The sequence below is a fragment of the Sulfitobacter noctilucicola genome (assembly GCF_000622385.1).
Lineage (GTDB): Bacteria > Pseudomonadota > Alphaproteobacteria > Rhodobacterales > Rhodobacteraceae > Sulfitobacter > Sulfitobacter noctilucicola.
Map to the genome: position 1 here is coordinate 555029 of NZ_JASD01000008.1, position 457188 is coordinate 1012216.

General features: G+C 55.8%; 443 protein-coding genes, 4 tRNA genes, 1 pseudogene and 2 riboswitches (2 of these 450 only partly in view). Of the genes and pseudogenes, 221 read left to right on the top strand and 227 right to left on the bottom strand.

What is annotated here, in order from left to right; all coding sequences use genetic code 11:
* Positions 1-30, bottom strand: partial view of a M48 family metallopeptidase gene (locus tag Z946_RS0106450; RefSeq protein ID WP_025054907.1) — the 5' end (the start) only. It extends 657 nt beyond the left edge of the window; the window shows 30 of its 687 coding nt (coding positions 1-30); the start codon lies at positions 28-30; its stop codon lies beyond the left edge, outside the window.
* Between the two features lie 117 nt (positions 31-147).
* On the opposite strand from Z946_RS0106450, the gene Z946_RS0106455 reads away from it, so the two are divergent.
* The 4 genes from Z946_RS0106455 to mnmH all read left to right on the top strand — a co-directional run bounded on the left by Z946_RS0106455 (position 148) and on the right by mnmH (position 2668).
* Complete coding sequence (locus tag Z946_RS0106455) at positions 148-477, top strand: TIGR02300 family protein (RefSeq protein WP_025054908.1); 330 nt, start codon at positions 148-150, stop codon at positions 475-477.
* Positions 478-568: 91 nt separating this feature from the next.
* Positions 569-644 (top strand) — tRNA-Ala (locus Z946_RS0106460).
* Between the two features lie 176 nt (positions 645-820).
* Positions 821-1528 (top strand): LysM peptidoglycan-binding domain-containing protein, encoded by a 708-nt coding sequence (locus tag Z946_RS0106465; protein WP_025054909.1) that lies wholly within the window; start codon positions 821-823, stop codon positions 1526-1528.
* A gap of 66 nt (positions 1529-1594) precedes the next feature.
* On the top strand, positions 1595-2668 hold the full coding sequence (mnmH, locus tag Z946_RS0106470; RefSeq protein ID WP_025054910.1) for a tRNA 2-selenouridine(34) synthase MnmH: 1074 nt from the start codon (positions 1595-1597) through the stop codon (positions 2666-2668).
* Here mnmH and selD read toward each other — a convergent pair.
* From selD to Z946_RS0106495, 5 genes are all read right to left on the bottom strand, one after another.
* On the bottom strand, positions 2633-4795 hold the full coding sequence (gene selD, locus Z946_RS0106475; RefSeq protein WP_025054911.1) for a selenide, water dikinase SelD: 2163 nt from the start codon (positions 4793-4795) through the stop codon (positions 2633-2635). The genes mnmH and selD overlap by 36 nt on opposite strands.
* 134 nt (positions 4796-4929) lie before the next feature.
* Positions 4930-8241: an error-prone DNA polymerase gene (locus tag Z946_RS0106480; protein ID WP_025054912.1), complete on the bottom strand. Its 3312-nt coding sequence runs from the start codon at positions 8239-8241 to the stop codon at positions 4930-4932.
* Between the two features lie 140 nt (positions 8242-8381).
* On the bottom strand, positions 8382-9926 hold the full coding sequence (locus Z946_RS0106485) for a Y-family DNA polymerase (protein WP_241461307.1): 1545 nt from the start codon (positions 9924-9926) through the stop codon (positions 8382-8384).
* Complete coding sequence (locus Z946_RS0106490; protein ID WP_025054914.1) at positions 9820-10554, bottom strand: ImuA family protein; 735 nt, start codon at positions 10552-10554, stop codon at positions 9820-9822. The genes Z946_RS0106485 and Z946_RS0106490 overlap by 107 nt, the downstream gene beginning before the upstream one ends.
* Before the next feature lie 132 nt (positions 10555-10686).
* Positions 10687-11211, bottom strand: coding sequence for a MarR family winged helix-turn-helix transcriptional regulator (locus tag Z946_RS0106495; RefSeq protein WP_025054915.1), 525 nt, complete (start codon positions 11209-11211; stop codon positions 10687-10689).
* Between the two features lie 226 nt (positions 11212-11437).
* Between Z946_RS0106495 and Z946_RS0106500 the strand changes: the two genes are divergently transcribed.
* Complete coding sequence (locus Z946_RS0106500) at positions 11438-13552, top strand: DEAD/DEAH box helicase (protein ID WP_025054916.1); 2115 nt, start codon at positions 11438-11440, stop codon at positions 13550-13552.
* Positions 13553-13653: 101 nt separating this feature from the next.
* Here Z946_RS0106500 and Z946_RS0106505 read toward each other — a convergent pair whose 3' ends face one another.
* The 4 genes from Z946_RS0106505 to Z946_RS21025 form a co-directional block, all read right to left on the bottom strand.
* Entirely contained in the window at positions 13654-14922 is a 1269-nt protein-coding gene (locus Z946_RS0106505; protein WP_025054917.1) for an ABC transporter permease, read from the bottom strand.
* Positions 14919-15725: a taurine ABC transporter ATP-binding protein gene (locus tag Z946_RS0106510; protein ID WP_025054918.1), complete on the bottom strand. Its 807-nt coding sequence runs from the start codon at positions 15723-15725 to the stop codon at positions 14919-14921. The genes Z946_RS0106505 and Z946_RS0106510 overlap by 4 nt, the downstream gene beginning before the upstream one ends.
* A gap of 108 nt (positions 15726-15833) precedes the next feature.
* A complete protein-coding gene (locus Z946_RS0106515; RefSeq protein WP_025054919.1) occupies positions 15834-16835 on the bottom strand; it encodes a taurine ABC transporter substrate-binding protein in 1002 nt (333 codons plus the stop codon).
* 330 nt (positions 16836-17165) lie between these two features.
* Positions 17166-18950, bottom strand: a complete 1785-nt coding sequence (locus Z946_RS21025; RefSeq protein WP_025054920.1) for a M10 family metallopeptidase C-terminal domain-containing protein — start codon at positions 18948-18950, stop codon at positions 17166-17168.
* A 416-nt stretch (positions 18951-19366) separates the two neighbouring features.
* Between Z946_RS21025 and Z946_RS0106525 the strand changes: the two genes are divergently transcribed.
* The 9 genes from Z946_RS0106525 to Z946_RS0106570 all read left to right on the top strand — a co-directional run bounded on the left by Z946_RS0106525 (position 19367) and on the right by Z946_RS0106570 (position 31204).
* Positions 19367-20758: an aminotransferase family protein gene (locus Z946_RS0106525; protein WP_025054921.1), complete on the top strand. Its 1392-nt coding sequence runs from the start codon at positions 19367-19369 to the stop codon at positions 20756-20758.
* Between the two features lie 152 nt (positions 20759-20910).
* On the top strand, positions 20911-21171 hold the full coding sequence (locus Z946_RS0106535; RefSeq protein WP_025054922.1) for a glycine zipper 2TM domain-containing protein: 261 nt from the start codon (positions 20911-20913) through the stop codon (positions 21169-21171).
* A gap of 386 nt (positions 21172-21557) precedes the next feature.
* A complete protein-coding gene (gene pdxR, locus Z946_RS0106540; protein ID WP_025054923.1) occupies positions 21558-23039 on the top strand; it encodes a MocR-like pyridoxine biosynthesis transcription factor PdxR in 1482 nt (493 codons plus the stop codon).
* A gap of 89 nt (positions 23040-23128) precedes the next feature.
* Positions 23129-24910 (top strand): sulfoacetaldehyde acetyltransferase, encoded by a 1782-nt coding sequence (gene xsc / locus Z946_RS0106545; protein WP_025046070.1) that lies wholly within the window; start codon positions 23129-23131, stop codon positions 24908-24910.
* Between the two features lie 12 nt (positions 24911-24922).
* Entirely contained in the window at positions 24923-25927 is a 1005-nt protein-coding gene (pta, locus tag Z946_RS0106550; RefSeq protein WP_025054924.1) for a phosphate acetyltransferase, read from the top strand.
* Positions 25920-26678, top strand: a complete 759-nt coding sequence (locus Z946_RS0106555; RefSeq protein ID WP_025054925.1) for a sulfite exporter TauE/SafE family protein — start codon at positions 25920-25922, stop codon at positions 26676-26678. Before pta ends, Z946_RS0106555 begins: the two co-directional genes overlap by 8 nt.
* A 20-nt stretch (positions 26679-26698) precedes the next feature.
* The gene (locus Z946_RS0106560; protein WP_025054926.1) at positions 26699-29512 is read left to right on the top strand and encodes a molybdopterin oxidoreductase family protein; all 2814 of its coding nucleotides are present in this window, start codon (positions 26699-26701) and stop codon (positions 29510-29512) included.
* Between the two features lie 73 nt (positions 29513-29585).
* Positions 29586-30332 carry a 4Fe-4S dicluster domain-containing protein gene (locus Z946_RS0106565; protein ID WP_025054927.1) on the top strand — a complete coding sequence of 249 codons (747 nt, stop codon included), beginning with the start codon at positions 29586-29588 and terminating at the stop codon, positions 30330-30332.
* The gene (locus tag Z946_RS0106570) at positions 30332-31204 is read left to right on the top strand and encodes a dimethyl sulfoxide reductase anchor subunit family protein (protein WP_025054928.1); all 873 of its coding nucleotides are present in this window, start codon (positions 30332-30334) and stop codon (positions 31202-31204) included. The genes Z946_RS0106565 and Z946_RS0106570 overlap by 1 nt, the downstream gene beginning before the upstream one ends.
* Before the next feature lie 35 nt (positions 31205-31239).
* Here Z946_RS0106570 and dapA read toward each other — a convergent pair whose 3' ends face one another.
* Positions 31240-32115: a 4-hydroxy-tetrahydrodipicolinate synthase gene (gene dapA, locus Z946_RS0106575; protein ID WP_025054929.1), complete on the bottom strand. Its 876-nt coding sequence runs from the start codon at positions 32113-32115 to the stop codon at positions 31240-31242.
* A gap of 134 nt (positions 32116-32249) precedes the next feature.
* Between dapA and Z946_RS0106580 the strand changes: the two genes are divergently transcribed.
* Positions 32250-34214: a lytic transglycosylase domain-containing protein gene (locus Z946_RS0106580; protein ID WP_025054930.1), complete on the top strand. Its 1965-nt coding sequence runs from the start codon at positions 32250-32252 to the stop codon at positions 34212-34214.
* On the opposite strand, the gene Z946_RS0106585 is transcribed toward Z946_RS0106580, so the two are convergent.
* Together Z946_RS0106585 and mnmC2 are read right to left on the bottom strand one after the other, a co-directional pair.
* Complete coding sequence (locus Z946_RS0106585) at positions 34170-35048, bottom strand: DMT family transporter (protein ID WP_025054931.1); 879 nt, start codon at positions 35046-35048, stop codon at positions 34170-34172. The genes Z946_RS0106580 and Z946_RS0106585 overlap by 45 nt on opposite strands.
* Complete coding sequence (gene mnmC2 / locus Z946_RS0106590; RefSeq protein WP_025054932.1) at positions 35045-35719, bottom strand: tRNA (5-methylaminomethyl-2-thiouridine)(34)-methyltransferase MnmC2; 675 nt, start codon at positions 35717-35719, stop codon at positions 35045-35047. The genes Z946_RS0106585 and mnmC2 overlap by 4 nt, the downstream gene beginning before the upstream one ends.
* Before the next feature lie 52 nt (positions 35720-35771).
* On the opposite strand from mnmC2, the gene Z946_RS0106595 reads away from it, so the two are divergent.
* Positions 35772-36809, top strand: coding sequence for an NAD(P)/FAD-dependent oxidoreductase (locus Z946_RS0106595; RefSeq protein WP_025054933.1), 1038 nt, complete (start codon positions 35772-35774; stop codon positions 36807-36809).
* Between the two features lie 9 nt (positions 36810-36818).
* Here Z946_RS0106595 and Z946_RS0106600 read toward each other — a convergent pair whose 3' ends face one another.
* Positions 36819-37616, bottom strand: coding sequence for an HTD2 family dehydratase (locus tag Z946_RS0106600; protein ID WP_025054934.1), 798 nt, complete (start codon positions 37614-37616; stop codon positions 36819-36821).
* A gap of 27 nt (positions 37617-37643) precedes the next feature.
* On the opposite strand from Z946_RS0106600, the gene Z946_RS0106605 reads away from it, so the two are divergent.
* On the top strand, positions 37644-38051 hold the full coding sequence (locus Z946_RS0106605) for a VOC family protein (RefSeq protein WP_025054935.1): 408 nt from the start codon (positions 37644-37646) through the stop codon (positions 38049-38051).
* Here Z946_RS0106605 and Z946_RS0106610 read toward each other — a convergent pair.
* The 3 genes from Z946_RS0106610 to Z946_RS0106620 form a co-directional block, all read right to left on the bottom strand.
* A complete protein-coding gene (locus tag Z946_RS0106610) occupies positions 38048-38584 on the bottom strand; it encodes an NADPH-dependent FMN reductase (protein WP_025054936.1) in 537 nt (178 codons plus the stop codon). The genes Z946_RS0106605 and Z946_RS0106610 overlap by 4 nt on opposite strands.
* Positions 38585-38697: 113 nt before the next feature.
* The gene (locus tag Z946_RS0106615; RefSeq protein ID WP_025054937.1) at positions 38698-39372 is read right to left on the bottom strand and encodes a YiaD family glycine zipper/OmpA-like lipoprotein; all 675 of its coding nucleotides are present in this window, start codon (positions 39370-39372) and stop codon (positions 38698-38700) included.
* A 111-nt stretch (positions 39373-39483) separates the two neighbouring features.
* On the bottom strand, positions 39484-40347 hold the full coding sequence (locus Z946_RS0106620; protein ID WP_025054938.1) for a bifunctional helix-turn-helix domain-containing protein/methylated-DNA--[protein]-cysteine S-methyltransferase: 864 nt from the start codon (positions 40345-40347) through the stop codon (positions 39484-39486).
* A 91-nt stretch (positions 40348-40438) separates the two neighbouring features.
* Here Z946_RS0106620 and nth point away from each other — a divergent pair, with 91 nt between their 5' ends.
* From nth to Z946_RS0106635, 3 genes are read left to right on the top strand one after another with little or no spacing between them, the layout of a single operon-like run.
* On the top strand, positions 40439-41089 hold the full coding sequence (gene nth, locus Z946_RS0106625; RefSeq protein ID WP_025054939.1) for an endonuclease III: 651 nt from the start codon (positions 40439-40441) through the stop codon (positions 41087-41089).
* Between the two features lie 10 nt (positions 41090-41099).
* Positions 41100-42089: an adenosine kinase gene (locus tag Z946_RS0106630; RefSeq protein WP_025054940.1), complete on the top strand. Its 990-nt coding sequence runs from the start codon at positions 41100-41102 to the stop codon at positions 42087-42089.
* 3 nt (positions 42090-42092) lie between these two features.
* Positions 42093-42683: a GNAT family N-acetyltransferase gene (locus Z946_RS0106635; protein ID WP_025054941.1), complete on the top strand. Its 591-nt coding sequence runs from the start codon at positions 42093-42095 to the stop codon at positions 42681-42683.
* On the opposite strand, the gene Z946_RS0106640 is transcribed toward Z946_RS0106635, so the two are convergent.
* Positions 42680-43156 (bottom strand): hypothetical protein, encoded by a 477-nt coding sequence (locus Z946_RS0106640; protein WP_052836080.1) that lies wholly within the window; start codon positions 43154-43156, stop codon positions 42680-42682. The two genes, Z946_RS0106635 and Z946_RS0106640, sit on opposite strands and share 4 nt — an antisense overlap.
* On the bottom strand, positions 43156-43638 hold the full coding sequence (locus Z946_RS0106645; RefSeq protein ID WP_025054943.1) for an RNA pyrophosphohydrolase: 483 nt from the start codon (positions 43636-43638) through the stop codon (positions 43156-43158). The genes Z946_RS0106640 and Z946_RS0106645 overlap by 1 nt, the downstream gene beginning before the upstream one ends.
* A 158-nt stretch (positions 43639-43796) precedes the next feature.
* On the opposite strand from Z946_RS0106645, the gene Z946_RS0106650 reads away from it, so the two are divergent.
* Positions 43797-45824 carry an NADPH-dependent 2,4-dienoyl-CoA reductase gene (locus Z946_RS0106650; protein ID WP_025054944.1) on the top strand — a complete coding sequence of 676 codons (2028 nt, stop codon included), beginning with the start codon at positions 43797-43799 and terminating at the stop codon, positions 45822-45824.
* On the opposite strand, the gene Z946_RS0106655 is transcribed toward Z946_RS0106650, so the two are convergent.
* Complete coding sequence (locus Z946_RS0106655) at positions 45821-46792, bottom strand: Hint domain-containing protein (RefSeq protein WP_025054945.1); 972 nt, start codon at positions 46790-46792, stop codon at positions 45821-45823. The genes Z946_RS0106650 and Z946_RS0106655 overlap by 4 nt on opposite strands.
* Before the next feature lie 177 nt (positions 46793-46969).
* Here Z946_RS0106655 and Z946_RS0106660 point away from each other — a divergent pair, with 177 nt between their 5' ends.
* The 3 genes from Z946_RS0106660 to Z946_RS0106670 all read left to right on the top strand — a co-directional run bounded on the left by Z946_RS0106660 (position 46970) and on the right by Z946_RS0106670 (position 49289).
* Positions 46970-47911 carry a zinc transporter ZntB gene (locus Z946_RS0106660; protein WP_025054946.1) on the top strand — a complete coding sequence of 314 codons (942 nt, stop codon included), beginning with the start codon at positions 46970-46972 and terminating at the stop codon, positions 47909-47911.
* Positions 47912-48055: 144 nt separating this feature from the next.
* Complete coding sequence (locus Z946_RS0106665; protein ID WP_025054947.1) at positions 48056-48961, top strand: LysR family transcriptional regulator; 906 nt, start codon at positions 48056-48058, stop codon at positions 48959-48961.
* A 142-nt stretch (positions 48962-49103) separates the two neighbouring features.
* A complete protein-coding gene (locus Z946_RS0106670) occupies positions 49104-49289 on the top strand; it encodes a hypothetical protein (RefSeq protein WP_025054948.1) in 186 nt (61 codons plus the stop codon).
* Positions 49290-49294: 5 nt separating this feature from the next.
* On the opposite strand, the gene Z946_RS0106675 is transcribed toward Z946_RS0106670, so the two are convergent.
* From Z946_RS0106675 to Z946_RS0106690, 4 genes are read right to left on the bottom strand one after another with little or no spacing between them, the layout of a single operon-like run.
* A complete protein-coding gene (locus Z946_RS0106675) occupies positions 49295-50230 on the bottom strand; it encodes an OmpA family protein (RefSeq protein WP_025054949.1) in 936 nt (311 codons plus the stop codon).
* Entirely contained in the window at positions 50227-50796 is a 570-nt protein-coding gene (locus Z946_RS0106680; protein WP_025054950.1) for a peroxidase-related enzyme, read from the bottom strand. The genes Z946_RS0106675 and Z946_RS0106680 overlap by 4 nt, the downstream gene beginning before the upstream one ends.
* An 11-nt stretch (positions 50797-50807) precedes the next feature.
* Positions 50808-51527 (bottom strand): GNAT family N-acetyltransferase, encoded by a 720-nt coding sequence (locus tag Z946_RS0106685; protein ID WP_025054951.1) that lies wholly within the window; start codon positions 51525-51527, stop codon positions 50808-50810.
* Positions 51524-52243, bottom strand: coding sequence for a competence/damage-inducible protein A (locus tag Z946_RS0106690; RefSeq protein ID WP_025054952.1), 720 nt, complete (start codon positions 52241-52243; stop codon positions 51524-51526). Before Z946_RS0106690 ends, Z946_RS0106685 begins: the two co-directional genes overlap by 4 nt.
* A 47-nt stretch (positions 52244-52290) precedes the next feature.
* On the opposite strand from Z946_RS0106690, the gene sfsA reads away from it, so the two are divergent.
* Both sfsA and map read left to right on the top strand, forming a co-directional pair.
* Entirely contained in the window at positions 52291-53004 is a 714-nt protein-coding gene (sfsA, locus tag Z946_RS0106695; protein ID WP_025054953.1) for a DNA/RNA nuclease SfsA, read from the top strand.
* 32 nt (positions 53005-53036) lie between these two features.
* Positions 53037-53849, top strand: coding sequence for a type I methionyl aminopeptidase (map, locus tag Z946_RS0106700; protein ID WP_025054954.1), 813 nt, complete (start codon positions 53037-53039; stop codon positions 53847-53849).
* Here the strand turns inward: map and Z946_RS0106705 are convergent.
* Positions 53840-54025 (bottom strand): hypothetical protein, encoded by a 186-nt coding sequence (locus Z946_RS0106705; protein ID WP_025054955.1) that lies wholly within the window; start codon positions 54023-54025, stop codon positions 53840-53842. The two genes, map and Z946_RS0106705, sit on opposite strands and share 10 nt — an antisense overlap.
* Before the next feature lie 111 nt (positions 54026-54136).
* On the opposite strand from Z946_RS0106705, the gene Z946_RS0106710 reads away from it, so the two are divergent.
* The 3 genes from Z946_RS0106710 to Z946_RS0106720 all read left to right on the top strand — a co-directional run bounded on the left by Z946_RS0106710 (position 54137) and on the right by Z946_RS0106720 (position 56316).
* Positions 54137-54487 (top strand): ArsR/SmtB family transcription factor, encoded by a 351-nt coding sequence (locus tag Z946_RS0106710; RefSeq protein WP_037969088.1) that lies wholly within the window; start codon positions 54137-54139, stop codon positions 54485-54487.
* 2 nt (positions 54488-54489) lie between these two features.
* Positions 54490-55008, top strand: coding sequence for an SRPBCC domain-containing protein (locus tag Z946_RS0106715; protein WP_025054957.1), 519 nt, complete (start codon positions 54490-54492; stop codon positions 55006-55008).
* A gap of 96 nt (positions 55009-55104) precedes the next feature.
* A complete protein-coding gene (locus Z946_RS0106720) occupies positions 55105-56316 on the top strand; it encodes an aminotransferase-like domain-containing protein (RefSeq protein WP_025054958.1) in 1212 nt (403 codons plus the stop codon).
* Here the strand turns inward: Z946_RS0106720 and rsmD are convergent.
* Together rsmD and Z946_RS0106730 are read right to left on the bottom strand one after the other, a co-directional pair.
* Positions 56300-56860, bottom strand: coding sequence for a 16S rRNA (guanine(966)-N(2))-methyltransferase RsmD (gene rsmD, locus Z946_RS0106725; RefSeq protein WP_025054959.1), 561 nt, complete (start codon positions 56858-56860; stop codon positions 56300-56302). The genes Z946_RS0106720 and rsmD overlap by 17 nt on opposite strands.
* On the bottom strand, positions 56857-58065 hold the full coding sequence (locus tag Z946_RS0106730) for an NAD(P)/FAD-dependent oxidoreductase (RefSeq protein WP_025054960.1): 1209 nt from the start codon (positions 58063-58065) through the stop codon (positions 56857-56859). The genes rsmD and Z946_RS0106730 overlap by 4 nt, the downstream gene beginning before the upstream one ends.
* Before the next feature lie 91 nt (positions 58066-58156).
* Between Z946_RS0106730 and Z946_RS0106735 the strand changes: the two genes are divergently transcribed.
* Positions 58157-58645: a peroxiredoxin gene (locus tag Z946_RS0106735; RefSeq protein ID WP_025054961.1), complete on the top strand. Its 489-nt coding sequence runs from the start codon at positions 58157-58159 to the stop codon at positions 58643-58645.
* A gap of 54 nt (positions 58646-58699) precedes the next feature.
* Here the strand turns inward: Z946_RS0106735 and Z946_RS0106740 are convergent, their stop codons facing one another.
* From Z946_RS0106740 to Z946_RS0106785, 9 genes are all read right to left on the bottom strand, one after another.
* A complete protein-coding gene (locus tag Z946_RS0106740) occupies positions 58700-59530 on the bottom strand; it encodes a mechanosensitive ion channel family protein (RefSeq protein ID WP_241461308.1) in 831 nt (276 codons plus the stop codon).
* A 32-nt stretch (positions 59531-59562) separates the two neighbouring features.
* A complete protein-coding gene (locus Z946_RS0106745) occupies positions 59563-59871 on the bottom strand; it encodes a 4a-hydroxytetrahydrobiopterin dehydratase (protein ID WP_025054963.1) in 309 nt (102 codons plus the stop codon).
* Positions 59868-61055, bottom strand: a complete 1188-nt coding sequence (locus Z946_RS0106750; RefSeq protein ID WP_025054964.1) for a GNAT family N-acetyltransferase — start codon at positions 61053-61055, stop codon at positions 59868-59870. Before Z946_RS0106750 ends, Z946_RS0106745 begins: the two co-directional genes overlap by 4 nt.
* Positions 61056-61104: 49 nt before the next feature.
* Positions 61105-61866, bottom strand: a complete 762-nt coding sequence (locus tag Z946_RS0106755; RefSeq protein WP_025054965.1) for a glycerophosphodiester phosphodiesterase family protein — start codon at positions 61864-61866, stop codon at positions 61105-61107.
* Positions 61863-62321: a RidA family protein gene (locus Z946_RS0106760; RefSeq protein WP_081780788.1), complete on the bottom strand. Its 459-nt coding sequence runs from the start codon at positions 62319-62321 to the stop codon at positions 61863-61865. The genes Z946_RS0106755 and Z946_RS0106760 overlap by 4 nt, the downstream gene beginning before the upstream one ends.
* An 84-nt stretch (positions 62322-62405) precedes the next feature.
* Positions 62406-63716 carry an HlyD family type I secretion periplasmic adaptor subunit gene (locus Z946_RS0106770; protein ID WP_160170269.1) on the bottom strand — a complete coding sequence of 437 codons (1311 nt, stop codon included), beginning with the start codon at positions 63714-63716 and terminating at the stop codon, positions 62406-62408.
* Positions 63713-65449: a type I secretion system permease/ATPase gene (locus Z946_RS0106775; RefSeq protein ID WP_025054968.1), complete on the bottom strand. Its 1737-nt coding sequence runs from the start codon at positions 65447-65449 to the stop codon at positions 63713-63715. The genes Z946_RS0106770 and Z946_RS0106775 overlap by 4 nt, the downstream gene beginning before the upstream one ends.
* A 108-nt stretch (positions 65450-65557) precedes the next feature.
* Complete coding sequence (locus tag Z946_RS0106780; RefSeq protein ID WP_025054969.1) at positions 65558-66394, bottom strand: PhzF family phenazine biosynthesis protein; 837 nt, start codon at positions 66392-66394, stop codon at positions 65558-65560.
* A gap of 99 nt (positions 66395-66493) precedes the next feature.
* Positions 66494-68716: a transglycosylase domain-containing protein gene (locus Z946_RS0106785; RefSeq protein ID WP_025054970.1), complete on the bottom strand. Its 2223-nt coding sequence runs from the start codon at positions 68714-68716 to the stop codon at positions 66494-66496.
* A 256-nt stretch (positions 68717-68972) separates the two neighbouring features.
* Here Z946_RS0106785 and Z946_RS0106790 point away from each other — a divergent pair, with 256 nt between their 5' ends.
* Both Z946_RS0106790 and amt read left to right on the top strand, forming a co-directional pair.
* Positions 68973-69311 carry a P-II family nitrogen regulator gene (locus Z946_RS0106790; protein WP_025054971.1) on the top strand — a complete coding sequence of 113 codons (339 nt, stop codon included), beginning with the start codon at positions 68973-68975 and terminating at the stop codon, positions 69309-69311.
* A gap of 25 nt (positions 69312-69336) precedes the next feature.
* Positions 69337-70665, top strand: a complete 1329-nt coding sequence (amt, locus tag Z946_RS0106795; RefSeq protein WP_025054972.1) for an ammonium transporter — start codon at positions 69337-69339, stop codon at positions 70663-70665.
* A 303-nt stretch (positions 70666-70968) separates the two neighbouring features.
* Here amt and Z946_RS0106800 read toward each other — a convergent pair whose 3' ends face one another.
* The 5 genes from Z946_RS0106800 to Z946_RS0106820 all read right to left on the bottom strand — a co-directional run bounded on the left by Z946_RS0106800 (position 70969) and on the right by Z946_RS0106820 (position 74864).
* Positions 70969-72153 (bottom strand): amino acid aminotransferase, encoded by a 1185-nt coding sequence (locus Z946_RS0106800; RefSeq protein WP_025054973.1) that lies wholly within the window; start codon positions 72151-72153, stop codon positions 70969-70971.
* Complete coding sequence (gene sseA / locus Z946_RS0106805) at positions 72153-73007, bottom strand: 3-mercaptopyruvate sulfurtransferase (protein WP_025054974.1); 855 nt, start codon at positions 73005-73007, stop codon at positions 72153-72155. The genes Z946_RS0106800 and sseA overlap by 1 nt, the downstream gene beginning before the upstream one ends.
* A gap of 93 nt (positions 73008-73100) precedes the next feature.
* Positions 73101-73373, bottom strand: coding sequence for a hypothetical protein (locus Z946_RS0106810; protein WP_174416550.1), 273 nt, complete (start codon positions 73371-73373; stop codon positions 73101-73103).
* A 118-nt stretch (positions 73374-73491) separates the two neighbouring features.
* Positions 73492-73980, bottom strand: a complete 489-nt coding sequence (smpB, locus tag Z946_RS0106815) for an SsrA-binding protein SmpB (protein WP_025054976.1) — start codon at positions 73978-73980, stop codon at positions 73492-73494.
* A gap of 65 nt (positions 73981-74045) precedes the next feature.
* A complete protein-coding gene (locus Z946_RS0106820) occupies positions 74046-74864 on the bottom strand; it encodes a sulfotransferase family protein (RefSeq protein ID WP_025054977.1) in 819 nt (272 codons plus the stop codon).
* A 143-nt stretch (positions 74865-75007) separates the two neighbouring features.
* On the opposite strand from Z946_RS0106820, the gene Z946_RS0106825 reads away from it, so the two are divergent.
* Complete coding sequence (locus Z946_RS0106825; RefSeq protein WP_025054978.1) at positions 75008-76585, top strand: DUF5928 domain-containing protein; 1578 nt, start codon at positions 75008-75010, stop codon at positions 76583-76585.
* Positions 76586-76601: 16 nt separating this feature from the next.
* On the opposite strand, the gene Z946_RS0106830 is transcribed toward Z946_RS0106825, so the two are convergent.
* The 8 genes from Z946_RS0106830 to Z946_RS0106870 all read right to left on the bottom strand — a co-directional run bounded on the left by Z946_RS0106830 (position 76602) and on the right by Z946_RS0106870 (position 85581).
* Positions 76602-77231 (bottom strand): DUF1523 family protein, encoded by a 630-nt coding sequence (locus Z946_RS0106830; RefSeq protein ID WP_025054979.1) that lies wholly within the window; start codon positions 77229-77231, stop codon positions 76602-76604.
* A gap of 13 nt (positions 77232-77244) precedes the next feature.
* On the bottom strand, positions 77245-77511 hold the full coding sequence (locus tag Z946_RS0106835; protein ID WP_025054980.1) for a hypothetical protein: 267 nt from the start codon (positions 77509-77511) through the stop codon (positions 77245-77247).
* Positions 77512-78858 (bottom strand): DUF6638 family protein, encoded by a 1347-nt coding sequence (locus Z946_RS0106840; protein ID WP_025054981.1) that lies wholly within the window; start codon positions 78856-78858, stop codon positions 77512-77514. It abuts the gene before it with no gap.
* Positions 78855-79754 carry a putative phage abortive infection protein gene (locus Z946_RS0106845; RefSeq protein ID WP_152540561.1) on the bottom strand — a complete coding sequence of 300 codons (900 nt, stop codon included), beginning with the start codon at positions 79752-79754 and terminating at the stop codon, positions 78855-78857. Before Z946_RS0106845 ends, Z946_RS0106840 begins: the two co-directional genes overlap by 4 nt.
* Positions 79751-81688 (bottom strand): AAA family ATPase, encoded by a 1938-nt coding sequence (locus Z946_RS0106850; protein WP_025054983.1) that lies wholly within the window; start codon positions 81686-81688, stop codon positions 79751-79753. The genes Z946_RS0106845 and Z946_RS0106850 overlap by 4 nt, the downstream gene beginning before the upstream one ends.
* 63 nt (positions 81689-81751) lie before the next feature.
* A complete protein-coding gene (locus Z946_RS0106855; protein ID WP_025054984.1) occupies positions 81752-82873 on the bottom strand; it encodes a hypothetical protein in 1122 nt (373 codons plus the stop codon).
* A gap of 284 nt (positions 82874-83157) precedes the next feature.
* The gene (locus Z946_RS0106865) at positions 83158-84234 is read right to left on the bottom strand and encodes a coiled-coil domain-containing protein (protein WP_025054986.1); all 1077 of its coding nucleotides are present in this window, start codon (positions 84232-84234) and stop codon (positions 83158-83160) included.
* 114 nt (positions 84235-84348) lie between these two features.
* Positions 84349-85581: an MFS transporter gene (locus tag Z946_RS0106870; protein WP_025054987.1), complete on the bottom strand. Its 1233-nt coding sequence runs from the start codon at positions 85579-85581 to the stop codon at positions 84349-84351.
* A 192-nt stretch (positions 85582-85773) separates the two neighbouring features.
* On the opposite strand from Z946_RS0106870, the gene Z946_RS0106875 reads away from it, so the two are divergent.
* Positions 85774-87246, top strand: a complete 1473-nt coding sequence (locus Z946_RS0106875; protein WP_025054988.1) for an NAD-dependent succinate-semialdehyde dehydrogenase — start codon at positions 85774-85776, stop codon at positions 87244-87246.
* Positions 87247-87277: 31 nt separating this feature from the next.
* Here the strand turns inward: Z946_RS0106875 and Z946_RS0106880 are convergent, their stop codons facing one another.
* A complete protein-coding gene (locus Z946_RS0106880; RefSeq protein ID WP_025054989.1) occupies positions 87278-87988 on the bottom strand; it encodes a lysozyme family protein in 711 nt (236 codons plus the stop codon).
* 127 nt (positions 87989-88115) lie between these two features.
* On the opposite strand from Z946_RS0106880, the gene Z946_RS0106885 reads away from it, so the two are divergent.
* Both Z946_RS0106885 and Z946_RS0106890 read left to right on the top strand, forming a co-directional pair.
* Positions 88116-88649 (top strand): RNA polymerase sigma factor, encoded by a 534-nt coding sequence (locus tag Z946_RS0106885; RefSeq protein ID WP_025054990.1) that lies wholly within the window; start codon positions 88116-88118, stop codon positions 88647-88649.
* On the top strand, positions 88646-90562 hold the full coding sequence (locus Z946_RS0106890) for a vWA domain-containing protein (RefSeq protein ID WP_025054991.1): 1917 nt from the start codon (positions 88646-88648) through the stop codon (positions 90560-90562). The genes Z946_RS0106885 and Z946_RS0106890 overlap by 4 nt, the downstream gene beginning before the upstream one ends.
* A gap of 39 nt (positions 90563-90601) precedes the next feature.
* Here the strand turns inward: Z946_RS0106890 and Z946_RS21715 are convergent, their stop codons facing one another.
* From Z946_RS21715 to Z946_RS0106930, 8 genes are all read right to left on the bottom strand, one after another.
* Positions 90602-91813 (bottom strand): thioredoxin domain-containing protein, encoded by a 1212-nt coding sequence (locus tag Z946_RS21715; RefSeq protein WP_025054992.1) that lies wholly within the window; start codon positions 91811-91813, stop codon positions 90602-90604.
* Positions 91814-92244: 431 nt separating this feature from the next.
* Complete coding sequence (locus tag Z946_RS0106900; protein WP_025054993.1) at positions 92245-92715, bottom strand: Hsp20 family protein; 471 nt, start codon at positions 92713-92715, stop codon at positions 92245-92247.
* Between the two features lie 126 nt (positions 92716-92841).
* On the bottom strand, positions 92842-93660 hold the full coding sequence (locus Z946_RS0106905; protein WP_052836081.1) for a trypsin-like serine peptidase: 819 nt from the start codon (positions 93658-93660) through the stop codon (positions 92842-92844).
* Positions 93657-94439 carry a trypsin-like serine peptidase gene (locus Z946_RS0106910; RefSeq protein WP_037969472.1) on the bottom strand — a complete coding sequence of 261 codons (783 nt, stop codon included), beginning with the start codon at positions 94437-94439 and terminating at the stop codon, positions 93657-93659. The genes Z946_RS0106905 and Z946_RS0106910 overlap by 4 nt, the downstream gene beginning before the upstream one ends.
* Before the next feature lie 100 nt (positions 94440-94539).
* On the bottom strand, positions 94540-95931 hold the full coding sequence (gene glcF, locus Z946_RS0106915; protein WP_025054996.1) for a glycolate oxidase subunit GlcF: 1392 nt from the start codon (positions 95929-95931) through the stop codon (positions 94540-94542).
* A gap of 35 nt (positions 95932-95966) precedes the next feature.
* Positions 95967-96332, bottom strand: a complete 366-nt coding sequence (locus Z946_RS0106920) for a hypothetical protein (protein ID WP_025054997.1) — start codon at positions 96330-96332, stop codon at positions 95967-95969.
* Positions 96329-97447 carry an FAD-binding protein gene (locus tag Z946_RS0106925; protein ID WP_025054998.1) on the bottom strand — a complete coding sequence of 373 codons (1119 nt, stop codon included), beginning with the start codon at positions 97445-97447 and terminating at the stop codon, positions 96329-96331. The genes Z946_RS0106920 and Z946_RS0106925 overlap by 4 nt, the downstream gene beginning before the upstream one ends.
* 49 nt (positions 97448-97496) lie before the next feature.
* Positions 97497-98945 (bottom strand): FAD-linked oxidase C-terminal domain-containing protein, encoded by a 1449-nt coding sequence (locus tag Z946_RS0106930; protein WP_025054999.1) that lies wholly within the window; start codon positions 98943-98945, stop codon positions 97497-97499.
* A 97-nt stretch (positions 98946-99042) separates the two neighbouring features.
* Here Z946_RS0106930 and Z946_RS0106935 point away from each other — a divergent pair, with 97 nt between their 5' ends.
* Complete coding sequence (locus tag Z946_RS0106935; protein ID WP_025055000.1) at positions 99043-99735, top strand: DUF599 domain-containing protein; 693 nt, start codon at positions 99043-99045, stop codon at positions 99733-99735.
* A 43-nt stretch (positions 99736-99778) separates the two neighbouring features.
* A complete protein-coding gene (locus Z946_RS0106940; RefSeq protein ID WP_025055001.1) occupies positions 99779-100141 on the top strand; it encodes a hypothetical protein in 363 nt (120 codons plus the stop codon).
* A gap of 2 nt (positions 100142-100143) precedes the next feature.
* Here the strand turns inward: Z946_RS0106940 and rlmH are convergent, their stop codons facing one another.
* The 5 genes from rlmH to Z946_RS0106965 all read right to left on the bottom strand — a co-directional run bounded on the left by rlmH (position 100144) and on the right by Z946_RS0106965 (position 104036).
* Positions 100144-100614, bottom strand: coding sequence for a 23S rRNA (pseudouridine(1915)-N(3))-methyltransferase RlmH (gene rlmH, locus Z946_RS0106945; RefSeq protein WP_025055002.1), 471 nt, complete (start codon positions 100612-100614; stop codon positions 100144-100146).
* A 15-nt stretch (positions 100615-100629) separates the two neighbouring features.
* Positions 100630-100998 (bottom strand): ribosome silencing factor, encoded by a 369-nt coding sequence (rsfS, locus tag Z946_RS0106950; protein WP_025055003.1) that lies wholly within the window; start codon positions 100996-100998, stop codon positions 100630-100632.
* Positions 100999-101167: 169 nt separating this feature from the next.
* Complete coding sequence (locus Z946_RS0106955; protein ID WP_025055004.1) at positions 101168-101839, bottom strand: FAD-binding oxidoreductase; 672 nt, start codon at positions 101837-101839, stop codon at positions 101168-101170.
* A 62-nt stretch (positions 101840-101901) separates the two neighbouring features.
* Complete coding sequence (locus tag Z946_RS0106960) at positions 101902-102621, bottom strand: hypothetical protein (protein WP_025055005.1); 720 nt, start codon at positions 102619-102621, stop codon at positions 101902-101904.
* Between the two features lie 62 nt (positions 102622-102683).
* The gene (locus Z946_RS0106965; RefSeq protein WP_025055006.1) at positions 102684-104036 is read right to left on the bottom strand and encodes a mechanosensitive ion channel family protein; all 1353 of its coding nucleotides are present in this window, start codon (positions 104034-104036) and stop codon (positions 102684-102686) included.
* Between the two features lie 253 nt (positions 104037-104289).
* On the opposite strand from Z946_RS0106965, the gene leuC reads away from it, so the two are divergent.
* The 7 genes from leuC (at position 104290) to Z946_RS21035 (ending at position 111819) form a co-directional block, all read left to right on the top strand.
* On the top strand, positions 104290-105696 hold the full coding sequence (leuC, locus tag Z946_RS0106970; protein ID WP_025055007.1) for a 3-isopropylmalate dehydratase large subunit: 1407 nt from the start codon (positions 104290-104292) through the stop codon (positions 105694-105696).
* A 157-nt stretch (positions 105697-105853) separates the two neighbouring features.
* Positions 105854-106459 (top strand): 3-isopropylmalate dehydratase small subunit, encoded by a 606-nt coding sequence (gene leuD, locus Z946_RS0106975; protein ID WP_025055008.1) that lies wholly within the window; start codon positions 105854-105856, stop codon positions 106457-106459.
* Positions 106460-106764: 305 nt separating this feature from the next.
* Entirely contained in the window at positions 106765-107607 is an 843-nt protein-coding gene (locus Z946_RS0106980) for a hypothetical protein (RefSeq protein ID WP_025055009.1), read from the top strand.
* 44 nt (positions 107608-107651) lie between these two features.
* Positions 107652-108596 carry an endonuclease/exonuclease/phosphatase family protein gene (locus Z946_RS0106985; RefSeq protein WP_025055010.1) on the top strand — a complete coding sequence of 315 codons (945 nt, stop codon included), beginning with the start codon at positions 107652-107654 and terminating at the stop codon, positions 108594-108596.
* 66 nt (positions 108597-108662) lie between these two features.
* Positions 108663-109769 (top strand): 3-isopropylmalate dehydrogenase, encoded by a 1107-nt coding sequence (gene leuB, locus Z946_RS0106990; RefSeq protein WP_025055011.1) that lies wholly within the window; start codon positions 108663-108665, stop codon positions 109767-109769.
* Positions 109770-110238: 469 nt separating this feature from the next.
* Positions 110239-111327 (top strand): helix-turn-helix domain-containing protein, encoded by a 1089-nt coding sequence (locus tag Z946_RS0106995; protein ID WP_025055012.1) that lies wholly within the window; start codon positions 110239-110241, stop codon positions 111325-111327.
* Between the two features lie 135 nt (positions 111328-111462).
* Positions 111463-111819, top strand: coding sequence for a plasmid mobilization protein (locus tag Z946_RS21035; RefSeq protein ID WP_025055013.1), 357 nt, complete (start codon positions 111463-111465; stop codon positions 111817-111819).
* A 38-nt stretch (positions 111820-111857) separates the two neighbouring features.
* On the opposite strand, the gene Z946_RS21785 is transcribed toward Z946_RS21035, so the two are convergent.
* On the bottom strand, positions 111858-112211 hold the full coding sequence (locus Z946_RS21785) for a hypothetical protein (RefSeq protein WP_025055014.1): 354 nt from the start codon (positions 112209-112211) through the stop codon (positions 111858-111860).
* Positions 112212-112632: 421 nt separating this feature from the next.
* Here Z946_RS21785 and Z946_RS21790 point away from each other — a divergent pair, with 421 nt between their 5' ends.
* A complete protein-coding gene (locus tag Z946_RS21790) occupies positions 112633-113196 on the top strand; it encodes a hypothetical protein (protein ID WP_025055016.1) in 564 nt (187 codons plus the stop codon).
* Between the two features lie 3 nt (positions 113197-113199).
* On the top strand, positions 113200-113421 hold the full coding sequence (locus Z946_RS21795; RefSeq protein WP_025055017.1) for a hypothetical protein: 222 nt from the start codon (positions 113200-113202) through the stop codon (positions 113419-113421).
* Between the two features lie 635 nt (positions 113422-114056).
* Here the strand turns inward: Z946_RS21795 and Z946_RS20515 are convergent.
* The 5 genes from Z946_RS20515 to Z946_RS0107050 form a co-directional block, all read right to left on the bottom strand.
* The gene (locus Z946_RS20515) at positions 114057-114596 is read right to left on the bottom strand and encodes an ImmA/IrrE family metallo-endopeptidase (RefSeq protein ID WP_037969093.1); all 540 of its coding nucleotides are present in this window, start codon (positions 114594-114596) and stop codon (positions 114057-114059) included.
* On the bottom strand, positions 114593-114955 hold the full coding sequence (locus Z946_RS0107035) for a helix-turn-helix domain-containing protein (protein ID WP_025055019.1): 363 nt from the start codon (positions 114953-114955) through the stop codon (positions 114593-114595). Before Z946_RS0107035 ends, Z946_RS20515 begins: the two co-directional genes overlap by 4 nt.
* A 140-nt stretch (positions 114956-115095) precedes the next feature.
* A complete protein-coding gene (locus Z946_RS0107040) occupies positions 115096-115899 on the bottom strand; it encodes a metallophosphoesterase (RefSeq protein ID WP_025055020.1) in 804 nt (267 codons plus the stop codon).
* Positions 115900-115904: 5 nt separating this feature from the next.
* Positions 115905-116132 carry a hypothetical protein gene (locus Z946_RS0107045; protein WP_025055021.1) on the bottom strand — a complete coding sequence of 76 codons (228 nt, stop codon included), beginning with the start codon at positions 116130-116132 and terminating at the stop codon, positions 115905-115907.
* 1 nt (position 116133) lies between these two features.
* Complete coding sequence (locus tag Z946_RS0107050) at positions 116134-116700, bottom strand: metallophosphoesterase (protein ID WP_025055022.1); 567 nt, start codon at positions 116698-116700, stop codon at positions 116134-116136.
* Here Z946_RS0107050 and Z946_RS21580 point away from each other — a divergent pair.
* On the top strand, positions 116699-116851 hold the full coding sequence (locus Z946_RS21580) for a hypothetical protein (RefSeq protein WP_160170270.1): 153 nt from the start codon (positions 116699-116701) through the stop codon (positions 116849-116851). The two genes, Z946_RS0107050 and Z946_RS21580, sit on opposite strands and share 2 nt — an antisense overlap.
* 29 nt (positions 116852-116880) lie before the next feature.
* Here Z946_RS21580 and Z946_RS0107060 read toward each other — a convergent pair whose 3' ends face one another.
* Together Z946_RS0107060 and Z946_RS0107065 are read right to left on the bottom strand one after the other, a co-directional pair.
* On the bottom strand, positions 116881-117729 hold the full coding sequence (locus Z946_RS0107060) for a hypothetical protein (protein ID WP_025055023.1): 849 nt from the start codon (positions 117727-117729) through the stop codon (positions 116881-116883).
* Complete coding sequence (locus Z946_RS0107065; RefSeq protein ID WP_206537780.1) at positions 117726-118490, bottom strand: P-loop NTPase family protein; 765 nt, start codon at positions 118488-118490, stop codon at positions 117726-117728. Before Z946_RS0107065 ends, Z946_RS0107060 begins: the two co-directional genes overlap by 4 nt.
* A gap of 78 nt (positions 118491-118568) precedes the next feature.
* On the opposite strand from Z946_RS0107065, the gene Z946_RS0107070 reads away from it, so the two are divergent.
* On the top strand, positions 118569-118781 hold the full coding sequence (locus Z946_RS0107070) for a helix-turn-helix domain-containing protein (RefSeq protein WP_025055025.1): 213 nt from the start codon (positions 118569-118571) through the stop codon (positions 118779-118781).
* A 24-nt stretch (positions 118782-118805) separates the two neighbouring features.
* On the opposite strand, the gene Z946_RS0107075 is transcribed toward Z946_RS0107070, so the two are convergent.
* From Z946_RS0107075 to Z946_RS0107110, 8 genes are all read right to left on the bottom strand, one after another.
* A complete protein-coding gene (locus tag Z946_RS0107075; protein ID WP_025055026.1) occupies positions 118806-119534 on the bottom strand; it encodes a M48 family metallopeptidase in 729 nt (242 codons plus the stop codon).
* Entirely contained in the window at positions 119531-122803 is a 3273-nt protein-coding gene (locus Z946_RS0107080; protein WP_025055027.1) for a type I restriction endonuclease subunit R, read from the bottom strand. The genes Z946_RS0107075 and Z946_RS0107080 overlap by 4 nt, the downstream gene beginning before the upstream one ends.
* Before the next feature lie 127 nt (positions 122804-122930).
* Complete coding sequence (locus Z946_RS0107085) at positions 122931-123662, bottom strand: DUF3800 domain-containing protein (protein WP_025055028.1); 732 nt, start codon at positions 123660-123662, stop codon at positions 122931-122933.
* A 3-nt stretch (positions 123663-123665) separates the two neighbouring features.
* Positions 123666-125078 (bottom strand): anti-phage deoxyguanosine triphosphatase, encoded by a 1413-nt coding sequence (locus tag Z946_RS0107090; protein ID WP_025055029.1) that lies wholly within the window; start codon positions 125076-125078, stop codon positions 123666-123668.
* A gap of 34 nt (positions 125079-125112) precedes the next feature.
* The gene (locus tag Z946_RS20520; RefSeq protein ID WP_160170271.1) at positions 125113-126252 is read right to left on the bottom strand and encodes a restriction endonuclease subunit S; all 1140 of its coding nucleotides are present in this window, start codon (positions 126250-126252) and stop codon (positions 125113-125115) included.
* Between the two features lie 29 nt (positions 126253-126281).
* Positions 126282-127784, bottom strand: a complete 1503-nt coding sequence (locus tag Z946_RS0107100) for a type I restriction-modification system subunit M (RefSeq protein WP_025055031.1) — start codon at positions 127782-127784, stop codon at positions 126282-126284.
* 61 nt (positions 127785-127845) lie between these two features.
* Positions 127846-128139 (bottom strand): hypothetical protein, encoded by a 294-nt coding sequence (locus tag Z946_RS0107105; RefSeq protein ID WP_025055032.1) that lies wholly within the window; start codon positions 128137-128139, stop codon positions 127846-127848.
* Positions 128136-128567 carry a helix-turn-helix domain-containing protein gene (locus Z946_RS0107110; RefSeq protein WP_025055033.1) on the bottom strand — a complete coding sequence of 144 codons (432 nt, stop codon included), beginning with the start codon at positions 128565-128567 and terminating at the stop codon, positions 128136-128138. The genes Z946_RS0107105 and Z946_RS0107110 overlap by 4 nt, the downstream gene beginning before the upstream one ends.
* A 121-nt stretch (positions 128568-128688) precedes the next feature.
* Here Z946_RS0107110 and Z946_RS0107115 point away from each other — a divergent pair, with 121 nt between their 5' ends.
* From Z946_RS0107115 to Z946_RS0107125, 3 genes are read left to right on the top strand one after another with little or no spacing between them, the layout of a single operon-like run.
* Positions 128689-128901 carry an excisionase family DNA-binding protein gene (locus Z946_RS0107115; RefSeq protein WP_025055034.1) on the top strand — a complete coding sequence of 71 codons (213 nt, stop codon included), beginning with the start codon at positions 128689-128691 and terminating at the stop codon, positions 128899-128901.
* Entirely contained in the window at positions 128898-129092 is a 195-nt protein-coding gene (locus Z946_RS21585) for a hypothetical protein (protein WP_025055035.1), read from the top strand. The genes Z946_RS0107115 and Z946_RS21585 overlap by 4 nt, the downstream gene beginning before the upstream one ends.
* Positions 129085-130089: a tyrosine-type recombinase/integrase gene (locus tag Z946_RS0107125; protein WP_081780792.1), complete on the top strand. Its 1005-nt coding sequence runs from the start codon at positions 129085-129087 to the stop codon at positions 130087-130089. The genes Z946_RS21585 and Z946_RS0107125 overlap by 8 nt, the downstream gene beginning before the upstream one ends.
* A gap of 84 nt (positions 130090-130173) precedes the next feature.
* On the opposite strand, the gene Z946_RS0107130 is transcribed toward Z946_RS0107125, so the two are convergent.
* Positions 130174-130250, bottom strand: a tRNA-Arg gene (locus Z946_RS0107130).
* Positions 130251-130488: 238 nt separating this feature from the next.
* On the opposite strand from Z946_RS0107130, the gene Z946_RS0107135 reads away from it, so the two are divergent.
* Positions 130489-131523 carry a LacI family DNA-binding transcriptional regulator gene (locus Z946_RS0107135; protein ID WP_025055037.1) on the top strand — a complete coding sequence of 345 codons (1035 nt, stop codon included), beginning with the start codon at positions 130489-130491 and terminating at the stop codon, positions 131521-131523.
* Between the two features lies 1 nt (position 131524).
* On the top strand, positions 131525-132745 hold the full coding sequence (locus Z946_RS0107140; RefSeq protein WP_025055038.1) for a winged helix-turn-helix domain-containing protein: 1221 nt from the start codon (positions 131525-131527) through the stop codon (positions 132743-132745).
* Here Z946_RS0107140 and Z946_RS0107145 read toward each other — a convergent pair.
* From Z946_RS0107145 to Z946_RS0107160, 4 genes are all read right to left on the bottom strand, one after another.
* Positions 132725-133498 (bottom strand): IclR family transcriptional regulator, encoded by a 774-nt coding sequence (locus Z946_RS0107145; RefSeq protein WP_025055039.1) that lies wholly within the window; start codon positions 133496-133498, stop codon positions 132725-132727. The two genes, Z946_RS0107140 and Z946_RS0107145, sit on opposite strands and share 21 nt — an antisense overlap.
* 54 nt (positions 133499-133552) lie before the next feature.
* On the bottom strand, positions 133553-134947 hold the full coding sequence (locus tag Z946_RS0107150; RefSeq protein ID WP_025055040.1) for a TRAP transporter large permease: 1395 nt from the start codon (positions 134945-134947) through the stop codon (positions 133553-133555).
* Positions 134947-135645: a TRAP transporter small permease gene (locus Z946_RS0107155; protein ID WP_025055041.1), complete on the bottom strand. Its 699-nt coding sequence runs from the start codon at positions 135643-135645 to the stop codon at positions 134947-134949. Before Z946_RS0107155 ends, Z946_RS0107150 begins: the two co-directional genes overlap by 1 nt.
* Before the next feature lie 110 nt (positions 135646-135755).
* The gene (locus Z946_RS0107160) at positions 135756-136988 is read right to left on the bottom strand and encodes a TRAP transporter substrate-binding protein (RefSeq protein ID WP_025055042.1); all 1233 of its coding nucleotides are present in this window, start codon (positions 136986-136988) and stop codon (positions 135756-135758) included.
* A gap of 116 nt (positions 136989-137104) precedes the next feature.
* Here Z946_RS0107160 and Z946_RS0107165 point away from each other — a divergent pair, with 116 nt between their 5' ends.
* The gene (locus Z946_RS0107165; RefSeq protein ID WP_037969095.1) at positions 137105-138706 is read left to right on the top strand and encodes a GMC family oxidoreductase; all 1602 of its coding nucleotides are present in this window, start codon (positions 137105-137107) and stop codon (positions 138704-138706) included.
* On the opposite strand, the gene Z946_RS0107170 is transcribed toward Z946_RS0107165, so the two are convergent.
* On the bottom strand, positions 138703-139395 hold the full coding sequence (locus tag Z946_RS0107170; RefSeq protein ID WP_037969097.1) for an aspartate/glutamate racemase family protein: 693 nt from the start codon (positions 139393-139395) through the stop codon (positions 138703-138705). The genes Z946_RS0107165 and Z946_RS0107170 overlap by 4 nt on opposite strands.
* 170 nt (positions 139396-139565) lie before the next feature.
* Between Z946_RS0107170 and Z946_RS0107175 the strand changes: the two genes are divergently transcribed.
* From Z946_RS0107175 to Z946_RS0107215, 9 genes are read left to right on the top strand one after another with little or no spacing between them, the layout of a single operon-like run.
* Positions 139566-140804, top strand: a complete 1239-nt coding sequence (locus Z946_RS0107175; protein ID WP_025055045.1) for an NAD(P)/FAD-dependent oxidoreductase — start codon at positions 139566-139568, stop codon at positions 140802-140804.
* Positions 140805-140836: 32 nt separating this feature from the next.
* Positions 140837-141826, top strand: a complete 990-nt coding sequence (locus Z946_RS0107180) for a TRAP transporter substrate-binding protein (RefSeq protein WP_025055046.1) — start codon at positions 140837-140839, stop codon at positions 141824-141826.
* A gap of 47 nt (positions 141827-141873) precedes the next feature.
* Positions 141874-142680: a class I SAM-dependent methyltransferase gene (locus Z946_RS21040; protein ID WP_025055047.1), complete on the top strand. Its 807-nt coding sequence runs from the start codon at positions 141874-141876 to the stop codon at positions 142678-142680.
* Positions 142677-143198 carry a TRAP transporter small permease gene (locus Z946_RS0107190; protein WP_025055048.1) on the top strand — a complete coding sequence of 174 codons (522 nt, stop codon included), beginning with the start codon at positions 142677-142679 and terminating at the stop codon, positions 143196-143198. The genes Z946_RS21040 and Z946_RS0107190 overlap by 4 nt, the downstream gene beginning before the upstream one ends.
* 4 nt (positions 143199-143202) lie before the next feature.
* Positions 143203-144513: a TRAP transporter large permease gene (locus tag Z946_RS0107195; protein ID WP_025055049.1), complete on the top strand. Its 1311-nt coding sequence runs from the start codon at positions 143203-143205 to the stop codon at positions 144511-144513.
* Between the two features lie 12 nt (positions 144514-144525).
* Positions 144526-145461, top strand: coding sequence for a hypothetical protein (locus Z946_RS0107200; protein WP_025055050.1), 936 nt, complete (start codon positions 144526-144528; stop codon positions 145459-145461).
* Positions 145454-146191 (top strand): 5-oxoprolinase subunit B family protein, encoded by a 738-nt coding sequence (locus Z946_RS0107205; RefSeq protein ID WP_025055051.1) that lies wholly within the window; start codon positions 145454-145456, stop codon positions 146189-146191. Before Z946_RS0107200 ends, Z946_RS0107205 begins: the two co-directional genes overlap by 8 nt.
* On the top strand, positions 146188-147216 hold the full coding sequence (locus Z946_RS0107210; protein ID WP_025055052.1) for a 5-oxoprolinase subunit C family protein: 1029 nt from the start codon (positions 146188-146190) through the stop codon (positions 147214-147216). The genes Z946_RS0107205 and Z946_RS0107210 overlap by 4 nt, the downstream gene beginning before the upstream one ends.
* A gap of 3 nt (positions 147217-147219) precedes the next feature.
* On the top strand, positions 147220-147987 hold the full coding sequence (locus tag Z946_RS0107215) for a LamB/YcsF family protein (RefSeq protein WP_025055053.1): 768 nt from the start codon (positions 147220-147222) through the stop codon (positions 147985-147987).
* Here the strand turns inward: Z946_RS0107215 and Z946_RS0107220 are convergent, their stop codons facing one another.
* Complete coding sequence (locus Z946_RS0107220; protein WP_081780793.1) at positions 147988-150996, bottom strand: ABC transporter transmembrane domain-containing protein; 3009 nt, start codon at positions 150994-150996, stop codon at positions 147988-147990. It abuts the gene before it with no gap.
* Between the two features lie 143 nt (positions 150997-151139).
* On the opposite strand from Z946_RS0107220, the gene Z946_RS0107225 reads away from it, so the two are divergent.
* Positions 151140-151502, top strand: coding sequence for a DUF3307 domain-containing protein (locus Z946_RS0107225; protein WP_311733148.1), 363 nt, complete (start codon positions 151140-151142; stop codon positions 151500-151502).
* 65 nt (positions 151503-151567) lie between these two features.
* On the opposite strand, the gene Z946_RS0107230 is transcribed toward Z946_RS0107225, so the two are convergent.
* Positions 151568-151643 (bottom strand) — tRNA-Lys (locus Z946_RS0107230).
* Positions 151644-151748: 105 nt separating this feature from the next.
* Here Z946_RS0107230 and dapF point away from each other — a divergent pair.
* Both dapF and mtaB read left to right on the top strand, forming a co-directional pair.
* Positions 151749-152582: a diaminopimelate epimerase gene (dapF, locus tag Z946_RS0107235; RefSeq protein WP_081780868.1), complete on the top strand. Its 834-nt coding sequence runs from the start codon at positions 151749-151751 to the stop codon at positions 152580-152582.
* Positions 152579-153832, top strand: coding sequence for a tRNA (N(6)-L-threonylcarbamoyladenosine(37)-C(2))-methylthiotransferase MtaB (gene mtaB, locus Z946_RS0107240; protein WP_025055057.1), 1254 nt, complete (start codon positions 152579-152581; stop codon positions 153830-153832). The genes dapF and mtaB overlap by 4 nt, the downstream gene beginning before the upstream one ends.
* A 148-nt stretch (positions 153833-153980) precedes the next feature.
* Here the strand turns inward: mtaB and Z946_RS0107245 are convergent, their stop codons facing one another.
* From Z946_RS0107245 to Z946_RS0107265, 5 genes are all read right to left on the bottom strand, one after another.
* A complete protein-coding gene (locus Z946_RS0107245; protein WP_025055058.1) occupies positions 153981-154769 on the bottom strand; it encodes a cytochrome c1 in 789 nt (262 codons plus the stop codon).
* Between the two features lie 11 nt (positions 154770-154780).
* Positions 154781-156124: a cytochrome b gene (petB, locus tag Z946_RS0107250; protein ID WP_025055059.1), complete on the bottom strand. Its 1344-nt coding sequence runs from the start codon at positions 156122-156124 to the stop codon at positions 154781-154783.
* 11 nt (positions 156125-156135) lie between these two features.
* Positions 156136-156696, bottom strand: coding sequence for a ubiquinol-cytochrome c reductase iron-sulfur subunit (gene petA, locus Z946_RS0107255; RefSeq protein WP_025055060.1), 561 nt, complete (start codon positions 156694-156696; stop codon positions 156136-156138).
* Positions 156697-156873: 177 nt separating this feature from the next.
* Positions 156874-157485, bottom strand: coding sequence for a glutathione S-transferase (locus tag Z946_RS0107260; protein WP_025055061.1), 612 nt, complete (start codon positions 157483-157485; stop codon positions 156874-156876).
* Positions 157486-157549: 64 nt separating this feature from the next.
* Complete coding sequence (locus tag Z946_RS0107265; RefSeq protein ID WP_025055062.1) at positions 157550-158176, bottom strand: FMN-binding negative transcriptional regulator; 627 nt, start codon at positions 158174-158176, stop codon at positions 157550-157552.
* A gap of 63 nt (positions 158177-158239) precedes the next feature.
* Positions 158240-158381: riboswitch (FMN riboswitch) on the top strand.
* A gap of 82 nt (positions 158382-158463) precedes the next feature.
* Between Z946_RS0107265 and Z946_RS0107270 the strand changes: the two genes are divergently transcribed.
* Positions 158464-158916 (top strand): 6,7-dimethyl-8-ribityllumazine synthase, encoded by a 453-nt coding sequence (locus Z946_RS0107270; protein ID WP_025055063.1) that lies wholly within the window; start codon positions 158464-158466, stop codon positions 158914-158916.
* Positions 158917-158967: 51 nt separating this feature from the next.
* Here the strand turns inward: Z946_RS0107270 and Z946_RS0107275 are convergent, their stop codons facing one another.
* The 4 genes from Z946_RS0107275 to Z946_RS0107290 all read right to left on the bottom strand — a co-directional run bounded on the left by Z946_RS0107275 (position 158968) and on the right by Z946_RS0107290 (position 162741).
* A complete protein-coding gene (locus Z946_RS0107275) occupies positions 158968-159660 on the bottom strand; it encodes a thiamine ABC transporter ATP-binding protein (RefSeq protein ID WP_025055064.1) in 693 nt (230 codons plus the stop codon).
* Positions 159647-161203, bottom strand: a complete 1557-nt coding sequence (locus Z946_RS0107280) for a thiamine/thiamine pyrophosphate ABC transporter permease ThiP (protein ID WP_025055065.1) — start codon at positions 161201-161203, stop codon at positions 159647-159649. The genes Z946_RS0107275 and Z946_RS0107280 overlap by 14 nt, the downstream gene beginning before the upstream one ends.
* Positions 161179-162159, bottom strand: coding sequence for a thiamine ABC transporter substrate binding subunit (gene thiB, locus Z946_RS0107285; protein WP_025055066.1), 981 nt, complete (start codon positions 162157-162159; stop codon positions 161179-161181). Before thiB ends, Z946_RS0107280 begins: the two co-directional genes overlap by 25 nt.
* A gap of 34 nt (positions 162160-162193) precedes the next feature.
* Positions 162194-162294, bottom strand: a riboswitch (TPP riboswitch).
* An 81-nt stretch (positions 162295-162375) separates the two neighbouring features.
* The gene (locus Z946_RS0107290; protein ID WP_025055067.1) at positions 162376-162741 is read right to left on the bottom strand and encodes a VOC family protein; all 366 of its coding nucleotides are present in this window, start codon (positions 162739-162741) and stop codon (positions 162376-162378) included.
* A gap of 160 nt (positions 162742-162901) precedes the next feature.
* Between Z946_RS0107290 and aroC the strand changes: the two genes are divergently transcribed.
* The 4 genes from aroC to Z946_RS0107310 all read left to right on the top strand — a co-directional run bounded on the left by aroC (position 162902) and on the right by Z946_RS0107310 (position 166707).
* Positions 162902-164005, top strand: a complete 1104-nt coding sequence (gene aroC, locus Z946_RS0107295; RefSeq protein ID WP_025055068.1) for a chorismate synthase — start codon at positions 162902-162904, stop codon at positions 164003-164005.
* Positions 164006-164098: 93 nt separating this feature from the next.
* Entirely contained in the window at positions 164099-165073 is a 975-nt protein-coding gene (locus Z946_RS0107300; protein WP_025055069.1) for a DMT family transporter, read from the top strand.
* A 10-nt stretch (positions 165074-165083) separates the two neighbouring features.
* On the top strand, positions 165084-165677 hold the full coding sequence (gene cobO / locus Z946_RS0107305; protein WP_025055070.1) for a cob(I)yrinic acid a,c-diamide adenosyltransferase: 594 nt from the start codon (positions 165084-165086) through the stop codon (positions 165675-165677).
* Between the two features lie 82 nt (positions 165678-165759).
* On the top strand, positions 165760-166707 hold the full coding sequence (locus tag Z946_RS0107310; RefSeq protein ID WP_025055071.1) for a cyclase family protein: 948 nt from the start codon (positions 165760-165762) through the stop codon (positions 166705-166707).
* 57 nt (positions 166708-166764) lie between these two features.
* Here the strand turns inward: Z946_RS0107310 and Z946_RS0107315 are convergent, their stop codons facing one another.
* Both Z946_RS0107315 and Z946_RS0107320 read right to left on the bottom strand, forming a co-directional pair.
* The gene (locus tag Z946_RS0107315; RefSeq protein WP_025055072.1) at positions 166765-168330 is read right to left on the bottom strand and encodes an alkaline phosphatase D family protein; all 1566 of its coding nucleotides are present in this window, start codon (positions 168328-168330) and stop codon (positions 166765-166767) included.
* A 125-nt stretch (positions 168331-168455) separates the two neighbouring features.
* On the bottom strand, positions 168456-169325 hold the full coding sequence (locus Z946_RS0107320; RefSeq protein WP_025055073.1) for a branched-chain amino acid aminotransferase: 870 nt from the start codon (positions 169323-169325) through the stop codon (positions 168456-168458).
* A gap of 155 nt (positions 169326-169480) precedes the next feature.
* On the opposite strand from Z946_RS0107320, the gene Z946_RS0107325 reads away from it, so the two are divergent.
* From Z946_RS0107325 to dxs, 5 genes are all read left to right on the top strand, one after another.
* The gene (locus tag Z946_RS0107325) at positions 169481-169993 is read left to right on the top strand and encodes a MarR family winged helix-turn-helix transcriptional regulator (RefSeq protein WP_025055074.1); all 513 of its coding nucleotides are present in this window, start codon (positions 169481-169483) and stop codon (positions 169991-169993) included.
* Positions 169994-170023: 30 nt separating this feature from the next.
* Positions 170024-170725, top strand: a complete 702-nt coding sequence (locus tag Z946_RS0107330; protein WP_025055075.1) for a response regulator — start codon at positions 170024-170026, stop codon at positions 170723-170725.
* Between the two features lie 91 nt (positions 170726-170816).
* Positions 170817-171059 carry an exodeoxyribonuclease VII small subunit gene (locus tag Z946_RS0107335; protein ID WP_025055076.1) on the top strand — a complete coding sequence of 81 codons (243 nt, stop codon included), beginning with the start codon at positions 170817-170819 and terminating at the stop codon, positions 171057-171059.
* A 6-nt stretch (positions 171060-171065) separates the two neighbouring features.
* On the top strand, positions 171066-171932 hold the full coding sequence (locus tag Z946_RS0107340) for a polyprenyl synthetase family protein (protein WP_025055077.1): 867 nt from the start codon (positions 171066-171068) through the stop codon (positions 171930-171932).
* Between the two features lie 8 nt (positions 171933-171940).
* Positions 171941-173869 carry a 1-deoxy-D-xylulose-5-phosphate synthase gene (gene dxs / locus Z946_RS0107345; protein WP_025055078.1) on the top strand — a complete coding sequence of 643 codons (1929 nt, stop codon included), beginning with the start codon at positions 171941-171943 and terminating at the stop codon, positions 173867-173869.
* 1 nt (position 173870) lies between these two features.
* Here the strand turns inward: dxs and Z946_RS0107350 are convergent, their stop codons facing one another.
* The 7 genes from Z946_RS0107350 to Z946_RS0107380 form a co-directional block, all read right to left on the bottom strand.
* On the bottom strand, positions 173871-174656 hold the full coding sequence (locus Z946_RS0107350; protein WP_375782146.1) for an ion transporter: 786 nt from the start codon (positions 174654-174656) through the stop codon (positions 173871-173873).
* Positions 174657-174725: 69 nt separating this feature from the next.
* Positions 174726-175313, bottom strand: coding sequence for an exopolysaccharide biosynthesis protein (locus Z946_RS0107355; RefSeq protein ID WP_025055080.1), 588 nt, complete (start codon positions 175311-175313; stop codon positions 174726-174728).
* A gap of 10 nt (positions 175314-175323) precedes the next feature.
* A complete protein-coding gene (locus Z946_RS0107360) occupies positions 175324-176181 on the bottom strand; it encodes an SDR family oxidoreductase (RefSeq protein WP_025055081.1) in 858 nt (285 codons plus the stop codon).
* A 42-nt stretch (positions 176182-176223) separates the two neighbouring features.
* On the bottom strand, positions 176224-177474 hold the full coding sequence (locus Z946_RS0107365; protein WP_025055082.1) for a glycosyltransferase family 4 protein: 1251 nt from the start codon (positions 177472-177474) through the stop codon (positions 176224-176226).
* Positions 177475-177541: 67 nt separating this feature from the next.
* Positions 177542-178504 (bottom strand): sterol desaturase family protein, encoded by a 963-nt coding sequence (locus tag Z946_RS0107370; RefSeq protein ID WP_025055083.1) that lies wholly within the window; start codon positions 178502-178504, stop codon positions 177542-177544.
* A gap of 11 nt (positions 178505-178515) precedes the next feature.
* A complete protein-coding gene (locus Z946_RS0107375) occupies positions 178516-179271 on the bottom strand; it encodes a class II aldolase and adducin N-terminal domain-containing protein (protein WP_025055084.1) in 756 nt (251 codons plus the stop codon).
* Positions 179272-179283: 12 nt separating this feature from the next.
* Positions 179284-179703, bottom strand: coding sequence for a VOC family protein (locus Z946_RS0107380; RefSeq protein WP_025055085.1), 420 nt, complete (start codon positions 179701-179703; stop codon positions 179284-179286).
* A gap of 49 nt (positions 179704-179752) precedes the next feature.
* Here Z946_RS0107380 and ade point away from each other — a divergent pair, with 49 nt between their 5' ends.
* The 6 genes from ade (at position 179753) to Z946_RS0107410 (ending at position 186811) form a co-directional block, all read left to right on the top strand.
* On the top strand, positions 179753-181549 hold the full coding sequence (gene ade / locus Z946_RS0107385) for an adenine deaminase (RefSeq protein ID WP_025055086.1): 1797 nt from the start codon (positions 179753-179755) through the stop codon (positions 181547-181549).
* Positions 181550-181606: 57 nt separating this feature from the next.
* Positions 181607-183067 (top strand): AMP nucleosidase, encoded by a 1461-nt coding sequence (locus Z946_RS0107390; protein ID WP_037969102.1) that lies wholly within the window; start codon positions 181607-181609, stop codon positions 183065-183067.
* A 140-nt stretch (positions 183068-183207) separates the two neighbouring features.
* On the top strand, positions 183208-183495 hold the full coding sequence (locus Z946_RS0107395; protein ID WP_025055088.1) for an HU family DNA-binding protein: 288 nt from the start codon (positions 183208-183210) through the stop codon (positions 183493-183495).
* A gap of 155 nt (positions 183496-183650) precedes the next feature.
* On the top strand, positions 183651-184793 hold the full coding sequence (locus Z946_RS0107400) for a histidine kinase dimerization/phosphoacceptor domain -containing protein (RefSeq protein ID WP_025055089.1): 1143 nt from the start codon (positions 183651-183653) through the stop codon (positions 184791-184793).
* An 86-nt stretch (positions 184794-184879) separates the two neighbouring features.
* Entirely contained in the window at positions 184880-185749 is an 870-nt protein-coding gene (locus Z946_RS0107405; protein ID WP_025055090.1) for a DMT family transporter, read from the top strand.
* 12 nt (positions 185750-185761) lie between these two features.
* Positions 185762-186811 carry a GlxA family transcriptional regulator gene (locus tag Z946_RS0107410; RefSeq protein ID WP_241461310.1) on the top strand — a complete coding sequence of 350 codons (1050 nt, stop codon included), beginning with the start codon at positions 185762-185764 and terminating at the stop codon, positions 186809-186811.
* On the opposite strand, the gene Z946_RS0107415 is transcribed toward Z946_RS0107410, so the two are convergent.
* Both Z946_RS0107415 and Z946_RS0107420 read right to left on the bottom strand, forming a co-directional pair.
* A complete protein-coding gene (locus Z946_RS0107415) occupies positions 186808-187440 on the bottom strand; it encodes a class I SAM-dependent DNA methyltransferase (protein WP_025055092.1) in 633 nt (210 codons plus the stop codon). The two genes, Z946_RS0107410 and Z946_RS0107415, sit on opposite strands and share 4 nt — an antisense overlap.
* A gap of 39 nt (positions 187441-187479) precedes the next feature.
* Entirely contained in the window at positions 187480-187998 is a 519-nt protein-coding gene (locus Z946_RS0107420; RefSeq protein ID WP_025055093.1) for a glutathione peroxidase, read from the bottom strand.
* Positions 187999-188135: 137 nt separating this feature from the next.
* Here Z946_RS0107420 and msrB point away from each other — a divergent pair, with 137 nt between their 5' ends.
* Together msrB and msrA (Z946_RS0107430) are read left to right on the top strand one after the other, a co-directional pair.
* Positions 188136-188585 (top strand): peptide-methionine (R)-S-oxide reductase MsrB, encoded by a 450-nt coding sequence (gene msrB, locus Z946_RS0107425; RefSeq protein WP_025055094.1) that lies wholly within the window; start codon positions 188136-188138, stop codon positions 188583-188585.
* A complete protein-coding gene (gene msrA, locus Z946_RS0107430; protein WP_025055095.1) occupies positions 188582-189091 on the top strand; it encodes a peptide-methionine (S)-S-oxide reductase MsrA in 510 nt (169 codons plus the stop codon). Before msrB ends, msrA (Z946_RS0107430) begins: the two co-directional genes overlap by 4 nt.
* Positions 189092-189115: 24 nt before the next feature.
* Here the strand turns inward: msrA (Z946_RS0107430) and Z946_RS0107435 are convergent, their stop codons facing one another.
* From Z946_RS0107435 to Z946_RS0107475, 9 genes are all read right to left on the bottom strand, one after another.
* Positions 189116-191119: a hydantoinase/oxoprolinase N-terminal domain-containing protein gene (locus Z946_RS0107435; protein ID WP_025055096.1), complete on the bottom strand. Its 2004-nt coding sequence runs from the start codon at positions 191117-191119 to the stop codon at positions 189116-189118.
* Between the two features lie 67 nt (positions 191120-191186).
* Entirely contained in the window at positions 191187-192215 is a 1029-nt protein-coding gene (gene queG, locus Z946_RS0107440; protein ID WP_025055097.1) for a tRNA epoxyqueuosine(34) reductase QueG, read from the bottom strand.
* Between the two features lie 9 nt (positions 192216-192224).
* Positions 192225-192890 carry an FtsZ-binding protein FzlA gene (gene fzlA / locus Z946_RS0107445; RefSeq protein WP_025055098.1) on the bottom strand — a complete coding sequence of 222 codons (666 nt, stop codon included), beginning with the start codon at positions 192888-192890 and terminating at the stop codon, positions 192225-192227.
* A gap of 58 nt (positions 192891-192948) precedes the next feature.
* The gene (mtgA, locus tag Z946_RS0107450) at positions 192949-193689 is read right to left on the bottom strand and encodes a monofunctional biosynthetic peptidoglycan transglycosylase (protein ID WP_025055099.1); all 741 of its coding nucleotides are present in this window, start codon (positions 193687-193689) and stop codon (positions 192949-192951) included.
* 168 nt (positions 193690-193857) lie between these two features.
* On the bottom strand, positions 193858-198387 hold the full coding sequence (gene gltB, locus Z946_RS0107455; protein ID WP_025055100.1) for a glutamate synthase large subunit: 4530 nt from the start codon (positions 198385-198387) through the stop codon (positions 193858-193860).
* A 5-nt stretch (positions 198388-198392) separates the two neighbouring features.
* Positions 198393-198812 (bottom strand): GFA family protein, encoded by a 420-nt coding sequence (locus Z946_RS0107460; protein WP_025055101.1) that lies wholly within the window; start codon positions 198810-198812, stop codon positions 198393-198395.
* Between the two features lie 112 nt (positions 198813-198924).
* Positions 198925-200358: an NAD(P)-dependent oxidoreductase gene (locus Z946_RS0107465; protein ID WP_025055102.1), complete on the bottom strand. Its 1434-nt coding sequence runs from the start codon at positions 200356-200358 to the stop codon at positions 198925-198927.
* Positions 200359-200513: 155 nt separating this feature from the next.
* Complete coding sequence (locus Z946_RS0107470) at positions 200514-201320, bottom strand: undecaprenyl-diphosphate phosphatase (protein ID WP_025055103.1); 807 nt, start codon at positions 201318-201320, stop codon at positions 200514-200516.
* A complete protein-coding gene (locus Z946_RS0107475; RefSeq protein WP_025055104.1) occupies positions 201320-202306 on the bottom strand; it encodes a complex I NDUFA9 subunit family protein in 987 nt (328 codons plus the stop codon). The genes Z946_RS0107470 and Z946_RS0107475 overlap by 1 nt, the downstream gene beginning before the upstream one ends.
* Positions 202307-202478: 172 nt before the next feature.
* Between Z946_RS0107475 and Z946_RS0107480 the strand changes: the two genes are divergently transcribed.
* The 9 genes from Z946_RS0107480 to Z946_RS0107520 all read left to right on the top strand — a co-directional run bounded on the left by Z946_RS0107480 (position 202479) and on the right by Z946_RS0107520 (position 211872).
* Positions 202479-202564 (top strand) — tRNA-Leu (locus Z946_RS0107480).
* Positions 202565-202913: 349 nt separating this feature from the next.
* On the top strand, positions 202914-204155 hold the full coding sequence (locus Z946_RS0107485) for a GAF domain-containing sensor histidine kinase (RefSeq protein WP_025055105.1): 1242 nt from the start codon (positions 202914-202916) through the stop codon (positions 204153-204155).
* Between the two features lie 510 nt (positions 204156-204665).
* A complete protein-coding gene (locus Z946_RS0107490; RefSeq protein ID WP_052836082.1) occupies positions 204666-204872 on the top strand; it encodes a Flp family type IVb pilin in 207 nt (68 codons plus the stop codon).
* An 83-nt stretch (positions 204873-204955) separates the two neighbouring features.
* A complete protein-coding gene (locus Z946_RS0107495) occupies positions 204956-206173 on the top strand; it encodes a CpaE/TadZ family protein (protein ID WP_025055107.1) in 1218 nt (405 codons plus the stop codon).
* Positions 206170-207774: a TadA family conjugal transfer-associated ATPase gene (locus tag Z946_RS0107500; RefSeq protein ID WP_025055108.1), complete on the top strand. Its 1605-nt coding sequence runs from the start codon at positions 206170-206172 to the stop codon at positions 207772-207774. Before Z946_RS0107495 ends, Z946_RS0107500 begins: the two co-directional genes overlap by 4 nt.
* Positions 207771-208712, top strand: coding sequence for a type II secretion system F family protein (locus Z946_RS20530; RefSeq protein ID WP_025055109.1), 942 nt, complete (start codon positions 207771-207773; stop codon positions 208710-208712). Before Z946_RS0107500 ends, Z946_RS20530 begins: the two co-directional genes overlap by 4 nt.
* On the top strand, positions 208705-209676 hold the full coding sequence (locus Z946_RS20535; RefSeq protein ID WP_025055110.1) for a type II secretion system F family protein: 972 nt from the start codon (positions 208705-208707) through the stop codon (positions 209674-209676). Before Z946_RS20530 ends, Z946_RS20535 begins: the two co-directional genes overlap by 8 nt.
* Before the next feature lie 5 nt (positions 209677-209681).
* Positions 209682-210113, top strand: coding sequence for a TadE/TadG family type IV pilus assembly protein (locus Z946_RS0107515; RefSeq protein WP_025055111.1), 432 nt, complete (start codon positions 209682-209684; stop codon positions 210111-210113).
* Entirely contained in the window at positions 210103-211872 is a 1770-nt protein-coding gene (locus Z946_RS0107520) for a pilus assembly protein TadG-related protein (protein WP_025055112.1), read from the top strand. The genes Z946_RS0107515 and Z946_RS0107520 overlap by 11 nt, the downstream gene beginning before the upstream one ends.
* Positions 211873-211967: 95 nt before the next feature.
* On the opposite strand, the gene Z946_RS21045 is transcribed toward Z946_RS0107520, so the two are convergent.
* Positions 211968-212519, bottom strand: coding sequence for a helix-turn-helix transcriptional regulator (locus Z946_RS21045; protein WP_025055113.1), 552 nt, complete (start codon positions 212517-212519; stop codon positions 211968-211970).
* Positions 212520-212981: 462 nt separating this feature from the next.
* On the opposite strand from Z946_RS21045, the gene Z946_RS0107530 reads away from it, so the two are divergent.
* From Z946_RS0107530 to Z946_RS0107550, 5 genes are read left to right on the top strand one after another with little or no spacing between them, the layout of a single operon-like run.
* Positions 212982-213701, top strand: a complete 720-nt coding sequence (locus Z946_RS0107530) for a DUF2796 domain-containing protein (protein WP_241461312.1) — start codon at positions 212982-212984, stop codon at positions 213699-213701.
* 15 nt (positions 213702-213716) lie between these two features.
* Positions 213717-214418: an ABC transporter ATP-binding protein gene (locus tag Z946_RS0107535; RefSeq protein ID WP_025055115.1), complete on the top strand. Its 702-nt coding sequence runs from the start codon at positions 213717-213719 to the stop codon at positions 214416-214418.
* The gene (locus Z946_RS0107540) at positions 214415-215665 is read left to right on the top strand and encodes an ABC transporter permease (protein ID WP_025055116.1); all 1251 of its coding nucleotides are present in this window, start codon (positions 214415-214417) and stop codon (positions 215663-215665) included. Before Z946_RS0107535 ends, Z946_RS0107540 begins: the two co-directional genes overlap by 4 nt.
* A gap of 16 nt (positions 215666-215681) precedes the next feature.
* Positions 215682-216188 carry a DUF3299 domain-containing protein gene (locus Z946_RS0107545; RefSeq protein WP_025055117.1) on the top strand — a complete coding sequence of 169 codons (507 nt, stop codon included), beginning with the start codon at positions 215682-215684 and terminating at the stop codon, positions 216186-216188.
* Positions 216185-216682, top strand: coding sequence for a DUF3299 domain-containing protein (locus Z946_RS0107550; protein ID WP_311733098.1), 498 nt, complete (start codon positions 216185-216187; stop codon positions 216680-216682). Before Z946_RS0107545 ends, Z946_RS0107550 begins: the two co-directional genes overlap by 4 nt.
* A gap of 81 nt (positions 216683-216763) precedes the next feature.
* On the opposite strand, the gene Z946_RS0107555 is transcribed toward Z946_RS0107550, so the two are convergent.
* The gene (locus Z946_RS0107555; protein ID WP_025055119.1) at positions 216764-217609 is read right to left on the bottom strand and encodes a universal stress protein; all 846 of its coding nucleotides are present in this window, start codon (positions 217607-217609) and stop codon (positions 216764-216766) included.
* A gap of 132 nt (positions 217610-217741) precedes the next feature.
* Here Z946_RS0107555 and Z946_RS0107560 point away from each other — a divergent pair, with 132 nt between their 5' ends.
* Together Z946_RS0107560 and Z946_RS0107565 are read left to right on the top strand one after the other, a co-directional pair.
* The gene (locus Z946_RS0107560) at positions 217742-218674 is read left to right on the top strand and encodes a DnaJ C-terminal domain-containing protein (protein ID WP_025055120.1); all 933 of its coding nucleotides are present in this window, start codon (positions 217742-217744) and stop codon (positions 218672-218674) included.
* Between the two features lie 4 nt (positions 218675-218678).
* The gene (locus Z946_RS0107565) at positions 218679-218978 is read left to right on the top strand and encodes a chaperone modulator CbpM (protein ID WP_025055121.1); all 300 of its coding nucleotides are present in this window, start codon (positions 218679-218681) and stop codon (positions 218976-218978) included.
* Here the strand turns inward: Z946_RS0107565 and Z946_RS0107570 are convergent.
* Together Z946_RS0107570 and Z946_RS0107575 are read right to left on the bottom strand one after the other, a co-directional pair.
* Entirely contained in the window at positions 218975-219871 is an 897-nt protein-coding gene (locus tag Z946_RS0107570) for a carbamate kinase (RefSeq protein WP_025055122.1), read from the bottom strand. The two genes, Z946_RS0107565 and Z946_RS0107570, sit on opposite strands and share 4 nt — an antisense overlap.
* 128 nt (positions 219872-219999) lie before the next feature.
* The gene (locus Z946_RS0107575; RefSeq protein WP_037969106.1) at positions 220000-220659 is read right to left on the bottom strand and encodes a DUF2238 domain-containing protein; all 660 of its coding nucleotides are present in this window, start codon (positions 220657-220659) and stop codon (positions 220000-220002) included.
* Positions 220660-220708: 49 nt separating this feature from the next.
* Between Z946_RS0107575 and Z946_RS0107580 the strand changes: the two genes are divergently transcribed.
* Positions 220709-221413 (top strand): endonuclease/exonuclease/phosphatase family protein, encoded by a 705-nt coding sequence (locus Z946_RS0107580; RefSeq protein WP_037969108.1) that lies wholly within the window; start codon positions 220709-220711, stop codon positions 221411-221413.
* Here Z946_RS0107580 and Z946_RS0107585 read toward each other — a convergent pair.
* Both Z946_RS0107585 and Z946_RS0107590 read right to left on the bottom strand, forming a co-directional pair.
* On the bottom strand, positions 221403-222242 hold the full coding sequence (locus tag Z946_RS0107585; RefSeq protein WP_025055125.1) for a universal stress protein: 840 nt from the start codon (positions 222240-222242) through the stop codon (positions 221403-221405). The genes Z946_RS0107580 and Z946_RS0107585 overlap by 11 nt on opposite strands.
* 194 nt (positions 222243-222436) lie before the next feature.
* A complete protein-coding gene (locus tag Z946_RS0107590; protein WP_025055126.1) occupies positions 222437-223111 on the bottom strand; it encodes a helix-turn-helix domain-containing protein in 675 nt (224 codons plus the stop codon).
* Positions 223112-223236: 125 nt separating this feature from the next.
* On the opposite strand from Z946_RS0107590, the gene Z946_RS0107595 reads away from it, so the two are divergent.
* Positions 223237-224013, top strand: coding sequence for a response regulator (locus tag Z946_RS0107595; protein WP_025055127.1), 777 nt, complete (start codon positions 223237-223239; stop codon positions 224011-224013).
* On the opposite strand, the gene Z946_RS0107600 is transcribed toward Z946_RS0107595, so the two are convergent.
* The gene (locus tag Z946_RS0107600; protein WP_025055128.1) at positions 223980-225530 is read right to left on the bottom strand and encodes a PAS domain S-box protein; all 1551 of its coding nucleotides are present in this window, start codon (positions 225528-225530) and stop codon (positions 223980-223982) included. The two genes, Z946_RS0107595 and Z946_RS0107600, sit on opposite strands and share 34 nt — an antisense overlap.
* 165 nt (positions 225531-225695) lie before the next feature.
* On the opposite strand from Z946_RS0107600, the gene Z946_RS0107605 reads away from it, so the two are divergent.
* Complete coding sequence (locus tag Z946_RS0107605; protein ID WP_025055129.1) at positions 225696-226142, top strand: universal stress protein; 447 nt, start codon at positions 225696-225698, stop codon at positions 226140-226142.
* A 57-nt stretch (positions 226143-226199) separates the two neighbouring features.
* Here Z946_RS0107605 and Z946_RS0107610 read toward each other — a convergent pair whose 3' ends face one another.
* Positions 226200-227321, bottom strand: a complete 1122-nt coding sequence (locus Z946_RS0107610; protein ID WP_025055130.1) for a site-2 protease family protein — start codon at positions 227319-227321, stop codon at positions 226200-226202.
* A 67-nt stretch (positions 227322-227388) separates the two neighbouring features.
* The gene (locus Z946_RS0107615) at positions 227389-228105 is read right to left on the bottom strand and encodes a VIT1/CCC1 transporter family protein (RefSeq protein ID WP_025055131.1); all 717 of its coding nucleotides are present in this window, start codon (positions 228103-228105) and stop codon (positions 227389-227391) included.
* Positions 228106-228186: 81 nt separating this feature from the next.
* Here Z946_RS0107615 and Z946_RS21050 point away from each other — a divergent pair, with 81 nt between their 5' ends.
* Positions 228187-229224, top strand: coding sequence for a sodium:calcium antiporter (locus Z946_RS21050; protein WP_025055132.1), 1038 nt, complete (start codon positions 228187-228189; stop codon positions 229222-229224).
* On the opposite strand, the gene Z946_RS0107625 is transcribed toward Z946_RS21050, so the two are convergent.
* Entirely contained in the window at positions 229209-231872 is a 2664-nt protein-coding gene (locus Z946_RS0107625) for a cation-translocating P-type ATPase (RefSeq protein ID WP_081780798.1), read from the bottom strand. The two genes, Z946_RS21050 and Z946_RS0107625, sit on opposite strands and share 16 nt — an antisense overlap.
* Before the next feature lie 38 nt (positions 231873-231910).
* Here Z946_RS0107625 and Z946_RS20550 point away from each other — a divergent pair, with 38 nt between their 5' ends.
* The 5 genes from Z946_RS20550 to Z946_RS0107650 all read left to right on the top strand — a co-directional run bounded on the left by Z946_RS20550 (position 231911) and on the right by Z946_RS0107650 (position 233630).
* Positions 231911-232255 (top strand): phasin family protein, encoded by a 345-nt coding sequence (locus Z946_RS20550; protein WP_025055134.1) that lies wholly within the window; start codon positions 231911-231913, stop codon positions 232253-232255.
* Positions 232256-232268: 13 nt separating this feature from the next.
* Positions 232269-232574 (top strand): hypothetical protein, encoded by a 306-nt coding sequence (locus Z946_RS0107635; RefSeq protein ID WP_025055135.1) that lies wholly within the window; start codon positions 232269-232271, stop codon positions 232572-232574.
* Positions 232571-232783 (top strand): YgaP family membrane protein, encoded by a 213-nt coding sequence (locus Z946_RS0107640; RefSeq protein ID WP_025055136.1) that lies wholly within the window; start codon positions 232571-232573, stop codon positions 232781-232783. The genes Z946_RS0107635 and Z946_RS0107640 overlap by 4 nt, the downstream gene beginning before the upstream one ends.
* Before the next feature lie 31 nt (positions 232784-232814).
* Positions 232815-233240 (top strand): ion channel, encoded by a 426-nt coding sequence (locus tag Z946_RS0107645; RefSeq protein WP_025055137.1) that lies wholly within the window; start codon positions 232815-232817, stop codon positions 233238-233240.
* 66 nt (positions 233241-233306) lie between these two features.
* Positions 233307-233630, top strand: coding sequence for a TraR/DksA family transcriptional regulator (locus tag Z946_RS0107650; protein ID WP_025055138.1), 324 nt, complete (start codon positions 233307-233309; stop codon positions 233628-233630).
* A 7-nt stretch (positions 233631-233637) separates the two neighbouring features.
* On the opposite strand, the gene Z946_RS21055 is transcribed toward Z946_RS0107650, so the two are convergent.
* Positions 233638-234051 carry a c-type cytochrome gene (locus tag Z946_RS21055; protein ID WP_025055139.1) on the bottom strand — a complete coding sequence of 138 codons (414 nt, stop codon included), beginning with the start codon at positions 234049-234051 and terminating at the stop codon, positions 233638-233640.
* A 225-nt stretch (positions 234052-234276) separates the two neighbouring features.
* On the opposite strand from Z946_RS21055, the gene Z946_RS0107660 reads away from it, so the two are divergent.
* From Z946_RS0107660 to Z946_RS0107675, 4 genes are read left to right on the top strand one after another with little or no spacing between them, the layout of a single operon-like run.
* Positions 234277-235395 (top strand): ABC transporter permease, encoded by a 1119-nt coding sequence (locus tag Z946_RS0107660; protein WP_025055140.1) that lies wholly within the window; start codon positions 234277-234279, stop codon positions 235393-235395.
* Positions 235395-236186: an ABC transporter ATP-binding protein gene (locus Z946_RS0107665; RefSeq protein WP_375782149.1), complete on the top strand. Its 792-nt coding sequence runs from the start codon at positions 235395-235397 to the stop codon at positions 236184-236186. The genes Z946_RS0107660 and Z946_RS0107665 overlap by 1 nt, the downstream gene beginning before the upstream one ends.
* Positions 236186-237892: an MlaD family protein gene (locus Z946_RS0107670; RefSeq protein WP_025055142.1), complete on the top strand. Its 1707-nt coding sequence runs from the start codon at positions 236186-236188 to the stop codon at positions 237890-237892. The genes Z946_RS0107665 and Z946_RS0107670 overlap by 1 nt, the downstream gene beginning before the upstream one ends.
* A gap of 4 nt (positions 237893-237896) precedes the next feature.
* On the top strand, positions 237897-238508 hold the full coding sequence (locus Z946_RS0107675) for an ABC-type transport auxiliary lipoprotein family protein (protein ID WP_025055143.1): 612 nt from the start codon (positions 237897-237899) through the stop codon (positions 238506-238508).
* Between the two features lie 10 nt (positions 238509-238518).
* Here Z946_RS0107675 and Z946_RS0107680 read toward each other — a convergent pair whose 3' ends face one another.
* Both Z946_RS0107680 and Z946_RS0107685 read right to left on the bottom strand, forming a co-directional pair.
* Entirely contained in the window at positions 238519-239865 is a 1347-nt protein-coding gene (locus tag Z946_RS0107680) for an aminotransferase class III-fold pyridoxal phosphate-dependent enzyme (protein WP_025055144.1), read from the bottom strand.
* Positions 239862-240671, bottom strand: a complete 810-nt coding sequence (locus Z946_RS0107685) for an IclR family transcriptional regulator (protein WP_025055145.1) — start codon at positions 240669-240671, stop codon at positions 239862-239864. Before Z946_RS0107685 ends, Z946_RS0107680 begins: the two co-directional genes overlap by 4 nt.
* A gap of 113 nt (positions 240672-240784) precedes the next feature.
* Between Z946_RS0107685 and Z946_RS0107690 the strand changes: the two genes are divergently transcribed.
* From Z946_RS0107690 to Z946_RS0107710, 5 genes are all read left to right on the top strand, one after another.
* Entirely contained in the window at positions 240785-241729 is a 945-nt protein-coding gene (locus tag Z946_RS0107690) for a tripartite tricarboxylate transporter substrate-binding protein (RefSeq protein WP_025055146.1), read from the top strand.
* 78 nt (positions 241730-241807) lie between these two features.
* Entirely contained in the window at positions 241808-242347 is a 540-nt protein-coding gene (locus Z946_RS0107695; protein ID WP_025055147.1) for a tripartite tricarboxylate transporter TctB family protein, read from the top strand.
* 13 nt (positions 242348-242360) lie between these two features.
* Positions 242361-243878, top strand: coding sequence for a tripartite tricarboxylate transporter permease (locus tag Z946_RS0107700; RefSeq protein ID WP_025055148.1), 1518 nt, complete (start codon positions 242361-242363; stop codon positions 243876-243878).
* A 6-nt stretch (positions 243879-243884) separates the two neighbouring features.
* Positions 243885-245369 carry an aldehyde dehydrogenase gene (locus tag Z946_RS0107705; RefSeq protein ID WP_025055149.1) on the top strand — a complete coding sequence of 495 codons (1485 nt, stop codon included), beginning with the start codon at positions 243885-243887 and terminating at the stop codon, positions 245367-245369.
* On the top strand, positions 245366-246598 hold the full coding sequence (locus Z946_RS0107710) for a Tm-1-like ATP-binding domain-containing protein (RefSeq protein ID WP_025055150.1): 1233 nt from the start codon (positions 245366-245368) through the stop codon (positions 246596-246598). Before Z946_RS0107705 ends, Z946_RS0107710 begins: the two co-directional genes overlap by 4 nt.
* On the opposite strand, the gene hpaR is transcribed toward Z946_RS0107710, so the two are convergent.
* On the bottom strand, positions 246595-247032 hold the full coding sequence (gene hpaR / locus Z946_RS0107715) for a homoprotocatechuate degradation operon regulator HpaR (protein ID WP_025055151.1): 438 nt from the start codon (positions 247030-247032) through the stop codon (positions 246595-246597). The two genes, Z946_RS0107710 and hpaR, sit on opposite strands and share 4 nt — an antisense overlap.
* Positions 247033-247141: 109 nt before the next feature.
* Between hpaR and Z946_RS0107720 the strand changes: the two genes are divergently transcribed.
* Genes Z946_RS0107720 through hpaH form a run of 6 tightly spaced genes read left to right on the top strand, consistent with a single transcriptional unit; the run spans position 247142 to position 253107 of the window.
* Entirely contained in the window at positions 247142-247531 is a 390-nt protein-coding gene (locus Z946_RS0107720; RefSeq protein ID WP_025055152.1) for a 5-carboxymethyl-2-hydroxymuconate Delta-isomerase, read from the top strand.
* On the top strand, positions 247528-249039 hold the full coding sequence (gene hpaE, locus Z946_RS0107725) for a 5-carboxymethyl-2-hydroxymuconate semialdehyde dehydrogenase (RefSeq protein ID WP_025055153.1): 1512 nt from the start codon (positions 247528-247530) through the stop codon (positions 249037-249039). The genes Z946_RS0107720 and hpaE overlap by 4 nt, the downstream gene beginning before the upstream one ends.
* A complete protein-coding gene (gene hpaD, locus Z946_RS0107730; protein WP_025055154.1) occupies positions 249039-250022 on the top strand; it encodes a 3,4-dihydroxyphenylacetate 2,3-dioxygenase in 984 nt (327 codons plus the stop codon). The genes hpaE and hpaD overlap by 1 nt, the downstream gene beginning before the upstream one ends.
* Positions 250023-250061: 39 nt before the next feature.
* Positions 250062-251459 (top strand): pyridoxal phosphate-dependent decarboxylase family protein, encoded by a 1398-nt coding sequence (locus Z946_RS0107735; RefSeq protein WP_025055155.1) that lies wholly within the window; start codon positions 250062-250064, stop codon positions 251457-251459.
* Complete coding sequence (locus Z946_RS0107740) at positions 251456-252310, top strand: fumarylacetoacetate hydrolase family protein (RefSeq protein WP_025055156.1); 855 nt, start codon at positions 251456-251458, stop codon at positions 252308-252310. The genes Z946_RS0107735 and Z946_RS0107740 overlap by 4 nt, the downstream gene beginning before the upstream one ends.
* Positions 252307-253107 carry a 2-oxo-hept-4-ene-1,7-dioate hydratase gene (gene hpaH / locus Z946_RS0107745; RefSeq protein ID WP_025055157.1) on the top strand — a complete coding sequence of 267 codons (801 nt, stop codon included), beginning with the start codon at positions 252307-252309 and terminating at the stop codon, positions 253105-253107. Before Z946_RS0107740 ends, hpaH begins: the two co-directional genes overlap by 4 nt.
* Positions 253108-253134: 27 nt before the next feature.
* Here the strand turns inward: hpaH and Z946_RS0107750 are convergent, their stop codons facing one another.
* On the bottom strand, positions 253135-254448 hold the full coding sequence (locus Z946_RS0107750) for a nucleotide sugar dehydrogenase (protein WP_025055158.1): 1314 nt from the start codon (positions 254446-254448) through the stop codon (positions 253135-253137).
* A gap of 358 nt (positions 254449-254806) precedes the next feature.
* Here Z946_RS0107750 and Z946_RS0107755 point away from each other — a divergent pair, with 358 nt between their 5' ends.
* Positions 254807-255691, top strand: a complete 885-nt coding sequence (locus tag Z946_RS0107755) for a Stf0 family sulfotransferase (RefSeq protein ID WP_025055159.1) — start codon at positions 254807-254809, stop codon at positions 255689-255691.
* Positions 255692-255733: 42 nt separating this feature from the next.
* On the opposite strand, the gene Z946_RS0107760 is transcribed toward Z946_RS0107755, so the two are convergent.
* Positions 255734-256390, bottom strand: a complete 657-nt coding sequence (locus Z946_RS0107760; protein WP_025055160.1) for an ABC transporter ATP-binding protein — start codon at positions 256388-256390, stop codon at positions 255734-255736.
* Between the two features lie 9 nt (positions 256391-256399).
* A complete protein-coding gene (locus Z946_RS0107765; protein ID WP_025055161.1) occupies positions 256400-257464 on the bottom strand; it encodes a KpsE/RkpR family capsule polysaccharide export protein in 1065 nt (354 codons plus the stop codon).
* 479 nt (positions 257465-257943) lie between these two features.
* On the opposite strand from Z946_RS0107765, the gene Z946_RS0107770 reads away from it, so the two are divergent.
* Entirely contained in the window at positions 257944-258684 is a 741-nt protein-coding gene (locus Z946_RS0107770; protein WP_037969513.1) for an ABC transporter permease, read from the top strand.
* A gap of 1 nt (position 258685) precedes the next feature.
* On the opposite strand, the gene Z946_RS0107775 is transcribed toward Z946_RS0107770, so the two are convergent.
* Both Z946_RS0107775 and Z946_RS0107780 read right to left on the bottom strand, forming a co-directional pair.
* Positions 258686-261226 carry a glycosyltransferase gene (locus Z946_RS0107775; protein ID WP_152540565.1) on the bottom strand — a complete coding sequence of 847 codons (2541 nt, stop codon included), beginning with the start codon at positions 261224-261226 and terminating at the stop codon, positions 258686-258688.
* Between the two features lie 147 nt (positions 261227-261373).
* Positions 261374-262291 (bottom strand): glycosyltransferase, encoded by a 918-nt coding sequence (locus Z946_RS0107780; RefSeq protein ID WP_160170272.1) that lies wholly within the window; start codon positions 262289-262291, stop codon positions 261374-261376.
* 245 nt (positions 262292-262536) lie between these two features.
* Here Z946_RS0107780 and hemF point away from each other — a divergent pair, with 245 nt between their 5' ends.
* Complete coding sequence (gene hemF, locus Z946_RS0107785) at positions 262537-263418, top strand: oxygen-dependent coproporphyrinogen oxidase (RefSeq protein ID WP_025055165.1); 882 nt, start codon at positions 262537-262539, stop codon at positions 263416-263418.
* 74 nt (positions 263419-263492) lie between these two features.
* On the opposite strand, the gene Z946_RS20560 is transcribed toward hemF, so the two are convergent.
* Positions 263493-264146: a YjbF family lipoprotein gene (locus Z946_RS20560; protein WP_025055166.1), complete on the bottom strand. Its 654-nt coding sequence runs from the start codon at positions 264144-264146 to the stop codon at positions 263493-263495.
* Complete coding sequence (locus Z946_RS0107795) at positions 264143-266263, bottom strand: YjbH domain-containing protein (protein WP_241461313.1); 2121 nt, start codon at positions 266261-266263, stop codon at positions 264143-264145. Before Z946_RS0107795 ends, Z946_RS20560 begins: the two co-directional genes overlap by 4 nt.
* A gap of 397 nt (positions 266264-266660) precedes the next feature.
* On the opposite strand from Z946_RS0107795, the gene Z946_RS0107800 reads away from it, so the two are divergent.
* The 10 genes from Z946_RS0107800 to Z946_RS0107845 all read left to right on the top strand — a co-directional run bounded on the left by Z946_RS0107800 (position 266661) and on the right by Z946_RS0107845 (position 278827).
* Positions 266661-268538 carry a polysaccharide biosynthesis protein gene (locus Z946_RS0107800; protein ID WP_025055168.1) on the top strand — a complete coding sequence of 626 codons (1878 nt, stop codon included), beginning with the start codon at positions 266661-266663 and terminating at the stop codon, positions 268536-268538.
* 143 nt (positions 268539-268681) lie between these two features.
* On the top strand, positions 268682-269242 hold the full coding sequence (locus Z946_RS0107805; RefSeq protein WP_025055169.1) for a sugar transferase: 561 nt from the start codon (positions 268682-268684) through the stop codon (positions 269240-269242).
* A 22-nt stretch (positions 269243-269264) separates the two neighbouring features.
* Positions 269265-270185 carry an NAD-dependent epimerase/dehydratase family protein gene (locus Z946_RS0107810; RefSeq protein ID WP_025055170.1) on the top strand — a complete coding sequence of 307 codons (921 nt, stop codon included), beginning with the start codon at positions 269265-269267 and terminating at the stop codon, positions 270183-270185.
* A gap of 214 nt (positions 270186-270399) precedes the next feature.
* Positions 270400-271515 carry a polysaccharide biosynthesis/export family protein gene (locus tag Z946_RS0107815; RefSeq protein WP_052836085.1) on the top strand — a complete coding sequence of 372 codons (1116 nt, stop codon included), beginning with the start codon at positions 270400-270402 and terminating at the stop codon, positions 271513-271515.
* 238 nt (positions 271516-271753) lie between these two features.
* Positions 271754-273115 (top strand): homogentisate 1,2-dioxygenase, encoded by a 1362-nt coding sequence (hmgA, locus tag Z946_RS0107820; RefSeq protein WP_025055172.1) that lies wholly within the window; start codon positions 271754-271756, stop codon positions 273113-273115.
* Between the two features lie 81 nt (positions 273116-273196).
* Positions 273197-274453 (top strand): fumarylacetoacetase, encoded by a 1257-nt coding sequence (fahA, locus tag Z946_RS0107825; RefSeq protein WP_025055173.1) that lies wholly within the window; start codon positions 273197-273199, stop codon positions 274451-274453.
* Between the two features lie 44 nt (positions 274454-274497).
* Positions 274498-275448 (top strand): MBL fold metallo-hydrolase, encoded by a 951-nt coding sequence (locus Z946_RS0107830; RefSeq protein ID WP_025055174.1) that lies wholly within the window; start codon positions 274498-274500, stop codon positions 275446-275448.
* Positions 275449-275475: 27 nt separating this feature from the next.
* The gene (locus Z946_RS0107835) at positions 275476-277098 is read left to right on the top strand and encodes an FAD-dependent oxidoreductase (RefSeq protein ID WP_025055175.1); all 1623 of its coding nucleotides are present in this window, start codon (positions 275476-275478) and stop codon (positions 277096-277098) included.
* 4 nt (positions 277099-277102) lie between these two features.
* Positions 277103-277288 (top strand): DUF2783 domain-containing protein, encoded by a 186-nt coding sequence (locus Z946_RS0107840; RefSeq protein WP_025055176.1) that lies wholly within the window; start codon positions 277103-277105, stop codon positions 277286-277288.
* A 93-nt stretch (positions 277289-277381) separates the two neighbouring features.
* Positions 277382-278827 (top strand): M81 family metallopeptidase, encoded by a 1446-nt coding sequence (locus Z946_RS0107845; RefSeq protein ID WP_025055177.1) that lies wholly within the window; start codon positions 277382-277384, stop codon positions 278825-278827.
* Here the strand turns inward: Z946_RS0107845 and Z946_RS0107850 are convergent, their stop codons facing one another.
* Positions 278828-280243 (bottom strand): amidase family protein, encoded by a 1416-nt coding sequence (locus tag Z946_RS0107850; protein ID WP_025055178.1) that lies wholly within the window; start codon positions 280241-280243, stop codon positions 278828-278830.
* A gap of 122 nt (positions 280244-280365) precedes the next feature.
* On the opposite strand from Z946_RS0107850, the gene Z946_RS0107855 reads away from it, so the two are divergent.
* The 5 genes from Z946_RS0107855 to Z946_RS0107875 all read left to right on the top strand — a co-directional run bounded on the left by Z946_RS0107855 (position 280366) and on the right by Z946_RS0107875 (position 286776).
* Positions 280366-281961: an ABC transporter substrate-binding protein gene (locus Z946_RS0107855; RefSeq protein WP_025055179.1), complete on the top strand. Its 1596-nt coding sequence runs from the start codon at positions 280366-280368 to the stop codon at positions 281959-281961.
* Between the two features lie 116 nt (positions 281962-282077).
* Complete coding sequence (locus Z946_RS0107860) at positions 282078-283019, top strand: ABC transporter permease (RefSeq protein WP_025055180.1); 942 nt, start codon at positions 282078-282080, stop codon at positions 283017-283019.
* Positions 283019-283921 (top strand): ABC transporter permease, encoded by a 903-nt coding sequence (locus tag Z946_RS0107865; protein ID WP_025055181.1) that lies wholly within the window; start codon positions 283019-283021, stop codon positions 283919-283921. The genes Z946_RS0107860 and Z946_RS0107865 overlap by 1 nt, the downstream gene beginning before the upstream one ends.
* A 3-nt stretch (positions 283922-283924) precedes the next feature.
* Positions 283925-285541, top strand: coding sequence for an ABC transporter ATP-binding protein (locus Z946_RS0107870; RefSeq protein ID WP_025055182.1), 1617 nt, complete (start codon positions 283925-283927; stop codon positions 285539-285541).
* Between the two features lie 65 nt (positions 285542-285606).
* Complete coding sequence (locus Z946_RS0107875) at positions 285607-286776, top strand: M20 aminoacylase family protein (protein WP_025055183.1); 1170 nt, start codon at positions 285607-285609, stop codon at positions 286774-286776.
* A gap of 19 nt (positions 286777-286795) precedes the next feature.
* Here the strand turns inward: Z946_RS0107875 and Z946_RS0107880 are convergent, their stop codons facing one another.
* From Z946_RS0107880 to Z946_RS0107890, 3 genes are read right to left on the bottom strand one after another with little or no spacing between them, the layout of a single operon-like run.
* Entirely contained in the window at positions 286796-287845 is a 1050-nt protein-coding gene (locus Z946_RS0107880; protein ID WP_025055184.1) for a flavin monoamine oxidase family protein, read from the bottom strand.
* Positions 287846-287851: 6 nt separating this feature from the next.
* Positions 287852-288505, bottom strand: a complete 654-nt coding sequence (locus Z946_RS0107885) for a cupin domain-containing protein (protein ID WP_025055185.1) — start codon at positions 288503-288505, stop codon at positions 287852-287854.
* Positions 288506-288527: 22 nt separating this feature from the next.
* Positions 288528-289586 (bottom strand): aromatic ring-hydroxylating dioxygenase subunit alpha, encoded by a 1059-nt coding sequence (locus Z946_RS0107890; RefSeq protein WP_025055186.1) that lies wholly within the window; start codon positions 289584-289586, stop codon positions 288528-288530.
* 145 nt (positions 289587-289731) lie between these two features.
* On the opposite strand from Z946_RS0107890, the gene Z946_RS0107895 reads away from it, so the two are divergent.
* The 16 genes from Z946_RS0107895 (at position 289732) to Z946_RS0107970 (ending at position 303030) form a co-directional block, all read left to right on the top strand.
* Positions 289732-290451, top strand: a complete 720-nt coding sequence (locus tag Z946_RS0107895) for a PAS domain S-box protein (RefSeq protein ID WP_025055187.1) — start codon at positions 289732-289734, stop codon at positions 290449-290451.
* Between the two features lie 102 nt (positions 290452-290553).
* On the top strand, positions 290554-291756 hold the full coding sequence (pcaF, locus tag Z946_RS0107900; RefSeq protein ID WP_025055188.1) for a 3-oxoadipyl-CoA thiolase: 1203 nt from the start codon (positions 290554-290556) through the stop codon (positions 291754-291756).
* Between the two features lie 32 nt (positions 291757-291788).
* Positions 291789-292781, top strand: coding sequence for a 1,2-phenylacetyl-CoA epoxidase subunit PaaA (gene paaA / locus Z946_RS0107905; protein ID WP_025055189.1), 993 nt, complete (start codon positions 291789-291791; stop codon positions 292779-292781).
* 5 nt (positions 292782-292786) lie between these two features.
* Positions 292787-293131, top strand: coding sequence for a 1,2-phenylacetyl-CoA epoxidase subunit PaaB (gene paaB / locus Z946_RS20565; RefSeq protein ID WP_025055190.1), 345 nt, complete (start codon positions 292787-292789; stop codon positions 293129-293131).
* The gene (paaC, locus tag Z946_RS0107915) at positions 293128-293883 is read left to right on the top strand and encodes a 1,2-phenylacetyl-CoA epoxidase subunit PaaC (protein ID WP_037969111.1); all 756 of its coding nucleotides are present in this window, start codon (positions 293128-293130) and stop codon (positions 293881-293883) included. The genes paaB and paaC overlap by 4 nt, the downstream gene beginning before the upstream one ends.
* Positions 293877-294344 (top strand): 1,2-phenylacetyl-CoA epoxidase subunit PaaD, encoded by a 468-nt coding sequence (gene paaD, locus Z946_RS0107920; protein ID WP_025055192.1) that lies wholly within the window; start codon positions 293877-293879, stop codon positions 294342-294344. The genes paaC and paaD overlap by 7 nt, the downstream gene beginning before the upstream one ends.
* A gap of 9 nt (positions 294345-294353) precedes the next feature.
* A complete protein-coding gene (locus Z946_RS0107925) occupies positions 294354-295418 on the top strand; it encodes a 2Fe-2S iron-sulfur cluster-binding protein (protein ID WP_025055193.1) in 1065 nt (354 codons plus the stop codon).
* An 11-nt stretch (positions 295419-295429) separates the two neighbouring features.
* Positions 295430-297457 carry a phenylacetic acid degradation bifunctional protein PaaZ gene (paaZ, locus tag Z946_RS0107930; protein WP_025055194.1) on the top strand — a complete coding sequence of 676 codons (2028 nt, stop codon included), beginning with the start codon at positions 295430-295432 and terminating at the stop codon, positions 297455-297457.
* Positions 297444-298223, top strand: coding sequence for a PaaX family transcriptional regulator C-terminal domain-containing protein (locus tag Z946_RS0107935; RefSeq protein WP_025055195.1), 780 nt, complete (start codon positions 297444-297446; stop codon positions 298221-298223). Before paaZ ends, Z946_RS0107935 begins: the two co-directional genes overlap by 14 nt.
* Positions 298224-298265: 42 nt before the next feature.
* Positions 298266-298880, top strand: coding sequence for a ribonuclease D (locus Z946_RS0107940; RefSeq protein ID WP_025055196.1), 615 nt, complete (start codon positions 298266-298268; stop codon positions 298878-298880).
* On the top strand, positions 298877-299839 hold the full coding sequence (locus Z946_RS0107945; protein WP_025055197.1) for a KpsF/GutQ family sugar-phosphate isomerase: 963 nt from the start codon (positions 298877-298879) through the stop codon (positions 299837-299839). Before Z946_RS0107940 ends, Z946_RS0107945 begins: the two co-directional genes overlap by 4 nt.
* A 5-nt stretch (positions 299840-299844) precedes the next feature.
* Positions 299845-300453 (top strand): LPS export ABC transporter periplasmic protein LptC, encoded by a 609-nt coding sequence (lptC, locus tag Z946_RS0107950; RefSeq protein WP_025055198.1) that lies wholly within the window; start codon positions 299845-299847, stop codon positions 300451-300453.
* A 5-nt stretch (positions 300454-300458) separates the two neighbouring features.
* Positions 300459-300953 (top strand): lipopolysaccharide transport periplasmic protein LptA, encoded by a 495-nt coding sequence (lptA, locus tag Z946_RS0107955; RefSeq protein WP_025055199.1) that lies wholly within the window; start codon positions 300459-300461, stop codon positions 300951-300953.
* Complete coding sequence (gene lptB, locus Z946_RS0107960; RefSeq protein ID WP_025055200.1) at positions 300953-301708, top strand: LPS export ABC transporter ATP-binding protein; 756 nt, start codon at positions 300953-300955, stop codon at positions 301706-301708. Before lptA ends, lptB begins: the two co-directional genes overlap by 1 nt.
* 247 nt (positions 301709-301955) lie before the next feature.
* Positions 301956-302519: a ribosome hibernation-promoting factor, HPF/YfiA family gene (gene hpf / locus Z946_RS0107965; RefSeq protein WP_025055201.1), complete on the top strand. Its 564-nt coding sequence runs from the start codon at positions 301956-301958 to the stop codon at positions 302517-302519.
* A 46-nt stretch (positions 302520-302565) separates the two neighbouring features.
* Positions 302566-303030 carry a PTS sugar transporter subunit IIA gene (locus Z946_RS0107970; protein WP_025055202.1) on the top strand — a complete coding sequence of 155 codons (465 nt, stop codon included), beginning with the start codon at positions 302566-302568 and terminating at the stop codon, positions 303028-303030.
* 49 nt (positions 303031-303079) lie between these two features.
* Here the strand turns inward: Z946_RS0107970 and Z946_RS0107975 are convergent, their stop codons facing one another.
* The 9 genes from Z946_RS0107975 to cysQ all read right to left on the bottom strand — a co-directional run bounded on the left by Z946_RS0107975 (position 303080) and on the right by cysQ (position 313237).
* The gene (locus Z946_RS0107975) at positions 303080-304510 is read right to left on the bottom strand and encodes a sulfotransferase family 2 domain-containing protein (protein ID WP_025055203.1); all 1431 of its coding nucleotides are present in this window, start codon (positions 304508-304510) and stop codon (positions 303080-303082) included.
* Positions 304511-306208: a DUF5927 domain-containing protein gene (locus Z946_RS0107980; RefSeq protein WP_025055204.1), complete on the bottom strand. Its 1698-nt coding sequence runs from the start codon at positions 306206-306208 to the stop codon at positions 304511-304513.
* The gene (locus Z946_RS0107985) at positions 306205-307191 is read right to left on the bottom strand and encodes a glycosyltransferase family 2 protein (protein WP_174416564.1); all 987 of its coding nucleotides are present in this window, start codon (positions 307189-307191) and stop codon (positions 306205-306207) included. The genes Z946_RS0107980 and Z946_RS0107985 overlap by 4 nt, the downstream gene beginning before the upstream one ends.
* 71 nt (positions 307192-307262) lie before the next feature.
* Positions 307263-308264, bottom strand: coding sequence for a glycosyltransferase family 4 protein (locus tag Z946_RS0107990; protein ID WP_160170273.1), 1002 nt, complete (start codon positions 308262-308264; stop codon positions 307263-307265).
* A 196-nt stretch (positions 308265-308460) separates the two neighbouring features.
* Positions 308461-309444 (bottom strand): UDP-glucose 4-epimerase GalE, encoded by a 984-nt coding sequence (gene galE, locus Z946_RS0107995; protein WP_025055207.1) that lies wholly within the window; start codon positions 309442-309444, stop codon positions 308461-308463.
* 30 nt (positions 309445-309474) lie between these two features.
* Positions 309475-310362 carry a UTP--glucose-1-phosphate uridylyltransferase GalU gene (gene galU, locus Z946_RS0108000; RefSeq protein ID WP_025055208.1) on the bottom strand — a complete coding sequence of 296 codons (888 nt, stop codon included), beginning with the start codon at positions 310360-310362 and terminating at the stop codon, positions 309475-309477.
* A gap of 45 nt (positions 310363-310407) precedes the next feature.
* Positions 310408-311643 (bottom strand): glycosyltransferase family 2 protein, encoded by a 1236-nt coding sequence (locus tag Z946_RS0108005; protein ID WP_025055209.1) that lies wholly within the window; start codon positions 311641-311643, stop codon positions 310408-310410.
* The gene (locus Z946_RS0108010) at positions 311640-312440 is read right to left on the bottom strand and encodes a 3-deoxy-manno-octulosonate cytidylyltransferase (protein ID WP_025055210.1); all 801 of its coding nucleotides are present in this window, start codon (positions 312438-312440) and stop codon (positions 311640-311642) included. The genes Z946_RS0108005 and Z946_RS0108010 overlap by 4 nt, the downstream gene beginning before the upstream one ends.
* Entirely contained in the window at positions 312440-313237 is a 798-nt protein-coding gene (gene cysQ / locus Z946_RS0108015; protein WP_025055211.1) for a 3'(2'),5'-bisphosphate nucleotidase CysQ, read from the bottom strand. Before cysQ ends, Z946_RS0108010 begins: the two co-directional genes overlap by 1 nt.
* A gap of 115 nt (positions 313238-313352) precedes the next feature.
* On the opposite strand from cysQ, the gene Z946_RS0108020 reads away from it, so the two are divergent.
* The gene (locus Z946_RS0108020) at positions 313353-314177 is read left to right on the top strand and encodes an ABC transporter permease (protein WP_025055212.1); all 825 of its coding nucleotides are present in this window, start codon (positions 313353-313355) and stop codon (positions 314175-314177) included.
* A gap of 94 nt (positions 314178-314271) precedes the next feature.
* Here the strand turns inward: Z946_RS0108020 and Z946_RS0108025 are convergent, their stop codons facing one another.
* Complete coding sequence (locus tag Z946_RS0108025) at positions 314272-315462, bottom strand: hypothetical protein (protein ID WP_025055213.1); 1191 nt, start codon at positions 315460-315462, stop codon at positions 314272-314274.
* A 75-nt stretch (positions 315463-315537) separates the two neighbouring features.
* Positions 315538-316137 carry an alpha-ketoglutarate-dependent dioxygenase AlkB family protein gene (locus tag Z946_RS0108030; protein WP_025055214.1) on the bottom strand — a complete coding sequence of 200 codons (600 nt, stop codon included), beginning with the start codon at positions 316135-316137 and terminating at the stop codon, positions 315538-315540.
* Between the two features lie 214 nt (positions 316138-316351).
* Between Z946_RS0108030 and dnaK the strand changes: the two genes are divergently transcribed.
* The 3 genes from dnaK (at position 316352) to radC (ending at position 320406) form a co-directional block, all read left to right on the top strand.
* Complete coding sequence (dnaK, locus tag Z946_RS0108035) at positions 316352-318271, top strand: molecular chaperone DnaK (protein WP_025055215.1); 1920 nt, start codon at positions 316352-316354, stop codon at positions 318269-318271.
* An 81-nt stretch (positions 318272-318352) separates the two neighbouring features.
* The gene (gene dnaJ / locus Z946_RS0108040) at positions 318353-319507 is read left to right on the top strand and encodes a molecular chaperone DnaJ (protein ID WP_025055216.1); all 1155 of its coding nucleotides are present in this window, start codon (positions 318353-318355) and stop codon (positions 319505-319507) included.
* Between the two features lie 149 nt (positions 319508-319656).
* Entirely contained in the window at positions 319657-320406 is a 750-nt protein-coding gene (radC, locus tag Z946_RS0108045; RefSeq protein ID WP_025055217.1) for a RadC family protein, read from the top strand.
* A 5-nt stretch (positions 320407-320411) separates the two neighbouring features.
* Here radC and Z946_RS0108050 read toward each other — a convergent pair whose 3' ends face one another.
* The 3 genes from Z946_RS0108050 to secA form a co-directional block, all read right to left on the bottom strand.
* On the bottom strand, positions 320412-321971 hold the full coding sequence (locus Z946_RS0108050; protein ID WP_081780799.1) for a phosphate ABC transporter substrate-binding/OmpA family protein: 1560 nt from the start codon (positions 321969-321971) through the stop codon (positions 320412-320414).
* An 18-nt stretch (positions 321972-321989) separates the two neighbouring features.
* Entirely contained in the window at positions 321990-322991 is a 1002-nt protein-coding gene (locus Z946_RS0108055) for a hypothetical protein (protein ID WP_025055219.1), read from the bottom strand.
* A gap of 103 nt (positions 322992-323094) precedes the next feature.
* On the bottom strand, positions 323095-325797 hold the full coding sequence (secA, locus tag Z946_RS0108060) for a preprotein translocase subunit SecA (RefSeq protein ID WP_025055220.1): 2703 nt from the start codon (positions 325795-325797) through the stop codon (positions 323095-323097).
* Between the two features lie 175 nt (positions 325798-325972).
* Between secA and Z946_RS0108065 the strand changes: the two genes are divergently transcribed.
* From Z946_RS0108065 to mutT, 3 genes are read left to right on the top strand one after another with little or no spacing between them, the layout of a single operon-like run.
* Positions 325973-326821 (top strand): peptidylprolyl isomerase, encoded by an 849-nt coding sequence (locus Z946_RS0108065; RefSeq protein ID WP_025055221.1) that lies wholly within the window; start codon positions 325973-325975, stop codon positions 326819-326821.
* A 4-nt stretch (positions 326822-326825) separates the two neighbouring features.
* Positions 326826-328052: a bifunctional glutamate N-acetyltransferase/amino-acid acetyltransferase ArgJ gene (argJ, locus tag Z946_RS0108070; protein ID WP_025055222.1), complete on the top strand. Its 1227-nt coding sequence runs from the start codon at positions 326826-326828 to the stop codon at positions 328050-328052.
* Positions 328049-328447, top strand: coding sequence for an 8-oxo-dGTP diphosphatase MutT (gene mutT / locus Z946_RS0108075; RefSeq protein WP_025055223.1), 399 nt, complete (start codon positions 328049-328051; stop codon positions 328445-328447). Before argJ ends, mutT begins: the two co-directional genes overlap by 4 nt.
* A gap of 333 nt (positions 328448-328780) precedes the next feature.
* Here the strand turns inward: mutT and infB are convergent, their stop codons facing one another.
* From infB to pip, 6 genes are all read right to left on the bottom strand, one after another.
* A complete protein-coding gene (infB, locus tag Z946_RS0108080) occupies positions 328781-331246 on the bottom strand; it encodes a translation initiation factor IF-2 (RefSeq protein ID WP_025055224.1) in 2466 nt (821 codons plus the stop codon).
* A 9-nt stretch (positions 331247-331255) separates the two neighbouring features.
* Positions 331256-331876: an RNA-binding protein gene (locus tag Z946_RS0108085; protein WP_025055225.1), complete on the bottom strand. Its 621-nt coding sequence runs from the start codon at positions 331874-331876 to the stop codon at positions 331256-331258.
* Between the two features lie 22 nt (positions 331877-331898).
* Positions 331899-333515, bottom strand: coding sequence for a transcription termination factor NusA (gene nusA, locus Z946_RS0108090; RefSeq protein ID WP_025055226.1), 1617 nt, complete (start codon positions 333513-333515; stop codon positions 331899-331901).
* The gene (rimP, locus tag Z946_RS0108095) at positions 333516-334112 is read right to left on the bottom strand and encodes a ribosome maturation factor RimP (RefSeq protein ID WP_025055227.1); all 597 of its coding nucleotides are present in this window, start codon (positions 334110-334112) and stop codon (positions 333516-333518) included. It lies immediately after the preceding gene.
* A gap of 139 nt (positions 334113-334251) precedes the next feature.
* Positions 334252-335103: an ABC transporter substrate-binding protein gene (locus Z946_RS0108100; RefSeq protein WP_025055228.1), complete on the bottom strand. Its 852-nt coding sequence runs from the start codon at positions 335101-335103 to the stop codon at positions 334252-334254.
* Entirely contained in the window at positions 335100-336074 is a 975-nt protein-coding gene (gene pip / locus Z946_RS0108105; RefSeq protein WP_025055229.1) for a prolyl aminopeptidase, read from the bottom strand. Before pip ends, Z946_RS0108100 begins: the two co-directional genes overlap by 4 nt.
* 48 nt (positions 336075-336122) lie before the next feature.
* Between pip and ubiG the strand changes: the two genes are divergently transcribed.
* A complete protein-coding gene (gene ubiG, locus Z946_RS0108110; RefSeq protein WP_025055230.1) occupies positions 336123-336869 on the top strand; it encodes a bifunctional 2-polyprenyl-6-hydroxyphenol methylase/3-demethylubiquinol 3-O-methyltransferase UbiG in 747 nt (248 codons plus the stop codon).
* On the opposite strand, the gene Z946_RS0108115 is transcribed toward ubiG, so the two are convergent.
* Genes Z946_RS0108115 through Z946_RS0108130 form a run of 4 tightly spaced genes read right to left on the bottom strand, consistent with a single transcriptional unit; the run spans position 336856 to position 339172 of the window.
* Positions 336856-337290 carry a MarR family winged helix-turn-helix transcriptional regulator gene (locus tag Z946_RS0108115; RefSeq protein WP_025055231.1) on the bottom strand — a complete coding sequence of 145 codons (435 nt, stop codon included), beginning with the start codon at positions 337288-337290 and terminating at the stop codon, positions 336856-336858. The two genes, ubiG and Z946_RS0108115, sit on opposite strands and share 14 nt — an antisense overlap.
* 22 nt (positions 337291-337312) lie before the next feature.
* Positions 337313-338143 (bottom strand): carbon-nitrogen hydrolase family protein, encoded by an 831-nt coding sequence (locus tag Z946_RS0108120; RefSeq protein ID WP_025055232.1) that lies wholly within the window; start codon positions 338141-338143, stop codon positions 337313-337315.
* Positions 338143-338400 carry a glutaredoxin 3 gene (grxC, locus tag Z946_RS0108125; RefSeq protein ID WP_025055233.1) on the bottom strand — a complete coding sequence of 86 codons (258 nt, stop codon included), beginning with the start codon at positions 338398-338400 and terminating at the stop codon, positions 338143-338145. The genes Z946_RS0108120 and grxC overlap by 1 nt, the downstream gene beginning before the upstream one ends.
* Positions 338401-338437: 37 nt before the next feature.
* On the bottom strand, positions 338438-339172 hold the full coding sequence (locus tag Z946_RS0108130; RefSeq protein WP_025055234.1) for a ComF family protein: 735 nt from the start codon (positions 339170-339172) through the stop codon (positions 338438-338440).
* 11 nt (positions 339173-339183) lie between these two features.
* Here Z946_RS0108130 and Z946_RS0108135 point away from each other — a divergent pair, with 11 nt between their 5' ends.
* Together Z946_RS0108135 and hemH are read left to right on the top strand one after the other, a co-directional pair.
* The gene (locus Z946_RS0108135; RefSeq protein WP_025055235.1) at positions 339184-340002 is read left to right on the top strand and encodes a methyltransferase domain-containing protein; all 819 of its coding nucleotides are present in this window, start codon (positions 339184-339186) and stop codon (positions 340000-340002) included.
* Positions 340003-340082: 80 nt separating this feature from the next.
* On the top strand, positions 340083-341129 hold the full coding sequence (gene hemH / locus Z946_RS0108140; protein ID WP_025055236.1) for a ferrochelatase: 1047 nt from the start codon (positions 340083-340085) through the stop codon (positions 341127-341129).
* An 18-nt stretch (positions 341130-341147) separates the two neighbouring features.
* On the opposite strand, the gene Z946_RS0108145 is transcribed toward hemH, so the two are convergent.
* From Z946_RS0108145 to Z946_RS0108155, 3 genes are all read right to left on the bottom strand, one after another.
* Positions 341148-341765 carry a hypothetical protein gene (locus Z946_RS0108145; RefSeq protein WP_025055237.1) on the bottom strand — a complete coding sequence of 206 codons (618 nt, stop codon included), beginning with the start codon at positions 341763-341765 and terminating at the stop codon, positions 341148-341150.
* Positions 341766-341925: 160 nt separating this feature from the next.
* Positions 341926-342108 carry a hypothetical protein gene (locus Z946_RS0108150; protein ID WP_025055238.1) on the bottom strand — a complete coding sequence of 61 codons (183 nt, stop codon included), beginning with the start codon at positions 342106-342108 and terminating at the stop codon, positions 341926-341928.
* A gap of 142 nt (positions 342109-342250) precedes the next feature.
* Positions 342251-342862, bottom strand: coding sequence for a L,D-transpeptidase (locus tag Z946_RS0108155; protein ID WP_025055239.1), 612 nt, complete (start codon positions 342860-342862; stop codon positions 342251-342253).
* A 168-nt stretch (positions 342863-343030) separates the two neighbouring features.
* Between Z946_RS0108155 and dalA the strand changes: the two genes are divergently transcribed.
* Complete coding sequence (gene dalA / locus Z946_RS0108160; RefSeq protein WP_025055240.1) at positions 343031-343540, top strand: divisome-associated lipoprotein DalA; 510 nt, start codon at positions 343031-343033, stop codon at positions 343538-343540.
* Between the two features lie 31 nt (positions 343541-343571).
* Here the strand turns inward: dalA and Z946_RS0108165 are convergent, their stop codons facing one another.
* The 7 genes from Z946_RS0108165 to hslO all read right to left on the bottom strand — a co-directional run bounded on the left by Z946_RS0108165 (position 343572) and on the right by hslO (position 352026).
* Positions 343572-344069 (bottom strand): L,D-transpeptidase family protein, encoded by a 498-nt coding sequence (locus Z946_RS0108165; RefSeq protein WP_025055241.1) that lies wholly within the window; start codon positions 344067-344069, stop codon positions 343572-343574.
* Between the two features lie 72 nt (positions 344070-344141).
* Positions 344142-345395, bottom strand: a complete 1254-nt coding sequence (locus tag Z946_RS0108170; protein WP_025055242.1) for a class I SAM-dependent RNA methyltransferase — start codon at positions 345393-345395, stop codon at positions 344142-344144.
* 36 nt (positions 345396-345431) lie between these two features.
* Positions 345432-347264, bottom strand: a complete 1833-nt coding sequence (locus Z946_RS0108175; RefSeq protein WP_025055243.1) for an ABC transporter ATP-binding protein — start codon at positions 347262-347264, stop codon at positions 345432-345434.
* Between the two features lie 4 nt (positions 347265-347268).
* Complete coding sequence (locus tag Z946_RS0108180) at positions 347269-349113, bottom strand: ABC transporter ATP-binding protein (protein ID WP_025055244.1); 1845 nt, start codon at positions 349111-349113, stop codon at positions 347269-347271.
* A 171-nt stretch (positions 349114-349284) separates the two neighbouring features.
* Entirely contained in the window at positions 349285-350463 is a 1179-nt protein-coding gene (locus Z946_RS0108185) for a CCA tRNA nucleotidyltransferase (RefSeq protein ID WP_052836086.1), read from the bottom strand.
* Positions 350439-351053: a CoA pyrophosphatase gene (locus Z946_RS0108190; RefSeq protein WP_025055246.1), complete on the bottom strand. Its 615-nt coding sequence runs from the start codon at positions 351051-351053 to the stop codon at positions 350439-350441. The genes Z946_RS0108185 and Z946_RS0108190 overlap by 25 nt, the downstream gene beginning before the upstream one ends.
* Positions 351037-352026, bottom strand: a complete 990-nt coding sequence (gene hslO, locus Z946_RS0108195) for an Hsp33 family molecular chaperone HslO (RefSeq protein WP_025055247.1) — start codon at positions 352024-352026, stop codon at positions 351037-351039. Before hslO ends, Z946_RS0108190 begins: the two co-directional genes overlap by 17 nt.
* Before the next feature lie 79 nt (positions 352027-352105).
* On the opposite strand from hslO, the gene Z946_RS0108200 reads away from it, so the two are divergent.
* A complete protein-coding gene (locus tag Z946_RS0108200) occupies positions 352106-352543 on the top strand; it encodes an NUDIX domain-containing protein (protein WP_025055248.1) in 438 nt (145 codons plus the stop codon).
* Here the strand turns inward: Z946_RS0108200 and Z946_RS0108205 are convergent.
* On the bottom strand, positions 352531-353814 hold the full coding sequence (locus tag Z946_RS0108205) for a PP2C family protein-serine/threonine phosphatase (protein WP_025055249.1): 1284 nt from the start codon (positions 353812-353814) through the stop codon (positions 352531-352533). The genes Z946_RS0108200 and Z946_RS0108205 overlap by 13 nt on opposite strands.
* A 148-nt stretch (positions 353815-353962) precedes the next feature.
* On the opposite strand from Z946_RS0108205, the gene Z946_RS0108210 reads away from it, so the two are divergent.
* Entirely contained in the window at positions 353963-354295 is a 333-nt protein-coding gene (locus Z946_RS0108210) for an Hpt domain-containing protein (protein ID WP_025055250.1), read from the top strand.
* A gap of 9 nt (positions 354296-354304) precedes the next feature.
* On the opposite strand, the gene Z946_RS0108215 is transcribed toward Z946_RS0108210, so the two are convergent.
* Together Z946_RS0108215 and ilvA are read right to left on the bottom strand one after the other, a co-directional pair.
* Positions 354305-355117: an SDR family oxidoreductase gene (locus Z946_RS0108215; protein WP_025055251.1), complete on the bottom strand. Its 813-nt coding sequence runs from the start codon at positions 355115-355117 to the stop codon at positions 354305-354307.
* A gap of 9 nt (positions 355118-355126) precedes the next feature.
* Positions 355127-356338, bottom strand: a complete 1212-nt coding sequence (gene ilvA / locus Z946_RS0108220) for a threonine ammonia-lyase IlvA (RefSeq protein ID WP_037969525.1) — start codon at positions 356336-356338, stop codon at positions 355127-355129.
* 149 nt (positions 356339-356487) lie between these two features.
* Between ilvA and Z946_RS0108225 the strand changes: the two genes are divergently transcribed.
* On the top strand, positions 356488-357705 hold the full coding sequence (locus Z946_RS0108225; RefSeq protein WP_025055253.1) for an argininosuccinate synthase: 1218 nt from the start codon (positions 356488-356490) through the stop codon (positions 357703-357705).
* A 65-nt stretch (positions 357706-357770) separates the two neighbouring features.
* On the opposite strand, the gene Z946_RS0108230 is transcribed toward Z946_RS0108225, so the two are convergent.
* Entirely contained in the window at positions 357771-358184 is a 414-nt protein-coding gene (locus Z946_RS0108230; protein ID WP_025055254.1) for a DUF7282 domain-containing protein, read from the bottom strand.
* 58 nt (positions 358185-358242) lie between these two features.
* Entirely contained in the window at positions 358243-358935 is a 693-nt protein-coding gene (locus Z946_RS0108235) for a sulfotransferase-like domain-containing protein (protein ID WP_025055255.1), read from the bottom strand.
* A 145-nt stretch (positions 358936-359080) separates the two neighbouring features.
* On the opposite strand from Z946_RS0108235, the gene msrA (Z946_RS0108240) reads away from it, so the two are divergent.
* The gene (gene msrA, locus Z946_RS0108240; RefSeq protein ID WP_025055256.1) at positions 359081-359746 is read left to right on the top strand and encodes a peptide-methionine (S)-S-oxide reductase MsrA; all 666 of its coding nucleotides are present in this window, start codon (positions 359081-359083) and stop codon (positions 359744-359746) included.
* Here the strand turns inward: msrA (Z946_RS0108240) and Z946_RS0108245 are convergent.
* From Z946_RS0108245 to Z946_RS0108255, 3 genes are read right to left on the bottom strand one after another with little or no spacing between them, the layout of a single operon-like run.
* Positions 359743-360615 (bottom strand): ribokinase, encoded by an 873-nt coding sequence (locus Z946_RS0108245; RefSeq protein ID WP_025055257.1) that lies wholly within the window; start codon positions 360613-360615, stop codon positions 359743-359745. The two genes, msrA (Z946_RS0108240) and Z946_RS0108245, sit on opposite strands and share 4 nt — an antisense overlap.
* Complete coding sequence (locus tag Z946_RS0108250) at positions 360612-362870, bottom strand: NADP-dependent malic enzyme (protein WP_025055258.1); 2259 nt, start codon at positions 362868-362870, stop codon at positions 360612-360614. The genes Z946_RS0108245 and Z946_RS0108250 overlap by 4 nt, the downstream gene beginning before the upstream one ends.
* Positions 362871-362928: 58 nt before the next feature.
* Positions 362929-364650 (bottom strand): glycosyltransferase family 61 protein, encoded by a 1722-nt coding sequence (locus Z946_RS0108255; protein ID WP_025055259.1) that lies wholly within the window; start codon positions 364648-364650, stop codon positions 362929-362931.
* Positions 364651-364818: 168 nt separating this feature from the next.
* Here Z946_RS0108255 and mutS point away from each other — a divergent pair, with 168 nt between their 5' ends.
* Positions 364819-367440 carry a DNA mismatch repair protein MutS gene (gene mutS / locus Z946_RS0108260; RefSeq protein ID WP_025055260.1) on the top strand — a complete coding sequence of 874 codons (2622 nt, stop codon included), beginning with the start codon at positions 364819-364821 and terminating at the stop codon, positions 367438-367440.
* A gap of 31 nt (positions 367441-367471) precedes the next feature.
* Here mutS and Z946_RS0108265 read toward each other — a convergent pair whose 3' ends face one another.
* Together Z946_RS0108265 and hrcA are read right to left on the bottom strand one after the other, a co-directional pair.
* Positions 367472-368035: a nucleotide exchange factor GrpE gene (locus tag Z946_RS0108265; RefSeq protein ID WP_025055261.1), complete on the bottom strand. Its 564-nt coding sequence runs from the start codon at positions 368033-368035 to the stop codon at positions 367472-367474.
* Positions 368036-368044: 9 nt separating this feature from the next.
* Positions 368045-369079: a heat-inducible transcriptional repressor HrcA gene (gene hrcA / locus Z946_RS0108270; protein WP_025055262.1), complete on the bottom strand. Its 1035-nt coding sequence runs from the start codon at positions 369077-369079 to the stop codon at positions 368045-368047.
* A gap of 141 nt (positions 369080-369220) precedes the next feature.
* Between hrcA and rph the strand changes: the two genes are divergently transcribed.
* The 3 genes from rph to hemW are packed head-to-tail and all read left to right on the top strand — an operon-like array spanning position 369221 to position 371692.
* Positions 369221-369934, top strand: a complete 714-nt coding sequence (gene rph, locus Z946_RS0108275; protein WP_025055263.1) for a ribonuclease PH — start codon at positions 369221-369223, stop codon at positions 369932-369934.
* Positions 369931-370542 (top strand): RdgB/HAM1 family non-canonical purine NTP pyrophosphatase, encoded by a 612-nt coding sequence (gene rdgB, locus Z946_RS0108280; protein ID WP_025055264.1) that lies wholly within the window; start codon positions 369931-369933, stop codon positions 370540-370542. The genes rph and rdgB overlap by 4 nt, the downstream gene beginning before the upstream one ends.
* On the top strand, positions 370535-371692 hold the full coding sequence (gene hemW, locus Z946_RS0108285) for a radical SAM family heme chaperone HemW (RefSeq protein WP_025055265.1): 1158 nt from the start codon (positions 370535-370537) through the stop codon (positions 371690-371692). Before rdgB ends, hemW begins: the two co-directional genes overlap by 8 nt.
* Here the strand turns inward: hemW and Z946_RS0108290 are convergent.
* The 7 genes from Z946_RS0108290 to Z946_RS0108320 all read right to left on the bottom strand — a co-directional run bounded on the left by Z946_RS0108290 (position 371689) and on the right by Z946_RS0108320 (position 379028).
* The gene (locus Z946_RS0108290; protein WP_025055266.1) at positions 371689-372582 is read right to left on the bottom strand and encodes a ParB/RepB/Spo0J family partition protein; all 894 of its coding nucleotides are present in this window, start codon (positions 372580-372582) and stop codon (positions 371689-371691) included. The genes hemW and Z946_RS0108290 overlap by 4 nt on opposite strands.
* Position 372583: 1 nt before the next feature.
* Entirely contained in the window at positions 372584-373393 is an 810-nt protein-coding gene (locus Z946_RS0108295) for a ParA family protein (RefSeq protein WP_025055267.1), read from the bottom strand.
* Positions 373386-373991, bottom strand: coding sequence for a 16S rRNA (guanine(527)-N(7))-methyltransferase RsmG (rsmG, locus tag Z946_RS21800; protein ID WP_025055268.1), 606 nt, complete (start codon positions 373989-373991; stop codon positions 373386-373388). The genes Z946_RS0108295 and rsmG overlap by 8 nt, the downstream gene beginning before the upstream one ends.
* Positions 373991-375853 carry a tRNA uridine-5-carboxymethylaminomethyl(34) synthesis enzyme MnmG gene (gene mnmG / locus Z946_RS0108305; protein WP_025055269.1) on the bottom strand — a complete coding sequence of 621 codons (1863 nt, stop codon included), beginning with the start codon at positions 375851-375853 and terminating at the stop codon, positions 373991-373993. Before mnmG ends, rsmG begins: the two co-directional genes overlap by 1 nt.
* 13 nt (positions 375854-375866) lie before the next feature.
* A complete protein-coding gene (mnmE, locus tag Z946_RS0108310) occupies positions 375867-377153 on the bottom strand; it encodes a tRNA uridine-5-carboxymethylaminomethyl(34) synthesis GTPase MnmE (RefSeq protein WP_025055270.1) in 1287 nt (428 codons plus the stop codon).
* A gap of 30 nt (positions 377154-377183) precedes the next feature.
* Positions 377184-378455: a transcription termination factor Rho gene (gene rho / locus Z946_RS0108315; RefSeq protein WP_025055271.1), complete on the bottom strand. Its 1272-nt coding sequence runs from the start codon at positions 378453-378455 to the stop codon at positions 377184-377186.
* A 123-nt stretch (positions 378456-378578) separates the two neighbouring features.
* Positions 378579-379028 carry a CopD family protein gene (locus Z946_RS0108320; RefSeq protein ID WP_025055272.1) on the bottom strand — a complete coding sequence of 150 codons (450 nt, stop codon included), beginning with the start codon at positions 379026-379028 and terminating at the stop codon, positions 378579-378581.
* A gap of 403 nt (positions 379029-379431) precedes the next feature.
* On the opposite strand from Z946_RS0108320, the gene Z946_RS0108325 reads away from it, so the two are divergent.
* Genes Z946_RS0108325 through dnaQ form a run of 4 tightly spaced genes read left to right on the top strand, consistent with a single transcriptional unit; the run spans position 379432 to position 382130 of the window.
* The gene (locus Z946_RS0108325; protein ID WP_025055273.1) at positions 379432-380031 is read left to right on the top strand and encodes a Maf family protein; all 600 of its coding nucleotides are present in this window, start codon (positions 379432-379434) and stop codon (positions 380029-380031) included.
* Complete coding sequence (locus Z946_RS0108330) at positions 380028-380861, top strand: shikimate dehydrogenase (RefSeq protein WP_025055274.1); 834 nt, start codon at positions 380028-380030, stop codon at positions 380859-380861. Before Z946_RS0108325 ends, Z946_RS0108330 begins: the two co-directional genes overlap by 4 nt.
* Positions 380861-381451: a dephospho-CoA kinase gene (gene coaE, locus Z946_RS0108335; RefSeq protein WP_037969118.1), complete on the top strand. Its 591-nt coding sequence runs from the start codon at positions 380861-380863 to the stop codon at positions 381449-381451. Before Z946_RS0108330 ends, coaE begins: the two co-directional genes overlap by 1 nt.
* On the top strand, positions 381444-382130 hold the full coding sequence (gene dnaQ, locus Z946_RS0108340) for a DNA polymerase III subunit epsilon (protein WP_025055276.1): 687 nt from the start codon (positions 381444-381446) through the stop codon (positions 382128-382130). Before coaE ends, dnaQ begins: the two co-directional genes overlap by 8 nt.
* Here dnaQ and secB read toward each other — a convergent pair.
* Together secB and Z946_RS0108350 are read right to left on the bottom strand one after the other, a co-directional pair.
* A complete protein-coding gene (gene secB / locus Z946_RS0108345) occupies positions 382127-382606 on the bottom strand; it encodes a protein-export chaperone SecB (RefSeq protein WP_025055277.1) in 480 nt (159 codons plus the stop codon). The genes dnaQ and secB overlap by 4 nt on opposite strands.
* A gap of 59 nt (positions 382607-382665) precedes the next feature.
* Positions 382666-383145, bottom strand: coding sequence for an FxsA family protein (locus Z946_RS0108350; protein WP_025055278.1), 480 nt, complete (start codon positions 383143-383145; stop codon positions 382666-382668).
* 104 nt (positions 383146-383249) lie between these two features.
* Between Z946_RS0108350 and Z946_RS0108355 the strand changes: the two genes are divergently transcribed.
* Genes Z946_RS0108355 through Z946_RS0108365 form a run of 3 tightly spaced genes read left to right on the top strand, consistent with a single transcriptional unit; the run spans position 383250 to position 385536 of the window.
* Positions 383250-383912 carry a Tim44/TimA family putative adaptor protein gene (locus Z946_RS0108355; RefSeq protein WP_025055279.1) on the top strand — a complete coding sequence of 221 codons (663 nt, stop codon included), beginning with the start codon at positions 383250-383252 and terminating at the stop codon, positions 383910-383912.
* Between the two features lie 41 nt (positions 383913-383953).
* Positions 383954-384946, top strand: a complete 993-nt coding sequence (gene mltA / locus Z946_RS0108360) for a murein transglycosylase A (protein ID WP_052836087.1) — start codon at positions 383954-383956, stop codon at positions 384944-384946.
* Complete coding sequence (locus Z946_RS0108365) at positions 384943-385536, top strand: Smr/MutS family protein (RefSeq protein WP_025055281.1); 594 nt, start codon at positions 384943-384945, stop codon at positions 385534-385536. Before mltA ends, Z946_RS0108365 begins: the two co-directional genes overlap by 4 nt.
* Here Z946_RS0108365 and Z946_RS0108370 read toward each other — a convergent pair.
* The 11 genes from Z946_RS0108370 to regB all read right to left on the bottom strand — a co-directional run bounded on the left by Z946_RS0108370 (position 385533) and on the right by regB (position 400725).
* Positions 385533-386750, bottom strand: coding sequence for an MFS transporter (locus Z946_RS0108370; RefSeq protein ID WP_025055282.1), 1218 nt, complete (start codon positions 386748-386750; stop codon positions 385533-385535). The two genes, Z946_RS0108365 and Z946_RS0108370, sit on opposite strands and share 4 nt — an antisense overlap.
* 139 nt (positions 386751-386889) lie before the next feature.
* The gene (gene hslU, locus Z946_RS0108375; RefSeq protein ID WP_025055283.1) at positions 386890-388197 is read right to left on the bottom strand and encodes an ATP-dependent protease ATPase subunit HslU; all 1308 of its coding nucleotides are present in this window, start codon (positions 388195-388197) and stop codon (positions 386890-386892) included.
* Positions 388194-388751, bottom strand: coding sequence for an ATP-dependent protease subunit HslV (gene hslV / locus Z946_RS0108380; RefSeq protein ID WP_025055284.1), 558 nt, complete (start codon positions 388749-388751; stop codon positions 388194-388196). Before hslV ends, hslU begins: the two co-directional genes overlap by 4 nt.
* 124 nt (positions 388752-388875) lie before the next feature.
* Positions 388876-389196, bottom strand: coding sequence for a thioredoxin (gene trxA / locus Z946_RS0108385; protein WP_025055285.1), 321 nt, complete (start codon positions 389194-389196; stop codon positions 388876-388878).
* Positions 389197-389230: 34 nt separating this feature from the next.
* A complete protein-coding gene (gene addA, locus Z946_RS0108390) occupies positions 389231-392605 on the bottom strand; it encodes a double-strand break repair helicase AddA (RefSeq protein ID WP_025055286.1) in 3375 nt (1124 codons plus the stop codon).
* Positions 392602-395568, bottom strand: a complete 2967-nt coding sequence (gene addB / locus Z946_RS0108395; protein ID WP_025055287.1) for a double-strand break repair protein AddB — start codon at positions 395566-395568, stop codon at positions 392602-392604. The genes addA and addB overlap by 4 nt, the downstream gene beginning before the upstream one ends.
* On the bottom strand, positions 395561-396199 hold the full coding sequence (locus Z946_RS0108400) for a nucleotidyltransferase family protein (RefSeq protein WP_241461314.1): 639 nt from the start codon (positions 396197-396199) through the stop codon (positions 395561-395563). Before Z946_RS0108400 ends, addB begins: the two co-directional genes overlap by 8 nt.
* Positions 396200-396225: 26 nt before the next feature.
* On the bottom strand, positions 396226-397233 hold the full coding sequence (locus tag Z946_RS0108405) for an aminoglycoside phosphotransferase family protein (RefSeq protein WP_025055289.1): 1008 nt from the start codon (positions 397231-397233) through the stop codon (positions 396226-396228).
* Complete coding sequence (gene tsaE / locus Z946_RS0108410; protein WP_025055290.1) at positions 397233-397703, bottom strand: tRNA (adenosine(37)-N6)-threonylcarbamoyltransferase complex ATPase subunit type 1 TsaE; 471 nt, start codon at positions 397701-397703, stop codon at positions 397233-397235. The genes Z946_RS0108405 and tsaE overlap by 1 nt, the downstream gene beginning before the upstream one ends.
* Before the next feature lie 57 nt (positions 397704-397760).
* Positions 397761-399242 carry a PAS-domain containing protein gene (locus tag Z946_RS0108415; RefSeq protein WP_025055291.1) on the bottom strand — a complete coding sequence of 494 codons (1482 nt, stop codon included), beginning with the start codon at positions 399240-399242 and terminating at the stop codon, positions 397761-397763.
* 97 nt (positions 399243-399339) lie between these two features.
* Positions 399340-400725: a sensor histidine kinase RegB gene (gene regB, locus Z946_RS0108420; protein ID WP_025055292.1), complete on the bottom strand. Its 1386-nt coding sequence runs from the start codon at positions 400723-400725 to the stop codon at positions 399340-399342.
* Positions 400726-400825: 100 nt separating this feature from the next.
* Here regB and Z946_RS0108425 point away from each other — a divergent pair, with 100 nt between their 5' ends.
* Together Z946_RS0108425 and Z946_RS0108430 are read left to right on the top strand one after the other, a co-directional pair.
* Positions 400826-401443, top strand: coding sequence for an SCO family protein (locus tag Z946_RS0108425; RefSeq protein ID WP_025055293.1), 618 nt, complete (start codon positions 400826-400828; stop codon positions 401441-401443).
* Between the two features lie 69 nt (positions 401444-401512).
* Entirely contained in the window at positions 401513-402064 is a 552-nt protein-coding gene (locus tag Z946_RS0108430; protein WP_025055294.1) for an ActR/PrrA/RegA family redox response regulator transcription factor, read from the top strand.
* A gap of 24 nt (positions 402065-402088) precedes the next feature.
* Here the strand turns inward: Z946_RS0108430 and Z946_RS0108435 are convergent, their stop codons facing one another.
* Positions 402089-402574, bottom strand: a complete 486-nt coding sequence (locus tag Z946_RS0108435; RefSeq protein ID WP_025055295.1) for a GNAT family N-acetyltransferase — start codon at positions 402572-402574, stop codon at positions 402089-402091.
* On the bottom strand, positions 402571-403167 hold the full coding sequence (locus tag Z946_RS0108440; RefSeq protein WP_025055296.1) for an HD domain-containing protein: 597 nt from the start codon (positions 403165-403167) through the stop codon (positions 402571-402573). The genes Z946_RS0108435 and Z946_RS0108440 overlap by 4 nt, the downstream gene beginning before the upstream one ends.
* Before the next feature lie 75 nt (positions 403168-403242).
* On the opposite strand from Z946_RS0108440, the gene Z946_RS0108445 reads away from it, so the two are divergent.
* The 4 genes from Z946_RS0108445 (at position 403243) to Z946_RS0108460 (ending at position 406051) form a co-directional block, all read left to right on the top strand.
* On the top strand, positions 403243-403545 hold the full coding sequence (locus tag Z946_RS0108445; RefSeq protein WP_025055297.1) for a hypothetical protein: 303 nt from the start codon (positions 403243-403245) through the stop codon (positions 403543-403545).
* A 90-nt stretch (positions 403546-403635) separates the two neighbouring features.
* Positions 403636-405024: an adenosylhomocysteinase gene (gene ahcY / locus Z946_RS0108450; RefSeq protein ID WP_025055298.1), complete on the top strand. Its 1389-nt coding sequence runs from the start codon at positions 403636-403638 to the stop codon at positions 405022-405024.
* 57 nt (positions 405025-405081) lie between these two features.
* Positions 405082-405519 (top strand): DUF922 domain-containing protein, encoded by a 438-nt coding sequence (locus Z946_RS0108455; RefSeq protein ID WP_025055299.1) that lies wholly within the window; start codon positions 405082-405084, stop codon positions 405517-405519.
* A gap of 190 nt (positions 405520-405709) precedes the next feature.
* Positions 405710-406051, top strand: a complete 342-nt coding sequence (locus Z946_RS0108460; protein WP_025055300.1) for a DUF2853 family protein — start codon at positions 405710-405712, stop codon at positions 406049-406051.
* Between the two features lie 274 nt (positions 406052-406325).
* Here Z946_RS0108460 and Z946_RS0108465 read toward each other — a convergent pair whose 3' ends face one another.
* Genes Z946_RS0108465 through tsaD form a run of 4 tightly spaced genes read right to left on the bottom strand, consistent with a single transcriptional unit; the run spans position 406326 to position 409060 of the window.
* Positions 406326-406745: an EVE domain-containing protein gene (locus Z946_RS0108465; protein WP_025055301.1), complete on the bottom strand. Its 420-nt coding sequence runs from the start codon at positions 406743-406745 to the stop codon at positions 406326-406328.
* A complete protein-coding gene (locus tag Z946_RS0108470) occupies positions 406745-407017 on the bottom strand; it encodes a YciI family protein (RefSeq protein ID WP_025055302.1) in 273 nt (90 codons plus the stop codon). Before Z946_RS0108470 ends, Z946_RS0108465 begins: the two co-directional genes overlap by 1 nt.
* A 1-nt stretch (position 407018) precedes the next feature.
* The gene (locus Z946_RS0108475; RefSeq protein ID WP_025055303.1) at positions 407019-407972 is read right to left on the bottom strand and encodes an NAD(P)H-dependent glycerol-3-phosphate dehydrogenase; all 954 of its coding nucleotides are present in this window, start codon (positions 407970-407972) and stop codon (positions 407019-407021) included.
* Positions 407969-409060 (bottom strand): tRNA (adenosine(37)-N6)-threonylcarbamoyltransferase complex transferase subunit TsaD, encoded by a 1092-nt coding sequence (tsaD, locus tag Z946_RS0108480; RefSeq protein ID WP_025055304.1) that lies wholly within the window; start codon positions 409058-409060, stop codon positions 407969-407971. The genes Z946_RS0108475 and tsaD overlap by 4 nt, the downstream gene beginning before the upstream one ends.
* Before the next feature lie 74 nt (positions 409061-409134).
* On the opposite strand from tsaD, the gene Z946_RS0108485 reads away from it, so the two are divergent.
* Positions 409135-409839: a uroporphyrinogen-III synthase gene (locus Z946_RS0108485; RefSeq protein ID WP_025055305.1), complete on the top strand. Its 705-nt coding sequence runs from the start codon at positions 409135-409137 to the stop codon at positions 409837-409839.
* A gap of 55 nt (positions 409840-409894) precedes the next feature.
* Here Z946_RS0108485 and Z946_RS21505 read toward each other — a convergent pair whose 3' ends face one another.
* Complete coding sequence (locus tag Z946_RS21505; protein WP_052836088.1) at positions 409895-410383, bottom strand: lipase chaperone; 489 nt, start codon at positions 410381-410383, stop codon at positions 409895-409897.
* Here Z946_RS21505 and Z946_RS20570 point away from each other — a divergent pair.
* Complete coding sequence (locus Z946_RS20570; protein ID WP_241461315.1) at positions 410373-411311, top strand: COG4223 family protein; 939 nt, start codon at positions 410373-410375, stop codon at positions 411309-411311. The genes Z946_RS21505 and Z946_RS20570 overlap by 11 nt on opposite strands.
* A gap of 13 nt (positions 411312-411324) precedes the next feature.
* On the top strand, positions 411325-412833 hold the full coding sequence (locus Z946_RS0108500) for a heme biosynthesis protein HemY (protein WP_025055308.1): 1509 nt from the start codon (positions 411325-411327) through the stop codon (positions 412831-412833).
* 3 nt (positions 412834-412836) lie between these two features.
* Here Z946_RS0108500 and Z946_RS0108505 read toward each other — a convergent pair whose 3' ends face one another.
* From Z946_RS0108505 to Z946_RS0108515, 3 genes are read right to left on the bottom strand one after another with little or no spacing between them, the layout of a single operon-like run.
* Positions 412837-413622 carry a carnitinyl-CoA dehydratase gene (locus Z946_RS0108505; protein ID WP_025055309.1) on the bottom strand — a complete coding sequence of 262 codons (786 nt, stop codon included), beginning with the start codon at positions 413620-413622 and terminating at the stop codon, positions 412837-412839.
* An 11-nt stretch (positions 413623-413633) separates the two neighbouring features.
* The gene (locus tag Z946_RS0108510; protein WP_025055310.1) at positions 413634-415664 is read right to left on the bottom strand and encodes an acetate--CoA ligase family protein; all 2031 of its coding nucleotides are present in this window, start codon (positions 415662-415664) and stop codon (positions 413634-413636) included.
* Positions 415664-416824: an acyl-CoA dehydrogenase family protein gene (locus tag Z946_RS0108515; protein ID WP_025055311.1), complete on the bottom strand. Its 1161-nt coding sequence runs from the start codon at positions 416822-416824 to the stop codon at positions 415664-415666. The genes Z946_RS0108510 and Z946_RS0108515 overlap by 1 nt, the downstream gene beginning before the upstream one ends.
* Before the next feature lie 160 nt (positions 416825-416984).
* On the opposite strand from Z946_RS0108515, the gene Z946_RS0108520 reads away from it, so the two are divergent.
* From Z946_RS0108520 to Z946_RS0108530, 3 genes are read left to right on the top strand one after another with little or no spacing between them, the layout of a single operon-like run.
* Positions 416985-417626: a CmcI family methyltransferase gene (locus Z946_RS0108520; RefSeq protein WP_025055312.1), complete on the top strand. Its 642-nt coding sequence runs from the start codon at positions 416985-416987 to the stop codon at positions 417624-417626.
* Between the two features lies 1 nt (position 417627).
* Complete coding sequence (locus Z946_RS21065) at positions 417628-419427, top strand: HAD-IIIC family phosphatase (RefSeq protein ID WP_025055313.1); 1800 nt, start codon at positions 417628-417630, stop codon at positions 419425-419427.
* Positions 419420-420304, top strand: coding sequence for a sulfotransferase (locus tag Z946_RS0108530; protein WP_025055314.1), 885 nt, complete (start codon positions 419420-419422; stop codon positions 420302-420304). The genes Z946_RS21065 and Z946_RS0108530 overlap by 8 nt, the downstream gene beginning before the upstream one ends.
* Positions 420305-420331: 27 nt before the next feature.
* Here Z946_RS0108530 and Z946_RS20580 read toward each other — a convergent pair whose 3' ends face one another.
* The 3 genes from Z946_RS20580 to Z946_RS0108545 all read right to left on the bottom strand — a co-directional run bounded on the left by Z946_RS20580 (position 420332) and on the right by Z946_RS0108545 (position 425182).
* Positions 420332-421099 carry a sulfotransferase family protein gene (locus tag Z946_RS20580; RefSeq protein ID WP_025055315.1) on the bottom strand — a complete coding sequence of 256 codons (768 nt, stop codon included), beginning with the start codon at positions 421097-421099 and terminating at the stop codon, positions 420332-420334.
* Complete coding sequence (locus tag Z946_RS21070) at positions 421096-423984, bottom strand: glycosyltransferase (protein WP_160170274.1); 2889 nt, start codon at positions 423982-423984, stop codon at positions 421096-421098. The genes Z946_RS20580 and Z946_RS21070 overlap by 4 nt, the downstream gene beginning before the upstream one ends.
* Before the next feature lie 412 nt (positions 423985-424396).
* The gene (locus Z946_RS0108545) at positions 424397-425182 is read right to left on the bottom strand and encodes an ABC transporter permease (RefSeq protein WP_025055317.1); all 786 of its coding nucleotides are present in this window, start codon (positions 425180-425182) and stop codon (positions 424397-424399) included.
* A 338-nt stretch (positions 425183-425520) separates the two neighbouring features.
* Here Z946_RS0108545 and Z946_RS0108550 point away from each other — a divergent pair, with 338 nt between their 5' ends.
* Positions 425521-426600, top strand: a complete 1080-nt coding sequence (locus Z946_RS0108550; protein ID WP_152540568.1) for a KpsE/RkpR family capsule polysaccharide export protein — start codon at positions 425521-425523, stop codon at positions 426598-426600.
* A gap of 11 nt (positions 426601-426611) precedes the next feature.
* Entirely contained in the window at positions 426612-427280 is a 669-nt protein-coding gene (locus Z946_RS21805; protein ID WP_081780802.1) for an ABC transporter ATP-binding protein, read from the top strand.
* 76 nt (positions 427281-427356) lie between these two features.
* Here the strand turns inward: Z946_RS21805 and Z946_RS0108555 are convergent.
* Together Z946_RS0108555 and Z946_RS0108560 are read right to left on the bottom strand one after the other, a co-directional pair.
* A pseudogene (locus Z946_RS0108555) lies at positions 427357-428412 on the bottom strand (glycosyltransferase family 4 protein); the annotation flags it as partial.
* A complete protein-coding gene (locus Z946_RS0108560) occupies positions 428405-429334 on the bottom strand; it encodes a glycosyltransferase (protein ID WP_025055320.1) in 930 nt (309 codons plus the stop codon). The gene Z946_RS0108560 and the pseudogene Z946_RS0108555, both read right to left, overlap by 8 nt.
* Positions 429335-429442: 108 nt before the next feature.
* Between Z946_RS0108560 and Z946_RS0108565 the strand changes: the two genes are divergently transcribed.
* The 13 genes from Z946_RS0108565 (at position 429443) to Z946_RS0108625 (ending at position 439836) form a co-directional block, all read left to right on the top strand.
* The gene (locus tag Z946_RS0108565; protein WP_025055321.1) at positions 429443-430756 is read left to right on the top strand and encodes a glycosyltransferase; all 1314 of its coding nucleotides are present in this window, start codon (positions 429443-429445) and stop codon (positions 430754-430756) included.
* Positions 430753-431982, top strand: a complete 1230-nt coding sequence (locus tag Z946_RS0108570; protein WP_025055322.1) for a glycosyltransferase — start codon at positions 430753-430755, stop codon at positions 431980-431982. The genes Z946_RS0108565 and Z946_RS0108570 overlap by 4 nt, the downstream gene beginning before the upstream one ends.
* A 204-nt stretch (positions 431983-432186) precedes the next feature.
* On the top strand, positions 432187-432861 hold the full coding sequence (locus Z946_RS0108575; RefSeq protein WP_025055323.1) for a Crp/Fnr family transcriptional regulator: 675 nt from the start codon (positions 432187-432189) through the stop codon (positions 432859-432861).
* 196 nt (positions 432862-433057) lie between these two features.
* A complete protein-coding gene (locus Z946_RS0108580) occupies positions 433058-433270 on the top strand; it encodes a YgaP family membrane protein (RefSeq protein WP_025055324.1) in 213 nt (70 codons plus the stop codon).
* Complete coding sequence (locus Z946_RS0108585) at positions 433267-433701, top strand: YeeE/YedE family protein (RefSeq protein WP_025055325.1); 435 nt, start codon at positions 433267-433269, stop codon at positions 433699-433701. The genes Z946_RS0108580 and Z946_RS0108585 overlap by 4 nt, the downstream gene beginning before the upstream one ends.
* Positions 433702-433706: 5 nt before the next feature.
* Entirely contained in the window at positions 433707-434138 is a 432-nt protein-coding gene (locus tag Z946_RS0108590) for a DUF6691 family protein (protein ID WP_025055326.1), read from the top strand.
* The gene (locus Z946_RS0108595; RefSeq protein ID WP_025055327.1) at positions 434135-434686 is read left to right on the top strand and encodes a hypothetical protein; all 552 of its coding nucleotides are present in this window, start codon (positions 434135-434137) and stop codon (positions 434684-434686) included. The genes Z946_RS0108590 and Z946_RS0108595 overlap by 4 nt, the downstream gene beginning before the upstream one ends.
* Before the next feature lie 30 nt (positions 434687-434716).
* Positions 434717-435601: an MBL fold metallo-hydrolase gene (locus tag Z946_RS0108600; protein WP_037969124.1), complete on the top strand. Its 885-nt coding sequence runs from the start codon at positions 434717-434719 to the stop codon at positions 435599-435601.
* Between the two features lie 39 nt (positions 435602-435640).
* Positions 435641-436120 carry a bacterioferritin gene (locus Z946_RS0108605; protein WP_025055329.1) on the top strand — a complete coding sequence of 160 codons (480 nt, stop codon included), beginning with the start codon at positions 435641-435643 and terminating at the stop codon, positions 436118-436120.
* Between the two features lie 35 nt (positions 436121-436155).
* Positions 436156-437058, top strand: a complete 903-nt coding sequence (locus Z946_RS0108610; protein ID WP_025055330.1) for an MBL fold metallo-hydrolase — start codon at positions 436156-436158, stop codon at positions 437056-437058.
* 15 nt (positions 437059-437073) lie between these two features.
* Positions 437074-437427, top strand: a complete 354-nt coding sequence (locus tag Z946_RS0108615) for a protein tyrosine phosphatase family protein (RefSeq protein WP_025055331.1) — start codon at positions 437074-437076, stop codon at positions 437425-437427.
* Positions 437428-437537: 110 nt separating this feature from the next.
* Positions 437538-439286: a SulP family inorganic anion transporter gene (locus Z946_RS0108620; RefSeq protein ID WP_206537782.1), complete on the top strand. Its 1749-nt coding sequence runs from the start codon at positions 437538-437540 to the stop codon at positions 439284-439286.
* 133 nt (positions 439287-439419) lie between these two features.
* Positions 439420-439836 (top strand): VOC family protein, encoded by a 417-nt coding sequence (locus tag Z946_RS0108625; RefSeq protein ID WP_025055333.1) that lies wholly within the window; start codon positions 439420-439422, stop codon positions 439834-439836.
* Between the two features lie 110 nt (positions 439837-439946).
* Here the strand turns inward: Z946_RS0108625 and Z946_RS0108630 are convergent, their stop codons facing one another.
* Complete coding sequence (locus Z946_RS0108630) at positions 439947-440639, bottom strand: GntR family transcriptional regulator (protein ID WP_025055334.1); 693 nt, start codon at positions 440637-440639, stop codon at positions 439947-439949.
* Between the two features lie 302 nt (positions 440640-440941).
* Here Z946_RS0108630 and Z946_RS0108635 point away from each other — a divergent pair, with 302 nt between their 5' ends.
* The 9 genes from Z946_RS0108635 to Z946_RS0108675 all read left to right on the top strand — a co-directional run bounded on the left by Z946_RS0108635 (position 440942) and on the right by Z946_RS0108675 (position 448821).
* A complete protein-coding gene (locus Z946_RS0108635; protein ID WP_025055335.1) occupies positions 440942-441685 on the top strand; it encodes an SDR family NAD(P)-dependent oxidoreductase in 744 nt (247 codons plus the stop codon).
* Positions 441686-441706: 21 nt separating this feature from the next.
* The gene (locus Z946_RS0108640) at positions 441707-442018 is read left to right on the top strand and encodes a cupin domain-containing protein (protein ID WP_025055336.1); all 312 of its coding nucleotides are present in this window, start codon (positions 441707-441709) and stop codon (positions 442016-442018) included.
* A gap of 9 nt (positions 442019-442027) precedes the next feature.
* Positions 442028-442933, top strand: a complete 906-nt coding sequence (locus Z946_RS0108645; protein WP_025055337.1) for a sugar kinase — start codon at positions 442028-442030, stop codon at positions 442931-442933.
* An 11-nt stretch (positions 442934-442944) separates the two neighbouring features.
* Complete coding sequence (gene uxuA, locus Z946_RS20590; RefSeq protein ID WP_037969126.1) at positions 442945-444093, top strand: mannonate dehydratase; 1149 nt, start codon at positions 442945-442947, stop codon at positions 444091-444093.
* A gap of 90 nt (positions 444094-444183) precedes the next feature.
* The gene (locus Z946_RS0108655) at positions 444184-445113 is read left to right on the top strand and encodes an NAD(P)-dependent oxidoreductase (RefSeq protein WP_277618954.1); all 930 of its coding nucleotides are present in this window, start codon (positions 444184-444186) and stop codon (positions 445111-445113) included.
* Positions 445114-445279: 166 nt separating this feature from the next.
* Positions 445280-445798: a redoxin domain-containing protein gene (locus Z946_RS0108660; protein WP_025055339.1), complete on the top strand. Its 519-nt coding sequence runs from the start codon at positions 445280-445282 to the stop codon at positions 445796-445798.
* 147 nt (positions 445799-445945) lie between these two features.
* Complete coding sequence (locus Z946_RS0108665) at positions 445946-446929, top strand: TRAP transporter substrate-binding protein (protein WP_025055340.1); 984 nt, start codon at positions 445946-445948, stop codon at positions 446927-446929.
* 82 nt (positions 446930-447011) lie between these two features.
* On the top strand, positions 447012-447542 hold the full coding sequence (locus Z946_RS0108670; protein WP_025055341.1) for a TRAP transporter small permease: 531 nt from the start codon (positions 447012-447014) through the stop codon (positions 447540-447542).
* A gap of 1 nt (position 447543) precedes the next feature.
* The gene (locus Z946_RS0108675; protein WP_025055342.1) at positions 447544-448821 is read left to right on the top strand and encodes a TRAP transporter large permease; all 1278 of its coding nucleotides are present in this window, start codon (positions 447544-447546) and stop codon (positions 448819-448821) included.
* Between the two features lie 41 nt (positions 448822-448862).
* Here the strand turns inward: Z946_RS0108675 and Z946_RS0108680 are convergent, their stop codons facing one another.
* The 6 genes from Z946_RS0108680 to Z946_RS0108710 form a co-directional block, all read right to left on the bottom strand.
* Positions 448863-450383 (bottom strand): UxaA family hydrolase, encoded by a 1521-nt coding sequence (locus Z946_RS0108680; protein WP_025055343.1) that lies wholly within the window; start codon positions 450381-450383, stop codon positions 448863-448865.
* Entirely contained in the window at positions 450380-451819 is a 1440-nt protein-coding gene (locus tag Z946_RS0108685) for a mannitol dehydrogenase family protein (protein WP_025055344.1), read from the bottom strand. The genes Z946_RS0108680 and Z946_RS0108685 overlap by 4 nt, the downstream gene beginning before the upstream one ends.
* Positions 451809-452555 carry a 2-dehydro-3-deoxy-D-gluconate 5-dehydrogenase KduD gene (gene kduD, locus Z946_RS0108690; RefSeq protein WP_025055345.1) on the bottom strand — a complete coding sequence of 249 codons (747 nt, stop codon included), beginning with the start codon at positions 452553-452555 and terminating at the stop codon, positions 451809-451811. Before kduD ends, Z946_RS0108685 begins: the two co-directional genes overlap by 11 nt.
* Entirely contained in the window at positions 452552-453373 is an 822-nt protein-coding gene (gene kduI, locus Z946_RS0108695; protein WP_025055346.1) for a 5-dehydro-4-deoxy-D-glucuronate isomerase, read from the bottom strand. Before kduI ends, kduD begins: the two co-directional genes overlap by 4 nt.
* Before the next feature lie 15 nt (positions 453374-453388).
* Positions 453389-454795, bottom strand: a complete 1407-nt coding sequence (gene uxaC, locus Z946_RS0108700) for a glucuronate isomerase (protein WP_025055347.1) — start codon at positions 454793-454795, stop codon at positions 453389-453391.
* A gap of 191 nt (positions 454796-454986) precedes the next feature.
* Positions 454987-457188 carry the 3' portion of a calcium-binding protein gene (locus Z946_RS0108710; RefSeq protein ID WP_025055348.1) on the bottom strand. 519 nt of this gene lie beyond the right edge of the window, so the window shows 2202 of its 2721 coding nt (coding positions 520-2721); its start codon lies beyond the right edge, outside the window; the stop codon is at positions 454987-454989.

A 457188-nucleotide genomic window follows, 5' to 3' on the forward strand; every position in this document is an offset into this window, starting at 1 on the left:
GGGGGTGCCGGGCAGAACAGGATCGCTCACGTACAAGCTCGCATTGGTCGGTGGGACGGCTAAAGCCTTTGACTATCCCCCTGTCATATGGCACTTGCCCTGAATCATCTACACGCAAACGCAATTTACCATGAGAAGGGGTGTTTCATGCCCAACGAAGAATGGGGAACCAAACGCCTGTGCCCCACAACGGGCAAGCGGTTCTACGATTTGAATAAAGATCCCATCGTCAGCCCTTATACGGGCGAAGTGCTGGAAATCGACGCGTCAAAGTCGCGTATGATTGCCGCCGACGCCGAGGATGCCGTGACAGCCAAAGCCAAGAAGGCGGAGGCCGTTGAAGACGATGATCTGATCGATGACGAAGATGACGTCGATGTGGATCTGGACGACGATATTCTGGACGATGATGACGATGACGATGACACAGTACCGCTGGATGACATCGCTGACGTTGCTTCGGACGACGAAGACTGAACAGAACACGGGGCGGACGGGGTGATTTTTCCCTTGATCCCGCCCCGCGTTGGCACTAATCACGCGCCACTACCCTAGGTCTTGGCCTTATGGGGCATTAGCTCAGCTGGGAGAGCGCCTGCATGGCATGCAGGAGGTCAGCGGTTCGATCCCGCTATGCTCCACCATTATCCATTCATTGATTTTGGTGAGACGCTTGTGACTGGTGACGGTCCTGATTGCGTTTGTGCGCGATCCAGCCTTTCTAAAAACCACGCTACAAGCAGCTTTGTATCCTAACCCCTTGACCTGCAACGCGGTCTGGCTCCACCATTATGTCCATATTTAAGCAATTGGACTGACCATGGATTTCATTAAGCACAGCGTCAAAAAGGGCGAGACGCTTTCAAAAATCGCCACAAACTACGGTTTCGCTGCGCGGGACTGGGACAAAATATATAACCACCCCAAAAATGCGCCCCTGCGCAAGCTACGGCCCGATCCCGATCATATTGAACCGAAAGACATCATTATTCTGCCCGCCATTCCCGGTAAGAAGATCGATGATGAACTGAAATCTCTTGGCGCAATGCGCGACAAACTTGAAACGATGCCTCTCTCGGTCAAAAAAATCACGATGGAAGCAAAGCGCATGAACAAAGAGGCAATGCGCATCACAAAAAGCGGGCAGATGATCCAGTCAGACATCCAGGTCCTGCGCGGGATGCAGGCGCTGCACAAATCCGAAATTACCGCAATCGACTCTGTTACCGCTAAGGCGGTTAAGGAAGCGAAAGCGGGACCCGCCGACAGCCCCAAGGCATTTGCCCTCTTCCAACAGCGACAGGAAGCCCTAGCCAAACTGATTAACACGCTCAAGACGATTGATGAGGCCGACAAACACATGCGACGTGACCCGAAAAAAGCGATGTTCGCTATCGGCGTGCTCAATAAAGATATGGTGAAGATCGAGAAACTGACAACGGAATGGACTAAAGCGCACAATGACGCCCTGAAAGAAATCAACGGCCGGATGAAAGAGTTGAGCGCTGAGCGGAAGAACACCGTCTGATCGCAAGGCAGCTTGGCCAAATGCGTTGATCGGGGTAGAGAGAAGCCAACGTCCGAAAGGCTCCAGATGACTCCGCTGACGCTCACCTCTCTTGCCGATCTCAAGTCGCTGGATGTCGATACGATCATTGATGTCCGCGCGCCGTCCGAATTCGCCGAAGACCACATTCCCGGGGCCATAAACCTGCCCGTCCTAAGTGACCACGAGCGTGCAGAAGTCGGCACCGTATATACGCGTGTCAGCCCCTTCAAGGCCCGCAAAATCGGTGGCGCACTGGTGGCGCAGAATACCGCGCATCACTTGCAGACGGCGCTGGCGGGCAAGGACGGGGGCTGGCAACCTTTGGTATATTGCTGGCGCGGCGGCCAGCGTTCCGGCGCATTCGCAACGATTCTCGATCAAGTCGGCTGGAGGGTTCGCCTCCTTCAAGGCGGGTATCAAAGCTATCGCCGTGAGGTGGTGAAATCTCTCTATGACACACAGTTTTCCCATCGCATCACGCTGATCGCCGGTGGCACAGGCACAGCGAAAACTGCTTTGCTGCACCATCTTGCGGATGCGGGTGCCCAGATGCTGGATCTGGAAGGGTTGGCAGAACACCGTGGCTCCTTGTTTGGCGGCATCAAGTCTAATCAGCCTGCGCAAAAGATGTTCGAGACACGGGTCGCGGCAGCGCTGGCGGCACTGGACCCAGCAAAAACCACTTTTATCGAGGCGGAAAGCAGCAAAATCGGTCAGCGGATTGTACCACCCGCGCTGTGGGCTGCGATGATCACCGCCGACCGCATCCAGATTTCAGCACCGATTGATGCGCGCAGCCGGTTTCTATGCCGCGCTTATGCCGATCTTACTGAAGACAAAGCGCATCTGGGCCATCTGATCGATCAGCTGCGTCCTTACCATTCAGCTGATATAATCGCCTTGTGGCACGCACAGGCCACAAAAGGGGAATGGCAAGCGCTCGCGGCTGGACTGATCACTGCGCATTACGATCCGCGCTATGCCAAGTCCGCCGCCAGTGCCCAACCTGCGGCGCAGACGATAGAACTTTCCGATCTGGATGATGCGACCTTAGCCAAAGCCGCCAAACGGCTGGCAGGCGGATCAACGCAAGGTCACGTTTCCGCTGCCGCCGGATAGGCTTCCGATCACGTGCCCCCGCACACCCGCCGCTTGCAAGGCATTTAGGGTCGCCTCCACTTCTTGCGCTGGAACAGCGGCAAGCAATCCACCCGCTGTCTGGGGATCATAAAGCAGCGGATCGTCCGCTCCGGCAGTTTCTGCATTACTCCGGTTTGCGGGCATCAAAGTTGATGAAACGCCGCTTTGCGACAGACCGCGCGCGCCCTGATAGATGGGAATATCGTCGCAGCACAGCATAGCATCCAGTCCGGAAGCTTTGGCAATCGCCCGGACGTGGCCTGCCAACCCGAAACCGGTCACATCCGTCATTGCATTGGCGACGCCGCCCAGAACTTGCGCTTCGCTGTTTTGCGGTTGAACCATGATCGCCAAAGCCGCAGCAACATCGCGACCGTCGGCCTGCCCCGCCATGTCCGCCGCCATAATCACACCTGACCCGATGGGCCGCGTCAGGATTAACACATCGCCATCTTTCGCACCCGCAACTGTCAGCGGCATCGCGGCGCGTGTGCCCGTGACCGTAAAACCGATGGTCAGCTCCGCCCCCATGGTTGTATGCCCGCCTACCAGTTGCGCACCAGCGCCGGCCATCACTTCTTCAGCCGCCTGCGTGATCTCTCGGAGCGTCCGTTCTTGCAAAGCGGCTGACATCTGCGGCACCACGATCTGCGCCAATGCGACCTGCGGTGCTGCACCCATGGCCCAGATATCGCCCAAGGCATGTACCGCCGCAATCCGCGCCATCTGGGCGGGGTCCTCAACCAGCGCACGCAAGTGATCTGTACTGATTACCTGAAACCCACCGCCGGGCTGGCGCAGGACCGCGGCGTCATCCCCTGCCCCTGTAACGACGTCGCCCCCAACCGGAGCGATCCCGCTCAGCGCTGCTTCCAGAACGCCGCCGCCCACCTTGGCACCACATCCGCCACACAAAGGCTTTGCCGCCAGCATCTCGGCAACGCCTGTCGCGGCTTGCGGAGCCTTCGGCTGCGTCATCACAGGCAAATCTGCCAAGCGGTCCATGAACGCACGATCAATCCGGTCCTTCCACCACCACAAAAGCGACCCTGACAGCGTCACACCGAATTTCTCCGCCAACGCCTTTTGGCCGCCCAGCGAGATCAGTTTGAGATAGGATTTTTGCGGATGCCACTGCCGACGCTTCCCCACACCCAAAGCCGCGCGCAGGTTATGTTTGAGGATCGGCGCGGCACGCACTGCAAACACACCCGCCTTGGGTCGCGGATCGGCAGGCATGACTGCACAATCGCCCACCGCAAACAGACTGCTGTCGCCGCGCACGCCCAGATCGCGACCAATCTCGATGAACCCGTCGTTCTGCGGCAAATCGGTCCGCGCGATCCAGTCATGTGGAAACGCGCCGGCCGCACCGACGGTCAAGGCGGACGGCACCGGATCGCCTCCTGCCAGGAAAACGTGATCTTCCGTCACTTCCAGAACCCGCGCGTCCGTTCTTACGTTGACACCCAGACCTTCCATCGCAGCCAGCACACGCCGCTGTGCCGCAGCACCCATCCCTGAAATCTCCGGCCCAGCCTCGATCACGGTTATTTCTGGCGCTAACCCCTGTTCCTTCAGCGCAAATGCCATCGCCATGGCAAGCTCGCATCCTGCCACCCCGCCGCCGATAACCGTCACCTGAGGTGCAATCCTACCCTTTGCCGCCTTTTCCAGAAAGTCGCGCCAGCGTGCAGCATATTTATCCAGCGGTTTGGCCCCGATAGCATGATCCGCAAACCCACTCAGCTCCATCTCTGCCGTGATGCCCACATCAATCGACGCCACATCATAGACCACAGGCCCCCGCTTCGCCAAAACGATCTGTTTGGTCACGCGGTCAATATCTACCGCTTTATCAAGGATCAGCCGGGCCCCCGCATGACGGCAGAGCCGCACCAGATCGATCTCCAGCTCGTCACGGCTGTAGTGCCCTGCCACATGCCCCGGCAGCATGCCCGTATAAGGTGCCGTTGGTCCCGGATTGATCACCGTCAGTCGTGCGCCCGGCAGTGGGTCCATCCCCCAAGACCGCAACACCAGCGCATGGGCATGTCCGCCACCGACCAACACCAGATCGCGGGTATAAGGGATATCCTGCCGCATAAGTGGAACGCCTCTTCTTCACTTGGCCAATAGCCTCTGGGAGAGTTTGAGAGAGCTAACGCTCTCATTCCCCAAATAAGGTCGACTGCGGACTTGCCCGCACCTTCGGCTTTACAGCTACTCCAGATACACGGCTAATGAAAATCCCGCGACTTGGGGATCACGCGCACGTCACGGGGGTGTTTCCGTCCGCCAACCTGACCTGCGATAGGATGCGTCGGATGATCGCCCCGCACCGTGGTCTGCGGCACCCGCTCGTCCGACAGCGTGTCCAGCCGGTCTGTACGGTTCTCCAAACGGTCCGCTACAACGTGAATGACCCGCCCGTCGCTTTGCACCCGCCCGTGCACCACCAAGAGCCGCGCGCCCATGATAATTGCGCGCCATGTCTCGAACAGCTTGGGCCAGATCACCAGATTGGCCACACCACCTTCATCCTCCAGCGTGATAAAACACACACCCTTTGCCGATCCCGGCTTTTGCCGCACCAATACCAAGCCCGCCAGAGACACCCTCTGCCCATGCCGCATGCCGGGCAATTCGTCGGTGCAGCGGAACCCCTTGCGCTTCAGACTAGATCGAAAAAAGCTCATTGGATGTGCCTTCAATGACAGCCGCAGCGTCTGATAGTCCGCCACGACATGCTCTGCCTGCGGCATCACCGGCAAACCGACGACCGGCTCATTCCCCTCATCAACCGCCTCGGCGTGCTCAAAAATTGGCAAGCTCGGCGCGTCCTTCAGCCCCTGCGCCTGCCAAAGCGCCTGACGCCGGTCGATACCCATGTTCCGCATCGCATCCGCTGCCGCGAGCCGCCTCACTGTGCCGCGATCCAGCTTTGCCCGCGCCTTCAGATCCGCCACATCGGCAAAAGGCTCGTCCCGCGCGGCGACAATGCGGTGCGCTGCCTCCTGTCGCATTCCGTCCACCTGCCGCAGCCCCAAACGCAACGCAAAGCCGCCCGCACAAGGCTCAAGCGTGCAATCCCAGTCCGAGAAATCCACATCCACTCCGCGGACCTCGACCCCGTGCTCCTTTGCGTCCCGCACGATCTGCGCAGGGGCGTAGAACCCCATCGGCTGGGAATTGAGCAACGCACAGGCGAACGCCGCAGGATAATGGCACTTCATCCAGCTCGACACATAGACCAGCTTGGCAAAACTCGCCGCGTGGCTTTCGGGAAAGCCGTATTCCCCAAATCCCTTGATCTGGTCAAAGCACCGTTGCGCAAATTCCAGATCATAGCCGCGCTGCGTCATCCTTCCGACCATCTTGGCCTGCAAGGTCTCTATCTGCCCCCGCGACCGGAACGTCGCCATCGCCTTGCGCAACTGGTTTGCCTCCAACGGCGAAAACTTTGCCGCATCAATCGCAATCTTCATCGCCTGTTCCTGAAAGATCGGCACGCCCAGCGTCCGCCCCAGAATGCGTAGCAGTTCATCCTGCGGATACTCCGGCCCCGGCGCAGGATAAGACACCCCTTCCATCCCCTGACGGCGCCGCAAAAAGGGATGGACCATATCGCCCTGAATGGGGCCTGGCCGCACAATCGCCACCTCGATCACCAGATCGTAAAACGTGCGCGGCCGCAGCTTGGGCAACATCGCCATCTGCGCGCGGCTCTCGACCTGAAACACCCCTAGACTATCCCCCGCGCAAAGCATGTCATAGGTGTCGGGGTCTTCGCTGGGTACCGTTGCCAGATCGTAATCGACCCCCTCATGCGCCCGCAGCAGGTCAAAGCACTTGGCAATGCAGGTCAGCATCCCCAAAGCAAGAATATCCACCTTGAAGATACCCAGTGCGTCGATATCGTCCTTGTCCCACTCAATAAACGAGCGCTCCGGCATGGCCCCGTTTCCAATCGGCACCATCTCTGTCAAAGGCCGCTCCGTCAGGATAAATCCGCCCACGTGTTGGGACAGATGCCGTGGCATGCCTGTCATCTCCCGCGCCAGCAGAATCACCTTGCGCAAATACGGATCGCTGAGATCCATACCTGCATCCTTGACCCGCTCGTCCCCCATCTGACCTTCAAAACTGCCCCAGACGGTACTGGCCAGTTTAGACGTCACATCTTCGGACAAGCCCATCGCCTTGCCCACCTCACGAATGGCCGAACGGGGACGGTAATGGATGACAGTCGCACACAGCCCCGCGCGCTCCCGACCGTACTTGCCGTACATGTACTGGATGACTTCCTCGCGCCGCTCATGTTCGAAATCCACGTCGATATCCGGCGGCTCGTCACGTTCTTCGGACAAGAACCGTTCGAACAACACGTCATGCTCTTCGGGATCGACCGCGGTGATCCCCAGGCAGAAACAAACGGCAGAATTCGCCGCAGACCCGCGCCCCTGACACAGGATTGGCGGTTTGGCCTCCTGCCGTGCAAACCGCACGATATCGTTGATTGTCAGGAAATACCGCGCAATGCCCTTGGACCGGATCAGCGCAAATTCCTTTTCGATGATCGCCTTGATCCGGTCCGACACGCTTTGGGGATACCGCCACGCCGCGCCTTCCCACGTCAGCCGCTCCAACTCTTCCTGCGCTGTACGCCCCTCTGCCTCTATCTCGTGCGGGTACTCGTATTTCAGATCCTCCAAAGAAAACGTGCAGGCATCCGCCACAGCCCGCGTCGCGTGGATGGCATGCGGCCACTCATTGAACAGACGGCACATCTCGGCCGGAGATTTGAGATATCGCTCGGCATTCGCCTCCAGCAGAAACCCTGCCGTTTCAATCGTGACACCCTCACGAATGCAGGTCATCACATCCTGCAAAGGCCGCCGCTGCGGCAAATGGTACAGCACATCATTCGTTGCCAATATGCCCAGCCCGTGCCGTTTGGCGATGGCGTCCAACCGCCCGATCCGCGCCACGTCATCGCCCCGATAGAGATACGCCGCGCCGATGTGCCTCAGCGTCGGCAGTGCGGCCACCAACCGTTCCAACCCCGCTTCGAACACCTCCAGATGTTCGGGTGGCATCACGATCAACTGCACACCTTCTGCAGAGGCCGCCAGCATCTCCAGGGTCAGATGCGTTTCGCCTTTCTCCTGCCAACCGCCCTCCACATCCGCCATCTTACCCTTGCTGAGCAGGGTCGATAGCCGAGCATAGGCCGCGCGATCTGCCGGATAGGCCAACATCTCGGTACCGCACATCAACACCAGACGGGTACCGATCAGCGGCCGCACCTTTGCCTTCTTCGCTTCGGTATGCATGCGCACCACACCCGCCAGCGTATTGTGATCCGCGACCCCCACAGCGTCATACCCGAGCACATTTGCCGTCGCAGTCAGATCGACCGCATCCGAAGATGCCCGCAGAAACGAAAAACAACTCGCCAGCCCAAGCTCCACAAACGGGCTGGGAGGATGCCATTGAAACGGGTCTTCGTTGTCCAGCGTGCGCCGCTTATGTCCTTCTTGTTGGGGCATAGGTCATGAAAGATAATAAGGCGGCACCGATCCTGGCCGGGGCTGCCCGTGCTGCCCACGGGCGGGAAAGCCGGAACATCCACAATCATTCGGGAAGGCGGGCGGGATGTCGTGCGCCAGCACGCATGTCGTCCCGACGCTCACGCAAAAATCCCCTGTACGAACCATCGCGGATCGCCGCCGCGCCCGTCGCCCAATATCCCCTCACGGAAAATCCAGAACCGCCGTCCGTCTTTGGCTTCCACCTTGTAATAATCCCGCAGCCTTGTGCCGGGTCTGTCGCGCCACCACTCCGGCGCAATGCGTTCCGGTCCTTCGAACCGTGCCGTGAGATATGTCACCCGCCGCCAGCGAAACCGCGCAGGCGGGCCTTCGGGCACAGCATAAAGCACCGCAATCTCCTCCGCCGGCTCCAACAGACGCAAAGGCCGCTCCTTGAGCAAAACAGGACCCTCTTTCGCATCTCCTGCCAACGCGGGCACGCGACCCTCAACCCTTTCAGGCACATGGCTTTGACACCACGCCGACCATGTTACTTTCTCCGGCCCCAGTTTCGCGGTCAGCCGGTCCAGCAACGCCGCCACATCACGGCCCGCATCGCGCGCACCGTCCAGATGATCCTGATGCAGGGCCAATGGTTCCGCCACCAACGCCTCCAACGTCAGCAGATCAAAACCGAAACCCGGATCGATCCCGTCCAGTTTGCCCGCCATCAAACGCACCAGATGCGCGGCTTCACGGCTGGCAGAGGCCAGCGCCACATCGCGGCTCCGCCATTCCCCATCCACACGGTATATCGTCAGCCGCAACCGCCGCGCCCCCAGTTCCGCGCGCGCCAACTGGCGGCACAGGTCCACTGCCAGCCCCTCCAGATGCGGCACCGGGTCAATCACCGGTTCCGGCAAGCGCGTCCGCGCCATCCAGCGCTGCCCGTCCTTGGGCGCATTCAGCGGATCACCCAACCGCCCCAATGCACGGTCCAGCAAAACAAGCGGGTTCGCATCCGCTGCCATCCGGTCAAACCGCCGCATCAAGGCCACACGCGGTACCTCCATCAGACGGCCGATCGTCTTGAGCCCCAACCGCTGCAACAGGCGTACCGTATCCTCCCCGATCCGCAACGCCTCTACCGGCAGCGGGGCCACCGCCACCTCGACATCTTCCGGTCCGCAAATCACACCGCCACCGCCGTATCGCGCCAGCATCTGCGCCGCACCGCGTGTCGGGGCTACCGCCAACCGCGCCGACAATCCCTGCATCTTGAACCGCGTACCCATGTCATGCAGCATTCGCGCCTCGCCACCGAAAAGATGCGCCGCGCCAGTGATATCGAGCAAAATACCGTTCAAACCGTCGCGCACCGTCCAGGGACACCAGCGCCGTGCCCATGTCGCCACGCGGTCCAGCAGCTTCCGGTCACCCTCGACCTGCGCCTGTTCCACATGCAGATCGGGGTGGATCGCCTGCACATCCACCACACGTGCGCCCGTCAATACACCCCGCTGCACAGCTTCGGCGCTCATGGCGTGCACAACAGGCCCATGCGTGCCCTGCACCGCCAACACCACCGGAACATCGTCACCGGGCAAAGTCCGCTGCTGGCGCACGATCCTGCGCCACCGGTCCATCGCCAGATCGGGAAAGCAGACCGAGACGATGCGCGCGCCCTCCGGTTGCAGGCTCATGCCGGGCCTCCCACACACCGGGCGCACGCCCGCGTGCGCGAAACAGTTCGGCTTCCCAGACCGGTGTGCCGGGTGCCGCACGGTTCCATGGATGCACGTCCGAGGGCAGCGAGGATATCCGCCACCGTTCGCGCGCGGCACTCAGCGCCCCGTGATCGCCCGACCGGATAAGCCAGACCGGCACGCCCGATTGCTCTGACCTCAGCGCCAACCGCTTGGTCGCCGTGAAGCTGAGCACTTCGGGTGCGCCGTGTATCTCGCCCACAATGGCCGACAGACCTGCACAGGCCGCACCCTCTTCCATCGCCCAAAGCACATCGCGCGGATGGCTGACCTCGACGCGCAGCACTTGTCCTTTGAACCCGAACTGACGCAACGCAGGACCATAAAGCCGTCCGTTTTCCTGCCGCGCCATCCGGTCGCTGACCCACAGCACCGGGGCATCGCTGTCGGGCAGACAAGACAGCACAAACCCGGTCAAAGCCCCGTCGAAAGGGGCCGCAGACACGACATCGCGCAACACCGCATCGCCCCCGTCCGGGCGCGGCACGTCCTGCACCAGACGCTTGGAGGACAGGGATATCACCTGCCCCAAGGGAGAATCGCCTATGATGGAATCGGTTGTCATGCATCCCTCCATTGTTCATGTTTTGTTCTATTTGTGAAGATAGCGCAGCATGTCACGCATTTCCAGCACAGCCGCACATGTCGTTCAAATTTTCCGGTGGATCAACCAGCCATAACGCCGCTTGGCGTCGCGTTACCGAACCAGATCGCGCCCAAGCCGTGCTTCAAGCAGGTTCTCGGAATGCTCTATCAATCTTTCAAGCATCGCATTGAAGGTCTGCACTTCCTCGGGGCTCAGCGGAGACAGCACACGTTCGTTACTTTTCAGAACTTCGTTGAAGATGCGGGCATACAACGTGTCCCCGGCTTCGGTCGTGTGCAAAGAGATGGCGCGGCCATCAAGCGGATCGGGCATGTTCTTGATAAGCTCTTTGCTCAAAAGAGCCTTAATTACCCGACTTGTCTGGCTTTTATCCATCAGCAGAAGGTCCGCCATATCCCCTGCACGGCAGGGTGCGCGTGACTTTACCAGCGCCAGAAGCCGCCATTCATTGAGGCTCAGATCAAACAACCGCTCAGACCAGTGGTGACCTGCACGTTCCCCGATGGACACCATGCGCTGCAACCGGAAGGTAATAACGTCTTCGATCGAGACTGCCTTTGGATGGCGGGCCACCGGCTGGGTTCCATCAAAACTCTCGTCTAGTCCACCATTCATACCAACCTCCCGTAATCATCCGAAATCTTACATCCACTAGTGGAAAAAATCCATGGATTAAATTCCCAGACGTGTATTGCATAGGACCGCAGGAAACGGCGCGTGAAAACAAACGATGTACAATCCTGACCAAACCCACTAGAGGCAGCCCATCCCAATGCCTCGGCTCTCGGCCTGAGGCTGCCTGCCCTTTGCGCATGGCCCCCTCAGAACAGGACGACCCCAAGTGATTAAAACAATCGCAGATGCGCTTGCCGCACAAGGCTATGAAACATTGACCGCCGTTCAGGAGGCAGTGACCGATCCCGAATTGACGGATCAGGACCTGCTTGTCTCGGCGCAGACCGGTTCGGGCAAGACAGTTGCATTCGGCCTTGCTATCGCACCGACACTTCTTGGAACAGACGAACGTTTCGGACCCGCCTCTTCGCCCCTCGCGCTGGTCATCGCACCCACACGTGAGCTGGCCATGCAGGTCGCCCGCGAGCTGAGCTGGCTTTATGCACAGGCCGGTGCTGTCGTGACCACCTGCGTAGGCGGCATGGACCAGCGGACCGAGCGCCGCGCACTGGATCGTGGCGCACATATTGTCGTGGCTACCCCCGGGCGGCTTTGCGATCACATCAAACGCAGCAACATCGACCTGAGCGAACTGCGCGCAGTGATCCTCGACGAAGCGGACGAAATGCTGGACATGGGGTTCCGCGAAGAGCTGGAATTCATCCTTGATGAAGCGCCCGAAGATCGCCGGACCCTCTTGTTCTCTGCCACCGTGCCTGCCGCGATTGCCAAGCTTGCCAAGTCTTACCAGCGTGATGCCCAGCGTATCGCCACCGTTGGCGAAGCCAAGCAACATGCTGATATCGAATACCGTGCGCTGAATGTGCATCCGCGTGATACAGAGAACGCCATTATCAACGTGCTGCGGTTCTATGAAGCCAAGAACGCCATCGTATTCTGCAACACACGTGCCGCTGTCGCGCGTCTGACCACCAAATTCACCAACCGCGGTTTTTCTGTTGTTGCCCTGTCGGGCGAGTTGAGCCAGCAGGAACGTACCAACGCACTGCAAGCCCTGCGCGATGGTCGCGCCCGCGTATGTATCGCCACCGATGTGGCCGCACGCGGTATCGACCTGCCAAACCTCGAGCTGGTGATCCACGCCGATCTGCCATCAAATGCCGACACATTGCTGCACCGTTCCGGCCGTACAGGTCGTGCCGGTCGTAAAGGCGTGTCCGCCCTGATCGTGCCACCCAAGATGAAGACCAAGGCAAACCGCCTGCTGGGCTGGGCCAAATTGAGCGCCACATGGGATGCTGCGCCTTCGGCAACCGAAGTTATGGCCGCAGATGAAGCGCGCCTGCTGTCCGATCCGGCATGGTCCAATCCGGCCCCTGAAGATGCAGCAGGCTTTGTGGCCTCCCTGACCGAAAAATTCACGCCAGAGCAGTTGGCGACCGCGTTTGTCAATCTCTACCGCGCGCGCGCGTCTGCTCCGGAAGATCTGACGGATCCCGGTTCCAAGGACGAGCGTCCGCGCCCAAGCTTCGGGCCGTCGGTCTGGTTCTCCGTCTCGACAGGCCGCAACGATGGTGCCGAACCGCGCACCCTGTTGCCGATGGTTTGCAACAAAGGCGACCTGACCAAGGACGACGTAGGCGCTATTCGAGTGCAGCAAGATCACAGCTTTGTCGAAATCCTTGCCTCTTCGGCAGACAAGTTCATGAACGCGCTGGGCCCTGACAGAGTGATTGAGGACGACACAATCGTGACCCGTCTGGACAAGGCACCCGATTTGCCACGCGGACCAAAACCAGGCGGCAACCGTGGGCCCAAACCCGGCGGCAAACCGCACCGCAGGCCGGCCTATGATCCTGATGCACCATCCGCTCCGGCAAGGTCGCGCCCTGCGCGGACCGAATCGCCCGCTGCCGAGGCACGCTTTGAAAAGCCCAAGTCGGACAAACCAAAATTCGACAAGCCAAAGCACAAGCATGCCGACAAACCCAAAGGGGAACGCCCTCCGAAGTCCCACAAAACCGAGCGGTCTCCGATGAAGCCCGGCGCAAAACCGAAACCGAAATCCAATGGTGAGGAAGGCGGGCGACCGAAGTCAAAGGCTGTTTGGAAGAAGGACGGACCTAAGGCAGACGCACCGCGGGCGGGTAAAGATGGCAAGCCCAAAGGCGGTAAACCGTTCAAATCACGTGAGGAAAACTCAGGTGGGGCCAAGACCTACAAGCGCGCGGGCGACCCTTCAAAGCGCTTTACGCCCCCAAACAAGATCGGCAAGCCAAAGAATAAAGGTGGTGCCACCACGCCACGGCGCGACAAGTAAGAAGACGTTCACAGTCATGAAGAAAGAACGCCGGGATATTATCCCGGCGTTCTTTTTTATGCGGGGTAAAACCCCAAGGTCTGAGCCCCAAAGGCTGATGACTACCCTTTACCCTTCCAAGGCACGAGGAACTTCTCCGCCGCCCGCATCAGCATATCGATACCAAAGCCGATTACACCGATCAGAATGATACCCATAATTACGATGTCGGTATTCTGGAACTTCGATGCGGTCATGATCATCATACCGGCACCCTGTTCCGCCGCGACAAGCTCTGCCGCAACCACTGTGCCCCAACAAACACCCATCGCCACACGCGCACCGGTGAAAATCTCGGGCAGCGAGTTGGGAATGATTACGTAGCGCATGATCTGCCATTTGCTTGCACCCAAAGAATAGGCCGCATGCACCTTGGAGATTTTGACGCCGGACACACCAGAACGCGCAGCAATCGCCATGATCCAAAGCGCCGCAAGGAACAGCAGGATAATCTTACCCGCCTCTCCGATACCGGCCCAGATGATCACCAAGGGGATCAATGCCAGCGGCGGCACAGGACGCATAAACTCAACAATCGGGTCAAACCAACCCCGGAACCAATTGCTCAATCCCATCGCATATCCCAGCGGGATGCCAACGATTGCACCCAAAAGGAAACCGACAACGACTCGGAACAACGAGAATCCCAGATGCTCAAGCAGCGTGAAATTCCGGAAACCCTCGGATGCAATTTGCAACGTACGCGTCCAGACTTCCTCCGGTGCGGGCAGGTAAAGCGGCTCCATCTGCCAGCCCTTTCGGGGGGCAAAGTTTGGCGTGCCTTTGTCCGATAGTGTGACTGTTCCGTCTGCAGTCTGCACGCTTTGGCCCGGCGCAATCTTCTTGCCATCAATGGCGATAACCTTTGCGCCATCCTTTTTGGTGATATCATCATTTCTGTCGACATTCACCAAGCCGGTGCGCCACTGCGCGATTGCCACGGAATCGTTTTTGGCAAATCCATCACCGGCTTCAACTTCGGGCGCATCCTGAGGCTGCCCGCGCGGATGTACCAGCACCGTTACTGTTGCATCGTCGGGCCCCTGCCCTTCGGCCTGCGCTGTGTAGGTAAAGCTGGTCGTGCCCTCAAATGGTCCAGGTGCATGCAGGAACTCCGGCAGCAATTTGGAACCGGTAAAGACGCCCCACATCAGGAAAATAGTCAGGATCGAAATAATTCCCGCGGCACGATTGGGGCGAACGGCACTTTCATCGCCGAAAGTCACGGTTTTGAGCGACGTGTAATCGCGGGTGCCAGCACCCTGTACCACCTTCGTAACAAGGAAGAACGCGACAACAAAGATCGCGATATACATCAGCAGAGGGATCATGCCGCATCCTCCTTGGTGCCCATAATCTCTTCTTCCATATCCCAGATCATGTTGAGGATTTCCTCACGGCGCGGCCCGAATTCTGGATGCTTTTTGACCTCACGAAGGTCCGCCCCTACGCCCAGTTCGGCAAAGGGCAGGTGGTATTCTTTGTGAATGCGGCCCGGTCGCGGGGCCATCACGATCAGACGTTCACCCAGCAGCAGCGCTTCCTCTACAGAGTGGGTAATCAGAATGATCGTCTTACCTGTCTCTTTCCAGAGTTTGAGCACGAGGCTTTGCATCTTTTCGCGGGTCAACGCGTCAAGCGCGCCCAGCGGTTCATCCATCAAGATGACATCCGGGTCATTTGCCAGACAGCGGGCAAGTGCTACACGCTGCTGCATCCCGCCGGACAATTCATAGACGGCTTTCTCTTTGAAATCCTGCAATCCCACCACATCAAGCAGGTGATCGACGATCTCTTTCTTGTTGTTCTTCGGCATGCCCTTCATTGACGGGCCAAAACCTACATTCTCGCGGACGCTCATCCATTCGAACAGCGCGCCTTGCTGGAACACCATACCGCGTTCGGCATCCGGTCCGGTGATTGTGTGCCCATTCAGCGTCATCACACCGGACGTCGGCGCCAGAAAGCCAGCCACGATGTTCAGCAACGTAGTCTTGCCACAGCCCGATGGCCCCAGCACGCTTAGCAATTCGCCTGCTTTCAGATCAATCGACACATCCTGCAACGCTTGGACCGCACCGCCGTCTGGCAGATCGAAACGCATGGAAAGTTTATCAATGGAGAGTCCGGTCATATTTTCCGCCATCCCGCCCCTGTCAGGGTCATAAGGGCAGGGTTTTCCCCGCCTCTGGTCATCATTGTAGTGATGGCGCGGCCCTTATCAGGCCGCGCCACAGTCGTCTTACATGCCTTTGGCAGCTTCAAGCGGGCCTGTGTTCACAGTCCCCTCATAGCTGTCGAGAGCAGAATCGATGGAACCCGATTCAACAAACACGTCCGCCACACCCTTCATGAAGGGGGCTGCGTTGCCACCAAACCATGCGGATGAAAGCTGCTCTTCGATTGTTGGGAATACAAAACCGGAGATAGATGCGCCCGCCGCTTCGACGTCCATACCGGACTGCTCTGCAATCACGGCGAGCATTTCGTCGCTCTTGTTAGCGGCCCACTCGGCGTTGGCATCTGCCGTTACCTTTACGAACTTGGCAACCGTGTCGCCGTTCTCGGCAATATAGGACGCAGGTGCGGATGTGACGTCAAACACCAAGATACCCAGTTCTTGCTTTTCAGCACCGGTCAGCAGGATGTTACCGTATTCTTTCATCCGGCTCAGACCACCGCCCCAACCGCAGGCGAAATCAACAGCGCCTTGTGACAGCGCAGCCGCCCCTTCTGGTGGCGCCATGTCAACGATCTGAAGCGAGGCCAGATCAACACCGAAGTGATCCATTTGACGCAGGAAGCCGTAGTGCGCCGCCGTACCCAATGGCACGGCAACCTTCTTGCCTGCCAGTTCACCGGCAGAATCTTTGTCGATCTCAAGCTCGGAGCGAACAACGCAATTGTCGTTGTCGGAATAAGACACGGCTACATCAACGATCTGAAGGTCCTGGCCACCTGACGTTGCCACAACGAACGGTGGGACACCCTGTGAAACGGAGAGCTGCACGTCGCCCGATGCCATCGCCGCGGACATTGCTGTACCCGTTTCGAAGGAAACCCAGTTCACTTTCATGCCCAGCGCTTCGTCATAAGAACCGTCAGCTTTGGCTGCGAGGAATGGCATTGGCCACTCAAGGAAATATCCTACGGTAATTTCGCCGTGGCCGTCTGCAAAAGCAGCCTGACCTGTCATCGCCATCACAGCAGCGGCAACAAATCCTGTTGTTGTCTTCTTGATCATTGTGTTCTCCCTTTGATCATGTATCGGCCCTTTTTGCGGGACGCTATTTTTAGGGTCTGGCATTCGGCCAGGTGCAAAACTGATACGTCGAATCTCAATATCAACGCCCTCACGACAGACATCCGCATTCACCATGTCGCGTCTGAGATAATAGAGCAACCATTTCCGCCCCAATTTGGAGGAAGTCGGAAGCTGTGGCACTCATTACAAGCACGATGACATACGATGATCAAAACAGTTGCTTCTGACCATTAAATAAACTGCCACTTGGTCTGCCTGCATGAGTCCAGTTTAGCCGTAAAAGCGGAAAACCGGCTGCAAACCGGAGCGCTAGCCGATGAAGCTGGCGAACGGATCATCGACCACCCCGACAAGCTGGAACAGGAATTCGCCACTTTGCGCATCCAGGGCGTCAGCATAAAGGTCGTCGGTCATAGACTTAGCTGCCAGTACGCTTTGAGAAGTGCCATCAAACTGAGCCATCACCTCTGCTGCGTTCTGAGCATCAGACAGCCCTTTGATACCCGCGTAATAAAGACCGATGTCCGCCTTGATCGCGAGATACTGCTGGTCTGCGGTTATGCCGTTTCCGGATCCCGTTGATGCTTTGGCTCCGTTGATGAGAGCAAGAATGAAGATCGGCGGCGTAATTTCAGAATTGTTCTCAAGCTCATTAACCCAATAAGACAGCCCTTCGGGTCGCGCCTCGCGGCCCAGCACATTTACAAAGGCCGCTTTTACAAATCCGGTCACATCGTTAAGCGAGCCGTCCGCGCGGAAAAGCTCGGCATAAGTACGCTGCGTTTCCGGCTGCACGAAAAAGCTCGCCGCCATTTCGGGTAGTGAATAGCCTTTGGAAAGTTCAGTCGCCCAGTAGTTAAAGCCCGTCGATGCGGGAGCGCGGTTGAAGTAGGCGATATAAAGCTCGATCACACTATCAAGTTGCGCCTGTGTCAGAGTGCTCGCGCCGTTGAACCTGGCCAATTCAAATGCATCTTCCGCGCCGCCGAACTCAAGGGCCTCAATACTAATCAAGGTGTCGGTGCCATCACGGTCAGCACGGCGATCTGCCAATGTAGTGCCCTGCGCACTTAGCTTGAGCGTGTAGCTGTCTTTGTCACCCGAATAGCGGGCCGTATCAAAGCCAGCGCGCCCATCGATACGGTCATTCCCTTTGCCGCCAGTGAAAGCATTTCCAACCACATTTCCGCCAAGGCGATCATGCCCCGCGCCACCAAAGGCATTTTCGATCTCAACACCGTACGCAATCGTATAGCCACCGTCAGCAATTGTTCCGTCGGCGATATCAATGAAAGACAGATACCCACCACCGTCCGGCACGTCTTCGAGCGTGGCTGCCCGTAGGTCGATGTAGACCTTATCGATCGCGCGCGAGAAATCGATCGTGTCTGTGCCGCCATTATCCCAGATTGTAATCAATTCCCCCGCGCGGCCGGTGTAGGTCGTGTTGCCCAGACCGGTAGAGGTGTTAGCCCCGTACAAGAGTTGCAGCGCTGCGATGTCTACCGCGCCAAAACTGTAGGGTTCACCGTATATATCAAGCTCGGGATAGGTCGCAGTGTATCCCGGTATATAGGACATCCGGGTGGCCAGTTCGGAATTCACATCATGGGCGCCAAAATCGTAGGGCGATACAACGCCCGGTAACCGCGCGTCGCCGTCAAAGGGATGGCTCAACCCCAGGGCATGGCCGATCTCGTGTATAACTGTAACGTTGTCATATCCGTATGAAATCGGAAAAATGTAGTCAGTCGGCAATACGATCAATGACTGCCCGACGCCCGTCGGCTCGGCAAAACCTGTCGCCCCACCGGCCAGCGTCGACACCTGCCAAAACTCGATCGTCGAAGAACCGAAAGATCGTTCGTCAAACTCAAGATCGACAATAGTTTCGATATAGTCGAACGTATCACGCACCACATTCTTTTCGGCATTGGTCCAGTCGATTGTCCGGCTGTTCCCACCGGTAAATTCTCTTGTGTCGATAATCGAGCCAGCACGCTCGAACGAAAAGGTCACCGTTGAGCCGACAACTGGATCACTAAGGCTATAGGGAGATAGGGCGCGCACCAACGGGGAGTTAGCGGGGATCATGTCGTCTTCCTTTGCAAACGCGACGGCGAACAAAACTGCCCACTCATCTGCTCAATCTTTAAACCAGTTTACTGAAGTTGCGCTTCCGAAACCCCGCTATCACGGCCATTTGAAAGGGCCGTCTTTTCAAGAATAACCGCAGTGCTTCACGCAACGCCAGCCAGATAGTCCTTTCACCCGAAACCGGCGTTTCAATGGCCATCGGTTAAAAATGAAGCGAACTGGTACAGCAATTTAATTTTCGATCTGTCCCGCCAACACGTAACTGCCCGAGAACATTAGACAGCTCTGAAATCTGGCGATACGCTTAGACGAACTCTGGCCCTACTTGATTCTTCAAATGTCCAGCAGTGGTGATGGTACATCCTGTATCCCAAACGCGATTTCGCGCATTCAACCTATGGAAAGGTCTGACAATGGACGGCAATTTCAACGAAAATGACATCTCTCGCGTTGTCGAGGCTGACCGCGCGCACATCTGGCACCACCTGAGCCAGCATAAACAGTATGAAACCGTCGACCCCCGCATCATTGTGGAAGGCAAGGGCATGCGCGTCTGGGATCAAAAGGGAAAAGAACATATCGATGCTGTTTCCGGTGGCGTCTGGACGGTCAACGTGGGCTACGGCCGCGAACGTATCGCCGATGCCGTGCGCGACCAGCTGGTCAAGCTCAACTTCTTTGCAGGCTCCGCAGGGTCCATCCCCGGTTCCAACTTCGCCGAAATGCTGATCGACAAGATGCCCGGCATGTCCCGCGTCTATTACGCCTCCTCCGGTTCCGAAGCGAACGAGAAGGGCTTCAAGATGGTCCGCCAGATCGCGCACAAGCGTTATGGTGGCAAAAAGCACAAGATCCTTTACCGCGACCGCGACTACCACGGCGGCACCATCGGCACGATGGCCGCAGGCGGGCAAGACGAGCGCAATGCGCAATACGGTCCCTTCCCCGAAGGCTTCATCCGCGTCCCCCACTGCCTTGAGTACCGCAAGCATGAGCAGGACGGCGCACCAGTTGAAAACTACGGCGTTTGGGCGGCCGACCAGATCGAAGCGGTCATCCTGCGGGAAGGCCCCGATACAGTAGGCGCACTTTGCCTTGAGCCCGTCACCGCAGGCGGCGGCGTCATCACGCCCCCCGATGGCTACTGGGGCCGCGTGCAGGAAATCTGCAAAAAGTACGACATTCTGCTTCACATCGATGAGGTCGTCTGTGGCGTGGGCCGCACCGGGACGTGGTTCGGGTATCAGCAATACGGCGTGAAACCTGACATGGTGACGATGGCCAAAGGGGTCGCATCTGGTTACGCGGCCATCTCTTGTCTGGTGACCACCGAAGAGGTGTTCAATATGTTCAAGGAAGACACCGCAGATCACATGAGCTACTTCCGCGACATTTCGACATTCGGCGGTTGCACTGCTGGCCCAGCCGCCGGCATCGAGAACATGCGCATCATCGAAGAAGAGAACCTGCTGCAAAATACCACCGATATGGGGCACTACATGCTCGACCAGTTGAACGCACTGGCCGATAAACACGCCGTTATCGGTCAGGTACGCGGCAAGGGTCTATTCCTTGGGGCGGAACTGGTTGCGGACCGTGATACACGTGATCCAGTCGCAGAAGCACTGGTCGGTCAGGTTGTCGGCGACTGCATGGCGCAAGGTACAATCATTGGTGCCACCAACCGTTCGCTGCCGGGCAAGAACAACACGCTGTGTTTCTCTCCTGCGTTGATCGCGACGAAAGATGACATCGACCAGATCGTTGCCTCTGTTGATGGGGCACTGGGCCGCGTGTTCGGCTAACAAAGCCATAACGATGATTTAGAAAAACCGCTGGCCTTCAGGCTGGCGGTTTTTTTTGGTGCTCTTGCTGATTGGCCTCCGCGCCTGTCCAAAAGTTGTTGGAACAAATTGTCGCGGCTTGCGTTTCTTTTCCAGCCACAACAGGAGTTACCATGAAAAAGTTATTGATCGCCCTTCCGATGATCGCAGCCCTCGCCGCATGTGCGACAGATCAGCAAACAAGCACCCTGACAGGTGCCGCACTCGGTGCTGCAGCGGGTGCCGCAGTATCAGGCGATGACGACAAGGTCGTTGGCGCGCTGGTTGGCGGTGCAGCGGGTGCAGCTGCCGGCAGCTACATCGGTAAAACACAGTCCGGTTCTTGCGTGTATCAGCGCCCAGACGGATCACGTTACACGGCCGCATGCCCCTGATACGGATTAACTAGTGCGTGAATACAGGAAGGCTTCCATTGATTTGGAAGCCTTTTTTCGTGGCACAGGTTCACTCGTCTTTGCTTATTTAACCTGTGGCGGCCACCCCCAGCCCCCATTTTGGCTGCAACCTAGAAACAAGAGCCAATTGCTGACATTTTCCACCCTAAATCAGGCGAACACCCGAGCACGCATTAGTTTTAGGGTTCATCAAAAGGCCTACAGACCCAGTCGAGCCCGCCTGTACTCATAATTTTGAAACCCGAAGTCTCAATAATTGTTTACTTTTGATGCCGTAACTACTAGTCTAAATCTCTAAATGGGCCTAAATCGCAAAACTATGATACCAGATTGAATCCCATTTCAGTCCAGTATAGGGATCCGAAATGACCCTGCCCGTCGAAACTTTCTTTCTAAAGCCCGATGCGCATGGCACGCTGCAGCAGCAGATCCAACAGATGATCGCGCAGGGTATTCTTTCGGGTCGGTTCAAAAAGCGCGAAAAGCTTCCATCCACCCGTAAACTGGCAGTGCATTTGGGTGTCAGCAGGATCACCGTCACCATCGCCTACACCGAATTGCTGGCGAACGATTATCTGGCTTCAAAGGGCCGCTCCGGCTACTACGTTTCCGAAAATGCGCCATCACCGCCCGCCTTTTCGGCAACACCCGAAAGGCAGGACGCGGTAGACTGGACCCGCGCCATCGGTCAGAAATTTAGCGGAGCCGCGACCCTTTCCAAACCGCTTGATTGGGCGAAATATCGATACCCATTCATTTACGGTCAAGCGGATCCGACGCTGTTCGATCACACCAATTGGCGCCTTTGTGCCTTGCAGGCTTTGGGACAAAAGGACTTCACATCCCTCACCACTGACTACTTCGATCAGGACGACCCACAGCTGATTGAATTCATTGGCCGCCACACGCTGCCGCGTCGTGGCATCACGGCACGCCCCGAACAAATCCTGATTACGCTTGGTGCGCAAAACGCTTTGTGGCTGACCACACAAGTGCTGCTGACGCAACGCCGCAATGCCGCCCTCGAGGACCCCTGCTATCCTGCATTGCGCGATATTCTATCCCAATCGCGCTGCCACGTTACGCCTGTGCGTGTTGATCAGGACGGCATTCCGCCCGATGCAATCCCACCGCAGACCGATGTGATTTTTACTACGCCAAGCCATCAGTGCCCCACCAACGCGACCATGCCCATGAACCGCCGCCGTGCCTTGCTGAACCGCGCGCGCGATCTGGACGCATTGATCGTCGAAGACGACTACGAATTCGAGATGTCGTTTTTGAAATCCCCCTCTCCAGCGCTCAAATCGCTCGATACTGACGGCCGCGTCGTCTATGTGGGCAGCTTCTCCAAATCCCTGTTTCCGGGGCTTCGACTGGGCTATCTTGTCGGATCAGAGCCTTTTATCCGCGAGGCGCGTGCGCTGCGCGCCTCTGTGCTGCGTCACCCACCCGGCCATATCCAGCGCACCGCGGCGTATTTCCTCTCGCTGGGGCATTATGATGCGCTTATCCGCCGTATGGGTGCAGCACTGCAAGAACGCCGCAAGGTGATGGAAGAGGCAATCGCAGCCAGAAACCTTGAGATTTCGGGACGTGGCTTTTATGGCGGATCCTCTTTCTGGATGCTCGCACCAACGGGCATCGACACCGAAGAGCTTGCGCAGCGTCTGCGCGCCAAGGGCGTTCTGATCGAGCCGGGACATGCCTTCTTTTCCGGTGAGCAACCGCCCCACAACTACTACCGCCTCGCCTATTCATCGATCCCGAGCGCGCGGATCTCTGCGGGGGTGGATCTTATCGCTGATGAAATCGCCGCAACCTCACCCACTGGCCCTATTTACTAACCTTCACTGGCCCTAACCCCTATCCGCCGAACTCCATATTCTGCGGCAAACACAGAATCGCTCCCCAGAAATTTTAAGGAAACGCTGCTATGAAAATGACCACCGAAGAGGCCTTCGTCAAAGTTCTGCAGATGCACGGCATCGACAACGCATTCGGGATCATCGGCTCAGCCATGATGCCCATCTCCGATCTGTTTCCAGCGGCTGGCATCAAATTCTGGGACTGCGCGCATGAAACATCCGGCGGCATGATCGCGGACGGTTACACCCGCGCCTCCGGCAAAATGTCCATGGCCATCGCGCAGAACGGTCCCGGCATCACCAACTTCGTCACCCCGATCAAGACGGCATACTGGAACCACACACCGATGCTGCTGGTCACACCACAGGCCGCGAACAAGACGATCGGTCAGGGCGGTTTCCAGGAAATCGAACAGATGAAATTGTTCGAAGACATGGTTTGCTATCAGGAAGAAGTCCGCGACCCGTCCCGCATGGCCGAAGTTCTGAACCGTGTGATCGAGAAAGCATGGCGCGGTTCTGCTCCGGCGCAGATCAACGTGCCGCGCGATTTCTGGACTCAGGTCATCGACATCGAACTGCCCCAGATCATCCGGCTTGAGCGCCCACAGGGCGGTGAACAGGCTGTGAAAGACGCGGCAAAACTGCTTTCCGAAGCAGAATTCCCAGTCATTCTGAACGGTGCGGGCGTTATCCTGTCCGGCGGCATTGATGCTTCTGCCAAACTGGCCGAAGCACTGGATGCGCCGGTTGCCTGTAACTACCAGCACAATGACGCCTTCCCCGGCTCGCACCCGCTGGCAATTGGTCCGCTGGGCTATAACGGGTCCAAGGCCGCGATGGAGATCATCCAGAAAGCGGACGTTGTGCTTGCGCTCGGCAACCGCCTGAACCCGTTCTCGACCCTGCCCGGTTACGGCATCAACTACTGGCCAACCGAAGCCAAAGTCATTCAGGTCGACATCAACTCCGACCGGATCGGTCTGACTAAAAAGGTCGATGTGGCAATTCAGGGCGACGCCAAGCGCGTGGCAGAGCAATTGCTGGAGAACCTGTCAGCCGGTGCCGGTGACAAGGGGCGTCAGGAACGCAAAGATCTGGTTGGTCTGACAAAATCCCGCTGGGCTCAGGAACTGTCGTCGATGGATCACGAGGATGACGAGGACGAAGGCATTGATTGGAACGAGCGTGCCCGCAAAGCCAAGCCCGACCACATGGCACCGCGTCAGGCATGGCGTGCAATCATGTCGGCACTGCCAAAAGATGCGATCATTTCGTCTGACATCGGCAACAACTGTGCCATCGGCAACGCCTATCCGTCATTCGAGAAAGGCCGCAAATATCTAGCTCCGGGTCTGTTCGGCCCGTGCGGATACGGCTTGCCCGCTATCCTTGGCGCCAAAATCGGCTGCCCTGATGTGCCGGTTGTCGGCTTTGCCGGAGACGGTGCATTCGGCATCTCGATGAACGAGATGACGGCCTGTGGCCGTGGCGACTGGCCTGCAATCACCATGGTTATCTTCCGCAACTACCAGTGGGGCGCCGAAAAGCGGAACACGACCCTGTGGTTCGAAGATAACTTTGTCGGCACAGAGCTGAACGAAGGCGTCAACTATGCCGAGATCGCCAAAGGCTGCGGCCTGAAAGGCGTGCAGGTTACCGGCATGGAACAGCTGACAATCGCACTGGACACGGCTGTGAAAGAGCAGATGAAAGAAGGCGTAACCACCTTTATTGAGGTTATCCTCAATCAGGAACTGGGCGAGCCTTTCCGCCGCGATGCCATGAAAAAACCGGTGTCTGTGGCGGGCATCAGCAAAGACGACATGCGCCCGCAGGCAAACGCATAAGAAGGACAGGCCATGACAATGCTGCATGAGTTACGCACCCGCGCGGCGTCCCGGCCTGCCCATATCGTCCTAAGCGAAGGCCACGATCCCCGGATCGTGGCCGGCGCGCTTGAAGCTGTGCGTGAAGGTATCGCGCGTATCACGTTGGTCGGTTCTGCGACAATCGTGACCGGCCTTCTGAAAGAGGTGGGCGCAACCGAAGCTGATTTGATCGCCATCGAAGATCCGGCAACGTCCGATATGACGCAAGAGGTCGCCAGAACCTATTACGACTTGCGCAAACATAAAGGTATCCGCGAGGATTTCGCTGCCGAACAGGCCCGCGATCCGCTGGTATTTGCCGCGATGATGGTGCGCAACGGTCATGCGGATGGCACCGTTGGCGGCGCTGTACATACCACATCCGATACCGTTCGTGCCGCCTTGCAGGTCATCGGCAAAGCCAAGGATGCGCCGCTTGTTTCCAGCTTTTTCCTGATGGCGTTACCGGATAATCATCCGTCAGGCCGTGCTGCGATGACCTTTGGCGATTGCGGCCTGGTGATTGACCCCGATGCAGACGAGCTTGCGGCCATTGCCGCTTCTTCTGCCGCGTCGCACCACCAATTGCTTGATGAAGCGCCCAAAATCGCTTTGCTCAGCTTCTCGACCATGGGCAGCGCGAAGCATCCCAATGTGACCAAAGTCAGCGATGCGGTCAGCATCCTGAAAGAGCGTCATCCCGATCTCGCAGCCGATGGAGAGCTGCAATTCGACGCGGCTTTCGTCCCGTCGGTGGGCAAGTCCAAGGCACCGGAGTCCTCCGTGGCGGGACATGCGAACGTGATGATTTTTCCCAATCTTGATGCTGGCAACATCGGCTATAAGATCGCGCAGCGGATTGGTGGCTGTGATGCAATCGGTCCCATTCTTCAGGGCCTCACTAAACCGGCAAACGATCTGTCGCGCGGCTGTACGGCGGAGGACGTGACCAACATGATCGCGGTCACGGTTCTTCAGGCAAACGGCAATGACTGAGATATGGTCAGCGCTGCCAACCAACCCTTCCCAAACGATCCTTCTTTTCGGCATCCTGTTCGTGGCCGGACTGGTGCGCGGCTTTGCGGGCTTTGCGCTGTCCGCGCTTGTGATGGCCTCGGCGGCAAGCTTTATCGCACCTATCGTGTTGATCCCTATATTGTGGTTTCAGGAAATGGCCGCGAGCCTACTGATGGCACGCGGCGGCTGGCAAGATGCGGATCGTCCGCGCACAGCACTGCTGGTGATCGGCAACTGGTTGGGGTGGCCGCTGGGTTTGTGGATGACGGTGACGCTCCCGGTCGAAGCGTCCAAGCAAATCGCACTCGCCATCATTCTGGTGCTCGCAGCACTTCAGCTGCTCAAGGTCAACATTCCGGCCTTGGCCAGTCGCGCAGGCACGCTCATCACCGGATTTATCGCGGGAATAGTGGCGGGCGTCGCCCATGTGGGCGGTATGGTTGTAGCGCTTTACGTGCTCAGCCAGAACGACAGCGCACGCTCCATGCGCGGAACGCTGGTGCTTTATCTCTTTATCGGCTCCCTCGGCTCACTGGTCTATCTGATCTTTTTTGGCGTGATGACCTATACCGCTACGCTCTCTGCCCTTACGCTTACGCCAATTACACTGCTGGGCGTCTGGCTCGGCACCAAGCTCTTCAATCCCCGTTGGGAGCCTTATTACAAACCCTTCTGCCTGTGTCTGTTGATCGGGCTGGCGGCATTCTCCCTGCTCCGCAGCATGATCTGACCTGAGAAAGGACCGACACCATGAACCAGCCCAAGCTAGATCTGTCGCCCAAGGTATCCGACGAGATTCGCAAGACGACCTGCTACATGTGTGCCTGCCGATGCGGCATCAATGTGCACCTGAAAGAGGGCAAGGTCGCCTATATCGAAGGCAACCGCGATCATCCGGTCAACAAGGGTGTGCTTTGTGCCAAAGGGTCCGCAGGGATTATGCAGCACAATGCGCCCTCACGTTTGAAATCGCCGCTCAAGCGGGTCGGTCCGCGCGGGTCCGGCGAGTTTGAAGAAATCAGTTGGGATGAAGCCTATCAGATCGCTGCCGACTGGCTTGAGCCTATCCGCAAAGACAATCCTGAAAAGCTGGCGTTTTTTACCGGTCGCGACCAGTCGCAATCTTTCACATCCCTCTGGGCGCAGGCCTTTGGCACACCGAACTATGCGGCACATGGCGGCTTCTGTTCAGTAAACATGGCCGCCGCCGGCATCTACACCATGGGCGGTGCGTTTTGGGAATTTGGTCAACCCGATTGGGATCACACCAAGCTGTTCATGCTGTTTGGTGTTGCCGAAGACCACGACAGCAATCCGATCAAAATGGGTATCGGTAAAATCAAGGGCCGTGGCGCGCGCGTCATTGGCGTGAACCCGATCCGCACCGGTTATAACGCGGTGGCTGACGATTGGGTCGGCATCACACCAGGTACGGACGGTTTGTTCATCCTGTCGATGATCCATTGCCTGATGAAGGCGGGCAAAATCGACCTGCATTATCTTGCTCAGTATACTGACGCACCCGTTCTGGTGAACTGCGATGAGAAGTCGCCGGAATTCGGTCTCTATATGCGCGATGAGGACGGCAAACAGTTGGTCGTGGACCGTGTCACGGGCAAACTGGCCGCCTTTGACAAACCGGGGGTCAAGCCGGACCTCGCTGCCACGCATCGCCTCAAGGGGGTGACGCATAAACCTGTGTTCCACAAAATGGCCGATATGTATCTGAGCGATGAATATGCGCCGGAAGCTGTGGCAGAGCGCTGTGGCATCCCCGCCAAGCGTATCCGTGCGATCGCTGCCGAACTTGCCCGCGTTGCCTTTGACGAAGCATTCGAGCTGGATCACGCGTGGACCGATTTCCGCGGCGAGAAGCACAAAACCATGACAGGTCGCCCTGTGTCCTTCCACGCCATGCGCGGGATTTCGGCCCATGCCAACGGCTTTCAGACCTGCCGCGCACTGCACACGCTTCAAATCATACTCGGCACGGTCGAGGTTCCGGGCGGCTTCCGCTTTAAACCACCCTACCCCAAGCCAGCGACAGCCCACCCCAAGCCACACGTCGGCATGACACCGGGTGCACCGCTAAACGGACCGCACCTTGGTTTTGTGCATGGTCCTGACGATCTGGCGCTGAAAGAAGACGGCACACCGGCCCGCATCGACAAAGCATTTACATGGGAAAACCCTATGTCCAGCCACGGGTTGATGCATATGGTCATCTCGAACGCGCATGCGGGCGACCCTTACAAGATCGACACGCTGTTCATGTATATGGCGAACATGTCGTGGAACTCGTCGATGAACACCGGCGGCGTGATGGAAATGCTGACGGACAAGGACGAGAACGGCGATTACGTCATCCCGCATATCATCTATTCCGATGCCTATAGCTCTGAAATGGTCGCCTATTCCGACCTTATCCTGCCTGACACCACCTATCTTGAGCGCCATGACTGTATCTCGTTGCTGGACCGCCCGATCTGCGAGGCGGACGCGGCGGCGGATGCCATCCGCTGGCCTGTGGTCGAACCCGACCGTAACGTCAAAGGCTTTCAATCCGCGTTATGCGATCTGGGCGCAAAGCTGGGTTTGCCCGGCTTCGTCAATGAGGATGGCACACAGAAATACGCAGATTACGCCGACTACATTGTAAACCATGAACGCCGCCCCGGGATTGGGCCGCTTGCTGGCTGGCGGATGGGGGAAAAGAACCTTCAATCCGGACGCGGCGGTGTGAACGCAGCGCAGATCGATAATTACATCGAGAACGGCGGTTTTTTCGTAGAACACATTCCTGATGGGGCAAACTATTATAAACCGTGGAATACCGCCTATCAGGAATGGGCCGTTGGCATGGGCCTCTACGATAGTCCGCAGCCCTATTTGTTTTCGCTCTATGTCGAGCCGATGCGCAAATTCCAACTGGCCGCCGAAGGCCACGGTGAACGGCAACCGCCCGACCATCTGCGCCAGCGGATCAAAGATACGATGTCCCCGCTGCCGATCTGGTACGAGACCGATCAACAGGGCAACGAGGGTTACACCATCAACGCGCTGACCCAGCGCCCCATGGCGATGTATCATTCATGGGGATCGCAAAACGCGTGGCTGCGTCAGTTGCACGGACACAACCCGCTGTACCTGCCGACCAAACTGATGCGTCAGAATGATCTGAGCGATGGCGATTGGGCGCGGGTCTATTCGCCACACGGCGAAATCACCGTACCGGTGATGGAGATGGCCGCGCTGAACGAAAACACCGTCTGGACGTGGAATGCCATCGGCAAGCGCAAAGGCGCATGGGCGCTGGACAAAAACGCACCCGAGGCGACCAAGGGCTTCCTGCTCAACCACCTGATCCACGAACTTCTGCCACCCAAAGCTGACGGCATGCGGTGGGCCAACTCCGACCCGATCACCGGTCAGGCGGCGTGGTTTGATTTGAAGGTGCGGATCGAAAAGACGGAAGCGCCTAAAGAATCGCGGCCTGAATATCCTCCGATAAAATCCCCCGTCGGGAAAGGGCCCGATAAATTGGCATGGAAGGTTGGCAAATGAGAAACCCGTTTGTCTTGCAAGAAAAATCCCAGAACTTTTGCAAAAGTCTTGCCCCCCGTGCGGAGGAAAACCTATGACCACGTTGCCACAGACAACCGACAAGAAGCTCGGGCTGGTTATCGACCTTGATACCTGCGTCGGGTGCCACGCCTGTGTAATTTCCTGCAAGGGTTGGAACACGGAAAACTACGGGGCGCCCCTGTCCGATCAAGACCCTTACGGTGCCGACCCCTCTGGTACTTTCCTCAACCGCGTGCATTCCTACGAAGTACAGCCTGAACAAGGGGAGGCTCAGCTGATCCACTTCCCCAAATCTTGCCTGCATTGCGAGGATGCGCCTTGCGTCACGGTCTGCCCCACCGGTGCCAGCTATAAGCGTGTCGAGGACGGCATCGTTCTGGTCAACGAGAGCGACTGCATCGGGTGCGGGCTCTGCGCTTGGGCCTGTCCATATGGCGCGCGCGAGATGGATCAGGAAGAGAAGGTGATGAAAAAATGCACCCTTTGCGTGGACCGTATCTATAACGAGAACATTCCCGAGATCGACCGCGTCCCGTCTTGTGTACGCACCTGTCCTGCGGGCGCACGGCACTTCGGCGATCTGGGTGATCCGGACAGCGACGTCAGCCGGTTGGTCGCGGAGCGTGGTGGTGTTGATCTGATGCCTGAACAGGGCACCAAGCCTGTGAATAAATACCTGCCCCCACGCCCCAAGGATGCGCTGCCGGAATTTGATGTGCTTGCCCCTTTCCTAGAACCCGTGATCGAAGAACCAAAAGGTTTCCTCGGCTGGCTCGACAAAGCTTTGGAGAAAATCTGATGCATCCGGCACCTTCCGTCATTTTCTTTTCGGTCTTTTCCGGTCTGGGCTTTGGCCTGCTGGTCTGGCTGGGGCTTGGTATTCCTGCCGTCACAGGTGGGTCGGCCTTTGCTTTCTTCACAATCGCTTATTTGCTGGCTGTGGGCGGGTTGATCTCTTCAACCTTCCACCTTGGCCACCCTGAACGCGCGTTCAAGGCGTTTACGCAATGGCGCTCAAGCTGGCTCAGCCGCGAAGCGGTCTGCGCGGTCATCGCGCTTGTCTGCATGGCTATCTATGGGGCAGGTCTGGTCTTTTTGGGCGAACGTTGGGGCCTCATCGGCTTTGTCGGCGCGGCATTCTCGCTCGGGACAGTTTTCACCACCTCGATGATTTACGCCCAGCTCAAGACCGTACCGCGCTGGAATATGCCTTTGACACCATTGAACTTCCTTTCCCTCTCTGTAGCGGGCGGCGCGTTGCTGGCAGGGCAGGTAACATCAGCACTGCTGCTCATCCTGATTGCAGGCGCTATCCAAGCCGTAACATGGCTGCTCGGCGACAAGCGTCTTTCCGAAAGCGGGACGGATATGGCGAGCGCCACGCAATTGGGGAATATCGGCACTGTCCGCGCGTTCGAGCCGCCACACACCGGCACCAACTATCTGCTGCGTGAATTTGTGCATGTCATCGGGCGCAAACACAGCCAAAAGCTGCGCGTGATTGCACTGGTGTTGATGAGCATCCTGCCGGTGGTTTTGCTACTTCTGCCGTTCAACCACATCATCGCGGTCGTTGCCGTGCTGGCGCATGTAGCAGGGGTCATTGTCGCACGCTGGCTTTTCTTTGCCGAAGCAGAACACGTGGTCGGCCTATACTATGGCAAAAGATAACTGCTTAAGGTGGGGATGATCCCCACCTTGTTTGCTTAGTCGATCAAACCGGCGTGGCGCATGCCGGCATCAATCAGCGCCTTTGTGTCGTCCGAGAGCGCAGTCAGCGGCAGGCGCACTTCGTCGGCACACAGATCCAGCCGGGACATACCGTATTTTGCGCCAACCAGCCCCGGCTCTGTAAAGATCGCCTTGTGAAGGGGCATCAACCGGTCCTGGATTTCCAGCGCTTTATTGTAGTCACCCGCAGCACAAGCTGCTTGCAGTTCGCTGCACAGCTTTGGTGCGACGTTGGCCGTGACTGAGATACAGCCAACGCCACCCTGCGCATTAAAGCCATGTGCGGTAGGATCCTCGCCGGAAAGCTGGCAAAAATCAGGACCGCATGTCAGTCGCTGCATGCTGACACGAGCGAGATCACCAGTTGCGTCCTTGACGCCAACGATACGCGGCAACTTGGCCAGCTCACCCATTGTGTCGGGCGTCATGTCGATCACGGAACGCGGCGGGATGTTGTAGATAATAATCGGCAGACCGCAGGCATCGTGAATGGCTGTGAAATGCGCGATCAGGCCACGCTGTGTCGGCTTGTTGTAGTAAGGCGTTACCACGAGAATCGCATCAGCACCGACTTTCTCGGCGTGTTGCGCCAGACGGATCGCTTCGATCGTGTTGTTCGAACCCGCTCCGGCGATGACCGGCACGCGACCCGCTGCGGCTTTCACGACTTCTTCGACAACTGTTTCATGCTCGCGGTGTGTCAGGGTCGGCGATTCGCCTGTGGTGCCAACAGGAACAAGCCCGTTTGATCCTTCGCCGATGTGCCATTCCACCAGTTTTTTCAACGTCTCCAGATCCAGCTCGCCGTTCCTGAACGGCGTGACGAGGGCAGGCAGTGAGCCTTTGAACATGTGCACGCTCCTTTGTTGTGCTGGCAGGCGGAATGCCTGACGGGGACGAAAGCTGGCAGTGAAGTGATTTGATTGCGCCAGCCTATGAGATATGTTGCAAGGCTGTAGCCCTTTGCCCACAGGAATTGCAAGTGATGACACGGATTCTGACCGCCTTGATACTTGTTTTCATGTCCGCTTTGACCGCTCAGGCGGAACGACCGCGCCCGCTGGGCTGGGCGATTGAAGCGATGGTTGAGGGAAACTGGCAAAGCGCCCATCAGCTGGCGGCACGCGATGGGCAGGTTGCCGCCGATGTTATTGAATGGCACGCCTTACGGGCGGGTCGCGGAGATTGGGACCGCTTAAGGTCCTTCCTTGACCGCAGGCCTGACTGGCCGGGTGAGGCTTATCTACGCAAGCGGTCCGAGGAACTGGTCTTCAGCCAGAACGATGAAACGATTCTCGCCTTCTTTGCAGAAATGCCCGCGCAGACACCGCGTGGTGTACTTACACACGCTGCTGCGCTGACACGATCGGATCAGGAGGCTGAGGCAAACGCGCTGATCGTAAAAGCATGGCGCGACATGCCGATGAATGCGACCTCGCAGGCACTTTTTCTGGCCGAATACGATGCAATCCTGAAGCCACATCATGCCGCGCGGTTGGAAAACATGCTTTGGGACCGGCAGCATACCGAAGCCCGCCAGATGTTCGATCTGGTCGGCAAAGACGACATCGCGCTCGCTGAAACCCGCATTGCGCTGCAGAACCGGAATGGCAATGTGAACGCTCTCATCAATGCTCTTCCCGCCAGCAAGGCTGGTGATGCTGGTCTGCAAGCCGACCGGTTTGAGTGGCGTATCCGCAAGGGGCTAGTGAATGACGCGAAGGACCTTCTGCTTGAAAGCTCCAAGAGCGCCGAAGCACTTGGACGACCGGAGAAATGGTCGAACCGCCGCCGTGCACTCGCCCGTGGCGAAATGCGTTCCGGCGACCGACAGCGGGCTTATGATATGGCGTCTCAACACCATCTCACATCAGGTTCGGATTACGCGGACCTTGAATGGTTGTCCGGCTATATCGCCCTGCGTTTCCTGGACAGGCCAGAAGACGCCTATCAGCATTTCCTGAACCATGACCGCGTTGTAGAAAGCCCGATTTCGCAGGGGCGCGCAGGTTACTGGCAGGGGCGCGCACTTGAAGCCATGGGACGTGCTGAAGAAGCCGCCAAGGCTTATGCCATGGGTGCGCAGCACCAGACATCCTTTTACGGCCTTCTTGCCGCAGAACGCGGTGGGCTTCCGTTTGATGCAGCCCTCGCCGGTCCCACACCGGGACAGGATTGGCGCACATCGGCGCTTGCAAAGGCCCCATTGTTCGAAGCGGGATTGTTGTTGCAGGCCTCTGGCCAGATCACATTGGCAGAGCGGTTCTGGACCCATCTGGCAGAGCAACTGGTGCCCGATGACATCGCCCTTCTGGGGCAGGCAGCAATTGATGCGGACCAGCCCCACCTTGCGGTAATGATTGGCAAGCGGGCGGCGCGGCGCGGCCTGACCATCGCGGCGCCCTATTATCCGTTGCATTCGCTGGTGGAAATGGACCTACCCATGTCAGCCGATATGACGCTGGCCATTGCCCGCCGTGAAAGCGAATTCGATCCTGTCGTGCAAAGCGGCGCCGGCGCGCGTGGTTTGATGCAGGTAATGCCTGCAACTGCAAAAGACGTGGCACGCGACCTCGGTGTTCTTGCCCTTCACACCACCAATCGTTTGACTGCCGATCCTGATTACAATGCCCGGCTGGGTGCCAAGTACCTTTCCCAGATGGCAGGTCGCTTTGATGGCAACGTTGTCATGGTCGCTGCCGCATATAACGCCGGTCCGGCCCGCCCGCCGCGTTGGATGGAAGACTACGGTGATCCGCGCACAGGCGACGTCGACATTGTCGATTGGGTTGAAATGGTGCCGTTCCGCGAAACGCAGAACTACATCATGCGTGTCACAGAAAGCCTGCCGGTCTACCGCGCACGGCTGGGTCTGGATCCGTTGCCCATCCCTTTTAGTGAGGAATTAGTTGGAAGCACTCTGAAGGCGTTCGCGCCAAAAAGTGAATAGACCCGCGGCGACGATAAGTGCGGCGCCGATTGCCACGTTTGCCCGCACCGTTTCACCAAAAATGCTGATACCGATGATCGCGGCAAAGACCAGCTGAAGATAGGCAAACGGTTGAACCGCGCTTGCCTCTGCAACTTCGTAGCATTTGATCAGCAACCAATGTCCCGACACGCCCGTGATGCAAAGACAGCCCATGAATATCCAGTCAGTTGCAGACATTGGCTCCCAAAACCATACGCCAGCGCATGTCATTGCGATCGAGCCCATGACACCTGTCCAGAAAAAGCTCGTGGCCGTCGTATCTTCACGCGCAACGTAACGGGTAAGCAAACCGTAAATCGCAAACATCCCTGCGGCCAATAAAGGGATTGCGGCTGCGGGATCAAAAACGCTCATCCCAGGCTGCAGGATAATCAGTACCCCGATGAAACCGACACCAATTGCCGACCAGCGCCGCCAACCGACGCTTTCGCCAAGCACGGGGCCCGACAGCGCTGCGACCAGAAGCGGGTAACAGGTAAAGACAGCATGGCTTTCGACCAATCCCAAAATCGTAAACGCGGCCACCATGACACAGATCTCTGCCGCTAAAAGGAGGCCCCGAAGACCCTGTAATACAGGCTGAGACGTTTTTGCCGCCTGCCGGATGCTGCCCGCATTCCGCTTGGCAATCGCGATCACGAAAGCGGCGAAAAACCAATAACGGATCATCACCACCATCAACACGTTGTATTCGCCCGCCAGATGACGGGACAAACCGTCCTGCACCGCAAATACAAAGGTCGTGGCAACCATCAAACCGATGCCAAGCGGGATATTGTTACTCTGGCTCATACCGGCATCCTTGCGCGGGTCATGTGACGCTTGCGGCCGTAACCTGAAACGCGCTCGACTTCGAACCCCGCATCGGCCAAAGATCGTCGTATGAACCCTGCTGCTGTATAGGTCGCGGCCGTACCATCCGCATGCGTATGCTTGCCGACTTCCTTCAGCATGTCATCAGACCAAAGTTCGGGGTTCTTCGCAGGCGAGAAGCCGTCTAAAAACCACGCGTCCGCTTTGCCGTCCCATTCCTGCAAGGTCACTCTTGCATCCCCTTCAACAATCCGCGCCTCCAGTCCCGGCAGGGACAGTGTGCCGCCAGCGCCTTTCCACGTCGCCAGAAACTGATCCCGCCGGCCGTCAAATTCAGGAAAGCTGCGGTGCGCCCGCGCCATATCGGAAGGGGACATCGGAAAGGCCTCAAAACTGGTGAAGGATAGCGACCCGGCCTGCCCCGACCGCACCCAAGCATCCCACGCCACCAGCATATTCAATCCCGTCCCGAACCCCAGCTCCGCAATGCCGAAAGCCGGTTTGAAGCGCGCGGGCAGATCGTTGCCCGCAAGAAATACATGCTCCGTCTCTGCCACACCGTTTTCCAGACTGAAGAACGGATCGTCGAACATCGAAGAAACAGGCACATCGCCATCGCGCCACAAGATTTGATCCGACTGGTTCTGCACAGCGACACCGCGTAAGGAGAGTTCGAGACAGATGTGCGCGAAGGAGAAACGCTTGGCAAGCTATGATGTGACAGTGCGTGGCGCGGGTATCTTTGGCCTGTCTATTGCATGGATCTGTGCGTCCCGCGGCGCGAAAGTGTGCATCGTTGATCCTCACGGTGCCGCCAACGGATCGAGCGGTGGGATCGTCGGTGCGTTGGCACCGCATGTTCCTGAAAACTGGAACGCCAAAAAGGCATTCCAGCTCGAAAGCCTGTTGATGGCAAAAGGGTTCTGGGATGAGGTCGAGGCAACAGGCGGCCGGTCCGCCGGATATGCCCGCAACGGTCGATTGCAACCCGTGCCCGATGATCACGCGCTTACTTTGGCCCGTCAGCGGGCGGATACTGCCAAAACCCTTTGGAAGGACAAGGCGGCGTGGGAAGTCACAGCTGCCAGCAACAATCCGTGGCAGCCTGCTTCTCCATCCGGTTTTCTGATCTTCGACACGCTCAGCGCGTTGATCCATCCCCGCCAAGCCTGCGGCGCGCTTGTTGCGGCACTGCGCAGTCGGGGCGTCGAGGTTGTGAAAGAGGCACCTGACAGCGGCCGGGTGGTCTGGGCGACAGGTGTCGCAGGGCTGGTCGACCTCACGGCGCAGCACAGTCGCAGCATGGGGAACGGTGTGAAGGGACAGGCTGCATTGCTGGAGTTTGACGCATCGGGCCTTCCACAGCTTTTTGCCGGCGGGGTTCACATCATTCCCCATTGTGACGGAACGGTTGCTGTCGGCTCAACGTCGGAGCGGGAATATTCTTCGCCCGACAAGACGGATGACCAGCTGGATGAGGTCATTGCGCAAGCCAAAGCCGCCGTTCCAGCCTTGGCAGATGCGCCAGTTATCGACAGGTGGGCAGGTGTCAGGCCAAGGTCACGCAGCCGCGCACCGATGCTGGGCCAATGGCCAGATCGGCCCGATCACTTCATCGCGAATGGCGGTTTCAAGATTGGCTTTGGCATGGCACCCAAGGTCGCCCATGTGATGGCAGATCTGGTTTTGGAATCAACCGACACGATCCCTGTAGGGTTCCGCGTCGAAGATAACCTCTAGCATCACAGTTCAGGCGCTTGCGACCATGCACTGGCGACCGTCCGGTCCACGCACCCAGAAGTCCCGCCCCTTGCTGCACAAGGTCGCTGTTTCGAAATGCATCAACGGGGCAGTCGCGCGGAACTGGAATGTCTCAAGCGGGCCAAGCTGTGCTTGCGCCATAAGCATCAGGTGCTGCGCCAGAAGCGGTCCGTGCACGACCAGCCCACCGTACCCTTCAACATCCCGCGCATAGTCCAGATCGTAGTGAATGCGGTGCCCGTTAAAAGTTAATGCTGAGTAGCGGAACAGCAAAGTCGATGAAAAGCGAACGTCCTGACGTGTCTCTTCGTCAGTGCGTGCCTGAGGGGCTTCAGGCTTCACCGCGTCAGGTGCGGGGTCTTTGCGGTAGACCAAATCCTGCCACTCCGTCAGGCAATGGACTTCATCCTGATAGACCTCATGGCGCAAAGTCACGAACCCAAGCGGCCCGGTGCGGCCCTCCTTGCGCTGCGATGTCTCCACAACTGTGTCCCGTTTGGCAGGCGTTCCCGTCACCAGCGGTGCATTGAACTGCATCCGACCCGCAGCCCACATCCGGCGCGGGAGCCCCATATCGGGGATCAATCCCCCCACTTTCGGATGGCCATCCCGTCCAAGCGCTTCGGGTGGCCGAGGATCCCAGAAATATATCTGGTGAAAGAACGGCGGCAGGGTCGAGCCTTTACTAAAGCAGGCCGTATCCCCCATGGCCACGCGTAGCGCGTTAGCACGCGCAGGGTCCATCAGATCGCTTTGACTATGGCTTGCTGGTTGGTCAGTATTCATTGTCACAAAGTAATCTACGGAGACCGTATGCTGCAAGCTGCGCCGACCCTTGAAACGATTGATCATCTGGTGCTGACGGTTGCCGATATAAACGCCACGATCGCCTTCTATGAGAATGCATTGAACATGAAAGCCACCGTTTTCATGACGGCAGATGCAGAGCAGCGCCACGCGCTCACATTCGGCTCAATAAAGATCAATCTGCATGAAAGCGGGGCGGAGTTTGAGCCAAAGTCGACAAACCCGACGCCTGGCAGCGCTGATCTGTGCTTCCTTACACACGCGTCGCTCGATGATTGGATGATACATCTGGCACAACAGGATGTTCGCATCGAAGAAGGACCGGTCCCGCGAACTGGCGCGACCGGCCCTCTGATGTCGATATACCTGCGCGATCCCGACAGAAACCTGATTGAGATCGCAGCAAGACGCTAGATCAGCTTCCGCAAGGACTGCATTAACTCGGTCAATTCCTTCACGTACATCTCGCCTTTCAGGTGCCCGTTTTCGTCAAAGGCATCGCTGCTGGCCGCCAGATGTATCTGTGGGCCTTGCAGGATGTTGGGGCGGAACGGAACCATGCAGCTGCGCAAGATCATCTGCGAACGCTCGCCGCCTGCGCGTCCGGCAGCAGCGGACATCACTGCCACAGGTTTGCCGCCCCATGTGCTGCCCTCAACGCGACTGATCCAGTCCAGCGCGTTTTTCAACACGCCAGATGGCGCGCCGTTGTATTCTGGGGTGGAAATAATCACCGCATCTGCCTCAACGATCTGCGCGGCAACGGCCTTCACGATCTCGGGCACGCCGCTCGCGGCTTCGTCGTCCCCATTGTAAAGTGGGAAGTTAAGGTCAGCCAGAATGTAATCACAGGCCCCGAATAGACGGGCAGCTTCCTCCAAGAGTCTGGTATTTGTCGAACCTTTGCGCAATGACCCCGAAAGGCCGAAAAGTCTGGGCGTCGTCATCCTATGTGCTCCATTGAATTTTTCTTTGACCTATACCTGATCGCGACTGCGCAAAAAGCAAGAAGCCCCTGCGTGATGCAGAGGCTTCTGTGCGTTTTTGCAGAGGTCGAGGATTATGCCGGGTTGGGCAGGATCACGATTTCAACACGACGGTTCTGCGCCTTGCCGTCAGGCGTCAGGTTGCTTGCCACTGGCTGGCTTTCGCCACGACCAAAGGTCTGAATACGACCCTGCGGCACACCATTGCCAATCAACACATTTGCAACAGAACGCGCACGGCTTTCAGAAAGTGTCTGGTTATAAGCCGCATCGCCGTCGCTGTCGGTGTGACCGATGATCTGGAGCGTGGAGTTCGCATAAAGCTGGACGTTTTGCGCCAGCGCACGCAGATCGCCCTGGAGGGTCGGCGTGACAGAAGAGCTGTCGGTTGCGAACAGCAGGTTGTTGGGCAGCGTCACGATCAGACGGTCACCGGTGTTGGTGATTGCTACGTTGCTACCCATCTGCTGGCGTAATTCAGCCTCTTGCTTGTCCAGCGAATAACCGATGCCGGCACCAACTGCGCCGCCCAGAACGGCGCCAACCAATGCGCCATCGGCACGGTTGCCGTCACCTTTTGAAAGCGCACCGATCACGGCACCCGATGCCGCGCCGATCAATGCGCCGTTCTTGGTTTTCTGGCTCGGATCGCCCGGCTGGGCCAGAATACTGCCGCCCTGCGGAGCGCAGGCACCCAGTGTCATTGCGCCCACCAAAAGAGCTGCCACGGAAATTTTCGAGGAATTCATAATACTGCCTTCATGTTTCGGCCCCGTTCGGGCGGAGCGCTTGATGCGTGCAGTATATATGGTCTTGGAAGTGAATTAATCACGGGGAAAGATTGCTCGGCAGGTTCCCGCCTATCCCTCTGCTCTTGCGGCTTCGAATGCGAGCATAGCGCGCTTGACAGGCAGACCCCAATGATAGCCGCCCAACGCCCCCGACTTGCGAAGTGCACGGTGGCACGGGATCAGCCACGAGATCGGGTTGCGGCCCACTGCTGTCCCAACCGCACGCACCGCTTTGGGATTGTCGATGCTGCTGGCGATATCGGAATAGGTCGTGACATGGCCCGAGGGCACACGCAGCAGGGCCTCCCAGACCTTGATCTGGAACGGCGCGCCAATGAGGTAAATCGGAGCTTTCTCATCAGAAGCTTGCGATGCGCCAAAAGCAGTCATCACCCAAGGGCGCAACATTTCAGGGTCTTCCACAAAGGTTGCTTTGGGCCAGCGGGAGACCAAATCCTGCATCGCGGCCTCCTTGCCCATTTCAGCGGCCAACGCCAAACCGCATATGCCGCGATCGGTCCCCATCACCAAGGCAAGTCCGAAGGGGCTGTCGAACCATCCCCAATAGATGGTCAGTCCGGCACCCTGACGGGCGAATTCACCAGGGCTCATTGCTTCCCACCGCAGAAACATGTCGTGCAGACGGCCAGTACCGGACAGCCCGACCTCGTGTGCCGCGCTCAGTGTAGTGGCACGGTCGCGCAGCATATCCTTGGCCTGCCCCAGCATCAGGTACTGCTGATAGCGCTTGGGAGACACACCGACCCATCGTGAGAACAGTCGCTGGAAATGCGCGGGTGACATGTCCATGCGTGCTGCAACCTCATCAAGGGTCAGCGCATGATCGGCCGTATCCAGCAGATCAATTGCGCGGCGCATGATCTGGTAGTGGTAACCGGTATCAAAGGCGGGGATATGGGTATTTGCGTTCATGCGACCAACTTATTGCCCAAACGCCTCCCTTGCGACCCGAAACATGCGCAACCGCTTGCCCCCATTGATTGCATCGCGCATACCACAGGACATGGCAAAACAGCTCGACTATCATACGATCCGCGAGATTTTCACCCGCTTTCAGGCGGCAGACCCCGAACCCAAAGGGGAGCTGGATCACGTCAACGTCTATACGCTTGTTGTCGCCGTTGCGCTCTCTGCGCAAGCAACCGATGCTGGTGTGAACAAGGCGACAAAAGCACTTTTCCAGATCGCAGACACACCGCAAAAGATGCTCGATCTCGGCCTCGAAGGGCTGACCGAACACATCAAGACGATTGGCTTGTTCCGGCAGAAAGCCAAGAACGTGATGAAGCTGAGCCAAATCCTCGTTGATGAGTACGGAGGCGAGGTTCCTAACTCACGCGCTGCGCTGATCGGACTGCCCGGCGTGGGTCGCAAGACCGCCAATGTCGTACTGAATATGTGGTGGAGCTTTCCTGCGCAGGCGGTCGATACGCATATCTTCCGGCTTGGCAACCGTAGCGGCATCGCCCCTGGCAAAACCGTAGATGCGGTAGAGCGTGCCATCGAGGACAACGTGCCTGCCGACCAGCAATTGCACGCGCATCACTGGATGATCTTGCACGGCCGCTATCACTGCAAAGCCCGCAAACCCCAATGCCCCACATGTATCATCAAAGACCTTTGCGCCTTTGAGCACAAAACAACTCTTTCTTAAGGAAACCTGCATGAAAACCTATGACCTTGTTGGCATCGGCAACGCCGTTGTGGATGTGATCACTCAAACGGACGACAACTTTCTAGCCAATATGGGCATCGAAAAGGGCATCATGCAGCTGATCGAACAGGATCGCGGTGAAGTGCTTTATGGTGCCATGAACGAACGGGTCCAGACGCCCGGCGGATCGGTTGCCAATACCATCGCGGGTGCCGGTGCGCTTGGGCTGGAGACCGCCTTCATCGGACGTGTTCGTAACGATGCGCTAGGTGAATTTTACGCAAGTGCGATGGCCGATCATGGCATCGATTTTGTGAACCCGCCCGTGGCCGATGGGGAAACGCCCACCTCGCGCAGCATGATCTTTGTCACGCCCGACGGTGAGCGTTCGATGAACACCTATCTGGGCATTTCAACAGGTCTGTCTTCGGCGGATGTATCTGCGGACGTGGCGGGCAACGCCAAGATGATGTTCCTTGAAGGGTATTTGTTTGATCAGGACGCAGGCAAAACCGCCTTCCGCGAGGCCGCGCGTGCCACAACAGCAGGTGGTGGCATGGCAGGGATCGCGATTTCCGATCCCTTCTGCGTTGAACGCCACCGCGCCGATTTCCTGTCGCTGATCAAAAATGATCTGGGCTATGTCATTGGCAACGAGGCCGAGCTGAAATCCCTGTTTGAGACCGACGACTTTGAAGCCGCTCTGTCCAAGACCGCAGATATTTGCCCGATTGTTGTCGCCACACGCTCTGGCAAGGGCGTCAGCCTGATAAAGGATGGCACACGCGTTGATGTACCCGTCAAAGCAGTGACTCCAGTTGATGCGACAGGAGCAGGCGACCAGTTTGCCGCCGGCTTCCTATTTGGTTTGGCAAAGGGCTATGACCTTGAGGTCTGCGGCCGCATGGGCAACTTGTGTGCAGGCGAAGTCATCAGCCACATCGGCCCGCGCCCCCAGCGCGATATGCGAGAGGCCTTCAAGAATGAGGGGCTTCTGTAACCGATGCTTGCAAACGGTCTGCATGATGTGCCTGCGGGCAAGGTCGCGATGGTGGTCACCCATCTTGAAATGACAGCCCCTCCGCAACTCCGGCCTGCTGCCCTACCCGCCGGTGTCACCTTGCGACAGGTTACGCCCGACCTTGGTTGGTACCGCGATGTCTTTGACCGCGTGGGCACCCCTTGGCTCTGGTACAGCAGGCGCACACTGGACGATCGCGCGCTCATGGCCGTTTTGAACAATCCCGAGGTCGCGCTTTTCACATTGACCAAAGATGGCGTGGACGAAGCCTTGTTGGAACTAGATTTTAGACAACACGGCGAATGCGAACTTGCTTACTTCGGCCTCACAAAAACGCTGATAGGATCAGGTGCCGGACGCTATCTCATGAACGAAGCCATCTGCCGCGCTTGGGCGGCCGAGATCAAACGCTTTCACGTCCACACCTGCACCATCGACAGCCAGCAGGCGCTCAGTTTTTATCAGCGCAGCGGTTTTACACCGTATAAGCAACAGGTCGAAATTGACGATGATCCACGTTTGACTGGCGTTCTGCCAGAAAGCGCCGCCCCGCATTTCCCTTCGATCCGCTAGCGCCCTTCACACTTCGCACCTGCAAGGCATCGCTGCACCTTTTTCAGCATCGCAGGCCTTGGCGTGCCAAAAACGCTCCCGCCGCAGGGGCTGATCGCAAGAAAATAGGCGCCGTCATCTTTGCGCAAATAGGCAAGAACGTCTTCACCGGTTTGCGCGCCACCACACCATGGCCCGGCGCACTGGACTTCGAGTGTAAGTTCCTGATCGAAAGGCAACGTAAACCCGCTGTGCGTCAGCGATAGCCCTTTTAGCCGCGCGGGTACCAGCGTCTCATTTGGCGGCAGCGGGTCTTGTGTCATGCCTTCAGGCAGCTGGTCAGGATCAAACGTCAACCTGCCATGCACAACGATATAAACCTCTTCTGCTGCGTCAAACTGCGCAAAGCTACGCTCGACCGAAGGGGCGAGGCATGAAAGCGCTAACGCAGGAACCGGAGCCATCAATGCCAGAAGGAAGAGCATAAATCGCATCACAAATGGCCTTCGAATTCAGCAAGCACCGCTTCATAGACCGAGCGCTTGAAAGGCACGATAGAATCCAGAAGCTCAGACACAGGCATCCATTTCCACGCCGAGAATTCCTGGTGTTCTGTTTCGATATTCACCTGTCCATCAGTGCCTTCGAACCGCAGAAGAAACCATTTCTGCTCCTGTCCGCGATATCTGCCTTTCCACAACTGCGGTACCAGATCGTGCGGCAGTTCGTAGGGCACCCAGCCCGATGTCTCGGCCAACACGGTCACAAGGTCACGGCTCACGCCGGTTTCTTCTTCCAGCTCGCGCAGCGCGGCTTCTTGCGGGTCTTCGCCCTTGTCGATCCCACCCTGCGGCATTTGCCAGGCTTCGGTGTAGCGGTCCTTGCGCTGGCCGACAAAGACCAGGCCTTCCGCATTCAAAAGCATCACACCCGCGCAGGGGCGATAGGGTAGTTTGCTAATCTCTTCGGGTGTCATTCTCGATAGGCTCCATTTGGTTGTGCCACGCTCCCCTTGTGTCCCATCCCGCGCTGATATCCAATAGCACATGGATGACGCGGCGTTGCGCGTGACTCGGGCGGCCAGTTGCGGTGTTGTCTTTGCAAAACCGATTTTCTGCCAGAAAGGCCATGCCTATGTCCAGCTATCCACACCTTCTCGCCCCGCTCGATCTCGGGTTCACAACCCTGAAAAACCGCGTGCTGATGGGATCAATGCACACCGGTCTGGAAGAAACAAAAGACTGGAACAGAGTAGCGGAATTCTATGCGGCACGTGCCCGCGGTGAAGTCGGTCTGATGGTCACAGGCGGCATCGGACCCAACCCCGAAGGGTCAGTTGCGCACGGTGCCGCGATGATGGTGTCCGACGAAGACGTCAAAAACCACAGTGTAGTCACCAAGCGCGTGCACGAAGCAGGCGGCAAAATCGCTATGCAGATCCTGCACGCTGGCCGTTACGCCTTTTCTCCAGATTGCGTCGCCCCTTCTGCGATCAAATCGCCTATCTCTATGTTTGCACCGAAAGAGCTGGACGAGGAAGGCATCGAAAAGCAGATCGCAGACATCGCCGCCTGTGCGGGCCGCGCCAAAGAGGCAGGATACGATGGGGTCGAAGTGATGGGGTCCGAGGGGTATTTCCTCAACCAGTTCCTTGTCACCCACACCAACAAGCGCGAAGACCGCTGGGGCGGATCCTACGAAAACCGGATGCGACTTCCGATCGAGGTCGTGAAACGCGTGCGCGAAACCGTGGGCGACGACTTTATCATCATCTACCGCCTGTCGATGATCGATCTGGTGCCAAACGGCTCGACCTACGAAGAGGTCGCGCAGCTGGCCCAAGAAATTGAAAAAGCGGGTGCCACCATCATCAACACCGGTATCGGATGGCACGAAGCGCGCATCCCAACCATTGCGACATCCGTTCCGCGTGCAGCGTTTGCATGGGTGACCAAAAAGCTGATGGGTAAGGTTGGCATCCCGCTGATCACGTCCAACCGGATCAACACACCGGAAGTTGGCGAAGAGGTGCTGGCAGATGGGTGTGCCGATATGGTTAGCCTCGCCCGACCAATGCTGGCTGATCCCGACTTTGTAAAAAAGGCAATGGAAGGTCATGCGGCCCAGATTGCGCCCTGCATTGCTTGCAACCAAGCCTGCCTTGATCACACATTCGGCGGTAAAATATCCTCCTGCCTCGTCAATCCCCGCGCCTGCTATGAGACTGAGCTGAAGCTTGAACCTGTCGACACCGCAAAAACCATCGCGGTTGTGGGAGCGGGCCCTGCGGGCCTTTCCTCAGCTTTGGCCGCGGCGGAACGCGGGCACAAGGTGACTGTCTTTGATCGCGCATCTGAGATCGGCGGTCAGCTGAACCTCGCCAAGCAGGTCGCTGGCAAAGAAGAATTCTGGGGATTCGTTGACTGGTACCGAACGATGGTCAAAGAAAAGGGTGTTACCGTAAAGCTTGATACCGAGGTCAGCGCCAACGATCTGGACGGTTTTGACGAAGTGATCATCGCCACCGGCGTGATCCCTCGTGATCCGCAAATTCCGGGTCAGAATTCAGGGAACGTCGTCAGCTATATCGACGTACTGAATGGCACGGCCGAAGTAGGACAGAAGGTCGCCGTTATCGGCGCTGGCGGGATCGGTTTCGACGTTTCCGAACACCTTGTTCATGATGGCGAAAGCACCACACTGAACCTGCCGGAGTGGATGAAGGAATGGGGCGTGGCCGACCCTGCCGAGCATCGCGCCGGTCTGGCACCGGAAGGTCCGCAGCCACACAAGGCTGCACGTGAAGTCACGATGCTACAGCGGAAAACCACAAAAGTGGGCAAGGGTCTGGGCAAAACAACCGGCTGGATTCACCGCGCCTCTTTGACGATGAAAGAGGTCAAGATGATAGCTGGCGTCAACTACGAGAAAATTGACGCAGACGGATTGCACATCAGCTTTGGCGAAGCGCGTGAGAACCCGACGCTGATCGAAGCCGATACAATCGTTCTTTGTGCCGGCCAGCTGTCTGACCGGTCACTTGCGGACGCGTTGGAAGCCAAGGGCAAGACGTGTCATGTAATTGGTGGCGCAGACGTCGCGGCAGAACTGGACGCTAAACGCGCGATTGATCAGGGCACCCGTCTGGCCGCTGCGCTTTAGGCAATCATTGCATGGGCTTCATGGCGGCGCAAACACAGGCGCGCCGCCTGAAGCTCAGCATCCTCTGCGCAAAAATCCGGGAACAAGCTGACAAGCTCGGTGCGGATATCAGGTGGCAAATGGGATTGGTCTGAAAGCAGGAAAGATTCGCTCGGCGTACCGTTTGAGAAAACGATCTCGTGCTGGTCAAACACCAGATGAATGTAGCGGACCATGCCGCCGCAGCGCAGCTCGCCCATCCCATGTTCAGCCAGATACACCGCAGGTATCAAAACCTCCGGATCCCCGAACAACAGTTCTGCACGGGGGCCGGACAATAGCATTCTGTGCTGTTGTGACACGATGATTTCTTCGCGATTGCCGATACTGCCGGGCGCAAAGACGACAGGTGCCATAGCACCTTCAGCCGCAACATCCTGTGAAAGCACACCGCGCACCCGCTGGACCCCATGATCCATCGTTATCACCAGATCCCCTTGGCAAAGCGTCCCTGCATTCACCGGCCCTACAGGGGTATCAATCGGCGTATATTGGGTAAAACAGGCCGTGTAGTCGGTGTATTGGTTATTCTGCTGATGCGACGTCCGTTCCGTCTGAAACGTATAGGATTGCCCGGGAACCAGCGGCACAGTCGAGGCGATGCCATCTACCGCGCCCTGCTGGTAACCGTCTCCTCCGAAATGGAATGAGGTCACCTTGTGACCGGTGCTGCTGATCAGGTCATAAGCGGTGTTGATGCTTGTGCCAGCGGTATAGGTCGCGCCATCCAGATTGATGTCATTGGTCAAAGATTGGGTGGCATCAACTTCGTCAAATACAGCATCGTCATCCGTGATCTCGACCAAGGTTGGTTCGGCATCAGGGCGTAACTGCAACGTGTAGACCGGCGTCCCTGCTGCCGCGGCACCTTCTTCGATAGGGAGGGCGGAAACAAAATCACTTGGACTGTATAAATAGATAAAAGGCACGATCGACGGCTCCGGAAGAACAGGTAAGTCTTCGGGATTAAGGAGGCCATCTGGGCAAAATGCGGCGCCGATAGGGCTTTGTTAAGGTTAACGGCGCGCAATGCTACGTCGTTGGTATCGCATTCGTTTCTGCCGTCCCGCATTGCGCCCTAAGAATAAAGGCGGCTACATACGCGAATGGCCATATGTGTTTTCGATATCTCCGCTAACGGCACCGCGTCTGTCCCAACAGATAGCGATTTGACTGGAAACGGTAGGTATCGCTGGTGGCACTACGATATGACGGACCCGGAATTTGCCGGTTGGGTTACGTCACATCTGCCCCCGATCCCCGCAGGTGCTTTGCTTCAAGCCGAGACACGCCCGCGTTGCGACACCTATAATGACGGGCTGATGCTGAACCTGCGCGGCATTAACATGAACAAAGATGCCGTAGCAGACGAGATGATTTCGCTGCGCCTCTGGGTTGCCGACGATGTCCTGATTACCGTCCGCCGCCGCAAGGTGTTTGCCGTCGATGCCATCCGCGCGGCTTGCGAGGCGGGCAACGCGCCCAAAGATCCTGCGACCTTTCTTGAATGGCTTGTGGACGGGCTGACCACACGGGTTGAAAACCACATTGATACGATTGAGCAGCTGACCGATTTCTACGAAACAGATCTGGAAGACACCGACACACTGCCCCCGCGCGACCTGCCGGTTACCAGACGCAGCATCATTCGCCTGCGCCGCTATCTTGAACCGCAACGGCATGCGCTGGCCAAGCTGGCAGCGATCAACCTACCGATTATGCCTGAGCCAAATGCGATGCAGCTGCGCGAAATTGCGAACCGGTCCACCATAGCCGTGGAAGAGCTGGACGAGCTTCGCGACCGGCTGACTTCTATACAGGGCGAGCATGACAATCACGTTGCGCAAAGACAGGCGCGCCACTCTTATGTCCTGTCCGTCGCGGCGGCCTTGTTTCTGCCGCTAAGCTTTATCACCGGCCTTTTCGGGGTGAACCTTGCCGGAATGATCGGGGCTGACCACCCGCATGCGTTTGCCATCCTTTGCCTGTCCATGCTGGGCCTCAGCGTTGCTATGGTGGCTATCCTGCGCTGGATCAGGTGGATCTGAACAGGCCGCGAAACACACTGTTCACCTGTTTCCCCGCCATGAACGATACCCGCAATTACCTTGCAACTGTCCCAACCCTGCCCCCTTCCTGCCTGATTTGGCTTTCATACCAGCCTTCGAATTAAGTGATGTGAAGGAGCGGGTATGGACCGCCTGACAGAAATGGAAGCTTTCGCCACCGTGGTGGACCAAGGAGGCTTTACCGATGCTGCCAAAAAGATGGGGATTTCCAAGTCCGCCGTTTCAAAACACGTGTCCTCCCTTGAGGCGCGGTTGGGCGCCCGCCTGCTGAACCGCACCACGCGCCGCGTCAGTCCGACCGAGATTGGTCTTGCTTATTATGACCGCGCCCGCCGCGTTCTGAATGACGCCGGCGAAGCCGATGCACTGGTCACATCCATGCAGTCCGCCCCCTCAGGTCTTTTGCGTATATCGGTCGCCACCGACTTTGGCGTAAACCACCTGTCGCCGGTTTTGTCCGAATTCTTATCAGATTTCCCGGACATCACCGTGAACATGGTTTTGAACAACCGGTATGTTGAGCTGATCAGCGAAGGCTTTGATATGGCCGTACGGATCGGAGAGCTGGAAGACAGCACACTGCGCGCCCGTAAGCTGACGGAAACGACCAAACGAATGATCGCCAGCCCGAAATATTTCGAACAGTATGGCCGCCCTGACAAAATCGACGATCTTAATGATCACAAACTGCTGCATTACTCGAACCAATCGAGTGGTAATGTCTGGAAGCTGACGGCACCTTCGGGCGAAAAACGTCAGGTTCGCACGGCAGGCTGGCTTTCGGTGAATGACGGACAAAGCCTGCTTAATGCAGCGATATCCGGCCTCGGCATCGCGTACCTTCCCAGCTTCCTCTACTCCGAAGCGATGGAAAAAGGGCTGGTTGAGGATGCAATTCCCGAATTACCGCTAGAGACCCAAGGTATCTATGCTGTTTACCCGCCCGGCCGCTTCACTCAGCCCAAAGTCCGCGCATTTATTGATTTTCTGGTCCATGCCTTTGCCGAAAAAGGCCCTAGCGACTGGTAAACCCGATCACCTACCTCGGTGTGAACTAAACCCCCTCTGTCGATAAGACAGTTGGGGGTCTTTTTCGTTTTCCCGCCTTATTTCTGCCGGAAACAGACTGTAGCCAGATTGTAGACAATGAATTTTAACAAGGCTGGATACGATGAATGTTCCCCGCGCCCTGACCTTTACCCTCGTGGCCCTTTCAGTTTCCTCATGTGGAACGGTTGAAGCCGCAGCTAACGATGTGACCCGGCTGGAAATCGATCTTTTGACTTCGCAGAGTGTCTCTCTGAACGCGCCAAGTCTGACAGAAGAAGTTGCTGCCATTCAATCACAGCAGCGCTGAAGCGCTCAGGACGATCCCAACAATACGATCTCAACGCGCCTGTTCGCCTCGCGCCCTGCAGGGTCCAGATTGCTGGCTACCGGCGCGAGATATCCCATACCTTCCGCATCCAACCGGGCGGGATCGATTTTGTAAGCATTGATGAGCCGCTGGCGAACTGATCTGGCACGCGACCGTGAAATCGTAATATTTGTATCAAGGGCACCTGTTGCATCGGTATGCCCGACCACCGCAATGCGCATCTGCGGGTTTGCCTGCAAGTATTCCGACAGCATCTCAAGTGAACGAAACGGTCCGGAGCCCAGCGCCGATTTGCCGGTTTCGAAATCCAGATCAGTCAGAACCGTATGTCCGCGCGCAAGCAATCGCGTGACAAAGTCGCCGCCGTCTTCACCCAGAGGAGCCGTAGGCAATGCGCCGGTTGCATCGACCTGCGGCTCCTCTGACCCGACCTCACCGGCTTGAATGATCTGAACAAAGGCCGACGCCGCTGAAGTACTGGCCAGCAGCGTGACGACCTGTGACACCTCACTCTCTGAGGTCTTGATGCCGGTGACAAACTGAAATGCACGAATATTGACATACATATTCGGACCGGGAAGCGTTTCAGTCGCAAACCGAAAGTCAAAGCCTCCACAAGCAGTGGCCCGACAATCCAGAGCAATTTCGAACCCCGCTTCGATCAGCTGGCTTCGCAGAGGGCGCATCACCTGAAATGGCGTCAATCCGGGAGAGTTCAGCTTCCATGCCGCCCGGCGCACGTCGCCTTCGATCTTGATTGTAGGGACCTGGCCGTTTTCAAACACACCTACGGGTGCTTCATAGACGTCAGGCGAGGTGTCGCGGGTCACAGTCTGTCGCGCGGTAGACGGCAACGTCAGATCCAGCGCAGCAGCGGGGCTGGCAAGAACACATGCAATCACCAGCCACGCAATTTTCATCTGGCTTGCGCGTGATATTCGGCGTTTGGCCGCATGTCAGTAGCGCTTGCCACCCTATTCGTCATATTGAAGAATCCCGCGACATTGGCGATATCCCAGATGTCACGATCGCTAAAGCCCGCATCCCGCAGCACCTGCCGATCTGCTTCTTCAATGCTGGCACTTTCACGGGTCATCTGAACGGCAAAATCCAGCATCGCACGTTGCGTTGGCGTGATTTTCGCCACCTTGTAGTTCATCGCAATTGCTTCGCCCAACGCCGGATCACCCGACAAAGCACGTACAGCTGCACCATGCGCAACCAAACAGTAAAAGCACTTGTTGACCGAGGATACCGCGACAGCGATCATTTCCCGCTCCAGCTTGCTCAACGAGCTGTCAGCCAACATCAGATCGTTATACATCGCTGTAAAGCTGTTCAGCTTTTCTGCATTAAAAGCATAGGCGCGCAGGACATTGGGCACCATGCCGAGCTTTTCCTGACAAATGTCAAAGTATTTCTGCGTTTCTTCAGGCAGCGGATCCATCATTGGTAGGTCTAGGGCGGTAGGCATGTCTTCGGCCATAACTGGCTCCTTTATTCAGGTCGTATGCGGTAGTGATAGCGCCCAACTTCGCAGAAACCCAATGCACGATAAAGCGCGTTCGCACCTTCGTTCTGCTCAACGCAAAGCACGGAAAGATGCGTGGCCCCTTGTGATTTGCCCCAAAAGGCCGCGCGGCGCATCATCCATTGGGCCACACCCTGACGGCGCTGATGCGGCAACACTTCAACCGCATGCACCATACAAACGTGATCATGCACAGCGGCAAAGGCAACGCCGCCGGGTTTTTCGTTCCAGCGCGACAGGATCGCGGTCTTGACCTTGGCGCGCTCCATCACGGCGATACGCGCAGGCCCCACGCCCCCCGCTGCCCAAATCTCTCTCATAATCGCCAAAGGTTCCCACAGATTAAATGCGGTCACACGCGGGATCGGTACATCGGTCAGTTTTTCTATTGGCAGGGTATATAGAATAACGGGATCAATCACCTGATACCCTCGCGCCTCCAACAGGGCATCAAGGGCCTCCTCGCCCTCCCTTATCATGAACAGCGGGGTCTGCCCGATAGCTTTCATCGCCTGCTCGGCACCCGCAATGTCTTGTTCTGACGCATCCTTTATCGCGGTAGCTGCCGACACCCTCTTCCCGCCGCCTTGGCCGTCGCGCAGTGTGAATGCACCTGAGGTCCACTCCCGCGCCGCAGGCCAGGTATGCTCGCAGACCTCATAAAGACGGGTAACGGATGGGGTCATTGGAACGCGGCCTCAAGTTCTGCGAGTGCTGCGTCAATCTGTTCATCATCATTGCCGCGAATGACGATATGGGCACCGTACCTGCCGTCTTTCTGGAAAGGATAAGACCCCATCGACAACAAAGGATAGCTTTCGGCCAACTGGCCAAGCGGACCGGCAATGTCCCCTTCACCACGTTCGATCCGCAATGTCTTGCTGATCAGGGGCGCGCCGCCGGTGAGCGTCGGGATGACTGACGCAACCATGGCCTGAAACACCGATGGCACACCGGCCATTACATGCACATTCTCAAGCTTGAAGCCCGGTGCGGCAGAGACGGGATTGTCGATCAGGGCCGCGCCATCCGGGATGCGCGCCATGCGCAAACGGGCTGCGTTCAGTTCGGTCCCTGATCTGGCATAATGCTCCGCCAAAATCTCGCGGGCATCGTCGCGCACATCAATATTCGCGTTGAATGCGGCTGCGATACAGTCAGCCGTAATATCATCATGGGTCGGGCCGATCCCGCCGCTGGTAAAGACATAGTCATAGACTTTTGACATCGCCTGCACTGCCGCAATAATCGTGCCGTGCTCATCCCCGATAACGCGCACTTCCTTGAGGTCGATACCAGCTTCGGTCAGCTGCCCCGCGAGGTGGTGCATGTTGCTGTCGCGCGTACGCCCTGAAAGGATTTCGTCACCGATAACAATCATCGCGGCTGTGGGGTTGGACAAAGCACTTCTCCTTGAGCGTCATTTCTTCACGGTATAGGCCGTGGCCCATGCGCTTTCAAACCCAACTTGTCCCCGCCCGCCTGATCCGCCGTTACAAACGGTTTCTGGCCGACTGTATGCTGGAGGACGGGCGCGAAGTTGTGGCCCACTGCGCCAATCCCGGCTCTATGTTGGGCTTAGCGGAACCCGGTATCAAAATCTGGCTGGAGCCGAATGACGATCCAAAGAAAAAGCTGAATTTCGGCTGGCGCTTGGTCGATCACGAGAACGGACATTTCACCGGTGTCGACACCAGTCTGCCCAACAAGGCAATTCGTGCGGCATTACAGGCGCAGAAGATTGATGGGCTGGACGCCTACACCACGGTGAAACCCGAGGTGAAATACGGCACCAAATCGCGCATAGATTTCCTGCTAAGCGGCGATGGCTTGCCCGACGCCTATGTTGAAGTCAAATCCGTGACCCTGTCGCGACAGCATGGACTGGCTGAGTTCCCCGATAGTGTGACCGCACGCGGGGCGAAACATCTGGGCGAATTGGCCCAGGTTGCTCGGGCGGGGCACCGTGCCGTTCTGCTCTATCTGGTACAACGCACTGACTGCACCCATGTCGCTATGGCGGCTGATATTGATCCCACCTATGCGGCCGCTCATGACGCCGCAACGCAGGCCGGGGTGGAAACCTTGTGCATTGGCACCCATATCACCCCCGAAGAAGTGCGCATTGCCGCCCCTCTGGTCCTTGGGCCGTTGGCGCGATAAGAGAGCACAAACAGAAATGATTGGAGAAACCGGTGAATGATCAACACCGTGGCCGTCAGACCAAAGACGGCATCCGTATTTATGACCCTTCCGACTTTGCAGGTATGCATGCCGCAGGGGCGCTCGCAGCGACCATTCTGGACGAGATAGCAGAGCATGTAACTGTCGGTCAGACCACCGGAGAGCTTGACCGCATCATCGAAGAAAAGGTGAACGCGGTGGGCGCAAAATCAGCGACCATTGGTTATAAGGGCTATAAACACGCCAGTTGTATCAGCGTGAACCACGTTGTCTGCCATGGCATTCCAGGCGACAAAAAGCTGAAAGACGGCGATATCCTCAACATTGATGTCACCGTCATCGTGGACGGCTGGTTCGGCGACACGAGCCGGATGTATGTGGCGGGCAAGCTCGCGCGGAAATCCGAGCGGCTGATCGACGTTACGCACGATTCACTGATGCGTGGTATAGCGGCTGTGAAACCGGGGAACACCTTTGGTGACATCGGCCACGCCATCCAGACGTTTGTGGAAAGCCATCGTATGTCTGTCGTGACAGACTTCTGCGGTCATGGTTTAGGCCGTGTCTTTCATGCGCCGCCGAATGTTCTGCATTACGGTAAGCCGGGTGTCGGTGCTGTTCTGGAACCGGGGATGTTTTTTACCATCGAGCCGATGGTAAACCTGGGCCGTGCAGAGACGAAGACACTCGCCGATGACTGGACAGCAGTGACCCGCGACAAGTCCTTGTCTGCACAGTTTGAGCATTCCGTCGGGGTGACCGATGACGGGGTAGAGATTTTCACACTCTCTCCCGCTGGCAAGTTTCACCCCACCTACGGCTGATCATCCTTAATCATTCGTTTCATCAGTAATGACAAAAACGTCTCGCCCGCCACGGGCGTGACGCAATCGGAGATAAGCACCGGCGCGCCGAGTGGCTGCGGCTTGGGCAACGGAATCGCTTCCGCTTTTTCCTCCGGCTGAGGCAATATGCCGGCTGTGTAGATCGCGTCGGACATCCGCAAAGCTTTACCACATTTCCCTGATTTCCCAAAGCTGTTCACGCAGACTGGCTCTCTGTGCGAGATGGCCCCTCTTGACTCATGTTGATTATGTAATAATGTAATTACATGATTACTAATGACGATATGGATCAAGTTTTTTCCGCACTTGCGCACACCACACGTCGCGAGATTCTGGATCATCTGCGCCAAAAGCCCGGCATGGCAGTGGGCGAACTCGCTCAGTCGTTCGATGTGACGCGCATCGCCGTAATGAACCATTTGCAGGTGTTGACGAACGCCGGTCTGATCACCAGCGAAAAGGTAGGGCGCACCCGGCGTCTGTATCTCAATGCGATGCCGCTCCAGTTGATCCATGACCGTTGGATTGATGCGTATTCCGGCCACTGGCTCGACCGGATGAGCCTGATCAAGCAGACCGCCGAAGCCGTTGCCCAACAAATTTATGAAGAAGATTAACCATGACAAATATTGCGCCCAAGTCCATCAGCCGAACCTTTATCAACGCACCGATTGAAACGGTTTGGTCAACATTGGTTGCCACCGATCAACCGCTTCCTTTCTTCTTTGGCGCGGTCTGCCAGACCAAGAACGGCCTGGAGGAAGGCGCGAAGATGCGGATGGTGAATCCGAACGGCAAGATCGCGATGGTGGTCGGAGAAGTCCTGAGGTTTGACCCGCCGCATTGCTATTCACACACCTTCAAAATGACCAATATTGATGAGCCGCCCTGCGTCGTCACTTATGAACTGCGCGAGAAAGATGGCGGCACTGAGTTTGATCTGATTATCACAGAGGCGATTGAGGGCAGCAAACTGCACAAAGAAATGCTGAGTGCCCAAGGGTTCATTTCTTCTAACATCAAAGCCGTGGCTGAGACCGGAAAACCCGCTTTCACAGGTCGCATGGTTGGTCTACTTGGACCTGTCTTTGCCCTGCTGGCAAAGAAGAAGCAGCGGATCGAGAACTGGCCACTGTAGCAGCAGCCAGGACATAATATTGCGCATATAGGTAATAATTATTGCCATAAATTCCCAATTGTGATGTCTTGCCGAAATTAGGGAAGGGATTCTGACATGAATTGGGAAAATATCTTTGCCACGCGTATGGGCCGTATGAAGGCCAGCGAGATTCGCGAACTGCTCAAGCTCTTGGATCAACCGGATATTATTTCCTTCGCTGGCGGCATTCCCGATCCGGCACTGTTCCCGACAGAGGCGTTTCAGGATGCCATGACCGATGCGCTCTCCCCTCAGAACAGCAGCGCGGCGCTGCAGTACTCCGTCTCCGAAGGGTACGGCCCCCTCCGAGACTGGATAGTCGAGCAAATGGAAGCGCTTGGTATACCCTGCACCCGCGATAACGTGTTGATCACCTCAGGCTCGCAACAGGCGCTGGATTATCTGGGTAAGATGATGCTGTCGCCCGGCGATACCGCGCTGGTCACTTGGCCCACATACATGGGAGCATTGGGCGCATTTAACGCATACGAACCGACCTATGACCGATTGATGCCTGGCGGCAACCGCTCTGCCGATGACTATGCAAAGACCGCCGAGGCCGCAGGAGGTCGGGTCAAATTTGCGTATGCTTCCGTGGATTTCGCCAATCCGACCGGAGAGACCCTTGACCTTACTGCACGCGAGAACATTCTCGATCTCGCGGAAGTTCTCGACATCGCGGTAATCGAGGATTCCGCCTATCAAACCCTACGGTATGACGGCGATCCAATTCCGCCGATGCTTGCGCTTGAGATTGCCCGCAAGGGCAGCATCGAAGAGTGTCGCACGCTTTATTGCGGTAGCTTTTCCAAGTCCCTCGCCCCCGGTCTGCGCGTGGGTTGGGTGTGCGGCGCAGCGTCCGTCATTTCGCAACTGGTACTTATGAAGCAAGCCGCAGATCTGCATTCCGCCACGCTGAATCAGATGGCAATCAACTCTGTCGCGCGCTCCGTCTTTTCCGATCATACCGCCAAGCTGCGCCGGACCTATTCTGCACGCCGCAATACGATGCTGGACGCACTGGCCGAACATATGCCTGAAGGTGTCACCTGGACCAAGCCAGAAGGCGGGATGTTCGTCTGGCTGACCTTGCCGAAGCAAATGGATGGTGCCGCGCTTCTCAAATCTGCGCTGGAAACACAAAAGCTGGCCTTTGTTCCCGGGCAAGCCTTCTATGCTGATCGCTCGAATGCGAACACGCTGCGGCTCAGCTTTTCACTCGCGGATGATGAGAAGATCAAAGAAGGCATGAAGCGGCTGGGCGCTGCGATCAGGGCGCAGATGTAAGCTCCAACAGAGTGACATGCGTATCGCCGTATTTACGTGTGTCTGTCCGGGTGAACCCTTTTGGGGCCAGCATGGGCGCATTCTCTTCCCAAACGATCATGGCATCGGGGGATAGCCATCCGCCCTCCAAAAGTGCGGCTAGCGTTTTCTGGCCCATTCCCTTGCCATACGGGGGGTCAAGAAAGATCAGGTCATAGGGTGCACCGGGCCAGGTGCCCAAACGCGTTGCATCGTTGCGCATGACCTTGGTCTGCTCACGCACCCGAAGCTTTGCGATGTTTTCCGCAATCAGCTTTTGACCCACGCGGCCGTTCTCTATGAACAGAACCTCACTGGCACCGCGCGACAGCGCCTCAAGCCCCAATGCGCCAGTTCCCGCAAAGACATCCAACACACGCGCACCGACAATGACATCATGGTGCGTCAGCATCGAAAACAGGCTCTCGCGCACCCGGTCGGATGTGGGGCGCAGATGGGCACCCGCGTCACCCTTACCGACCGCTGCTAAAGCTGTCCCGCGAAAATTGCCCGCGATGATCCTCATGCTTTCAACAGAGCTTTTAAGTCGGTTTCGGGATCGGCTATTACCGTTGGATCGGGCGACTTGCCCGCCTCAATCAAACGCTTGCCCACCATATACCCGCGTGGATCATTCGCGGCGTCAACGGCCAGCAACGTATCCCCACGATAATACCAAAACCCAATGCTGTCTGCGTCAGGTTGGCGGATTACAACGCGGTCGTAGCCCGTATTCAGCCCTGCAATCTGTAGCTTTACGTCATACTGATCGGACCAGAACCAAGGCTTCGCCTCATAGGCTTTACCAGCGCCCATAATGTTCCCTGCGACACATTCCGCCTGATCTATTGCATTTGGCACGGATTCCAGCCGGATGCGTCCATCACGATACGGGAACGATGCGCAATCACCCGCTGCCCAGACATGCGGCGCGGAAGTCCGGCCCAACGCGTCTGTCTTGATCCCGTTTTCGATCTCGATACCAGATGCCTCTGCCAAGGCCGTTCCGGGACGAATACCCACGCCCACAATAACAAAATCCACGTCAAGTTCGGTGCCATCGCTCAAGACCGCTCCGCTCACCGCGACGTCGCCTGTTAATCGGTCCAGTCCGACACCTTCACGAATGTCGACGCCGTGTTTGCAGTGCAGCGCCCGGAAAAAATCGCTGGTTTCAGGGGCGGCAACCCGTTGGAGAATACGCTCTGCCATTTCAACAAGTGTGACGTGCAACCCCAGCTTGGCGGCAACGGATGCGGCTTCAAGCCCGATGTAGCCACCGCCCACAATCAGCACCTTTGCACCTTTTACGAACCGCGGTGCCATGCCGTTCACATCTGCCAGATCGCGCACCACATGCACTCCGTCCAAATCACCACCGATAGCAGCGGGCAGGCGGTTCGGCGTTGATCCGGTCGTCAGAACCAGATCATCATATTCCAGCGTTTCGCCAGCAATGGACACGGTCTGCGCATCTGCATCAATGGCATCGACACGCGCGCCCATGCGCAAGTCGATATCATTCTCGGCGTAAAAACTCTCGGGCCGCAGGAACAAGCGTTCAAGGATCATCTCGCCCATCAAATAGGCTTTGCTCAGCGGGGGGCGCTGGTAGGGTGGTACGGGTTCTTCACCGATCAACGTGATACGCCCCTCAAAGCCGGAGTTGCGCAGCTTGGCCACACAAGACGATCCTGCCTGCCCTGCACCCACTACAATCACATGACCCATTAATTCTCTCTCCCGCAATCACTGGTCGCGCCCGCACGCAAAACCTATATGCTGGTCAGGAACAAACGCAATGCAATGAAAGGCCTACCCGATGACAATTTCCCAAGGCGATACCCTGCCCGACGCAACACTGGTGCAGATGGGTGCAGATGGTCCCACACCGGTCCAGATGTCCGACAAAGTCAAAGGCCGCAAGGTTGTTGTATTTGCCGTCCCCGGCGCGTTCACACCAACCTGCCACTCGGCCCACGTTCCCAGCTTTGTACGCACGAAGGACCAGTTCGATGCAAAAGGTGTCGATGAAATTATCTGCATTTCCTGCAACGACCCCTTTGTGATGAAAGCATGGGGTGAAGCGACAGGTGCGACAGATGCAGGCATCACTATGCTGGCCGACGCATCGTCAGAGTTCACCAAGGCAATTGGTATGGATTTCGACGCCGCGCCAGCCGGTCTGGTTTCGCGGTCCAAGCGATATGCGATGCTGATCGACGACGGCAAAGTAACGTTGTTCCAGCCCGAAGAAAGCCCGGGCGTCTGTGACGTTTCAGGCGGCGAGGCACTGCTTGCCAGCATGTAAATGTACAAAAGGGACGCCATGATCGTGGCGTCCCTGTTTCTTTAGAAGCGGCGATCAGTTTGCTTGGATCATCGTCCGGGTCGGGAACGGAATGTCGACGCCACCTGCATCAAGCGCTTCTTTCACTTGCCGCGTCATATCTGCCTTGAAGACAAAATAATCGCTGGCAGAACACCAAACCCGTACGAGAAAATCGACAGAACTATCACCAAGGTTCGTCACCTGAACGAACGGCGCAGGTTCGGCCAGCGCACGTTCGTCAGCCATAATCGTATCCTTGATGATCTGCTCCGCATCTTTCAAATTTGCACCATAGCCCACACCAAAGGTCCATTCCGCGCGGCGGCGGTCATTGGTGGAGTAGTTAGTAATCACGTTGCCCCAAACTTCGGAGTTGGGCACGATCACTTGAACATTGCTCAGATCGGCAAGCTCGGTGAAATTCAGGTTGATCTGCTTGATTGTTCCCATCTCGCCCGCGACCTCAACAAAGTCACCGATTTTGATGGGGCGGAACAGGATAAGCATTACCCCTGCCGCCACGTTCGACAGTGTGCCTTGCAAAGCCAGACCAATTGCCAAGCCAGCGGCACCGATGACGGCCACCACTGACGTTGTCTGTACACCGAAGGTGTTGAGCACAAACAGCAGAGTGAAGCCAAGCACCACATAGCGCACGATCGAGGCTAGAAAGTCGAAAAGCATCTCGTCCAGATGCTTGTTCTTGCGACCCAGATTCGACACACGGCGCTGAAGCCACGCGGAAACGATCCACCCCAAGAGGATAATCGTAATCGCCCCGAGGATCGACCCTGCTGCGCTTGCAAGGAACTCTAGTGTAAGCAAGTCAGCAAGGGATTTGCCCTGCCAGATTTCGGTATTCATTATTGATGACACGGTATTATCTATTTCTTCCATTAGTCTTTCATGCTCTTCGCGATTCCATCCATTTTACGCGCCAGTTTAGCGTCCAGCGTACTCAGACCGTCCACATCATGGGTGGTGAGGGTCACATTGACTGTTTTGTAAACATTATCCCACTCGGGGTGGTGGTCCCATTTCTCTGCCCAGATGGCCGCCTGTGTCATCCAGCCAAATGCTTCGACAAAATTCGCAAATTCAAATGTCTTATGAATTGCATCGCGCCCTTCTGTCATCTGCCATCCTGTGTCAAACAAGGGCTTCAGCACCGTCTGGCGCGTTTCTTCACTCAATTTCTCAGTCATTCCTGTTCCTCAACAACGGCCCGTTTGAACGGACCGTACTCGGTCAATATTTCAATCTCTTGTTCAACGGCATCACGCTCCGCTTCAAGATAGTCGGCGACCGCATTTCCAAATCCCTCATCGCGCATCCAGTGCAATGACCAGACAACCGACGGCAAATAGCCGCGTGCGAGCTTATGTTCTCCCTGTGCGCCGGCCTCCACAGTATGCAGCCCTCTTTCAATCGCGAAATCGATTGCGCGGTAGTAGCACAGCTCGAAATGCAGGCAGGGGTGATGCTCGATGCAGCCCCAATACCTGCCGTACAACGCATCAGAGCCGATAAAGTTCAAAGCGCCTGCAATCCAGCGACCATCCCTTTCTGCCAACACCAGCGCCATGTCATCGCGCAGGGTGTCCTGTGCAATGTCGAAAAACTCTCGTGTGAGGTAGGGTGTGCCCCATTTGCGTGCACCGGTGTCCTGATAAAACTGCCAGAACGCATCCCAATGCTCGGGCAGAATCTGATCGCCCGTAAAGGTGTGAATCTCACCACCAAAAGCCTGCGCTTGTGCACGTTCTTTGCGAATATTCTTGCGCTTTCGGCTGTTGAGACTACCCAAAAAGCCATCGAAATCAGCGTAGCCTGCATTGCGCCAATGGAACTGTTGGCTCTTGCGCACCATTAGCCCCATTTCTTCGCCAAAGACCGCCTCATCCTCAGTGCAGAATGTGATATGTACCGACGAAAGCTGGTTGTTGTCCGCGACCTGTACAGCACCCTGAATGAGCGCGCGTTTCCCGATGTCCTCAAACCCCGGGCGCGTCAGAAAGCGGCGACCTGTCGCTGGCGTATGCGGCACAGCGATCTGGAGTTTCGGGTAATACCGGCCACCCGCGCGCTCCAGGGCATGCGCCCAGTTATGATCAAATATATACTCGCCTTGTGAATGCATCTTGGCATAAAGCGGCGCGACCGCAATCAGCTGTCCTTCAACAAATGCCGCCAGATGTTGCTGTTGCCATCCCGTACCGGGGCCCACACTTCCGCTTTTTTCAAGCGCCGACATAAACCTGTAGGTGGTAAAGGGATCATTGGGCGGGCTACCATTTCCCGCTTCGGGACAGGCACAGGCGTCCCATTCGCTCTGGCCGATCTCATCGATCCCGCCCATCAGCCTGATTTCAATGCTTTGTTCGCTCATGACCCAACCTTACCCCTTGCCTCGTTATCTGTGGCATGTGGCACGCGGTTCAAGCGGTAAGCGCGGGCAGGAAGCCTTCAAACGTAATATTATCTGCGATCTTACGAGCCTCGGACGCTTGTTCGGCACTTCGCACAGTCCAACAGAAAATCATGGCACCCTGATCCTTGATCTCGGCCACGCGCGGCGTAGACAGATCATCAACCTCGTGACTGACAAAAGACGCACCAACGCGCTCGAAGTCCGGAATCTGGCGCAGCTGATCGCAGGTCGCACGTGGAAGTGGCCAATCCTCATAACGATAGGCGCTGGTTACGATCCCGCGTGGCACGTCAGGAAGCGTCTCCGCCAACCGTGCAACAACATTCGGATTGAATGACATAAGCGCCAGCGGTCCGGCATACCCTTTAACGCCCGCCACAACAGCATCTTCCAATGGGCCGATATCCTGCCCCATGCCACCATCCTGATCCTTAACCTCGATCACCAGCGGCACCTGTCCCGCGACCAAGTCCAACACCTCTTCAAGATCGGGAATGCCTTCGTCACCGCCAAGAAGTTTTATTTTGCCAAGCTCGGACGCAGGCCGCAGCCGGATCGCGCCCTTTTCGCCGGTCAATCGCTCAAGCGCATAGTCGTGAAAGACCATCGCCGCCCCGTCAGCGCTCAGCTGTACATCAATCTCGATCCCATAACCGGCGGCAATCGCGGCGCGGATCGCGGCACGGCTGTTTTCGGGACGGCCATCGGACACGTTATGCAACGCGCGGTGGGCCAGCGGCACATCATAGAACAAGCGGGACAGGGTCATGAGATCTCGAAAATACCTTCGATCTCAACCGCCACGCCCAGCGGCAATGATGGTGCGGATACTGCGGAACGCGCATGCCGCCCCTTATCGCCAAGCGCTTCGACCAGAAAATCCGAACACCCGTTGATGACTTTCGGTTGGTCCGTGAAGTCCTGCGTTGAATTCACAAAACCGGTCAGTTTTACAACGCGCACGAGACGCTCAATATCGCCACCACAGGCGGCTTTTACCTGTGCCAAAAGACTGATCGCACAGGTTTTTGCCGCCTCGGCACCTGCTGCCACATCCATCGTGTCACCCAGCTTGCCGATGATCAGCCCTTCGGGTCCGTTAGATATCTGCCCGGAGACATAAACAGTGCTGCCTACTTTCACGAATGGCACGTAATTCGCCGCCGGTGCAGGCGCGTCTGGCAAAGTAATGCCGAGTTCTGACAAACGGTCTGTGATGCTCATGGTCATATCCTTTGCTGGTCTGTTGCGCGAGACGCTAGCGGTCTTGCCGGCAAACGAAAAGACCTTGCAGCGTGCCGTCCGTTATTAATTACCCCTCATCGCATGGGCAAAGTAATCTGTCATTGGCTTGGTGAGATAATGCAGAGGTGTACGCGCACCCGTTTGCACAAAGACCTCAACAGGCATCCCTGCAAGCAGAGCAGTGCCAGAGGGAAGCCGTGCAAGCTGATCTTCTGCAACGGTGACTTCCACAGCGAAATACCGACTGCCGCGCCGTTCGTCTACAATCGCATCGGGCGATACCGCGCTGATATGCCCCCGAATTTCTGGTGTGATCCGTTGGTTGAGAGCCGCTAGGCGCAGGTTCACCGGTTGCCCGAAAGAAATCTGATCGATGTCGTGTGGCAGCACCTGCGCAGCAATCACCGGACGTTGCACCGGCGGAACGATGTAAAGTATGGTGTCACCAGCGCGCAGCACCGTACTGGTACCAGTTGGCTGCATACGATGAATGACCCCAGAGACCGGTGCTCGAATTTCCGCACGCGCAATCTCGTTCTTCAGTTTGGCAATATCCGCGCGAAACTTGCGCATTGGCTCTTCGAGGTCACGGGCTTTGGCGATGGCTGCCTCCCGTCGTTCTGCAAGACGTTCGTTCAATGCTGCATCAATCTCCGCGAGCCGCTCTACCGCCTCTTCCCGTTGCGATGTCATTTTAGCCAGATCCGTGTCAATCTGGGAGGCTAATCGCCGCGCCTCAAGCACTGTGGCGGCAGGGATCAACTTGCGCTCGAGCAATGCTTCCTGCTTGTTCAGACCTTCACGAACAAGATCGCGCTGATAGACCAGCGAAACCAGCTGGGCATCAATCCCGCTCAATCTGGCATCTATCTGGCGCTTGCTTTGAGTAGCCTGTTGCACGTGCTGCCGGAGGGTCGTGAGGCTGGCGGCAAAGAGCTCGTTCTGCCCTTGAAGTATCAAGGCGAGGCTTGGGTCGTCTTGAGCCGCCGCCACCAGATCCGGACGAAAATCTATCTTCTGAGTGCCGCCGAATTGTGCATGCAAGCGGTCCAGTTGCGCAAGAACGGCGAAAAGCTCGTCCTCTGCAAAGGCCAGCGCATTTTCTTGTGTAGTGATATCCAAGCGCAAAAGGACCTCACCACGCTGGACGACGTCACCGTTTTGGACAAAGACCTGCGCGACGACCCCACCGATCACGGGCTGCACTGCCTGTTGGTTCTGGTCCGCTTTTACCTGACCCGTGACAACTACCGCACCCGCAAGTGTCGTCTGCGTCGCCCAAAAGCCAAACCCGCCAACCAGCGCGATCAACGCCAACAAACCGCTCAACGCGTAGGCCCTGATTGAAACCCCAAGCTCTATAGGGCCGCTCACCTCATGCCCCCTGCCACCGCTGGTACTTGCTGCAAAGCTCCAGCGTTCTTGAGCATTCCTGCCATAACTTCTTGCTTGGGTCCGAATGCCATGCGTGTGCCATTGCTCAAGACCAGCAACATCTCGCACTCCGCAATGGCAGCTGGCCGGTGCGCCATGATCAGAACAGAGCGCCCGCGCGCCTTCATATGCCGGATTGCCTGATTAAGCGCTTCCGATCCGTCGTTATCCAGATTGGAATTCGGCTCGTCCAGAACCACAAGTGCAGGATCATGAAACAGAGCGCGTGCCAATCCCACGCGTTGCACCTGTCCGCCCGACAGCCTCAGCTGTCCCGCATGTACCGGTGTGTCATATCCTTTCGGCAGGCTCAGGATCATTTCATGCGCACCCGCCATGGCTGCAGCCTCAACCACCTTCTCTGCATCCGGCTGAAGCGCCAGCCGCGCAATGTTCTGCGCGATCGTGCCGTCAAACAGTTGCACCTTTTGCGGCAGGTATCCGATATGTTGTCCCAGTACTTCACTGTCGTATTGGTCCAGTGCCGCACCACCAAGGCGAACGCTGCCGCCTGCCGCAGGCCATACCCCGACAAGCGCGCGCGCAAGCGATGATTTTCCTGCACCCGAAGGCCCGATCACGCCCACCGCCTGCCCCGGTTCGACATTGAAACTTAACCCCTTCAGGGTCGCGATGCGGTCGCCCGGCGGCACAACTGTCAGGCTCTGGACCACCAGACGCGCTTCTGGTGCGGGCAAGTCAGTGCGCGGTGCTTCGGGTGGCACCTCCCCCAGAAGATACGCCAGATTTTGCCAACTGTGCACTCCCTGTTGCGCGATCTGCCATTGGTTTAAAATCGTCTCCACCGGCGCAAGCGCGCGACCCAGCAGGATCGAGCCAGCCATCATGCCACCCGCGGTCATCTGGCCGTTCAAAACCAGCCAAGCACCCACACCCAGCATGACAGATTGCAACAGCAAGCGGGCCGTTTTACCGAACGTCGAAAATCCAGCCCCGATATTGCTGACCGCTGTCTCCGACTGCAAAGCGCGGCTTTGCGCCTCGTTCCACAATTTGAACGCTGCAACCCGCATCCCCATCGCGCGTAGGGTTTCCGCATCGACCCTGAATTGATCTGAAGCAGTCCGCGCCATTTGCCCATGCCGGTTAGCCGCTGACTGGCTGCGCTTGCTTAGCAACTGGTTGGCGAGGGTCAGCGCGATCAACAAAGCAGCACCGCCCAATGCGATCCCGCCGAGCAAAGGATGGAACACAAAAATCACCGTGAAGAAAAGCGGTGTCCAAGGCAGATCAAACACGGCGGTGACGATCGGTGCAGCGATCAACCGCCTGATTTGTTCAAGATCGTTGAGGCCACTTGTCGTGTACTGATCGGGCAGAACCGCCGCCTTGCGTGCGACCGAGTGAAAGACCCGCTCATGAAACGCAGCCCAAAACCGGCTGGCGGCGACGGACATGATCCGCGAACGCGCGAAATCCAGTACGACCATGATGCTATAGAGAAACACCAAGAGGAGCGATAGCGCGACGAGTGTTTCAACCGAACCCGATGACAGCACGCGATCGTAGACCTGCAACATGTACATAGGGCCTGTCAGCATCAACAGATTGGCAAACAGGCTGAACCCGCCCGCAGTCCAGTAAAGCAAGCGGCTTTGCTTGCGCACTTCGCGCAATTCCCGCCTGCCGCGTGCTTTATATTTTACGCTCATCTTCTGCTTTCAGCCGCCCACAACAGAGGCGCAGGCAAAAAACCGGCCTGCCACCCCCAGCAGGTTCAGTTGAAACAGATGATGTTTAAGATTGCATTGCTGCCAGCGCTACATCCAGCGTACCGCACCACTTACCTTCACCGAGGCCCCGGGCGTGCCTGAAACTTCGACCGTCAACGCGGAGGGCATCCCCATGTCTTCGCCTTGCGCGATCACAAAGCTGCCACCTTTTCGCAATCCGTCCCAATTCAGATCGACTAACGCGCCCCCAAGCGCCGCCGCAGCAGCGCCGGTCGCGGGGTCCTCAACCACGCCCCCGCTTGCAAAGGCATTGCGGGATGAGAAAGACCGCGGACCTTCGACATGCAACAGGCTGACAGTGGTCAGATCGTGCTGCGCCATCAGATCGCGCATCGCCTCAAAGGGGTATTGCATCGCCGCAAGCGCTGCGCGGTCTTTGAGCGTGAGCAGCCCGTGGCGCACGCCAGCAAAGGCCAGCGTCGGTGGTACAGCAGAATCCAGATCAGCCCGGGACACGCCAAACAGTTCTAGCAATTGATCGCATAACTCTTGATCCATCGGGTTTGACCATGTGGCTGGAGATTTTAACGCTGCGTGCCATTCTCCACCGCGCTCTGATGCCTCTACGCTGATATCGCCATCGCGCAAGGCCAGGTCAAACCGACCTGCGCCAAATCGCTGCCCAAGAGCAGCGCCCAGCGCGATTGTTGCATGACCGCAGAAAGCCACCTCGCCGATAGGGGCGAAATAGCGGACACGCCAGCCTCCTGCATCGGGTGCTGCGAAAGCAGTTTCCGAAAACCCCAAATCAGCGGCCACCTTCTGCATTGTTTCATTAGGCGGCAAGGCATCCGCAATCACCACACCTGCGGGATTGCCGCCGGTTCCGCCTTTGGAAAACGATGCTATCTCAAGGGGTGTCATCTGCGGCTCCTTTGCTGGGACTTACAAAGGATACCGCAGAAAAGCGTGCAAAACTAATGATGGTCGGTGCGCCGTCCCATCACAGTCTGCGATCAATGGCTAGCGTTCCGCTCCACCAGGTGCGGAGCTTCTGCTGCCGTTGCCGCCGCCTCCGAAAATGTCGCGCAAGACCTGATCGATGATCGTCCCCTGTGGCTCACGACGCGGTTGGGGTGCCTGCGCGGGGGCTGCCTCGGGCTGGCTTTGCGCGCTGGCTGCGATAGGCGGATCCATCGGTAATGGCGTGATGGGCAGGCCTTCGTGGACCCTGCTCATCACCTCGCGCCAGATGTCTGTGGGTAGACCGCCACCAGTCACACCCTTGAGCGGTGTATTGTCATCATAACCCATCCAGACCCCCGCCACATAATCCGCCGAGAACCCGATGAACCATGCGTCCTTGGCCGCTGAAGTCGTGCCTGTCTTACCTGCCAGCTCGCGACCACCAAATTGCCCACGTTTGCCGGTACCATCCGAGATGACCTTCTCCATCATATAGACAAGCTGGCGCGCCGCACCTTCCTGTATGACGCGCTCTCCGATCCCGCCGCCAGTACCCATCAGCGGCTCGCTGTCACCAAGCAGAGAAAGCTCCACCAGACCATATGGCGTGACAGAGGACCCGCCGTTGAGGATGCCTGCGTAGGCACCTGTCATCTCAATCAGCGTGCTCTCTGACGCGCCCAGCGCGAGCGCAGGACCCGCAGCGAGGTCATTCTGAATGCCGAACTGCGATGCGACCTGACCAACCAGTTCACGGCCCACGCTTTCTGATATCTTGACCGCTGGGATGTTTAGCGAGTCCTTCAAAGCTTGCGTAAGCGTAACTTGCCCTTTGAAGCTGTTGGTATAGTTCTTTGGGCACCATTCTCCCGAACCCGGAATGTTCAGACAGTATGGTGCGTCTTCAATCAAATCCTGCGGTGAATATCCCAGATCAAGAGCCGCTGCGAAGACGAATGGCTTGAATGCCGAACCCGTCTGGCGCAACGCCTGCGTCGCACGGTTGAAAGCACCTGCAACCTTGGTCTTTCGACCACCCACCATTGCGCGCACCGCACCATCAGCTGACATAACCACGATCGCGGCCTGCGCTTTGGAACCTTCGCGCACCTTGTTCTCAAAGACCCACTTCAGTCCTTCTTCGGCAGCACGTTGCATCCGCTGATCCAGTGTCGTCTTTATCCGGACGTCCTCGGTGGTGTTCCTCGTAAAGAATTCGGGGCCCGTCGACATGACCCAATCGGCGAAATATCCGCCCGCCCGTGCTTCCGCTGCCTGCGACAGCTCCGCCGGATTGTCCTGTGCTGCCCGCGCTTCGGTTTCGCTCAGGTATCCTTGCTCTTGCATTAGCCGGACAACAGTTGCCGCGCGACTTTGCGAACGGTCCAGATTGTTCGTTGGTGACAGGGTTGTCGGAGCCGTCAGAAGCCCCGCAAGCATCGCACCCTCTGCAACACTCACAGCCGACGCCGGTTTTCCAAAGAAACGCTGCGCTGCTGCTTCCGCGCCGAAGGCACCGCCACCCATGTAGGCGCGGTTCAGGTAAATCGAAAGGATGTCATCCTTGGAATACTTCGCTTCCATCGCCATAGAAAACAGCGCCTCTTTGGCTTTGCGCTGAATGGAAGAGCGCCTGCAACTGGCCTCATATTCCTTTTCGGTCATGCCCGCGCCGGGGTCAAAAGGTTCGCCAAGGCAGATCAGCTTGGCCACCTGTTGCGTGATCGTTGAACCGCCGTGACCAGAGAGCGGCCCGCGCCCTTCGGACAGATTGATGCGTACGGCAGACGCGATACCGCGCGGGCTTACCCCGAAGTGACGGTAGAACCGTTTGTCCTCTGTCGCGATCACCGCGTTCTTGAGATTGGGCGACACGGAATCTGCGGTGACAACTCCGCCGAACTGGTCCCCGCGCCACGCGAATACCTTGCCGTCCCGGTCCAGCATGGTCACAGACCCTTTGGCCCGGCCGTCCAAAAGGGCTTCGAGAGGTGGCAGCGTTGTATACAGGTACCCAACAGCCAACGCGAGCACCAGCACGACCACTGCTGTGATGCGCCACGTGATTTTCCATATCAGCCTAAAGAACCAGCCGACGATCCTGCTGAGCAGCCCAAGGATGCCACCCCGACGGGGACGTTTGGGCGCAGCTGCTTTGCGCCGGACCGGTGCTGACTTCTTCGCAGGCTTCTTGGTTACAGCCTTATTCGCAGGCTTGCCTTTGGCCGGATACCTTTTATCGGCGACCAAGGGCCGCTTTCGCTTTGATGAATCACTCATAACCTGGCCTGCTCGGCTGCTCTTTTTTCAGGACCATACCCGCATTCATGCTGATTGTTTAGCACTTGCTTTGAGGATGATGCGTTATTGATATGATTAATTTTTAGCCACTTTGTGATATTCGCACATAAATTAATCATATCTTCCCCCAACACATCCCGCATATCGCCTTCTGATCTTTCCTATCAGGGGGAAATACAAGTTTCTTCTGACACAGATCGCAGGGGTGCCTGCCAAACGGGAAAAGGGTCCAAAGGTGAAACTCATCATTGCAACAATCAAACCATTCAAACTTGAGGAAGTGCGCGAAGCACTGACCGAGGCGGGGGTCCGCGGCTTGATGGTCACTGAAATCAAGGGGTTCGGCGCGCAGTCGGGTCACACGGAAATCTATCGCGGCGCAGAATACGTGGTGAACTTTGTACCCAAGGTCAAACTGGAACTTGTGGTGTCGGATGCCGTCGCAGACCAGATGGTCGAAGTGATTTCACGCACCGCTCAGACGGGCAAAATCGGCGATGGCAAGATCTTTGTCCTCGACGTTGAACAAGCCGTGCGCGTGCGCACCGGCGAGACTGGCGAAGACGCTATCTAAGCAAAGCTTTACGAGGGATAAACAGATGACACTGTCAAAAACACTACTCCTAACCGCGACGGCAATCGCCGTCCCATCGCTGGGCTGGGCCCAGGATGCGGATGCTGCGGCTGTCACCGCCGAGATGGTCTGGATTATGAACACATTGCTGTTCCTGATCGGCGGCTTCCTGGTATTTTTCATGGCGTGTGGTTTTGCCATGCTTGAAGGCGGGCTGGTGCGTTCCAAAAACGTGACCATGCAGATGACCAAAAACGTCGCACTCTTTTCACTGGCGACAATCGCGTATTGGGCATTCGGTTATAATCTGATGTACCCACTGGGCACATGGTCAGTCGAAGGCGTTCTTTCCGGTGTTTTCGGTCCCGGCGTTCTCGAAGCGGTTGGCGTAGATCTAGCCGGCGCTGATGATGGCGAATACGCCTCAACCGGTTCCGACTTTTTCTTCCAGTTGATGTTCTGCGCTGCAACGGCCTCAATCGTTTCCGGTGCACTGGCCGAACGGATCAAACTCTGGCCCTTCCTGATCTTCGTAATCGTCCTGACGGGCATCATCTATCCTTTGCAGGCTTCCTGGAAATGGGGCGGTGGCTTCCTTGACGAGATGGGCTTCCTCGACTTTGCGGGCTCCACAGTTGTGCACTCCGTCGGTGGCTGGGCTGCTCTTGCAGGCGCGCTTATCCTTGGTCCACGTATCGGCAAATACAAAGATGGCCGTGTTAACCCGATGCCTGGCTCCAACCTCGCACTGGCAACACTGGGTATGTTCATCCTTTGGCTCGGCTGGTTCGGCTTCAACGGTGGCTCTCAATTGGCAATGGGTTCCGTAGGCGACATCGCTGACGTCTCCCGCATCTTCGCCAATACGAATGCGGCTGCTGCCGGTGGCGCTGTTGTGGCGCTGATCCTGACACAGCTTCTCTACAAGAAGCCTGACCTTACGATGATCCTGAACGGCGCTCTTGCTGGCCTCGTTTCCATCACAGCCGAGCCTCTGACGCCAAGTCTTGGCATGGCAACGTTGATCGGCGGCATCGGCGGTGTGATCGTAGTCTTCGCAGTTCCAATGCTCGACAAGTTCAAGATTGACGATGTTGTCGGCGCGATCCCTGTGCACCTTTGTGCAGGCATCTGGGGCACCATCGCGGTTGTTCTGACAAACGGCGACGCAAGCCTCGGCACGCAGCTCTACTCCATCCTCGTCGTAGGTATCTTTACCTTCGTCGTCTCCGGTGTGGTCTGGTTCATCCTCAAGGCAGTTGTTGGCATCCGTGTCAGCGAAGAAGCCGAGATCATGGGTCTGGATACTTCAGAGCTGGGCATGGAAGCCTACCCTGAGTTCTCCAAAGGCTAATCCAATTGGGTTGGCCGACCTCCCTGGCCAACCAGTTCCTGAGGGCCCCGTTTTCGGGGCCCTCTTTTTTGTTTATATTGCTACTGAATATGTCGTCTCATTTGCGGTGGAGACTTCAGAACCAAGAGTTGGGCGGCACCGAAGTCGCCCGGCACCATCGCTATCTGGTTCTGCATGACGCACAGCACTGTGGCAAAAGCGGCCATCCTTCAGGAAGGTATTCGCTAAGTGCGCCCTAGACGTGGGTGGACGCGCAAGCCAGTCTTGGCCCCATCAAGGCCGCGACCTGCCGCGCCGAAGTGTCTAAATTCCTACGTCGATGATCGCCTGCGCAAGGATTGGCACGCTTTTCGTGTTCAACCCTGCGATGTTCATCCGGCTGTCACCGACCATGTAGATACCGTGCTCTGTGCGCAGCTGCTCCACCTTCTCTGGTGTCGTGCCAAGGCGTGAAAACATACCGCGGTGTTGCGCCAGAAATCCGAACCGGTCCGAGCCAGACAAACGCTGCAATTCATCCGCCAGCTGCTGACGCAGGTCCAACATCGCGTTGCGCACCTCTTCCAGCTCTGCCATCCAGTCCGCCTTGAGCGTCGCGTCGTTCAGGATCGTCGACACAACACGTGCGCCGTGATCGGGAGGAAAGCTGAAGTTCTGGCGATTCAGATAGGCCAGCGTCTGCTGGTTCAGATCATGTGCAGTAGCATCCGATGCCACTGCCATCAAAAGCCCCGTACGTTCACGGTAAATCCCGAAATTCTTGGAACAGCTCGCCGCGATCAGGCACTCCGGCACGGAGGACACAATTTTGCGCGTCGCGGCGGCGTCTTCCTGCAGGCCATCACCGAAACCCTGATAAGCAATGTCGATCATCGGCGTGGCACCTGTGCTTTGTAGCACATCAATGACCGCGTCCCATTCTGTCGCGTTCAGGTTTGCCCCTGTAGGGTTGTGACAGCATCCATGTAGCAAGATCACATCGCCAGCATGGGCCGTCTTGAGATCAGCGAGCATACCGTCGAAATCCACGCCACGCGTTTCGTTGTCAAAGTACCGATAAGGGACAATTTCAATATTCAGATACTTGAGCATCGACAGATGGTTCGGCCATGTCGGATCAGACACGAAAACCCGCGCATCAGGCTTGGCCATCTGGATCAGTTCAAACGCCTGACGGACAGCACCTGTTCCACCCGGTGTCGCGGCGGCCGCGACTGTTGCGCGCGGCACAGCGCCATCCAACACCAGATCAATCATTGCATCGGCAAATGCCGGATCACCCGCAAGACCTGTATACACCTTGCTGTCCTGCGCTTCCCAGATTTTGTGCTCTGCCGCCTTTACAGCCCGCATCACGGGCGTGAGACCCGTTGCATCCTTATAAACGCCAACGCCCAAATCGACCTTCGTCTCGCGAGGGTCGTCTTTGTACATTTGCATCAAGGCAAGGATTTTGTCGGCAGGTTGTGCTTTGAGTGTCTCGAACATCATGCGTCTCCGGTTGCAACGGGTACGGTCGGGAACATCCCCCACTCGGCCCATGATCCATCATAAAGTGACCAATCCGCGTGCCCCATACGGGCCAGCGCGAGCGAAAGGATCGCCGCGGTCACACCGGACCCGCAGGACGTGATTACCGGCTGCTCCAGATCGACACCCGCCGATTCAAAAATCTGGCGCGTTTCATCCACGGATTTCATCGTCTTGTCGTCGTTCAGCAACAACTCGTAATGCACATTGCGCGACCCGGGAATATGTCCGGCGCGCAGTCCCTCGCGCGGCTCGGGCGCTTCGCCCCTGAAACGCGCGGGCGCACGGGCATCCACAATCTGCGGCGCACCCAGCTTGCTTGCCTGTGCCACCTGAGTCACATCGCGGACCAACTGGTTTTGCACGCGGACTGTCATATGGCGGTCGCGGGGAATGGGTGGCATATCTTCTGTCGGATTTCCTTCGGCGACCCACTTGGGCAGCCCACCATCCAGAACGGCCACGTTCTCCTGTCCCATCAACTTGAACAGCCACCAGACCCGCGCTGCAGACATCAGACCGGCACCATCATAAACGACGATCTGATGGCCATCACCCACGCCCATCGCACGCATGCGCGACATAAACTTCTCTACAGGAGGGGCCATATGAGGCAGGTCGGACCGCGCATCCGAAATCTCTTCGATATCGAAGAACCGCGCGCCGGGTATGTGAGATTCTGCGTATTCGCTTTCGGGATCACGCCCTGCGTCTGGCAGGTACCACGACCCGTCCAGAATACGCAGATCAGGGTCCTTCAGGTGCTTGGCCAGCCAAGCGGTTGAGACCAGCGTTTTTGGATCGTCAGTCATCATATACCCCCCAAACAAAGTTATCTTTGCCTAGCGTTCTGACTGGGGGCTGACAAGAGCAGGCGGCGCATGCCGCCCGTTCTGATGCGCTATTTAGCTCATTTTGTTGCGGATCATGCTTACAATCGCAAGAACCGCACCACCGCCGATGCCACCACCGGCAATCTGGCTGATGATTGAACCGATATCCATGCCGCCACCTGCAGCGCCGGCACCAAGAAGCGAGGTCAGGATTGTGCCACCAAGGCCGCCACCTACGATACCCGAAATTGAGTTAATCAATGTACCCTGATCGATGCCACCAACAGCTTTACCCGCGACATTGCCGCCAACAGCGCCTGAAATCAGTCCGATAATAAGTTCCATAGTCATATTCCTTTTTGCCGCATTCTGTCCCTCGACACCCGCAGCGCGGCGCACCAAGGGTGACTGGAACCTAAACTATGTTGATTGTTACCAAACGGGGAATTCGGAGTGGAATTGCTCAGCCGTGGTCTTTCAGCAAACGCGATTTCTGCCGTGACCAGTCGCGCTTGGCAGAGGCTTCGCGCTTGTCATGGTTTTGTTTGCCCTTCGCGATCCCGATTTTAACTTTCGCCATTCCGCGATGGTTAAAATACATCACGAGCGGTACGAGCGTCATGCCCTTGCGCTGTGTAGCGCTCCAAAGGTCGGCAAGCTGTTTACGGCTTACCAGCAACTTGCGCCGCCGCCGTTCCTCATGTCCGAATGTCTTGGCCTGTTTATAAGGCGCAATATAGGAGTTCACGAGCCACAGCTCACCATCCTCGACCGCAGCATAACTTTCAGCGATATTGGAGCCGCCCATCCGAAGGGATTTGACCTCTGACCCCTCAAGCATAATGCCACACTCGATATCTTCCTCGATCGCATAATCATACCGCGCGCGGCGGTTTTCTGCGATGACCTTATAATTCGGGTCGGACTTCGTTGATGACTTTACCTGTGACATAGTTGCCATCTAAGGCCGCAGGCATCCGCGTGCAAGAGAGGGTGCCGTGCACAAGGCCGAATACACTAGTCACCAAGCTTCCGGTGTACCTCATCCAGATCAATCTCGCCTATCGGCATTTTGTTTCCCGGATTGTCGAAATCGTATTTGAACAGGTCAAAGTCCCGCTTATAGATCTCGCGGATCAGATGCATCGACAGGTCGTCAAAGTAATCCTCAACCGGATGCGCACGTTTGGGGCCGTGCCCCTCGCTTTCGTTAAACCGTGGGATATCTTCGATCTTGACCTTATGCGGCGTCTTGATCGACGTCAGGACGTCTTTCATCCCGTCATTGAACTTCTCGGTCCAAACGATCTTGTCATAAGTGCCGCCATTCGCGATGAAGGTGCTGATGTGGCCTGACATTGCGGACCAGTGAATGTCAGGATCCATAGGGCGGCGCCACCGGATGGTATCACGCGCGAATAACAAGAACCGTCGGAAGCTTGCAATCTGGTCAAACTCCTCTTTGCCGTCCTCACCGCCAACGTCGATGCCGTATTTCTGGATCAACAACGGCACCAGATTCCCGCGGTACCGCTTGCCGTTGCGCTGAATGCCGCAAATCTTGTCGAAAAACGACGACAGGATACGGGTATAAGGGTTGCGTACGCAGGTGAAGGCGTATGAGGAATGGTTCGTCACGTTCGCAGTGATCGGGATCTGCGACGGTTCCAGCGCCCACTTGTGCATGCCCGACTGGGCATCATGGATGTCCCCGTCAAAGAACGTGCCATGGTCAGAGTAGAACATGATTTGGCCGATGGTCGAGCAGGCGCATTTGGGCACCACACGGTACACCACGCTCTCGCTCTCTGTCATCCAGGTTCCGGGAAACCCCATACTGCGCGCCCTCTGTTTTTATGTGACTGCTTTTGCAACAGTTCAATATTGGCTCAAAAAAGCAAATTAATGGTGTTTATTCAATCTGTCTTCCCCTTTATCACTGTAAACAATAAAAGACCAAAGGGCAGTCTGTTTCCTCTATGGCTAAAATCGCCTATATCTTGCTATGCCACAAGGACCCCGAGGCCATCATCAGGCAAGCGGAGCGTCTAACTGCGGTTGGCGATTATATGTCGATCCACTTTGACGCTTCGGCCAGTGCGTCCCTTTTCAAAGAGATCAAGGACGCCCTGAAGGACAATCCTAACGTCACTTTTGCAAAGAAGCGGATCAAGTGCGGCTGGGGTGAATGGTCTTTGGTTCAGGCAACGCTGAACGCTGTTCAATCTGCCGTTGACGCCTTCCCCCGCGCAACACATTTTTACATGCTGTCAGGCGATTGCATGGCAATCAAGTCAGCCGAGTATACCCACAAATTCCTCAACGATAACGACGCCGACTTTATCGAGAGCTTTGACTACTTCGACAGTGACTGGATCAAGACTGGCTGGAAGGAAGAGCGCCTGATCTACCGCCATCTGGTCAACGAGCGTGAACACAAAAAGCTGTTCTACTTCATGTTCGAAGTTCAAAAGCGCCTGAAACTGGAGCGTAAAATTCCAGAGGACCTTCAGATCATGATCGGTTCGCAGTGGTGGTGTCTGCGACGCGAAACCATCGAGGCACTGCTAAAGTTTGTGCGCAAGCGCCGTGATGTTGTGCGCTTTTTCAAGACGACGTGGATCCCGGACGAAACATTCTTTCAGACGCTTGTGCGCCACTTGGTAGCCGAAGACGAAATCCGTTCGCGCACTCTGACCTTTCTGATGTTCACCGACTACGGCATGCCGGTGACATTTTATAACGACCATTACGAGCTGCTGTTGTCACAAGATTACTTGTTTGCCCGCAAGATCAGCCCGGATGCAGCGGACCTCAAACGCCGCCTTGGGTTGCTCTATGTGGCGCAGGGCGTGCAATTCATGATCAGCAACGAAGGGCGCAGCCTCTTCCAGTTCCTTTCGGGTCGCGGACGCATCGGTCGTCGTTTTGCTACCCGTTTTTGGGAAACCGAAAGCACACTTGGACGCGAACGCGAATTGCTGATTGTCGTGTGCAAGAAATGGCACGTGGCCAAACGGGTACTCGAACGCATTCGGCAGGTGACGAATGTCCCGGCCATCGAATATCTTTTTAACGAAGAAGACACGCCGCTGCCTGATCTTGGTGGCATCCAGAACACACTGGAAAAACGCCATCGCCACCGCCGCGCGCTGATGCGGATGCTGTTTGACTATTTCGAAACCGACAAACTCATCATCTGCATGGACCCGGCCAACCTTGATCTGCTGAACGACTTCGCCGCTGACCGGTCTGTGACACGCATCATGGAAATCGAATGCCAGTTTTCCGACGACTATCTGACCGGCCACGCGATGCGTGTGGGCCTGGCTGGCGATCAGACATCTGTGGATACGTTGGAGCGGTTGTTGCCAACCATCCGCAATGACATGGTCTTTGAAAGCGACAGGATCCGCGATGCGCAGTTCGAACATTTGACCCGCATGCGCGAGACTGCCGATGTTGAAAAGAACGCCGATGCACTGAGCGAGTTTCTGGCCATTCCTAGAGAGAAGGCCCACGACATAGCATCAACCGACTATCTATTCGCAGACTAGCGCACTTGCGGCAGGATCACGCTTTCTTTTTCCACGTCCCCAACCAGCGTTTCACAGCGCCGCTGCGCTCGGCCATATCATCCTCAATGGCCTCTAGCGTTGGATCAATGCGCGACATGCGGAACCTGCGCCAGCGCACGTAGATCGCCCAGACAATCGCCGCAAACAGCGTAATGATAAAGATATTCAGGAACGGAATGCCTTTGGACGCATCAGGCCCGTCAACGGGGCGCAGCGAAATTGCGTTCGGGAAGATCGTGAAAAACTCGTTGCGCCAGCCGTAATGCTTGATCGCATAGTACTGCGCAGCATCCGCCGTTGATTTGGCATCTGCCGCCTCTGCCTGCAAATTCGATGTGTCGAATTTGAAATACGGCGGCCAGCCCCAGCCGGTATCCTCATTGCGGTAGACCATCACATCACCTTTGGCGCGCCGCGTCTGGATAAAGAACACATCTCGGTTCGCCATCGTACCGTCCGAGCCCACATCGGCCTGCGACCAGAACAGTGCATTCTCACCGGGATCGATCCGTTTTTCATAGGTGTCCGTCACCCGCACGATATCCACTTGCGGCAGCGTGTAATGAAACACCGCAATCACCAGCAGCCAGATCGTGCTCCAGAAAACCCATTTGATCATCGTCACCATTGCACGTTCCTCAGGTAAAATTCGTCAGATAGATGATGATCCCGATCACCACCACAGGCACTATATACACACCCAGTATCAGCTTGCGCCGGATCGACCCGTCATAGCGCTCAAGGCCCCGTTGCACAAAGGTATCACGATCCACCAGCTGCTTGCCATCGTGCCACTTCTTCTTGAGTTTCGAACGGCGCACAGCACGGCTGTAGAACGACAGCGACACGTAAATGACCGTCAGCGCGATCAGCAGGATGCCGAACAGGCGGATAAATCCAAACATCTATCTCCTCCGTACCGCGCCCCATGGCCCGACCTTTGCTATCATATCCGGCACCGGCACGCGCTCCGGCTCCTCCATCGGGGCATCGTGACCGAACAAGGTATCGCGCGCGCCCGCCTTATCCACCTGATACTCGGCCACGAGGAAATCCACAACGTAAGCCTTCTTGGCCTCAGACCAGCCGCGATAAGTATCGTAGAATAATTCCTTGTGGCAAATGAACATTTGCCGCGCGTCTTTGGGGGCAAGTTCGGCCAGCAACATATTCACCAGCGCCGCGTCCTTTGTATCAGAAGCCCGCAACGTGTAGAAATACGCCGGATGGTCGCTGGTGATCAGCGGCCATTTGCTCCCCGTCTCGATCCAGTTCACCAGCGCGTTGAGCGCATGAAACTCTTCCGATAAATCCCTGTGGAACCGCCGCGCAAGACTGCGCATGTCAGCCCGTGTTGTCCCGCTCAGATCACCGCCAGCACTTGTCACCGCGTCGATCAGCACAAAATCCATCTTTTGCCGCAGCACATCTGCCGCCCAGTCCTTGCGCCCCTCAAAGATCGGCTCGGCCAATCCGTTCAGCGTCAGAAACTGCGCAATCCGGTTCGGCTCCGAGGCGTCAAATACAAACTCGAGCGGCAATTCACCCAGATGATCCTTACCGCCGGGCGCGATCACTGCCGGATGCTCTACATCCTGAAACAGGTACATCCCGCCGAAATGCGCCGTCCAGAAGTTGCGCTGGTCAAAGCTCATCGCGTTCAGCTTGACCGGATTGCGCGTGATATCACCGGTCTTGCCCGCCAGTGTGATCATCTCACTGATCAGCACATCGTCGTACCAGCCGTCCTTGTCATTCTTGAACCGCCCGACCAGTCGCCCCAACTCCCGCGCATCTTTCACCGCACCGCTCGTTGTATCCGCCTCGACTTCGACGCGGCGGTAGTCAAAGAGCCGCGCGGGCGTGGACACATCGTAAACAGAATTAACCAACTCACCCGCCACCGCATCACGAGCGGTCAGCGCAAAGAGCTGCGCCTCGTTCTGCTGGATAAACTCCTTGAGGATGCCCCGCGAGGTCGAAAATTTCATGTTGAGCAAAGGTGCCGTGCGCTGCTCCATGCTCAGTAGAATAAACTGCCGGTTGACGCCTTGGTGGTTGAGGTACTCGTGGTCTTTCAATTCGTCCCCAACCTCGGGGGAGTAGCCGGAGATGTCGATGTGGAAATCGGTGAGTTTAGTGGTCTTGCCGGAAAGATGATTGAGCGCACGGTTGTAGCGGTCGACGAGCGCGGGGGAGGCGACGTGGAACAGGTTGCCGAACATGAGGCCGTGTTGGATGAGGCGGTTCATGTGGCCTCACCAAAGCACTTGTCGGAGAAGAAAGTGCGATGTTCTTCATATATGAGACGGTCTTTTGGCAAATTGTTAAATATCTCGAATACCTCAATGAACCCTATCATTTTTCTTCCATGTGGCGATCTGGCATTATAGAAAATCAGAAGGAGTTCATCATCAGAAAACAATGCTCGAAACAAGCGCCGGTGGGATTGTTCAGAGAACTTATTCTCAAGAATTACACGCATAGCATTGTAGATGAAGCGAAAATAGTGACCTAGATCCGAATGATGCTTTCCGTAAAGATCGAGATATCGCTCATCAGTCTTATCAAGACGGGTATCTGTATAGAACTTTTCTTCAGTTGTTTTTTCTAAATCCTTCGAGAATGACTTGAAGCAATCTCGACCACTACTGACCACATTACCGGTATCGGAATTTCTCAGGTCAATCGAGTTTACGATAGAGTTGTGGGTATTCAAAAGTTCAAAGAACAGACTCTCAAACCTCTGCTGTTCTAGGTGACTGTTCGTCTTTTCATAAGCCAGGCGAGACTGCGCTAATTCATCTTGAGTCGCTTCTAAAACCTGTCGTTGGGCACGCAACTCGAACGACTGCATAACAACGGCCAATGCTGCGGCAAGAAAAGCCAATGTGCCAAAAATCCCAGCCAAAGTATCGCCAATTTCGTTTGGTCGAGAAACTAGCAACTTTTGCAGGAACGTGCCTGTCACCAGTTCTTCACTTGTGTAAGGAATATGAAAAGCATGGATGATAAACATTCCGAAGACGAAACCGAGAAGCGCGATGAGTACGACAAGCCACGGTCGATTTGGAGCCGGGCTAATCACCCCTCCCTGGGCTCCGCCCGTTCGCGTTGGAAACGCTCCACTGGAGCCTTTCTTATTCAACGCTCACCCCCCGACAAATACCGCTTCTTCGCAGCCTCCATCCGCCCCATCTCGCGCACGGCATTCTCGATCGCCACCTCATCCGACTTATCCGCATAGCGGAACTCGCTGTCCGCGTAGCGGTTGATCTCCTGCACCACCATCTCCACCGTGATCGGCTGGCGCATCCCCTCAATCATCGCCTTCTTCTCGTCGTACCCTTTGAACAGGAACAACTCCGGCTGCTCCATCCATTCATCCGGCAGTTCAAAGTCCATCGCGCGGACCTTGACCGCGTCCGTGATGTTCTTGATCGCCCGCCCCGTGAACCGCGGATCGGCCTCCTGAATCCCCTTCAAATAGGTGCCCAGCTTGTTGATCGTATCCAACTCCCCGATCTCGGAACGTACCGTCTCATAGACCTTCAACAACCCCGCCTCATGCGGTTTCGAATGCCCCTCGAACGAAGCCGCCACCGCCTTCTTGATCGCCTGCGCCTCAAACACCTGATGATCGCCCAGCGGAATATCGTGGTTCTTGCCCATCAGCAGATAGAGGATATCAACGTAATCCTCCCGGGTCTGCGGCCCGTCGACAAGGAACCTTGCCCCCGCCCGCTGCCGCAAAGCATCGTCCACGTTCTCGGGGTAATTCGAGAACATCCCGAAGGTACAATTCCCGCGCACAACCGTATTGGCCCCCGCGAAACTCTCCATCAACACGGCGGTAATCTCCAACTGCCCCGCCGAAGACTGCCGGTCGCCGCGCTTGCCCGCCAGCTGGTCAATATCGTCGATGGTGCCAAAGCCGATGACGCTCGGATCAATAATGTTATTGATAAACGCCTTCGCGTTCTGGCCCGATTTGCCCTGATAGCTGTCGATATTATCCGTGCTCAGGTTCTGATAGCGGAACGGATAATCCGCGTTGGCACAATACTCCGAAATCAGCCCCGCCATCATCTGGATCAGCGTGGTTTTCCCCGTCCCCGGCGCGCCGTCGCCCATGAAGGTAAAGATGAACCCGCCCAATTCTGCAAAGGGGTTCAGCCGCCGGTCAAAGTCATAGGCCATCAGCATCTTGGCAAGTTTCATCGCCTGATACTTGGCGATATGGTTACCCACAACCTCGTTCGGTTTCTTGAACGTCATGGTCAGCTTGGTCGACGCCGCCTTATGCGCAGGCGTAAAGCCGGACACGGTGAAATCATCCGCCTCCACCCGCCAGCTTGCCGATGAAAATGTCTCCAGCCTCGGGGCCGATTGCGCCCGCAGCGCGACCTTTTCCATCAACACTTCGGCAAAGGCTGACACCGTCGCCACCAGACGGGCATCATCCGTCCCATGCGCCGCGATGTCCTGATCCAGCTCCCACAGCACTCCGTGCAGCGCGGTCTGGCCGTTGTCGGTCAGTACTTCCTCTACATCGCCCACCTCAACTGACGCCTCTGGCAGGTGCGAAGACAGCAGATAAGCGGTTGCGTTGCCAAAAACGTAGAGCGTGACCAAGGCCTCCGCCGCCAACAGCTCAGTGAACTCCGACTTGCGGGCGGCAGGCAAGGACCCCTCAAGGTTTGCCCGCTTCAGATCACCGAGGCCCGAATGCTCTGCCACATTCTCTGCCACCGCCAGCGCAATCGCGATAGCGCGGCGCAATGCGTGCAGCACCGTCGCCTGCATCGGCGACATCAGCGCATCATCACCGTCCGCGCCCTCAACCCGTGCAATCAATGACACCGCACCCGATGCCACCCGCCGCTGCGTGACCAGACCCGGTGTCGTGCTGCGAAACCTGCGCCTTGTTCCAATTCCTGACGAGCGTTCCACCGGTTCCGCCCCGGCCGCCGTGCCAATGCGCGGCGCATGGTCGAACCCTTCCAAAAGCGATTGGGCCACCGCAACGTGACCGGCAATATCTTCCTCGCGCAACTCCATTGCGTCTGCCGTCTGCGTCATCGCGCGGCCCTCCTCTTCGCTTGGCCTATAAACTCAATCGCAACATATCGAAGCATCGCACCGCTAGTACTGCAGCACGCGCCCACTGCTGCTCACAACAAATTTTCTGACTGATCCGAAACCCGCCGGCTGCTTTTCATCCAACACCTGGAAAACTGACGTTGGTAGAATAATCGACCGTTCCTGCCGCGTGGCACCCAGATCAGGCCCCTGCGCCGCAAAAGGGTCAAGCGCGAAAACCTCGCGTTCCACGGTCGAGAACCAGCCGGATTTCTGCTCGATCACGCGGTCGCTCACCAGCTCCTCTTCGGTCCAGACCAGCGCCCAGTCCTGTCCATCCGGTGCCCGCGCCTCGGCCAGCACCTCGCGCAAGGGACCCGCCTGACGTGTGTAGGCGTTGGAATACATTGGTCCCAGGTGAAACCGCCGCAGGCGTTTGGGGTGCAGATCGTCAAAATCTTCATCAAAGCCCTTGGCGATGGTCAACAGCTTCAGCCCGCCCAGCGCCTGTGCGCTCAGGTGGGCTTGCACCTCCGGCCAGCGCCGTTGATCTTTGGGCAATCCAACATCTCCGCTGTCCTCAAGCTCCATCATGTAGATGACGGGTAGATTTACCTGACTGTCGTAAGTCGCCCAATGCAAACGGAACTGGCGGCGCCCGACATCCAAATTACCCATCCATTGCGACTGCACATCATTTTGCACCCAGAACAGATCACCCTTCGCCAACTCTTCATAGTATAGCCGCTGCGACAGGGCGAATTGCAGCTTCGTTGGCACGCGACGCTCGCCCAACATGGTTTGCACCATCTGGTCTTTCAGCGTGTCGACCGAGGCCATCGCATCCAGATGCCCACGCGCTTGCTGCGCATCGTTCGCCATGGTCATGATCTCTTCGGCGACCGGGAACCCGCTGTCACGCGCATCCATGGTTAGCGACCCGAAAAACCGCCCCGTCTCCCGACCGGCAAGAAGATACTTCATCCCCAGCGCCTTGAACGTGTGGGTCAGCTTGGCTGCATACCGCGTGAGGATTTCCGTTTCCGCATCATCAAGCGCACCCTCGGCCCGCTGCACCCCTGCCACATGCAACATATGCTGCATGATCCCTTCAAACTTTTTGAAGTACCGGCGGGAGGCGAAGGTATCAGATAGCCCGACATGATCACGTGTCAGATTACTCATGCATCACCGTCACAGAAAAGAATAGCTGTCGGCAAAGGAACAATGCGCACTTAGCCATGTAGCTTACTGCCGCGCCATGCAGACCAGAGCACCCAAAGCATAAGCAAAGCACCCAGAATCAGGCTCGCGCCACCAAAAATTGACCATAATGTTCCCAAAAAGCTCGCAAGTGGATCAAAGACTGTGCCAGCCCCAGCTCCAGCAAGAAACGCTAGGACTAGCGGGATGGCGATCATCCAGAGACCCGTCAGGAATGGCACGCGATGCGTTTTATCCGGTCGCATTCAGGCCCCGTATTGGTTGCTGTCGTGCTTGTCGACAATCGCTTGGAACCTGCGTGCAAACCGCTCGTCCGCCTTGGCTTTCGCCTCAAGCACCTCGCGCGCAAAGACCATGTGATCTTCGTGCTTTTCCATCATCTCGGCCATGCGCGCGTTGGTGGCGGCACCGATACCCGCCATGGCGGATTGCGCCTCCTGGTCCGTCTTTACGCCGATCTCGTTGATACGGTGCGCGACGTCCTGCTGCTGTGCAGTCTTCAGCGATTTAGTCAAAGCATCGTACAGAACGACCCGTTGCTTGGTGTCAGTCTGCAGCTTGTTGATCAGAACCATCTGCGTAGCAGCCTGGTTCTGCAAACTATCGATCCAAGTTTTGCCTTTCTCGATATAACGCTCCAGCGTCTGGCTCTTGGCGAGCTTGACCTGTTCGTCCTGAACAAGCGCATTGTACTTTGTGTTCGCCTCGGCCAGCTCGGTTTCCAGCTTCGTTCGCTTGGCGGCGTCCGTCTCAGATGCGATGGCATTTTCCAGTTTAATGATAGCGGGGTCCATCGCCTGCAATTCAGTACGAACGGATTCCAACTCACCCACTGTAAACTCACGTTCATCCAGCGTGCCTGTCAGGTTTTCCTCAACCTTGACCTTTTGTTCTTCCAGCATCTCAAGCTGGCCCACCAGCAGTCCGACAATAGTGTCCGACTTAGAAATCAGGTCCTGTAGTTTGTCGTCGATAGAAGCAGAGCGCACGCGCTCTTGCCGCATCGCGTCAGACTTGGCGCTTGCAAAAATTCCGACAAAGCTCTCCCAGCCGGTCTTGTTCCGCATTTCGTCAAAGTCACGGCTAAATCCGGCGGTCACGTCGTCCAAACCCATGATGAGCTCAGCAATATTTGCGTTCATAACCTCGGTGTGCGCGTGCACATCTTCGAGCGTAGCATTCTCGATATCGATCTCGATATCATCGCCAGCCTTAAGCTTGGCGCGTGCCGTTTCAATCCGGCTTGTCAGCTCGGCAATCTTGCTCTGCGCTTCAGAAACCTGCGCTTGCGATTTTCTGACCTGAGCATCCAGATTTGACATGCCAAACTCCCTATTTCCTAATTCGTTAATTCTCATATAGGCAATGTAAATCCATTTTACATCACCCGTTTTCCACTACCTTCGCAAAACCCATCTGTATTGAAAAGACCTTACCTACTCGGCCGCGCTGCTCCCGATCCGCGACCAACGCACGGATACAAGCAGCAAAGCAAAGGCCGCCATACCAGCAAGAGTATATCCAGCCAGCGTCATCTGAATATCAGAATAGGCCATGACCGCCCCTTCCTGTACATTCGCCGATGCCACAAGGAGGGATCCTGCGAGAAGCAAACGACCGCCGAAACTTTGAAGCGACAGGTAGGTGGCACGACCCTGATCCCCAAGCAAGGGCTGTATTCGTGCCATCATAAACGGTTTCGAAAAAGAATCCGGTACCATCCGGAAAAACAGCATGATGATGGCAAAGGCCGAGCTGGTTGCGGCCATAACACCGATCAAGGCAATCTGAATAAACAAAGCCAACAGCAAAATAGCGGCCAGCCCGATGCGCGCCCTCAGCCAGACTGCGACCAGCGACGCCGCTACGGACACCAACATCATCACCGCTGACACAGACCCGCTTACAATAGATGCGTCCAAGGGCCAGATCAGGCGATCCATGGCTTGCGCAATAAATGGTTGGCCAAAGACAAATGGAACATGACTGAAACCGTACATCACCACCGCCAGCATAAAGAGCCAGACCAGAACAGGTTGCCGCATGGATTGCCTAAAGAACCGCCACTGGGCCGCCAACCCGATGGTTGTAGGGTCACACATGGCATGCGGCGGTTCGGTAAAGCGCAGGGCGATGAACAGGCAGACCAGGAATGCTATGGCACCGGCCATGAATGCCGCTTCAAACGAATAGCTTGCCATCAGCCCGCCAGTAACGGCCGACAATGCCAGCCCTGTTAACGTCGCACGCCAGCTCAAGGTCTCGTGATGTTCAACCGCTTCCCCGCGCCCGTCCGCCTCAAGAGATTCGTAAAGCAATGCGTGATCCGTACCGGAGGCAAGGGCGGCAGCCGCACCAAGACAGACCTGACCCAGCGCAAAGATGTAAAAATCAGTACCAAACGCAATCAATCCCGCACCCAGCGCCCCCGCAACGGTTGCACCAATCAAGGTGTACCTACGCCCGAGGCGGTCCGACATATAGCCTGACGGCACCTCCAGTGCGGTCGTGGCAACATCATAAACGGCGTAAAGGACAATTGCTTCTGCCGCCGAAAGCTCTGTTTGGAAAAACAAAAACCAGATTGACTGCCAAAAGATCAGGTTTTGTACGAACTTGAACCATGGATAAAGCCGCACGTTCCGCGCCATGCCAGCATGGCGCGTCATGTGTTGACTACCGGTCCGGCCGAGAAAGAAGATAATGCGCCATTCATGGTTGCCACCATTGCCGCGCGAACCTCGGTCGTCCAGTCTTTTGCCTTAGGTAGGCCCGTCTTCAAGTGCTGCAAATCCCAGTCAGGCTGGACAATCACGCCTAATATTGCAATGGCTGCGGCAAATCATAGCGGAGAGACTGATATGACCGACGCAACCAATCTGAAATCTATTCTCAAAGATCCAAGCCTTCTTGAAACACGTGCCTATATCGGTGGCAAATGGGTTGATGGCGACGACGGAACATTTGACGTCACAAACCCTGCACGCGGCGATGTCGTGGCAAAGGTTGCCAACCTGAGCCGCGCGCAGGTCGCTGGTGCCATCGCGCAGGCAGAAGCCGCTCAGAAAGAATGGGCCAAGTGGACCGGTAAGGAACGTGCCGCCGTCATGCGTAAATGGTTCGACCTGATGATGGAGAACCAGGACGATCTTGGCGCAATACTGACTGCAGAGCAGGGCAAACCATGGGCTGAAGCCAAGGGCGAAATCGGTTATGGCGCGTCCTTCATCGAATTCTTCGGCGAAGAAGCCAAGCGCATCTATGGCGAAACAATCCCGGGCCACCAGCGTGACAAGCGGATTACAGTAATCAAGCAACCCATCGGCGTTGCCGCATCAATCACGCCTTGGAACTTCCCCAATGCGATGATTACCCGCAAAGCAGCGCCAGCATTGGCTGCCGGGTGTGCTTTCGTTGCGCGCCCTGCCGCCGAGACACCTTTGTCTGCTATCGTTATGGGTGTGCTGGCCGAGCGTGCGGGCATCCCCGCCGGCGTCTTCAATGTCGTGCCGTCATCATCATCATCAGCCGTAGGCAAGGAATTCTGCGAAAACCCCGCGGTACGCAAAATCACCTTTACCGGCTCCACCGAGGTGGGTCGCATCCTGCTAAAGCAGGCTGCAGATCAGGTGATGAAGTGCTCCATGGAGCTGGGTGGCAATGCGCCGTTTATCGTGTTTGACGACGCGGACCTGGACGCAGCTGTCGAAGGCGCGATCCTGTGTAAATTCCGTAACAACGGCCAAACCTGTGTATGCGCCAACCGCATCTACGTGCAGGCAGGTGTCTATGATGCCTTCGCCGAAAAGTTGAAAGCGCGCGTTGAAAAGATGAAAGTCGGTGACGGCTTCGAAGACGGTGTGGAGCTTGGCCCACTGATCAACAACGATGCCTCCGAGAAGGTCAAAGAACACGTGGAAGACGCCCTGTCTAAAGGTGCGACCATCCTTCTGGGTTCCAAGGAAGAGAAAATGGAAGGCAACTTCCTGGCTCCGACAATCCTTACCGGTGTGACGCAAGACATGGCCGTATCAAAAGAAGAGACCTTTGGCCCGCTCGCCCCTTTGTTCAAGTTCGACAATGAAGACGATGTCATCGAGATGGCAAATGACACCATCTTCGGCCTGGCGTCCTACTTCTATGCCAAAGACCTTAGCCGCGTTTACAAAGTAGCCGAGGCGCTGGAATACGGCATCGTCGGCGTGAACACCGGCATCATCTCGACCGAAGTGGCGCCATTCGGTGGGGTCAAACAGTCGGGCCTTGGGCGCGAAGGCTCGCACCACGGGATCGAAGACTATCTTGAGATGAAATACATCTGCATGAGCGTCTAAACCAAAGGAAGGCGGGGACTACTGCCCCGCCTTACCCTTCTTTCGGTTCAATCTGTGCGATGACGGCATCGAACCGCGCCCAAGTAACTGAAGCCTTATTCCCTGCAACGCCATGATAATGCGACTTGCCTGACGAATTTGGTAACCCTGCCCAGATTTTTGCCAGATTGTTCATAAACGCTTTGCGGCCCAGCTCCCCTTTGCGAAAGCGTTTTAATCCCGCTTCTGCCAGTAAGACATCAGCAAGCTGGTCCTGCACATCCGCGTCAAACTGTTCCTTGAGACTGATACCAACTTTGCGCACCACCCGTTTTAGGGTCGAGGGAATGAACTGATAGCGCCCGATGGCGTGCGGCTGCCCGGGGGTATCCGCGATCCATTGGTAGATTTCTTCCAATGTCATTTCCGTTGGCCGCTTGGGCGGTTTGATCCGCGCACCGAATTGAACCGCATTATATCCGTCCCGCCGCGACTCCGCTTCTTCGATGATGGCACGAATGGCCATTACATCTGTTCCCTGCCGCACTGATGGCATTCGGCCCAAAACAGCCGGTTCTGCCCGCACACGCTCTGAGAACATACCGCCCTCGGCGCGGCCCATAAACAAAGCAGGAGAGCCCGGGTCCGAGGAACTCCGTGCAGAAACAAAAACAACACCGTCATTAAAAAGGGACACCGCCTGGCCCCGAACGGCCCCGGCAACCAGTACGCAATAAACCAACACGTGGAAAAGCAGCTTCATAAGCACTCCTACAAAATGGATTTGCAGCGATTTTGACGCAAAAAAGTTGCGAAGGCGTTCAGATCGAAAAAATTTGGAAGACGGCCAAGGATTGACCAACCCCGCGCGTCATACTCTTGTGATGCTGATGAAAAGCGACGACACCACACTGGCCCTTGCGGCTGCGGGCGGCGATGCCGGTGCCTTTGCACGGCTGATGGAGCGGCAATATGACCGGTTCTTCAGGCTGTGCTTTCGGCTGACCGGCAGCCGTACCGAGGCTGAAGACCTGACGCAGGATATCTGTGCTGCCTTGCCCGCCAAGTTGCGCAGCTTCAACGGCGACGCCAGTTTCACGACTTGGGCTTACAGGATTTGCGTGAACGCAGCCCACGACCGCCGCCGCCGTGCTGCCACCCACGCACGCGCAGCAAGCGGATGGGGCGATTGGGAGATCAACCGCCGTGCTGCAGATGCGCAAGCCGAAGAAGCACTGGACTGGCTGACACAGGCCATGGCCACCCTATCTGAAGACCTGCGCGACACGCTGGCGCTTGTTCTTGACGATGTGACACATGCACAGGCGGGCGATATCCTCGGGATATCCGAAGGAACCGTCAGCTGGCGCATCAGCCAAGCCAAAAAACACCTCGCAACCCTGCGGCAGGAGGACACGGCATGACCGACGACCTCGATGATCTGAAATCCTTGATGAACGCGGCAACGCCGCAGCCCGATGCCGCGCGCAAGGCAGAAAATATCGCTTTGGCGCAGAAAAATTTCGCCAACCTCCAAGGATCGCGGGGGGAGCTGCGTCCTACTTCTGATCGCCCGAAACCGGGCTTTATCACAGGAGTAAGACACATGCTGAACATTCTCACATCACGCGGCGCACTGACCGCCTCCACTGCCTTGGTCGCCGTTGGTATCATTGCACTGACTCCGTTAGGCACGCACCTGATCCCGCAAAGTTCTGATGCACCGTTCATTCCACCCGCCGTTCAGGAAGCACCCGCCACCACCCAAATGCGCGAGACTGAAGCGGATGAGCCAGCTATTGCTGAACTGTCAGCGCCGATGGTCGAGATGGAAATGGCTGCGCAAGATATGGCGGGGCAAGGCATCGCCCAGTCCGCTGCGAAATCGAACATCCGGATGGCCGCGCCGTCGAGCCCCACAATGATGGTCGACGCACCGGTGATCATGCCGCAAAACACGACCGAGAGTTTCGCGAATGCCGATGCGAACCCTGTCGTGACTGCGACGCAATCGCCTGTTTCGACTTTTTCGATTGATATCGATACCGCCTCTTACGCCATCGTGCGCAACAGCCTGCTGAAAGGTCAAATGCCCGACAAGGATGCCGTGCGGGTCGAAGAGATGATCAACTATTTCTCTTATGACTATGCCGCCCCCAGTGAAGAAGCCGCCTTTGCTCCGACTGTGACGCTAAGCCAGACACCCTGGAACAGCGGCACACAATTGCTTGAGATCGGCATTCAAGGCGCAGAGGTGACCGAGCGGCCGCCACTAAACCTTGTCTTCCTGATCGACACGTCAGGTTCCATGCAGGATGCGAACAAGCTGCCACTGCTGAAAAAATCGTTCAGGCTGATGCTGGGCCAGCTGCGTCCCGAAGATCAGGTTGCCATCGTGACGTATGCGGGCAGCGCCGGGCAGGTCCTTGACCCAACACCCGCCTCTGAACGCACCACGATCCTGAACGCACTGGAGAACCTCAGCGCAGGGGGATCAACCGCCGGTCAAGCGGGCCTGCAACAGGCCTATGCCACGGCCGCCGGGATGGCACAGGATGGCGATGTAAGCCGCGTGATCCTTGCGACAGATGGTGATTTCAACGTTGGTCTGCATGATCCTGACGCCCTCAAGGACTACATCGCCGACAAACGCGCGTCAGGCACATATCTGAGTGTTCTGGGCTTTGGCCGTGGCAATCTGGATGACGCTACAATGCAGGCACTGGCCCAGAACGGGAACGGACAGGCCGCCTATATCGACACCCTATCCGAGGCGCAGAAGGTGCTGGTGGACCAGCTTTCCGGCGCACTTTTCCCGATCGCTGACGATGTAAAAATACAGGTCGAGTTCAACCCTGCTACTGTCGCCGAATACCGCCTGATCGGGTATGAGACACGCACGCTAAAGCGGGAAGACTTCAACAACGACAAGGTGGATGCAGGCGACATCGGCGCGGGCCATCAAGTCACGGCGATTTACGAGATCACGCCTTCGGGCTCCCCCGCCATCCTGAACGATGATCTGCGCTATGCCACCGCACAAACCACCGGCGACAGCGATGAACTGGCCTTCCTCCGCCTGCGCTACAAAGCACCTGGTGCCAACACGAGCACCCTCATCGAAACCCCGATCAGCGCTGACATTTCGGGCAATGCCAGCTTTGCCACTGCCATCGCGGGTTTTGGCCAACTGCTGCGCGACGGCACATATCTTGGTGACTGGTCTTTTGCGGATGCCATCGAGCTGGCCGATAAAACCAAAGGCGACGATCCTTTCGGCTACCGGGCAGAGGCGATCCAACTGATGCGACTGGCCCAAAGCCTTTCGGCACAATAACGGCATAGCCGCACGGAGCATCCACCGTGCGGCACCCTGTCAATTTCCATCGTGGGACCAGTGCGGCGGGTCTTTCTTCAGCTTCTTCACACCGTAGCCATCCCCCACTGTGTGCAAATCAGTGTTCTGGCCGCTTTTGGGGGACGAGGTAATCTCAACATCCTCCCCCGCCTTGTTCTTGATCGTCAGATCACCGGACCAGCTCAGTGTCCAGTCTATCGCCGTGCCGCGCGTGTGGTTCGACTTCAGGCTGGGCCGGTGAACAATGTTAAAACACCTCACCATTTCAAGCGCTTTTCCAACCGACAATTCATCCGCACCGTGATCGTAATTGATGTCCACACCTGAAATGGTCGGTACATCTGATGGCTTTATTTCCTTATATCCCACAGTCCACGCGTAATGCATAAGCGCTGCTCGCTTCGTATCCCGCAAGGTCGAACCGATCTTGACCTTTACGCCCGCATCCTCCAGCGCTTTCTTGAACGCGGTGACATCCGTCTTAAAGCTGCCTTCCAGATCGCCGATCTTTTTCGAATTGGGGTATTTTGCTTGATTACTTTGAAACCAGTTGCGGCCCGAAAGGTTCGCCGCAGGGGCCATGCCAAGCTCCGTTTCCACCACCCGAAGCTCTTCGGTGATGGCTGCGATCAGGTCATAGGCCTTCACATAATCAAACGCTTCTGCCGCCTTTTTGGCATCATATTCCCGTTCTGCAAGGCGCAGAATAGTACGCGCCTGCGCGTCCGTCAGGTTTTCAGCTGCGTCTGCCGCATTGCGCCGCTTGTTGAAATCCCCTGCCAAGGGCCCGTAAATCTGGGAAGGTGGAAAGTGCAGTTCATAGTGCTTCCAATCTGCGGCGGTCTCCTTTTCGGCAGTCGCTAATAACATCGTAGCGTCGGCCCAATGCTCCATGGCCTCTGCTTCGGCAATGTCCACTTCAAGCCGCACCGCCTTTTCCGCCCCGGGATGTTCGGAATCCAACAACTTGCCCGCCCGGACCTTATACTGGGCCCACTGTTTGGCCTTATTTTCCCAGCGCGCCTTGTTCCTTTCTAACTCTTTGCGCAGTTTAGTGACCTTAGCTTTCAGCATATTAATGTTCGTTTTAATGCTATCCAGACGCTCTTTTTCTTCTTTGTCCAACCCGTCTTCCATGAACTCTTTGCGTAAGACTTCCTCTTTCGCGGTAAGCTCGTCGATAGCCGCTTCGGCAACTCTGATCTGATGAATCTTTGGCAAGCCTGACATGCTGAATTTTCTCCTTACAAATCCCCGGGAAAACCAGCGCGATGTGCAGAGAATATTGCAGCAGCTGGTGGCAGGGGGGTGGCGAACAACCACACATTCAAAATCTATGTCTTCAAAAAACTGATGAATTCAGTACGACCATAACACCCGATGTACTGCATCAAGTCAATTTTCGCCGCTTCGCAGCCGGATTACGATGGGCATCACTTGCGGCCCAAGGCACCACCACCGAAGCGAAATGAGCTTCGCCAGGCGGAAAGGCGAACCTAGCTATCTCACGCCAGATGTTCGCGTGGGCGGCTTAACGACGGGAGGATCTGATTGCTCTTTCGCCCCAAAGAAAAAGCCCGGCGCAGTGCACCGGGCTTTCCGAGGTCTGTCTCGGGGGATGAGGGTCAGACCATCAGTCCATCAAGAAGCCAGGGGTGGCCTCAATTGACGGATTTCGCGTCAACGACGTCTTTGCTGATCGCAGCCACATCAGACGAAATCTGGATCTGGCGAGGCTTCAGCGCTTCGGGCACCTGACGCTCCAGCTCGATGTGCAGCATGCCATCGGCATGGGCAGCGCCCGTGACGGAGACGTGATCTGCCAGCTGGAAACGGCGCTCAAACGCGCGGGTCGCAATGCCACGATGCAGATAGGTCTTGGCCTCATCCTCGTCCGCTTTGCGGGCCGAAACGATAAGCGCCTTGTCACGAACTTCGACATTCAGATCGGCATCCGAAAACCCTGCAACCGCAATTGAAATGCGGTAAGCATCGTCGTTCAGCTTTTCGATGTTGTAAGGGGGATAGCTTGGGGCAGCGCCGTCATTGCTCAGGACACGGTCCATCATGTTAGCAATCTGGTCAAACCCGACGGTGGACCGGTAAAGCGGTGCAAAATCAAAAGTACGCATGTGTTCATCCTCATTTTTTGAGCGATCGAGTGTCAGACCTTCCGTTATCGGACAGGCCCTGTTGAAAGTCCGAAACCCTCAATAGGCGTTCCGGTACAGCTCATGTGGGGAGGATGATTTACAGTTTCAAGACCCTTTGGCTGTCACAAATTTTGCGCCCGAAGACCCTTTGTTTGCACCCACACCCAATCGCCGAACCGTGGCTTTCGGCCTAGGTTTGTTTGCGTACATCTGGCGCTTTAGATCAGCAATCAGGGGCGGCAATGCCATCCCCAGGGCGATTTCGCGCCCGCCCATTGTCCCACCACCGGAGATGACAGAAGCGATCTGACCCCGCCCGTTCAAATGGGTAAACACCGGCGCACCGCTAGACCCAAAGGTGACATCACAATCCAGTGCGATCAACCGCTGGCGCATGCCGAGGACCTGACACTGGTTTTGGCGAGACAACTTGTCCGAGCGGCCTCGGCCATAAGAAACAACGCTGACCGCACCCTGAGGCATCGCGCCATTGAAGACAGCGAACGGGCTCAACTCATGCGTCGGGATAGGCTTTGCCAACCGCACCAGTGCGATATCGTGTCGAACGTTCTGCAGGTTATGGGATTGCCCCGGCGTATAGCCGGTATGCGCTTCAATCTGTGCCACACCGCGTTTTGCAGCTGCCTGACCATGTGTCAGCCCCGCTTGAAAGGTCAACTCCTTCGGTAGCACCTTTGCCCCAGAAGGTTTGTGAAAGACACAATGCGCTGCCGTCAGAACCAGATCGGGTGCAATCAGCGTGCCTGTGCAGAACCCGGAAGGACCGATATCAAGCCGGCCGACGGCTTCCCATGCTAATGCATCATTCTTGGTATCCAGCGCGCGCAGCTTGCTTGATTGCGCGGCAAGAGGGGCCGTAAAGGCCACACACAAAACGGCGCAGATCATTCCGAGTTTCATCATGGTTTTATAAACTTCGCACCTGTTTGATTATTGGTCTGCCCTACCAAAACCCGCTTACGCCGCGGGCCCTCATCCTGAAAAACGCCTTTTCCGGCGACCAGTTCAGCTTGCAGTACCGCCAAAGTGGCACCCAGTGCCGTGCCAAGTGAAACACGCTGTCCATCGACCTCGGCCTTGGCAGAAACGACTGAAACGATCTGGGGCTCACCTTCCTGAAAGCTGAAGATGGGCGCACCGCTAGAACCAAAATCGACAGAACAGGAAGTGACCAGAACGCCCTCTTGTTGTGCGAGCACCTTGCAGACTTCCTGAAGCGCGGGCGATTCAGAGCGATCCTTGGCATAGCTTACAACACCAACTGAATCTCCCGGTCGGGGGCGCGAAGAGGTATTGAACGGTTTGATCGTCGTGTTGCGGATCGGGCGTTGCAGCTCAAGCAGTGCCAGATCGTTGCGCACCCGATCAGAGGATACATCGCCGTCATAGACAAATTCGGGGTGTACCACTGCGCGACGTATGTCGCGATAAGCGCCAGCACGACCGTTACGCCAACCCGCCAGAAACTGCACCTCGCCGTGATCGATACGCTGCTTGGTCTCCCGATCATATAAACAATGCGCAGCAGTCAGCACCAAACGTGGCGCGATCAAGGCACCGGTACAAAAGCCCGTGCCGCCGATATCCAATCGCCCAACTGCTTCCCACGCGCGGGCATCAACGCCCGTATCCAAGCGTTTCAGGCCTGCATCCTGTGCAAACCCGGCAGATGCGATAGCCATCGCAACAAATGTAAAAGCCGCCCAAGCCCGCACAGAATGTCCCCGCTTTAATCAGACCTAGCGGATATCCAGAACTTGCGGCAAAATTAGGGCAGACTGGTTAACGCAGCCTAGGAATTTGGTCTAAAGGCGCCGATCCGCCGCTCAGTGCGGGTGGCTTGGGCCCCCCACTTGCCCAATCCAACAGCTCGACCGTGTGCACGATCGGCACTGTCGCTGCTGATCCGATCTGCATCATACACCCGATGTTGCCCGCTGCGATAACATCGGGGTTCTTGGCCATCAGCGTGCGGACCTTTCGCTCCTTCAGCTGTCCGGAAATCTCCGGTTGCATCAGGTTATACGTACCCGCTGATCCACAGCAAAGATGCGGGTCTGCAGGCTCCACCACGGTAAAGCCCGCCTTCTTCAATAGATCCTTCGGATAAGTCTTGATCTGTTGACCATGCTGGAGCGAACAGGCCGCGTGATAGGCGACAACCATGCCTTCAGGCAGGGTGTCACGGGGTTGATGTTGATCGATTCCTGCGATCTTGTCTTTGGCCGGACGGGCGGCTTCTTCGTCTGGCGTGTCATTACCCAGCTCGATCAACACTTCAGAGACATCCTTGGCGATGGCGGATACCCGCGCCGCATCTTCGGCCAATGGATCATTGCGGAACATGTGGCCGTAATCCTTGACCGTAGTGCCGCAACCGGAAGTATTGATAACAATCGCATCAAGCCCGTCGCCATCCATTTCATCACACCACGCGCGGATGTTTTTGGCCGCCGTCGCATGGCTTTCGCTTGTCTTACCCATGTGATGGGTCAAGGCGCCACAGCATCCCGCACCCTCTGCTACCACAACCTCACAGCCCATCCGCCTAAGCAACCGGATCGTCGCATCATTGATGTCCGTGTTCAGTGCCTTTTGCGCACAACCGGTCATCAAGGCGACGCGTTTGCGCCTTGGGCCTTCCGGCGCGAAGCTTTGCGGATCGTCATTCCGGCTAACCGGAGGGATCGCCTTCGGAGCCATTTCCAGCATTGCACGCAGTCGCGCATCCGGCATCAAACGTGCAAACGGCCGCCCGATTTTGGCACCCAGCAGCGCCACGCGGAACCGCATCGGGTACGGCAGAATACGCGCCAGAATCCAACGCAGCAGCCGGTCCGTTACGGGGCGCTTATACTTCTGATCGATATATTCCCGCGCATGATCAACAAGATGCATGTAATGCACGCCTGAAGGACAAGTTGTCATGCAGGCCAAACAAGATAGGCAACGGTCGATATGTTTGACCGTCTTTTCATCCGGCACGCGTTCGTTTTCCAGCATGTCCTTGATCAGATAGATGCGCCCTCTTGGACTATCCAGCTCGTCTCCGAGAACCTGATAGGTAGGACAGGTTGCAGTGCAGAAACCGCAATGGACGCACGACCGCAGAATCTCGTTGCTGCGCTTAATCGCGGGATCGGCCATCTGCTTTTCTGTGAATGTTGTCTGCATGAGAACTCCGCGAAACTAGATTGAGTAAATGACGGTCAGCCCTGAACCATGTTGGCCGAGGCAAGTCCGAACCACGGCATCGTCGTGCCGGCGGCACCGATGACGCCAGTCCAGCGGCGCATCTGATGGCGGCTGTCGGCCAGCCGCAAAGCCTGCGCTCCGTAGGCAAGCACACCGATCCAGGCGAACCATATCAACGCGATACTAAGGACAGTCAGCAAAACGCTACGCCCCCAATACTCGGCAAACCCATAGCGAAGCGCCAATCCCGATACAGCCAGAACCGCGGTGATGATAGCAAGCTTACGTTGCTGCAAGACGGCGGGTCTTGAGCGCGTAAGTGTCCGGAAAATAAGTGGCCCACCGACAAAAAAGACAACAAACAGCAGGACCAAAATCATGCGGCGGCATCCATCAGTCCCGGATTGAAGACCCCGCGCGGATCGAACCTTGCTCGCAAACCGGCTGTGAGCTTGGCCACACCTTTGCTTTCTGTGTGGAACATGCCCAACCGCTCCTTGGTGGAGCGAGAGGCTTTGATCAGCGTGGCATGGCCATCAAATGCGCCCAATCTACCGCGTAGGTCACATCCTTCGGGCATCCGAAGCCAAATCAAACCTCCGGCCCAATCTAAGAGATGCGCCGCGCCACCTGCTGCTGCGGCCAACGCCGGTGCGTCCGACGGCTTGCACGATACGCGCCAGATATCGCCATCAACCCCGTGAAACGCGCTGACGTCCCGCTGCGTATCCCAAAAAGCCGCCGAAGCCTTGCTGTCGAGCACAGACATCTCTGGGGCATTGTTCTTCAAGAGCGATTTAAGCTGTTCGATCCGGTAAGAGACACTGTCTTCAAAACCTTCGACGCGCAGCACGCTTTGCTCGGACTTCGGATTGTGTGCCGCGCCGCTGACCTCGAACGGGCTACCCATCGCGCGGCTCATCGCGGCAACTGCATCAGTGTCCGTCAGGCCGTGCAGCACCAGACTTGCCTGTGTCTCCGGGCGGGGCAACACTTTGAACGATACTTCGCTCAGGACGCCCAACGTACCGTATGACCCTGCCATCAGCTTGACCAGATCGTAGCCTGTCACATTCTTCATAACGCGCCCGCCATTCTTGACGATGGCACCCTGACCATCGACAAAGCGGACCCCCAAAAGGAAGTCCCGCGCGGCCCCCACAGATATGCGGCGGGGACCGCTTGTGTTGGTTGCAAAGACACCGCCAATTGTCGGCGTTCCTTTGCTGCCGATCAGACCGCGGTAATCCATCGGCTCAAATGCAAGCCGCTGGTTCTCCTTCGCCAAAGCTTTTTGAACAGTGGCGACTGGCGTGCCTGCCTGCGCGACCATTGTCAGCGCACCGGGTTCGTAAAGCGTGATCCCCGACAGTTTTGCCACCGACAAAGGCGTGCCATCCTGCACCATTCCTCTGGTATTGCCGCCGCGCACGCAAAGCGGGCCTGAAGCGGTTGCAACGAAGTCGGACAGTTCTTTTTCGGTGCTGATCGTCATCTCAACGGGCCTTTTGTCGATCCACTCCGGGTGGATGCGCGGGTTTGACTTATTCTGCGGCGATCGCAAGCTCTCGGCGACTATCGGATGCGTCCAGCGGGAAAACTTTGGCGGGGTTCAACAGCCAGCCTGGATCAAACACGTCCTTGACCGCCATCTGCGCCTCAAGATCTGCGGTGCCGTATTGCACGTGCATAAGATCGCGCTTTTCAATACCGACACCGTGCTCACCGGTCAGGCAGCCACCAACTTCTACACAGAGTTTTAGGATTTCAGCGCCGAATTCCTCGCACAGCTCCAAATCTCCGGGTTTGTTCGCATCAAACAGAATGAGCGGATGCATGTTGCCATCACCCGCATGAAAAACGTTGCCAACCTTCAGGCCGAATTCCTCTGACATTTCACCGATGCGGCGCAAAACCATAGGAAGCGCGCTGACAGGGATGGTCCCGTCCAGACACATATAATCATTGATTTGCCCCATCGCGCCGAAAGCAGACTTGCGACCCAACCAGATTTTTGCACTTTCCTCGGCTGATTTGCTTTCGCGAAGCTCGACCGGATTATGCTTTCGGGCAATATCCATGATCAGGCCCAATTGATGGTCGATTTCAGCATCCGATCCTTCAACCTCGACAATCAACAGCGATTCGCACATCGGGTATCCGGCTTTTGCAAAAGCCTCGGTCGCTTCAATGCAGGGCCGATCCATAAATTCGATCGCAACCGGCAAAACACCCGCCTTGATGATATCAGAAACACACTCCCCCGCGACTTCGTTGTCATCAAAACCGATCAGAACAGGCCGCGCGCCCTCAGGCTTTGGCAAAATCCGCAACGTTGCCTCAGTTACAACACCCAGCTGTCCCTCGGACCCGCAGATCAGGCCCAGCAGATCCAGACCACCCGCGTCCAGATGACCGCCGCCGATCTCGACAACCTCTCCGTCCATCATGACCATGGTGACGCCCATCAAGTTGTTGGTGGTCACACCGTATTTGAGGCAATGCGCGCCACCCGAATTCATCGCGATGTTGCCCGCGATAGCGCAGGCAAGTTGCGAAGACGGATCAGGGGCGTAGAAAAAGCCGTCGGCCTCTACCGCACCGGTCACACTCAGATTGGTACGCCCCGTCTGTACCCGGATGAGCCTGTTGTCGTAGTCAGTCTCGATCACGTCCGCCATCCGGGCAACGCCCAGAATGACGCAATCGGCTGTCGGCAACGCGCCCCCCGCAAGCGATGTACCCGACCCCCGCGGCACGACCGGCACCATCTCCTGATGACAAATGCGCAGGATATCCGACACCTCCTGGGTAGACGACGGCAGCACAGCCACCATCGGCGGGCACCTGTATGCCGTCAGCGCGTCACATTCATATGCTTTTGTCTCGCGCTCTTCGTGGATCACGGCATCTGCCGGAAGAACTTCCAGCAGGCGCGCGACCACGCGGGCTTTCTTTGCAAGCACACCGGCATTCGGGACAGGCATTTCCATATCTCTTCTCCTCGGGCACCACATGGAAGCTTTGGTAAACTAATATTACCAATTATGGGCGCTGGCAACAATCTTCTCATCTAGCTAGAACGGTAACATGAACTGGTCCGAACGCATTGCTCTGTTTTCACCGCTGGATATGGCTGCCGTCGGCCTGATTTTTGCGCTTTGGTTGTTGATCGGCTGGCGCATCGAGCGGAGCACAGTCAAAAACCCGTCCGTGTCAAAGGTGATGGCAGACTATCGCCGGGCGTGGATGCGCGAGATGATCACCCGGCAACCGCGTATTTTTGACGCCCAAACCATGGGTAATCTGCGACAAGCGACGACGTTCTTTGCATCAACCAGCATGATTGCGATCGGTGCGACGCTGGCCCTCATCGGCAACGCCAATACACTCAGCGAGGTCGCCAAGGACATAACGCTCACCCAACAGCCAGATATTGTATGGGAAATCAAACTCTTGCTCGTTGTTTTCTTTCTCACCAATGCTTTCTTGAAGTTCGTGTGGTCCAACCGTCTATTCGGCTATTGTTCGGTCCTAATGGCTGCTGTCCCCAATGAAGTAACAGACCCACAAGCCATCCCGATGGCTGACAAGGCCGCTGCCATCAATATCACCGCGGCGCAGAGCTTTAATAGGGGTCTCAGGGCAGTCTACTTTGCGATGGCCAGTTTGTGTTGGCTTGCTGGCGCATTGCCGCTGATTGCTGGTGCAATTTTAACACTTTTCGTGATCTGGCGGCGCGAATTCGCATCACATTCGCGTAGCATCCTCTTGGAAAAGTAGTACAGTGGATTATATACCCTGATATTAACCGCTAGGTATTATCATGTACATTCGCTGCATTTCCGCCCTCGCTCTTTGCGCTGCATTCGCCGTTCCGGCATTTGCGGACGCCCCTGAAATCCAGGAAGCCACCGCTAAAAAGTCGGGGGCATACTGGACGTTTGATGTCACGCTGCTGCACGGTGATACCGGCTGGGATCATTATGCCGACAGTTGGCGGGTCGTAGACAATGATGGAAACGTGCTCGGTACACGCAACCTCGCGCATCCACACACCAACGAACAACCATTCACGCGGTCGCTATCCGGCGTTGAAATCCCCTCCGGCATAACAGAGGTCGGGATTCAGGCCAGTGATAATCTGACGGGTTGGAGCAGCCAGATCAAGAAGATCACTCTGAAGTAGCGTCAGGTTCTATGATAGGGGCCGCCGGAGAGGATGGATGCCGCACGATAGAGCTGCTCTGAAAGCATCACGCGGACCATCATGTGTGGCCAAACCATTTTCCCGAAAGATACCGCATGGTCGGCTCGCTTGCGAAAAGCCGGATCAATGCCGTCTGCACCGCCGATCACGAAGGCCAAATCGCCGCGCCCTGTGTCGCGCCAACCTGCCATTCTATTCGCAAAGTCCGGAGAGGATTCCACTTTGCCACGCTCGTCCAGAATGCAGATCAGGGAACCCGAAGGCACAGCGCGGTCCAGCAAGGCAGCCTCAGCCGACATACCGCCACCTTTTTTATCTTCTACCTCAACGACTTGCGCCGGACCAAGGCCCAAAGCCCTGCCCGTGCGATCAAATCGTTTAAGATAGTCGTCTATAAGCTCTTTTTCAGGACTGGCCCGCAGCCGTCCTACAGCGCAGATATGAACACGCACCGCGCTGGACCGGAATCAGCTTTGCGGTGCCGCGACTTCGCCGCCGTCCATCCACATCTTTTCGAGTTGATAGAACTCGCGCACTTCCGGACGGAAGACATGTACCAGCACATCACCGGTGTCGATCAGAACCCAGTCGCCGATGTCTTTGCCTTCGGTCTTGGGGGACCGGCCAAACTCATCCTTGACCATCTGCGCAAGCTTCTCAGAGATCGCGGAAACCTGCCGCGTCGAACGACCGGAACAGATGACCATATAGTCACCGATCTCTGTCTTACCCTGCAAATCAATCTGCACGATATCTTCGGCCTTGTCTTCTTCGAGGGTGGTGAGAATGCGCGCCAAGAGGGCATCGCTTGAAGTCATATCAGAAGCACCCGCCATCAGCGTTGCTCCGTGAGTCGCAGATACATCTGCGTGTCTTTGAATTGACAGGACATTGTCCTCCTTAAGTTACGCCGCCATCACAGGGGGCGCTGGGAATGTCCTTAGAATAACAATCCCAACGCGACAATTCAATGACAGCAACCAGCCATGGTGCCGCAGTGTGACATCACCAGCCTTCTTCGGTGATTATGTCCGATTTTTGTGCGCCCAACGCTTGCAGCGCATCACGGACATCATCCACAAACCCGCCCGGGCCGCATAGATAGAATTTTTGCCCAAAGTCGTCGATGTGTTCTTTGAGGAAAGCCTTGTCGATCTTTTCGCTTTTCACCTGATCGCTGTCTTCTTTGGTAACAGTAAAGACCGTCTCAAGACCCTGCATGGCTTCAAATTCTGCGCGCAGAATGATGTCTGCTTCTGTTTTGTTGGAGTAGATCAGCTTGCAACCTGAAAGGTTGCCTGATCGTGCGCGTGCCCGAAGGATCGAGATAAACGGTGTGACACCTGCACCCGCAGCGAGGAAAACACCCGGACCCTGATCGTTGATAGCTCCAAACGGTCCGTCTAGCGTGACTGTCGACCCCGGTCTCAACTGTGGCAGCTGCTCGGTGACACCATCGTGGTCCGGATAGCTTTTGATCACGAACTCCAGATTGATGTCTTCCGGCAATGACGTGAAGGTAAATGGGCGACCCTCTTCACGCCAGCCGTCTGAATTGATCGCCAGTTCGGCCGCCTGACCTGCCTCGAATGGCAAATCCTGCGGTTTACTGAAGATGTAACGATGTGTGTCGTGTGTAACGGGACTGATTTCTTTCAAAACGATTGTATTGGTCATGGATAACTCCTTTGACCGATCAACGCGCCCCGACTGATGGCAGTTCCGCCTCCTCTACGGCTCTATTTTCGCAGCAAGCCTCGCCACCCCTGATCGATTTCAGCCAGCGCACCCATGTCCCAGACAGCCGCATCGTTCAAATAACGACCGTCCGGTGTCGTATATCCAAGCGCGCTTTCCCTCTCTTGTAAGGCTTTGACCCTGTCAGGCTGAAATACTCGTGAGACACCGCTCTTCCGCAGCCCATCCGCATCGGCACGTTCAAACAGTAAAGCTGAAGGCGCTTTGGACAGGTTTACACATGCACAACCTTGCTGCGCAGCAAGCACCGCAAGACGGGCAGATTTTGCGCCAAGATCGCGCAAAGAGATGTCAGCGCGCAAAGGGTCTGCCGTTCCGGTCCCGTAAAAATGGGTGGCACCCGTTTCGGCATAGGTCATGTCACATCCCATAAACGCCATTACCCGCGGCCGCAGGTGATGCAGCGCCCAATAAGCGGTAGTGTAAGCCATCGTAGCACCCGCCATGATGAACCCACCAAAGTGGTTCTGCGCCGGCACAAAGGCATCCGCCTCGATCCAGACTTGCCCTGCTGCGGGGGCGGGCGGCTTTCGATCCGCTGGGAAATCTTCGGGAAAAACCAGAACGTCCCAGTCAGGCCGGACGCGCCATGCGTTGTTCACCACGACGATGGAATCAAACCACTCCTTCGGCCACTTCTGCGCCTCAAGGACATTAGGTCCACTGCCAAGGATGAGGACCACCGAATTTGTCGCTGTCATGTCCTGCTTTCCGTTATGTTCACCTGACAACGGAAACTACCTCTGAATGCTGACCGATCAAGTCAGCCAGATGTCGCATCTGTTTGCGGCTTGGATACGGCCAACTTGCTATCTTCCAACAACAGAACTTCGCGTTGGGGGAAGGGGATGGAAATACCGTTTTCCTGAAACGTATCCCAAAGCGCGAGGTAGACGTTGCCGCGGATATTCGTCAAACCGCCTGTCGGGTCCTTGATCCAGAACCGCAGGATGTAGTCCACAGAGCTGTCGCCAAACCCCACGATATGGCAGACTGGCGGTTTGAAACTTAGCACACGGTCAACGCTGGTTGCCGCAGCGATGGCCATCTTCCTAACCGCATGCGGGTCATCGCCATAGGCTGTCCCGAAATAGATATCGAGCCGGACAAAATCATCGGAGTGGGACCAGTTGACCACCTGCCCTGTGATCAGGTCTTCGTTCGGTATCAGGTATTCTTTGCCGTCCCGCGTCACCACGGAGGCGTATCTGGCACCCAATGTCTGGATCCAGCCAAAGGTTTCGCCCAAGGAAATCACGTCACCCGGTTTAATCGACTTATCGAGCAGAATGATCACACCCGACACAAGGTTCGAGACGACCTTTTGCAAACCGAAACCAAGGCCCACACCAATCGCACCCGACAGCACGGCCAACCCTGTCAGATCAATACCAACGGCTTTGACGCCCATATAGAAAGCGATGCCGTAGAGGGCGAGTTGCACACCCTTGACCGCCAGCACCTGCATTGAGGGACTAATGTCATCGTTCTTGCGGATTGTGCTGGCCGAAGCCTGACTGACCACCCGCGCCATGGTGAGCAGCACACCGATCACGACAAGCGCGGTGATCAGGGTCAAAAGTGACAGCCTGAAATCGCCAACAGTGATCGCCATGCCATCCATGAAGCCCGCCACATCATCAGAGACGTTCAACATGTAAAGCGTCGCATATATCCACATCGCCCACGTTACGATGCGGCGCAGCGGGCGGTTGCGCACAAGCCGTGCGGCAAAGGCGACCAGCACGTAAACCGCCGCCAAGGTTGCCGCCAACCCGATCAGATAGGACCGCGACGGCCATGTAATATTCTGCATCACCGCATAGACAAGACCGGCCAGAGCGGCGAACCACATTAGACCAAGACGTCTTTTAATCTGGACGATGAAACGTAACTGCCACTTCGCCCAGCCTTCGCGCGAGCGGACCCAGTTTTCCAGCATGACACCGGTGCCACGGTGCAAAAGCCACGCCAGAACGGCTAACCCCAGCAAGATGAACACCTGATTTTGCCGCCAGCCGGGTGCAAGCATCCCCGACATGAACGACACAACGTTGATCCAGATGCCCTGTAGGCTAGTCAGAAACTCCGCAAACGGATCAGTGGCGTCTTGCATGGAGGCTCCTTTTAGCACGAAGCGTTGCACGGCTTCCCTGCACCTGCAACCCTTCAACCCTTGCGGCAAAACCGTTCGACAGGTATCTGGGACAACATGAAACAGATTTTCGACTCAAGTGATCGCATACGCCTGCGTGAACGGTTCTTCGGTGCAACCCATAGTGTGTTGGCCCGACTATAATCTGCCTGCAGCCGCCCGCGCGGCCCCTTCTTTGCTGACTCTATTCACTCAACAAAACGGGAGAGGACCTATGTCCCCCAAAACGCTCTATGATAAAATCTGGGATGCGCATGTCGCGCACGAAGCCGATGATGGCACCTGCCTGCTCTATATCGACCGCCACCTCGTTCACGAAGTGACCTCGCCTCAGGCGTTCGAAGGCCTGCGCATGACGGGTCGCTCCGTTCGCGCACCCGATAAGACCATCGCCGTGCCGGACCACAACGTGCCGACTACGCTGGACCGCGCAAATGCGGCCACCATGACCGAAGACAGCCGTATTCAGGTTGAGGCGCTCGACAAGAATGCGAAAGATTTTGGCGTTCACTATTACCCGGTATCCGACATCCGTCAGGGCATCGTGCACATCGTCGGCCCCGAGCAGGGTTGGACATTGCCCGGCATGACCGTTGTTTGTGGTGATAGCCACACCGCGACGCACGGCGCCTTCGGTGCACTGGCCCACGGTATCGGCACTTCGGAAGTTGAGCACGTTCTGGCCACGCAAACGCTGATCCAGAAGAAATCAAAAAACATGAAGGTCGAAATCACCGGCAAGCTGCGCCCTGGTGTGACCGCCAAAGATATCACCATGTCTGTGATTGGTGTCACCGGCACAGCGGGCGGCACCGGCTATGTCATCGAATACTGCGGCGAAGCGATCCGCGATCTGTCGATGGAAGGCCGCATGACCGTTTGTAACATGGCAATCGAAGGTGGCGCACGCGCAGGCCTGATTGCACCGGACGAAAAGACGTTCGAATATTGCAACGGCCGTCCACATGCGCCGAAGGGTGCCCAGTGGGAAGCAGCTATGAACTGGTGGAAAACACTTTATTCCGATGACGATGCGCATTGGGACAAAGTCATCACGATCAGCGGCGAAGACATCGCGCCGGTTGTGACTTGGGGCACATCGCCCGAAGACGTTCTGCCGATCACCGCAAACGTACCGTCCCCGACCGAATTCAAAGGTGGCAAGGTCAATGCGGCGGAACGCTCGCTCGAATACATGGGTCTGACCGCAGGAACGCCGCTCAGTGATGTTGAAATTGATGCGGTATTCATCGGGTCATGCACCAATGGCCGGATCGAAGATCTGCGCGCCGCTGCAGCCATCCTTAAAGGCAAAAAGAAAAAAGAAGGCATTCGCGCGATGGTCGTGCCGGGGTCGGGCGTTGTCCGCGCTCAGGCCGAAGAAGAAGGCCTTGCAGATATCTTCAAGGAAGCAGGCTTTGAATGGCGCCTTGCGGGTTGCTCCATGTGTCTGGCGATGAACCCTGACCAGCTTGCTCCGGGCGAACGCTGCGCAGCGACGTCGAACCGCAACTTCGAAGGCCGTCAGGGCCGCGGTGGACGGACACACCTGATGTCGCCTGCAATGGCGGCGGCGGCGGCTGTTACCGGCAAGCTGACGGACGTGCGGGACCTGATGTGAGCAAACGCTCGTCCATCCTTTTCAAAACGCCTTTGCCAGCGATGGCTAAGGCTGCCGGAAGCTGGATGAGCAGCACTCCCCGCTCCGGTTCGATCTGCGACACACAACCAAATCCTAGCACCAAACGTTTTGGTGTCCCGATTTCAGGAGAAATCCAATGAACAAGTTTACCACTCTGACAGGGATTGCGGCCCCCATGCCGCTGATCAATATCGACACCGATATGATCATCCCCAAGCAGTTTCTTAAAACCATCAAACGATCCGGTCTTGGCGTGAACCTCTTTGAGGAGATGCGCTATGACGATGATCACAACGAAAACCCGGACTTCGTGCTGAACAAGCCGCAGTACCGCGAGGCACAGATCCTTGTCGCGGGTGACAACTTTGGCTGCGGCTCCTCTCGTGAACACGCGCCATGGGCGATCGCCGATTTTGGCATCACCTGCGTTATTGCGCCGAGCTATGCAGATATTTTTTACAACAACTGCTTCAAGAACGGCATCCTGCCCATCGCTCTGCCACAAGACGTCGTCGACGTTCTGATGAAAGATGCGGAAAAAGGTGCCAACGCACGGATGACGATTGATCTTGATGCACAGACGGTAACGACATCAGAAGGCGAGACGTTCTCCTTCGAGATTGATGCGTTCAAAAAGCACTGCCTGATGAATGGCTTGGACGATATTGGCCTGACAATGGAAAAAGCACCATCAATCGACGCGTTTGAATCTAAAGCAGCCCAAAGCCGTCCTTGGGTCTGAAACTTTGCCTATCAAGGGCGTTGATTAATACACGTTAAACGAGAACCTTGTGGGCGCCATTGGTGCGCCCACAAGATATGGGGATGTGCCGTTTTTTTGCCCGCCTATTGATGCAAGAACGCACCACCCCCTCCTTCAAAACGCCCCACTTGACAGCAAACGTTAACCAACAGGCTTGAGCGTCGGGCGGAAAGAAGGCACAAATTGGGCAGAAATGAGGCAGGCCCCTGCACACCTTGGGGGCAACAAGTTGGAACAAGTTCGCGGCACCGTATCGCGTCTGGCCAGTTTGGAAGGGTACAAGAGTGATCGGACGGATGACAGGCGCGGCAGCGCGTGGCCTAATAGTGGCTTTGTTAATTGCAATACCCGCGCTTTTGGTGCCGGGAGTTGCGAGCGATACCAGCCAGATCACGGCACTGGCCGCCATGCTCGCGGGCTTTCTGACCTTCGTTGAGTACAACTCCAATTTCCCCAGCATCGTCGAATTCCGCGATGCGCCTCCGTTCAACAGATTGCGGGTCGTCGCACTGGCCTGCACGGTCCTCATGCTGAGCCTGATCATCAAGGGTCAGACCGATCCGTCGCTTCTTACAAATGGCTTGACCTCACTTGGCACAATCATCGGCAACGCGATTGATTTCCCGTATTCACCAGTTCGCCTTGTGGTGCTGATGTTGCCTGCGGATTCCGATCCCGGCCTTATTTCCATTGTGCGCACGGCGGCCGGTATCTCGTATCTGGTGTCACTGGTCGCAATGGCTGCGTTTCTTGTTCTTGTACGCATTCTTGGTTGGCCCGCGCGGCAGGGTGCTTTTAACGTCTGGGTAAACCTGCCTCTGTTCGACCCTACAGCGGGTGGCGATGTGCTGGAACGCCTGCAACGGGATGCACGCGTCAACATCGCGCTTGGCTTTCTACTGCCCTTTCTCATTCCCGCAGTGGTCAAAGCGGCGGCTGATCTGGTAGAACCGATCACGTTGCAAAACCCGCAAACCTTGATCTGGACACTCAGCGCATGGGCCTTCCTACCTGCAAGCATGATTATGCGCGGTATTGCCATGGGCCGCGTCGCGGAGATGATCGAAGAGAAGCGTCGCCGGACCTATGCAAGCGCCGATGCAGAGAACGGCTATCAAGCCGCCTGATCTATCTGGTACTGGCGCTGTTGCTTTGTCTCGGCACCACCGGGATGGCCGACATCCTGCGGGTGGCAACCTTCAACACAGAATTGGGGCGCAAGGGGCCGGGCCTTCTTTTACGCGATGTCCTTGCGGATAAAGACCCACAGTTGGCCGCAGTATTGGGTCAAATCACAAACGCAAAACCCGATCTACTGGTGTTGCAAGGCGTCGATTACGACCTGCACCTCACAGCCCTAACTGCTTTTTCAGCGTCGCTGGCAAAGAAGGGGCACGAGATGCCATACCACTTCTCCGCAAAACCCAACGCCGGTCTTATGACCGATCTTGATCTGGACGGGGACGGCAAGCTTGGCGGTGCCGGAGATGCCCAGGGATATGGCCGCTTTTACGGTCAAGGCAGCATGGCAGTGCTGTCCCGCTATCCCATCATATCTGAAGACGTCACCGATTTCTCGGGGCTCCTGTGGCGCGACCTTCCGGATGCTATACTCCCTGAAAAGAACGACGAGCCCTTCCCGTCAACTGAGGCTCTCGCCATCCAGCGCCTGTCATCTCACGGGCATTGGAGCGTGCCTGTCCGGCACCCCACCCTTGGCGTTGTCACGCTACTCACATACCATGCGTCACCTCCGGTCTTTGATGGACCCGAAGACCGAAACGGAAAGCGCAACCACGATGAAACAGCCTTCTGGTATCAGCATTTGGAAGGGATCATCGGCACGCCGCCAACGGCACGCTTTGTCCTGCTTGGCGATTCCAACCTTGATCCAGAACGGGGGAATGGGCGCGGGGAGGCGATGCGTCGACTATTGGACCACCCCAGACTTCAGGACCCGCTTCCAAAAAGACCAACCGTAAACTGGGACCAGACCGGGCCGATGCGCGTCGACTATATCCTGCCATCCTCGGACTGGATTATAGAAGATGCACAGATCGTGGCGGACCCTGCCGCCAGCCGTCATTCCCTTGTCTGGGTGGATCTGCGCCCCTAGCCGTTCTTGACCCTTTGCCGCCATCACGCTACGCCGCGTCAGATAGATATTTTCAAGGAGCATCCCATGGCCAATCCTACCCTGTTGATCCTAGCCGGTGACGGCATCGGCCCAGAGGTGATGAACGAGGTCACCCGTATCATCGACTGGTTCGGCGAAAAGCGGGATCTCAAATTTGATGTTGAACACGATCTGGTGGGCGGTGCCGCTTACGACGCACACGGCACACCATTGCACGATGATACCATGGCGCGCGCGCTGGAAGCCGATGCTGTTCTGCTCGGTGCTGTTGGCGGCCCAAAATACGATGATCTGGACTTCAGCCTGAAACCAGAACGCGGCCTGCTGCGCTTGCGCAAAGAGATGGATCTGTTTTCCAACCTGCGCCCCGCCCAATGCTTCGACGCGCTGGCTGATTTCTCCTCACTCAAGCCCGAACTGGTCGCGGGTCTGGATATCATGATCGTCCGCGAGCTGACCTCAGGCGTCTACTTCGGAGAACCACGAGGCATCTTCGAAGAAGGCAACGAACGTGTAGGCGTCAACACCCAGCGCTACACCGAAAGCGAGATCGACCGCGTCGCGCGTTCCGCGTTCGAGCTGGCCCGCAAGCGCAACAACAAAGTCTGCTCCATGGAAAAAGCCAACGTCATGGAAAGCGGCATCCTGTGGCGCGAAGTTGTTCAGAAAGTCCACGACGAGGATTATCCCGATGTCGAGCTGAGCCACATGTATGCCGACAACGGTGCCATGCAGCTGGTCCGCGCACCCAAGCAGTTCGACGTTATTGTCACGGACAACCTTTTCGGTGACATCCTGTCAGACTGCGCCGCAATGCTGACCGGCTCCTTGGGCATGCTCCCATCGGCGTCACTGGGGGCACCGAACGCAGATGGCCGCCCCAAGGCGATGTACGAACCCGTGCACGGCTCTGCGCCTGACATCACAGGTCAGGGCAAGGCAAACCCGATCGCCTGCATCCTGAGCTTTGCCATGGCACTGCGTTACTCCTTCGACCACGGTGACGAGGCCACACGGCTGGAAAAAGCCGTCGAGAAGGTTCTGGCCGACGGCGCGCGCACTGCCGACCTGATGGGCCCAGAAGGCGGCACACCGATCAGCACCACAGAAATGGGTGACGTGATTCTCGCAGCGCTCGACGCCAGTTTGTAAGTTACCTTCTTGGTTTCAGCGTGAGGGCAGCCCCATGGGCTGCCTTTTTCGGTTTCAGAACAGGTATTCTATTTGCGGGCTTCTGTCTGGCTGCAAGATCGGAGGCTGGACGAAACACGCTACGATTTCACTGGTCCACCCCGGAGCGCAGGATGCATTAATTGCTGAGCGTTTCAGACCAAAAATGGTGACCCCGGCAGAACGCCGAGAATCGCAGAAAAAGGAAGCAAAAACAACGAAGCTTGCGGGACACACATAGCACTTGCGAGGCTTTAAGGAACAATAGGTTAGCCGCCGAAGTGGGACACACCTCGTGTCTATCCCAAAAGAAAAATCCCGGCTCGGCGGCAACCGAAACCGGGATCAAATCTAAAACAAAAGCGTCCAGCTTTCGGGAATACAGTACCTCAAGAACCGCTGTCAAAGCAACCAGCATTCAAGGCTGTCGTTGGTTCTCAGGTGGTGCATCATGAGCGTTCGCCTTGTACACGGAGGGCTCCCCTCAGACATCTCACCCTACCAACTGAAGCGATTTCTCAAGCGGGCCAGAGTTTCGCTTGGCCTGTCAAAAGGTGCGATTGAATATCTGGTCTTCGCCATCGACAACTGCCAAGCCTCAGACTTCGCGCAAGGTAGGATCTGTGCGATCTGGCATTCATTGGAACGCCTTGCCCAAACCTTTGGGCTATCGAAACGGCAGGTTGGACGGATTGAGGCCGAGCTTGTCGGGGCGGGTTTGATCCGTCGCACCTATCCCGAACGTAAAAGCCGGTCGGGCGACCGTGTTGATGGTGTCATCAAACGCGCGGCAGGTATCAACCTCGCCCCGCTGATCGAACAGGCTGAATATGTTCGTTCGCTGGTCAGTCGCCAGATGCAAATCGACGAGGATCACAAGCGTCTCCGTCAGCATATTCAAGGACTGTTCCGGCAAATCCGGGAGCTGGGCAATGCGGATGCTGATGATGCTGCAACCTCTATCCTGCCCCGTCGTCGGCCAGGAGAACTCACCGGCATCGCCAAAATGCAGGAAGTTGCTGAAGCACTGGAAGCCGTACTTTCCGATTTTTCGACGGATTGCAGTCAGCCAAACATGACCGTCGGGTCAGACGAAAATGTCCGACTCAATACGAACAAGGAAAGGAAAAACAAAACTCGTATGGCTGCGAAGCCTACGGAAGAACGCCGGTTGAAAACCAGCCCAACTCACGCCCGGCTGCTGACTGGACCACAGTTGGCCGAGTACATTGATCTGTATGCCTGCGGTGGTCCGCCCGACTGGCAAGCGATCGTAAAGGCTGCGCATGACCGGGCCTATGAACTTGGCATTTCAAGCCGGTTGTGGCGAGAGAGATGCGACCAAATCGGAGAGGTGAAGACCGCGCTTTGCCTGATCGTGGCAGATCGAAATTCGCAGAGGGATGGCCCCTTTGGAAGGAACAATGCAGCCGCTTCTTTTGCAGGGCTGGCCCGAAAGGAAAGCAGACAGATAGCTGTCCTGGACAGTTTGATCGGAGAGCTGACAAGCACTTTGATCCGATCAGGCGGCAATCCATGAATAGCCTTCGTGTGCCCCAAGAAGAGAGAGAGCAAGGTTACGCGTGTGGCTACGCCAAACGCACCTTGGAAGGGAATGGGCAAGCCCTTTCCCCTTCACCCCAGACCCGCGCGCAGAGCGCGTCAGGTGGCTGCCATGAGCAAAAGTAAGCTGGAGGCACGTGCGATCCGCGAGCTGGTCCTGCGGGTGCGCTGCTCGGAGGAAGAACGTGCGACATGGTTGAGGAAAGCTCAGGCCCAGGAGCGGTCTCTCTCAGACTACGCTCGCCATGTCCTTTCAGCGGAACCAATGCAGCGGCGGGCGCGACCCCCAGTGGTCGATCCCGCGTTACTGGCGGCGGTCGGACGCGCGGGCAACAATCTCAACCAAATCGCGCGCGCGATGCACACCGACCGCAAGGCTGGGCGGCGCATCGACTTGATCGCTGTTTACACATTGTTGATGGCATTGGACCGCGAGCTGGCCGAGATCGTCACGGAGCATTCCCGATGATGGTCCGTTTTTTCTCCCATGGCGACGGCTCAGGTCGGTCAGCGGTCGAGTATCTCGTGGCAAAGGAGGTCGCCGCTTATACGGAAGACCGCAAACGCATCGCTGGTAAGACGGTCCGGCGAGATGTAGCCCCAGAAGTCCTGTCCGGCGATCCCGACCTGACATGCCACCTGATCGACAGCAACACCCGCAAATGGAGATACACATCGGGGGTCGTTGCATTCCATGCTGAGGACGATCCCTCGGAAGCACAGCAAGCCGATGTCATGCGGGATTTTGAGAAAGCCGCGTTTGCCGGGCTCGAAGCCGACCAAGCGAATATCCTCTGGGTGCGCCACCAGCACATGGGAAACACTGAGCTGCATTTCCTGATCCCCCGCGTCGAGCTCCATGGGAACCGGTCATTCAACCCTTCGCCTCCAGGTTCGGAGCACTTCTTCAATGCGTTCCGTGACTATTGGAATGCCCAAGAAGGCTGGGTCAGTCCTGAAGAGTCGGAGCGGAAACGGATGGTCAAACCTGTTTTCGATCTCGGCGACCGAAAGAGCATCAAAGAAACCATCCAGACCTTGATCCTTCAGAAGATCGAGGCTGGCGAAGTTCGCAATCACACGGATGTTCGCGTTGTCTTAAGCGAACTGGATGGCATTGAATTCAAACCACTGTCCGAGAAACAGCTTGAGAAGCGCCGAAAGGCCGATGCCGAAGAGGCGAAAGGCGGGAAGCCACGCCGTCGCGACACACGGATTACAATGCGTCTTTCAGGCACCTCGGACAGCCAAAACACCTTCAGACTAGAGGATCGCATTTTCCATGAAACCTGGACCGCAGATGAATACTTTGCTGCAAAGCCTGCAAGCGAAGGTGGAGACGCAAAGCCACGCCACCGAAGAGCAGACCCAGCAGATGTTGAACGACTTCGAGCAGCGTTTGTCGCAAGCGTTGAACGCCGCGCTGCGAAAAGTCGATCACGATATGCGCGCCCTCGAAAGGCTGAGCAGCTCACTGAACGACCGGACGACCCACGAGATCGAGGCGCAGGCCAGCAAAATCCTGGACGCGACAGCAGCGTTGGAAGAGAGCCGGAGGGAATGGCGCACGGTGACCTGGAAGACGATGCTGCCGACCTACCTGGCCGGGGTCTTTCTGACCTCCTGGGTGCTCTTGATGGCGGTGCAGCTGACCTTTCCAGAGCAACCGTCAACGGTCGAAACGCCGGGGCTGGCAACATTCGGTCTGGAAGGGACACGCGTGACCCGTGGCCTTGGAGGCTTGGGCCAAGTGGTCAACCTTCCGCCTGGGGTGACCCTAGCCAACTGTCCCGTGCCCAATCTGGGCGGAGGCGAAGTCTGCGTCGAAACAGCCAGAACGAGGTAAGCTATGTCACATCATCAATTGACGCCCTTCGAGACAGCATTATTGCGCGCTGTAGAAGATCTGAACGCAACCTTCGAAGCTGGTTTGAAGAACGCGAGTGCTTCTCCGAAAGAGTTGGAGAATTTGCAGAACGACTTCGACGGTTTCGTGAAGGAATTGGAGGCGCGTTTGAACGGTTTGGAAGCGCAACAAAACGAACTACGACAACTCTTGAAAACTGGCTGATGCAGCTTGCGAAAAAGCGAGGGGTACACGGACTCGAAAACGCTGGAGCGAAGCCTGATAGATCATTTCCGTCAGGGCCTGAAATTTGAGCTGTGGTTGCATCGGGCAGTCCAAGAGGCGACTGCCCGACACGCTGTTACTTACGTTTGATCGTCTCGACCACATGCGTAGACTTCTTTTTCTGTGCCTTCTTAACAGTGGTGAAGCGTCCGGTTTTGGCACTGCGGCCGACTTTGAAAGATTTCTTAGCCATGATGATTTCCTTATAGGCATAGTGTTTCAGTGGGCGGGCGGCATGCCGCCCGCCTAATTTTCAAAATCGTGTTAGCCTATTCTGGAACCAGAATGGGCCACGCACGCAGCCCAAACGCTTTCGCGTAGAGCCGGGTGCCGGATTTCGGACATGTCCGCCAAGGGCGGAAAACGTACCGATATCCGGGCGGTGGAGTGAATGAACGTTTCGTCATCTCACCGTCCTTCGTCGGGGCGTATATTGCCTTTTGGCCCGAAATCCGCTAATGCAGCCCTGCTAGGAGACTGATTTGGGCTTACGGGAGGCTCTGCATCGTCAAGCCCCGGTTAGCACGACACAGAATTCGTTTGGAGGCTCAGGCTGCAACCTGAGCCTTCGTTCGTTAGAGCCTTCCCTTCTTTTTAAGGTAGCGAAGTCGATGCCCGGCCGCTTCGAACGACACACCATGGCGTTCCATCAGCGACTGTTCGTCATCCAAGTGGTCGCAGAATCCGTCTGGCATCAGCAATTCCGCAGCAAACTGATTGGCTTGAGGCTCGGCGAGCTTATAGGTTGGCACGCTTTCACCAAGGGCTTTGCGCGTATGTGGTACGTTAGTATGCATCGCGAAGTGTCCAAGTTCGTGCGCCGCGGTAAAACGACCGCGACCCTCCCCCCGACACGCAGCCTCATAGACATCCTCCCTTAGCTGGATAAATTCACCTTTCGGACAGGTTAGGCCCTCGGCTCCATCCATTTCAGCATGCGTTCCGACTTCAAAGCGAACCATGTTTAACTTTTGGTCCAAAACAAGCTCGATCAGCTCAATCACAGGAAAATATGCATGATCCGAGAGGCCGAAACGGTTGCGGATACTCGTCGCAACCCCTCGGATATTGTCCCAGCTTCGGGAGGGGACAATATAGTCTTGGCTTTGGCTCATTCGGAGCCCTCCTTGCGACCAAGGACAGCCAAAATCTCATGCAGCTCATCGTCCGTCAATGTGTCCATTCTGCGTGCCATCAGACCTGCTGTGTCGCGTTGCAGTGTCGTATTTGCTTCAAGCGTGAAGGCCTTACGGGACCGATCAGCCGCGCTTCGGAGAACTTCCGCTGCATCACCGACAAGGCGATAGGTTTGAATCACGAGTTCTTCGAACCCTGAAGGGGGCGATTTCTTTCCTGTCTCGACCGCAGAAACAAACGCGGACGATTTTTCAAGACGCTTGGCCATATCCAGCAGGCGCTCGTCTTTATCTATTCGGAGTTTTCGCAGTTCCTTCCCAATTTCGGTTGTTGTCATGGTCCGTCTCCCATTGTGGTTAACGCAATTTAACACTTTGGGTCTCCAAAATCAACCTCTTTGGTTAACATGATAATCCTCAGTGGTTTCTGAGTTTGAATTGTGTGCTTATGGAGTTGTCCGACTCCGCGGTGACAGGCTCAAATCTTCAACACGAAGGCTGGGTCGAACCTCACTCCTTCACCCGGATAGCCCCGCTGGTTCGTAATGAAACGGATTTCACCTTTTTCCCCTGCTCCGGTCCAGTTCTCGCCTTCATGGCTATGACCCCATATCCAAGTGTGGATCTCGAAGGCGCGGATTTCGTCCCAAAGATCGCAGGCGAACCCGTTGGTCATTGCGCGCTTTTCGTGGCCGCCGATTGTGCGCACTGGTGAGATCAGTTGGCGGACCGGCAGATGATGGGTCATGACGACAGTGGGGCCGCTATACGGTTCTCTAAGCCTGCTCAGCATGGCAGTCTTGTCGAGGGCATGACGTTCAAGCATGTCATCGATGGAAAAGCGTGTCTTGGGGGCGGTGCGAATGGCACGATAATCCTGCATGTAGGCGGACACCATCATCCGTGCCAAATATTCGAATGGTGGATAGAGCTTTAGATCAGTCCATAGGGTGGCACCAATGATGCGGACGCCAGCAATCTCCGTCGTTGCACCGTGGAGCACGCGGATGTCGAGGCCTTCACTGCGTAGGGTCTCAAGCTGCCGTTCTTCGTCTTCCAGAAGGTCAGACCAGATCGACCCGTAGGGCTCATGATTGCCCCAGATCAGCACAACAGGGCAGCCATATTTGCGCGCCGCGCGTGCCGGGATGTCCAGATGACGGCCCATCGTATGCGTGTCGCCAGCAATCAAAACCCCGTCCACTGGCGCGGTCAGATCAGGCAGGTCGAAGCCGTTCCAGAATTCATCATGCAGGTCACTCCAGACCAAGAAATGTGCCATACGACTTACTTTCTCATGATTTTGGGGAAGCGGTCTGGATCAATCCACTGCTTGCCATCCTTGGGTGCGCCCCATGGGTTGCCAAACAGTTTGTCGGCTGGGGCATCCTCAAATGCCAGATCACACGCGTTGAGAGCGCGTCTGGCGCGCTTGTGTTCGGCCTTCTTGAATGCCTTGTCGCTGGCCGCCTTTGTCATCCCGCAAATCGGTGTCTTTCTGTACGAGCGGGCCATCTCAAATTTCCTTCGCATTGTGCTCAACATCAGCCCAGTGTTTGTTCACTGGCAGCGTCTTGGCGCGGCGGGCGATGTCCTCAAAGCGGACGGGCATGTAGTCCCAGACATCAACGCCCGCGTTCACGCTGTTGCGGGACCCGCGCCAGTTGTTGTGAACATGGCCGAAGATCTGAAGCGCATCGCGGCGGGCGTGGTTCCAAGTGATCATGGGGTAGTGGCAGAGCGTGTGCGCCTGGTTCTGCGGTCCATCCCGGACCTCGGCCAGATGGGTGACGCTCGTCCATGGAAGCGCCTGTGTCGGTTCAAGGTCATGGTTGCCGACGATCAGATGCTTTTCTGCGCCGGGCAGCTTGTCGAATAGCTTGCGCAGCCAGTCGGTGTCTTTGGCCTTTGGTCCATGGGCGAAGTCGCCAATGATCCAGAGCGCGTCCGTGGGGCCGACCATGGCCCATAGGTTTTGCATCAGAACCGCGTCCATGTGGCTCGCTGACCGGAATGGGCGCTTACAGAACTTGATGACGTTCTCATGCCCGAAATGCGGGTCGGCGGTGTACCAGTTGGTCATGTCTTTTCTCCGTCGTCTGTCGTCGGCGGAGCGGCAATCTGGCGAAGCGGAGATGGGAATCATCAAAGGCGAACAGCGCGATGCCGCCCGCCATATGTGGGGGCGCTACAGGGTGATATGTACGCGTTTGATGTTCATGCGGCTCTCATAACGCCTTCCGGTGCGTCTGGCTATCCCTGTTCACAGATCCATGTCTGAGGCTTCCACCTCTTCGCCCGTCAGGGCCTCGACAATCTGCCGATCCAACTCGGCCATATGTTGGCGACCAAGCTCAAAGTCTTCCAATGAGAACCCGATGACAGTGCTGCCTGGTTCGCCGCGATAGCGGACGGTGAAGGTCGCAATGCACCCAGTCTTGATGTCCTCGTCACGCGGATAGGTGAAGCGGTATTCGACGTTGTTGCGATAGTGCTGGGCATTGCCGCACAACTCGTATTCTGAGCGGCGAACGCTGCCCGAGGCGAAGTTTTCTTCGTGGACCAAAGGAGGCAGGGCGTCCAGATCGGCAATGAACCCGTCTTCGCCCCAGGCATAGGTCAGGGTCATCTCGCGACCGTTGATCTCGACGCGCGAGGGCGGACCATAGGTTTCTTCGATCTGGGCTTTCAGTTCCAGTGGTTCGGGCAGCTGATCACTTGGCTGACGGATCGAGCGATGGATGGCCATGGGGCGCTGTTCCATTACATCCGACGATAGCATCGCGGTGAGCTGGTCCTGATCGGCCTTCGCGAGGCGTCCATTGATGCCGACATCACCGATGCGCGTGAACTTCTGATAGGTGAACTCAAAGACGTTCCCATCTGGCGACTGCACCCGCAGAACTTCACTCTCGCTTGTTGGGGCAGCGTCGCTGCGTTCTGCGTAGACTGACAAGATGTCATCCAGTGGGTCGCCGGGCTGGAGTCCAAGGATTTCGTAGGGGTATGGGCGTGCTTCCGGTGCGGGCAATGGCGTCAAGACATTCTCAGCCATGGCTGGCTGCGTCAGTGAGGTCATGGTGAGGGCTATGGTCAGCGATGTGCGGATCATGCGACGGCCTTTCTTTTGATGGGATAAGCGGACAGGCCGTCGAAGGATTCGAGACGATGACCGTTCAAGGCAAACTCGACCTCAAAGGCAAAACGTTGGACAGCAGTCCAAGCAAATTGCGCCTCGCGGTATCGGGCAAAGCCGGGCTTGTCAGGCCGACAGGCAAGCGATGCAGTGAAGTGTCCTATATCACCGTTGAGGATTTGATCAGACAATGCCTCAGCCCAAGGAAGTTCTGATGGGAACACCGCGTGATGGCCGAAGGTGCGGCGCGTTTCAACGGCCTCCGCCGCGCCATTCCGGCAGCCGTTGACCAGGCACATCAGATCTTCGGTTGGCCCCAAGTATTCGTCGATGCCGTCGAGAATACACCGTGCCTCGAACGGACTGATCGCGGGGGCGATGACCAGATCGGCGACGCCGAGAGCAGCAATCTGTGGCTCCCGAATACGCGCGGCCGTGTCGATCAGCAGAATATCAATACCCCGTTCATCAGCAGCAGCGGCGCTGTCCTCAACTTCCTCAGGCGTCCGGCATTCGATCAGCTCAAGCCGGGGTGGGCGAAACTTGCAGGCCGCCATCTGCTTTATCCAGTTTTGCAATGTCGATGGATGCGGACCGCTTGGATTGCTGCCCGCCAGGTCTGTGCAGTCCATCACCGCTACGCGCTTACCTTGCGCGAGAAAGCCAGAGGCAAGCGCCATTGTAGCGATAGTGCGACCGGAGCCACCCTTGCTCGCAAAGAAGGTGATGGTGTGCATCGACATGAACCGTCTATTGCTCAAAATACATATTATAGTTGATAACATTAAAGTATGTAATTTCCAATGGTCAGGCGCATGGATATGCGCAAATTGGTTGGAAATAACTTCGCACGCCTGCGGCGAGAAAAAGGCCTCACACAGGAACAGATCGAAGAACGTTCAGGCTTCAGTCAGCAATATCTAAGTGGCTTGGAGCGCGGGAAACGTAACCCAACGGTGATCACCCTCTACGAGTTGGCGCAAGCTTTGGACGTAGATCATGTTGAGTTGGTTTCGCCGACCAAATGATCGCCCACTCTTAAACAACGCCGGTCACTCAGAAAAGAAGAGCTCCGCAAGGCCATCAAGGTGACACTTCGATTTTCGCCAATCACTGACATGAACATCGATCAGTTTCCAGAAGGCGGACCCATGATCATGATGCTTCAGATGTGCAAGCTCATGGATCAGAACATAGTCAATACAGTCCCGTGGTGCCTTTACCAAATGAGGGTTAACGATAATCTCGCCCGACGGAGAACAACTGCCCCACTGACGGGACATCTCCAACAACCGGAAAGTCGGAACCGTATCTACCCATGGCAGTTTGTTTGAAAGGGTGCCTATGCGGCGGGCCAGATAGTCACGACCCGTCACACGATACCAGGCTCGTATCCGCCCCTTGATGTCGTCCCGAGAGGCTTTCAAGGTCTGGACCTCCAGTCGGTTGCCACGCAGCCGAGCAGGACCAGGCTTACCATCGACGGGGATGACCTTGAGCATGTATCGACGGCCCAGGTAGAGCACCTGTTCGCCGGATACGTATTCCTTGGGCCTGACATGGGCATATCTCTCTCTGGCCTCGCTCACATGCCCCACCACCCAACGGGCCCGCTTCTGGACGGCGGCCTTTATGTTGTCATCGGAGAACCCTGGTGGGGCATCGACGGCCACCGATCCATCAGGATTAACGTGGATGGCGACGCGGGACCGTCGGGTTTCATCCACGGTAACTTGATAGGGAATCCGATCATCGCCGTATGCCAGAACAAAGCTCGTCATGACTTGCTGGCACCAGCACGGACAATAGTGACGATCCGGTCGATCAGCGTGTTGGCGTCGTCTAATCCGCCGAAGAACTTGAAATATCGAGGCAGCAGAGCTTTGCGTATCTCGGCCTCGATGCTGCCAGGATTGATGGAATGGGCCTGCACAGCATCATCAACAGTGGTGTCGATGTGCATGGCCTCCTCGATAATCACCTCTTCGGGGTGCTGGGTATCACCAAGATGCTCCAACAAGGCACCGTAGTAGGCGGCAGCCCTGGGATTATCGGCAAACTGATCTGGCACACCAGGTGTCCGCCTTGCAGCAACCCGTTCCTCCAGGTCTTTGAACAAGGTGTATTGTTTGCCAGGGTGGTCAAACATCGCCTCTGCCGCCGCGATGGCCTCTTTCAGTAGGTCAGAGAACACCCGTTGTGCGTAGGGATCATCAATCAGGTCCTGTTCAATGGTCTTGCGGATGCGGGTCTTGATGACATCCGCCTCGGTGCGGGTTTTCTCATCTGACCAGTCTTCAGGATCATCGGATTGACCCAGAGTATCGACACGAATGAAACCTTCTGGGTCCTCGATCTCCTGACCGATGACCTGCTTGTCCACCATCCGGCGGATTTGGTCCTCGTATTCTGAGAAGTCCACGGTCTCTTGTGCATCGCGCTTGGCCTGCACACGCAGTTCCGTGAAGAACCGCAGATCGCGTTTGTAACCCTGGATGGTCTTCTCGTCGAAGGCCTCATCCTCGAAGAACGTGCGAGATGACAGTGCCAGCTTGAGGCACATCCCGAACTCGGTCAGTGCGTCGTAGAAGTCTTCTCGCACCTTCTGGTTCTGGTCGATGCTGTGTCCGGCTTCATCCTCGGCGACCATCGGCACTAGGACACGACGGAACTGTTCCGTGTCTTGCTTGTTCTCAACGCCGCTAAAGATGGACCAGAGGGCATCATGCAGACCTGGCAGGCGTTTGTATTCGACTGAGACGTTCGAGACGGTTCCAGCGAGATCATCGATCTCGTATCCGGCCTGTGTCTGGGAGGCCAGGTCCTGATAATCCTGAATGGACGTGTCTAGCTCTGCCAGGATGCCACGGTAGTCGATCAGGTAACCGAATTGCTTTGCCTCGTGCAGTCGGTTCACCCGTGCAATCGCCTGAAGAAGGTTATGCCCCTTCAAATGCTTGTCGATGTAGAGAACCGCGTTGCGCGGCTCGTCAAAGCCAGTCAGTAGCTTGTCCACCACGATCAAAATGTCCGGTGCTCCGTCCGTGCCAAACCGCTCGATGATGTCCGTCTCGTAAGCTTCTGGATCGTTACCGACGTTCATTTTCCACCAGGCTTGCACTTCCGGTGTCTTGGCCTCGTCGGTGTCTTCGTGCCCCTCACGAGTATCCGGTGCCGAGATCACGACGGCACTGGTTACCATCCCCGTATCATCCAAAGCCTTCTTATAGCGGATCGCAGACAGTTTGCTGTCGGTCGCAAGTTGCGCTTTCAGACCCAGACCGAGCTTTGCGAAGTTCTCAGTGAAATGGGTAGCAATGTCCCAAGCGATCAGGTCGATCCGACCACCCGCACCGTATACCTGACCACGGCTGGAATATTTCTGCTTCAGGTCAGACCTCTGGTTGTCCGACAGCCCTGTGGTGATCTTGTCGAACCAGGCATCAATCGCAGTGTCATTGATATCGACGATGGGCTTTCGTTCTTCATAAACGAGCGGGGTTACCGCACCATCCTCAACCGCATCTTGCATCGTATAAGCATGAAGGATCGGGCCGAACTTGTTTCGGGTCTTGTCCTCTTTCAGCAGCGGGGTGCCTGTGAACGCGATGAAGGCCGCGTTAGGCAGGGCCTGCCGCATCCGCTCATGGTTCTCACCACCCTGGCTACGGTGTCCCTCATCCACCAGCACAATGATCTTGTCCGACGTGTTCTTGCATTCCGGCAGCTTGGTGGCCGAGTTGAACTTCTGGAGAAGCGTGAAGATGATCCGTTCTGATCCTGATCCGATCCTCTGGGCCAAATCACGACCAGACTGCACCTTCGATGTTTCACCGTCCTTCTTGGTGGCAAAAGCGGACCCGAAGGCCCCGCCCGTCATGAAAGTCGCGGAAAGCTGCTTTTCCAGGTCCACACGGTCAGTGACGATAATGATGCGGCATCCTGCAAGTTCAGGGTCCAGAAGCAGCGCCTTGGCCAGGAATACCATCAGGTTCGACTTGCCCGACCCCGTGGTGTGCCAGATCACACCGCCTTCACGGCTGCCGTCGGGTTTCTGCTGGGCCACCTGAGACAGGATCGCTTTCGCACCCTGGACCTGCTGATATCGGGCCGCGATCTTGCCGAGCTTCCGGTCGAAGAAAATGAACCGCCTTGTAAAGTCTAGAAGCCTGTCAGGGCGCAACAGACTGATGATGAGCCTATCCTGCACTGTGGGCCACACAGCGCCGCTGTGAAGCCTCTCGAAGTCATCACGCATCGACTTGGGCTTGTCAGCGAACAGCGCCTCTCTCTGAGCCTCTGAGAGCGGCGTGGACTTCACGGCCTGCATCTCGGCCTCGGTTATCTCCTCTTCGCTCCAGGAGCCCCAGAATTTGGCGGGTGTTCCCGTGGTGGCATACCGCCCATCGGTGCCAGAGATCGACATGAGCACCTGGCTATAGGCGTAGAGGTCCTGGATGCCGTCAGGTTTCTGGTTTCTCAGATGTTGGCTTATGCCCTCGGTCACCATTGCTGCGTCCTTGGTTGAAGACACAGGACGCTTTGCCTCGACCACCACCAGGGGGATACCGTTCACGTAGCAGACCACATCCGGCCGGAACCGCCCCATCCCTGCGGGGCGTTCAACACTCAATTCTTCGGTCACCTGAAACTGGTTCGCGGTTAGGTCGGTCCAGTCGATCAGCGGCACCGTGACGGAGGTGCGCTGACCATCAACGAACTCGGTCACCGTGATCCCCAGCGTGAGGTGTTTGTAGATCGCTTCGTTGGCGGGGATCAGCCCTTCGTTCAGACCCGTGGCGCTGATCTCTCTGATCACCTGATCGATACCACCAGCGGAGAGCGGATAGGTCTGCCCCTTGAACGCATACCGATGAGCCGCCAGCCGTTCCCGCAGCACAGGCTCCAAAAACACCGCCCGCTCCGAACTGCGCAAAGCCAAAGCATCCGCCGCAGACAGATACTCCCATCCCATAGCCATCAGCACATGCAAGGCAGGCAATTTTGAAGACGCCTCTTCGCGGGTGTCAGGGGTGCGGGGTTGGGTCATGAACGAACGGCCTGATGCCAAAGAATTTGCAATTTCGTAGGAAGTTTCCTACATACTAGACAAGGATTGGGAATTACCTGGTCGGCGACGGGGTGCTGGGAAACTGGTGCCCTTTTGCTTTTCTGGGTCATGGGAACTCCTTCACAGCCCCCATCTTCGTCATAATGACCTCCAAGGCGCGATTGGATTGGCCGGGCCGCAACGTCCGCAATGCAAGTGGCCGTGCCGTCAGATCGGCAAGCTGCAATCCGGTGGAGTTGACTGATTTCTTTGCAAACTTCGGCTCGAACTCCATGATTTCAAACTTGTGCTTTCGGTAGCCCCAGTGACCCTCCCCGGCGACGATGCGGCGAAAGGTAAGCTCTAGGTCGTCATCCTCTGCCTTGCCGCGACATTCAAACACTACATGGGTTAGCCGCCCCTCTTGGCCATTCTCACGCAAAAAGGCTTGCAGCCGCTCCAGACAGAAGTGCAGCGCTAGATCGTAGGGGCTCCATGGGTTTGCGTACTTCGCGGTCAATTTCACCTTGTCGATCACAGATGCAATGATGGTGATGGGCGCATCGACCATGACCTGGTTGAGGTCCTCGTAGAACTGCTCTCGCAAGCTGCGGTCGGTCAACAGGAAGGTGAAGTCACCCTTCGACTTTCGGATTTCATGCTCGTGCAGGACGACCGAGTCGTGCCCCCAGTACTTAAACTTGAGGGCCTGCATGGCTGGGACCACTTGGGACAGATACTCGTCCTTTTTGACCACACAAAACGACAGCGAGAAGACCGGAAAATCTGCGTCAATGGAGGTCAGGCTGTGATCGCCGCTCTCATCGACGTAAACGATGTAATCCGAGAACTCAGCCATGCTTCACAGCCTGTCAAAAACCGAACCGACACGTGGTTCGAATAACTGTTGATATCGCTTGGTGGCATACTCATCCGTCATCCCTGCGATGTAGTCACATATGACACGTGGAGTTGGGGTCTCTCCGCCACCCTGAATCGTCCGCTGATAGTCTCTGGGGTCTAACAATCGCTTTGGGTCGGTTGCGAACACAGCAAACAACTCAGCCACGATTTTCTGGCCCTTGAACTCAAGCTGCTGGACCGGAGTGCTTTTGATGACCAATTCGACGACGATCTCTTTGAGAGTTCGCAATGCCTCTTCATTCTCTTTGTCGAAAACGGCCTGGAAGGCAAAGATGTCGTCGGCAAACGCAGGTTTTTCCTGGCGCACTAACTTCGCTCGTTCGACGAAGAATCCAACCAGATGACCGATCACCCGCTTTCGTTCTTGCGTGCCAGAATTGAACAGCTTCTTCGCAAAATCATCAAATTTGCCGTCGTGGTGTACATCCAAGAACGGCTGTATCAGCGCTTTTCGGACCTCTTCTGTGTCCTCGTCAGTTTTCTCATACCATTGGCAGAATGTTTGATGGCGGATGAGGCCCAGACCTACGGCATCTTCCAGATCGTGCACGCCGTAAGCAATGTCATCCGCCAACTCCATAATCGACGTGTCGAGGGACTTGTGCTTGGTCTTGGGATGTTTCCCCTTCTTGGATGCTGGGTAGACTTTGCTTAGCTCAGACCAATCATCCAGATCAGCTGCAACCCACCCCATAACCACGTCATCGTGTTCCTCATTCAGGTAACACTTTGGGGGTTTGAAGGAACTCGCGACGAAGATTGATGAGGGATCAACCTGAACCGAAAAGTCCTTGTCTTTCTCTTCCGCCGGAGGCGTAGCGGGTTTCCCACCTGGGTAGTTGTTCCAATCGACGACATCATCGTAGGGTGCCGGGTACTTGATCACGCCCAAGACGGCCCGTTTGGTCAGGTCCATGCCAAACTGTTCGCTATAGGGCTCAAGCTTCGTCACAATGCGCAGTGTTTGGCCGTTCCCCTCGAAACCACCGTAAGGGAGCATGCATCTGTTCAGGGCGACTTCCCCACCATGGCCAAAAGGAGGGTGACCAAGATCATGCGCAAGGCAAATGGTGCTCATCAGCATTGGTGGTGGCAGGATCGCCCGTTCCGGCGAACCCTCTTCCTGTTCACGGTACAGCTTCTTGGTGATGGCCACACCGATCTGGCTGACTTCCATCGAGTGGGTCAGCCGAGTCCGGTTGAAGTCGCTGTCCCCCATGCCCAAGACCTGTGTCTTCGCCTGAAGTCTTCGGAATGCGGCGGAATGCACGACACGCGCAAAATCGCGTTCATATTCGGTCCGCTTGCCGTTCTTACTGCGATCAGCGCGTCGTTCTTCCCAATTGGTCATTCAATCCACTTTCATAAAAATATCGTCAATAAAATCAGACCACCACTCGCCGCTTCCCCGTCAGCAGTTGCTGCATCAAGGCCTTCTTTTCGGTGCGGAGTTTCTGAACCTGTGCAACCAAATCGCCGACCTCACCGTCGCAACCTTCAAAAACTTGACCAATTGCATTCTGTTCAGCACGGGTGATGCCTGGAACTTTGAAGTCCCGAATATCCTTCATAGTGATATGGGCGATGCCAGTCGCAGTCTTCATTCTCTCACAGTGTGCAAAGAAATCATGTGAGCAGATGTTGGCATATAAGAAACTGGGGTCTGAATCCTTAGACCGAACGCGGGCGACGCGTTGCACCAACAGCAAGGGTTCTTCTGGCTCTTTAGCAAGATAGGCGTGGCTGCGACCAACATACCCGTCCATAGCAATTACGATGTCGCCAGCGACTAGGCGATAGTCTTCTAGACCAATGTCCGATGGCCAATGGACCGTGATGGAAGGTGACCAGTCGAGATATCCACGTTTGACATTTGACCCTCTGACCAGCTTGTGGCCGTCGTCCGTGAACTCGTTAGACTTAAATGCGGGCCCCGAAATAATTTCAGCGATTTGGCCCAACCGCACCTCTTCCCACGGCTGGTCTTCGAACTCTGGGAAGCGGCGTTTACCTGTGAGGAGTTGTTGCATGAGGGCGCGTTTTTGGGTGCGGGCGGTGGCCAGCAGGGCTTCTGTCTTCTCGATGGCCGCGTCCCAGGTCGAGAGGATATCCGCGATCTTCTGTTGTTCGGGGAGTGGGGGGATGTCGACTGGAACTTTCAGGGCATCATTTGGATATAGACGAAGCCTGTCATTGGTTAGGCCATATGAATACGCCCAGAAATTATGGATCATCCTATCTGTCTTGAAGAGGTAGGCAGCGTAACGCGGGTCGAGGTTCGACTGTGGTGCAAGGACTACGTAAGCAGGGCTAACTAGAGCTTCTTCATGTGCCAGGCCCGATGCACCCTGCCACATGCGCATCATGTTGTATGCGATATCGCCAGGAAGAACCCGCAGGTGCTGTATGGGGTCGAGGTTGGTGTCAGTCTTGCGTTCAAGACTATCACGCCGCACCAAGCCATTGTTGAGCGTAACTGACAAAGTTGGCAAACCAGCTTCGCCTTTATGGCGTCTGCTGGTCATGTAGTCACCAAGTCTAGAGGGCTGATTACTCATGTGAGGTCTAGCTCTTCCAGAAATCCTGACATCCGCGCTTCCAACTCGGCCAGATCGTCCTTCAGCTTCGCCCGTTCGGCACGGACGGCCATCAGGTCGATCTCTTCCTCCTCCTCGAATGTGTCCACGTAACGGGGGATGTTCAGGTTGAAATCGTTCTCTTCGATCTCGGCCCGTGTGGCGCGGTAGGCGTATTTGTCCACGGTGTCCCTTGCGGCGTAGGTCTGGACGATCTTGTCGATGTGTGCGGCATCCAGTGCGTTCTGGTTGGTGCCTGAGATGAACTCACGGGACGCATCAACGAACATCACGGTATCGTCGGGTTTGTGTTTGCGGAACACCATCAGGGCGGCTGGGATGCCTGTGCCGAAGAACAGCTTTTCTGGCAGGCCGATGACGGCATCCAGCAGATTCTCCTCAATCAGCTTTTGGCGGATTTTCCCCTCCGACGATCCACGGAACAGCACCCCGTGGGGCACGACCACCACGGCGCGGCCTGATTTAGGTTTCAGCGTCTCGATCATGTGCAGGATGAAGGCATAGTCGCCTTTGGTCTTTGGCGGGATGCCACGGCGGAAGCGGGCGAACTTGTCGGTCTCGGCGGCTTCGGTGCCCCACTTGTCGAGGGAGAAGGGCGGGTTGGCGACGACGATATCGAAGTGCCGCAGGGCGTCGTCCTTGGTGCGGAGCTTGGGGTTGCGGATCGTGTCGCCCCATTCGACCTGATGGTTCTCTTCGCCGTGCAGGAACAGGTTCATCTTGGCCAGCGCCCAGGTGGAGCCGATGGCCTCTTGCCCATAGAGCGCATAGCCCTTGCCGCCGCTGTTGCGGATCAGCCTTCCGCACTTCATCAGCAGGGAAGCGGACCCACAGGTGGGATCGCAGATGTGGTCCCCAGGTTGCGGGTCAGCCAAGCGGGCCATGAGGTCGGACACCTCGGCAGGGGTATAGAACTCGCCCGCCTTCTTGCCCGCCGTGGCTGCGAAGCGGGAGATCAGGTATTCATAGGCCCCGCCGATGATGTCGAGTTGCCCGACACGGGACGGGCGCAGGTCGAGGGCGTCTTTGGCGAAGTCCTCAAGCAGGTGGCGGAGGATATCGTTCTTCTGTTCCTCGTCCCCGAGCTTGTTGGAGTTGAAGCTGATGTCCTGGAACACATCGCGGAGCTTGTCGCCGTTGGCCTCTTCGATGGCATGGAGGGCCTTATCGATGCGTTCACCATTCCCCGCCTCATGCCGCCGTTTATGCAGGGCGTCGAAGTTGGCCCCGTGCGGTAGCTTGAAAGCTTCCTGCTGCATCATCGCCTCGACCAGTTCGGGGCTGTCGGGGTGATCGGCCTGGTAACGGGCGTGGTGGTCTTTCCATACGTCGCTGACGTATTTCAGGAATAGCAGGGTAAGCACATAGTCCTTGTAGACTGATGGATCGACTACACCCCTGAAGGTGTCACAGGCTCCCCACGCGGCTTTATTGATTTCGGCTTGGGTGACTGGGGTCATGATTTGTTTGCCTGCACTTCGATGGTTCTTTTCTTATGTTTTTGGGCGTGGCTGCCATTTTTCATGCTTCGCGCATCCGAAGGCGAAAGAGGCGCCGCATTTCACTTGCGGAATACGCGATGACGGCAAGCCAAACACACATCAAACTGAATATGAATTCGGGTGTCTCAACACCTAGCACGATCAGACAATAGCCGTGCGTGACCCACGCCAATATGGCTACAACACTGGCGAAAACTGCCAAGTAAAACGGCCCCTTCAAGGCGTCTGGCAACCATTCATCCGATCCGTATTCGTTAAAGAGTGCGTCGATTTCGCCGTTTGGAATACGGCCTATAGGGGTAAAATCTGTCATGCTGCTACGTCCAATAATTCGTCCAAGCCAAGCGCCTGAAGTTCGGGTTTGTCACCGGTTTTGCGGAACTCTGCGATCCGCTCTGTGTACAAGCGACAAACGATCATCCATCGCTTTTTGATGCCAAGCCGCATTGATCGCTCTTCGAGGCGTTCTTCGACCTGCATCAGGATTGATCCAAGTTCTTCCATGATCTGCGTTTCACGGTTTTGTATGCCTTCTTCGCCGTCCAGCACCCAAAGGGGATCGGCGCGATAAAGTTCGAGCAGCTTAGCCAAAACGGCAGCCGGCATCTCTCGCTCACCCCGTGCATAGTTGTGCAAAGTCGTGCGACTTACACCTAGTGCTGAAGCAAACCCAGCCTGGGACAGTTCGTTTGCACGCCGCAATTGATCCAGACGATCACCAATGCTTGTTTCGGTGCTCAATTATCTACACCCACAGTCTTGACCATTTTTGACGACTCTCGTTAACATATGTGAACAAACAGAGTGTGTTTGCGAATTCTCACGCAAACTGTAACATTTTGCGAACAGGAGTCACCATTCGATGACGAATCTTGAACAGAATTTGGAAAGTCCTCGAGAAGTCGCTTTGCGGGTTGGCTGGCCATTGGCGAGGGTGAGAAAGCTGATCAGAGACCGAGAGATACGGCATCTCAAAATTGGCGGTCTCTATTTCGTCCCGCAAGGCGCGGTTGAAGAATACCTTGCAGCAAGAACCGTCGAACCAGATTTCGCCAACAAACAGGTCACAAGATGAGCCGCCCCGCTGCCCCATCAATGCCGACCGAGAAGCAAATTCGCGATGTATCCGAAGTTATGGCTAAACTGAACCCAGAGGCCAAGATCCATCGTATCGGTCCAGATGGCGTTACATTCGTGTACGGCGAGGAGTTTTCATTCCAAGCTTGGTCTAACGAGCCATTTTCGGCAGAGGTAAAGCATGACTGAGAAATACCTCCGCTCTCGGCAGCGACGTGGGCGTTGGTTCCATACCTATAGACGTTTCAATAAAGAAATTTCGTTGGAAGTTCACGGTCTTGAACCCTCCGACCCAAGAGTGAAGGCCGCGTATTGGGTAGAACATGCAAAATGGGAGCATAGTCCACCCGAAGCGGTCACGCCTGCAAAGGGAACATTCGCTTGGGCACTCGCAGCCTATCAGTCGGGGAACTGGAAGTGGCTGAACGAGTACAAAGAAAGCACCAAAAAATCACGGAAAGCCATCTTCAAGCGTTACAAGGAGCAGCAAGGAAAACGCTTGCTAACACAGATTTCACCGCAAGCCATTGAGAGCGCGCTCTACGCAAAAGGAGGTCATGGAGCAGTCAATGAATACAAAGCGCTGAAGCCAGTCTTTGAGCATGCCAAGCGGCTCGGTTTCATTCGGATTAACCCTATGGCTGATATCGAATTAGACAAGCCGACCCCGAAGGAGCTTCCAACGGCGGATGCAGATGACATCTCGGCATTCATCGGGCAATGGGAGATTGGCACAGTTCAGCGACTTATCTTCGATCTTGCTCTCTATACGGGTGCGGCCCGAGTTGATCTGGCACATATCGGGCGACACAACATCAAGAACGGCATGCTGAAATTTGATCGGCAAAAAACAGGCGTCACAAGCTATGTACCGCTGACCCATGAACTGCGGGCCGTTATCGCTCGGACGCCAGACATCTCACCGACTTTTATCCTGAGTAAACACGGCAAGCCATATGCTGTCGAAAGTATCGGAAACATGTTCCGCGAGGCTGCAATCGAAGCAGGCATGACAGCAAGACTGCATGGATTGCGCAAAGCCTTTTGCGTTTACTGGGCTGAACAAGGCAAAACTGTGCATCAAATCGCGGCCATGGCAGGCCATGTAACGTTGAAGGAGGTGGAGCGCTATACTCGCGCTGCTGACCGAGAGCAAATTGTCAGACTCATCATCCAGGGTGCGTAGTTTGGGACACGCAAACCCAGGCAATGGGACACAAAAAGCCAAACATCTGAATTTAAAGGAGAAAAGTAAATGATCGCGGAGAAATGGCGACCCCGGCAGGATTCGAACCTGCAACCTGCCCCTTAGGAGGGGGCTGCTCTATCCAGTTGAGCCACGGGGCCGTCTCGTTGGTTTACCGCCTGAAAGAACCTATTGCCATGCTATCCAGCAAAATTTCATATCATAGCGACAGCGATCTGGTTTTCGTGAATGCTAAAAAGCGTCGGCTATCTTACAACCGGATCGACCCAACCGTCGCCTTGGCCACCAATAGACCCGACAGCGAATGAAACGATATGGGGCCTTGCGCCGCAAACTGGCCATGCGATAGCCTAAGATTAAAACCAGTCAGGAATATTTGTGTCTCAAGCTGCCAAACGACCGCTCACGCTGCGCGATGTATCCGAAGCCTGTGGCGTCTCTGAAATGACGGTCAGCAGGGTGTTGCGCAACCGGGGCGATGTCTCGGCTGCGACGCGCGATAAAGTGTTGGCCGCCGCCAAGGAGCTTGGTTACGTCCCAAACCAGATTGCAGGTTCTCTGGCGTCGCAGCGGGTCAATTTGGTCGCCGTGATCATTCCGTCGCTCAGCAACATGGTGTTTCCAGAAGTTCTGAACGGCATCAATCAGGTGCTTGAGGACACGCCCCTGCAACCTGTTGTCGGTGTCACCGACTACATGCCCGAAAAAGAAGAGCGGGTTCTGTACGAAATGCTGTCATGGCGCCCATCGGGGGTGATCATCGCGGGCCTCGAACACTCTGATGCAAGTCGAGCGATGCTGGCCAACGCAGGCATTCCGGTGGTTGAGATCATGGATACCGACGGCAAGCCGGTGGATGCCATGGTCGGTATTTCGCACCGTCGTGCGGGCCGCGAGATGGCTCAAGCGATACTGAAGGAAGGCTATGAGCATATCGGATTCATGGGCACGAAGATGCCATTGGACCACCGTGCACGGAAAAGATTTGAGGGTTTCACCGAAGCATTGGCGAAAGCCGGTGTCGAGATCGAGGACCGCGCCTTCTATTCCGGCGGTTCGGCTCTGGCTAAGGGGCGCGAGATGACACAGGAGATGTTGGAGCGGTCGCCTGATCTGGATTTCCTGTATTATTCCAACGACATGATCGGCGCAGGTGGGCTGCTCTATCTGATTGATCAGGGCGTCGATATTCCGGGTCAGATCGGGCTAGCCGGTTTCAATGGCGTTGAACTTTTGCAGGGCTTACCCCGTCAGCTGGCCACGATGGATGCCTGCCGGATCGAAATTGGTCAGGCGGCAGCGAAGATCATACTGAACGAGACATCGGACACGCCCGACCCCGATCTGGACCAGCACATTACCCTGACACCAACCTTGTCATTTGGGGATACGCTGCGCCGGCGCAGACGTTGATATGCTGACGCTGGGCAACGCTGAAGCGCGGCGCATCTTTCTGCACCGGCATCTGTTGTCAGACACTCCCAAGGGCCCTGCCACCGGAGAGGCTCTGTTGAGCGTCATCCATGATCTGGGGTTCGTCCAATTGGACAGCATCAACACTGTTGCGCGGGCGCATGACCTCATTCTGTTTTCGCGCAAACCCCGTTACCGCCCCAATGCGCTAAAAGCACTTTATGAAAAAGACGCCTCATTGTTCGAACACTGGACACATGACGCCGCAGTCATCCCGCGTGCGTTTTACCCCTATTGGCACCTGCGCCGTCAGCGTGATGCAGCACAGCTCAAATCCAGATGGCGCGCAGACAGACGGGCCGGTTTCGAGGCGCAGTTCCAGATCATTCTTGACCAGATCCGCACGGAGGGGCCTGTCTGCTCGTCCGATGTGGGCAAAGAAGAAAAACGCGGGTCGGGCGGATGGTGGGACTGGCATCCATCAAAAACGGCGCTGGAATATCTCTGGCGCACAGGTGCGGTAAGTGTTGTCGGGCGCGATGGTTTCAAGAAACGCTACGATCTGACCGAGCGGGTGATCGAAAGCCATCTGTGTGATGCCGCAACCATGCCCGATGCTGCAGAGACGATCGACTGGTGTTGCACGCAAGCGCTTTCCCGCCTCGGTTTCGCCACCCACGGAGAGCTTTCCGCCTTCTGGGCGCATATCACGCCCAAGGAAGCGCAAGTGTGGTGCAAGCAGGAAGTTGCCGCGGGAAGATTAGAGCTGGTGGAGATCACCGGGCATGACGGCAGCATTAAGCCCGCCTATGCCCGGCCGGGCCTATCAAATGATCCCGCGCTAACCATTCAACCTACCAACAGGTTACGCATCCTCAGCCCGTTTGACCCAGCCCTCAGAGACCGCAAACGGGCAGAGAGACTGTTTGGTTTTGACTACCGCATCGAGGTCTTTGTGCCTGAAACGCAGCGGCGCTTTGGCTATTATGTTTTTCCGATCCTGCAAGGCACATCGCTTGTCGGGCGGGTCGACATGAAAGCGCATCGGGATCAGAATGCGCTACGGGTCCGTGCCCTGTGGACCGAAGGGAAAACACGCTGGGGCAAAGCAAGACAAGCTGCGTTTGAAGCAGAGCTGGACCGCGTCAGACGGTTGGCGGGTGTTGAGAATATAGTATTCGAAGACGGATGGCTGCGCGGCTCAGCGCAAGAGCATCTCTGACAGATCGGACGCTGCGGATCGAAGGCGTTCAAGGTGACCCTTCAAACTCTCAAGGCTGATGCGTTGTGTTGGCGCGTGGACGGATAGCGTCGCCATAAGCCGGCCCAGATCATCTCTCAACGGCACTGCAACAGCGACCATTCCGTCCATGAATTCCTCATTGTCGGTGGAGTAGTCATTTTGACGAATACGTTCCACCTCCTGATAAATCTTGTCAGGATCGGTCAGCGTTTCGCCGGAATGCGCATCAAGGACGGTATTCGACAAATACTTGGTCAGGTGGCGCGGTGGGAGCGTGGAGAGATATAGCTTACCGCTTGCTGTGCAATGAAATGGTACCGTCGTTCCGATGGGCAACTGAATGCGCAACGGCCATTTGGTCTCTACCCGGTCGATATAGAGCATCCCGTCGCGGTCGGGCGTCGCTAGATTACAGGTTTCTCCCACTTCTTCGGTAAGCGCGTTCAAGACCGCAAGCCGCACTGTGCGCAATCTGGTAGTAGAAAAGACGTTAGCCGCCAATTTGCGCATTCTCAAACCGGGTGAATACGACCGACCGTCGATGTCGCGCTGCAAAAACCCTTCAGCTTCCAAGGTGTGGAATAACCGGTGCACAGTTGGCTTCGGTAACCCCAGCACCTCATTGGCGGCGGTAGGCGTTAGCGGCACGCCGACACGGGCAATCTCTTCCAGCAGCAGCAACAACCTAAGGTTGGTCGGGATTGCTTTGTCGGAATCACTTGCATCGGGCATCGCCTTTGGACCTCAGATTATACGCGTCTTTATACGGCCAATGGCCTCTTTGATTTATCCTGCACCCATACCGGAGAGGAATTCAAATATTCCGCCACCCGGCAGCAAGGTCTTTGACAAAGAGGGGAACAAAGCCACACACAGCCAGACAAAAACAAGCGATACTAGGTACATCGTAGCGTAGCGCAACAGACGGAAGTAAGGGACCCCCGTCACACCGGACGCAACATACAGGTTCAGTCCGTAAGGCGGCGTGATAAATCCGATGGATGCACCAACCAGGAAGATAACGGCGAACTGGATGGGATCGACACCGACAGAATGTGCAATTGGCGCAAGGATCGGGGCCAGAATGATCGTCACCGGCAGCGATTCAAGGATCATCCCTGCGACAAAAACAATCGCCATAGCGGTAAAGAGAACGGGATAGTAGCCACCCATGCTGGTGACAAAGCCACCAATGACTTCCTGCGCACCCAAGAGCGACAGGATTTGCTGCATTACCACCGACACCGCGATCAGTGGCGCAAGAATACCAGTAATCTGGGCCGAACGGACGACAATGGAGGGAACCTCAAGCGGGGTGAAACCTTCGACAACAACCATGGAACTAAGCGATTTTTCGTCAACCGGGACGCTGGGATCGTTGCGCATGATCTTGTTCAGCGGATAAGAAATACATCCCACGATGATACAGAAACCAACGGTAACGCCGGCGGCCTCAGTGGGTGAGAATTTGCCGGTGTAGATGCCCCACAGTACAAGACCGATAGCAAAGAAACCAAGCCAGGCACCCACAGCCGTTTTGAACACGCGCCACGGATTTAGCGTGATGAGGAAACCCCAGTTGTTGCGGTAGCAGATGATGAAACAGGCAATCATCATCGCCATGACCATCAAAGTGCCTGGCACAAGACCCGCAATAAACAGATCCGAAATCGGCAGGTTCATCAGGAACCCATAGACGATAAAGATAATGGAGGGCGGGATGATGATGCCCACCGTGCCGCCTGCTGCCGCTGTCGCCGCAGAAAATCGCTCGTCATAGCCGCCTTTGACCATCTCCGGATGCAGCATTGATCCAATCGTCGCGGTCGTGGCGGAGTTCGACCCCGAAATCGCGGCAAACAGTCCGCACGCACCAATTGCCGCCATCGCGAGGCCGCCTCGCATCCAACCCAGACAGGAATAAGCAAAGTCCGACAGTCGTTTCGCAATGCCCGATTTATTGATCAAATCACCCGTCAGGATGAAAAGCGGCATCGCGAGCAGGGCAAAGCCGTCCTTGAATACATTGAGCATTTCGGAGCCGGTATTATCGAGCGTTAGCCCCATCACAAAACTGCAGCCAACCACCCAGTAAAAGATGATGAGCAGTACCGGTGTGCCAAGCATAAACAGGATAGTTACTGCGATCGAGATGAGAGTGATCCATGTGCCATCGGTCATTATACATCCCCCCCGATCACAGCCTGCTTGATAAGCGGCTCACCGTTACGATAATTCGCGAGATCCTCGACCATGTTTCCGATCACCCGACCCGCCATCACGATGAAGCAGACCGGCATGGTGACAATGAACCACCAACGCATCACGTTATCGGTGCCAAGAACGATGGCAAAGTTGTCGTATGTATTGACTGTCACCCGCGCTGTTGTCGTCACAACGATAATGCAGAAGAGCATCCACAGAATATTGTCGAGCATCAGGCTGGAAATCTGCGCCTTGGGCCCCATCTTGGAGCGGAATTCGGAAAAGCTCAGGTGCGTGCGCAGCTTCACGTTAAAGGCGCAGCCGAACCAGGCCATAATCATAAACAGCAACGGCGGGATGGTCGTTGACCAAGGCACTTGCCCCCCCCAGCTTTCGGGCCACCAGGACAAGCCGGGGCCAAAACGTTGCAAAACGCCGACGAAAATAATCAGGGCAATGACAATATAGGTCCATACGATGATCGTGCGCTCCAGATGGCGCTCGATAAACGGGACTTTCATATAAATGTAATGGACGAGCAGACCGCCCAATAGGGTAATGGGAGTAAAGACCCACCATGCCGCAGGTGATCGATAGGCTTTCACAACGGAAAAATCGATATCGCCTGCCAGCGTCGATGTGACGATGGTAACAGCGTCAGCCCAAATGGTCATGGTGCCCCTCCCTGAGTGTTGTCATCAGCCGCCATTAAAAGGCGATCTTGGACAAAGGGTCAGCCCCAATTGAGGGGCTGACCTTTTTCTCTTGGCCAGATCCTATCGGATTATGACTTCCACCAACGGCGCGGTTCGACGTTTTCAGGCAACGTATCGCCCGGGATCGTCCGGACAGAGTCGTAGATTTCCTGATAGGTGTCATGGCCACCGGACCAGCCATTAAGCCGCTCGCGCCATTCTTCCCAAAGGGCAGGTTGATACTCGGGCGAGCACATCTCTTCGGCCTTCTTGATCTCGGCGTCGGAGAGGAAGGCGTTGCGCACGTTGTTCTGTGCAAAGATTGTGCCGGGCAGTTGTGGATCGGACTGGCCGACAGTCTTGACCAATGCCGCCTCGTTCGCCGCCTGAACGTGGACCTGCGCAAGATAGGACGATTCCATCACCGCATCCTGCAACTCACCGCCAAGGCTATCGAAGGCAGACGCCGACATCGCCGTGTGCTCTGTGCCGCAGAAGAAGTTCAGGTGAACCGATTGGGACACAACCGGAGACATGTTCGCATAAGCAACCGCGGATGCCCAGGTTTCCGCGCCATCGATCAGACCCTGCTTGAGACCATCGAGCGTTTCTTCCCACGCAACAGGCACAGGGTTCAGGTTCATCGCGGTCATTGCGATGCGGCCCAACTGCGTGCCGGTAACACGGTTCTTGGTGCCGGCAAGCTGCTCGACAGATGTGACTGTGTCTTTATCCTCCCACGCGAGACCCAGCTGGATGCCCCGCAGTTCGGCGTGTGAGAACAGGAACTTCAGACCGTGACGCTTCTCGTAAGGCTCGCGCAGCAGTTTTTGCGATTCGGGTGAATAGAGGAAGTGATACTGGTCCGCACGGTTCCGGAACATGTACGCATAATCGAGCACGTTGAGATACGGGGCACCGCCGGCGGAGTTCTGGGTGGACGCCGCATAGATGTCGATAATCCCCTGTTGGGCTTTCTCGACACACGAAACCTGACCACAAATCTGGTTGTCGCCGATGAACTCTACACGGATCTCACCGTCTGTGCGGCTTTCCAGATCGCGGGCAAACTCAAGACAACCTGCGCGTTCAATCAACAGGTTACGCTCGTTGAAACCGGCGGCACCGAACTTGAACGTGAACTTCGCCTCTTTGGCAAAGCGCTTTTCATACGACGATTCTGCCGCTGTCGCGAGATTGGCAAGGCTCATCGCGCCGCCAAAACTGCCTGCTGCAAGCAGTGTGGATGACATGCCGTACTGGCCCGCCACCCTAAACAAATCGCGACGCGATATGCCTCTTAGTTTGTCTGATGTTTTCATTTTTGTTCCTCCCGTTAAAATAGCAGTCAATTAATGAGACTTTTTGTTTCAAAAAAGACTAGCTTGCTTTTCTTCACCTGTATAGAATTTTCTTTACCTAAGGAGAGGTGCTGAAAATGGATGCCGATTTCATCGTGGTTGGCGCAGGGTCTGCGGGCTGTGTTCTGGCAAATCGGCTGAGCGCTGATCCGAAGAACAAAGTCATCCTGCTGGAAGCAGGCGGTCGCGATCTGAACCCGTGGATTCACATTCCGGTCGGGTACTTCAAAACGATCCACAATCCCAAGGTGGACTGGTGCTACAAGACCGAGCCTGATCCGGGTCTGAACGGACGCTCGATCGAATGGCCGCGTGGCAAAGTGCTGGGCGGATCATCATCATTGAATGGTCTGCTCTATGTGCGCGGTCAAAGTCAGGATTATGACCGCTGGCGCCAGATGGGGAATACCGGTTGGGGCTGGGATGATGTGCTGCCGCTGTTCAAACGGGCGGAGCGGAATGAACGTGGTGCGGATGAATATCACGGGGATCAGGGCCCCCTGTCGGTCAGCAACATGCGTATCCAACGGCCCATTACGGACGCTTGGGTCGCTGCGGCGCAGGCGGCGGGCTACAAATTCAACCCCGATTACAATGGTGCGGATCAGGAAGGTGTCGGCTTCTTCCAGCTCACCTCGCGCAACGGATGGCGGTGCAGCGCCGCAGTTGCTTACTTAAATCCGGTTAAGAAGCGACCTAACCTACAAATCGTCACCCATGCGCAGGTCGATAAGGTGGTAATCGACGGCAGTCGCGCAACCGGGGTGCTTTATACAGACCGCAGCGGTAAACAGCATCAAGTCACAGCGCACAAAGAAGTTGTGCTTTGTGGTGGTGCGATCAATTCCCCACAACTGCTAATGCTGTCGGGCATCGGTGAAGCGGCGCAACTGGCGGAACACGGGATTGAAGTCAGGCGCGATCTGCACGGCGTAGGCAAGAACATGCAGGACCATCTACAAGCGCGCCTGGTCTACAAATGCAATGAACCTACGCTGAATGACGAAGTGTCGTCGCTGATGGGACAGGCCAGAATCGGTTTGAAGTTCGCGCTGTTCCGCGCTGGTCCCATGACGATGGCAGCGAGTCTCGCCACTGGCTTTGTAAAAACCCGCAATGATCTTGAGACACCGGATATCCAGTTTCATGTCCAACCCCTCTCTGCCGAGAACCCCGGCAAGGGGGCGGACAGGTTTTCGGCTTTCACGATGTCAGTCTGCCAACTGCGCCCCGAAAGCAAAGGGGAGATCCGGCTGGCAAGTGCCAAACCGCGTACCTACCCGAAGATCATTCCGCACTACCTGTCCACAAAGACCGATTGCGACACGATCGTCGAAGGGGTGAACATCGCCCGCAGGATCGCGCGTCACGCACCGCTGACGTCAAAGATTTCGGAAGAATTCCGCCCGCATCCCAGCCTCGATATGGACAATTATGACGACACGCTGGATTGGGCGCGCAACAACACCGCGTCGATCTATCATCCCACGGGCACCTGCAAGATGGGCAGTGATGGCGCAGCCGTCGTCGATGCGCGTCTGCGTGTCCACGGGGTTACAGGGCTTCGCGTCGCGGATTGCTCGATCATGCCAGAGATCGTTTCAGGCAACACCAATGCGCCAGCAATCATGATTGGAGAAAAGGCGAGCGATCTTATTCTTGAGGATGCCCGCGCCTAGAATTGCGGCGGCACAAGACCTGCATGAAACCAGCGCAGATAGGTGTAAATTGAATAAACGGGCCGCTGCGTCGCCCGTGCAATATCGGCGGCATACGGCACCATATTCGTACACTCCAGAATGATCGCGCCCACATCCGCATGCGTACCGGTTAAATCTACTGCAGCGGCGACCATTTCGGCGCGGGCCCTCTCAATATCCAACGTGGCCTTATTGCCCAATATCGATGCAGCAAAACTGCTGCCTTCCATCCCTTTGATCCGAGCGCTATTCGGCACACCTGCGATCTCCAGATGCGCATTGGTCAGGCTGTCGGCAGAGATTGTCAGCACACCAAGTCGCTGGTCCGAGCGCAGCAGCGGCACAACCTGCCCCGCCTGCTCTAATGCGGAGGCGGCAACAGGCACGCCCAACTCACGCACAAGCCGTGGCCGGATCAACGCGAGAAATCCACAAGTCGTCGCGATACCGGTGCAACCTTCGTCAATAAGCCCACGACCAGCGGCGATAAAGGATTGCACAAACGGTTCCACATCATCGCAGACAATTGCTTGCGGTGTCGCGCCGGCGACGATGCTGTAACGCACGGCAAAAGGCCAAGTCGCCGGATTGCCCACATCGCCCAGTATCCGTGGGAAACGGGTATCGAGCATCAGAATACCCAGTTTTGCGCCCGTCTGATTTGTCATGCTTCCCCCCGCGATCCGCCATAAACTGTCGCTTTTGTCAGGCGCAGCCTCAAGTCAAAATCCGAACAATGACAATTTGTAAACATTTTGTTGATGTTTTAAATTTCCGTGACATGATACTTCCAAGGGGAATCGCATTTTATGTCACTCGTATATTTCATGGTCGCCGTTTGACCCGCCATGTCGTCGTCATAGGCGCAGGCATCGTCGGTGTATCCACCGGCATCTGGCTGCGACGGGCGGGCGCTGAGGTCACGATCATTGATCGGGGTGCACCCGGCACGGGGACATCCCATGGGAATGCCGGTGTGCTGGCAGCCTGTGCAATGGTGCCTGTTACCGGTCCCGGCCTGATCCCCAAAGCACCGCGCATGCTGATGAACCCCGACTTTCCACTGTTCATGCGATGGGGGTATCTGCCGCGCCTGCTGCCTTGGCTGCGCAAATACCTCGCGAACGCGAATGATCCTGACACCAGACGCATCGCCAAAGGGCTGACCCACATCGTTGGCGATTCAGTCGAACAACACAAAAGTCTTTGTGATGAGCTGGGACTGGGCGACTGGGTCAGCGAAAGCGACTACTGCTTTGCCTACACCAACCGCGCGGCCTTTGACGCTGAGAGCTACACATGGGCTTTACGCAAAGAAGCAGGGTTTGAGCCAACCCTTATCGAGGGCCATGACGTACGGGATTACGAGCCTGCGTTGGGACCGGACATCACCTGCATGGCTGTGATGAAAGGCCATGGCTATATCCGCAGCCCCGGAGGGTATGTTCAAGCGCTGGCGAAATCGTTTGAAGAGATGGGCGGCACAATCATGGAGGCGGAGGTCAAGGATTTTGACCTCACAAACGGCCGTGTGACCACGGTCCAGACCACGCAAGGCTCGGTTGCCTGTTCCGAGGTGGTTCTGGCCACTGGTGTCTGGTCCAAACCCATGATGGCAAAGCTGGGTATCAACGTGCCTTTGGAAGCCGAGCGCGGCTATCACATCGTGTTCGAGAATGCGACCGGTGGTCCGGCGCGCCCCACAATGATTGCCAGCGGCAAGTTTGTCGCCACCCCGATGGAACAGGGTCTGCGCTGCGCTGGCATTGTTGAATTCGGCGGATTGGACGCTGGGCCGTCCAAAGCACCGCTCAAGCTGTTGCGTAAGCAGGCGGCACAAGCCTTTCCCAACCTTAAAGCCTTATCCGAGATTGAATGGCTGGGCCACCGCCCTGCCCCAAGCGACAGTCTGCCTCTGATCGGGCAGATCAAGGAAAGTGGCATATATACTGCCTTCGGGCATCACCACATCGGGTTGACCGGAGGGCCGAAGACAGGCCGACTTGTCGCCGGATTGATTACCGGGGGCCGCGTCAACACCGACCTGTCCCCTTACGATCCACAGCGCTTTTCATAAGGTGCCAAAATAAACCACAACGGGAGACGACAATGAAAATGACAACCAAACTGATGACCGGTGCCGCCGCACTCGCAATCGCTGTAACAGGCGCGCTGCCTGCGCTAGCAGCAGAGAAGTGGGATATGCCGATGGCCTATTCCGCATCCAACTTTCACTCCGAAAACGGCGCAGAGTTCGCATCTTGCGTAACCAAGGGCACTCAAGGCGAAATCGAGATCACAACACACCCGGGCGGGTCGCTCTTTGCCGGTGCTGATATCAAACGTGCTATCCAGACTGGTCAGGTCCAGATCGGTGAACGCCTGATGTCCGGCCACCAGAACGAGAACGCGGTATTTGGTTTCGACTCTATCCCATTCCTCGCACCATCATTTGATGCCAGCGCCAAACTTTTTGAGGCTGCCAAGCCAAAGATGTCCGAGCTTCTGGAAGAACAGAACCTCGTGATGCTTTACGCTGTGCCGTGGCCACCACAGGGTCTTTACTTCAACAAGGAAGTGAACAGCGTCGAGGACATGAAGGGGCTCAAGTTCCGCTCATACAACAACGCGACCAGCCGTCTGGCCGAGTTGACAGGCATGCTGCCCGTAACCATTGAGGCCGCTGAAATCTCTCAGGCCTTTGCGACAGGCGTAGCAGAATCCATGATCTCTTCCGGCGCGACAGGATATGACCGCAAGGTTTGGGAAAGCCTGAGCCACTTCTACGAAGTCGATGCATGGTTGCCGTACAACTACGTCATGGTGAACAAAGAAATCTGGGACGGCACATCAGAAGCGAACCAAGGCATCATCACAAGCTGTGCCAAAGAAGCCGAGATGAACGGCCTGAAAGCGTCTAAGGCTTACACCCAGTTTACCATGGACGGTTTGGCCGAAGGCGGCATGGCAGTTGGTCCGGCCGGTGACGCATTGATGGGCGAATTGCGCGCGATTGGTGAGACCATGACCGCAGAATGGCTCGAAGCGGCAGGCGATGACGGCAAGGCCATCGTCGATGCTTATAAAGCGTCCAATTAAGAACGCACCTGAAAAGGAGGGGCCACTTCGGTGGCCCCTGATCTCTCATGACATATAAAGCCTTCACGCAAGCGGAACGACAGGGATGGCATGACCGCGCCGAAGTCTATGCCACGCATACGGCCCGCGCGACGGTCCAGATCATTCCAGCCATGTTTGACGCATTGAGCGTGCGCCCCGAACAGCGACTATTGGACGTGGCATGCGGGCCCGGCTACGTGGCGGGCGCGGCGGCTGCGCTGGATGTGGACGTCGAAGGCATTGACTACGCGCCCGGCATGGTGGGCGCGGCACGAAAACGCTTCCCCCACCTCAAATTCAACGTTGGAAATGCAGAGGCTTTGCCGGCGCAGGACGCCAGTTTTGAGGCAGTCGCCTGCAACATGGGCCTGTTTCATATGGGTGATCCGCAGCTGGCTATGCGCGAAGCTTTCCGTGTATTGCGTCCATCTGGGCGGTTTTCGTTCAGCCAATGGACAGCGCCCCAGGATTCAGAACTATACGCCCGCCTTTTTGCCGCGCTCAAAGACGAAGCCGACCTCAGTCGCGCAGACACCGCGCCTGACGCTTACGTTTTATCTGACCCTGCTGCTGTCGAAAAGATGATGAAAAACGCGGGCTTTTCCCAGATGGGTACCCGCCGACTGGATACCAAGCTGATCGCACATGGCGATGATTTCTTCGACTTCTTCATGCAGTTCGGCGTGCGCGTGCCATTGATTGTTGCCGCACAGGACTCCGATGTCAAAACCCGCCTGCGGACACGCATCAACGCCGATATGGCACCTTACAGGACCGGCACCGGTTTCGAGGTGCCCATGCCCAGCCTTCTTTACACAGGGACCAAGCAATGACGTTGCTCAGACGCTTTCTCGACTTTCTATACAGCGCCGCGGGCGTTCTGGCAGCGCTTTGCCTGATCGCAATTCTATCGCTGATCGTGATCCAAATGATCGCGCGCTGGACCGGAGAGGTCTTTCCCGGCGCACCTGATTACGCGGGCTACGCCATGGCCGCGGCGAGCTTTTTCGCTTTTGCAAATGCGCTTAGCCGTGGCGCACATATCAGGGTGTCGATCCTTCTCAATGCTGTATCCCCCGGCCCCAAACGCCTACTTGAGATTTGGTGTTTCGGTTTAGGCGCGGCCATCGCGTGGTACTTTACCTACTACGCCTACAATTTTGTCTATTATTCTTGGAGATTCAACGAGATCAGTCAGGGACAAGACGCCACGATGATGTGGATACCACAATCGGTCATGGTGGTTGGCGGTAGCCTGTTGGCGATCGCCCTTACAGACAACCTGCTTCATGTTCTGACCACAGGCGATCACCGGATCGTACGCGATACCATCGAAAGCCACGGGGAATAACGCCATGACAGAAATTTACGCCATTGGCCTGTTCCTCTTCGTTCTGTTCCTGCTTTTGGGCACAGGCGTCTGGGTTGGTCTGGCCTTGATGGGTGTCGCTTGGGTCGGGATGGAACTGTTTACAACACGCCCCGTTGGCGATGTGATGATCACAACCATCTGGGCCTCGTCCTCAAGCTGGACCCTCACCGCCCTTCCGCTGTTCATCTGGATGGGCGAGATCCTTTATCGTACGCGATTATCCGAAGACATGTTCAAAGGGCTGTCCCCGTGGCTCGCCCGTTTGCCGGGCGGATTGGTGCATACCAACATCGTGTCATGTACTGTGTTTGCGGCTGTTTCGGGGTCTTCCGCTGCGACGCTGACGACTGTGGGCAAGATGGCGATCCCTGAATTGCGGGCGCGCAACTATCCCGAAAAGATGGTCATCGGCACGCTTGCCGGTGCGGCGACCCTTGGTCTGATGATCCCGCCCTCTTTGGCGCTGATCGTTTACGGCGTGACGGTGAACGAAAGCATTACCAAGCTGTTCTTTGCCGGTGTGTTCCCCGGTCTGGTGCTGGCAGGAATGTTCATGGGCTATGTCGCCCTTGTCAGTTTCACGTCAAAAGACTGGAACCCGAATGTGGAACTCGGCATGACATTCGCCGAAAAAGTGGCCAACTCGCGTTTTCTGCTGCCTGTCTTTGCGTTGATTACCGTTGTCATTGGATCAATGTATGCGGGACTTGCGACCGCGACCGAAGCGGCAGCCATTGGCGTCATCGGCGCATTGGTTCTGGCCCTTGTGCAGGGCTCCCTCACTTGGGACAGCTTTCGCGCGAGCTTGATGGGGGCCACGCGTACATCTGCAATGATCGCGCTGATCCTGTCAGGTGCTGCATTCCTCAAGCTGTCGATGGGCTTCACCGGCCTGCCGCGTTCACTTGCCGACGGTATCGCCGCAATGGAGCTTACGCGCTTCCAACTGCTCATGGCGCTTTTGGTGTTCTACATTATCCTCGGCATGTTCCTTGATGGGATTTCGGCCATTGTGCTGACCATGGCCGTGGTAGAGCCGATGGTACGCGGTGCGGGTATTGATCTGATCTGGTTCGGCATCTTTGTCGTGGTGGTGATCGAGATGGCACAGATCACGCCGCCCATCGGGTTCAACCTATTTGTCTTACAAGGCATGACGGACCACGAGATGGGATACATCACACGTGCGGCCCTACCGATGTTTGCCATCATGGTGTTGATGGTATTCGTGCTGATCTGGTTCCCCGAACTGGCCACTTGGTTGCCGGATAACATGCGCAACGGCCCTAGTTGAGGGTGATGAGACATGCGTTCGCTCCTTTGGCTGGCCTCAAGACATGCACGGGCTTGCCTGATCATCGGCCTTCTTGCGGGTCTGTTGTTGCCCGGACTGGCGGCAACCCTTGTGCCGTGGTTGCCGCATATGGTTGCAATCTTGCTGACCGTAACTGCGCTTCGTATCGGGCACCGCGCCGCCATGGGTGCAGTGGGCGATCTGCGTTGGGGTCTGGGCGCGGTCGTCGCTTTGCAACTGGTGGTGCCTCTGGTCCTGTTGGGTCTGCTGACACTTGCGGAATTGAATCAAACGCCAGCCGCACTGGCCATTGTACTGGCCTGTGCGGCACCGGCGATCACCGGCAGTGTCAATCTGGCCCTTCTGCTGCGGCTCGACGCGGGACGTATGATGCAAATCCTCGTCCTCGGCACGGCGGCTTTTCCCCTAACCGTGTTGCCCGTTCTGGCGCTGATGCCCCAGCTCGGCGATCCTGCGCAGGTCATACTCTCGGCACTCAAGTTGCTTCTGATCATCGTGATTGCCACGGGCACCGGATTCATTCTGCGCAAACACCTGTTCCCCCGCCCGAGCGAAGACCAGATCAAAGCGCTCGATGGTCTTTCCGTACTGGCGTTTTCCTTCATCGTCGTGGGCTTGATGGCGGCACTCAACCCTGCACTGCGCAGCGATCCTGTACTTGTGGCAAAATGGGCGCTTCTGGCTTTTGCAATCAGCTATCTGTTACAGCTTTTCACGCTATTGGCCCTGCGCCGCAGCCCGCTGCGAAACGTTGCAGGCCCCTTGGCCATGGGCGCGGGCAACCGCAACATCGCCATCTTTCTGGTCGCATTACCTGCAGAAATTCTAGGGCCGCTGATGATCTTTATCGGCTGTTGGCAACTGCCGATGTATCTCACACCTATGCTGCTCCCTCGACTGTACAGATGGGCCATTGGAAATGAGTGAGTGGCCGAAAATCAGAACCGTCGGCCTGTCAGGTGTGCTTGTGACCTTTGCCGGTGCGATGTCAGAACCGGGCAATCGTGCGGCTCTCGCCTTCCGCTCCGCTGTGGATGAGCAGAACTGGCCGGAGGTCACAGAGACCAGCACCTCGCTGGTATCCACCTTTCTTGAGGTCGATCTGGCAAGCGTGCCTTTAGCGGCGTTGACCGAACGTATTGAGAACCTGCTCGAAAAGCAGGACTGGCTTGCCGCCCCTCTGCCAGCCGGACGCAAATTGTGGCATGTGCCCACGCTATACGGCACCGAACTTGCCCCGCAGCTTGAAGAAGCCGCCGAAGTCGCAGGAATTGATCCGGCCGCCGCAGTTCAGGAAATTTCGACCAGCCGCGTGCGCGTTCTGACCATCGGGTTCGCGCCGGGCCAACCTTATATGGGAGAGCTGTCAGAGACATGGAATATCCCGCGCCAACAGGGGCTGACAAAATCAGTGCCGCCCGGTGCGCTGGTGATTGCCATCCGACAGCTGATCGTTTTCACGAACGCCGCCCCCACGGGATGGCGACATATCGGACAAACCGCATTCGGGACGTTTCTGCCGGATAGTGACCAGCCTTTTACCCTGTCGCCCGGCGATGAACTGATTTTTCCGTCCGTCAGCCCTGCAGAGTTTGAACGCATCCGTTCAACGGATACATCGGGCCTTGGTGGTGCCAGTCGCGAGGTGCTTAAATGACGGCGCATCTGACCATCGAAACCGCAGGCCCCGCGATGAGTGTTCAGGATCAGGGGCGCCCCGGTTACCGTGCGCAGGGACTGACTATCGGCGGCGCAGCAGACCGCATCGCTTTGTCCGAAGGAGCAGCTATTCTGGGACAACTTCCTGAGTACGCGGCGATAGAGATGGCAGGCAGCGGCGGGCGATTTACCGCAGACCGCGATATCCGCATTGCCCTGACCGGCGCGACAATGTCCGCTAACATCGACGGCGAAGCGCTGGCATGGAACGCAAGCCATCTGCTGCGCGCTGGTGCGGTGCTCACCATCGGCGGTGCGCGCAACGGCACCTACGGCTATCTGCATGTAGGCGGCGGCATCGACACCCCTCCCGTTATGCGATCACGCGCCAGCCATCTTGCGGGAGGCATCGGCACGTTATTGCAAACGGGTGATGTGTTACCTATCGGTAAGGATAAAGGCCGCGAGACTGCCAGAACGCTCTCCTCCTCCGACCGTTTTGGCGGGGGTACGGTACGCATTGTGGCGTCAATGCAGACTGAGGATTTCGACCCGGAAACTGTCGCACGTTTCACGCGTAACACGTTCCGGCGCGATGCGCGGGCCAACAGGATGGGTGTACGGATGGATTTTGATGGTGACGGTTTTTCAACCGCCGGCCAGCTTAGCATAGTATCCGAAGTCGTTGTGCCCGGTGACATCCAGATATCCGGTGACGGCGCGCCTTATGTCCTGATGTATGAATGTCAGACGACCGGCGGATATCCACGGATCGGATCGGTTCTGCCCTGCGATCTGCCGCGCATAGCGCAAGCGCAGACCGGTGCGCAGATACAGTTTGAAATGGTTGATATGGAAACCGCGATGATCGCACAGTGCCGATTCGCAAGCGAATTATCAGCGCTTGGAAAACAGGTCGTACCACTGGTCCGCGATCCCGCGACGATGAAAGATCTATTGAGTTTTCAGTTGGTGAGCGGTGCTGTCTCCGCCCCTGCAAACCCTTTTGAACAGGAGAGTTAGTCCGTGCAAACTGTCGATCTGAATGCCGATATGGCTGAAAGCTATGGTGCCTGGAATATGGGCGATGACGCCGCCCTTCTCAAAATCGTGACCTCCGCAAACATCGCCTGTGGAGGGCATGCTGGCGACGCTGACGTAATGGCCGCAACGATGACGATGGCGCATTCCAATGGCGTTGGGATCGGTGCGCATCCGGGATTCATGGACATCGCGGGTTTCGGGCGAAACCGCATGTCTGTGCCCCGCAAGACCCTGCAAAATCAGGTGCGCTATCAGGTCGCCGCGAGCATCGGTATGGCGCGCAGCGTCGGAGCAGAGGTGCGCCACCTGAAACTGCACGGTGCGATGGCGAACATGGCCTCAGAAGACGAAACGCTGGCCCGTGATCTGTACGAAGCAGCCCTGAGTGTTGCGCCCGACCTGATCGTGATGGTACTGGCTGCAACGGCGCAACAAGCAGCGGTGAAATCCCTCGGCTGCGCGTGGGCAGGAGAGATTTTTGCGGATCGGGCATACAATGACGATGCAACGCTGGTGGACAGATCCCTTCCCGGCGCGGTGATACATGACGCAGATCTTGCCGGAAAACGGATGGTCGAGATGGTCCAAGCCGGTGCCATCATCACTGAGAGCGGAAAACACATAGAGACGCAGATTGATACGATTTGCCTGCATGGCGATACTGCCGAGGCGGTGCAGATTGCCGCCTCGGTGCGCCAATCACTGGAAAGCGCTGGTATTACGCTGGCACAGTTCAAAGGCCATCGCTAATCAGTTCGACACGTATCCTGCCACGACCTGCAACAGCTTGTAGGCCGTGCGCGCGTCGCTTCCGACCACATCAAGGAACGCCTCTGCGCCAATGCGCAAGCACGTGAGATCGTCAGCCGCTCGCATATCCAAAGCACGCGGCTCGTTACGGATAAGACCAAGCTCACCAACCAGTTGTCCCGCACCAACGGTCGCAATCAACTGATCATCCTTGTTTTGGTGTGGCAGCAGGAGTTCGGCATTTCCCTCCACTATCAGATAGGCACCGCTGGAGGGATCATCGTCCTTATGAAAGACGTAATCACCCGCAGTCGCTGTGTACCAACGGGCGCTAAAAGACAGCAATCGCAGCTGCTTACGGTCAAGGCCCGTGAACAGATCGGTCTGCTCCAGAGCCCGCAATTTGCGACCCAAATCGCCACTGACGCTATCATCTTCGTCCGACCTCACTTCACCACCTACGGTCGCCAGCCGTCCCTGCTTCAACATGTATTCGGCATTAAATCCGGTCATGTCGTTAAAGCTGGGCTGAAGGCAGATAATCGTTGTCTTCGGCAGCAAAGCCCGCAACCGCTCATGCAGGCCCGCTCGCGTCTGCGCGTCAAAGCTGGATAGCACATGATCCAGAACCAGAACATGCGGTCGCTTTATCGCGGCCCTACTGATCGCGAGGGTCTCGGTCATCATGGCGGGGAGGTTTGTGCCTCCAAGCGTCAGAGGCACCTCAAAGATCAGCCCTAGCACCAATCCATCCAATTCCGCCTCATAAAGCGCATCGATCACCAACTGCCGCAAGGCTGTCTCATCTGATCCTGCTGTTTCTGCAACTTTTCCGAACAAAGCGTTCTCCAGCACAGTCATTCCGGAAATCGGCCCATCTGCTGCGATCGGGCTGAAGAGGTGTGACAGACTTTGTTGAAGCTCAGCGCCGTGGGCGAGGCGCATTTCCAGAACTCGGTCGATGATTTCGTCTGGAAAGTCCGAACCCAGCTTTTCCGCAGAAATCGCAAAGGTAACCGCCAGCAAGGTTGCCTTGTCCGCAATATCCAACTCGGCCCCATCGCGCTGTTTGGAGCGGAGGTTGACCGCCGTCTCAAACGTTTCCGGTTCAAGCCCCAGTTTGCGGAAAAGCGGGTGATCCGTGCCATCGACGCCGAAGATCAGTTTGAGGACATCGACCATTTCACCTGCGAGGCTAAGCAAGTCATCCTCTAGTCTTAGCGCCGTAAGTAACTGCATGAATTCGGTCTGTTCTTGCAGAACACTGGCTGTGATACGCTTTTGCGGGGTCGCAAATATCAGATTTTCAGCGACCGGCAGCGCGGGATTGAACGCATCATGATCGAAAGCATGAAGATGGCCATTCATACCCGCCTCAGTCAGTTTCTCCTGCACAACGGGCCGCAGCTTCACGAGTCCTGTCGCCAGTGCGGGATGCCTCGCAGCTTCAATACGCTGGTCCATTCCGCGCAGGAACAATGCCTTGTCTAGCGACATACCTTTCGTCAACTCAAGCCACCAGTTGCACAGACTTTCATCTGTTTCAAAGGGCGTTTCTTCAAAGTCGATCCATTGCACATCTGACGGATCAATACTGTTACCCGCGCGCGCGCTTTCTTCCGCAAGCGAGGACGGGGCACTGTCTTTTGTAGGTTGCAATCGCAGAGGCAGAAGAATGTTGTCGCCGTAGCTTCCCAGAAACATGACGGGACGGGATGTCGCGTGGCCCATGCGTTTCGCGATCGCCGCCTGATGTAATCCGGACAGGTCATGGCCTGATATTTCAATGCGGCCAGTGGCAGGGATCACTTCACGCATTAGGACCTCGGCAAGTGCTCGGCGGTCCTCATCACTTGGGGCCGTGATCGCGACCGTACTTCCACCCGCAAGTGAAACATCAATGTCGTTCAGGACAATGTTGCCGTCTTCGTCCTCAACAGTGATCCCCTTGAACGCGATGTCACCGGTAAGATCGGGAATCTCATCTGGGGAGGTTTCGAACAGATGTCGGTCGATCATTCCTTTGGGCGCAAAACGATCTGTGATGGTCTCCCATCTCAGCGCCATATCTTGTGATTGGTTATAATAGGCCAACAGCTCTTTCCAGGGGCTGCTTAAATCCTTGTAGGCAGCAAGTGCTGCAACAAGCGCGCCAACCGTGATCTCTCCGTTGATGGCCAGATACCCGCCGATAGCATAGAAGAAAAACGGCGTAAGTTGCCCGATGAAGTTGTTGAGAAACTTCATAAAAAACTTCTTTTGGAAGATATCGAAGCGAATCGCATAAAGCTTTCCCAGACGTTCAGAAATCAACGCCAACCGGTAGCGCCAGCCACCGTTGGTACGAAGCGTGCTGGCACCGGCAGCCCCTTCGCCGATTTCAGCCGCAAGCGCACGCAGTTCGATCACACGCTTTTTGTTCAGTAAGTTGATCTGCTTTTGTAATTTCGGGATCAGCCACGCCTGCAAGGGAATAAGTGCACATGCCGCCAGCCCGAAAGCAAAACTTTGCAGGAATAGGAAAAACAAAATGGTCAGCATCTGGCCCGCTTGCAGTATCGGCTGCGCCACCGCATCACCCATCAAGCCACCCATCGGCTCAGATTCGGAAGTCACCATTGAAACCAGTTCACCCTGACTGGTCCGTTCGAAGTAGGGGGCAGGGAACCGAAGGATGCGGGCAATCAGTGTATACCGCAACCGGCGCAGCAACCGCTCTGCCAGTACACCCTTCATGGTGTTGATCCGCATCTTCATTATCCCGTGAGCAAGGACAGCCAGCAGGAATGCCCCACACAGGATCATCAGAAAGGTGATTTGCCCTACGTCGTAGCCGAACAAATCCACTCTGTCCGAAGAAGCACCGATAGCATCGTTGATGATCCGCTTGGGCAGCTCAAGCGTCAGATATAGAAGCGGAAAAAGGGTTAGCGTAACGGCCAGAAGGATCAGTTGATCCCGCTTTGAATATTTCCAGATAAAGGCAAATAGCGAACGTTCGATGGGCAGTGTCCAAAATCAGTACTTCAAATGTCCCCCAACGGTTAGCAAGAGGATGCGCCCGGAATCAAATGAATTGCGCCCTGAGCAATATATACTAGGATTGCCTGATTAGGAGATTGATTTTGGAACCAGCCCTGCAGACAGGCCTTGTGCTGCTGACTTTATTGCAAGTTAAACACCTTTTCGCGGACTTCTTCTTGCAGACACCGCGCATGCTCGCTGATCGCGCTGTTTATCTGCACTTCGGCAGAGCAGAACATGCTTTTCTGCACGGTGTTCTGTCATTCGTCGCGCTGGTTCTGGTAGGCGCGCCGCTCGTTTTTTCTGTCGTGATCGGGCTGGTGGAGTGGGTCGTACATTTTCACATCGACTGGATCAAAGGGCGGTATTCTGAACAGGCGCTGCATACGCCGGCCGATGCAAGTTATTGGCGTGCGTTTGGTGCTGACCAGCTGGCGCATCAACTGACCTATATCGTGATCATCTGGTGCTGGGGTCTCTACGCCTTCTGAAATGGCGCATCCGCTCCGGAGCATACCCGAGCTTACTGGAATCGACGCTCTTGGGAGAGAGTAAATGGTGAGCCGTGTTGGGTTCGAACCAACGACCTACTGATTAAAAGTCAGTTGCTCTACCAACTGAGCTAACGGCCCACGCTGGGTGTATCTAGAAAGGGAACCCCAAGGGGTCAACCCCATAATGTGCTTATTTACAGACACCTGCTGGATAAGTCGCACGGGCAGCGTTATATGCGCGATATGAGTAGTGATTTTGCAAACGGTCTGCCCTTCATGAAGATGCATGGGCTGGGAAACGACTTTGTCGTAGTCGATTCTCGCGACCAGAATCATGAAATTTCCCCTGCTTTGGCCAAAGGAATCGCCCATCGGCAGTTCGGGGTGGGATTCGACCAGCTTGCAGTGATCACAAACGGTGCTGGTGATGCGCATTTGACGTTTTATAACGCGGACGGCTCGACTGCGGCCGCCTGTGGCAATGCAACCCGCTGTATTGCGCGGCATTTGATGTCCGAATCAGGCAAAGAGAGGCTCCACCTGACTACAGACCGGGGCGATCTGGCCGCTGTCGATATGGGACAGGGAATCACTGCCGTGAACATGGGCCAGCCGCAACTTGACTGGGATGAGATTCCGCTCGCCTCCGCAATGGACACGCTCCATCTGCCGATTGATGGCGATCCGGCCGGAACAGGCATGGGCAATCCGCATTGTACTTTCTTTGTTGAGGACGCCGAAGGCATCGACCTTGCTGCTTTCGGGCCGACAATCGAGAATCATCCACTTTTTCCCCAGCGCACCAATGTGCAGGTTGCGCAGATCATCGGCACTGATCACATCCGTATGCGTGTTTGGGAGCGCGGCGTGGGTATCACGCTCGCATCTGGATCCTCTTCGTGCGCGACAGCCGTAGCTGCCGCACGGCGCGGGTTGACCTCAAAAGAGGTCAAGATCGAACTGGACGGTGGCACGTTGGACATTGATTGGCGCGATGATGGCGTCTGGATGATCGGGCCTTCGGCACATGTCTTTAGCGGCACATTGACAGCAGAGTTTCTGGCCGGTCTTTCATGAACGCGCCGGTGTTTTCAAACCATGGCTGCAGACTCAACGCCTATGAAGTCGAGGCAATGAAGGACCTGGCTGGTCAATCCGGCCTGCAGAACGCTGTGGTCGTGAACACCTGCGCTGTCACTGCAGAAGCGGTACGAAAAGCACGGCAGGACATACGCAAGCTGCGCAAGGCAAATCCTGATGCGCGCCTTATCGTGACGGGATGTGCGGCGCAGACGGAGCCTGAAACATTCGCCTCAATGGACGAAGTCGATGCCGTGATTGGCAACACCGAAAAGATGCAATCGGCCACTTGGAACACGCTGGCTGCCGACTTCATCGGCGAAACCGAGGCCCTGCAAGTTGATGACATCATGTCGGTCACAGAGACCGCAGGCCACCTGATAGATGGGTTTGGCACGCGTAGCAGAGCCTATGTTCAGGTTCAGAACGGATGTGATCACCGCTGTACCTTCTGTATTATTCCTTTCGGACGGGGCAATTCCCGCTCAGTGCCTGCCGGTGTTGTTGTCGACCAGATCAAACGGCTGGTGGACAAAGGCTTTAACGAAGTTGTTCTAACCGGTGTCGATCTCACCTCATGGGGTGCTGATTTGCCAGCCGCACCACGACTGGGTGATCTGGTGATGCGCATTTTAAAGCTTGTGCCGGATCTGCCGCGCCTTCGGATCAGTTCGATCGACAGTATCGAAGTCGACCCCAATCTGATGGAGGCGATCGCCACAGAGCCGCGTTTGATGCCGCATCTCCATCTGTCGCTCCAGCATGGCGATGATATGATCCTCAAACGCATGAAGCGCCGCCACCTGCGCGATGATGCGATTGCGTTCTGCCAAGAGGCGCGCGCATTGCGGCCAGAGATGACCTTTGGTGCCGATATCATCGCCGGTTTTCCGACAGAAACCGATGCGATGTTTGATAACGCACGCGCGTTGGTCCATGAATGCGATCTGACGTGGCTTCACGTCTTCCCCTACTCCGCACGTCCGGGCACGCCCGCAGCGCGGATGCCTGCTGTTAACGGTAAGGTCATCAAGGCGCGTGCGGCTGAGCTGCGTGCGGTAGGTCAGAAACAGGTGCAAAAGCACCTTGAGGCGCAGATCGGCAAGACACATCAGGTGTTGATGGAGAGCACGACCATGGGTCGCACTGCACAGTTTGCCGAAGTGGTTTTTGATGAACCGCAGGTAGAAGGCAGTATCGTTACAGCCACCATTAAAACAGTCACTGACAACCGGCTGTCCGTCTAAGTACCCAGTCACCTGAAGCCCCAAACGGCGAGCGGCGGTACAGCCGCTTATATGAGGTTGACCGAGTAAGCGCGCATCCTGATGCAAAAACGAAAAAGCCCCGCAACAAAATGCGGGGCTTTCGAATGGCTACTGTATGGCGTGAAAGTCAGTCGTGCTCTTTGTACTTCACAGGTGCCCAAAGGCGCTTGTTGGTAAGATACAGAAGGACCGACAATAGTGTAAGGAACACAACGCCCGCAAAACCGGCCTGCTTACGTGCCATCATCTTGGGCTCCGCAGTCCACATCAGGAACGCAGACACGTCTTCTGCAAGGTGGTGCAGGTCTGTGTCGTGGCCGTCTACGAATTCAACATCATCACCGTAAAGTGGTGGTGCCATCGCGATCCAGCCGCCGGGAAATGCGGTGTTCTCGTAGAACGTAACGCCGGCCTGCTCTTTCTCCTCACCGGTATAACCGGTCAGCAAGGATGCAAGATACTCAGGACCGCCAATGCCTTTGAAAAACTGATTGATACCCAGACCATAAGGACCGTGGAAACCGGCACGCTTTTTCGTCATCAGAGACAGGTCAGGCGCGTTCTCAAGGCTGGAAGCCGGGAAGTGGTCTGTCGGGCTTGCCGGACGGAAATCGTCCAGCTCCGGATCGAACACTTCGAACTGCTTGGCATATTCGATGACCTGTTCTTCGGGCAGGTGAGGACCACCATCATCACCCAAAGTGCGGATCGGAACGAATTTCAGGCCGTGACAGGCGGAACAAATCTCGGTGTAGATTTGCAGGCCGCGCTGCAGTTGGTTCACATCATAGGACCCGAAAGGACCCTCGAACGAGAAATCGAAGTCTTCGATGTGACCTTCGCCGCCCGCAGCCAGGGCACCCGTGGTGCCAAGGCCAAGTGCGACAACGGCAGAGGTGATATATTTCTTGAACATGTTCATATCCGTTACTCCGCCGGCTTTACGATTGTTTTTGTGCCGCCGACTTTGGGCGCATAGTGCGCGTCAAAATCTTCCTCGATTGTTGCGGGCTGTGGCAGCGGCTTCTCAATCACACCAAGCAATGGCAGGATAACAAGGAAGTAGCCGAACCAATAGGCCGACGCGATCAAAGAGAAGGTCGCATAGGGTTCTTCCGCAGGCATCGCACCCAGCCACATCAGGGCAAAGAAGTCGACAACCAGCAGGGCAAACCACCATTTGAACATTGGACGGTAGCGGCCGGAACGCACGCTGGAAGTGTCCAGCCAAGGCACAGCAGCCAATACAGCAATTGCACCGAACATCGCCAGAACACCAAAGAACTTGGCGTCGATGATGCCACCGGTCAGCGTCTCTGCGATGATCACAACCCAAACTTCGGACGTGAAGGCACGCAGGATCGCGTAGAACGGCAGGAAGTACCATTCAGGAACGATGTGTGCAGGCGTCGCCAGCGGGTTCGCTTCGATGTAGTTGTCAGGGTGGCCAAGGTAGTTTGGCATAAAGCCAACAACCGCAAAGAACACCGCAAGGATCACGGCCAGCGCGAACAGGTCCTTGATCACGAAGTAGGGCCAGAACGGCAGCGTGTCTTTCGCTGCATCCTCTTTCGAGGTGCGGCGCACTTCAACACCTGTCGGGTTGTTGTTGCCCGTGGTGTGGAACGCCCAGATGTGCAGGATCACAAGGCCGGCAATCAGGAACGGCAGCAGGTAGTGCAGGCTGAAGAAGCGTGTCAGCGTGGCATTATCAACCGCAGGTCCGCCCAAAAGCAACGTTTGCAGCGCTTCACCAACGAACGGTATCGCACCGAACAGGCCGGTAATAACAGTCGCACCCCAGAATGACATCTGACCCCAAGGCAGAACGTAACCCATAAACGCGGTCGCCATCATCAGCAGATAGATCAGCATACCGATGATCCATGTGATTTCGCGTGGTGCCTTGTAGGACCCATAGTACAGACCGCGGAAAATGTGGGCATACACAGCGATAAAGAACAGGGAGGCACCGTTTGCGTGCATGTAGCGCAGCATATGCCCGCCGTTCACGTTGCGCATGATGTGCTCAACCGATGCAAACGCAAGGCTTGTATCAGGTGTATAGTGCATCACCAGAACGATACCTGTGATGATCTGCAGCGCCAGACAGAACGTCAGCACGATCCCCCAGATCCACATCCAGTTCAGGTTCTTGGGTGTAGGGATGAAAAGCGTATCGGACAAAAGGCCAACAATCGGCAAACGGCTGTGCAGCCACTTTTCGCCGTTGGACTTTGGCTCGTAATGGTCGTGAGGAATTCCGGACATCTTTCTCTCCCTTAACCCAGTTTGATCGTGGTTTCGTCCACGAATTCCGCGACAGGCACGGGCAGGTTTGTCGGCGCAGGACCCTTACGGATACGACCGGCAGTATCATAGTGTGAACCGTGGCACGGGCAGAACCAGCCGCCAAAGTCACCGGCATCGCCCAAAGGCACACAACCGAGGTGTGTGCACACACCCATCATGACCAACCATTCGCCGGCTTCATCAAGCGTGCGATTTTCATCGACAGCTGTCGCGTCGCCCGCGATGTTGTTGTTTTCGGCACCTTTATCAGGAAGCTCCGAAAGCTCGACCGCACGACCTTCCGCGATTTCCTCTTCGGTCCGGCGACGGATAAACACAGGTTTGCCCAACCACTTCACCGTCAGCTGCGTGCCAGGTTCGACTGCGCTGACATCAACACGAATCGACGACAACGCCAAAACGTCTGCTGATGGGTTCATTTGATTGACCAGAGGCCAAGCCGCCGCGCCAACCGCGACCGCGCCTGTGCCTGCCGTTGCATAATACAGGAAATCCCTACGGGTGCCTGCGGTATCTTCTGCGTTGGACACGTGTATTCTCCACTTCTTTCGGCCTACGGGGCCACGGATAGAACAGCCCGTGCAATAAGCAAGGGCCAGTTGGTGTGGTGTCTAGCCCGCTGGCTCCGGTGCGTCTAGATGGCAAAGTCGCGCAAAGGGTCGCAGTTTTGAGTTAAGACGAGCCAAACCGGGCTATTCGGTCGCAATTTAACCCGCTGGCGGACGTGTTGCCGCCATCGAGTCGCGCGAATCAAATGTTTCGAACCATGTCGCGAGGGCATCATTACCCTTGCGCCAGCCACGCGCATCATGCCGAAAATCGACATAGGCCAAGGCGCAAGCAACTGCGATCTGCCCCATATCGAGCGGACCTGAAAGGTGGCTCATCCAGCGAGTGTTGATGGCAGAGCAGGCACGCGCAACCTTGTCCCACTGTCCATCGACCCATTCTTGCATCTGTTTGTCGTCTGGGCGCATGCGTCCTTCGTAGGTCATCAGCAAAGCTGCATCTAGGATACCGTCTGCTGTTGCTTCAAGCGTCAGAATATCCCAGTGCCGCGCACCCGACCCATACATTTTTCCTTTGGCGCGATCATTCAGATAAGCACAAATCACGCGGCTATCATAAAGCGCCGGCCCTTCGTCACGCTCCAACGCCGGGACCTTGCCCAAAGGATTGCTGGACAGCAGATTGCCATCCGGTGCCAGTGGCGTGGTCGTCCGGTTCTCGAGCGCGACGTCGTTCAACTGACCCGTCTCGTGCAACAGCACCATGACTTTGCGGACATAGGGAGATGTGGGGGAATAGGCGAGTTTCATAGCGGCGCTCCTGCTGAATTGTCTTGAGTATCACGGTTGTCGCGCGCAGGCGCAAGCAAGCGGATTACCCTGTACTGCGTGCGCCCATCATCAAGGCGGCGAGGACATCAACCTCGGCGCCAATTCCATGGGCGGTGACATTCTCTGCCGCGGACTTCCGTACGTCCTCGGGCTTGTTCTGGCCCAGCTTCCACGTCCCGTCGATGCCCGTCACCTGCATCCGGCACGGAACGATCATCCGCATCATACGGTCCATCACGCCTTCGGACATCTTTGCTGTTTTCCAAGGCGCTTTGGGCGCAAGTCGATTTTCGAACATCGCCGACTGCCGATCCAGCAAATCGTGCAATTCCTCCTGCGGGCGCAGCTCCAGGGATCCGGTCAGCCGCACTGCTACATAGTTCCAGGTGGGAACCTGATCGGCCACACCGTACCAATCGGGTGAGATATAGCTATCAGGCCCTTGGATAGCGATTCGCGCGGCAACGGGGCGCTTCAATGCGCGAACAATCGGGTTGGAGCGTACCAGATGTAGCTCCGCTACCGTACCTTCAGCGTTCAACAGGAACGGAATATGGCTCATCAACGGGCCATCCTCGGCATTGATCGCGAGCGTGCCAAAGCCGCGATCCCGCGCAAAACCCATATTCCGTGCGGCATCTGCATCGTGAAAAACCGGATTGGGATGCATGATAGTGACCTTACGTTGCGACAGGGTGCCTCTTGCACAGATCATATATCGCTGGCACGCTGCAAGGATTCTCAGGGCGGGGTGTAATTCCCCACCGGCGGTAGGAGGCCCAGCCTCAAGCCCGCGAGCGGCCTTTCACGAGGTGACAGCAGATCCGGTCAAACTCCGGAGCCGACGGTCATAGTCCGGATGGAAGAGAATGCATGTGGTCAGGTGCCTTTTGTCGGGCGTCAGCATCGCGTGTGATCGCCTTGGGTGGAGACGTGTCTGAACCAAAGGAGATCACAATGACGACACATGGCACATTTGCCCCCGCCCGTTTTGCATTTATCAAGGCCCGCTGGCATGCGGATATCGTTGACCGGAGCCTTGATGGATTTACCGAAACAATTCCTGCAGACCAGATTGATGTATTCGACGTGCCAGGCGCATTCGAGATGCCGTTGATGGCGCAAAAGCTCGCTGCTACTGGCAAATACAGCGCAATTGTCTGCGCAGCCTTTGTCGTGGACGGTGGCATCTACCGGCACGACTTCGTGGCCAGCGCTGTGGTTGACGGGCTGATGCGTGTCGGTCTTGATACCGGCGTACCGGTCCTGTCCGTTTCTCTGACGCCACATCACTATCAGGAAACAGACCACCACAACGCGATCTACCGCGAACACTTTGTGGTAAAAGGCCGCGAAGCGGCGTCTGCTGCGCTTCAGACATTGGATGCGATGGGTAAGGTTCCAGCGTAGACGTTTTCTTTCAAAGAAAACGGACGGAAACTCTCTAAGTTTCCGTACTCCCTATCCAAGGTATGCCTTTAACTCCGGCGGTGGATTGTCCATCAATTCTGCCGCCGGTCTCGGTGCCTCCGCCGCGCCGCCGCCTACGAATATGACCTGATCTGCGATACGGCGCACGTCTTCCGGCGCGTGGGTGACCATAATCAGCCCAGCTCCGGTCTCGGCCACCAGCCCCTGCACCAGATCGAGCATCTCGTTTCGCAGCGCCGGCCCCAAGGCCGCAAACGGCTCGTCCAACAAAACCCAGGGCTGCGCCTGCACCAGCACCCGCGCTAATGCGGCACGGCTTTGTTGCCCGCCGGACAATGCGGCGGGTCTTTTCTCCGCCTGATCCGCAAGGCCCACCCGTGCCAGTGCATCCGCGATCCGGGACCGGTCCGCCGTCGTCAGCCGCATGTCTGGCCGAATGCCCAACCCGACGTTAAGCACCACAGTGAGATGCGGAAACAGGTTGTTGTCCTGAAACAACATCGTCATCGGCCGCGCGCCCGGATCGGCCTCCGTGATGTTGCTGCCCTCATGCAGAATTCTGCCGCGGGCCATTGGGACAAACCCGCACAACGCACCCAATAATGTGGATTTACCGGCACCTGATGGACCGATCACCGCATATTTCTGCCCCTGCTCCAGCGTCATATCCGCCGTCATCCGAAATGTGCCCTGCACGATCTCGCAATTCTCAAGCCGTAGCATAACGCCTCCCCAAAGCATCACAGACCCAGAACAGCCCCAACGCCATAATCAACAACAAGAGCGCCGCACCCGCTGCCGCTTCCATCCGATAGGCCCCCATCAGACGGTACATCTGCAACGGCAGCGTTGTCCGCTGCTCATTGGCGAAAAGCGCGATCACACCCAAGTCCCCCGCCGACAATGCCGCTGTCAGACCAGTCGCGAAACCAAGTTGCGGCGTACAACGCGGCAGAATCACCCATCGCCACAGGGGCCATCCCTCAATCCGCAAACTCTGGCTCAACCTGCCATAATCCTGCACCGTCTCTCGTATTCGTGGCACCAGAATGCGCAGACAGAAGGGCAGCGCCATGAGTGCATTGACCAAGGCCGTGACCGGCAAAGCCAGATCAGCAGGGTTCATCACCGGATTGATAACAATAAACCAACCCGTTCCGATCATCAGCGGCGATGCAGAAATCCCCAGAAGCCCGATCGCCTCCACCCCGCCTGCACGCTTTGACGCCACCCAGCCCGCCATCGGCAGAGCCAGCACCAGCATCGTCACAACACTTATGACGGCGACAGAAAGCGAAGCAGCGGCGGCAGACCATACTGATGCGGGCATCTGACCGATCCCGATCACGCCACGCAGCACAAGGGCGCAAAGCGGCAACAGCAGGAATATTGCGGCCAGAAGAATAATCAGCGCATCCAGTCCGCGTTGCCAAAGCCCTTTTCCGTCCCACCGCATATGGGGACGGTCTTGCCCGCCACCGGTCGATACAGCAGGGATCAACCAAAGCGCCGCGATGGCTGCACCTCCTGCAACAACAAGCTGCACCAGCGACAAGAGAGCCGCGCGGCCCAAGTCGAAATCAAAACGAAAAGCCTGAAAAATAGCCAGTTCCAGCGTTGTCGCACGCGGCCCTCCCCCCAAGGTAAGCGCGACGGCAAAGCTGGTGAGGCAAATCACAAAGACCAGCGCCGCCGCCCCTGGTACGATCTGCCGCAACATTGGCCATTCTACCGCGCGAAATACGGCCCAAGGTGTCATGCGTATTTGCGCCACCAACCGGAAACGCTCCGCAGGTACAGCCTGCCATCCCTGCAAAATCAGACGCGTGGCCAGCGGCAGGTTAAAGAAGACGTGCGCCAGAACAACGCCGTGCAAGCCATAGATTGAAACGGTCGGCAGCCCCACCGCTTCAAGTACGATATTGAGCCAGCCACTCCTGCCAAAAACTGTCAGCAAACCCAACACAGCGACGATCACAGGCAAGATAAACGGTGCACCCAGAAGCGTCACCAACGCGCCACGTCCAAAGAACCGCCGCCGCGCCAGCGCACGTGCCACTGGTATCGCCAGCAGAACCGAAAAAAGTGCCGACAGGAACGCTTGCCAAACAGTGAACCGGAGCGCTGCCCAGTCAGATGCAACAAATCCGCCGCCAACTTCGGCGCGGGACATCACGGCAATCAACGCGCCAAGGATCAGCGCCACGACCAAGGCCGCAGCGCTGACCCCCATTCGGGGACTTATTGTGAGAGAGCGCCCAGCCATTCCGCCAGTGCCTCATCCCGGATCGCCGGCGCTTTGTCCGCATCGATCAAACGTGCATTCTCCGGCTTCACAAGTGCTTCAAAAGCCGCAGGCAAACCACCTGACGGCATGACCGCAGGATACATCCAGTTTGTTGTAGGCAGAATTGACTGCGCCGCGTCGGACACCATGAATTGCATGAATTTCTCTGCCAGTTCCGGCTGGTCCGAACCCGCGAGACGCCCGACAACTTCGATCTGCATGTAGTGACCTTCGTCGAATACCGCAGCAGCCTTTGTCTCATCTTCTTCGGCGATGATGTGATACGCGGGTGACGTCGTATAGCTCAGCACCATGTCTGCTTCCCCTTCGAGGAACAGGCCGTAAGCTTCGGACCAACCTTTGGTCACGGTCACAACGTTATCGGCCAACGCCTCCCATACTGCGGGAGCTTCATCACCGTAAGCATCTTTGACCCACATCAGCAGGCCAAGCCCGGGCGTGGATGAACGCGGGTCCTGAATGACGATTTTCGCGTCACTTTCGCCCAGCGCTTTGAAGTTTGCGGGGGCTGTCATGTCCTTGTTGTGAACAAATGCGAAGTAGCCCCAGTCATAGGGCGCGAAAGTCGCATCCGTCCATTCGATAGGCAGCGCATAGTCGGCACTTATCTTAGTGTCGGCGAACAGACCCGTTTCCTTGGCTGCTGCAATCAGACCAGTGTCCAGACCCAGCACCAAATCAGCATCCGACCGTTCGCCTTCCAGCTTGAGCCGTGCCAGCAACGCCGCACCATCGCCGTTGCCAACAAATTTCAGGTCACAGCCGCAGGTCTCTTCGAACGCTTTTTCGATCTGCGGGCCGGGACCCCAGTCAGAGACAAAGCTGTCATAGGTATAAACGACAAGTTCAGGTGTATCCGCAGCGGCTGCTGTCGCGGCGATCATAGTCGTAGCAGCAAGTGTAAGAGCCTTCATGGCATCCTCCAAAATGCGGCGTTGAGAAGTGCAGGAGAATTGCCCGGACCTTCCCTCCGCCGGTGTTAACCGGTTCAGGTTCAACGGGTCAGCTTACGCAATCTCAACTCCACTGGAGTCCCCCGAGGTAGGATCAGGAATAGGAGGGTGGCGGTAGGAGTGCAAGTTGAAAGCCGACTGGGTACAGAGAGCTTTCAGCTGCAGCGTAGCGAGTGGCTATCGCTTTGCGAAGGCCCGGCTAGAGACAGAAATTGAGTTTTTCGACGGGTCCTTTGCATTGGCAAATGAATATCCATCCCCGTGATGGATCGCCCCGAAGGTCAGCCCCCGCTTCTCTGCCTCAGCGCAAAACGCCTCAACATCCTCAACATCGAAGACGAGTTTAACAAGGGTTTGGCCTTCTTTTCGCTTGACCGGAAGCGGGTGCAGAAGAATGCTCATACCGGTCTCTCCTGATACCAGCTCCACAATCCGATCCCCTTCAAGCCGAAGCGCCTCGTATCCGAAATGTTGGCAATAAAAGGCAACCATCTCTTCGGTTTTCTTCGTGTAAATAATGATACGACCAAGCGGGGACGACATGTGCAGCTCCATCTGAAAAGTTGTCTATTCGTAAATTGGTCAGGCAATCATGCGCACATTGACACTGCGAAAGGGCTGCCACCGCGCAACCTTCACACACTCTACACCTTGAGGCCACGCCCTCACACCGCTAATGCTCTGATCAACAGGAGCGTCACCCATGTCTATCAATAGCTTTGGCCATCTTTTCCGCGTCACCACTTGGGGTGAAAGCCACGGACCCGCCCTTGGGGCGACGGTTGATGGTTGTCCTCCAGGCGTTCCCGTGGATGCAGAAATGATCCAGCACTGGCTTGATAAACGCAAACCAGGACAGAACAAATACACCACCCAACGGCGCGAGGCGGACGAGGTGCGCATACTTTCGGGTGTTTTTGAGGGCGTCACCACTGGCACGCCTATCCAGCTGATGATCGAGAACACAGATCAACGCTCCAAAGACTACGGCGACATCAAGGACAAGTTCCGCCCAGGTCACGCCGACATCACCTATTTCCAGAAATACGGCATCCGCGACTATCGCGGTGGCGGACGGTCCTCTGCGCGTGAGACGGCTAGCCGTGTCGCAGCCGGTGGCCTTGCCCGTGAAGCGATCAAGGCGATGGTGCCCGATATGCAAATCACCGGTTACATGGTGCAGATGGGGCCGCACAAAATTGATCGCGATGCGTTTGATTGGAACCAGATAGAACAAAACCCCTTTTGGGTGCCAGATGCCAAAGCTGCGACCGATTGGGCCAGCTACCTCGACGGGCTGCGCAAGTCCGGTTCATCCGTGGGTGCCGTCATCGAAGTGACCGCGCGCAATGTACCTGCCGGTCTGGGTGCGCCCGTTTACGGCAAACTAGACACCGATCTTGCCGCTGCAATGATGTCAATCAATGCTGTCAAAGGTGTTGAAATCGGCGAAGGCATGTCAGCGGCGATGCTCACAGGCGAGTTGAACGCAGACGAGATCTACATTGGCAACGATGGCCAGCCCCGTTATTCGTCAAATCACGCCGGCGGTATTCTGGGCGGCATCAGCACAGGGCAGGACATTGTTGTGCGCTTTGCGGTGAAACCCACGTCCAGCATCCTAACTACCCGCAAGACAATCACCAAAACCGGTGAAGAGACCGAGATCATCACCAAGGGCCGTCACGACCCTTGTGTCGGCATCCGCGCGGTGCCCGTTGGCGAAGCGATGATGGCCTGCACTCTGCTAGACCATATGCTGCTGCATCGGGGACAGGTCGGGACAAATCGCGGGCACATCGGCTGAAGCCTCTGGAAACTATCAAAGTTTCCACCCGTTTTCTGAAAAAGAAATCATGACTGCCTTGCACTCCCCTGATCAGAGGAGCATTAAAACCGCATGGCCAAACCCCTCACCCAGAATAGACCGGGACGCGCAATCGCGCTGAAAACTGCTGCTGTTTTTCTCTTTATGGTGATGGCGGCATTGATCAAATCAGCATCCGACGCTGTGCCGCCGGGGCAGGCTGTGTTTTTCCGCTCTCTCTTTGCGATGCCGATCATCTGGCTTTGGCTGTGGCAGTCGGGCCACCTGCATGACGGCTTCAAAGCAAATAACATTCTAGGCCATGTCTGGCGCGGCCTGTTCGGCACGACTGCGATGGGGCTTACCTTTGCGGGGCTTGCCTTGCTCCCCCTACCGGAGGTGACAGCTATCGGATACGCGACCCCGATGTTTACGGTCCTGTTTGCTGCGATGTTCTTGGGTGAACGTGTGCGTCTGTTCCGCCTTTCTGCTGTGGCCCTTGGGCTGGTTGGTGTGATGATTGTTCTAGCTCCGCGCCTGTCCTTTGATCAAAGCTATTCTACGGCGGCGACCATGGGCGCGCTTATGGTGCTTGGAGCATCCGTCCTACGGGCTCTGGTCCAGATTCATGTGCGCCGTCTGGTCCAGACCGACAGCACCAGTGCCATCGTCTTTTACTTTTCGCTGACCGCCACGGTTGTCTCGCTGCTTAGCCTTCCGGTCGGTTGGCTGTTCCCGACGCCTTCGCTCGCGTGGACCATCCCTGCCCCAAGTGTCTTTGCCCTGATCATCGGTGCCGGTCTGATCGGCGGCGTGGCGCAGATCATGGTTACATCGTCCTACCGGTTCGGCACTGCATCCATGCTCGCCCCGTTTGATTATTCCTCTATGATCTTTGCCACGCTGATCGGCTGGCTTGTGTTCAGCGAAGTACCCACAGCCACTATTTTGATAGGTGCCGCCCTTGTCATTGCCGGTGGGGTCCTGATCATATGGCGCGAACGGCAACTGGGGCTCGACCGCAGCAAATCGAAACCCAGTATCGCACCAGCTGGCACACCAAATTAAGGACTTTCCCATGTCAGACGATCACAAAGCAAAAATGCAGGAACGCCAGACCGCCCAGCGCAAGAAGGTGTCGGAATTGCAGGACCCTGAAAAGGGTCTGGTGCTGGTGCATACCGGTGCGGGTAAGGGCAAATCATCGTCTGCCTTCGGTGTGATCGTCCGTGCATTGGGTTGGAAACAGAAAGTCGGCGTTGTCCAATTCATCAAGGGTAAATGGAAAACCGGCGAGCGTCAGTTCTTTGATCGACTGGGTGAGGTTACATGGCACACCATGGGCGAAGGATTTACCTGGAATACGCAGGACAAGGACCGCGACATCGCCGCCGCCCAAGCCGCCTTTGCCAAAGGTCGCGAGATGATGGAAAGCGGCGACTATGACCTGATCGTCATGGACGAAATCAACATCGCCATGCGCTATGACTACATATCGGTCGAGGACGTCATTGCGGGGCTGGAAGCACGCGACAAGCGCACAGGCGTTATCCTGACGGGCCGCGACGCCAAACCGGAGCTTTGCGAATATGCCGATCTGGTAACCGAAATGACCGAAGTAAAGCACCCGTTCAAAGCAGGGATCAAAGCCCAGCGCGGGGTTGACTACTAAATCCTTTAAGTGCGGGTGACGCTACGTCACGACAACCCACACAAGAATCATGTTAGCCTGACCTCCTACTGGGAGGACGAACATGAAACATAAAAAGATTATTGGTGCCGTGGTGGCGCTGACCTTTGGCGCAACAGCTGCCTTTGCCCAAGACTGCACCCCGTCGAAATGGGGTGCGGATGATACCATCGGATCGGCCAATCTGGTCACGCCAGAACGGACAATGGAAGCCGCCAAGCTGATCAAGCAAGGTAAATCCATGCCGCTCGGCATCACCATCGGGTCCGACACGCCCGCATTCCCGCCGCGTTCCCTGAACCTTCAGATCGTGCAGCCGAACCAACAAGGTGGCGTAAAGCTGTCGGGCTTCGGCTATGAAGGGAACTATAACGACGATCTGCTGCAAACCTGGATCGGCATCGGCTCGCAACTCGATGGGTTGGGGCACCTGGGCGAAAACGGTTCGTATTACAATTGCCTTGATGAGAAAGAGATCAGCGTCATCACGGGCCTGACCAAGCTAGGCACGCATGCCGTGCCGCCCCTCGTCGGTCGCGGTGTGATCCTCGATATGGCTGCGCAGGCGGGTGTAGAAGTTATGCAAGCCGGACAGAGCTTTGGAGAGGAAGAGATCAAAGCCGCCGCCACCGCACAAGGGGTGGAGTTGCGTGAAGGAGACATCGTTCTCTTCCACACCGGCTGGACCGAAGGCATGTTCAACAGCGATCCGATGGCATGGGGTTCAGCAGAACCGGGTATCACCAATGCCGGTGCGGTTTACATCGCGTCTCTCAATCCGATGGCCGTTGGTGCCGACACATGGGGGCTCGACGCTGTACCGCCCCCCGCGGGCGACAAAGTGTTCTACGGGCACGTAACCTTGCTCAAGGAAAACGGCATCTATATTCTTGAGACAATGAACGTCGGCCCCTTGCTGCGTGAAGGCGTGGACGAATTCATGTTCGTGCTGGGCCAGCCCCGCATTCAGGGGACCGTTCAGGCGATGATCAATCCGGTCGCACTGTACTAATTATCAAAAAAGCGGCCCCGCATCCTGCAGGGCCGCTTCATTTTCAACGCAAAGCCTTTAAATGCTCACGCCTTTGGGGTCCAAAGTCACGGACCACAGCTCTGTATCAGCGCGGTCCATGAGGCGCACTTTCATCTGCTGCGTCGCCGCATCGATATCCACCAGACCAAAGAACTGAAGCCCCTCTGCCGGTGACAGGTTTGACTGGCCGTCTTCCGGTGCCTTCACGTATTTGACTTCAGGGCCGAACGTCGCGTCCATCGCGTTGGGACCAAAGGTGCCCGCATGCAACGGGCCCGACACAAATTCCCAGAACGGTTCAAAATCCTGAAACTGCGCCTTGTCGGGGTTATAGTAGTGGGCAGCGGTGTAATGCACATCCGCAGTAAACCAGACAGTGTTCTCGATTCCTGCGGATTTGATGAAACGCAGCAGGTCCGCCACCTCAAGCTCGCGCCCCTTCGCAGGGCCGTTGTCACCGTTGGCCACGGCTTCGGCGCCTGCCTGCTCTTTCCAGTTATCCCAGACGATCACACCCAAAGGCATGTCACATGCAATCACTTTCCATGTCGCCTTTGATGCGGCCAACTCCCGTTTGAGCCATGCAATCTGCTCTGCTCCCATTACGCGGGACGCATCGGTCATCTCGCCTTCCATCGCCGGACCGTTCGGGCCGCGATAGCTGCGCAGATCCAGAAAGAACACATCCAGCATCGGACCATAGTTGATCTTGCGATAAACACGGTTCGGCTCTGACGGGGTGATCCGCAGCGGTGTCATCTCGTGAAACGCCTTAGCTGCGCGGGCCGCTAGGACGTGAACTGACTTTTCTGTGTACCGGTCGTCGCCCATCAGATCCTTGGAATCAGACCAGTTGTTTACCACCTCGTGGTCATCCCACTGCATGAAGGTAGGCACGTTTGCGTTCAACTCGCGCACATGTTCGTCCAACAGATTGTACTTCCACTGGCCGCGATATTCATCCAGCGTTTCGGCGACCTTGCGCTTTTCATCGGGCAGAACAACGTTACGCCAAATCACCTCGCCGTCTTTTTCGACTTCGTCCTGCATGGCACCATCGGCATAGATCGTATCGCCGGAGTGGATAAAGAAATCAGGCGTATGTTTGGCCATTGTCGCATAGGTGCGCATGCCGTCTTCGTTAATGCCCCAACCCTGACCGGCGGTGTCCCCGGACCACGCAAAACGCACATCGCGGCGGGCATTTGGTGCGGTGCGGAACCGGCCCGTAATTGGCTCTGACGTCACATTGATGTTGCTCAGATCGGCTGCTGTAAACCGGTAAAAGATATCCTGATCGCTGGGCAGAGCGTCTATCAAACGCTTAACCGCAAAGTCGTCAGTTGGCAGCGCATCCATCGGCGGCAACTGGCGGGCATCGGCAAAACTCTCGGTGGTGGACACTTCGACCATCACGCGGGCAGGACGGTCCGTCCGCGTCCAGATCATGCCCGAAGATGTATCAACATCGCCCGATTGGACCCCATGCGTGAAAATAGGCCGCTGGCTTGCGCGGCTGATGGCGGGCATCGCAAGCCCGGCGGCAAAGGCGGTAGACCCCGCAAGAAAGGACCGGCGGTTTGGCTGAATAAAGAGTGGCATATCGGTTTCCCTTGTTTGAACGTAAGTTCAAGGGAAACCGCACCTATGTTACAGGTGTTCTTCGGCCCTGTAACAGTCAGCCTAAATTTTTGTGACAGTCGATTGGCGAACTGTCCCGTATGATCTCAGACCCGCACCAGCTTTTCGTAGCTCTCGGCGATGTCGCGCGTCATAGCGCCCACTTCAAAGCTGTAATCGCCAATCTGGCCAACAGGTGTCACTTCCGCCGCTGTGCCGGTCAGCCAGCATTGCTCGAAACCCTCAAGCTCTTCAGGCATGATGTGACGCTCGTGTACTGTGATGCCTTTTTCCTTGAGCATCCCGATCACCGTCTGACGCGTAATCCCGTTGAGGAAGCAATCAGGGTCCGGTGTATGCACCTCCCCGTCCTTGACGAAGAACACATTCGCCCCTGTCGCTTCGGCAACATAGCCGCGGTAGTCAAACATCATCGCATCGGAACACCCCTTGGCCTCCGCCGCGTGCTTGGACATCGTACAAATCATGTAAAGGCCAGATGCTTTTGCATGGCAGGGGATCGTCTCTGGCGACGGACGCTTCCACTTGGAGATATCAAGCTTGGCCCCCTTCATCTTGGCATCACCGTAGTAGGCACCCCATTCCCATGCAGCGATCGCAAGACGCACGGGGTTCTTGGCCGACGCCACCCCCATGTCTTCGCCCGCGCCGCGCCACGCGATGGCACGCACATAGGCGTCCTGCAAACCGGACGCTGCCAGCACTTCGACTTTGGCCGCTTCAATCTCGTCAATTGTCCACGGAATCTCGAAATCGATCATCGTTGCAGATCGCTTCAACCGCTCTGAATGCTCACGGCTTTTGAAGATCTTGCCGTTATAGGCACGTTCGCCCTCGAACACGGAGGACGCATAGTGAATCGCATGGGTCAGGATGTGCACATTCGCATCGCGCCATTCCACCATTTTGCCATCAACCCAAATCTGGCCGTCCCGATCATCATATGCACCCGCCATGGTCTTCCCCTATCCGTCAGATTTATGAATATTGCGCAAATAGGTCCGTTGTGGACATATCGTGTCGCAAAAGCTGGAATTGCCTAGCCTTTCGTCCTTGGAGTGTCAACAAGGCTGACGTAAACTTGGATCGAAGAAATAAGGACCCGACACTCATGAACGACGGACGCATCCCTTCCGCTGTCAGAGGCGACAGCCTGCTGTTTTTGACCGACGAGCAATTGCGTCAGGGCAGCGAGGCGATGTTTTTTGCGTATCGCGGTTTCACCGCAGATCCGGACCGTATCCTTGCCGACATGGCCTATGGCCGAGCCCATCACCGCGCCATCCACTTTATCGGACGGGCGCCGGGCACGACGGTAAACAACCTTCTGAACATCCTCGGTGTCACGAAACAATCACTCAACCGTGTGTTGCGCACCCTGATTGCCGATGGTCTGGTCTCAAGCACACAAGGCAGGGCCGACAAACGCGAACGCCATCTGCACCTGACAGAAGAGGGACGAACATTGGAGCAAACGCTTTCGGATGCACAACGCGCGCGCCTTCGTGCGGCCTTTCGCGACGCCGGCCCCGAAGCGGTCGCTGGCTTTCGCACGGTGCTTGAGGCAATGATGGATCCAGAGATGCACGCGAGCTACACCCGTTTGAGAGATACGGGAAGCTAGGGGCCAACAACAGGTGAGAGACTCTGACGCATGAATGAAATGGACGCCCACCTGTTAATCGTCGATGACGATGAACGCATCCGTACCTTGTTACAGAAATTTCTGGTGCGGCACGGGTTTCTGGTGACGGCAGCACGCGACGCTGCCCATGCCCGCCGCATTCTGGCAGGACTTGATTTCGATATGATCGTGCTGGACGTAATGATGCCGGGTGAAGATGGTCTGGCCCTGACCGCATCGCTGCGCGAAACCATGCAAACCCCGATCCTGCTGCTGACCGCCAAAGGTGAGACGGACAACCGTATCGAAGGGCTGGAGGCTGGTGCAGACGACTACCTTGCAAAGCCGTTCGAGCCCAAAGAACTGCTACTGCGTATCAACGCTATTCTGCGCCGGATGCCCGACACCAGCGCACAAGACACAGCGCCAAAGGTGCTGTCACTTGGGCCGATCCGCTATGATCTAGAACGAGGTGAGATGTGGCAGGGTGACGATTTGGTGCGCCTGACCGCCACCGAGATGCAGCTGATGAAGATTTTCTCGGCCCAGCCCGGTGCCCCGCTCAGTCGTGCCAAACTGGTGGAGGAACTGGGTCGTGATCGCGGTCAGGCGCAGGAACGCGCCGTCGATGTGCAAATCACCCGTTTGCGGCGCAAGATCGAGGACAACCCGAAACAACCGCGTTACCTCCAAACCGTGCGCGGTGCCGGCTACATGCTCGCACCGGATTAAATTTCCCCCTGCCTATCCCGAAACCGCATCTGGCGAAGCACGGCGTTCCTGTTTAATACGGGGGATGACCGACAAGTTATGAGGCGATGATATGTCCGATCTACCCGTTGACGAAATGAGCTTTGAAACCGCGATGGCGGAACTTGAAAAAGTGCTGGCGCAACTGGAAAGCGGCAATGTCGAACTGGACGCGTCGATCTCGCTTTACGAGCGCGGTGCGGCACTCAAGGCCCGCTGCGAAGCAAAGCTGAAAGAAGCCGAAGAAAAAGTCGCGGCGATTACGCTTGACGGCGACGGCAACCCAACCGGCCTAAAACCTGTCGAAGGTCTGTAATCCTCTATGCTGCGCGACCGTATGCATGAGGCGGCCGGATTGATCGGCAGCCACCTTGACCAGGTACTGGGCAACCTCCCGGATGTCCCTGTCGTGCACGCGATGGCCCATGCAACGCGCGGCGGCAAACGCCTGCGCGGTTTTCTTGTTATCGAAACTGCGCGCCTGCACGGCATCGCGCCCGAAGCTGCTCTGTGGCCAGCAACAGCCATTGAATGTCTGCATGCATATTCCCTCGTCCATGACGACCTGCCCTGCATGGATGACGACGATCTGCGCCGGGGCGAGCCAACCGTTCATATCAAATGGGATGACGCGACTGCGGTCCTCACCGGTGATGCGCTTCAGTCTCTCGCCTTTGAGCTGGTAACAGCAGACTGCGTGGGGCCGGATGACGTTCGCGCCACGCTCGCCCGTACGCTCGCCATTGCCTCCGGTGCACAAGGCATGGTGTTGGGACAGGCCCTTGATATTGCGGCGGAAACAGCGACCACGCCCCTGACGCTTGAACAGATCACCAAACTACAACAAGGCAAAACCGGTGCGCTGATCGCTTGGTCCGCAATGGCAGGTCCGCGCATGGCCGGTGCAGATACCGCACCACTTGCTGCTTATGCTACCGCTCTGGGTCTCGCCTTTCAAATCGCCGATGATATCCTTGATATTGAAGGGGACGCCGCAACTGTCGGCAAGGCGACCGGTAAAGACACCGATGCGGGCAAAGCCACTTTTGTGTCATTGCTCGGCCTTGATGGGGCCAAACGCCGCGCCGATGAACTGGTGCAAACCGCCTGCGATGCACTAAGTATATATGGCAGCGACGCTGATACCTTGCGCGACACCGCGAAATTTGTTGTCGCACGCAAAAGCTAAGGGACACCATGACTGATCGACCCACAACGCCTTTGCTGGACCGCGTGCAGCGCCCTGCCGATCTCAAGCAGTTCTCTGACGCCGAACTCACGCGCCTTGCGCAGGAATTGCGTACTGAAACCATCTCGGCGGTCTCGGTTACGGGCGGACATCTGGGTGCCGGTCTGGGCGTGGTTGAGTTGACGGTCGCACTGCATGCCGTTTTCGACACACCACGTGACAAGTTGATCTGGGATGTCGGCCACCAGTGCTATCCACACAAGATCCTGACCGAACGCCGCGATCGCATCCGCACCTTGCGGCAAAAGGACGGGCTGTCCGGTTTCACCAAACGCTCAGAATCTCCCTACGATCCATTTGGTGCTGCGCATTCTTCTACTTCGATTTCTGCCGCTCTGGGCTTTGCAGTCGCCCGCGATCTGGGCGGGAACATTCCCGAGGGCCTCGGCGATGCGATTGCCGTGATCGGTGACGGTTCCATGTCCGCCGGCATGGCTTATGAGGCGATGAACAACGCGGGCCATCTGGGCAAGCGCATGATCGTGATCCTGAACGACAACGAAATGTCGATCGCGCCGCCCGTGGGCGCCATGTCATCCTACCTCAGCCGTCTTTATGCAGAAGAGCCTTTTCAGGAGCTCAAAGCCGCTGCCAAAGGTGCGGTTAGCCTGCTGCCCGGTCCATTCCGCGAGGGGGCAAAGCGCGCCAAGGATATGCTTAAAGGCATGGCTGTAGGTGGAACATTGTTCGAGCAACTTGGCTTTTCCTACCTTGGTCCGATTGACGGCCATGATATGGATCAACTACTGCCTGTGCTGCGCACCGTCAAACACCGCGCCACAGGTCCGATCCTGATCCATGTGCTGACCAAAAAGGGCAAAGGCTACGGCCCCGCCGAAAAAGCACGCGACAAGGGGCATGGCGTTTCCAAATTCAACGTCGTGACCGGTGAGCAGAAGAAAGCGCCCTCTAACGCGCCCAGCTACACCTCCGTTTTCGCAAATGCCCTGCTTGAGGAAGCAGCCGAAGACAATAAGGTATGCGCCGTAACCGCCGCAATGCCGGACGGCACAGGCCTCAACCTTTTCGCCGAGCGCTATCCTTCCCGCTGCTTTGACGTAGGCATTGCCGAACAGCACGGCGTGACATTTTGTGCGGCGCTAGCCGCAGGTGGCATGAAACCCTTTTGCACGATGTATTCTACGTTCCTGCAACGCGGATACGATCAGGTCGTGCATGACGTAGCGATCCAGCGTTTGCCTGTGCGTTTCGCCATCGACCGCGCCGGCCTGGTCGGCGCTGACGGTGCGACACATGCTGGTGCCTTCGATATCGCTTACCTCGCCAACTTGCCGGACTTTGTCGTCATGGCCGCCGCTGATGAGGCGGAGCTAAAGCACATGGTTGCCACCGCGACCGCCTATAATGACGGCCCCATCGCCTTCCGCTTTCCGCGCGGCGAAGGAAACGGTGTGGACCTGCCGGAACGTGGTCAGCCCTTGGAAATCGGCAAGGGTCGGATCATCCACAAGGGCAATCGCGTTGCGATCCTTTCCTTCGGCACGCGGCTTGCAGAAGTTGAAAAAGCAGCTGAAAGCCTGCGGTCCAAAGGCATAGCCCCTACCGTTGCTGACGCACGTTTTGCCAAACCGCTGGACCGCGATTTGATCCTGTCTTTGGCGGCAGATCACGATGCACTTATCACCGTAGAAGAAGGTGCGGTGGGTGGATTTGGCTCCCACGTTGCGCAGCTATTGGCGAATGAGGGTGTGTTCGACGAGGGGCTTAAATACCGCTCCATGGTCTTTCCTGACACATTCATCGACCATGCTTCCCCCGCCGACATGTACGCGGTGGCCGGTATGAACGCTGAACAGATAGAGGCCAAAGTACTCGACACGCTCGGCATCGCACAGATCGGCGTCCAGCGGGCCTAGCCTACTGTCGCCCCTGCCGCTCGATCAACGCATCAAGCCGTTCTTCTATCGCCTTCAAGCGTGCTGACATGTCGTCGCGATATGCATCGGTCTCTGCGTTGCTTTCTTCCGAGTGCGCATCCTGCATCGAGTTGACGATCAGACCAACCAGAAGGTTCACCACCGCAAATGTCGTCACCATGATGAACGGGATAAAGAACGACCACGCGTAAGGGTATGCCTTCATCACAGGTCGCACGATCCCCATGGACCAGCTTTCCAGCGTCATGATCTGGAACAGTGAATACCCCGACCTGCCCAGCGTGCCGAACCATTCCGGAAAAGCCGCACCAAAAAGCTTGGTCGCGATCACCGCGCCAATGTAAAAAATCAGCGCCATCAACGTGAAGACAGAGGCCATGCCGGGCAAGGCAGTAATAAACCCCTCGACCACGCGGCGCAGACGCGGCGCGGTCGACACCAGTCGCAGTACTCGTAAAATCCGCAACGCCCGCAGGGCGGACAGCCCTTGCGTTGCAGGAACCAGTGATATCGCGACGATCACGAAGTCAAAAACATTCCACCCATCCGAGAAGAACCGGAACCGGTACGCGAAGAGCTTTAGCAACAATTCGATGACAAAGATGGCCAGACACAATTCGTCCAGCATGCCAATCACAGGCCCGGTAAACGCAACCACTTGCTCCGATGTCTCGAGACCCAGCAAAGCCGCGTTGAATATGATGATCCCTAAGATGAAATTGCCGAAAGCAGGGCTTTCCAGAAAGGTCTGCAAGGTCTTACGCACAAGGATTGTTCCGACTAATGGCTTTGAACCTCTTTATGCGGTGACTACCCGCGCAGAACAAGCGCCCGCTTAGGTAAGGACCAGAACTGTGGTAACAACCGTGATGCAAACGACCACATACCCCCCAAGGACATAGATGCCATCACGGGTGAAAAGGCCAAAAGCAAATAGTGATACAGTGCCCGCACCAAGCGATGAGACAAACGGCAGAACCTCAAGAAACGGCCAGCCGAGCGGGATGATTACGCAAGTGAGCAGCGTCACCCAACGCATAGGGCCGACTGTCAGAAAAGTAAGCCTTTCGCGGTGGTGACGGTCCAGAAAATCGCAGGGCCTGCGCATCCAGCTTGTCGCCTTCCGCACACGGTCACTGTCTATTTCCAATCGCATCAACCATGCGGGGAGCCAAGGCTTGTCCTGACCGAACAACGCCTGTGCCGACAGCAGAACAATAATAATGGCCGCCACCGTAGGCGTGCCCGGAATGCCAGAGATCGGCGACACCAATAGCAGTGCAACCAACAGAATGAAGGGCGTGATGGCGCGATTGCCGAATTCGCTCAGAATATCGGAAATCTTGACGCGATCTTTTTGTGCGGCGTGATCAACGCCGTCCAATAGATAGTTCAACGTCTGATCCGTCGAAGTACTTTGCATTTTAGTCGCCTCAGTCAGCAGAATCCGCCAACATCGCTGCCAATCCGCTGCGATAATCCGGATACTTTGGTTGCCACCCCAACGCGTCCTTAATCCGATCGTTCCGTACCTTCTTGCTTTCGGCGTAAAAGCTACGTGCCATTGGCGTCATTTCCGCCGTCTCGAAATCAATTGCCTCGGGCATGGGAAGGCCCAGCAGGTCTGCTGCGTGACCAATCACATCCTGCGGCGGAGCGGGGTCATCATCACACAGGTTATAGATCGCACCCGGATCAGGCCGTGCCAGTGACAGCTCAAGCGCTTGGGCGATGTCCTCGACGTGAATACGGCTGAACACCTGCCCTTTCTTGATGATCCTTCGCGCTGTGCCTTTGCGTACTTTCGCAAACGGGCCGCGCCCCGGTCCGTAAATCCCCGCGAGCCGGAAGATATGCAAAGGCAGATCGGGGATCGCACGCCATGCCGCTTCGGCCTCAACCCGCGCCTGCCCGCGCTTGGTGGCAGGGGTAAGGGCTGTGTCTTCGTCTACCCAATCGCCGCCATGATCGCCGTAAACACCCGTCGTCGAAAGATAGCCCGCCCAGCGCAGTTTTGGGGCGATCTTCGCAATTTCATCATGCATGGCGTTGAGAACGGGATCTCCGTCCGCCCCGGGACCAGCCGAGATCAAAAGGTAAGGTGCCTCGCGGAGAAGCGGCGACACATCGGTCCCGGGCCACTGCACGGGTTCAACACCTGTCGCTGCTATTTCGTCAAGCTTGTCTGCACTGCGGGTCGTGCCAATGATGCGCCATCCCTGCGGGACAAGCCGTTCTGCCAGCGCCCGCGCACTGAACCCATGTCCGAACGAAAAGAAAGTTTTATCCATCCACCAAAAATGCGCCACAGAGCGGTGCACCACAAGGGCCAATCACCCCATGGTGATACGCTTTTCGGCAGGCACCAATGCGTTGATCTGCGCAATATGCTCGGGCAGGCATTTGGTCAGAAAATCATATTCACGCACCACATGGTCGCGGGCTGCCGGGCCTAAATGCGCATGCTTTTCAGGATTGCCGAGAACGTCGATAACCTGTTTCGCGATGGCATCTGTATCAAAGAAATCGACCAGCAGACCGGTCTCTCCGTGTGTGATCGCCTCTCGCACAGGGGCCACATCGGATGCGACGACGGTGGCACCCATTGCCATCGATTCAAGCAAGGACCACGACAGAACAAATGGCATTGTCAGGTAAAGGTGGCAGCGGCTGATCTGGATCAGCCTTTGATAATCCGCGTATGGAACGCGCCCCAGGAAATGCAGCCTGTCCCAATCCAGCTGATCGCCGACTTCTGCCTCCATCTCGCCGCGTAACCCTTTGGGGTTTTCGCTTTTCCCGCCATAGGACACTTCGTTTCCGCCGACGATCAGTACCCTGACATTCGGGCGCTCTTTCATGATCTGCGGCAAGGCCCGCATGAAGGTATGAAACCCCCGCGCACGTTCAAGATTTCGCGCGACGTAGGTCAGCACCTCATCCCCCGCCTTGACCGGATGATCCAGACGGCCCAGTTGCACCTCCGCTGTCGGATCCGGCCTGAGCTTGTCAGTACGGATGCCGTCATGACAGACATACATCCGGTCATGAAAACTTGGTGGAAAACGGTCGCGCTGCCAATAGGTCGGGGTGTGGCCTTGATCGACAACTTCGATATTTGCAAGAGGCACGGCATTGCGCGCCGCCATCAGAAAGGGCGCATGCTCCGACACCGGCTCCTCAGGATCAAAGGAAACCAGCCCGCCTTCCATATTATAGTAATATTCGAAAAAACCGATAATCGGGACGTCCGGCCAGACCTGCTTGAAGAATGTAAGCTCTCCCCAACCGACGTGCCCGACAACGATGTCAGGGACAAAGCCGTCCTCCGCTTCGATCTGGCGCGCGGCCATAGCAGCCCCAAAACCGGCCCCTGCCGCTTCCTCCCAGACTTTGGACAGTCCGTATGCGTCCTTGGCCGGTTTCTTGTGGGCCTGGTAGATGCGCGTCTCGACGCCTTTGAGGATTGGCGCGTCCCTTTTCTGGGTAAGGAAAAAGATGCGGTGCTGTCCCTGTGCGGCCAGCCACTGAACCAACTCACGATACTGACCCGGCATGTTCTGATGTACAAAAAGAATGTTCATGGTGCCCGATCTACTGCATTCCGCCTCAACACCGACTTAACCAAAGCCAAAGCTTCGGCGCAACGCATCACACCCGTTTTCGCGCCGCCAGCCTTTGCTTCATCCGCGCCTTCCCTTCTGGCGTTCCATCGTGAAATGACCCGAACAGCTTGTCCCACGGTACATCCAGATTGCCGTAGTTAACCTCAAAATAGCGATGGTGGATCTGATGATGAAACATGCCGAGATGAACACGCTTGGCATTGCGAAACCACAACCCTTCGAAACCGGTATGCGTCGTAACGGCAAGGACAGCGTAGAACATCAGATGAAAGATCAGGTGCACCGGATGCGTGGGCAGCACCAAATGAATCACAACGGTGCCGAAGTAGAAAAGATGTTCGACCGGATGCATCGACAGACCGGACCAAGGACCGACATCCGTGTTGCGGTGATGCAGCGCGTGAAACCGGTAGAGGGCATTGGTATGCAAAAGCCGGTGTATCCAATAGAAATAAAAACTTTCCCACACTGGAATGAGAAAGATGAATGCGACGAACCAAACAGGCGTTGCTGAGAAAGTCGTTGAGGGCGCGTATCCATTGGCAAGCATCCACCAGAACAATGCCTCGAACGCCGACCATATCGTGACGCCACTGGCCAGCGTCCAGAGCATATTGTCGAGAACTTGATGATCGAAGGTGAACATCCGTCCCTTGCGGGGATAGGGGCGCGGATCGTACTTTTTGTCTGTCCCCTGTACCGCATATTTATGAAACCAAAGGTGCAATCCTCCGGCAATCACAGAGATCAGTATGAAGTTGCGCACAAAGATGAGTGCGGGCCAGCCAAATGCCCAATTCTGCGCCTGCTCCAGCGTCGGAGAGAACAACAGGTAGCTGATCCAAGCCACCACTAGTATCGCCATATTGATCGTCAGAAAGAACCAGCCATCAGCATACCACTTTAATGCGGCAAGCGGTTTGGGTGGCCATTGCCAAAGCGGAGAGACTGCAATGGGAAGCTCCGGCGTGTGGTTCCACTCAGCCATGGCTTTTCTCTCTACTGCGCATAATCCGACCCCTCCTCATTAAGGATCGCTTTCAGCTCTGCCAGATGCCGCGCATCCTGCTCGGGATATTCCTCCAGCTCACGCGCCGTCTTTTCTGCGATATCGTCGGGGATACGCCGCAGTGGCAAACCGGTTTGCAGCGCTTTGATGTACGTCTCTGCCGCGCGTTCGAAATAATAGAGCCGGTTGAATGTATCTGCGACAGTGTCGCCAATCACCATGACCCCGTGCGACCCCATAACCATTACTTTCTGCTTTGGATCGGTCAGCAGCGCCGCACACCGCGCACCTTCATCCTCAAAAGCCAGCCCGCCGTAGTCTTCGTCAATCACGATACGATTGAAGAACGTACAGGCATTTTGATCAATCGGAGGCAGCCGGCTGTCCTGCAAACAAGCCAGTACAGTCGCGTAGATCGAGTGCACATGCATAACGCAGCGCGCATGAGGGCAAGCCTTGTGCACACCGCCGTGCAGGCCCCATGCCGTTGGATCGGGCGCATTCGGCCCTTCGTAAGTTTCAGAATCGTCCGCATCAATCAGTAGCATGTCGGATGCTTTGATGCGCGAAAAATGCATCTGGTTCGGGTTCATAAGGAACTGTGTCCCGCCCTCGTTCACTGCCAGAGAAAAATGATTGGCCACACTTTCGTGCATGTCCAACCGCGCGGTCCATCGAAAGGCTGCCGCGAGATCGACCCGTTCCTGCCAATGCTCCATATTTGGTTTCATCTGCGTGACACTCATCTGGAATTTCCTCTATTTGGCTCGGCTGGGCACCCAAGCATAGCCGTTTTCACAAAGAATATAGGCCTCGCGAAGGCCATGTGGCTTATCCGTAGGCGGTTGGAGAATGGTTGCACCTGCCTGTTCGGCCCGCTCGCACGCCTCTTCGGGGTCGGTATCATAAAGCCTGATTTCGATCCCTCCGCCACGTGGCGGGTTCTCCGGCAGCAATGATAGCAATGGGTTCGCATGATACGTCCCGTCGCTGTGCACCTGAAAGACCTGATCGACATATGTGACGATGGCAAAATCCGCCGTTGGCTGGAAAACCTGCATGTCGAAAACGGTCTGAAGGAATGATACTTGCGCCGCAACATCGCGGACCAGCAGGTTCAGGCCCATCCCGCGCAAGGATGCACCGAAATCTTCCGCGCCAATGCTGTTGTAGTCCATTCCGTCCACTCCCGCTTGAACCTGCCTGAACCCTGTGTCACCTTTGGCCATGACGCAAGAAACTTTCCCCGCATGGGCCGATATCGCCTCCGATCTGGTCAATACCGCCGCAGGGCGCAGCCCCGCTGATACCATCATCACCGGTGGCATCTGGGTCAATGTCCACACCCGCGAAGTACTGCCAGACCACGATATTGCTATCACCAAGGGCCGCATTGCCTTTGTCGGGCCGGATGCAGGCCATTGCCGCGGTCCCGAAACGCAGATTATCGAAGCCAAAGGCAGGTACATGGTCCCCGGCCTTTGCGATGGCCATATGCATATCGAAAGCGGCATGCTGACCCCTGCGGAATTCGCCCGCGCCGTGATGCCGCACGGCACGACCAGCATGTTTACCGATCCTCACGAGATCGCGAATGTCCTTGGCCTGAATGGTGTGCGCATGATGCATGATGAGGCTCTGATGCAGCCCATCAACATCTTCACCCAGATGCCCTCCTGCGCCCCTTCTGCCCCCGGCATGGAGACGACGGGTTTCGAGATCAGCGCCGAGGATGTGGCAGAAGCCATGGAGTGGCCCGGCATCATCGGTCTGGGCGAAATGATGAACTTTCCCGGGGTCTCTAACGCCGATCCGCAAATGCTGGCCGAAATCGCGGCCACCCAGCGGGCAGGCAAAACAGTCGGCGGCCACTATGCCTCTCCCGATTTGGGGCCTGCCTTTGCCGCTTATGTGGCAGGTGGTCCTGCGGACGATCACGAAGGGACCTGTGAAGCGGATGCTATCATGCGGATGCGGCAGGGGATGCGGTCAATGATCCGGCTAGGTTCGGCTTGGTACGATATTGAGACGCAAATCACCGCAATCACGGAGAAAGGTCTCGATCCGCGCAACATGATCCTTTGCACCGACGATTGCCACTCTGGTACATTGGTCAATGACGGGCATATGAACCGTGTTGTGCGCCATGCCATTGATTGTGGTTGTGATCCGCTGATCGCGCTGCAAATGGCGACAATAAATACCGCCACGCATTTCGGACTTGAGCGTGATATTGGCTCTATCACGCCAGGGCGCAGGGCTGACATTATCCTGACGTCTGATCTAAAAACGCTCCCGATAGAGACTGTTATCGCCCGTGGTAGGATTGTAGCGGAAGATGGCCAATGCCTCGTTGATTGTCCGCATTATGCCTGGCCCGATGCTGCCCGCCAGACTGTGAATATGGCGCGCGACCTGACTGGGAACGACTTTACAGTCGAGGCACCGCGCGGGGCCAACGCCGTCACTGCCAATGTTATCGGCGTGGTGGAAAATCAGGCCCCCACCCGCGCGCTGCAATTCGAGCTACCGGTCACCGACGGACGGGTGCAGGCCACCGGCGAAGTCGCACAAATCGCACTTGTTGAGCGTCACCGCGCCACGGGTACAGTGGTCAACGCTTTCGTTTCGGGCTTCGGCTACACTGGCACCATGGCCATGGCCTCAACCGTGGCCCATGACAGCCATCATATGATCGTTGTCGGCACCGACCGCGACCAGATGGCGTTGGCCGCAAATCATCTGCGCAAAGCGGGTGGTGGCATCACAATTTTCAAAGACGGGGTCGAGCTTGCCTCGGTTGAACTGCCGATTGCAGGTCTTATGTCCGATAGCCCCGCGCAAGAAGTGGCGGCAAAAACGGAAGAGATGATGCAGGCCATGCGCGATTGCGGCTGCAAGCTTAATAACGCCTATATGCAGCATTCATTGCTGGCGCTTGTTGTCATACCCGAACTACGCATCTCTGATCTGGGATTGGTCGATGTGCGCAGCTTTGAATTTATTGATGTGATTGCATCGTAACAATTGAACGATTGAATATCCGAACGGGCAGGACCGCCCCAAAAAGAAAGAACGACAATGAAAATACTCACACCAGACACCGCGCATCCACAGGAATTTACCGATGCCACCGCGGCCGTGGACTGCCTTACCGAGCTCTATCTGAAGGCCACATCCTTTCTGCGCGACCAATTCGCGAAAGTGTTAGAGCAGCCGGTGACCGACGTGCGCATCCGCGCGTTTTATCCAGAGGTCCGGTTTATGACCTCAAGCTACGCCCAAGTCGACAGCCGCTTGAGTTTCGGACATGTGTCCTCCCCCGGAAAGTTCGCAGCGACCATTACCCGGCCGGACCTGTTCAGGCACTATCTTATCCAGCAGATCGGTCTACTGATCGAAAATCACGGCCAGCCGGTCACGATCGGTCTATCCGCCACCCCGATCCCCGTACATTTTGCCGTGACGGGCGAAAACGCAGTGAACATTCCACAGGACGGTGCAGCAGATTTTACACTGCGCGATATTTTCGACGTGCCGGACCTGTCCACCACCAACGACGATATTGTGAACGGCACCTATCAACCGGTTGACGATCTGCGTCCGCTTGCCCCGTTCACCGCACAGCGCGTGGATTATTCGCTGGCCCGTCTGGCGCACTACACCGCCACGGACCCCGAACATTTCCAATGTCACGTGATGTTCACCAACTACCAGTTCTACGTCACCGAGTTTGAGGAATACGCCCGCAGTCAACTGAACGACCCCGACAGCGGTTACACTTCATTTGTTTCGACCGGAAATGTAGAGATCACCGATGGTGACACGCCTATCCCCGAAACGATGAAGACGCCGCAAATGCCGACCTATCACCTTAAGCGCGAGGACGGGTCGGGCATAACGCTGGTCAATATCGGGGTTGGTCCATCCAACGCAAAAACCGCAACCGATCACATCGCCGTGCTGCGCCCGCATGCGTGGATTATGGTGGGTCACTGTGCCGGCCTGCGCAACACACAAGCGCTTGGTGATTTCGTTCTCGCTCATGCCTACTTGCGCGAAGATCACGTACTGGACGATGACCTGCCTGTCTGGATCCCCATCCCCGCGCTCGCGGAAATCCAGATCGCGTTGGAACAATCCGTGGCGCAGGTCACGCAGCTTGAAGGATACGAGCTGAAGCGCATTATGCGTACCGGTACCGTCGCCACGATTGATAACCGGAACTGGGAGTTGCGCGACCAGTCCGGACCGGTTCAGCGGCTGTCGCAATCCCGCGCCATTGCGCTCGACATGGAAAGCGCCACAATTGCCGCGAACGGCTATCGCTTCCGCGTGCCTTACGGCACACTTTTATGTGTCTCGGACAAGCCCCTACATGGTGAGTTGAAGCTGCCTGGCATGGCGTCGGACTTCTACAAAACGCAGGTTTCCCGCCATTTGATGATCGGAATTCGCGCAATGGAGCTCTTGCGCAGCACGCCGCTCGAGCGCATTCATAGCCGAAAATTGCGCTCGTTTGACGAGACCGCCTTCCTGTGACCTTATCATAACGGGAAAAAACCACAAAAAACGCCTGTTTTCACTGAAAATCAGCGCAATATCCGTTGTGCTACCCTACAACATGCCGTTACTTTCCCCGCAGGAGGCCCAACATCGGGCGGTCTAAGGAGAAAAGAAAAATGGCAAAACCAATGACAAAGACTCAGCTCGTCGCCGCACTGGCAGAAGAGATGGGCTCTGACAAGAAATCCGCAAGCGCAGCGCTCGAAGCCGTTTGTGATCTGATCACCAAAGAAGTGTCCGGCGGTGGTGCCGTTACACTGCCCGGCGTTGGCAAAATTTACTGCCGTGAGCGTCCTGAGCGTATGGTTCGCAACCCTGCAACGGGTGAGCAATTCAAGAAAGAAGCGGATAAGGTTGTGAAAATGACCATCGCCAAAGCGCTGAAAGATAGCGTGAACGGCTAATCCTTCGGGGATTGCAGAGATTCAAAGGGTCGCCCACGGGCGGCCCTTTTCTATTGTGGATATAAAAAGGGTGATTTTGTGGACTCTCTCAACTAGCCGTTCTATATCTTGATGAGGGACGCATCGTAGACCATTCTTTTTAAAAGGACGCCAACATGCGTGCTGATATCCATCCTATGAATCAAGAGCGTCTTCAGACCCTCAGGGACTTTGGCGTACTAGACACGGACCATGAATCTGATCTCGACGAGATTGTTCAGCTCGCCTCCGAAATTTGCGAAATGCCGATGTCTCTGATCTCACTGGTTGATGAGGATCGTCAGTGGTTCAAGGCCAAGGTGGGCATGCAGGATGATGCGACACCGATCGATCAAGCGATCTGTGCGCATGCGATCCTGAAAGACGAGATACTAGAAATCAATGATACGCTGATTGATCCGCGTACCGCAGACAACCCTCTTTGCACGGGTGACGACCCCATCCGTTTTTATGCTGGGGCACCGCTGGTCGCTTCTAACGGCATGCCCATTGGCACTCTGTGTGTGCTTGACGACAAGCCGCGCGAATTGACCGACCTTCAGCGGAAAACACTTTCCGTTCTGTCGCGTCAGGTGATGAAACAGCTTGATCTGCGGATCGCCCTTCGCAACCAGGAAATCTTGCAGTCAGAGGCGGATCACCGCGTCAAGAATTCGTTGCAATCGATGTCTGCCATTGTTCGTGTCTATACGCGCACCATCTCTGACGACGCTGCAGTCGAAGCACTGGGGGCGATCCAGCGGCGAATTGATGCCATCGCGGCGCTCCACCTAGAGCTGCAAAGCACGGATGGACGCAACGCCATCGATACCGGCGCATATCTGGATCGCGTGGTAGCGCTCCTTCAGGATACAGCACCCGAAAACATCACCGTCAGCGCAAAGATCGCACCAATTGTTATGCGGTCCGACCATGCTGCAAACCTTGCAATGATCATCGGCGAATTTGTTGCCAATTCGATCAAGCATGCTTTCCCTGACGGACGAAAGGGAGAGATTTGCGTAAGCCTCTTGGTCACAGATTTGGGGCAATACCGCCTAGAGTGCCGCGATAACGGGATCGGAAACCGGGGAAGTGAACCATCGCCGACACGAACAACCGGTATCGGCCTCAGCCTCGTCTCTGCCGCGGCTTCAAACCTTGGTGGTACGACGAACACCGATATGACACCCGACGGTAGTCAGTTGATCGTAGATTTCGGTGATGCTCCAGTGGAACAAACAGCCGATTTGCCACAACGGCAGGCCGAAGAAGGCTAACCTACAGAGTAATTTTGGTTTGCGGGTTAATCCGCTTGCCGTTCCCGCCATGTTCGGAAACTCTGCCCGCGAGCAGGGAGAGATTCATGGATATTCGCGCAATTCTGTTGGGCTTGGTCTTTGCGATTATGTGGTCCTCTGCCTTTACATCAGCGCGGATCATCGTCGCTGACATGTCGCCGCTTTTTGCTTTGTCTTGCCGCTATCTGATTTCCGGTTTGCTGGGTGTCGGTATCGCGCTCGCGCTGGGTCAGTCCATGCGGCTGACACCGGCGCAGTGGCGGGCGACTATCATCTTCGGCATCCTCCAAAACGCTGTTTATCTGGGTCTGAACTTCGTCGCCATGCAGACGGTAGAAGCGTCGCTTGCGGCCATTATCGCCTCTACCATGCCCCTTCTTGTCGGATTTGCAGCCTGGGTCGTGCTGGGCGAAAAACTTAAACCGCTTGGCGTGATCGGGCTGATTGCAGGCGTTATTGGCGTTTCCATCATCATGGGCGCGCGCCTGGGCGGCGGCGTGGATATGATGGGTGTCGCGCTCTGCGTCGTGGGGGTTATTGCTCTGACAGCAGCTACGCTATTGGTGCGTGGTGCCACGTCTGGCGGTAATTTTCTGATGATCGTTGGGCTGCAAATGCTGGTGGGTTGTGTCGCATTGGCCCTTGCGACACTTGCCTTCGAAACACCGCGCATCAACCCGTCCTGGCCACTTTTCTTTGCCTTTACATACACTTGTCTTATTCCCGGATTGGCTGCGACGATCATCTGGTTCTGGCTCGTCAACCGGATCGGTGCAACGCGCGCTGCGACCTTCCACTTCCTCAACCCGTTCTTCGGCGTCGCAATCGCTTCGCTTTTGTTGTCTGAGACGTTGGGATCGCGCGATATTCTTGGCGTCACAATCATCACAATCGGCATTCTTGCCGTACAAATTTCCCGCCAAAAGAACGCCTGATCCCGACATGTGATGCCGCAGAACGGCGGCCCGACGCATCTATCCTGTGATTTGCTGCAAAGCATGACGGAACCTGATGCACCGCCCAAGTCCTATGCATTCTTGCTGTTGCCCGGCTTCTCTACGCTTGGGTTTTCATGCGCGCTCGACTGTCTGTCATTGGCCAATCACCACGGTTCCAAGCGCAAGTTCTACGACTGGCGGCTGATATCCGAAGATGGTGAACCAGTCATGGCGTACAACCGCGTCCGCGTCGCAGTCGATACTGCGCTCACGGATCTGCGGCGCGATGAAACGCTTATCGTCTGTGCGGGTGAAAATGCCGGACGGAGCAGCACCAAAGCCGTGTTGAACTGGCTGCGCCGCGAGACCCGCAAAGGCATGGACTATGGCGCGCTGTCCTCTGGCACCTATGTGCTTGCTTTGGCAGGACTTATCGGCGGCAAGCGTGTGACGACACATTGGGAATACAAGACCGCCCTCGCGGAAATGCTGCCGGATGTCATTATGGAGGACACCCTGTTTTCAATCGACGGAAGGGTGTTCACCTCCGCCGGTGGGGCGGCGTCGATGGATCTGATGTTGACGCGTGTGCGGGATGATTACGGGCCGGAGATTGCCAACTGGGTGGCCGACCAGATGGTGTATGCGGTGCCGCGCTCTCATGCGCAGGGCCAGCGCATGTCACTTCAATCCCGTCCTGATGTACGCAATCCTAAATTGCTGCTCGCGATCCAGATCATGGAAAACAATCTGGAGGATCCACTGCGGCCGGACGAGATATCAGACATTGTCCGGCTGTCCACGCGCCAGTTGGAACGCTTGTTTGCCCGATACCTGTCCACCTCACCGAAGCGGTACTATCTACATCTGCGTCTTGAAAAAGCCCGCAATCTGTTACGGCAGACTGATCTTAGTGTCACCGATGTCTGCGTAGCATGTGGCTTTCACTCATTGTCGCACTTCTCCAAAAGCTATCGCAACGCTTACGGCAACCCGCCTGGAATGGAAGCGTCTGACGGAAAGGTTCTTTGGTCAGGCACCACCGCGACGCACCGTTAAACGGGCCGCTTACGAAAGACCGCGATATGCGCCTTGTCATTTTGATGTTCCGGCGGTCCGGATGGCCCGTAAATATCCAAGATGCGAAAATCCAGCTGTGCGATTTCAGACTCTATTGCAGCGAATTTTGCCTCAAATCCGTGTGCGCTAAAGTGTTCGGAATTGATCGACAACACGAATACAGCACCCGGCTTTGCGATCCTGAGCAGTGTATCAATGGCTTCAGGCCCGACATGCCCATGGGTGAATGTACCTGCGCTGACCACAGCACCGTAAATCTCATCAGGAATGTCGACAGGTTTTGTCAAATCCGCTTCGATATAGGCTCTATACAGGCCCTTTTTGGCTGATTGGGCCAACATCTCTGGCGAAATGTCGAGCGCATCAATCTCAAGCGCATCCCGATCCGGAATATTCTGCGCTACCAACCCTGTGCCGGCACCAACATCCAGAACCGGCCCGCTTCCACGCATCACATCGGCAAGTACAAAGGCTACGATCTGCGGGAGCCGGTAATCTGCTTCATCAGCAAATGAGCTATCGTAGCTGTCCGCCCAATTCGCATACAGCGCACGATTATCGTCTGGGGTCTTCAGCGCATAGGCCGCATCAAGGTCCGGGTCGTCCATTAAATCGCTCCTCTCGGAACGCAGCCTATTGTGGCTTTCTCAGTTCAACAACGGCTCAATCGCATTGATGATCTGTCGGGACATTGGACGCGCGTTTGATCCCCATGTCGCTACCACCTCCCCGTCCGGCCCCATGAGTATTTTATTGAAATTCCACTTCGGTACGAACCCTGTCTCGGCTTTGACCGCTTTATAAAAAACATGCGCACTTGAGCCCCGTACCCGCGTAATGTCAGCCATGGGCAAATCCAGCCCAAAAGAAATCTCGCAGAACTCTTTCACTTCTGCGCCGCTCTCCAGTTCCTGATTGAAGTCATCAGACGGCACTGCAAGGACGACCAGTCCGCGGTCTTTGTACGTGTCATACAAACTTTGCAGGCCCTCATACTGGCCCGTGTAGCCACATTGTGATGCAGTGTTCACAATCAGAACCGGTTGCCCGGCCCAATCGGCCAGGTTCAGGGTGCCGCCATCAATATTTTCGAAAACCATATCGCGCGGCGCAGCAAATGACGCTGCTGCAAGCACACTCAAAAACACACCGAGAACCCATCGCATATCTGATCCCAATCCTGTCTAACGTTCAGTCAATTCACGCATTTCCGCACTGCGAAGTTGCAACCGAGGCAAATCCCTTTCATTTTCGAAATAGCACCCCATTTAATAAGGCAACCGCACGCGCCAAGGAGGACATCATGTCAAAATACGAAAAACGCGCCGAAGTTGTGGCGACCCTGTCGCCCGAAGAATTCTACGTCACGCAGGAAAGCGGGACAGAGCGCCCCGGAACGGGCAAACTGTTGAACAACAAGGAGCCGGGTATATACGTCGATATCGTTTCTGGCGAGCCGCTGTTCGCCTCCGCTGACAAATACGAAAGCGGTTGTGGCTGGCCCAGCTTTACCAAACCGATTGAACCCGCCCACGTGGCAGAGATCGAAGACCGCACGTTGGGCATGGTGCGCACCGAAGTTCGCAGCACCCACGGCGACAGCCACCTTGGTCACGTCTTTCCCGACGGCCCGCAGGATCGTGGCGGTCTGCGCTACTGCATCAACTCAGCCTCGCTCCGTTTCATCCACCGCGATGATATGGAGGCCGAAGGCTATGGCGACTACGTAAATCAAGTGGAGGACGCAGCATGACGACGGAACGCGCAGTACTGGCAGGGGGATGTTTCTGGGGTATGCAGGATTTGATCCGCCGTCGACCCGGCGTCATTTCCACACGCGTAGGCTACAGCGGTGGGGATGTCCCCAATGCGACCTACCGCAACCATGGCACCCACGCCGAAGCGATCGAGGTGATCTTTGATCCGTCCAAGACATCTTATCGTGAACAGCTTGAGTTCTTCTTTCAGATACATGACCCGACAACGCTGAACCGTCAGGGTAATGATCGCGGGATGAGCTACCGCTCGGCGATCTATTACGAGAACGAAGATCAAAAAGCTGTGGCGCTTGATACGATTGCAGATGTCGAAGCCTCCGGCATCTGGCCCGGCAAGGTTGTCACAGAAGTCGAACCCGTAAGCGATTTCTGGGAGGCGGAGCCGGAGCATCAGGACTACCTAGAGCGTATTCCGAACGGGTATACCTGCCACTTCCCGCGCGCGGACTGGGTTCTGCCCAAACGCGCAGCGGCAGAATAAATTGTAGGGCGGGGTTTGCCCGCCTTACACCGCCACCCTTGGGCGGCCTGATGCCTCAACGGTAATCTCTGCCTCGATGAAGACCTCGCGTGCTTCGACGCCCGCAGTCCGAATGTCGCGTTGAACTGTGACATGGACGTCTTCCGCCCCCGCAGCGACAGCTTGTGATGTCGCCTGCTCCCTCAAGACAGATTCTAGCAAACGAAGGGCGCTCTCCCTGTCCCCGAAATCTTGCGGCCCTTCGACCAGATGCACCCGAAATTTGCCCTCGCTTGGTGAGGTGACTGTCCCACTGTGCCGCATTGTAACACGTCCGACCACCGCTCCGATGGCATTTGCGACACCCGCATGTTCGGGAAGGATCATCTCGCATCCCAAACGCTCTCCGACAGCCGGATAGTAGCAAGGCGCAGACGCACCGAGGCCCACCACAGGGACGTTCAAACCAGTCTCTAATTTGACCAATCCTTGCCGTCCCGACATGCCGCGCTGCATCAGTACATGCCGCGCCAAAGTCTCTGGCTCGGCATCGAGCGGTACCTCCTCTTCTGCGAAAGCAGTCTCTAACAAGGCTAAAACGGTCTGATGGGTCAATCGGTCAACGATCATCTCCGCCACATCTTCTTCCGTGTTTGAAAGCACCGTACCGGATCCTGTCCGCCGTCGGCCGAAAAGCTGCAATGCCTTGCGGGCAGCACCGCTGTCCCACTCCATGACGTTACCCAACACGTGACTTGCATCCGATGGCGTCACCGCTGCGATCTGCACCAATCCGCGCTCCACCAGCCGCTTCATCGACCCTTGCTCGATCCGTGCTTTCAGGATGTCTCCTAACGGATGAACGGCATCGCCGATCCTCCCAAGCAGATCAGCTTCGCGCGGCCCGATGCCTTCATGGCTTACCCCCATTACAGCGCGCACAAACCGGCCGTCATGCTCACCAGGTGTCACCGCACGCAATTGAGCATCTAATGCGTCATGCACGATTTCAGGCGCTTCAACCGCAACCAGCGACACCGGCAGCACTCGCTTTGGCCCCAGTGTGACCCCGCCCTGCAAACCTTCAGAAATGAAGTGTACCTCGCTATCTCCGCCCAGCCCCGTGGTGCGCATCGCGACGGCCTCAACCATCGTGCGATACAGCCCGACCCGCGCCCCTGCCGGATCAATCATTGGCTTGCCATCCTTAAGCAGCGCCACATCGGTCGTTGTGCCACCGATGTCACTAACCAACGCAAGATCAGCGCCGGTCATCCAACGTGCGCCTACAATCGACGCGGCAGGACCGCTCAGGATTGTCTCGATCGGTCGCTCCCGCGCCTGAGCGGAAGAGATAAGCGCACCGTCGCCGCGCACCACCATCAACGGGGCGCTGATGCCTAGATCTATCAACGTATCTTCGGCCCGACCGATCAACCTGTCGATCATACCAATCAAACGCGCGTTCAGCACCGCTGTCATTGCACGCTTGGGACCGTTCAATTTGGCCGACAATTGATGAGATGCGGAAACCGGCCGGCCAGTAATCTCTCCGACCAAAGACGCCGCCCGCAATTCGTGCGCCGGATTGCGCGTCGCGAACTGGCTCGCAACAGCAAAGCCGCTCACATCATTCCGATGTGTCTCTAAAAAAGCAATAAGAGCGCTTTCGTCGAGTGGCTTTGCTTCACCGCCTGCATGATTATGCCCGCCTTCCAATACGATGAAAGGGTCACCCTTCAGTGCGTCCGCCAGTCCTTGGGTCTGCAAATCCTTTTCTTGAAATCCGATATAGATCAGAGCGACGCGCCCTCCTTGCCCCTCAACCAAGGCATTGGTGGCAAGCGTGGTCGACAGCGACGCAAGTGAGATGTCAGCCGCATCAACGCCCGCTTCTGTTAGAACAGCAGACACCGCAGCGCCAATACCGATAGCAAGGTCTTGGCGTGTCGTCAGAGACTTGGCAGAAGCGACAACCATCTCTTCGTCACGGATAATCACCGCGTCGGTATAGGTGCCGCCGGTATCTACGCCCAAAAGCAAAGCCATCGAGGTTCTCCTCTTCTCGTTTCAAACTGGTGTACGTGCTTCTCGCCGACAGTCCAGATCAAAGGGATCAACCTTGATCAAGTTGCGCCACGGCCCAGCGCGCAGCATCGGCCACCGCCACATCAGGGTCATCAGTCAGTGCTTGGGCGTGGGGTATCAAATCAGACAGGCCGGAATTGCCGATTGCGTAAAGTACGTTTCTCACAAATCTGTCGCGCCCGATCCTTTTGATGGGCGAGCCGGAAAACCGTGTGCGAAAGTTGGCGTCATCCAACCCCACCAATTCTTTGAGCGGCGCTGGAGCCCCGGCGGTGCCATGATACCTCATGTCGCTCGCCTCAACCGCGAACTTGTTCCACGGGCAGGTCGCCAGACAGTCGTCACATCCGTAGATCCGGTTGCCTAGCTTTGCGCGCAGCTCCAGATCAACAGGGCCTTTATGCTCGATCGTCAGATAGGAAATGCAGCGCCTCGCATCCAATTGGTAGGGTGCAGGAAACGCATCGGTTGGACATATATCCTGACAAGCAGTGCAAGACCCGCAATGATCTCTCTCTGGCGCATCATGCTCCAACGCGAGCGTTGTGAAAACAGAGCCTAAAAAGGCCCAATTGCCCCAATCGCGGCTCAAAACATTGGTATGCTTGCCTTGCCAGCCCAAGCCCGCTGCTTGCGCCAAAGCTTTCTCTGGCACGGGGGCAGTGTCGACGAAAACCTTCACCTCACATGGTTCCTGTTCAATCAACCAACGCGCCAGTCGTTTGAGCCGCTTCTTGACGATGTCATGATAATCCCGACCCTGCGCATAAACGGACACCGCCGCATTCTCGCGCTGGTGCAGAACATCCAAAGGGTCATGATCCGGCGCATATGACTCCGCCAGCATAATAACAGAGCGTGCTTCAGGCCACAGCGCTGCAGGGTTGCCGCGCCACTCCATGCGGTCGGCCATCCAGGACATCTGACCATGATATCCAGCCTCCACAAAAGCCGACAGTCGCTCGGGCACTTCGGGCACGTCCGACGGGCGGCAGATACGGCAGGCCACAAACCCTTCTTTCAGGGCTTGGGCGACAAGACGTGATTTCAGGTCCATGCCACCGGTTCAGAAATCCAGATCGTTGTAATGCTTGGGAGGCGGGAAGCCCGGCACCTGATCGGCCAACAAGGCACGGAAAGCTGGCCGCGACTTGATCTTGGCATACCAATCCTTCACCACTTCGGACCGGTTCCAATCCACGTCAGAGATATAATCAAGCGACGACAAATGCGCCGCTGCTGCGAAATCAGCCAAGGTCATTTTGTCCCCTGCAAGCCAACGGCGGTGATCCAAAAGCCATGTCAGGTAATCCAGATGGTACTTGATTGCCTTGGCACCCGCTTTGACATTCTTGCTGTCAGGATAGCCTTGTTTCATGACCTTTTTATTCACCCGCTCATACAGCAGTTTGGAGGTCACCTCGGCGTGGAATTTGTCATCGAACCAACTTACCAACCGGCGCACTTCTAGCCGTTCCACAGGATCGGAGGGTAGCAGCGATGGTTCGGGACGCGTCTCTTCGATATATTCGCAGATCGCCGCGCTTTCGGTCATCATGATGCCGTCCAAGCGCAGAACCGGCACCTTACCCGCTGGATTGCGACGCATGAAATCGGGGTCTTGCTCCCAATATCGCTCCTCTACCAGCTCCACCTCGATCTTTTTCTCGGCAAGACTCAGCCGCACCTTTCGGCAAAACGGGGACAGGGGAACATGAAACAAACGCGCCATGGGCACAAACCTTGCAGATTGGAACTGCTCAACTCAATGCCCGCTAACGGGCGGTAATTCAACTCTCGAAACAAGCGGCGCGGCCATCCGCGCGAATGGTTGCCGCTCCATCGCGGATTTGTCGCGCCCGCTTGCGGACAAAATTGCTTGGATTGCGGGCGGACCGTTTCTTGGGCGATGGCAGGACAGCCGCAAGGCGGGCCGCTTGCGTATCCGTCAAGTCACGCGCATTGACCCCGAAATAATGGACAGCGGCCGCTTCGACGCCAAACACACCTTCATCGAATTCGGCGATGTTCAGGTAGACCTCGATGATCCGCCGCTTTGACCAAACCGCTTCGACCAGAGGTGTCAGCATTGCCTCGGCCGCCTTGCGTACCCAAGCGCGCCCCTGCCAGAGATAAACGTTCTTGACCGTCTGCTGGCTGATCGTCGATGCCCCGCGGGAGGACCCTTCGGCGATTGCCAATTTGATGGCAGGCAGGTCGAACCCCCAATGATCGCAAAAATTTGCATCTTCGGCCGCCACAGCAGATCGCGCCATTGCTGGGGCAACCTGTTCCAGAGGGACCCAGGTTTGCTCAACCCCTCCAAGCCTGCGCCCTTCCGAGAACATATAGACGTTGGTCGGTGGATTCATGACTGCACCCAGCACCACCAGCGCCACCGCAAGAAGAAAAACAACGGCAACAGATCGCCAGATCCACCACCGCAGTTTGAGCAACAGACTCACACCGGGCAAGCGCCGCCGCTGTGGTGTCTTGCCTTTGGTTTTTGTCTTTTTCGCTGCCCGAGCCATGGCACAGCTATAAGGATGCGTGGCCCGTTTGTGAACGCCTGTTGAGCGGCCAGCAATCACGCAAGCACAACAAACTTGCCGATATCCAGATTGGATAATTATCAGTTAAGGCAACTGCACTGGTGTGCTTGATGCCTGACCCGCAGTATAGCGGATCAGGCCGGCAATTCATTCAGCTGGAACTGCCTTTTCGTCCATGCTCAAAGGTGCGGGCAGGTGCACCAACATCTCTTTCGGACAAATTTGCAGGAAGTTGTGCTTTTCGCTGTCCCAATGCTGCAAGATTTCCGCCGCTTTGCGGCTACCAGTCTCTGCGAGATGCCGCTCCATCAACTCTTCGAGTTGTCCCATCCAGTGGTCCACAGTGACCGGACAATGCACCAAAGTCTCATGGTTCATCAGGCTAGGAGCGGACCCATCAGGGTCATAAAGATAGGCCATACCACCCGTCATACCGGCACCAAAGTTCGCACCGATTTGCCCGAGGATCACTGCAACACCACCTGTCATATATTCACAACCGTTCGATCCGCAGCCCTCAATCACAACCTTTGCGCCAGAGTTGCGCACGGCAAACCGTTCGCCTGCACGCCCCGCTGCAAAGAGGTAGCCGTCGGTCGCACCGTAGAGGACCGTGTTCCCGATGATGGTATTCTCGGAGGCAACGATGCGGCTCGACATGGTTGGACGCACGACGATCGTGCCACCCGACAGGCCCTTGCCCACATAGTCATTCGCATCGCCGGCCACTTCGAGCTTTAGGCCCGGTGCCGCAAAGGCACCCAACGACTGACCCGCAGAACCGGTCAATTTTACCGTGAGATGATCAGGTTGCAGGTTGTTCCGCATGCCGAACTTCTTAACGATATGGCTGCTGACACGGGTGCCGACGGTCCGGTGCGTGTTTTGCACAGCGTATGACAGTTGCATCTTCTCGCCATCCTCAAGGAACCGCACCGCATCGCGCACGATCTGCGCATCCAGTGTATCAGGCACCGCATTGCGTGGCTTGTCGCGATCATAGACATTCTCGTGCGCACCATCGACCGCGATCAACAGCGGGTTCAGGTCAAGATCATCCAAGTGCGCCGAACCACGTGAAACCTGCGTCAGCAAATCGGCGCGCCCAATCACATCGTCCAGTGATTTGGCACCGATGCTTGCCAGAATTTCACGCACTTCCGTGGCATAGAAGGTAATCAGGTTCACAACCTTATCTGCATTCCCAGTGAACTTGTCGCGCAGGGCTTCGTCCTGCGTACAGACACCGACAGGGCAGGTGTTGCTCTGGCACTGGCGCACCATGATACAACCCATCGCGATCAGCGCCGCGGTGCCGATGCCGTATTCCTCGGCACCCAGCATCGCTGCCATGACAATATCACGACCCGTGCGCAAACCACCGTCGGTGCGCAAGGTCACGCGATCCCGCAGGTTGTTCATGCTCAGCACCTGATGCGCTTCGGTCAGGCCCATTTCCCACGGCAGACCGGCGTACTTGATCGAGGTTGCAGGGCTGGCACCTGTACCGCCGTTGTGCCCCGAGATCAGGATCACATCCGCCTTGGCCTTGGCCACACCGGCGGCAATTGTACCTACACCGCTGGACGCCACCAATTTCACTGTCACTTTACAGCGCGGATTGATCTGCTTGAGATCATAGATCAGCTGCGCAAGGTCTTCGATGGAATAGATATCGTGGTGCGGCGGTGGTGAAATCAACGTCACACCTTTGGTCGAATGCCGCAGCCGCGCGATCAGGTCGGTGACCTTCATCCCCGGCAACTGACCACCCTCGCCGGGCTTGGCACCCTGCGCGACCTTGATCTCCAACTCTTCACACTGGTTCAGGTATTCCGCTGTCACACCGAAACGGCCCGACGCAACCTGCTTGATTTTCGCCGACGGGTTATCGCCATTCGGCTCCGGCACAAAATGTGCTGGATCTTCGCCACCCTCGCCGGAATCCGATTTCGCGCCAATCCGGTTCATCGCCACATTCAAAGTCTTATGCGCCTCAGGGCTCAATGCGCCCAACGACATGCCCGGTGTCACGAAACGCTTACGGATTGAGGTGATACTTTCCACCTCTTCCAGTCCGATCGCTTCGCCCAACGGCTTGATGTCCAGCAAGTCACGCAGATGGATCGGCGGATTGCTTTGCATCTTCTTCGAATACTGCTGCCACATCTGATATGAGGCTCTGTTACAGGCCATTTGCAGCAAATGCATGGAGGACGCCTCCCAAGCATGTGTCTCACCGGACGTCCGCGCTTTGTAGAAACCGCCGATGGGCAACACAGTGCCGTCACCCTGCCAACCTCTGTTGTGAATTTCCTCGGCCTTGCGCTGGATACCAGTCACACCGATACCTGAAATCCGGCTGGTCATACCGGGGAAGTACTCGGCGCACATCGCACGGCTCAGACCCACAGCTTCGAAATTCAGACCACCGCGATAGGAGGACACAACGCTGATCCCCATCTTCGCCATGATCTTCAAAAGACCCTGATCAATTGCCTCGCGGTAGCGGTGCATTGCCCCTGTTAGGGTCTGATCCAGCAATCCACGCTCGATCCGGTCGTTCAATGAATCTTCGGCCAGATAGGCGTTCACCACGGTCGCGCCACAGCCGATTAGCACTGCGAAATAATGCGGATCGACACATTCAGCGGAGCGGACGTTCAAGGATGTGAAAGTGCGCAGGCCCTTGCGGATCAGATGGCTGTGGACCGCAGATGTCGCGAGGATCATCGGCATCGCGACTTTGCCCTCACCGCTCATCTGGTCGGTTAGTACGATGTGACCTGAGCCGGAGCGCACCGCATCCTCGGCCTCTGCACGAATTCTTTTCAGCGCCGCATCAAGGCTCGCACCCGGTGCAAATGTACAGTCAATCGTCACCATGTCGGCGTTGAAGTGCTTGAACAACTCTTCAAACTGGGCATTGCCGACAAACGGCGTATCCAGCACCAGAATTTCTGTCTGGCTGCTATCCTCGTCCAGCACGTTCTTGAGGTTGCCGAACCGTGTCTTAAGGCTCATCACGCGGAATTCGCGCAATGAATCAATCGGTGGGTTGGTTACCTGCGAGAAATTCTGGCGGAAGAAGTGGCTGAGAGGCCGGTACTGCTTGGACAGCACGGCAGACGGCGTATCGTCACCCATGGAGGCCAACGTTTCTTTGGCATCCTCGGCCATCGGCACCAGAATCTGTTCCAGCTCTTCGATGGAATACCCTGCTGCAACCTGCCTGCGGCGCAGTTCCGCACCGGTAAACAGCGGCTTTTCGCTCACCTTGCTCAGTGGCTCGTCCAGCTCGACAATCTTGCTGACCCATTCACCGAAAGGCAGTGCTTCGCTTAGCTTGTTCTTGATCTTGGTGTCGTTGAAGAGCTTACCCTTCTTCATGTCCACCGCAATCATCTGACCGGGGCCAAGCGCGCCTTTGGAGACGACATTCGCCTCGTCCAGGGGCACCATGCCCGCCTCGGAACCGGCGATCAGCATACCGTCGCCTGTTACAACGTAGCGCATCGGGCGCAGGCCGTTGCGATCAAGGCCGGCACAAACCCAGCGGCCATCTGTCATCGCCAACGCAGCAGGTCCGTCCCAAGGCTCCATCACGGAGTTGGAATAGGAATACATGTCGCGCCACGCTTGTGGCAGCTCAACCGCCTGCTTGGACCAAGATTCCGGCACAAGCATGGTTTTTGCCATCGGCGCGGAACGTCCGGCGCGCACGAGAACCTCAAAAACAGAGTCTAATGCAGCAGAATCAGAAGACCCCGCAGGCACAATCGGTTTGATGTCTTCGGCCATTTCCTCGAACGCGGAGGATGCCATGCGGATCTCATGGCTTTTCATCCAGTTCAGGTTGCCCTTGAGCGTGTTAATCTCGCCGTTGTGCGCCAACATGCGGAACGGCTGTGCAAGCCACCACTGCGGGAAGGTGTTTGTCGAATAGCGCTGGTGATAAATCGCAAAGGCGCTCTCGAAACGCTCGTCCATCAGATCGGGATAGAATTCGGCCACCTGTTCGGCCAGCATCATGCCCTTGTAGATGATCGACCGGCAGGACATCGACGCGATGTACATCTGCGGCACCTGAGCTGCGATGGCTGCCTTCTCAATCCGGCGACGGATCACGTAAAGCTCGCGCTCAAAGACGTCCTCATCCACACCTTTTGAGTTCGAGATCAGAATTTGCTCGATCTCAGGACGGGTCGCGTTCGCCTTTTCGCCCAGGCAGTCGATGTTCACGGGCACATGGCGCCAGCCGTAGATGTAATAGCCCATGCGCAGGACTTCGGTTTCGACGATGGTCCGGCATGTCTCTTGTGCGCCAAAGTTGGTCCGCGGCAGGAAGACCTGACCAACCGCAATCAACTCGTCTTCGTGGGGCTTGTGACCGGTGCGGCGCACCTGATCGTAAAAGAACGGCACAGGGATTTGCACGTGAATGCCCGCGCCATCGCCGGTCATGCCGTCGGCATCCACCGCCCCACGGTGCCAAATGGCTTTCAGCGCCTTGATCCCGTTCTCGACCACTGATCGGGTGCGCGACCCGTCGATGTTCACAACCAAACCGACACCGCAGGAAGAATGCTCTTCTTCTTCGGAATAGAGACCCTTTTCGGCCATCATCGCCCGCTTGGCTTCTTCGCGTGCGACCCATGCGTCATCATACTTAGTCATTGGGCTTACTCCTCATCCGGCGCAAACAGCGCGATTGTCTCTTGTGTCGTCAATTTCTTGTGCGTCCCGGCAAAGGAATATCCTGTCGGGCATTGATCCGCGAAAAACTCTGCCGTCATCGTACCGCCGCCTGCATTTGCGAACAAACCTGCCGCCAGGTTGCGCACGCCATCATGGTTTGTCTCGTACCACAGCGTTGATCCGCAGATTTCGCAGAACCCGCGTCCGGCCCACTCTGACGACTTGTAGGCCTTGGCCGGTCCGGTAACTGTGATGCTGTCCGCCAGAGTCTCGATCGAGAAGAAGGCACCTGACGTGTGCTTACGGCACATGTCGCAATGGCAGGCCCGCAGTTTGGGGGCATCCACTGACGCAGTCACCTGAACCGCGCCGCACAAACACTGGCCGCTGATTGGTTCAGACATTTTTCATTCTTCCGGTCATACGGGTCAGCTTTCTTTACCCAATCTTCTGATCGAACGTGCAGGCTCGAAGTGCACCCTTGTAAGCCTGTGACGCTTTGCGAGTTTCGAGGGCCTACTCGGCCGCCAATACCGTCTTGGCGTCCATTTTTGCCAAAATAGCCTCGGCGCAATCGCGTCCGTCTTTAATTGCCCAGACGACCAAGGACGCACCGCGCACGATATCACCAACGGCGTAAACACCCTCAAGCGCCGTTGCACCCGTGACATATTCCGTTGTGATCGTACCCCAGCGTGTCACTGGCAGATCTGCTTCACCCCAGAGGGTTGGCAGGTCTTCCGGCTCAAACCCCAGCGCCATGATGACCAGATCGGCGTCTTCGACGTAATCCGCACCCTCAATCACCTCTGGTGCCTGACGCCCTGTTGCATCCGGTGCGCCCAAACGCATCTTTTGCACCATCACGCCGGTGACGGGATCACCGACAAACCCTTTGGGCGCGGTCAGCCATTCGAACTGAACGCCCTCTTCTTCGGCATTAGCCACTTCACGTTGGCTGCCCGGCATATTCGCACGGTCACGGCGGTAGAGACACTTAACGCTTTCGGCACCCTGACGGATAGAAGTGCGTACACAGTCCATTGCCGTGTCGCCCCCACCGATAACCACGACACGTTTGCCTTTGGCATCCATGCGGCCAGAATCAAATTCCTCGACGGCGTCACCAAAGCTCTTGCGATTGCTTGCCGTCAGAAAATCAATCGCACGCTCTAATCCATGAACCCCGACACCGGGGGCCTGAATCTCGCGTGTTTTGTAGACACCCGTGGCGATGATGACAGCATCATGCTTGGCGCGGATGTCGGCAAAACTGATATCAACACCAACATCGCAGTTAAGCTCGAACGTCACGCCGCCCTGCTCAAGCTGTTCGTTGCGCCGCATCACGACATCTTTCTCAAGCTTGAAGCCCGGAATGCCGTAGGTCAGAAGCCCGCCGGCACGGTCGTAGCGGTCATATATGGTGACCTGCACACCCTGCCTGCGCAGCACATCCGCCGCCGCCAGACCACCAGGCCCGGCACCAATAATTCCGACACTTTCGGTACGTTCCGCGTGTGGTTTAATGGGCTGAACCCAGCCTTCTTCCCACGCGGTGTCGGTAATGTACTTCTCGACCGACCCGATGGTGACCGTCCCATGACCGGACTGCTCAATCACGCAGTTGCCTTCACAAAGGCGGTCTTGCGGGCAAATACGTCCGCAGATCTCGGGAAACGTGTTTGTCGCTTGCGAGACTTCGTAGGCTTCCTGCAAACGCCCTTCAGCTGTCAAACGCAGCCAATCGGGAATGTTGTTGTGCAGGGGGCAATGGCTCTGGCAATACGGTACGCCACACTGGCTACAGCGACTGGACTGTTCTTTAGCCTTCGCATCCGCATACTCGGCGTAGATCTCTTTGAAGTCTGTGCGACGCAGATCAGGTGGCCGCTTCTCCGGCATATCCCGCTCGACATTCACAAATTTTAACATCGGTTGCTTCGCCATGATCTTTCCTTAGCTGTCGCTGCCAGTCCCTCCTCGTATCCGAGCGCAAAATGGAATAAAAGACAGCAATGCTGACCTATATACGGAAAAATCTCGATTTTGGAATAGAAACCTCAACGTTGCGGGGAAATTAAGGTCCGTTTCGGACCTTGTCGTCAATAACCAGCTGTCAGCGCAATAATCGCAGCACCGCCAACAAGGATTCTCCACCATCCGAACAGAGCGTACCCATGCCTGCTGACATATCCCAGCAACCACTTCACAACGAGAACCGCAGCTATGAAAGCGAACACAAAGCCAACCGCAATTTCATTCAGGGCAGCCGCATCAAGAACATCGCGGTTCTTGTAGAGATCATAGGTGAATGCGCCCGCCATCGTCGGCATCGATAGAAAGAACGAAAACTCTGCGGCAGCTCGCTTGCTTGCCCCCAAAAGCAACGCCCCCACGATAGTGGATCCGGACCGCGAGGTGCCGGGTATCATCGCGAGACACTGAATAAACCCGATTTTCAACGCCATCAGTAACGGGAACGCCATCGCATCATCATGCGTCGGCTCAGGCGCTATCCGCTCAACCAGCAACAGGATCACGCCCCCCACAACCAGCATCACAGCGATGAGCATGGGTGTCTCGAACAAGACCGTTTTGATAAATCCATGCGCCAACACGCCGATGACAGCAGCAGGCAGAAAAGCAATCAGGATAGAAAGAATAAACCGACGTGCCTGCGGATCATGGGGGGCGGCCCTGAAAACCGAAATCAACCTGCCCGCGTAAATCGTCAGGATCGCCAACACCGCGCCCAACTGGATCACCACCTCAAACGCACGGCCCGCACTTTCAAACCCGAGGAAATGTCCCGCCAACAAAAGATGGCCAGTCGAAGAAACGGGAATGAACTCGGTCAGGCCTTCAAGCAGCCCAAGAAACGCCGCTACGAGTGTTGTTGATGGCTCCATCAGTTATTGCGGAGGTTTTGCGCCGATGTTTTGATCGCGTCGTACTGGCCCGATGGCCGGAAGCGCCACAAATAGTCCGCCAGAACCGATTCCATCGCGACAGGCTGGATACCCAGATCGGCAAAACCCATTGCCCCGTCTGCAACTACGTTGTCATTGGATAGGTTCTTTAGCTGGTCACGGGTCAACATATTATTTGTCAAAAGACCGAATGTGACCGCCTGTAGCATGTCAAAACTGAACGCCATGATCCCCGCAATCCACTTGGGAAGGTTCAGGATCAAGCGACGACGATGAACGACGTTCAGCATACGCTCCATCAGTCCACGGAACGTATCAGTCTCGGGGCCGCCCAGCTCGTAAATGCCGCCGGGTGCTGCACCGGTCACCCCCATAACGGCGGCACGTGCGATATCATCCACATAAACCGGCTGGAATAGTGTATCGCCGCCCGCCACAGGCAAAACGGGGCTCATCCGCGTCATACCCGCAAATCTGTTAAAGAACTGGTCCTCAGGTCCAAAAACGATTGAAGGCCGCAGGATCATCGCCTGAGGCATATGCTTGAGCACACCAGCCTCGCCTTCGCCCTTGCTGGCTGCGTAATCGCTAGAAGATTCCATGTCAGCACCAATGGCAGAGACATGAACCATCTGTGTGACACCGTTTTCCGCAGCAAGGCGTGCGATCCGTTCAGGTCCTTCTGCCTGAACCGCATCAAAACGGTTCTTGCCATTTTCCACCAGAATACCAACGCAGTTCACAACCGCATCCGCACCCACCATCGCGGCACGCACAGAATCGTCATCGCGGATATTGCACAAAATCGGTTCGACCTGCCCGACAACGCCATACGGCTTAACGAATAGCGCCTCGTTAGGACGCCGGACAGCAACCCGTACGCGCCAGCCCGCCTTGGCCATACGCCTTACAATGTAGCGCCCGACAAAGCCTGAACCGCCATAGACCGTTACCAGTTTGGACATGGATACTCTCCCGTTTGGGGCCGTGTTTCAGTCATTGATGTACCCGCCTGAAAAGACCCGGACAAGCGGCAATTGGTTAAAACGGTCTGATGCCGTGATAAACTGGTAAATTGACCAAGTTTCCAATTGACACTACCCACCCCGCCCCTTAGGAGACGCCATCACGTGACCTGCCCAGGTGGCGGAATGGTAGACGCGCTAGCTTCAGGTGCTAGTACTGGCAACGGTGTGGAGGTTCGAGTCCTCTCCTGGGCACCACTTTTCCGGAACAACATACTGATTAGTATTGGCTTTCTAGCGTAGCCAGCCAAGGCGTCGTTCATATAAAACTCCAATTCATAACGGCAAACCATCCGCAAAGGCGGGACGCGTTACTTCATTAGAGAGCCCCGAAGAACCTGCGGCGAATGCGAGAGCGACCGAAGTGTTAGCCTCGCTGGTGGCGTTTTGGTTGCATCTAAGGTCCAAGGATGCCGATCTGCCCGGAACCTGCTGGAGTCTTGCCTATGCGCGCGATGTCCAACTATTATAACGCGCAGGATACGCTCTATATTCTTTGCAGAACAAACCCGCGTCCCAGTGTGGGACCAGGCGTGAGGAAATCTGAATGAACGATCTGGCCGAGCGACAAGCGACTATACAAGATCACGCTGCCTTTTTGGAAGGAACGCACAAGTTCCAGAGTGATATTGAAATGCTGGCTGATAGTGCCTTGATCGGCACAATTCTAGAAACGGTCATGCTGGCTACGAATATGCGATTTGCCGCTGTCGCGCGGGTGACTGAAGATCATTGGGTCGCATGCCGCACCGTGGACGAAGTCAACTTCGGTTTGCATCCGGGCGACGAGATTGAAATCCAGTCGACCTTCTGCCAATCCGTCCGAGACACTTCAAACAAAGTCATTTTCAACGACACGGCGACCGATGATGTCTACCGAGATCATCCGATTGCGGCCAAGTTCGGCATTGTGAGTTACGCCTCGATCCCGATTCATCGCAGTGACGGGACGTTCTTTGGCACGCTTTGCGCAATCGACCCGGAGCCGCGCGATGTGAAACATCCGCGTTCAATAGCAATGCTGGAGATGTTCGCCGATATTATTGGTCAAAGTCTGGAAACAGAAGAGCGCCTGGAAGCGCATGAAGACATGATCGCGCACGAGCGAAAGTTAAGTCGCATACAAGAGGAGTTCGTCGCAGTTCTGGGGCACGACCTGCGCAATCCAGTCGCCGCACTTGATGCCGGTTTCAGACAGCTGAGCACCGAGCCGATGACAGAAAAGGCGCAGAACATTCTTCCGATGATGCGATCGTCCCTGCGCCGGATGAACGATCTCATCGAAAACATCATGCTGCATGCCAAGGCGCGCTTGGGCGGCGGCATTCGTATCTCTGCCCAGTCCGATGCCCCACTGACCGAGGCCATAACGCAGGTCGTCGAAGAGACGCGCGCTGCAACTCCTGAGCATGAGATCGAACTTGATCTGAATTTCGACCGACCGGTGAGTTGCGATGCACCGCGCGTCGCACAAGCGATTTCAAACCTTCTATCGAATGCCGTTCGTTACAGCACGCCGGGCACGCCAATCCGCGTTCAAGGGCTTATCAATAAAGACGGCATTGAAATCAGCGTCGCAAATAAAGGTCCCGCCGTGCCTGAAGAATTGCGGCAAGACTTGTTCAACCCATTCCGGCGCGGTGTTCACGCGGCAGGAGAAGGGCTTGGCCTTGGGCTCTACATCGTGTCGTCCATCGCCACAGCGCATAATGGTCGGACCGAGGTCGTGAGCGAACGCGATATGACGACATTCAGCTTCAAAATACCCCTGCTGCCGATCTCTCAGTAAAACGGTTATGGAGGAAGCTCTGTTGAGCTAGAAGGCCGCTGTTTCCGCGCACCCGTCTTCGCCGTCATTGTTAGACCAGCCGCGGTTTTTTCAACCAACGGCAACGCTCTGTCCAAACCACCGACAGCGGGGTCCAACCGCGACAGTTTCCAGCACTCAGAAGCGATTCTAAAGTCGCCTGTTTCCTTTTTCGAACCCCTTCGATTCTGCTGCTAAATTCCCAAATATTGACCGCCAGCACCGAAACCGGCGGTTGCTTTTCGGCGGCGCTAAAGGTCGAAAAAGCAGTTTGACGCAAGCTGCCACAGAACCGCCACATGACCTTCGGGGGCTCGCCACAAAGCGGGCTGAAAGCCGTACGACCTTGGTATGATACACCTGCATCCTTAGGTGGCACGTGCTTCGGTACGACCGACGGCGGATATCTAAATCGCTAAAATCAGATCAGTTTCGATTTCATCCCGGGTCATTTCCGACCCATTCAACAGTACTTGAAAGCGAGACCACGAAATGACCAACATCATCACATCCATCCAGACATTTGCCCGCAAATTCAAAAACGACGAAAGCGGTGCAACTGCGATTGAATACGCCCTGATGGCGGCTTTGATTGGTGGTGCCATTATCGGCACAGTGACGCTGCTTGGGGAAGACACGAACTCTTCTTACAACGAAATCAGGACAACGTTGAACGGCGAAACATCCAGCGGCAGCTAACTCGGGATCAAGCGTGCACCGCCCGCAAGGCGGTGTGCGCCCCTTCGCTATTTTCCGCTGCCCTTCAATCAAGGATCCTCCAAATGCCGTTCGACGCAAAACCTGTCCGCGAAGTTACCCGGATTGCCGCCTATGTCTGCACCGATCAGGGTGCCACTGTGGCGCGAAGTGTGGTGGAGCGGAACGGTGGCAACTCCAACCTGTTGCACGGTGGAGGGTTAAGCGGTGCAGGCCGGATGAGCGAGAGCTTGCCCGATGTCGACATCGTCCTGACCGAAATTGGCAATATCCCTGTCGAGATGGCCTGCGAATGTGTCTCGGAGATCTGCCGTACCGGTGCCGACGTGATTGTACTGGGCGAGCAGACTGATATCGGGACCTACCGCGCGTTGTTAAAGTCCGGCGCGCTTGAATACTTTGCCTTTCCCGTCACCGCCGATGACATACTATCAGTAGAGCGTGAGGCCCCCCGCCAGCCAAACCCGATCGAAGCAGCGCCGCCACAACCTGTGACGCTTAGCCCAGTTGTTGCGGTCGCCGGTTGCACGGGCGGTGTCGGCGCCAGTCTGTTGGCCCAGAACCTATCCTTTCATGCTGGTGGCACGAAGGGGAACACCAATCGTACTGCTCTGCTCGATGCTGATCTACACTTCGGCTCTCAAGCGATTGATCTGGACCGCGATGAAACGGTCGGATTGTTCGAAGCTTTAAAAGCACCGGACCGCGTTGATACGACCTTTCTCAACGCCACAATGGATCACGTGAGCGATCACTTTTCGATGTATTCCCACCAAGCACGCGCTGGTCAGAATGTGTTATCTTACGAGAGTGGACTGTCGCGTATTCTACCAGCATTGCGCACGGAATTTGATGCGGTGGTCATTGATTTGCCCCGCACCCTCATGATGCAGGAAATCGAGCTGACAGCCCAGATAGACACGCTTGTTCTTGTGATCCCCGCAGGGTTCTCCGGCGTCACCACTGCGACCCGCGTCATCGAACGGCTCTCGGGCGAGCATCCTGACCTTCGCATCGTTCCGGTGTTATCCGAGGTTCGCAAGGATGCCGGTCTTTCCCACAAAGACGTTGCCGCGACCATAGGTCTGCCAATTGCGGTGACGCTGCCCGAGTGTGGCAAAGCGCTGTTGCGTGCTCATCGTGCGGCACGCCCGCTTATCGAAAGCCAGCCCAAAGGCGCATATGCCAGCGCCGTCCGCAAAATCTGGACCACCGCGATGGAGACCACCTCCACCCCCGAGAAGCCAACGCGCAAATCTCTGATCAAAAGAGTGTTCGGATGACATTACATGTCTCTCAGCCGTCATTGCGCGACACACTGGAGCAGGTTCTTGCTATCGCAGAGCAGATAGATGCCGAGGGTCTTTCTCCGGCGGAACGCGCAAATGTTGCCGTGACCTTTGTCGTGGAAAGTTCGGAGGCAATTTGGCCGCTGGCCTTGCAGCGTCAGATCTTGTCTGATGCGGTTGCAGCCCTTGAAGGGAACAACCAGAGCACCGCGGCACCTAACGCACATACACCAGTTGAGGTGCAAACCGCCCCCCGTCTGGCCCAAGCGCCGCAACCCGATGCTCAGACCATCGCGCGCCCCTCGGTCGTAAATACTGCTGGCAGCTCATCCGAGATGATGACGCTGTCGAGTGATATGATCCGCGCCTTGTCCGAGATCCTCGACTTCTCGGAGCTTACCGGATTGCCCCGCGCCGATCAGGAACGGTCTATCCACGATAGTATCCGCAAGCTGTCGGAAGACCGCAAAATGCATCTGAACGGACAGGAGGTGTCCGATCTGGTGCGTGTGGTCCTGGCAGACATGCTGGGTCTTGGCCCGCTTGAGGCCCTGCTGGCCGATGACCGCGTTACCGACATCATGGTAAACGGACCGCATCAGGTTTACGTCGAACGGTCCGGCAAGCTTGAACTGACCTCCATCCGGTTTCGCGACAACGCGCATGTTTTTGCCGTCGCAAGCCGCATCGTCGCCGCTGTCGGTCGTCGTATTGATGAATCCCAACCAATGGTTGACGCCCGCCTCGAAGATGGCAGCCGCGTCAACGTGGCAGTACCGCCACTTGCCATCGACGGGCCGACAATCACCATCCGCAAATTCCCAACCAACCCGATCAATCTGGATAGCCTTGTCGAAGGCGGCAGCATGACGGCGCAGATGGCGTCCTTTCTGGAACTTGCAGCCTTTTTGCGCCTCAACGTGCTGGTATCCGGCGGTACGGGATCCGGTAAAACCACTTTGATGAACGCGATGTCGCAGTTCATTCCCGAAGGTGAGCGTCTGGTGACAATCGAGGATGCCGCCGAACTACGTTTTCAGCAACCGCATGTCGTCCGCTTTGAAACCCGCCCGTCGAACGTTGAGGGGACTGGCGAAGTGACAATGCGGACGCTGGTCCGCAACGCGTTGCGGATGCGGCCGGACCGGATCATCATCGGCGAAATTCGCGGCGATGAAGTGCTCGATCTGTTGCAGGCCATGAACACCGGCCATGACGGCTCCATGAGCACCCTGCACGCCAACTCTCCCCGCGAGGCGCTGACGCGGGTAGAAAGCATGGCCGCGCTTGCGGGCTTTGCACCCGGCGCCGGTGTTGTGCGCCGTCAGCTGACCGACGCGGTGCATCTGATCGTACAGGTATCCCGCATGCGCGACGGCAAACGCCGTATTACATCAATATCGGAAATCGCAGGTTTGGAAGGTGACGCGATCACCTTGCAAGAACTGTTCGCGTTCCACACTGATCCGTCCAGCACCCGAACCGCCGTCAGGGGTGAATTCCGTTACTCCGGTTTCCAACCGAAATTTGCGACGCGGGCCGCAGAATATGGCGTCGGGGATGAACTTGCATCAATACTCGGAGGCAGATCATGAGCTTGAGCGTCGCCCTCTTTTTGGTTGGCCTGTTTGTTTTCGTCGGATTGGTGTTGGCTCTGCTCGTTCTGGCGGACCGCAAGCGCCGCCGCCATCAGGACAGGTTGCGCCGCGTGCGGACACAGAGTGTCGAAACACCGGTAAAGGCCCGTGAAAAAAGTGCCAAGGCCAAGGACGACAAACACAGCTTTTCTATCGCTATCGAGCGTGAACTGGCCCAGACCAACCTGCGCACCAGCGTAGCGGAGCTTCTTGTGCAGGTATCACTGGGGATCTTGGGGCTTTACGCTCTGTCGGTTCTGTTGCTTGGGCTGCACCCGCTCTTGGCCCTGCCGATTGCTGTCGGTCTGCCTGTCACGATCACGCTGCTTTGGCTGCGCATGGCAAAGGCACGCTACCGCACCGACTTTACGGCTGATTTGCCTGAAGCGCTTGATGTGTTTGCCAGAGGATTACGCGCGGGGCGGCCAGTGTCGGATTCTCTGTCAATTGTCGTGGATAATGCGACCGGTCCGGTTCATCGTGAGTTCTCCCGCTGCCATGATGAAATCCGAATGGGAACAAGCCTTCCTGACAGCCTTGGCCGGTTGGAGCTGCGCATCCCGACGCCCGAAGTCAGCTTTTTCTCGGTCGCAACATCGCTTCAGTCTGAAACCGGCGGCAATCTGATCGAGACAATGGAAGGCCTTGCCGGGCAGCTGAGAGAGCGTCGCAAGTTGAAAAAGAAAGCCCGTGCATTGACGTCCGAGGCACGCGCAAGTGCCATGATCCTTGCCGCCCTCCCTTTCGCTGTGATGCTGACTATCGGCCTTTTGAACGGGTCTTACCTTACCCCGCTTTATTCCGACCTGCGCGGGCAGATCATGGCAGCCGTAGCGCTTGTAAGCATCGGGTTGGGTGTTCTCATGATGATGAAGATGGGCAAGCTCGATGTCTGATAACGTCATGCAATATGTCACCTGGCTGGCCTTTGCCGGTCTTGCCCTCACCATGCTCGGGATGGCGGCACTTGTGCGTTTCGAGAGCCAGCGCATGCAACAAACCAAGCGTCTTGCGCGGGCAACAGGCTCTGCACCGCTGCGCAGTGCCTCGACACAAGGCCGGCAGGGCAGTAGCCTCTCTCATCTGATAGCGCAGTTACGCCATCTGGTTGTGCAGGTAGGAGAACGGTTTTCCGTTGTTCTTGGGGGTGAAGCCCGCGAGACGGCAGCAGAGCTTTCTTCGGCCGGATACCGCAGCCGCGATGCCCTGTTGATCTATGCCTTCCTCAAGACCGTGCTGCCGCTTGCCGCTGTGGTGACCGGCATCCCATGGGTGTTGATGAACTACCCGTTCGGCATCGACATGATGATGCCTGCCGGTGCCGTCATTGCAGTTGCGCTGACCATTTCAAAGGGTGTTGATTTTCAGGTCTCCCAAAATCGCAAAACCCGCCTTGCCAACATACGGCGCGGTTTTCCCGATATGCTCGAACTGCTCGTCATCGCGTCGGAGGCGGGTCTTGGCCCGCAGCCCGCTTTGCAACGCGTCGCCACCGAGCTTGCCTCGACCAGTCCAGAGCTTGCGCAGGAAATCCGTCAGATGGTTGCAGAGATGCGGATGACCAACGACCGCCGCAACGCCTATGACAAATTGAACATCCGCGCGCCTTTGCCTGAAATCGGCGTGTTTACACAAACACTCGATCAATCAGACACCTACGGCACGCCGTTTTCCCGCGCCATGCGCACACTGATCGCCGAGCAGCGCTCCAACCGTCTGATGGCGGTGGAAGAGCAAGCAGCAAGGTTGCCCGTCATCATGACCCTGCCGCTGATCTTCTTCATCATGCCTGCTGTATTTGTAGTGCTGATCGGTCCCGCTGTGCTGAGCGTCTTCGACAACATCATTTCCGGAGGATGAGCCAAATGCGAACCCCGTTGATCGACCGCCTGAACTTTTTCCGCCGCAACGAATCCGGTGCAGTAGCCGTCGAGTTTGCCCTGATTGCGCCGCTGCTATTTGGTCTTTTGTTCGGCATCATCACTTTGGGCTATTTCATCGGTATCAACCATTCTGTGAACCAGCTTGCCGCGGGTGCTGCCCGCGCCTCTGTCACCGGATTGAACCAGACAGAGCGATCAGCGCTCGCCAACAACTATTTGTCAGAGGCAGGCAGCAGATATCCGTTGCTCACGCCCGCGTCAGTCAGCCCAACTGTCGTTTTCGAGGGGGGCAACCCCGAAGGCATTACGGTGACAGTGGCCTATGCGGTTGACGGGTCTATGCTCGGGATCGCCAACAACCTTCTTGGGCTCGACATCACTAGCATCAACGGAAGCGCCTACCTTGCGTATTGAATGGCTCATCCGTTTCAAGCGCGCCGAAGACGGTGCCGTCGCGATTATCGTGTCGCTGTTGCTGGTTGTCCTGATGGGTTTTGTCGCACTGGGCGTCGATACCGCGTCGCTTTACCGCGAACGGGCGCAGTTGCAGTCGGTCAGTGATCTGGCAGCCATAAGCGCCGTTGCCTTACCTGACGATGCGAATGCACGTGCGCTGCATACAATGGGTCGAAATTCGAAAGCACCCGGCGCGCTGGACGAATTGCAAACAGGACGGTTTCTGCGCAACCCCGCGATCCCGCCCGAAGACCGGTTTACACCACTGGCCGCAGGTGACCGCAAAACGAATGCCGTGCGCGTTGTCCTGCAAGATGACGCGCCATTGCACTTCGCCAAGATATTCACGGATGACACTCACATCACTCTCGACCGGACCGCGCTTGCCTCGCGTACTGGTGCTGTGAGCTTCTCGCTGGATAGCCACCTTGTGCGACTGGGCGGCGCGTCCTTGAACGATGCGCTGCAACAGCGGTTCGGCGCAGGCGCGAATATATCAATCGGGAACATGCAACTTCTTGCTGACGCAGACATCGATTTAGGATCCCTGCTGGAAGCGTTGGACAGTCGCATCGGGGGAGGTTCGCTCAACCCCGCCGAAATCCTGAATGCCACAACAACCGCCGGCGACATCATTGCATCGTTGCAATCCGTCCTGACCGGTCCGCTTGCCAACAGCCTAAGCGGTCTTGCCGGTGCCGCAGGATCAGCAACATTTGACGTGTCATCCTTGGTCGGAGGGATCGACACAGAGCTTGGACTGACTGCTACCGAATTCCTTGCCGACATCGAGGTATCAGCGCTGGACGTCATCAAAGCTCTGGTCGCTGCTGAAACCACAGCGAATGGAACAACGCTGGACACTGCGGTGAGCGTTCCTGGTGTACTGTCCGCAACAGCAAACCTTGTAGCCGGAGAACCGCCCGCCAGATCGGGCTGGGTCGCGCTGGGCGAAGAGGACGTTCAGTTGCACCGCGCGGCGATACGCTTGGAGTCAGAGATCGAAGTAGAACCTGATCTTTTGGGCCCGCTTGGTGTCGGCATCGAGGTCGCGTCGCTGCATGTCCCCATCTACACCGAACTGGCGGGGTCAACTGCCACGCTGGATCGGATGGCGTGTCACATCACCTCGCCCCAAGGTATCGCGGCGTCGTTTGAAACGTCACCGACACCCCTGCATCCCATGAACGGCACTTCGGTTGCTGCGCTCTATCTTGGTACGCTTCCCGAAGGCACCGGTCCTGTCGACCCCGCGACGCTGGCATTTGCCGACCTCCTGACCGTCTCTATTTCAGTCAAGGTGCCGCCGCTTATTGACCTAACCATTCCCGGTGTTGTCATTCAGGCACGATCCTACGTCGCCGTCGGCCAGTCCCAGCAAGAAACGCTCAGCTTCACTCATACAGAGGTCGCGGATGGCAACATCACAAAGCACTTCGGGTCCGGTGAGCTTTTGTCCACAGCGGTGACGAGCCTTCTATCCTCAGACAGAACCGAGCTGCGGGTAAAGCCGCAGCAGGCGGGACTGATCGCAGGGCTGGCTGCGCCGGTTGTTGAGAACCTATTGACGATCCTGCCCGCAAAACTGCTGTCCGGTCTCGCGACACCCGTCGATGCAGTGCTGGATGGTACTCTCTCAACGATCGGTGTGAACCTCGGCGAGGGTGAACTGACCCTGACCGGACACCACTGCGAACCTATAAGGCTGGTGCGATGATGAGGATGCAGTCACTCAACCGGATGCCGATGCATCCGAACGCAAAACAACCGACCCCTTCGGACCGGTTGTATGAACTGAATTTCTTGGATCGCTTAGCCGGCAGATTGGGACCGGCCCACAAGAGGCAAGACCTTGCGTGTCATCACCTGAACTTTCGTAACTTTCGGTTCATGGGCCATGCCGCAAACCTCATCGGTAACAAAACCAATCAACTGATAACGCGTCTCAAGACCCGATTTTTGATAGATACGGCTAAGCTGCGATTTGACTGTTGCGATAGCACTGCCGCGCATTTCGGCAATTTCGCTATTGGAAAAACCCTTAACCACAAAAATTGCCACATCCGCTTCAGCTTGGGACAGACCCCAATCAGAGGCATAGCGCAAAATGACCGTTTCTTTAGCAGCAGGTTCACCAGCACCGGGGGCCAGTTTCTCTTTCCGCTGCCAATCCATATATGAGCTTAGCTGCTTGAAACTGATATAGGCAACCGCTGCGGTAAAACCGAAGAACAGGGCAAACATCCCCGATACAGTCGCAAAATCCATACTTACCCCCGGCAGGGCAATCGTCAAAACGATGTATGTCTTCAGTGCAGCGATCGCTGTGACGATAATACTTCCGGAAACCCAGATGCGTGCCATGAAACCATTCCTATTCAACGCAAATTCTACGAGTCTCATTTTTGAGAAGAAATGTGTCAGAATTTCGGCAGATGTAGGGTTTGTCAGACAGGTCAGTGTCAACTAAGCCGAACAATTGCGGAATATGGAGGCTTATAACCGTCCCGCCCGCGCCGCAGTTTTCAGCGCATCCCTCAGAAATCCTTTAGAATTAAACTATATTACGAGATCGAGAAGGATCGGCACACTACTTGGCCAGACAGTGCTATAATCAAAGCCAAATAGCTAAAATATATTTTACAACAAACCGAAGGGTTATCGGCATGGAATACATAGCCTGCCAGATGGACGACCTAAGGTTGCGCAAAGCAATGCCTATCTTTGAAACCGGCTGCGATTTAACTGGCAGCGATCGAGCGCGATTCTGTTTTTCGGCCTAAAATCGCTTGGCCGTGGTGACAGAGGCTTGGATATCCCTCGTGAATGCGGCACGTTTCCGTTGAGACATTCGCCCTCTCTTTTGCCAAGTCCAATCCGTTGACCACGGCAAAGCGTGCACAACTGAACCGTCAATCCGCCCCAGAAGGAATTACTGAAATGTTGAAATTCACGCCTGTCGCCCTCCTCATCCTTACCGCCAGTCATGTATCTGCCGAAGAGACGCGGCAGGAAGGTTCCCACGAGCATGGCGTTGGAGAGTTGAACATAGCGTTCGAAGGGAACGAGATCGGGATCGAACTTCACGCACCGGGGGCGGATATCGTCGGGTTCGAGTACGTGGCAACAAGTGACGAAGACCGTTCAAAAGTAAGTGCTGCTGTCGCGACCCTTGCGCGTCCCTTGGATCTGTTTGCCCTGCCAGCTGAAGCTGGTTGCACCGTTGTAACTGCAACCGCATCTTTGGAAGCCGAACATGATGAAGATGACCACGAAGAACACGCGCACCATGACGAACATGAAGACCATGATCACGGCGAAGAAGATCATGCAGAGCACGAAAACGAAGAGAGCCACGCCGAGTTCCACGCGGCCTACACCCTGTCCTGCGCATACCCTGCCGAAGTCACAAAGATTGATTTCGTTTATTTCGACACCTTCCCGAACGCATTGGAGCTTGAGGTGCAGGTGATTTCAGACCGGGGTGCTTCTATGTTCGAGGTTGAGCGGGACGTGCCGACACTTGATCTGCGCAACATGTTCTAAAGGTTCTAGCGGTTCATGCCTGACATTGATCCAATCCTTGCGCTGAGGGATGTAAAATTCTCCTGGCCGGGCCGCGCGTCCTTTGGGCTCGACCTTCCCGAGTTCACACTGGACCGGTCCGAAAGTGTTCTGCTTCTGGGAGAAAGCGGGTCAGGGAAATCGACGCTTCTGTCGCTGATCTGCGGGACAATCACACCACAGAGCGGCACCGTTCATCTTTCAGGCACCGACATCGCAAGCCTATCAGCAGGAAAGCGCGACCGGTTTCGCGCGGAGCAGATCGGATTGATCTTTCAACAGTTCAATCTGCTGCCCTACGCAAGTGTTCTGGACAACATCCTGCTTCCGCTGCGGTTTGCGCCAGAACGCCGCGCGCGAGCCGATCCGGTCACCGATACCGCCAAGGCGCTTTGTCTGAATTTGGGACTGCCCGAAGACGCGATAAACGCTAAAGCCGGAACGCTGAGCGTTGGTCAACAGCAACGTGTCGCCGCTGCACGCGCATTAATTGGTGCGCCCCCGCTTATCATCGCAGATGAGCCCACATCAGCGCTGGATGCCGCGACGCAAGCGACCTTCCTTAACCTTTTGTTCGCGCAGGCACGCGCATCTGGATCGACACTCCTTATGGTCAGCCACGACGCCCGCCTGTCGGATCACTTTGATCGGGTCATTCACATGTCGGACATTTCCAGATCAGCGATGGCTCACGCATGATCATGCGGCTGGCATTGGCGTCCCTGATGGCGCGGGCTTTGACGGTTGGCATGACAGTGCTCGCCATCGCGCTATCGGTCGCGCTCTTTCTGGGAGTAGAGAAGGTTCGCACCGGGGCAAAGGCAAGCTTCGCTGACACGATCTCCGGAACAGACCTTATTATCGGTGCGCGGTCAGGCTCTGTGCAGTTGCTGCTTTATTCCGTGTTTCGCATCGGGAATGCGACCAACAACCTGACTTGGGAAAGCTATCAGGACATCGCGGCACGGCCCGAGGTGGATTGGATCGTACCGATTTCGCTTGGGGACAGTCATCGCCAGTTTCGAGTGATGGGAACCACCACCGCTTTCTTTGACCGCTACAAATACCGCGCGGGCCAGTCCTTGGCTGTAAGGGATGGCGCGATCATGGCTGACCTTTTTGACACTGTGATTGGCGCGGATGTGGCGAAAGCGTTGAACTACAAGGTTGGTGACCCCATCGTGGTGGCCCACGGGCTCGCATCCTTTATCGAACATGAGGATCAGCCGTTTCGCGTATCGGGCATTCTGGAAAAGACGGGTACGCCTGTGGACCGCACCGTGATTGTCAGCCTCGAAGCGATCGAGGCGATCCATGTGGACTGGCAGCGAGGGGCAAAGGTGCCGGGGCAATCCACCCCTACAGATGTGATCCGGAACATGGAGTTGGAGCCCAAGGCAGTGACCGCCGCGCTGGTCGGTGTCAAAAGCCGCTTGCAGGTGTTCGGCCTGCAGCGCGCAATCAACGAATATCCCGCCGAGCCACTGCTCGCGATCCTGCCCGGCGTGGCACTTCAGGAGTTGTGGCAGATCGTCGGTATCGCTGAAACGGCGCTGGTTGCCGTATCCACAATGGTCGTCGTCACGGCATTGATCGGCATGATGGCCACGATCTTTTCCAGCCTCAATGAACGCCGCCGAGAGATGGCGATCTTTCGTGCGATGGGCGCGCGTCCGCGGGTGATCCTGAGCCTTCTGGTACTTGAAGCCGCTCTAATGGCAGCAGTCGGTGCCGTGCTTGGCCTTGGCCTGCTTTATGGCGGATTGGTCGTGGCCCAGCCGCTTGTCGATGCTGCCTTCGGTCTGTGGCTCCCGATTGAGCCGCCTTCCTTACGAGAGCTATGGGTTATTCTGGCCGTCATTGCTGCTGGCGCAATCGTGAGCATGGTGCCGGCCTTCCGCGCCTACCGCATGTCTCTTGCGGATGGTATGATGGTCCGGATTTAGCAGAGGGTTTGACACGATGAAAATATCCCGCCGCCAGCTTATAGCCTGTGCCGCCGCCAGCGCAGCGCTGCCCCGTTCTGTTCTTGCTGCAACGCCCCGCGTTATCGGATGGGAAGACTTGATACCGCCCGGCGTGCCCTATGCAGAAATCATCGGCCAAGGCGAAATTGATGCGATCAAGGATACATGGCTTCCCGAATTCGACGAAAACGCGACGAAGCTGAACCAAGAACTGCACGGAGCTTACATCAAGATGCCCGGCTATGTTCTGCCACTGGATATGTCTACGGCTGGCGTTACCAGCTTTATCATGGTGCCTTATGTTGGGGCTTGTATTCACACACCTCCGCCACCTGCCAACCAACTTGTTTTCGTCGACAGCAAAAAACCGTGGCCCAGCGACAAACTATGGGATCCGGTTTGGGTCACAGGACGGATGCGCCACGAGTTGCAATCCACAACCATTGCCGACATCGGATACGCCCTGACTGCGGACCGCATTGAGGTCTACGAATGGGAATGACAAACTTGAACCGCCGCAGCATTCTGGCCGCTTTGGGTGCCCTGTCGGTCTGTCCTTCAGCCGCGCTTGCCAAAGACTATATCGATCTGGATTGGGCGGACCTTGTTCCGGACGGGCAACAGGTAATCCCGCCGGTGATCCAAGGGCTGATTGACCATGATGGCCCTGCCCTTTCGAGCCAGCAGCCCGCATCGCAAGGGGTGAGGACAGATTGGAACGGAAAGGTCGTGCGTCTTCCCGGATACGTGGTGCCGATTGATTACTCCGGCACGGGCATCACTGCCTTTATCCTTGTACCGTTCGTCGGGGCATGCGTGCACGTTCCGCCACCTCCCGCAAACCAGTTGGTGTTTGTCACGACCGGTGTTCCCTACGAAGGGTCCGGCATGTTCGAGGCGGTTAATGTCATAGGTATGTTTGGTACTGCGTCGACCTCCACCCAACTTGCAGACATCGCATATGCGCTTTCAGCGGATCATATCGAACCGTTTTAACGCGTGTGTTTCGCGTGGGGGTGCCCGCTGCCGGTCTGGCGGCAACGGGCGAACACGCGACGTCCATGAGGTAAACCCAGCCTAATGGGCAAACAAAACAGGTTGTTCTTTCTGGTCCATCATAGTGCGGGTTGTTCCGCCCAAAACGGTCTGGATCATTCGGGCATGGCCGTAGGCACCCATCACCACCAGACCGGAGCCGTTTTCCTGCGCGCGGTCCAGAATGCATTGGCCCACATCACGTCCGCCGCTTGGAAATTGCGACACGGTCACATGACAACCATGGTGGCTAAGCCAAGCGGCAACATCGGCACCGGGTTCCGGTCCATCCCGATCTGTCATGGCAACAGGATCGATGCAGGCGATAACCACTTCGCTGGCTTCTTTCAGATACGGCAATGCGGCATGTACCGCACTTGCAGCAGCAGAACTGCTGTCCCAGGCAATCATCACGCGATCGACCTTCTCCGCCGCAGCACCATTCATCCGGAAAGCGATCGGTGAGTGGAAGAGAATACCTGACGCCGCTTCGCGCAGAAAATCGGGCATCTCACGCAGGCTTGGCGCAAAGAATGCCTCATCACTCACACGGGCATATTGGGCCACGACATGTTTGACATCCAAAGTCGCGCACATTGTTGACTGGACATCACCCGATACATTGCTTGCTGCCAACAGCTTTTCAACGGCCTGCACTCGATTAGTTTGTGCAACTTGCGCATCGGCTACGGTTTCCGTCCAGTTGTCGGGAATGTTCATGCCCCCATAGGGCGGAACCCCGTAGGCGTACATCGGCAACATCGGGGCCGCGCCAAGCATGAGACACATCAGATGCGCGTCCGTAGTGGCCGCAGCTTCGGCCGCTTGGGATATCTGATCGTCCGGAGTTTCAGGGGTTATTACATACAGAATCGTGCGGCGTTTCATTGCAGTCTCCATCAGTCTTGATTTGGTCCCAGACTGACAGGATTATCACAGTGCAAAATGACAAAAATCAACCCGTACGAGTAAAGACGTGTCACCGTTCTGGAAAATCTGGATGTGTGGACCTTTGAAGCAATGGAATACAAGGATTACTACAAAGCGCTGGGCGTCGGACGGGATGCATCGGACGACGAGATCAAGAAAGCTTTTCGCAAGCTGGCGCGCAAGTATCACCCTGACATCAATCCTGGGACCGATGCAGAAGCAAAGTTCAAAGATGTAAACGAAGCTTACGAAGTTCTGAAGGATTCAGAGCGCCGTGCGGCCTATGACCAATTGGGAAAAGAACCGCCCCGCGGACAGCAGCAGGGCCAGTATCAGCCGCCTCCCGGCTGGGACGAGGGTTTTTCGTTTTCCGAAGGCGAGCCTCAGAGCGGCGAGGATTTTAGCGATTTTTTTGAAACATTGTTCCGGCAGCGGGCCGGCCCGTCAGGTGGCGGACACTTTGCCCAAGGTGCCGACAGCCATGCACGCATCGAAATCACCATTGAGGACGCTTACCGCGGGGCCGAACGCACGCTAAGCCTGCGCTCTCCGGTAGTGGGGCCGAATGGTTCCGTTACGATGCAGGACCGCAAGATTGCTGTCCACATCCCCAAGGGTGTCGCAGAAGGCCAGCACATAAGGCTTGCAGGACAGGGAACGCCCGGTGCCAAATCGGCGGGCGATCTGTTTTTGGAAGTCAGCTTTGCAGCGCACCCGATTTTTCGCGCCGATGGCAAGGATCTTTATCTGGATTTGCCGATTACCCCGTGGGAGGCCGCGCTTGGCGGACATGTCGTGATGCCAACACCCGGCGGCAAGGTTGACCTGCGCATTCCCAAGAACGCACGGTCGGGCCAGAAGATGCGCCTCAAGGGCAAGGGATTTCCGGGCACCCCTGCCGGAGACATCTATGCCACTCTGAGTATCGTGAATCCCAAGGTCGATACGGACGAAGCGCAAGCATTCTTTGAGCAGATGGCCGAAAAGATGCCGTTCAATCCACGTGCAAAGTTAGGAGGGTAGAAAGGTGAAACGAACAACAGTTCATAGTGATCTTGTCGAAGCGCTTAGCCTGCAGGATCTTTGTCGCTTTTGTCATGCCGATGAAGACTGGGTAATCGAACTGGTGGAGCATGGCGTGATCGAGCCGGTCGGAAGCAACAGCGGAAACTGGCGTTTCGTCGGCACCAGCATACTGCGGGCGAAAAAGGCCCGCCGGTTGAGCCGTGATCTGGGCGTCAACACTGCGGGTGTCGCACTTGTTCTGGACCTGATCGAGGAACGCGATTCAATGTTGCGGCGGCTGGCGCAGTATGAGGCCAGCTAGGGCTTTAAACCGATACGCGTGCCGGTCGTGCCATCAACAAGCTGCATACAATCACTAAGGCGGCCAATGGCGGCAAACCCGCCGGTGCCCAGCGCGAAATCACACGCGGCCTCGACCTTCGGCCCCATCGAACCCGCCGGAAACGACATCATTTCAAGCATATGCGGGGTAGCATATGGAATGATTGCCTGTTCCGGTGTGCCCCAGCCTTCAAAGACCCCCTCCACATCGGTGAGCATCAGAAACGCATCGGCATTCAGTTCACGCGCCAGCAAGCCGCTGGCATGATCCTTGTCGATCACGGCTTCGACGCCGATCATGCTGCCATCCGCTTTTTGTACAACCGGAATGCCGCCTCCGCCTGCGCAGATCACAATGACCTTCTGCGCCAGCAGCAATTCGATCACACCAAGTTCGAGAATGCGTTTTGGCCGTGGCGAAGGCACGGTACGCCGGAAATGCGCACCATCCTGACCGATGGTCCAGCCGCGCTCTTTGCCCAACTTCTCCGCATCCTCATGGCTATAGATCGGACCGATAAACTTGGTTGGTGCCTGAAACGCAGGATCATCCGGATCGACTTCGATCTGGGTCAGAAGCGTCGCATACTGTGCGTCCGGCATGTAAGCGTTGTCCAACTCCTGTTGCAGCACGTATCCGATCATGCCGTCAGTCTCGGCCCCGAGCACGTCCAGTGGAAACACCCCGCCTTGCAGCGCAAGGTATCCGACCTGCGGCCCGTTACCATGAGTAATGACAACCTCATGCCCTGCTTCGAGCAAAGCAGCGAGAGACCCTGCAGCGATGCGGATGCTTTCTCGCTGCCCCTCCGCAGTCAGAGGTTCACCACGTTTCGACAAGGCATTTCCGCCCAAGGCAACAACGATACGCATCCGGGTTCCTGTTTTTTTCGGCAAATCTGATCGTCGCAAAGCTCTATTGTATCATCACGACAGGCTTCAGTATGGCAGATGCCCATTGGCAGCTATTGAGATCGCTCAATTCGCGCGTCCGGCCCACGCTATTTTTTGAGCCGGTGCCTGTATTTCTGATACAGCCTTTGATTTCGCGCAATGAATTGGGAAAGCGCATGCCCAAGGAAACCTGCAGCATTGTCCTTCACGTAGAAATACCCGGTCACACTCGCAATAAGCCCCCCCATCGCGTCCACGATCAGGTCTCCCATCGTATCATCCAACCCGGATTTTTGCATGTTCAGCCCGAATGCATTGTCCATGCCGTACTCGAACACTTCCCAACTGGCACCCACGGTGATCGCCAAGCAGAAAGTGATAAAGGCAATGGCAGATGGCGGCGCGGCAAAGCGGTCGCCCTCAAACAGCATAAAGACAAACAGAAACCCCGTTAGCCCAAACCCCACTGCCGATAGGCCGTGCAAGGCGAGATCCCACCACCAGAGCCGTTCATAAAAATCAAAGGCTTCGCCCAGAAAGATGGAAGCGAAAAAGAAGATGGTGGTGAACAGCAGAAAGGGCAATGGTAAAGACAGAGACCAGCGCGCGGCCAGCAGTGGCGGCAACAAGGAGAGCGCCAGTGTAGCAAAACTAACGAAAGCCAGCGACCAGCGGGCAAACCCCAGCGCAATCACGGCAGCCAGCAAAAGCATCGCCCAGATTACAAGTATGATGCGACCGTATTGTTTGATCAGGTTTTGATACATTGACGCGGTCCGGCGTGAAATTTTTGCACAAAGTACCTATATAAAGAACATGAACGACAAACTCATACGTATCGCCAGCTATAACATGCGCAAAGCGCGCGGCCTAGATCAGCGGCGGCGACCGGAACGGACGATTGAGGTGATCAACCGGTTGTCCGCTGATGTCGTCGTCCTGCAGGAAGCTGACAAAAGGCTTGGCCAGCGCCCGACTGCCCTTCCACGGTCGATGATCGAGACCGAGACTGATTTCAATCTGGTCGATGTGGCGCAGAACGATGTCAGCATAGGCTGGCATGGAAATGCCGTTCTTGTGCGGAAAGGATTAGGCGCACGGGACGTACAAGGAATTGATCTTCCGGGGCTTGAGCCACGCGGCGCGGTGCGTCTTGTTTTGGACATCGGGACTGGTTTGACGGTCGTCGCGACCCACCTCGGCCTCAGACGCCGCGACCGGTACGCGCAACTCGCAGTGTTGAACATGGCAACAGCAGACGACGCCGCTTGCGTTATTGCAGGTGATTTCAACGAATGGTCGGCGACCAAAGGTTTTGAGCCTTTGGCGGACAGGTTTGAAACCCATAGTCCGGGGCGATCTTTTCATGCCCGCAGACCGATTGCGGGATTGGACCGCTTTTCCCTGTCACAAGGTTTAACTCTACATGACGCTGGCGTAGATCAAAGCGCCCTGGCAAGTGTGGCATCGGACCATCTGCCAATATGGTCCGACATAGAATTGTCCGCTTCTACTTACTGAACAGAACCGGAATTTTCTGGTCGCGCAACAGCGCATAACTGGTCGCACCGATAACGAAGTCATAGGCGCGTGAATGTCCGAATGCGCCCGTCACGATCAGGTCTGCACCCTTCTCGAACGCGGTTGTATTCAGTACTTCAGCGATGCTGTCACCCATCGGGTCCTTATGCTCAAGCGTGGGCTTTAGCCCGTGTCTTGCGAACATCTCAGTCAGATCAATTGCATCAGAATCCTTGAAGGCATCCTGCGGACGATCACCGACACGAAGTACCGTCAGTTCAGCGCCTGCATCTGCCAGACCCAGCATATCATGGGCTGCTCGCGCCGCTTCGCGCGTGTCGCTCCACCCCAGCAATATGTTCTTGCCGATTTCAGGCCCGTCGTAGTCCAGTGGAACCACGATCACCGGACGCCCGCCTTCACGGATAACCCGCACCTGCGCATGGCGTTGGTCGTACCGGTCACTGTCTTTGTCCTCATGCGCCATAATTACAAGATCGGCGGCGCGGGCGCTTTCGACCATTCGGTCAGCGGCAGATTGCGCTTCAGCTTTGATAAGCCGGAATTCACTGACGAAGTCTTCGCTCTTTGTATGTTTTACGAATATCTCCTTGATCGCGTCAGCTTCCTCTTTCTGGCTTTCGTTGAAGGTAGCGAAGGCAGTATCTGGAATGTGCATAGCGATGCCGGGGTAAACGACCAACGCTTCAATCGTGTGAAGCCCGATCAGATGCGCCCCATGTTTGCGCGCCAGAGGAGCCGCCACTTTCAGCAGCGTCTCGGTGTGTTCCGGTGTGGTCAAACAAACAAGGATTGTCTTGGGGCCCATGGTTTCAGTCCTTTTCGATTTCAAAATTGACAGGGCACAAAGCAGCGCCGCAGGATGAATTGAATCTTTTGCACAGTCCGCAGACCGGTGCGTTCTGCATTTCTAAAAAGGCTAGCGAAATGCGGGAGGGTACGATTGATCGGGGTCAATCTGGCATGGTGCAACACGTTACACCGCGCTCCGGCTGTGCTGGTTTATTTGTCGTCGCCCGCTGATAGCCCCATCAGTGCTGTCGGACGCTGGATGATGATCGTATGGATATTCTCGATCGCGATGATCTTGCTTTTGCGCAGCAAGGTGAACGTCCGGCTTACAGTTTCCGTCGTCAAACCGAGAAAGTCCGCGATGTCCGAACGGCTCATCGGCAGGTGGATTTGTCTGTAAGCGCCGAGATCTTCGCCAACGCGTTCTGAAAGTACACAAAGAAACGATGCGAGCTTTTCCGTAGCTGACTTCCGCCCAAGCATCATAAAGTGGTCCTGCATCGCGCTGATCTCGCGCAGCGCGGCTTGCAGCAAGGCGGAATGCAAGGCGGGATCACCCTCGCCTGTCTCCAGAACACTGCGGCGGAAGGGTTGCAGGCGCACATCTGTCAGCGCTTCGCAATCCGTATGGTGAAGGCCGTTCGCAGGAAATCCGATGATATCGCCGGGGTAACCGAAAGCGATAACCTGACGACGACCGTCGGGCAGCAAACGGGTAAGGCGCATTGCGCCGCTGGTCACCTGATACAACCATTCGACATCATCGCCCTCGAAATAGAGGTAAGAGCCGGATTTAAGACGCGTTTCGACAGGCTTGGGCTGTGCGGAAGCAAGGGGTACGAAACTACCGTTAACTTTTTGGTCGCTTGGAATAGTAACATACATCAGGTGAGCCTCCTTTATGAGCTAAGGACACCTTGGACAGCCTGTGTAATCTGAATTACTGTGAAGAAGCTGCTTTTTGTATCGTTTTGTATCAGGCAAGCCGGGCCAGCGGAAAGACCTCTATAATGACAGATCAAACGGTCCTCATCGTTGACGATGATCCGAAAGTCAGATCGCTCTTGCGCAACGTCCTTGAAGATGAGGGCTTTGCTGTGGAGGAAGCTGCGACGGCTTCGGATGCTTTGCACATTGTTGAGAGCACCGGACTGACATTAATCACTCTGGATATCCATCTGGGCGCGGACAACGGGATCGAACTGGCACGCCAGATCCGGCAAAACAGCCAGGTGCCGATTATTATGGTCACGGGCAAGGATGATGTGATCGACCGCGTGGTGGGACTTGAGGTCGGCGCAGACGATTACATCACCAAACCGTTCCATGTGCGTGAAGTCATTGCACGTGTCAGAAGCGTGTTGCGACGTTCTGTCGGCAATACCGCATCCGGCGAGGCATCATCGGCTTCAACCCCTGACGACCAGCCTGCAACCGAGGCGCATTACCGGTTCGATGGAATGACCGCATTCCCGACCCGTCTGGAATTGCTGGATCGAGATGGTGTCGATTGCGGCCTGACCAGCGGCGACTTTAAATTGCTGGGCGTGTTTCTGGAGCGGCCAAAGCGCGTATTATCGCGCGATCAGCTGATGGACCTGACCGGAGGGCTCGAATGGAGCCCGCTGGATCGAACTATTGATAATCAGGTCGCGCGTTTGCGTAAAAAGATCGAACGCGATCCTTCCAACCCGAAACTGATAAAGACCGTGCGTGGCGTTGGATATACCTTCGCGTGTGATGTGAAGTTGGTTCAGGGGTCGGATGTGTCCGTCAAAAGCGCCTGAAGACGCGCCGCCAGCTCCGATTGACGGTACGGTTTGTGAAGAATATCGAAATGCCGCTCTTGCGCGATGGTGCTGGCCAAGACGTCATTCGCATAGCCGGATGTAAGCAATACCTTGAGCGTTGGAAACTCCGCTTCGATCCTGCCCGCAAGGTCATAGCCGTTAAGTTCTCCGGGCATTACCAAATCCGAGAAAACCAGATCAACGTGTGCGCCTTCTGATAACATTTCGTATGCCTGATCGCCGCTTTCGGCCTCAAGCGTCGCGAATCCCAAATCACGGATGCGCTCAATCGACAGCTTGCGCACCATCGGATTGTCTTCGACGATCATAACCGTTTTTCCGTTACCGAAAGTTGGGGCGGTTACGCTTTCTTTGTTTGCCGCAGGATCAGCAAGCGTCTTGCCTTGCTCGACTGCAGGGAAATACAAACCAAAACTCGTGCCAAGACCCAACTCACTGTAAAGCGTCACATGGCCGCCCGACTGGCGCACAAACCCGTACACCATAGCCAGTCCAAGTCCTGTACCGCCACTGTCCTGCTTGGTGCTAAAGAACGGCTCGAACGCGCGGCGCTGCGCCTCAAGACTCATCCCTGCGCCGTTGTCGCTTACCGAAATCCGAACGTAATCGCCCGGAGCGATGTCTGTTTCCTGCGCCATGTAGTTGTCATCAATTGTCACATTGGCAATCGACACCAACAACTCTCCGCCAGACTGCATGGCGTCACGTGCATTGAACGCGAGGTTCATCAACGCCGATTGAAGCTGCACCGGATCGATCATCACCAAATCCGCTTCAACAGCAAAATCGGTCTTGATCCTGTAGGTCGCGCCGAAAGTACGGTTAAGCAGTGTAAGCGTCTCGGAACAAAGGGTACGCAAATCGGACAGGACAGGCTTGAGGTTACTGCGCCGCGCGAAAACCATCAGTCGTGTGGTCAGATCCGCACCCAACTCTGCAGACTCCAGCGCATCCCTAATCAACGGCAACTGGCGATCGTCGGCACCACGCATCTCAAGCAGTTCCAGATTGCCTGTGATTACCGTCAGCAGGTTGTTGAAATCATGCGCAATCCCACCTGTCATCTGCCCGATCGCATCAAGCCGCTGTGAGCGGGCCAGCGCATCCTCAGTCGCCTTGCGATCCGTAAGATCATGGAGAATGCCGATGAAGAACCGCTGCTGGTCAATCTGCGCATGCCCCACAGAAAGGTGCAGCGGAAACACGGAACCGTCCTTGCGCTGTCCCTCTACATCGCGCCCCAGACCGATGATCCGCTTCTCACCGGTCTCGATGTGGTGCGAGATAAACCCGTCATGCAAAACAGCGAGCGCTGCGGGCATCAGCATACTGACGTTATGACCCACCATATCGGTCACGTCGAATTTGAACATCTGCGCGGCTGCAGCATTTGCACGCAGGATGATGCCTGCCTGATCAGAAATGATCATCGCATCCACCGCCGCTTCCATGATGGCGTAAAGTATTGCGCTGTCTTGTGCGGTGTTCGCCATAGGAGGAGCCTCTTTCTGATAACCTGCCAAAAGGCGCCTGCGGGGCGCAAGTCACAATTGATTTCCCTCAACAGTGCATTTGCCGGGTGTGGCACGTTTGAACCCACCTTGGCGCGTTGGTTGCCATCGTGCCTTGGCACAGCATCAAACAAAAAGGAGAAAGACATGTTCAGACAGATTGTCGTCGCCCTTGACGGATCAAAGAAGTCGAAAAAGGCAGCGCGTGTCGGATTTGACTTGGCCAAATTCTACGGTGGTGCCGTCACGCTCATCCACGTTCCACACGCCGAAACTGCGGCTTTCGTTGTGGGTGCGGTTTCCGGCTATCACGCCGCAATCACCAAACCGACCTTTGCCGAGATTGAAGAAGCGGGCCAAAAAGTACTTGATGAGGCGCTGAAAATTGCCGCTGATCTGAAGTTCACCGATGTCAGCACGCAAATGCCACATGGCGATGCCGCGACCGAAATTCTGCTGTTGGCGGATCAGATTAATGCAGACCTTATTATTTCGGGCCGGCGCGGATTAAGCGGTATCTCCAGCCTTGTTTTGGGCAGCACAACGCAACGCATCAACCACCTGGCTAAATGCGCCTGCCTGTCAGTGGTCTGAGGCGGGGTGAGCCGTTTTCAAACATTTGGTGAAAACGCCCGTTTCGTGGAACGGGCTTCACGCAGCACCTGCTGCTCTCAGGTGCTGGGTCAGATCGGACAGCGTAATCACCCCTTCAAGTTGATGCCCCGACACCACCAGAAATTTCCGTTGGCCGGTCGCACTGACAATCTGCAACAGGTCCTGCACTCCGGTATCGGGTCCAATCATCACGCCATCTTCCAGGCCAACGAAAACATCCCCGACACGCGTGCTCGCCCAATTCTCACGATCAATGCCCGCGACGATTGACCGGTCGATATGACCCAACAGGACTGACCCTTCGGTAACAGGCACAAAACTGACCCCACGCCCCAACATGATCTGGTTGATAAGATAGTCCAGCGTGATATCGGGTCCGACCGTAACCGGATGCCGCACCATCAGGGAGCCGACGGTTTTGTCGTCGAACGCCACCTGCGCCAGTTGCGACGTATAGCTGGCGCGCGCAGCGATCAGCACGAAGGCCCCGATCATCAACTGCCATAATCCGGCAGCCAAAGCGCCGTGAAACAAAGCCATAAGCCCCAGCGCCATGAGAAAGTACGCAAAGAATGTGCCCGAGCGCGAGGCAGTCTTGGTCGCCTCCAGCATATTACCGGTCCGGTGCCATAGATACGCGCGCAACACGCGGCCACCATCGAGGGGGAAGGCAGGCACCATGTTGAACAGCGCAAGGATAAGGTTGATCAACGCCAGATAGGACAACACCTCGGGTATCGTGGCGACAAGGTTGCCTGCACCCGCCATCAGCGACAGCGCCCAGAACCCGATGGCAAGACATAACGACATGAGCGGTCCTGCTACAGCAATCAACAACTCATCCTTGGCCGCAGTAGGCTCCGCGTCCATTTCAGCCACACCCCCGAACAAAAACAGGGTAATCCCGTTGATCGGCACGCCAAGATGACGCGCAACAACCGAGTGGGCGAGTTCGTGCAGCAAAAGCGAGACAAACAACCCCATCATCGCGATAACTGCCATCGTCAGATAGGTGATCTGAGCCTGACCGGGCAGAGCATCAGGAAAAAAGTCGCGGGACAAGCTCCACGTCACCAGTGCAGCTATGATCAGCCAGCTGGGGTCGACCTTTATGTCGAATTTGTTGAGCGTGAAGAGTTTTATGGCGTGTGTGAACATAAGCAATCAGTCCTTGCCTTCAGTATGCCCATCCGCGAGCCGTTCAAATTGACTTTGCTCAAGGCCATCATCCGGGATGGAACAATCCCCCCACGCCATAAGCCAGCAAAGCCGCAGTGCCACCGATCAGAAGTGTCTCAAGGCCGGAACGCCACCATTTGGCCAAAGACCAACGGCTTTTGCCCGTCCCGATCAGAAAGAACGTCAACAGGGTCGCGAAGATACAGGTGATAAAGGGGTTGGGCAGGCCAAGAACAAAAGGCAAAAGCGGAATAGCCCCGGCAATCAGAAACGCGACAAAGGTGGCGATTGCCGCACGTAACGGGGCGGGTTCATCCCGTGCCAGCCCGTATTCATCGGTCAGCATCAATCCGATCCAGTTCTCTTTGTTTTGCGCGATTTCATAGGTCGCCTGTTCCAGAACCGCACCGGATAAGCCACGCATCTCCAGAATCTGACGCAACTCCTCGCGCTCTCCCTCCGGATTTTCGGTGATATGGCGTTCCTCGATTTCGATGATACGTTTGCGATCATCCAGCTCGGCTTTGGTGCCCGAGTAGTTGCTGGCAGCCATCGAAAAACCATCAGCGATGATGTTCGCGAGACCGAGTGCGACGATTATGGTGTGTGACAGCCCCGCACCTTCGACACCTGCAACAATCGCGAATGTGGTGACCGCACCATCAATCCCGCCATAGATCATATCCTTGATATGGCTGGTTTGCCGATCGCCGGTGAGACGGGTCGCGACTTCTTCTGGGCTATGGCCGTGTTCGTTATCCATCTGCTTACATTGCGCGTCCGCCAATGGGATTGATTGAGCGATATCAAGGCGGCCCCGCGTATTTTTAGATACCGCAAGATAATGCAGCTCCCTGATACGTCCCTTTTCCAGAGTGTTCTTTTCTTTGCGCTCAGCGCCGCAGGTGTCTGGATCGCAGGCGCGCGGCTGGCGTATCTGGTGGACACACTGGCGGACCGTTTCAAACTGGCAAAGTCGTTGATGGGATTGTTGGTTCTTTCACTCGCCACATCACTACCGGAGGTCGCAACGACGCTAACCGCCGCCATTCAACAGGCACGCGATCTTGTGCTCAACAACCTGTTCGGTGGTATCGCGCTCCAGACCGCGATCCTAGCTATGTCGGATTTCTGGGCGCGCAGCCCGATCACTAACTATCCGCGCAAGGCGAACCACGCGCTTGAGGCCACGCTGCTTGTCTTGTTGTTGTCTGTTGCTTTGATTGTCGTCAATCTTGGTGAGACTTTTGTGGTTGGCGGTGTCGGATTGGGCAGCGTGTGTATTGCCATGATCTATGCCGGGGCGATCTGGCTGTTGCGGCGGTACGACGACAGCAGCGATTGGGTCCCTATTGATCTTCCTGATCCCGACCCCCTTTCATTTCCCGCCCCGACTGGTTTGGGGAAAGCATCCAACAAAACACTCATCTGGCAGGCGATTGCGGCCTGCATCGCTATTCTGGGGCTAGGTTTGCTGTTGGTTCAGTTCGCAGACCGCATCGCCACTCAATCCGGGCTTGGGACAGGTTTCATCGGCGTTACCCTTCTGGCCGCAGCCACGTCCCTGCCCGAGCTGAGCACAAGCATCGCCGCCGTGCGCATCGGGGCCTATACGATGGCAATCTCCAATATCTTCGGCAGTAACCTGATCATGCTGGTTCTGGTCTTTCCCGCAGATATCCTGTTTCGCGGCGGCCCGATCCTGCAGGACACCTCGCGCACTGTCAGCCTCGCGCTCGCGTTCGGGTTGGCAGTCACCTCCATCTACCTCGTCGGCCTCATCGTGCGGCGCAAACCAAAGATCGGTGCCTTCGGGCTCGATTCTATCCTCGTGCTGTTGTTGTTCATTGCGAGCTTGGCCGCGTATTATTTCGTTCGTTGAATGCTGAGCCGCACCGCTTTGAGGATTTCGGGCACGATCAAAAGGGGCAGCGTAAAAAGCGCAATTGTGATCCATTGATCCAGTCCCATCGGCACCGTTTTGAGGAGCACCTGCAGGGGCCCCCAATACACCGCAAGGACCTGCGCACCCAATGTGACCGTTAAGGCAAGCAGCAAGAATGGATTACTGAACCAACCGATGCGCCATCCAGTCAGACGCAAGGACCGGAACGCAAAGACACTGATTTTCTCAAAAACAACCATGGCAGTGAATGCTGTCGTACGCGCCAGCTCTACGCCCTGATCCATCAGTGAAAAGAATATCCAAAGGCTCGACAGACCAGTGTAGGTGCCAAGGACGATGATCGTGATGATCCCGCTTCGACCAAGAATCGCGGTGTCTTTGCGCCTTGGCTGTTGTTCCATCTGATCCGGTTCGGATTTCTCTAACCCCAGCGCCACGGCTGTCACACCATCGGTAACAAGGTTCATCCAGAGGATCTGTGTCGCTAGAAACACCAGCGGCCCGCCGATGGCGATGTTGACGACCAGTGCAATCACTTCACCCGCGTTTGACGACAACAAATAACGCACGAATTTCTGCACGTTTGCAAATTGTCGGCGGCCTTCTCCGATGGCCCCCACGATGGTCGCAAAATTATCATCCAGCAGCACCAGATCGGATGCATCGCGTGCAACATCCGTTCCCCTGACACCCATCGAAATGCCGATATCCGCCTGTTTGAGCGCGGGCGCATCATTGACGCCGTCACCTGTCATTGCGACGATCTGGCCCTGCGCTTGCAAAGCCGACACGATGCGCATTTTCTGTTCCGGCTTGGTCCGCGCAAAAAGTACGTCCTCGCGCAATATCTCGCTGAGTGCTGCATCATCCAGCGCGTCCAGATCAGCCCCAGTCAGCTGGCGGGACACGTTCAAGTCTAGCTGTCCCGCAATCGCGCCTGCCGTGATGGGACTATCGCCAGTAATCATGATCACCCTGATCCCGGCCGCGCGGGCCAGACTGATCGCCTGACGTACCTCAGCACGGGGTGGATCGATAATCCCGACCAAACCGACAAAGATCATCGCGTCTTCGCTCAACTGATCATCCGGCGCAGGTTTGCGGGCCAATGCCATGACCCGCAGCCCCTTTTGCGCGAGGTCGCTGTAAGCCTCTACAACAGTTTCCCGCACTGCTGCTGTCAGGGGGCGGGGGCCGCCTTGCGTCATGATTTCTGTACAGGCCTTAAGCACCTGTTCCGGCGCGCCCTTTGTCAGCACATCCACATGGCCGCCGGACTGATAAAGCACTGACATCTTCTTGCGCGCGCTGCTGAAAGGAATTTCCGCTAGTATCGCCCGGTCCAAAGGCAGGTCGCACCAGCCCTTGTACCCCAGTGTAATCAGCGCACCTTCGGTCGGGGCACCGACCATCTTCCAACTGTCACCGTCACGCTCAAGATGCGCGTGACTACAGTGAAGGCCGGTTTCCAAAAGCGCCGCAAGCACCGGATCATCCGATGCGCGAAGCCGGATGCCATCCGCTTCGATGTGGCCAGCCGGATCGTATCCGGTACCTGTCACGTCATACTGCCTGTCAAACGTCCACACCTTCGTGGCCGTCATCTTGTTTTCCGTCAGTGTGCCGGTCTTGTCTGTACAGATTGTCGATGCAGCGCCCAATGTTTCAACAGCCTGCAACCGACGCGCAAGCGCTTGTCTTCGCACCATTGCAGTGGCCCCAAGCGCCAGCGTGATCGTCACAACGGCGGGGAGGCCCTCTGGCACCATTGCGACTGCCAGTGACAGACCCGTCATCACCATCTCAGTCAGGTCGCGACCCAGCAACAGACCAAGGCACACAACACCCGCAGCAACCAGCAAAGCGGCGATACCCAACTGGCGGGCCAATTGGCCCAGCTTCAGTTGCAGGTTGGTTGTCTTGACGCCTACGGAGCCCGTTAAGTTGGCGATTTTGCCAAATTCAGTTGCCCCGCCTGTCGCCATCACGCGGGCCTCGGCGCGGCCAGCCGTCACAGACGTTCCGGCGTAAACCGAAGGCGCTTGATCATCATTTTTGGAAACAGGAACGGATTCACCTGTCAGCACGCTTTCATCGACCGCTAGTTCGGTCGCGTGGATCACCATGGCATCCGCTGCGATTTTCGCACCCGGTACCAACACCAGAATATCACCCGGCACCACCTCACGCGCCGGGATCACCTGTTCCTGCCCGTCGCGCAAGACCATTGCCTGAGGTGACAGCAAATCACGCAATGCGCCCAGCGCCGTCTCTGCTTTCCATTCCTGCACAAAGCCAAGACCCGCGTTCAGAAACACGACCAGCGCGATTGTGACCGCATCCATCCGTTCGCCCAAGGCAAGGGCAACGGCGGCAGCCACGATGAGGATCAACACGAGAAAACTGGTGAACTGGCGAAGCAGTACCCGCCACGGACCGGCCTGCGCCATTGCGGGTAATTCATTCCAGCCGTGTGCCTCTCTGGCTGCCAGAACCTCACGCTTTGTCAGACCGGTTTCCACTGCCACATCAGCACCTCTCATCACGAACCTTGCATGGGTGATCGTCCGTTTTTCGTGCCGTGTATTGAGCAATGTCAAAAGCGGCGACGTTAATCGGGTCATAGTCTATCAACACAACGTCACTTATCGGAGGAACCGAAATGGCAGACAAAGAGCAAGTGAAAGACACGTCCTCAACGGCGACCCAACCGCCTGGCGCACCAGAAACGTCATCACCCGCTGGCTTTGGCAATATATTGGGTATGAGCACCGCATGGATGGAGGCGATGAACGATCTGAGCGCAGAGCTGGCAAGCTTTGTGGCGGAACGGATCAAGCAGGATGTAAAAACGCAGCACGAGATGCTCCACTGCAAAGATATCGCAGCGTTTCAACATATTCAGGCGCAGTTCATTCAAAAAGCACTGGACCAGTATCATGCCGAAACCGGCAAACTGGTCGAGATTGGCAACAAGGCGTTTACCCTGAAAAGTAGTGAAGGTTGAGGGGGTCTGAGAGATGCAAAAACAGACCGTATTCTATGATGCCTTTCCGAAACGGCCGATACAGCAATTATCCGCATCAGAGTTGATCGATAGGATTATCAATGCGCGAGGCAAGCCGGATGAGACGCTTCTTACGGCGCTGGAGGAAAGGATCGCTTCATCTCAGAGCTTCCGATCTGAGGTCTTTGATGCCTGCGCCACCCGCATGGCCGAACTGATTGGGCAAATCGCACAGGGCAAAGCTCCCCATGCGGATCACCGCGCAGTCGCTTGCGTGCCTCAAGACATTCTCATTCTGGATCAAAGGGCAAGACCATGACCGTCAACCTTGGCAAACTCGACCGTTTGGTCAGAGCGTTTCTCGGCTTGCTTCTTGTTTTCCTACCCCTTCTGAACATGCCACAAATCTGGTCTAACGCCGGATATGTCTATGCCAGTATGGCCGTTGGATTGGTCCTGACGCTGACCGCGCTTTTTCAGTTCTGCCCGCTCTACCGCTTGGTAGGATTTTCTACCTGCAAGCTATGACGATAACCAGCGACGCATAGAAAGCCTGTAGATGCTATTTGCCATATTCGTAGGCTCCATCATGATGATCGGGTCGCTGGCCATCTCCATTGCGCTGTTCGGTGTTGCCGAACGGCTTTTGCATGTATTCGAGGAAAGTGGAGCCTTCGGGTACGCCCGTTTTCCCGCTCTTTTCGATCTGTCTGTCGCCGGTCTTTGGATACTTACGGTTTTGACCAGTACGGTATGGGGCTGGGCAGTTCTTTACATTCAGCTTGGCCTTTTCGACGCTTTGGAGCCTGCGCTCTATTTCTCAATCGCGTCCTTCACAACAGTGGGCTACGGCGATGTTGTGCTAGAGCCAGGATGGCGTTTGCTCGCCGGAATGACGGCAACACACGGGTTGCTCACCTTCGGGATATTCACGGCGTTTCTAGTCGAGGTTTTCAATTTCCCGACCCGCAAACGCCGCCGTTGATCCCTGTCAATTTCGGGCCTTATCGCACCGTTAGACTAAACGTCATAATCGCAAGGAGGAACGACCATGACAGACCTTAATCACTACAAAAAACTGATCACTGACCGGCTTACCGAACTTGATGAACGTATGCATGTCGTGGATCACGAACTGAGCGAACCTGTCTCACCGGATATGAATGATCAGGCGATTGATATCGAGGATGATCAGGTGTTGGAGGGTCTGGGGAACGCCGCACAGCAAGAACGGGTGCTGCTGGGGCAGGCACTGGCGCGCATCGAAGACGGGACCTATGGCGAATGCCAGAAGTGCGGCAACCCAATCTCAGATGCTCGGCTGAATGCGGTACCCTATGCACCATTGTGCAAGGAATGCGTACAGGCCCGCTAGCGCCATATCACTCCTGAATAGAGGCGAGATAATCCAACAGGTCTTCGAAATCCGCTTCCAGAACCTCACCATCGGCACCGCCCTGCGGGTAAACGTGGGGCAGTCCAACTTTTGCAAACTGCGGCATCGCGGCTTCGGGGTCGTCTGTCTCAAGCAGGCCCAGAATGAACCGGCGCACAAATTCGCGCGGGAACACGCCGTCATTTCTGGCCGACAGACCAACCAGGTCAGGTGCCGGAGTTCCCAGCCCGAGCGAAGCAGACCCCGCCCCTTCGCCGGATACACCGTGGCACTGGGAGCATTCCTTGGCATAAATAAGCTGCCCGTGTTTCACGGCAGACCGCTTTTGTGCATATTCCGGTGAACAGGCCGTGAGGCCAAGAAGGCCGACGGCGGCCAAAGCAACTGAAAATCTGGGCATAGTTCGAAGGATCTCCGGCAAAAGAATTAAGCTGACAACAGCGGCCAACCTTCACCTCCAATAGGCTTAACAGATTGATCTTAGTCAAGGCCGGTGCCATAGCGGCGCATAGTTTTGAGCAGATAATTAGATGGGTACTTGGTCCTCGGATGGTACAGGTGTGAGGGGCAGGAAAGTGTTTATCACACAGCTGAACACCGCCGGTAAACATGATAGAATCGTGCGATGAAAACAGATGCAGTGCCACAAAGACGCGTTCATACGAAGGTATCGGATAGCACTCTGCATCTGACGGGCGCTTTGCTGATAGACACCGTATCCGTCGTGGATTTTCCGGTGTCTGCTGAGTTTACCGTTATAGATATTGGCGAGTTGTCGCACATGGACACCGCCGGTGCATGGTTTCTTCTGGACTGCCAGCGGCGTGCGGCGGTTGACGATGCGCTGCCAGAAATCACCGGCGCCAGTCCCGCGCAGGCGCAGCTTATAGATACCGTATCACAAAACATGCCACCCGAGGATGCATCGGTCGGCAAAACAATGAGCATCAACGACCATCTGGAAGCCTTCGGTCAGAAGATCGTGCGAGGCCTGCGTATGGTGGTCGAGCTGGTTTCGTTTCTGGGTCAGGTCATCGCGACGCTGGGTGGCATCCTGCGCCACCCGACACGCCTGCGGCTCACATCGGTTGTTCATCACTGTCAGGAAATCGGGCTAAGCGCAGTTCCGATTGTGGCGCTTATGGCATTTCTGATCGGGGTGGTTCTGGCCTTTCAAGGGTCGGCACAATTGCGTCAGTTCGGGGCCGAGGTTTTTGTGGTCGACCTTATCGCCATTTCGATCCTGCGCGAACTGGGCATCTTGCTAACTTCGATCATCGTTGCGGGGCGTTCGGGATCGGCGTTTACGGCGGCAATCGGGTCTATGAAAATGCGCGAAGAAATCGACGCTATGCGGACGCTCGGCCTTGATCCGGTGACGATCCTGGTGGTGCCGCGCGTACTAGCGCTGATGCTGATGCTACCCGCATTGGGATTTATTGCGGATATGTCCGGTCTGATCGGCGGGGCGTTAATGTCGTGGATAGAGCTCGGTGTCTCACCTGCGGTATTTCAGACAAGGCTCGTCAGCAACACGGACGTCTGGCATTTCGGGGTCGGCATGATCAAGGCACCGTTCTTTGCCCTGATTATCGGGATCATCGGCTGCTACAAAGGGATGCAAGTCGGCGGCAATGCGGAATCGCTGGGCCGGATGACATCGGCGTCTGTGGTGCTTTCCATTTTTATGGTCATTGTGATGGACGCGCTGTTTTCAATCTTTTTCGCGATTGTGGGGATATGATGGAGGAGGTGTCTGATCCGATCATCCGCGTACGCGGCCTTGTCACGCGGTTCGGGACACATACCGTGCATGACGGGCTTGATCTGGATGTGCGACGCGGCGAAATCATCGGCGTGGTCGGTGGATCAGGCACGGGCAAATCTGTTTTACTGCGTGCAATTGTGGGGCTGCTGGAACCCAACGCCGGACAGATCGAGGTGTTCGGGGAGAGTGTACGCGCAACGTCGGATGCCCAATACCGCGCGCTGCGCCGTCGCTGGGGCGTTATGTTTCAGGACGGCGCGCTCTTTTCTTCGCTCACCGTTCGGCAAAACGTCGAAGCCCCGATGCGTGAGCAACTTGCGTTGGACGACGAACTGCGTGAGACGCTCGCAGGGATAAAGGTCCGCATGGTCGGCCTCCCGGAAAACGCGATGGAGAAATATCCCTCCGAGCTGTCTGGCGGCATGCGCAAACGTGCCGGATTTGCCCGCGCTATCGCGATGGATCCCGAAATTGTCTTTCTGGACGAACCGACCGCAGGGCTTGATCCGATTGGTGCCGCTGCCTTCGACACCCTGATCAAACAATTGCAGGCCGCACTTGGCCTGACGGTCTTTCTGGTTACTCATGATCTGGACAGTCTGCATGCGATCTGTGACAGGATCGCGGTATTGGCCGACCGCAAAGTGCTTGCTGTCGGAACCATGGAGGAGATGCTGCAGGTGGATCACCCTTGGGTGCATGAGTACTTTCACGGGCCACGCGCACGCGCCGCTTTGTCGTCTGCGCAAAAAGAGGGGGCCGCGTAGTGGAAACGCGTGCAAACTATATCCTGATCGGCGTCTTCGCACTGCTAAGCATTCTGGGCACGCTGGCCTTTTTCATCTGGCTCGCAAGCGTGCAGATCAACAAACAGTACCAGACTTACGGCATTCTGTTTGAAGATGTGTCCGGCCTTGATCCGTCTGGTGATGTTTTGTTCAACGGGATATCCGTGGGCAAGGTCATTGGCCTGCGCATCGCACCGCAAGATCCCTCCAAGGTATTTACGACCATCGAGGTCGAAACAGAGGTGCCGGTAAGATCCGATACGACCGCACAACTCCAATCCCAAGGCGTTACAGGTGTGGCCTATATTTCGCTGTCCGGCGGCACACCCGAAGCACCCCCGCTGGTTGCCGATGCCGAAGGTTGGCGGATCATCCCGTCCCGCCGGTCGACCATTCAGACCCTCGTGCAGGATGCACCCGACCTGCTGGCCGAAGCGACCGTTTTGCTGGAGCAGTTTCAAGCGCTGACCGGCCCCGAAAATCAGGCCCACGTGACCCGCATCCTAAGCAATCTTGATGCTTCGTCAGGGAATTTGGATCAGGCGCTGAATGATTTCTCCGATATCACCGGCACAGTGCGCGAAGCGACGGCCCAGATCACGCTTTTCACCGAACGCCTCGATAGTATCGGTGCCGCCGTGGTCACAACGCTTGAACAGTCCGATGGTACCCTCTCCGCGGCCACCACAACATTTGAGACCGCGAACACGGCACTGAATGACGCGCTTGGGGTGATCCAGAGCGTCGGAGGGACCTTTGACCAGGCGAAACTGATCCTTGAGGAACAAGTGCCCGAAATCCTCGCGCAGGTCTCGCAGATCGGCACCCAGACAACAGCCGCAATTGCAGATCTGCAGGACCGTTCCGGCACCACGCTGGACGGATTCGCGGATACCGCGGAGCTGCTCAATTCGCGACTGACCGAACTTGAGACGACATTGAGGGAAGCCAACACCGCCTTCGTCGCTGTGACCGAGGCCTCCGACAGTTTTGACGCGCTTGTAGATGGCGATGGCACGCTTCTGGTGGCAGAAGCCCGCGTTGTGTTGGGTGACACCAAAGAGGCGCTCGCGACGGTGCAGGATGTGATGCTGCAAGATGTACCCGCCATTATGACGGATATACGCGCTGGTGTTACCACCGCACGACAGGCCGTGGACAATGTAGCAACCAGCCTGACCACCCATCTTGATCCGATGGCGCAGGACGCGCAGGAGGCAATCAGCTCCGCAAATGCGCTTTTCGTCAAAGCGCAAAGCAGTCTGGGAACGTTGGACAGGACCCTCGAAGTAGCTGAGGGTGCCTTGGGCTCTGCACAGACGACATTTGATGGAGCGTCCGATGTCCTGAACACCGATCTTGCCCCGATGATGACAGACATCCGCGCGGCATCAGAGCAGATTGCCTTGGCGATCACAGATGTCAGCAAGGACATGCCCGCGATAACTAGTGACCTGCGCGCGCTTATTGCCCGCAGCGATGCCGTTGTCCGTAGTGTTCAGGCCACCGTTTCACAAAGTGCGCCGGGCATCAGCGGGTTTGCAGGTAAAGGATTGCCTGAACTGACCAGCCTTGCCAGCGAGGCGCGGTCGCTTGTGAGAACCTTGGGCGATCTTGTGCGGCGTATAGAACGCGACCCCGCGCGGTTCATTCTTGATGGCCGCGTTCCGGAATACAGGAGATGAAAAAATGTTCACACTAACACGTCGCAGCGCATTACTGGGTGCCGCCGCCTCTCTCAGCGGATGTAGCGCAATCAGTACGCTGAATGCTGCGACCGAGGCGTTGGATACCTACGATCTGCGACCTGTGGCCGGCTCAACATCCGGTCCGCGCCGCGCCCGCACCTTGCTGGTCGCCCGCCCTCAGGCTCCTGCGACGCTTTCAACCGACAGGATTCTTGTCCGCTCCGATGCCGCTTCTATCAGCTATCTACCTGATGCACGCTGGACCGATGAATTGCCTGAGGTCATTCAATCGTTGCTGATCCTCAGTATCAGCGCCACAGGCCGCGTAAGCTATGTGGGCCGCACCGATGCGGGGCCGGTTCCGGATAAGGCGTTGCTTGTGCGCATTGACGCATTCGACGTGAGCGTCGCTGCCGATGGTCGCTTCATGGCGCAGGTCGATATGGATCTTACCGTTGTAAATGATCAGGACCAGCGCATTATCGCATCCCGCCGTTTCTTGCAGACAGCGCAGGCGTCAAACGACACACCCGCCGAAATCGTCGCAGCGTTCCAGCGGGTGATAGAAGACGTCCTGCCAACCATGTCGGACTGGACATTGCGTCAGGTCTGAACTGCAACCGTTAAGCGGCAGCCAAACCTGCATCGACCGCAGACAACAGAATATTCGCGTCATTCTCTGTCAAAACAAGCGGCGGAGACAGGATAAGGTTCGGGCCTGAAATGCGTATCATTGCACCGTTCTGATAGGCAGCTTCCTGCACGCGTGATCCGGCATCACCGTCGATCGGCTTCTTGGTCGCACGGTCCGAAACCATCTCGATCGCGGTCATCAATCCGTGTCCGCCCCGCACATCGCCGACAATGTCGTGCTTCTCCATCAGCTTCAGGCATCCCTCATAGATCTGGGTACCACGCGCCGCGGCGTTGGTTATCACGTTCAAGCGCTTCGTCTCTGCAAGGCAAGCCAGCGCCGCCGCCGCGCCAACGGGGTGACCGGAGTAAGTATAGCCATGCGCGATCTTGGCAGCCGGATTGTTTTCAAACACCTCAACCATCCTTTCACCCAGCATCACGGCACCGAAAGGGAAGAACCCGTTCGTAATCGCCTTAGCCGTTGCCATCATGTCAGGCTGGATTCCCCAAAGCCGCGCGCCGGACCAAGCGCCGGTACGACCATAGGCGGTGATGACCTCATCCGTGATAAGCAGAATGCCATGCCGGTTGCAGATTTCCTGAACCATCGGCGCGAAGGATTCATGCGGGGGGATAACGCCACCAGCCCCCAGAATCGGTTCCATAATCATCGCGGCAATCGTGTTTGGCCCCTGAAAGGCGATTTCATCTTCCAATGCCGCCACACAAAGCTGTGCAAGCTTGGCCGGATCCGTCTCGTTGAACGGATTGCGATAGGTGTAGGGCGCGGGAATGTGATAGCAGCCGGGCAGCAACGGCTCGTACGCATTGCGGAAATTTGCGTTCCCGTTAACCGAAGCACAGCCGATGTGTGTGCCGTGATACCCTTTCTTGAGGCTGAGGAACTTGGTCCTTCCCGCTTCTCCGCGCAGCTTGTGATACTGGCGCGCCAGACGCAGGGACGTCTCGACCGAATCTGATCCACCGGAGGTAAAGAACGCACGGCTCATCCCGTCAGGTGCGAAGAATTCACTTAGCTCATACGAGAGTTCAATCGCCGCATCATTGGATGTGCCGCGGAAAGTGGAATAATAGGGCAGTTTTTCAAGCTGCGCCGTTATCGCCTCTTTTACAGGGGTGCAGGAATAACCAAGATTGACATTCCACAATCCCCCGACCCCGTCCACCACACGGTGCCCGTCGATGTCGGTGATAGAAACACCGTCCGAGCCTGTTATGATCTTTGGCGGTTGCGCGATGCTGTCCTGTGGCGACGTCATCGGGTGCCACATCAGGCGGGCATTGTTTTCCTTCAGGAAGTTCGAATCTTTCATGATGTGCTTTCCAATTCGTGCAGGCGTGAGACAGATTTTGCCCATGCGGCTTCGATGTGGGCAGGAACAGTCCCGCCCCAGTTATGGGTGAGCGCGCGCGCGGCCACTATCAATTCGGCTTTGATGACGCGCTCAAGTTCAGCGGAGAAACGGGACGCTACACTGGCCACGGCGACGGTCCCGGCAAGCGCACCGGTATGGTCGAAAATCGGAGCGGCGATGCCCTGAATCTCGTCCTCATAGCTGCGGTTCGCCTGCGCAAATCCGGTTTCGCGCACAGTGTCGAGCGAAGCTTCGATATCCGATTTCGACGTGAGCGTGGACGCGGTGAAACTCTCCATCCGCTTCAAAGCCGCCTCAAGCAGATCGTCACCGCCAAACGCGAGGGCGCATAATCCTGATGCCGTCGCATGAAGCGGGAAAGTGTTGATGTCCAGAACGGCACGTGTCGCGTGGCGAGGTGATTCACAATCGCATAACCCGTAGACAGTCGTGCCCGATAAAACCGCTACATGCGATGTCTCACCAGTCGCATCAGCCAAAACAGACAAAACCGATTTCGCCGACTCTTTGCGTGGCACCGTGGCTTCGCGCACTTGCGCCAAATGCATCACCGCCGGTCCTAACCGGTAATGTTTGGTGGCAGGATTCTGTTCAATAAATCCAGCTTCTTCAAGGGCCTGCAGGTGGCGGTAGGTTGTGGCTTTATCCCGCTTTGCGATGCGACACAGCTGTGACAACCCGATCTCCGGCCGCTGGACAGAAAAGTGGGAAAGCAACGCAAGGGCCTTGGAAGCTGAGGACATTCAGACAGTCTCATTCGTTCTACTGATAAAAAAGTTTGACACATGGTATTTAACAAGGCAACCTTTTTTACAAAACAATGGTTCGATATATGAACCGATTAAGGGAGAACGAAATGTCCAGGTTTAAGACATCAGCAGGTGCCCTCGCGCTCGCCATCGCAACAATCGCAGGTCCGGCGCTTGCCGAGTATCCAGAGAAACCGGTCGAGTTTGTCGTGCCGTGGCCTCCGGGTGATCTAGAAGACGTGCTGACCCGCATGATTGCTGAGGATTTCGCCACCGCGTACGACGTGCCAACTGCCGTTGTGAACAAGCCCGGCGGTGGCGGTGGCCCGTTCCCCGGTGCCATCGAAGTCGCCACAGCGCCCGCTGATGGCTACACCGTAGGATCGTTCATCATCGCGATTCCCGTGGTTGGTCCACAGATCGGCATTCCCGAGCTGAACCCTGACCCGTTCATTCCGCTTGGCAACTTTCTGACCTATCCGTTTGTAATCGCCGCAGGTGCCAACGCGCCTTATGACGACATCAACGGTCTGGCAGCCTATGCGAAAGAAAACGACGTGGTGCTTGGCCACTTTGGAGCACCGTTGGTCCCCACTCAGGTTACTTTCGGTTTGGCGAAAGAACTGGGGTTTGCCTATGCATCTGATGCTGCGTTCGACGCGCTCGATTGCAACACGCTGGCTTCTGGCGATGTGGATGTCATCAACACCACACTCCAACTGATCCTGCCCTGCCTCGACAGCGTCAAGGTTCTGGCCTCCATTGGTTCAGAACGCATTCCACTGACACCTGATGCCCCGACGGTAGCCGAGCTGGCGCCCGATCTGAATGTCGCCCTTTGGAACGGCCTGTTTGTGCACAAGGATACGCCGCAGGACGTTCAGGACAAGATCATCGCCGTGGCCCAGAAGACAGTAATGTCCGAGCGCGCCCAAGCGCTTGCAGCGGAAACAGGTGCGTCCGTTTACTGGCAGCCAGCAGCCGAGGTTGCCGACCAGATCAAGACCGACATCGACACACTGAACGGCATCGAAACTATGCTCTCAGAGTGATGCAAAGCCCCCCATGATGCCGGACCACAATTCACGGTCCGGCATCATGGTTTTCGTGAAAACCAAGAAGGCAGCAACATGTCGCGGGTCAAAACGCTTCAGTCACTCTTCAAGCGGTACCGCCGTCCGGGCGATATCGTTTTTGCGTGGGTGGCTTTGATCCTATCAGCCTTCTTTTTGTCGCAGCTTTTCGATCAGACCGCGTGGCGCAAGGGGGCAAAACTCTTTGCGCAACCAAGGTTCTGGCCCGGCGTTGCCCTTTCCGGCATGGTTGTCTTTGCCGCGTTTCATCTGCTGGGATCCGCATTGTCAGAACGCATCTATGGGCGTTGGCGTGAGGTCTGGCTATGGATCGCTTCATTTGAATATGCAGCCTGGTTTATCGGATATGCTATGGCGGTGCCCTATACCGGCTATCTGCCGACTACGGTTTTGTTTGCAGTCATACTGACCCTGCGTGCCGGTTACCGTCGCATTCCCACCCTGATTGCGGCGGCAGTGTCAGCCGTTGTGATCGTCGTGCTGTTCAAGACGCTGCTGAAAGTGAACCTGCCTTCAGGACAGATTTACGAGGCGCTGCCGGATGGCTTGCGTCAGATCATGCTGACCTATTTCTGATCGGATACTGGAGATGGAGAACCTACTCGCCGGACTTGAGATGCTCGCCCGTTGGGATGTGATGCTAGCCTTGCTTGTCGGCTCTGTCGGCGGGGTCATCATCGGGGCCATTCCCGGCGTTGGCCCAGCGGTAGCAATCGCCATCTTGTTGCCTGCAACCTTCTCGCTTGATCCTATTGTGGGTCTGACAATGCTGTTGGGGATTTACGGATCGTCCATGTACGGTGGTGCGATCCCTGCCGTATTGATCAATACACCCGGAACCGCTGTTAATGCGCTAACGTCGTATGACGGCTATCCGATGACCAAGCGCGGGGAAGCGCACCGTGCACTTTCGCTGGCCTATAGCGCATCTTTCTGGGGCGGCATTTTCGGGATTGGCTGTCTGATCCTTTTGTCACCTGTGCTGGCGTTGGTCGCCCCCATGTTCGGATCGCGGGAAATATTTCTGGCGGCCCTTCTGGGTATTATTCTGGTAATTCTCGCTCATCGCGGCCAGATATTTGCAGCCGGAATGCTGGCAATGCTAGGTATCTTCTTGCAAACCGTTGGCCTTGATGCGGTGACCTACACGCAGCGCTATACTTTCGGCTATTCTTTTTTGTCATCGGGCATCAACCTGATCGTGGTTGTCTTGGGCCTGTTTGCCCTGAGCCAGGCCTTCTTCCTGCTTACCGCACCGGACACATCACCGGATGCCAAACCTGTATCAGGACGCATGGGCGCTGGCATCAAAGAGCTTTTCAAACACAAACGGGTGGCAACTGTGGCGTCGGGCTTTGGTGTCATCCTCGGCATGATCCCCGGAACGGGCGAATTCACGGCCCAGTTCATGAGCTACACCTATGCGCAGAAGACATCGAAAGAGCCGGACAGCTTTGGCAAAGGGTCGCCTGAAGGTTTGATTGCATCGGAGGCCGCGAACAACGCGGTGCCTGCGGCCGCGATGATCCCGCTGCTTGCGCTTGGTATTCCGGGTGAAGCGCTGACCGCGATGATGCTGTCGGTCTTTTATGTCCACAACGTCATTCCCGGCCCCCAACTCTTCCAGAACAACATCGATCTGGTCTACGGCCTCTACTTTGCGCTGATTGCACTGAACGTGATCGTCATGGTGTTCTTGCTGTTCTCGACCAATCTGCTGACCAAAATCATCCGCGTGCCGACCCGCTTCCTAGGTGTAATGATTTTGCTTTTGTCTTTCGTCGGTGTCTATTCACTGCGCAACTCTTTGACCGATTGCATGATTGCCGCCGGTTTCGGAGTGTTCGGCCTGATCCTGAAACGGCTGAACCTGCCTATCGTGCCGATCATCCTTGGCATGGTGTTGGGCGGGATTATGGAGGTGAAGCTTCGATCAGCCTTGCCGCGTCTCAAGACCCCGCTCGACATGATCGACCGCCCGATTGCAGCAATTCTTTTTGCCATGATCCTGCTGGTTCTGGCGTTGCACATTCGCACACTGATGAAGGAATGGCGCGCCTACGTTTCTGAAGAAGACCACGATATGCATGACAGTCAAACGAGGTAACATGAAATGGACCAGACCCAAATCGATGCGCTGCGCGCTGAACCTGTCCGTGCCTTTGGTCATCTGATCGACGGCCAGCATCTTGGCGCGTCGGACGGCGGCACGATGGATGTAATCTCTCCCATCGACGGGACGGTTTTAACCACTGTCGCTGCGGGCACGCAGTCGGACATGGAAGCGGCTATTTCGTCGGCCCGCACTGCGTTTGAGGATGGTCGCTGGTCAGGTCAACCGCCTGCCGCTCGAAAGAAAGTGCTTTTGAAGTGGGCCGATTTGATCGAAGCGCACGCGCTTGAGCTTGCCGTACTGGGCGTGCGCGACAACGGGACAGAGATCGCTATGGCGCTGAAGGCAGAGCCCGGCTCAGCTGCTGGCACGATCCGTTATTATGCCGAAGCACTAGACAAGGTTTACGGAGAGATCGCGCCGACAGCAGATGATGTTCTTGGCCTGATCCACAAGGAGCCGGTTGGCGTCGTGGGCGCAATCATCCCGTGGAACTTCCCGCTGATGATCGGCGCTTGGAAACTTGGACCTGCCTTGGCGATGGGCAATTCGGTCGTGGTCAAACCGTCCGAGACTGCATCGCTTTCTCTGATGCGCATGTGCGAACTTGCATTGGAGGCAGGCCTCCCCCCCGGGGTTCTGAATGCCGTCACCGGTGAAGGGGCCGTAGTCGGGCAGGCGATGGGTCTGTCCATGGACGTGGACGTGCTTGTCTTTACCGGATCAGGTGCCACAGGGCGGCGGCTGATGGAGTATGCCGCACGGTCAAACATGAAGCGGGTCTATCTGGAGTTGGGCGGCAAATCCCCCAACATCATTTTTGCAGACGCCCCAAATCTTGATGAGGCCGCCAAGGTCGCAGCGGCAGGTATCTTTCGCAACGCCGGACAGGTCTGTGTTGCAGGATCGCGCCTGCTGGTTGAGAGATCGATCCATGACGAGTTTGTAAGCGCCGTCGCGAAAGCGACCGATGCCATGCGCGTGGGTGATCCCTTGCGTGTGGATACCCAGATCGGCGCGGTAAATTCGCAAACGCAGTTGGATGCTAATCTGGGTTTTGTAGAGACGGCCACAAACGAAGGTGGGCAGATCATCACTGGCGGCAACCGCATTTTGCAGGAAACGGGCGGCTATTACATGGCGCCGACGATCGTCACGGGAGTGCGCCCTGATGCGACGCTTGCGCAGAAAGAGGTGTTTGGCCCCATTCTTGGCGTGACCCCTTTCAACTCGGAAGAAGAGGCGATCACGCTCGCAAATTCCACGGTCTACGGCCTAGCCGGTGCGGCGTGGACCTCGAACCTCAGCCGCGCACACCGCATGGTCAGAGGTGTGCGTACCGGTGTTATGCATATCAACACTTATGGTGGCGCGGATGGTACGGTTCCGTTGGGCGGCGTTGGTCAATCCGGCAATGGTTCGGACAAATCACTTCATGCCTTGGAGAAGTACATCAACCTCAAGACAGCGTGGATCAAACTATGAGCGACAAGACGGTTCTGGTGATCGGGACCTATGACACCAAGGATGACGAACTTGGGTTTCTGGCAAGCGTGATCCGCGATCAGGGTGGCAAGGTGGTCACCATGGATGTTTCCGTGCTTGGGGATCCATCAGAACCTACTGACTATTCAAAGCATGATGTTGCGGAAGAGGGCGGCAGCTCCGTTCAGGCCGCGATTGACAGCGGCGACGAAAACCACGCCATGCAGATCATGGCGAAGGGGGCGAGCCTTCTGGCAGCAAGGCTCTATGCGGAGGGCATTTTTGACGGCATGATCGTATTGGGCGGTACGATGGGTACCGATCTGGCCCTCGACGTGGCATCAGCCCTGCCGCTGGGCGTGCCCAAGTACATCGTCTCGACCGTGTCCTTTTCACCGCTGATCCCGGCGGAACGGCTGGCGGCGGACACGCAGATGATCCTCTGGGCTGGTGGCCTTTATGGGTTGAACTCCGTCTGCAGGGCATCTCTCTCACAAGCCGCCGGTGCCGTATTGGGGGCCGCCCGCGCCGTTCAGAAACCCGACCCAGACAAGCCATTGATTGGCATGATGTCACTTGGCACCTCTGCGCTTAAATATGTGATCCCGCTAAAACCTGCGCTGGAAGAACGCGGGTTCGAGGTAGCGGTGTTCCACGCCACAGGTATGGGAGGCCGCGCGTTTGAGAGCCTCGCAGGGCAAGGTGCTTTTGCCTGTGTTTTCGACTTTTGCACGCAGGAACTGGGTAACCATATACACGGCTCGAATATCTCTGCCGGTGCGGGTCGTTTGACCAACGCAGGCTTGACAGGCACGCCGCAGATCGTCGCGCCGGGATGTTACGATCTGGTAGACATCGTAGGTTGGCAGCCCTTGCCCGAAAAATGGAGCGGTCACATCAGTCACGCGCACAACCGGCTTCTGACCTCAATCGTCCTCAATACCGAAGAGCGCAAAGCTGTGGCCGCTGCCCATTGCGAACAACTGGCCAAAGCCAAAGGGCCGGTTGCCGTCATTCTGCCTCAGGACGGCTTGGGAGAATGGGACCGTGAAGGCGCGGACCTGCACGATAGGGAAGGGCTGGAGGCATTTCTGTCGGAGCTTGAAACTAAGCTGCCGCCGAACGTTACCGCCCACCGTATCGGATGCCATATCAACGACGCGGCCTTTGCCGATAAGGCACTCGAAATTTTCGATGCCTGGTTTGCGGATGGAACTGTAAGCGGCTAATCCTTGCCACCGGGATCAAGAAGCGCGAGCAAATCCAGCAGCGTTTCATAATTCTGCTCCCCGAGGGTCGTCTTGAAGCCTGTCACAATCAATGCAGCCTCTTGGGCGCGGTCGTCGATCATCTTCTGACCCAACGCCGTGATTTCAATGAACTGGCGTCGCCGGTCTTTGTCGCCGCGGGTCTGGGTCACCATGCCCTTGTCGCGCAAGGTAGCAGCAATGCGGGTAAGGCTGGGGAACAGCAAACTTGAGCGGTCCGCGAGCGTCTTGGTGTCCATACGACCAAACTCCGCCAGCACCCGCAGAACACGCCACTGCTGCTCTGTGATGCCGGTTTCGGCCAGCATATCGCGGATCGGGGCCATTACGCCCTCGCGGGCACGGATCAGCGCGATTGGCAGGGAACGGTTGGTCGACGGGAGTTGCTTTGTCATTCGGGCCTCAGGCTATATCGTTTGCACCCATTGCACCGTGAAACGGGTCTTGACAACAAAGCATAGCATTAATTAACTTCGCAACAATTAACATGTTAAGGAATATGATGTGCCGCACTTCCAGATCGATTATTCAGCCAATCTGAAAGATGTCGTGGATATGGGAGCTTTGTGCGAAGCAATCCGCGCAGCCGCCGCAGGAATTGAGACGTTTCCAGTGGCCGGCATTCGCGTCCGCGCCGTCTGCGTCGATCATGTCGCTATTGCAGACGGCGATCCGAAACACGGGTTTATAGATCTATCTATCCGCCTGCGCGAAGGGCGCCCTGACGATATAAAGAAATCAGCCGTGGCTGATATTTTCGAAGTGATGAAATCTTTCGTAGCTCCGGCAATGGAAAGCCACTCCATCGCGCTATCCGCAGAAATGCGTGATATCGACGCCGGGCTTTCGCCTAAATTCGGAAACATCCGCGACCATCTGGAGGATACCGCATGAGCCAGCTTCACGATAATATCACGAAATTGAACAGCTTTCTGGCGCGCTTCCGCGAAGGCGGCATCCCCAACCGCATCGCGGGGCAGGATCACCCGGGCGCAGGAGGCGTGTTTCAAAGCATCTCTCCGGTCGACAAGAGCACCATCTGCGATGTGGCCCGTGGCACAGCAGATGATATAGACGCGGCAGCAGAGGCGGCCCATGTCGCGTTTGCGGAGTGGCGCGACATGCCCGCCCCGCAGCGAAGGAAAATACTGATCAAGATTGCCGAAGGCATCGAAGCGCGGGCAGAAGAAATTGCGCTGTGCGAATGTTGGGATACCGGCCAAGCCTATAAATTCATGTCCAAAGCAGCCCTGCGCGGTGCAGAGAACTTCCGCTATTTCGCGGATCAGGTCGTTCAGGCGCGGGACGGGCAACACCTGAAGTCCCCGACGTTGATGAACATCACCAGCCGCGTGCCAATCGGGCCGGTAGGTGTGATTACGCCGTGGAATACGCCTTTTATGCTCTCCACATGGAAGATCGCACCGGCCCTCGCGGCAGGGTGCACCGTGGTTCATAAACCTGCCGAAGCATCCCCCCTGACCGCCCGCCTGTTGGTTGAGATCGCCGAAGAGGCAGGCCTGCCGCACGGTGTCTTGAACACAGTTAACGGATTTGGCGAAGAGGCCGGCAAGGCGCTCTGTGAACACCCCAAGATCAAGGCCATCGCTTTTGTCGGGGAAAGCCGTACGGGATCGCTGATTACAAAACAGGGCGCTGACACCCTCAAGCGGAACCACCTTGAACTTGGCGGGAAGAATCCTGTGATTGTCTTTGACGATGCTGATCTGGACCGCGCGCTCGATGCGGTAATTTTCATGATCTATTCGATCAACGGAGAGCGCTGTACATCGTCGTCTCGCCTGCTGGTGCAAGACACCATCCGCGAAACCTTCGAAGCGAAACTGATCGAGCGCGTCAATGCGATCCGTGTGGGCCACCCGCTTGACCCCGCGACCGAGATCGGGCCGCTTATCAGCGAAGAGCATTTCGCCAAAGTCACCAGCTATTTTGACATCGCACGCAAAGACGGTGCGACAGTAGCCGCAGGAGGTGAAGTAGTCGGTGACGAGGGCTATTTCGTCAGACCGACCCTCTTCACAAACGCCGACAACGATATGCGTATCGCACAGGAAGAAATCTTTGGTCCTGTTCTGACCTCCATCTCGTTCTCGACCGAGGAAGAAGCGCTGCGTATCGCCAATGACACACCCTATGGGCTGACGGGCTATGTCTGGACCAACGACCTGACCCGCGCACTGCGGTTCACGGACAAACTTGAGGCCGGGATGATTTGGGTGAACTCGGAAAATGTGCGGCACCTGCCGACCCCCTTCGGTGGGGTTAAATCCTCCGGGATCGGTCGGGATGGTGGCGACTGGTCATTCGAATTTTACATGGAGCAAAAGCACATCGGCTTTGCCACCGGTCAGCATAAAATCACCAAGCTGGGAGCACTGTAATGCCTGTTCCTGCACCGAACCTGTATCCCGACTTCAATACCATCCGGCTAAGCCATGTCTGCCTCAACGTATCTGACCTGTCCGCTTCACGCACTTTCTATACGGATATCCTCGGCTTGCAGGTAACGGATGAGAGCGACAGCCATATCTATCTACGCGCGATGGAGGAACGGGGGCATCACTGCATCATCCTGCAAAAGTCCGAACAGCCCGGCACAGTTGAGGTCATGGGCTTCAAAACCTTTGACGAAGAAGACCTCGACCGCGCCGAAACATACTTCAAGGCGAAGGGCCGCCCGACATCATGGGTGGAGCGCCCCTATCAGGGCCGCACGTTACTGACATCGGACAACATGGGCATTCCGCTGGAGTTCTATCACAAGATGGACCGCCTGCCGCCCATTCATCAAAAGTACGCGCTGTACCGTGGAGTGAAACCTCTACGAATTGATCACTTCAATTGCTTCAGCCCTGATGTGGATGCATCCGTCGCCTTCTATTCCGACTTCGGGTTCCGCGTGACCGAATACACCGAGGACGAAGAGAGCAAGAAGCTCTGGGCCGCGTGGATGCACCGGAAGGGCGGCGTGCATGACATGGCATTTACCAATGGCACAGGACCGCGCATGCATCATGTGGCGTTCTGGGTCCCGACACCGCTGAATATCATTGATCTGCTCGATCTGATGGCCACCACCGGCTATGTGGACAACATTGAACGCGGACCGGGGCGGCACGGCATCTCAAACGCGTTCTTCCTGTATATTCTTGATCCCGACGGTCACCGGATCGAGATTTACTGCTCTGATTATCAGACGGTTGATCCAGACCTTGAACCGATCAAATGGGATTTGCAGGATCCCCAACGCCAAACACTCTGGGGTGCGGCAGCACCGGAAAGCTGGTTCAAGCACGGCACAACGTTCGTCGGGGTCGAGACGCAGGACTCGCAGATCGCCGCCAGCCCGATCATTGCGCCATGAACCGCGCGTCTAAATATCCGCGATCAGGGAGGGCCCAGCATGGATTGGGATGAATTCGCAGGCTGGAGCAAGCATATCGCAGATTGGGGAGCGCAATATCACCAGACCCTGCGCGACCGTCCTGTGCGCGCCCAAACCAAACCGGGCGAGATTGCCGCACAACTGCCGTCCTCTCCGCCAACGCAGCCCGAAGACATGCAGACGATCCTGCGTGACTTTGAAGACATCGTGATGCCAGGCATGACCCATTGGCAGCACCCCCGCTTTTTTGCCTATTTTCCAGCTAATGCGGCTCCGCCGTCTATGCTGGCGGAACAACTGGTAAATACCGTCGCATCGCAATGCATGCTGTGGCAGACATCCCCCGCTGCGACCGAGGTTGAAGGCCGGATGGTCGACTGGATGCGGCAAGCACTTGGCCTTGGCGACGGCTTCGTCGGTGTCATTCAGGACAGCGCGTCATCGGCAACTCTGTCCGCCGTCCTGACCATGCGCGAACGCGCGACCGGATACACCGGCAACCGCGAAGGGTTGGCCGGCAAGGGGCCGTTACGCATCTATTGCTCAGATCAGGTACATTCTTCGATCGATCGCGCATGTTGGGTCGCGGGTATCGGGCAGGACAATCTGGTCAAAATCAAAGGGGCGGGTCCGCTTAGCGGCATGGATGCGAAAGACCTCAGCGCCGCAATCCACAAGGATATCGAAGCCGGATACACGCCTGCGGGTATCATTGCGATTACTGGCGGTACGGGCATCGGGGCGTCCGACGATTTGGGGCCGATCCTCAAGGTCGCGCAGGCGCACAACCTGTATACCCATCTTGATGCCGCATGGGCCGGTTCAGCCATGATCTGCCCTGAATACCGCGAGGCCTTCTGGCAAGATGTCGATGGATTCGACAGCATCGTGTTCAATCCGCACAAATGGCTCGGCGCGCAATTCGATTGCTCTATACAGTTTTTGCGTGACCCCCTGCCGCAGCTGAATACGCTCAAGATCGAACCAGAGTATCTCAAGACCAGCGGCGATGCTGTCACCAACTACTCGGAATGGACCATCCCGCTTGGCCGACGGTTTCGCGCGCTCAAGCTTTGGTTTCTTATCCGTTCATACGGACTGGAAGGGTTGCAGCAGCGCATCCGCAATCATGTGAACTGGGCGCACGAACTGTGCGAGGAGCTTCGTGCCCTCGAAGGGTTCGAGATTGTGACAGAGCCTATTCTTAGCCTGTTTTCGTTCCGCTGCCCGGGCGACGACGCCATGCAACAGCGTCTAGTAGACCGGATAAATGATGACGGGCGTATCTATCTTACGCAGGGGTCCTTTGAGGGAGCCAAGATCATTCGCGTGCAGGTCGGCCAATTCGATTGCACACGCGAAGACGTGATGACGATCCCGCCCGTTGTTCAGGAAATATGGGACATGATAAAATGAAGTTTGCAAGCTACCGCAGTGACGGCAGGCCCTTTTATGGAGCGGTTACAGAGGCCGGCATGATCGCCCTGAATGACATTTGGCCGCAATGGTCCACCCTGTTCGAGGCTGTCTGCGCGGATGGGCTTGGCGCGCTGGCAAAGGCAGCACAGGATCGCGCAGTCACCCACACCGATTTTGAATATGAGATGGTGATGCCCGATGCGCGGCGTATTCTTTGCGTGGGCGTGAATTTTCCCGACCGGAACGCCGAATACAAAGACGGGTCTGAACAGCCGAAATTCATGTCACTTTTCCCGCGCTTCGCGTCCGGTTTTACCGGACATGACCAACCGCTGATCCGTCCACCCGAAAGCCCACAACTTGATTATGAAGGGGAAGTCGCGGTTATCATCGGCAAGGGGGGTCGGCGTATTGCGCAAGCGGACGCTTACGATCACATCGCGGCGCTTACCTTGTGTAACGAGGGAACGATCCGCGACTGGGTGCGCCATGCCAAATTTAATGTCACGCAAGGCAAGAACTGGGATCGCTCCGGTGCCATGGGGCCATGGCTTGTCCCGTTCACCGATGCCGCACAGCTGGACGATGCGCGTATCGTCACCCGCGTGAACGGTGAGGTTCGACAGGACGATGTTCTATCACGGATGATGCACCCGATACGGCGCGAAATAGAATACATTTCAACGTTCATGACCTTGCAGCCCGGCGATATCATTGTCACGGGCACGCCCACGGGTTCGGGGGCAAGGCTCGACCCGCCGCAATTCCTGAAACCTGGCGACGTGGTTGAGGTTGAAGTGAACGGTATCGGTATCCTGCGCAACTCGATCGAGGACGAAACGCCATGACACCCGAAGATCACGCGCAAGCCGCGGCCGATTTACTGCGGGCGGAGGAGACGGGTGCGCAAATCGACCTGCTGACAATGCGCCACCCGAAGATGCGCATGGATGACGCCTATGCCATCCAGAACGAAATCTATCGCGCTAAAGTTGCGCAGGGGCGTTCTGTCGTCGGCTGGAAAATCGGGCTGACGTCCAAAGCAATGCAATCTGCCCTCAACATCGACATCCCCGACAGCGGCATCCTGTTCGACGATATGATCTTTGAGCATGGTGCTATTGTGCCAAAGGGGCGCTTTATCCAACCGCGGATCGAAGCAGAGATTGCTTTTGTCATGCGGGCACCGATCGGGGGTGCGGATGTGACCCGCGAAGATGTGCTTGAAGCGACAGACTACGTCGCACCCTCCATCGAAATTCTGGATACACGTATTCTGCGTGCGGACCCAAAGACGGGAAAGACCCGCAGTGTTTTTGACACGATCAGCGATAATGCTGCCAATGCCGGCATCGTTCTGGGGCCGGAAAAGCACGCGATAGATGACTTCGATTTGCGTTGGGTCGGGGCCATTACGTCAAAAAACGAAGAGGTTGAGGAAACCGGCCTTGGCGCTGGCGTTCTTAACGATCCGGTGGAAAGCATCGTATGGCTGGCCCGTCGCATGGCGCAATACGGACAAAGCATCGCACCGGGGCAGATCGTTCTGTCCGGCAGCTTTATCCGGCCCGTTGAATGCACACCAGGTAGCCGTATCAACGCGGACTTCGGACCGTTTGGCGCGGTCAGTATCGCATTTGCCTGACCGCTAGGAGATTGGCATTAAGGCACCTTACGCCTTGGTCACCTGCTCCATCGGAAGGCCCCGCTTCGATATGGCGTTGCGGGTGTCCACAACAGGACAATCAAGATCAAGCAACGCGGTGTAGTCGATTTGATCGTGGTCCGTGGCAATCACAACAGCATCAAAGCTCCCCGCCATCACCTCCGACGGATTCAAAGCAGTGCGCCCCTCGAACAGTCCATACTCCCTCATGGGCGGGATTTCGGGAACATGCGGATCAATAAAATCAATCTTCGCTCCCGCTTCTTCAAACAGTTGCATCAGGCGCATCGCAGGGCTTTCACGCATATCAGAGACGTTCTTTTTGTAAGCCACGCCAACCAACAAAAGCCGTGCTCCGTTCAGACCCCTGCCCGATGCGCGATCAAGCACTTCGCGCGTCCGGTGCACGATATGATTTGGCATATTCGTATTGATCTCACCGGCAAGCTCAATGAAGCGTGTCGGCACATCAAACTTGCGCGCGCGCCATGCCAGATAGAATGGGTCGATTGGTATGCAGTGGCCCCCAAGACCGGGACCGGGGTAGAAAGGCATGAATCCAAAGGGTTTGGTTGCAGCGCCGTCGATCACCTGCCAGACATCAATACCCATCTCATCGTACACCAGCTTTAATTCGTTGACCAAAGCGATGTTCACTGAGCGAAAGATGTTCTCGGTGATCTTTACTGCTTCTGCCACGGTCGGAGAAGGAACGGACACCACCGTTTCAACCACTGCGCCGTAGAAAGCCTCCATCAAAGCCTGAGCTGTGGGACCATCACCTGCAATGATCTTGGGGATCGTTTTGGTTCGGAAGGTTGCATTTCCGGGGTCTTCACGCTCGGGTGAATAGCCCACGAACACATCTGATCCCAAAGTCAAACCGCTTGCGGACAGCAGCGGCTTGAGCACCTCTTCGGTCGTCCCCGGCCATGTGGTGGATTCGAGCACGACTAGTGTTTCGGGTGTCATGTGCTTGGCAATCACCTTCGCTGTCTGTTCGACATAAGACAGGTCCGGTTCCCGATGGTGGTTTAGCGGTGTCGGCACACAGATAATAATGACATCGCATTTGGATAGGTCCGCAAAATCGGTCGTCCAAGCACATTTGTCGGACACCGCTACAAGATCAGAAGCCTCAACAGCTTCAATGTAGCTCTCGCCAGCATAAAGCCGCTCAATCTTGGTGGCGTCTACATCAAATCCAATGACAGAATACCCGGCCTTGGCAGATACAACCGCCAGCGGCAGACCCACATAACCCAAGCCGATCACGCCAACGGTCGCTTCCACTTGATGAAGCTTCTCGATCAATCCCATTCGGGTCTTCCTTATCTCTGCACTGCCATAACAGACATGTATCGTTCCCGGGCCAATTCAGCCCGTCAGGTTTTAGCAGCCCGTCGGCTTCAGTACCGCTGTGACGCTGGATACCACATATGGTTGGCGACCGGCGTCACCGCAACCGCGGCGTGGTTACTTGGAGGTCGGTTGTGCAGGGTAAACTACATTTCTAAGCGCCTGAATACACGAGGTGGAGGGCCATGCTGCCTACCGGTCAAACGCACCTCCAACGCCAAGCAACCTTGAAAATGCCGCGTTGCTTTCATTTGCATCGGTGCCTTGTGTTGAATAGAAGGCCAGAAGTAACGAATTCTAGCAGAGTAGATACAGCATCATGTCAGAATACTTCCAAGACAAAGAGACGCTCAACCGCGAACGTTTCGCGAAAGACATGATGCTCCCTCCTGCCAAGATCCGTTACATCATGTACTTCACGCCTCGCTCCGGCAGTTCATGGGTGACCGACATTGCCACGCGCACAAAGCGGCTAAGCAACCCCGGCGAATGCTACAACCCAAGCTTTATGCCGAACATGTCAAAAGCGCTAAACGCTGCCAACATGAGAGAATATCAGGACATTCTGGAACGTAGGCGTAATACAAACAATGTTTACGGCTTTCAGATCACCTATCACCAGCTCAAGAGAGTTTTCGGCAGCGATGAGGCATTCATTGAAATGTTTCCCGTTGATGACTGGCACAGCTTCTGGCTGATCCGAGAAAATATTGTAGCACAGGCTATTTCCCTGTTCAAAATGCAGCAAACACAGATCAGCCACGCGCCGCAAACCAGCGACGAAGAGCTCGCGTCAAAGGACAGCGGATTCGCGTATGACGGGGATGAGATCAAGCGCTGGCTCTCGCATATACTTTTCGCCGAACAGAAAAACGAAGAATTGTTTGAGAACCAAGGGATCAAACCCTTCCGACTAAGCTATGAGCAGAATACTTCGATACGGCCCAATCGCGTCTTGAACACGATGGGTCGCCACATCGGCATCCCGCACATGAGAATGCCGTTGATCGAGAGCGGTCACAAAAGGATCGCTACGAGCATCAACGACGTTTACGCAGAGCGTTTCCGCGAAGAATATGCTGATTTCGTAAAGGAAGTTGACGAAAAACGCCAAAAGACGCTTTCGCTTATCGACAACTACAGGCCAGTCCCAGGCAATAATAAGCTTAAAAACAAACCAAGCCAACGCAACACCACCAACTGATACGGCAGCGGTGCTTATGTACCAAGAATCCCGTCGTTGGGATCAGCCCTTCATATTACGTTCATGATGCTCAATGCCTTCTTCAAGGTCATCGTAGTATGTGATTCGCCCTTGCTCCAGAACAGCAGCGGCATCACACAAACGGCGCACCATAGAAGGACTGTGCGATACAACAATCGACCCTGAATTCTGCATCCGCGCATTAAATAGTTCACTGCTTTTGTCTCTGAATGCGGCATCGCCAACCGAAGTGACTTCATCAACGAGATATGTGTCGAACGAGATACCCATAGAGACACCGAACGCCAAACGTGACTTCATTCCGGAGGAGTAGGAAAACAGCGGCTGGTGAAAATGCTTACCCAAATTCGCGAAATCCTGCACGAATTCAACAAGCGCGTCGGTCTCCACGCCGTATATGCGGGCGATGAAACGTGTATTCTGCGCACCGGTCAGATCAAGGTGAAACGAGCCAGCGAAGCCTACAGGCCAAGAAATTGTCCCAGTCGACACGATTTTTCCCGATGTCGGGTCCATGGTTCCTGCGATCATCTTCAGCAATGTGGACTTACCGGCACCGTTTCGTCCCAGCAGCGCCACAGAACGTCCGGTTGGAAACGTCATGTTCACATTGTCCAAGACAGTATTTCGCTGCCCTTTCAGCCGAAAGACTTTTGTCAGGTTCTGAAACTGGATCATTGCCTTTTCCTAACGGCGATCCCGCAAAGAGTACCCGACAAGAACAGCGATCGACCACGTCAAAAAGGCAAAGATAGTGAACAGGCCTAGCAACAACCCGCGTTCGGGAAATTCTGAACGTTCAGCAAGCGTAGGCAGAACATGCGCTGCCAAGTATCGGCTTTGTCGCCGCGCTTCGGCAACAGCGGCATCATAAGCGGCCAGTGCGCCGGTATAGCTCCGTTCGGCAAATTCTCGATCAGCTGCCAGTCGCTCGAACTCACCCACCAGATCGGCGAAAACATTGCCCTCATCCGCACCAGTTCCGATGCCCAGTTTGCGCCTTTCCTGAACAATCATATTTTCAATGACCCGCACTCGCCTTTGGGTCTGTGTGATCCGTGGGTCGCCCTCGCCCGCAGTCTCCAAAAGCAGATTCATCTCGATCATTGCTTCGGTAAGTTGCCCCTGGAGGGTACCCAAAAGGCCAGCCTGAGTTGCGATATCAGCGGAGGGATCGACCATCTGTGTTCGATTGCGGAATTCTGTGACCGCTGTTCGTGCGTCTCGCAAACGATCTTCTGCGCGGGTCAGATCGTCACGGGCAAACCTGATAGAATCCTCTCGTGCGATGTCAGACAGCGCATTTATCATCGCCGAGCTCTCGTCATAAATACCTTGAGCGATCGCGGTGGCATCTTCGGCAGTGAACGCAAGTACGCGCACTTCGATCAATCCACTGCCACTGTCATAGTAAATCTTGACCAGACGTTCCCAGTGATTCACCAGATCTTCGATGGTGCCGGGAGGCTCATAAGAAAAGTACGGATCGTTCTCGGGTTTCGACCAGATCGTGCGAAGGTCCAGATCTCTGTCAATCTCTGCAACCAGCTTCTGGCTTTGTATGAATTCATAAAGAATATCTGTGTCCGAAGACGATGATCCAGACAGTTCAGTAATCCCGCCAAGCAGCTCAACAGCAGATGCGGCTTCTTCCTTGCGAACGGAAAAGCCTACGGTTGAACTGTATTGATCAGCCGCCCGATACCAAAGATACCACCCGACAATAGTGGCTGGCAGCAGGACAAAGATCACAAAACTGGAGATTACGCCCCAATGCCGTTTCCTGACGCGGGCCGGTGGTGCCGCGGGAGCCGCGTTCTTGGGTTTTTGAGCCTGCTGCGCTGGCTTAGGAGCAGGTTTAGGGTCGGCATTTGGCGTGTTTTTAGGACCAGCATTTTGAGCAGGTGCATTCGGACCCGGCTTCTTCGGTCCTTGTCCCTTGGGTCCCTGCCCTTTTTGTTCACCTGGTATTTTCGCGGGGGTAGCAGTATCTGTCACAGTGTAAGCCACAGCCTTTGGTCAATTGATCCTGACGTCATATTCGTACATAGTTTGTCCATCGAACACCAGCGCGGAATAGGCGGCATTCGGAACGCGTCACTCCCCTTAAGCGCGACGCCATAGACAACGAAGGGCCTTCCCCGCTCATGACATCTCCGATAGATCCTCAGGTTCCACTACGCGCCAGCGCGGTCAGGAACACCCGGCGCTTTGCAAGCGCCCGTACGATCTTGGCCCTGATACTGCGCGAAATGTCGACGACCTATGGTCGCTCTCCCGGTGGGTATATCTGGGCCGTTCTTGAGCCTGCTCTTGGCATCGCGCTGTTGACCGCAATCTTCTCGCTCGGCTTCAAGTCACCACCTATCGGGATCAACTTCCCGATTTTTTATGCAACTGGCATGGTGCCGTTTTTGATGTTTTCCTCTCTGTCAGGAAGTATCGCGACCTCACTACTTTTCTCAAAGCGTCTACTTGCCTATCCAAGCGTCACGTTTGTTGATGCTATTATCGGACGCCTGATCGTCAATGGCTTAACGCAACTCATGGTCGCCTATTTCATTCTTTTTGGTATCCTGATGATGTTCGAAACCCGAACGGTACCCGACCTGCTTGTTATTTTTCAGACTTTCTTCTTGACGATCGTACTTTCACTGGGTGTCGGCACCATGAATTGTTTCTTGTTCACCATGGTTCCAGTGTGGCAGAGAGCGTGGTCAGTAATTACGCGTCCGCTGTTTATCCTTTCGTGCGTCCTGTTCCTGTTTGAAACTGTCCCGCAGCCTTACCGCGATATCCTCTGGTACAATCCGTTGGTACATGTTGTAGGCCGCATGCGAAGCGCTTTCTATCCAAGCTATGACGCCGCCTATGTGTCATACACATACGTTTATAGCGTCGCGCTTATATCACTCGCTGTCGGCCTCGTATTTCTTAGCCGGTATCACCGCGACATGTTAAACGACGGCTAGCTTAGGCCTTCGTTTCAACCAGACTGCTGATGGTCTGAGAAACAGATGGCTTTCCATGCGTCAAGCCAACGATGCCACCTTGGCCGCTTTCCTCAAGATGACTGGCAACGATGTCTGCAGGTGCGCCAAGATCAAAGCACCAGACTGGCAATCCGGTCGCCAAGGCTTCGTGCGTTGTGTACGAGAAAGTTTCAGGCCAGATCGACGGGATAAGCCAGCAGGTGATGCCGTATCGCTTGACCAGTGACGGGATGTCGCCAATTTTGTAGTCGCCGTGAATTTTCGCAGGAGCCACCAAAGGGTAGGTCGGGTCCACGTTACCAATCACAACCAGACGGGCAGCTTTCGATTTCGCCAACTGTGCTGCCATATCACGCAAAACAGCAGCACCTTTCTGATATCCGATATTTCCCAACACACCGATCACGACCTCGTCCGCTTGACGTGTTTCACAAGCCAGCTCCTCCGCGTTTATAAAGAGGGTATGTGGCCGTAAGGAAATATGCTCTGCCACGTCAGGATAGGCATCCAGAACAAGTTTCTGACTGTTCTCCGAAAAGACCGTCACAGTCTCGGCCTCGCGAAGCAATGCACCCCACGCCGCGCGCCATTCTGCAAGGGACACTTTTCGACCGTCACCGCCCCGCGATTGGTGTGCAGGATCAAGACTCTCAGCAGGCGGGACACCATCAAAGAAGCCCTTAGCGTTCAACAAGGTGTAAGACGGACTTATGGGAAGAAAATCATGAAACAAGATTTCGATAGTATCGCGGTCGTCTTGCTTTAAAGACTGTATGCGCTGCGGCAGTGTCACCGGATCGCGATGACCGACACCGTTCGAATAAACGATATGACGCTCTGTGATAGGTTCCAGCAATCGCTCGAGAAAGGAGAAATCGTTCGTTGCACTTGATGTGACGCCCATCTGAGTATGCAACTCGACCTGCCATTCATGTGCGTGTCCGACACGTAGGACAATTGCGCTGTTAGCATCTTCAACTTCTGAGGCGATACGTTTTTTCAAGTAATCTTCGGCCCCGCCACCCAGCGCATGGGCGATGTAAATAGAGAGCGGCCCTTGTTGATTTTCAGCGGCCCAGCCTATCGCGAGCGCCAATCGTGCTGCCGACATAGGATCATGCCGAATAAAGGTTTGCACTTCCGCATCGTAGTACGGATACCGCTTTGAAATAATGGCGTTATTAGTTTCCACCAGCTTGAGCTTTTCCGCGCTCCCAAAGGATGTACCCCCTCGGTGTTCCACGTACAGGCTAGGCAATCCCAGATGCCGACCGCCTTTCTTACGAACCTTCTGGCACCAGTCGACTTCTTCTCCGTATCCGCGACCGAAAGTAGTATCGAGCTGAGGAACGTCGTTAAGATACTTATGGTTGATTGCCATGCAAAACCCCACGCCAGTCGGGGCCGAAGCTAACGCGCTGTCTGGATTGAACTGCTTCGCCAGCTCATCAATACGGTCTGCCTGACCTACCGCGAGGTCATGGCGCTGACAGATAACAGGAGACGTGAAAATTTCGGCATCGTTGGACATAGGTGTAACGCTGGCAACATTGTCATGAGCCAAAATGGGTCGAACCAATCTTGAGGCCCAGCCCGCGGGCACAAATGCGTCCGAGTTCAGCAACACAACATGATCATTTCTGCTCAGGGACATCTTCAGCGCGGCGTTCACCGACCGGATAAATCCCTGATTGGTCGCGTTTTCAATCAGTGTCACACGTTCTGGTTCGCTCCGGTTCAAGTCAGCAACGAAATCCTGCAAAAACGGACGGACGCGCTCATCCGTGGAGCAATCTTCAACGATGATAAGATGCCACGGCAAGTCTGTATGCTGCACCACTCGGTTAAGGACTTCCTCCAGCAACTCAAAGGCGTTGTAGACCGGCAGAACGATGGTAATCGGCGTTTCCATCAAACTTGGCGGATCAGCCTTCACCGGGCGATTTTCATTGGGAAACAGGTCGGGGTTTGAAAGAAACGCTGTTACTGGATCGTCCAGTCCGAATGCGTTTTTGAGCTTTGCGCGGGCAGAAGGATCACGTCGCATTTTCCAGCTGATCAACGCCGGCACCATGCGCACAACAGTCGCGGCAAAGGGCAGCATCAAGCGGCTCCGCGCGAAGCGCAGGTTCAATTTCGGGACCTGATAGACATATCGAACATCATCAAATTCAAGGCCTAACGTTCCGGAGCTGTGTCCAGAATAGGAGGCATCGACGACAAAGCCGAGCGTTTGCGTCTCGTCCCAATCATAGAGCTTACTGACATCTGTTCGAACCAGATTCGGGAAAACCATTTGACGCTGCCGGTCAACGGTAAGCGTAGCTCTGTTTGCCAAAGTCCAGCCTTCAAGAGTAAGACGCCCGTCCACTAGGCTGATCCGATCCAGATGCCCAATTGGCTGCTCAGCATCGTCAAACATCGGGAAGCCGGGGACCGACGCCTTGAGATGACGCCCGCAATACCGATTGAACAGCTGCCAGAGTTGGTTGATCATTCGAAGTAACCCTTGGTCAGGCAAGCCGTACTGGTCTTTGCCGATATAAAACGATGATCGCTATAAGTGTTTTCCTCTTGCAGGTGAAGGGGCCGCAGAAAATGAGGGGGCTCAGCTGGCCGCAAGACGCTCATATCCGCCATTGCCGCGCAAAGGTGACTTTCCTGTGGATCAGACTCGTCCCAAGAATGCAGCCAACCAAAGCACGGCGTTGCCTGCGCGCGTCTGTTGGTAAATTCCCAGCCGCTTCAACAGGCGGATACGCGCAAGACCATACCGGGCGGGATCGTTTAGCAGTTCTTCGACAGATGCGTTGGTGGCCTCGGGGAGCTCGTCTTTCAATTCGGACAACGCATGAAGATTACAGTCGATCCAGTCACCATATTCCCGCTGAAGAACCATCCGTACCCGAGCCGTTTTTGCCCGCCACCCTCGGTGTGCACCAAGAATATTGCTTTCGTGCTGACGGTATTTCAGGGTAGCGGCGTCGTCGATTAAGATGCGGCCTCCTGCTGCAGCCACCAGCAGGTACAGCCACCAGTCATGATAGGGAATGCCATCCGGCGCACCTGTGCGCCTGACAAGACCGACAGCCGCAGGTGACAGAATGCAACTGTGTCCGCTTACCACGTTTTGAACCAGCGCGTTGCCGAACGTCGCCGGACGACTAGGCTTCACCGACCTGCCAATTGGCCTGAGCTTTGCATCAGTATGAATGCTCTGGGCACCGTAGATCACCGGTATTTCAGCCGGATTGTTTACGGCATCTGCTGTCATCTGCGTCAAAGCCCGCGTCAGTTTCTCGGGCTCCCAGACGTCATCCTGATCCGACAACGCAATATATCCGACCGGCAGCTCGGCATTGCAAAGCGTCGTCATGAAATTCTGTGCAGGACCTTTGCCTGGTCCTGACAAGATGCGGATTTCGTAAGCATCTTCGTGATCGGCCTGGAAGCGCTCGAGTATCTGCATGGTATCATCAGTCGAGCCGTCATCGCTGACCCAAAGCGCCCAGTTCTGATGGCTCTGCGCAACATACGACTGAAGCTGTGCCGATAGATGCTCTGCACCGTTATATGTACACAGCACGATCGTTACGGGTATGTCGGAAATGTTCTTCAAGAAACCTTGCGTGCCGTATTGGAGAAGGCTTCTGTGTGCCCTTTGCGCGACCCTACGCTATATCGTGGGGGCGGTCCAACCCCGGTCATGCCCGAGCAGGAACCGCTACGCGATTTACCGCGCCCAAACGCCCCGGGAAACAGGTCTTCCAACTATAGCGGCCCTTGGTTAGGGTGGCGAAAAGACGGATTTAACCTAAGTTCTGGACTGGCATGACTGACAATTTTGAGACTGAAAAAACACAGGCTGCCGCATGGTTTCGCCAGTTGCGCGATGAAATCGTAACGTCCTTTCACGCGCTGGAAGACAGCCATTCAGACAATCGCCCTGCCGGTCGGGCCGAAGTTAGAAAGACGTCGCGCACATCAGATGATGGATCCGATGCCGGTGGCGGTGAAATGAGCATCATCCGCGGTGGTCGTGTGTTTGAAAAAGCGGGCGTCAATATCTCTACCGTTTATGGAACGCTGGGCGAACGTGCACAGGCCGCAATGATGGCCCGCAAAGGCATTCCTGAAATGAAAGACGATCCCCGCTTTTGGGCATCCGGCATTTCACTGGTCGCTCATATGCAAAACCCGCACGTTCCAGCCGTACACATGAACACCCGCATGTTCTGGACCCCACATGCATGGTGGTTCGGCGGCGGCGCCGATCTGAACCCTTGCATCGAATATGATGAAGACACCGCGCATTTTCATCAAATCATGCAGGGTGCCTGTGATCCGCACGGCGACGACTTGTATGCCGACCTCAAAAAATGGGCGGATGAATACTTCTACATCCCCCACCGCAAACGCGCACGCGGCGTAGGCGGCATTTTCTATGATGACAGGAACACCGGCAACTGGGCCGAGGATTTTCAGCTTACCAAAGATGTAGGCGCAGCGTTTCTGCCTGCCTTTGCACCACTTGTGAAAAGGCGGTTCAACACACCTTGGGACGAGGAAGACAGGGAAACACAATCACGCCACCGCGGTCTCTATGCGGAATACAACCTTGTATATGATCGGGGTACCAAATTCGGCCTTGAGACCGGTCATGATCCCGAAGCTGTTCTGATGAGCCTGCCGCCTGTGGCGAAATGGTACTAGCACAGTCGCAAGAAGCGCTGGTTTAACGCAGACCTGATGGTGGCGGCACGATAGACGCTGGACGCGTAAAGCTCTTAGAAGTTGTAGACCGTCTGGATTGACAATGCGCCTAGAAACTCGCCGCTCCACTGGATGGATTTGACGATACGGCCACGGCGGGTGTCGACCCAATAGGTATTTTCAAAAGACTGCGCGTCGTTCTGGCAGTTCTCGGACATACGGCGTGTTGATGTAGCACCGGTATCAAGTGAAATCGTTTCGGTGCCACGGTTCTCAACCCGACAAGAGAAGACCTGTGAAACAGCAAGATCGTTGCCTGTCAGAAAGGTATGCACGCGCTTCACATTGGCGTTGCGCCCCGCCAAGACAGCGCTGGCGGACGCTGAAACGTCTGATGCCAACATGCCCGCACCGATGCCTCGTGTGCCATGCAGCACACCACGATCAAACGTCAGGGACACCCCGTCATTTCCCAACCAGCTTTCGATGTTACCGTTCGAGCTTTCGCGCAGGAAACCGCCCTTCAGGTTCTTTGCCGGAATACTCACCTGCAAAGCAGGACCTTGCTTGGCCTGTAGCAGAGGCGTGAAACGCGGGAACTGAACCGAAGGATCTACTGCGGGCTCCTCGTCCAGAATAAGGCTGATCGCGCGATCTTGAAGATTTGAGGCCGAACACGCAGCAAGAAACAGTGCCGCACCGGCCAAAATTCCGAAATTCCATTTCATCGCAGGTACCGTCCCCAACCATCAAGCAATTCATTCCCGCGCACATCGCGGATTTGACGATGCAGACGGTTGTCTACATTCAGTCGCGCGCCACCATCCCGCTGGACAGGACGGATTGTCTGTTTCAGCACCGTCTTGGATGACTTACCGGTCAGGAAGCTGAGGGGTACTTCAAACCGGATGCCTTTATCGAACGATCCTTCACCGAAATCATCCGATGAAACATCTGTAAGGGTGAAAAAGCCCCCGACCCTGAAGCCATTGTTGAATTCGCGGTCAAGCGAGAATGTGGCCCCCCAATCCCCTGCCAGATACCGGCCCGCATCAACCTGCGCATGAAAACCACGGCCCATATCGTAGTAAGCAGAGGCATGGCCGGTCACGACACCGTAATCCTGAAACCCGAATAGCATGTCGAAATCACGCTGACGGGCATAGTTCACCTCAGCGCCCAGCGCGAGACGGCTGCCGACAGGATACCAAAGCAGTTCGGTCGATACGCCGCCGAACATGCTTTCGAGGTAACCCACCGTGACGCGACCAAACAGGTCCTTACCAGGGCGGAACTGATACTCGGCCGTCAGCTTGTTAACTTCCAGATCGGATTCACGTGCATACAGAACAGCATTCGTGCGCACTGGTTCAATCTTGGAATCCGACACCCGATCAGAGTCCTCAATGTTTCCAGTTACAGGATAGCGGAATTGTCCTTTGAAAGTCAGACCGGGCGCAGGGCGGAAAGACGCGGTCAACTGCGCGCCGACATCGACCCTTACAGGATTGTCAGGGTCGAAGAACGAAAAGGCAGCGTAAGGCGACAGGCCATAGTCAAAGATCGGGTAAGTTCCTGCGATCTCGCCTGCACGGCCAATACCGGCGGCATCTTGCACCACTGCACGCTCGTAGCTTTTTCTGGATCCATCAAAATCGTACTGAAGGTTTTCCAGATCAGAGCGACGGGTGATCACACGGGTTGTCGGCACACCGCGCTCCTGAAAGACGACTGTCAATTGCTCGACATCAGGCGGCAGCGTTGTGGCCATAGCACGGGCCGCACGACCAGCAGCCTGAGCCGCTGTTCCGAAACGGGTATTTTCAATGCGGATGGTGGCACCGTTCGAGGTCATTTCAAACCCTTGCAAGGTAAGACCTTCATCAGCCAACCGTGCCTTCAGAACCCTTTGCGCCGCATCCTTGCCACCGCCGCGTGCGGAGTTGTTCCAGTCAGCAACCGCCAGATCGCGACGCGACCCGATGGGACGAGGTGAACGATCACCACCCCCGGGAATGGCCCGCTTTGCGGGATCAATAACATAACTGAACTGCGCGCCAATTTCGTTGCCACCAAGCACAAAGGCTTTCATGTCAAAGCCGTTCTTGAAACGGTACTGAAACCCGACGTTCAGGCCGGATGACAAATCAATCTGGTTTGTCGCAGTTTCAGCCTCATAGGAATCTGTCGAATACTCGGCAAAGAAAGATGAACGTTCATTCAGGTCGAACTTCACACCGCCGAAAATTGATGCCGGACCACGGAACCAATTGCCCGCTTCAACCTGACCGCCCGGACCAGAGAAGCCGGTTGGACGCGTTTCAAATCGGTCACTGATCGCTGACAACGGGTTCTTAAAGCTGTCGCGACCCGCGAACCGACCCCATCCGATGCCGCCGGTGACCTCCCATCTGGAGCCCAGAGACTTGGTCGCCACCAGATACTCACCGCTAAACAGGCCCGTGCCCAGAAAATCGCGCAAGCCCAAAGTTACCTCGGGACGAAAGTCGCTTTCTTTGGCGAGCTGGAACGCGATATCAAAGCTGCGGTCAAACGTGGCGCTGCCATCCGCGCGCTGGCCGGATATCCGCGCATAACGAAAGCTGCCTGAAATCCGTGGCAAAATCTGGAAAGTGATGGTGTTGCGAAGCGTCGGCCCGACGATGCTGGACGTGAACGCAAGCTCACCATCGCGAAGTGTGCGGGCCGTTGGCATATCCACAAGTCCGGGCGTGCCGTACGTGGACAACATCGGGCTGGTCGATTGCGCCAACGCTGTTGTCGACCCCAGACCGAGCGCCGCAGCACATAGCCATGCCAAGTTTCCAGTTGCCCGATACATCATCAATTTCCACATTCTTCGCCCGAGTTCGACCAACCATAGGATAACTATCGGCAAACTACACGGGACCTTTTCCACACCATCCCGCATTCAACATCCAATGCGTTTGTTATGCAACAAATGACCTGTTGGCAGCAGATTATGAGTAGCACTCGCAGCGAATCTCCTCTGATCCGAAGCGGCACCTAACGAATCAACCTTGGGCTGTTTAGACCACGCAAAAGACTCGTACCGGCAAGAATCCGCGTAAACGATAGGCGCTTTTCAAAGGTTTTCCGTTGAATCGCCGCGGAAATGTGCACTAACAGGCCTGCGCGTTGCATTGATCATTCGGAATTTGTTAAGTTTTCGAGTAGGCCGAGGTCGTATTCAAGGCCAGTTGGTTACGGAATTCGAGTTTATGTACAACTATCTCATCGCGCTCTCCCGGCCTGCAAAACAGCGCATCCTTCTGCTTATCGACTGTCTTCTTGTGGTACTCAGCATGCTGGTTGCCCTGTCGCTGCGTTTCGGGCGCGACGTATCGGTGGAGCAGTATCAAGCGGCATTGCCGTTGATCGCAATCGTCACCCTCATTGCTGTGCCTTTGTTCGCCACATTGCGGATCAACCGCATCAAGCTCAGCGATTTTGAGGTTCAGGATATCACCAGAGGCGCTGTCGCTGCTGTAAGCCTGACAATCATCGCTATGGTTCTGGGGAATGTGCTGACGCTTCAGGGGCCAAGCTCCGTACCACTGATTTTCGGGCCGATCTTCCTGATGGTTCACATCATGGCACGGCTCATGGCACGGGCCTGTCTTCTTTATCTTTCCGGACGGGACAACAGTCGCATACCGGTTGCCATTTTTGGCGCAGGCACCATCGGCGTTCAGTTGCTTGCATCATTACGTCGGAACTACGACATGCGGCCGGTCATCTTTATTGATGACAATCCGACACTACACAACATGACGGTTTCTGGCCTTCCCGTTGCTTCACGCCAAAAGCTTAAGACGATGGTAGAGCGGAAGAAGGTCGAACGTGTCATACTCGCAATCTCATCCGAATCCGACGAAATTCGCCGGCAGTATATTGAAGAGCTGTCCACGTTGGGCTGCGAGGTCTACACGCTTCCTTCCTTCAACGAGCTAATCAACGCGAAAACCATCACAGACACCTTGCGCCCGGTTACGGCAGATATGCTTTTGGGTCGCGACAAAGTTAACCTTGAGACGCCCGAAGTGGTGCGCAGCTATGCGGGACGTACAGTGCTTGTTACCGGCGCTGGCGGATCTGTGGGATCGGAACTCTGTCGTCAGATTTTGGGATGTAATCCCCATCGACTGGTAATGTTCGATCACAGCGAATTCGCGCTTTATAACATCGACAATGATCTAAGGGCGCACGCCGATGCACAGGGCGTCGAGTTGATTACATCGTTGGGATCTGTCTGTGACCGCAGTGCAGTTGACCGTGTGATTAAAGAATCCGATGTCGATATCATTCTTCACGCGGCAGCGTACAAGCATGTGCCTTTGGTTGAGCGGAACGAGATTGTTGGCGTTTGGAACAACGTCGTGGGCACGCAGGTCGTTGCCGATGCGGCACAGGCAGCCGGTGTCGAGCGCTTCATTCTGGTTTCAACAGACAAGGCCGTGCGGCCGACGAACGTGATGGGAGCTAGCAAGCGCCTTGCTGAGCTGGTTGTCCAAGACTTACAGACCCGGTCCGAAAAGACCAGATTTTCCATGGTACGCTTTGGAAATGTGCTTGGGTCATCCGGCTCTGTCATTCCGTTGTTTCACAAACAAATCATGGCCGGTGGCCCGGTCACACTGACCCATAACAAGATCAACCGTTACTTTATGACCATCTCCGAAGCTGCCAGACTTGTTCTGCTGGCCGGTGCTTATTCCAAAGGTGGCGACGTGTTTGTTCTGGATATGGGTAAGGCCGTAAACATTATCGATCTCGCCCGCAGAATGATCGAACTGTCCGGCTTGAAAGTACGTAACGAACATAATCCGGACGGTGATATCGAGATCAAGATCGTAGGTCTGCGCCCAGGTGAAAAACTATTCGAAGAACTGCTTATCGGCGACAATACGCTCCCTACGCCCCACCGCAAAATTCTGCGCGCTCAGGAATCGAAACTGTCACAGATCGAAATCGCGCGTATCCTCAAAGACCTCGATATTGCGACGAAAGCGAACAGCAGCAGTGCGGTGCGCAAAATTCTTGAGGACTATGTCGAAGGATACCATCTGCAACACAACACCCTTGAGCAGGTCCAATAAAGTCGAGCGCTGTTTTAGATAGGTGAGCGCGATCAGCCGTTTCCTGTTTTACAGTCCGTTGCCCACCCCACAGACGCAATTGCGCATACATCAGCAAAGATATAGCAACCCCGAAAAACCCGACAAAAGGTGTGAAAAAGCGAATGACGCGACTGGCGATATCACTTTTATGCGTCTTCATGATCGTTTTGTTATCACCGGTCTGGATCATCGCCGCCTTTTTGATTGCCTTTGAAGACGGGGGGAGCCCGCTGTTGAGTCAGAAAAGGGTCGGTCGCCACAAAAAGGTGTTCTATTGCTATAAGTTGCGCACCATGCACACCGAGACAAAGCATGTCGCGTCACATGATGCCTCAACATCCCAGATTACAAAGATCGGCAAAGTACTCCGCAAAACGGGCCTTGACGAACTGCCGCAGCTTTTGAACATCATAAAGGGCGATATGAATTTCGTGGGGCCGCGCCCTTGCCTGCCCTCTCAGTCAGAGCTGATCGCGGCAAGGGAAGCAGAGGGCGTTTTTGAGATCAGACCCGGCGTTACCGGACTGGCCCAGATACAGGGTGTAGATATGTCCGAGCCCGCAAAGCTTGCCGCAATCGATAGCAAGTACGTCCGCAATAGAACCTTCCTGATGGACCTGAAGATTATCCGCGCCACGCTTGGCGGCAAAGGGTCAGGCGACGCTATCAAGTCAGATTCCTAACCTTGATGCTGCGTTCAATCCCATGACCCCGTCCGCAGACAGCAAGCTGACGATCCTTGTCACTGGCGCAGGTGGCTTTGTTGGTCGGCATCTGTGCACATCGCTTGCCGAAGGTGGACATACTGTCAGGCGGATTGTTCGCTCCGGTGCCATTGCCGACAGTGACTGGCTTGTGGAAGACCTCGCGACAAAAGATATCCCCGATGCTGCCTTTGAGGGCGTCAACATGCTGGTGCATCTGGCAGCAAGCATGCCGGGCGACAAGGATGATCCGAACGGAACCAAATCAGCAGCTATGGCACAGCGCGTGGCGACAAGCGCCAAAAAGCAAGGTGTGCCCCGTGTAGTTCTGCTCAGCTCAGTCGCGGTCCGTCTACTTCTGGAAAAGAAGACACGACCACGCCCTTATTCAGTTCAAAAACGTGACGCCGAAGACGCCTTTCTCAAAAGTTTGGGACCGCTCAACAAATGTGTTATCCTGCGCCCCCCTCTGATTTACGGCCCCGGTGCACGCGGAAGCTTCGGCTTGTTGTTGAGCCTCGTACGGCGTGGTGCCCCGATGCCTGTCGGAAAAGCAGATGCGCCGCGGTGCTACCTGTCCGTCTCAAACCTCTGCGAGCTTATCGAAACCTTGGCACAGGCACCGGATGCGCAATGGCAAGCGGCTGATCGCAAAACGTTCGAACCCCATGACGGAACACCAATTTCGACCCTTGATCTGGTCAGGCAAATTGCGAACGTGACCGGTCGGAAAGCAAGAATTCTCAACGTAACAAACAATTTGCTACATCCTTTTGGACGGTTGATAGGCAAAGCGGATCAGATCGACGCCATGTTCGAACCATTGGTTTGTGACGATATCGAAAAACTTCATCAAGCCTTCGGGTGGATGCCGCATGAACACGTACCAAACAGCTTGTCCTTTCTGGATGATGCGGAATAACTTCCATTTCGATCAATTGATTGCCGGTTAGTTGGTTGATCTACGCTGGCCATCCTAACTACGATCTGTGAACCAATCTAAACCGCCCCCTCCGCGAAAGAGTGGTGACGCAAAGCCACAGATTCCCGCTTATCGTTTCGAGAATGCGAATGCCTGTCTTTCATTTCGATCAAAATCAACTTAGACCTTGTCGAGGTTAAGCAGAGACGAGCAGATGTTCCAAATCCTGAGATTCACAATTCTAATCGTACTCAGCCTGACGTTGACGGCGTGTAACCTGCCGCGAGGCGCCGCGTTACAGTCAGAAATCATCAAAACGTCAAAGTCCGAAGAGCCGCAGGTTGCCGTCTATCCCATCACCAAAGATCTGCTGCCCCGCTATGCAAAATGGCCCAGCACCGGAGATGTGAAACACTATAGCTGGATCGGCAAGCGCCGCGGGCCGATTGGCCGCGTGATCCTTCCGGGTGATTCAGTTTCGATCGCGGTCTGGGACAGTTCTGAAAACTCGTTGCTTACAGCCAGAGAGCAGAAGGTCGCGCAGCTTCAGGTTTCCCGCGTGTCCACAAACGGCAGCATCTTCCTCCCCTACGTTGGCTCGATCAACGTCGGCGGTATGACCGAGCATAACGCACGTCAGAAAATCCAAGACGCGTTCACATCCGTTTCGCCATCTGCCCAAGTCCAATTAAGTGCCGCAGTAGGGAAACGTCATTCGGTTGATGTGGTGTCCGGTGTGAACAATCCTGGCTCTTACCCGATCGAAGAACGCGACATGACAGTACTGAGCGCATTGACGCTGGGCGGTGGTGCAAAGGAATCCTTCGAGAACCCCCAGATCAGGTTGTTGCGCCGCAATGACATCTACGCGATTTCGCTTGGCAAACTCCTCAGGTCCCCGCAACTGGATACGACCCTCGTAAGCGGTGACAAGATCGTCGTTGCAGAAGATGAGCGTTATTTTCTCGCACTCGGCGCGACAGGCAAAGAAGAGATTATTACCTTTCCAAGCGATACTGTAACGGCGATCGATGCGGTGACCCTTATGGGCGGTTTGTCTGATTCACGTGCCAACATCCAAGGTATTCTGATCCTTCGCGAATACTCCGCACGGGCCTTGCGCTCGGATGGTGTTAGCGGACCCGCGAACCAGAGGGTCGTGTTTACAATGGATTTGTCGACGGCGGACGGCCTGTTCAGCGCCGGTAAATTCCACATCAATCCAAAAGATGTCGTCTATGCTACCGAAAGCCCCGTCAGCAATGTGCGCACGGTATTCGGCCTGATCGGTTCTGCATTCGGTGTCGTCGCAACCGCGTCGAGCAACTGATCGAAATCTCAAGCATTCTTCTAGGCATGCGCGCTTGGACGTAGCTGGTTGGCTACCTCCTGTGCTGGCTGAATTCGGGCTGAAACCAATAATCTAGGTATATTACCTCTGACTGTCCTAGGTCGGCAGTTTGCAGGCTATCCGGTGGGTACCGTCACGATAGCGGTCAACGGCACACTCATGTGTTGTTAGTTACAAATAGAACCAATATGACGGTTTTGAACGAAAGGGAATCAAGATGAACAAACAGACTTTGATTTCAGGGATGCAGCAGGCATCGACTTCTGTTGGCACCCTTGCAGGATACATGCCCGGCTTTGGTAACGATTTCGAAACCGAAGCGTTGCCGGATGCCCTGCCCCAAGGCATGAACTCTCCGCAAAAGGCGAACTACGGGCTTTATGGCGAACAACTTTCAGGGACCGCGTTCACCGCACCCAGCCACCAGAACGAACGCACCTGGTGCTACCGTATCCGGCCGTCGGTAAAACATACCCACCGTTTTGAGCGGATCGATCTGCCCTACTGGAAAACCGCCCCGCATGTGCAGAACGATGTCACCTCGCTGGGCCAGTACCGCTGGGATCCGGTGCCGCACAGCGATCAGGATCTGACGTGGTTGACCGGCATGCGCACCATGACCACGGCAGGTGACGTGAACACGCAGGTCGGCATGGCCAGCCACATCTATCTGGTCACCAAAAGCATGGAAGACGCCTATTTCTATTCAGCCGATTCCGAACTGTTGGTGGTGCCGCAGGAAGGCCGTCTGCGGTTCTGCACCGAACTGGGCATTATCGACCTCGAACCGAAAGAGATTGCAATCCTTCCACGTGGTCTGGTCTACCGCGTCGAAGTTCTTGAGGGCCCGGCGCGGGGCTTTGTCTGCGAAAACTACGGCCAGAAATTTGAGCTGCCCGGTCGTGGCCCCATCGGGGCGAACTGCATGGCAAACCCGCGTGATTTCAAGACACCGGTGGCAGCATACGAAGACCGCGATGCGCCCTCAACGGTCACTGTGAAGTGGTGCGGGCAGTTTCATGAAACCAAGATCGGGCATTCACCATTAGATGTGGTCGCGTGGCACGGCAACTATGCGCCCTGCAAATATGACCTGCGGACCTATTGCCCGGTTGGAGCGATCCTGTTCGACCACCCCGATCCCTCCATCTTTACCGTGCTGACCGCACCATCGGGGCAGGAAGGTACTGCGAACATCGACTTTGTCCTATTCCGCGAACGCTGGATGGTGGCCGAGGATACGTTCCGCCCGCCATGGTACCACAAGAACGTCATGTCGGAATTGATGGGCAACATCTACGGCCAGTACGACGCTAAGCCCAAAGGGTTTATACCCGGCGGTATGTCGCTGCACAACATGATGCTGCCGCACGGTCCTGACCGGAACGCTTTTGAAGGCGCGTCCAATGCCGATCTCAAGGCCGAAAAGCTCGACAATACCATGAGCTTTATGTTCGAGACACGTTTCCCCCAGCACCTGACGCAGTTTGCCGCCGGTGAAGCACCACTGCAGGATGACTACATCGATTGCTGGGCGGATATCGAAAAGAAGTTTGACGGCACCCCCGGCAAGAAATGACACTCCGGTAAATACCGGTGGAGGATACCTCCACCTTACGTAAGGTGGCACTATGGCCCACACTCCTGACAAGGATCGAATATGACACTGATGACCTCATGGGTAGAGAGCGCCAATTCAGCCTCTACCGACTTCCCACTCAACAACCTGCCCTATGGCGTTTTCTCGACCAATACGCTTGAGGCACGCTGTGGCGTGGCCATCGGTGACATGATCCTTGATATGGCGGCTGTCGAAGAGGCTGGCCTTGTTACCCTCGCGGATGAGCCGGTCTTTGACGTGCCCTATTGGAACGACGTCATGGAGATGGGGACCGAGGCGTGGGATGCATTGCGTGCGCGTCTCATCGAGCTTTTGACGGCTGACGCGCCTGAACAGGCACAGGTTGCACAACACCTCGTGCCAATGTCGGACGCTCGGCTTGAGATGCCGTTTGCCGTTTCCGAGTACACCGACTTTTACGCAGGCCGCCACCATGCGACAAACGTTGGCACGATGTTTCGCGGTGCCGAAAACGCGCTACCGCCGAACTGGCTCCACATTCCGATCGGCTACAACGGTCGCGCCTCTTCGGTATTTGTCTCCGGCACGGATATCCGCCGCCCTTGGGGCCAACTCAAAGGGCCAAACGATGAAAAACCCCGTTTTGCCCCGTGCGCCCGCTTTGACATCGAACTTGAAATGGGTGCTGTTGTGGGCACCCCTTCCGAGGGGCCGATCACGGTCGCAGAAGCAGACGCCAACATCTTTGGCTATGTACTGCTGAACGACTGGTCCGCACGCGACATTCAAGCGTGGGAATACCAGCCGCTCGGACCTTTTCAGGCCAAGGCAACTGCCACCACAATCAGCCCATGGATCGTGACCCGTGCAGCGCTCGAGCCGTTCCGCTGCGACACACCCGACCGCGAATTTGAACTGCTGGATCACCTCAAAGATGTGGGGCCGATGCTTTATAATATTGATCTCGAAGTCACGCTCGCGCCCGAAGGAAAGGACGCGTCGACTATCGCAACGACGAACTACAACGAGATGTATTATTCCGCCGCCCAGCAACTGGCGCATCACACAACATCCGGCTGTGCGATGCAGTCCGGCGATCTGCTTGGGTCGGGCACCATCTCCGGTCCGGAGAAAGAAAACTTTGGCTCTCTGCTTGAGCTCAGCTGGGGTGGCAAGGAACCCTTCACGCTCGACACAGGCGAGGAACGCAGCTTTGTCGAAGACGGTGACACGCTCACCCTCAAAGGCGGCGCACAGGGGGACGGCTACCGTATCGGGTTCGGCACCTGCACCAGCAAAGTGCTGCCCGCGCTTGATGACCCCTACAAACGTTAATTGAATACACCGCCGCCCAGATCGCGGCACGAAGGAGACGACACATGGCCAAGGCATTCGCATCCCAAGGGGACATGACCGAGAAGAAAATCACCTTTGACGAGGTGGGCCGCGATCTGTGGGCTTTCACTGCCGAGGGCGATCCGAATTCGGGCGTCATCATCGGCGACGAAAGCGTGATGATTGTCGAAGCACAAGCCACACCGCGACTGGCGGGCAAGGTCATCGAAAAGGTGCGTGAAGTCACCGACAAGCCCATCACGCACGTGGTCCTGACGCACTATCATGCGGTGCGCGTGCTGGGTGCCTCTGCTTACGGTGCCGATCAGATCATCATGTCCGATGTCGCGCGTGGTATGGTCGAAGAGCGCGGACAGGAAGATTGGGACAGTGAATTCCAACGCTTCCCACGTCTGTTCGAGGGCCATGAGAGCATTCCGGGTCTGACCTATCCGACCACCACATTCAGCGACAGCATGACCGTTTACTTGGGCAAGCGCCGTGTGGATATCAAACACATCGGTCGCGCCCACACGGCTGGTGACGCGGTGATCCATGTCCCGGACGAGAACGTGATGTTCACCGGCGATATCGTCGAGGACCACTCTGCCTGCTATTGTGGTGACGGGTATTTTGGCGATTGGGGCGGCACGCTTGACAACATCGCGGCCTATGACGTTGACGCGATTGCCCCCGGTCGTGGGGGTGCACTGATTGGCAAGGACGCCGTAGCGCGTGCCATCGACAGCACCCGCGACTTTGTCGACAGCACGTATGCACCAGCTGCCAAAGTGGCGGCGCGCGGTGGGTCGCTCAAAGAAGCATGGGATGCGGTACGGGCTTCCTGCGATCCCAAATTCAAAGACTACGCCATCTACGAACACTGCCTGCCCTTCAACGTCTCGCGTGCTTACGACGAGGCCCGCGGCATCCTGCATCCGCGCATCTGGACCGACAAACGCGATCTGGAAATGTGGGCAGAATTGCAGGGTTAAACCACGGTCAGGACAAGGGAGGTTCCGATGGTTGCCGTTCGGTATGAGACGACATTCCAGCTCTATCCATATCAAAAGGTCGCCGCACAAGACGGCCCTGCCCGACGCCATCCGGTTGTGATTATCGGTGGCGGGCCTGTTGGTCTCGGCATCGCGCTCGACCTGGGCCGAATGGGCACGCCGGTTCTGGTGCTGGACGATCACGATGGCGCCGGCACCGGATCAAAAGCGATCTGTTTTGCCAAACGCACCCTCGACATTGCGCACCGTCTGGGCGCGGGGAAAAAGATGGTGGACAAAGGTGTGGTCTGGAATGTGGGCCGTGTTTTTCGCGCCGAAGATCCGTTGTTCGAGTTCAATTTGCTACCTGAAACAGGTCATCGCAACCCTGCGTTCATCAATCTGCAACAACCCTATTTTGAACGCTACCTTGCTGAAAGCATCCGAACCGCGCAGGCCGAAGGAGCCCCGATTGAATTGCGTGGCCGTAATCAGGTCACAGACCTTGAAGATCACGGCGACTACGTCACGCTGACCGTCGATACGCCGGATGGCGCTTACAAGCTTGAGGCTGATTGGCTGATCGCCTGCGATGGGGCACGTTCCCCGACCCGCGATATGCTTGGCCTCGATTTCGAGGGGCGGGTTTTTGAGGATAACTTCCTGATTGCCGATGTGCGGATGAAAGCAGACTTCCCGACAGAGCGTTGGTTCTGGTTCGAGCCGCCCTTTGAAGGCGCTGGCCAGTCCGCGTTGCTTCACAAACAGCCCGACGACATCTGGCGCATCGACTTTCAACTGGGCTGGGATATCGACCGCAAGGCGGAGCTCGACCCCGCCAAAATCCGTGCCCGTGTGGACGCGATGCTGTCCAGCCAGACAGGAACCGTGCCGGACTATGAACTTGTCTGGACGTCGATTTATACTTTCCAATGTCGGCGCATGCGCGATTTCCGCCATGGTCGCATCTTCTTTGCGGGAGACAGCGCGCATCAGGTGTCCCCCTTTGGCGCACGCGGTGCGAATTCTGGTATGCAGGACGCCGAAAATCTCAGCTGGAAACTGGACGCTGTACTCAAAGGCCTCGCACCCGAAGGGTTGCTGGACACCTATGCGCATGAACGCGGGTATGGCGCGGACGAAAATATCCTCAACTCCTCTCGTGCCACCGATTTCATGACGCCTAAAACCGACATCTCCAAGGTGTTTCGTAACGCCGTGCTGGACCTTGCTGGCAAACACGCATTTGCGCGGCCTTTGGTAAATTCCGGCAGGCTGTCCGTCCCGTGCGTCTACGACGACTTTCCGTTGTTCGGCGAGGATGATCTGCAAGGTCCGGTCGCGTCCCGCCCAGGCGCTGCCTGCCCCGATGCCCCTGTGGATGACGGCTTTTTGCTGGATCATCTGACAGGGCGTTTTCAGATCCTTGCCATTGGCGGCACCGCACCAGATCCGATTCACGTCGCGGGTTTCGACCTTAATGTGGTGCATATCGCTGAACCGTCAGAGAACCTGCGCGCGCGATATCTGGGGGACGCGGCGTCGGCGATCTATCTGATCCGCCCGGATCAACATGTGGTCGCCCGCTGGAAACAGCTTGACGCGACCAAGATCACGGTCGCTGTGCACAACGCGATAGGAAAGGGATGATCCGATGCCACTGATCCTCACACCGAACATCCCTGATCCTGACGGGTTCTACGACGAACTGCTCGCCGCACACACCGGGCTAAGCAAGGATGAAAGCGATGCGTTGAACGCCCGCCTGATCCTGACGCTTGCCAACCATATCGGTGATCGAGAGGTCCTGCGCGCCGCCTTGGGTGCCGCCAAAGCGTAATCCCCTATCCCATTTATCGGTTTTTCTGTTGGCGCATCAGCGTTGAGATGCAACTCTGTCAGAGAAACGCAGAGATCGCGAGGGGGATGACCCATGAAGCTCTTTATCGCCGGACTGGCCACCGAAACCAATTCGTTCTCACCCATCCCCACCGGCACCCTTGCGTTTGAAGACGCCTATGTTGGCAAAAACGCAACGCAGGAACCACCAAACCTCTTCTCGGCACCTATGCACGAATGGCGCCATATGGCCGAAGCTGAAGGCTGGTCAGTGACCGAAGGGTTGTGTGCCTTTGCCCAACCCGCCGGTCCGACAATCCGCAGCACATACGAGAGCTTTCGGGACGATATTCTGGCAGACTTGAAAGCAGCAAAACCCGACATCGTATTGCTCACCATGCACGGTGCCATGATCGCCGAAGGCTATGACGATTGCGAAGGTGATCTGCTGACCCATGTCCGCGATATTGTCGGACCGGATGTGACAGTCGGGCTGGAGATTGATCCGCATAACCATCTGACCGACGCGATGTTGTCGGCGGCGAACCTGATTGTCAGCTACAAGGAATACCCCCACACCGACGGGCCCGACCGTGCGCGCGAACTGTTTACGCTCGCCGCAGACACCGCAGCCGGAAAGATCAATCCGGTGATGCGCGACTACGATTGCCGGATGATCGCCATGTTCCACACCTCCCGCTCTCCTATGCGAGAGTTCGTTGACGATATGATGGCGCGTGAGGGATCGGAGGGTATCCTGTCGCTGTCGCTCAGCCACGGTTTCCCTTGGGGAGATTGCGCACGCGTCGGTGCGCGGATGCTGGCGATCACCGATGGCGATGCGGACAAGGCGTCAGCCGTTGCACAGGAATTTGGTAAACGGCTCTGGGACAACCGCGAGAGCTTTCGCCCCGATTGGCCAAGTATTTCGGAAGCACTGGATAAGGTGCAGACAGGCACGGACAAGCCTCTGGTGTTGGCTGATTTTGCGGATAATGCCGGTGGCGGTGCACCTGCCGATTCAACTTTTGTCCTGCAACAGGTGCTGGACCGTGGCATGCGTAATGTTGCGCTGGGCATCTTTTGGGATCCGGTACTGGTCCGGATGTGTCAGGATGTTGGTGTTGGTGGCACGATGCGGGTGCGACTGGGCGGCAAGGTCGATGTCTGTTCTGGCGATCCGGTAGACCTGACTGTCACAATTCGCGGGATCAAGACTGGCATGCATCAAATGATGGGGGCCACCGCGATGCCGATGGGCACGGGTGTCTGGCTGGAGGCAGACGGTGTGCATATGGTGCTGAGCGACAAACGCACACAGGCCTTTCACCCCGATGCCTTTAAAGAGCTGGGATTGGACCTTGGAAGCCTTGACGCGGTGATCGTCAAATCATCGCAACACTTCTACGCGGGTTTCGCGCCCATCGCGTCCGACGTCATTTACATCAACGGACCCGGTGCGATCACACCGGACTATGCGAACATCCCCTACACCAAGCGGGACGGAAATTTTTGGCCCAAAGTTGAGAACCCGTTCTGATTAACCACGCTCGAACAATCGTTCCGCCATAACGCCAACACGGGCTTCGACCGCTTCGCAGGCATCCAGAATAAGGTCCTCCCGGAACCGCCGCCCAACGATCTGCACGCCGACAGGCAGACCGTCATTGTAGTTGGCCGGCACATTTCCCGCAGGTAGCCCCATAAAGTTCATCGCAAAGGAATAGAACCCTTTCAACATGATCTCTTCTGCCCCCTCGCGCCCTTCATAGTCGCGCGCATGGGCATAGGTCGGGGACAGCAGAAAGGGCGTTAGCACCAAAGGTGTTTCGGCCAATAACCCCAGCCATTGCCGCACATACATTGCGCGCTTCGCATAGGCGGTCAGCAGCGCATCGCCCTCATAGGGTGGCGCAATGTCAAAGCAGTGGTCAAAATACGTGTTGAACTCCGGCGAGCCATGCTCACGCATCACCGCCAACATCATTGCCTTGGTCTCTCCGAACAGCGTACGCGTACCCTCTGTCCCGATCTCGAAGACATCCGGCGTCTTGATTTCTTCGACCAGATAACCGGCATCTTTCAGCGCCTCGGCAGCATTGGTCAGCGCTTGGTCAACAGCCGGGTCCATGTCAAAGCCATAGGTCTCGCGGGTGATCCCCACCTTGATCGGCCCTTCCACCTGTGGACCTTCCCAGGGCATCGGCACCTGCCAAGGATCGGTTGGAGAATAGCCAATGGCCGATTTCATCGCGAGACGGACGTCACGCACTTCACGGCAGATCACACCCTGTACGGATGAAATTTGCGCCAGAATTCCACGCTCGGCCACCTGCGAAGGATTGTAGGCAGGTGTACGCCCAAGCCCCGGCTTCACTGTGGCGGCACCGGTACAGGTTGCCGGAAAACGCAGCGATCCGCCGATGTCATTGCCATGGGCAATCGCCCCCATGCCCGACATCACAGCAGAAGATGCACCACCGGAAGACCCTCCCGCACTCGCCCAATCGTTCCATGGATTAAACGTCCGCCCATGCAGTGGATTGTCCGTCGTTCCGCGAAAAGAGAACTCCGGTGTGTTCGTGCGCCCGATGACAACCGCGCCCGCGTTCTTGAGGTTAGTCACAAACGGGCTGTCCGCAGGGCCGATCAGGTCTTTGAAGCCGGCAACCCCGTTGGGAGTAGCGCGACCCTCCTGGTCGATGTTTTCCTTGATGGTCACGGGCACACCATGCAGGGGTCCCACCGGACCGCTCTTGGCAAATCTTCCGTCCAGCTTTGCGGCTTGTGCCAGCGCCTGTTCCGATAGATCGTCCACAACCGCGTTCATTGCCGGATTGCGATCTTGCATGCGGTCAATACTCGCACCGACGGCTTCCCGCGCGGACATATCACCAGCTGCAATCCTTTCGGCCTGATCACAGGCTGACAGCTTCCAAATATCAGAATCAGCCATAAATTTCCCCTACGTAAGTTAAATTTGTATTCAGTATACGCTCAATGTTTGACTCAACAACCTGCAGGGTGGTTAGTTGGACCCATGCGGAGCGGAGACTTCGCGCCAACAGGGAGACTATAATGCTGCACTTTTTTCGACGCGGTGCACTGACGGGGGCTGCCGCTGCGGCAGCACTGGCCGTTGGACTTGCTGCTACCGCACCTGCCGCACAGGCAGAGACAGTTTTGAAAGTGGTACCACACTCGGGATTGAAAATCCTCGATCCGATCTGGACCACTGCCTACATCACGCGCAACCACGGCTACATGATCTATGACACGCTGTTCACGCTGGACCCCGAAGGCGAGATCCAGCCGCAGATGGCCGATACGGTGTCGCGGTCGGAGGACGGGCTGACAGTCACGATCACGCTGCGCGATGGCCTGAAATGGCACGACGGCGCGGATGTAACGGCTGAGGATACAGTCGCCTCCATCAACCGCTGGGCCAGCAAAGACGCCATGGGCCAAAAGATGATGACCTTTGTGGACAGTCTTGAGGCCACCGACGCCAAGACGATGACCTTCACGCTCAACACACCCACCGGGTTGATCGAGCTGGCATTGGCCAAGCCCTCGTCTAACGTTCCTTTCATGATGCCCGCCCGCATTGCGGCAACGCCGGGCTCAGAGCAGATCGAAGAATACGTCGGTTCCGGTCCGTTCATGTTCAACAATGAAGAGTGGGAGCCGGGTACCAAAGTTGTCTACGACAAGTTCGACGACTACGTGCCGCGTTCAGAGCCGGCAAACGGTCTTGCCGGCGGCAAAGTTGCCAAGGTCGACCGCGTTGAGTGGACACCCAACCGCGACATGCAACAGGCCGTGAACTCCCTGCTCGCGGGTGAAGTCGATATCATCGAAAGCATGCCACCGGATCTGCTGCCGCTGATCGAAGGTAAGGACGATGCATATACGTCGATCTTCAACCCTGCTGGTCTGCAGTACACCTTCCGTTTCAACGTACTGCACCCACCATTCGACAACCCCAAGATCCGTCAGGCGGTGCTCTACGCATTCAATCAAGAAGACTTCCTTGATGCGACAATCGGTGATCCGGACTACTACCAGACCTGCAAGGCAATGTTCGTCTGCGGCCTGCCGTTCGAAACAACCGCGCACATGGATGGCCTGCTGGAGTCCGACTTCGCAACAGCGCGCAAGATGCTGGAAGAAGCAGGGTATGACGGCACACCCGTTGTGCTGATGCACTCCACCAACGTGCCGGTTCTTACAAACCTTGCGCCAGTTGCAAAAGACCTGCTCGAAGCGGTTGGCTTTACTGTCGACATGCAGTCTATGGACTGGTCCACACTGGTGGCACGCCGCTCCAAGAAGGACGCGCCTGCTGACGGAGGCTGGAACGCTTTCGCAACGGCATGGGATGCGGGTGACCTGTTTAATCCGCTTGCGATGGCATTCCTGAATGCCGGCTGTGACAACGCATTGTTTGGCTGGCCTTGCGATGACAATATCGAAAAGCTGCGGGACGACTTTGCGCGCTCCACATCTTTCGATGATCAAAAAGCAATCGTAGAGCAGGTTCAGGCCGCATGGGTCGAGTATCCAACCCACGTGCACTTGGGTCAGTTCAACACTCCGACCGTGCTGCGTTCCAACGTGCAAGGTTTCCTCAACGGCGGTATCTTCGCTCTCTGGAATATCGAAAAGCAATAAGCTTTTGATCGCCTGTCGGGCTGCCCCCTTTCGGGTCGCGGCCTGACACCACGCAGAACCTATTGCCCCCGGACCAGCTTCGGGGGCACCATACGGTACACATCTCTGAGGGGCGCATGGCCAGCTATCTAATCAAACGCATACTGGCGACCATTCCGGTGATGCTCTTCGTCGCTGTCTTCATTTTCCTTTTGCTGCGTTTGACACCCGGCGACCCTGCAGCGATGCTTGCCGGCGACTTTGCAAATGACGCGCAGATCGCAGAAATCCGCAACAAGCTTGGCCTTGATCAACCGCTCTGGAAACAGTTCGGCCTTTGGATTTCCGACATGCTCCGCTTTGAGTTGGGCGAAAGTTTTTACTACAAAAAGCAGGTCAGCGAATTGATACTGCAACGGATAGAACCGACGCTGTCCCTGTCCTTGCTCACCATCATAATGACTGTCCTGATCGCTGTGCCCTTCGGCACGCTTGCAGCCTACAAACAGGGCAGCTGGCTTGATCGTGGCATCATGGGCTTTTCTGTTATCGGCTTTTCCGTGCCGGTCTTTGTGATCGGATACGGGCTTGTTTACATCTTTTCGGTGCAACTGGGCTGGTTGCCGGTTCAAGGGTACCAACGCATAGGGGACGGCGTGGGCGGCTGGCTTTACCGTTTGATCCTGCCCGCCATTGCCCTTTCGGTGATCTTTGTCGCTTTCATCGCACGCATGACACGCACTTCGGTGCTTGAGGTACTGGGCGAAGATTACATCCGCACCGCCCGCGCCAAAGGCCAGACAGAATTTCGCGTCCTGATGCGCCATGCCCTGCGCAATGCTGCGGTACCGATTGTCACCGTGATCGGCCTTGCCATCGCGATCCTGATCGGCGGCGTTGTCGTAACTGAAAGCGTCTTCACCATTCCCGGTCTGGGGCTTTTGACGGTCGAAGCAGTTCTGAACCGTGACTTCCCCACCATTCAGGCCGTGATCCTGTTTTTCTCTGTTGTTTATGTGCTGATCAATCTTGCTGTGGATGTCAGCTATACTCTTCTCGACCCAAGGATCCGCTACTGATGGCCGCCGTTGACCAATCTCCGTTCCGCCAGACCCTTGGCCGTGTTTTCTCCAATACATCCGTTTTGATCGGCGGAGGACTGGCGCTGGTGATTGTGCTGATCGGTCTGTTGGCACCCTTCCTTGATACCCGCGATCCCTCCGGCATCAGCCCCTCCAACCGTAACAAGCCGCCCGGGTTTGAAACCACAATCCGCGACTATGACACCGGCCAGAAAATACCGGTTACATACCGCATGGGGTCGGACACGCTGGGCCGCGATATCTATAGCCGTGTTGTCTATGGCGCGCGCACGTCGCTGATTGTTGGCGTGTCGGTCGCCGGAATTGCCATCATTATGGGCACGCTCATCGGGCTGATTGCGGGGTATTTCCGCTGGGCTGACGGCATTATCATGAGGATCATGGACGGGATGATGGCCATACCCGCGATCCTCTTGGCTATTGCTGTTGTCTCGCTGTTCTCTGCGGGGCTTCTGTCGGTCATCATCGCCATCGTTGTTTCAGAAATACCGCGCGTCGTGCGTTTGGTCAGGTCTGTCGTGCTCTCGATCCGCGAAGAGCCCTACGTGGAGGCGGCGATAACCGCTGGTACGCCCACACCAACCCTTTTGATCCGCCACGTTCTGCCAAATACCCTCGCCCCGCTGATCGTCCAAGGCACATTTATCGTCGCCAGCGCCATCATTGTTGAGGCGATCCTCAGCTTTCTGGGCATCGGTATCCCGCCGGATATTCCAACGTGGGGTAACATCATGGCCGAAGGGCGTCAGGTGTTCCAACTACATCCACATAACATCCTTTATCCCGGCATCATTCTGGGACTCACCGTTTTGTCCGTGAACATCCTCGGCGACGGTCTGCGCGACACGATGGATCCGCGCTTTTCCAAGCGGGTGTAGCAGATGGCAAATGTACTCGATGTCAAAGGGCTGACCGTTCGCCTGCCCGGCTCCTCTGATCGCATGAATGCGGTTGAGGATATCTCGTTCTCCGTTGGCGCGGGGGAGTTGGTCTGTGTTGTCGGTGAAAGCGGGTCGGGAAAATCAGTCACTGCACAGGCTGTGATGGGTCTGCTCCCGAAAGAGCTGAAGCCCAGCGCGGGCGAAACCCAATTGCAGGGCGAAGATACTCTGGCGGCTTCGCCCAACCGCCTGCGCGATTTGCGCGGCACGAAGATGGCGATGATCTTTCAGGAACCGATGACCGCACTGAACCCTGTGACGCGCGTCGGCGAACAGATTGGTGAAGTTCTGGAAATCCACACCGACCTGAGCAAATCAGACCGTCGCAATCGCGCGATCGAGATTATGGAAGCCGTTCATCTGCCCGATCCAGAACGCATGGTCGACAGCTTTCCACACCAACTTTCGGGAGGACAGCGACAGCGCATCATGATCGCCATGGCGCTGGTGCTCGACCCCGTTCTCCTGATCGCTGACGAACCCACCACTGCTCTTGATGTGACCACGCAGGCGCAAATACTGAAACTGGTCAAGGAAATGCAGGAACGCCGTGGCACGGGTGTCTTGTTCATCACCCACGACTTCGGCGTCGTCGCCGAAATCGCTGACCGCATCGTTGTCATGCAAAACGGGCGCATCATCGAACAAGGCCCGCGTGAGCAGATCCTACAGTACCCGTCAGAACCCTACACGCAGATGCTGATGTCATCGGTTCCGTCGATGACACCGCCGTCCCGAACACCCGTTGTGGGCGATCCGGCGATTACAGTGCGTGGGTTGAACAAAATCTATGGACGCACAGGCATCCTGTCGCGCGACCGCATTGTGCATGCGGCCAAGGATATTGATTTGGACGTTGTGCGCGGCGAAACGCTTGGCATTGTCGGTGAAAGCGGATCTGGCAAATCAACGGTCGCGCGTTGTATTGCGCGCTTGATCAGTCCGACCAGCGGCACGATCAACCTGCAAGGTACCGAAATTGCGACCCTCAAGGAAAGCCGCCTGCGGCCGATCCGCTCGCGCATCCAGATCGTATTTCAGGACCCCTACCGCTCGCTCAACCCCCGCCGAACGATCGGGATGTCCCTGATCGAAGCGCCGATGAATTTCGGCGTCACCAAAGAGCAGGCGATCACGGAGGCCCGCGGTCTGATGGAGCTTGTGGGTCTGTCGGCAGATGCGCTCGAACGCTATCCGCACCAGTTCTCGGGCGGCCAAAGGCAACGTATTTGCATTGCGCGCGCTCTTGCGGTGAAACCTGAAATCCTGATCGCGGATGAAGCAGTCTCCGCTTTGGATGTTTCCGTACAGGCGCAGGTGCTGGAGCTGCTCGATGACATTCGCGACAAATATGCGCTCGCCATGTTGTTCATCACGCACGATTTACGCGTCGCTGCCCAAATCTGCGACCGCCTGATGGTGATGCAAAACGGCGTAGTGGTAGAGCAGGGACCAACCGAAGCGCTCTTTGCCAACCCGACACAGGAATACACCCGCCTGCTGCTTGAGGCGGCACCGGGGACAAACGTTGAATTCGGGTCCGGCATCGCTGTCTGAGTCGGCTTGCACCTTGGCCGATTCCGGTCAAACGTGTCCTGAACCAATTACAAGGAGCGCTTGCTATGGGAATTCTGCCAATCATCGACGAAAGCACAGCCGAGCTGACCGAGATATTCGAGGATTTGCACGCGCACCCCGAAATTGGATTTACCGAAGTCCGCACAGCGGGCATCGTCGCTGAAAAACTACGCGCTTACGGCGTGGATGAAGTGCACGAGGGCATCGCAAAAACCGGCGTTGTGGGCATTATCAAAGGCAAAGGCGATGGCAAGCAGCGCATCGGTTTGCGTGCCGACATGGATGCGCTGCCGATTGATGAACAGACGAACCTGGCGTATTCCTCCAAAAATCCTGGCGTCATGCACGCCTGCGGTCACGACAGTCACACAACCATGTTGCTCGGCGCGGCCAAGCACCTCGCAGCTACCCGCGATTTTGACGGCACCGCCGTGGTGATTTTTCAGCCTGCCGAAGAAGGTTTGGGCGGCGCGCGCGGCATGATCGCCGAAGGGCTGTTCGACCGCTTTCCAGTCGATGAAGTGTACGGCATGCACAATTATCCCGATGGTCAGCCCGGAAAATTCGCCATCTGCAAAGGTACCGCGATGGCGGGCGCATCCTTTTTCGACATTCATGTGCAAGGGCGCGGCAGCCATGCGGCAATGCCTCAAGCGAGCCGTGATCCGGTGGTGATCGCCTCTGCACTTGTCGGGCAAATCCAGTCAATCGTCTCGCGCAACGTGGCACCGCTGGATGCTTGCGTTGTGTCTGTCACGCAAATCCATTCCGGTTCTGCCTATAACATCGTTCCTGATACCGCGACGCTGGCAGGGACAATCCGCTATTTCAAAGACGAGGTAATCGAACTGGCCGAGGCGCGGATGCAGGATCTCTGCGATGGCTTTGCCAAAGCGTATGGCGTCGAAATCACCCTTGATCTGCGCAACATCTTCGATGTGTTGGTCAACGACGACAGTCTGTCAGATGCCTATATGGAAGCCGCCGCCGATATCGTCGGTGCCGAAAATGTCTCTGATGACGCCCAGCCCGCGACAGGGTCAGAGGACTTTGCCGATATGCTCAAGGTTGTGCCCGGTGCCTACTGCCGCGTGGGACACATGGGCACGATGCCCCTGCATAATCCGGGGTTTGTGCTTGGGCCGGAGCTTTTGCCTGTGGGTGCATCGATCATGGCGCGTCTGGTAGAGCGTCGTCTGCCGATAGGGGCCTAAGAAGCAGTCGATTCAGACCCTACTCACCCATCCGTAACAAAACATCCTCAGCAGCTTCCAACGCGCCTTCGAGGTAGCCACCAAATTGCTGCGCAACCTCTGTGCCAGCGAACTGGAGCCTTCCGTCCCAAAGGTTATCAAGCGCCGGCGGGAAGCCATAAACCGGATGCTGCATCAGTGGCATCTGATCGGCTTGCGTCGCGGTTTCTTTCGCTTGCGCCCAGTCCGCGATGATGAACTTGGCGGGTGTCAAAGCCTGCGCACCAAATAACCGACCAAGTTGTTCAATAACGGCCCCCTTTAACGCCGTCTGATCCGTCCGCATGGCAGGTGGCACACCGATAAATCCGAACAGGGCGTATGGCCCATCCATCATCGCAGAAGCGTCATGGATTTCGACCATCGGTCCTCGCCTGCTCATTGCGTCACCCGACAGCCCCGCTTCGCGCCAGAACGGGGCATCATAGATCGCAAGCGCCTTGGCCTGTCCGGCCATCCACGTCGGGACATTTCGAAATGTAGTCGTGACCTTATCCGGCAGGACAGGATCAAACCGCAGGTCCCCCACCAATCTGGGTGGCATGGCGAAAACGATCCGCTCTGCCGTGATGATCGAACCGTCGGCAAAGGTCACCTCGACACGCTCTTCGATACGCCGGATCGCCGTTGCGGTTTGCTTCAAACGAATACGCCGTTGGGGAATGGATTGAGCCAACGCCTCCACAAGCGCCGTAAAGCCACCCGCGACCCGTAGCGATCCCTGCATCGCCGACATCCCCTGCCCGCGCTGCACTTGCCCCTGGCCGTCTTCGTACATCAGATCGCCCTGTGCGTATTGCTCAAACACCTGCAGGCCAAGCTGATTGATCAATGTCGCTATGCGCGGTTGGCCTTGCCAGAACCATGCCGGCCCCAGATCAAAAGCGGCACCCTGATAATGCGCAGCATTGATGCGCCCGCCCAACCTGTCGCGGGCGTCTACCAGCTGGTATTCTTTAGATTGCGCCTCAAGCGCCTGCGCGACACGCAAGCCTGAAAGGCCCGCGCCGATAATAAGCGTTTGCGTCATGGAAGATCAGACGTCGGGCGCCGCAGCGAACGGCAGGTGTCCCGTCTTCATCCACAAGGTTGCGCCATCAGCCCCCGCAGTCAGGTCCAATGCCATCCCGTCAGGCAGGCGTAACCAACCACCCTGATCCAAGGTGTCACCGCTTTCACTGATCGAACCGGATAGCACGAGCACTTCCGTCCCTCCGGGACCTTCTTGACTCATATCCTCGCCCGCGCGCAGCTCATGGTACGTGACCTTTTCGCGTGCATCCTCGTGCAAAACGGCATGTCCCTCTTGAGCTGCTGCGCTCATGTCCAGATGGAATTGTGTGCGGTCTTCGGGATCGAATTGCCAAAGCTTTACGAAAATGGTGCACCCGCTCGCAGATCCCGGTGTGTGTGCCGTCGTCGGCGGATTGCGCACATAGGTCCCTGCGGGGTAATCTCCGTGCTCATCCTGAAAAACGCCTTCGAGCACGATGAATTCCTCACCACCCGAATGGGTATGAGCAGAGAAGGAGGAACCGGGCGCGTATCTTACAATGCTGGTGGCGCGGGCCACTTCATCGCCGATCCGGTCCAGCATGCGCCTGTCCACACCCGGCATCGGAGAAGCCTGCCAATCCAGTGCGCTGGATTGCACGGCAACCCGTCTGGTAAAATCTGCGTTCAATTCCATCGGAGTTCCCTTTGACAACACGCTAGCCGCGCATTTTGGCATCGACCATCGCTTCTTCAGCGATCATCGCTTCTTCAGCGATCATCGCTTCAAGCTGTCTGCGGAATCTGAGCGGTCCTGCGTCGATACTCAAATCAATATGCGGTGAGGTCTTCTCTGTCATACCGATCTGGACCTGATCCAGAACGGCGCGGTCTTCTTCAAAAGCATGGCGCACGTCTTCGGACATCATCTCGGAAAGGGCCTCATCGTCGGGACGTAGATTGCGCAGCTGGAACCAATAATACCGCGTTTCTGTCGCGCTGATCGGTGTCATAAAGTTATAGCTGTCCATGATGAATGTATCCTCATGCAACGGACCATCGACACCACCTGTACCCGCCGGCGTGAACACGGCGCGGATCAACGCATGGCCGGGATAGCGCACTTCATAATGCTGCAAACGGTCGCAGTTCCCCTCAAACGCTACGATCTTTTTGTAGAATGGTGCAGGCGCGTGATCCATCATCCAGCGATGAACAATCACACCATTCTCCGTTTTGGTCACACGCAGCGGTGTGTCCTTGGTCGCAGGTGCCGCAAAGGACCCTTGATGCACCCAAGCGACATGTGTGGGATCCAGCAGGTTGTCGCACATCAGCAAGTAATGACAGTTCAGATGCATGGCCGCACCTGTGTTGAGGCCCCATGCCGGATCGTCGAAGTTGGCGATCTCCATAATGTCGTCCGGATCGGCAATCGCTGCGTTGCCCATCCAGATCCAGACCAGTCCGTAGCGTTCTTCGATCGGGTAAGCGCGCACCTGCGCCTGTGACGGGATACGCCCACCACCGGGTGCCCAGACACATTGACCCGCACAATCAAACGTCAGGCCGTGATACCCGCATTCAACCGTCTCGCCCTTGATACGTCCCTTGGATAACGGCAGCTTGCGATGTGGGCATGCATCCTCCAGCGCGATCACCTCGCCAGCTGTGGTGCGAAACATGCATATCTTTTCTTCCAGCACGATAACCTGCTGCAAAGTATCAGTTATCTCGTGACCCCAAGCCGCAACATACCACGCATTTTTTAGAAACATCTTTGCTGCCTTCCTACTACACCGGTTGCACATCCTACCGCTGGGTTATCAGACGATTTCCACATCGCAGGCAAATTTATGTGTTCTAGCAAACCTTTGTTTACCTTTCATTTCTATCCATTTTCGTACCGAAAAAGGAAATGCGATGTTTCAGACGCTATCAATACCAAAACTGGAAGAACTTCTCGACCAATTTTCTGTGCCGATGTTTGTCATTGAACGGACCGGTCCAAGAGAGAGTTTCATTCTCGCGACCCTCAACCGCGCGTTCGAAGAGCTTTCAGGCACGTCCCGCCACGACTTGCTAGGCCAACCAATCATTCGGCTCGCCTCAACCGGGATGCCAGAAGAAGCGATATCGTACTACCGAAACTGCATACGAACAGGGGAGACTGTCCGTTTCTCATACACCTATACAGATGAAAACGGCGACGTGTTGTGGGAGACAACGCTTCAACATGCAAACGGACCTGATAACGAAGACCGCATTATTGCAACCGCCATGAAGTTGCCGCGAGAGCAGTCAGCGCTTCAGGACCAGCTTGCCTTTGATGATCTGCACTACTTTTCGTCTATGGCCGATTTACAGCTTGAGAACCTGAGCTCTGCATTCGACAGTGTGGTCTGTCGGCCAGGTTTCACGGAGATAGACGAAGATCGCGTGATGCGCTTGCATGCCGTTTGCCGAACCGTTCAGCGAAGTGTCGCTGACATCAAAGATATCGTGAGGCGCGCCCAGATCAGACATGCGCGCCAAGTTGCGCCGCCTATCGCGTCATGTACCCACAAAATGGACACTGGCCCGCAGTTGGACACAGCGCGCGCCATTGTGGCAACCAGCGGTGTGCGAAACACGTTCCGCTAGATGATACGTTACCGAATTTTTTCACCCACGATTTTTTCGTAACATTTAACTTGCCAGATTGCTCCTGTTCCCATATTTTCTTGAGAGAATGGGGAACTTACTATGACAGCTTTTATTTGTGACGCGCAGCGCACACCAATCGGACGTTTCGGTGGAAGCCTTTCTTCGGTGCGTGCCGATGATCTGGCAGCAATACCGATCGCAGCCTTGATGGCGCGCAACCCGGATGTGGATTGGTCACGTGTGGACGACGTTATCATGGGCTGTGCCAATCAGGCCGGTGAAGACAACCGCAACGTGGCGCGTATGGCGTCTCTTCTTGCTGGCCTGCCTGTGGATGTCCCCGGTGCCACAATCAATCGGTTATGCGCGTCCGGAATGGATGCTGTAGGTGCCGCATCCCGTGCGATCCGTGCAGGCGATATCGATCTGGCCATCGCGGGCGGTGTCGAAAGCATGACCCGTGCGCCCTTTGTGATGCCGAAAGCCGAAACCGCGTTCTCTCGCGGGAATGCAGTTTATGATACGACCATCGGCTGGCGCTTTGTGAACCCCAAGATGAAAGCACAGTATGGTGTCGATTCGATGCCTGAAACTGCCGATAATGTCGCCGCGGACTATGATGTAAGCCGTGCCGATCAGGATGCGTTTGCCTACCGCAGCCAGCAACGCTGGGCTGCTGCCGATGCTGCCGGTGTGTTTGCAGAAGAAATTACGCCCGTCACTATTCCTCAGCGCAAAGGCGATCCGGTTACCGTAGACCGCGACGAGCATCCTCGCCCCGATACAGCACTTGAAAAGTTGGGTAAACTGCGTGGCATCAACGGTGCCGACCTCACTGTGACGGCGGGCAACGCGTCTGGCGTCAATGACGGTGCCGCCGCTATGTTGCTGGCTTCTGAACAGGCCGCCAAAGATCACAACCTGACACCCATCGCCCGCGTTGTCGCCATGTCTGCCGCTGGTGTTGAGCCTCGTGTCATGGGCATCGGTCCGATCCCGGCCTGTCAGAAGGTGCTTGCACGCGCCGGTCTGACGATCGACCAAATGGACGTGATCGAACTGAACGAGGCATTTGCCTCGCAAGGTATCGCCACTCTGCGCGCACTTGGCGTGGCGGATGATGCCCCGCACGTTAACGCCAACGGCGGCGCTATTGCCATCGGCCATCCGCTGGGCATGTCCGGCGCACGTCTGGTGATGACTGCAGCCCTGCAACTGAAACGAACCGGCGGCCGCTATGCCCTTTGCACCATGTGTGTGGGTGTAGGTCAGGGCGTCGCCATGATCTTAGAGCGCACCTGAAAACGCTGCTCATTCTTGAAAGGACCTGAACGATGTATGCACAGATGATCAAGTCTACCGGTCAGGGGGTCAAATCCCTTGATGAAATGGAACCGCAAGAACGCGCCTTTCAGGAACGCATCAACGCGGGCGGCAAGATTGAGCCAAAGGACTGGATGCCGGAAGGCTACCGCAAGAACCTGATCCGCCAGATCGGTCAGCACGCCCATTCGGAGATTGTAGGCCAACTGCCCGAAGGCAACTGGATCACACGCGCACCCACGCTGGAGCGCAAAGCGATACTTCTTGCCAAGGTGCAGGATGAAGCCGGTCATGGCCTGTATCTTTACTGTGCCGCCGAAACGCTGGGTGTCACGCGTGACGATCTCACCCGTGATCTGCTTTCTGGCAAGATGAAGTATTCTTCGATCTTCAATTATCCGACCCTAACATGGGCCGATATGGGAGCTGTAGGTTGGCTGGTCGATGGTGCCGCGATTATGAATCAGGTGCCTTTGCAGCGTACGTCTTACGGCCCCTATGCCCGTGCGATGGTCCGCATCTGCAAAGAGGAATCCTTCCACCAGCGGCAGGGTTTCGACATCATGATGAAGATGGCCAACGGCACGGAGGCACAGCGCAAAATGGCGCAGGATGCGCTCAATCGTTTCTGGGGCCCGGCGCTGATGATGTTCGGCCCGTCGGATGCAGAATCTGTTCATTCCGCGCAATCCATGGCGTGGAAGATCAAGATGAATTCGAATGATGAGTTGCGCCAGAAATTCGTGGATCAGACCGCCCCGCAAGCCGAGTATCTTGGCCTGACGATACCGGACGAGACCTGCAAGCTGAACGAAGAAACCGGTCATTACGACTTTGCCCAACCCGACTGGCAAGAGTTCTTTGATGTGCTCAAGGGCAATGGCCCCTGCAACACGGAACGGTTGGAAGCACGTAACAAGGCGTGGGATGACGGTCGCTGGGTGCGTGAGGGTCTGCTGGCCCATGCCGCCAAGAAGCGCAGTGCAAAAATGGCGGCGGAGTAACTGAAATGAGCAGCCCTGAATCAAGTCCTTACAAGGCAACCAAAGCAACCGAACATGCAGAGACACGTAAAACCGAATGGCCCCTTTGGGAGATTTTCATTCGGGGGCAGCATGGCCTGAGCCATCGTCACGTTGGATCCTTGCACGCGGCAGACGCTGAGATGGCGATCAAAAACGCCCGCGACGTCTATACTCGTCGCAACGAAGGCGTGAGCATTTGGGCTGTTGAAGCATCGGCCATCGCTGCCTCCTCCCCCGAAGAAAAGGGTGCGCTCTATGAGCCAGCGAACGATAAGGTATACCGCCACCCCACATTCTTCGACATTCCTGACGAAGTGGGGGCGATGTGACCGACCCGCTGTTCGAATATCTGTGCCGATTGGGTGATAATACGCTGGTTTTGGGTCATCGCGTATCCGAATGGTGCGGCGTTGCACCGGTGATCGAAGAGGACATTGCCCTCGCCAATACCGCACTTGACCTTATCGGTCAGACGCAACTGTGGCTTGGTCTGGCCGGGGAGGTCGAAGGAAAGGAACGTGATGCCGATGCGCTTGCGTTTCACCGCGATGCCTGGGACTTCAGGAACGTCCTTTTGGTTGAGCAACCCAACGGAGATTTCGGTCAGACGATGATGCGGCAGTTCCTGTTCGACAGCTGGCATCTGCTGATGCTTAAGGGACTGATGACCTCTTCTCACGACCAGATTGCAGCAACTGCGGAGAAATCAGTCAAAGAGGTCACGTACCACCTTGAGCGGTCTCAGGACACTGTAATTGGTCTTGGTGACGGGACAGAGGAAAGCCATAACCGCATGCAAGCAGCCCTTGATCGGCTTTGGCCCTATGCGGGCGAGATGTTTCTGTCCGATGATGTAGACAACGCGATGGTAGAACAGGGTCTAGCACCCGATACCGCCGCACTGCGTCCTGCGTTCGACGCACACCTTTCCGATGTTTTGTCAGAGGCGACACTGACCAGACCCGAAGACGACTTCACTCACAAAGGTGGCAAGAACGGTGTGCGCCATACTGAGCATCTAGGTCATATGCTGACGCAAATGCAATGGCTGCAACGCGCCTATCCGGATGCGACATGGTGATAGAAAAACCAGCGTTAGAGACTGTTTGGTCATGGCTTTCTGATGTGCCAGATCCGGAAATTCCGGTGATATCTCTTACGGATCTGGGGATCATCCGCGATGTGCAATGGCAGGGTGACACACTGGAAGTCACCGTGACGCCAACCTATTCAGGTTGCCCCGCGACCAGCATTATAAATCTGGACATCGAAACCGCTCTGCGCGAACGGGGCATCGAAAACCTGACTTTAAAACGGCAATTGTCGCCGGCATGGACGACGGACTGGCTCACCGAGAGCGGCAAAGCCAAGCTTGAGGCGTACGGCATTGCACCGCCCCAACCCGCAGGTGGTCCGCAGCATTGCCCTCATTGCAAATCCAGGGCCGTGGAAAAGATTAGCCAGTTCGGTTCGACGCCCTGCAAAGCACAGTGGCGTTGTACCGATTGCCTCGAACCCTTCGACTATTTCAAATGTATCTGAGGCGCTGACATGAGCCAGTTTCACCCCTTATTAGTGACTGATATCCACCACACGATCCGCGATGCTGTGGTCCTCACGCTTGAGCCGGAAAATCCGCAAGCGTTCGATTTCACACAAGGTCAGTATCTGACGTTCAAACAGGATTTCGACGGGACAGAGTTGCGCCGCAACTACTCGATTTGTGCAGGCCTTGATGACGGCAAGCTGCAAGTGGGTATCAAACGTGTAGACGGCGGTGCTTTTTCCACCTTCGCCAACACCGAACTGAAAGTCGGGGACACGCTGCATGCAATGCCGCCGCAAGGTAAGTTTTTCACTGCATTAGAGCCTGATACAGCGAAAAACTATCTGGGTTTTGCAGGTGGGTCTGGGATCACGCCGGTGCTGTCGATCCTCAAAACGGTGCTGAAGCGTGAACCGCAAAGCACCTTCACGCTTGTTTATGCCAATCGCGCGGTAAACACGATCATGTTCCGAGAGGAGCTAGAGGACCTCAAGAACCACTATATGGGTCGGCTCACAATCATCCATATGCTCGAATCCGGTCAGGATATTGACCTGTTTACCGGCCGCGTGGATCAGCAAAAATGCGAAGCGTTGTTTAAGCATTGGATAGACGTCGACGGGATCACAACCGCATTCATTTGTGGTCCTGAGCCGATGATGCTGGCGATTGCGGATAGCCTGAAATCCCACGGGTTAGAGCCTGATCAGATCAAATTCGAGCTGTTCAGCGAAAGCCAGCAAGGCCAGCTTGCCAAACAGGAGATGGCAAAACGCAGCGAAGGTCAGAAGGGCACAGAGCTCACGGTGATTATCGAAGGGGCGCAGCGCAGCTTTGAGATGCCAAAAGGCCAATCGGTTCTGGAAGCCGCGCTTGCGAACGGACAGGACGCACCTTTTGCCTGCAAGGCTGGCGTGTGCTCCACCTGCATGTGCAAGGTCATCGAAGGTGAAGTCGAGATGATCAGCAATCACGCGCTCGAAGACTATGAAGTGGAGCGCGGCTATGTCCTGTCGTGCCAATCTTACCCGCTTACTGACAAACTTGTTGTCGACTACGACACCCATTAAGGAGCCGCCCCATGCTCGACGTTCAAAGCTTTGCCGCTGGTCAATGGATCGCGCCTGACAGTGGCGCACGAGAGATTGCCAGCGCCATCACCGGCGACGTCATAGCGCAGGCGGGCACGTCGGCCTTAGACGTTCAGGCGATGCTTGGTTATGCTCGTGATGTCGGCGGCCCCGCATTACGCAAGCTTACTTTCCACGACCGCGCCCGCATGCTTAAGGCAGTCGCGATGTACCTGATGGAGCGCAAGCAGGTTCTTTATGATCTGAGCTATGATACGGGTGCCACGCTGAGCGACCACAAAATCGACGTGGACGGCGGGATCGGGACCATGCTGGTGTTTGCCTCCAAGGGCCGGCGCGAGATGCCGGACGGTCATGTGTTTCTGGATGGCCCGCCCGAGCAATTAGGCCGCACCGGTGCATTTATGGGGCGCCATATATGCACACCTCTGCAAGGCGTTGCAGTCCATATAAACGCGTTCAATTTCGCTGTCTGGGGCATGCTAGAAAAACTGGCCCCGACCCTGCTTGCAGGTGTACCCGCGATCGTAAAGCCAGCCACAGCTACCTGCTATGTAACCGAAGCTTGTGTTCGTATGATGCTTGAAAGCGGCCTGTTGCCCGAGGGTTCTTTGCAACTCGTTAGCGGCGGTCTGGGTGATATGCTGGATCATCTCGGTTGTCAGGATGCGGTGGCTTTCACAGGCTCCGCTGACACCGCGCTCAAGCTGCGGGCAAATCCGGTGCTGCTGGAAAATTCCGTCCGCTTTGCATCGGAACAGGACAGCCTGAACGCCTCCGTATTGGGCACTGATGTAACACCTGACACGCCCGAGTTTGAACTGTTCGTCAAGGAAGTGCAGCGCGAGATGACCGCAAAGGCAGGTCAGAAATGCACCGCGATCCGCCGGATTATGGTGCCTGATGCCCTGATAGAGCCTGTTATCGAAGCTTTGAAAGGCCGTCTTTCGAAAATCGCCGTGGGTGATCCGCGTCTCGAAGACACTCGGATGGGCGCGCTGGTATCCGCCAGTCAGAAACAGGACGTTCTCGAAAAAGCGTCTCTGATACAGGCGGAAGCTGAGATAGTTTCCGGTAATATGGATGAATTTACCGTAAAAGGTGCCGACAAGAACAAAGGCGCGTTTGTTCCGCCCATGTTGTTTCATTGCGCTGATCCCGATGCAGCCGTGCGTGTCCACGACACCGAAGCCTTTGGTCCCGTCTCGACAATTATGCCTTACCGCGATCTGCCACATGCCATCGACTTGCTGAACAAGGGCAAAGGCTCGCTTGTTGCTTCCGTGATCACCAACAACAGTGATGTTGCGCGGGAAATTACGCTGGGGAGTGCGACGTTTCATGGCCGTCTTTATTTCAACAATCGCACTTCAATGGCGGAAGCCACAGGCCACGGCGCACCTTTGCCTCATATGGTTCATGGCGGTCCCGGCCGCGCTGGTGGTGGCGAGGAATTGGGCGGCATCAGAGGCGTCATGCATTATATGCAGCGCACCGCGGTTCAGGGCAGTCCTGACATACTGAGCGCGATCAGCGACCAATGGGTGCCGGGCGCGTCCGAGATCACGCACAAAGACCATCCCTTTACCCGTACTTTCAATGAGGTCGGGCTGGGAGAAACCTTCAACTCTCCCTCCCGCGAAATCACGCTGGAGGATATCGAAACATTTGCGCATTTCACCGGCGACACGTTTTACGCGCACATGGATGACGAAGCCGCCAAGGCCAATCCGTTCTTTCCCGGTCGTGTCGCGCATGGTTACTTGCTGCTGAGCTTTGCGGCGGGGCTTTTTGTGCAACCTGATCCCGGTCCGGTTCTTGCCAATACCGGCCTTGATAACCTGCGCTTTATGGCACCCGTTGCCGCAGGAGATAGCATCCGCGTGCGCCTGACCGTCAAACATAAGACGCCGCGCAACGATGAATATGGCGAAGTGCGTTGGCACGTGACGCTTTACAATCAGGACGATGCCGTGGCCGCAGAATACGAACTGCTGACGATGAATGCATACGGATAATTTTTTCACCCTGACCGAAGATTTGCGCGGTCTTGGCGGGCGGCGCGTCTGGTCTCTTATGATCAGCCTGTTCGGTGATCTAGTGCAGGACGAAGGCCAGACCATCAGCGGCCCTACCCTATCTGCGATCATGGCCGCATTGCACGTCAAGCCGGAGGCGGCCCGCGTCGCCCTTCATAGATTGCGCAATGACGGCTGGATCGATTCCGACAAATTGGGACGCATCAGCCGGCATAGCCTCACCGCAAAAGGGCGCGCAGAATCTGCTGCCGCCAGCCCCCGCATCTATGCGACGCCGCAACTGTCTGATGGTGCTTGGCAGGTCATTGTGACCCAAGGGCCGGATGACACGATGGACGGTCTCGGTTTTGTCCAGATCATTCCGCGCGTCTATGTCGGAGGCGTTGATCTGGTCGCACCAACCGATGCGCTTACGTTGCCTGCCAGTACTGTTCCTGACTGGCTCCGCCAACAGCTCGCCCCGCGCACGCAGCATGCCGGATATCGCAGCTTGCGAGATACCCTATGCAGAATCGGGGACACGTTGCCTGACGTTGCACAACTTACGCCCGTCCAGATTTCCGTTCTGCGGTGTCTTATCGTTCACAACTGGCGGCGGCTTGTGCTCAAGCATCCTCAATTGCCCTCCCCGCTTGTCGACCCTGACGGACCTGCGCACCAATGCCATATTGTCGTCGCCGGTCTGCTTGAGCGGTATCCCCGCCCCGATGTGTCAACGATTGAGCAGTACTGCGCCGCAGCATAACAGCCGCTTTCCCAACCGCGCATTGCACGGTATAGCAAGCGCATGACAAATTATCTCTATCAGAACGATCTGCCTAATGACCTTGATCTGGGTCCGATGGTTGCCATTGATTGCGAAACGATGGGTCTGCATCCCCACCGTGACCGTTTGTGTGTGGTGCAGCTTTCCGGCGGAGACGGGAACGCACATCTTGTTCAGATCGCAAAAGGCCAGACGGAAGCGCCCAATCTGTGCCGGCTTCTTGAAGACCCGCAAGTGCTCAAGCTTTTTCACTTTGGCCGCTTTGACATCGCAGCGATGCTGAATGCGTTTGGAGCGACGACTGCGCCGGTCTATTGCACGAAAATCGCAAGCCGACTGATCCGTACCTACACTGACCGGCACGGATTGGCGAAACTGTTACAAGAATTGCTGTCGATCGACATTTCCAAGCAGCAACAATCGAGCGATTGGGGCGCTGAAACCCTGACGCAAGCGCAGATCGACTATGCCGCGTCCGATGTTTTGTACCTCCATCAATTGCGTGACAAGCTGAACGAAATGCTGGAGCGCGAAGGCCGGATGGAGATTGCGCAAGCCTGCTGGGATTTCCTGCCAATGCGCGCCAGGCTTGACCTTGAAGGTTGGCCCGATACGGACATCTTTGCCCATTCATGAAGACACCGTATCTTGATACCGCCGCAAGGGTCATTCGCACCGAAGCGGCCGCGTTGAACACCTTGGCCGATGCACTGGACGGGCGGTTTCGTACGGCCATTGACCTGATGCGTGATACCAAGGGACGTGTGATTGTCACCGGCATAGGCAAGTCAGGTCACATCGCGAACAAGATTGCCGCGACCCTTGCGAGCACAGGCACGCCTGCACAGTTTGTGCACCCCGCTGAAGCAAGCCATGGCGATCTGGGTATGATCACTGCGGCCGATGTCGTCCTCGCCATCTCGAATTCCGGCGAAGCGCCGGAGTTGGGCAATCTGATCGCCTATTCGCGCCGCTACGAAATACCGCTGATCGGGATAACCAGCGTCGAAGATAGCACGCTGGGACGCCAATCCGATGTCATCCTGCTTCTGCCCCGCGTGGCAGAAGCTTGCGGAACGGGTATTGTGCCAACAACCTCGACAACGATGACGCTGGCGATGGGCGATGCGCTTGCCGTTGCGTTGATGGAAAACCGTGATTTCACTGCAGAGCATTTCCGCAACTTCCATCCCGGTGGCAAACTGGGTGCGCAGCTTAGTCTGGTCCGCGATTTGATGCACACCGGTGACAAATTCCCAAGTGTATCAGAAGCCGCCGATATGCCTGCGACGCTGACAGAAATTGGCAGTAAGGGTTTTGGCGTTACGGCTGTGCTGAACGATCAGGGAACGCTTGCTGGCATCATCACCACCGGTGATCTGGGTCGACACATGGAAAGGCTCATGTCGTTGAAAGCGGGTGACATCATGACACGCAACCCTGTCACGATTGCACCCGATGCGCTTGCCGAAAAAGCGGTGGGCCTGATGAATACACGCAAGATCAATTGCCTGCTGGTCGCCGACCCTGACGCGCCAACCGTCCCGCTTGGCGTTTTGCACATCCATGATTGTCTGCGTGTCGGGTTAGGTTAAGGCGTATGCAAGCCGACCGCTATTCCCGCTTTGTCGGTTGGCTCAAGGTGCTGCTACCGCTTTTGGCGCTGGGTCTGCTTTCAACCCTTTTTCTGCTCTCGCGTGCAATTGATACAGAAACCGTAATCCCTTTCGCTGACAAGGAAATTCAGGACCGTCTGCGCGATCAGCAGGTAACGGGGCCTGTGTACCAGTCCGTGACGGCCAACGGGGATCAGATATCTTTTGCGGCGCAGAAACTGACGACACCCCAAGGTCAGACCGATGGCAACGAAGCGGAAGAGATTGAAATTAACATGGAACTGGCTTCTGGCTCGACCTTGATGGTTACTGCGGATCGTGGTGTTCTTGATATCTCTCAGGACACTGCCGATCTATCGGGTGACGTGGTGATAACCACCTCGACAGGCTACCGGATTGAAAGCCAGAAATTGACCACGTTGATGTCTACGACACAAGTGACGTCGCCCGGTCCCGTTCATGCCGACGGTCCGATCGGCACGCTGGACGCAGGCGCTATGACGCTCAATCCTGCGATTGACGATGAACCTGCCCATTTGGTTTTCACAAATCAGGTGAAGCTGATATATATGCCCAAACAGGATGAAGAGTGATCCAAGTGAAACATCTGCGACTCGTACTGCTGCCCTTGTTCCTGGGTGTTTTTACGCTGCCCGTTCTGGCGCAAGGGACGAACGTGGCCTTTGGTGCTCTGCGTCAGGATACCGGCCTTCCCGTTGAAGTGACGTCGGACAACCTGTCCGTTGATCAGGAAACAGGGACCGCCGTTTTCACCGGTAATGTGTTGATCGGGCAAGGCGAGATGCGTCTGTCTGCGCCGCGTGTACTGGTCGTCTATCTTGAGGCCCAAAAGGGGATAGAGCGGATGGAGGCCACAGGCGGCGTGACGCTGGTTTCCGGCCCGGACGCTGCAGAATCGGAGCGCGCTGACTACTCCATTACCGAAGGCACGATTGTGATGACAGGCAACGTTCTTTTGGATCAGGGGTTGAACGCACTAAGCGCGGATAAGATGACGGTTCAGCTGTCGGATGGCACGGCGCAGATGTCGGGCCGTGTGAAAACCATCATCCAGACAGGTGGCGATAACTGATGCCGCCAAAGCTACAGGTTGCCGAAGGCAGCGCAGGTTTGCGGATCGAGCACCTGCGCAAGTCCTATCGCAAGAAAACCGTCATTCGTGATTTCTCGATGCACCTGAACAGGGGCGAAGTGGTCGCGTTGCTGGGGCCAAACGGGTCAGGGAAAACCACAACATTCTATGCGGTCGCCGGGCTTGTCACACCTGAAGGCGGGACCGTCATGGTTGACGGCAAGGACGTGACAATGCTGCCGATGTATCGGCGTGCGCAACTTGGCATCGGCTATCTGCCACAAGAAATGAGCATTTTTCGCGGTTTGAGTGTTCAGGACAATATCAGCGCGATTCTGGATATTTCGGTTCCGATCCGCCACCAACGACGCGAACGCCTGGAAGAGTTGCTGTCGGAATTTTCAATCGAACACCTGCGCCGCGCCCCTGCCCTTGCGCTATCTGGCGGCGAACGGCGGCGCGTGGAGATCGCACGCTGTCTTGCCGCCAATCCCAACTATTTGCTGCTCGACGAACCGTTTGCGGGCGTCGATCCGATTTCAGTGGGGGATATTCGGCATCTTGTCGCCGATCTGAAAAACCGCGGCATCGGCGTGCTGATTACTGACCATAACGTGCGGGAAACACTCGAGATCGTCGACCGTGCGTATATCCTACACGAAGGCAAAGTGCTGATGTCCGGCACGCCTGATGAGGTTGTTCAGAACGAGAATGTGCGCCGCGTCTATCTCGGTGATAACTTTAGAATTTCTTAAGAACAGACCGGCAAATCCGGTATTTATTTGCCTGCGCGACAGTCTCCCACCATTGACTTTGAAGCCGTTTTCGCAGCTGATATAGGTATGGCAACACTGCGTTCCTGTTTGATCCTACCTTGGTCTCAATTGCGAGGCACCAAACAGATTAATCTGGACACAGCGCCATTTACCTAAATTCCCAAGCGTCCGAACACCACAAACGTGGTGCCTTTGGGCGGTGCGGAATGACCAGCAAGGAGAGTTTATGCGGTACCAAATCAGTGGCAAACAAATCGACATTGGCGATGCGCTTCAAACACACGTAAAAGAAGAACTGGGCGAAGCGGTGAACAAATACGCACAGCGTCCGACAGATGCGCATGTGGTATTTTCAAAGTCGGGACACGAGTTTGTCTGCGAAGCAACCGTACATCTTTCGACAGGACTAACAGCATCTGCCAAGGCACACAGCACCGAGATTTACGCCGCTTTTGACGGCTGTAACGAGAAAATGCAGAAACAGCTGCGCCGGTACAAGCGGCGGTTGAAAGATCATCACAAGGACCGGGCGGAACCTGTTGAAATGCTCGGCGCTTCCTCTTATATCCTCGCCTCAGATAGCGATTCCGAAGCGCAAGAGCCGGACACGCTTCAGCCGATGATTATTGCAGAGATGCAGACAAAGATTGCAACTCTGTCCGTAGGCGAAGCGGTGATGCAAATGGAACTGGCGGGCGCACCGGTACTGGTGTTCCGCAACGAAGGTAAAGACGGGTTGAATGTTGTTTACCGCAGAGAAGACGGAAACATCGGCTGGATCGATCCATAGGGACAACGACGAAGAGATAACTCTTCGCTAGTACAGAGCGAGCTGAATGAAATTTTCGAAACTCCTCAAGCCGGAGGCCGTCAAAGTATTGACGTCGGCCTCCAGCAAAAAGCGCTTGATGCAAGAGCTGGGCGATCTGGTGCACGTGGCCTACGGGCTGGACGCCGGTCGCGTGGTAGAGGCGCTGAACCAACGTGAGGCATTGGGTCCAACTGGCGTAGGGCATGGCGTTGCTTTGCCACACGCGCGGCTTGAAGGTCTTGATGAAGTTGTTGGTGCTTTTGTCGTTCTGGACAAGCCCGTGGACTTTTCATCGGTAGACCGCCAGCCCGTGGACTTGGCGTTTGCGCTTTTTGCGCCTGAGGATGCAGGTGTTGAACACCTGAAAGCACTGGCGTTGGTTTCACGTACCCTGCGGGATACATCAATCTGCACCAAACTGCGTGCAAATCAGGACGCGGGCACGCTTTTCACTATCCTGACAGCCGAGAACTCCGTTCAGGCAGCCTGATCTACTCAGAAAAGCAGGTAAGCTCGGGGGCAGAATACGCCCCTGACTGCTATGCCCAGCGCGAGAATCCGAACATCAGATAATCACGCTGATACGCTTCCGATGTCAGCTTTTCGATCTGGTCATCGTAGATGTCGGCCAGCGCAAATGGTTGTTCCTCTGGTGCGACTGGCACTTCGGGGACGTTCTGGCACCCGACTGAAAGAGCCAGATCGCCCAGCTCTTTCGCCAGATCAGCTTCTCTGAGCACGTGGTCGGGCAGACAGAATTCACCAAAGCCTGATATCGCCTGATGTTGCGTACACCACGCGGCGTCCACGCGTATTGAAGTCTGCCCAGACAGGTTCCCCTTCAGGAACTTGAGAAACGCCACAAAACCTTTGCGGTGGGCATTGAGGTCATATCCCGCATCCGGCCCGTTCTCAGGCAGCGGCAGCTTGTAGCGCCGCACCATCGTTCTTCGCAGCTGAAGGAAGGATCCGCTATCGGCAGGCAGAATGTGCCTGCAATATGCTTCATGGGCGCGCTGAACAGGGTGCCGCAACACAGTAAAGCTGCGATGGCCTGGATGCTTTCGCTTCCATTGACGCACCTCTTTTTGCGACATCTTTGTAATCAGGTCGGAGCGGGTCACACCGTCAAGATCCGCCAACCAGCGCATGACTTGCGCTTGCGGGCCACTGCGTAATGGCAGGTACAACAACGGGGCATCAGCTGCGGCAACGTAGGACGGCACAACCGGCCCGCGTCGCGGTTCGAAATTGGGTGTCCGGGTCAGATCAAACCGGTCCATCTGCGATAACGCTTTCAGCATATCGTCGTAGTTATGAACCTTGGCTGAAATCGGGCTTGGGTTTTGCTTCTTCAGGCTTTTGTCCAGCGCTTCCAGCTCTTCATCAACCCCGAGATAACGCGCCAAGCCATTCATCACATCAACGCTTTGCAGGTCTTCGTAGGCCACGTAAAATGCGGTCTGACCTGAAATCTGCAACCGGTTAAGCAACGTCACCTGAAATGCTTGCAACGCCTCAAGATGTGCGGCGAATTCCTTTGGGTCGAATTGCGCCTGTGCAACCTTGTGCGCTTTGACATCTGTCAGTTTCCACTGGCCGGTCTCCTGCGCGATCTTCCAGCTGACATAGCTTTCAACAGGATTGCGGGTCAGAATGATCTTGGCACAGGATGTGTCTTCCATGACCGCATCAAAAACGCGCGGGTCGTGATCATGGAAATACCTGAAGCCGCTTAGTCGTGCTGTATTGTTCTTTATCGCCGAAAGCAGAACTTTCGGGTCGGCGTCGCGGGTCTTTTGATCGATGCCAAGGATTGGCTCACTTTTCGGATAACCCATAAAATGGGGATTGAACGCTTCCCCATGACAGTTGATGCCTTCAAAAGCGTTCAGATTGGCCTCAAGAAAGTTCGAGCCCGTCCGCATTTCTGCAAAGACGACAAAGCTCTGGAATTTCGTGCTTTTCATCTATTGTACCAGATAAGGTTTTCGTTGCGCCTTGGGTGTGGCCGTCAGCCCGCGCTCTACGGGGAAATCCCCCATAAGGTAGGGGTGCATCCCCTGGTTCTTGAGATTCTGAAGGAATTGACCAAAGCCTGACAAATCAACCATCTTTGGCGCTTCGGAAAGACGGCGCAATTTGGTGCGTCCGATCTCGTCCAGAATACCCTGCAAAGGCTCCATCGGTGCTTCGATAAATTCTGCCATTGTCCAGATGCGTACGCGCGCCTTGGTGTAAGGAGAGCGCAGAATGTCCATATGCTCGCTCTCGATCTTTTGCAGGTTGGCCGCCTTCGCACGAATCTCTGCGAAATCGAGGTTCGAGCGGAACAACGGCACAGCCCATGCGCCGGTAATCACCGAAACCTGCGCATTCGGATCTTTGGCCACGCGCCAACAGACATCCTGATTGTCCGCAGGGCCGAACTGAAAACACTGGCGTTCACCACGTGTGTTCCAGATCAGATTGGTCAGAAACCCCTTGCCGTTGTAGTCACGCAGAACGGGGTTGTCGGACAGCGCCCCGTTCAGCGCAGTCTGGCCATCAGCGTAATGGACGCGGTCCTTTGCAAATAAATGCCCGTGGACGCGCGCGCCCGTCGCGGAAGCAAGCCAAGGTTCGAAATTCTCGAACAGCTCTGAAAAGCCCTGAAACATCGAATAGGGTGCAGCAGTCACACCGTTTTCCCAATCCTCGTTCGGGAAACGGCTTTGCATATACAGGCCGGATCGGCCGCGCGTCCGCCGCTCCACCGCCTTTGAGAATATCCGGTCAATCTTGCCCGGATTGGGTTCGGTTTTTTTCATCGCGCCAGCGGCATCGGTCAGAAACGCATCATAGAGCCGCGCCGCATAAGGCCATATCTTGCGTGCTACAAAGCAGTCAGACCGGCGCAAAAGTTGCAGGTGGTCGTCATAGAAAATGTGTGGTTTCCCCTGAAAGTCGAATTTGGACAAGGTCAGGGAACGACTTTCGATGTTGTTCGAATATTGCCGCGCCAACGTCTGGAAGTAACTCTCATCCGGGATCCAGACCTGCCTGAAGAACCGGTCGTAGGTTGCTCTTTCAGGGTCCTGCAAGATCGCTGACAGGGTGCGCCGCGACAGACACCACCACTGCGACCCCATGTGCGGAGTGATCCCGTTTGGCATTTTACGCGCCAGATGAAAGCGGCGCTGGATATCGACAAAGAAATCGAACAGGAACCGGTTGCGCTTCCATGACACCGGAAATCTCAGGGTGAACCGCTCTTCATCAAGGCCACCCACGGTCCATGGAACCTCCGACGTTGTCGCGCTTTCGATGAAATCCTTATGCGGACGTTCAGCCAGATAGTCGATCAATTCCTGCACAGGGCGCAGCGGCAGACAGGAGCCGGATGCGAGGTAGACATGTCGCACGTCGGCATGATGGGCCAACAGCATTTCCGATGCGGCCTGCGTTGCCTGCACGATACCCCAAGTGCCCCACTCACATCGGTATCGCCCACTAAAAGACACATCCTTGAGGTCGGACAGGGCCGTCACGAAGGATTCGTATGTCCGCTTGTCCACAATCTTGTCGACATGAATGACCACCGGACAGCCGGCTGCCGACCAATGGCGGGCCACCTGTTCGGCGCGCCCAAGGGCCGTGTGTACCAACATGACGATGCCAACAGTCATGCCCAGTTCCCTTTGGACATCAGACCCAGAATCTCAAGCTGTCGCCAATTGATGTAGCGTTCAGACCATTTACACCACAGCTGGGGGTCATGCTTGAGCTGTTCGGCATAGGCGAGGTATTCGACCGACCCCGCATAGTGCTGTGACCGCTCCAGCTCTTCCGCGGCTTTGGCCCCGAACGTATCCAGAAACTTTGCATGCAACAGAACGCCTGAAGCCTTTTCGCCGCCCCATTCATCGTAGACCTGATTAAGACCCCGAGGCAGCAACATATGCGTAGAGCTGACATAGGCGTAGCGTTTGTCCCATTTGACCAGCGGCACTTTGTTCAGCGCCGGAGCCTTCTCCGGATTGTTGGGGAAAAACACCCGCGCACGGGGACCGCCCTGTATCCAGAGGTTTGTAAAACGGTGATTGCGAGAGATCGTGTAGTTCCCGCTATCAAACCAGCAGGCGATATCCATGGGGTTCTGACCTGCTTGGTACGGTTGCTCATCCAGCCGTCCCTTGGGGTACATATCCAACAGCATCGCAGAAAAGGACTTGATCGACGATGCATCAAGCCAATCCGTCAGCGCCCGCAGCGGACGGGTATCGCAGAACGGAAAGACAAGAAATTCATCAGGATCGACGGTCAGCGCCCAATGACCATGGGCATATTTCATTTGCAGCCAGTTCAACCAGTCGACGCCAAAGCGCGCGCGCTTATAGCTCGCCTTGGTAGTCCAGATGGACACATCGGGCTGATCGGCAAGGTAGTCCAGCGACCCGTCATCGCTATCGTTATCCACAAAGAAGAAATGGCCCACGCCCATCTTGCGGTAGTAGTCCAGGAAATAGGGTAGCCGGATCATCTCATTGCGCTGGGTGCAGAACAGCAAAAGGTCGTCCGCACGGATTTGCCCCGTGCGGTTCGCAATCCGCTTGAGTTCCCGGCGTTTACGGATCGCCCGGATACGCCAGCGCTTACGTTGAAGCCTCAGTCCATATGACCGAAAAATGCCCAATCACCACCTCTTACCCTACCGGGATAACATCGTTCGTTGGGGTGATATCATGTTAACCTTAACACGGTCTTGAAATGATCAGCCCATGTCGGACCGTCAAAAATAACATCACTGCCTGCTGCTGACGACGTTTTCTGCCAGTTCTTGATCGTTTTTAACCATAAATCAGCGTCTAAAACAGGTGCAAAAGAAGCCGAAGTACCTAAAACTTCACGTAAAACCGGTAGATCGTTGCATAAAACACGCGTTCCCAGACTGAGCGCTTCTATAGGAGGCAACCCATACCCTTCGGCGTGCGACGGGAACAGCAAGCCTGCGCTATTCCGAACCAACGTCATCAGCGCCTGATCTGATAGGTTCGAATGTTCTTTCACTGCCGATTGCGGTGGCAGGTGGTCCAGTCTGGAAAAGACATCTTCGTTGTTCCAACCACGCCGTCCGCAGATAAGTAGAGGCGGTGCCTCGGGCCCCATTTTTTCCCACAGATCCAGCAGAAAGCCGTGGTTTTTTCGCGGCTCGATCGTGCCAACTGCAATGAAATACGGCTGATCCGGTAAAGGACCGGAGGGTACAGATTCAATCTCTGTTGATGAGGTAATTGCCCCCAAATGCGCAACGATACCCATTGGCACCGAACCCCACCTGGACATGATTGCTTCGGTGCGCATTTGCGTGTCTGAAGAATTGTAGATGATGCGGTTCGCTGTCTTCGAGACCCGGCGCAGCTTTCTTTCAAAGGGTTTCACAGTACCAGGGCGCTGGAACTCGGGATATTCCAGAGGAATGACATCGTGAACCATAACCGATATATCGCCACCCGCAATCTGAACGCTGCGCAAAACCCGCTCTGTCAGGTTGCTGTGGCCGACGTTGAAATATTTAAAGCCGTCAGGCATCCGTCGCGCCAACATGCGCCGCAATCCGTTGGGCAAACACCGGCTGTTAGCATGCTGTCTCACAAACGTTTCGGCTTGCATTACAAGCGCGTCGCGTCTTTTTGCCAGCCGCGACAACAGCTGCGCATCCGGCCAAGTATCATCGCCGTTCAAACGAAGCGAAAAAGCCCGAAGCCCGTCGCGGTCCAGCAAAACATATCCGAAGGCCGTTCGAAACAATCCGTATACAGGCACCTCATCAGTCAGGAACCGATCAAGATAGGCTCGCTCAACCCGATCCACACCCGTAGCAGTACGCCCTGCACGGCGCAGGCTCCTTGTCAGATCAAGCAGCCTAGGCTTTGACATATCAGCCCTCGTAATGGCCCGACTGATGCCATCTCCAAGCGTCCGTGATCATTTCTTTCATGTTTGACCGGTGCGGTTCCCATCCAAGCTCGTTGATCGCTCTTTGGGAGCCAGAGACCAGTTTGGTGCAATCTCCTGCACGGCGGGGGCCCTCAACATAAGGCACTGCGCGGTTGGTCACAGCATGACTTTCGTCCAATACCTCGCGCACCGAAAACCCCGTACCTGTACCCAGATTGAAGACCCGACTGTCTTTCCCCTCACGCAGCCATTTCAGGCCTAGAATATGCGCGTCTACCAAATCACAAACGTGCACATAGTCCCTGATACAGGTACCGTCCGGGGTGTCGTAATCTGTACCAAATATAGTTAACGCATCCCGCTTTCCGTCAATTGCATCAAGCATCAACGGCACGAGGTGGGTCTCGGGTCTATGGTATTCGCCAACGTCACCCTCCGGATCAGCACCAGCGACATTGAAATAGCGAAAGATCACATGCCGAAGTCCGTGCGCGACTTCGAAATCGCGCAGCATATCTTCGATCGCCCTTTTAGACGCACCATAGGCGTTGATCGGCATCTGTACGCTGTCTTCGTCAAGCACCACGTTATCCTGATCGCCGTAGGTCGCGCAGGTGGACGAAAAAACAAAATCAAGACATCCGGCTGCGACAGCCGCTTCCATGAGGCTAAGCGATCCGGCGACATTGTTGCGCCAATATAGACCCGGATCTTGCATGCACTCCCCGACAAGGCTCAGCGCTGCGAAATGCATAACTGCAACAGGTTCATACTGGGCAAAAACAGAGTCTAATTTGGCTCTGTCAAGCAGATCTCCCTGCTCGAAGGGCCCGAATTTTACCGCGTCTTTCCATCCGGTCACAAGACTATCGTAGGTAACGGGTATAAATCCCGCAGCCTTCAACGCTTTGCAGGCGTGTGATCCGATGTAACCGGCACCACCTGTCACCAACACATTTTTCATTAGCAGCTCCGAACGCAGTCTTTGTTCATCTCACGCGTCATCATCAAGCGATATTGAGCGCAGATAGGTCCGCAAATCGTCTCGCAATTCAGGGCGCGCCAAACCGAAAGAGACTGTCGCCTGCAAGAAGCCGGACTTTGACCCGCAATCAAAGCGCTGACCTTTGAAGCGGTAACCGTGTACATTGTCTTCCTCTTCGATATCCTGCGCGATTGCATCCGTGAGCTGGATTTCACCATTCGCGCCGGATTTCATCTTGTTAAGATTGCGCAGGACACTTGGTGACAGAATGTAACGGCCGATCACGGCAAGATTGGAAGGTGCCTTATCAGCGTCGGGCTTTTCGACCATTCCCTTCACTTTGACCATCTCACCGTCTTGCTTGCTGATGTCCAGAATGCCGTAGGCGGAGGCACGCTCCGGCTCTACCTCCATTGCTGCAACCATGTTGCCACCAGTTTCCTCATAAGCCTCTACCATCTGCTGAAGGCAGGGCTTCTCTGCTGCAATGACATCGTCAGGAAGAATGACAGCAAAAGGCTCGTTGCCGATTAGGCGACGTGCGCACCACACAGCGTGACCAAGACCAAGCGCCTTGTGCTGGCGGATATAGGCGATCGCACCGCTGTCCATATTGGTCGATTTGAGAACGTCGAGAAGGTCCGTCTTTCCCTTCTTTCGCAACTCCTGCTCAAGTTGCGGAGACAGGTCGAAGTAGTCTTCCAACGCACCCTTGCCGCGCGACGTAACAAAGATGAATTCCTTGATCCCCGCTGCACGGGCTTCGTCAATGGCATACTGGATCAGAGGACGGTCAACGAGGGTCATGATCTCCTTCGGGACCGACTTTGTCGCGGGCAAAAACCGCGTTCCCATGCCTGCAACCGGAAAGATCGCTTTTGTTACCTTTTTGCGCATCGAATACCTCAATCTGTCCAAGTCGACTATGTCGACCCTATGTCTTTACTCTTCATTCAAACCGCGTTGTTTGCCAACACGGGTTCTTTCCCTTTCAACACGCCGAGACCGCGTTGTCATGCAAATTAGCGGATCGGAGCGCACCGATCTGCCGAAAAGACCGCCTTTTTGCACCCAAATGCCTTCGCTATGGTACATTATGCGATGATATCTAGCATCGGGTGACAGCGACATCAGGGTGACAATCTCATTCTTTTTCACCCGACTTAAGGCTTGTGCCAAATCTCTTTTAAACCGCATAGGACGGGTTGCGATCAGTACTGATTGTTTCTTTTCTGACGGGAAATTTTGAAAGGGCTGAACCGGATGGGTTGCGATCCTTTCGGGTGATATCTCCCGCTTACTACCCTCTGCAAACCCCTGATCGAGACGCTTCATCAAGTGCCGCACGCCTATTGGGTCTAATCCACCACTGACCAGATGGCGCAGGAGGCGACGCCGCTCCTCAGATCTCAGGCGTTTCCACTGCGATTTCCACTCAGCCTCGACCAGATGTTTACGCATGAAAACGGCCCAGCTCGCGCCTATGTCAAAGAGATCCTTTGGTATACGCTCCCGGTTGCGTATGCTGTTGGCTGCAAAGCCGTGGTGCACTTCGGCCAATGGAACGAGAGCCGTCGCAAACCCCGCGCGGCCCAACCTCATATTCAAGTCGGTTTCATCCAAAAAATAGTGGTACGCCGGATCGAACCCGCCCAACTCGACCAAGACACTACGGCGGAACGCCATGTTGGTGCCTTCGGTCTTGATTGCCCGCCCTTTCGGTGGATGCAGGACCGTCGCCTGTTCGGGGTGCAGATCAAGATCATGGGCGATGCCTAACCGGTCCAGACTTCGACCTTTCCATTGGTAGGATATGCCGTTTCGTCCCCGAACAAATCCGCCCATCGCAGCGACATCACTTTGTGCAGCCGGTGCCACCAGATATCTTAGCCATTGCGGCTCAGGCACAGCATCATCATCAATAAATGCGACGACGTCACCAGCCGCTTGTGCAATGCCTAGATTTCGCGCTGCTGAAATATTGGGCACATCGTAGGCCACCAGTTTCAAATCACTCGCAAAGGGGAGGTTTTCCGCGACAGCGATGCCCGCCGGATCAGCGACGACAACAACCTCGAAGTTCGAATACTGTAGTTGTGATATCCCGGTCAGACATCGTATCAGCGCATCAGCGCGATCTCGGCTTACGACGACGATACTGACAGGGATATCTGTCATTCAAGGTCCATATTTGCCATCATAGACTCTATTCTCGGCACATCTTCGGGATTGTTGAGCTCCCAGAATTCTCTTCCCTGAGCTTTCACCTCGACACATAGAACCGCATGTCCATTTTCCATGAACCGAAGCTGCTCAAGCCCTTCGAGTTGCTCGAGCGGACCTACCGGCCAAGACGCATAGCTGGCCAAGGCTGCAGGCCGGTATGCATAAACCCCGACATGATGGAAAACTGGCGTTTGATCAGAGCCTGAATAAACTTCTGAGGTAAACGGTACGACTTCTTTCGAGAAATAGAGCGCCGTGTGACTGCGATCAAAAACTGCCGTTGTGCCACCGACGCGTCCAGCTTTCCGATCAGCAAGCAGCCCGTTCAAAGCAATGCCATCGCAACGCAAAACCGGAGTTGCGATACCCGCATCCGGCGCATCACGCAGACCCTGTACAAGGCTTTCGACAAACCAATGCGGTGTAAGTGGCGCATCACCTTGTAGGTTCACCACGATGTCATAACCGCCGCCCAGCGCATCATGCGCCTCTGCGCACCGTTCCGTCCCGTTCGCACAATCAGTCGAAGTCATGACAACTTCGGCCCCGAAACCTTCAGCCGCGTCCTTGATGCGACCATCGTCAGTAGCAACAACAACCTTATCGACGCCGGCAACCTGCATCGCAGCCAGCCATGACCGCTCAATCAAACTGCGCGATACGCCCCCCGCCCCTTTCAGAGCGGCGAGCGGCTTACCGGGATAGCGCGAAGACGCAAAGCGTGCTGGTATAACAATCAGAACCGACATCAGGCAGGCTTAAGCGCGACTGTCGGGGCATGGGCGATAAAGAAAGGATTTGCGAAATCCTCTTTGCCATAAGTGAGCAGTGAATGGTCATCAAAGCGGACAACCTTCCCCCCAGCACCCGTCAACACTGCGTGCCCTGCTGCCGTATCCCATTCCATCGTGCGGCCCAGCCGCGGATAAAGGTCTGCCTCCCCCGTTGCGATCAGACAGAACTTGAGCGAAGAACCCGCGCTGGTCATGTCCCGAACACCGTATTTCCCGATATAGTCATCCGTCGCCTGATCCCTGTGAGATTTGGACGCAACCACCATCAAGGCGGAATTGTCCGCATCAGAGACTGATATCGGCTTGGTAGGACCGACTTGGTCCTTGTCAAAGTCACCGGTCTCTTCCACTGACTGACCGTCGGCCAAAGTGAAGAACATGCGCGATTTTGCCGGTGCATAAACAACGCCCCGTGTGGGCTGACCCTTTTCGACCAGCGCGATGTTCACCGTGAAATCCCCACGGCGGTGAATAAATTCTTTGGTGCCGTCCAGCGGATCAACAATCAAAAAGGTATCACCCCGAGCTTCGTGCGTTGCTGCCTGCTCTTCGGTTACCAGCATCACATCCGGAAAGGCAGACCGCAGTCCCGCGCTGATAATTGCATCCGCCGCCTCATCTGCTTCGGTGACAGGACTGTCATCAGACTTCGATTTTACATCAAAATCATCGCGACCATAGATCTCCATGATTTTGTCGCCCGCCTCCAATGATAGCTTGCGCATCACACTCACCAGTTTTTCGTAGTCCATGCCCGGTGTTTCCTTTAGCTTTTGTTGATCCTGCAGTTCAGCCTCCTTATGCTGGAGCGATAACGGAACAGCAAGAATTCCGTGCGATGGTCAAAAGCAGGTTCAAGGCAGCATCATGTTTCAGACAAGACGCAAACCGCAAGGTGGAATTACATCGGCCCTGTCTATCGCGGAACTCGTGTACCATTCGGTCGTCCGCAGCGTGCGCAGGCAACACAATAACGCCTTTGTCGCGATTGCGATGAATATTATGCAGACGGTGCTGTTCATTGCAGCGTTCTATGTCATGTTTTCTGTTCTTGGTATGCGGGCCTCCGCAGTGCGGGGCGATTTCCTCATCTATCTGATGACCGGCATCTTTCTTTATATGACGCATATCAAAGCATTGAGCGCCGTGCTGGGTTCTGAGGGGCCAGCCAGCCCGATGATGCAACACGCTCCGATGAACACAATCATCTCGATCCTGTCAGCTGCTGTGGGCGCGCTCTATATTCAGGTTCTATCCCTTGTTATTGTACTTTTTGCCTACCACGTGGCGTGGACACCGGTTGTGATTGATCAACCCTTCGCTGCTTTTGGCATGTTGGTCGTTGCTTGGTTTAGCGGATGTGCCCTTGGTCTCGTCTTTTTGGCGCTAAAGCCATGGTTTCCCTCAATCGTCGCTTTGCTTGCCATGGTATACCAACGGGCAAACATGGTCGCTTCTGGTAAGATGTTTCTCGCGAATTCACTGCCGAGCTTCATGCTGTCTATGTTTGACTGGAACCCGCTTTTTCATGTGATTGATCAGGCGCGGGGCTTTGCGTTCATCAACTACAACCCACGCTATTCGGATTGGCACTATTCAATGTGGATCGGCGTTGTTGCGCTAATGATTGGGTTGATGGGCGAGTTTTACACACGCCGCCACGCCTCCCTCAGCTGGGATGCACGCCGCTAGATTTGTGCCAGATGGGTTTCCGAGGTCTTTTGTAAGCCTACACATCCCGTGGCTGACCAGTTCAATCACCTCGCTGCGGACGGGGCACGATCAGTCACTCAACCTGCGTGCCGAATAGAGTGATTGCGACACCCAGTATCGCCAACGAGAAGAAGAACGCCGTCGCACCGTATCTCTTTCGCTCGTTTGCGCGAAGTGCAGCAATGCCGCACTGTAACGCATAATAAAGCGCGAAGGCCCGCGAGGCATAGCTGATGATTTCGAACAGGTTCGCCGTCCAGGTCATCATGATGCCAGCACCCACCAAGATGATATAGGCGCGCTTTTCGGTGACGACCCCCTTACTCACCTCGGCAATCAGCCCTCCCGACCCGCTCGTGTCCGCAATCGCGGCACTAAATTGGGCGCTAAGTGCTGCAAGGACCAACAGCAGCGGCAGAACCGGCGCGACGGCTTGCATAAGAGAGATGATCGTAGTCTCGTCGAAAGCATCTGCATCCGTTTCAAACGCGTAGGTCAGAAGAAAGATATAGAGGCAGTAGATCCCGGCAGAAATCCACTGTGCGCGTCTCATGGAACGGATACGCATTTCCGCGTCGTAGGTCGCGCCAAGGTAGCGAGACGTTTCAAACCCCTGCACAGTCACGATGAGTCCCGCCATAAGCGTGACCCCCGCCCATCCGGTTATTCGCGGCGGATCAAACATCAGTCCGCCACCAGAAGCTTGCTGCCCGAAGTGCACAGCGAGCCCGAACACAAGCCCTGCGATGATCGACAGCTTCAAGCCGACTGAAACCTGTTCGAGCCGTTCGAGCGCCAGAAAACCGCGTGTAAGCCCGGTAAACAATATCAAAAGAAAGACGGCGGTTGTCAGAAGGTTGGCGTGAAAGGCATCGTTCACGTCAGTAAGGCTCACACCGAATGACCCGAAAAGGTTCAGGTAGTAGGCCACCGAAATAATGAAAGCGAATGCAAGAACGACAGAGGCTGATGTTTCAAGCAAGGCAACCACAGGTGATGGAGTAGCCCGTCTGTCTATTTCAGCAATGTTGAAGCGAATGGCGCTGCCGAACAGATACGCAACGACACACAGGCCGACCATGACAAGTGGCGCGTATCCGCCATAGCTGGTGTCGAGGATCGGACCCAGAACCAGAAAACCGCTGCCGATAATCGAGGCAAGCGGTGTGATCGTCGCCCGCCAGGCAGTCGAGTTTGCAAGGCGCGGCCAGATCAACAGACCGCCACACAGAATAACGACGGTCAATATTGCGGCGTTAATCATTCTGGGGCTCACATTTTAAAGATAATGCACCAATCATTTCGCCACTTTGGAACATTCATTGAATTGCCTTACGTTTCAATCGACGACCCTCAAGGTCAGGTTTATGCGCCCTCCCTTCGGCAACAGCGTGGATGAACCGGCCCTGATTCTGTCAACGCCGTGATAGCAGAGCCGCGCATCGCCCCCCATAACCACCACATCCCCCGACTGAAGCCAGATCGATTCAGTTTTGCCGCCGCGTGTCGTGTTGCCAATTCTGAAAAGCGCCGCGTCGCCGAGCGAAATCGAAACAACAGGCCACTGGAAGTCTGCCTCGTCATGATCGCGATGCATCCCCATTTTTGCATCGGGGCCATAGTAATTGATCAGGCAGCATTCAGGCCGACGCTCAAGGCCCGTCACACTGTCCCAAATAGAAAGAACCTGTGATGGGATCTCGGGCCATGGCTGTCCGTTAGGATGTGCCGGAATGTACTTGTATCCAGATTTATCCGAAAACCACCCATAGGTACCAGCCGCTGTCATCCTCACCGACATGGGTTTGCCGTAAGGTGTGTCTGGGCGGAAAAGCGGAGCGGCTTTCAATACGTTTCGCAATGCTTCGACCAGCGCTTCTTGGGCGGTCGGATCAAGCAGTTCCTTGTGAATCTTGAACCCGCGCAGTGTTAAAACCATAGTAATTTCCCAGATTCCCCGCGATTGATGAAAAATCCACGCAAATTCGCGGATTCATCACCCCCCCAACGGTTGCGAGCGCCATATGCGCCCCCTATATACCCTGCGAACCACTGAGAGCACACGGCGATCAGTGTCAACAGATCGGGGCAAAGGTGCCGTAATGGGCCTCACGTCCCGTGTCATCGCCTTGAAGAGAAAAGGGATCAAAAACATGGCCAAAGTTATTGGTATCGACCTCGGAACGACAAACAGCTGTATCGCCATCATGGACGGCAGCCAGCCTCGCGTTATCGAAAACGCCGAAGGTGCACGCACAACCCCATCTATCGTCGCCTTCACGGATGACGAGCGTCTGGTGGGCCAGCCTGCAAAACGTCAGGCTGTTACAAACCCTGACAACACAATTTTCGGCGTAAAGCGCCTGATTGGCCGCCGCAACGACGATGCGGATCTGGCCAAGGACAAGAAAAACCTGCCCTTCAACGTGATTGATGGCGGCAACGGTGACGCATGGGTTGAAGCCAAGGGTGAGAAATACTCCCCTTCTCAAATCTCTGCTTTCATCCTTGGTAAAATGAAAGAAACCGCCGAGAGCTATCTTGGTGAAGAAGTGACGCAAGCGGTTATCACCGTTCCTGCGTACTTCAACGACGCACAGCGTCAGGCCACTAAAGACGCCGGTAAGATCGCCGGTCTTGAAGTGCTGCGGATCATCAACGAACCGACAGCCGCGGCTCTGGCTTACGGCCTCGACAAAGAGAACACACAGACAATCGCGGTCTATGACCTTGGTGGTGGTACATTCGACGTTACCATCCTTGAGATCGACGACGGTCTGTTCGAAGTGAAATCCACCAACGGTGACACGTTCCTTGGTGGTGAAGACTTTGACATGCGGATCGTTAACTACCTCGCCGAAGAGTTCAAGAAAACCAACGGTGTGGACCTGACCAAAGACAAGATGGCGCTGCAGCGTCTCAAGGAAGCCGCCGAGAAAGCCAAGATTGAGCTTTCCAGCGCCAACCAGACTGAGATCAACCAGCCGTTCATCTCGATGGGTTCCGACGGCTCACCACTGCACATGGTGATGAAGCTGACACGGGCGAAGTTGGAAAGCCTCGTCGGTGATCTGATCAAAGCATCCATGAAGCCTTGTGCTGCTGCCCTGAAAGACGCCGGTCTCAGCGCCTCCGACATCGACGAAGTCGTTCTGGTCGGTGGTATGACACGCATGCCGCGCGTTGTTGAAGAAGTGACCAAGTTCTTCGGTAAAGAGCCGCACAAAGGTGTGAACCCTGACGAAGTTGTGGCCCTTGGTGCCGCGATCCAGGCCGGTGTTCTGCAAGGTGACGTCAAAGACGTGGTTCTGCTGGACGTGACTCCATTGTCCTTGGGTATCGAAACCCTCGGCGGTGTGTTCACCCGTCTGATCGACCGCAACACCACGATCCCGACGAAGAAATCTCAGGTCTTCTCGACCGCCGAAGATAACCAGAACGCTGTGACGATCCGGGTTTTCCAGGGTGAGCGTGAAATGGCTGCCGACAACAAAATCCTCGGTGCCTTCAACCTTGAAAACATCCCGCCTGCCCCACGTGGCATGCCGCAGATTGAGGTGACCTTTGACATCGACGCCAACGGCATCGTGTCTGTGGGTGCCTTGGACAAAGGCACCATGAAAGAGCAGAAGATCACGATCCAGGCATCCGGTGGTCTGTCCGACGACGACATCGAAAAGATGGTCAAGGACGCAGAAGAGAACGCCGAGGCGGACAAGGAACGCCGCGAGCTGATCGAAGCCAAAAACCAGGCCGAAAGCCTGATCCACTCGACAGAGAAATCTGTGGAAGAGCATTCTGACAAAGTCGACCCAACCACGGTTGAGGCGATTGAGCTGGCAATTGCAGCGCTCAAGGATGATCTGGAAACAGAGGATGCAGGCAAGATCAAAGCGGGTCTTCAGAACGTGACCGAAGCCGCGATGAAGCTTGGTGAAGCCATCTACAAGTCGGCACAAGAAGCTGGCGAAGACGATATGGCTGCTGCAGCGGACGAGCAAAGCGGACCGGCGGATGACGATATCCTCGACGCCGAGTTCGAAGACCTCGATGACGACAAGCGCGCATCGTAAGTCAGCGTCTCGGAACCAATGACAGGGCCGGTCCGTGCGGAACGGGCCGGCCCTTCACGTTCCAGCAAAAGGATATAATCCATGGCAAAACGTGACTATTACGAAGTCCTTGGCGTTGCCAAAGGTGCGTCAGCAGACGAGATCAAGAAAGGCTATCGCACCAAAGCGAAAGAGCTTCATCCTGATCGTAACTCAGACAACCCCAAGGCCGAGTCCCAGTTCAAAGAAGCGAACGAGGCTTACGAAGTTCTCAAAGACGCCGATAAGAAGGCTGCGTATGACCGTTATGGTCATGCAGCATTCGAAGGTGGCATGGGCGGCGGTGGCCGTCCGGGCGGTGGCTTTGGCGGCGGTCAGGGCGATTTCTCATCTGCTTTTTCTGATGTCTTCGACGATCTGTTCGGCGACTTCATGGGGCAACGCGGTGGCGGTGGTGGCGGACGTCGTGCTGCCCGTGGTGCCGACCTGCGCTATAACCTGCGCGTAACGCTGGAAGATGCTTATGCCGGCCTGCAAAAGTCGATCAATGTGCCGACCTCGGTACAATGTGACAATTGCAGCGGATCGGGTGCCGAAGGTGGTGCTGAACCGACAACCTGCCCGACATGCTCGGGTATGGGCAAAGTCCGTGCACAGCAGGGCTTCTTTACCGTCGAACGGACCTGCCCGACATGTTCAGGCATGGGCCAGATCGTCAAAAACCCCTGTACCGTGTGTCACGGCGCAGGTCGTGTTGAAAAAGAGCGGTCGCTCAGCGTCAATATTCCCGCCGGGGTAGAGACAGGTACACGCATCCGCCTTGCCGGTGAAGGCGAGGCTGGCATGCGCGGTGGCCCTTCAGGTGATCTGTATATCTTCATCGAGGTGACAGAACACGAACTGTTCGACCGCGAAGGACCCAACCTGTTCTGCCGCGTGCCTGTTTCGATGAGCGCCGCCGCCCTTGGCGGCAATATCGAAGTGCCCACCATTGATGGTGGTCGTGGACGTGTGCAAATCCCGAGCGGTAGCCAATCGGGCCGTCAGATGCGTCTGCGCGGCAAGGGGATGCCACCGCTGCGGGGTGGCGGGACCGGTGACATGATCATCGAACTCGCTGTTGAAACACCAGTGAACCTGACATCCCGGCAGAAAGAACTGCTCAAAGAGTTTGAGGACCTGTCGTCCGAGAACAACCCTGAAAGCAGCAGTTTCTTCTCAAGCGTGAAATCCTTTTGGGAATCCATGAAGGGCTGAATACTGGGCGGGAGTTAATTCCCGCCCTTTTTGCTTGGCGCCAGAAAACACATTTTCCGGTCGCTATCCTACAGAGGCCGAGAATTTACGTTTCGGTAATATCCACGGATTATTAAGGCATTAGTAACCCTAATATTCCGGTTCAAATAATGTCCTCTTTCCGCGATCAGCTTCTACCCCATCTGCTCGAATCCTTCGATGGTCTGAAACCGATTCCGGTCGAACAACCCTCCTACATCAAGGATCACCGGCAACGACTCCGGGCGCGGTTCATGGGCGGCGGGCCAACTGCCATGCCAGATTACGAGCTGCTCGAACTCGTGCTTTTTCGCGCCATCCCGCGCCGTGATGTCAAACCGCTTGCGCACGCACTAATGACCCGCTTTGGCGACTTTAACAGAGTAATATCAGCACCCGAGGCCCGATTGCGTGACCTTGAAGGGGTAGGTGATGCGGTCGTGGTAGAACTAAAGATTGTGGAGGCCGCCGCGCAACGAATGGCCCGCGCTAAGGTCTTGAAGACGCATGTTGTGTCCAGTTGGGACGCGCTGATCGATTACTGCCACACTGCGATGGCCCACCGCGAAACGGAGCAGTTCCGTGTGCTCTATCTCGACCGCAAGAATGTACTGATCGCGGATGAGGAGCAGGGCAAGGGCACTGTGGACCACGTGCCTGTCTATCCGCGTGAGGTGGCAAAACGAGCGCTTGAATTGAATGCATCTGCGCTGATCCTTGTCCATAATCACCCTTCGGGTGATCCCACGCCGTCCGCGGCTGACATCGACATGACCGCACAAATTGCGCGGGCCTGCGATGCCTTGGGAATAGATCTGCATGACCACCTGATTATCGGGAAATCGACCGAGCTGAGCTTCAAATCAGAAGGCTTTCTGTAGCTGTTTCAGCGCACCCAGACCTCTACCCGTCTGTTGGCCTGACGGCCCCAACTGGTGTCATCACAGGCCATCGGCATTGCCTCTCCAAAGGCATCGACACTCAAGGCTACCCTTTCCAGGTTTGCCGTGACGGCGGCGGCACTTACGGCACGCAATACCGCTTCGGCACGGCGGAGTGCGATATCCCTATTCGGCTTTGCCGCACCTTTTCCGTCGCTGAAGCCGACAAACAGCATCTGCCGCGCATCATACTTTCCTTGTTCAAGGGCACGGGCCAACTGCTGAACGTTTGATCGCGATTGCGCGTCCAGCCTGATGGATCCTGTTTCAAACCGGAAAGATGTGGTCAGCCGCGCCATCGGTGACAGCGTCGTGGTCATGCGCTGAATCTCCTCCAGCGAAATCTCGGGGCCGGCAACGGTGATAGCGTTAGCAAACCTGTTGCCCTGCTGGTCAATCGCGATCTCTTCTGGTGCCTGATCTACCAAACCGGTCCGCCGGATAACATTCTGGGCTGCCGGTCCTCTTGTAAAAGCAAGAAACTCACGTGCGACACGCGGAAGGCGCCGGGCCGGAAAATACAAAAACATTGGCGCGGTCAGCGGATAGTCTTCTGTCTTGATGGTACGCCGCGCGGCATTCAGCGCAAAACCGCAGGTGCCATCCAGCGTCAGCACCCGCGTGTTGCTCCGTTCGGCATAGCTGGTCAGCCCGAGCGCCAAAGTGTCCTTTGCAACGGTTTCGGCAATTTCAGATGGCTGGATATGACGGATCGCGTCAGGGGCCAGATTGAGTTTGGCGGGGACCATGATTTGATCCTCAATCGCCTGTGCCAGACCGTTTGACATATCGGGAAGGTGCAGTTCGATCGGGGCATCAGGGCCGCCCAGTGCCTGCCAGTTGGTGATCTCACCGGAAAAGACTTGTGCCAGCGCCAGCGGGGAAATGCTTTTGACCGGGTTGCGCAGCGCAACAACAGGGACGATGGCATCAAGAGCCAGAACGCGACTGCGGTTCGGGCCTGTAAGGTCGCCCATGCCCGCTTCCCTTGCATTTTTGCGTTCTTCAGCACGTATTTCGCGCAGGGACATCACGATGTCCGCTTCGTCAGCAAGCAGATCGGCGAATCCTTCGTCGGTATTGCTTGCCCGAAGGCCAAAACGCGCTGCGAGCTTGCCCGTATCAATTCGCGTCAACGAAAGTACGAAACCGGTTGCATCTACATCCTCGCGGGCAACTGTGTACCCGTTGCGTTGGGCATAGGCCTCTATCAGTGCGGGCATCAGGACGGCACCCATGGTGGCAGATCCTGACATTTCAATCTCGGCTACGTAGTCCTGAAGGTTCGGACACCCCGGACCGACACAGGAAACGCCAGACCCGTCGACGGTCAATTCTCCGAATTCAGTCTGGACCCGATAGAACTCGCCATCAAAGCCCAAAAGTGTGCCGCTCAGCTCAACCTTGTTGTCACGGGACGTCAGCGTCACATCCTGTGCGAACACATTCGTGGCGGTGAAAATAAAAAGTGCGGCGATGGCCGCCGCACGTTTGATGTTCAACATGTGACCTCGGGGGTTGGATTAACCTCCGGCGACTTTCAGGTCTTGAAGCAGATTATTCAACACAAGAAAGCTTCCCGCGGCGTCACAATCAGGCACTGGCAGCGTCAGGTTCTGGGTCTTGATAGAACCATCGGCCTGCATCTCAAGCGATTGCGCTTCAATCTCAAGACCGCAATTCGCCTGAGTGACTTCGGTCTCAACGCTAAGCGCAATGTTACCTGAACGGGCATTGTATGCCTTGGGGAAGCTATAGACTTCGGCGATCAACGGCTCGGCGGCTGACATATCGCCATGGCGCGTCAACACGCCCCCGCTGCCGGCAACTGCGGCCGCAACGTCACCCGGCGCATTTGTCCAAAGATGTCCCTCTGACCCGTAGTCTGCACCAAATTCGCGGGCGTGGATTTGAAAACCTGTGTTGCCTTTCCACTGCAAAACAGCGCGGTCAAAATCCGCCAGCTCTTCTACTACGGTCTGCGCAACTGCGCCTTCACCGTTTGAGAATGCGAGTATGAACACAGCTTCTTTCGCCAGCGCAGGAACACGCAGGGAAACACTGCCCTCGGCAGAAGTTGTCTCGGTGAAGATCATTCCGTTGTGGTGAACTGTGACCCGCTCATTCGGCAAGCATGACGCCTCAAGCTCCAGATTGACCATGGCAGCTGCGACCGGACGCGCTGTCGCAACTATTTCACAGGCAGGTGTGACCGCTTGCGACTGCTCGACGACCTCAGGCACTGTTGGCTCTTCCAGCACGCTGGTGGGCGCAAGCACTTTGGTGACTTCAGTATCAGGTGATGGCAGATCAATGCCGCCTTCAAACTCGGCTGAGGTGAGTGTGATCTCTTCAAGGTCCAGCATCGCATTGCCTGCTGTCGCGCCTTGCAGGACCGGCGCATCCGCCGCCGCCTGCTGGTCGTAACCGTCGCCACCACTGTCCGCGCTTTGCATAATAAAGCCGATACCAATGGCACAGGCTAAAGCGCCAACTGCGGTTGCGATCTCTTTCTTGCCAAGCATGGTCTGGTCCCTTCACCGGAATCGTTCCATGCTTTTATCTATGATGATCAGGGCGGCGTTATGACCGCCCTGAGCGCTTTGTTTGTCAAAAAAGAGGCAACGATTAGTTAACGCGGCCGTGACAGTGTTTGAACTTCTTGCCTGACCCACAGGGACACATGTCATTGCGCCCCGGGGTGCCCCACGTGGTAGGATCATCTTCGACAAAGCCGTTTTCGATGGCAGCGGCGGTGGGTTCTGGCAGTGGTTCTTCGGCAGTCGCTGCCGCTTTCGCAGCTTCCTGCTGGGCGCGCAGCTCTTCGATCATCGCCGCGCGTTCTTCTTCAGACATCGGCTGAATCTGACCAAGCTTCTGCGTCACTTCCTGACGCAGACTATCAAGCAATCCTTCAAACAGTTGGAAGGCTTCGTTCTTGTATTCGTTCAACGGATCACGCTGCGCATAGCCACGGAACCCGACAACCGAACGCAGATGCTCAAGCGTCATCAGGTGCTCCTGCCACTTGGTATCAATGGCATTCAGCAAAAGCTGCTTTTCGATGTTGCGCATGTTCTCTGCGCCAAAGACGTCGGCCTTGTCAGCCATCATCTTGTCGGTCGCTTCAATCATCCGCTCACGGATCACTTCGTCATCTACGCCTTCCTCTTCACACCACTCGACGATTGGCAGATTGATGTTCAACTGCTCCATCGTGGCCTCGTGAAATCCCTTGCTGTCCCATTGGTCAGCGTAGGTTTTCGGCGGCATGTAAACGTCGATCAGATCATCAATCACCTGATGGCGCATGTCAGTCGTGATCTCAGACAGGTCGTCGGATTCCATGATGTCGCGCCGCTGGCCAAAGATGACCTTACGCTGCTCGTTCATGACATCGTCAAATTTCAGCAGTTGCTTGCGGATATCAAAGTTGCGGCCCTCGACCTTTGCCTGCGCCCGCTCAAGCGATTTGTTGACCCACGGGTGCACAATCGCTTCGCCTTCTTTCAGGCCCAAGGTCGTCAGCACTTTTTCCAACCGCTCGGACCCGAAAATACGCATCAGGTCATCTTCGAGCGACAGGAAGAAGGAAGTCCGACCCGGGTCACCCTGACGGCCTGAACGGCCACGCAGCTGGTTGTCGATCCGGCGGGATTCATGCCGCTCCGACGCCAGAACATACAGGCCACCGGCCTCCAGTACCTTTTTCTTTTCCTCAGCGTGTTCCGCTTCGATCCGCGCCCGTACTTCATTCGGGTCAGCTTCGGGATCTGCTGTGATTGCTTCGAGCACTTTCAAATCGACGTTGCCGCCCAGCTGAATGTCGGTACCACGACCGGCCATGTTCGTCGCAATCGTAACGGCACCCAGCTTACCTGCATCCGCAATAATCTGCGCTTCCTGTTCGTGCTGGCGCGCGTTCAGAACGTTGTGCGGGATGCCTTCGGCAGTCAGCATCTGGCTTAGCTGTTCGGACTTTTCAATCGACGTGGTCCCGACAAGGCAAGGTTGGCCTTTGGCATTCGCCTCTTTGACCTTATCGATCATCGCTTTGTATTTCTCGCCTACGGTCCGGTAGACGGCGTCATCCTCATCAACACGGGCGATGGGCAGGTTCGTCGGCACTTCGACAACACCCAGACCATAGATTTCCTGAAACTCTTCCGCTTCGGTCAGGGCAGTACCGGTCATACCGGCCAGCTTGTCATACAGGCGGAAATAGTTCTGGAACGTGACAGAGGCCAACGTGACATTCTCAGCCATGATCGAGGTGCCTTCCTTGGCCTCAATCGCCTGATGCAACCCGTCAGACAGGCGGCGGCCCTGCATCATCCGGCCCGTGAATTCGTCGATCAGCATGATTTCGCCGTCACGAACGATGTAATCTTTGTCCTTCAGGAAAAGCTTATGTGCGCGCAGACCCTGATTGACGTGGTGCACGATGGTTGTGCTTTCGGGGTCATACAGGGACTGACCTTCTTCCATCAGGCCTTCGGCGCGCAAAAGCTCTTCAAGGAACTCGTTACCGTCGTCGGTAAAGGTCACATTGCGCGTTTTTTCGTCCAGCTCATAGTGCTCAGGTTTAAGGGACGGGATCAGCTTGTTGATCGTAACATACATCTCGGAACGGTCCTGCGCAGGACCGGAAATGATAAGCGGCGTACGCGCTTCGTCGATCAAAATGCTGTCCACTTCGTCGACGATCGCAAAGAAGTGATGCTTTTGCAGAATCTCGTCGAGGTTTGATTTCATGTTATCGCGCAGATAATCGAAACCAAGCTCGTTGTTGGTCGCGTAAGTGATATCGCATCCGTAGGCGGCACGCTTTGCTTCGGTGTTCATACCCGAAATGGCGGCACCTGTGGTCAATCCCAACGCCGCGAAAACCTTGCCCATCCAGTCGGCATCACGCTGCACGAGGTATTCGTTCACGGTGACAACATGCACGCCCTTACCCGGCAGCGCGTTAAGGTAGGCAGCAATCGCCGCGGTGAGTGTCTTACCCTCACCGGTCTTTTGCTCAGAGATATTGCCCTGATGCAAGAAAATGGCGGCCATGACTTGCGTATCAAAGGCACGCAGACCCAATGTGCGACGGGCAGCTTCGCGGCAGTTGGCAAAGGCTTCGGGCAGCAAGTCATCAAGACTTTCACCCGCCATAGCACGTTTCGCCAGCTCTTCCGTCTTATCCTTCAGCCCGTCATCGCTCAGCTTCTCGAATTCGGGCTCTAGCGCGTTGACCTTTTCAACCAGCGGACGCGTCGCTTTGATTTTGCGGTCGTTTGGCGTGCCAAAGACCTTTTTGGCGATTGTTCCGATACCCAGCATGTGCTCTCCAGACGGCGAATTAATTGTGCGCAGCGATGTGCTTGCCCAAGCCCTTGTCAGCCCATAGATAGATGGGGAACGTGGCCTGCGTGTGCGCCCTTTAGGGCGATGTAAGGGCCGCACCAAAGGCTGTCAATGTAGCAGCCCCTCACAGAGCTTAACGATAGGACGATCCATGCAAAAACCCCTCACATATCTGGCGTCTGTGGCGCTTGCTGTTTCCCTCGCTTTGCCTGTGGCCGCGCAGGATGAACCAAGCCTAGATACAGTCGTCGCGACAGTGAATGGCACAGACATCACACTGGGACATATGATCATTGCCCGCACCACGCTGCCAGAGCAGTATCAGCAGCTGCCAGACGAGGTGTTGTTCACGGGCATTCTCGACCAGTTGGTCCAGCAGTCCGCGCTTGCCGACACGTTTGAGGGCGATCTGCCCAACCGTGTGAAGCTTTCTTTGGAGAACGAGACGCGATCTCTTACCGCCGGCGAGGTTATCGAGACCGTCATGGCAGAGCCGTTGGAGGAGGACGCAATCCTTGCGGCTTATAACGAACAGTACACCGATGCAGAGATGGGCGAGGAATATAACGCGTCTCACATTTTGGTAGAAACTGAACAAGAGGCGCAATCCATTAAGGAAGCCTTGGACGACGGGGCCGATTTTGCAGAATTGGCGCGCGAGAAGTCTACCGGCCCATCAGGTCCCGGTGGCGGCTCCCTCGGTTGGTTCGGCAAAGGGATGATGGTACCGACTTTCGAAGCGGCAGTTGTGGATATGAAAGCCGGCGCTGTCTCTGATCCGGTAGAGACACAGTTCGGCTGGCACGTGATCAAGCTGAACGAGACCCGCACAAGCGAAGCGCCTGCGCTGGAAGACGTACGCGAGGAGCTTGAGCTTCAACTGCGCCAGACCCTTGTGCAAAGCCGCATCGAAGAGATCACTTCGGCAGCGGAAGTTGATCGCAGCGCATCAGAAGGGCTTGATCCTGCGCTGTTGAAAAACATCGAATGGCTGGAATAAGACCTTGGGCCAGATCACCAAAGTTTCTCCGCTGGCACCTGCGACCTTCCCTGACCTGCCAATCATCAAGGGTGTCCGGTTTGGCACGGCTGCGGCTGGCGTCAAATATCAAGGCCGCACAGATGTGATGATGGCAATCTTGGATCCCGGCACCGCCATCGCCGGGGTCTTTACCCGCTCGCGCACACGCGCAGCGCCGGTGCTGGATTGTCAGGAGAAAATTGGAGGGGCCAATGATAAGGGTGCCGCGATACTGGTGAATTCCGGTAATGCGAATGCCTTTACAGGTAGCAAAGGTGTCGAAGCGGTCACTGCGATAACGAAGGCGGTCGCAGAGACCTGCGATATTCCACAATCACGGATATTTACATCTTCAACGGGTGTTATCGGTGAACCATTGCCGTTTGAACGGGTCACCGCCGTGATCGCGGATGTTTTTGGCAAGGTCGATGAAGGTGGGATCGCGAGCGCGGCCAAGGCGATCATGACCACTGACACCTACGCCAAGGGGGCTTCGGCAACTGTAGAGGTGGATGGCAAAACAGTCTCGATCGCGGGGATCGCAAAAGGGTCCGGGATGATCGCGCCAGATATGGCGACGATGCTGGTCTATATCTTTACCGACGCGGCGATTGACCAGAAAAGCCTGCAGTCGCTGGTTTCCGCTCAGGCCGACACCACGTTTAACTGCATCACTGTCGACAGCGACACCTCTACCTCGGACAGTTTAATTGTTGCCGCGACTGGTGCGTCCGGTGTGGACGTGACGGGCAACGCTGAATTCTCTGGCGCGCTAGAGCGTGTAATGCTTGATCTGGCCCATCAGGTTGTCCGCGATGGCGAAGGGGCCACGAAATTCGTCGAAATCGCCATCACAGGTGCAGCTAGCGATAGCGATGCCAAGGTTCATGGAATGGCTATTGCGAATTCCCCGTTGATAAAGACCGCCATTGCAGGCGAGGACCCGAACTGGGGTCGCGTTGTCATGGCCATCGGAAAGTCCGGTGCAGAAGCGGACCGTGACAAGCTGTCGATCAGTTTCGGTGATGTCGAAGTGGCCAAAGACGGCTGGCGCAGTCCGAACTATTCCGAAGAGGCCGCCGCTGCGCATATGAAAGGCGAAGATATCCGCATTTCAGTAGATTTGGGTATTGGGACTGGCGCTGCAACCGTGTGGACCTGCGATTTGACCCACGGCTATATCGAGATCAACGCGGACTACCGGTCATGAAAACGGTTCTGGTGTCCGCTGCGGCGCTTATTGATGTGGATGGACGGATACTTTTGGCCCAAAGACCCGAGGGGAAGTCCATGGCTGGTCTTTGGGAGTTTCCGGGTGGCAAAGTCGAAGTTGGTGAGACGCCCGAAGCCGCCCTTATCCGTGAACTGCACGAAGAGTTGGGGATTAACACCTGGCAATCCTGCCTTGCACCTCTGACGTTTGCCAGCCACAGCTATGACGACTTTCATCTCCTGATGCCGCTGTTTGCCTGCCGGAAATGGGAGGGGACGCCCATGTCCCGCGAAAATCAGCAGCTCAAATGGGTATATGCAAAAGACCTGCGCGATTACCCTATGCCAGCGGCTGACGTGCCTCTCGTCCCTATATTGCGCGACTGGCTCTGACTTTTCATTCTGCCCGCTTGTCAGGCACCAATGCTAAATTTTCCGAACAATTCGCTGGCCCCCCATGTTTTTGTTTCCTAAGATGAATATACTTCTTGGGAGGAAGGCTATGCTTCGTACTATTTCGATAGGATCGTGTGTATCCGTTCAGGGAATTTTTGTGAAAGATCTGGCAGATGGCCGGATCGCTGTAAAAGTTGATGATACTGTTTTCGCAGGACGGCCGGTTCTTAGACCGAACTGAGCACTCCAGAAATCAACTGAGTTCTGAACAACTCAAAAGAAAAGGGGCCGCATCCGCAGCCCCTTTTTCAATTTCTCATATGCCAAATCTTAGCTCAGCGTGCGTGTAACTTCTTCACGCTCGAAAATCTCGATGACATCATCTGGACGGATATCATCGTAATTTTCAAACGCCATACCGCATTCTTGACCGGACTGTACTTCTGGCACTTCATCCTTGAAACGCTTCAATGTCTTCAGCGTGCCTTCGTGAATAACCACGTTGTCCCGCAGCAGGCGAACGCCAGCCGAACGACGCGCAACGCCTTCGGTAACCAGACAACCGGCGACCTTGCCGACACCTGTAACCTTGAAGACCTCTTTGATGTTCGCATAACCAATAAAGTTCTCTTTGATCTCGTTGCTAAGCAGACCGGAAGCCGCTGCTTTCACATCATCAACCAAATCGTAGATGACCGAGTAATAACGAATCTCGACACCCTTCTGGTTCGCGGTGTTACGAGCAGATGCATTCGCACGCACGTTAAAGCCCATGATCGGCGCACCGGATGCTTCGGCAAGACCTACGTCGGTCTCGGTAATCGCACCAACACCGGAGTGGAGGACGCGCACGCGGACCTCATCGTTGCCGATTTTCTCCATTGCCTGAACAATCGCTTCGGCAGAACCCTGCACGTCCGCTTTGACCAGAATAGGCAGCTCGGACACGTCCTCGTCTGCTTTGGCATTCGCCATCAGCTGCTCAAGCGTTGTTGCTGCACCCGCTGCGGCGCGTTTGTCTTTGGCCGCTTTCTCACGGTAATCCGCAATCTCGCGCGCTTGTGCTTCGGTGTCGGTCACGTTCAGTACATCGCCCGCTTCGGGTGTACCGTTCAGGCCCAGAACCTCAACAGGAACGGATGGGCCCGCTTCTTTCACACGGTTGCCCTGATCGTCGATCAACGCACGAACCTTACCGTACTGCTCACCCACAACAAAGATATCACCCTGACGCAGAGTACCGTTCTGAACCAGAACCGTCGCAACAGGACCACGGCCCACGTCAAGCTGTGCTTCGATCACAGCGCCGACGGCGGCACGGTCAGGATTGGCTTTCAGCTCAAGCAACTCTGCCTGCAGGGCAATCGCCTCAAGCAGTTGGTCCAGACCTTGGCCGGTGGTCGCAGATACTTCGACGTCCTGCACTTCACCTGACATTTTCTCAACGATAACTTCGTGTTGCAGCAAGTCCGTACGCACCTTGTCGGCATTGGCCGCAGGTTTGTCGATCTTGTTGATCGCAACAATCATCGGCACATTCGCCGCTTTGGCGTGCGCAATCGCTTCGATTGTCTGGGGCATCACGGCGTCATCCGCCGCAACAACCAAGACGACGATATCCGTGACCTGAGCACCGCGTGAACGCATCGACGTAAACGCCGCGTGGCCCGGTGTATCAAGAAACGAAAGCACTTGGCCGCCATCGGTTGTGACCTGATAGGCACCGATGTGCTGCGTGATGCCGCCCGCTTCGCCCGCGACAACTTTCGCGTTGCGGATTGCGTCAAGCAAGGACGTTTTACCGTGGTCAACGTGGCCCATGATCGTGATGACCGGTGGACGCGGCTTGAGATCTTTTGGATCGTCTTTGATCTCTTTGATCACATCTTCAACGTCGGCATCGGAAACGCGCACCACCTTGTGGCCGAATTCCTCGATGATCAGCTCGGCGGTGTCCGCATCAATCGTTTCGTTCTGCGTAACCATCATACCGTTGGTCATCAGAGCCTTGACCACCGCACCGGTTTTCTCAGCCATACGTGCAGCAAGTTCTGAAACAACGATCGCAGGGGGCAGGTTCACGTTGCGAATGATCTTTTCGCGCTCAACAGTGCCACCCATCGCCTTCTGACGCGCACGCTCCTGCTTGCGCTTCATCTGTGCCATGGACCGCTGGCGGCCACCTTCGCGGCCCGCAAGCGCCTGATTAACAGTCAGCTTACCAGACCGACGGTCGTCGGTGCGGTTCTTTTTGTTTGTCTCTTCGCGATCACGCTCGGTTTTGCGCGCAGCAGGTGCTGGCGCGGCTTTGTTCGGCGTCGGACGTGCTGCAACAGGCTCGGAAGGTGCTGCGGCGGCTTGTGCTGCGGCAACGGCTTCCTGCTTGGCGCGCTCTTCCTCTTCGGCTTTCGCCTTGAGGCTTTCCTCGCGCTCGCGGTCTTCTTGCTCTTTGGCTTCGATTTCGGCGCGGCGACGCTCGCGATCTTCTGCGCGGGCCTTTTCTTCGGCTGCACGTGCAGCTGCCTCTTCGACTTCGCGTGCTTTCGCGGCCTGAACCGCCTTCAGCCGGCGCTCCATCTCGGCATCAGTGATGCCTGCGGGACGCTTGGAAGGGTCACCAACGGGTCCAGCGCCCGGCCCGGTTGGCTTTTGCCCACCCGGCTTCGGCACCACAACGCGCTTGCGCTTGGTTTCTACCACGACGTTTTTGGTGCGCCCGTGGCTAAAGCTCTGCTTTACGTTGCTGGGGCGCGAACCGCCCAGACCCAATGTTTTTCTGCCGTCACTATCGCTCATTTAGCTCGTCTATCCTTTCGGCTGGCCGCTGCCAGCCTCGTTTTGTCGCACGCCTTTAAGTCGCTGGGCTTCCTCTACAACACGCAGAGTGAGTCCACCAGAGGCGAGCGCCCCATGTATCACAGTTTGGCGTCCGAATGCCAAACCCAATTCATCCGCCGTCAGTATGCCAATGTAATGGCCATAGTGCGGCGTGCTCAGTTTCGATTTCCCGCGGCCCGATCCATCACTTGCCTGGATCAGCACTTCGGCTTCTTCATTCTGTAGCCAGCCTTTGACCTTTTCGTATCCCGCAACGGCCCGACCGCCCTTGCGTTGCAACGAAATCAGATCGACCACACGACGCGCCAACTGCTTTTCAACTTCTTCGAGCAGGTCGTCGGCAACCGTAACCTGCTTTTTTGCTGCGCGGGTAAAGAGCTTTTTCTTTACCGCCAGCTCGATAGCTGAACGATCAGCTGCTACATATATACCACGTCCGGGCAGCTTTCCCAAAACGTCAGGATAGACCTGATCGTCCGGCCCTACCACAAAACGGATCAACCCGAACTTAGGTTGCACCTCGCCTGTGGCAATACACTTGCGATCAGGACCGTTCTCGCGGTCTTTGGAGGCGCCACCGCGTCCCATCAGGTAAGCCCGAGGCCTGAGATCAGGCCTCGATCTCCTCGGATGCTTCTTCGTCTTCTTCGACGGCTTCCGCCTCTAGCTCTGCCGGATCAACCCAACCGAGCATCACCCGTGCTGTCATGATCATATTCTGTGCGTCTTCCAGCGATACCTCGAACGGCTCAAGCGAACCGTCGTCCTTTACACGTTCACCATCAACAGTGGTCCAACCGCCTGCAAGCTCCCAGTCGGCGCATGTGGCGAAATCTTCCAGCGTCATCACACCATCTTTGGCCAGTGCTTCAATCATTTGGGGTGTCAGGCCTTCAAATTCAACAAGGCTGTCTTCGACGCCCAGCGCACGGGCTGCTTCAAGTGCGGCTTTGTTCTGTGCTTCCAGAACATCGCGGGCACGTGCCTGCAGCTCACCGGCAGTATCTTCATCAACGCCATCGATGACCAGCAGTTCGTCAACTTCGACGTAAGCGACCTCTTCAAGGTTGGTGAACCCTTCGGATACCAGCAACTGCGCAAAGAACTCATCGAGGTCGAGATTATCCATGAACAGCTTGGTACGCAGTTCAAACTCGGCCTGACGGCGCTGGCTTTCCTGCTCTTCTGTCATGATGTCGATGTCGAGACCGGTAAGCTGTGACGCCAGACGCACGTTCTGGCCACGACGGCCAATAGCAAGCGAAAGCTGCTCTTCCGGAACAACCACTTCGATCTTGCCCGCTTCTTCGTCCAGAACAACCTTGGAGACTTCCGCAGGCTGCAATGCGTTCACAAGGAACGTTGGCTGATCGTCATTCCATGGAATGATGTCGATCTTTTCACCCTGCAATTCGTTAACTACGGCCTGCACACGTGAACCACGCATACCGACACATGCGCCTACGGGGTCAATCGACCCGTCATAGGAAATCACAGCGATCTTGGCGCGCGAACCGGGATCACGGGCAACCGCCTTGATCTCGATGATGCCGTCGTAAATCTCTGGCACTTCCATCTTGAACAGCTCGGCCATGAATTCAGGCGCGGTACGGCTCAGGAAAATCTGCGGGCCACGCTGCTCGCGACGCACGTCTTTGATGTAAACGCGGATACGGTCATTCGGGCGATACGATTCGCGGCCGATCTTTTCGTTGCGGCGCAAAATCGCTTCACCAGCGCCCACATCGACGATGACGTTGCCATACTCTTCACGCTTGACCAGACCGTTGATGATCGTACCTGCGCGGTCTTTGAATTCTTCGTACTGACGGTCACGCTCGGCTTCGCGTACCTTTTGCAGGATGACCTGCTTGGCTGACTGTGCAGCAATCCGGCCCATCTCAACCGGCGGGACTTCCTCGACGAAGGTGTCACCAACAGCGGGGTTTTCCATGTATTGCTTGGCCTGTTCGACGGTGAACTCGGCCTGATAGTTCTCAAGCTCTTCATCCGTCACAACCGTCCGGACACGCGTGAATTTTGCGCGACCGGTCTTGCGGTCGATTGATACACGAATGTCCATTTCAGCGCCGTAGCGCGACTTGGCAGCACGGGCGAGCGATTCTTCCATCGCCTCAATGACCAGCGCAGGGTCGATCATCTTTTCGCGGGCCACGGCTTCGGCTGTTTGCAAAAGCTCAAGCTGGTTTGCGGATGTAATAGCCATCTATTCTTCTCCCTCATCAGACCCTTCGGTCTGGATCTCGTCAAACTTGGTTTCGTCAATTGCACCTGACGCTTTGCGCTGGCGCAGCATTTCTTTGATCAACTCGTCGGTCAGGACCAACTTGGCATCGGTCAACCAGTCAAACTTCAGACCAACGGTGCCCTCGGCCACGTTGATCAGCACTTCGTCACCCTCAACGCCTGCAAGCTCACCCTTAAAGCGGCGGCGGCCGTCAATCAGCTCTTCTGTCTCGATCTTGGCTTCATAGCCTTCGAACATGTCGAAATCCTTGAGCCGGGTCAGCGGACGGTCGATGCCGGGCGAAGACACTTCAAGCGTATACTCTTCGACAATCGGGTCTTCGACATCCAGAACCGCGCCCAGCGCCTGATTGATCAAAGCAAGATCATCAACTTCGATCCCGCCCTCAGGCTTGTCCGCCATGATCTGCAAGATCGTTTCCTTGCCCGACATCAAACGCACGCGCACCAGCTCGTAACCCATATCCTCAATCACCGGCGTGATGATCTCGGCCATGCGGCGGTCGATAGCGGCTTTGGCAATCAATGTCGTGGACAAGGGCAGGTCGTTGGTCATGGTTTCCTATCAAATATCATCAGGCACAAAAAAACGGGCGCGCGGCCCGTGTTCAAGATCGGTGGAGCGTTTGGTTTGGACCCGAACGCGCCGCTGTTAAAGGCCATATACGCAAGGGTGCGCCAAACTGCAAGGGGGTTCAGGCGAACCACCACCGTTCAGCCGCCCGCAGGTTATCAAGCGGACGCAGGTGGCTGACGCGCAATGGTTGTCCAATCTCGGATGAAACCGCTTGAACAGGCGCACGGTGGTCCGGTTGGAACGTGATATCAGGCTGGTCTGTCAGGCCGCCGACCGAGGTCAGATCAACCGCATCAACCAAATACTCAGCCAAGGCCTGCCTGCGCACCGGCTCTGACGGGATAGAAGTCAGTTCAACTTCATCAAACCAGCCGGCAGTTCCATCTTTGTAGTGTTGCGTCACACGTGTCGCCAGCAAACGTTTGCCGGGGTCAAAGCTTGCGACTTTGTACAGACCTGTACCGATTCCCGAACCGACCGCATGCGCGGCAGAGATGTAAAATGCGGGATCAGAAAGACGCATCGGGAATGCTGGATCGGCGCGAAGAAGCCTGAAGGACACCTTGTGGCGGCCAAGGACTTCAACTTCCGCATCTGCATACCCCTTGGCGCTGGCAACAACATCCTGTGCAGTGAAGGGTGTCCCGTCATGGAACGTCACACCCTCCCGCAAATTGAATTGCCAGGTTCGCGCGTTATCAAGGGACGTCCAACCGGTGGCCAATTCTCCGCGCAGCGTCCCGTCTGCGGCGATTTCGGTCAGCGTGTCAAAAACGAGACCCTGTCGCGCAACCTGCATGAAGAGCCCGTCACCGCGCGCCCATGTGTCTTGTCGTGTGGCACCGGACAGCGCCATCCGCAGACGTCCGCCCCGCTTGGGTGCGGCCGCCGAAACACCTGTCGCGGCCAACAATGCCGCAGCAGCAGCGGTCGAAAACAGCGCACGTCTATCGAGCAAAGAACGGCTCATCCCTGCGCTCCGATCCTGTCCATGGCCCGCACCAGTTCCGCTGATATGCCCGGCTCCGACAGGGCATGCCCTGCGTTACGCACCATCTTCAACTCACCCTGCAACCAGTTTTCCGACAGGGCATAGGCACTGCTGGGCGGGCAAATCATGTCATACCGTCCCTGTACGATCACACCGGGAATATGAGAGATGCGCGGCATATGTGCGAGGATTTGTCCGTCAAACTCCAGAAAACCGGCGTTTGTAAAATAGTGATTCTCAAGGCGTGAAAACGCCCGCGCATATTCAGCCGGTCCCTCGTGCGACCCTCCAGACGAATGAATGGACGCCAGCGCGTTTTCCCACGCAGCCCACGCACGGCCATAGCGCTGCTCCATAGGTATGTCGCCGGAAAACAGCCTGCGGTGATAGGCCTTGATCAAATCGTCATGTTCGTCTTCGGGGATCAGCGATGTGAATCGCGCCCAAACTTCAGGCCAGAATTTGCCGGCACCGCCACCATAGAACCAATCCAGCTCGGCTTGCGTCATCAGGAACACGCCGCGCAGAACCAGATTGCGCACGGCCTCTGGATGGGTCTGCGCATAGATCAGCGAAAGTGTCGCACCCCATGAGCCGCCAAAGACGATCCATTGCTCAATTCCCAGTTCACGGCGAATCATCTCGATGTCAGCAACCAGATGCCACGTCGTGTTATCCTTGACCGATGCATGGGGCCGCGAACGCCCGCAACCGCGCTGATCGAAAAGGATTATCCGGTAAATTGCGGGATCAAAGTACCGCCGCATCGACGGGCTGCACCCGCCACCGGGGCCACCATGTAATACGATAACGGGAATGCCGTCAGGGTTTCCACACTGTTCCATATAGACCTGATGCCCCTGCCCCACAGCAAGCATACGCTGATCGAAAGGATCGATCGGCGGGTACAAATACTGTACTGCGCGTTTTTGGTCGGGAAACTTGTCCATTACGGCCCTATATACTTTGCAAGGCAACAAGAACACAGGATTTGGGATATGCCAACGGCACAAACAACGGTCGACGACGGTGAAATCGCAAAATTTGAGGCGATGGCGGCAGAGTGGTGGGATTTGAACGGCAAGTTCAAGCCGTTGCACATGCTAAATCCCTGTCGGCTGGACTATATCACCACCCAGATTGCCGGCGAATTCGACCGCGATCTGAAATCGGACAAACCTTTCGCAGGACTGCGTATTCTCGACATCGGGTGTGGTGGCGGTTTGCTGGCCGAACCGATGGCGCGGTTGGGTGCTGATGTTGTGGGCGCGGATGCCGCTGCCGGTAACATCCCTGTGGCGCAAATTCATGCTGAACAATCGGGATTAGAGATCGATTACCGCCACACCACCGCCGAAGCGATGGCCGCAGCAGGTGAGCAATTTGACGTGGTGCTGAATATGGAAGTGGTCGAACATGTCGCCTCGCCCATCGACTATCTGCGCGCATGCCACGATCTGCTCAAGCCCGGTGGGTTGCACGTATGCTCAACCATCAACCGCAATCCGAAGTCATATGTGATGGCGATTGTCGGTGCTGAACAAATCATGCGCTGGTTGCCCAAAGGAACGCACGAATGGTCCAAGTTCATCACGCCGGACGAGCTGTTTTCACTGATTGCCGAGGCGGGCATGGAGCCGGTAGACCGCAAGGGGTTTGTCTTTAACCCCATCGCGTGGTCATGGAAATTGTCAGATAGAGACCTGAGCGTGAACTACGTCACAGCCAGCCTCAAGCCAGCTTGATCCGGATCTCACGCAGGATCGGCAGGGCCGCGCGTGCCTGATCTTCGCCCAAGTCCTCTACCACCTGATTAATCATCGGGGTAATCGCAGCCACCGCACTGTCGCGGGCGTGACGCCCCGCAGGACTGATCGAAACCATCTTGCGGCGGGCATCGTCCCAGTCGGGGCGGATATGAACATATCCCGACCACTCGAGCTTGGTCAGCGTGTTGGTCATTGCGCCGCGCGTGACACCGAACCGCTCAGCCAGTCGCGCAGGCGAAGTCTCGGTTCCCTTCGGGGCAAGATGGTTGAGAACAGAAAAATGAGAGATTTCCATACCCTTGGGCAATACCCGCGTGAGCCGTCCGCGCATTGAATGATCTGCCGCCAGCAATTCACTGAACAGCATGATCGCCAGAGTATTCTTGTCATCGCTCATCTATCGATCCGTCTAGGTGCCATCAGGGGCCGGAAAACTCTCGTGCGTTTGCAAGGCTCGGGACCTTACCACGCGCCTCCGCCACTTTTTCCATATCCAGATCAAACTTGTAAACGCCCGGTGCCGTCCCCGCGTCGAGGATCACCTCGCCCCACGGATCAATGACCAGAGAATGACCATACGTGTCACGCGTTTTGTTTCTGGCACTTGCATGCGTACCGGTTTGGGCAGGTGCGATGACGAAGCACCCTGATTCAATCGCCCGCGCACGAAGCAAAGCGTGCCAGTGCGCGGCCCCTGTCACGGGAGAGAAAGCAGCAGGGACCGTCAAAATATCAGCGCCGGCCTTTGCCAAAGCGCGGTACAGATGGGAAAACCGGACGTCGTAACAGACTGTCATGCCAATCTTTGCAAAATCGGTCTGGGCGAAAACGGCCCGATCGCCCGGCCGATAGCCATCCGATTCGCGCCATGTCTCGGCCTCGTTGATTTGCACGTCGAACATATGGATCTTGTCATAGGCTGCGACAATCTCGCCTTTTGGGCTAATCATAAGGGACCGGTTCGCGAAACGCCCGTCCGCGTCATCAGTCTTGAGCCCTAGCGAGCCGATCAAAAGCCAGATACCGGCAGATTTCGCCTCTTCACGCAACGCAGCGAGGGTGATGTCGGCGTCCTGAAACTGGAGCACATCCTGCTGGTGTGTCCGGCTGGTCGAAATGCAGTTGGTTACCTCGGGCGTCAGCACTAACTCCGCGCCGCCCGCGATGGCCTCCCGCAGCATCCCTACCGTTTCGCGCAGGTTTGCCGCAGGATCATCACTTACATTCAGCTGCAGGATGGCACCTTGCATCATGCTGCCAGCAATGCATCAAGCTTGCCATCACGTTCCAGCGCATGCAGATCATCAGAGCCACCGACGTGGGTATCACCAATAAAGATTTGCGGCACTGTGCGGCCACCATTGGCACGCTGCATCATCTCGGCTTTGCGATCAGGCTCGGCCCAGATGTCCACTTCGGAAAAGGTGACGCCTTTTTTGGTCAGCAGACGTTTGGCAGCGTGGCAAAAACCGCAAAGCGGGGATGTATAAATTTCGACAGGTTTCATGTTCCCGGTCCTTTCAACACTTCAGTTGCAAGGAGATTTAGGCGTCTTTGGCCACCCGCGCCAGTGTTACCACACAAACAGGCCCTGATCCGGCATCAAGACAAGCCTGTGTGCAGGCCGAAAGTGTTGCCCCCGACGTCATCACATCATCAACCAAAAGCACGGGCCGCCCGATCAACCGGTGACGTCTGCGCGGATGCACACGTATCGCGCCTTGTACGGTCTGAATCCGCTCAACCCGTGATAAACCGTCTAGTGATCTTGTACGCCGGAAACGCTGCAACAGGTCGGGGCACCACGGTCGATCCACCCGACGGGAAAGCGCGCGAGCAAGCAGCGCTGATTGATTATATCGCCTTTTTATCATGCGGTGCCAATGGAGCGGCACAGGCGCGATCAGTGTGTTCCGGGTCAGCACGTCTTGGATCGCATTGGAAAGCCATAGACCCGCAGGGTGCGCTATTTCTTGTCTGTCGCCGTGTTTCAGCGCCAGCACCAACTTGCGGCCGGTATCACGGTACAGCATCGCCGCGCGCCCGCGCACCCATGGGGGCGGCATCTGCATGCAGGCATCACAATGTGGTGTATCGGCCCCTTCCACGCCCGGAAGCGGCACACCACAGGCGTCACAAACCGTACCACCGATGAAAGAAGTATCACGCCAGCAGGGGCCACATAGCCCGAAATCGCCGTCAACTATCCCGCCACATGCCAAACAACGCGCAGGATAAATTGCGTCTAACCCTGTTTGAAGTCCGCTCAGTAACGCCATATTGAACCCAGATGACCCAGCAACCACTCATGACCGACTCCACTGCCCTTGCACGGCACCGCGCACGCATAAAGGCAGATGCGCTTTTCCTGCAAGAAACCGCCGCCGATGAGATCGAAGATCGTATGGCCATGGTTAACAAGCCGTTTAAATCCATTGCGCTTGTTACAGGTTTCCCCGAATTCTGGTCTGCGCGTTTTCCGAAGGCGGTCATGATTGCTGATACTGACACCCTGTCGGTTGAGCCGCAGACGCATGATCTGGTTATTCACGCCATGTCCTTGCACTGGGCAAACGATCCGGTCGGGCAACTGATCCAGTGCAGGCGCGCGTTGAAACCCGATGGCCTTTTCTTGAGCGTCGCTTTCGGTGGAGAGACACTGACAGAACTGCGGGCCTGTCTGGGGCAGGCCGAAAGTGAAGTAACCGGCGGTCTGTCGCCGCGCGTGGCCCCGATGGCAGATCTGCGGGATATGGGCGGTTTGCTCCAACGTGCAGGCTTTGCGCTGCCGGTAGCAGATCAGATTAGCCAGACCGTCGAATACGGCGATGCCTATGCGCTGATGCGTGATCTGCGGGCGATGGGAGAGAACAACGCGCTGGCCGGAAGACTGCGTAAACCGACCCGCCGTGCAGTGCTGCACCGGGCCGCAACGCTGTACCGCGATGCCTTTTCGACAGCAGCGGGCAGGATCAGCGCCACCTTCGAACTTACTTTCCTTGCCGGTTGGGCACCGTCTGACAGCCAGCCAAAACCCCTGCGCCCCGGATCAGCGCAAAGCAGGCTAGCAGATGCGCTTAACGCACATGAGACAAAGTTACCCGATTGACCAAAGCGACAATGCCCCTATCTGCGACTAAGATTATTAGATAAGGACCCAAGGGCATGGATTTATCGAAGGACCACAAAATGCAAGCCGCGCGCCCTGTTCACGCCAATGACGATCACCCTGCCGTTCCCAAACAGCGGGTTGGCGTGCTTGTCGCGAACCTTGGAACGCCGGATAACTACGACTATTGGTCCATGCGCCGCTATTTGGGTGAATTCCTGTCCGACCGCCGCGTCATCGATTATTCTCCGTGGCTGTGGCAGCCATTGTTGCAGCTGATTATCCTGACGAAACGGCCCTTCACATCCGGCGCTGCGTACAAGTCCATCTGGAACGAGGAAGCGGGTGAAAGTCCGTTGATGACGATCACCAAGGCGCAGACTGCCAAGATTACTGCTGAAATGAAGAAGCGCTATGGCGATGATGTCATGGTCGATTTTTGCATGCGCTACGGCAATCCTTCGACCAAATCCAAGGTCGAAGCGATGACAGCGGCGGGATGCACGAAAATCCTGTTCTTCCCGCTTTACCCCCACTACGCCGGGGCCACATCAGCCACCGCATGCGACGCGTTCTTTGCGGCATTGGGCAAGGAAAAATGGCAACCGATCGCGCGCGTGGTCGAGCCCTATTTTGATCGCCCCGATTATATCGAAGCCTTGGCGCAATCAATTGAGCGTGCGTATGAAAAGGCCGAGAAGCGGCCGGATATCTTGATTTGTTCCTACCACGGTGTTCCGATCCGGTACCTTATGGAGGGCGATCCCTATCATTGCCAATGTCAGAAAACCACGCGCCTGCTGAAAGAACGGTTGGGGTGGAAAGACACAGAGATCATGACCACGTTCCAATCGAAATTCGGACCGGAAGAATGGTTGCAGCCCTATACTGTAGAAGAAGTTGCGCGTCAGGCCGAGGCGGGCAAAAAGAACATCGCGGTTTGTGCGCCTGCTTTTTCAGCGGACTGTATTGAGACCCTCGAAGAGATTAACGAAGAAATCAAAGAGAGCTTTGAAGAAGCTGGCGGCGAGGAATTTATGTACATTCCCTGTCTCAATGACGATCCGGCACATATTGAAGCTCTTTCGAACGTTATCTCGGAAAACCTCAAGGGATGGTTGGACTAATCGTTCCAGACGCCGCGATTACAAGTGTTCCGACACGCTCGTCAGGGCCTTGATCGCGGTTTTATAGTCGCCCGTATCGGCGCGTTTGACTGCCAGATCCCAGATCGCGACCAGCTTTTTGGCTTTCGGATCATCATCCGATTTAAGACCTTCGATCTGTGACGCCATCGGGGCGGCCAATGCCTCATAGTGCGCTTGCTCAGGCGGAACATCGGGCGTGTCGGGTGCGGCCTCGACAGCTTCGTCTTGAACTTCAGCCGCCTCGACGGCGGGCTCTGGCTCTTCCTCTTCGGTATCATCTGTAAGAGGAGCAACCTCATCCACAATCTGGACGGTCATCGTCATCTTCAAAAGCTTGAGGTACTTTTTGAGGTTCTTTGCCAAACCCATTGGCACCTTCCCCTCGCAACACAGTTTGACGACCCTGCCGTCAACTTCCATCAGCCCTTTGGCGATTCTCGCGGTGTTGCCTTCTGCCCTTGCCTGCTGGCCCATAATACGAGGCAGCGTTCGGCGGTGCATGACAAATACGGTCTCTTCGGGTTCTTCACCAAGGCAGACACCGAAACTGAGCGTCCGCTTTCGCCCCACTTTGAGCAGTGATTTGATTTCTTCTTTTTCGCCTTCGGATATCACAATATGACCCCCCTTGGTGCGCAACCAAAGCGTAGTCGGTCTGGAGTGACGTGGCAACTGTCAGGCAAATAGCGACTTTGGAGGCCGTCAAACAAGGGCATCAAACGCAAAAAAGGCGGTACCAAAGTACCGCCCTTTTAATTTTCAGTGTTGATCCGAATTAGTCGGAAGCAACAGCCGCAGCAACCAGAGCCAGCAAGATCAGCGGGATCAGGACGCCGGAAGAAGAACCAGATGCTTCTTCAACGATGACGGGTGCTTCGATGATTGGATCTGCCAGTGAACCAGCATATGCAGTCGATGCAGCAGCTGTCAGTGCAGCGGCGAGAACGAGTTTTTTCATAGTAATAACCTCCAGAATTGGCGTGCGTTGCAATTGAGCGCGCACGCGCCCAAGACTTACCTCGTAAAACTTTCTAAACAGGATAACCGTGGGAATGCAAACCCGTATTCTGTTCGTAAGCCTCACAAGCACAGCAATGTCGTCAAATTAGCAACACCTGTGTTCCGACTTTCGCCATCTCGTACAGCTCTTCAATATGCTCATTATAGAGGCCGATACATCCGTTGGATGACTTGCGTCCGATCTTGCGTGTGTCGTGGGTTCCGTGGATGCGATAATAGGTCCAGCTCAGGTGCAGTGACCGCGTTCCAAGCGGGTTGTCAGGGCCCGGTCCGATGAACGGCGGCCATTCCGGGTTTCGCTTGAGCATTGACGGCGTCGGACGCCAAGACGGCTCTGGATCCTTCAGAATAACTTTGGTCCGCCCACGACGCGTCAGATCGTCGGTCAGCGGCACACTGGACGGGTAAAGCTTGTAAATGCTCTGGTCCTCGGACCAGTAATGCACAGCGCGGCTGTCGATATCGACAAGGATCGCACCACCGCGCGTATTGTCGAAATACGGCTGCCAATCCAACGTTCTAAAGCTGGAAATGTTGCGACGAACCACTTCTGTCAGGTCCCGCTCCGTCTGTGTTGTCGAGGCGGAGTTGACCGAAGACGTGTTCTGCGCAAATGCGGGCGCTGCCAACATTGCGGCGCTGCCGGCAAGAAAACTCCGGCGGCTTGTGGAATTTTTGCGCGTATCAGACATGTTTTGTCTCCATCCAATCAACTGCTTTATATCTGTCTTTATATATGGCCCGAAAGACGCAGTATCAAATCAAACAACCGTCAACCGGCATAGTAACGCTGATGTGCGTTTGAACTGCAACGCGCTGCGGGGTATGGCAGGTCATACCAAAACGGTTGGAGTACCCTGATGATCCGCTTAATCCCTCTCTTGTTGACCGCTGCACTTGCGCTCTCTGCCTGTGTGTCCTCGACCCCGCAACTTGGATCAGATGGTAAGCCTCTGCCCAAAGCCTACCGGATCAGCAACTCCGATACCGGCAAAATCCAGTTTCGTATGCTTGATTCGGTCAACGCGCTTAGGCAGGCGGCAGGGCGCCCGCCGGTTGCTCTGAACCCGCAACTGAATGCTGCCGCCGCAACCCATGCACGCGACATGTCGGTGCAGAACCGTCCCTGGCACTTCGGTTCGGACGGATCATCACCAATCGACCGCATTCAGCGCGTTGGGTACGCAGGCAAGCTTGTCGGTGAAACGATTTCCGAAACTTACGAATCCGAGCTTGAAACACTCGCGGCCTGGATGGACCAACCTGACACCCGTCGCGTGATAATGGCAGGTGAAGCCCGGAACATGGGTTTTGCATGGTTTCAGGAAAAAGGCGGCAAAATCTGGTGGACGCTGGTAATGGGCGAATAGCCCATTCACCTTTAACGGATCAATCCGGACATCAAGGATTGATCTGGATAGGTGTTCCATCCCCGACCATCGCATAGATGTCTTCCATCTGCTTGTTGGTCACAGAGATACAGCCCCACGTCCAGTCACCCTTATCTTTCTTAAGAGGATTCTGCTGGCCGTGAATAAAGATGTCGCCGCCGGGCGACTTGCCCATCTCGTGGGCGCGCTGCCGGTCGCGGGCGTTTGGATACGAGATACCAAGCGACAGGTGAAAGCGGCTATTGGGATTGCGCCGGTCGATCAAATAGATCCCTTCGGGTGTCCGGCCATCCCCTTCGATTTCTTTGTGACCTGCGGGGGCAAAGCCCAACTTGATCCGGTAATCTTTCAGTACGCGGTCATGATGCAGCAGCATCATCTTGCGGGCACCTTTATTGACGACGACATACGTCACCTCGGGCCCGTTATAGCTTTTGAATTTGCTGTTTCCACAAGCGCCCAGCGCGACAAGCGCGGTGCCACCAAGAATAAGAGTTCTGCGTTTCATGCCTGACTACCTTCGTCGCGAACGCTTATGGCCCGCTTGCCTTGCGCTACCACATAGCAGGAATTTCTTCGTTCAAAAAGACGTGAGGCTCAATTCCGGGGGGCGTTCAGTTGAAATACTGAAACAGGCCGCCAGCTCTACGTGGGCGGACCAGCGGAATTGATCCACGACCTGAACCCAATCGAGCGTATATCCCGCTTCTGTAAGCGTCTGCGCATCGCGCGCGAAGCTGACGGAGTTACAGGAAACATAGGCCACACGCGGCACGCGGGACTTGGCAATCTCTGCCACCTGCCGCTCCGCCCCGGCACGAGGAGGATCAAGCACCACCACGTCCAGCGCCCGCATCTCGTCCGGAAGCAGCGGACGGCGATACAGATCACGTGCAACTGCCGTCAGCGGCTTTAGCCCCTTTGCCATGCGCCAGCCCTGATCCAAAGCCTTTATCATGGCAGGCTCGCTTTCGACCGCAATAACCTGAGATTTCTCTGACAATGGCAGTGCGAAGGTGCCGCACCCTGCGAAAAGGTCGGCAACATGCTTGGCTTCCCCGACCACCTCACGCACACACGCCAGCAAGGATGCCTCTCCATGCGACGTCGCTTGAAGAAACGCACCGGGGGGCGGCAGAACTTCCGCGGTGCCAAAACGCTGTACCGGTGGCTTGCGCATCCCGATAATTTCATCATCCCAACTCAGCCGGGCCAACAGAAGGCGTTCGCAAAGCTCGGCAAGCCCCTGACGCAAAGGTCCATCCAACGGCTTTCCCTGCGTCACGGCCACGTCCAGGCCATTTGCAGCAACCGAAACGGTTACGGCCAAGGCAGCTTTGCGGCTGGTACCAATCAGCGCGAGCTCTTTGGCAACATCCAATCCCTGCATCAACTGGGGCAGCAAAAGCTGGCAATCCGGTATTTCAATAACGACATCAGAGCCACGACCGTAAAAGCCCGCCATCGCGCCCTTTTTCGTGCGCTTTGCAGCAAAGGTCGCCCGTCTGCGCGACTTTGGCGGTGACGTCACGATTGGCCTGAAATCAGTGTCTATCCCGTGTGCTTCCAGCGCCGACCGAACAATCCCGATCTTCCAGTCTGCTACAAACTCATCGCTGGCATGTTGCAGGGTACATCCACCGCAGGATTTGAAATGGCGGCAGGGGGCGGCAACGCGGTCGTCGGACGGTGTTACAATCCGCACCTCCTTCAACGTCTGTCCGTCAACCGCACCTGTCACGACCTCACCCGGCAATGTGATCGGTGCAAAAACGGGACCATGTGCGATCCCGTCGCCATGATGCCCCAGTCTGATGATTTTGTGTTCGCTCATGCCCTGCTGTAGCGCGACTATCCGGTTAGCCCAAGCCTATTCAGCGGCTTTCATGTTCAAAAAGCCACCCGATTGCCTGTGCCAATAGCGTGCATATAGCCCGTCTTGCGCCAGAAGCACCGAATGCGTTCCCGTTTCGACAATCCTGCCGGCATCCATAACAACGATCCGGTCCATCTCTGTTAGCGTCGACAAACGGTGCGCGATGGCCAGAACCGTCTTGCCTTCCATAACACGGGTCAACGCCGTCTGAATGGCGGCCTCTACCTCGCTATCCAAGGCTGACGTCGCTTCGTCCAGAACCAATATAGGCGCATCCTTCAGAATGGCGCGTGCCAAAGCGATACGTTGCCGTTGCCCGCCTGAAAGCTTCACGCCCCGCTCGCCCAGATGCGCATCATACCCTTTGCGGCCTTTGTGATCCTCCAAGGTAGCGATAAATTCATGCGCCTCTGCACGTTTCGCAGCCTCAATCACCTCGTCCTTGGTCGCACCGGGCCGTCCGTAAAGAATATTGTCATGGGCAGAACGGTTAAACATAGCTGTTTCCTGCGTGACCATCCCGATATTGCGGCGCAGGCTTTCCTGAGTGACGTCCCGCAGATCGGTCCCGTCAATCAAGATCGAACCCTTTTCCCCTTCGTAGAGCCGCAAAAGCAACGCAACGAGCGTTGATTTACCAGCACCTGACGCGCCAACAATACCCAGCTTTTCGCCCGGCTTGATGGTCAGGCTGATCCCCTCGATACCGCCCGTATCCCGACCATAGGCAAAGGCCAGATCGTTCAGTTCGATCTCGCCGCTATGCACATCCAGCGGTTCGGCATCTGGAACGTCTTCGACCCTGTTACGTGGTGTTAGGGTCTTCATTCCGTCTTCAATCTCTCCGACGTTGGAATAGATCGCCATCAACGTGAAACTAACCCAACCCGTCATCTGCGCGATCCGAATGGCAATCGCACCCGCAGCGACAATATCACCTTCGGTTGCAACCCCGCGCTGCCATAGAAGGATAGTGCCGCCGATCAACACAACCGGTAGCAGGCCCGCCAAAGTCATCAACGCGAGCCGGAAGCCAGCGGCCAGGTAACCGAATTCAAGGGCACGTTCACGGAAAGTCTGCATCGCGCCCAGCGCCGCGCGATCTTCGTGGTCCGCGTGGGCGAACAATTTCACTGTCTTGATGTTAGTGATCGTATCGACCACCTGACCCGATACCATCGCCTTGGCACCGGCACGGGCGGCGGACCGTTGACGCACACGCGGCAAAAACCACCTGATCAAGCCGAAATAGCCGATCAACCAAACCGCAAAACCAATGGCCACGCGCCAGTCAATCGCTACCAGAAGTGCGACAGACCCCACAAGCGACGCCAACGCAAAGGCGACCACATTAATCATTTCTACAGCAACATCAGTCACGGCACGTGATGTCTGCATTTGTTTCTGTGCGATCCGACCGGCGAAATCATCATCGAAAAAGCTGACGTTCTGCCCAAGCGTCCATCGGTGCAAGCGGGACAGCACCAATGGATTAACATTCGGCCCGACGATGATCGAATTTGCGCCGGATGACAGACCAAAAAGCACTGGACGCAAAATCAAAAAGAATGCAATCGCGCCGACAATCAGCCCGAAATTGCTGCCATCAAAAAACGCATCCGGCCCTGCGGAGATCGTCGCGTCAATCACCCTCCCCAAAATCCAGGCTGTTCCGGCCTCCATGGCGCCGGCAAGCGCCGACAGAAATGCCGCGAAGAAAAGGACCAACCACGCGCCCGACAAGCTCCATCGCATGAATGCGGCCAAAGTCTGCGGCGGCGGCCCTTCAGCAACAGAGAACGGATTGATCCAATCTGAAATCTTCACGCGTCTATCCTTTAGCGTCAGCATCCAAAGCCAGAAAGCCGCCTGATTGGCGCTCCCAGAAATCTGCATATAGCCCACCATTCGCCAAAAGCGCGTCATGGCTGCCATCTTCCACAATGTGGCCCTGGTCCAGAACAAGAATCCGGTCCAGCTGCGCGATAGTCGACAAGCGGTGCGCGATCGCAATTACGGTTTTGCCCGCCATCATGCCGTAAAGCGTTTCCTGAATGGCCGCTTCGACCTCGCTATCAAGAGCAGAGGTCGCTTCATCCAGTACCAGAATAGGAGCATCCTTGAGAATCACGCGAGCGAGCGTAATCCGTTGACGTTGACCGCCTGACAATTTGACACCGCGCTCTCCGACGCGGGCATCGTAACCTGTTCGCCCCTCGGGATCGGACAGTTCAAGAATGAAGTCATGTGCCTGCGCCTGTTTTGCCGCAGCAATCATCGCAGCATCCCCCGCATCGGGACGTCCATAAAGGATATTTTCGCGCACTGACCTGTGCAAGAGCGAGCTGTCCTGCTGCACCATCCCAATGGCGCGCCGTAGGCTGTCCTGTGTCACCGCAGAGATATCTTGCCCATCGATCAGAATTTGACCGTCCTCGGCATCGTAAAATCGCAAAAGAAGCTTCACTAGGGTCGATTTTCCGGCCCCGGACCTTCCGACCAGTCCAATCCGCTCCCCGGGCTTCACACTCAGGTCGATCTGCTCAAGGCCACCCTGCGCGCGACCGTAATGGTGCGTCAGGCCTTTCAACTCGATCTCCCCTTTTTCCAACACAAGCGGGCGGGCATTGGCGCGGTCCGTCAACGTGATGGGCTGCGCGATGGTTTCCATTCCCTCGGCCACAACGCCAAGCTGGCGGAAGAAAGATGAAAGGGCCCACATTACCCAACCGGTCATCGAATTCAGGCGCAATGTCAGCGCAGCGGCAGCCGCAACAACGCCCACGCTCGCCTCGCCCCATGTCCAAAGCGCCAGCGCCCAGCCGACAACACCGACGATCAGCAAGCCATTCAGACCGACCAGCGTCATATCCATGATCGTGAAAATGCGCATTTCCTTCTGAAAGGTGTCACGCGCCGTTTCAATCGCCTCCTTGGCGAAATCAACTTCGAGGTCATGATGGGCAAACATTTTAACCGAATGAATATTGGTGTAGGCATCGACCACGCGCCCTGTAACCAATGATCGCGCATCCGAGGCTGCCTTGGACGCAGGCCCGACGCGGATCACGGTCCAGCGAACCAACATCCCATAAAGAAAGAACCAACCAAGCAACGGCAACATCAGCCGCCAGTCGGACGTCATCAGCAGGATCGCAGCACCGATCATGTACGCCAACGCATAAGAGATCGCATCGAAGGCCTGAAACACAACTTCGCCAGCCGCCGGTGGCGTTTGCATAATGCGATTGGCAATGCGTCCGGCGAAATCATTCTCGAACCAACCGACGGACTGCCGAAGAACCTGACGATGCGCTCGCCAACGGATCAGCGTACCAAAGTTCGGCAGGATCGTATTATTAAGCAGCGCAACATCCAGCCCTTGAGCCAGCGGCCGCACCAATAGAACAAAAGCCGCGATGAGGATCAGTTCGGTGCCATGCTCCGCCCACATCTGCCCTGGCCCGGCACTCAGCAGATCAACGATACGCCCCATATAGTAGATCAATCCGATCTCTATCGCAGCGACGACAATCGACATGAACCCCGTGAGCGCAAAAACACCCATAAACGGGCCGCAATAAGCGCGCATAAAGGGCCACAGCCTGCGCGGCGGTGTGTCGTCCTCGGGGTAGTCGACATAGGGGTTTACGAGGTTTTCAAAGAAACGGAACATAGGGCAAATGCCTTGAATTTTCAGATACAAAATGGCCGGCTACGCAAAAGCGTACCCTGACAGGGACAAATCGAGTGCAGCTTTAGCCGAACCAGATCCCGCGATACATTTTGTAATCCTCCCGTGTCTCAGAACTATTGCTTAACGCCGGTAGGTCAAAATGTCGACCCTTCAGCCGTTATCCAACAGTTCTGCCGCTGTGAGCCGGAAGTGAGACTCTATCCACCGCTGTTCAAGCTCTTTGAGTTTAAGCCCAAGCGCGGCACCGGCGTAATTCGGCATCAGATCAGATGCTGCCACCGGAAATTTTGCAGCAGCCGCGCTGGAGATTGTCTTTAACTGACCAAATTCTGGTTCCACCTCAGCGATCGTCGCGCGAATGGCAACGACAGCCCTCGCAGTTTGTTCACCATGTCGATAGGCGATCTCTGCGATTGAAGGACCCTCAAAGGCGGCTTCTTTCAGAACCGCCAAAGCGCGAGATTGGTTTTTGCTGAGGCGCAGCTTCTGTGTAGGATCGTCACCGCCCAAAAGCGTCAAACGGGAAACGGGATCAGGCGACAGCCCAAGCACGTCCTCCATGTGAACCAGTACGCCAATCATCCGGTCATCAGCGCCGGGCATGATAGTCGCGAGCACATTCACCTGCCGCATCGTTGCAAGCGCCTTGGAAGGGTCCGGTGCGGCCAGCAGTTTCCACATTTCCTGCCCAACGCGTTCGGCAGAAAGTGTCTCTAACCCGTCTGTATTTGTAGAAATTGCCGCAAGCGCGATTGCGTCAAAACCGTTATGGGCATCCGCATACCACGCCGAAAAACGGAAGAACCGAAGGATGCGCAGATAGTCTTCCTTGATACGGGCGTCAGGGTCTTCAATAAACTTCACCCGTCTAGCCAGCAGGTCCTGAACCCCACCCAATGGATCAAAAACGTTCCCGCCGATGTCTGCATACAGCGCGTTCATGGTAAAATCCCGCCTGCGGGCGTCATCTTCAATGCTGTGCGAAAACGCGACGACTGCGCGGCGACCGTCGGTGGCCACATCGCGTCGGAATGTTGTGACCTCAAAACCGGCACCATCAACAACAACAGTAATCGTTCCGTGATCTATACCGGTGGGAATCGCTTTAAATCCGGCATTTTCCGCGATCGCGCTTACCTGATCGGGCAAGGCATTCGTGGACATATCAATGTCGCTATCGGCAAGACCCAAGAGCGCATTTCGCACACAGCCGCCCACAAACAGAATTTGGAATCCTGCATCGCCCATTGCCTGACACAACTTGCGCGCGGCGGGATCGTTCAGCCAGCTGGTATCTGGCGGGATCAGGATGTCATTCGGTCGGCCCATGCACGCAACATACGCGCCGTTGCGCCCCAGATGTAATAGGGGCCGTAAGGAACAGCAAAATAATGTCGACGTGTGCCGCGCCAGCGACGGGATTCGATAAGATAGTTTACGGGCTCAAGAACGTGCGAGAGCGGAACAGAAAACACTTCGTCGACTTCACCGGGTTCGGGTTTGATCTCGAATTCGGCTCTAACATGGGCAAAAACAGGCGTAACAGTAAAACCCGTTACTGTCTCGTGAGCAGGGAGAACGCCAAGGACATCAACCAGTTCTGTAGGAAGACCGATTTCTTCCTGCGCTTCCCGCAGGGCCGCTGCGATCACATCCGCGTCGCCTTCGTCTTGCTTTCCACCCGGAAAGGCGATCTGCCCCGGGTGGTGCTTTAATGCGGAAGAACGCTTTGTCAGCAGAAGATGCAGCCCATCGTCGCGCGTGACAAGCGGAGCAAGAACACCGGCGGGACGCAAAACACGTCCTGCCGGCAAAGTCACATCGGAATTAAGATCAAAGTCGGATGTCTGCGTACCGGATGCGGTCAGACCGGCCTTGATCCGCGTCAGAGTGTTCGCGACATCATGTTGTTTCTGCATCAAATCCGACTGTCTTTGGGTCCAGATCGTAATGCGCACCGCAGAACTGACAATCTGCTGTGACACGGCCTTCATCGGTGGTCATCTTCTCAATATCCTTGGCGGAATAGATCGACAGGCTTTGACGCACACGATCTTCCGAACAGGAGCACCCGAAACGCACGGCTTGCGCATCAAACACACGAGGCTGTTCCTCGTGAAACAGGCGCAGCAAGAGATCTGTCGGCGGCACGCTTGGCCCGATCAGCTCCAGATCTTCCACCGTGTCGAGCAGAATGTTCGCGCGGTTCCAGTTCTCTTCTTCAGCGCCATCCACCAGATCGGTTGCGGTCAGAACTTCGCCTGTTCCCTCTGTCTTTGCGGCAAAAGGAGACGCCTTGGGCATGAGTTGAAGCATAACACCACCGGCGCGCCAATGTTCATCCTCATTGGGGCCGGACGACTGACCAAAGCTGAGCGAAAAGCGCGTTGGCAATTGCTCGGATTGGGCGAAATACGCCTCTGCGCAAGCGGCAAGTGATCCGCCCTCAAGCGGGGTAATGCCTTGATAAGGCACCATGCCTTCACCCTGATCGATCATAATCGCAAAATAGCCTTCGCCGATCTGCTCAAAAGGCGCGGCATCCGTCAAGCGGTCTTCATCATAGCTTGCATAGGCTCTGATGCGGGCAGAACGGCCTTCTTCATCCGGGCCGTAATAGTCAGTGGCAATCATACGGACAGCGCCCTTTGACTGCACTTGCAGGGACAGCTTCCAGCGCAGTTTAATCGTTTGACCGATCAGCGCTGTCAATAGGGCCATTTCGGCAACCAGCGCTTCGACCACCGGCGGGTAATCATGCTGGCTCAAAATGCCGTCCAGAACGCCATCCAGACGGGCAACACGGCCCCGCACGTCACTGTTGTCTAGCTGGAAAGGCAGCACGCTGTCGTCCCACGCAATCTGGTTTCCGGCTTGAATTTGCGCTGTCATGGAGGGTTTCCTTATCTCGGGCCGCTTGGCATACCGCGTCTATATAGGAGCGGCAAGCGCGGGATAAAGGGGCGGGCGGATGATCAGGCGGATCGGTGAGGTACCACAGAAAGACAGGTCATACCGACTTCGGCCTGGCGCATATGCAATCCTGCCATTGGGAAACGGGATTCTGACGACCGCCCAAATTGCACCTCGGGTGGACGTCCAGCTTCCCGGAGGCGGCGTTGATCCCGGTGAAAGTCCCCTACAAGCGTTGCACCGCGAGGTACTGGAAGAAATAGGCTGGCGCATTGATCGCCCCCGCCGTCTTGGTGCGTTCCGGCGCTTCGTCTTTATGCCGGAGTACGATCTTTGGGCAGAGAAGCTGTGTACCGTTTATGTGGCCCATCCAGTGCGCAAGATTGCCGAACCGACAGAGTCAGATCACGAAACCCTGCTGCTAAGCGCAGCTGAGGCAGTCGAGATGTTGGGCAATGCAGGTGACCGGATGTTTTTAAAACGCTATTTGGGCTGATCCGTTCCGGCGTATTCGAACAGGATACCAGACACATCGTCGGGAAAATCTTCGGTTCCCGCAAAGTTTGACAGCTCCCACATCAACGCTTCCATCAACGCTTTGCCGCGCACATCGGCCAATTGCATCATCATGTCATGCAACCCGTCTTCTCCCAGCATTTGACCTGCCGCATCAGGGCATTCTGTCACGCCGTCAGAAAGCAACAGCAACCGATCGCCGGGCGCAAGCGTCAGGGTGAATTGGGTAAAATCGGCGCCCTCAAGCAGACCAACAGGAAATCCACCCGAACCGGTTTGTTCAATCGAACCATCTTTCCGCTGTACTAACGGGTGCGGATGACCGGCTTGCGCCAAATTGACACGACCTGTCGGGAGGTGAATGAACGCCAGAAGAATGGTGAAGTAGTGTTCAGTCTCCATTTCGTTCAGCACTAGGTCGTTGAGCATCCTAACAACATCCGCTGGTGGTCTGGCGGAAAACCGGCCTTTGTTATCGGGAACTAAGGCAATGTTCTGATCCGGCGCGGTCGCAGACATATATCCCGCAAGCCGCGCCGTCATCAACGCAGAGCTGACACCGTGCCCGGACACATCAATCGCGAACAGCCCCAGGTGATCGTCATCGGTGGGGAAAAACCCCACAAGATCACCGCCAACATGACCTGCGGATCGCAAAATCAGAGATAACGCGCCTTCATCGTAAACCTTGTGACGTTCGCGCAGCAACGACTGCTGCAGCTTCTTCGCCTCAAGCAAGTCCTGATCCAGCAGGTCGTGAACCCGCTGCAACTCCTCAAGCGTTTCCCCTACCCTACGGTTTTGCATCGACAGTTCGCGCTGCATCTCGACAATTCGCTGACCGGCAGTGATCCGCGCGCGAAGCTCGTGTGCGTTGAAAGGTTTTGTCAAAAAGTCGTCAGCGCCTGAATCAAGACCGTGCGCAACCTCTGCCTTATCGCTCTTGGAGGTGAGGAGAATAAAGTACGCATATTCGTCCTGCGTCATTGCGCGAAAACTCTGACAGAATTCGATGCCCGACATGCCCGGCATGATCCAGTCGCTCAAAATGAGGTCAGGGATTTCTTTCTCACACAGAAGCAACGCTTCATCACCCGAAGCAGCTTCCTGAACGTTAAAACCCCATTTCGTGAGCGTCTTGGAAAGGATGCTGCGCTGCAGCCGGCTATCGTCGACAATCAGGATGCGCAGCGCATTTTCTTGCGTCGGGTCACCATCCAAGGGTGCGTATTTCGTTCGGCTGGGTGCCATAATTAATCCGGTCAAACTTCAATTCCGGTGCTCACTGACAGATCGCTCTTAACACCGCATGAATGCTCTAAACCTACATAAATAGCCGGATTTGGTGACAATTTTTTAACGCGGCCCATCCACCTTGAAGAAAGCGGTGGAGGGGCGGATGATTGACTGGTCACGCGTGCAGGAACTACGTGAGGAAGTCGGCGAAGAAGACTTTGAAGAGGTAGTCGATCTGTTTCTGGTAGAGGTAGATAGCGTAATCGACCGGCTGAAAACGATGGCGGATCGATCGACGCTTGGCTCTGACCTCCACTTTCTAAAGGGCAGTGCGCTCAGTCTTGGTTTTTCCGCTTTCTCAAAGCTGTGCCATCAAGGGGAGCGTGACGTGAGCGACGGCCAACAGGACGAAATTGATCTTGCACCGGTCTATGCCGTTTATGACGCCTCCAGAACCAAATTCCTGTCAGAGTACAAGCGTCGGGACGGGCTATGAGGAGCTCTGCTAGACGAGCTTGTAAAAATTCTCGATCTCGACGCCACCGAACGTATCCACCGCTTTGGCTCGCAGCATCCGCATTCCGTCGATCCAGCGGTCGTGGTTTTGCGCACGGTGCATCGCGTAATTCTGCACTTCGGGATGGGACAGGATGAGAAACTGCTGATCCTCAATTCCCTTCGCAATCGCAACCGCAACATCATCCGCAGTCAATAGCGACGCCTGAGCCGCCGCATCAACGTCAGACAATCCAAGCAATGGCGTTGCAACGTATTGGGGGCAAACAACAGAGACACCGATACCTTCGTGCCCATGGCTGATCGCGAGCGATTCCGCAAAACTGACGGCCGCGTGTTTCGTCGCCGAATACGCGGAATCCCCGATCTGGTTCAGCAAACCCGCAGCAGATGCGACATTCACCAGATACCCCGACCCACGACGGATCATATCGGGCAAGAGAGCGCGTGATGCATAGACGTGGGCCATGACGTGAACTTCCCAGTTCAATTGCCAATTGGCGTTGGTCTGTGACGCAGCGTGGTCGGGATTAGCACCCCCAAGGCCCGCGTTAGAGACAAACAAGTCGATTTCGCCCTGCTCTGCGGTGGCCTGCGAAACGAGTGCATTTATCTGGGCTTCATCCCGGACGTCACAGACATTTGCGATCCCGCCAATAGCCGAAGCAACAGCCTCCGCCTTATCTTTATCCAGGTCGGAGACACACACCTTGGCACCCATATCGGCCAGACGGTGCGCCAACGCCGCGCCAATCCCGCTACCTGCGCCCGTGACAACACAGGACTTTCCTTCAATCAGCATAGCGGCTCCTTAGATCACAAATTGTGCAAGCGTTTCGTCGTTCGTTATATCGGTATAGGTGAATCCGGCGGCGTCAATCCGGGCAAACATCGCGGGGAAGTTCTCTGCTGCGTCCGTTTCGATACCGATAAGCACAGAGCCAAAGTTCCGCGCACTTTTCTTCATGTATTCGAAGCGGGTGATGTTATCGTGCGGGCCCAAGGCATCCAGAAAATCACGCAGCGCACCCGGTCTTTGCGGCAACCTGAGAATGAAGTATTTCTTGAGGCCCGCATACCGTTGCGCGCGCTCTTTCACTTCCGGCAGGCGTTCGAAATCAAAATTTCCACCAGATGCGATACAGACCACAGTCTTGCCTTTGATCTGGTCCGCAACATCGCCCAGCGCCTCCAGCGCCATGGCACCTGCAGGTTCCAGCACGATCCCTTCGACATTCAACATCTCGATAATTGTCTGGCAGATGCGGTCTTCTTCCAGATCAATAACGTCAGCACGGTTGATTGTTTTCAATCGCTCAAACGTCCGCGTGCCAATCTGGGCGACCGATGCGCCGTCAACAAACGTATTCACCGGCGAGACATCAACGGGTGTTCCCTCATCCAGCGCCGCCGCCAGACTTTTGGCACCGGAAGGCTCTACAAAGGTGTATGCACATTCATTTCCGAAATAACTGTATGTGCCCGCAGACAACCCGCCGCCGCCAACAGGCAGAATGATATGATCGGGGACCCGCCCCAACTGCTGCTCTATCTCAACCGCGACAGACGCCTGCCCCTCAATCACATCCTCATCATCGAAGGGAGAAAGAAAATGCGCGCCTTCGGATGCGCAAAAGGCCTGTGCCGCCCGCAGGGAAGCGTCAAAGTAATCTCCGACAAGTTGGATTTCGACTGCCTCGCCCCCGAACATCCGGGTTTTGAGGACCTTCTGCTCGGGTGTTGTTACCGGCATGAAAATCACCCCACGTACGCCGAAGTGGCGGCACATAAAGGCGACACCCTGCGCATGGTTACCCGCTGAGGCGCAGACAAATACATCCTGATCGGGGATCACCTTGCGCATCGCATTGAACGCACCGCGCAACTTGTAAGACCTGACCGGACTCAGATCCTCGCGTTTCAGGTAGATATCCGCGCCAAAACGATCAGACAGCAGTTCGTTGCGCAACAACGGCGTTGCGGGAAAGACAGGCCGCATCTTGGCTGTTGCCAAGGTCGCCATCGCCTGAAAATTCTCTGTCACGCCAGATGCCTCCTATTGATGCGTTATCGTTAGGGGCGCTGCGCGGTCAGGTCAACGCAGGGTGCTACATCTTGCCCGTCCTATCAAAACCCGATACCCCCCGATTGATCTTGCCTAAGGAGTCTATGATGTCCGCGCCTAAAAAAGTTGTGCTTGCCTATTCCGGGGGTCTCGATACCTCGATCATCCTTAAGTGGCTGCAAACCGAATACGGTTGCGAGGTGGTCACCTTTACTGCCGATCTGGGTCAGGGCGAGGAGCTGGAGCCAGCCCGCGCCAAAGCCGAGATGATGGGCGCATCAGAAATCTACATCGAAGATGTGCGCGAAGAATTTGTGCGCGACTTCGTTTTCCCGATGTTCCGCGCCAACGCGGTTTATGAAGGTCTGTATCTGTTGGGTACGTCAATCGCGCGCCCGCTCATTTCAAAACGTCTGGTCGAGATCGCCGAAGAGACCGGTGCAGATGCCGTTGCACATGGCGCAACCGGCAAAGGCAATGATCAGGTCCGGTTTGAGCTGGCCGCCTATGCGCTTAACCCAGACATCAAAGTCATTGCGCCATGGCGTGAGTGGGATTTGTCCAGCCGGACCAAGCTTCTTGAGTTTGCCGAGCTGAACCAAATTCCTGTCGCCAAAGACAAACGCGGCGAAGCGCCGTTTAGTGTTGATGCGAACCTTCTGCACACCTCGTCCGAGGGCAAGGTTCTGGAAGATCCGGCAATTGACGCGCCGGACTACGTGTACCAGCGTACCGTAAACCCCGAAGACGCACCCGATACGCCAGAGTATGTCGAAATCGGTTTCGAGCGCGGCGATGCTGTCAGCATTAACGGCGAAGCGATGTCGCCTGCGACGATCCTCACCAAGCTGAATGAGCTGGGTGGCAAACACGGCTGTGGCCGTCTTGATCTGGTCGAAGGACGCTTTGTCGGGATGAAATCGCGCGGCATTTATGAAACGCCCGGCGGGACACTTCTTCTTGAGGCGCACCGTGGTATCGAATCCATTACCCTTGATCGCGGTGCAATGCACCTCAAGGACGAGCTGATGCCGCGCTATGCGGAACTAATCTATAACGGTTTCTGGTATTCACCCGAGCGGACAATGTTGCAAGCTGCCATCGACGCCAGCCAGACCCATGTGACAGGCACTGTGCGTCTCAAGCTGTATAAAGGTCATGTGCGCACTGTTGGCCGCTGGTCGGATCATTCGCTTTATTCCGAAGCGCATGTCACGTTTGAAGATGACGCCGGTGCTTATGATCAGAAAGACGCGGCTGGCTTTATCCAGCTGAACGCGCTGCGTCTCAAGCTGCTCGCAGCACGCGACAAACGCTTCAAGTGAGAAAAACGGCCCGAACCATAAGGTCCGGGCCAACTACTCATTACGCGTTACAACAGGGTGCAGCGCTACTGCGCGGTCACAACTGACATAACAAGTTTACCATCCGGTTTAATCGGACCGTCTTCTTTGGCCCCCAGGGTATATTCAAAGACGCCCGTTTTCATGCCACCCGTTTCGGCATGGACCATCAGCATCAGCATTTCTCCGGGCTGTACAGCTTCCTGCAAAATGGCGGCGACATCGGTGTTTTCACCACCACGCAGTGGCGCATAGCCGATAACCGGACCCGGCTTCATTTCGGCGTCAGTGCGGTGGACGACCAGCCAGCCGTTTTCACCGGCAACGACTTTCTCCGCACTCACAATGCCGTTCGACACATCCTGATCTGCTGCTTCAACCATTGGCGTTGCATGCGCAGCTGCGTAGGCAACACTCGCCGCACATGTCAGTGCCACGATAGAACTCAGTACATATTTCATCATATCTCTCCTCGTTTGTGCCAAAGACACGAAAGAAGAGATGACTAAGTTTCAAAAATTATTTGAGACGCGCCTCATACATCCGGTTGTAGATCGGAAGCGCGTGATCCAGCACGTCCGAGAAACGCGTATCAACGTCGGGAAGAGGACCTTCGGCACCGGCAAAGCCCGTGCTCTCATGCACCGCGTGGTACCAATGCTTCGCCCAGATACCGTCAAAAGTTCGGGGACCAGCGGGCCAACTTAGCATCGCCGGATCAAACGGAAGGTCGATCGTCGCACACAACTTGCGTAACATGCCTTCCGGATCGTCGCGGATATCGGCGCTATCAATAACCACGCCGCCGAACTTCTCATAGAACCTCTGCTGCTGCTCAAAACCCACGTCGTCGAATGACAACTTATCTCTTTTGGCAGCGTAGCTTGCCATCACACGCGCGGGATGGCGGATGAGGTGGATATGAACACAATCCTCCGCCCAAGACAGTGGAAAACCATCAATCATATGATGCGGCATATGTTTCATGTAGATATGCGGCGCACCGGCGCGCATGCATTCTTTTGCTACCAACTGCGGATCAGTCTGATGCGCCGTGATGATCTCCTCGTGCATCGGATGCGGCTCTCCGGTTGCGTGTAGATAGGCCGCGTAGAACGGTTCATCCATCGCAAGGAAATCCGGCCGGTTCCCAAAGCTATACATCATTGCCGTGCTTAGGTTTCTGGGTCCGGACCACATCGCGATGCGCATAAATTCTCCTTACATCGATCCGAAACCTAGAAATGTTACGATCCAATGCCAAGCGGTAAACCACGATCACCACTGCGTGAAATCCCGGTCCGGGCCTTGTGCCCAAGACGCTTCAGATGCACCGTTACGGAAAGAGGAGAGCGTCATGTCCCATTTTTATCGTCTAAAAATCTTTGCCCTCGCCGGTCTGATCACGATTGGATTGATCGTCCAGACAAATGCAGCACGCGCAGCAGAAACAGAAACATTGACCGTCGCAGGCGGGTGTTTTTGGTGTGTGGAGGCAGACTTCGAATCCGTTCGCGGTGTGAAAGAGGCCGTATCAGGTTTCGCTGGCGGCAAAACGGCCAACCCGACCTACAAGCAGGTTACCGCAGGTGGCACAGGCCATTACGAAGCCGTTCAGATTACATTCGATCCTTCAGTCGTTACGCGTGAAACACTGCTTGGTTTGTTCTTTCGGTCGATTGATCCCACAGATTCGGGCGGCCAATTCTGTGATCGGGGTGCCAGCTATCGCTCTGCCGTATTTGCGGCCAACCCTGCACAAAAAAAAGCTGCTGAAGAAGCCAAGGCAGATGCCCAGTCCGCATTAGGCAAAACGGTTGTGACACCCATCCTGAACGCCGCACCATTCTATCCGGCAGACGCTTACCATCAGGACTATTACAAAAGCAGTGACCGGTTGGCTGTCTCTTCCGTGGGCTTGGCTGTCAAAAAATCGGTCGCCTACAAGCGCTATAGAAAAGGCTGTGGTCGCGACGCGCGTGTGAAGCAGCTTTGGGGCTCGTCCGCACCCTTCGCAAGCTAGGAAAAATCGTGGTCCTGGATTTCTTTGAGGTCCGGGATCACATCTGCCGTCCCCTCGCGAGACACCATTAAGGCACCGGCACGCATTGCAAGATCAATAGCATCGGGCATTGATAACCCTCGATCCAGACCCGCAACAAGATATCCTGTAAACGTGTCACCAGCGCCGGTCGTATCTACAACGTCCGTCTTATACGCGGTGAACTTTCTCTCTGTATTGCTTTTATTAGAGACCCAATTGCACCCTTCAGCCCCCAAGGTGACGACAATTTCAGCAACCGGCAATTCGGGCAAAGTGGCGTTTAGCGCTTCTTGCAACTGGTGGGCTTCGACCTCATTCATCACAAGTATGTCGATTTGCGGCAATATCGCGCGGACCGCATCAGCATCGAATGGCGCGGCAGCATAGACAGTCGGCAACCCTAATGTCTGAGCCGTTCGAGCCGCAAACCTTTGGCCGGATGTTTCATTCTGCATCAACAAAAAATCACCGGGACTAGCTTCGGCCAAGGCACCACCAATCATCTGTTCAGTAATTTCTGCATTCGAGCCGGGAAAAAGAACAATATTGTTCTCTCCGGTCTCATCAATATTGATATTCGCATGTCCTGTGGGTGTAGCGACGGTTGAAATATGGCGGGTGTCCACGCCATATTCCATCATCCGGTCGACAGCCCATCGTCCATCCGTGCCTACCGCGCCAATATGCGCCACGCGCGCGCCGCCACGAGCGGCAGCGACAGACATATTCGCACCCTTTCCACCTAATCCCTGATGGAAATGTCCCGCGGCAATTGTTTCGCCTGCGGCGGGAAGCCGTGCGAGCCGGTAGAAGTTATCAGCGTTGATTGATCCCAAGTTCCAAATCATTCGCCAACCTTGCATGCGGCAAGGATCGCCATGTTCAGGATGTCATTTGCCGTTGATGTCGTCGAACAGATCTGGATGCTTTTATCCAAACCGGTCAGGATCGGACCAATCACAGTAGCCCCCGCCATTTCCTGCATCAACTTCACAGAGATGCTGGCCGAATGACGTGCGGGAACCACCAGAATGTTGGCCGGCCCGCTCAGGCGTGAAAATGGATATTGTGCCTGAGCTGCGGCATTCAGGGCAACATCGACTGTCATCTCACCTTCGTATTCGAAATCAACGCCACGCTGGTCCAGCACTTTGGGTGCCAGCATCATCTTCTCGGCGCGTTCGGATACAGGATAGCCGAAGGTCGAAAAGCTGACGAATGCCACGCGTGGCTCGATGCCCATGTGCCGCGCCACCGCCGCGCCACTTTCTGCGATATTCGCCAGATCATTCTCATCCGGCCATTCGTGAACCAAGGTATCAGCGATAAACACAATTCGGCCCTTGAGCATAAGTGCTGTAATGCCCGTTGAACCATGCTCCGCATTTGCTTCGAACACATGGTTCAGCCGCTCAAGCACATGGGCAGATTTGCGAGTCGCACCGGTGACAAGGCCATCACCATGACCATGCGCCAGCATCAAGGCGGCGAAGACGTGTCTGTCACGCGCGGCAAGACGGTGAATGTCTTTGGCGTCAAACCCGCGCCGTTGCAGACGCCCGTACAAGAAGTCCTTGTAGGTGTCTAACTCGGACGTATTCGCGGCGTTCACCACTTCAAGCTCGCGCACGGCATCTGACATTCCCGCCTCTTCGAGCTTTTTCTTCACGTCGTCAGAACGGCCAACAACCAGTGCTTTTCCAAGGCCGGACCGCTGATATGTAACCGCAGCCCTAAGAACGCGGGCATCATCCCCTTCGGCAAAGATCATCGTTGCCTGATTTGCACGCGCACGTGCGTTAATGCCACGAAGGATATTTGCAGTCGGATCCATGCGGGATTTCAGGCTTTGTTCGTAGGCGTCCATGTCGATGATAGGACGCCGTGCCGCACCGGTGTTCATACCGGCGCGGGCAACCGCAGGCGGAATACGCCAGATCAGGCGCGGATCAAACGGTGTGGGAATGATATAGTCGCGACCGAAGGTAAGTGTCTTGCCATAGGCAACCGCGACTTCATCCGGTACGTCCTCGCGAGCAAGGTTTGCCAGCGCGTGCGCGCAAGCGATCTTCATCTCGTCATTGATGGCGCGCGCGTTGATATCAAGTGCACCCCGGAACAGGTACGGGAAGCCAAGCACGTTGTTGACCTGATTAGGGTAATCGCTGCGACCTGTCGCGACGATCGCATCTTCGCGTACCGCATGCGCCTCTTCAGGAGTAATCTCTGGATCGGGGTTCGCCATTGCAAAGATAACCGGATTGTCCGCCATGCTCGCAACCATCTGCGGAGTAACAGCGCCTTTCGCAGATACCCCAAGGAAAACATCTGCCCCGTTCATTGCTTCTTCCAGTGTGCGCAACTCGGTGCTTGCCGCATGGGCCGATTTCCATTGGTTCATGCCTTCGGTGCGACCTTGGTAAATCACACCTTTTGTATCGCACATGATGCAGTTGTTCTGCTTGGCACCCATCGATTTCAGCAGCTCGAGGCAGGCAATACCCGCCGCACCCGCGCCGTTGAGAACAATCCGCACGTCCTCGATCTGCTTGCCAGAGATATGCAGCGCGTTGATCAAACCAGCGGCGCAAATCACTGCCGTTCCGTGCTGGTCGTCGTGGAAGACTGGGATGTCCATTTCTTCCTTGAGCCGTTGCTCGATGATGAAACACTCTGGCGCTTTGATATCTTCAAGGTTGATCCCGCCAAACGTCGGGCCCATCAGCTTCACCGCATTGATGAAAGCATCTGTGTCTTCGGTATCTAGCTCGATGTCGATTGAGTTCACGTCCGCAAAGCGTTTGAAAAGGACGGATTTCCCCTCCATCACCGGCTTGGACGCCAGCGCACCCAGATTTCCCAGACCCAGAACGGCTGTACCGTTGGAAATGACCGCGACAAGATTGCCTTTGTTGGTATAATCGTAGGCCGTTTCCGGATTCTGCGCGATTGCCTCGCATGGAACAGCAACGCCCGGCGAATACGCAAGGCTCAGATCACGCTGGGTGGTCATCGGTACGGTTGCGGTAATCTCGAACTTGCCAGGTGTCGGTTCAAGATGGAAGGCAAGTGCCTCGTCGTCGGTAATTCTGTTCTTGGTCACGGCGCGGATATTCCCTTGTTTTGGCGTAACCTAGCTGTGAAATTCGCGGCGCACAATCTCAGGCGACGTAGCGCACCCAGCCATGGTTTCCCAAAAATGCGTCATGCCGCTCGGGGAAATCTACTTTGAGACGGGAAAGCGCCCAGCGGATAACCTGGGGTCTTTCACATCGCTTCGCACACCAGATCATCCTGATGAGCGTTTGCCAGCGTGTCGGGTCCGCTTTGTGCGCAAGGTCCAATGCAACAAGTTCTGATTTCGGTTCGTCCAGATCCTTGTGGCAATCCGCCTTAAGCAGGCAAAGCCGTGAGCTTTGTATCAGAAGGTTATGATGCTTCTCCAAAAGCCCAATAGCATGCTCGGCCCCCCCTACTTCAAGGACCTCTCTCGCAAGTTCCGCAACCAAGCGGGGCGTCTTTAGTTGAGGATACTGACCGAACAGCACAACGATAAACGCCATGATCCGCCCGATGGCTTCTTCGGAAAGCGCCGCAGGAACCAACCCATCTTTGGCAAAATTCGGCTCGGACAGCGGATCATCCTGACGAAAGTCCGCAAAGAAGCTGACGTACTTACACTTCGAAGCATGTGCGACCGACCAGAAATCCCCCCACCTGATCTGCGCTGTTTGAAGCGTGCCGATCTCGATGACATATGTATCCGGCGACGCAAACAGCATGTTTGTGAAACCAGCGCCATGATAAGACACCATCATTTCTGCGCGTGACATCAAGGCAATCTGCTCAAGCGGGCTCAGGCTCTCAAAAACAACATATTCAAATCCGAACAGCTCAAGGTGTTCGAACAGCCGCTCTTCACCCTCCATATGACGGGACCTGCTTTGGCGGGTATCACGACCAACGAAAAAGCGGGTCGGAAGGTGGTCAAAGTTCTGACCATCAATCGCACGCAATGCCCTCTCCCTCAAAGATAGAAGGCTGGTGTTTACGCTGTTGATCGCGAGCAAGCGCTGTTTTGCAGCCGGCGCGGTCCCATCAGTCTTTAGCTCAATCGAAGGCATCAGGTCTTCTATGTCTCCCGATACCTCTTTGGGCGCTTGCAAATGCCCGCCGATCAGGTCGTAAGCTGTCAGAACCTTGGCGTAATCCTTGGGGACACGCTCGAAATGCACACGTCCTTCAAATTCAGGGAACAATGCCGCGACAAATGCTTGTGCAAAAGGTTGTTGTTTTTCGACGGCGTTGGGGAAATGGAAATAGATGTCACCCGGAAAGTCGAGACCATCCAGCACCGTCAGTTGCGCCAGAGATTCAGTGATGAAGTGATAATAGTTGAACGTGTTGCGGCACTCGACTGCGAAGGCAGTATCAGTGTCTAACAGGCCTGAATAGAGCGGTATCTCTTTACCTTCATTCCCGATCCGGCAATTTGCAAAGTAAGCGTCCAGCCGCTCACTGGTATCCTGACCGGCCTTCGTGTTCTCCCAACCGTACTTGTTCACCACGCGAATTCCAGCAGCACCCGTCAACAAAAGCCGGTCACGCGCCATCAAGTAGGACTTGCGGAAACTCGCCTTGTCTAGCATCGCAGGAACAGAGTTGTATTCGATCGGCTGCTTGAAAGTTTGCGACTGCTTTGAATTCTTAAGGACGTTTTTGATCTTCTGATTAATCTGGGGATGCGCGCTGGTCGCAAAGCCGGATATACGCGCACCTTCAATTGGCCTCCAGACAAACTCAGGCTCAAGCAATAGCTTGAAACCCGGGTCGCGCCATGGATTGAGAAACACGACCTCCGGCGGCAGTAGGAAATTGATCATGTTGCGCACGGTTCTCGGCTGCCCTTTTGCTCGATTAGGGATAGTTTTACCACGAAAGCGGCACCCGTCTAGCGTGAAGCCTGTCAGGCGCCCCTTTCCCTGTGAGGCGTGGTTTTGTACAGACAGGTTCATAAGGGGACACCTGTGACCAACGCAAAAACAACACCGATGATGGCCCAGTATCTGGAGATCAAAGCAGAGCACGAAGGTGCGTTGCTGTTCTACAGGATGGGCGATTTCTACGAGATGTTCTTTGATGACGCTGTCGCCGCGGCCGAAGCGCTGGATATTGCCCTGACCAAGCGCGGAAAACATGACGGGGAAGATATCCCGATGTGCGGTGTTCCTGCCCATGCGGCAGAAGGTTATTTCCTTACCCTTATCCGAAAAGGGTTCCGCGTTGCGGTCTGCGAACAGATGGAAAGCCCGGCTGAAGCTAAAAAACGGGGCTATAAATCCGTGGTCAAACGGGAGGTTGTGCGACTGGTGACGCCCGGAACGCTGACCGAAGATTCCCTGCTTGAAGCGCGCCGGCACAACTATCTTGCTGCTTTCGCAGAAGTTCGCGATCAACGCGCGCTGGCATGGGTAGATATTTCGACCGGCGCGTTCCATGTGATGCCTTTGCCGCAAGTTCGGTTAGGGCCGGAGCTTGCACGTCTGAACCCTTCGGAGTTGCTGGTTTCAGAGACCAAAGAGCGAGACATGCATGAGCTTGTTGGTGACTTCGGCATTTCGTTGACCGGTTTGGCGCGGTCCTCGTTTGACAGCACCGCTGCGGAGAACCGTATTTGTCAGCTTTTCAATATCGCGACGCTTGAGGCATTTGGCGGGTTCGACCGTGCTGAAGTGTCAGCGATGGGCGCCCTGATCGACTATCTCGAGATCACTCAAAAGGGCAAACTTCCACTTCTGCGACCGCCTCAAAAGGAAACGGAAGACCGGACCATTCAGATTGATGCCGCAACGCGCCGAAATCTGGAATTAACACAGGCCCTTAGTGGTGGGCGAAGCGGATCGCTGCTGTCGATCATGGACAGAACCTGCACTTCTGTCGGCGCAAGATTGCTCGAACGAAGGATTTCCAGCCCTTCGCGTATTCCAGCGACGATTAATGAACGCCTTGATGCGGTCGACTTCGGTTTTCAACAAACCCGTATGCGGCAGGATGTGCGCGACACCTTACGGAAGGTCCCCGATCTGGACCGCGCATTATCACGGCTCTCGCTCGATCGTGGCGGGCCACGTGATCTGACGGCGATCCGCAATGGTTTGGCCGAAGCTGAAAATCTGTCCAGTCTTCTGGCATCGCACGACCTGCCCACTCTGCTCTCTCACGCGGCAGACACCTTAGTTGGCCACGATGATCTGATTGCGCTGTTGGAAACCGCGCTTGTCGCAGACCCGCCGATGCTTGTACGGGATGGCGGTTTCATTGCGCCAGGCTACGATCCTGAACTGGATGAGGCACGAAAGTTACGAGATGAAGGGCGGAGCGTCATCGCAGCGATGCAGGTGAAATTCGTCTCTGATACGGGCATTTCCGCCCTCAAGATCAAACATAATAATGTGCTTGGGTACTTTATTGAGACGACCTCGACCCATGCCGAAAAGATGCTGTCTCCGCCACTCTCCGACACGTTCATACACCGTCAGACAACCGCAAATCAGGTCAGGTTCACGACGGTGGAACTTTCTGAGCTTGAAACCAAGATTCTGAACGCAGGAAATCATGCGCTTGAGATCGAAAAGCGGCTCTATGAAAGCCTGAAAGGCGCTATTCTGAAATGTAGCGGTGAGATCGGCCAGACGTCTGCGGGCATTGCCGAGATTGACTTGACGATGTCGCTGGCAGAAAGCGCTGGGCTTGAGGGTTGGGTCAAACCGAAAGTTGATGACAGCAGAGCATTTGAAATCTCCGCCGGACGCCATCCTGTTGTAGAGCGTGCATTATCGCAGCAATCGGGCGAGCCCTTCATCGCGAACGACTGCGACTTGAGCGCCGAACAACACCGGGCGAATATCTGGTTGCTCACCGGTCCGAACATGGCAGGTAAATCCACCTTTCTGAGACAAAATGCGTTGATCGCACTTATGGCTCAAATGGGCAGCTTTGTGCCGGCGACATCCGCTCATATTGGCATTGTCAGTCAGTTGTTCAGCCGTGTAGGTGCGTCCGATGATCTGGCGCGGGGACGGTCCACATTCATGGTCGAAATGGTTGAAACCGCAGCGATCCTCAATCAGGCTGACGACCGTGCACTTGTCATTCTTGATGAAATCGGGCGCGGCACGGCAACGTACGACGGTCTGTCGATTGCTTGGGCAACGCTTGAACACCTGCACGACGTGAACAAATCCCGCGCGCTGTTCGCCACCCACTACCACGAGATGACAAGCCTTTCCGGTAAGCTTGACGGCGTCGATAACGCGACTGTTGCCGTGAAAGAATGGGAGGGCGAAGTGATCTTTCTTCACGAGGTCCGAAAGGGTGCCGCGGATCGTTCATACGGTGTTCAGGTGGCGCAGCTCGCAGGCTTGCCACCAAGCGTCATTTCGCGGGCGAGGGTCGTCTTGGAAGCCCTCGAAAAAGGGGAGCGTGAAGGCGGTGCAAAACAGAAGACGCTGATCGATGATCTGCCCTTGTTCTCAATGGCACCCCCTCCTGCGCCGACGCCCCCGAAGACATCAAAGGTAGAAGAGCAGTTGGCAGCAATAAGCCCGGACGAGCTTTCGCCAAAAGAAGCACTCGACCTGATCTATAAATTGAAAGAGGCGGCCAAATCCTGACCGCCTCCAATATTCGAATGTGAAAAACTGCTTAGCTCGCTGGCTGAGAAGACACACCAACCTGCGCGGGACGCAGGAGACGGTCGTGCAGCATGAAACCTTCTGCCGCTACTTGAATAATGTCACCGGCTTTTGTTCCCGGTACAGGTGCTTCGAACATCGCCTGATGATGCTGTGGATCAAACCGGTCTCCAACTACGGGCGCAATCACTTCGATCCCGTGCTTTTTGAAGACGTTCAGCAGTTCGCGCATCGTCAGATCAACACCTTCAAGCAACGGGCCGGAAACAGCACGCTGTTCTTCGGTCGCAGCCTCAAGCGCACGTTTCATGTTATCATAGACCGGAAGCATATCACGTGCGAGCTTTGACCCGCCGTAGTTTTCAGCCTCGCGGCGGTCTTTGTCAGAACGCTTGCGTGCATTCTCCGCATCGGCCAGCGCGCGGGTAAATCTGTCTTTGTACTGATCCCGCTCGGCGCGAAGCTGCTCCAGCTCCAGCTCTTCATCATCAATCTCGGCTTCTTCTGCGGCAAATTCCTCTGCCATCGCTTCTTCGAGATTATCCAGAAATTCGTTTTCGTTCGGCTCTGCCATATTTCACCTCTAGCTGCGGTCGGACACCAGTTTACCAACCAGCTGTGCCGTATAATTCACAATCGGTACAATGCGTCCGTAGTTCAGACGCGTCGGGCCAATGACCCCAACTGCACCAATCACCTTTCGATCAGCGTTCATATAAGGGGAAACGACGAGAGAGGAACCCGAAAGTGAGAAAAGTTTGTTCTCTGAGCCAATAAAAATGCGCACACCGTCCCCACCTTCGGCAAGATCAAGAAACTCAGCGATGTCGCGCTTGCGTTCAAGGTCGTCAAACAGTGTCTTGATACGGTCAAGATCGCCCAACTCTGCCGTGCCTGCAATGAGGTTAGAGCGGCCACGGACAATAAGCCGTTCCGCATTTTCGTCTTCACCAGCCCAAAGCGCCAGACCACCCTCGACCAATTGCTGCGCAAGAACATCGATTTCCTGCCGGCGGGTCTGAATCTCTTGCGTGATGACACGCTGAAGCTCGCTGATGGTCTTCCCTTCAACGACAGCGTTCAGAAAATTTGCAGCCTCGCGCATCGAGCTGGGTGTCTGCCCCGGCGGAGGTGAGAAAAGACGGTTCTCCACGTGTCCGTCCGAGAATACGAGCACCACAAGCGCGCGGTCGGGTGACAGCGATACAAATTCGATATGTTTGATCGGCGCTTCATGCTTGGGCGTAAGAACAAGGGAAGCCCCCTGCGTCACACCCGACAGCGCAGAGCCCACGCGATCCAGAAGCCCGCCAACATCAGAAGCGTTATCGCCCATCGTCGCGTCGATCTTTTCACGGTCGATCTCTGTCGGGTCCCCCACTTCGATCATGCCATCAACAAACATGCGCAGGCCAAGCTGGGTCGGTATCCGGCCCGCGCTTGTGTGGGGCGAACCGAGCACGCCCATATACTCAAGATCCTGCATCACATTGCGGATCGTTGCGGCTGATACCTTTTCACTGAAATCGCGGGTCAATGTGCGCGACCCTACAGGGTCACCGCTCGCCAGATACCCTTCGACCACGCGGCGAAACACCTCGCGCGAGCGTTCGTTCATTTCATTCAGCAGATCGCTGGTTTCGGAATTCTGTTCAGGCATGATAGCCCTAATAGAGGTCGGTATGCCTGAAACGTCAATCGGGGTTGCATCAAGTGACCTCACGGCGGTATGCCCGCAGCACATCAAAAAGGAATTATTATGCGTCCCTCTGGCCGGAAATTGGATGAAATGCGTGCTGTCTCTGTTGAGGTCGGCTTTACGAAACACGCAGAAGGATCGGCGCTGATCAAAGTGGGCGATACACATGTGCTTTGCACCGCCACGATCGAAGACCGGGTGCCACCGTTTATCAAAGGCTCTGGTCTGGGATGGGTGACAGCAGAGTACGGGATGCTTCCCCGCGCTACAAATACACGGATGCGCCGCGAGGCTGCTTCGGGCAAGCAAGGCGGCCGTACTGTAGAAATACAGCGGTTGATTGGCCGTTCCTTGCGCGCCGGTGTGGACCGTGTCGCATTGGGCGAACGTCAGATCACTGTTGACTGTGATGTATTGCAAGCGGATGGCGGCACACGCTGTGCCTCGATCACCGGCGGATGGATTGCCTTGCGTCTTGCGGTGAACAAACTGATGAAAGCGGGCGATGTTGTCTCTGATCCGCTGGTTGATCCGGTCGCTGCCGTCAGCTGCGGTATCTATGCCGGTCAGCCTGTGCTTGATCTGGATTACCCCGAGGACTCCGAAGCCGGCGTTGATGGCAACTTTATCATGACAGGATCGGGTCAGCTGATCGAAGTCCAGATGAGCGCGGAAGGATCAACCTATTCCCGCGATCAGATGAACAAGCTGATGGATCTTGCCGAGCAAGGCGTGTCCGAGCTGGTTGCGATCCAGAAAGCCGTGAGTGCATGACACGAAAGTTCACTGAAAAACGCATCCTGATTGCCACGCACAACGCAGGCAAGCTTGAAGAGATGTCCCAGCTTTTTGCGCCAAAAGGGATTTCAGTTGTCGGCGCGGCCGAGATGAACCTTGCCGAGCCTGAAGAGACGGAAAGCACTTTTGTCGGTAATGCGCGGATCAAAGCACATGCTGCGGTGAAGGCAACAGGATTGCCTGCACTGTCTGACGATTCAGGGATCGAGGTTGAAGCGCTGGATAATGCACCCGGTGTTTTCACAGCGGACTGGGCGGAAACACCGAATGGTCGCGATTTTATGTTGGCAATGACCAAGACACACAGCAAGCTGGAAGAGATCGCCGCCCCCCATCCGCGCAGAGCAAGGTTTTGTGCGACGCTGGTCCTGGCATGGCCCGATGGGCATGACGAGGTTTTCGCAGGCAAGGTTAACGGAACGCTGGTCTGGCCGATCAGAGGAAAGTTGGGCCACGGCTATGACCCGATGTTCCAGCCCGACGGGTACGATATCACGTTTGCCGAAATGGATGCAGATCAGAAGAATGCGATCAGCCACCGTGCAGATGCGTTCTCCAAATTGATGTCCGGTTGCTTTGACTGAAGATTGGCAACAGGGCGGTTTCGGGCTTTATATCCATTGGCCGTTTTGTGAGGCCAAATGCCCCTACTGCGATTTCAACAGCCATGTCACGAAAACGATTGATCAACGCGCTTGGCGTGATGCCTATCTGCTTGAGCTTAGGCGCTATGCTGCGTTGACCAAAGGCCGCGTGCTGAATGCGGTGTTCTTCGGCGGCGGCACCCCAAGCCTGATGGACCCCGAGACCGTTGCTGAAGTCATCTCCGAAATTCGCACTCTCTGGCCGATCGCGAATGATCTTGAAATAACGCTTGAGGCAAATCCGAGCTCAGTAGAAGCCGGACGTTTCGCAGCATTTCGCCAAGCAGGTGTCAGCCGGATATCGATGGGTATTCAGGCGCTCAATGACCATGATCTGAAACGTCTGGGCCGTTTGCATAACACAAGCGAAGCGTTAAAGGCTTTCGATATTGCACGCACAACCTTTGACAGGGTGAGCTTCGACTTGATCTATGGCCGTCAGGACCAATCTGTTGCCGAGTGGGAAGCAGAGTTGAAACAGGCTCTGACATTGGCGATTGATCATATTTCGCTTTACCAGTTGACCATCGAGAACGGCACCGCATTCGGTGATCGCTATGCTATTGGAAAGCTTCGCGGCCTACCGGATGAAGACCTCGGGGCCGATCTTTATCAGAAAACGCAAGAAATCTGCGGTGCTTTCAACATGCCCGCTTATGAGGTTTCAAATCATGCACGGGATGGTGCTCAATCACGGCACAACCTGATCTATTGGCGGTACGGCGATTACATCGGCATTGGTCCTGGTGCGCATGGCAGAGTAACGCTGGACGGACAGAAGTTTGCAACCGAGTGCTTTAGCAACCCCACGAGATGGCTATCAGCGGTTGCTGAAGGAAAAACCGAACGTGATCCAACAGCGCTATCTAAAGATGAGCAGGCCACCGAATTTCTGCTCATGGGGCTGAGATTGAAAGAAGGTATTTCGCTATCCCGATACGAAAACCTGACCGGCAACGCATTACCACAGTCCAAATTGGAACATCTGTCTGAAATCGGCATGTTGAACGTCGATTCAGACAGATTAAATGTTACAGATCAAGGACTTATGGTACTAAATGCGGTCCTTGAGCATCTCATGGTAGACTAGCCGTTGCTCAACAGTCGGCACAGCGCATCCAGGTCATCCAGCGACTTGTAATTCACCGTCAACTTGCCCGCTTCTTCACCTGCTTTGTGGTCAAGTGTGACCTTCATACCAAGAGACGCAGACAAATCTCCTTCCAGCGCTTTGGTATCAGCATCCTTCTCAGGCGCTGATGCAGTCGAGTTCTTGGAGGTTTTTGTAGCAGGCTTGCCTTCGTTCCGAACCAAAGCTTCTGTCGCGCGAACAGAAAGCCCGCCCTTCACAATTTGCTTTGCCAACGCAACCGGGTCTTGGGCCGGAATAAGGGCACGCGCGTGGCCTGCGCTCAGCTCACCTTTTCTGACCATATCCACCACTGCGTCCGGCAAATTCAGGAGACGCATCAAGTTAGCGATATGGCTCCGGCTTTTCCCCAGCGCCTCGGCTAGCTTCTCCTGCGTATGACCAAACTTCTCCATAAGCTGCCGGTAGCCCGCAGCTTCCTCGATAGCATTAAGGTCTGCACGCTGGATATTCTCGATAATGGCGACTTCCAGCACTTCAACATCAGTAAAGTCGCGCACGATAACGGGAAGCTCATGCAGTTGCGCGATCTGGGCGGCACGCCAGCGGCGCTCACCGGCAACAATTTCATACGTTTGATCTGATACCCGTCTAACGATTAACGGTTGAATGACACCCTTTTCTTTGACCGAGTTCGCAAGATCAGCGAGGTCATCCTCTCCGAACTGTTTGCGAGGCTGATCTGGATTGGGATGGATTTGTTCGATCGGTATCAAATGCTCTGCAGCGACCGGCCCTTGCGCGGCGACCGCTTCAGTTTCGGCAACATCCGCCATCAAGGCTGACAACCCACGCCCCAAGCCACGTTTCTTTTCAGGCCTATCTACCATGTCAGAGGTTCCCCACCTTGTTAATCTTCAGAATTTCCTTAGCCAAAGCACGATACGCCACCGCACCTTTGGACGAACTATCATACGCGAGCACCGGCATCGCATAACTTGGCGCTTCACTCACACGAACATTTCTTGGAATTACCGTCTTGAAGACAAGATCACCCAAATTGCCCCGCGCATCGCTTTCAACCTGCTGCGAGAGATTATTCCGACGATCATACATCGTTAGAACAATCCCTTCTATTCCCAGATCCTTGTTACCCGCCTGACGCACCTCTCGGATGGTCATCATTAACTGGCTCAAACCTTCCAAAGCAAAGAACTCACTTTGCAACGGGACAAGCACGGAATGCGCCGCAATCATGGCGTTGACTGTAAGCAAGTTTAGCGACGGCGGGCAATCAATCAGGATGAAATCAAACTCGAAGCTGTCCATCTGCACCTGTCTCAGCGCATCATGTAGGAGAAAGCTTCGCTTTTCATTCGACATAAGCTCAATATCGGCGGAGCTCAAATCCACCGTGGCCGGGACAATACAAAGTCCGTCATAATCTGTCTCCTGTATGACGTCCTGCAGGTCCAGATCCTCAAGCAACAACTCGTAGGTCGTAAATTCACGGTCTTCCAAGTCTACACCCAACCCCGTCGACGCATTACCTTGTGGGTCCAGATCAACCAAGAGCACACGCTTTCCAAGCTCTACCAATGCGGCGGCCAGATTTATAGTCGTGGTGGTTTTCCCCACACCACCTTTCTGATTGGCGACAGCGATAATTTTGGGGCCCTTTGGACGAGAAAGGTCAGACACGGGAAATATCCTTGATCCGAAGCACGACAGCTTGGTTGTGGGTGGTACTACTGATGGGCTCGCAATTGTACGACCAATGGTTTTGAGCAAGCTTTTCTTCTTTTCGCCATCCCTCGCCCTTCGGGAAAAGCGCTGTTCCATCTTTCTTCATATGGACAGATGCAAAGCCCAGCAGAGTAGGTAAGTCAGCAAGAGCGCGGGCCGACAATATATCTGCTTCAAGCGTGGCGATTTTTTCGATCCGGTCGGAGATCACTGTTCCTTCCAACGAAAGCTCTCTTAGCGCTGTCCGGAGAAAAACAGCCTTCCGCTGGTCACTTTCAACCATAGTAAATCTATGATCCGCGCCAACACCCTGAGACATTATGGACGCAACTATAATCGGCAAGCCCCCACCGCTTCCCAGATCTACCCAATGTCCACTAGCAGGCGCGTGGGCAAAAACTTGAGCAGAATCAACGATATGTCTTTCCCAAACATCTTCTTGGCTTGGCTTTGAGATCAAGTTGATCTTACCAGTCCATTTTAGGATTAGATCCCGATACGCCTCAAGCTTCTGCAATGTTTCACGTGAAACATCTAGATCGACGGACCCCATTAGGCAGTCCTCTTGGCTTTGTTTTTCCGAAGGCGTGAGAGAAGCAAGGTCAGTGCAGCTGGCGTTACACCATCAATTCTGGACGCTTGGGCCAATGTATCTGGCTGCGCACTCTTCAACTTTGCCTTCATTTCATTAGAGAGGCCTACAATCCCGTCATAGTCAAAGCCTCGAGGAATCAAGAGTGCTTCGTCTTTCTTAAGCAAATCGATTTCGGACTGCTGTCGTGAAAGATAATTTGAGTACAACGCATCCCGCTCACACTGCTGCCGGATCTCAGTTTCTACCGTTTCTAAATCCGGAACAAGCGGAATGACATCTTCGAATTTGACATCTGGGAACGATAAAAGTTGGTAAGGCGTCCGGCGACTCCCATCTTTACTTACGGCAAAACCAACTTTCGATGCTTCGGTCGAACTAAAGGTCTTCTGCGAGAGCATTTCCATTGCTTTGTCGAGCTTGCTTCTCTTGTACGCAAAGGAACTAGCGCGTTCACCCTCAATGCACCCAAGTTGAAGCCCGATAGGCGTCAACCGCTGATCTGCATTATCGGCACGCAAAGACAGGCGAAATTCAGCGCGCGAGGTGAACATTCTATACGGTTCAGAAACACCCCTGCTTGTAAGATCATCGATCATAACGCCGATATAGCTGTCTGTTCTGCTAAACCGGAATGGATCCCTTCCTGACACGGCAAGGGCGGCATTCAGCCCTGCTACCATACCCTGCGCTGCTGCTTCTTCGTAACCTGTCGTCCCATTGATCTGGCCAGCAAGATACAGACCGGGCATAGCCTTCAACTGCAAAGTCCCATCAAGGGAACGCGGATCGACGTAGTCATATTCAATGGCGTACCCGGGTTGCAAAATCATAGCGCCCTCCAAACCCTTTATGGAGCGCACGTAGTCCACTTGAACACTTTCCGGAAGCGATGTTGAAATCCCGTTAGGGTAGATCGTGTGGTCATCTACACCTTCTGGTTCCAAAAAAATCTGATGGGACGTTTTATCAGAGAAACGGACAATTTTATCTTCGATTGAAGGGCAATACCGAGGACCTATCCCATCAATATGTCCACCATACATCGCTGATCGTTCGAGGTTCGCTCGAATGATTTCGTGGGTCGCCTCATTGGTATGGGTAATCCCACATGAGATTTGCTTTGCACTGGGTTCGGACGAGAGAAACGAGAACATCGTCGGTGTTTCATCACCCGGTTGCATCTCGAGATCTGTCCAATCAATTGTACGGCCATCCAGACGTGGTGGTGTACCGGTCTTGAGCCGCCCCATCTTGAGATCCAGACTGTCCAGACGCTGAGCCAACTTCGTAGAAGCGTTGTCTCCCATCCTGCCACCGGAGTGCGAGACATTTCCGATATGGATGACCCCTCGCAAAAAGGTGCCGGTTGTGAGTATAACAGCAGCTGCAGACAAGACTTCGCTGCCCCCGATTTCCACTCCTGCTATCCGCCCTTCCTCCAGTACGAAGTCAGTGACTTCCCCCTCAATGATTTCGAGGTTGGAGCGGGCATTTGTCTCCTTCAACATCTGTTCTTGATAGATTTTACGATCAGCCTGAGCTCTTGGCCCTTGCACGGCAGGGCCTTTGCGCCGGTTCAAAAGTCGAAACTGTATTCCCGCCTTGTCAGCAACGCGACCCATGACACCATCCAGGGCATCAATCTCTCTCACGAGGTGGCCTTTGCCCAGTCCGCCGATTGCAGGATTGCATGACATCACACCGATATCGGCCACTTTCATGGTGACCAGGGCCGTTTGCACTCCCATTCTGGCAGCAGCGTGCGCGGCTTCAGTGCCCGCATGGCCACCACCAATTACAATCACCTCAAAATGTTTCACGTGAAACACCCCATCATTTACCAATACAGAAGCTTGAGAAAATCTCATCCAAAAGGTTTTCTACGCCGATCCGACCTACAACTGCTTCCAACGAACGCGTTGCAGAGCGAAGCTCTTCAGCAGCAATATCATATCCATCTGCCCCCCGCACGACCAAACCTTCTACTCTGGCGATTCCTTCGAGTGCGTTCACCATAGCCAGCCTGTGGCGCTCATGGGTGGAAATTCCAGCGGCCGCGGCTTTCTCCTTCAACACCGTGGCAATCCGATCTAGCAGAAAGTCGACGCCTGCACCCGTCATTCCGGATACCCCCATGACGCCAGCCTGCAACGCATCCATTTTGGGTCGGAGAACAATATCGTCCGATTCTGGCTTTATCGGAAGATCTACATCAGATTCCACTAGGAATACCCTGATATCAGCATCGCGCGCGCGAGTAATTGCAAGCTCAACGCCCATGGCTTCGACCACATCAGTTGTATCTCTCATCCCTGCCGTATCGAGGAATGTCACGGGCAAACTTTCGACGTCCATCCGGACCTCAACGATATCCCGCGTCGTACCAGCAATGTCAGAGGTCAGCGCCGCATTCCGTCCCGCAAGATAATTGAGAAGAGTAGATTTACCGACGTTTGGAGCGCCAACAATCGCGACTTCGAACCCGTTACGAATCCGCTCAGCTACCCTATTCCCCCGAACCTCTTTCTCGATAGAAACTCTGGTTCTTTGCAACAGATCGCGAACTTCATCTGTCACATCTACGGGAACCTCTTCATCCGCAAAATCGATTGTCGCTTCTAACAGCGCTGCCGCTCGGATCAAATCCTTGCGCCAATCATCTACCAATGCACCCAGATGACCGGACAGAACGCGTAATGCCTGCTTTCTCTGGGCTTCTGTCTCTGCATCAATAAGATCAGCCAGCCCCTCGACCTGAGCCAGATCAAGCTTTCCGTTTTCCAGCGCACGTCGCGTAAATTCACCCGCTTCGGCAAGCCGCGTGTGGCGGGAAACTCCAAGCAAAGACAGCACCGCCTGTACGACAGCCATGCTGCCATGCAGGTGCAATTCAACGACATCTTCGCCGGTAAAACTCTTTGGACCTTTGAAGGTCAGAACAAGACCCCGATCAATCAATTCACCGTTCTTGCCGCGAATGTTCCGCACTGCGTTTTCAGATGGTGCGGGAACATTTTCCATGATTTTGCCAGCAACTTCAAAGGCATGAGGGCCGGAAATCCTTACGACAGCCACCCCTGCACGACCCTGTGCGGTGGCCTGCGCGTAAATTGTGTCCATTTCTCATAACCTTTTGTTATTAAATAACAATTAGGTATTCATAGAGTCAAAGAAGTCGGAGTTTGTCTTTGTCTGCTTCAACTTCCCGATCAGGAATTCAATCGCATCAGTCGTACCCATCGGGTTCAGAATCCGGCGCAATACGAATGTCTTTTGCAGATCAATCTTATCAACCAACAGGTCCTCTTTGCGGGTGCCAGATTTCAGAATGTCCATCGCAGGGAACACACGTTTGTCTGCAATCTTACGATCCAGAACAATCTCGGAGTTACCCGTACCTTTGAATTCTTCAAAGATCACTTCATCCATCCGCGAACCGGTATCAATCAAGGCTGTCGCGATAATCGTCAAAGAACCACCTTCTTCAATGTTTCGTGCGGCACCAAAGAAACGCTTTGGGCGTTGCAACGCGTTGGCATCAACACCACCGGTCAGAACTTTACCTGAGGACGGTACAACCGTGTTAAAGGCCCGGCCCAGACGCGTGATCGAATCCAGAAGAATGACGACGTCGCGTTTATGTTCGACCAAACGCTTCGCTTTTTCGATAACCATTTCGGAGACAGCGACGTGGCGGGTCGCGGGTTCATCAAAGGTGGAGGATACAACCTCTCCCTTCACGGAGCGCTGCATGTCGGTCACTTCTTCAGGCCGTTCATCAATCAGCAAAACGATCAGATAACACTCAGGATGGTTTTTCTCGATCGAATTCGCGATGTTTTGAAGCAATACGGTTTTACCGGTACGCGGTGGCGCAACGATAAGGCAACGCTGGCCCTTACCAATTGGCGACACCAAATCGATTATACGGGCAGAGCGATCTTTAACCGTAGGATCATCCACTTCCATCGTCAGGCGCTCATCAGGGTAAAGCGGGGTCAGGTTTTCGAACGCAACCTTGTGACGGGCCTTCTCAGGCTCCTCGAAGTTGATTTTGGTCACTTCGGTCAGGGCAAAGTAACGCTCGTTGTCGTCAGGTGCCTTGATCAGCCCCTCAATCGTGTCACCAGTCCGCAGCGACCATTGGCGGATCATATCGGGCGAAACATAGATATCGTCCGGACCCGGAAGATAGTTCGCCTCGGGAGAGCGCAGAAAACCAAATCCGTCCTGAAGCACTTCAAGGACACCATCGCCCGAGATTTCCCAGCCTTCATCTGCGCGTTCACGCAGAATCTGGAACATCATCTCACCTTTGCGCATCGTTGAGGCGTTTTCGATCTCAAGGTCTTCTGCCATCGCAAGAAGGTTCTTGGGCGTTTGTGCCTTCAGATCGGCAAGGTTGAGTGTGTCAGTTGTCATGGATAACCCTATACAGCCCGGCAAAAACCCAAGCTGATCGAAATTGAATGTGTACGTAAAACACCGGATCCCGGACGGGACGGTGCCGATCACCTATTTCACAATGCGTTGCGAGTCAATCAATCAGAACTTTACCACGACGGACAGGACGATCAGGATCATCAGCAACGTCGGCACTTCGTTCATCATCCGGTATTGCCGGCCTGTCAGGTTATTCTCGCCCAGGGCAAAGCTTTTGACGCGCCGCACCAGCCATACATGGAACACAGTCATAAGAACCACACCGACAAGTTTGGTCCAGGGCCAGATCATGGACCAGTCAACAATGCCGGGTGTCATCACCAGCCCCAAACCGAATATCCAGGTCGCAATCATTGCAGGTCGCATGATGACGTTAGCAAGCTTTCCTTCCATCATCGTGAAAAGCGAATGTGTCTCGCCCTCCAATCCGACACGTTCCGTGTGATGAACAAGAAGACGCGGGAGATAGAAAAGAGCGGCCATCCATGAAATCACAGACATGATGTGCAGCGCCTTCACCCATGGGTAGGCAATCGCCAGAAAATCCAACATGCATCTCTCCTGTCTTTGAACCCTTCTTATAATAATAAAGAAGATAAGAAAGATGATGATGTAAGTAGGGACCTGATTTTCTGTGGATTAATGAGATGTACCCATCGTTGGAACTTTGCGGCCAAACTTTGCACATTGTGTGGATAAAGAGGGAAATGGACAGAAAATATCGTTCTATATCATATGTTTAAGATAATTCTTGAAAACAGGAAATGTGCGTAAATCAAAGGTAAGACCCGAACAAATTGAGTCGGGCACAGGCACACCTTGTTCTTTTCCACATAGGGACAGTTACCGATAACGCCTGCATAAAAAGATGAAATCGATGCGCTTCTACCCATCAAGGATAATGTGCACTAAAAGTCCTTAACAATGACTTAATGTAATCCACAAGGTTATCCATATGCGCCAACCTCTCATCCTCGCGTCCGGATCCAAGATCAGAGCCGACCTGCTGCGGCAGGCCTGTGTGCCGCACGAGACAGCAGTCGCACGGATTGATGAGGATACTATCAAGCAATCGCTGATCGCAGAGGAAGCAACACCAAGAGATATTGCCGATACCCTTGCCGAAATGAAAGCTCGCAAGGTGAGTGACAAGTATCCAGGCGCTTTGGTTCTGGGATGTGATCAGGTTTTGGATCATCATGGCGTGCTGCTGTCAAAACCGGAAAACGAGCAGGCGGCGATTAAGCAACTGGGCCTGTTATCCAACGATCGTCACTCATTGTTGTCTGCGGCAGTGCTTTACGAAGACGGTAAACCGGTTTGGCGGCACGTCGGACAGGTCCGTCTACGGATGAGAACGCTAAGCGACGACTATATATCTGACTATATTGCCCGAAATTGGGAAAGCATTCGCCATGCCGTCGGAAGTTATAAGCTTGAAGAAGAAGGTGTGCGTTTCTTCACGAGTATCGAAGGGGATTACTTTCACGTGTTGGGTATGCCACTTTTGGAACTGATCAACTATCTGACACTACGCGGAGACCTAGCGACATGAATTTGCCTGATATTCCCTTGGCAGGCGTCATCGGATCTCCGATTGCGCAGTCGAAATCGCCGCAAATCCACCGGCACTGGCTGAAAACCTATGGCATTGCTGGCCACTACGTTCCGATGAATGTCCACGCGGACGATCTGGAGAACGTGATCCGGACCTTGCCAAAGATGGGGTTTGTCGGGGTAAACGTCACGCTGCCACACAAAGAGAAAGTCTTGCAGATCGCGGATCTTGTGACAGATCGCGCCACGCTGATTGGGGCATCTAACACGTTGATTTTCCGCAAAGACGGTAAGATCCACGCTGATAACACAGACGGTTATGGCTTTATCGAGAACCTGAAATCGGGCGCGCCGGAGTGGATACCAAAATCCGGACCGGCTGCAGTGTTGGGTGCGGGTGGTGCTGCACGGGCGGTGATCGCCTCTTTGCTGGATGCAGGCGTGCCTGAAATCCTGCTGTCCAACCGGACACGTGTGCGGGCCGAAAGGCTCAAGGATGACTTTGGCAGCCGCTTGCGGATTTTCGACTGGGTGCAAGCGGGCAATATGCTCGACCACGCTGCCTTGGTCGTGAATACCACCTCGCTCGGTATGATCGGCAAAGGCGAGATGCGTGTGCCGCTGGATGGTTTGCGCGCACATTCTGTGGTGACTGACCTTGTGTACTCACCGCTCAAGACGAAACTCTTGGAAACTGCTGAAGACGTTGGATGCGTTACGGTTGACGGTTTGGGGATGTTGTTGCACCAGGCGGTCCCTGCGTTTGAGCGCTGGTTCGGGAAACGGCCCGAGGTCGACCGTGCGACTAGAGCGGCAGCGTTGCGCTGATGTTTCTTCTTGGTCTGACCGGCTCCATCGGCATGGGAAAATCAACCACCGCCGAGATGTTTGTGCAGGAGGGTTGCGCGCTCTGGGATGCTGATGCGGCAGTTCACCGTCTCTATAGTAGGGGCGGCGCGGCGGTTCCTTTGTTCGCGGCAGATTTTCCTTCTTCGATCGTGGAGGGGGCTGTATCGCGTGAAAAACTAAAGGAGATCATTGCGGCGGACCCGACAGCGCTCAAAAAGATTGAAAAGATCGTCCATCCCCTTGTTGGGGAGGACCGCGCGGCCTTCATCGCCTCTGCCAATGCTGACATCGTCGTACTTGATATTCCCTTGCTGTTTGAGACCGGTGGAGAAAACCGCGTTGATGCCGTGGCTTGTGTGACCATTGATGATGACACACAAAAGCAGCGGGTTATGGCACGTGGCACAATGACCGAAGCCCAGTTTGAGGCGATCCGCGCCAAGCAGTTGCCGGCAGGTGAAAAAACTGCACGCGCGGACTATATTATCGTTACGGACACGGTTGCACATGCCGCCCGTCAGGTGCAGTTGATCGTTCAGGATATCAGGGAGAAACGCCTAAATGCGTGAAATCGTTCTGGACACCGAAACCACAGGATTTGACCCGCAGACTGGCGATCGTATTGTCGAAATCGGCGCGGTCGAGCTGATGGGTCACGTCGCCACGGGGCGAACTTACCATCAGTATATCAATCCCGAACGCTCAATGCCGCAGGGTGCTTTTGAAATTCATGGATTGGGTGATGAATTCCTCGCCGACAAACCCAAGTTCGCCGAGGTGGGGCGGGCTTTCCTTGAATTCATCGGAGACGCGAAGCTGGTCATCCACAACGCGGCATTTGACATCAAATTTCTGAATGCCGAACTGAGCTGGATGAAGTTGCCCCAGATTCCATGGGAGCAGGCGATTGATACACTTGAGATCGCACGGAAGCGCTTTCCCGGATCACCGGCATCACTTGACGCGCTGTGCCGTCGCTTCAACATCGATAACACCGCACGGACATTGCACGGTGCTTTGCTCGACAGTGAAATCCTTGCCGAAGTCTATCTTGAACTTATCGGGGGGCGTCAGCCTGACTTTGGTTTGTCATCAGCCAACGAAGGATCGGACGTATCGGCGACAACACATTGGACACCTCGCCCGCGGTCGCGCCCTTTGCCATCACGTCTTACAGAGAGTGAGGCGGCCGCCCATGCCGAATTCATCAGCAAACTGGGCGGCAACCCTCTTTGGTCCAAGACTTAAGCGTCTGCCTTGGGTTGTCCGTCAGCCTGACGGCGGGCGATTTCGTTGCGGTACAGCGAAACAAAATCAATGTTTTCAAGGTTCAGCGGCGGGAAGCCGCCATCGCGTGTAACATCGCTAACAATCCGGCGCAGGAACGGGAAGATCATGCGCGGACATTCGATCAACAGAAACGGATGGATCTGATCGTCTGGAATGTTCTCGATGTGGAAAATGCCAACATAATCGACCTCAAGAACAAAAAGCGTCGCATCGCCGGACTTGTCTTTTGAGGTTACGTTCAGCTTGATCGAGCTTTCGTACTGGTTTTCCGCAGAACGCTTTTTCGCATCAAGATTGACCTGAACCTCGACATCCGGCTGCACATCGCCGCCCGACCCTTTCTGGGCCATAATGTTCTCGAACGACAGGTCGCGGATAAATTGCCCCAAAACGCGCATCTGCGGTTGTGGTGCTTGTGCTTCTTCTTCAGCCATCAGGTTCTCCGGTCTGGTAAATGAGTTTCACGCGGGCTTAGCAGATGGAACTGGCGCTCTCAATCCTTTGTCCAGCCCGAAGTCCCTCGGGTGCGGGGTTCATTGTCATCAATTTCATGAAACTCACCCTCAATAATGTCGGGACGTGATGTCGGTCGCTGCTGACCGGCACCGGGCGCGCCGAAAGACTGGATGTTCACGCGGGCACGGATAGCGCGATAAGCGGACTGCCGCACGGCGGGGATCAGTAGCGCAAAACCGAGGGCATCGGTAAAGAAACCCGGTGTCAGCAACAAAGCGCCTGCAAAAAGGATCATCGCACCGTGCACCAGTGGCTCGGTTGGATCATTCAGCTCCGAAAAGGAATTCCGCAGTTGGCCCAGCGCCATAGCACCCTGCGTGCGGACCAGAAATGTGCCCAAAAACGCGGTAATCAGCACAATGGCCAGCGTTGGCCATAGCCCGATGGCGCCACCCACTTGTATAAACAAAGCGATTTCTATCAGTGGAACAGCGATAAATGCGATCAATAGCCACATGAGGCAAATGTCCTTTTCAATGGGGTAGAGTGGACTCAACCCTTCTCTAGACCTACATAAGGTCCCAAGCGACGTGTTTCCATGTTTTGTCCCGTGAGGTCCCAATGAATTCACCCATGATACAGCTTCTGGTTCTGGCCGGTATCGCCGTATTCCTTATCCTGCGCCTGAAAAACGTATTGGGTACACGAGACGGTTTTGAAAAACCTCCCGTGACCGATCAATCGACTGTCAAAAGAACCTCCGGTCCTGCCTTTGAGGTGATTGAGGGCGGTCCTGATCTGGATATTACAGATCATGTCCCTGCCGAAAGCGATGCCGGAAAGGCATTGGCAGGCATGAAGCGTCTTGAGCCCTCTTTCGGCGTTAACGATTTTCTTACCGGTGCCCGTCAGGCGTACGAGATGATCGTTATGGGTTACGAGCGTGGCAACCTTGCCGAAATTCAGCCTTTCCTGTCCGAAGAGATATATGAAAGCTTCGTTGATGGCGTTGCGGCGCGGGAAGATCAGGGGCTGACCATCGAGGCAGAGTTTGTCGGTGTGCATGAGACAGAACTGATGGATGCATCACTTGACCCCGACACAAACGAAGCGGAACTGACGATCCGGTTTGTCGGTATGTTGACATCCGCCGTACGCGATGAAGCCGGCGATATTGTCGAAGGTAGCCTGACGGATGTAAAACGTCAGAAAGACACATGGGTCTTTGCGCGTATCATGGGCTCGGACGATCCAAATTGGCAGCTGGTATCTACAGACGGTTAAGGCGTGCAATTGCGGTTTCGCTTTTGCTGGGGACAGGTGTGATGGCACCTGTCCATGCGAGTGATGTGCAATACGATGTTCTCGATTTTGACCAACTGAGTGGTTGGGCAGAAGACGATCACGAAGCAGCGCTGCGCGTTTTCCTGAACACATGCCGAGACATGAAAGACCCCGATTGGCGTGCGATCTGCAAATTCGCCAACGAGGGGCCGGATGCCCGCCAGTTTTTTGAGTTGTTTTTCCGGCCTGTTTTGATCGATGACAAGCAGGACGCGCTGTTTACCGGATATTTTGAGCCCGAGCTTGATGGAGACCGCTACCGGTCGGACCGGTTTCGGTATCCGATCTACAAGATGCCGCAAGAGGCACTGGCGCAGAAGCCCTGGCTGACGCGGCGCGAAATTCTTGAAACGCCGGTACTGGCCGGTCGTGGCCTTGAAATCGCTTGGGTCGATGACCCGGTTGAACTGTTCTTTTTGCAAATTCAGGGATCCGGCAGGGTCCGATTGCCGGATGGTGGCTATATCCGTGTCGGATACCGGGGTGCGAATGGTCATCCGTATCGTTCAATCGGGCAAGAGATGGTGAGGCGCGGCATCTATAACGCGCATCAGGTCAGCGCCGATGTGATCAAGAACTGGGTGCGCCGCAATCCGGTAGAGGGCCGTGACCTGCTGTTTCACAACCCTTCTTATGTGTTCTTTCGCGAAGTGAGTAAGGTTCCCGCAGATCAGGGGCCGCTGGGTGCGATGAACCGCTCGGTGACTGCGATGCGCAGTATCGCGGTTGATCCCTCTTTCGTGAAGCTCGGGTCTCCCGTTTGGGTCGAAAAGGACGGAGAAGACCCCTTGCGACGCTTGATGATCGCGCAGGATACCGGATCAGCGATCAAAGGAGCGCAGCGCGCTGATGTTTTCTTTGGTACAGGCGATAGCGCAGGCAAGGCTGCGGGACGTCTGCGCGATCCGGGCAGGATGGTCGTGCTGATGCCAATTCAACGCGCCTATGCCCTGCTGCCCGAAAGCGCGATATGAAACAGCGGCGCAAACACGGACAGCTTAACGACGACGACCTTGAGCTTTGGCGCAAAGTGACGGAGCGTACGGAGAAGCTTGACCTGAAATCTCTTTTCACGCCCGAGATTGACGCCAGCCCGCCTTCGGTACCAAATATCCGGAAGGCAAAAACGGTCCTGATGGGTAAATCTGATCCCCCTGCCCGCCGGAGCACACATCATCTGGCTCCTTCATTGCCGGATCAGATCAATAGCGCACCGGTGCAGATGGATCAGAAGGCATTCGGCAAGTTGAAGCGCGGCAAACTGCGCCCCGAAGGACGTATTGACCTGCATGGCATGACGCTTGACCGCGCTCATCCGGCCCTCACCCGCTTTATCTTGTCATCGCACAAGTCGGGCAAACGGTTGGTGTTGGTAATAACCGGAAAGGGCAAACAACGCGATGAAGGTGGCCCGATCCCTGTGCGGTTCGGTGTCTTGCGTCATCAGGTGCCTCAGTGGCTTGCGATGCCGCCCCTGTCTGCTGCCGTGCTACAGGTAAGTCAGGCCCATATCAGTCATGGTGGCGGCGGTGCTTACTATGTCTATCTGCGCAGGGTCCGTTAACGGATCAAAGTCGGTTTGTAGCGCAGGATACCGAATGTCGCCATCGCGGCAGCAGCCAAATAATAGACCGCGATCGGCAACATCTGTTGAGGAAAATCGATCCCCATATCAATCAGCGCACCGGTGACACCCGGCCCGATTGCAGAGCCAAAGACCATCAACGCCGCAGCAACGGATTTTATCGCGCCGATATGACGTGTGCCATAGTATTCCGCCCAGAAGGTAGAGGTCGCAGTGCCCTGAAGCCCTTGTCCGACACCAAAGATCGTCAGCCCCACGCCTGCCATAAAAATTGTGTCAGCAAAGGCAAGCACAGCAAAGCCCAACGCGAAAGGAAGCATCTGGAACGGGACCACCCAGCTGACGCTAAACCTGTCGATTGCCCAGCCTGATACAAACGTGGCCGTGATTGTCGCCAGCGTATAGACCGGCATCAAAGCGACGTATGACACAAGATCCCAGCCTTTTACCTCTGTCAGGTGGACCTGCTGGAAAAACAGCGCGGTTCCCCAGGCAGATGGTCCAAGAACCATAGGGATCATCATGTAAAAAAGGCCGGATTTCAGCATCTGGGCACGCGACCAGTGATGTCCCTGCATCCCCGCAATCTGCGCTTCTTGTGCCATCGACTGTGGCGTCCGCTCTTGCCTGAGCAAAAGCAGCAAGAAGGGTATCGTCACAACAATGATGCAAGCGGCCAATATCCATAGACTGCGCCAGTTCACTATTGCGAAAAGGCCGACAAAGACGACAGGCAGGATGGCCTGCCCTGCGGCAAAACCCATAGACGAAAGCGACAATGCTTTGCCTCGGGTAGCCTCGAACCAGCGTACCATGGCGACAGCACCCAGTTGTGACATCATTCCCTGACCCGTCAGGCGAAGGGCGAAGATAACAAAGACCAACAGTACCCATGATGTGTTCACGGACATCGCAACGCAGGCCGCAGCCAGACAGCACATGACAACCAGCGCCAGCGCGCGCACCCTGAACCGGTCCGTCAAGACGCCCGCCCAGATCATCACGACAGCAGATAAGGTCGTTCCGATGGTATAGATCCCGCCCCACTGCCCGTCCGTGAGGTTAAAGTCGGTCTTTATCTCGCCTGCGAACAGCGAGATGAAATAGGTCTGACCATAAGAAGACGTGAAAGTAAGCAGGAAACCGGCCAACAGGAATAACCAGTTGGCACGTAAAAACGAGAGATATTGCATTCTGTCACGCCATTCTGAAGCAAAGACGCGTCGGGCATTTCAATCTCTGCCCGCACGCATGGGAAGGTGATATTGCCATTTGAGCAATACCACCACCCTTGTAAGCGTGACGCTACGCCCGAAGTTCGGGCGCTGGAATTTAAAGAACGTAGCGGCTCAGGTCAGCAGAACGGGTAAGTTCGCCCAGATTCTTCTCAACGAAGTCCGCGTTCACCTCGATCACATCACCTGCTCTGTCCGGCGCAGTGAAAGAAAGCTCTTCAAATACACGTTCCATAACAGTGTAAAGCCGTCGCGCACCGATGTTCTCAACCGACTGGTTCACATCTGCGGCAATTTTCGCCAGCGCTTTGATGCCGTCTTCGGTAAAGCTAACGGTCACTTCTTCGGTCCCCATCAACGCGGTGTACTGAAGCGTCAGCGCGTTGTCGGTTTCTGTGAGGATACGCACGAAATCTTCCTCGGTCAGTGCACGCAGTTCAACCCGGATCGGCAGACGGCCCTGGAGTTCTGGCAGCAGATCGGAAGGTTTGGCGATGTGAAAGGCACCTGACGCGATGAAAAGCACATGGTCGGTTTTGACAGGCCCGTGTTTGGTGCTGACGGTCGTTCCTTCGATCAACGGCAACAGATCGCGCTGCACGCCTTCACGGCTGACATCACCACCCCTTGCATCGGAACGCGCACAAACTTTGTCGATCTCATCAAGGAAAACAATGCCATTCTGTTCGACCGCGTCAATCGCGGCGCGGGTCACTGTTTCATCGTCCAAAAGCTTGTCCGCTTCTTCGCCGATCAGGATTTCGTAGCTGTCAGACACGGACAAACGCTTTTTGGTGGTGCGTCCGCCCATTGCCTTACCGAACAAGTCACCAAGGTTCATCATTCCGGCGCCCATACCGGGCTGACCGGGAATATCCATCATCGGGAACGGGCTGGCGGTGTCGGCGACTTCAAGATCGATCATTGTATCGTCCAGCAGACCGTCTTTGAGCTTCTTGCGGAACATCTCACGCGTACCTTCGCGTGCTTCCGAACCTGCGATGGCGTCAATCACACGCTCTTCTGCAGCGCGATGCGCTTTTACCTTCACGTCTTCGCGCATGTGTTCGCGTGTCATGGCGATAGAGGCATCGACCAGATCGCGGATAATCTGTTCCACATCACGACCTACATAGCCGACTTCGGTGAACTTGGTCGCTTCTACCTTAAGGAAGGGCGCACGAGCCAGTTTGGCCAGACGGCGGCTGATTTCGGTTTTGCCAACGCCGGTGGGCCCGATCATCAGGATGTTCTTGGGATAGACCTCATCTCGCAGGTCATCGCCCAGCTGTTTGCGGCGCCAGCGGTTGCGCAAGGCCACAGCGACGGCACGCTTTGCATCGTTTTGCCCAATGATGAAACGATCCAGTTCAGATACGATCTCGCGGGGGGTCAGATCAGTCATTTGGAAATTTTCTCCACCGTCAAATTGCCATTGGTATAGACGCAAATGTCTGCCGCAATCGCCATCGCATCGCGGGCTACCGTTTCTGCATCACGGTCGCTGTCCATCATCCCGCGCGCGGCGGCCAATGCATAGTTTCCGCCAGACCCGATCGCGGCGACATCGTTCTCCGGCTCAAGCACATCGCCGGCGCCTGTAATCACCAGCAGATCCTCACCGTCGGTCACGATCAGCATCGCTTCGAGCTTTTGCAGGTATTTGTCTGTCCGCCAGTCTTTTGCCAGTTCCACCGAGGCACGTGCCAATTGACCGGGCGTCGCTTCGAGTTTTGTTTCAAGCCGCTCAAGAAGGGTAAAGGCATCAGCCGTAGATCCGGCAAATCCTGCGACAACATCAAATCCACCGGGGGAAAGACGGCGCACTTTGCGGGCGGTGCCTTTTATCACGGTTTGCCCAAGGCTCACCTGACCGTCACCGGCAATCACAACCTGACCATTCTTTTTCACACCGATGATCGTGGTCCCATGCCAACCGGGAAATTCACTTTTCGCCATGAGTGGCCTCCTTTTCTTCAAGGGTTATATGGCCTTCGTGTTCAGGACACACAAGGGCAGGCTTGGCAAAGCAAAAGGGCGCCCCGTGACAGGACGCCCTTGAACAATAAGTAGAAGCTGATGCTTAGATCGACTCTTCGATCCAGCTTTGCAGTGCTGCTTTCGGCTTGGCACCGGCCATGTTGGATACAACCTGACCGTCTTTGAAGATGAACAGCGCCGGAATACCACGCACACCCATTTGGGCGGGGGAATTCGGGTTATCATCAACGTTCACTTTGACGATTTTAACCTTGCCATCCATCTCGGCTGAAAGCTCTTCCAAAGACGGGCCGATCTGCTTGCAGGGGCCGCACCATTCTGCCCAGAAATCGACCACAACGGGGATACTGGAATTTTTCACTTCGGCATCGAATGTATCGTCTGTGACTGCGACCGTGGCCATGCTGTTCTCCTGACAGTGTTGCGTTGGCCAGAACCTAAGAACGCGCACCTGCCGCGTCAAGGTGGGCTGATTGCCACATCGCATTTGTCACAAGATCGTTTGGCAACTTCATAAGCTGCGCTGTTCTGGTCCACAGGATCGCGGTTTCTACTCTGTGCTCGGGGTAGATTTGCGAAACCAACACGGCATAGGCGCCCATCTGTCGCAATATTCCATCGGGGCAGGTTTCAGGAGCGTCGGGAACAGTCCGGTTTGTTTTGAAGTCGACCAACAGGATGTGATCATCCGTTACCAAAAGGCGGTCTATGACGCCGTGCACACGTGTATTTCCAATGAGCCCGCTGACAGCTACTTCCGCCAAGGTTGCCGCGTCAAATATATGGGCGAGCTCACTCGCATCCAGCACGGCACGCGCTTCTGCCATCGCGGTTTGAGCAGTCTCAGGTGCGGCGTTTTCCGTCAGTTGATCGGCAACTACTGCCTGTGACTCGGCGTCCAGACCCGGCAGGTTCTCAAGCAATGTATGGACCAGCGTGCCATAGGCCATGGCGTATCCTGTATCCTCACCTGCCGCACCCGGTAGCGCTTTGGCTCCGCCAAGGTCTGATGGTGACAGGATAATTTTCTCGTGTGAGAAGATTGGAAGCGGTTCATCAAACACCGGATCAAGGTGTGGTATTTCAACGGTGGGTGCCGGACTGGTTTCAATAGAAAGCCCATCCCAGTCGCCCTCGGTAAAGCGCCTGATACCGTCAGTACCAACTTCCGTCGCGTTCAGCTGATCCATCGCCTGTGAGATCGTCTTGTACCAAGCATTCCCACTGTCAGAGACCTTTCCCGCAGCGGCAATAATCAGCCATTTTTCCGCTCGGGTTGTGGCGACATATAACAACCGCAGACGCTCGGCCAACTCCGCGTCCTTTACCTCGTCGAGGCGGTCTTTGATCACACGCGACTGTGCTGCAGCGGCGGGTTTCCAAATGGGTAGATCATCAATGTCGATTATGTTGTCCCGCACATCGATCTTTCGATCCTGCGTTTCCGGCAATATCACAATCGGCGCCTCAAGCCCCTTGGAGCCATGGACAGTCATCACCCTAATTTGATCTGACGCACTGTCGACCTGCCGTTTGATCTCAAGGTCATCTGTCTGGACCCATTCGATAAAGCCGGTCAGGCTGGGAATATCGTTTCTCTCATATGCAAGCGCTTGGGTCAGCAGCGCATTGATGCCGTCTTCTGCTTCCGAGCCCAACCGGGCGAGCAGCTTTTTCCGACCTGAATGGCGGGTCAAAATGCGTTCGATCAGATCATAAGGGCGCAGGAAGTCGATCTGGCTTCTTAGATCGTTCAAAACTTCCATCGTCGACGGAAAATCTTCTTTTCTGTCACGGACCGCCTGCCACAGGCTGCTCGACGTCCGGCGGTGCGCCAGATCGAAAAGCTCTTGTTCAGTCCAGCCGAAAAGCGGTGATTTGAGCGCTGTTGCAAGGGACAGACTATCATCAGGCGTGGCCAGAAAAGACAGCAGCGCGGCAAGATCCTTGACCGCAAGTTCGGCGCCAACCTTCAGCCTGTCAGCCCCCGCAATAGGAAGCTCGAGCGACTTGCAAGCGCGGATAATTTCGCTGAACAGCGTTGAACGTCTTTGGACGAGGATCAGAAAGTCGCCGGGCCGCACGGGGCGTTTGATGATCGTCCCCTTCGCTTGCCCGTCATCCGGAATGAAGTGTGAACCATCGGTGAGGCTTTTGATCTGCTCTGCAATCTTTCTTGCCAAAACAACGTTGTGGTTCTGTGCGCTGGGCCTGTCCAGCGGGTCAGTCCAATCGCGGTCTTCTTCGGTGTCAGAAACCTCAACCAAAGGCCAGAGATCAACGCGGCCGGGCAGGCTGTCCTTGAATGCGATGTGCTGTGACTGTTTTGCGATATCCGGCATGGTTTGTGGATCAAAAACAGTGTCTACAAAGCGCAATATCGCGCTTGAGGACCGGAAAGAATAATCAAGGCTTTGATGTTGAAACACCTCCCCGGCGTCTTGAATTTTGCGTTCAAACGTCAGACTGCGGCGGTCGAATTCCAGCGGGTCGGCACCTTGGAACGAATAGATCGACTGCTTTTTGTCACCAACGACAAAAAGAGTACGTTCCGCGCGTTCCCGTGCACCTGACCCGCTGTAAAACTCGTCTGTCAGCTTTTCGATAATGTCCCACTGCCGCGATGAGGTATCCTGCGCCTCATCGACCAGAATATGATCGATGCCGCCATCAATCCGGTAAAGGACCCATGCTGCGACAGCCTTGTCCAACAACAGCGCACGCGCCTTGAGAATGAGATCGTCAAAATCAAGCCAGCCCCGCACCTGCTTGGCCTTTGCATAGCGCGAAATGAACGACTGCGCGAAGCGATGCAAATCGATGGTCTGCTCGGCCGTCATGAGCGAAAGCCGCGCTTCTCGTGCGGCCTCAACGCGCATCATAAGCGTCTCCAACCTTGACTGATTAGGGCCAAGCACGCCCTGTGTCGGCTTGGTTGGAAACGTCCCGATCTTGGCGCTGAAAGGCTCGGCTGCATTGCCCTTTGTCAGAAACACATCTTCCAGGACGGGTAGAGCCGACAGATCAAACGAAGTGATATTTTTGAGTTTCTCACCAGCCTTTTTGTCGTTGCCCCCCTTCGCAATGAGGTGCGGAAGAATTTCGGCCATCAAATGCTGCTCGTCACCGACAAAAACCTGTTTTAGCAGTTCTTCGGCTGTCAGTTCTGCAGGCTGGCCCAGTCGGGTGAGTATCTCGGCGCGGGTCAGATCCTGTTGGAACGCGTCTCGTCTGTCCACCAGACGGCGGGTCAATTTGCTGAAATCGTTGTCGTTGTAAAGCGCAGCGAGCGCGGAAACGAGGTGCGCATCCGGTCCCTGCGCCATATCGTCGACAATGTCGGCCCTGAGCAGATCGGCGGCGCGGTCCTCGATCTCGGTGAATTGGGGGCTGACCCCAGCTTCTAACGGGAACCGTCGCAGTAACGATGCGCAGAAGGAGTGGATGGTCTGAATCTTCAATCCACCGGGTGTCTCAATCGCAAGCGCAAACAAGGTCCGTGCGCGACGCAATGCATCCCTATCCAGCGCGCCGCTGATGCCCAGTTCGGCCATCGCGTCGCGCAGTTCTGTGTCTTCCAGCATTGCCCATTCGCCAAGACGCTTGAACAACCTGTTCTGCATCTCTGACGCGGCGGCTTTGGTATAGGTGAGACACAGAATGTGCTGCGGCTCCACTTCGTTCAGCAGCAAGCGGGCAACCCTATCAGTCAGTACGCGTGTTTTTCCCGATCCTGCGTTTGCACCCAACCAAGTCGATGCATCGGGACGCGCTGCTTCGACCTGAGCGCGGGTGGCATCGTTCATAATCATGACAGGTCCTCCGGCTTGGCGATGGCAGTTCCATCCCATTCGCCATACCGGGCCAATTGATCGTAGTCGCCAGCCACTGCGTCTTCACGCGATAGCCTACGGGAAGTAAAACCCTGATCCGGTAAAAGGTAGGTGGCAATCAGCTCGTGTAGTCCGGCCAAAACCGCATGAGGCGGCTCTTCGGTCAGCGGTGCGGCGACTTCTTTGGAGGTCGCGCCAAGCCCGATGAAAATGGCATTCGCCACGTTCGCGGGACCAATCTCTGCAAAACCGCCTTCTTCGACCATCGCCGCTTCTAGCAGCAGTTGCTTATCAAAGAACTTCTGTTCTTTCTCGGACGGGGGTGTGCCGGTCTTGTAGTCGTAAATCAGAACATCACCATCATCTGTCCGGTCGATCCGGTCAGCATATCCAATCAAATCAAAATCAAGGTCTTCAAAGCGGTGCTTACCTTCTGCGGCCTTTTCAAAAAGCACCGGAGTTGAGAAACCTTGCCTGATTGTTTCTTTCTGAACGAACCAGTCGGCGATACGCTCAATCCTCGCTTGCCACATCAGACGTGCGGCGGGCCATGGGACGTCTTCTGCCAAAACGGCTTTCGTCACTTCCATAAGGTGGTCACGGGTCAGAAGGGTATGATCGGCGCGGATCGACTTGATGAAAACTTCGAAGACCCTGTGCACAACAATACCGCGCGAAAGCGCATCCGGCACCTGAACCAGCGGGTTTATCATACGGAGCCGAAGGCTATGTTTCGCGTAGATGGCGTAGGGATCGCGGATCAGTCTTTTGATCTCTGTAACCGACAACCTTTTGGGCCGCGCAGAAAGTGGTGGACGGGGCGATGGGCGATGCGCTGGCTCTACACTTTCGAATTGCTCCAGCGCTGTTGTCTGACCTAACCAGTATGCCCCGCGCTGGCGCATGGCATCCAAGGCCGCGCTGCCACGCTTCATCGGCAAACCGTTCAGCAGGTTCATCAATCGGTTCAGCCACCTTGAAGGTACAGTCTCCGCTTCATCGGACCTGATCGAGCGTGTAAGCCAGACTTCGGGCGCGGCTATTGCCTGCTGATAATCGTGCGCAGAAAGCCCGATACGTCGTTCAGGCAGCAGCATACCTGCCTGTAATCGCATTTGTCTATTCAACCACGGATCGGCCGGCGGCGCTTCTGGCCATGATCCATCGTTGAGACCGCCCATGATGACCAGGTCAGCGCCTTGCACACGCGCTTCTAGCGTTCCCCAAATCATTACACGGGGGTGCGGCCCTTCAACATCACGCACTTCTTCGCCGGCCAGAAGAGCGCCGACGAGATCGGCGTAATCCGCGGCTGACATCTCGCCGCCATGGACTGATTGCTCAACAAGGTTGTCAAAAACCTCCCGCGCTTTCTGTCCGGCTTTCTTCCGCCAAAGTTCGTGTTTTTCGTCTTGTGGTGCCCCTGCGGCAATTCTTTCGGCAAGCGCCAGATGCGCCTGTGTCCAGTCGTGCAATGAGTGTTCGGTTTTTGCCTGATGCCCGCAAAAGGTTTCGGCAACCCAATGGGCCCAATGCGTAAACGCCTCTGCGCTTTCCGGCTCATTAAACCTGCCAACCGTCGTGTTGATGATGCGTTCGATCCCTTCAGCATCCGGATAGGGCAAGCCGTTTCTGCGCACCTGCATCTCGAACAACTGGGTATTGAGCTGGTGCGTATTACGATCTTCGCCGCTATGGGTCAGCGGATGTTTGAGCAATGTCAGTAGAACTTCAGCATCCAGCTTTTGCGCGAACAAACTCCCCACATGCCGCAAAAACCGACCGGGAGGAGAGAGATGCAAGGGTGTCCCCGCACTGTCGTCGGGCAGAATGTTCCAGCGATCCAACGCCGAAGTCACCTGCCGTGTCAGCATACGGTCTGGCGTTATCAACGCGACGGTCTTCCCGTCCTCAACCGCTTTGCGCATTCGCATTGCGATTGTCAGCGCCTCTATCCGCGGCGTAGGCGCCTCCAACAACGTTATGTTCTCGGTTCCTCCTTCGATATCGTCAAGCTTGGGTCCTTGGGTAAGCCAGCTGTCCGTCACCGGTGCAGGACAAAGCGACAGAGACACCAACCGGTTTCGCGCAACAGAAGGCGGATCAATGTCCGTCCAACGCTCTATACGCGAGGCAGGTACGCCAAGCTGCTGCATCAAGGCATAGAACCGGTATTGCGGGTGATCCTCGGGCGGCTGTCTGTCCTTGAATGCCTGAAGGTCCGTCCATGGGACCTCCGCGTCGAAACCCGGCAAAATGACAGCGCCCTGAGGAAGCTTTGCGACCGCTTCCATCAACAGGGCGGTCGTTCCCCTTGACCCTGTTGAACCGGCAAGGATAACGGGGTTCGTCGGCGGACTACTTTCCCACGCCTCTGAAATTGCCAGTACCAGATTGCGTTGCCGTGCCTGTGCATCAGGGACCTGATCCATCTGGTTCAGATATTGCTGGGTGATCTCAAGAAACCGCTTTGCACGTTCCCAGTGGCCGGATTGGTCGCTCACATCCAGATCGGTGATCGCATCGGGGCTAACGCCTTCCCCCTGCATCTCATCTATCAGGGTGGCTAGGCTATCGGACAAAGCATAAAGGGAGGCGCGCGGTGCCAGATCACTATCCGCGTCCATGAGTTTTGAAACAAGCTGGGCCAGTTGAAGCCGCCTGCGGAGCGGCGCAATCGCCTTCGGAAGCGTGAGACCGGGGACCAGCATATCGAGATCGGTCAGCAACCTTATACGCGGCAGAAATCCTGGCGATCCGGCGTCGAACAGATCTTTCAAGCGCCGTTCCATCCGGCTGGTGTTCACGATCAGATCGATTTTAGCCATCGACTCGGGCGGCTGACCCATCGTGCGTTCGCGTAGTCCCGCCACAAGGGCTGCCGGAAAATCGACGCCCGGCGGCAGCCCGAAAACCCTGTGGCCGTCAGTTGGTTCAAACACGCCCCGCCCCCAACATGTCTTCGGCCATCTTGATGCCTGCAGGATGACCGACGTCGCACCACTGCCCCGGATAACGCAGCCCGAAAAGACGCTCTTCTTCCAACATCACGTTCCACAGCTGATTCAACGAGAATGAGGTTTCCTCAATTTGCTGCAGAAACTCGGTTTTGATAATTTGTATCCCGCCATAGACATTGCCATCACCACGTTCGATGCTGCCATTTTCTGTCAGGATAAAGTCTCCCGAACCGGTGTAGCCGACTGCCTGCCCCACTGGGACACAAACCAACAGTCCGTCCATAATATCGGGGTTCCATGCTTCTTTCAAAAGCGTGACCGGATTCGAACCGGACCAGATTGCATCGGTATTCATCGTCACAACAGGGACCGTGCCAAGTACGGGCAACGCATTCCGCAACCCGCCTCCGGTCTCAAGGATTTCCGGATGCTCGATGATGGTTTTGACACCTGTCGGTTCCAGATGCTTCACCAGCATATCTGCCTTGTAGTGAAGGTTGGCAGCAATCGGAGAACAACCTGCGTCCTGCGCCAGTGCCAGTGTATGATCGATCAGCGGCTTGCCGGCGACATGGATCATCGGTTTGGGCTTATCAGCGGTCAAGGCCTTCATACGCGTGCCAAAGCCGGCGGCGAACATCAGGGCTGGGAAGTGGCTTTCGGGCATTGTGCTTTGAGGCTTTCTAGAAATTCAGGCGTCGGATGAGGGAGCGCATTGCCCAGAAAATCCCGCATTGGCGCGAGGTCGGGATGGGCAAGATTGCGCTGGATATAATCCCAGACGCGGGGAATAAAATCCAGATACTGCGGTTTCCCATCGCGTAAACAAAGACGGGCGAAAATGCCAAGGATGCGCAGGTTTCTTTGTAGTCCCAGAATGGCGTAGGCACGTTCGAATGACCGAAGATCATCATCTGCCAAAGAAAGATAGTAGTTCAGCAAATCACGCTCTACCCCGGGCGATACATCTCGCCGTGCGTCTTGCAGGATCGACACAAGATCATAGGCAGGGTGCCCGATCATCGCGTCCTGAAAATCAAGTAAACCCACTGATTTCACCCCGTCACGTTCGGGCAATTGCAGAAGGTTCTGCGCGTGATAGTCACGCATGATCAAGACGGGCTGACGGCTGTTTACGTCTTCTGCGAGGGGACGAAATAGATTGGCAAACCGGTTCATGCCACCATTGTCCTGTGCATACCATTCGAAGACCGGTTCGGTCATGTCTATCAGCCATTGCGCATCGCACAGCGGCAGATCGGGTAAGGGTGCACCGCGAAGATGCAACAACACATCCAACGCGGATTGATAAAGCGCGGCTTCCTGCGTGCTGTCTTGCGCCATCAGGCTGGCAAAAAGGGCATCGCCGAAATCCTCGATCACCAGAAGACCAGCCAAGGCATCCTGGTGATAAATTTCCGGCGCACTTAACCCCAGTTTCCTAAGATGGTCCGCAATGGCGACAAACGGCCGGACGTCTTCGCCCCGCTCTGGCGGTGCATCCATTAATATTGCAGTGCGTCCGTCCTGATGGGTCAGCCGCTCATATCGACGGTTGGACGCGTCACCGGCGACAGTCTCGCGTTGCGCATTCTGCCATTCGGTCTGATCCAGAAATGCTGCGATTTCTCGCTCTCTGCTTTTCACTATTCCCAGACCTTTAGTTTCATGTCCCAGCGCGGATCGCTCCACGTGGCATCTAATGTCCGGCTTTCGTCATCTTCACCAGACCCGAGAGTAATGTTCAGAGCATGGGTCGGGGCCAGCGGACCCAGACGGTCGGGCCACTCCACCAAACAGATTTCTGTCTCGAACGCATCGACCAGACCCAGCTCTTCGATCTCGTAAAGGGATGTGAGCCGGTAGAGGTCGGCATGCCAGATATCGACATCGCCGCAAGGATAGGTTTGAACCAAGGTGAAAGTTGGCGAAGGCACGTCTTCGTCCCGACCGAGCATGTTCTTGATTAACGAACGGGCAAAGTGGGTTTTCCCTGCGCCGACATCCCCTGTCAGCAAAATCACGTCTCCGCCCGTCAGCACCGTTGAAAGGTCCTTGGCAAAATCGGCGGTTTCATCCGCTGATTTGAGATTGGTTTTGTAACTGCGGATCACCATGGCATATCGTGCCAATGCGGTTGACGCTCTGCAAGCCGAAAGGTGACCGCTAGACGCTTAAAGAACGGCCAGATCCAGCGGCTTTGTCATAGCCTTTGTGCCCATGACGGTGAACTGTATCAACGTGGCTTCAGTAGGAAGGCCGCGCAGCGTGCACCGGACTTCCCGACCATCATTCATCTGCAGCTGGATCTGCCGCGTAACGGATGTCCCCAGCGTCGCGCAAAACGTCCGTATTTCACTCCAGCCGATGCCGGCGACCGATTTCTGCGACCAAAGCTCAAGCGCGTCTTCTAATGTCACATCGGCAAAGGCGGCATCGGGGTTTTGGCCCCAGAGCGTCCGGTAGGTCGCATTGGAGAACGTCAGCACACCGGAATTGGAAAACACCACAAGCGCGTCATCAACGCTGTCGAGCAGGACCTCGAACTGTTCGACCTCCGCGCGGTAGCTGCGGGCCATCGTAACTTCAGCACTGATATCCTCGATCAGGAATGCGGTTGCACCGTCGGGGTGCGGTCGCCCCTGAACAGTGTAGGTCCGTCCATCGGCCAGCGTCCAGGTTTCGCGGTATTGTCCGCCAGATGCTGCTGCAATGACTTCAGCAATGTCCTGACGCCAGTTTTTATAATTCTTCGGTTCGGGCATGCGCCGGTTTTCACGCAGGGCATCAAAGAAAGAGAGCATTGTAGGGCGGGTAGCCAGAAATGTGGCTTGAAGGTCTGTCAGGTCAACCAGTGCGGGATTGAAGATGCTTAGCTGTCCCTTGTCGTCAAAAATTGCCAGTCCGATTGACAGGTGCGCAAAGGTTTTTGCCAGTGTCTGAACAAACGTGCGCTGCGCTTCTTCGGCATGCATCAAGGTCGTCACACGGGTCGCGTGGTGCATCGTGCCGCGTTCTGAAAAATGGGCGCTGACTTCGTACCATTCCTGACGGCCACTTGCGTCGAATATCGGAAGCCGTTTCGGAGCGGTATCAAGGGGAACGTTGAATTCTGCGATAGCGCCTTTGTGATTTCGTTCGAGGCTGTCGTAGGCCGGGTTGGACCAGATCACCCTCCCCTGATGATCAACTTCCCACGCGGGATGGGCCAAAGTTTGCGCGCATTGTTCAAGTGTGCCGGTGTCGTGAAGTTGTTTACGGGGTTTGGTTTCGGGCTGTTCCGAAAGTGTTACCCAGCAAAACCCGTCGCGCCATTTCACTTTGACTTGGGAAGGATCGTCCGGATCCTGCGGCAATAGCGCCATGCTGCCTGATGCACCCGAGCCGGACGTTTCGGGGAAATCGGGAAACCTTGGCAAGAGGGCGTCACGCAGGTCGTCCCAGACGTGGGTGCCGGGTAACAGGGAAAATTTGCTAAGCGCAGCGAAGGTGCCATGATGCAGCACGCCGTTGTCGAAAAGTAGGGCAACCGGATCGGTATCAGTCAAATCGACCGCTACGGATCCTGATCGCGGCACAATCAAAAACCGCACAGCGAAAGCAGCAGTTAGCCCCGCGCATAAAACGATCAGAATAATATCCAAGAGGTTCAACATGACTGTCCCTTCGCCTGCTCACCTTTAGACATCCACCAAAAGGTGAACAGGTTAATGAGTGGTTAAAGAATTGCGCCTGTTGTTAATAATCAGCTTATTAAGCAACGATCTGTTGATTTTCTCCGATGCCTTGCCGGTCAGGGTCCGTCTCCGGCATAAGTGCGGTGCGTGGCCAGATAACTTCGACCACAGCGCCGATTGCCGCAGAGCCCTGACCATCCTCCGAGCCGTTTGCAAACCGCAACCGTGCGCCCGACCGCTCCAGCAGGGTTTTTGCGATGAAAAGTCCCAGACCCATGCCTTCGTATTCCGGTCTGATCACGCCTGTCTGCTCCGACCGGCGTTCGCGCATAAAGGGATCACCAAGGCGGCCGATAATATGCAAAGGAAAGCCGGCACCATCATCAATGATACGAATCGAAATTGTGTCTTCGGACCAGCTTGATTCAACCCAGACTGTCGTTTCTGCAAAATCGACGGCGTTCTGGATCAGGTTACGCAGGCCGTGAATGACCTCGGGCTTCCGGACGATAATCGGTTGCTGCCTGCGCTGGGCGGCACCGCCCGTTTGTGTCAGAACGACGGCTTTGCCTCTGTCCATATGGGGGGCAGCGGATTCGTCGATAACTGCCTCAAGTGGCGCGCGGCGCAAATGCAGGTCGTCCTTACCCGCCTGCCCCATGTCGCGCAGAATATCACGACAGCGGTCCGCCTGATCGCGGATCAGCGCGGCATCTTCTGCCAGATCTGGCTGATCCTTGAGGTCGTTCAAAAGCTCGGCGCTGGCAAGCTTGATGGTCGCCAGCGGCGTTCCCAACTCATGCGCAGCAGCGGCAACAACACCGCCCAAATCAGTGAGCTTTTGTTCCCGAGAAAGCGCCATCTGGGTCGCCGCCAGCGCGTCTCCCATTGAGTGTACCTCGGTCGTGACACGGCGCGAATAAGCGCTGGTAAAGACGATCGCGATAACAAGCGCCGTCCATTGCCCGAATATGAAAAGCGTCGGTATTTTCAGCACGTCACCTGCCCGCGTTGTAAGAGGCAGGTGATCGACAGCAAGGATGGACACCAGAACAATCGCAACAGAGCACAACAGCAGTGTTGACCGCAGGCTGAGCGCGGTGGCCGATATCGTGACCGGCCCAAGTAGAAGCAAGGCAAACGGGTTGTTCAGTCCTCCGGTCAGATACAACAAGAACGCGATCTGCATCAGATCGAAGGTGATCATCGATAGGTTCTCAAGTTCCGATAGCCGCTTGTTCTGGGGGAATACAAAGGTCGCAACCAAGTTCGCGATAACCGACGCACCGATGGCAAGATAACACCAGCCAAGTTCAAGCTGGATGCCGTACAGCACTTGCGCCACGCTGATGGCAATCAACTGTCCGGCAATCGCCACCCACCTTAACAGGATCATGGTGCGCAAGCGGATCCAGTTTGCCCGCGTGCGGCCTGTAAGAGGCCTGATCGTTGGCTGCGTCATCTAAGCACCATTTGTTTATTCGCTGTTGTCTTTGCAGTGATGTAGCGTAGGTCTGCACCAATTCACGATCAAGAGCGCGCCAGAGCGCAGGAGCTTTCCGATGAACCGCATTATACCCATTGCTGCAGTCTCCGTCACAGCCGTTTTCCTTTTGGGAATGGTCTGGATGTCATCACAGAATACTGGCGAGGCAGAAGACCAATTTGCGCAGTGTCGTGCGTCGACCGTCGCAGGGGAAATCGGCGGCCCCTTCGAGTTGGTAAATGCGCGAGGCGAGACGGTGACAGACAAGGACGTCATCACAGAGCCGTCGTTGATCTACTTCGGTTATACCTTCTGCCCTGATATCTGCCCGCTGGACGTAGACCGGAACGCATCAGCCATCGAATTGCTCGAAGAGCGCGGAAAAATGGTGACACCGGTCTTCATCACCATCGACCCTGAACGTGATACAAGCGAAGTGGTGGGTGATTTTGCGGATGCGATGCACCCGCGCATGGTTGGACTGACCGGATCACCGGAGCAGGTTAAGGCGGCGAGCGAAGCCTACCGAACTTATTACAAGGCGCATCCTGCCGTAGATGGTGAATATCTGGTTGATCACTCCACCTTCAGCTATCTCGTGATGCCTGAAATCGGCTTTGTCGAATATTTCCGTCGAGAACTCCCGCCGGAACAGATGGCGGATGCGATCGGCTGTTTTATCGACAAGCTATAGCGCATTTGACCTGTTCGCCCTCTGCACCATATTCAAAGGAAGTAGGATAATGAATGTGAGCGCACCGAAGTGACACAAGAATTGACAGACCTCGGCCCCGACAAATCACTGCTTTTGGTAGATGACGACGAACCGTTTCTGCGTCGCCTTGCCAAGGCAATGGAAAAACGCGGTTTCGAGGTTGAAACCGCAGATTGCGTAGCGGCCGGTCGGGCAATTGCGACGGCGCGGCCTCCGGCATATGCGGTGATCGACTTGCGGCTTGAGGACGGGAACGGTCTGGATGTCGTTGAAGTCCTGCGCGAACGCCGGGAGGACGCACGTGTTGTTGTGCTAACGGGGTACGGTGCGATTGCAACTGCGGTTGCTGCGGTCAAGATTGGTGCCACGGATTATCTATCGAAACCAGCGGACGCTAACGACATCACGAATGCCTTGTTGGCGACCGGAGATGATCTGCCGCCGCCCCCTGAAAACCCGATGAGCGCGGACCGCGTGAGATGGGAGCACATCCAACGGGTTTACGAGTTGTGCGATCGAAACGTGTCGGAAACGGCGCGCCGGCTGAATATGCACAGACGTACGTTGCAGCGTATTTTGGCGAAACGCTCACCGCGGTGATTGGCCATCCCAGCGTATGAAAACCTAAAGGTCGTAACGCTTGAGGATCTTATCTACGATTTGCCCGTCACCCATCCGGTAATTCTCAACGCGGCCATAGTCCTGAAAGCCGCGACTTTGATAGTAGATTAGCCCACCTTCGTTATCCGCACGGATGTTGGCATTGATCCAAACATAACCAAGCGATTTGGCCGCACGGCGCGTGGCCTCAAAAAGCGCGGAGCCAATTCCCAAACCGGTTTGACCGATCTGCACAAAAGTGGCGATATTCGCAGCCTCGGGCGGTAAGGAGCTTTCGGGCTCTATCCATTGAAAGCCGACAATCTTTTCCTGCGCATCAACTGCTACATGCCACGCTGATCGCTCCGGCGCGAATTCCATCCATTCTGCCAGATCATCACCCTTTACCGACCGTGTCAGCGCGGTGGTTCCACCCGCTTCTATGATGGCATTCAGCAGATGCGCCATATGCGGATAATCCAGCGTAATCGGGCTGCGAACTTTGATCATGCCATCGCTTTCAGCAGCGCTGCGTGACGATTGGTGAAATCGTTACGCGCCTGAACAGGAGGTCGCAGGACAATATTAAGATCAGCGATGAGATCAGGGTCGGGGCGACCGAAAAACCGGTCCGATTCAACTTTTGAAAATCCGGCAATTTGCGTGGCTTCCATCCATGCACTTACCTTGTCAGCCTTTTTAATCTGCTTTTTGATGCTGACAGGTATCTGTGCGGGTAGCCCAAAGCGCAGATGTATTGCAGCAGTCAACCTGTCATCCAGCGCGCCATAATCCGGGCCTACGGCTGCTTTCACAGGCGAGATCATATCACCGATCACATATTCCGGCGCATCATGCAGCAGGGCGGCCAGTCGCCATTTTGCGGGGGCATTCGGGTTTGTCCGGCCAAAGATCTCTTCGACCAGAAGCGAATGTTCTGCCACTGAATAGGCATAGTCACCCTTAGTCTGGCCGTTCCAGCGCGCCACAAATGCCAGACCGTGGGCAATATCTTCAATTTCAATGTCGACAGGTGTGGGATCAAGCAGATCAAGCCTGCGTCCTGACAACATCCGCTGCCATGCTCTGGGTGGCTGTGCCATGTTCACGACCTCGTGTTCGTTAACTCATTGGAACTATTTCGCGACTTCGGTGTTTGTCTCACGAAGGAGAAAACGATGAAACTGTTTATATCAGCGCTTGCCATAATCTCGGGATTGACCACTGCGACACAGGTCGCGGCGGAGCAGCAGGTTTGTATGCCGGCCGCTGAAATGAAGGCGTCGTTGATTGACTGGTACGGTGAAACACCGGTCGCAGAGCCGACAGCAGCCAAAGAACAACTTTGGGCATCAAAGCACACCGGTACCTGGACGTTGGTTAAAACTCTTTCAGACGGATATGCATGTGTCGTTGCACAGGGTGATGATTGGACACTCTCATCACAAGACAACGACATCGTTGCGCAATTGGGTGATTAAGTAACTGGTATCCATGCGGCACCATATGATGTTGAGAGAACGACCCAGAAGTGTTAAGCGGCGCTCAAACATCCCAGATGAGGTGCCTCCATGGCCAACGACTATATCGTCAAAGACATCAATCTAGCCGCTTACGGGCGTAAGGAACTCGATATCGCTGAAACAGAGATGCCGGGCCTTATGGCGTTGCGGGACGAGTACGGCGAAAGCAAGCCGTTGAAAGGCGCGCGGATCGTTGGTTCGCTGCATATGACTGTCCAGACCGCTGTTCTGATTGAAACGCTTGTTGCCCTGGGTGCAGATGTGCGCTGGGCATCCTGCAACATCTTCTCAACCCAAGATCATGCTGCCGCTGTAATCGCTGAATCCGGTGTGCCTGTGTTCGCGATCAAGGGTCAGTCCTTGGAAGAGCATTGGGACTATCTTGATAAGTCCTTCATGTTTGAAGAAGGCCCGAACCTTATTCTTGACGATGGCGGCGACGCAACTCTCTACATCCTTTTGGGTGCACGTGCCGAAGCAGGCGAGGATATAATCGCGGTACCAACTTCCGAAGAAGAGGAAGTCATCAAGGCGCAGATCAAAAAGCGTATGGAAGCATCACCCGGTTGGTTCACCAAGATGCGTGACCAGATCAAAGGTGTATCCGAAGAAACCACGACAGGCGTACACCGTTTGTACGATCTTAAAAAACAGGGCCAGCTCCCCTTCCCTGCAATCAATGTAAACGACTCCGTGACCAAATCGAAGTTCGACAACAAGTACGGCTGTAAGGAATCTCTGGTCGATGGCATCCGTCGTGCGACAGACACGATGATGGCCGGCAAGGTTGCGGTTGTCATGGGTTACGGCGACGTTGGTAAAGGGTCAGCGGCATCCCTGGCAGGCGCCGGCGCGCGTGTGAAGGTGACAGAAGTTGATCCGATTTGCGCCTTGCAGGCCGCGATGGACGGTTTCGAGGTGGTCCTGCTTGAGGACGTTGTTGGAACAGCCGATATTTTCATCACCACGACCGGCAACAAAGACGTGATCCGCATCGAGCATATGCGCGAGATGAAGGACATGGCGATTGTTGGCAATATCGGTCACTTCGATAATGAAATTCAGGTGGCAAGCCTGAAGAACCACAAGTGGACCAACGTCAAAGAACAGGTCGATATGATCGAGATGCCGAACGGCAACCGTTTGATCCTGTTGTCCGAAGGACGTCTTTTGAACCTTGGTAACGCGACCGGCCACCCGTCATTCGTGATGTCTGCATCTTTCACAAATCAGGTGCTTGCACAGATCGAACTGTGGGAGAACACGGACAAGTATACCAACGATGTCTACATCCTGCCAAAGCATCTTGATGAAAAGGTCGCGCGTCTGCATCTGGACCGTATCGGCGTAAAGCTGAGCAAGCTCGACCCTGAACAAGCCTCTTATATCGGCGTATCGCCCGACGGCCCGTTCAAGCCTGAGCATTACCGGTATTAAGCTGGTCCCATGAGGGCACCAAGACGCACCTCGTGGATACTTATTGCAGCGCTGGGGATGGCTATATCTCCGGCGCTGGCTGCAGGGCCGAAAATCACTGAAGTCAATCAGGTCTATCTCGTCAGCGCGCTCACGCCCAAAGCCCTCATTCGTGAATTTCGCAAGAAAGGTCCGAAGGGCTTTACCGCTCTTACGAATTGGGAAGTAAGGTGGGACGCTGCCTGCAATGTCGAACTTACTCTGACGTATACATTGCCCAAACACACTAATCCCCAAGCAATGACCGCCGATGTCCGCGCATCTTTTGACCGGATGATGGCGAACCTTCTTGTTCATGAACGCAAACACGGACAACACGGCATCAACGCCGCGCAAGAAGTTAAGCTCGCGGGGTGCAAGAACGCAGCACCTATCATCCGTAAATACATCCGTGCCGACCGTGAGCTGGATCGCCGCACCAAGAATGGCCGCACTGACGGTGTGATCCTTAAATAGAGGTTTGAGGCTTCGCCGTTCGAGTTGATTGATACCGACGAAAACCTCTTCCATCCGGCAGTCATATGGTGGGGTTCTCTGACAGTGGGAGATATCGGCGAATTTTCCCTTTGTACCCGCAACATTAGCCTTTAGGGTCGCCAGCAAGATCAGACAGGCTGATCAGATTATTAAAACTGGGAGATTTTCGATGGGTAAACGGGATGATTGGATCGCAAAGTATGCGGAAGATCTGGAGAACAAATGCGGCATGAAGCCTGATATGGACCTTTTGACAAAGGTGACCATCGGCTGCGGTCCTTCGATCTATAACGCCGATGCACAGACCGTTGCTGGCAGCCAGAAAGACGAACTTGAGACCGTCAAAAAGAACTTTCTGATGAAGAAACTGGGACTTCCCGATGGACCGAACCTGATGGAAGCGATCCAGGAATCGATTGAGACTTACGGCAAGTCGGAACGAAACAAGTATCGCGCCGTGATCTATTACATGCTGACGAAGAAGTTCGGTAAAGAATCTGTTTACGGCTAACTGCCTGACGATCATGAACTTTGAATGCCCGCACATTTAGTCGCGGGCATTTCTGTTTTGGGATAATGTTTAACTATCAAATACTTGGTCTAATCTGTGTTCTTTGGTATGAACAACGGGTGGCCAGGACGGCCAGAACAGATTTCTATACGTGTGCGGTGGTTTAGGGAGCACGCGGGGTGAGAAAGGGTTCTGGCAGTCATGTCAGAACCCTTTTTTGATCCGATCAGCGATGTTTCGCGCCCAATCCGCTGTTTTTCAAGAAAGCCTGAAGCTAGGGATCTGTATTTCCCATTTCGCAAACCCTGCGCCACTCCGCGTCAGTAACCGGTTGAACAGACAGGCGGGAGTTCTTGACCAGTATCATATCCTCAAGCGCAGGCTCTGCTTTGATCTGATCCAAGGTGACGGGTGTGATGAAGGGACGTACCGCTTTGATGTCGACACATTCCCACCGCTCATCATCGGTCGTGCTGTCAGGATGTGCTTCTTTGACGACCTCAACGATGCCCACCACGGATTTTTCTTTCATTGAGTGATAGAAAAAACCCAAATCACCGACACGCATATCTCTCATGAAGTTACGCGCCTGATAATTTCGGACACCATCCCACTCTTCACCCGTATCACCCTTGGCGACCTGTTCTTTCCAACCCCAGGTATTCGGCTCTGACTTGAACAACCAGTAGGCCATTACCCGATCACCTTGTTCCAATGTGTTAGTTTGACCGATTGAAACAGACCCGCCTTGCCGTAAGGATCGTTAGCCACCCAATTCTCGGCTGTGGCCATGTCGGGCACATCCAGAATGATAAGGGATCCGATCATCCCGCCCTCATTGTTCAAAAGCGGGCCAGCCTGCGCGACGTGCGCGCTGGACTTGAGATACTCTAAATGGGCAGGCCGGTTTTCCTGCCGGATTGGCAAGCTGTCGGGTTTATCATGCGCGATCAAAGCAATAAGCATTTTATTCTTCCTTTAAGGGTCGGGTGAGAAGCGATTCCATCGCCTGCGTGACGTCGATCCGCCGTTCAAGCAACGCGGCAACTGCTGTGGTTATTGGTAAATCCAAACCGGCTTCGCGGGCAAGCGCATCAACAGCAAGTGCTGTGGCGGCACCTTCAACAGTTGTCGTTGCATCGAATGGTATCCCACGACCCAAAGAAAGGCCCAAACAGTAATTCCGCGACTTTTCCGATGTGCAGGTCAAGGTGAGGTCGCCAAACCCCGATAGACCAGCGAGAGTGGTCGGCAGCGCATTGCGATAGATGGCGAGCCTTTGCATTTCGGCAAAACCGCGCGTCATCAAAGCGGCGCGCGCGCTTTCGCCCAAACCGGCACCAATCGCCGCACCACAAGCGATTGCGATGATGTTCTTCATGGCACCACCCAGCTCAGCGCCCGCTGTGTCAGTGCTCCGATAAAGCCTTAGGTTGTCTGTTGTAAGGGTAGACTGCAAAGTCCGGCAGATGTCGTCATCCGCACATGCCAGTGTCAGCGCCGTTGGAAGCCCGGCAGCAATGTCAGTCGCAAAACTTGGCCCCGTCAGCACCGCAGGTACCGCATCAGGAACGCTTTGCGAGATCACGCCCACAGGCCCCAGACCGGTTTCGAGCTCAATACCCTTGCAACATGCGACCAGTGTTTTTCCCTGTAGTAGAGCCTGATTGGCAATGAGAAACGCTCTGAGCTTCTGCATTGGTACTGCAATCAGAATTACCTTTGCTTCACACGCACGCGCGCAAACATCTGTTATTGAGAGGTTTTCGGGAAAGGCGCCTCCGGGCAATCGCCGTGCATTAACGCGTTCGTTGGCCATTTCGCCGATATCGCGGGCCCATAACGTAACAGGCTCTTTATTCGCCAAGGATATTGCCAATGCAGTTCCGAATGCACCCGCCCCGAGAACAGCGACGTTCATGCTTTTGGCCCCTTTTTCCCGCTGCCAAGCATCGCGGGCTGCGCTGTATCCAAGGGCCAGCGAGGGCGAGCAGATAGTTTCAAGTCGTCTTCGCTTCGCAGTGTTGATTGCTCAGCGGCTGCATAAGCGATCATGGCTGCATTGTCCGTACACAGGGCCAGCGGGGGCGCAACAAAGGATGCTTTCTGATCAGACGCAACAGTCTCTAATGCACTGCGAATGGCTGTGTTGGCAGCCACACCTCCTGCGACACACAGGCTTCGTTGAGCAGCATCTGGATAGCTCGCAAACGCGTTGCGAGTCTTTGCTGCTAAAACATCGACAACAGCGGCTTGAAATCCAGCAGCTAGGTCACACTGATCCTGTACCGTGAGGCCGCCGTTCTCCTTAACAAGCTGGTCCCGTGTACGAAGCACTGCAGTCTTGAGGCCGGAAAAGGACATGTCGCAACCGGCGCGGTCCAGCAGGGGGCGGGGGAAGGCAAAGCGGCGATTATCCCCATTTAGAGCCGCACTTTCAATCGCCGGACCGCCTGGCTGGCCAAGTCCGATCAGCCTTGCCACCTTGTCAAAAGCCTCGCCCGGGGCGTCGTCGATTGTTCCTCCAAGTCGCGTAAAGTCATCCGCGTCCTTCACCAGCAAAAACTGGCAATGACCACCGGAAACAAGCAGCATCAGATAAGGGTATTCAACGCCGTCCGTCAGGCGCGGCGTTAATGCGTGACCGGCAAGATGATTTACACCGTAAAGGGGTTTGCCGGTCGCGGCTGACAAACCCTTTGCGCACATCACGCCTGAAACCACCCCTCCGATTAGGCCGGGCCCGGCTGTTACGGCAATCGCGTCAATGGCTCCAAGGGTCATATTTGCCTGTGTCAGAGCCTGTTCCACGCAAAGATCAAGCTTTTCAGCATGTGCGCGGGCTGCGATCTCTGGGACGACACCGCCGAAAGCGGCATGAAGATCAGTCTGGTCGGCAACGATTGATGACAGAATGGCAGGTGGTCCGGAAACTGGTAAATGAACAACAGCTGCTGCCGTATCATCACAGCTGCTTTCCAGTCCGAGTATGGTGAGAGGTGGCCGCATGTCTGCTTTCCGTTGCAAGGAGGCTGGTCGAGAGGTAACACCGCAAACCATGGCAAACAATGCTTTGACTCCAGATGATTGACCGGTCGCTTTTGTTGACCCGACCCGAAAAAGCCGCGCGGCGCTTTGTTGCGGAGCTGGATCAGAGGTGTCTTGTCTCGGTCGATATCTGTTATTCGCCGGTGCTTGATATTGTTCCAACCCGTTCTCCGATCGATCTGACGGGTTATCACAGCGTGATTTTCACATCCGGTAATGCTGTTGCCCTTGTGCCGGAAGTGACGGGCATGAACGCTTTCTGCGTTGGCCCCGGAACGGCTGAACAGGCAAGTAGTCGAGGATGGAACGTGTCATACACGGCGCAAGATGCTGATGATCTGGTGAAAGCAATGATGCGTTTTCGTCCAGACGGGCCGATCTTGCATATCGCTGGTGCCCACCGCCGTGGCGAAGTCGCAGAGCGACTACGTGATACCGGGCTGACCGTTGACGTTGTGACTGTCTATGACCAGCAGCCGCTACAGTTGAATGCTCAGGCAAAGGCGATGCTGGATGGGGAACGCCCTGTCATCCTTCCCCTTTTTTCGCCGCGCAGTGCAGAGCAGTTTCTTTCTCAAGCAGAACGGTTGGCCAATGTGCATGTAATCGCCATTAGTGACGCGGTCGCACGCTTGATAATTGGCAAGCCGGTATCTGCTGTTGAGACAGCGCCGCTGCCGAATGGCACAGCAATGCGGCAAATGGTTGAAATGGTCTTGCGGCGCGATAGCTTAGCTTGAAGGTGGACAGCTTTGGCGGGTAAGGTCAAAGCGTTAAACTGACTGAAAGTCAGAATCAGAAGGGTATGCACGTGGCGAAAGCAAAGAAACCAGCGTCCGACAGCAAGTCGAGCACACCGGAATCCAACGATACATCGCCAGAAAAGACAGGTGCAGCACCAAAGGCTTCGACAACAAAAAGCAAAACACCTTCTGCAGCAAGTAAAGCCACCTCGGCGAAGAGCGGCGCGTCAACAGCCTCCAAATCGACATCTAGCGAGGCATCGAGCAGCCCTGCGCCAAAAAAGAGCACAGCCTCTAAGAGCGCTGCGGCAAGTTCGAAGGCTGCGTCAAGCACCAGTGGTACATCTGGCGTGCCCAAGACACAGCCAACCAAAAAAGATGCTGCGAAGCCGACAGAGGCTGCAAAAGCCACCGATCCTAAAACGACCACACCCGATACTTCAACATCATCAGATGCAAAACCGGAACCAACCAGGTCGACCTCCGCTGAAACAGCAGCGACTACTACAGCGGTTGCGGCAACAAGCAGCTTGCCCGCCACAACACCGCCGCCCGAAGAAAAACGCAGTATTTTCTGGCCGCTGGTTCTGGGTGGGATGATTGCAGGTGGGATCGGTTTTGCCGCATCCGAATTGAATGTGTTCAATACCCGTGTTGATACGGACCGGATTTCCCAATCTCTTGACGCTCAGGGTGAACGGCTAGCGGCGCTCGAAGCTGTTGAACCGACCGCGCCCGAAACGCCTGATCTAAGTGGTATCGAAGCAGGCATTGCCAGCATCGAAACGATGGTTGGTGAATTTGAGGAGCGTCTGAAAGAGCTGGAAGGCCGACCCGTTGTCGCAGGTGACGGTTCTGCCCAATACGCGCAGGACCTTGCTGCATTGCAAACCTCTGTCGAGGAGCAGAAAGCGGAGATTGACCGCTTGCTTGAGAATGCCCAGAGCATCGAAGAGGCGACCTCGGAGGCGGCACAGCGTGCAGATGTACAAGCCGCTTTGGCCAAGATCATGTCAGCCATGACCACTGGCTCAAGCTTTGAATCCGAGGTTGGCGATTTGCAGAACAGTGGAATATCCGATGTGCCGGAAGCACTGGCAGGACCCGCCGCTGACGGTGTGGCCACCTTGTTGAAGCTGCAGACAGATTATCCCGATCAGGCACGCGCGGCCCTTTCCACGGCACGTGCTTCTGGCGCAGACGATGGTGAAGCAGGTCTGGGTGGTTTTCTGAAACGTCAGTTGGGCGCGCGTTCTGTCGCGCCACGTGATGGCGCAGGGCCCGATGCCGTACTGTCACGCGCAGAAGCGGCCGTACGCGACGGGCAGATATCTCAAGCGTTGACCGAGATCGAAACGCTCCCCCCCGAGGCGCAGGACGCCATGGCAGACTGGATTGCCGCCGCCCGCGCCCGCGCGGACGCCGAAGCTGCCGTACAAGACCTGTCGCAACGCCTGACGGCAAACTGAGAAAGTTGAATTTATGTTGTGGTCATTGATCAAGATTGTCGTTTTTGTTGCCGTGGTGGCGGCGTTGGCGTGGGGTGCAGGCTATCTTCTGGAAAGCCAGGGCGGCGTTCAGGTTACTGTCTTGGGTACAGAATTCAGCTTTGGACCTTTACAGTCGGTTATCGCGGTCATTGTCCTGTTGGTTGCGGTTTGGCTTTTGCTCAAGATTTTTTCGTTGCTGGTGGCCACGTGGAAATTCCTTAACGGCGATGAGACTGCGCTGTCCCGCTATTTTGACCGCAACAGAGAACGCAAGGGATTCGACGCTTTGTCCGAAGGTCTGATGGCGCTTGCCAGCGGCGAGGGGCGTGTCGCACTGGCAAAAGCGCAGAAGGCTGACAAATATCTGAACAAGCCTGCGCTGACCAACTTGCTGACAGCACAAGCTGCCGAACTTGCCGGTGATCGCAAGATGGCAGAAGAAACATACCGCAAGCTGGTGGCTGACGAATCCACGCGTTTTGTCGGTGTGCGTGGCATCATGAAACAAAAGCTGGCTGAAGGGGATACCGACACAGCCCTGAAGCTTGCGGAGAAAGCCTTTGCGCTTAAACCCAAGCACGGGGAAACAGGTGATATTCTGCTTCAGCTTCAGGCACAGAAAGAAGACTGGACCGGTGCGCGTAAAACGCTGAGCGCCAAGTTGAAGAACGGCCAGTTGCCGCGCGACGTCCATAAACGCCGCGACGCGGTACTGGCGCTTTCCGAAGCGCGTGAAGTGTTCGACGAAGGCAACGATATAGCCGCCCGCGAATCCGCTATCGAAGCAAACCGTATGTCGCCTGATCTGATCCCGGCCGCTGTAATGGCAGCGCGTGGATATATCGAGCAGGGCAAACCACGTTATGCAGCGCGTGTACTGGCAAAGGGATGGAGCGTTCATCCCCATCCTGATCTTGCCGCCGCATTTGCGGAGATCGAACCGGATGAAAAGCCCGCAGCGCGCATCAAGCGCTTTAAGGCATTGACCAAATCAAAGCCGGATCATCCCGAAACCAAGATGCTGAACGCCGAGCTTTTCATCGCTGACGAAGATTTTCCTGCAGCACGTCGTGCGCTGGGCGATTTGGTGGAAACAGACCCGACTGCACGTTCTGTCACCTTGATGGCAGCAATTGAACGAGGCGAGGGTGCATCAGATACCGTTGTGAAAGGCTGGCTTGCTCGCGCGCTGACAGTTTCGCGTGGCCCGCAATGGATTTGCGACAATTGCCAGCACATCCATCATGATTGGGCACCGATGTGCACCAACTGCAAAAGCTTCGATACACTGACCTGGAAAACCCCGCCTATGTCCGAAGTCGCGATGCCGGGTGGCGTGCAGATGCTGCCGCTGATTGTTGGTGCGGTTGAGGACCAGTCCGGTGCTGACGGCGCGGGCGCTGTGGCGACGGTCTCTGATATCGAAGAAGCGCAGCTGGTAACTGATCCGCCGGCAATGTCTTCGGAAGCTACAGATAAGGACGGAAAAACAGCCTCTTAGGGGCTATTTTCCTTTCCAGACCGGATCACGTTTTTCAGCAAAGGCGCGCGCGCCTTCCAGTTGGTCATCCGAGGAGTAAAGAATGTCCACGCTTGGTAGCTGGCGCTGGGTAATGCGGTTCATTGCATCCTGAAACTTGGAATCTTCCGCATCCCGAACGATCTCTTTGATCGCGGCATAAACAAGCGGAGGGCCCGAGGCCAGCAGTTCGGCAAGCGCCCATGCGCGCTCCATTAGTTGGCCAGCAGGAACCACTTCGTTGATCAAACCCCATGACTTTGCTTCGGAGGTATCGAACCAACGGCCTGTCAACAAAAGCTCCATTGCGATGTGGTAGGGGATGCGCTTGGGAAGTTTGACGGAGGCGGCATCGGCCACCGTACCCGAACGGATTTCGGGCAGGGCAAAGGTGGCACTATCAGATGCAATGATCATGTCTGCGCTTAGGGCAAGCTCCAATCCCCCTCCGCAAGCGATGCCGTTCACTGCCGCGATAATCGGTTTGTTCAGACCGCGCATTTCCTGAATGCCGCCGAAGCCGCCAACACCGTAGTCACCATCGACAGCATCACCATCAGATGCGGCCTTAAGATCCCAACCGGGACAAAAGAACTTGTCGCCCGCACCTGTAATGATGGCGACGCGAAGATCAGGATCATCCCGAAAGTCCCGAAATACCTCGCCCATCAGGCGCGACGTCTTGAGGTCGATGGCATTTGCTTTTGGCCGGTCCAGCGTAACTTCGAGGATTGGTCCCTCACGGCGGGTTTTGACGGGGCTGTCCGACATAAGCAGTCCTTTCAGGGTTTTCGCCGCAGAAGCGCGTCAACGGCGATGGTATCGGTCGAGGTGCAGATAAGAGGGTTAATTTCGATTTCCTGCAAGGTGTCGCGGTGTTCAATCGCATAGTTCTGGACGGCACGTATTGCTGCCAGAAGAGACGGCATATCAACCGGGTCCGCCCCTCTGTAGCCCCGCAGGACCGGGGCAAGTCTGAGCGTTTGAAGCGCTTCTGTGATTTCGTCGTCCGTCGCGGGCAGCAAAAGCGTTGCCGTATCCGCAAGGAGTTCGGTCAAGGTGCCGCCAGCGCCAAGGGTAAGGATGAAGCCGTGAACAGGATCATTCAGGACGCCAACCAAAAGTTCTGTCACCGTCCCTGTAATCATTTCCTCGATCAGGAATCCGGTCGCGTCCATTGTGCGGGCTGCGTCTAGTGTCTGTTCCTTGTTGGCAAGATTTAGCCTTACAGCGTTAGCTTCCGTTTTATGGGCAATGCCTTCGCCCTTTAGAACCTGCGGATAGCCGACAGTGTCTGCGGCTGTTTCGATTTGCGGAAGGGTTTCGCATCGGCAGGAGAAGGGAACGCGCAAACCCTGAAGCGCCAGCGCCGCTTTGGCCTCCCGTTCCGTCAAAACATCGGAAGGTCCGCCGCTATTCGGCAAAAGCAGGGGTGCGCTGTTGTAGCCCTTGCAAGAGGCAGCGGCCGCAGCAGCGCCAAGCGCTTCGGTCAGGCCGGAAAAAGGTACAACTCCGGCTTCCAGAAGTTGCGTTGCTACGGCCTCGGGCATCAGTTCGGGAAGAGTTGAAGCCATCCCGTAACGACGCCCCGTCCGCGCGGATGCGGCAATGGTTGCCTCAATAACACAATCCCAGTCGGAAGGATCACAATGATCGGCGCGGGGGAAGTCAACGATCAGAATAGTAAGGGCAATGTCCGACCCCGAAAGCGCGGCAAAAGTGCGGGTCATCGCGCCAACATCGCGCCAGATATAGGTGTGATAGTCGAGCGGGTTCGCCAGTGCGACACGAGGACCAAGAGCACTTCGCAGATCCGTGGTTTGTTGCTCGTTTAGGGCGGGAAATGTGACACCACAATTTAGGCCGGTGTCGGCGGAAAGGCTTGCTTCTCCGCCGGAACAACTAATCGTTGCAATCGCATTTGAGGGAAGGGGGCCACCGGCATGTAGCAGCTTGAGCGTTTCAAGAAATGTTGGCAGGTCGTTGACGCGCGCAATCCCAAGGCGGCGCAACAAAGCTGTTGCACCTGCATCATGTCCCGCCAGCGAAGCCGTATGCGAAACCGTCGCAGCTTGTGCCTGATCCGAGCGCCCGACTTTGATGGCGACGATCGATTTACCCACCTGATGGGCATGCGCTGCCAATGCCTCGAACGCGCGCAGATCACCGATCCCTTCAATATGCAGTCCAAGCGCGGTGACGCGGGGATCATCCAGCAGTGTTCTGCCAATATCGGCCAGCCCTGCCTGCGCCTGATTGCCCGCGGTCACGACATATGCCAGCGGCAATCCACGCGTTTGCATGGTCAGGTTGATCGCAATATTCGAGCTTTGTGTAATGATCGCCACGCCGCTCTTTACGGATTTCCCTCCATGTTGGTCGGGCCACAGCAAGGCACCGTCAAGGTAGTTCACATAGCCATAGCAATTTGGCCCGAGGATCGGCATCTTGCCTGCGGCCTTGAGAAGTTCAGCCTGAAGATCGGCACTGCTTGAATCTTCTGCCTGTGCCTCCAGAAAACCTGATGCGAAACAGACAGCACCGCCCGCATCCATGTCAGCAAGGGTACGTACGATCTTGATAGTTGTCTCGCGGTTGACTCCGATAAAGGTGGCATCAGGCGCAGAAGGAAGCGCATCAACGCTGCGGAAAACCGGCAGCGTTTCAATGGTGTCTGCGCTGGGGTGGACGGGCCAGATATTACCACTGAACCCCATCTTTCGGCTTTGCAGGATCACCTGTGTACACCACGCGCCTCCGCCCACCACCGCAATGCTTTGCGGACGCAGAAGCCGGTCCAGATCTAGCGTCATCAGGCCCCCAAAGGCCGCAACAGATCACGCGAGATGATATGCCGCTGAATCTCGGAAGTGCCGTCCCAGATACGTTCAACCCTGGCATCACGCCAGAAACGCTCGATCGGGAAATCGTCCATCAACCCCATGCCACCGAAAATCTGCAACGTCGTGTCTGTTACGCGGGCCAGCGCTTCTGACGCATAGAGTTTAGCGGAGGCGATTTCGCGGTTTGCCGGCATCCGCTGATCCAACCTCCACGCCGCCGCGAGGGTCAGCCAGTCGGCAGCGTCGATTTCGGTGATCATATCGGCGATCTGGAAACTGACACCCTGAAACTTGCCGATTTTCTGACCGAACTGTTCACGCTCCGCCGCATAGTTCAGAGCGTAGTCAAAGCACCTTCGTGCTCTGCCCACGCTGAATGCAGCGACCGTGATGCGCGTGGCATAGAGCCATTCGTTCATTACCGCGAAACCACCGTCAACCTCGCCCAAGACCTGCGCATCTGGCAAACGACAGTTATCAAAATACAGGATACAGTTTTTGTATCCCTTGTGGCTGACAGAGCTGTATCCGTCGCGCACTTCAAATCCGGGCGTGCCGCGATCCACCAGAAATGTTGTAATCCGTTTCTTGGGGCCTTTCGGCGTCTCATCAACACCGGTGGCAATGAAGACGATGAAAAAATCGGCGTGTTCCGCGCCGGAGATGAAGTGCTTTGATCCGTTCACAACCCAATCACCGCCGTCGCGTGTGGCCGTACATTTCATCCCCCGCACATCCGACCCTGCGCCGGGCTCGGTCATCGCCAGCGCGTCCATTCGCTCACCGCGAACGGCAGGCAAAAGATAACGTTCGCGTTGTTCCGCGTTGCAGGCCATCAATATGTTCTGTGGACGGCCAAAGAAGTGGGTGAGCGCCATTGATCCACGTCCAAGCTCGCGTTCTACTAGCGTGAAATCGACATGGGACAGTCCAGCACCGCCGACCTCTTCGGGGAAGTTGCAGGCATAAAACCCAAGGTCGATAACCTTCTGTTTTATATCTTCGCCCAAGCCCTTTGGCACCTGTCCCGTCCGCTCGACTTCGGCTTCGTGAGGGTAAATCTCGTTTTCTACAAAACTGCGCACAGTAGAGACGATCATCTCTTGTTCGTCACTCAGACCAAAGTGCATTTAGGTATCCCGTTTCGTCGCTGCTTTGGGCGATCTTATGCGGAACGAAACGGAATTCTATCGCAAAAGAGACGATATTAATCTTCTCTTTACCGCTTTTGGGGCAGAACGAAATGAAGAGGCTGCCGTGCAATGCGGTGGCTGAAGGATAAGGCTGGTTATGATCCGTTCATTCAAGACGCCCTTCACCCGGCCCCAGTTGGGTGCCTACCACAAGGGCGTGATGCATTATCACTACCGCGACGTGATGTGTAATAAGTCACCGATTGATATCGCGCTGTATCTGCACCTGTTTCATGCGGTCAAACCGGGCTCATTTATTGAGATCGGTACAAAACACGGCGGCTCGGCCTTGATGTTCCGTGATGTGGCCAAAATGTACGACTTTGACACCCAGATTGTCACGATAGATACCGCCCCACCTGATGCAGACGACCGATTTGACGGCATCAGTTTTGTGAAGGGCGATGTCATGGCGCTAGAGGATACATTCACACAGAATGCCCTGTTTGACCTGCCGCGCCCCTGGATTTTATCCGAAGACAGCGCGCATACCTATGATGCCTGTATGGCAGTGCTGGACTTCGGTGCGACCCATCTGAAAGCGGGTGAATACCTCATCATGGAAGACAGCGTTTTGGCGGAGCTTGATCTGGCCGACCGGTTTGATGGCGGCCCCAGCCGTGCGCTTGAGGCATTTCTGACCGCCCGTCCGGATATCTACGAAATAGACACATCTTACTGTGATATGTTCGGGGTCAACGCGACGACGAACCCCAACGGCTATCTAAGGCGGCTGTGATATGGGGCTCGCGCTAGATCATTCCAGAACACCGCTATTCTCGGAAGATATTCGCCTGATCATCTGGGATCTGGATGAGACGTTCTGGGATGGCACCATAACCGAAGAAGGGATGACGTATCGGCAGGATCACCACGATCTGGTCATTGATCTGGCGAAACGCGGGATCATGTCCTCCATTTGTTCCAAGAATGACCACAATCGCATTGAAAGCACTCTGCGCGAAAGCGGGCTTTGGGATTATTTCATCTTTCCCAGCATTGATTGGACACCGAAGGGACCACGTATCCAATCAATGCTGACGCAAGTAGGATTGCGCGCGGGATCGGTGTTGTTCGTCGACGATAACAATATGAATCTGGCTCAGGCTGCTCATATGAACCCCGGTCTGAACGTCAGTCTACCCACGGTTATCCCCGAACTCGGCTCCGCTCCCCAAATGCTTGGCAAAGCAGATCCTAAATTGACAAGATTGGCGCAGTACAAGCTGAATGAACGCAAAACGGCTGATGTAGTGCGCGGCGGCGGTGATACCGTTACTTTTCTACGGCATTCAAATGTGCGGGCTTTTATTGAATACGATGTTGAGTCGCATCTTGATCGCGCCATTGAGCTGATCAATCGGACGAACCAGTTGAACTTTACCAAAAAGCGTTTGCCTGAAGATATGGCGGCAGCGCGTGCCGATCTGCTCGCGGTTTTGTCCCACAATACAACTGACGCAGCGTTGATACGTGTGCGCGATGACTACGGAGATTACGGCTTCGTCGGCTTTTACCTCACCCGCAGAATTGGCAACAAACGACACGTTGAGCATTTTTGCTTCTCCTGCCGGACATTAAACATGTTCGTTGAACACTGGGTCTACGGCATTCTGGGCCGTCCACTTCTGACTTCTGTTGGTGAAGTTTTGACCGATCCGACAGCAACCGAAATTGATGTGGACTGGATCACGCCGGTGTTTGCAAGCGACATGGCGACAGAAGAGCCGCCATCGTTGGCGCTTTTCGACCGTATCTACGCGAGGGGCGGTTGCGATCTTGCAAGCCTTCTTCACTATTTCTCACTGCATACAAAGCACGTTACCGAGGAACTGAACCTACCCAAAAACGGACAGATGTTTCGACGTGATCATACGTCCTTTCTAGTGCCCGCGCTTGAGGATGGCTTGACAGAACCGCAGTTGGAGGCGGCGCGGCTGCTTGGCTATGAACCTCAAGATTTCGAGACCGAGATGATGGTTTGTTCCCGTGATAAAACACTCTTTCTTTTGAGTTTTTGGGCAGATGCAGACATCCCGGTCTATCGCCATGAAACGGGGCTTGAGGTTCCTTACTGGCTGGTTGGCGCACAGAACCATAATCTGATCGCGAGGGAAGAGCTGCGCAGTGCTGTCGCTGAGACAGATGTCCAGCGGGAGCGGCTGGATTCTCTGTGTAGCGCTTTCAGACACCAAGGCTTGTTATCAGACGACGAAATGCGCCGCCGTTACACCCTGATCCTTGACCGTTTGCCAGCCGATGCGGCCGTGATCATCGTGCTGGCGAATGAACGCGGCCCGGTTCACTATCAGGACCCATCCAAACCGAACCACCCGCATCACAAACGTCTTAACGAAGTGGTGAAAAGTGCTGCCGGTACGCGGAAAAACGTAATTCTGTTGGACCCAATGCAGCATATCCAGTCCGCCAGCGATTTGATTGATCTCAACCATTTCAAAAGACCCGTCTACCACCGGATGTACAATGACGCGCTGACGCAGCTGACAACGCTGCAGGGTGAGGAGATCGCCAATGGGTAACGCGCGGCTGTTTGAAAACCTGTTTCTAAGTGTCGGTGCCATGAAGGCCGGCACCACATGGCTTTATGCGGTTTTTGCGCGTCACCCCGCGCTGCATTTCGCGATGGAAAAAGAGATCCATTATTTCTACCACCGCTACGTTAATCAGGACCAGCTAAGCGAAACTTACCGCCTGCGCGAAGCGCGGCACCGCTATTTGCACCGTTTCGATCCCGAGAAGGCAAACATTGATGCGGTCCGGGCAAATTTGCGCTGGGTAAGTGCGTATCTTGAACGACCCGTCGATGACTATTGGTACCGCAACCTTTTTCAGATGCGCGATCATCAGGTCTATGCATGTGATTTCTCCAACCTGCACTCGCAGTTGCCGCAGGAAGCCTGGCCGCAAATTGCTGACAGGTGTGACCGGCTGCGTGTGATGTATACCATGCGCGACCCTGTTGCGCGGCTTTGGAGCCATGCCAAGTTCCACCTACAGTTGACCGGCCACCTCGATAAGCTGGACAGCTGGGGCCCCGACCAGTTCGAAGAATTTGTGCGCCGCCCTCACATCTGGGTTAACGCGGAATACGGTCGGGTCTTGCGCAATTTGCGCAAGGGCCTGAAACCCGAAATGACCAAGGTGATGTTCTATGAAAACCTGCATCATGACCAACGCGGCACATTGCGCGAGATCGAAGAGTTTCTAGGCATCCCGCCATTCGACTATCCCGAAGCATTGTTGGCGCAACGCTTTACCGAAAGCGTCAGCCACCGAATGCCCGCCTTCTTTGCTGATTTATTCAAGGAAGACGTCGCGCGTATCTGCGGGGAAGTCGAAGCGGAGGGATACAAAATTCCTGATCAATGGTACGCAGGCCAACCCGTACCTGCCTGAATGTAAACAGCTGAGGTCTGGATAACATCAGACGGCGGCAAGGCGGTACATTTGTTCAGGTGCCACAGATTGCTCTGACAGGCGCTGGGCGTATTGAAACAGCGACAAATCATCAGCGTTCGTTTCAAGCAATAGTTGCCGCATGTCGGGTGAGATGGCATGTGCGCTTTGCTGACCTGTCGCGTTGGCTACGACCGGTTTCCAATCAAATGAGCCAACGCGTCTACTGACAATTGCTTTCAGGCGGTCCATCGCTGCGGCAAAATCGGATACAATTCCCAGCACGCCGGTGCGCGATATCTCTCTCAAACTGTGCATCGCTCGATCCAGGTCCCTTCCCGGCGTGGTAGGAGACAATATCGACATCCGGTTGGTTTGAAAGTTCCTACATTGACGGTCGCCATTGATAGAAAGGCGAGCATGGACATATCCGGCAAACCCGTTCTGGCGCGCTAGTCTCGTGCCGAAGGTGTCCGCCTTCTGTACCCGTTCAAAACGGTAAGCTGAGGCGATCCTTTCAACCGGGTCGCGCAACATCGTTACAGGGATAATCTCGACCCCTTCCAGAACCGGGATCGGGCCAAGCATTGTATGGGTTGAAAAGGCGACGGCATCTTGGTCTTCGCTAATCCATTTCGCTAAATCCGCCGTATTGTCCTGGCCTAAACTCGTAAACTCACGACTGACCCAGCGACCCGCGTAGTTGTCGCGCAGGATGTGATCGACGGACGTGCCTGCATTCTTGAACAGGTGATTGTGCAGTATAACGGAACGCAGCGGTTTGTTCATGGTCATGCGTGCGCACCATAAAGCTCCGCTGCCTCAAATGCTTCGCGCATCAGATGCCGGCCCTGTTCGAAAGAAAAGCTACGGTGCATATAAGTTCGCGCATTTTGCGAGATTTTTTCCCACAGATCATCGTCCGTATTTAGACGTGCGATAGCTTCGGCCCAGTCGGCAGGTTTCTCTGCAACAAAACAATCGTGACCTGACCGAAGTCCGATACCTTCTGCAGCGATGGGGCTGACGACACAGGGGATGCCATGCGCGAGGGCGCTTATCACCTTACCTTTTATGCCCGCCCCCGACAGCAGCGGTGCAACAAAAACGCGGTGGCTGTTGTATGCTTCGGTCACATCTTGCACAAAGCCGTGCGCTGTGACGTAGGCGGATCGCATTGCGCGGATCTCATCGCTCATACCGGAGCCGTAAATCGTGAGGTGGTGCGACGCGTTCTGACCTGCCAGCAAAGGCATCACGTTACGCACAAACCACCTGACACCTTCCGCATTCGGATGATGATGAAAGCTGCCGAGGAAAGAGAGACCATGTCGGGCACCCGCCGCCGGGACAGCGTCGGGCACATCGACAACCCAAGGACATCTGACAACAGTGCATTCGCCGTCCGTGTAGGCCTGTATTACGGAGTGTTCGACTTCGTTATATGAGAGGACAACATCAACAATACGGATCACATCGATTTCTTCGGATCGGGTCTTACGCGCCCGATCGAGCATGTCAGCATCCGCTTCGCTCTTGGCGGCACGTAATTCGCGCAGGAAATGCAAATCTGCGTTGTTGAACAGTATTTTAGCATTGGGTGCCTGACGTCTTATTTGCTCAAGCACATTTTGCGCAACATAGTAACGCGTAATATAGAAAGCATCGAAATCACCGGCATGACGGTCAAGATATTCGCTTGGATTCATAAAGAATGGAGCATGAACCACCTCAACGCCGGATTTCTGCAAGTCTTCGGTGTAGCGGCCAAGGTGTGCCATATTGGTGGATATGAAGGTCACTTTGTATCCCAGCGACTGCACCAGCTTCATTTCCTGCAAGGCCGCATATGAGCCGGCATCCTTGTCGGCACGCGGCGGGGCGTAGTCAATAAAGAGAACCCTGCCGATGATACCGCGGTCCTTTTCCAGATCCGGGGTTTCTCCTTCGACGCCATGGGCGGCATAGGCACGCGCCCACTGTCGCTTGAACTTGGGCCGGTTCACCTCCTGATACTTCTTAAATCCGGTGGAAGTATCGGTGCCTGATGTCATGCCCTCAAAGTGATAGACGACCGAAGATGGGATAAACCAAGTTTGGTAGCCCGCATCCCTTACCTTGAACGAAAGATCGGTGTCTTCGAAATACATCGGTTCCAGATAGGACGAAAGACCCCCGACCTCCTGCCATATTTTGGTTGGCACCATGAGCGCCGCACCAGATAGATAGTCGGCTTGTCGGGCATAACAGTAACGCGGGTCATTGGGGTTTTGGCCGCTTCCGTAGTTCCACGGATTGCCCGACCCCCAAATGATCCCACCCGCATCTTGCAGGTCGCCATTCGGATAGAGCAGCTTTGACCCAACAAGCCCGACATTTTCGAAACGCTCTGTCCCTGCGATCAATTCGTCCAGCCAACCGGCGGTCACTTCGACATCGTTGTTCAGCAGCGCGATATACTTGCCACGCGCACGATCCGCCCCTGCATTGCAGGCCCGGATAAAGCGCTGGGCAACAGGGTGGCGCACAACAGTGATGCCGCTCACCAGCGTTTCAAGCGTTGCAGTTTCGTCAGTCGATGCATCGTCGACCACGATCACCTCAAACGTTGCTTTGTTGTATCCTAAAAGCAGCGAGCAAAGTGCAAGATACGTCAGGTCGATATTGTTATGCGCGGGAATGATAACAGACACTTCGGGGGCATCTATCTTGGGAAATTGCAGCGGTAGCCGGACGACGTTCCCCGGTCCCCCCTCAAGCGTGTTCAGCGCATGGGTCAATTGGGAGAGATCAAGTTCCGCACCCGCACCAGCGATCACGGCCTTGAGTGCACTGTATCGATGGGGCGTCTGCGGCAAGAGAGCATTGGGAAACGGTGCAGAAGATTCCCGTCGCATCACATCTTCGGGTGTAACGATGTAGGGCATCAATTGATGATGCTCAAAAAGGACAACCGAACCGGACCGGTCTTTGAGGGACAGATGCCGGACGTGGCCATTGAGATATTTCGATGGCAACCTGACAACGTTATCACCTGCTGTAATACTCAGCGCTTCAACATGTTGACCGTCAATGCTCAGTACGAGTTCAAGATCTTTGGCGGATTTGCAGACAAGGCTGTGCCCGTAGTTTTCACTCACTTCAAACTCTGGTGCCGGCATGGGCAGAATAGGAAGCACATCGCGCCCCACCTGTACCGAGAGACCCTGACCCGGAGCGAGGACATTTGGCAATGGCGCGCTGATCCATTGGCCGTCGGTCACGTCATCCGCGCCGTAAATCCACTCAGGTTGCAGGATCAGCGGATGGTCACCGCCGGCATCGGCATCCGCCACGTGGATATCTGCCATAAACAGGAAGGGTTCGATGCCTTTGTCATCCGGCAGGTGATTGCGGTATTCGATTTCGATTGAGATATCGCAGGATTGAAAATGAGCGGGAAGAGGTTGGACGATTTGCGCATAGCCCTCCCGCTTTGGTCCGCCCGGAAAGGTCGTGTCAAAGGGCAGGAAATGACGTTCTTCCTGAAGCGAGACCGGATCGCGCAGGATCAGGCAAAGGCTTGCCGCAGCGCGATGTGCTGCCAAGCTGACCTTGAACGCCATTCCATCCTCGACTTTGGGAATGTGGATTTGGCGGTCGAAAAAAATCTGGCAGGGCGCATCGTATTTATTGATCATCAGCTGCACAGTTTGACTGGAGCGCAAAGTCCAATCCTCAAGATGATTGACCCAACAGGCGTAAACTTCACCCGGGACCCCTTCGGGAGGCAGAGAATGAGAAGCTTGAGACAGGTCCTTTGTAGCCAATCGGTAAACTGAAGGGCGGTTTAGTTGCGGTAGCCCGGACTGATCGCAAATCTGAAACGGTGACAGGCTATCGCCCAATCTGATGTCCATCGGTCGCGCAGTATCGACACGCTTCACGTTGCCGAAAACTGTCCCGTCCAACATGACAAGACATCTTAGTTCAGAGAAAAAATCGAGAGACACGACGACAAACCTTAAATTCCGGTGCGCAAGCACATTGGTAAACAAGGGTTAATACCGCATAGATTATCTTAAATTTGAGTTAACTCGAATTGTAGCTGCCCTACTTATCCAGAATATCACGGTGATAGCGGTTCAAAAGAAACAGTCCCGCCATCGCTGTAAGGGCCGCAATCGCAAGCGGGTAGACCTTTGACACGTAGGTCGGTTGATAGAAGGGATAAAAACCGTCCCGCATCAGTCCTGCGATGTGCACAATCGGATTGAACCAAAGATAATCCGAATAAGGCTGCGGCACGGTTTCAAAGATGAAGAACACGCAGGAAACCAAAAACAGTGGACGGTTCAGGATGGACCAAGCTGTGTTCCAAATTGGATAGGCCAATGTCAGAAAGCTGTTCAGCGTCCCAACCCCCAAGGCAAGGACGAGTGTAAGCCCGTAGGCCTGTCCGATCTTTGAATAGTCCAGCGTCGTCGTTGGCTTGAGATAGATCAGAATAAAGCCGAGCACGATAAAATGGACCATCATCTGGGTCATCACATTCAAAACAAACCGGGCAATCAGTGCATCAAGGAATGTGATTCTGGGATAGGCTAGCAACGCCTGACTGAATTGCACCGTCTGGGCGAGTTTGGCCGAGATGTCAGTGTACATCATCAATGGCAGAATGCCGGCCGCATAAAACAGGGCGAAACTGGTGCCCAATGGCGGGGTCCGAAAGCCAATTGAAAAGACGAGCGTCAGCAAAGTGATGCCAGCGGCCGGCTCTAATACAGCCCAAACATAACCGCCCGGTGAACGGCCATAGGTCGTGATGAGCTCGCGCAGGATTAACGCGCCGATTGCACGCGGCGTGGCGAAGGGGGAGGTGTGAACGCGAAGTGACACGGGTAAATCTGGCGGCTGCGTCAAAGTAACCTCTTCAATAGTTAAGGTTACCAAAAATTAACCTTAACCAGAATACTCTCCCATAAATACAACCAAAAAGTTAATGGATGATGCCAGACCAATTTTCGAGACATGAAAACGCTATCGGCAGGATCCGCCAACTCAAGCAAACAGAGCCCGAAGCCGGCGGCGGAACCCCCACCAAGCCGCTGATTCTGGACAAAGCACTAAATCAAACTGCCCCGCCTAAACAAAAGCCAGCGCTGCAAATACCGAAGTTCGATATTAAGCCACCGGCAAAGAGAGCAAGGCCACGCCGCCGCCATCGGTTTCTGCTTGTGAGCTTCATACTCTTTGTTCTCTCACCCATTGTTCTGTCGTCCTATTACCTTTGGGTAAACGCGGCTGATCAGTATGCCTCACGGGTCGCATTCTCTGTCCGGACGGAGGAAAAAAGTTCCGCGATTGAGCTTTTGGGAGGCATTACAGAGCTTTCCGGATCAAGCTCCTCCGATACGGATATTCTTTTTGCTTTTTTATCCAGTCAGGAGCTGGTGTCTCTTGTCGACAGTGATGTGGGACTTCGCAACATCTGGTCGAAGGTCAGTGTCGAGCGTGACCCGTTTTTCGCTTTCGATCCCGCCGGCACGATCGAGGATTTGCAGGAACATTGGTCGCGCAAAATCTCGATCGTCTATGATAGCAGTACGGGTCTGATTGACCTTGAGGTGCTTGCGTTTGATCCGGCCGACGCCCGTCGGGTCGCACAGGCGGTGTTGGATGAATGCGCCGAGATGATCAACAGCATCTCGCGCATTGCACAGGAAGATTCCATCAGGTTTACCCGCGAGGAATTGGCCAGTGCGGTTGAAAGACTGAAAGCCGCGCGCCGCGCTTTGACCGAATTTCGTAATCGTACGCAAATTGTCGACCCCAGCATCGATACGCAAAACCAGATGGGTCTGCTGGTCACGCTCCAGCAGCAACTGGCGGATGCATTAATTGATTCAGATCTTTTGCGGGATACGACCCGAGAAAGCGACCCGCGTGTTCTTCAGGCCAACCGGCGCATTGAAGTTATCGAGGCTCGAATTCAGGAAGAACGGCGTAAGCTAGGGCTGGGGAAAGACGGCGAAAGCGGACAAGTCTTCGCAAATCTGGTCGGCGAATACGAAGGGCTGATCGTGGATCGTGAATTTGCCGAAGTTGCCTATACTGCGGCGCTTGCTGCGCATGATTCTGCGTTGGCGGAAGTGCGCAAACAAAGCAGGTACCTCGCGGCCCATGTGAAACCAACGCTGGCCGAGAAAGCGCAGCACCCGAAACGGGAGATCATCATTTCGTTGATCGCTCTGTTCTCGTTTTTCACATGGTCGATTATGTGTCTTGTTTTCTACAGCCTTCGCGATCGAAGCTGAGCTACAACGACATGATCCATCTCGATAATCTTTCCAAACATTTCCCGACGCGGCGTGGAAAGAAAGTGATTGTTCAAAACCTGACCGCGACCTTTCCAACCGGCGAAAGCGTCGCTTTGCTGGGGCGGAACGGTGCAGGAAAAAGTACATTGCTCAAGCTTATTGCGGGGACGATCAGGCCAACATCGGGCCGCGTGTTGTCGACGGGGACGATATCCTATCCGGTCGGGTTTCAAGGCTCGTTCCACCCTGACCTTACAGGCATTCAGAACACGCGATTTGTCGCGCGGTTGTACGGGATGGACAGCGATGACCTTGTCGCCTTTGTCGAAGACTTTGCCGAACTGGGGCCGCATTTTCGTATGCCGCTCAGAACGTATTCGGCTGGAATGAAATCACGCTTATCATTTGGTGTATCTATGGGCATTCCTTTTGACACCTATCTTGTGGACGAAGTGACAAGCGTCGGCGATGGGGCGTTCCGTCACAAAAGCGTACAAGTTTTCGACAAGCGAAATGAAACAGCAGGTGCGATCGTCGTCACACATTCACCGCCGATGGTGCGGCGTCTATGTTCGATGGCGGCGGTGTTGGAAAAGGGGCATCTGCAGTTTTACTCAGATCTGGAAGCAGCGCTGGACCATCATGAATATAATCTGTCACTGCCGCCGGAACGATAGGCCGGTTCAGGATGGATTGAACCAAGGTCAGAACGTTCTTGTTAAAAATCTCAGTTGACCAGGTATGTTGCCATACGTTCTTGATGGCTTCTGAAAAGACATGCCTGTTAGCTTCATAACGTTCCAGAAGCGCGGTAATCTCCCTGCCGTCCTGAGCAAGATCGGCACATTCGATCATCAAGCTGCACGGATGCTTTGATATCAGATCCTCAGCTCCATCAAAGTTACGCAGAATAATGGGCAGGCCAGCTTCGAAAGCTTCCAAAGCGCCTATCGGGGTCCCCTCGTAGCGGGATGTCAGCAGGTAGGCGTCGGCTTGCGAGAGGGCATGACGCACGTCGGGCAGGGGGCCTGAAAACTCGATTTTAGCGAAAATTTCCGAAGGGACCAAGGTGGCGATGTGCGTCTGGAAATCAGGTTCATCGGTTCCCGGCCCACAAAGGTTAAGCCGGTAATTTCGTGGCAAGTGTTCAAGAACTCTTACTGCGGTATCGTAATCCTTCTGGTGGCCGGTGCGTCCTGTCATGACGATCCGCTTTACACTTTTGTCACGTGAGGCAGGAATAGGCCGCAGATTCGAGCAGTTTGGGAGGGTGTGAACACGATGGCGTGCCAGCCTTTTGGCGCTCGCATCCCGGGCCATCCATCCAGCCATGCGTAGGTTCAGAAAAACAAGATCTTGGGAGGAGGAACAGGCAATCAACAACTGTTCCAGACAACTGCTAAGTTTGTGAATCCAGAACGGATAGCCCGGTCCGTAAGGCATGCCATGATGGGTAAATGCCACAGGGCAGGCGGGTCGCCACAGGCGAAGAGTGAGTAGAATCCTCAACACAAGAACCTGAAGCCGCGCATGGACCCAGATCAGATCAGGTTGTTGATCAGAGATAGCGGAAATCAGACCTGATATACCGCGCCATTGATGAGTGAGTGATGGTTTTTTGGTCAGTCCGCGCACAACCTTGTGACGCGCGCTGGTTCGGGCAAGCGGGGTATAGCCGCCTTCATCGCGGTCGCTGATGACGATAATATCAGCATATCGATCCAATGCATCCACCAGATGCAGAATGTGCCGGGGGACACCTGATGGGCGGCCATCTCCGCCAACTAGCACAATTTTTGGTTTAGGCACATCCAAGTCCGGCAGCCCCCCAAAATCCGAGTGTATGCATTTTACTTTGCCGATACGGTGCCACAGAGCGCAAAGCCAGCAGACGGGCCAAACCTTCCTGTGTGCGGGCTTGTTCAAACTGTTCCAGAATTTGCCGTGCGTCCGGCGTGAGAAGGTCGGATACCAAGGTCAAAGCCGCAATATTTCCATCAAGCCGTTCTGTGAAAAGGCCACGTAACACCCCGAGTTTCCGCCTGATCTGCTGCACCATGCCGACGCCCGCGCCGATCTGGTTTCTGGCGTGCTGACGATAAAGAATGTCGGGTGTGGAATTGTCGAAAAGAATGGCACCTGAAACGCCCGTCATCAAAAGGTAGAGCCACCAGTCATGCGCAAAAACGGGACCTGACCGTAGGGCTGCCGCTTGGGCCAACCGCGCAGCAGGCGGGTTTATCATCATGGTGTTTCCTGCCGCTACATTTTCGATCAACGCATTCCTAAAGGTGAATGGTCTGCTCATTTTTGCGGAGGCGAATTTGCGGTCATTGCCGGAGTGCCAGACATAATGACGCCCGCAACTAAGTGCGGGGGCCACGTGAGACGACAAAGCCTTAACCGAATTGGTTAGTTTCCGAGGGAGCCAGACGTCGTCCTGGTCCGCAAAACAGACATGGCCCGCATCAGGTTTCAGCGTTGCGATGAGTGACATGTAATTCGCCGAGAACCCGCGCTCTGGTCCGGATTGGATACTAACGCGGTCCGGGAAGCTATGCGAAAACCGATGCAGGATATCGCGACTTTGGTCGGTCGAGCCGTCATCGCTGGCTATCAGATTCCAGTTCTTATGCGTCTGGTCTGCAATACTCTTTAATTGTTCTTCCAGATGCAGCGCGCCGTCGCGAACACCCATCAGAATCGTGACCTTGGGTTCCGGAATATTCATAGGGGCGCACGGTTTCATCATCCCGTCACAACACGCTAAAAAAGTTCACAAATTGTTAAGTCTCAATGATTAACCCTGTGTCAAACGGGTCATTCAAAGAGGTAACATGTGACGGGCATACCACTTTTGGCGTTGGCGAAACGGTTTGGGTCAGCAGTGCGTCACGACGGCGCGGGTCCGGCGTTGAGGCAAGCGCGCCATTATACGTGGCGCAGGTTAACCAGACGTGCCGCGTCTTCGTTGAATGCGCCGTTGGCCAAGGCCACAGGCGGGGCCGACCAGTATCTGCACGGCGTTTGGCAGACCCTTGCCCGCGAAGATGCCTTTCATATTCAGAAAGCGCCGGCAGTCCATAGGAAGCGCAGGCAGATCGCAATGATCGCTGATCTCAATCTTCCGCAATGCCGCAAATATCGGGTGGAGCAGTTGGCCGCTTTCTGGCGTGCGCGTGGTGTCGAGTTTGAATATGCCCACTATCAGGACATTCCTCGTGCGACGCGCATCTTGCAGCATGCGACCCACTTGATGGAGTACCGGCTGCAGACAGGACCAGCAGCAGATATGATCCGGTATGAGGCGCGCCGTCTGCGTCTGCCGATCCTATATGATCTGGATGATCCTTTGTTTTCCGTATCGGCTTACGAAACCTACCGGAACATGGAGGCTTTGGACCCTCGGATGAAGGCGCATTTCGTGTCGGAAGCGCCCAAATATCTGGGTATGATGAACGGGGCTGACATTATTTCCGTTTCGACTCCCGGCATGGCGGCACATACGGCGCTTTATACGGAGCGGCCTGTATATATCCGACGAAATTTTGCTGATGCCGAAACGCTGGATGAGGGTGCAGGCGCCATGTCGCAAGCGAGCGCAGACGATGGTCTTTTCCGCGTGGCCTTTTCCAGTGGATCACAGGGTCACGAAATAGACTTCGATCAGATCGCCGAGCCTTTGATCGAATTCATCACCGAAGATAAAGACCGCCGATTGATGGTCATCGGCCATTTCGATCTCGTGCATATGCCTCCAGCTTTGAAGGATCAGGTAGAGGTTGTAAAATTCTCGGAATACAGGAGTTACCTTGCTGCGCTAAGGCGGGCGAACTGTGCTGTCATGCCGCTATGTGACGACGTGTTCAACCGGTGCAAAAGCGCGGTACGGGTTCTTGATGCCGCGTCGGTTGGTATACCGGCGATTGTGGCGGATGTTGGCGATTTTGGTCAGGTTGTTCAGCACGATACCACGGGATTTGTCGCGCGAACCGCGAGCGATTGGCTGTCATCCTTGAGATATCTCGCAGAGAATTCCGTTCGTGCGGTTGAAATGGGGCGTGCCGCGCGGTCTGATCTGGAAGATCGATGGCACCAGTCAGATCAGGCGCACATCATTTCACCTGAACTAGTTGACTGGGTAGAGGCATGAACACGCGCCACATTCTGGTGGCAAATGTCTTCTTCGCACCCTTCAGCTATGGTGGGGCTACCGTGGTCGCCGAGCAGGTCGCGCAGGCGCTGATACGACAAGGAGGGTTTCGTGTAACGGCTGTATCACTGTGCATGAGAAAAGAACTTGCCGATTACAGTGTTATCAAAAGCCAGAAGAACGGGGTCGTCAACTATCTGATCAATGTGCCAGAGCATCGCAAGTACGGTGAAATGTACGATAACCCCGAGATTACTGAGCGGCTTGCCGAACTTATATCGGCGCTGCAACCTGATATGGTGCATGCGCATTGCATTCAGGATATCGGCGTCGGGATCATCACAGCGGCTGAGGATTCCGGCGTGCCTGTTGTGCTCAGCGTGCACGATTTCTGGTGGTTGTGCGAACGACAGTTTATGATACGGCTGAATGGTACCTACTGTGCGCAGGATCCGGTGCGGATCGAGAACTGCAAAGGCTGCGTTGACAATTTCTGGGCGGCCAAGATGCGCTTTAATCACTTGCAGCAAATGAGCAGTCGTGTCGCGCTGGTGACTTATCCATCCAGTTTCGCCAAAACGCTGAGTGAGCGGTCAGGTTTCGCGCCCGGTCTTGGTGTTGTCTGGGAGAACGGCGTTAACCAACCCGCAACGGACTTTGCGAAGAAACAGTCTGCGCGGCGGATGCGGGATAAGCGGATCACTTTCGGATATCTCGGGGGCCCCGCGCATATCAAAGGGTGGCCACAAGTCCGGCAGGTTTTCGAGAGTCTAAACCGGAGCGATTTTCGCGCGATTGTCGTGGACGGAAGCCTTGATCAGACATGGTGGTCGGAGCGGGATCTGAAGGGATTGAAGGGGGATTGGGCTATTTATCCCCGCTTCGATCAAGCCCAGATGGATGACTTTTACGCCGAGATCGACGTCTTGCTGTTCACCTCTCAGTGGAAAGAGACTTTTGGTTTGGCCATTCGAGAAGCTTTGGCCCGTGGCATTGAAGTCATTCAGACAGACAGTGGTGGGACGGTCGAACACGGGACGATCCCTCATCATAAATTGGTTCCAATCGGGACGGAGACCGGTCCGCTGAAAGACCAAATCCTAGGGTGCCTTGAAACAGGTGTGCGTGGGCAACGTCCGAAGCAAGTTGCCAGCTTTGACGATCAGGCGCGCGCGTTTGTACAATTGGTTGAACAGGTTTTAGGTGGCGAAGAAAAGGCGGCCTGATCGAAGGAAGATATATGATTGACGCCTTGTTACGTACGCAGGTCGTTGTTGGCCACTTGCCGGGAAACCTATATCGATCAACCAACCGTTCAAACCGTCGTCACCTCCCGAAGCACCCAATACAACCGTTTGCCAAAGACGGGACATACCCGATAAACTGGTATGCCGTAGGTCCTGCCGATCTGCGGCTTGGGGAACGGTACTATGGAAGAGACGTGGATTAGCAAATTCAAAGGCCTGAGCCGATTGCCTGCGGACATCAGGAAAGAGCTTGAAGCGGGTAGCAAGATCATTTCGGTTCCTGCAGGCACTCAGATTTTTGCACCGGGTCAGACGGCGGACAACTTGTGGCTTTTGCTGGATGGAACCGTGAAGGTTCAACAGAAGTCGGATACAGGGCGGGAGGTGTTTCTGTATCGGGTGCATGCGGGAGAAAGCTGTGTACTCACAACAGCCTGCATGCTCGCCTTTGAAGATTATGCAGCAGAAGGCACGTCAGAAACTGATGTAAAGGCTGTCGCGATCCCTCGCAAAACATTTGATGAGCTTGTCGCGAAATCACCGGTGTTCCGCGAATTTGTGTTTACTGCCTATTCCCGCCGCATAACGGACCTCTTTACCTTGATTGATGACATCGTATTCCAGCGCATGGATGTCCGGCTGGCTTCGCGCTTGCTTGAATTGGCTGACGATGATGGAATCGTGCATGCAACCCATGCTGTGCTCGGAACGGAGCTGGGTACAGCGCGCGAAGTTATTTCCAGAACGCTGTCGGAGTTTCATCGAAGAGGCTGGGTTGAGCAGTCCCGTGGCGAAGTGCGGCTTATTGACAAAGACGGGTTGGAGCGGATGGTCAAATCTGCCGGTGGTCATCTCTGAATAGAATGACCATCCGGGCGCGTTCGCGATGATTTGTCGGTCCGTTTGCAACGTGATCAGTTAAGATGATCTGGCATCCGGCATTCGCCCCACAACCAAACGTTCTGCGAAAAAAAGTGACTTTGGTGACTTGGTCACCAAACTATCCGGCGTACCTGTGCGATGGTAAGTTTATCGATTCTCAAAGGAGTGGGATATGACTAACAATATGGGAAAAATTGATCGCGGTTTGCGGTTGGTCATCGCGGCAGCACTGCTTGTAGCTGCATTCGGTACTGGGACCTTTGGGTCGGGCATTCTGTTCTGGCTCGCGCTTATTGTCGCCGCTGTCTTCACGATAACAGCACTGGTCGGCAACTGCCCGCTTTATAGAATTGTCGGCATCAAAACATGTCAGGACTGCTCATGATTGAAACAGCTTTCACACCTTGGCTGTCGCTTGGCGGCGGCGTGTTGATCGGTGTCGCTTCGACCCTGCTTATGTTCTTCGTTGGACGCATCATGGGTGCCACCGGCGTGCTTGCTGGTGTCGTTCAACCGGCTTCGGGTGAGGATTTTGCATGGCGTGCGGCTGTGTTGGCGGGAATGATCTCAGGGCCTGCTGTCGTTTGGTTGGTTTCGGGTAACATGCCTGCGGTGCAGGTGCCGGTTTCAACCGCGGCGCTTGTGATCGGGGGGCTTATCGTCGGTGTCGGTGTGACCTTTGGCTCTGGCTGTACGTCCGGTCACGGGGTCTGTGGCATGGCCCGTCTCAGCCCGCGTTCCATCGTCGCTACGATGACATTTATGGTGTTCACCTTTGTCACCGTTTTCCTTTTGCGCCACGTATTCGGAGCCTGAAACCTATGAAACTGATTGTCCTTTATCTGATCGGCCTCGTTTTTGGCGTCGGCATTTCCATCTCTGGTATGGCGAACCCTGCCAAGGTGCTCAACTTTTTCGATATCGCAGGCTCATGGGATCCGTCACTGATCTTTGTGATGGGTGGTGCGTTGGTCACAACCTTTATTGGATACAAGCTGGTGTTCGGCCGCTCCGAGCCTGTGTTTGAGGGTGACTTCAGCGTACCAACCTCGCGCACCATCGACCTGAAACTTGTAGGAGGCTCTGCTGTCTTCGGGATCGGCTGGGGAATCGCAGGTTTTTGCCCGGGCGGTGCACTTCCTGCGCTGGGCACTGGACGGTGGGAAGTCTTTGCCTTTGTCGGGGCCGTAATTGTTGGCATCTTTCTGGCTAAATGGTTTCAGAACCGACAACCTGCAGGGGCAACAGCATGAACAAGACGATCATCGGTCTGTCTGCACTGCTGCTCGGCACCATGTCGGGCACAGCGCCGCTTTTTGCTCAAAGCGGTCACGGGCATGGCATGATGGGTCACAATATGGCCACCATGCCCGGTCTGCGCGGCGAGAACGCAACTGCGGAAGAGAGCGCCGAGATGGCAATCATGTTCCGTCACTTCGATACGATTACCCGCGAGGTTGAAAACCTGCCCAACGGCATTCGCACTGTAACACGATCAAGCAACAGACACGTTATGGATGCACTTGTGAGCCACGCCGTCGGAATGATCGACCGTGTTGGTGCGAAAGATGATCCAAAGGTGCGCATCCAAAGCCCGACGCTGGATATCTTTTTCCGTCACGGTGAGGATATCGTTTCCGAAGTGGAGATGACTGACGATGGGCTGGTTGTCGTTCAAACCACGGACAATCCCGACCTGATTAAAGCACTACAGGTGCACGCGGCCGAAGTGACTGACATGGCCGATCGCGGCATGCACGCCGTACATGAAATGATGATGAAACAAGGACGGGGCCACTAGGCGGTCCGCGCTCCTAGACCCGGAGGATTTATGACACAGTATCCCTTAGACATGAGCATCAAACCCGAGGTTCAGGCCTTTTTTGACGAGGCAACAAATACGATCAGCTATATCGTCAAGGACCCAACCTCGAAGTCTTGCGCGGTTATCGATAGCGTGATGGACATTGACTATGCCGCTGGCCGCATCACTTACGATCACGCCGACGAGCTGATCCGCCAGATCAAGGCGCAGGGGCTAAAACTGGAGTGGATCATCGAAACGCATGTGCATGCGGATCACCTTTCTGCGGCGCCGTATATCCAACAGGAATTGGGCGGCAAGATCGGTATCGGCTCCAAGATCATGGTGGTGCAGGATACCTTCGGCAAAGTTTTCAACGAAGGCACCGAATTCCAGCGCGACGGCAGCCAGTTCGACCGACTGTTTGAGGATGGCGACACCTACAAGGTTGGCAACATGCAGGCATTTGCCATGTATACGCCCGGTCACACGCCTGCCTGCATGGTACACGTCATGGGTAATGCGGCCTTTGTGGGCGACACGTTGTTCATGCCCGATGGTGGCTCCGCTCGCTGCGACTTCCCCGGAGGGAGCGCAGAAGAGCTGTACGAAAGCATCATGAAGGTGCTGGCGCTGCCGGATGAGATGCGGCTGTTCATGTGTCACGACTACGGTCCGAACGGGCGCGACATCGCTTGGGAAACCACAGTTGCCGATGAGAAAGAACACAACATCCACGTTGGCCGTGGCAAGACAAAAGACGACTTCATCAAGTTCAGGACCGAACGCGATTCACAGTTGGCCATGCCGAAACTTATCATTCCATCGCTTCAGGTGAATATGCGTGCCGGAGAAGTCCCGAAGGATAAAGACGGCAATCCAGTGCTGAAGGTGCCGGTCAACGGCCTGTGAACCGACCCGATCCAAGAACCCAAGATTAGGAGACAAGAAATGTCTAACGCGAAAACCATCCAGAATTTGAATACCGCCCTTTCAATGGAATTGAGCGCGACCCATCAGTACCAGATGCACGCACATGTCCTTGACGACTGGGGACTGGTCGGGCTGGCCGCGAAGATGCGTGAGGAACAGGCAGAAGAGCTGGGCCATTCCGATCTGTTTATCGAGCGTATTCTGTTTCTGAAGGGTGATCCTGAGATCAAGATGCAGAAGCCGCCGGTCCGCACATCTTCGCTCAAAGAGATGTTTGAGACAGACCTGAAGGACGAGAAAGAAGCCGTGGCGTTCTACACACGTGCATCCCGCGAAGCGGCAGAGGAAAACGACATCGGCTCGCGCAAGTTGTTCGAACAGATCGCAATGGATGAAGAGGCGCACAAAGCATGGTTGGAATTGCAGCTCGATCTGTTGGAGCGACTGGGAGAAGCGATGTTCAGCGCACGTTACCTTGAAGTGGGCGATGGTGCCTGAAGAATTTGAACACCGGTAAGCGAAAGGAAGGTTAAGTGGCTGAGATTGTTCATAGCATTTCGCCGTCACGCGGCGATGACAGCCCGACGGTTGTCGGCTTTTACGAGCCGGATACGGGAAGCTGTCAGTACATCTGTATTGATGAGGTCACTCGCAAATGTGCTGTGATTGACGTTGTTCAGCAATTTGATCCGAAATCTTTCGCGACCGGCTTCGACCATCCGAAGTGGGCGCTGGATTATATCGATCAGCATGATCTGGAGCTGGAGTGGATACTCGATACGCACCCGCACGCTGATCATTTCATTGCGGCCGACTGGCTGCGCGAAAAGACCGGTGTGCAAACAGCCATAGGCGAGAAGGTCCGTGAGATAGCTGTGCTTTGGCGCGAGTACTACAATTTACCTGACGCCTTTCCGATTGAACCGCATTTCGACCGCCTGTTTGCCGATGGTGATACGTTCAAGATCGGTAATCTTGACGTTCGGGTGATGCTGTCGCCGGGTCATACGCTCGGGTCCATCACCTATGTCGTGGGTGACGCTATTTTTGCACACGATACCCTGATGCAGCCAGATGCAGGAACATCGAGGGCGGATTTCCCCGGCGGATCTGCGGCGCAGCTATACGATAGTATCATGGCGATCCTTGATTATCCGGAATCCCACCGAATTTTTGTTGGTCACGACTACGGCACCAAGAACCGCGAGAATGCTGCATGGGAAAGCACAGTCGGAGAGCAGAAAGCCGACAACATTCACGTTGGAGGCGGTGTGTCGAAAGATGAATATGTGAAGGTCCGTGAACAGCGGGACAAAACGCTTTCGCTGCCGGACAGGATGCTGGCTGCTTTGCAGGTCAATCTGCGTGACGGACGACTGCCCGATGCAGAGAGCGACGGACACAGCTACCTGAAAATGCCGATCAATAGATTCTGACTGAAAGAGGCTGCAATGGAACTTAAGAAAATCAGTGAGAAGTTTACAGTCAGTCCACAAATTTCCCCAGCTGATATGGCGGAAATCAAGGCGGCTGGGTTTCGCGCCATCATCTGCAATCGACCCAATGGCGAAGATGCGGGTCAACCGCCGTTCGAGGAAATCGAGACTGCTGCAAAAGCGGTAGGCATCGAAGCGCGCTATATTCCGGTGCAAAGCAGTGGGCTTACGAAAGAAAACGTCACTGCGCTGAAAGACGCTATGGAAGAGCTTGAACATCCGGTGTTGGCTTATTGCCGGTCTGGAACGCGTTCCGCAACGTTGTGGTCGATCCACGAGACGGCACAGCGGACCACGCATGAAAATTAAACGGCACAGCTGACCAGATTAACAATCCCGCCGCGCACCAGAACTCCGGGGCGCGGTACCCAACTGTCTGCGCAAGCTCGCTCAGGCCGTTCCCCCTATTGGACCTTACAATGATCGAAAATCTCCGCCGCTACGTTCCGATACTGGACTGGGGACGCACTTACGACCGGACTGCTTTGTCGAACGATATGATCGCGGCCGTGATCGTGACGATCATGTTGATACCGCAGTCGTTTGCCTATGCGCTGCTGGCCGGTCTGCCGCCCGAAGCAGGTATTTACGCATCAATTGCGCCCATTTTTTTGTACGCAATTTTCGGGACAAGCAGGGCGTTGGCGGTAGGGCCGGTTGCGGTTGTCTCGCTCCTGACGGCTTCGGCAATCGGGCAGGTGGCAGAGCAGGGGACAGCGGGTTACGCTGTTGCGGCTCTCACGCTGGCGTTTCTGTCGGGTGGATTTCTGGTGCTGCTAGGTGTCTTCAGGCTCGGTTTTCTTGCGAACTTTCTGTCTCACCCCGTCATAGCGGGGTTCATCACCGCATCGGGAATCCTGATCGCGACGAGCCAACTCAAGCATATACTTGGGGTGAGCGCACACGGTCACACCCTGCCAGAAATGCTAAGCTCGATCTTCAGCCATCTTTCCGAAGTGAACTTTATCACCGTGGTGATTGGTGTGGCGGCGACGGGTTTTTTGTTTTGGGTGCGCAAGAACCTCAAGCCCACCCTGAAAAAGCTTGGTGTACCATCGCTGATGGCCGATGTGCTGACCAAAGCGGGTCCGGTTGCTGCTGTTGTGAGTACAACCGTTGCGGTCTGGGCTTTTGGGCTAGACGATCGCGGCGTGAAGATTGTTGGCGATGTTCCACAAAGCTTGCCGCCGCTGACGCTGCCGGGCCTATCGCCTGACTTGCTAAGCGCGTTGTTGATCCCCGCCATACTCATCTCGATCATCGGCTTTGTAGAATCTGTTTCGGTGGCTCAGACTTTGGCGGCAAAGAAACGCCAGCGTATCGATCCAGATCAGGAATTGATTGGATTGGGTGCTGCAAACATTGGTGCGGCTTTCACAGGTGGCTATCCTGTGACTGGCGGTTTCTCGCGTTCCGTTGTGAACTTTGACGCGGGTGCCGAAACGCCGGCAGCGGGAATCTATACTGCGATTGGCCTTGCCATCGCCGCTATGGCTTTGACACCGCTTGTCTATTATCTACCCAATGCTACGCTCGCCGCGACGATCATCGTCGCCGTTCTGAGCCTTGTCGACCTGTCGATCCTTTCCAAAACCTGGGGCTATTCGCGTGCGGATTTCGCAGCTGTTGCTGTGACGATCTTGCTGACGCTTGTTCTTGGCGTTGAGATTGGTGTGGCGGCGGGTGTGGCAATCTCTGTTCTTTTGCATCTGTATAAAACCTCACGGCCCCATGTTGCCGAAGTCGGGCTTGTTCCGGGAACGCAACATTTCCGGAATATCCACCGGCACAAGGTCGAGACTGACCCGGCTCTGGTTTCACTTCGGGTGGATGAAAGCCTTTATTTTGTGAATGCGCGTTTTCTTGAGGATCTGGTTCAGAGAAGGGTCACCGAAGGGTGCGACGTTCGTCATGTGGTTCTTATTTTCTCTGCGGTGAACGAAGTTGATTTTTCAGCGCTCGAAAGCCTTGAGGCCATCAACCAAAGGCTGAAAGACATGGATGTCGGGCTGCATCTTTCCGAAGTGAAAGGGCCAGTGATGGACCGTCTGAAACGATCCCATTTCCTGAATGATCTGAACGGCAAGGTCTTTCTGTCACAGTATGATGCGTGGCAAAACCTGACCGGTGATGACCGGATCAACATAGATTCAAACATCGAGGGCTAACCAAGATCAGCCCGAGCAGGTAATATCTCTGTTTGGCGATGACAGGCAGCATCTATTGATCCCGATGTTATGCAACCTTACGCTGAAAGCTGAGGCGCGCCGAAAGATGGCGAGGCGAAGGGGAGCGCGGATTATGATTTCCTATGTCACCGTTGGTGCAGATGATCTGGAGTTAGCGAAGCGTTTTTACTCGGCGTTTTTGCCTGCACTTGGGTACGGGTTAAATGAGGGTCCGGAAGGCCTGAGCTTTGCCTTGCCGGTAGAGGAGGGCCAGCGTCCTTTGCTGCCGGACTTCTATGTAAAGCCAACCTTTAACGGGCATGCTGCATCGGCTGGAAACGGCACGATGATCGCCTTTGAAGCGGAGCGCCAAAGTCAGGTACGCGCTTTGCACGCTGCCGCGTTGGCAGCTGGCGGTTCGGACGAAGGGCAACCGGGATTTCGCGCGTCTTACGGCTCCCATTTCTACGTGAGCTATCTACGTGATCCACAAGGGAACAAGATCGCTCTGTTCTCTAGCGATCCGAACGAACCCGGTCGGGATGACTGATTCATCACTATAGCTGTTGTCGCTTCAGGCTGTTTTCGGACCGGTAATAGACCGTACACCTAGGAAGGCGGCTACACCTTATGCCGAAAGGGAAAAGCGCAACTCTGGTATCAGTTATCCGGTTCTTCGAAATAGTCGGCGTTCGACGCTGTAATCCGTTCGATGGTTTCGTCCAAACGGGACAGATGAAACATGCCCCGCTCAACCGCAGCTTTTTCATCGTGGCTTTTGATTGCGTCTGCGATCTGGCGGTGATCGGATAGCAGGTCGGGCAGTCTTTGTTCTTTTGACAGGGCCAGTCTGCACAACCTGTCGACCTTCACCTTCTCTGTCATAATAACATCAAAGGCAAAATCTGCACCTGCGATGTCGCAGATAATCTCGTGAAAAGCGTAGTCCAGCCGCCCGAACCCATCAACGTCAGAGTCGTCGACTGCTTTTTTCTGATCTTCGATTGCAGCATCCAAGCGCTCGGCACCGGACGCGTCACAGCGTGCTGCGGCACGTGTAAGGACTTCTTTTTCGACAGCGGCCCGCACAAAACGCGACTTCTCGATCGCGCGCATAGAGAAGCGCCTGACCTCGGTTGCACGCTGTGGCCGGATCAGCAGCAGGTCCATGTTGGCAAGGCGGCTAAACGCATCGCGCACAGGCTGGCGTGAAATGCCGAACTGGGCGGCGATGTCCGCTTCTGAAATTTTATCTCCCGGCAGCATTGCTAACGAAATGATCTGGTCATTCAGATAATCGAACACTTCGTCGACGCTGGTTCTTCGTTCGGTAATTCGGGCCGTGGTAGCCATATAATCGTCCCCTCGAAAGATGGTCGCCAAGTCGTCTGGTAGTTTGCAGAACGAGAGTGCGGATCATGATTGTCTTATCAACGCCTTCGTACATCGGTCGCTTGGGCAAATACAGGCCCATTGATTTCTTTCTACCCAATTTCTGACTAGTATGCCAGAATTATAACTAGTATGCTAGTTTTGAGGCTGTCGAATCTAGCTTGTTTGTTAACCGCTGTAGCGGGTGGCTTTGCTGCTTCACTTCGGGCGAAACTGCATAGATGAACAGCGGCTAACACACAAAGACCACAGGGAGGTTTGCGATGAAACTGGATGGAAAAACAGCTATTGTTACGGGCGGTGGTCGGGATATCGGCAGCGCCGTCGCCATCAAGCTGGCGTCGGAGGGTGCGAATGTTGCGATCAACTATTTCGCAAGCTCCGAAGGGGCTGATGCCACTGTGGCAAAGATTGAGGAAGCTGGCGGAAAGGCAATCGCGGTTCAGGGAGATCTGAACAATCAGGCAGATGTCGACACGCTGATCTCCCGGACGTTGGATGCTTTTGGCAGCATTGACGTACTGGTCAACAACGCCGGCGGATTGATCGCACGCAAAAAGATCGTTGAGATGGAGCTTGAGCACTGGAATGCTGTGATGACGCTGAACCTCACAAGTACCTTCATGATGACCAAGGCTTGTCTTGCGCATATGAAAACCGGCGCGATCGTCAATCTTGCCAGTCAGGCGGGCCGCGACGGTGGCGGTCCGGGCGCTGTTGCATACGCTGCATCCAAAGGTGCCGTGATGACGATGACCCGTGGCTTGGCTAAGGAAGTCGGCCCCGAGATCAGGGTTAATGCTATCTGTCCGGGCATGATCGATACAGATTTTCATAACATTCACACACCAGACGCGGGACGTCGCGGATTTGAAGCAAACGCACCGCTCAAACGGCAAGGTCACGTGGAAGACGCGGCAAACCTCGTGCTGTTCCTTGCCTGCGAAGACAGCGCCTTTATCACGGGCACCAACATCGACCTGAACGGCGGTATGCTGTTTAGTTAAGCGCAGGGCAAAGGAGCCGACATGACAGACTTTCCCGTAGTGCCAACCGGCGAGAACGTGACGCGACAGGTGTTGTCAGATCACCCCGACCTGATGGTTGTTGCCTTTCGCTTTGCGGCCGAAGGGGCCGTCGGTGCGTTGCATGACCATCACCATGTGCAATCGACATACGTTGAATCAGGGCTTTTCCGGTTCACCCTCGGAGACGAGCAGCGCGAAGTTGGGCCAGGCGATAGTTTTGTTATTCCAAGCAATCTGACGCATGGCTGTGTATGTCTGGAACCTGGCACTTTGGTGGATTGCTTCACCCCGCGTCGTGATGATTTTCTATAGGTTTCCAGCATGAGATTTCTGTCAATCGGCGAGTGTATGGCAGAGATGTCACCGCAAGAGGAACCGGGTATGTTCCGGCTGGGCTTTGCAGGGGATACGTTCAACACGGCGTGGTATCTGAAACAGGTCGCCCCGCAGATTGAGGTGTCTTATCTGACGGGTTTGGGGACGGACAAGATTTCAGACCAGTTGCGTGCCACGATAAAAGACGCGGGAATAAACGATACCTATTCGGTGGTGGTTGAAGACAAGACGGTCGGTCTTTACCTGATTTCGCTCGACAACGGGGAGCGTAGTTTCTCCTATTGGCGGGGGCAGTCGGCAGCACGCCAGCTTGCGTCTGATCCTTCAGCGTTGAAGCGTGCGATTGAAGATCACGATGTCATCTATTTCTCTGGCATCACGTTGGCAATTCTGGATGCAGAGGGCCGCGACGCGCTTCTGTCAGCTTTGCGCGAGGGTCGGAGCGCGGGCAAAAAGATTGCCTTTGATCCGAATCTGCGCCCGCGTCTTTGGGATACACCCGACACGATGCGAAAGGTTACGATGGCTGGTGCGTCTGTATCTGACCTTCTTCTGCCGTCCTTCGAGGACGAGGCATCCTGGTTTGATGATGCTGATCCCAATGCGACAGCGCAGCGATATCAATCTGCCAGGGCAGGGACGGTGATTGTCAAAAACGGACCAGATGCAGTTTATTATTGCAGCTCAGACGGTGCCGATACAGTTGAAGTCCCCAAGATCGGCGATGTCGTGGACACAACTGCAGCAGGCGATAGCTTTAATGCAGCGGTTTTTGCAGGTCTGAATGATGGTCTTGGCTTGGACCGCTGCATCGCTGCTGCCAGCGCGCTGGCAGGTCAGGTTGTGAAGGCACGGGGCGCATTGGTTCCCGTTGCTAGGCCTAAAACCTAAAGGTGACATAGATGCGCGAGACATGGCGTTGGTTCGGTGAGTTCGACCCTATTTCTTTGGATCAGGTGGTTCAAACGGGCGCACAGGGTATCGTCAGCGCACTGCATGCTGTGCCTTACGGGGAAGTTTGGTCGCGAGACTCGATTGCGAAACGAAACAGCGAAATCAATGCGGCCGGATTTACATGGGACGTGGTCGAAAGCCTCCCTGTCCATGAAGATATCAAGCGTGGAACTGGTGATCTGGCGGGGCTGTTTGCAAACTACCGGCAGTCGCTGGCAAATCTGGCCGCAGAGGGCATTCAGACCGTCTGCTACAACTTCATGCCCATTCTGGACTGGACCCGAACCGATCTAGGGGCAGAGGTCGCTGGCGGAGGAACATGTCTGCATTTTGCGGCATCGAAGATGGCCGCGTTTGAAATCCACATGCTGAAGCGTGAGGGTGCCCGCGAAGAGTATGCCGCAGATGCTGTCGCTGCGGGAGATGCTTGGTTTGCGCAAGCGAACGATCAGGACTGTGCGGAATTGCTTCATTCGGTGATGGCCGGCCTGCCCGGGGCATTTGACCGCTATGATGTTCCGGGATTGCGCGATGTACTGAAAACCTATGATGGCATCGCGCACGATGATCTGCGTGCAAATCTGGTGCGGTTCTTGTCAGAGGTTATACCGGCAGCGGCAGAGCTGGGTATCTCGATGTGCATACATCCAGACGACCCGCCGCGCGATATTCTGGGCTTGCCTCGCATCGTGTCATCGCAAGATGATATTGATAAGATCCTGAAGGCCATTGATGAACATGCAAACGGACTGACGCTGTGCACTGGATCGCTTGGTGCTGGACCGCGCAACAATCCTGAGGCTATCGCAAGAGCATTTTCTGATCGTATCCACTTTGCCCATCTGCGCAACGTAACAAAATCGCCGGACGGGTCGTTCAGTGAGGCTGCTCATCTGTCTGGGGATGTTGATCTTGTGGCTGTGATTGCCGAGCTGTTGGCCGCAGAAAAACGCCGGGGCGTTGATATACCGTTCCGTCCGGACCACGGGCACGCGTTGTTGTCAGACCACAATACTGAGACCCAACCGGGGTATACGCTGATCGGCAGGTTGCGTGGTCTGGCCGAGCTAAGGGGCGTCATCTGCGCGCTGAAATGAGTCCGTTCATGTGAGCCGTACGGGGTCTAATCTGGGGAACAAAACAATCTAACCTAACTCACAGGTATTACACTGGCATACTAGTCGAATATCGTTTACGGTCTTCATCAGAATACAGATCGCACGCTTAGGAGTAGTGACATGCAAAATCCCGCAATCGGTTTTATCGGCCTCGGTCTCATGGGTGGCAACATGGTTGAATGCCTTCAAACGAACGGGATTGAGCCGGTGGTCATGAACCGTAGCGAAGCGCCTGTTGCCGCTGCCGTTGCGCGGGGTGCACGCAGAGCCAAGACTGGGAGAGAGATGGCGTCCGAATGTGATATTATCATGCTCTGCGTCACGACATCGGACGTGGTCGAAGGACTGATGTACGGCGACGATGGTATCCTTGCAGGGATCAAAGATGGTACTGTTGTAATTGATTTCGGGACTTCCATTCCTGCTTCTACGCGAAAGATCGGTGCGGATCTTGCGGCCAAGGGTGCCGGAATGATTGATGCCCCCCTCGGCCGGACACCCGCGCATGCCAAAGACGGATTGTTGAACATCATGGCCGCCGGGGATGAGCAGACATATGAGAAAGTGTTACCGGTTCTGAACATATTGGGCGAGAATGTATTCTACCTTGGTGCGCTGGGCGCAGGTCATACCACCAAGCTGATTAATAACTTCATGGGCATGACCACCGTGACAGCGATGAGTCAGGCTTTTGCTGTAGCGGATCGCGCCGGTGTCGATCGTCAGCAACTTTACGATATCATGTCTGCAGGGCCGTCCAACTCTCCCTTTATGCAGTTTTGCAAGAAATATGCGGTGGATGATGTGAGCGACCTCGGATTCTCGATTGCTAACGCGAATAAAGACCTCGGCTACTTCCTTGAGATGGTCAAAGATCTTGGCACACGGTCTGAGATTGCAGAGGGCACGTCCCATAACCTGCAAGCGGCGATTGATGCAGGTATGAGCGACGGAAATGTGCCCGAAATTTTTGACTATTTCAAAGATCTGAAGGGTTAAGTTGGCCAGCGGTCGCAAGAATGGCTGCCCGCAAATTTACCCGCCTCACGCAACCCTGTTTTTATGACGCGCAGAACGAATTCATGCTGGATCGAATTCTGGTATGCTAGTAGCGTAGATAAAGTTGCTCGCGTTTAGCGCGAACAAAGTTTGGAAGGAGTTCTGTATGCCCACACCAAAACCGGTCCCCGGAAGCATCTTGAGCCCGATGACCTTTATGAGTGTCAAAGGCGGTGAGATCGTCGTTGGGGGCAAATCCGAAAACTGGACCTTGTTGGTTGTCTATCGGGGCAAACACTGCCCGCGATGCAAGAAGTACCTCAATACATTGAGCGCGATGCACCAGGACTGGGTCGAAGCCGGTTTTGACATCGTCGTGGTTTCGGCTGATTCGCTTGAGAAGGCCAAAGCCGATCAGGAAGAGTTCGGTTGGAGTTTTGATCTGGGATACGGATTGACGGAATCACAGATGGCGACGCTCGGCGTGTATGTGACTGAACCGCTTTCGCCAGACGAAGCCGACGGCAACTTTGCCGAACCTGGCACCTTTGTTCTGCGGCCTGACGGAAGCCAGATTATCGTTGCAATTTCGAACGGTCCGGCCGTGCGTCCCGACCTTGCCGAGCTATTGGACGGGATGATTTTCAACAAGACGAAGGACAGGCCGCACCGCGGAACAGTTTAAGCGATGCCACTGCACGAGCCGGCACGAAATATCGACTGTTCGATTGACTTTTTTCGATAGCTTGATACTAGTATACCTGTTTAGGGGCGATAAAGAATCCAAGTGCAGGATGGCCCTATGACTACAAATTGTATCTGGGAGGATCACATGACTAAATCATTCACTTTGCGCGGCGCCCTGCTTGGTAGCTGCCTTGCCCTCGCGGCAACGTCTGTGTCAGCAAAAGAGCTGCGCGGCTGGAATATTCACGTTGAGGATTACCCTGTCTCGATCGCGATGGAAGCCTTTGCAGACGAAGTATCCGAGCGTACAAACGGCGAGCTTACCGCGAAAACATTCCATAATGGCGTACTGGGCAGTCAGCCTGACGCAATTGAACAGCTGCGTCTTGGTGTGCTTGATTTCGGTGAATTCAGCCTTGGTCCATTCGGTACATCGGTACCAGAGGCCAATGTCGTTTCCCTTCCCTTCATCTTTGCGTCGATTCCCGACATGTACAAACTGATGGACGGTGATGTCGGCGAAGCGATTTCTGAAGGTATGCGTGCACGCGGTGTTGAGCCGTTGGGTTGGTATGACGCCGGTGCGCGGTCTTTTTATAATTCCGTCCGTCCGATCAACACGCCGGCAGATGTCGAAGGTCTGAAAATTCGTGTGATGAACAATGATCTGTTCGTTCAGATGGTTGCCTCCATGGACGGGAACGCAACGCCAATGGCATTCGCCGAAGTGTATCAGTCCATCCAGACGGGTGTTGTTGATGGCGCAGAAAACAATCCGCCGTCCTACGAATCCACAAACCACTTCGAAGTGGCAAAGTACTATTCTTTGACAGAGCACCTGATCATTCCCGAGTGTCTATGTATGTCAAAGAAAACCTACGACAGCCTGACGCCTGAACAGCAGACCATCGTCAAAGAGGCAGGCCGTTCCAGCGCCAATCTTCAGCGCGAGTTGTGGCAGAAGCGTGAAGCGGCTTCCATGGAAACAGTGAAGGCCGGTGGCACAGAGGTGAACACAGTTGCAGACAAGGGTCCTTTCCAGGCCGCGATGGCACCTGTCTATGACAAGTTCCTCGCTGACAATCCTGATCTGACCGACCTGGTAAACATGATCCGCAACGCGGAATAAGTTACTAGACTAAAAGGGTGGCCCCGACCCCGTTGCGGGATGGGGCCACCAGACGACCATTCGTGCAATAAGCGAGGCGACAATGAGCAGACAAAAGGCCCTGCTGGCCCGGTGCGAGACCGTCCTCGCAGCCGTTCAATGGCTCAGCATTTTTACAGCATCCGTCGCTCTGGTGATTTTGATTGTCACATTTGGTTGGTTGGTTTTTGGTCGTTACGTGTTGAACGTCACTCCAACCTGGGTTGAACAGCTCGCCCTGATGTTGATCTGCTACATTGCTTTTCTTGGCGCTGGGGCCGGTGTGCGCGATGACACCCACCTTGGTGTTTCGCTTTTCCGTGATGCACTGCCTCTGGGGCTTCAGAAACTTATTATCTTGTTTATTGATTTCGTGCTCGCGGCCTTTGGTGCGGTCATGTTCTTTGCAGGGACCGAACTGATGAAATTCGGTTGGGATTCGCTACTGCCCATGCTCGGCATTCCAGAGAGCTTCCGCACCCTTGCTATTACCCTGTGCGGTGCGCTGATCGTGCTACACGCCGGATCGCGGGGCCTGATCCGCCTGCTGACCTACAAAACGTGGGACCCGAATTCTTTCGTGTTGGAGACCTGAGATGGGCCTTTTGATTCTTGCGTTGATCTTTGGCGGGGGCATCATGTTGGGTGTGCCTGTCGCCTTTGCGATGGGGATCGCGGCCGCGTCTGCCTTCTGGTACGAAGGCTTCCCCATGCTCATCACGTTCCAGCGTGCAACTGCAGGGGTTTCGGTTTTCTCGCTGCTGGCCATTCCGTTTTTTGTTCTGGCGGGCGAAATCATGCTGCACGGCGGCATCGCCATCCGCCTTGTGAAACTTGCTTCGGCTCTTGTCGGTCACCTCAAGGGTGGGTTGGCGATGGTCAACATCTTTTCCAGCATGCTCTTTGGCGGCATTTCCGGCTCAGCCGTCGCTGATATCTCTGCACTTGGGTCGATCCTTGTGCCTGTGATGAAAGAACGGGGGTATCGTCCGGACTTTGCTGTGAACGTAACGGTCACGTCTTCCATCGCGGGCGTGGTTATTCCGCCCAGCCATAACATGATCATCTTTGCCGTGGCCGCGGGTGGCGGAATTTCTGTCTCCAGCCTTTTTCTTGCGGGGGTGGTGCCTGGCATCCTGATGTGTATCAGCCTTGCGATTGCTGCCTACATTCTGTCGGTCAAACACAATTATCCATCCGAGCCTTTCCCCGGTTGGGGCGAAGTGGCGCGCGCAGCAGCTGATGCTATCCCCGGCTTTATGACGGCAGTTATCATCGTAGGCGGTACGCTGTCCGGCTTGTTTACGGTTACAGAGTCCGGTGCCTTTGGCGCGATCTACGCGATCCTTTTGACGACCTTTTACTACCGCAGCCTGTCATGGAAGTCATTTGTGACGGCGTTGACAGGGACGGTCCGGACGACCTCGATGGTAATGATCCTGATCGCCTTCGCAAGTTCGTTTGCCTATCTACTGGCGCTCTATCAGGTGCCTACCCGTCTGAGTAACGCACTGGTTCTGATCTCTGACAATCCCATCATCATCCTTTTGATGATCAACGTAATTCTGCTGATCCTTGGCATGATTATGGACATGGCTGCGCTGATTCTGATTTGTACGCCGATCTTCCTGCCGATCGCCAAGGGTCTGGGCATGGATCCCACACAATTCGGCATCATGATGTTGATGAACCTTGGTCTGGGACTCTGTACGCCGCCTGTCGGGACTTGTTTGTTTGTCGGCTGTGCTGTCGGCAGGATAAAAATTGAAGAGGCGCTTAAATCGATCTGGCCCTTCTACCTCGCGATTTTGGGCGCACTGATACTGGTCACGTATGTTCCTGCAATCTCACTCTGGTTGCCATCAATGTTCTAAGTCTGAAGCTTGGGTCCATAAGGCCCAAGCCTAAGGTCTACCTACATCACCGCGCCAAGCTGCCATGGGACAAACTCATGATCCCCTAGGCCCAAAACCTCGCTTTTGGTTCGTCGGCCTGATGCGGTCTCCACGATATGATCAAGGATCTCCGCACCTTTCTGCGCTATTGATACGTCACCCGAAACGATATCGCCGCAGTTGATATCCATGTCATCGGGCATCTGCGCAAATAGCCGGTCATTTGTGGCAAGTTTGATAGTCGGTGCAGGTTTGGAGCCGAAAGCGGAGCCGCGTCCGGTGGTGAACACGACAATCTGCGCCCCGCCTGCGATCTGACCTGTCACTGAAACCGGGTCATAGCCCGGAGTGTCCATAAATATGAGACCCGACTTGGTCGGCTTCTCGGCGTAAGCGATGACTTCGTTCAGTGGTGTTGAGCCCGATTTAGCTACCGCACCCAAAGATTTTTCCAGAATGGTAGTGAGTCCACCAGCTTTGTTGCCGGGGCTTGGATTGTTATCCATCGATCCGCCGTGCATCTGCGTGTAGCCCTCCCACCAGCGCAAACGCGCTGAAAGGTTCGTGCCGGTCCGCTCTGTGTCGACCCTATCAAGCAACAACTGCTCGGCCCCGTAAATCTCGGGCGTTTCGGACAACATAACCCGCCCGCCATGGCCAACGATCAGATCGCTTGCCGCGCCCAGGGCCGGATTAGCCGAGATACCCGAGTAACCGTCAGAACCACCGCACTGCAGTCCGATCGTCAAGGCAGACAGCGGTTGGGGTGTGCGTTCGATTGCGTTGACCGAACTGAGGATTTTCTGAACCTGCGTTACGATCTGCGCGACTGTGCTCTGGGTGCCGCCGGCTTCCTGAATGGTGATGCCATGAAAGGGTTGATGGCTGTCGCCTTGGAATTTCTGTTTCATCCGGGCAATTTGCATGACCTCGCACCCGAGGCCGACAAAAACAGCGGCCCCGACGTTCGGATGCGTGGCATACCCCCAAAGCACCCGTTCAAGCACTTGTGCCCCAAGCCCGTCGGCGTCCATCCCGCAACCGCCGCCATGGGCGAGCGCGACGACACCGTCGACATTTGGAAAGGCGTCTAGCATACCCGAAGCCCCGATTACGTCAGCTGCCTTACGGATCACGGTGGCGGAGCAGTTCACGGTCGCAATCAGAGCGATCATATTGCGAGTCCCGACATGACCGCCTTTCCGCAAATAGCCATCAAATGTGCGCGGCTCTACTAATGGGACCGCAGCGCGGGCGGCTTCCAGATGCTGACCATAGCGGGTGCTTTCGGGGTGCGCCCCAAACCCGCAGTTGTGCGTATGAACATGTTCACCAAGCGCGATATCCGCAGTGGCAAAGCCGATGACATGCCCTAATTTTCGGATCGGATCACCTGTCGCGATAGGCTGGCGCGCAATCTTGTGGCCAGGATTGACAGCAGCGACAAGCGGCACGCCACCCGGAACCACGATGTTACCCGCGGGCGCCTTTCGGGTAAGAACCAGAATGCTGTCGCTGTCTTTGAGAACAAGATGGCTCATGATGTGACCATCCGCTTAACTGCAGCTTTAGCGCCTGAGCGTTCGAGTGTTTCATAACTCTGGACGAGTAGATTACGAAAACGTGTGTCGCCCGAGAGCGCCTTAGGGAAGATTTCGTCAAACGCTAACAGGGCATCGACTTTGCCTTTGATTGTGGACGCTTCGTCGGTGGCTTGCTTCAGCGCTGGCGCCAACGGGTCGCGAACATCTATGGCGTTGCCAGCTTCGTCCACCCCGCCGACGTATCGCATCCAGCCCGCAACAGCGAGCGTCAACCCATACGGTACACGCCCCGCATCGAGCGAATCTGCGATCGTCCCGAGCAGTCGCTGCGGCAGCTTTTGACTGCCATCCATTCCAATTTGCCATGTCCGGTGTCGTATCGCAGGGTTTTGGTACCGCGTCTTGAGGTCAGCACAGTAGGCATTCAGGTCCACGCCGTCAGGTGGCTGAAGCGTCGGAATGATTTCTTGCTGCCAGAGCTGTTTACACAGCGCAGCATAATGGGGATCCGCGACAGTCTGGGCGATGGTGTCGTACCCTGCGAGATACCCAAGATACGCGAGCGTTGAATGGGTGCCGTTGAGACAGCGGAGCTTCATCGTTTCATGCGCGTCCACGCAACTTACGAAAGTGGCACCGGCCTTGTCCCATGCGGGCCGACCTTCAACGAAATTATCTTCGATAACCCACTGCCTGAACCCTTCGTGAAAAACGCAGGAAGCATCGTGGTAGCCGGTAATTTCGGCAAGCGCCTCGATGTCCTCTTGAGTGGTGGCGGGTGTAATCCTGTCCACCATAGTCGAAGGAAAGGTGGTTTCATTTGCGATCCAATTGGCCAGTTCTTTGTCATGCTGCGCCGCAAATTTGATGACGCTTGCACGCGCCAGTGCGCCGTTAGACGGCATATTATCGCAGGACAAAACGGTGAAAGATCTGCGACCCGCCAAGCGCCGCGCATCGAGCGCTGCGGCGATCAACCCGATAGCGGAACGCGGATTTCCAGGGTTTGCCAGGTCATGAGCTATGTCGGGGTGGGCCAGATCAAGAGACCCTGTGGCGGGGCTGGTGCAGTACCCTTTTTCGGTGATCGTAAGTGATACGATCTTCACATCAGGGTTTGCCATCGCATCAATGGTTTTGCCTGTGTCGTCAGGTGCTAGGATAACTTGCACGATCGATCCGACAATACTCGGATCCCAGCCGTCAGGCCCCAATGTCACGGAGGTGAATACGCCGCCCTGTGGTTCCAGTTGCGTGCGGGCGGTCGGGCTACGCATGCTCACGGCGACTATGCCCCAATTGCCCGGCTCATGGGTCATAGCCTCATCCGTGTAGACAGCATTGAAAGCGCGAAAGAATGCGCCTGGACCAATGTGAACGATGCCGATGGCCGGCGCGGGGTTCGTTCTGCAAAGGCGGGGCTTACCGGGCAAGCCAACCCCCGTCGACGTTCAGGACAGCGCCTGTCACATAGTTGGAGGCACCCCCGCACAGGAATGTCACCGCACCGGCAATGTCGGCCGGATCACCCCAACGCCCGGCTGGAATACGCGACAGAATTTCCGCGCTACGCTTTGGATCATCGCGCAGGGCCTGGGTGTTGTTCGTTGAGATGTAGCCCGGGGCCACGGCATTCACATTGATGTTATGGGCGGACCATTCATTGGCGAATAATTTGGTCAACCCCGCAACACCGTGTTTTGATGCGGTGTAGGCGGGCACGCGGATGCCGCCCTGAAACGACAGAAGCGATGCAATATTCACAATACGCGCGCCTGCTTTGCGTGCAATCGCGGCGCGGGCAAAAGTCTGACACATCATGAAGACCGCCTTGAGATTGACGTCCATCACATCGTCCCAGTCGGTTTCGGAATAATCAACGCTGTCGTCGCGCCGGATGATGCCTGCGTTGTTAACAAGTATATCCATATCGCCGATACCTTTGAGGATATCTGCCGCCTTGGCCGGATCAGACAGATCAATTGCACAGGCTTCGGCTTGTCCGCCCTGCTGTTCGATCAAGGACACAGTATCATCACACGAAGACCGCCCAGCCGCGATAACGGCGGCACCGGCGTTCGCCAAGCCCAAGGCAATCGCCTGACCAATGCCGGTGTTGGCACCAGTAACAAACGCACGCTTGCCGTCCAAACGGAACGGATCGTTCATCGCAGATCCTCCATCGCGACCATGTCCATATCAGTGAAATCGACGTTATCACCGGCCATCGCCCAGCAGAACGTATAAGAAGCAGTACCCGCACCGCAGTGGATGGACCAAGGCGGCGAAATTACAGCCTCTTCATTCGCCATAACGATGTGGCGGGTTTCTTCTGGTGTACCCATGATGTGGAACACACGCTGATCCTGCGGGACGTCGAAATAGAGGTATGCCTCCATCCTCCGGTCATGCACATGCGCGGGCATTGTGTTCCAGACAGAGCCGGGCGCGAATTGCGTATATCCCATCAAGAGCTGACAGCTTTCGCAGACATCGGGGTGCAGGAACTGGATGATCACCCGCTCGTTTGCCGTCTCGCGGGCGCCCATTTCGATCCGGCGCGCGTCGGCCAGCGTAATGAGCTTGGTCGGACAAGTGCGATGGGCCGGTGCGGACAGCAGATAAAAGCGACCGCTTTCCAGCGTCACCGGCCCTGCGCCCATCCCGATATAGAGAACTTCGCCATTGCCAACCTGATGCGTCTGCCCGCCCACCGTGATTGTGCCAGCATCGCCCAGGTTCAGCGCCGCCATTTCGCGCCTTTCCAGAAAGGTCGAGGTGCCCGTTTCAGCAACATTATCCAGAACCAGCGGACCGCTTGCAGGCACGGCAGACCCCATGATCAAACGGTCGTAGTGAGAGTAGACCAGCCGGATTTCGTCTTCGGCGAATAAATCGCTGACGTGGAAATGATCGCGCAACTTGGCGGTATCAAAGGTCTTGGCCGTTTCGGGATCAATGGCGTATCGGGTCTGTACGTGGGTCATGGAAGGGCTTTCAAATCAAAGGTTATAGGCGGTTTTTGCAAGGCCGTAAGCAAGGTCATGGGCCACTTCAAAGGCCTCCGCTTCACGCAGGCGGCCTGTTGTCACAAGTGTCGAAAGGTAGGCGCAATCCGAGCGCCGGGACACATCATGTCGCGCAGGGATCGAGCAGAACGCTCGGGTGTCATCGTTGAAACCTGCGGTGTTGTAGAAACCGCAGGTTTCGGTGGTTGCTTCGCGGAACCGTTTAATTCCCTCAAAGCTGTCATAAAACCACCATGGCGGTCCCAGTTTCAGCGCCGGATAGACACCGGCCAGCGGGGCTAGTTCTCGCGCATAAACTGTTTCGTCCAGCGTAAACAGGATCACGGTGAGGTTGGGGTCCATACCTACAGCATCAAGAAGCGGTTTGAGCGCTTGCACATAGTCCGTCCGGCCGGGAATATCGAAACCCTTGTCCCTGCCGAATTGTGCAAGCACACCGGCGCTGTGGTTGCGTCGCGATCCTGCGTGAATTTGGAGGGTGAGCCCGTCTTCAAGGCTCATTTTAGCCATCTCGGTCAGCATCTGTCCGCGAAAAACCTCGGCTTGTCGGGGGGTGAATGCGCCAGACAAAATGGTCTGAAAAAGATCGGCTGCTGTCGCTGCGTCAAGATTTTCAGTTGCAGCGCTGGGGTGGCCGTGGTCGGTAGCGGTCGCGCCGTGCTTCTTGAAATAGTCCCGCCGCAAGCGGTGAGCTTCAAGATACCCTGACCATGTGCTGGTGTCCTGTTGGGTCAAAGCGCCAAACGTCGCAACGTTTTCGGCAAAGCCATCGAAATCAGGATCAACAACCGCGTCGGGGCGGTAGGTGGTAATCACCTTTCCTGACCAATCGCTATCTTTAATCATCTGATGCCATTTCAGATCATCCAGCGGACCTTCGGTCGTCGCGAGCGTTTCAATATTGAAGCGGTCGAACAGCGCGCGTGGACGGAAGGCTTCTGTTGCCAGTTGGCCCTCGATGCTATCGTAGATCGCATTGGCGGATTCTGCGTTTAGCACCTCGTCTATGCCGAAAGTATGCTCGAACGCATGTTCGAGCCATAAGGAAGAGGGCGTGCCCCGGAAGAGCGAGAACGCGCTTGCAAAGCGGTGCCAGATCTTGCGCGGGTCAGCTTCCACTGGGCTGCCGTCAACGCGGGGAATGCCCAAGTCGGCCAAAGGCATACCCTGACTGACCAGCATCCGGAAAACATAGTGGTCGGGGATGACAAAAAGCTCTGCGGGATTCGGAAAGCGCGCGTTTTCTGCAAACCACCTAGGGTCGCAATGGCCATGCGGGCTGACAATTGGCAGGCCTGAAACGGTTGCGTAAAGCGCCCGCGCTAAATCGCGCTGCTTTTCATTTACCGGGAAAAGACGATCCGGATCTGTCAAAGGCACAGCAGAAATCTCACCTAGTTATTCTAGTATTCTAATATGCTAGATGAGCATCTGAGTCAAAGACTAACCGGCCAATCCGCCCGGTCAGACGAGGACTTGGAGGGCTGGCGACAAGCGCATTCTCCTCGTAGCAGGGATGGACGTAAATCGTCGATTAGTCACCAAACTGTAAGCTGCGAATATTCTCTCACTTAAAATGTAAAGTCATTGCTATCCAGATCGCTAAGATTAACCCGCGTTAACCGGATAGAGTTGCCGCCGCCTGTATTGATGACAACATCCTGTCCGACTTGTGTTGCCGCATTATTCACGTCGCTATAGCGGTTGAAGCCCGAGAGGCTGGAGAAATCGAGAACTTCGTTTGAGTTGAATGCATCGAAATCTGCGATGGTGTCGTTTCCGTGTCCATCGGCGAAAACAAACTGATCGGCATTAAAGCTGCCAAACATCAAATCGTCCCCTTCACCGCCCAGAATGGTATCGAACCCGGCATCGCCATAGACTGTATCATTGCCGGTCCCGCCATCAATGATATCGTTGCCCTGACCGCCAAAAAACCGATCCCCGCCTTCACCGCCCCAAAGCGTGTCGTCGCCTTCCTGCCCAAAGACCCCGTCGCCGGCCGCGCCGCCATATAGCATATCGTTGCCCAGTCCGCCGAAGAGACGGTCAAAACCTTGGTCACCCAGAAGGGTGTCATTTCCTTCTTCGCCATAGATGTTGTCGGATTGGTGCCCGCCATCGATCAGGTCATCCCCCGCGCCGCCGTTCAAGAGATCGAAACCGGCATTTCCAAAGATCGTATCATTCCCTGCTTCGCCGAAGACGCCGTCGACGCTATAGCCAAAGTTGCTTCCCGCACTCAGCCAGTCATTACCATCACCGCCGTAAACACGATCGGGGGAGGAACCGGCCCAAATGCGGTCGTTCCCCGCCCCCCCGATGATCTGGTCAAAGCCATCACCGCCGGTGATGACATCGTTGCCGTTGCCACCGTTCAGCGAGTCAGCAAAGGTATCACCCGACATTGTATCATGCCCGTCACCTCCATTGATCGTGTCAAAACCGGCGCCGCCGAGCAGGTAATCACCATCGCCACCTCCTTCGATCAGGTCATTCCCGCCTTCACCGTTCACGGCGTCACGTCCCGCACCTGATTGGATGGTATCATTGCCTAAAGCGCCGAACAGGCGATCATTCTCTTCGCCTCTTTGGATAGTGTCGCCGCCGTTGGTGCCGACAAAATCACCCTGCGCGCGGTTGAGAACGTAGCTCGGTTCATTCTGCCAATCAGGCGCAAGAGTGGTCGGATCAATACCGGTCGGATTGGCGATGGATCCAGGGTTCGGATCAGGGCGGCTGTTCCCGTTGCCGCCGGGGTATTCCGCCGGATCGGTTTGAATGCGGTTTCCGGTGATCAGATTGGTTTTGTCGAAATCCCGCGCATGGAAACGCGACCCGTCAGCAGAGCGGACTTCGAGTATGTCGGCTCCGATTCGGAATTCGGCCCCCCAGCTTTGGGAGACGATGGTCATTCCACCTAAACCGCTGGTCTGGCTGAAATCGGACAGGTCAATCCGGTCAAAACCCATCTGGAAGTCGACAATCGTGTCTCTGGCACCGTCTTCGACCAGCACAAACGTATCGCGGCCACCGTCGCCACGCAGACGGTCGGCGCTGGCACCATCAAGCAGGATGTCATTGCCGAATCCACCGTTCAAGACATCTGCACCCCCACCACCAGCCAGAACGTCGTCCCCCACGCTACCTGCAAGTGTACTGCCCGCCGCACTCGCGCCAAGATTTATACCGATGTTAGGAAGATCGATCGAATATTCGGAAAGGTAGGGTGCGGATTCGGTGGAAACCCAAAACCGAATTCCGTCCGGCGTTGCCATTGCATCAAGGGAGGTGATGCCGCGAAGAGGCGTGTCGGCCGAGCCTGCCATCGCGTCGATGTGTTGGAGCCTGCCGCCCGGTAGAACAGTGAAAAGGCTGATGCCGCTGTCGGAGCCTGCTGCGAGGACGAAGTTCTGACCATTGAGGCTCACGCTAGTTACATGGCTGGCCCCTGCAAAGCGGGTATCCAGACTGTCGAGAAGGTGGTCCACCGGTATCATACCAGTTGGTGAAACCTGAAACGTCGAAAGCGAATCGCTGCCTGAACCAGCCACGACAACATAGGCACGGCCGTCAGCGGCAGTAGTAATGGTCAGGTCGCCGGGCCGATCCGTCCAGAATCCGTCAGTCGCGCCGACATCCATCATGTGCTGCATCGTGCCGTTGGTCAGACGGCGAAACATGCTGACCGTATCTTCTCCCTGATAGGTGACGAATGCATATGTGTCACCGTTATGGCTCGTCGTTGCGATGCTGTGAGTGCGTTCGCCCTG

What these genes read in the sequence shown, in the direction of transcription:
- Z946_RS0106455 (WP_025054908.1), top strand. Translation starts at nt 148, where the DNA reads ATGCCCAACGAAGAATGGGGAACCAAACGCCTGTGCCCCACAACGGGC.
- Z946_RS0106465 (WP_025054909.1), top strand. Translation starts at nt 821, where the DNA reads ATGGATTTCATTAAGCACAGCGTCAAAAAGGGCGAGACGCTTTCAAAA.
- mnmH (WP_025054910.1), top strand. Translation starts at nt 1,595, where the DNA reads ATGACTCCGCTGACGCTCACCTCTCTTGCCGATCTCAAGTCGCTGGAT.
- selD (WP_025054911.1), bottom strand. Translation starts at nt 4,795, where the DNA reads ATGCGGCAGGATATCCCTTATACCCGCGATCTGGTGTTGGTCGGTGGC.
- Z946_RS0106480 (WP_025054912.1), bottom strand. Translation starts at nt 8,241, where the DNA reads ATGCCCCAACAAGAAGGACATAAGCGGCGCACGCTGGACAACGAAGAC.
- Z946_RS0106485 (WP_241461307.1), bottom strand. Translation starts at nt 9,926, where the DNA reads ATGAGCCTGCAACCGGAGGGCGCGCGCATCGTCTCGGTCTGCTTTCCC.
- Z946_RS0106490 (WP_025054914.1), bottom strand. Translation starts at nt 10,554, where the DNA reads ATGACAACCGATTCCATCATAGGCGATTCTCCCTTGGGGCAGGTGATA.
- Z946_RS0106495 (WP_025054915.1), bottom strand. Translation starts at nt 11,211, where the DNA reads ATGAATGGTGGACTAGACGAGAGTTTTGATGGAACCCAGCCGGTGGCC.
- Z946_RS0106505 (WP_025054917.1), bottom strand. Translation starts at nt 14,922, where the DNA reads ATGATCCCTCTGCTGATGTATATCGCGATCTTTGTTGTCGCGTTCTTC.
- Z946_RS0106510 (WP_025054918.1), bottom strand. Translation starts at nt 15,725, where the DNA reads ATGACCGGACTCTCCATTGATAAACTTTCCATGCGTTTCGATCTGCCA.
- Z946_RS0106515 (WP_025054919.1), bottom strand. Translation starts at nt 16,835, where the DNA reads ATGATCAAGAAGACAACAACAGGATTTGTTGCCGCTGCTGTGATGGCG.
- Z946_RS21025 (WP_025054920.1), bottom strand. Translation starts at nt 18,950, where the DNA reads ATGATCCCCGCTAACTCCCCGTTGGTGCGCGCCCTATCTCCCTATAGC.
- Z946_RS0106525 (WP_025054921.1), top strand. Translation starts at nt 19,367, where the DNA reads ATGGACGGCAATTTCAACGAAAATGACATCTCTCGCGTTGTCGAGGCT.
- Z946_RS0106535 (WP_025054922.1), top strand. Translation starts at nt 20,911, where the DNA reads ATGAAAAAGTTATTGATCGCCCTTCCGATGATCGCAGCCCTCGCCGCA.
- pdxR (WP_025054923.1), top strand. Translation starts at nt 21,558, where the DNA reads ATGACCCTGCCCGTCGAAACTTTCTTTCTAAAGCCCGATGCGCATGGC.
- xsc (WP_025046070.1), top strand. Translation starts at nt 23,129, where the DNA reads ATGAAAATGACCACCGAAGAGGCCTTCGTCAAAGTTCTGCAGATGCAC.
- pta (WP_025054924.1), top strand. Translation starts at nt 24,923, where the DNA reads ATGACAATGCTGCATGAGTTACGCACCCGCGCGGCGTCCCGGCCTGCC.
- Z946_RS0106555 (WP_025054925.1), top strand. Translation starts at nt 25,920, where the DNA reads ATGACTGAGATATGGTCAGCGCTGCCAACCAACCCTTCCCAAACGATC.
- Z946_RS0106560 (WP_025054926.1), top strand. Translation starts at nt 26,699, where the DNA reads ATGAACCAGCCCAAGCTAGATCTGTCGCCCAAGGTATCCGACGAGATT.
- Z946_RS0106565 (WP_025054927.1), top strand. Translation starts at nt 29,586, where the DNA reads ATGACCACGTTGCCACAGACAACCGACAAGAAGCTCGGGCTGGTTATC.
- Z946_RS0106570 (WP_025054928.1), top strand. Translation starts at nt 30,332, where the DNA reads ATGCATCCGGCACCTTCCGTCATTTTCTTTTCGGTCTTTTCCGGTCTG.
- dapA (WP_025054929.1), bottom strand. Translation starts at nt 32,115, where the DNA reads ATGTTCAAAGGCTCACTGCCTGCCCTCGTCACGCCGTTCAGGAACGGC.
- Z946_RS0106580 (WP_025054930.1), top strand. Translation starts at nt 32,250, where the DNA reads ATGACACGGATTCTGACCGCCTTGATACTTGTTTTCATGTCCGCTTTG.
- Z946_RS0106585 (WP_025054931.1), bottom strand. Translation starts at nt 35,048, where the DNA reads ATGAGCCAGAGTAACAATATCCCGCTTGGCATCGGTTTGATGGTTGCC.
- Z946_RS0106600 (WP_025054934.1), bottom strand. Translation starts at nt 37,616, where the DNA reads ATGAATACTGACCAACCAGCAAGCCATAGTCAAAGCGATCTGATGGAC.
- Z946_RS0106605 (WP_025054935.1), top strand. Translation starts at nt 37,644, where the DNA reads ATGCTGCAAGCTGCGCCGACCCTTGAAACGATTGATCATCTGGTGCTG.
- Z946_RS0106610 (WP_025054936.1), bottom strand. Translation starts at nt 38,584, where the DNA reads ATGACGACGCCCAGACTTTTCGGCCTTTCGGGGTCATTGCGCAAAGGT.
- Z946_RS0106615 (WP_025054937.1), bottom strand. Translation starts at nt 39,372, where the DNA reads ATGAATTCCTCGAAAATTTCCGTGGCAGCTCTTTTGGTGGGCGCAATG.
- Z946_RS0106620 (WP_025054938.1), bottom strand. Translation starts at nt 40,347, where the DNA reads ATGAACGCAAATACCCATATCCCCGCCTTTGATACCGGTTACCACTAC.
- nth (WP_025054939.1), top strand. Translation starts at nt 40,439, where the DNA reads ATGGCAAAACAGCTCGACTATCATACGATCCGCGAGATTTTCACCCGC.
- Z946_RS0106630 (WP_025054940.1), top strand. Translation starts at nt 41,100, where the DNA reads ATGAAAACCTATGACCTTGTTGGCATCGGCAACGCCGTTGTGGATGTG.
- Z946_RS0106635 (WP_025054941.1), top strand. Translation starts at nt 42,093, where the DNA reads ATGCTTGCAAACGGTCTGCATGATGTGCCTGCGGGCAAGGTCGCGATG.
- Z946_RS0106640 (WP_052836080.1), bottom strand. Translation starts at nt 43,156, where the DNA reads ATGCGATTTATGCTCTTCCTTCTGGCATTGATGGCTCCGGTTCCTGCG.
- Z946_RS0106645 (WP_025054943.1), bottom strand. Translation starts at nt 43,638, where the DNA reads ATGACACCCGAAGAGATTAGCAAACTACCCTATCGCCCCTGCGCGGGT.
- Z946_RS0106650 (WP_025054944.1), top strand. Translation starts at nt 43,797, where the DNA reads ATGTCCAGCTATCCACACCTTCTCGCCCCGCTCGATCTCGGGTTCACA.
- Z946_RS0106660 (WP_025054946.1), top strand. Translation starts at nt 46,970, where the DNA reads ATGGCCATATGTGTTTTCGATATCTCCGCTAACGGCACCGCGTCTGTC.
- Z946_RS0106665 (WP_025054947.1), top strand. Translation starts at nt 48,056, where the DNA reads ATGGACCGCCTGACAGAAATGGAAGCTTTCGCCACCGTGGTGGACCAA.
- Z946_RS0106670 (WP_025054948.1), top strand. Translation starts at nt 49,104, where the DNA reads ATGAATGTTCCCCGCGCCCTGACCTTTACCCTCGTGGCCCTTTCAGTT.
- Z946_RS0106675 (WP_025054949.1), bottom strand. Translation starts at nt 50,230, where the DNA reads ATGAAAATTGCGTGGCTGGTGATTGCATGTGTTCTTGCCAGCCCCGCT.
- Z946_RS0106680 (WP_025054950.1), bottom strand. Translation starts at nt 50,796, where the DNA reads ATGGCCGAAGACATGCCTACCGCCCTAGACCTACCAATGATGGATCCG.
- Z946_RS0106685 (WP_025054951.1), bottom strand. Translation starts at nt 51,527, where the DNA reads ATGACCCCATCCGTTACCCGTCTTTATGAGGTCTGCGAGCATACCTGG.
- sfsA (WP_025054953.1), top strand. Translation starts at nt 52,291, where the DNA reads ATGCGCTTTCAAACCCAACTTGTCCCCGCCCGCCTGATCCGCCGTTAC.
- Z946_RS0106705 (WP_025054955.1), bottom strand. Translation starts at nt 54,025, where the DNA reads ATGTCCGACGCGATCTACACAGCCGGCATATTGCCTCAGCCGGAGGAA.
- Z946_RS0106710 (WP_037969088.1), top strand. Translation starts at nt 54,137, where the DNA reads ATGATTACTAATGACGATATGGATCAAGTTTTTTCCGCACTTGCGCAC.
- Z946_RS0106715 (WP_025054957.1), top strand. Translation starts at nt 54,490, where the DNA reads ATGACAAATATTGCGCCCAAGTCCATCAGCCGAACCTTTATCAACGCA.
- Z946_RS0106720 (WP_025054958.1), top strand. Translation starts at nt 55,105, where the DNA reads ATGAATTGGGAAAATATCTTTGCCACGCGTATGGGCCGTATGAAGGCC.
- rsmD (WP_025054959.1), bottom strand. Translation starts at nt 56,860, where the DNA reads ATGAGGATCATCGCGGGCAATTTTCGCGGGACAGCTTTAGCAGCGGTC.
- Z946_RS0106730 (WP_025054960.1), bottom strand. Translation starts at nt 58,065, where the DNA reads ATGGGTCATGTGATTGTAGTGGGTGCAGGGCAGGCAGGATCGTCTTGT.
- Z946_RS0106735 (WP_025054961.1), top strand. Translation starts at nt 58,157, where the DNA reads ATGACAATTTCCCAAGGCGATACCCTGCCCGACGCAACACTGGTGCAG.
- Z946_RS0106740 (WP_241461308.1), bottom strand. Translation starts at nt 59,530, where the DNA reads ATGAATACCGAAATCTGGCAGGGCAAATCCCTTGCTGACTTGCTTACA.
- Z946_RS0106745 (WP_025054963.1), bottom strand. Translation starts at nt 59,871, where the DNA reads ATGACTGAGAAATTGAGTGAAGAAACGCGCCAGACGGTGCTGAAGCCC.
- Z946_RS0106750 (WP_025054964.1), bottom strand. Translation starts at nt 61,055, where the DNA reads ATGAGCGAACAAAGCATTGAAATCAGGCTGATGGGCGGGATCGATGAG.
- Z946_RS0106755 (WP_025054965.1), bottom strand. Translation starts at nt 61,866, where the DNA reads ATGACCCTGTCCCGCTTGTTCTATGATGTGCCGCTGGCCCACCGCGCG.
- Z946_RS0106760 (WP_081780788.1), bottom strand. Translation starts at nt 62,321, where the DNA reads ATGAGCATCACAGACCGTTTGTCAGAACTCGGCATTACTTTGCCAGAC.
- Z946_RS0106775 (WP_025054968.1), bottom strand. Translation starts at nt 65,449, where the DNA reads ATGAGCGTAAAATATAAAGCACGCGGCAGGCGGGAATTGCGCGAAGTG.
- Z946_RS0106780 (WP_025054969.1), bottom strand. Translation starts at nt 66,394, where the DNA reads ATGACACCCCTTGAGATAGCATCGTTTTCCAAAGGCGGAACCGGCGGC.
- Z946_RS0106785 (WP_025054970.1), bottom strand. Translation starts at nt 68,716, where the DNA reads ATGAGTGATTCATCAAAGCGAAAGCGGCCCTTGGTCGCCGATAAAAGG.
- amt (WP_025054972.1), top strand. Translation starts at nt 69,337, where the DNA reads ATGACACTGTCAAAAACACTACTCCTAACCGCGACGGCAATCGCCGTC.
- Z946_RS0106800 (WP_025054973.1), bottom strand. Translation starts at nt 72,153, where the DNA reads ATGTTCGAGACACTCAAAGCACAACCTGCCGACAAAATCCTTGCCTTG.
- sseA (WP_025054974.1), bottom strand. Translation starts at nt 73,007, where the DNA reads ATGACTGACGATCCAAAAACGCTGGTCTCAACCGCTTGGCTGGCCAAG.
- Z946_RS0106810 (WP_174416550.1), bottom strand. Translation starts at nt 73,373, where the DNA reads ATGGAACTTATTATCGGACTGATTTCAGGCGCTGTTGGCGGCAATGTC.
- smpB (WP_025054976.1), bottom strand. Translation starts at nt 73,980, where the DNA reads ATGTCACAGGTAAAGTCATCAACGAAGTCCGACCCGAATTATAAGGTC.
- Z946_RS0106820 (WP_025054977.1), bottom strand. Translation starts at nt 74,864, where the DNA reads ATGGGGTTTCCCGGAACCTGGATGACAGAGAGCGAGAGCGTGGTGTAC.
- Z946_RS0106825 (WP_025054978.1), top strand. Translation starts at nt 75,008, where the DNA reads ATGGCTAAAATCGCCTATATCTTGCTATGCCACAAGGACCCCGAGGCC.
- Z946_RS0106835 (WP_025054980.1), bottom strand. Translation starts at nt 77,511, where the DNA reads ATGTTTGGATTTATCCGCCTGTTCGGCATCCTGCTGATCGCGCTGACG.
- Z946_RS0106840 (WP_025054981.1), bottom strand. Translation starts at nt 78,858, where the DNA reads ATGAACCGCCTCATCCAACACGGCCTCATGTTCGGCAACCTGTTCCAC.
- Z946_RS0106850 (WP_025054983.1), bottom strand. Translation starts at nt 81,688, where the DNA reads ATGACGCAGACGGCAGACGCAATGGAGTTGCGCGAGGAAGATATTGCC.
- Z946_RS0106855 (WP_025054984.1), bottom strand. Translation starts at nt 82,873, where the DNA reads ATGAGTAATCTGACACGTGATCATGTCGGGCTATCTGATACCTTCGCC.
- Z946_RS0106865 (WP_025054986.1), bottom strand. Translation starts at nt 84,234, where the DNA reads ATGTCAAATCTGGATGCTCAGGTCAGAAAATCGCAAGCGCAGGTTTCT.
- Z946_RS0106870 (WP_025054987.1), bottom strand. Translation starts at nt 85,581, where the DNA reads ATGACGCGCCATGCTGGCATGGCGCGGAACGTGCGGCTTTATCCATGG.
- Z946_RS0106875 (WP_025054988.1), top strand. Translation starts at nt 85,774, where the DNA reads ATGACCGACGCAACCAATCTGAAATCTATTCTCAAAGATCCAAGCCTT.
- Z946_RS0106880 (WP_025054989.1), bottom strand. Translation starts at nt 87,988, where the DNA reads ATGAAGCTGCTTTTCCACGTGTTGGTTTATTGCGTACTGGTTGCCGGG.
- Z946_RS0106885 (WP_025054990.1), top strand. Translation starts at nt 88,116, where the DNA reads ATGAAAAGCGACGACACCACACTGGCCCTTGCGGCTGCGGGCGGCGAT.
- Z946_RS0106890 (WP_025054991.1), top strand. Translation starts at nt 88,646, where the DNA reads ATGACCGACGACCTCGATGATCTGAAATCCTTGATGAACGCGGCAACG.
- Z946_RS21715 (WP_025054992.1), bottom strand. Translation starts at nt 91,813, where the DNA reads ATGTCAGGCTTGCCAAAGATTCATCAGATCAGAGTTGCCGAAGCGGCT.
- Z946_RS0106900 (WP_025054993.1), bottom strand. Translation starts at nt 92,715, where the DNA reads ATGCGTACTTTTGATTTTGCACCGCTTTACCGGTCCACCGTCGGGTTT.
- Z946_RS0106905 (WP_052836081.1), bottom strand. Translation starts at nt 93,660, where the DNA reads ATGATGAAACTCGGAATGATCTGCGCCGTTTTGTGTGTGGCCTTTACG.
- Z946_RS0106910 (WP_037969472.1), bottom strand. Translation starts at nt 94,439, where the DNA reads ATGGCTATCGCATCTGCCGGGTTTGCACAGGATGCAGGCCTGAAACGC.
- glcF (WP_025054996.1), bottom strand. Translation starts at nt 95,931, where the DNA reads ATGCAGACAACATTCACAGAAAAGCAGATGGCCGATCCCGCGATTAAG.
- Z946_RS0106920 (WP_025054997.1), bottom strand. Translation starts at nt 96,332, where the DNA reads ATGATTTTGGTCCTGCTGTTTGTTGTCTTTTTTGTCGGTGGGCCACTT.
- Z946_RS0106925 (WP_025054998.1), bottom strand. Translation starts at nt 97,447, where the DNA reads ATGACGATCAGCACCGAAAAAGAACTGTCCGACTTCGTTGCAACCGCT.
- Z946_RS0106930 (WP_025054999.1), bottom strand. Translation starts at nt 98,945, where the DNA reads ATGGAAATGCCTGTCCCGAATGCCGGTGTGCTTGCAAAGAAAGCCCGC.
- Z946_RS0106935 (WP_025055000.1), top strand. Translation starts at nt 99,043, where the DNA reads ATGAACTGGTCCGAACGCATTGCTCTGTTTTCACCGCTGGATATGGCT.
- Z946_RS0106940 (WP_025055001.1), top strand. Translation starts at nt 99,779, where the DNA reads ATGTACATTCGCTGCATTTCCGCCCTCGCTCTTTGCGCTGCATTCGCC.
- rsfS (WP_025055003.1), bottom strand. Translation starts at nt 100,998, where the DNA reads ATGGCGGGTGCTTCTGATATGACTTCAAGCGATGCCCTCTTGGCGCGC.
- Z946_RS0106955 (WP_025055004.1), bottom strand. Translation starts at nt 101,839, where the DNA reads ATGACCAATACAATCGTTTTGAAAGAAATCAGTCCCGTTACACACGAC.
- Z946_RS0106960 (WP_025055005.1), bottom strand. Translation starts at nt 102,621, where the DNA reads ATGACAGCGACAAATTCGGTGGTCCTCATCCTTGGCAGTGGACCTAAT.
- Z946_RS0106965 (WP_025055006.1), bottom strand. Translation starts at nt 104,036, where the DNA reads ATGCAAGACGCCACTGATCCGTTTGCGGAGTTTCTGACTAGCCTACAG.
- leuC (WP_025055007.1), top strand. Translation starts at nt 104,290, where the DNA reads ATGTCCCCCAAAACGCTCTATGATAAAATCTGGGATGCGCATGTCGCG.
- leuD (WP_025055008.1), top strand. Translation starts at nt 105,854, where the DNA reads ATGAACAAGTTTACCACTCTGACAGGGATTGCGGCCCCCATGCCGCTG.
- Z946_RS0106985 (WP_025055010.1), top strand. Translation starts at nt 107,652, where the DNA reads ATGGCCGACATCCTGCGGGTGGCAACCTTCAACACAGAATTGGGGCGC.
- leuB (WP_025055011.1), top strand. Translation starts at nt 108,663, where the DNA reads ATGGCCAATCCTACCCTGTTGATCCTAGCCGGTGACGGCATCGGCCCA.
- Z946_RS0106995 (WP_025055012.1), top strand. Translation starts at nt 110,239, where the DNA reads ATGAGCGTTCGCCTTGTACACGGAGGGCTCCCCTCAGACATCTCACCC.
- Z946_RS21035 (WP_025055013.1), top strand. Translation starts at nt 111,463, where the DNA reads ATGAGCAAAAGTAAGCTGGAGGCACGTGCGATCCGCGAGCTGGTCCTG.
- Z946_RS21785 (WP_025055014.1), bottom strand. Translation starts at nt 112,211, where the DNA reads ATGGAGCTCGACGCGGGGGATCAGGAAATGCAGCTCAGTGTTTCCCAT.
- Z946_RS21790 (WP_025055016.1), top strand. Translation starts at nt 112,633, where the DNA reads ATGAAACCTGGACCGCAGATGAATACTTTGCTGCAAAGCCTGCAAGCG.
- Z946_RS21795 (WP_025055017.1), top strand. Translation starts at nt 113,200, where the DNA reads ATGTCACATCATCAATTGACGCCCTTCGAGACAGCATTATTGCGCGCT.
- Z946_RS20515 (WP_037969093.1), bottom strand. Translation starts at nt 114,596, where the DNA reads ATGAGCCAAAGCCAAGACTATATTGTCCCCTCCCGAAGCTGGGACAAT.
- Z946_RS0107035 (WP_025055019.1), bottom strand. Translation starts at nt 114,955, where the DNA reads ATGACAACAACCGAAATTGGGAAGGAACTGCGAAAACTCCGAATAGAT.
- Z946_RS0107040 (WP_025055020.1), bottom strand. Translation starts at nt 115,899, where the DNA reads ATGGCACATTTCTTGGTCTGGAGTGACCTGCATGATGAATTCTGGAAC.
- Z946_RS0107045 (WP_025055021.1), bottom strand. Translation starts at nt 116,132, where the DNA reads ATGGCCCGCTCGTACAGAAAGACACCGATTTGCGGGATGACAAAGGCG.
- Z946_RS21580 (WP_160170270.1), top strand. Translation starts at nt 116,699, where the DNA reads ATGTCTTTTCTCCGTCGTCTGTCGTCGGCGGAGCGGCAATCTGGCGAA.
- Z946_RS0107050 (WP_025055022.1), bottom strand. Translation starts at nt 116,700, where the DNA reads ATGACCAACTGGTACACCGCCGACCCGCATTTCGGGCATGAGAACGTC.
- Z946_RS0107060 (WP_025055023.1), bottom strand. Translation starts at nt 117,729, where the DNA reads ATGATCCGCACATCGCTGACCATAGCCCTCACCATGACCTCACTGACG.
- Z946_RS0107065 (WP_206537780.1), bottom strand. Translation starts at nt 118,490, where the DNA reads ATGCACACCATCACCTTCTTTGCGAGCAAGGGTGGCTCCGGTCGCACT.
- Z946_RS0107070 (WP_025055025.1), top strand. Translation starts at nt 118,569, where the DNA reads ATGGATATGCGCAAATTGGTTGGAAATAACTTCGCACGCCTGCGGCGA.
- Z946_RS0107075 (WP_025055026.1), bottom strand. Translation starts at nt 119,534, where the DNA reads ATGACGAGCTTTGTTCTGGCATACGGCGATGATCGGATTCCCTATCAA.
- Z946_RS0107080 (WP_025055027.1), bottom strand. Translation starts at nt 122,803, where the DNA reads ATGACCCAACCCCGCACCCCTGACACCCGCGAAGAGGCGTCTTCAAAA.
- Z946_RS0107085 (WP_025055028.1), bottom strand. Translation starts at nt 123,662, where the DNA reads ATGGCTGAGTTCTCGGATTACATCGTTTACGTCGATGAGAGCGGCGAT.
- Z946_RS0107090 (WP_025055029.1), bottom strand. Translation starts at nt 125,078, where the DNA reads ATGACCAATTGGGAAGAACGACGCGCTGATCGCAGTAAGAACGGCAAG.
- Z946_RS20520 (WP_160170271.1), bottom strand. Translation starts at nt 126,252, where the DNA reads ATGACCAGCAGACGCCATAAAGGCGAAGCTGGTTTGCCAACTTTGTCA.
- Z946_RS0107100 (WP_025055031.1), bottom strand. Translation starts at nt 127,784, where the DNA reads ATGACCCCAGTCACCCAAGCCGAAATCAATAAAGCCGCGTGGGGAGCC.
- Z946_RS0107105 (WP_025055032.1), bottom strand. Translation starts at nt 128,139, where the DNA reads ATGACAGATTTTACCCCTATAGGCCGTATTCCAAACGGCGAAATCGAC.
- Z946_RS0107115 (WP_025055034.1), top strand. Translation starts at nt 128,689, where the DNA reads ATGACGAATCTTGAACAGAATTTGGAAAGTCCTCGAGAAGTCGCTTTG.
- Z946_RS21585 (WP_025055035.1), top strand. Translation starts at nt 128,898, where the DNA reads ATGAGCCGCCCCGCTGCCCCATCAATGCCGACCGAGAAGCAAATTCGC.
- Z946_RS0107125 (WP_081780792.1), top strand. Translation starts at nt 129,085, where the DNA reads ATGACTGAGAAATACCTCCGCTCTCGGCAGCGACGTGGGCGTTGGTTC.
- Z946_RS0107140 (WP_025055038.1), top strand. Translation starts at nt 131,525, where the DNA reads ATGCTGACGCTGGGCAACGCTGAAGCGCGGCGCATCTTTCTGCACCGG.
- Z946_RS0107145 (WP_025055039.1), bottom strand. Translation starts at nt 133,498, where the DNA reads ATGCCCGATGCAAGTGATTCCGACAAAGCAATCCCGACCAACCTTAGG.
- Z946_RS0107150 (WP_025055040.1), bottom strand. Translation starts at nt 134,947, where the DNA reads ATGACCGATGGCACATGGATCACTCTCATCTCGATCGCAGTAACTATC.
- Z946_RS0107155 (WP_025055041.1), bottom strand. Translation starts at nt 135,645, where the DNA reads ATGACCATTTGGGCTGACGCTGTTACCATCGTCACATCGACGCTGGCA.
- Z946_RS0107160 (WP_025055042.1), bottom strand. Translation starts at nt 136,988, where the DNA reads ATGAAAACATCAGACAAACTAAGAGGCATATCGCGTCGCGATTTGTTT.
- Z946_RS0107165 (WP_037969095.1), top strand. Translation starts at nt 137,105, where the DNA reads ATGGATGCCGATTTCATCGTGGTTGGCGCAGGGTCTGCGGGCTGTGTT.
- Z946_RS0107170 (WP_037969097.1), bottom strand. Translation starts at nt 139,395, where the DNA reads ATGACAAATCAGACGGGCGCAAAACTGGGTATTCTGATGCTCGATACC.
- Z946_RS0107180 (WP_025055046.1), top strand. Translation starts at nt 140,837, where the DNA reads ATGAAAATGACAACCAAACTGATGACCGGTGCCGCCGCACTCGCAATC.
- Z946_RS21040 (WP_025055047.1), top strand. Translation starts at nt 141,874, where the DNA reads ATGACATATAAAGCCTTCACGCAAGCGGAACGACAGGGATGGCATGAC.
- Z946_RS0107190 (WP_025055048.1), top strand. Translation starts at nt 142,677, where the DNA reads ATGACGTTGCTCAGACGCTTTCTCGACTTTCTATACAGCGCCGCGGGC.
- Z946_RS0107195 (WP_025055049.1), top strand. Translation starts at nt 143,203, where the DNA reads ATGACAGAAATTTACGCCATTGGCCTGTTCCTCTTCGTTCTGTTCCTG.
- Z946_RS0107200 (WP_025055050.1), top strand. Translation starts at nt 144,526, where the DNA reads ATGCGTTCGCTCCTTTGGCTGGCCTCAAGACATGCACGGGCTTGCCTG.
- Z946_RS0107205 (WP_025055051.1), top strand. Translation starts at nt 145,454, where the DNA reads ATGAGTGAGTGGCCGAAAATCAGAACCGTCGGCCTGTCAGGTGTGCTT.
- Z946_RS0107210 (WP_025055052.1), top strand. Translation starts at nt 146,188, where the DNA reads ATGACGGCGCATCTGACCATCGAAACCGCAGGCCCCGCGATGAGTGTT.
- dapF (WP_081780868.1), top strand. Translation starts at nt 151,749, where the DNA reads ATGAGTAGTGATTTTGCAAACGGTCTGCCCTTCATGAAGATGCATGGG.
- mtaB (WP_025055057.1), top strand. Translation starts at nt 152,579, where the DNA reads ATGAACGCGCCGGTGTTTTCAAACCATGGCTGCAGACTCAACGCCTAT.
- Z946_RS0107245 (WP_025055058.1), bottom strand. Translation starts at nt 154,769, where the DNA reads ATGTTCAAGAAATATATCACCTCTGCCGTTGTCGCACTTGGCCTTGGC.
- petB (WP_025055059.1), bottom strand. Translation starts at nt 156,124, where the DNA reads ATGTCCGGAATTCCTCACGACCATTACGAGCCAAAGTCCAACGGCGAA.
- Z946_RS0107260 (WP_025055061.1), bottom strand. Translation starts at nt 157,485, where the DNA reads ATGAAACTCGCCTATTCCCCCACATCTCCCTATGTCCGCAAAGTCATG.
- Z946_RS0107265 (WP_025055062.1), bottom strand. Translation starts at nt 158,176, where the DNA reads ATGCATCCCAATCCGGTTTTTCACGATGCAGATGCCGCACGGAATATG.
- Z946_RS0107270 (WP_025055063.1), top strand. Translation starts at nt 158,464, where the DNA reads ATGACGACACATGGCACATTTGCCCCCGCCCGTTTTGCATTTATCAAG.
- Z946_RS0107275 (WP_025055064.1), bottom strand. Translation starts at nt 159,660, where the DNA reads ATGCTACGGCTTGAGAATTGCGAGATCGTGCAGGGCACATTTCGGATG.
- Z946_RS0107280 (WP_025055065.1), bottom strand. Translation starts at nt 161,203, where the DNA reads ATGGCTGGGCGCTCTCTCACAATAAGTCCCCGAATGGGGGTCAGCGCT.
- thiB (WP_025055066.1), bottom strand. Translation starts at nt 162,159, where the DNA reads ATGAAGGCTCTTACACTTGCTGCTACGACTATGATCGCCGCGACAGCA.
- Z946_RS0107290 (WP_025055067.1), bottom strand. Translation starts at nt 162,741, where the DNA reads ATGTCGTCCCCGCTTGGTCGTATCATTATTTACACGAAGAAAACCGAA.
- aroC (WP_025055068.1), top strand. Translation starts at nt 162,902, where the DNA reads ATGTCTATCAATAGCTTTGGCCATCTTTTCCGCGTCACCACTTGGGGT.
- Z946_RS0107300 (WP_025055069.1), top strand. Translation starts at nt 164,099, where the DNA reads ATGGCCAAACCCCTCACCCAGAATAGACCGGGACGCGCAATCGCGCTG.
- cobO (WP_025055070.1), top strand. Translation starts at nt 165,084, where the DNA reads ATGTCAGACGATCACAAAGCAAAAATGCAGGAACGCCAGACCGCCCAG.
- Z946_RS0107310 (WP_025055071.1), top strand. Translation starts at nt 165,760, where the DNA reads ATGAAACATAAAAAGATTATTGGTGCCGTGGTGGCGCTGACCTTTGGC.
- Z946_RS0107315 (WP_025055072.1), bottom strand. Translation starts at nt 168,330, where the DNA reads ATGCCACTCTTTATTCAGCCAAACCGCCGGTCCTTTCTTGCGGGGTCT.
- Z946_RS0107320 (WP_025055073.1), bottom strand. Translation starts at nt 169,325, where the DNA reads ATGGCGGGTGCATATGATGATCGGGACGGCCAGATTTGGGTTGATGGC.
- Z946_RS0107325 (WP_025055074.1), top strand. Translation starts at nt 169,481, where the DNA reads ATGAACGACGGACGCATCCCTTCCGCTGTCAGAGGCGACAGCCTGCTG.
- Z946_RS0107330 (WP_025055075.1), top strand. Translation starts at nt 170,024, where the DNA reads ATGAATGAAATGGACGCCCACCTGTTAATCGTCGATGACGATGAACGC.
- Z946_RS0107335 (WP_025055076.1), top strand. Translation starts at nt 170,817, where the DNA reads ATGTCCGATCTACCCGTTGACGAAATGAGCTTTGAAACCGCGATGGCG.
- Z946_RS0107340 (WP_025055077.1), top strand. Translation starts at nt 171,066, where the DNA reads ATGCTGCGCGACCGTATGCATGAGGCGGCCGGATTGATCGGCAGCCAC.
- dxs (WP_025055078.1), top strand. Translation starts at nt 171,941, where the DNA reads ATGACTGATCGACCCACAACGCCTTTGCTGGACCGCGTGCAGCGCCCT.
- Z946_RS0107355 (WP_025055080.1), bottom strand. Translation starts at nt 175,313, where the DNA reads ATGCAAAGTACTTCGACGGATCAGACGTTGAACTATCTATTGGACGGC.
- Z946_RS0107360 (WP_025055081.1), bottom strand. Translation starts at nt 176,181, where the DNA reads ATGGATAAAACTTTCTTTTCGTTCGGACATGGGTTCAGTGCGCGGGCG.
- Z946_RS0107365 (WP_025055082.1), bottom strand. Translation starts at nt 177,474, where the DNA reads ATGAACATTCTTTTTGTACATCAGAACATGCCGGGTCAGTATCGTGAG.
- Z946_RS0107370 (WP_025055083.1), bottom strand. Translation starts at nt 178,504, where the DNA reads ATGGCTGAGTGGAACCACACGCCGGAGCTTCCCATTGCAGTCTCTCCG.
- Z946_RS0107375 (WP_025055084.1), bottom strand. Translation starts at nt 179,271, where the DNA reads ATGAGTGTCACGCAGATGAAACCAAATATGGAGCATTGGCAGGAACGG.
- Z946_RS0107380 (WP_025055085.1), bottom strand. Translation starts at nt 179,703, where the DNA reads ATGGACTACAACAGCATTGGCGCGGAAGATTTCGGTGCATCCTTGCGC.
- ade (WP_025055086.1), top strand. Translation starts at nt 179,753, where the DNA reads ATGACGCAAGAAACTTTCCCCGCATGGGCCGATATCGCCTCCGATCTG.
- Z946_RS0107390 (WP_037969102.1), top strand. Translation starts at nt 181,607, where the DNA reads ATGAAAATACTCACACCAGACACCGCGCATCCACAGGAATTTACCGAT.
- Z946_RS0107395 (WP_025055088.1), top strand. Translation starts at nt 183,208, where the DNA reads ATGGCAAAACCAATGACAAAGACTCAGCTCGTCGCCGCACTGGCAGAA.
- Z946_RS0107400 (WP_025055089.1), top strand. Translation starts at nt 183,651, where the DNA reads ATGCGTGCTGATATCCATCCTATGAATCAAGAGCGTCTTCAGACCCTC.
- Z946_RS0107405 (WP_025055090.1), top strand. Translation starts at nt 184,880, where the DNA reads ATGGATATTCGCGCAATTCTGTTGGGCTTGGTCTTTGCGATTATGTGG.
- Z946_RS0107410 (WP_241461310.1), top strand. Translation starts at nt 185,762, where the DNA reads ATGCCGCAGAACGGCGGCCCGACGCATCTATCCTGTGATTTGCTGCAA.
- Z946_RS0107415 (WP_025055092.1), bottom strand. Translation starts at nt 187,440, where the DNA reads ATGGACGACCCGGACCTTGATGCGGCCTATGCGCTGAAGACCCCAGAC.
- Z946_RS0107420 (WP_025055093.1), bottom strand. Translation starts at nt 187,998, where the DNA reads ATGCGATGGGTTCTCGGTGTGTTTTTGAGTGTGCTTGCAGCAGCGTCA.
- msrB (WP_025055094.1), top strand. Translation starts at nt 188,136, where the DNA reads ATGTCAAAATACGAAAAACGCGCCGAAGTTGTGGCGACCCTGTCGCCC.
- msrA (WP_025055095.1), top strand. Translation starts at nt 188,582, where the DNA reads ATGACGACGGAACGCGCAGTACTGGCAGGGGGATGTTTCTGGGGTATG.
- Z946_RS0107435 (WP_025055096.1), bottom strand. Translation starts at nt 191,119, where the DNA reads ATGGCTTTGCTTTTGGGCGTAGATACCGGCGGCACCTATACCGACGCG.
- queG (WP_025055097.1), bottom strand. Translation starts at nt 192,215, where the DNA reads ATGGACCTGAAATCACGTCTTGTCGCCCAAGCCCTGAAAGAAGGGTTT.
- fzlA (WP_025055098.1), bottom strand. Translation starts at nt 192,890, where the DNA reads ATGGCGCGTTTGTTTCATGTTCCCCTGTCCCCGTTTTGCCGAAAGGTG.
- mtgA (WP_025055099.1), bottom strand. Translation starts at nt 193,689, where the DNA reads ATGGCTCGGGCAGCGAAAAAGACAAAAACCAAAGGCAAGACACCACAG.
- gltB (WP_025055100.1), bottom strand. Translation starts at nt 198,387, where the DNA reads ATGACTAAGTATGATGACGCATGGGTCGCACGCGAAGAAGCCAAGCGG.
- Z946_RS0107460 (WP_025055101.1), bottom strand. Translation starts at nt 198,812, where the DNA reads ATGTCTGAACCAATCAGCGGCCAGTGTTTGTGCGGCGCGGTTCAGGTG.
- Z946_RS0107465 (WP_025055102.1), bottom strand. Translation starts at nt 200,358, where the DNA reads ATGGCGAAGCAACCGATGTTAAAATTTGTGAATGTCGAGCGGGATATG.
- Z946_RS0107470 (WP_025055103.1), bottom strand. Translation starts at nt 201,320, where the DNA reads ATGGAGCCATCAACAACACTCGTAGCGGCGTTTCTTGGGCTGCTTGAA.
- Z946_RS0107475 (WP_025055104.1), bottom strand. Translation starts at nt 202,306, where the DNA reads ATGTCCAAACTGGTAACGGTCTATGGCGGTTCAGGCTTTGTCGGGCGC.
- Z946_RS0107485 (WP_025055105.1), top strand. Translation starts at nt 202,914, where the DNA reads ATGAACGATCTGGCCGAGCGACAAGCGACTATACAAGATCACGCTGCC.
- Z946_RS0107490 (WP_052836082.1), top strand. Translation starts at nt 204,666, where the DNA reads ATGACCAACATCATCACATCCATCCAGACATTTGCCCGCAAATTCAAA.
- Z946_RS0107495 (WP_025055107.1), top strand. Translation starts at nt 204,956, where the DNA reads ATGCCGTTCGACGCAAAACCTGTCCGCGAAGTTACCCGGATTGCCGCC.
- Z946_RS0107500 (WP_025055108.1), top strand. Translation starts at nt 206,170, where the DNA reads ATGACATTACATGTCTCTCAGCCGTCATTGCGCGACACACTGGAGCAG.
- Z946_RS20530 (WP_025055109.1), top strand. Translation starts at nt 207,771, where the DNA reads ATGAGCTTGAGCGTCGCCCTCTTTTTGGTTGGCCTGTTTGTTTTCGTC.
- Z946_RS20535 (WP_025055110.1), top strand. Translation starts at nt 208,705, where the DNA reads ATGTCTGATAACGTCATGCAATATGTCACCTGGCTGGCCTTTGCCGGT.
- Z946_RS0107515 (WP_025055111.1), top strand. Translation starts at nt 209,682, where the DNA reads ATGCGAACCCCGTTGATCGACCGCCTGAACTTTTTCCGCCGCAACGAA.
- Z946_RS21045 (WP_025055113.1), bottom strand. Translation starts at nt 212,519, where the DNA reads ATGGCACGCATCTGGGTTTCCGGAAGTATTATCGTCACAGCGATCGCT.
- Z946_RS0107530 (WP_241461312.1), top strand. Translation starts at nt 212,982, where the DNA reads ATGCGGCACGTTTCCGTTGAGACATTCGCCCTCTCTTTTGCCAAGTCC.
- Z946_RS0107535 (WP_025055115.1), top strand. Translation starts at nt 213,717, where the DNA reads ATGCCTGACATTGATCCAATCCTTGCGCTGAGGGATGTAAAATTCTCC.
- Z946_RS0107540 (WP_025055116.1), top strand. Translation starts at nt 214,415, where the DNA reads ATGATCATGCGGCTGGCATTGGCGTCCCTGATGGCGCGGGCTTTGACG.
- Z946_RS0107545 (WP_025055117.1), top strand. Translation starts at nt 215,682, where the DNA reads ATGAAAATATCCCGCCGCCAGCTTATAGCCTGTGCCGCCGCCAGCGCA.
- Z946_RS0107550 (WP_311733098.1), top strand. Translation starts at nt 216,185, where the DNA reads ATGACAAACTTGAACCGCCGCAGCATTCTGGCCGCTTTGGGTGCCCTG.
- Z946_RS0107555 (WP_025055119.1), bottom strand. Translation starts at nt 217,609, where the DNA reads ATGAAACGCCGCACGATTCTGTATGTAATAACCCCTGAAACTCCGGAC.
- Z946_RS0107560 (WP_025055120.1), top strand. Translation starts at nt 217,742, where the DNA reads ATGGAATACAAGGATTACTACAAAGCGCTGGGCGTCGGACGGGATGCA.
- Z946_RS0107570 (WP_025055122.1), bottom strand. Translation starts at nt 219,871, where the DNA reads ATGCGTATCGTTGTTGCCTTGGGCGGAAATGCCTTGTCGAAACGTGGT.
- Z946_RS0107575 (WP_037969106.1), bottom strand. Translation starts at nt 220,659, where the DNA reads ATGTATCAAAACCTGATCAAACAATACGGTCGCATCATACTTGTAATC.
- Z946_RS0107580 (WP_037969108.1), top strand. Translation starts at nt 220,709, where the DNA reads ATGAACGACAAACTCATACGTATCGCCAGCTATAACATGCGCAAAGCG.
- Z946_RS0107585 (WP_025055125.1), bottom strand. Translation starts at nt 222,242, where the DNA reads ATGGGCCCCAAGACAATCCTTGTTTGTTTGACCACACCGGAACACACC.
- Z946_RS0107590 (WP_025055126.1), bottom strand. Translation starts at nt 223,111, where the DNA reads ATGTATGTTACTATTCCAAGCGACCAAAAAGTTAACGGTAGTTTCGTA.
- Z946_RS0107595 (WP_025055127.1), top strand. Translation starts at nt 223,237, where the DNA reads ATGACAGATCAAACGGTCCTCATCGTTGACGATGATCCGAAAGTCAGA.
- Z946_RS0107600 (WP_025055128.1), bottom strand. Translation starts at nt 225,530, where the DNA reads ATGGCGAACACCGCACAAGACAGCGCAATACTTTACGCCATCATGGAA.
- Z946_RS0107605 (WP_025055129.1), top strand. Translation starts at nt 225,696, where the DNA reads ATGTTCAGACAGATTGTCGTCGCCCTTGACGGATCAAAGAAGTCGAAA.
- Z946_RS0107610 (WP_025055130.1), bottom strand. Translation starts at nt 227,321, where the DNA reads ATGTTCACACACGCCATAAAACTCTTCACGCTCAACAAATTCGACATA.
- Z946_RS0107615 (WP_025055131.1), bottom strand. Translation starts at nt 228,105, where the DNA reads ATGGATAACGAACACGGCCATAGCCCAGAAGAAGTCGCGACCCGTCTC.
- Z946_RS21050 (WP_025055132.1), top strand. Translation starts at nt 228,187, where the DNA reads ATGCAGCTCCCTGATACGTCCCTTTTCCAGAGTGTTCTTTTCTTTGCG.
- Z946_RS0107625 (WP_081780798.1), bottom strand. Translation starts at nt 231,872, where the DNA reads ATGACCCGATTAACGTCGCCGCTTTTGACATTGCTCAATACACGGCAC.
- Z946_RS20550 (WP_025055134.1), top strand. Translation starts at nt 231,911, where the DNA reads ATGGCAGACAAAGAGCAAGTGAAAGACACGTCCTCAACGGCGACCCAA.
- Z946_RS0107635 (WP_025055135.1), top strand. Translation starts at nt 232,269, where the DNA reads ATGCAAAAACAGACCGTATTCTATGATGCCTTTCCGAAACGGCCGATA.
- Z946_RS0107640 (WP_025055136.1), top strand. Translation starts at nt 232,571, where the DNA reads ATGACCGTCAACCTTGGCAAACTCGACCGTTTGGTCAGAGCGTTTCTC.
- Z946_RS0107645 (WP_025055137.1), top strand. Translation starts at nt 232,815, where the DNA reads ATGCTATTTGCCATATTCGTAGGCTCCATCATGATGATCGGGTCGCTG.
- Z946_RS0107650 (WP_025055138.1), top strand. Translation starts at nt 233,307, where the DNA reads ATGACAGACCTTAATCACTACAAAAAACTGATCACTGACCGGCTTACC.
- Z946_RS21055 (WP_025055139.1), bottom strand. Translation starts at nt 234,051, where the DNA reads ATGCCCAGATTTTCAGTTGCTTTGGCCGCCGTCGGCCTTCTTGGCCTC.
- Z946_RS0107660 (WP_025055140.1), top strand. Translation starts at nt 234,277, where the DNA reads ATGAAAACAGATGCAGTGCCACAAAGACGCGTTCATACGAAGGTATCG.
- Z946_RS0107665 (WP_375782149.1), top strand. Translation starts at nt 235,395, where the DNA reads ATGGAGGAGGTGTCTGATCCGATCATCCGCGTACGCGGCCTTGTCACG.
- Z946_RS0107675 (WP_025055143.1), top strand. Translation starts at nt 237,897, where the DNA reads ATGTTCACACTAACACGTCGCAGCGCATTACTGGGTGCCGCCGCCTCT.
- Z946_RS0107680 (WP_025055144.1), bottom strand. Translation starts at nt 239,865, where the DNA reads ATGAAAGATTCGAACTTCCTGAAGGAAAACAATGCCCGCCTGATGTGG.
- Z946_RS0107685 (WP_025055145.1), bottom strand. Translation starts at nt 240,671, where the DNA reads ATGTCCTCAGCTTCCAAGGCCCTTGCGTTGCTTTCCCACTTTTCTGTC.
- Z946_RS0107690 (WP_025055146.1), top strand. Translation starts at nt 240,785, where the DNA reads ATGTCCAGGTTTAAGACATCAGCAGGTGCCCTCGCGCTCGCCATCGCA.
- Z946_RS0107695 (WP_025055147.1), top strand. Translation starts at nt 241,808, where the DNA reads ATGTCGCGGGTCAAAACGCTTCAGTCACTCTTCAAGCGGTACCGCCGT.
- Z946_RS0107700 (WP_025055148.1), top strand. Translation starts at nt 242,361, where the DNA reads ATGGAGAACCTACTCGCCGGACTTGAGATGCTCGCCCGTTGGGATGTG.
- Z946_RS0107705 (WP_025055149.1), top strand. Translation starts at nt 243,885, where the DNA reads ATGGACCAGACCCAAATCGATGCGCTGCGCGCTGAACCTGTCCGTGCC.
- Z946_RS0107710 (WP_025055150.1), top strand. Translation starts at nt 245,366, where the DNA reads ATGAGCGACAAGACGGTTCTGGTGATCGGGACCTATGACACCAAGGAT.
- hpaR (WP_025055151.1), bottom strand. Translation starts at nt 247,032, where the DNA reads ATGACAAAGCAACTCCCGTCGACCAACCGTTCCCTGCCAATCGCGCTG.
- hpaE (WP_025055153.1), top strand. Translation starts at nt 247,528, where the DNA reads ATGAGCCAGCTTCACGATAATATCACGAAATTGAACAGCTTTCTGGCG.
- hpaD (WP_025055154.1), top strand. Translation starts at nt 249,039, where the DNA reads ATGCCTGTTCCTGCACCGAACCTGTATCCCGACTTCAATACCATCCGG.
- Z946_RS0107735 (WP_025055155.1), top strand. Translation starts at nt 250,062, where the DNA reads ATGGATTGGGATGAATTCGCAGGCTGGAGCAAGCATATCGCAGATTGG.
- Z946_RS0107740 (WP_025055156.1), top strand. Translation starts at nt 251,456, where the DNA reads ATGAAGTTTGCAAGCTACCGCAGTGACGGCAGGCCCTTTTATGGAGCG.
- hpaH (WP_025055157.1), top strand. Translation starts at nt 252,307, where the DNA reads ATGACACCCGAAGATCACGCGCAAGCCGCGGCCGATTTACTGCGGGCG.
- Z946_RS0107750 (WP_025055158.1), bottom strand. Translation starts at nt 254,448, where the DNA reads ATGGGATTGATCGAGAAGCTTCATCAAGTGGAAGCGACCGTTGGCGTG.
- Z946_RS0107755 (WP_025055159.1), top strand. Translation starts at nt 254,807, where the DNA reads ATGTCAGAATACTTCCAAGACAAAGAGACGCTCAACCGCGAACGTTTC.
- Z946_RS0107760 (WP_025055160.1), bottom strand. Translation starts at nt 256,390, where the DNA reads ATGATCCAGTTTCAGAACCTGACAAAAGTCTTTCGGCTGAAAGGGCAG.
- hemF (WP_025055165.1), top strand. Translation starts at nt 262,537, where the DNA reads ATGACTGACAATTTTGAGACTGAAAAAACACAGGCTGCCGCATGGTTT.
- Z946_RS20560 (WP_025055166.1), bottom strand. Translation starts at nt 264,146, where the DNA reads ATGAAATGGAATTTCGGAATTTTGGCCGGTGCGGCACTGTTTCTTGCT.
- Z946_RS0107795 (WP_241461313.1), bottom strand. Translation starts at nt 266,263, where the DNA reads ATGATGTATCGGGCAACTGGAAACTTGGCATGGCTATGTGCTGCGGCG.
- Z946_RS0107800 (WP_025055168.1), top strand. Translation starts at nt 266,661, where the DNA reads ATGTACAACTATCTCATCGCGCTCTCCCGGCCTGCAAAACAGCGCATC.
- Z946_RS0107805 (WP_025055169.1), top strand. Translation starts at nt 268,682, where the DNA reads ATGACGCGACTGGCGATATCACTTTTATGCGTCTTCATGATCGTTTTG.
- Z946_RS0107810 (WP_025055170.1), top strand. Translation starts at nt 269,265, where the DNA reads ATGACCCCGTCCGCAGACAGCAAGCTGACGATCCTTGTCACTGGCGCA.
- Z946_RS0107815 (WP_052836085.1), top strand. Translation starts at nt 270,400, where the DNA reads ATGTTCCAAATCCTGAGATTCACAATTCTAATCGTACTCAGCCTGACG.
- hmgA (WP_025055172.1), top strand. Translation starts at nt 271,754, where the DNA reads ATGAACAAACAGACTTTGATTTCAGGGATGCAGCAGGCATCGACTTCT.
- fahA (WP_025055173.1), top strand. Translation starts at nt 273,197, where the DNA reads ATGACACTGATGACCTCATGGGTAGAGAGCGCCAATTCAGCCTCTACC.
- Z946_RS0107830 (WP_025055174.1), top strand. Translation starts at nt 274,498, where the DNA reads ATGGCCAAGGCATTCGCATCCCAAGGGGACATGACCGAGAAGAAAATC.
- Z946_RS0107835 (WP_025055175.1), top strand. Translation starts at nt 275,476, where the DNA reads ATGGTTGCCGTTCGGTATGAGACGACATTCCAGCTCTATCCATATCAA.
- Z946_RS0107840 (WP_025055176.1), top strand. Translation starts at nt 277,103, where the DNA reads ATGCCACTGATCCTCACACCGAACATCCCTGATCCTGACGGGTTCTAC.
- Z946_RS0107845 (WP_025055177.1), top strand. Translation starts at nt 277,382, where the DNA reads ATGAAGCTCTTTATCGCCGGACTGGCCACCGAAACCAATTCGTTCTCA.
- Z946_RS0107850 (WP_025055178.1), bottom strand. Translation starts at nt 280,243, where the DNA reads ATGGCTGATTCTGATATTTGGAAGCTGTCAGCCTGTGATCAGGCCGAA.
- Z946_RS0107855 (WP_025055179.1), top strand. Translation starts at nt 280,366, where the DNA reads ATGCTGCACTTTTTTCGACGCGGTGCACTGACGGGGGCTGCCGCTGCG.
- Z946_RS0107860 (WP_025055180.1), top strand. Translation starts at nt 282,078, where the DNA reads ATGGCCAGCTATCTAATCAAACGCATACTGGCGACCATTCCGGTGATG.
- Z946_RS0107865 (WP_025055181.1), top strand. Translation starts at nt 283,019, where the DNA reads ATGGCCGCCGTTGACCAATCTCCGTTCCGCCAGACCCTTGGCCGTGTT.
- Z946_RS0107870 (WP_025055182.1), top strand. Translation starts at nt 283,925, where the DNA reads ATGGCAAATGTACTCGATGTCAAAGGGCTGACCGTTCGCCTGCCCGGC.
- Z946_RS0107875 (WP_025055183.1), top strand. Translation starts at nt 285,607, where the DNA reads ATGGGAATTCTGCCAATCATCGACGAAAGCACAGCCGAGCTGACCGAG.
- Z946_RS0107880 (WP_025055184.1), bottom strand. Translation starts at nt 287,845, where the DNA reads ATGACGCAAACGCTTATTATCGGCGCGGGCCTTTCAGGCTTGCGTGTC.
- Z946_RS0107885 (WP_025055185.1), bottom strand. Translation starts at nt 288,505, where the DNA reads ATGGAATTGAACGCAGATTTTACCAGACGGGTTGCCGTGCAATCCAGC.
- Z946_RS0107890 (WP_025055186.1), bottom strand. Translation starts at nt 289,586, where the DNA reads ATGTTTCTAAAAAATGCGTGGTATGTTGCGGCTTGGGGTCACGAGATA.
- Z946_RS0107895 (WP_025055187.1), top strand. Translation starts at nt 289,732, where the DNA reads ATGTTTCAGACGCTATCAATACCAAAACTGGAAGAACTTCTCGACCAA.
- pcaF (WP_025055188.1), top strand. Translation starts at nt 290,554, where the DNA reads ATGACAGCTTTTATTTGTGACGCGCAGCGCACACCAATCGGACGTTTC.
- paaA (WP_025055189.1), top strand. Translation starts at nt 291,789, where the DNA reads ATGTATGCACAGATGATCAAGTCTACCGGTCAGGGGGTCAAATCCCTT.
- paaB (WP_025055190.1), top strand. Translation starts at nt 292,787, where the DNA reads ATGAGCAGCCCTGAATCAAGTCCTTACAAGGCAACCAAAGCAACCGAA.
- paaD (WP_025055192.1), top strand. Translation starts at nt 293,877, where the DNA reads ATGGTGATAGAAAAACCAGCGTTAGAGACTGTTTGGTCATGGCTTTCT.
- Z946_RS0107925 (WP_025055193.1), top strand. Translation starts at nt 294,354, where the DNA reads ATGAGCCAGTTTCACCCCTTATTAGTGACTGATATCCACCACACGATC.
- paaZ (WP_025055194.1), top strand. Translation starts at nt 295,430, where the DNA reads ATGCTCGACGTTCAAAGCTTTGCCGCTGGTCAATGGATCGCGCCTGAC.
- Z946_RS0107935 (WP_025055195.1), top strand. Translation starts at nt 297,444, where the DNA reads ATGCATACGGATAATTTTTTCACCCTGACCGAAGATTTGCGCGGTCTT.
- Z946_RS0107940 (WP_025055196.1), top strand. Translation starts at nt 298,266, where the DNA reads ATGACAAATTATCTCTATCAGAACGATCTGCCTAATGACCTTGATCTG.
- Z946_RS0107945 (WP_025055197.1), top strand. Translation starts at nt 298,877, where the DNA reads ATGAAGACACCGTATCTTGATACCGCCGCAAGGGTCATTCGCACCGAA.
- lptC (WP_025055198.1), top strand. Translation starts at nt 299,845, where the DNA reads ATGCAAGCCGACCGCTATTCCCGCTTTGTCGGTTGGCTCAAGGTGCTG.
- lptB (WP_025055200.1), top strand. Translation starts at nt 300,953, where the DNA reads ATGCCGCCAAAGCTACAGGTTGCCGAAGGCAGCGCAGGTTTGCGGATC.
- hpf (WP_025055201.1), top strand. Translation starts at nt 301,956, where the DNA reads ATGCGGTACCAAATCAGTGGCAAACAAATCGACATTGGCGATGCGCTT.
- Z946_RS0107970 (WP_025055202.1), top strand. Translation starts at nt 302,566, where the DNA reads ATGAAATTTTCGAAACTCCTCAAGCCGGAGGCCGTCAAAGTATTGACG.
- Z946_RS0107975 (WP_025055203.1), bottom strand. Translation starts at nt 304,510, where the DNA reads ATGAAAAGCACGAAATTCCAGAGCTTTGTCGTCTTTGCAGAAATGCGG.
- Z946_RS0107980 (WP_025055204.1), bottom strand. Translation starts at nt 306,208, where the DNA reads ATGACTGTTGGCATCGTCATGTTGGTACACACGGCCCTTGGGCGCGCC.
- galE (WP_025055207.1), bottom strand. Translation starts at nt 309,444, where the DNA reads ATGAAAAATGTGTTGGTGACAGGTGGTGCCGGTTACATCGGATCACAC.
- galU (WP_025055208.1), bottom strand. Translation starts at nt 310,362, where the DNA reads ATGCGCAAAAAGGTAACAAAAGCGATCTTTCCGGTTGCAGGCATGGGA.
- Z946_RS0108005 (WP_025055209.1), bottom strand. Translation starts at nt 311,643, where the DNA reads ATGACAGATATCCCTGTCAGTATCGTCGTCGTAAGCCGAGATCGCGCT.
- Z946_RS0108010 (WP_025055210.1), bottom strand. Translation starts at nt 312,440, where the DNA reads ATGTCGGTTCTGATTGTTATACCAGCACGCTTTGCGTCTTCGCGCTAT.
- cysQ (WP_025055211.1), bottom strand. Translation starts at nt 313,237, where the DNA reads ATGGACTACGAAAAACTGGTGAGTGTGATGCGCAAGCTATCATTGGAG.
- Z946_RS0108020 (WP_025055212.1), top strand. Translation starts at nt 313,353, where the DNA reads ATGTTTCAGACAAGACGCAAACCGCAAGGTGGAATTACATCGGCCCTG.
- Z946_RS0108025 (WP_025055213.1), bottom strand. Translation starts at nt 315,462, where the DNA reads ATGATTAACGCCGCAATATTGACCGTCGTTATTCTGTGTGGCGGTCTG.
- Z946_RS0108030 (WP_025055214.1), bottom strand. Translation starts at nt 316,137, where the DNA reads ATGGTTTTAACACTGCGCGGGTTCAAGATTCACAAGGAACTGCTTGAT.
- dnaK (WP_025055215.1), top strand. Translation starts at nt 316,352, where the DNA reads ATGGCCAAAGTTATTGGTATCGACCTCGGAACGACAAACAGCTGTATC.
- dnaJ (WP_025055216.1), top strand. Translation starts at nt 318,353, where the DNA reads ATGGCAAAACGTGACTATTACGAAGTCCTTGGCGTTGCCAAAGGTGCG.
- radC (WP_025055217.1), top strand. Translation starts at nt 319,657, where the DNA reads ATGTCCTCTTTCCGCGATCAGCTTCTACCCCATCTGCTCGAATCCTTC.
- Z946_RS0108050 (WP_081780799.1), bottom strand. Translation starts at nt 321,971, where the DNA reads ATGTTGAACATCAAACGTGCGGCGGCCATCGCCGCACTTTTTATTTTC.
- Z946_RS0108055 (WP_025055219.1), bottom strand. Translation starts at nt 322,991, where the DNA reads ATGCTTGGCAAGAAAGAGATCGCAACCGCAGTTGGCGCTTTAGCCTGT.
- secA (WP_025055220.1), bottom strand. Translation starts at nt 325,797, where the DNA reads ATGCTGGGTATCGGAACAATCGCCAAAAAGGTCTTTGGCACGCCAAAC.
- Z946_RS0108065 (WP_025055221.1), top strand. Translation starts at nt 325,973, where the DNA reads ATGCAAAAACCCCTCACATATCTGGCGTCTGTGGCGCTTGCTGTTTCC.
- mutT (WP_025055223.1), top strand. Translation starts at nt 328,049, where the DNA reads ATGAAAACGGTTCTGGTGTCCGCTGCGGCGCTTATTGATGTGGATGGA.
- infB (WP_025055224.1), bottom strand. Translation starts at nt 331,246, where the DNA reads ATGAGCGATAGTGACGGCAGAAAAACATTGGGTCTGGGCGGTTCGCGC.
- Z946_RS0108085 (WP_025055225.1), bottom strand. Translation starts at nt 331,876, where the DNA reads ATGGGACGCGGTGGCGCCTCCAAAGACCGCGAGAACGGTCCTGATCGC.
- nusA (WP_025055226.1), bottom strand. Translation starts at nt 333,515, where the DNA reads ATGGCTATTACATCCGCAAACCAGCTTGAGCTTTTGCAAACAGCCGAA.
- rimP (WP_025055227.1), bottom strand. Translation starts at nt 334,112, where the DNA reads ATGACCAACGACCTGCCCTTGTCCACGACATTGATTGCCAAAGCCGCT.
- Z946_RS0108100 (WP_025055228.1), bottom strand. Translation starts at nt 335,103, where the DNA reads ATGAGCCGTTCTTTGCTCGATAGACGTGCGCTGTTTTCGACCGCTGCT.
- pip (WP_025055229.1), bottom strand. Translation starts at nt 336,074, where the DNA reads ATGGACAAGTTTCCCGACCAAAAACGCGCAGTACAGTATTTGTACCCG.
- ubiG (WP_025055230.1), top strand. Translation starts at nt 336,123, where the DNA reads ATGCCAACGGCACAAACAACGGTCGACGACGGTGAAATCGCAAAATTT.
- Z946_RS0108115 (WP_025055231.1), bottom strand. Translation starts at nt 337,290, where the DNA reads ATGAGCGATGACAAGAATACTCTGGCGATCATGCTGTTCAGTGAATTG.
- Z946_RS0108120 (WP_025055232.1), bottom strand. Translation starts at nt 338,143, where the DNA reads ATGCAAGGTGCCATCCTGCAGCTGAATGTAAGTGATGATCCTGCGGCA.
- grxC (WP_025055233.1), bottom strand. Translation starts at nt 338,400, where the DNA reads ATGAAACCTGTCGAAATTTATACATCCCCGCTTTGCGGTTTTTGCCAC.
- Z946_RS0108130 (WP_025055234.1), bottom strand. Translation starts at nt 339,172, where the DNA reads ATGGCGTTACTGAGCGGACTTCAAACAGGGTTAGACGCAATTTATCCT.
- Z946_RS0108135 (WP_025055235.1), top strand. Translation starts at nt 339,184, where the DNA reads ATGACCCAGCAACCACTCATGACCGACTCCACTGCCCTTGCACGGCAC.
- hemH (WP_025055236.1), top strand. Translation starts at nt 340,083, where the DNA reads ATGCAAGCCGCGCGCCCTGTTCACGCCAATGACGATCACCCTGCCGTT.
- Z946_RS0108150 (WP_025055238.1), bottom strand. Translation starts at nt 342,108, where the DNA reads ATGAAAAAACTCGTTCTCGCCGCTGCACTGACAGCTGCTGCATCGACT.
- Z946_RS0108155 (WP_025055239.1), bottom strand. Translation starts at nt 342,862, where the DNA reads ATGTCTGATACGCGCAAAAATTCCACAAGCCGCCGGAGTTTTCTTGCC.
- dalA (WP_025055240.1), top strand. Translation starts at nt 343,031, where the DNA reads ATGATCCGCTTAATCCCTCTCTTGTTGACCGCTGCACTTGCGCTCTCT.
- Z946_RS0108165 (WP_025055241.1), bottom strand. Translation starts at nt 344,069, where the DNA reads ATGAAACGCAGAACTCTTATTCTTGGTGGCACCGCGCTTGTCGCGCTG.
- Z946_RS0108170 (WP_025055242.1), bottom strand. Translation starts at nt 345,395, where the DNA reads ATGAGCGAACACAAAATCATCAGACTGGGGCATCATGGCGACGGGATC.
- Z946_RS0108180 (WP_025055244.1), bottom strand. Translation starts at nt 349,113, where the DNA reads ATGTTCCGTTTCTTTGAAAACCTCGTAAACCCCTATGTCGACTACCCC.
- Z946_RS0108185 (WP_052836086.1), bottom strand. Translation starts at nt 350,463, where the DNA reads ATGGGCCGACCGAATGACATCCTGATCCCGCCAGATACCAGCTGGCTG.
- Z946_RS0108190 (WP_025055246.1), bottom strand. Translation starts at nt 351,053, where the DNA reads ATGCAGAAACAACATGATGTCGCGAACACTCTGACGCGGATCAAGGCC.
- hslO (WP_025055247.1), bottom strand. Translation starts at nt 352,026, where the DNA reads ATGACAGCGCAAATTCAAGCCGGAAACCAGATTGCGTGGGACGACAGC.
- Z946_RS0108200 (WP_025055248.1), top strand. Translation starts at nt 352,106, where the DNA reads ATGATCAGGCGGATCGGTGAGGTACCACAGAAAGACAGGTCATACCGA.
- Z946_RS0108205 (WP_025055249.1), bottom strand. Translation starts at nt 353,814, where the DNA reads ATGGCACCCAGCCGAACGAAATACGCACCCTTGGATGGTGACCCGACG.
- Z946_RS0108210 (WP_025055250.1), top strand. Translation starts at nt 353,963, where the DNA reads ATGATTGACTGGTCACGCGTGCAGGAACTACGTGAGGAAGTCGGCGAA.
- Z946_RS0108215 (WP_025055251.1), bottom strand. Translation starts at nt 355,117, where the DNA reads ATGCTGATTGAAGGAAAGTCCTGTGTTGTCACGGGCGCAGGTAGCGGG.
- ilvA (WP_037969525.1), bottom strand. Translation starts at nt 356,338, where the DNA reads ATGGCGACCTTGGCAACAGCCAAGATGCGGCCTGTCTTTCCCGCAACG.
- Z946_RS0108225 (WP_025055253.1), top strand. Translation starts at nt 356,488, where the DNA reads ATGTCCGCGCCTAAAAAAGTTGTGCTTGCCTATTCCGGGGGTCTCGAT.
- Z946_RS0108230 (WP_025055254.1), bottom strand. Translation starts at nt 358,184, where the DNA reads ATGAAATATGTACTGAGTTCTATCGTGGCACTGACATGTGCGGCGAGT.
- Z946_RS0108235 (WP_025055255.1), bottom strand. Translation starts at nt 358,935, where the DNA reads ATGCGCATCGCGATGTGGTCCGGACCCAGAAACCTAAGCACGGCAATG.
- msrA (WP_025055256.1), top strand. Translation starts at nt 359,081, where the DNA reads ATGTCCCATTTTTATCGTCTAAAAATCTTTGCCCTCGCCGGTCTGATC.
- Z946_RS0108245 (WP_025055257.1), bottom strand. Translation starts at nt 360,615, where the DNA reads ATGATTTGGAACTTGGGATCAATCAACGCTGATAACTTCTACCGGCTC.
- Z946_RS0108255 (WP_025055259.1), bottom strand. Translation starts at nt 364,650, where the DNA reads ATGATCAATTTCCTACTGCCGCCGGAGGTCGTGTTTCTCAATCCATGG.
- mutS (WP_025055260.1), top strand. Translation starts at nt 364,819, where the DNA reads ATGATGGCCCAGTATCTGGAGATCAAAGCAGAGCACGAAGGTGCGTTG.
- Z946_RS0108265 (WP_025055261.1), bottom strand. Translation starts at nt 368,035, where the DNA reads ATGGCAGAGCCGAACGAAAACGAATTTCTGGATAATCTCGAAGAAGCG.
- hrcA (WP_025055262.1), bottom strand. Translation starts at nt 369,079, where the DNA reads ATGAACGAACGCTCGCGCGAGGTGTTTCGCCGCGTGGTCGAAGGGTAT.
- rph (WP_025055263.1), top strand. Translation starts at nt 369,221, where the DNA reads ATGCGTCCCTCTGGCCGGAAATTGGATGAAATGCGTGCTGTCTCTGTT.
- rdgB (WP_025055264.1), top strand. Translation starts at nt 369,931, where the DNA reads ATGACACGAAAGTTCACTGAAAAACGCATCCTGATTGCCACGCACAAC.
- Z946_RS0108290 (WP_025055266.1), bottom strand. Translation starts at nt 372,582, where the DNA reads ATGGTAGATAGGCCTGAAAAGAAACGTGGCTTGGGGCGTGGGTTGTCA.
- rsmG (WP_025055268.1), bottom strand. Translation starts at nt 373,991, where the DNA reads ATGGGGTCCGTCGATCTAGATGTTTCACGTGAAACATTGCAGAAGCTT.
- mnmE (WP_025055270.1), bottom strand. Translation starts at nt 377,153, where the DNA reads ATGGACACAATTTACGCGCAGGCCACCGCACAGGGTCGTGCAGGGGTG.
- rho (WP_025055271.1), bottom strand. Translation starts at nt 378,455, where the DNA reads ATGACAACTGACACACTCAACCTTGCCGATCTGAAGGCACAAACGCCC.
- Z946_RS0108320 (WP_025055272.1), bottom strand. Translation starts at nt 379,028, where the DNA reads ATGTTGGATTTTCTGGCGATTGCCTACCCATGGGTGAAGGCGCTGCAC.
- Z946_RS0108325 (WP_025055273.1), top strand. Translation starts at nt 379,432, where the DNA reads ATGCGCCAACCTCTCATCCTCGCGTCCGGATCCAAGATCAGAGCCGAC.
- Z946_RS0108330 (WP_025055274.1), top strand. Translation starts at nt 380,028, where the DNA reads ATGAATTTGCCTGATATTCCCTTGGCAGGCGTCATCGGATCTCCGATT.
- coaE (WP_037969118.1), top strand. Translation starts at nt 380,861, where the DNA reads ATGTTTCTTCTTGGTCTGACCGGCTCCATCGGCATGGGAAAATCAACC.
- dnaQ (WP_025055276.1), top strand. Translation starts at nt 381,444, where the DNA reads ATGCGTGAAATCGTTCTGGACACCGAAACCACAGGATTTGACCCGCAG.
- secB (WP_025055277.1), bottom strand. Translation starts at nt 382,606, where the DNA reads ATGGCTGAAGAAGAAGCACAAGCACCACAACCGCAGATGCGCGTTTTG.
- Z946_RS0108350 (WP_025055278.1), bottom strand. Translation starts at nt 383,145, where the DNA reads ATGTGGCTATTGATCGCATTTATCGCTGTTCCACTGATAGAAATCGCT.
- Z946_RS0108355 (WP_025055279.1), top strand. Translation starts at nt 383,250, where the DNA reads ATGAATTCACCCATGATACAGCTTCTGGTTCTGGCCGGTATCGCCGTA.
- mltA (WP_052836087.1), top strand. Translation starts at nt 383,954, where the DNA reads ATGGCACCTGTCCATGCGAGTGATGTGCAATACGATGTTCTCGATTTT.
- Z946_RS0108365 (WP_025055281.1), top strand. Translation starts at nt 384,943, where the DNA reads ATGAAACAGCGGCGCAAACACGGACAGCTTAACGACGACGACCTTGAG.
- Z946_RS0108370 (WP_025055282.1), bottom strand. Translation starts at nt 386,750, where the DNA reads ATGCAATATCTCTCGTTTTTACGTGCCAACTGGTTATTCCTGTTGGCC.
- hslU (WP_025055283.1), bottom strand. Translation starts at nt 388,197, where the DNA reads ATGACTGATCTGACCCCCCGCGAGATCGTATCTGAACTGGATCGTTTC.
- hslV (WP_025055284.1), bottom strand. Translation starts at nt 388,751, where the DNA reads ATGGCGAAAAGTGAATTTCCCGGTTGGCATGGGACCACGATCATCGGT.
- trxA (WP_025055285.1), bottom strand. Translation starts at nt 389,196, where the DNA reads ATGGCCACGGTCGCAGTCACAGACGATACATTCGATGCCGAAGTGAAA.
- addA (WP_025055286.1), bottom strand. Translation starts at nt 392,605, where the DNA reads ATGATTATGAACGATGCCACCCGCGCTCAGGTCGAAGCAGCGCGTCCC.
- Z946_RS0108400 (WP_241461314.1), bottom strand. Translation starts at nt 396,199, where the DNA reads ATGAAGGCCTTGACCGCTGATAAGCCCAAACCGATGATCCATGTCGCC.
- tsaE (WP_025055290.1), bottom strand. Translation starts at nt 397,703, where the DNA reads ATGGTGATCCGCAGTTACAAAACCAATCTCAAATCAGCGGATGAAACC.
- Z946_RS0108415 (WP_025055291.1), bottom strand. Translation starts at nt 399,242, where the DNA reads ATGTTGAACCTCTTGGATATTATTCTGATCGTTTTATGCGCGGGGCTA.
- regB (WP_025055292.1), bottom strand. Translation starts at nt 400,725, where the DNA reads ATGACGCAGCCAACGATCAGGCCTCTTACAGGCCGCACGCGGGCAAAC.
- Z946_RS0108425 (WP_025055293.1), top strand. Translation starts at nt 400,826, where the DNA reads ATGAACCGCATTATACCCATTGCTGCAGTCTCCGTCACAGCCGTTTTC.
- Z946_RS0108435 (WP_025055295.1), bottom strand. Translation starts at nt 402,574, where the DNA reads ATGATCAAAGTTCGCAGCCCGATTACGCTGGATTATCCGCATATGGCG.
- Z946_RS0108440 (WP_025055296.1), bottom strand. Translation starts at nt 403,167, where the DNA reads ATGGCACAGCCACCCAGAGCATGGCAGCGGATGTTGTCAGGACGCAGG.
- Z946_RS0108445 (WP_025055297.1), top strand. Translation starts at nt 403,243, where the DNA reads ATGAAACTGTTTATATCAGCGCTTGCCATAATCTCGGGATTGACCACT.
- ahcY (WP_025055298.1), top strand. Translation starts at nt 403,636, where the DNA reads ATGGCCAACGACTATATCGTCAAAGACATCAATCTAGCCGCTTACGGG.
- Z946_RS0108455 (WP_025055299.1), top strand. Translation starts at nt 405,082, where the DNA reads ATGGCTATATCTCCGGCGCTGGCTGCAGGGCCGAAAATCACTGAAGTC.
- Z946_RS0108460 (WP_025055300.1), top strand. Translation starts at nt 405,710, where the DNA reads ATGGGTAAACGGGATGATTGGATCGCAAAGTATGCGGAAGATCTGGAG.
- Z946_RS0108465 (WP_025055301.1), bottom strand. Translation starts at nt 406,745, where the DNA reads ATGGCCTACTGGTTGTTCAAGTCAGAGCCGAATACCTGGGGTTGGAAA.
- Z946_RS0108470 (WP_025055302.1), bottom strand. Translation starts at nt 407,017, where the DNA reads ATGCTTATTGCTTTGATCGCGCATGATAAACCCGACAGCTTGCCAATC.
- Z946_RS0108475 (WP_025055303.1), bottom strand. Translation starts at nt 407,972, where the DNA reads ATGAACGTCGCTGTTCTCGGGGCGGGTGCATTCGGAACTGCATTGGCA.
- tsaD (WP_025055304.1), bottom strand. Translation starts at nt 409,060, where the DNA reads ATGCGGCCACCTCTCACCATACTCGGACTGGAAAGCAGCTGTGATGAT.
- Z946_RS0108485 (WP_025055305.1), top strand. Translation starts at nt 409,135, where the DNA reads ATGATTGACCGGTCGCTTTTGTTGACCCGACCCGAAAAAGCCGCGCGG.
- Z946_RS0108500 (WP_025055308.1), top strand. Translation starts at nt 411,325, where the DNA reads ATGTTGTGGTCATTGATCAAGATTGTCGTTTTTGTTGCCGTGGTGGCG.
- Z946_RS0108505 (WP_025055309.1), bottom strand. Translation starts at nt 413,622, where the DNA reads ATGTCGGACAGCCCCGTCAAAACCCGCCGTGAGGGACCAATCCTCGAA.
- Z946_RS0108510 (WP_025055310.1), bottom strand. Translation starts at nt 415,664, where the DNA reads ATGACGCTAGATCTGGACCGGCTTCTGCGTCCGCAAAGCATTGCGGTG.
- Z946_RS0108515 (WP_025055311.1), bottom strand. Translation starts at nt 416,824, where the DNA reads ATGCACTTTGGTCTGAGTGACGAACAAGAGATGATCGTCTCTACTGTG.
- Z946_RS0108520 (WP_025055312.1), top strand. Translation starts at nt 416,985, where the DNA reads ATGATCCGTTCATTCAAGACGCCCTTCACCCGGCCCCAGTTGGGTGCC.
- Z946_RS21065 (WP_025055313.1), top strand. Translation starts at nt 417,628, where the DNA reads ATGGGGCTCGCGCTAGATCATTCCAGAACACCGCTATTCTCGGAAGAT.
- Z946_RS0108530 (WP_025055314.1), top strand. Translation starts at nt 419,420, where the DNA reads ATGGGTAACGCGCGGCTGTTTGAAAACCTGTTTCTAAGTGTCGGTGCC.
- Z946_RS20580 (WP_025055315.1), bottom strand. Translation starts at nt 421,099, where the DNA reads ATGACCATGAACAAACCGCTGCGTTCCGTTATACTGCACAATCACCTG.
- Z946_RS21070 (WP_160170274.1), bottom strand. Translation starts at nt 423,984, where the DNA reads ATGATCAATAAATACGATGCGCCCTGCCAGATTTTTTTCGACCGCCAA.
- Z946_RS21805 (WP_081780802.1), top strand. Translation starts at nt 426,612, where the DNA reads ATGATCCATCTCGATAATCTTTCCAAACATTTCCCGACGCGGCGTGGA.
- Z946_RS0108560 (WP_025055320.1), bottom strand. Translation starts at nt 429,334, where the DNA reads ATGAATATTCCGGAACCCAAGGTCACGATTCTGATGGGTGTTCGCGAC.
- Z946_RS0108570 (WP_025055322.1), top strand. Translation starts at nt 430,753, where the DNA reads ATGAACACGCGCCACATTCTGGTGGCAAATGTCTTCTTCGCACCCTTC.
- Z946_RS0108575 (WP_025055323.1), top strand. Translation starts at nt 432,187, where the DNA reads ATGGAAGAGACGTGGATTAGCAAATTCAAAGGCCTGAGCCGATTGCCT.
- Z946_RS0108580 (WP_025055324.1), top strand. Translation starts at nt 433,058, where the DNA reads ATGACTAACAATATGGGAAAAATTGATCGCGGTTTGCGGTTGGTCATC.
- Z946_RS0108585 (WP_025055325.1), top strand. Translation starts at nt 433,267, where the DNA reads ATGATTGAAACAGCTTTCACACCTTGGCTGTCGCTTGGCGGCGGCGTG.
- Z946_RS0108590 (WP_025055326.1), top strand. Translation starts at nt 433,707, where the DNA reads ATGAAACTGATTGTCCTTTATCTGATCGGCCTCGTTTTTGGCGTCGGC.
- Z946_RS0108595 (WP_025055327.1), top strand. Translation starts at nt 434,135, where the DNA reads ATGAACAAGACGATCATCGGTCTGTCTGCACTGCTGCTCGGCACCATG.
- Z946_RS0108600 (WP_037969124.1), top strand. Translation starts at nt 434,717, where the DNA reads ATGACACAGTATCCCTTAGACATGAGCATCAAACCCGAGGTTCAGGCC.
- Z946_RS0108605 (WP_025055329.1), top strand. Translation starts at nt 435,641, where the DNA reads ATGTCTAACGCGAAAACCATCCAGAATTTGAATACCGCCCTTTCAATG.
- Z946_RS0108615 (WP_025055331.1), top strand. Translation starts at nt 437,074, where the DNA reads ATGGAACTTAAGAAAATCAGTGAGAAGTTTACAGTCAGTCCACAAATT.
- Z946_RS0108620 (WP_206537782.1), top strand. Translation starts at nt 437,538, where the DNA reads ATGATCGAAAATCTCCGCCGCTACGTTCCGATACTGGACTGGGGACGC.
- Z946_RS0108625 (WP_025055333.1), top strand. Translation starts at nt 439,420, where the DNA reads ATGATTTCCTATGTCACCGTTGGTGCAGATGATCTGGAGTTAGCGAAG.
- Z946_RS0108630 (WP_025055334.1), bottom strand. Translation starts at nt 440,639, where the DNA reads ATGGCTACCACGGCCCGAATTACCGAACGAAGAACCAGCGTCGACGAA.
- Z946_RS0108635 (WP_025055335.1), top strand. Translation starts at nt 440,942, where the DNA reads ATGAAACTGGATGGAAAAACAGCTATTGTTACGGGCGGTGGTCGGGAT.
- Z946_RS0108640 (WP_025055336.1), top strand. Translation starts at nt 441,707, where the DNA reads ATGACAGACTTTCCCGTAGTGCCAACCGGCGAGAACGTGACGCGACAG.
- Z946_RS0108645 (WP_025055337.1), top strand. Translation starts at nt 442,028, where the DNA reads ATGAGATTTCTGTCAATCGGCGAGTGTATGGCAGAGATGTCACCGCAA.
- uxuA (WP_037969126.1), top strand. Translation starts at nt 442,945, where the DNA reads ATGCGCGAGACATGGCGTTGGTTCGGTGAGTTCGACCCTATTTCTTTG.
- Z946_RS0108660 (WP_025055339.1), top strand. Translation starts at nt 445,280, where the DNA reads ATGCCCACACCAAAACCGGTCCCCGGAAGCATCTTGAGCCCGATGACC.
- Z946_RS0108665 (WP_025055340.1), top strand. Translation starts at nt 445,946, where the DNA reads ATGACTAAATCATTCACTTTGCGCGGCGCCCTGCTTGGTAGCTGCCTT.
- Z946_RS0108670 (WP_025055341.1), top strand. Translation starts at nt 447,012, where the DNA reads ATGAGCAGACAAAAGGCCCTGCTGGCCCGGTGCGAGACCGTCCTCGCA.
- Z946_RS0108675 (WP_025055342.1), top strand. Translation starts at nt 447,544, where the DNA reads ATGGGCCTTTTGATTCTTGCGTTGATCTTTGGCGGGGGCATCATGTTG.
- Z946_RS0108680 (WP_025055343.1), bottom strand. Translation starts at nt 450,383, where the DNA reads ATGAGCCATCTTGTTCTCAAAGACAGCGACAGCATTCTGGTTCTTACC.
- kduD (WP_025055345.1), bottom strand. Translation starts at nt 452,555, where the DNA reads ATGAACGATCCGTTCCGTTTGGACGGCAAGCGTGCGTTTGTTACTGGT.
- kduI (WP_025055346.1), bottom strand. Translation starts at nt 453,373, where the DNA reads ATGACCCACGTACAGACCCGATACGCCATTGATCCCGAAACGGCCAAG.